Origin of the sequence: Chitinophaga sp. Cy-1792, assembly GCF_011752935.1 — a bacterium.
Lineage (GTDB): Bacteria > Bacteroidota > Bacteroidia > Chitinophagales > Chitinophagaceae > Chitinophaga.
This window is the reverse complement of record NZ_VWWO01000002.1, coordinates 288,357-749,729: the sequence shown is the minus strand read 5'-3', so window position 1 is coordinate 749,729 and position 461,373 is coordinate 288,357. Positions and strand designations below refer to the sequence as shown.

The following is a 461,373-nucleotide window of genomic DNA, read 5'->3' as shown; positions in this document are numbered from 1 at the left end:
ACCGGCTATGCCGTAGATATGCTGCTGGACACCGCGCCATTTACCGCCGGCACGGAAGACTTCAACTTCTGTAAACTGATCGCCGGCTCCGAAGGAACACTGGCCTTCATCACCGAAATAAAAATTCACGTCAACCCGCTCCCTCCCAAGGAAGTGGGCCTCCTCTGCATACATTTCAATAATATCGATGAATCACTGCGTGCAAACGTACTCGTTATGGACTTCAAACCTAGCGCCAGTGAGCTGATCGACCATTATATCCTGGAATGCACCAAAGATAATATCGAACAAAGCAAAAACCGTTTCTTCGTACAGGGCGATCCCGGCGCTATCCTGGTGGTAGAGTTCTGCAGAGATACCCGCGAAGAAGTGACCGCCATCTGTGCTGAAGTGGAAGCCAGACTCCGCGCCGCCGGGCTGGGTTATCATTTCCCGCTGCTCTTCGGGGAAGACAGCAAAAAGATCTGGACCCTACGTAAAGCTGGTCTGGGCCTGCTGAGTAACCTCCCCGGCGATGAAAAAGCTGTTCCGGTGATCGAAGATACTGCTGTAGCTGTAGAAGATCTGCCTGCATTTATCCGCGATTTCAACGATATCCTGAAGCAATACAACCTGTACGCAGTACACTACGCACACGCAGGAAGCGGCGAAATACATCTCCGCCCAATCATCAATCTGAAAACAGTAGAAGGTAATCATCTCTTCAGAAAAATTGCAGAAGAGATTGCCACACTGGTGAAAAAATACAATGGCTCTCTTTCCGGCGAACATGGCGATGGCCGCCTCCGTGGCGAGTTTATCAAACAGATGGTAGGAGAAAGAAACTACGAGTTACTACGTCAGATCAAATATACCTGGGACCCGGAAAACATCTTCAATCCTAACAAAATTGTGGATACGCCGTCTATGAACAGCATGCTGCGCTATGAACCCGGACAGGCAGCACCTAATATCAATACCATCTTCCATTTCCCTGACCAAACCATCCTGCAGCACGCAGAACAGTGCAATGGCTCGGGCGACTGCCGTAAAACGCAGCTCAGTGGCGGTACCATGTGCCCAAGCTACATGGCCACCAGAAATGAAAAAGATACTACCCGCGCGCGTGCCAACATCCTGCGCGAATTCCTTACGCATTCCAACAAAGACAACCGCTTCGATCATAAAGAAATCTACGAAGTGCTGGACCTTTGCCTGGCTTGTAAGGGTTGTAAATCAGAATGCCCGTCTAACGTGGATATGGCGAAGCTCAAAATGGAATTCCTCCAGCATTATTATGATGCCAACGGGGTGCCATTACGCGCCAATATGATCGGAAACTATTCCAAACTCTCCGCGCTGGCTTCCGTGATGCCATGGGCCTACAACGGACTGATCAAAAATCCGCTGACAGGGAATATCATCCGTAAATTCTCCGGCTTCGCGCAAAAGCGCTCCCTGCCCGGATTACATAAAACAACACTCCGCAAATGGTACCAACGTAAGTGGAGCCACGAAGCGAAGAAAGGCAGCAGAAAAGTCTACCTCTTCTGCGATGAGTTTACCAACTACAACGATACGCCTATCGGTATTAAAGCCGTGAAACTATTGGCCAGACTGGGTTACGACGTACAAATGGTAGAACACCCGGAAAGTGCCAGGGCGTATATGTCTAAGGGACTGCTGCGTAAAGCAAGGGAAATTGCGGAAGACAACGTGCGCATCTTCCAGAGTATAATATCAGAAAAAACACCGCTGCTGGGTGTAGAACCTTCTGCTATCCTGAGTTTCCGTGATGAATATCCTGATCTGGTAAGAGACGGACTCCGTAACGGCGCTAAGGAGCTGGCAAAGCATGTATTCCTGGTAGATGAATTCCTGGCCATGGAAGCCGAGAAAGGCCATATTACGGCTGCACAGTTTACCGGCAAGCCACAGCATATTAAGTTACATGGCCACTGCCAGCAGAAAGCGCTCTCTTCGGCGCTGCATTCCAAAAAGGTATTGAGTCTGCCGGCAAACTATACCGTAGAGGTGATCCCTTCCGGTTGTTGCGGTATGGCGGGCTCCTTTGGCTATGAAAAGGAACACTACGACCTCAGTATGCAAATCGGTGAAATGGTATTATTCCCTGCGGTTAGAAATGCCGCTGCGGGCACTATCATTGCGGCTCCCGGTACCAGCTGCCGACATCAGGTGAAAGACGGTACGGGCGTGATTGCACAACACCCGATCGAGATATTATTTGACAGTCTGGCCTAAACCAGACTGCCACCTTACCTGGGCCTAACCGTGTGTGCGGCCCAGGTATATTTCTGTATGGAAATGGAATTTCACCATACCATGTTCATTATTCTTCTCATAGATCTCTTCCAGCTCACGCATCATCGCATCATGTTCAGGGCCTGTCTGGGGCGCATATGATGCCGACATCAGCCTTCCCTTTATTCCTTTCAGATCGAACTGTTGCAGATGGTTCAATGATTTCAGGAGGTAGCCCTGCGGTGCGAAAAAACTTTGCAGCTGCGCCTCTCCGATATTTTTATGATTCACTTCCTTGTAGTCGGTACCATATTTCCGAAGCAGGCCTTCATAAGCTTTTTCGAATGGCGTATCTACCTGGCGTACATTCCATATTAATGCGATATAACTATCGGGCTTGCCTATACGCTGAAATTCCGTTTTGGCCCCTGCAGGATCGAACCAGTGAAATGCCTGTCCGGCGATGATCAGGTCCATGCTGTTGTCTGGCAGTGTGGTACGTTCTGCTGTTCCTGCAATTGCTTTAAAATTTTTATAGGGAGATAGTAATTCCACCATCTTTTCCCGCATGTCAGTATTTGGCTCGACGCCATAAACTTCGTTACCGTTTTCCAGGAAGGGGCTGGCGGAGATCCCTGTGCCGGCGCCGATATCAGCGACCACCGACTCCGGCGTCAGTGCGCCGGCCTCTTTCAGAAAAGGCAGCAACGTATCCGGGTAATGCGGACGGTATTTCACGTAGTTTTCTACGCGGCTACTAAAACGTTCGGTATTTTTCATATCTGAAAGATAGCCTATTCGCCCAGACCTTTAGGCTTTTTCTCTTCGTTACCGAATTCTTCCAGCTCTGCCAGTTTCTTCTTACCATAAGATATTTTTGTAATCAGCACATACAGTACCGGAACAGAGAATATCCCCAGCAAGGTAGCGGCCAGCATCCCTCCTACCACCGTAAAGCCGATGTTTACACGGGAAGCAGCGCCGGCGCCTTTCGCGAGGCACAATGGCACCACCCCGAGGATGAAGGCGAAAGATGTCATGAGAATCGGGCGAAAACGCAGCTTCACCGCTTCTATCGTTGCCTGGAGCAGCGGCATACCGCGGTCTACACGGTCTTTACAGAACTCCACGATCAGGATGGCGTTTTTGGCCGACAAACCGATCAGGGTGATCAGACCAATCTGGGAGTACACGGAGTTCGCCTGTTTGGTCAGCGCCAGCGCGGCAATAGAGCCGAACAACGCCACCGGAACCGCCAGGAGTACGGAGAAAGGTACCGACCAGCTTTCGTATAGGGCGGTCAGCAACAGGAATACAAACAATATTGATAAAGCGAAGATGAGTAAGCTTTTATTTCCAGCTTCAATTTCCTGCAGCGATACGTTGGCCCACTCATATCCAAAGTTGGATGGCAGCACTTTAGAAGCTACATCCTGTAATGCCTTGATCGCGTCGCCGGAGCTATAGCCCTGCTGGGCATCCCCGTCAATTTCAATGGCACGGTACAGGTTGAAGTGATTAATTACCGGCGCACCACCACCCTTTTTAGCCGTAATAAGTGAGCTCAATGGGATCATTTGACCCACATTATTTCTTACATAATAGGTTGACAAATTATCAATGCTGGTACGATACAGGGAATCTGCCTGTAACAATACGCGGAAGCTACGACTGAAGCGTGTAAAATCATTCACGTACAAACCACCGAGGAAGGTCTGCAGGGCGCCAAAAACATCACTGATCGGCACACCCAGCTGCTTACACTTATCGCGGTCCACATCAACGTTGAACTGCGGCGTATTGGCACTGAAGAAGGCGTAGGCACGGGCAATTTCGGGCCGCTGGTTGGCTGTCATCAGGAACTGCCCCAGTACCTGATTGAACTGAGCCAGGTCAGGGTTCGACTTTTGTTCCATGATGAAAGAGAAACCACCCGTATTACCAAGTCCACGCAGCGTTGGCGCGGGAATACAGATAATAGTAGCCCCCACAATCCGGGCCATCTTCCCTTGTATTCTGCCTAACACAGTTCCGATATCATCCCCGTGTTTATAACGTTCATCCCAGGGCTTGAGGCTCACGAAAAACGTACCCGCATTGGGTTTGGTCGCGTTTGCCACGAAGTTGATACCCGCAATACCGAAGAAGTGATTGACCGCACTATCTGCCAACAAAATATGGTTGATCTCATCAACCACTACCTTCGTACGCTCTGTAGAAGATGCGTCCGGCAGTTCCAGCGCGATAAACATCGCTCCCATATCTTCCTGTGGCACGAAGGTCGTTGGTGTCTTTTTAAAGAGATAAAACGCAGTAGCGAAGAGTACTCCCAGTATCAGCAACACTAGCCAGGTCTGGTGGATGGCATGTTTTACGCCATTGGAATATCTCTCCGTCACCCTGCCAAACCACTCGTTGAATTTATAGAAGATTTTATTGAGTCCATGAGATTGTTTAGTGAGATGAGCCGGGCGGAGCAAAATGGATGTTAGTGCAGGCGTCAGCGTTAGTGCCAGGAAAGCCGACAGCAATACGGAGAAGGCAATCGTAAGGGCAAACTGTTGGTATAACCTTCCGCTTACGCCCGGTATGAATGCCACCGGAACGAACACTGCCGCCAGAATCAGGGCAATGGCAATTACCGGGGCCTGTACCTCCGACATAGCTTTATAAGTAGCTTCCCGTGGCGACATCAGGTCCGAATCTATATGGTGCTGCACCGCTTCCACCACCACAATGGCATCATCCACCACAATACCGATGGCCAGCACGAAACCGAAGAGAGTAAGCGTATTGATAGAGAATCCCAGCAGCTGGAAGAATATAAAGGTACCTATCAGAGAGATCGGGATAACCAGTACCGGGATTAGCGTGGCGCGCCAGTTCTGGAGGAATATAAACACCACCAGTACCACAAGGGCAAGCGCTTCCAGAAAAGTATGAATTACCTCGTTGATAGAGATTTTAACGAAAGAGGTTGTTTCGAAAGGCACCAGCCAGTTCATGTCTTCCGGAAATGATTTAGACAATTCCTTCATTTTGGCCAGTACGCGATCGTTTACATCCAGCGCATTCGCACCTGGAGAGAGGTACAGCGCACAACCGCTACCTACTTTACCATCGGCCTTAGCTTCGATAGCGTAGGTAAAGGAGCCGAGGTTTACACGGGCCACATCGCGCAGTCGTATGAGGGACCCGTTGTCGCTACGGCGAAGAACGATATTACCGAACTCTTCGGAGGTAGCCAGGCGTCCTTTCACACTTACTGTATATTCAAAAGCCTGGTTTTTATTTGCCGGCGGAGAGCCGATGGCGCCAGCGGCCACCTGTTGGTTCTGTTCAGTGATAGCAGCGGCAACGTCGCCGGGAGTGAGTCCAACGGCGGCCATTTTATCCGGGTTCAGCCAGATACGCATACTATAATCCTGGGAGAAAACATTCACATCACCGATACCGGCGATACGCGCCAGTTCAGGTTTCAGGTAAATGTTCATATAGTTGTCGAGGAATTCGCGGCTATGTGTGCCATTGGGGGAGTTCACCGCGATTACCATCAACATATCATTGGAACGCTTTTTAACGGTTACCCCTACACGGCGTACCTCATCCGGTGTACTGGGGAGGGCAAGGCTCACACGGTTCTGTACGTCCAGGGTGGCAATATCGGGATCGGTACCCAGGTTAAAGGTAACGGTGATACTCATGGAGCCGTCATTGGCACTCACACTTTGTATATACATGGCGCCAGGCGTACCGTTTACCTGGTTTTCGATAGGGGTGGTTACGGTTTCTTCCACAGTTGTGGAGTTGGCACCTACATAGGTGGCGTGTACATCCGTAACTGGCGGAGCGATATCGGGCAACTGCGCAATGGGCAGATTGAACATACAGATCAAACCTACAATCACCAGGAGTATTGCAATAACGATCGTAGTATTCTTGCGCTCTATAAATGTTTTCGAAATCATGCTGTGAGAGTAGTTTTGATGATTATTTGCCTTTTTTTGCAGGCGCCTGACCGGCGGCGGCAGGCGGCGTTGCACCGGCAATATTTACCGTATCTCCAGGCCTTACCTTTTGCAGACCATCTACTACTATTCTATCGCCAGCGTTGAGGCCACCATTTACAATAAGCATGGTATCCGTAACAGCGCCGGGCTGGATGCCCTGCTGTTTGATGACATTATCTTTGGTAAGCAGCATGACACTGGTTTCGGAGAGGTTCTGAACGATTGCTTTAGCCGGGATCGCCAGTTGTGAAGCAGAGGTATTGTACTGCATGAGTACTACCAGGCTCATACCTGAGGTCAGCAGGCCTTCCTTGTTGGGAAACTGCAGGCGGACCTTTACCGTACCGGTAGTGGCATCCACGATATTATTAATGGTAAGGATGGTACCTGGTACGCTGTAACGTTCACCATTGGTAAACTGCAGGTAGAATTTAAAATCTCCCGGGCGTTGTTTCAGCCCGAGGAATTCCTGCATTCTGTATTGCGGTACGTCAAAGTCGACATACATCGGATCTTCGTTCACGATGGTATTGATGAGTGTCTGGCCGGCATTTACGATATCTCCTACTCTTATCTGGGCGATACCTATTTTCCCACTTACCGGTGCTTTCACGGTGGAGTGGTTTACATCAGTGGCAGCACGGGCTACAGCGGCTTTAGCCGCAGCCAGGTTGGCTTTGGCGGTAAGCAGCGCTGTATTGGCCTGATCTACTGTTTGCCTGGATATCGCGTCGTGCTGGAGGAGGTTGTTGTAGCGGTCATAGTCGCGCTGGCGTAGTGCCAGGTCGGCCTGGGCCTGTTCCACGGAGGCGGCAGACTGATTCATGACGGCTGTATACCTGCTTTTTTCTATCTGGTAAAGTACTTGACCTTTACCTACTCTGCTACCATCTGGTGCCACGATAGCGTCCAGGAATCCGGTAACATCGGCTCTTATTTCCACGACATTATTGGCGATGAGCGTAGCAGGGAATTTCTCCACCACAGTATAGGATCCGGGTTCCACCGTATAGGGAACAACGGTAGCACGCATTTGTCCCATCATGCCCTGCTGTTTTGATTTACCACCGCCACAGGCGCTGAAAATCGCCACTGCACTCACCAGTAATATGCTTGAATAATTTTTCAGATACATATGGAGAAGAAATTACATTTTAAGAATTACTTGATTTTGCCCATTGCCTTATCCAGTGCAGTTTTGCTGATGAGGATATTAAGCATGGCGGTGATATAGTCTGTGCGGGCCTTGGTGAGCTCGTTTTCAGCGGAGAGCACATCGAGGCTGGTACTGACCCCCTGGTCGAACTTCAGTACGATCCTGTCGTATATGCCCTGCGTGAGGTCCATATTTTTCTTGGCTGTAACGAAGTTGTCTTTATTATTGAGGTAGTCAGTATTGGCACTATTTACCTGTATATTTATTTGCTGGGTGAGATAATCGAGGTCATTTTTAGATTTTTTGACCGTTATTTCATTCTCTCTGATCTGGTGGACTCTTTCGAAGCCGGTAAAAATTGGCCAGGTGAGTGATACGCCTAGCACTGAGGCGCCGTAACCCACTTTATAGAGGTTATCGAATTTTTGTGCAAACCAGTTCCATCCATAGTTAACGAAGCCGTTGATAGATGGCAGGTATTGCATTTTTTTACTTTTAAGTTGCAACTCATACAATGCAATCTGGGTTTGTTGCATACTGTATTCGATACGGTCTTCGGTACGGTAATCGACGGTATCAGCGAGGAAATAGGCTGCATCGAGGTCTTTGATAGTTTCTGTCAGGGTAAGCTGGTTCTCCTGTGGCATCCCCATCTGAAATTTCAGTAACTGCAATGCATATACGAGCAAACGTATCTGATTACCTACCTGGGTAACCGTATTATTATATGATACCTGTATCCGGTCTACATCAATTCTTTCTGCCACTCCCTGCTCATATCTGTTTCTGATATCTTGCAATGTTTTGGTCAGTTGTTGCAGATTGGATTTCGTGAGGCGGATATTTTCCTGGTTGGTAAGTACGGCATAGTAAGCATTTGTTACGGCTACTATGATTTCTATATTAGTTTGCTTGAGTGTTTTCCTGGAGAGGTCTTTATATACTCTGGAGGCTTTCAGTCCTAGAAAATAATCACTATTGAAGATTGTCTGATCAATTTCGCCCGTAAGGCCGGAATTGAGTTTGGTACCAAACTGCACCGGGACTTGCTTTTTCAGGGCAGTGTCAGTAAAATCCGGGATGAAGGTTGTTGCCAGTTTCAGGTTATCATTCAGCGAAGCAGAGATATTGCCATGAGGCAGTAACTTACTGGTAGCTTCTTTCACCTGTTCTTCCGAGAACTTTACGTCCAGGTGGGCATTTACCACGTCGTGATGGTGAGCAAGGCCATAAGAGATGCAATCAGGTAAATTGAAAGCATAGGTCCCTGTTCTGGAGGTATCTGCCTGTGCGTAAACCTGCGATCCGGTAATCAATAAAAGAGATAACAGCAAAAGGGTGCCACGCATAAGAAATCTTTGACGGTCTATGACGATTGTTAGGTAGATAACAATAAAATGTTGAAAATGTTGACAATATTTATGGAGAAAATGGCAGAACCGGAATGGAAAGCCAACGGGAATGGGGCAACGGTTTTTCCCGCTTTATAGGATACTTTGTATATTGCTGTTGTCTATCTAAAATGATATATCCTATTATGTCAATGTCTGTTATTAAGGAACCCAAATCTGAACACCGCGAACTGGAGCTGGACCGGCTTATCCTCTTCAGTGATGCAGTATTTGCCATTGCCATCACCCTGCTGATCCTGGAGATCAAACTACCTGAAATACCTGATACTGTGCCGGTAGCCAATTACATGCCTTATCTGCAACCTGTACTACTCGAATTTCTGATTTTTGCTGCCACTTTTGCATTTCTGGGTAATTTCTGGAGGAGACACCTGTTATTATGCCGTTTCCTGCAGCATTATGATAATGGGCTGATTAACAGGAATCTTTTTTTCCTGTTTTTTATTGTCACCTTTCCTTTTTCAGCGTCGGCGCTGATACATGTGAAGGCACATTTTATCCTGCCGTTATTCCTGTACCTGTGTAACCTGGCAGGTGCGCTGGCAGCGCTTTTCTGGATAGCCTACTATATGTTTCAGAAGAAACCTTCGCTTTCAGTACCGGGGCATTACACGGAAAAGGAAATTATGTACCAGCGTTACAAGTACAATTTCCTGACGATGGCCACAGGTTTCACGGTTATTTCCATGGTTTATTTTTTCTTTCCGGAAAACACCCATTATCAATATATGAGTTACTGGAGTATTCCTGCGTTGGCGATGTTTAATTATTTCCGGCTGAAGATAAAAAAACGGAATACGCTGCGGGCCGTGCATATTGTAGATAAAAATCTCTAGGCATCTCACTAAAAAAACCAATCTATCGACCAAACATGCCAGAATTAGACAACAGAGAGGCGCAAATCCTCCAACGGGCCATCGCGGAATGGCGGAAAACGGATATCATCACAGACGACCAGGCGGGCAGGATGAAAGATAGTATCCGTGTACGTACCAGCGACTGGCAAACCATTGCTTTATACATTTTTATTGCGGCCATATCCTGTGCATTGATGGCCTTTGGCTCACTGGTACTCGACGAAAAATGGATAGAGATTATCCGGAAGAAATTTGCCCTCACCGATGGCGTCATTGCCTTATTATTTGGCATTGGCACTATCTTCCTTTGTATACATGGCTGGCGTAAAAAGCGGCATGAGTATGGTTTTTCCTTTAACCGGGAACTTTTCTGGCTGCTGCCCGTGCTCAGTACAGGCGTTACCGTGGTATACCTGGGGAAATCTGTCAACTACCTGGATGGCAATTATGGTGCGTTCTGGCTGCTGGCAACGGTCATATTCGGCGTATTGGCGTTCACGTTACAGTCGCGGTTACTGTGGGTATCTACCTTATTGTGCCTGATCCCGGCGTATGTTAAGCTTACTTATTACCTGACGGGCGACAGTGCCTGGTTCCTGGGGATGAACCTCCCCTGCCGCATGGTATTACTCGGACTGGTGCTGATTATCGCAGCGGCGCTGATGAAAAACACAAAGCTGAATAGTCCTATCAGGGATATCACGCATAGTGGTGGCTGGTTTTTGTTTATGATTTCTGGCTGGCTGATTTCCATATTCGGAAATACGGGCACCTGGGAGCAATGGCAGCAGCTGCGGCAGGTGCATCTGCTGGCCTGGGTGGTGGTATTTACTGTGCAGTGCGTGGCGGCCTTCCTGCTGGGCTTACGCCTGAAAGACCCCATGATAAGGGATCTCGGGGTCATCTTCTTCCTACTGAATCTATATACCAGATATTTTGAATACCTGTGGGATAAAACCAATAAGGGATTGTTTTTCGGGATACTTGCGTTGTCATTCTGGGGAATCGGCAGGCTGATAGAGAAGCGGAGAATGATGCCGTAAGGGCTGATGCGCCTTCGGCGCTGGTTTTCCGCTTCGCGGGCTCGCAAAGCAGCATAAGTGGCAAAGCAGCATAAGGCCTATGTTTTGTTGTTTGTAAGCTTATGTTTTGATTTTTGCAAATCATAGGTATAAAAAAACAATAAAACACAATCCTTTGCTGCTTTGCCACTTATGCTGCTTTGCGAGCAAGAAAAATGCGCCGAAGGCGCCCCTGCGCGCCTTGCGGGCAAAAGATACTAGTTAGCAGTGACAACTTTTCTGGCAACGTCATATCTGCCGGTATCGATTACACTCCATTCATAGTTACCGATCATCCAGCTGCGCAATACGGAAACATAGCGCAGCAGTTCATAATCTTCATCGGTATGTTGTACCGGCAGGAGTTTTTCCAGCACCAGGAAGATGGCCAGTTCTTCATTATGCATGCGGGTAGCTTCCGCAACAGCATCCTGGAGGGTAAGGCCCTGTTCATGCTGGAGAACCAGTACCAGGTTGTGTACATCACCCTGTAATGATTCTTTATTACAGGAGATGATATCATTTGACCAGCATACAATATTGTTGCAGGCGAGGATCATACGTTGCAGGATGGCGTTATAAAGCACATTTTCCCGCAGGTAGATTTTTTCGATAATGTCGATGGCTTCTACATCGGCGAAGAGTGCGCCAGTATATGGGCGCATGTGTACATAGTCTTTCAGCGAGGGCACTACGTTATTTTCCCTGTTGTCTGCTTCCCATATGCAGGAATTGAAGTAGTCTTCCATGCTACGGATGAAGCGGAGCCGCCATGCCGGCTGGCTGATGTTGCGCATTCTGGCCCAGATGTCGGAGAGTGATGCAGGTAATGGTCCGGCCTCTTCGAGGGTAAATACTTTGTTTTGACGGAAGATGTCCATGAGTCCTGCCATGATGGTACGCAGGTAGGCTGCTTTTTTACCGGCTGCGTTTTCATCGCATTGGTCATCGAGGAGGAAGAGCCATGTGTTGAAATCAGCGATGAGACATAGTTCATCGAAAGCGGCATCAGGGAAGGCTCTTGCGGCGAGCCATGCAAATTTGGCGCGGTTAAATTTTGCCTGCGCCAGCGGTGAGGTAATCAGATTAAAATGTTTTACCCAGTCAGTGACATGGATTTGCGCCTCAGCTGCGCGCGGATTTACTCTTGACGGAAACGGATACCGTAGCGCCGGAAGTTGGATAGCGTTCATGTGCCTGTGATTTTAAGTTAACATTTGAAGCTTGAAATGATGGTATAGCAAAAGATTTTACTACGGTCAGGCAACCGCAGGATGAGTAATGAGCAATAAAAGTTCAGTACCACTATCAGTGGTAACGGTGATCGGTCAACAGTAAATAGAAACAATAAAAAACCGGACAGGCCTGTGGCACGCTGACATAGGAAACGAGTAGTGCTTACTACTGAAGCCTTTCCGAATTAAATTATAAACAGATTACTTATTTACTTCTGTAGCCATTCTGAGGTGCTCCAATACCATTGGCAAAGCTTTGTGAAACCATACTGTAAAGCTATCCGGTTCTTTTTCCATCATATTCAAAATAGTATCAGGCGTCAGGGTCTGATAGCTATTTACTTCATCGGCATTTGGATGAACAGGGCCGTTATAGGTACCTACCAACACGTGGTCGAATTCATGCTCAGTAAGTCCGTTATTAAAAATATTTTTATAGGTAAAAGAGAAAATCTCCTGTAAAGGACAATCAAAACCCATTTCTTCTGTTAAACGTCTGTGGGCAGCTTCCAGCGTTGTTTCGCCAGGTTCGGGGTGACTGCAGCAGGTGTTTGTCCACAGGCCGCCTGAATGATACTTGTCCAACGCTCTTTGCTGAATCAGCATTTCGCCGGCATCATTTACAACAAATACGGAAAATGCTCTATGTAGTAACCCTTTCTGATGAGCTTCCATTTTTTCCATTTGACCGATTGCTTCGTCTGATTCGTTTACAAGTATTACTTCAGGTATTTTCATAGCGCAACAAAGTTATTCTAATTTAGGGTTTTGTTGTAAGGTTAAAATTTTTTTTTGCTTCTGATGACAGTTAGCCGGTTCACTGGAATTTGTTGTATGGTTACCCGAATAAATATACGATTTTAAACGTAAAATGAGCAAATATTTATATAAGTGTAATTAAGTATGCCTTTGGTATGACAAAGATTGTCCTACCTTTGACGCATGGCTGAAGATTTAAAAATTTCCAAAGGAGAAAAGGCGGAGCAATATCTTTCACTGCTACCGCAGATAAAAGGATTGATAGACGGAGAACCTGACCTGGTGGCTAATCTGGCAAACATTGCCGGCGCACTGAAAGAACAGTTCAACTGGTTCTGGGTAGGTTTCTACCTGGTGAAGGAAGATCAGCTGGTGCTTGGTCCGTTTCAGGGGCCGGTGGCGTGTACACGTATCCGTAAAGGCAAAGGTGTTTGTGGAAGCAGTTGGGAAAAAGCGGCCACATTAGTAGTACCGGATGTGGAAGCATTTCCTGGTCATATTGCCTGCAGCAGCCTTTCCCGCTCAGAAATTGTGGTACCAATCATACGTGATGGTGTCGTGAAAGGTGTGCTGGATGTAGATAGCGAGCTCCTGGCCCATTTTGATGAAACAGATCAGCAATACCTGGAAGAAATTGTGGCATTGATTTCGATATAAAGACCCCGGATACATTATTTAGTCTAGTCTTTATCAGAAAACCGCTTATGTTTTTATTCCGCAGACGAGAACCGGCAGCCAGTACGAAATCATTGCTGGCATTCATGGGAACGGACCTACATTCACATTTACTGCCCGCCGTTGATGACGGCGTGCGTGAAATTACCACCAGTGTAAATTTTATAGAGCAACTACAGCAGCTGGGTATTCACCAGGTGATCACCACACCACATGCGATGCCCGACAGGTATCCTAATAATGCAGGCACCCTGAAAAATCCCTACCTGGATGTATTGTCCGCATTAAGGAAACGTGGAAACGATATCCCCTTCCATCATGCAGCGGAATATTACCTGGATGAAAATCTGCCGGAAACATTAGGGCAGCCGATGCTGACCCTTTTCAATAAAACAGTGCTGGTAGAGATGTCGTTTATGTCGGCGCCACCACAGATATTCCAGTGGCTGTTCGACTTGCAGGCCGCGGGCTATCAGCCGCTGCTGGCCCATCCGGAACGCTACGCCTATTATCACAGTCACCCGGAAACGTATGCCCGGTTCAGGGAAAGAGGCTGTATGCTACAGGTAAACCTGCTCTCCCTAACAGGCTATTATGGCAAGCATATTAAGCAGGCGGCAGACTACCTGATACAGAAAAACCTGGTAGATTATATCGGCACAGATCTGCATCACGAAAAGCACCTGCAAGCCATCCGGGATATTGCCTCCAACAAAAAGCTGCGGCTGATGCTGGAAGCATATCCCTTCAAAAATGCGACTATCCCGATGCTTAACGTATAAGGGTAACTGACCCGGTTTGTTTACGGGCCTGCTGGTGGCTGTCGGTATAGGTCAATACCCATGCAAACACCTCCAGCTGTGCCTTGCGGCCGCGGATAGTACCGTCCCATCCCATTTCCGGATCACGGGTTTCAAACACCATTTCTCCCCAGCGGCTATAAACAGCCAGCCTGAAATCTTTCACATCATCATTCACTCTGGCCCTGAAAATATCGTTGACACCATCACCGTTAGGAGAAAATGCATTGGGCATAAATACAGCACATTCGCGTATGTACCGGATGATCTCCTGCGAGCCCGACACCTCACAGCCATTTACATCTTTTACATCATACCGGTAACTACCTGCATCCAGGCCGGCCCAAACACTATCCGGCTGCCACGAAGCTGATTGCAGGCTAAAGCTATAAGGCCTGGTACCACCGTTGATACTGAGTTGAATTTTGCCATCCATCGTTTCGGTACAGCTGACATCATGCTTTTTTACGGTAGTGATCTGCAGTGCATCCGGTTCATTTAAAGTGGCGGTACTGCTCATACTGCAGCCAACCGCATCCTGTACCGCGAAGTTATAGGTGCCGGCACGGAGGCCTGAAATAACAGAATCGGGCTGAAAACTCCCGCCCTGCCATTGAAAGTGATATGGAGGAACGCCGGTGGCAGGCTTCAAGGTGAAGCTGCCATTCGCATCACCGTGACAGAACGGTAAATCCGGAACTGCCTGTACCCGCAGTGAATAATCTGTGATATAGGCGGTAGCGCGTACAGTGGCACCATTAGCGCCGGTAACAGTAACGGTAAAGCTGCCCGTTCCCAATCCGCTGATGTAATCCGATTTGAGCGTCGTAGAGTCCCAGGAATAGGAATACGGCGGTTTTCCACCGCTGGCAATCGCCTTCACCGCACCTGTCTTTTTACCTGCACAGGTAGGCTGCACCTGCAGACTTAGTTGCGGTACTTCTGCCAGTGTTGGAGAAATATTGTCCAGGAGTGCGCCTGCATAGCCGTTGCCAGGGCAACTGCCCGGCAGGTAGGGCATTAGTACCAGGAAAGGATAATTCTTTTTTGGTGAGATCGTAGCCGTATAGCGTTGCCAGAAAGGATGCACGAAGGTGCCGGATTGCCAGAGCAGGTCGCCGGGATCTGTTTCGTTGAAGCTGCCATAAACAGCCAGTGCGCCGGAACATAGTAATAAGGTATCATAGTGTACGGGAGCTGCTAAATCAAATGACAGCTGATAAGTAGTGCCGGATTGCATCGGCGTTGGCAATAGCTGAAGGATTCCCTCTTCCCACCGGTGACCATTGATAAACCCGGCATAAGTTTTACCATCGGAGGGTGCAAGGGAGATACCATAAAAACCGGGCTGGGTGTCCGGAGACCTGAACCTCAGCCAGGGATATGGTACATTGCCAGCCCTGGGAGGCCCTTCTATGGAAGGATTTGCAATACCGATATCCTGAGCCGATACCGTATGGCAATAAAATAAGGCTATGACTACTATCGCAGTCAGGGCTTTCATAAAATACATGGTTTAATATCTAAATTAACGATTCAATACTGCGGCTATACTACAGTTAATGGCGGCACGACAGTATTGGCTTTCACTCTGGCGAAGCGCGACACCACCGCTCCTGCTCCTATTACAACACCTTTCTCTATATGTGCACCACCGCCGATATAGGCATTCGGCGCGATGTGCACATAATCTTCTATAATGGTATCATGGTCTATTACGGCGCCGGCATTGATGATGACGTGTTTGCCCAGTTGCACATTTGCCTGAACAACAGCACGTGCCAGCACAACAGTTCCTGCTCCCGGCTCCACATCTGCCGCTACGCTGGCATCGGGATGTACCAGGCTGGTGAAACCATGCGATACCGTATCCGCCAGGCGCTGGCGCACGGTATTATTACCGATAGCCAGTACCATCAGTGCATCCGGATAAATATGCTGCTGGTAGGGTACAATGCTGGTATCTTCCTCATGCTCCTGTTCATCAAAAAAACAACGTACGTCTTTATCTAAATCTTTTGCCATCGCTGATATTACACGGGCATGGCCACCAGCACCATAGATCACTACTTCTTTTATCATACTGCAATCGTTTTCGTCATTAACTTAGGTTTCATGCTCACATAAATAAGTACCAGTGGTAAACAGCTGACAAACAGGGTGGTAATAAAATTCCAGTGCGTATTAACCAGCATAATATTGATCGCCACCTGTAAGATACTATAGCCGATACTTACCATCAGGTGAGAAACCTTCTGCTCATTGGCCAGCACCTGGTAGAAATGTAAACGGTGTGCCTCAAAAATATTCTGCTTTAATATTAACCGGTGTACAATGGTCAGTACCGTATCACAGCCATATACAGCCAGTATCAGCAGGTATTTCAGGTCGTTGCTATATAGCACCAGGGAAAGCAGCAGCGTGGCAATCCAGCATCCGAGGGCAACACTGCCCACATCACCGGCAAAGCAACGGGCTTTCTTCCGGAAGTTAAAAAACAGGAAAACCAGACAACTCAGGATCGGCAGAATAATAAATGCACTGTCTGTGAATGTATATACGTAAACATTGACATACCAGATACTCAATAAAACGATCAGGCTGTAGAGTCCGGTGATGCCATTAATACCATCCATAAAATTATAGGCATTGATAACGCCCAGTATCAGTACACAACTCAGTACAATGATCCACCATGGCCATGTTTCGAGTGCACCGAGGCCGTAAAGAATCATGGTTACTGACAGGAGTTGCACCAGCAGCCGCACTTTATTGGAAAGACTGCTGACATCATCTGCCAGGCTGATGGCACTAATCAGTACGATTCCTCCCACCACATACAAGGATACGTTATGGAACAAAATGGCATAGGCTATCGCAGCCAATGGCACCACAACGCCCCCGCCACGGATCGTGATTTCCGTGTGAGAGCTGCGCTGGTTTGGTTTGTCGATGATATTAAAATGATCTGCTATTTTAAAATACACCAGCATAGAAATCAGCAGAAAGAAAAAAGTAATAAGGTAATACATATCAGGTTGATTGAAAACTTTGGATAGTGGCTACCAGTCCATCCCTGGCCGTAACGGGCATATGGCGTAGCAATAATGCGTTTTTAATTTTTTCATTAGATACCTCGTAGGATTCCGTCAGCTTTTGCAGGCGGTCAGAATTGAGTGGCAGATGAAGATAATCCCCCAGTCTGGCCATCTTTTTTATCAGCGAAGGAGGGAGATTCCATTTTCGTATATTCTTTCCCGTAACTTCTCCCATAATATTCATCAGCTCATTGGTAGACAGTGCTTCATCATCAGCGAGGTGATAAATCCCTGACGGGATATTTCCTGCATTGGCAGCGAGGGTACTGATAATGTAGCACAGGTTATGCACCGACAGAAAAGAGCGTTTATTATGGAAGGCGTGCAACGGATAAGGAATGCCACGCTGAACAAAATTGTACAGCAGGTTCAGGTTACCTTTATTACCGGGCCCATGAATCATGCACGGGCGCAGGATATACAGCGATTTCCCCTGCGGCAGGTTTTGCTGCAGGAGATATGCTTCCGCCATCTGTTTTGATTTACCATAAGCCGTTAGCGGCTTTGGGTCTACGTTTTCCGTGAGTACACCTTCCACCTTATCAGCCGCAGCTTTTACACTGCTGCAATAAATAAAGCAGGTGGCATCGCTTTGAAGGAATTTATCAAATAGTTCCTGCGTGAGGTAGGTATTGGCTTCGAAATAGGCAGCCGGCTGGCTTACGCCTTTCATATCATGGGCCTTACCTGCCAGATGTACCACGGTGGCTACATCCGGCAGTCCGGCACCCGAAACATCTTTCCAGGTCATTACATCAGGCAGGATATCATTTTCCTGCCGGTGGCGGGTGATACCGGTAATATTCCAGTTATCCTTCGTGTAGGCAATCAGGTTAGTACCCACAAACCCGCGGTATCCGCTCATCAGTACATTCATTACGATACCTGTGCTAAATTTTTATAAATATCCAATGTCTTTTCGATCACCTTATCCACTCCAAACTCTTTCTCTGCCAGCTCCCTGGAACGCTCACCCATAGCCAGCCGCATCTCTTCTGAAAGGATCAGGCGGCGCATGGCAGCAGCCAGTGTTTCCGTATCTCTTGCCGGTACGAGGAAACCGTTATATTCATGGATAACACATTCTCTGCAACCGGGAACATCTGTGGTAACGATAGGACGCCCTACGGCGGCGGCTTCTATCAATGATTTAGGCAGTCCTTCGCGGTAGGATGGCAATACAACTACATCTGCATTCTGCAAAGTCTGCCGCACATCTTTCTGATAACCGATCCAGCGGATATAATCCCCATCGGTGATATTTTCCAGCTCTTCGGCGGAGATAGCAGCCAGGTTTTCGTGATCGATATCACCAGCCAGAATAAACTGTGCCTTGCCTTCCAGTTCCGGACGCAGCATTTCTGCCGCCGCGATAAACTCCATGACACCTTTATCACGCAGCATACGTGCAGGCAGTAAGACCTGTACGGTATCCTGCAAAATCGACTTCACATTAAAATCAAATTCCGCCAGGTCCACGCCGCTACCCTTGATCAGTGTAACATCTCTATCATCTACAATATTCAATGAACGGAATACGCTCACATCATCTTCATTCTGAAAAATAAAATGCCTGTTCCCACCCCTGAATCCATACTTCATCATGGTGAGCAGTATTCTTTTGGTAATACCGCCTCTGTTGTCTGTGAAGTTGTACCCAAGGCCGCTGATGGCATTAACGATACCATTCATTTTATTGAGGCGTGCAGCGATACTACCATATAACGAAACCTTTATGGTTACATGGTGCAGCACATCCGGTTTATGTTTTTTATAGAGTGCATACAGCAAACGAATACACTTCATTTCTTCCCGCACGTTCATCCCTGACCGTTTAAACGGAAAGTTGATCATTTTCAGTCCATGACGCCGAATATCATCCGCTCTTCCTGTGTCGGCTGTAACGATGGTAACATCATAGCCTGCTTTCTTTGCTGCCAGGGCAATTGGCAGCCTGTGCGACAGGAAGAACCAGTCTACATTTACTACAATAAACAGCTTCATAAGATATGGTTAAAATTTTCCTGGTTTTTCGTTAATCTATTTCTAAGTTTTTCTTGTTTGCCTGTGCGCGTTTAATTTTATCAACTTCATTGATTCCACCCTGTTTCATGATGGATACATTCCTGAATTTGCTGGGTGGTGCCATGTCGTATGTTCTGCCACCTTTAAAAGGCATACTGTTATTTTTCCAGACAGGATCTATCACCTGTATATTTCCTGCCAGCGGCTTATCTGCCGGTGTGTAAGTGGCTTCAGTGCCACCCATCCAGAAACCGGTAGGACTGCCATCATCTGTATGTTTATTTATGGTGATATTTACCTGTTTCTGCAGCGGGCCCGGGAGTCTGGCAAGGCCTATTACCAGTCCGTATTTGCCGTTGTTATAGGTTACCGGCTGATCAATATCGATATCATCGATCATATCGTTGCTGCTGTTTGGTTCAATATCTATACCACACATGGGCAATGTACCGGAAGTATTACTGACAACGGGTTTTATCAGTTTCAGGCCTTTAACGGAACCGATGGTGATACCATTTCTGCGGTTATCATCCATGGAGGCATAATAGATATTGATATTATTGTTGGTATTATCTTTTCCTGCCTGTCCGATATAGAGACCATCGCCCCAGCATTTTGATACTTGCGGATGATATATATTTACATCGGAGCTACCGCGAATATCAATACCCATGCCCCATTCGCCGGAAGTACCTTTATGATTATCCTTGTCGCCTACCAGTACCGGGGAATAGATATTTACATGCTGCACGTTGAGTAGTTTCAGCATTGCATATTTCCCTTTGTCTGTTCCTTGTAATACCAGTTTTGAATTGGACTGAAAGATCAGGCTGCTGTTGCTTTTCAACTGTATTCCCCTATCATTGATCATCACCGGAAAATTGGGCATTTTCACTACATTATGACCGTCGATGGCACTTTGTAACTGTTGTGTATAATCGACGGAGCCATCTTTGACGTAGCCGGCAGGCAGTACAGAGGTTGCATCGAATGCGGAGCCGGCTGCCGCGCCCATCGCCTGACTGGCATTGGAAGCACCGGCAGACACTATGCTGTACGCAGCGGGCAGTTGCCTGTATCGGAAGCTATCCTGTGCATAACACCCCATCCATACTGTGATGGAGACTACGAATACTAAACATCGTTTGTACATAAACGTTAGTTTGAAGTTTACAAATGATAACAGTTTTATCTACAGTACATCAGGCAGTAACAGCGATCCTGTTTTCATAAATATCTTCCCAGAAATCCAATATTCTTGCTTTAGCGAAATTGTTTCTTACATATGCAGCATTTCTTTCTCCCAGGCGCTGGCGCATCAGTGGATTCATTTTCATTAGCTGCATCATGCCATTACTGAGTCCCACGGGGTCTCTTGCCGGAACAACAATACCACCATCGGCCCCTTCCACTATACTTCGTATACCACCAACATCCGTACCGGTTACAGGGAGTCCGGCAGACATAGCCTCCAGCAAAGCCATAGGCATGCCTTCGCTACGGGAGGAGATAACGTACCCATCATAATCCGGCAGCATCTGCGCGATATTTTTTACCAGTCCGAGGAAACGCACATGTCTGTTCAATCCGGCCAGTTCTACCTGTGCCTTTAATTCGTTTTTCAGGTCACCATCTCCGGCGATATCCAGTGTAAATGCTACACCTGACGGCAACAGCAGCTGCATGGCATCGAAGAGATTGCGGTAATCCTTCACTTCAATCAATCTGCCAATGGCTACCCATTTAAATACGGGCGGGTCTACACGAACACCGGTATTTATGAAACTATCTACATCAATGGCATTGTAGATAACACCAGACCGCTCTTTCCGTATCCCGGATTTAGATTGGAGGGCACGCAAGGCAGGCACCGACACGGCACTGTGGTAGTCTACCCATTTTGAGGTGAGTCTGTAACACAGATACGGACTGATGGCCCGCGAATGCGAGTCATAATTACTATGCGTTGTATTGATAACCCTGATACCAGCGTGGCGCATTTTGATAAACCTGCCTAATAAATTGGCGTGAAACAGGTGCGTATGTACGATATCCGGTTTCACTTCCTTTATGATAGCATTGAGTTTACGCAATGCGCCAGGCATAGACTTCACTCCTTTCACACCGAGGTCGTAGTGTTTCGCTCTTCTATCCAGCCGGCTGATAAGTCCGAGATCAGTTTTGATGGTGAGCAGTGATATATCATAGCCTCTGTCTGCCAGCGCGGGAATAATACCCAGCAGCTGACTTTCTGCCCCACCAAATCCAAGGCTGGTAATCACAAATAAAATCTTACGGTTGTTCATCTCATTAAACTGACATAAAAAATGATGAATAGTCAAAATTCCTGACAGCGAGTTTAGGTGCTTCCAGGTTTCTTGCTTTTACAATAGCAGTAGCCAGACTGTTTTCATCTTCCACAGGCACAGTAAAACCGTTGGTACCGGTTTCAATGATGCCTTTAAAATCCACGCAGCTGGTGGCTACCACCGGCGTTCCCAGCAGCAGTGCTTCCAGCACCACGTTGGGAAAACCTTCCTTGCGGGAGGATAGTACAAACAGGTCAGCCTCTTTGAAATAAGGGTATGGATTTGATTTAAATCCATGGAACAGCACCTCATCATACAGCGAAAGACTGCCGGCGAGCGCCCGTAAGCGTTCGCCATAGCCGGGCTCCACACTTTCCCTTCCGAGGATGTGCAGTCGTGCATTGGGAATCACCCGTATGACCCTGGGCATGGCCTTTATCAGCACATCAAATCCTTTGGCAGAATACAGTGATCCTGCGGCCACAATGTTGAAGCGGCTTTTATCAAATACATTGATCAGCTCCTTCCCCATTGTTTCAATTTGTTTACTGTTGACCAGGTTAGGTATATGCCTGACTTTTGTTGCCGGGATACCATAGAACTGTTCTGCCTCATCCTTCATCTGCTGCGTTTGTGCGATCACGTGATGCGCATGACGCAGCACCCTGGTATTGAGGAAACGTTCCACCTTTCCTTTCCAGCCAGCGCCCAGTTTGTTACTCGGCAGCGTTGGCAGGCGGACAACGTTGATATATTTACCTCCGGTAAATCTTCTTAGCAGGATACTGACGATGCTGATATGATTCAATGTAGTGAACACCACATCCGGCTGCATCTCTTTCAGTACCCGGTAAATATCTCTGGTACCTGCGCTGGTACTGTTTTTCTCCAGTTTTATCAGTTTAACAGGCGCTGTTATCAGTGGCAGATAATCATATGCCGGGCAGATGATCATCAGAAATATTTCCAGGCGGCTTGTATCCAGTGAGTTGATAATATTTATCACCACCTTTTCCGCGCCGCCACCTTTCAGGCTGGGTAATATGAAGACAATCTTTTTTTTCATGGGCGGGAGATTTTAGTTTAGACTTAGTGGGAATTGCTGCAAGCTGATGCTCACCCGTTTTTCTGAAATTTCCCTTTCCGACATGATGATGATCACCAGGAGCATCAGCATGATTCGTTTATCGTAATAGGCCACCAGGCCAATATCCATGAACATGAGTACGAGTATAAATCCTGCCAGGAACAGTCCTGTACGGTACTGCCATAATTTTCGCAGGATAGAAAAATGTATGCTGTAATAGATCAGGGGGCCGAGAAAGCCTACACCAAATAATAACTCTATGTAGTTATTATGCGCATAGAGGTGGTAATAATATTTGAAGCTGGCGGCGCCGTAGCCTATCAGCGGACTGGCAGTGAACTGCGTCCATCCTTCCCGCATAAAGCGTACACGTTCCTCTGTACTACCTTCATTATCGCGGCCACCAAGCGTTGATACCATTCTGCCTACACGATCTAACGCAGGTGAAATATTCTCGCTTATAAAATCTCCCTTTAAAAAAAATGACAGTGCAAAAACCGCCAGTCCTGCGATGGCAATGGTCTTAAAAGAACCCATCAGTCGTCTGAAATTGAGTAAAAAGTAAAACAGGATCAGTACGAAGCTGAAGGCAATTCCTTTGCGGGAGGCTGTCAGGAAGATGGTATATAAGGCCAGGAGAATATTCGCGATATGCAAGCCTTTTATGGCGGCAGATTTCAGCTTTCGCTGGTGGAAAGCCAGGAGGCTGAGGAATATCGAGAACATGAGCATGATAGAGAGGAGGTTCGGATTCAGTTCAGTACCGATAAATCTTGGCACCTCTTCATCATGATTTTCAAGAAAGCCAAAGAAAGGCAGCCCTAATGCCAGCGAGTAGTTCACAAAGGAATACACCAGCACCAGCGCTGCCACGAGGGAATACAGGTTATAACGAACGAGGAAATAATATAAAACAAAGCTGTTAATGACCAGGATAAACAGCACAAACGTGTGCTGTAAAGTGGCATCCGCATCCGGCGACCATAGTACCGACATCAGTGCCAGCATGGCTAGCAGGAAAATCCTGTAGCCATGTACGTTAGCGCTGAAGTTAAAGGTCTTTACCTTATTGAGATCCAGGAAAAAAGCCAGATACATCAACAGGGTGATACCCCAGCCATAGATTACCAGCCACTCTTTATTGAGGAAGAGCAGGCTGATAATAAACAGTGATACTAATATTTTTACCGGTAATGGTTTCATGTAAGTGCCGGTTTTTGTTGAACGATCTGGTCCATCAGGCCTTCTACCATAAACTGTTGTGGATTGAAGGGGCCTTCATGCCAGTTAAGTTGCCTGTCCCAGTACCCGGTGCATGGGTCGTAGACGGGCATCATAAAACCGTAGCTCATTTCCACTATCAGTGGCTGTTGCTGCCGGTCGTATATAAAATCGAGTGCCAGCGACTGCGATTGCATTTTATCGGCCAGGTCAAAGGAGATCCGAACCATCCGTTCATCGAACAGTTTCTGGTCGAAGCCTATGAGGCCGCTGCCGGATGCACGAAAATCTCCTTCCCTGTTATAACGCCTGATAGCAAAAGCTTTCCCGTTGATGACTATGATACGGGTGTCGTAACTGTTATCGGGCATAAATTCCTGGAAATACACATAGCCTTTTTCTCTTCCCTGCATATTTTCGTATACAGTGGGCAGGAAAATTCTTCCTATCCCTTTGAACAAACCGAGGAACGCAGCACGGTTCCTGTCTCGTTTAAATCGCCATAACGCATCTCTAAAGCGATTAAAACGATCCCGTGCTGCAAATCCGCGGCCAAAGGCTTTATTGATCAGTCTTCCTGCTTCGGACGCGCTGCGTACCAGTTTCACATTGGAGGCGCCGGCGCCACCGCGCAGCTTGAAGACTTTAGGATAATCAGTGGAGGTAGCCCACTGCATTGCTTCTTCTTTACTATAAAAAACAAACGATGGTACCAATGGCATATGGAGGGCCTCTGCCAGGTATTTCTGTCCTACCTTATCATCGAAATGCCATACTGTTTTACTATCAGGGAAAACCTTGATACCAGCGGCTTCCAGCGAGTAGGTCAGTTGCCTGGCAAAGCGTACGGCTTTATAGTCGCCATGATGCCAGTGCCAGAGCAATGCATCACAGTCTTTCAGCTGTTCTATAATATCATTGCGATAACAGTCTACCAGCGTATATGGGATAGCGTTATCCCTGCAGTAGCTGATCCATCTTTCGCTGAATGATCCTTTTGAATGATGTATTGCCAGTTTCATTTTTCTTCAGTTTTATATTTCCACCATAATCCTATGCCCATCATTCCACGTGCCAGCGCGAGGTTGAGCGCTGCGCCCACTCCCGAGAAAAGGAGAATGAGCGGAAAGGCCATGATAAAGCCGGCAATAGATGCAAACACGGTGTTCTTCATTACCAGTTTATCGGCTCTTTTGACGATGAAATAATTTGTACCATAGCAGTAGTACATGGCCATGAATATGATGCTAACAGCCATTATGCAAAGCATCCATACTGCCTGTGTTCCTTTCAGGTGAAAGATGTGAACAATGGGTATGGAGAGCAGACAGATACCTGCACACATGGCCATACCAGCAACCAGAATCAGTTTCCTGAATTTGTTAAAAGCACCGCTGTTGCGGTTGAGAAACGGAAAGAACACTCTCGACAGTATGCTCAGTCCTGTATTGGCAGCTTCGATCAGACTCTTCACTGCGCCATACACGCCTACCGCAGCATTTCCTGTGAGGATCCCCAGCAGGAATGTGGTAGAATTATTATATAGATTGGGCAGAAATTGGTTGATAAAGATGTTGAAATTAGCTTTCAGCACGCGAAGAATCCTTTTGAAACCTATAAAGCGAAACCTGAGCTGGTAGCGGGTATTCAGGAGGTACTGTGCATACAGTCCGGCACCGATATACCCCAGTGCGTTAAACATAGGGTACCAGAAGAAATCTTCCGGTTTATGAATAAACACGAAAATGCAGATGGTAAAAAATATCTTGATACAAGCGGAGAGGATGGTGATAAACTTCATCTCTTCCACTCCCTGGAAGAACCACTCCGGGAACAGGGCGTAGCCTGCGAGTGCCGGGAAGGCAAGCAGGAACACCAGTTTATTGTCTGCAAACTGCGGCACAAAAATGACCAGTGGCAGGAACAGTGTAAAAGAGAACAGTACCAGGATTGTTTTTGTAGAGAGTACGCGGCTATATATCAGGCTTAGTGTGCGTTTACTATGCCGGTGTATGGCCACATCTCTTGTAGCAGTGATATTAAAGCTGAAATCTGTAAAGCTCTGGAAGTAGGCCAGCAGGGAGTTGGCCAGCACGATGACCCCATATTTCTCTGCACCGAAGATGCGGAGAACATAAGGTAATGTGATCAGTGGCAGCACCATGTTCAGGCCCTGTAATACGGACAGGGCGCCGAAGTTGCGTATCAGTGTTTTATGGTCACCTGACAGCTTTTTAGGGGCATGCAGCCGGTATTTCACGGCAGTGTCTGACCACTTGCGTCGTAGCTTCGATATGGTTAAATTCATAAAAAGGTTTCTCAACCGCCACGCGGCAGGTTATTACACTTCGCTGCGTTGTAAATTGGCAGCATACCATTCAACGGCAAGTTTCAGGCCATCCTGAACGGAAAACTCCGGTTTGTATCCAATAAGATCGTTTGCTTTCTGAATATTTGCCAGGCTATGTCTTACATCTCCGGCTCTCTCTTCTCTGTATTTTGCGGGGATGGCGATGTGTGTGATGGCAGATACGCTTTCCCAGAGCTGATTCAGTGTAGTACGTTCACCAAAGGCGATGTTGATCACCTCATGTTTACGGAGGTTAGGTAGCAACATCGCTTTTATGTTGGCCTGTACTGCATTTTCCACGAATGTAAAATCGCGGCTGGTTTCCCCGTCGCCGTTGATAAACGGTGCGTCGTGTTTCAGTGCGGATTCGATAAACAGCGGAATTACGGCTGCATAAGGCCCGCGTGGGTTCTGCCTTGGGCCGAATACATTGAAATATCGCAGTCCGATCGCATGAAAGTTATAAGTACGGGAGAAGATATCTCCGTATAATTCATTAACAAATTTAGTGATCGCGTATGGCGATAATGGCTTACCGATGTGGTCTTCCTCTTTCGGTAGTCCGGGATGGTCGCCGTAGGTGCTGGAGCTGGCGGCATACACTAATCGCTTAACACCTGCATCCCTGGCGGCCACCAGCAAATGCAGGTGTCCGGTGATATTGACATCGTTGGTAGTTACCGGATCGTTGATAGATCTCGGAACAGAGCCTAACGCTGCCTGGTGGCTGACATATTCGATTCCGGCAACTGCTTTGCGGCAGTCGTCGAGGTTACGGATATCACCTTCTATCAGTTCAAATGCAGGATTATCCAGGAAAGGCCGGAGGTTATCCATGTTACCGGTAGAGAAGTTGTCCAGAACGCGTACTCTGGAAGCGCCGTATTTCAGGAGATATTCTACCAGGTTGGAGCCGATAAACCCCGCCCCGCCTGTCACCAGGAAAGTGTTGTTCGCTATACTATTGTTGTGGTATTTATTTTCGTACATGATTAATTTTTGAGAGATGAATGAGATTACAACCTGGCGTCTGCCAGTTCCTTAGGCAGTACACCTTTTACGTCATATACCACTGCACGGTTTTTACAGAGTTTGTTGATGTTCAGCTCTCTGAATTCGTTGTGGGCTACAGCCAGGATCACGGCATCGTAATCACAAACGGTATTCAGTTCCTGGTGGGAAGTCCAGCCATATTCATGTGCCACTTCACCAGGCGTTGCCCATGGATCGTATACGGTGATAGCGGTGCCATAGTCTTTGAGTTCGTTGAGGATATCCACTACTTTGGTATTGCGTACATCCGGACAGTTTTCCTTGAAGGTGACGCCAAGTACCAGTATTTTGGCCCCTTTCACCGGGATATCCTTTTTCACCATCAGTTTGATCACTTCCTGCGCGATATAGGCGCCCATGCCATCATTGAGGCGGCGGCCGGCGAGGATGATCTCCGGATGATAACCTGCTTCCTGAGCTTTCTGTGCGAGGTAGTACGGATCCACACCGATGCAGTGACCGCCTACTAATCCTGGTTTGAATTTCAGGAAGTTCCATTTAGTACCGGCAGCTTGGAGTACATCATCGGTGTCGATACCGAGTCTGTTGAAGATTTTAGCCAGTTCGTTCACGAAGGCGATGTTGATATCACGTTGTGCATTCTCGATTACTTTTGCGGCTTCCGCTACTTTAATGGAGGTGGCTTTATGGGTACCTGCGGTGATAACGTTGCGATACAGCTGATCTACGCTTTCAGCTACTGCAGGAGTAGAACCTGAAGTCACTTTCAGGATCTTAGAAACGGTATGTTCCTTATCGCCCGGGTTGATACGTTCAGGAGAATAGCCTGCAAAGAAGTCTTTATTGAAGGTGAGGCCGGAGATACGTTCCAGTACCGGCACACATTCATCTTCCGTTACGCCTGGATAAACAGTAGACTCGTAGACTACCACATCTCCTTTTTTGAGCACCTTCCCTACCGTTTCGCTGGCTTTGAAGAGCGGGGTAAGGTCGGGGCGGTTGTTTTTATCTACCGGTGTTGGCACGGTGATGATATAGTAATTGCAGGGTGCAATGCGGTCCAGTTCATTTGTACAGTACAGGCCTGTAGGCGTGGTACAATCTGTCAGTACGCTTTTCAGCAATTCCGAGTCTACCTCCAGTGTATGGTCGTTTCCGGCGGTAAGTTCAGCCACTCTGGTGGCATTGATATCGAAACCTATTACTTTAAATTTTTTGGCAAATTCCACGGCCAGTGGTAAACCTACATAGCCTAAACCGATAATTCCAATTTTGATATCCTGGTTCATAGTGTTTTCAATAATTAATTATTTGCTGAATACTTTCTTAATTTTTGTAATTACTGGTTTTGATTCTTCATCTGCCCCATAACCGTAGCCATAGCCGTAACCGTAGGTAGTGCCCTGTTTCACATCATTGAGGATGATGTTGAGTCTTGGCATTTTCTGGTACTGCAGCAGGTCTTTGGTCAGTTTAGCCTGTTCTTTAAAGGTGTAATCCTGCCGCATGATATATAGTGTTGCATCTGCAAACCTGCCGAGCAGCTGGGCATCTGTAACCAGGCCTACTGGTGCGGTATCCACGATAATGTAGTCGAACTGTTTGCGGAGTTCTGCAAAGAGGAGTCCTGTATTTTCCATCAGGAGCAATTCTGCCGGATTTGGGGGTATTGGCCCGGACGACAGGAGGAAGCAGTTCTCATGTATACCTGAGGGCTTTATCACTGATTCTGCCAGAGATTTGCCGATGGCATAAGTACTGAAGCCGGTATGATTGGAGAGCCCTAAGTTGTCAGAAATTTTAGGTTTGCGTAGGTCCATTTCCATCAGCAGCACTTTTTTCCCAGACAGGGAAATCACTGCGGCGAGGTTGGTCGCTACAAAGGATTTACCTTCCCCGCTCATACTGGAGGTCAGCAGTATCACCTTTTCCTGTGGGTTGGCCATGATAAACTGCAGGTTGGTCCTTAAGGCCCTGAACTGTTCTACCAGCGGCGTCCTTACGTCTTTTCTCACGGCCACATAAGTACCCTCTGTATAGTGTCCTATTTCTGCCAGTACCGGCACTGGTGTAAGCGTAGTTAGCTCTTCCCTGCTGCGGATACGTCTGTTGAGATGATCTCCCAGGTAGAAAATACCTGCCGGTAATCCCATACCAAAAATTACGGCGATCAGGTAGATAAACAACCCTTTGGGTTTAAAGGGCAAAGGATCGCTTTTAGCCGCATCAACGATCCTGGCGATGGCCAGGTTGGATGACTTGGAAAGCGCCGATTCTTCGCGCTTTTTAAGCAGGTACAGGTAGAGTTCCTGTTTGATAGCCTGCTGGCGGGAGAAATCGAGAAATACTCTTTCAGTAGAAGGTACCTGCCTGATTTTCTGGTCCAGGGTACCGGCATTTTTCTGCAGGGCGTCCAGACTCATCTCCAGGCTACTGCGGAAGGTAGCGAGGTTACTGAGGAGATCCCCGCGCAATCCGGCCAGCTGCCCGTCGATGGTGCGCACTGCAGGGTTGTTTTCGGTATTGGCCAGGAGCAGGCGTTCCCGTTCCAGCTGCAGGGTGTTATATTTTTCTACTATGCTGATAAACGTAGGGTCCTGTACCACAATGGCAGAAGGCACGACACGCTTATTGTTCTTTTCGTCTTTTACATATTGCTCCAGTGACTGTACTACGTTGAGTCGTACCTGGTTGTCGATGATCTGTTTACGGGTATCACCGGTACCATTCACCAGAGCTTTTGATTGCTCGGAGATGTCTGCCAGCTGGTTGGCTTCCTTGAAGCGCTGGATATTCTTTTCTACACCGGAGAGCTCCCCTGTAACAATCACCAGCCTGTTATCAATGAAGGCGATGGTGCTGTCGGCGATACGGTTTTTATCTTCCACACTGGCATGGAGATACGCTGCGATCAGCTTATTCAGTACCAGTTCCCCTTTTTGCGGGATACTGGACGTCAGGGCCATATCGATGGTGCTCACCTGTTTATTGGGAATGGCAGCTTCCAGGTTACGCTGGTAATCGGCTACGGTTTTATCTACCGGACTTACTTCCAGTGTATAGTCCTTTTGTTCCAGCGGGAATTTTTCGTTTCGTACGATACGGAACAAGCCCGCAGCACATTGAATGGTATCGCCCCATTTCGCATTTTTCTGCCAGGTATCGATACTGATATTAAAACTATCGTTAGCTTTCGGTGTGAGGATGTATTTGGCCACGGCCATGCTATCCTTCAGGTTGAGCCAGTCCATGGCAAACGGAACGTTGCCATAGACCTCTGTTTTCTTCATACGGCCATCAACCAGATAGCGGATATAAAGATGCTGTTCCCTGACCACCTGTTCCATCAGGGAACGGGAGCTGATAATTTCAAGTTCATTGTCGACACTGCTCTTGTTATCGAAGAGGTTCAGCTGGTCCAGTATTTCAGCTCCCGGAATATCGGCGCCTTTTTTCTGGTCCTGTACTAAAATTTTAGCATTAATCTTGTAGCCTGGCGTAGCATAGCGCAGATATACCCATCCCAGTGCACCACATAGGATTACACTTAAGAGGAACCAATACCAGGAACGGGCGAGGCGGTCTAAAAGTTTCCTGAGATCGAAAGTACTTTCAGGTTCTTTCAGATGGCCGTTTCCATTGACTGCATACTTTCCGTTTAGTGTCTGATACAAATTCTCCTGCATGGTAAAAGATTAAAAGTTGATCCTGGAAGCCACTACGATCAGGAGTGACAGTACAGAAGCCATGATAGAAATACGTTTTACCTGTTGCATATCTGTAGATGCTACTTTATTCTTGTTAGGCTCTACATATACCACATCTCCCTGGCGCAGATAGAAATACGGGGAGGTGAACAGATTGCTCTTATTGAGATCGAATCGCACGAATTCTTTCTTTCCGTCGTTGTCGCGGATCAGCAGCACATTTTCTCTTTTACCAAAGATGGTAAGGTCTCCTGCCATGCCTAGTGCGTCCAGAAGGGACACTTTTTCGTTAGGCATGATATAGGAAGATGGGCGGGCTACTTCGCCGAGTACGGTCACCTTGAAATTGGCAAATCGTACATTTACTACCGGGTCTTTATAATAAGCGCCGGCTTTGGCCTGAATTTCGTCTCTGACAGCATCAGTAGATTTCCCTTTTACCTGTAATTTACCGATCAGTGGCAAGCTGATATTACCATCCTTATCCACCAGGTAGCCATTGATAGCAGGCGCCGGCGCGCTTGTCACAGACGGTGCCGTACCTGGTACAGACTGTCCCTGCTGGTTCAACATGGTGGTAGCAGCAGGATCTAAAGTCTGGATGGTTACCTGTAAAATATCATCTACCTGTATTTCCGGTGTTTTATAAATTGTCTGGTTTACTTCTGCAAACCTGACTGAGTCAGGTATGTCTCTGAAATACGTAATGTTTTTAGGGGCTTTGCAAGCAAACATGCCTATTACTACCCACATTCCCAATAGCCAGCGTAGTGAACTACGTTTGGGCCCGTTGTGAATTTCCCTTTCCTTTTTAAACAACATCATATAACAATACTCAATTTTTAAATATGAGGACGCATCACAAATATTGTTGATTACAATACCGCTTCCTTTGTGTTGGATTTGCAACCGATACCTTCGGTATCGGTTGATTAGGTTCCGCGCTTCGCGCGGTATGCTACCGCCTTATGAACTATGCCAGACATTTCATATTTACAACGTGATAGTTCCTTTGTCCAGTTCTTCGAAAGAAGAATTTTTGCTGATAAATTCCGGCACGAGTTGTTTCATGCGGGCAACGGTAGGCATTAGATAATGCTTGCGTGCAGCGGCTATCAGATCTTCTACCTGATCATTTACGGTGATAAAATCGTAGATACGTACCTGTGCGATCATGATTTTTTCGTGATAGGTAGGCATGGTATTTTCTGCGTTATTGAGCAGTTCTTCGTATAATTTTTCACCTGGACGCAGGCCGGTATAAACGATCTGGATATCTCTTCCTGGTTCTTTTCCTGTCATGCGAATCATTTTCCGGGCGAGTTCGGCGATCTTCATTGGTTTGCCCATATCGAACACGAATATTTCTCCGCCTTGTCCCATAGAACCTGCTTCCAGCACCAGCTGGCAGGCTTCCGGTATGGTCATGAAATACCGGGTAATTTCAGGATGGGTGACTGTCAGCGGGCCACCTTTTTCCAGTTGCTGTTTGAAGCGTGGAATAACAGAGCCATTGGAGCCCAGTACGTTACCAAAACGTGTCGTGATGAAACGTGTAGGAGGAGTGGAATATACGGGCCCAGGGCGCTGATATTGTTCGTTCAGGTAGTTATTAAATGATTGTGAGAAAATCTCTGCGATACGTTTGGATGCCCCCATTACATTGGTTGGGTTCACTGCCTTATCGGTGGATACCATCACAAATTTTTCAGCATGGTGTTCCACTGCCAGTTCGGCCATGATCTTTGTACCCAGCACATTATTGATAACGGCGATGGAAGGATTTTTTTCCATCATGGGCACATGTTTGTAGGCGGCTGCATGGTATACGATCACGGGAGCGTATATTTCGAACAGCTGCTGCATACGGGTGTGATCGCATACGTTGCCGATGTAGGGAATGATTTGTACACCGGCATTTTTTTCTGCGAGTTCCAGCTCCAGTTCATGCAATGGCGATTCGGCTTTATCGCAGAGAACGATCAGCTGTGGTTCGTATTTTACCAGCTGTCTTACTATTTCGCTGCCGATAGAGCCGGCAGCTCCTGTTACCAGGATATTCTTTCCTTTCAGCTCCTGGCTGATGCGGGGGTTTCGGATGCGAATCTCTGCGCGTTCCAGCAGATCTTCGATATTAATATCTTTCAACTGTACACTATTATTTAAGGCGCCATCCACCCATCTGTTTACCGGTGTTACTTTCTGAACGCGGATACTGAGTGCCATGCAGGCTTCTACCAGTTCATTCAGTCTGTCTGTATCCAGATGATCTTCGGGGATTAACAATACATCTACCTTCGCATGTTTTACGAGGCGAAAAAGCTGGTTGATCTCTGCTGCGTATATGGGCAGTCCTTCCAGTGATTTACCGGCATGGGCGGCTGTTTCAGCAAGAAATGCCACTACTTTGATATTGCTGCCGGGATCATCGCTGATGGCTTTACGCAGCATCAGGCCTGTGTGTCCGGTATAAAAAATGGCGGCTCTTCCCTTGTCTGTATTTTTCAACAGCGCAGTATATTTAAACACCCATTTTACCAGCAATCTGTAGGATAATAATCCGAATGAGCTGATGAAAAAATAGATGAGACAGATAGACAGTGGAAGGACATTAAATCCCCCGTACTGCGTATATGCGTAACCGATAGTAAAAAGGATGACGCTGCTAAAAACATTCATTCGCGCGATATGCCCGATATCAGCGAGGCTTGTATGTCGTACGATACCTCTGTAGGTACGTAGCAGCAAAGAAAGTAGCAGATTAACACACAACACCCAGAGCGAAATTTCCGCCAGAGGATATGGAGCAATTTCTTGGAAGTCAAAATTCAGCCTGAGTAAAAAGGCAAGATTGACAGCGAGGACGGAGCACCCCAGGTCAAGCATTAATATAAGCCATGACGGGGTAATCCATGATGATGTTCGCACCATAGGTTTCAATAATAAGATACGGTTAATAATATTCTCTCAGCACCATGACAATCGTGCTGTGCCTGGTTTTTAAAGGTTTTACATAGAGGTGCACAGCTGATTGAAATGAAACTCTCAACAGGTTTGCATTCCTACATTCTTAAACAACAAAATCTGATTAGTTATCTTAGGCTTTCAATAGAAATGCAAAGTAGAAAATAAATTTTAAAAACTATATCATTGAAACTGATATTTTATATAATGATAACAGTCTTTACATCTATCACACAACATTTCCTTCGCTGGTGGCTGCTCTAAAGTTTGATGGTAGTACATGGTCTTTCAATTTTTTTTCTTTGTTCGCAAAAATCTGTTGATATGGTTCTTAGTTCGCGATATGGTTTTTATAGCGCCGTTTAAGAAACAAACATTATACCAACAGCATAGACTAAACGTATATTTTTTATCTTCATGATTATAAATCAACGCAGTAGCGGCATCCACGAGCACTTACTACTTCGTTCAAACATTTCATCACACAGAATTAATACACAAAAAAAAACGAAACCGGGTTACCGATTTCGTTTTTAAATTGCTCCGCCCGTTTGTGCAACAAGATGGGCATTTATTTATACACTACATTTTTAAGGCAGCACAACTACCAAAAGACTTCTTGCACCATGTGCGCCTAAAACCAGCGACTGTTCAATATCTGCGGTCTTGGAAGGCCCTGCAATGAATACACCGAAACCTGTATCAGGCCCTTGTATTTTTTCATAGGCATCATGCATGGTTGCGAGTATGCGTGTGCGTGATACTACCAACACGAGGAACTGACATATAAACGGCAGTGCCCGCACTTTCATATCTGCTTCGGTTAACCATACCGCTCCATTTTCCGCTACTGCCCATTGTCCGTTTACAATGGCTACATCTACATCTTCCAGTGAATGCGGATCTTCGTGTATCCATCCGGGTTGTACTGCTGACCTCGCATCCACGATACGTTTACTATCCGGAAAATGTTTTTGCACCAATGCGGACACAGCAGCTGCATCATCCGCTTCCGCAACGACCGCACCTAATCCTTCTACCACACGTTTATAATCTTCCAATGTATCCGGCATGTCAGACAACCCTGCCAGTGAAGGCAAGCCGGTACTTTCCGGCTGATTGTTCTTTACTGCTTTTAATATATTATCCCTGCTGCTCATTGTTGTTGTTTTTAGCGTACCATTCTGCAAAAGAGACCTTCGGTGCTTCCGGCATATTGCGTTGTTTGTACCATGGATTCATACGGTTGTTTACCATTCCGGGAAATGCACGTAGTACCCATCTGCCCATCTTACCCGCTGTTTTAAAAGTTTTGGGAGATGATAACACGGTCGTCATCATCTGCATACCCATCTTTTTACCAGTAGTTGCATATCCTTCTTTCACTATTACCTGTCTCCATTTATATAACTGCTGATGGATATCTATCTTAACCGGACAAACATTCGAGCAGGAGCCACATAAGGTGGAAGCAAAAGGCAGGTCAGCATAATCCTTCATATCCAGGTTAGGTGCCAGAATAGAACCGATAGGGCCCGCTACAGCGGTATGATAACTATGTCCGCCGCTTCTGCGGTATACAGGGCAGGTATTCATGCATGCACCGCAACGGATACACTTCAGTGAGTTTCTGAAATCCTCTCTTCCCAGCTGCCTGGAACGGCCATTATCCACCAATACGATGTGCAGTTCCTGTCCGGCACGCGGCTGACGGAAATGACTGGAATAGGTGGTAATAGGCTGTCCGGTTGCACTCCTCGCCAGTAAGCGCAGAAACACTCCCAGGTGTGCGCGCTGCGGGATTATCTTTTCTATGCCCATACATGCGATATGTACTTTGGCAAGATGTGCTCCCATATCGGCATTACCTTCGTTGGTACATACTACCATTTCTCCGGTTGCTGCGACAGCGAAATTAACGCCGGTAATAGCGGCGTCTGCTTCCAGGAATTCCTTACGGAGATGCTGACGTGCTGCTGCTGTCAGAAACTGAGGATCAGCATTGCCGGCAGGTGTTCCCAGGTGTTCGTGGAACAACTCCCCTATCTCTTCTTTCTTCTTATGAATGCAGGGTAATACGATATGACTGGGTGGTTCCTTTGCCAGCTGCACAATGCGCTCGCCGAGGTCCGTATCTATTACTTCGATACCGTGTGCTTCGAGGTGAGGGTTCAGGTGACATTCTTCCGTCAGCATGGATTTACTCTTCACCATACGTTTTACGTTATGGCGCTGGAGGATATCGAGTACGATTTTATTATGCTCCGCTGCATCTGCGGCCCAGTGTACGGTGGCGCCATTCTGAATGGCCTGCTGCTCGAACTGTGTGAGATAGTCGTGCAGGTTACCCAGCACATGCCTTTTGATCTGTGAGGCGGCTTCTCTCAGCTGTTCCCAACCACTAACAGACCAGGCCATCCGGTCTCTTTTCTTCCGTACCCACCAGAGGGTTTCGTCGTGCCAGTTTACCCGCGGTTCGTTCTCGTTGAACTTTCCAGCCAGGGCGGCATGATCATGTATCGTGCTGTTCATTAGTATGCGCTATTAAGGATTTCAGCAATGTGCATCACCTTCAGGGGTTCATTCCTGCGATTGATGATGCCTTCCAGGTGCATCAGGCAGCTGACATCAGTGCCGGTAATCACGCTGGCTTCATGCTTCACGTGATCGGCTATACGGTCTACGCCCATTTTAACGGATACAGCTTCTTCTGTAACACAGAAAGTACCACCGAAGCCACAGCACTCATCGGTACGATCGAGCGGAACCAGTTCGAGGCCTTCCACCATGCCCAGCAGCTTTGCAGGCTTGGAGTAAGGCTGGTCTACCAGCTCACTCATCTGTGCCAGGTGCAGCCCTCGCTGCCCGTGGCAGCTCTGATGGAGTCCGACCTTATGCGGAAATTTAGCCGGAAGGGCGTTTACTTTCAGCACATCGGTGAGGAACTCTGTCAGTTCGTATATCCGTGAGCGGATGTTGGTGGCCTGCTGTTCCCGCCCGGGATCATGGAGGTGCTCTTTAATATGCAGCACACAGCTCCCGGAAGGGCCTACGATGTAGTCGTAGGCTGCAAAATGATTTACAAAGAGGCTGTTACAGCCATGAGTAAGATGCTCGAATCCTGAATTGGCCATAGGTTGGCCACAACAGGTTTGTCCCTGTGGATATTCCACCTGACAGCCCAGCTTTTGCAGGAGCTGTAACGTGGCAATACCTACCTGTGGATAGAACTGGTCTATGTAACAAGGTATAAAAAGTCCGACTTTCAAGAATGCTTCGTTTATTAGATCTAATGCAAATTTAGCGGGTGCAGCATTAGCAAACCTTGCAGTTTTTTATCGCTTTATGAGCTATTATTATCAAAAAGGGGCGAAAATCTTATTTCAGCGACTTACTGCCGGCCTTGGGGCTGCCGGCAGTAAGTGTAAATGCTATTAATCCTGCAAGGTTTCTTCACGTTGCTTACGCTGCAAATGGGCCTGAACAGCCCTTATTTCTGCGAAGCTGGCCTGATCCCCTACACGCTCCTTGATAGGGCCCGCAGCGGTAGCTCCCAGCTCCCTGATGTGGTTCATGATCAGCTTCACTGTCCCTTCCGGCACAAATTTCTCCAGTTCCAGCTCTCCGGATTCTACACACTGTGCCAGGTGGCTCTCAATGGTACTTGCCACGAGGTTGCGGACAGTGGCTATTTCGGCAATCGTTTTGCCCTGGAGGAATAATTCCAGCGTACCCCGACGGCTGCTGCCCTTTTCTACCTTTCCTTTGGCCTTCGGCGGAAGGGCTTCCCCTGCTGCCGGCTTGCTGCGCAGCGCCAGGTAGTCGGTAAGGCCGGTATTAAAGCGCAGACTTCCGTAATCTACTTCCCATATCTGCTGTAATTTCAACCAGAAATCAGATTCCAGCGACATCAGCTGCAGGTGGTATTTCTTGGCCTTGGCTTTTTTCACTTCTTCCATATGCTCCTGCAATGGCTTGATCATCTCCTCATACAGGCTTTTGGTGAAATAGCCGATGGCTTTTGTTACCCGTTCTTCCAGCTGATTGGTCTCACCTGTCTGCGTTACATTGTCCAGCAGGGCATGTAGCTGCACGGTGAATCTCGCCGCCACTTCTGCCTGTTGCACGATGATGCTGGAGAGGTAGCGGGTTATTTTCAGAGCTGCATCAAAGTCTGGTATTTTCTTGTCTTCGATCCAGATGGCGTGGGATTTAATGAGCGACTGCATTTTATACCAGTCGAACATCTGCAGCAGGGAACTGGCCTGAAATTTCTTTCTTTCCATTTCCAGCAGCACTACCAGCTCATTAGGTTCGCTTTCCTTTTCTGCAAATTCGATGACCTGCGGATCTGTTTTGATACTGCCATAGCCTATTCTGGAGTGCAGTACCAGTCCTTCCAATGAAGTACAGCGGCTGAGCGCCACGTACACCTGACCGGGAGCAAAGGCATATCCCGCATCGATGATGGCGCGTTCGAACGTCAGGCCCTGGCTTTTATGGATGGTGATCGCCCATGCCAGCCTGATAGGGAATTGCGTGAAACTGCCTATTTCTTCCTCTTCTATACTATTTTCATCTGCATTGAAATGGTAACGGATATTACGCCAGGTTTCCTTGCCCAGCTTCATTTCTTCATGGCTGCCGGAGAGTACCAGGGTAATTTCTTCGTCATCAATTTCTTTTACAGTAGCGATTTTCCCGTTATAATACCGCCTTGGCTGAGCGATATCATTTTTGAGAAACATCACCTGGGCGCCGATTTTAAGCTGCAGCATCATTTCCGTAGGCAATGCCTTGTCGCTGAAGTCGCCTTCAATCTTTCCTTCGAAGCTGTACAGCCGGCCTTCCATGGATGCCAGCCTGCTGCCATTGATATCATCCGCTTTCCTGTTGTGGGTGGTGAGGGTGATATATTCTTCCTCCTCCCCCTTGAAATTCGGGTTGTAATAGCCGTTGAGCAACTCCAGGTCTTCCGCTTCCACCTCGCTGTTCCTTACACGATTGAGTACATCGATGAAGAGCTGTTCGTTCTGTCGATATATCTTTTTTAACTCAATATATAAAGGTGGGTTTTGTTCTATTGCCTTGGCGGCAAAGAAAAACGGGGAATTGTAGTATTGGTGGAGCAAAGCCCATTCATCGTCGGGGATGACAGGTGGCAGCTGATAGAGGTCTCCGATGAACAGGACCTGTACGCCGCCAAATGGCTGCAGTGGCTTGTTCCTGAAATGCCGGAGGATAACATCTATCGCGTCCAGCATATCACAGCGTACCATGGACACCTCATCGATGATGAGCAGTTCCATTTCCTGGAGCAGTGCTTTTTTATCGTTTGTAAAACGGATATTCCTGAAAAGCGAGTGCCTGTCGGTGCTGCTGACCACATCATCTGTGAATCCGCGTTTTGTGCCGGGCACAAAGGGCCCGAAGGGCAGCTGAAAAAAAGAGTGCATGGTAACGCCGCCTGCGTTGATAGCTGCAACGCCTGTCGGTGCTACCACTACGGTATTCTTCTTAGAATGCTCTTTAATATATTTGAGGAATGTAGTCTTTCCCGTACCGGCCTTACCTGTAAGAAAGATGTGGCGGTTGGTCTGGTTAACAAAATCTGCCGCCAGGTGAAAGATGACATTCGCGCTATCTGGTTGGGCCATCAGTATAAAAATTGAAACTGCGAATATAGGTGTTTTTCATCAGAGTTTTTGCATGGTTTCTCCGGCCAAAACTTAGGTGTAATATCTATATTTGCTGTCTCAAATCTTAACCCATGACAGACACCCTGAAGATCGCCACAGCTCAGTTTGAGAACCGTAGCGGCGACAAAACATTTAACCTGGGGCGTATCCGCCAGCTGGCTGCCACCGCGGCTTCGCAAGGCGCTCAGGCCGTAGCATTCCATGAATGCAGCATTACCGGCTATACCTTTGCCAGAAATTTATCGGAAGCACAAATGCTCGAACTCGCCGAACCTATTCCTGACGGCCCTTCCATCAAAGCACTTACCGATATTGCAAAAGAAAATAATATCTATATTCTCGCAGGATTATTTGAGAAAGATGAACATAATCATCTTTATAAAGCCTATGTATGTGTAGATAAAAATGGCCTCGTTGCCAAATACAGAAAGTTACATCCGTTCATCAATCCATTCCTTCGCCCGGGCAATGAATACGTGGTGTTCGACCTCCATGGCTGGAAATGCGGGATGCTGATCTGTTACGACAACAACGTCATCGAAAATGTACGTGCCACTGCCCTGCTGGGTGCGGAAATTATATTCATGCCGCATGTAACCATGTGTACGCCTAGTCCGCGCCCTGGCGCCGGTTTCGTAGACCCTGTACTCTGGGAAAACCGCGAAACCAATCCTACCCCGCTGCGACTGGAGTTTGACGGTATGAAAGGCCGCTCCTGGCTGATGAAATGGCTGCCGGCACGCGCTTACGACAATGCCATCTACGCGGTATTCTCCAACCCTATCGGCATGGACGACGACCAGCTGAAGAATGGCTGTAGCATGGTGATTGACCCATTCGGCGATGTAATCGCAGAATGCCGCCACCTGGGCGATGAAGTAGTAACGGCTACGCTTACACGAGAAAAACTGCAACAGGCAGGTGGCCACAGGTACCGCCAGGCACGCCGCCCAGACCTTTACGCCGGTATTATCGGGCAGGAACACAACTCCGTACAGAAGGTAGTATGGCTGAATGAAGAATAAAGCTCCAACCAGGGCTTGTATTAAAAAAGGACAATATCCGTCTTTTGGGGATTACTGCAATATCCGGTAATTTTGCGGGCTACAACGAAATTTAAGATGAGAATAGCGATCAATGGCTTTGGACGTATCGGCAGGATGTCTTTACGTATGCTACTGGAGAAAACAGGTATTGAGGTTGTCGCCATCAATGACCTGGCTGATATCCCGACACTGGCGCACCTATATACGTACGACTCTGTACATGGCCCCTACCAGGGCACTGTGGAGGCTACCGCCGATTCGCTGGTTATTGACGGTAAGCCTATCCGTATCTTATCAGAACGCGATCCGCTGCAATTGCCGTGGGCTGCCATGCATATCGACCTGGTACTGGAATCCACCGGTAAATTTACCAGCAGGAAAGCAGCAGAACAACACCTCCAGGCCGGCGCAAAACAGGTGATCATATCAGCACCTCCGTCAGACAAAGATATACCTACGGTTGTATTAGGTGTAAATGACCACCTGGTGGACCTTACCGCACCTATTCTCTCCAACGCCTCCTGTACCACCAACAACGTGGCGCCAATGGTAAAAGTACTGGACGATAACTGGGGCATCCTCGATGGCTATATTACCACCGTACACTCCATGACCGGAGACCAGAACCTGCACGATGCACCACACAGAGACCTGCGCAGGGCACGTGCCGCTTCCGCCTCCATTATTCCCACCAGCACCGGTGCCGCCAAAGCGATCACCTCAATCTTCCCTCACCTGGAAGGCAGACTGGGTGGCGCAGGCATCCGTGTACCGGTTTTAAACGGCTCCCTGACAGATTTCACCTGCATCCTGAAAAAACAACCTTCCAGCGTTGCGGAAATCAATGCGAAGTTTAAAGAAGCTGCGGAAACAGCCATGAAAGGTGTGCTGAAATATACCGAAGCGCCGATCGTATCTATCGATGTGGTAGATAATCCTTATTCCTGCACCTTCGATGCCCTGCTGACTTCTATCGTGGGTGACCTCGTAAAAGTGGTAGGCTGGTACGATAATGAATTCGGCTACTCCAACCGTATTGCAGACCTGATTGTACGCATTGCAGCGTTGAAACAATAAAGTAATATTTGATTTTTATTTATATAGAACCAGCCAACCGATACCTTCCGTATCGGTTGGCTGGTTTTACGTTTCGCGCGGTGAGACTATCGTGTTATTACGGTATTGTAAGTTTCATCGTTGATGCAGGCAGGCCTGCGGCGTTTACGAGGTTAGCATCTGTATACGGCTGCCAGCCATAGTAAACTGTTTCTGGCTTACGAAGTGCTTTGATATGTACCGTATTACCATTAATAACCGCGGGTACCTCCACGCCTGCTTCGAGTGAAAACCCTCTCAGCGCCTGTTTATCTGCGGTGTATAATCTGCCGTCAAATTCAATAACTACCTCATCATCCCTGTAACTCACTTTTAATGGCAACGGACCTGTGGCCACATGTTTATCTGCGTAACTATTATGCAGGGCCACCAGCGCCAATCGCTCTCCTACCGTACGTTTTTCTTTAGGGTGAATATTGGTACGATGCCCTACATCACTGGTAACAGCCATACCGCTATATGGTATACTTCCGGCCATACGGCGCTGTGCATCACGGAAACCAGGCCAGTTTTCAGACTTATAACCTTTTTCTGTACTGATACTTGAAATCTGACAGAAATAGAAAGGTAGTGTGGTATCCTGCCATTGTTTTCGCCAGTCGGCCACCATCAATGGAAATAACACGCTATGCTGCTCCACACGTTCCGCACTCAGGGCGTTGCTTTCACCCTGGTACCAGATAACCCCTTTTATTTGCAGCTGCAAAAACGGCATCACGCCTGCTTCATAGAGGAAGCCGGGCTGAAAAGGATGCCGGTAGCCCAGTTCATTGGCTGGTGGCTGTACACCCTTTGCCAGCAGTGAATCCAGGTTTTCGTGGCCGCGCTGAATACACCAGGGCTCCAAGGCAGCATTCTGCCACCAGTTACCTTCAAACACTGACTGTACTTGCTCTACAGCGCGTCCTGCGGCAGGCCTGATCCAGGCTTCACACGGACTACCACCTACCGCCACGTTAATGAGTCCTATCGGCACACCCGTGGTAGCAGCTATCTTCCTGCCGAAATAATAACCTACAGCGGAGAAAGGCCGTGCTGCCGCAGCATCGGCTCTTTTCCAGCTGCCACTGAAATATTTTTCCGGATGTAACTGCACGGTGTCCCTGATCGTATAGGGTACCGCGTAGGTACTAGTAGCCTTGTTTTCCTGTAAGAGCCGCAGATGAGGTATAGCTGCTGCCGCCAAGGTTTCTTTTGCATGAAGATCGTCTGCCAATGGAAATTCCATATTAGATTGTCCGGCACATAACCAGACATCTCCCACCAGCAAATCTGTTAAAGTAATCGTATCCCGTTTATCCGTGACCGTTAACACATCAGGTTTTGCTGCTGCCGCAAATGCAGGAAATATCAGTAACCAGGAGCTATCCTGCTGTACGACCGTCGTTGCATGCTGGTGTTTAAACAAGCCACTAATCTGCGTACCCGGCAATCCTTTACCATAAACATGCAAAGGTTTATTTCGCTGCAACACCATATGGTCTCCAAACACCGGCGCCACCTTCAATTGCGCAGCAACCGCCATAGTGGATACTATCCCGGCAATCAGTAAAATGTATCTAATCATTGTTCACTATTTTTGTTAATGGCAGAAAAGTAAACATCCATTTCACCGGATTATTCCAGTCGGCACTGGTAAAAGCCTGCACGGGAGCAGTTATCTTCACTGTATTCATTCCTTTTTTGAAATAGATATTCGTTGGAGCGCGGTATTCATAACCTTCATCTGCCAGTGGTTCTTCGGAGTTCCCTTTACGGCCGGCATACTGCCACCGGGGCGGTGCAATAACGCGGCCATTGACGGTTACGCTGCTCCCTTTGTTGTCCCAGGTGCCGGCAGCAGGTGTATTACTGGCCGTGGAACGGGAAAGGTTATAAAACCCTATCCAAACCGGCACAATGGTATCTTTTGAAAAATACAGTTTCGTAGTGGCGTATACGGTAGTACTGTCATGCGGATCAGGCAATACCCCCTGCACCAATGGCGCCCAGAAATGCCGCAGCACCACTGTACCGCCAATCGCTTTCGCCGTATCACCAGCTGATGTTGTAATATCCCACTGCATATCACTTTGCCGGCTATACGGAAAAGGTATCTTTTTAAAATACCGTTGCTGGTGTTTCAATAATCTTACTTCAAACTCTTTGAAACCGGCGAGATCCTTCCTCTCAATATTTGTGCGCCAACCTGGCTCTCCTCCGCCTCGCCAGCTACGTTCTGCAAAAGCCATCATAGCAGGATATACGGGATTCATGCGCAGCAGATCAGCTTCTGCGGCCACCCTACGATCGTTCCATAAACAGAGCACAGCCCCCAAACGGTTATTATTACCCTTTACGGTATCGCATATACGACGTTGCCAGATGGTCATCACACTCTCCAGCGGATCCATATGATTGAGGTAGAGATGTCTTGAATCCAGGTAGCGGACATCCCGTTTCACGGCACCATCACGCATCCATAGCTGATGAATGGTAGTAGCAGGGATATTTCCACCAGGGTCCCAGCCCAGTGTTGTAACGCCTTTGGATTCAATATAGCAGATCATCTCCGGTAAAAAATCCTTCTTAATAATCTTTACCTCATCGCCACCAACATGCAGATATTGCACTTTAAAAGTATCCAGGAAGATGCCTACCACCTGCTTTAACAATAACATTCCGCTATCGCTTTGCATATCTACTCCCATCGCACGTTTGAAGGCTGCACTATGACCCGGCATGTCTATCTCCGGCACAAAAAGAATATGCCTCGCAGCGCAATACTGCATCAGCTCACGTATATCGTCATTGGTATAATATTTCCCCTTGTCACGGATCATTGTACTATCAGCCGTGAGTTGCGGAAAACCCGGTACCTCCCAGCGCCATGCGATATCTTCTGTAAAATGAAATTGAAAAACATTCAGCTTATAGTGTGCCATCATGTCAATCTGTTGCTTCAGCAACGGCACGCTTTGGTAATTTCTGCCTACATCCACCATATAACCACGCCAGGAAAAAGCAGGCCTGTCCTCCATGGAGCATAGTGGTAGCCTGTTTCCGACAGCCAGTTGTTGTAATGTTTGGATACCATAAAATATCCCGGTGGCGGTTCCGGCACGAAGCCTGATCTCCGAGGCTAAAATTTCCAGACCATAGGATTCACCGTCATTTACATCAGCGGTGTGTTGCAGTATAATACCAGCTCCCTTTGGATAGGCATCCGGCGTCAGCTCCTGCAAATCTGTTTTTATTTTATGCTGCTGTAGCCAGGACTGCAACAGCAGCGCTTCTTCCTTAAAAGCAGTTGAATAATAGATTTTCCGGAACTGCTTCATATCTGTAACCGGAGCACCTAACGTATATTCATATCCAACAGGAAAAGGTATGACTGCCGGCGGTGTTTGCGCCCGCAACCCATTGGCTAAACAAAACAGCAGCAGACAGATTAGTTTTCTCATGGTTTGATCTTGTAAGCGTCAAACACTATTTCTGTGTAACCATTCTTTTCGTACAATATTCCCAGCTGCTTATTTTTTAGCAATACCAGGTCGGAGTAGGCCGTAAAATCCCCTTTGGTATTATCCGTAGCTGCCACAGGTATCGTCACCGGCCAGGCGCCTGCATTTTCATTACTGATACGAATGGTAAGATGATTACGTTGCATAGTATCAGCGCAATTGGAAAAAGCGAGTATGGCTGCATTCTTTTTCCAGCCTATATTTAACAGGCTTCCTTCACATACAGGGTCCGGCAAACGCTCATCGAATGTAGTGGAAGCCCAGGTGGCGCCACCATCATTACTGAGCGCCACGATACGCATCTTTTTATCACCGCGCTGGTTGCGTGTATTAAACATCAGGCGGCCATCAGCGAGTTCCGCAGCGGTAGATTCGTTGGAGCCAGGCACAGGAATATTATCCGACAAATGAAAGGTTTTGCCATGGTCATCTGTATAATACCCATGGGCGATATAATCGGTAAAATGTGGCTGTGGTGCACCGGCACTATGGTTGGCAGCAATGTATATACGTCCGCGGTATTTACCGCGACTAAACTGTAATCCATGGCCAGGCGTGTTGGCATAACTGCGCCAGTCTTCCGGGAAATTGTAGGCAGCATTCACCTGTGGTTGCAACGGGCGATGTACCTGTGTAGTGATGTTTACGGGAGATGACCATGTTTTGCCCGCATCTGTGCTGGTGATATACCAGACTTCACGGAGCCCTTTCCCTTTACGTACTTCGCCTTCGTGGTTATTACCTGTATTGTAGAACAGGAATAGCCTGCCCTTTGGGTACTGTGGATCTGTAAGGTCCATTACCGGCGCAGCGTTACCCGCCTGTAAGGTATCGTTATCTACCACTACCTGTAGCGGCGACCAGCTCTTTCCGTTATCGGTACTGGTTTTCATCACGATATTGATATCACCGAAATCGCCGGCATTATGTACACGACCTTCTGCAAATGCCAGTAGTTTACCATCCGGCAATCCAACAATCACGGGTATACGAAAATTCTTATACCCTTCTGTACCGCTACGATAAACGGTTACCGGCTGTGCATTGCAGATATACGCAACGCATAGCAGCAATAATGTCAATAAGTTGTTCCTGTTCATGCTATTCATTATTTGCTAAAATGTTCCTGTAATAGTTGCCAGCAGTACCATTCCTGGCGCGGCAGATGAAAAGGCCCCTTGTACAGATTCCCTTTCAACCGCACCGACACACGGCCATCGCGGTGAAGGTAACCATACCATTCTCCGTTTTCCCGATCATGAAAATTCGTATAGGCATAATCGTGAATTTTTGCGTGCCAGTCTGCGTATTTTTCATTTCCTGTCATGGTGAAAGCCAGCAGTGTTGCAATGATGGTTTCGTTCTGCGGCCACCAGAATTTCATATCCTGCCAGTATTCCTGTACCGGTTTATTATTAAGATCTCTAAAATAAAGTATTCCGCCGTATTCCTGATCCCATCCTCTTTCCCACATATAATCCAGCATACGGCATCCCAGCTTTATCAGTGCAGGATCGTTGTTCCTGTATTTTGCCTCATGCAATATAAACCAGGCGCCTTCTATGGCATGACCGGGATTGAGCGTACGACCATCGAAATGATCGATAATACTGCCATCCGGTGCTACCTGTTCCATTACACAACGGATATCGTCTTTAACAAAATCGCTTTCTATTTCCGCGATCCATTTGCTGATATACTCATCGCAACGGGGATCACCAATGGTTTCACGTACCTGCTGGGCTGTATTGATCATAATCATCGGCACACCGATACCTTTTGCCGGTCGCACGTCTGTATACTTAGGCGTCAGCAGACCCGGTACAGTTGCGTAATCAATTATCTTCCCAAATAATTCCCTGGCTTTATCCGCAATAGTTGTATCACCACTGGCTTTAGCATAGGCCCCCATGGCGATTACCGCAAAGGTTTCAGAGAAAAAATAACGGCGCTTACGGATAGGACGGCCATCACGTGTAACGTGAAAGAACATACGGCCATCGGCATCAAAGCAATGCTGCAACAGGAAATCGATACCTGTTTTAGCACCTTCCAGCCATTCCTGCCTTGGTTCTACGGTATTGTACAAAGTAGCCAGCAACCATGCTGCACGTCCCTGTATCCATACGGCTTTATCATCATCCAGCAACTCACCGTTCTCATCACGCATCAGCAGATATCCGCCATATTCTTCATCGATAGAGCGCGGAAACCAAAATGGCACCGTGTCTTCGAGTAATTGCTTTTTATAGTAGTCACTGAGTTCAGACAATGATTCTTTTGTATAACTCATATTTTATTTTTTGTAGATGGTTAACCCCGGCGGCACTGCTACTGCCGGTATGAAATAACTCGCTGCAAGGCCTGTGATCACACAGGCTGTCAGTCCTGTAAATGCATACATCAGCAGATGTATATGGGTGTATTGCAGCAACAGTACCTGTATGCCGGCGCTTACCGCAAAACCTGCCACCGCAGCCTTGCCGGCAACTCTTTTGGTAAAAATGCCGAGGATGAAAAGTCCGCCTACAGAGCCGGTAAACAATCCCATGATCAGGTTGAACTGGTCCCAGAGGGAAGTAGCGCCCCAGTTGGCCATCAGCCAGGCGACCAGTGTACCGAACAAGCCCACCACCAGCGTCACCACTCTTGCCATCCGTAGATAATATTTATCTGCTTTTCCCGGCAGCTGACGCCGGAAGAAATCATTGACTACTACAGTAGCCACACCATTTACGGATCCGTTCAAACTGCCCATGGCAGCGGCGAAGATGGCAGTAATCACTAACCCGGCAATGCCTTTGGGTAACTGTGTCACGATGTACCAGGGGAAAATTGTGTCCTGGTTATCCAGTGCAATATTTACTTCCTGTGGATGATCTCTGTAAAAAAGAAATAACAGGGTACCTATGGCAAAAAATATGATCGTACTTGGTAAGGTAAGCCAGGCGCCCAGGCGCAGACTTTTCACCGCTTCCTTTTCATCAGTGGTAGTCAGGTAACGTTGTACCACCGTCTGATCACAGCCATACTGGATAAGGTTCAGGGCAAAACCACCTATCACCACCACCCAGAACGTACTGCTGGTAAAACTGAAATGCAGGTCAAAAACTTTTAGTTTATTGTACTGGTGTAAGATGTCCATGCTCTGCGATACGGTATGGTTGAGGTAGAGCGGAATCAATACCAGCGCGAGTATGGCGCCGGTGAGTAAAATGATTACCTGCACCACTTCTGTCCATATGACGGCTTCAATTCCGCCCAGCACAGTATAAAACAGGCTCACCACGCCCATCACGATGATACTTGTTCGTACATCTATGCCCGTTACAACGGAAAGGGCTATACTGGGCAGTAGGATAACAATGCCCATACGCCCCAGTTGCAACAGGATATACATCATGGCAGCGATGGCCCGCACCGGGTAACTGAAGCGCTTTTCCAGGTATTCGTAGGAAGAAGTTACCCCCAGTTTCCGGTAGAACGGAATGAAATACCTGACTACAAAAGGCATGACCATGATGATGGTCATCAGCAGGAAGAAGTAGGTCCAGTCGGTGGCATATGTTTTTGCAGGAATGCCGATAAAGGTGATGGCGCTGAGTTTGGCACCGAAGATACTTAGTCCGGTGGCCCATCCCGGGATTTTCTGCCCGCCTTTAAAGTAGTCGGTGGTGCTGTGTTGCTTCATGCTGGTATAGATGCCGATGCCCAGCATTAGCAGGAAATAACCTGCCAGCAGCATATAATCCCACTTAGAAAAATACGCCGGTTTACTCACGACGCCCCTCATGATGGCGGTAGTCCTGGTACCCGGTTTTATTTCCCCTCCGGAGATAATCAGTTCGTCGTTCCATTTAACGGCAGTAGTGGTCACTTGTGCCGGGAAAGGCAATTCACTGAGTTTGGTCCAGGTATCGGTGGCGGTATTGTATAGCAACAGGTTGCGGTTAAAACCGGGATGCGTGCGGATCAGCGCGAGTTTCTCCTGTTGCAGTCTACCCGCTTCAGAACCGCCTTTTTTGATCGCAGCATTGTAGGTTTCTATCTGATGGAATAATTTACCATCATCTCCCCCTAACAACAAAATATAGGTAGCGCCATAAGGCAATGCTGTTCCGGCGCTCCAGTGCTGCGTTTGTGCCCCATCACCAATCTGTGCTGCCGCTTCCCATTTGTTGGTGGCAGGAACCATTTTCCAGACGTTCCCGCTTAAATCGCTGATGCCTGTTGCGGTAGCACGGCGGCCACCAATGGCATACAGCGTTGGTACTTCACCGTTAGACTGTGTTACCAGTTGCAGATGCGAAACAGGCTTTGGCAGTGGTACTGCCGCTTTCCAGCCGGAGCCGGGAGCGTCCATGTTCAGCGTGTATACGTTGGCGGTAACACCGCCGGCAGTTTCGCCACCGGCAAGATATACAGTACGCCCGATGAGCGTTGCACCTGCATTCGCAACACCTTCCGGTAAGGAAGGCAGCTGACGCGAAATTATTTTTTGTTTTGTGGTATTCCAGGTAAGCAGAAAAACCTGTTTGCTATATCCTTCAGCGGTTTCACCACCCATGCACAGCAGTCCTTCCGGAAGCGCTACTGTAGCCCCATAGGCTGTTGCCTGCGGCAGATGGTAACTAGTATCCGGCAGCCACTGGAAATCATTGTTATCACGACGTAGCAGGTACACCTGGTGATGATATACTTTCTTACCACCTTCCCAGGGCATCGCCTCCGGGAAATTGGCGCCGCCAGCCACCAGCAATACATTGCCGGTGACGCCGGCGAAAGCGCCCGCCACGCCTGGCTGCACATGCATACCTTCCGCAGGAGGCAGCTGCGCAGCAACAGACCAGCTGATATGATTGGCCTTGTCCTGCGCATTGGATGAAAGGTCGGTTAACATAGCCCCTAACACAAATATGAGTTTCAGAATTTTTTTCACATCGGTGAGTTTAGTCTGTCGTTATCTCCGACTGCAAAATTCCTTGAAGCCCAGCGACAGTACTTCTGTCCGGAAAACCTCCATTTGCGCGTCGTTCATGTTTCTTACCGGCAGCCTGAAGCCACCGCAATCTATTCCTACCATTTTCATATAGGCCTTACCGGTAGCGATGCCGCCGTATTTGCCCAGGAGGCGGATCATATCGATCGACTGCTGCTGCAATGCCCTGGCCTGTGTAAGATCACCCTGCTGAAAAGCGTTCATCAGCCAGTAGTATAACGGTGCCGCATAGTTGAAGGTGCTGCCCACGGCCGCTTTCGCGCCTACCGCCAATGCGGCCAGCATGTTTTCATCGCGGCCCCAGAGCATATCAAATTTATTGTGCTGGTAGCTGATGCACGACTGATAATCCATAAAATCTTCGTGCGTATATTTTACGCCTGCAAAGTTAAGGATCCTGCCATCAACGGCCTTCAGCAGGTCTATCATGGCATACCCTACGCCTGTCAGCACGGGGATATGGTAGTAATAAAAGGGCATATCCGGCACCACGGCAGCCACATCCGCACAGCACTCCGCCAGTGCTTCCACGCTTGCAGGCTTAAAATAAAAAGGGGATGTCAGCGATACGGCATATAGTCCTTCTTCCTTCGCGTGCAGCGCCTGGTCTTTACAATCTGCCAGCGACGTACCTCCCAGCAATGTCATCACTTTAAAATCAGGGTCCTCCCTGGTGGCTTTAGCCCAGGCCGTCACCACCTGCATTTTCTCTTTTGAAGTGGTAGACACCCCCTCACCGGTAGAACCGTTGATAAACGCGCCGGTAACGCCGTTGCGCTTCAGGAACGCATAGTATTCCGGAACCAGCGCCAGGTTGAGGCTTCCGTCCTTTTGCATGGGTGTAAATGGTGCTGCGATGAGTCTGCTCAAATGCTGTATCGTCATATATAAAAATTAAAATTGCTTCACAAAAACCGGGGGCTGTGTACCAGGGGTACAGCTGATTATACGTTTGACTTTATAAATCGCCCCCGGCAGCTCATTAATACTGGGCATAGCCCTGGTTCTGCACGAGGCTGCGGTTATTGGTTAAAGAGTTTCTGTCGATAGGCCATAACAGCTTATATGCCTCGGCAGCTTGCAGGGAGGTATGCTCATACACATAGTTATCGCCCATTCTGCGGAGATCGTACCAGCGCTTGCCTTCGAAAATAAATTCGAGCAGCCTTTCCTGCAGGATCGCCTCTTTTGCATTGGCATCTACCGCCTGATTAGGCCAGGCTACTGCTGTGCTGTAATTGGCGCCAAATGCACGTTTGCGAACGGCATTAATTTCAGCAGAAAAATCTTCTCCTAAAATATTCTTTGCTTCTGCCAGCATCAGGAGTAAATCAGCATAGCGGTATACAGGAAAATCATTTGTATAAGCGCGGGAGCCGGCATTTTGTTCGCCTGCGTATTTTTTCACGAAGGCGCCGGTAATCGTATACTGCGCGCCGGATTTCGTATAGGCGGGCTGGATAGTAGCCCATTTACGGGTATCCTTGTCGTTGTATTGCCTGAAAGTAGCGACACGCACCGGTGCCCGCAGGAGGCCGCCCCAGTTGTCGGTGGTAACATCAAACTGGCGGTTGCTCAGCGAGTCATAGAAATTGGCTATCAGGCCGGACTGTGGCACGAAGGAACTCGCAACAAAGCCCATCGTAGCCTCGTTCAGCTTGTACCTGATCGCGAAGATGATCTCCTTATTACCTTTGTTGGTACTGGAAAAAACATCTGAAAAATTATCCACTAACCCCAACGCAGGTACGTTGCTCTGGATATCTGTCAGCGCTGATTTAGCGATGGTAGCATCCCCCGCGCCTCCGCCACGATAGCTGGTCCAGAGGTATACATCTGCTTTCAGCATCAGGGTGGCTGCTTTAGACCAGAACCCTTTCTGATTGCGGAAAGTATAGTCAGCACTGAAATTATTGGCAGAACTATCGATATCAGCTTTGATGAGCTTCATCACATCATCCGCACTGCTGGCGGCTTTGGCGAGGTTGCCGATATCAACGCTGGTACTTGGTGTTGTTTGAATTATGACATTTCCCCAGGAACGCAGCAGCTGAAAATAGTAAAAGGCCCGCATACCATAAGCCTCTCCGAGGTAATAGTTTTTATTGGCTGCCGTCAGGATATTACTGGAAGAAGCCTTATTGATCAGGAGGTTCAGCTGATTGATATTAAAATAGAAGCTGCCGAAATTGCTCACACCAGGATTGTCGAGGTCCATAGTTTGCAGCCACATCCGTTCTGCTCCCTGGGAGGCTTCTCCCGTAAATGATGGCCCCAGCGGCGTTTCCGTACCGAAGATATCGGAACGCATTTCGCCAAGTGCCTGGAAGTTACTGGTATTATTACGGAAAGCACTGTGTACACCGGTTACAAAAGCATCGAACTGGTCAGGAGTTTTCCAGTAGCTGTCGTTACTGAGGGAGCTGACAGGCGTAAGGTCCAGCTTGCCGGAGCAGGCCTGCATCAGCAGTGCAGCACCCAATATGAAGAGGATATTTTTTTTCATCGTGAATCTTTTTAAAGTTAGAAGGAAACCTGTGCGCCGAGTACGTATGTTCTTGGTGTAGGATAGGTACCGGCATAGATACCGCTGATATTACCGTTACCGTCTATCGGCGCTTCTGGAGAAGGCCCGCTGAACTTCGTTATATAAAAGAGATTATTACCACTGACATAGACTCTTACATTTGAAAATGCGTGTGTGCGTTGGAGTAAGGCTTTAGGCAGATTATAGGATAATGTAATCTCTCTGCAGGCCAGGTAATCACCTTTTTCGTAAAAGCGCGAGTTGTTGCCGTTCAGCACCTGGCTGGCATTGTTGGCACGTGTATAATTCTGTTTGGAACCAGCCACCTGATCGGCAAAGTATACTTTTGGTATATCCGTTACCGTATTGGTGGGTGACCATGCCTGTTTCTGTAACTCAATGTAGTTAAAGGTTCCCTGGTAGTTGCCCAGTGTTCTTGCTACGAGATCATTGTAAATCGTATGACCTGTAGCAAATTCAAAACGTGTATACAGGGAGATGCCTTTATAGGAGAGATTGGCATTAAAGCCTCCTGTCCATTTAGGGAAGATATTACCCAGATATACCTGATCTCTTGAATCGATGGTATCGTTGCGGTCTTTGTCGAGCCAGTTGACATCGCCGGGTGTAATGCGGCCATTGGCACCTGCTGCGCGGTTAGGACCGGTGATCTTGGCCACTGCATCATAGCGGTTGCCTGCAATATCACTTACTTCCTTATCATCTTTGAAAATAGATACCTGTTTGTACCCATAGATATCTCCCAGCGTCTGTCCTTCCTGTAATCCGCCTACCCATACGAGTTTTCCGCTGGCATCATCATACACCTGGAACCCGCCCTGGCGGTTGTTTTCATTACCATTGTACGGTAGCTGCAGGATTTTATTCTTCACAAAAGAAGCATTGGCACCTACGCTCAGACGTACGCCTGATTTAGATTGCAGCACAGTAGCATTCACTTCAAACTCATAACCTTTGTTCTGGAAAGTACCCAGGTTGGTTTTGATATTATCGAAGCCTACATAACTTGGCAATGCGAGGTTGGTAAGGAGGTCGCTGGTTTTACGGTTATAGTAGTCAAACAGTAAGGTAATACGGTTGTCGAGGAAACCCAGGTCTACACCGAAGTCGGTGGTTTTACTCTTTTCCCAGCGCAGGTCTGGATTAGGCATGGCTGTATTGAGGAAGCCTGCGTTGCCGTTGTAGTTTGTTTGCAGACTGTACACGCCTTGTACATCGTAGCGGCCGAGTCCTGCCACGTTACCGTTGACACCGTAGCTGGCACGGGGTTTCAGGGTGCTGACAATTTTATCTATCCCTAAGTGATTAAAGAATTTTTCGCGGTGCATATTCCAACCAACAGACATTCCCGGGAAGAAGCCGGAGCGGTTACTTTTGGCCAGACTGGATACTGCATCCTGGCGAAACACAGCCGTCAGGAGGTAGCGCTGGTCGTAGTTGTAGGCGAGTCTGCCAAAGCTGGAGATGATGCGATATTCCGATTGAGTGGTGTAGTTGTTATTTAAATTCGTTGAAGAAGTAGTTGGATTAAACGTCGTAGAGGCGTTAGCGGTAGGAATATCATCTGTTGGTGCATTCAGGCCATCCACCTGGAGTCCGAGGGATTTAATACCGTAATACTCTGCACCCACCATAAGGGAGATGTCGTGTTTATCGGCAAATGTTTTTGAATAGTTGAGTATACCGTTATACTGTTGTTGGAAATCGCGTGCAAATCCTGTTACAGACTCTCTTTGTGTATTGCTGTATGATGGCGGGTTTGCGAAGATGTTGGCATATGTTTGCGTAGCCTGCTGGAACGACTGGTTAAGTCTTTCGAACAGGTACATATTGGCTGTTCCGCGGAAGTACAGGTCTTTCAGGATATCCCATTTCACAAAAGCATTTGCAGAGATACGGTTTGCCTCTGCGCTACGTTTATTTTTCTGGAGCCAGTAGAGCGGGTTTCCGTCTGCAGTGCCATTACCGGGATTAGGTTTGGTATGGGCAGAGTCCAGCCAAGGATTGAAGGTAGGCCAGATAGCCAGGCTACGGTAGAGAGAATTCACTTCACCTGCCAGCACGCCCAGCTGGGCAGCGGTAGACATACTTACGCCCGTACCCACTTCCACGTTGGATTTCACTTTATAGGAGCCATTCACATCGCCGGAAAAGCGTTTGTAGCTGGAGCCTACGATAACGCCATCTTCATTGTAATAATCGAAGCTGGCGAAATATTTTCCTTTGTCGTTGCCACCGGTAACATTGATATAATGGTCCTGTGTATAGGTATTGCGGAAAACGAGGTTTTCCACTTCGCCGCCATGATCTTTGAAGATGATGGTGCCGCCGTACGGATCACCCACGGTGTCCCATCCTTTTGTCAGGAGATCAGCCGTACTGCTGTTATAGGAGCGGATATCGAAGGTGGCCAGGTCGGCAGGATTGGTAGAAAGTCCCAAACCCCTGGAGGTGTTCACCTGGCTGAGAGTGCGGCCTGCATTGAGGTAGCCGAGGCGGGTATAGTAGATGAAGTCTTTCGCATTCATGTACTTATAGCCTTCACGGGCTTTGTTGTAGCCGCCGGTAAATTTATAGGAAACCTGTGCCACACCGGCTTTCCCCTGTTTGGTAGTAATGAGGATTACACCATTGTTGGCGCGGGCGCCGTAAATGGCAGTAGCGGCAGCATCTTTCAGTAATTCCACAGAGGCGATATCTTCCGAAGGCACATCTGCAAAAGATCTTACCACACCATCTACCAGCACCAACGGTGCACCCGGACTATTAATAGACGCACCGCCTCTGAGGATGATCACCGGCGTAGCCCCAGGCTGACCGGTGGCGTTTACCACCTGGAGGCCGGAAACAGTACCCTGTAAGGCACTTCCTACGTTGGCGCGTGGTGCGTTGGCCAATACTTCCTTATCCAGCTTGGCTACAGAGGTGGTCACACTGCGGCGGGATTGTGTACCGTAGCCTACCACTACTACTTCATTCATTTTCTGGACATCAGATTCCAGGCGGGCGTTGATCTCTGACTTTTCGCCTACTACTATTTCCTGCGGGAGATAGCCGGTATAGCGGATGATGATGATTTCTCCCGGATTTACCTGGAGTACGTAAGATCCGTCTGGTTGTACCTGTGTTCCTCTGTTAGTCCCTTTTACGCTGACGGTGGCGCCTATGAGTGGCGACTGGTCTTCGCGGGCGGTGATGTGGCCCGTTATTTTCCTCGATTGAGCCGAGGTGGTAGCGGCATAGCACAGGCCTAGCATAAGGAGCAGGCCTGCTCTCTGGTTGATAAAAAAGCGTTTCATAACGAACTTTTAGACTTTGGAAAAAGTATTATGTCATACATAATGCAGATTAAAAGTAGGAAACAATTTTTAATAACCAACTTTTTTTTGCCTTTTGAATTAAAAAAATCCTTTTAAATTTGATGATTATTATATGAAACCCAGCTGAACCCGGGCTTTATGTAGCTGAAAATAAGTACGACATAATATGAGCGCGTTAGAGGTAAAACAGAGCTTACAAACGATCGACACCAGTTCCCTAGTAGACAAAGTTGAGCGCAAGCTCATTGAACTGCTGATCAGCAAAGACTTTAAAGTGGGAGATTCTATCCCCAAAGAACTGGAGCTCTCCGACGCATTGGGCGTCAGCAGAACCGTAGTCAGGGAAGCACTGACCCGGCTCAAAACACTTGGACTGATAGAAACCAAAAAGAAAAGAGGCGCCGTACTGGTAAACCCTGACCTCACCGGACTACTGGAAAAAAGCCTGTACCCGGAAATCATGGATCCCAACACCCTCCGTGAGATTTTTGAAATGCGGCTGGCACTGGAAATAGGGATGGCCGACTTTATCATGGAAAGAGTAACGCCAAAGGATATAGCAGAACTGAAAGCGATTGTGGAAGATGAACCTACCCAGGCCGATCAGCATCTTTTCCAGGTAGAACAGGAAATCCGCTTTCACGGAAAACTCTATGAGATCAGCGGCAACCAGGTACTGAAACGCTTTCAGCAAATGCTATTGCCGGTGTTTGACTACGTTCACCGCAGCGGGTTACTGAAAAAAATGCCTAAGACAAAGAAGTTCGTCTCCCATAAAGGCATTGTAGAAATTATTGAAAATGGCTCTGCTGAAATGCTCCGCAACGCTATGCGCAATCACCTCGAAAATCATTTTGCAAGAATTTTTGAATAAGGAAAGCTATTAACAGATACTACCCTCTCGCTGCTACCACCGATCATATGGGGCACGCCATCACGTGCAAATAAATTACCGCTGGAAAAATGTGACAGCAGGCTTCAATATGCCCGTGGCTGCGATGTTGCGCGGAAAAACAACCATCATGCTCTTTCCCACCACCGCATTTGCAACGCTCCGGTTAAAAAATACCAACAACAAGGATTTTCAGGTAGATGATCAGTATTTTCTGATGAGTGTAGAACATTGATATTATAGCCTGGGCAGGCTACACTATGGCAGGAATCCATCTTTCAGCGTATTACGGCCACTTATACAAAATGTAAATCCATTTACCAGTTTATAACTAAAAAGCATATACGCTGTCATAAATTTGGTAACTGAGATTTATGGATTACCCCTAATTTATACGTCATGAAAAAACACCATTTAAACCTGTTTTTCTGTCTGTTGGTTAGCACCATCTTATTTTCCTGTGCCAAGAAAGGAGATACCGGCCCGGCCGGAGCTACAGGCCCACAGGGCACTACAGGACCACAAGGGCCACAAGGTGTGGCTGGCAATGCCAATGTAGTCGTAGATACGTTTACGTTAAAAAACAGCGATTACGTCAACGATACCTACTGGTTCCCTATCAGCAGCAGTTCTGCTGAAGGATGGAGCGCAAAATCCTATACCAGGAGTAATAACAAAGTAACCGATGCCATCCTGAAAAATGGAATGGTACTGGTGTATATCAGGATTATCAATTCGCTGACCAACGAATGGACTTCACTGCCACTCACGTTTTTGGAGAACAACAGCCGCAATTATTCCTTCAACTATGCGGTAGGTACAGCTTTAAATAAAGTGAAGCTCTACTATTATTTTGTGCAGACAGGTTCCGTGGCGCCACCAAACATTTATAATGCAACGGTAACGGATATGCAGGTGAAGATCCTCATCGTTTCAGGAACTGTAGCGTCCAATGCGCGACAGTCGTCCGTTGACCTCAGCAATTACCAGGCAGTGGCTGCATGGCTAAACCTAAAAGACTGAAACCCTATCTTTATACACTAATAACGAGGGCCGTCTCTAGAAATAGAGACAGCCCTTTCCTGTATAGCTATTAAATATTTTATCTACGCATTTTCATTCCAGTAAAAGCTGTCCGGCGTAGGACGCTTGCCAAAGATAGCCGTACCCACACGCACTATCGTTGCACCTTCTTCAATAGCAATATCCATATCGCCACTCATACCCATAGACAACTCCTTCATTTCCACCCCAGGAATAGCCGCAGCAGCGATTTCTCCCTGTACTGTCCGTAACAGCTGAAAACATTTTCTTACCTGCACCGCATCTGCACTCAGCAAACCAATCGTCATCAAACCTTTGATACGTAAGGTAGAAAATGCAGCCACAGCTTTCGCCAGCGCAAGTGCCTGATCAGGGTGTACACCGAATTTACTTTCCTCTCCGGAAGTATTGACCTGCAACAGCACATCCAGGTGGCGGCCTTCGGTACTGAGCCGCTGGTGCAGCTTCTCTGCCAGCTCAATACGATCCAGCGACTGCACACATTGTACTTCATATTTCAGGATATCCTTTACTTTATTGGTTTGCAGATGTCCAATGAAATGATTTTCATGCGGCACGTCTTTCAACGCTTCGTATTTCTCTTTTAACTCCTGCACTTTATTTTCTGCAATCAGTGTTTGTCCTGCTTCCAGCGCCAGTTTAATACGTTCCGGCGCTACTGTTTTAGTGGCCAGCAGCAGCCGTACACTGTCTTTACTCCGGTTGCCGGCAATGCATGCCTTTTCAATACGTTCCAGTATTTCCTGGATATGCAGCGCTACATCATTCATGCTTCCAGTCAGTTTTATTGATGGTATATATAAAATTAAATTTGGGTGCTTCGCCGTAATAATTGATCATCTCTTCTCCTGTTTTCACAGCACCTACGCGACCAATCGCAATCTGGGAGCGGGTATTGGTAGCCCCTACCTGGAAAATCACTTTGTCCACATACTGAAAAATATAATCCAGCATTAATTTCTTCACAGACATATTCAGTCCTTTCCCCCAGAACTCACGTGCATAAAAGGTATAACCGATCATGATGCTGTTATCTGTCGGGTTGTAATCATAAAACCTGGTACTGCCGGCTACTTTTCCGCTTTGCTTATCGATGATTTTAAAAGCGCCCTTGCTGGCCATAGCGCCTTCAAAGTAGGTACGAAACACCTCTTCTTTGTAGCGGTCTTTATTAGGATGCTGCTCCCATACCAGCGGGTCAGCAGCGGCGGCATATACTTCGTCAAAATCCTTTTCCTGTAAGGGTTTTAGCATAGCCTTGTCATTTTCCAATACGGGTTGAATATTAAATGCCATATAGGTAGATTTATATTTTTTATGCTTCCAGCAGATGTCTGAATTTGAGTAAAGATTTAGCATTGATTTCACTGAACCTGCTGTCTTTTACATAGTCCATGGCACTGCTGATCAGGTCCATGGTAATGCTGATGGCGGTTTCCAGCTCCCTGCCCATATTCAGCTGAGCGGCGATGGTGGCGGCAAAAAGATCACCGGTACCAACGATATCAGCTTCCACTTTCTTACTACGAAAACGCTTTACTGTATTATCTTTCAATAATATCACCTCTACCTGATCTGTCGGTGCATCCTGCATTTCGGCGCTGGTCATCACTACGGCCCTGGTACTTAACAAAGGGTGTGCGGCTACGGCTTCCTGTAATGCTTCGATGGTGCGTACCTCACGTTGAAGGATATACTCCAGTTCAAAATGGTTAGGGGTCACAACATCACTCAGTGGCAGCAATGCGGAAACAGAAAGGTCTGCCACAGCTGCAGGAACATATAAGCCATCAGTGCGCATGTCGCCAAATACAGGATCATAAAGGAATACAAAACGCGTATCTTCCTGCTTCAGCGCCGCGATAAAGGCCGCAGACAAGGCTACCAGCGATTCTGTAGCGATATAGCCTGTTAAGAGGTAATCCGTATCTGCCAGGATATCTATCTCCTTAATTCCCCTTAGCAGCTTTTCGAACAGCTCCGGGCTGATAGATTCTCCATAAAACGCTTTATGACCGGTATGTGCGGACAATAATACCGTTGGCAGCATAACCGGATCAAAACCATGCAGCTGAATAGCCAGCATGGCGGCGTTGTTGCCTACATAACCGGTAGATACAAGACTCTGGATCGTTAGTATATTATTTGCGGGCATCTCTTTAATAAAATTTCTTCCGAAAATAGATAACAGCAAAATGGGATTACCTGTTGTTAAACTGCTATCGCTGCAACAAAAGTATTTTGAAAATGGATTATTTTTGTAGTCCAATTTCAACAAATCAGATAGGCCAATGTCTGCAAGAATTTTCAGCGCCATTCAACTGGACCATCATGCTGAAAGGGCGGTATACCTTCAGCTGGCGGATGCCATACTGGAATTTATCAGGTCCGGGCACCTCCGCACCGGCGAAAAGCTCCCCAGCAGCAGGGAACTGGCGTCCCTGTGCCGTATCAACCGTATTACGGCTTCTAAAGCCTTTGAAGAGCTGGTATTACAAGGGTGGCTGACCAGCCACGTCGGGAAAGGGACCTTTGTAAGTGCCGCCGTGCCGGAGCTTCAGCCCAACCAACTTGGCACTCCACCGGTAAAAACAGTTCCTGCCAAAGCCGGCTTCGACATATACAATATGGATTATCTGGGTCCATTGCCCGTAACAGCATCCGCAGCACTACACCTGGACGATGGCCTCCCCGACCCGCGACTGGCGCCACTCAAAGAGCTATACCGCTCCTATCGCAGCCAGCTTACCCGCAGTGGTTTGTACTCTAAATTCGGCGCCTACGGCAATCCCGATGGTTCGGACTACTACAAAAAGTCAATATCGGCCTACCTGAATGAAACCCGCGGACTGAAAACTACCGCCGCCAATATCTTGTCGGTGCGTGGTACCGTGATGGGCACCAACCTGGTTTGCAATGGACTGATAAAACCCGGCGATGTAGTAGTATCGGGCATTCCGGGCTGGGGAAGGTCGGAACGGAATTTCCTCCATGCAGGCGCTAAACATATTGGCATCCCCATGGATGAACATGGGATTGTAGTAGATGAACTGAAAAAAATCTGTCGCCGCAGAAAGGTAAGAATGGTGTATGTAACGCCACACCACCACTATCCTACTACGGTATCGCTGCGCCTCGACAGGCGGCTCGAGTTGTTAAGACTCTCCAATGAATATGGCTTTATCATATTTGAAGATGATTACGATTATGACTTCCACTACCGGCAAAGGCCGTTGCTGCCGCTGGCCAGCGCCGATGAAAATGGTATGGTTATCTATTGCGGATCATTCAGCAAAAGCCTGTCTCCTGCTTTCCGCCTGGGGTACCTGGTGGCAGCAGAAAATGTGGTAAAACACCTGAGCAGGGTACGGGTGCTGCTCGACAGGCAGGGCGATCATATCCTGGAAAATGCCATGGCTGATCTGCTGACGGATGGCACCATCCAGCGCTACCTACGTAAAACGCTGGGTATCTATAAAGACCGCAGGGATTATTTCTGTGCGCTGATGCACCAGGAGCTAAAAGATGCCGTGAAATTCACGGTACCGGAAGGCGGCATGACGGTATGGACGGAGTTCAGCAGGCATATCCGCCTCGAAAAACTGGCCAGGGAAGCGTATAAAAGGGGACTATACCTGTCAGACGGACAGATACATGTGTACCCGGAATATGATGCAAACGGCGTAAGGCTGGGGTTTGCCTCCTCTTCGATGGAAGATTTGCAGCAAGGGGTAAGTATTTTGAAGCAGCTGATATAGGTAGATAAAAAAAGCGTGTACTGTAGAACAGTACACGCTTGTAACAAAACTTATATCTTAAGATAATTAAGCCAGTCTTACGTTAACAGCATTAGGGCCTTTTCTGCCTTCTTCCACGTCGAATACTACGCGGTCGTTTTCGCCAATGCTTTCTTTAATACCAGATACGTGAACAAAGATTTCTTGGTTAGTACCTTCGATTTTAATAAAACCAAAACCTTTAGTTTCATTAAAAAATTTTACAACACCTGTTTGCATTTATTTAATTTTTAATAGTGAACGCATTCTTGCCATGTTAATCAGCCGGCTCGCTGAGCAACTAGAAGAAAAAAGTAAGAAAGCTGAAGGTAAGTGAAGATTACTAACAGAATTGAAATACATGATTCTTTAAGAAGCCGTACGAAGATAGGGCATATTAAAATACCATCCTAATTTTTTTCACTTAGTTTCTTCAATATCAAATAACTACTGATTTTTCGGGTATAAAATATATTTTCGTAGTATATATGAAGCATCCTGATTCCTGGCGAATTAAAGCCATACTTACGGGTTCTGCGGGAAATATGGTGGAATGGTATGACTGGTACATCTATTCAACTTTTTCATTATATTTTGCACCTGTTTTTTTCCCTAAAGGCAACTATACTGCCCAGCTATTAAATACGGCTGCCATTTTCGCCGTTGGTTTCCTGATGCGGCCCATCGGCGGCTGGATGTTTGGCCGTATTGCAGACAGGCAGGGCCGTAAAACAGCCATGACCTTATCGGTACTGCTGATGTCGCTGGGCTCGGTATTAATAGCCATCACTCCTTCCTATAGGGCTATAGGTGTGGCAGCACCGGTATTACTCACGCTGGCAAGGCTTTTACAGGGCCTCAGCGTAGGCGGCGAATACGGCACATCTGCCACTTACCTGAGTGAAGTAGCCACCCCTGATTTCAGGGGATTTTATTCCAGCTTCCAGTACGTCACCCTCATCGGTGGCCAGTTGCTGGCATTGGGCGTACAGCTGGTACTTCAAAAACTTTTCCTGACGCCGGAACAGCTGCACAGCTGGGGCTGGCGCATCCCTTTCTGGATAGGCGCCCTGCTGGCATTCTCTGTACTGTACCTCCGCAGAAACATGCAGGAATCTACTGCCTTTGAAAAGGAAAAAGCCAGCGAAAAAGAGAAAGGAAGTCTGAAAATCCTCTTCCGGGAGCACCCCAAAGCGGTATTAACGGTGGTAGGCCTCACCATGGGCGGTACGCTGGCATTTTATACCTATACCACCTACATGCAGAAATTCCTGGTAAATACCGTTAAAATGAGTATTGAAAGTGCCACAACGCTCACCTTCTTCCTGATGCTCATTTATGCCTGTTTACAGCCCCTTGTAGGCTGGTTGTCTGACCGTATTGGCAGGAAGCCGATCCTGATAAGTTTTGGGGTGCTGGGCACCTTACTGACCGTTCCTATCCTGACGGCTATCAGCAAGGCAGACTCTTCCTGGACAGCCTTCTGGCTGATCCTGGCGGCACTGGTAATTGTGAGTGGCTATACCGCTATCAATGCGGTGGTAAAAGCAGAATTATTCCCTGCGGAGATCAGGGCACTGGGTGTTGGGTTTCCTTATGCGCTCACCGTGGCATTATTCGGCGGCACCGCCGAACCGATTGCGCTCTTCTTTAAACAACAGGGACATGAATCCGGCTATTACTGGTATGTGACCGTATGCATATTCATCTCCCTGCTGGTATATGTTACATCAAAAGACACTAAAAAACATTCCCTGCTCGATAAGGATCAGCGATGATAGATCTGTACTTCGCCCTTGTCATTACCGACGATCAGCGTAGTGGCAAGGCCGATAAACAACCCGTTTTCTACTACACCCGGAATACCGTTCAGCTGTGCATGTAAGGTTTCCGGGTCGGGGATCTCTTCAAAATAACAATCCGCAATATAATTGCCGTTATCGGTAATGAAGACTTTGTCCGACTTATGCCTGATAACCGGCGCACCACCCAGCTCTTTCAGCTTGTGCATGGTCAGTTCATGTGCAAAAGGGATGATTTCTACCGGCAGCGGGAACTTACCAAGTGTATTTACCAGTTTGGCTTCATCTGCGATAACGATCATCTGGTCAGATGCTGCTGCGATAATTTTTTCGCGAAGCAAAGCACCACCGCCACCTTTGATCAGGCGAAGCGATGCATCTGATTCATCGGCCCCGTCAATATCGATATCGATCTGCTGTACCTCGCTGAAAGGGACCATAGGAATACCCTGTTCCCTGGCCAGCTTGTCCGACTCCTCGGAGGTAGCTACTGCATTAATGATCAGCCCTTCATTTCTGACCATTTCGCCGAGGCGTATGATGGCATAATAGGCGGTACTGCCTGTACCCAGTCCCACTGTCATACCGGTTCTTACCAGTTTGGCGGCCTCTTCTGCCGCAGCTTTTTTAGCGATGTTTATCTGCATAATAACAAAGATAAGGGTTCATATGAATTTGGAAATCTAACCGAACTCCACTAATTTTTCCTTTTAAATAATTTTGCTTTGAGAAAACTAACACTACTATTACTGGCTGCCAGCCTTGGCCAGATTACTGTACATGCACAGGAAAATCCCGCTGCCGCCGCCATCAATGAAGCAGGTTTTACCAAACATATCAGCAAGCTCGCTTCTGATGCCTTCGAGGGCCGGAAACCCTTTACCCGCGGAGAAGACAGCGCCATTCAATATATAGCCGCCCAATTCAAAGCCCTGGGCCTTAAACCAGGCAATGGCAACAGCTATTTTCAGGATGTACCCATGGTCAACATCTTCTCAAAACCTGCCGGTAATCTTGTTATAAAAGGTAAAAATGACAGCATCACCCTTCAATACCTGGACGACTACGTAGCCGCTACCCGTCGTGTACAGGACCAGGTGAAACTGCAAAATTCGGACCTGGTATTTGCCGGTTACGGTATCGTAGCACCGGAATACCACTGGAATGACTATGCCGGACTCGATGTGAAAGGTAAAACCGTGGTGGTACTCATCAACGACCCCGGCTTCGCAGACAGCACCCTCTTCAAAGGCCATATCATGACCTACTACGGCCGCTGGACGTATAAGTTTGAAGAGGCTTCCAGGCAAGGCGCTGCCGGCGTGATTATCATCCACGAAACAGCTGCTGCCAGCTACCCATGGAAAGTAGTACGCAGCGGATGGTCCAATTCAAAACTACACCTCCAGACCGCCGACAATAATATGTCGCGCACCATCATGGAAGGCTGGATATCACAGGAATCGGCAAAGAAAATGTTTGCACTGGCAGGCATCTCCCCCGATATCATGGAGCAGGCCAGGAAGAAAGGATTTAAACCGGTTGATCTTCACCTGAAAACATCCCTGGTCATCAACAATACTATTAAAAAATCTACCTCACATAATGTACTGGCCATTCTGCCAGGCTCAAAACGGCCGCAGGAATGTGTCGTATATTCGGCCCACTGGGACCACTTCGGCATCGGTGAAACGGTTAAAGGTGATTCCATTTACAACGGCGCAGTAGACAACGCCAGCGGCACCGCCGGACTGCTCGAACTGGCTACTGCATTTGCACAGGTAAAACCTGTACCGGAAAGGTCTGTCCTGTTTCTGGCAGTTACCGGAGAAGAGCAGGGACTGCTCGGCTCAGAATACTACGCCAGTCATCCCGTATTTCCCATGAATAAAACCGTCGCCGATATCAACCTGGATGTACTGAACTTCTTCGGTAAAACAAAAAATATCACGGTTATCGGCCTGGGACAATCTGAGCTCGATGAATATGCACAGCGCGCCGCCGCTAAACAAGGCCGCGTGATCACACCGGAAGACCATCCGGAAGGTGGCTGGTTTTTCCGCTCCGACCATTTCAACTTTGCGAAAAAAGGAGTACCAGGCCTCTATATCGGCCCTGGCACAGATGCCATTGGACAAGCACCAGGCTGGGCAAAAGAGCAGATCGCCACGTATAACCGTGAACGTTACCACTCACCAAAAGACGAATTCGATCCTGCCACCTGGAAACTCGATGGCATGGTTCAGGATATCCGCCTGCTGTTTGACGTAGGACTGACACTCAGCAATGAAAGTACTTTCCCTAAATGGAAGACTACTTCTGAGTTTAAATCGCTCAGAAAATAAATAGAACGTAAAATTGGGATAAGATGGTTTTGTTTGGATTAATTATGATGGGGCTGATACTCATCGGCTATATTTACAACATCTTCTCACGTAGAAGAACGTTACACGCCGCAGTTCCCGACACTTACCGGTCGCTGCTGCAGGACAATGTACGCTACTATCAGCAACTGGACGACGCAGATAAGGTACGCTTTGAGGAAAAGGTAACCAAATTCCTGAAACGCACGACCATCGAAGGAGTGCATACGACCGTAGAACCGCTGGACCGCGTGCTGGTAGCCGCCAGCGCCATCATCCCGATCTTCGGGTTTAAAGACTGGGAATATTTCAATCTTACCAATGTGATCCTCTACCCGGATACCTTTGATGAGAGCTATCAATACGAAGGTAACCGCAGGAATATCCTCGGTATGGTAGGCAGCGGCCCACTCAACGGCCAGATGGCCCTGTCGAAAAATGCATTGCGGGAAGGCTTCTCCAACACCACCGACAAAAGTAATACCGCCATCCATGAATTCGTACACCTGCTCGATAAGTCTGACGGCTATGTAGATGGATTGCCACGCAACCTCATTGAACACAGCTACAGCATTCCATGGATGAAACTGGTGCATCAGACGATACAGCAAATGATGTCCGGGCATACCGACATCAATCCTTATGGCGCTACCAATGAAGGAGAATTCTTTGCCGTTATCTCTGAATACTTCTTCGAACGCCCGGATTTACTGGCGGAAAAGCACCCGGAATTGTACGCCATGCTGTGTAAGATTTTCCAGCAGAATCCTGCTGCCAATCATCAGCATCCGGAAACTGCGTTTTAATTTTTTCCGGGGGGCTGGGGAATTTTCAGCGCGCTGAAAATCCCCCGAAATCAAGAAGGGCTGCCGTTGGCAGCCCTTCTTGATTTCGGGGAAACAAATAACTTATAACGTCTTCACACGAATATTTCTAAACTTCACCACACTACCATGTCCTAAAAATCCGATGTGCCCTGTTTCATTTTTCAGACCAGGATGATCTTTATGATCTAAGGTACCATGGTCGCGGGCATCCGCGATATCACCGTCGAGGATGACTTCACCGTTCAGGATCACTTTTATATGTGTTCCCTGTACGATTGCTTCTTCATAGTTCCACTCTCCTACCGGCTTCAGGAAGCCACGCTTTGCAGGAATGACACCATAAACGGAGCCATGGTACTGGTATTCATGCAGACTCTTATAGATATCTGCTTCATTGTCCAGTATCTGTAATTCCATACCTACATAGGCAGCATCACCAGTTAATGGCGCATGTACGCCCAAACCATTGTTGGCGCCTGGTGTCAGCTGAAACTCAAAACGGAAAGAAAAATCCTTGTATTCATCTTTCGTATACAGGTTACCGTGACCACCATCATCTGAAGGACGAATTACCAGGTTACCATCTTCCATGATATAATCTTTGGTATTGCCTGTCCAGTTATGCATGTTGGTACCATCAAACAGTACTTTATAGCCTGCTTTTTTCTCTTCGTCGTTCAGCGTATAAGCAACAGGGCGTGGCAGTTCTTTGATATAGAGATCGCGGTAAGCCACATAGGTGCCATGCGCCTGCAATTCAATCTGTTCTTCCGGGAAGATAGGCAGGCCGCGGTCCCAGTAGTTTTCGAGGATGGTATTGTCTGTTACCAGCTGACCATTGAGATAAACCGTTACACGGTCTCCTTTCATGATAATACGGAAATGGTTCCATTCACCGATGGCGTTATCTGCCAGCACCAGTGGTTTGCTCTGGTGGGTCTGGTTGTTGTAAAGTCCACCGCTGCCTACTTCTGCGCCCACATTTCTGCGGGAAGTATCCCAGATCTGCACCTGTGGCGATCCGCGCAGGTAAATGCCGGCATCACCCTGGGCAGTAATCTTCCAGTCTACCAGCATTTCAAAGTCGCCATATTTTTTTTCTGTACAGAGATTATCACCTTCGCCGGTAAACACGAGCAGTCCATCTTTCACTACCCAGCCTTTGCGCATGGTTTCATTGGCTTTGGCCTGTGCGGCATTCAGCGTTTTCTCCGTCATCTTAGCTCTGGCGATAGGATTTTCTACCAGGCCTTTCCAGCCGCTGAGGTCAGTACCATTGAACATAGGCACGAAACCTTCTCCGGCAGGCATTTCCGCGATGTATTTACGGATCGACTGGCGCTGATAATCTGCATCACCGCTGCTGAGGTTAGCCGATGCTTTTTCCAGCAGGTTTTTTACCGTAGTACCGTTGAAGGATTTATCCGCCAGCGCAATGTTCATCACTGTTTCAGCCGCTTCTGATTTTACAGCGGCGTTATCCAGGTAATTGCCTGCCAGCAATAAAGCGCCATAGGTTTTGCAGCTGGCCAGTGTTTTCAGTGCCTTTTGCTGTACGGCTGCGGTGCTGGTGAGTTCGAGTGCATTACGCAGCATCAGCACTTTCTGATCAGCAGGGAGCTTATTTTTTGCTGCAATGCCGATGTACCCTGTCAGGGCCTGGTCTTGTAATCCTTTATTCGCCGGGTTTCTGGCGATGTCCAGCAGCATAGGAGCAGCATCGGTGTTTGTCCAGGCGGCTAATGCGCCGATAGCTTCCGACTTCGTTTGTTCGTTACCGTTATTAAATCCAGTCAGGATGGTCTGTAGGGAATTTTTATCCGAGAGTCCAGCCAGTATTTTAAAATAGGCTGCCTGCTTATCTTTCGGCGCCTGTGCCATCAGGGATTGCACCTGTGCGGCAGGGATACCGGTATTGATGATCGCCTGTTGTACAGCCGTTATTTCTTTATTATTGCCAGCATTTATCAGGAGATTATTTAAGGCAGATAAATCGTTGCCGCTGCTCACCGCTGGCAGGGCCTCGAAAGCGGCACTGCGTAACGGATCGGCGCCTTTGGCAGCCTCCAGTACGATGCCAGCATTCTCTGCAGATTTCCTGGCCGCCAGCAGTGCGATCACCGCCGCCTTTCCTTCCGGCGTCAGGCCACTATAGGCAGCTGCAGCCGAAGAGACGACAGTATTACCCGGCATGATGAGCATCGCATTTTGTACCGCCTTTACGGTGGCAGCATCGCTGGTATTCAGCGCAGCCAGCAGCTGCGGCAGTGCAGCGGTTCCGCCGGTGCGGCCGGCAGCATCGATGGCTGCGGTACTCACCAATGGATCTTTATCTTTTATCAGTGCTGTTTCTTCAGCCAGTGCCCAGGTAACCTTATTATCAGCCAGCAGGCGGAGCGCAGCCGCTTTGGTAACGTTGTCGGCAGTACGGAGTAAGGTCAGCACCTGTGCCTGTTGTGGCTTAGACACCGCATCAGCATTGGCAGCAATTAGTTTCCAGCCGGCATTTTTCACACGTGCACGGGCATCCGTAGCCGCCAGGATATAGGTATTGATACCTTTTCCGCCATTGTTGGCAGCGTATAAATCCAGACCGGCAACATATGCATTTTCGCGGGCAGGCGTTTTCGTTGCCGCCATCAGTCCCTGTGCCAGGAGGTCTGCCTGTTTTTTGTCGGAGAGGTGATTGATATAAGTGATATAAGATGCGGTAGCATTGGTTACATCATAGCGGTAGTCTGCCTTTGCGGCAGCGGCTTTCAGCGGAGCAGCGGCGGCAGGGGCAGCAATTTCTGCCAGCGCATAATTGGTGACTTTCGCCAGTTTAGGTTCAGCACCGGTTAACTGCGCGATCAGTGCCGGCGTTGCAGGCGCATATTTAGCATCTCCCAAAGCCTCGGTGAGCGTGATTTTAGCAGCAGCATCGGCAGCAGGCAGTGCATCTGCGATAGCTTTCACACCTTCAGGGGCGGCAATTTTCACCAGGGCTCTCGCAGCAGGATCACAGAGGCGCGCATCTTTCAGGTAAGGAATGAGCACATTTACAGCGGCGGCGTTGCCGGTGGCTTGCAGCTCACGGATGAGGAATGCTTTTGTTTCCGGATTGGAAGCATTGGCAAGTGCTTTAGCAAAAGCATTGCTGGCAGTACTTCTTAGGGCTTCCCTGCCTGGCTGGGTAACATAGAAGGCGTAACCGGCAAGGGCATATTCCATTTTTGTATTGTCACCTTTTCCGGGATCAGCCAGCATGGCGGCCATCTGAACGAGGCCTTCCTCGCCGAGGCCGGCGATCGTTTCCATATTGGTATTGAGTACCTGGGCATTGGTAGCCGGGAACAACGCCAGGATGTCCGCAACTTTGGTATGAAATGCGCGCTGGTCGGGAGCTGGTTGCGCAAAGGCAGTACAGCAGCTGATCAGCAGGCATATAGCGAGTGTGATTTTTTTCATGAGATAGATTTTAGTGAGATCAGATAGTCCATGGGCCGCGCATAGGCTGATAAATCAGTGCATTGGCGCCTGCATCATTGATAAACTCCTGTTTCACCGGATCAAATTCCAGTGAACGGTTTAGTCGCAGTGCGACCTTACCCATATTTACCAGGGTAGCAGAACGGTGTCCGTTTTCTTCGTTGAGTGCAAATTTGCGGCGTAGTCTTACTGCTTCTGCAAAATCAGTTTGTTGTGGCGCCGGGTCAGGGAAGGAGGCCAGTTTTCTTTCCAGGTCCGGGATCGTGGATTTAAAGCCAGGATAGAGTTTACCATTAGGTCCTTCTATGTAGGCTGCTTTTTCGTCTTTACCTTCCCCATCCAGGATGATCTGACAACCATCAGCATAGGTATAGGTAATACGGCGCCAGGTGCCTACTGCATCGGGGTGTTGCTGCGGTGCGTCCACTTCTACTTTTACGGGGCTGGTATTATCTTTTCCGAGGAAGTATTGTACCGGGTCGATATAATGCTGCCCCATGTCGCCGAGTCCGCCGCCATCATAATCCCAGTAGCCGCGGAAGGTCTGGTGTACGCGATGGGCGCTGTAAGGCTTGTAGGGCGCTGGTCCCAGCCACATATCGTAGTCGAGTTCTTTAGGTACGGGCATTTCGGGGAGATTGGTTTTACCTACCCAGTAGAATTTCCAGTCGAAGCCGGTATGTTTGCTGATGGTAACTTTCAGGGGCCATCCCAGGAGGCCGCTTTCCACCAGTTTCTTAATAGGTTTCACGGTGGTTCCCATGCCATAGAAGTTATCTTCGAAGCGGAACCAGGTATTGAGGCGGAAGATGCGGCCATGTTGCTGTACAGCTTCCACGAGGCGTTTACCTTCTCCTATGGTGGCTGTCATGGGTTTCTCACACCAGATATCTTTTCCTGCGCGGGCGGCATCGGCTGCGATGATACCGTGCCAGTGCGGCGGTGTAGCGATATGTACAATGTCTACTTCCGGTAATTGTATTACCTCACGGTAATCTGTAAACGTTTTTACAGATTTGTCTTTCAGCTGGTCCATTGCGAGCTGGATATGACTGCGGTCAACATCACAGATGGCTACTACGCGGGTTCCTGCGTAGCCAAAATGTCCACGTCCCATGTTACCGGTACCAATCACTGCTTTGGTGAGCTGGTCACTGGGAGCAAGGTATCCACGACCGAGTACATGTCGTGGCACGATAGTAAAAGCAGCAATAGCACCCAGTGAGTTCCGGATGAATGAGCGCCTTGAATTACTGTTTTGATTTGCCATAGCGTTTATATTAGAATAGATATACTTTTTGCATTACGTGTATGCAATACCGTTATAAACAGGTTGAATAAATTTACCAACAACATCAGTTCACTGTATTATACAATACAAAGCCAGCCCCTGTTGCAGGAGCAATAATATGTGCAGACTATACGGAAATGAGGAAGTAAGATAGCAGCCGGGATTTGCATTTGCAAGTCCGGCTACAAAAAATGTGATGAGTGGCGAAAACAGCAACGCCCCGTTTTGCGACAGGGCGTTGTGCATTAGTAAGGCTAATAATTATCCTAAAGAACAGGACAAAATCGTATCTATAAAAATTAAACGTCTACAGTTTCGTCGTACCATACGCTGGCAGCGCCTATGATCGCGGCAGATTCGCCCAGCTGAGCGGTACGGATCGGGATGTGAATATTATGCTGCGCCAGCACTGCGGTTACCGCAGGGAAGAACAGGTCAGCGGCATTGGAGATATTGCCACCCAGGATTACTATTTCAGGTTGTTCTTCCTGAATAAAAGGTACCAGGAAGGTTCCCAGGTTAGTACCGAATTCCTGGAAGATATCCAGGATGCGGGGATCGGCACCTATCAGTTCCGTCAGGGCTTTCACATCTTTAACTGCATTTCCGCTAACAGCGGCATACCTGTTGATAAACCAGCGGGAGGAAATATATTCTTCAGCAATGCTGTCTTTAAAAGGAGTACACCAGCGGTCGGCGTCTCTGGCGATGTGGCCATCGAAGGTGGCGGAGCCTAAACCGGTTCCCAGGGTAAGTCCGATGGCACTTTTAAAGCCTCTGGCGGCGCCACTGAAAGCTTCCCCTTGCAGGAAACAGCCCGCATCATTGATGAAGCGGATCTGCTGAGGCTCAGTGTTGAGCTTTGCTGCCAGCAGCTCTCTGACGTTGAGGCCATATAAAGCGTCGTATTTATCCTGGTTCTGCATCAGACTGATCCCTTCTTCATAATTAAAAGGGCCAGGCATGCCTATACCGATAATGACAGGTTGATGTGGTAGTCCGGCAGCTACATCAAGGATAACTGCTGCCCAGGCATCCACGATTTCTGTAGTAGTGCCCTTAGAATTTACACGCTCTCTGCGCCAGGTTTTTTCAATAACCGATCTGTTTTCCAGATCCACCAATGCCGCTGTAATATGCGACCCGCCTACATCCACTCCAACCGCCATGGAATTTTTCATATATTATTTAAGACTGTTAAACGCTAAATCGTTTTAGCGATGAGGACAAATATAATATATTTTTCTTTTTAAAAACAAGACTTATCATCTGCCTGTATTATACTGCAAACAGATAACCATCAAAATTGGTTGTATATGATGGTTATCTGTTTGCTTTCCCCGCCCTTCGGGCAGATGACCACAGCGACTACAATCCAGCCATAGCAGCCACTTTCAGCGACATCACAATATCCATTCCTCTGTCAGCCGCCACCATTTCAGGCCGTATTTCTCCGTCCGGAATATGGCGGATGATCTGCGGGTAGTCAGCGTCTCCCCTACTTCCTGCGTTTCTTCATAATACACCAATGTATAACAGAAAGTGCTAAAAACTTCAGGCGGACTGACGCGTATCACCATACCCGGCTTCGCTCCTTTTGCCTTAGGCAGCCACGCTGCCAGCTCCTGGTAATTCATCGTTTTACCAGCAGCGCCGGTCATTTCAAAATCGCTGCTAAAGTACTGCAGCAGCTGATCTGCCGACAAAGACGCTTCTCCGCAAAACCATTTTTCTATGGCTACGTGAAAATCCATGACCATCGCTATGGCCTTTGCTTCATTATTCATTTGATATCTTTTTAGAATTACTATAATTACCTGCCAGCAGATATCCTGCAAACAGTACCAGGGCCAAAGCAACAAACGCTATCTCTATGGAACGGCTATACGAAAAATGCTCCTGCAATGAAAAGAACAGTGTTCCGATGACCGCCGTACCTGTCACGCTACCTACCTGTATGGCTGTACTGATAATTCCTGCTGCCTGTCCGGCGAGTGCGACCTCCACGTCTGCCATGATCTGCCGCAGCATGGCAGGCATAACGGTACCATGTCCTGTACCGGCCAGCAGCAAACCAACCTTGAGCAGCCAGCCCGGCTGTGGTGCTACATGCATGGCGAATGAACTTACCAGGAAACCGCCTGCCAGCAATAGCATACCACCTTTAGTGAGCTGGCTGGCTGTCAGCCCGCTACGCGGGCTCATCAACGGCGCCAGGAAAAACCCGATGGCATAGGGCATTACCGCCAGTCCTGCCGTAAAAGCATCCTGCTGTAGCCCATTCTGCAAATAATAAGGAAAAATGAGAAAGAAAGCAGCAGTATGATTATACAGATATATCACCCCGGCTCCTTTCAGGAAATGCGGGTCTTGCAGCAGTGGAATATAGATCAGTGGCGACTGCTGCCGGCGCAACAGCAGTGCTTCATAACGTAGCAGTATATATCCGCTCACCAGCGACAACAGCAAGCAGGCGAAAATCCACCAGGGCCAATCCAATTCTCTTCCTTTAACCAGCGGATAAATGAATAACAATAATGTCAGGGTGGCCAGCAACATCCCACCGATGTCCAGTCTGGGGCGTGCGGCGGCCATGCTTTCCTGCATACAGGCATAGGCCATCACACAACAGGTCAGCCCTGCCGGCAGGTTTACGAGGAATACACTTTGCCAGGTATATCCAAATACATGTGCATTGATCAGCAGGCCGCCCAGCAGTTGTCCGGCAATGGCTGCGAGGCCGAATACCGCCCCGAATACCCCCATGGCGCGTGGTTGTTCTGCCGGCGGAAATATCACCCGGATGGTGGCGATCACCTGCGGCGCCAGCATGGCGGCACCCATGCCCTGCAATACCCGCGCGGCGATCAGCCATGTTATACTGATGGCGCCGGCACAAGCTGCAGAAGCGATGATAAACAACAGCATCCCGGTGATAAACACGCGCTTCCGGCCGAAGATATCTCCCAGTCGCCCACCGGTGACCACCAGCACAGCATAGGTGAGGCCATACCCCGCCACTACCAGCTGTAAAGCGGTATCTGTGGCACCGAAGGCCTGCTTAATATCCGGCAGTGCCACATTAACAATAAAAAAATCCAATGGCGACAAAAACGCACCTATTGATAGAATGGCCAGTATCAACCATCTACGGCTATTATATTCCTGTGCAGCAACAATCATCCCTGTTTATTTTGAAGGACAAAGCAACAACAGGAAGTACAAAAAAAATGGTATTTACAGAGGTTTGTATTGTACCTTTACAGATGTCTTTTACAAAGATTATAGATCAGGCAGAAGTACAGCTGGTACATACCACATCGAAACCTTACCGGTTCCGGTCAGATTATTATTTTGAAATGGCGTATGTGCTGGAAGGCAAGGGGCAACATACGGATGAACAATATCAGTACCGTTATAGTGCGAAAAAATTATTCATGCTGCAGCAGGGAACCCGGTATTCCTTTATGCCGGAGGCAGCCACCACCATTGCATTTTTTCGGTTCAGTCCAGCTTTTATAGACCAGGTAAGGTTTGAAAATGAGCGGATAGAAACCTGTGACAACCTGCGAAAGATCAGTTATATCCTGCATCATTACCATGCGAAGGCGGGCTGCATTTTTCGTGACAGGGAAGATGAGAAAACGGCGAATGTATTGTTGGCGGGCATCATACGGGAATATCAGCAGAAAAATTACGGGCATACGTTGATCATCCGTCAATCTCTATCTATCTTAATTAACCTGATCGCGCGAAACCTGATCAGCAGTGAGGGCCAGGTATCCGGCGATGGCCATGCACAACCGGCGGCCATGCGACTGATCACCTATGTGCAGCAGCATATCCATGATATGGAGGCATTAAAGCAGGAGGTGATGGCGGCGGCGCTGCATATCTCTCCGAATTATATGGGAGAATATTTTAAAAAACATACGGGCCGGAGCTTACAGGAATATATACAGGAGTACCGGCTGAAGCTGATAGAAACGCGGCTGACGTACAGCAGCATGCGCCTGAAGGAAATTGCGCTGGAACTGTGTTTCAATGATGAGAGTTACCTGACAAAATATTTCAGGAAGCACCGGGGTATGACGCCCGGCGCCTACAGGAAAAAATTCAGTGGAAAGCAGGCCGAAGGCTGATTACGCCTGTTTATCGATGCTGGCAGGTCCTGAGCCGAAATAGGCAATGATGAGACAAGCGCCTGTCAGGGCAACATTTTTCATGAACATGGCCATTTGCATCTGTGCCGCTGCGGGGTCTGTAATGCCCCAGAATTTGTGCATATACAGTGTCACCGGCACCAGGAAGATAACAAGCAGGATAGCGCCTGTACGGGCCTTAAAACCCAGTAAAACGCTCAGGCCACCGGCGAGCGCCAGCACACCGGCCACCCGTACCAGGAAAGCGGCGGCAGGAACACCTGCGGCAGCAGCATAGTCGATACCTGCTCCCAGCGCATGGTTAAAACCGGAAAAAACGAAGATCAGGGCAAAAAGGATGCGCCCGAGTAAGAGGACAATTTTCATAGTGCTGTAGGTTTATGTGTTAGTGCAATCGTATTATATTTACATCAAAGAAAATCACATGAAAAAAGAAAACTCCACGAATGCAATCAATGCCAGGCAACTACGGGGGGATTGTGGAACGGTTTATACTTTATCACTTATCGGCGGCAGATGGAAACCAGTTATCCTCTGGCGGTTGCTGGCCGGAAAGATGCGATACAATGAGTTGAAAAAGTCCATTAATGGTATTTCAGAACGTGTACTGGTATTACAGCTGCGTGAAATGGAAACAGACGGACTGATTCAACGTGCTGTATATCCTGAAGTGCCGCCAAGGGTGGAATATGAAATTACGCCATTGGGAGCTTCTATGGAACCGATCCTGGAGGTAATGTCCGACTGGGGAATATCCCATATGCCGGAAGATATTCGTCACTCCCAGGACCCGACACTTCAGCATGTATGAATATACTGAAAATTCCGGTGGTTATTTTAGTCCGGCATCATTGATGGCGCCAGTGGCGAGTGCTACCCAGTCGTCATCACGGCGACCCTTGCTGAGTACTGTCAGCAAACGCTGATGTACCAGGTTGGCCATTGGCATAGGGGTATACGAAGTTCTTGCCACTTCCAGTACCAGGTCTATGTCCTTCAGGCCTAAAGATGCCTTAAAAGCTGCTTCGCTGCTGAATTCCCTGTTGAGGATCATCCCACCATAGTTGCGGAATATTGGTCCGGAGAACATGGTCGTTGTCAGCATTTCGTACACCACCTTTACGTCCAGGCCGTTCTTTTCCGCCAGCACAAAGGATTCCGCCATCATTTCCATGGAAGCGGCGATCATAAAGTTGCCGATCAGCTTCAGCACATTGGCACTGCCTGCCTTCTCTCCCAGATCAAAAATATTTTTTGCGAAGCCATCTGTCAGCAGATGACGGATACGTTCTTTTCCGTAGGTATGACCGGAGATCACCGCATTGCCCACTTTAGCAGCGGCTGCCTCGGGCCTTGCAAATACCGGTGCGCCCACATAGGTAACACCATGATGTTTGTGATGGTCTGCCAGTGTATTGGCTGTTTCCGGAGAGATAGTACTCAGGGAGGCGTGTACACCACCCTGGCCCAATGCGGCCACGAATGCATCGTTGGCAATTTCCTTCAGGGCAGCATCATCCGATACCAGGGTAAATACGATGCCTCCTTTTTCAATGGCAGCCAGCGGACTATCAACGATCTCTGCACCCAGCGCTTCCAGGGGCAACGCTTTATCACGGGTGCGATTGTAAACCTTCAAATGATGTCCTGCCTTGAGTAAGTTGGTAGCAATGGGTAAGCCCAGGTTACCGATTCCGATAAATCCTATTGTTTTCATAATTGCTTAATTCTGAAATTGAGGTTTCTTTGAAAGGAAAGTTAGTGGAAAAAATCCAGATTCCCGGTAATCGCTATCGCTATAAAAATATTGACGATATCAATTGTAAATCTTATATTAAATGCAGCATTAACCGATAGCCGACTATACCTATGAGATGGATCCTGATCTTATTTTTGTACTGTTATACCTATACCGCTTCAGCCCAGGAGCCTTTGTCTGAAACCGCTACCAGCAGCCACGTGCAGGCATTATACCGTATCAGCAATGCGGAAGCATTAAAAATATTCAAAAGCAGCATCGAATATCCCAGGGCCAGCAAGTATATCAAAGGCGCCACGGAGCAAATTGAATTTAATGCAGACACTTCCCTGTTACATACACTGGTGGGCGTTTTCCCGATAACCGAACCACTCCCGGCCAATATACCTGCCGGTCACTATATCACCGTATCGGCAGCAGGAACGTTGGTGCATTACCGTTACATAACCATCAACACTATACATCTTTCCTTGCTCGATAACAACAGGGGATTACTGCTCACGGTCACCGATAAAGCAGGAAATAATATCCCGGATGCCCATGTGAAGCTCGAAAATAAAAACATCCGTTATAGTCGTAGCACCCAGTGCTACCTGCTGCCGCAGTCCGACAGGCAAGGCATTATTACTGTCTCCTACCAGGGGGTAGATAATTTCATGCATGTATTCCCGGAATATTTTGCAAAAGGCTATGAAGGCAGACCATCGCCCTTCGCCACATTCTGGAAAAGAACAAGACGTGTACTGAGTCCTAAGCGTATCGCAAAAAAAGCCATGCTGTCTTTAAAACCCTACACACATTTTTATCATGCCTATATGGCCTTAAGCAAGCCTAAATATAAACCCGGCGATACCGTTAAACTAAAGACTTTCGCAGTCAATGATAAAGGCGAGCCGGTGAATGAACCACTGCAGGTTCGTGTAGCCCAATGGTATGGCAAACTCGATACGATCATCGCCACCATCCGGCCTTACCGGCCAGGTGGCTATGAATATAGCTTTCCGCTTAACGCATCGCTCCGCATGTTGCGCGACCGTGAGGTAAGCATTCAGCTGGAACGCACTACCGAAGGAAGAGAAACGATAGCGGATAAAAAATTTATCTATGGGGAATATGAGCTGAAAGATATCCTGTTCCAGGTAAGAAGAAACCAGGAACCGACAGATTATGCTAAAGGTCAATCTATTAAACTATTTATTAAAGGCACCGACAACAACGACCTTCCCCTGCTGGACGCACGCGTAAAAATCAGCATCACAACGGAATCTTCTGACAGCTACCGACCAGGCATGACCTTTGTTCCATATAAACTAATGGAAGAAACCATTCCGCTGGAAACCATTGGTGAAACCGTTTTCAATATACCTGATTACATTTTCCCCGATGCCGGCATTCAGTTTACTGTTACGTGTCAGCTGCTCACAAGCGACAACAGCGAAAAAAAGGAAACCTTTACCCTTCATCGCAGTAATAATCCAGGCAGGTTTGAATTTGATGTAAGAAAAGATGAAGTATTCATCAGTTATTTTGAGGGAGATACGCCCAAATCTGTTCCGGGCGCGCTGTTAATCCATAGCGCTGTCAATGATTCACCGATGGTGAAAAATGTAATATTCCCCTGCAAAACGACGATTCATCCCTGGATGACGATGGTCAGTGCCCGGACAGCCGATATCTCCAATGACTATGCGATCGATGGTCATCCTGACCAGGTGGATGTAAGTGGTATTCTCACCAATCATCATCTTCATATATTATTACACAATCCGCGAAATATACCTGTCAGATATCAGCTGATAAAAGAAAAGAGAATTATTGAAAAAGGTTTCGGCACAACGTTCGACAGGCACCTGAGGGCCAATGGCAGAAAGGGTTACAAGCTGAACCTGCAATATACCTACGGCGGCAATACCAGGAGTAAGGAGTACAACTTCCTGAAAACAACTCATGACCTCCAGGTAAATATAGATGCACCACCCGTGATACAGCCCGGTGGAAAAACACGTATAACCGTCAACGTTACAAACCATAACCAAAAGCCTGTTAAGGATGCAGACGTTACCGCCTTTGCCATTACTACCAAATTCGGAGACGGCATGCCCAAGCTACCATCCTGGCCTTACCGTAATAAGAATCTTTCCGCCTACTACCCGTCCTATATGCTGTCCGGCACCAGGACAACACAGCAGGATGCCATGCTTGACTGGACCAGCTGGAAATCCTTACTGGGATTAGATACGATGCCCTATTTCCAGTTCTTTCACCCGGAAAAAGTGCTGTACAATTTTGAAGCTACAGCAGATACGGTTACACAGCTGGCAGTTTATGTAGTGAAGAATGGTTTTCCTATGGTTCCACACCTGATATGGATAGATAATGTGCTGGCTTATACCCACGGTACACTCAGCACCGAACATTACAGTATTCCTGCCACACCTGGCTATCACCAGGTCACCGTAAGAACAGCATCGGAAAAAATTACGCTGGATGATATTTATGTTCAGCAGGGAAGAAAAAACATGATCGCTGTAAATGCAGATATACCAGGCAATGGCGTCACCATCACACCGGCCGGTAATTACTTCAACAGCGAGGAAAGGAACCTGATCAACAATACGACTACTTTCCTGGAAACCAGGGCCTACGGCCATAAAGTGCAGTATGTACAGCAGCAGTATAAAGTCTTGCCGGTGCCTTTTACAAATCCCAAACCTGGCTACCTGATCGGCCCGGGTTACACCAGCTACAACTATATCTATCCGCATCGCTTTAAAGATACTGTCAGCCTGGAAATTGATACACCTGCCATGCTGCGGTCAGCTGATATACCCACACAACCGGAGAACATGGCAGACCGATATTTTTCGGGTAGTCTGTCACATATCTGGGACTACCCTATCCTGAAAGGGTATATTGCCACCACCTCCAGTCTGCTCAGGGATTACAGACATTTTCTCGAAGGACTCTCCATCAATACCAGGGCAGTCTATTACAGGTTCAATAATAAATTAATTGTCCATCATGATCCCTTAACGGAAAAGAATATACGGCAGCAGTTTTTATATGCGCTCCGCGACAAGTTTTTTATTATCCTGGGAGATCGCACGGTACATGAATTCAGCGACTTGCACCCCCAATATTACAAGCTGGTGGTGCTGATGAAAGACAGCGGCTATATTGTGCACGACAGCCTGGAGGTATTCCATGGCGGCGTCACCGTGTATAACTTTGTACAGCCGGAGATATTACCCGACAACGATTCTATTCTACGACTCCGGGAGCTTCTGAATGTAGCCGTGGCGCAGGGTTCAGACGGAGCAGAATTTATCACACCCTATGATAGGGATTACCGCATCAACAATTACTATCGCGGGAATACCACGGCGGGCGACATAAAAATTACCGGAAAGGTTACAGACCTGTCGGGGCGGCCTATCGCCGGTTGCAGTATTGCCGTCAGAAATGGCAGCCGAGCCACCATTTCAATGAACGATGGCAGTTTCATGATGAATGTATTCCAGAAAGATACCCTCTTTTTCTCCTTTATTGGATTTGAGACCATTTCGGTCCCTATTCAGAAAGGCAAGAAAGAATATAACGTTATCATGAACGACAGGACATTTGGCCTGCGGGAAGTAGTTACGTCCTCCTATTCCTATCGCGCGAGGAGGATTTCCTTTAGTGGCTCCGTCAGCGTGGCCAGTGCAGGAAAAGGGCGCGGCAGCAAAAAGAATATGCTGAAAAGCCTGGACGACCCGGCAACCACCAATGCAGCACAGCAGTCTGGTCTGGCTTTATCTGCCAGTAGTCAGCAGCCCCTCATCCTGATCGATGGCGTACCTTATAATGGCGTCTTCACCGACCTTCAAAAGGCCGGTATTGGCACTATTAATATACTGGCAAAAGAAGAAGCCATGGCATTATATGGCAGCGCCGCCGCCAATGGCGCGATCATTGTCACCAGCAATGGGAAAACGCCGCTGCTGCTACAAAAAAACAAAGATGACAAAGTAGAGGAAATAAAACGGAACTACCTGCGGCATAACTTCCGTGATGACGCCTTCTGGCAACCACGGTTACGCACCAACGCAAAAGGAAACGCCACCTTCGACGCCGTTTTCCCGGATGACCTCACCAACTGGAAAACCTTTGCCATCGCCATGACACGAGGCAAAAGAATTGGCGCCGCCACCGCTGAAACAAAAGCTTTCCGCAGTATCGCCACCACCCTTGCACTGCCGCACTTCCTGGTACGGGGCGATAGCCTGGATATTCTGGCCAAAATACTGAACTATAACCAGGACACCCTCCGGATAAACAGTTCACTCACCGTAGATGGAACACCGTTACGCAACAACGACATCACACTGGTGGAAAGTAAGCTGGAAAAGACAGCCGCCATTACCACAACAACAGACAGTATGCGCATCACCAGCCGTATAAAAAATGAAAACATCGATGATGGAGAATACAAGGCGATTCCGGTGATAGCACCTGGTACCATAGAATCATTCGGTACTTTCCTCCCCTTGCGGAAAGACACCTTCTTCACCGTCGCCCTGCAGGATACCACGCCGGCAAGGATAACCGCCACGCTTAGCCCGATGCCGGTATTACTGGATGAAATAAAAAGACTGGAGAGCGACGATCGTTCCTGCAACGAACAGGTGGCCTCCAAACTGATCGCGATGCTATTGCAGAAAAAGTGGTACAAAAAAATGGGTAAAACATTTACCAATGATGAAGAGATCAGAAAGGCAACAACACTGCTGGAAGAAGCCCGCAAAAGGGATGGCATGTGGGGATGGCTCGCCAATCAGCCATCAGAGTTCTGGATAACGGCACATGTCATCAAAGCACTGCATATGGCGGCAAGGGAAAAATTCACCACCACCTATAACGATACGGCCATCAGCAGGTACTTCGTGCCAATACTCGACAGCTTTAAGATGAGCGACAAACTCACCATGATCAACACACTAATAGAGGTAGATCCCGCATTTGAAGCACATTGTTACCTCGATACGATTTCTACCAACATGGTAGACCAATCAGACCAGCTCCGCCTGCTGGAAATAAAACAAAAGGCAGGCATCTCTATATACACCGACTACCTGTTATCACATATAGAAAAAACCAGCTATGGCACTACCTATTGGGAAGCACTTTCTCCTGAATGGTATGTCTGGTATTCGGATATGACAACAACATTAGGCGCCTACCGGATTCTCCGGAAAAAAGGAGGACAGGAGGAATTACTGCGTACTACCCGTGCCTGGGTACTGGAAAGCAGGGCGCTGGATGGCTGGAGAAACACCTATGAATCAGCCAACATCCTGGAAACCATCGGCGACGATCTGCTGGCAGAAAATGAATTGGAACCTCCTGCCCTGTTTATTGAAGGACAACAGATAGCAAAATTCCCTTATGACAGCACCTTTACTTCCCAACAAATTCACGTACAGAAGAAAGGCACCAGGAGTATCTATTTTACTGCGGCACAGCATCATTTTAACAGCAATCCTCAAAAGGTAAACGGGACATTCAATGTCAATACCTATTTCCAGCAGAACAACTACCCTGTCAGTTCCCTTGTTGCGGGTATTAAAACAGAGATGATCGTTGATGTAGATGTAGACCATGCTGCTGAATTCATAGCGATAGAAGTTCCTGTTCCTGCGGGCTGTTCCTATGATGAATCCATGAAATCACTGGACTTCAGCGAGGATTACTTCCGGGAATACCGCTATCAGAAAGTAAATATCTATTGCAGGAAATTGGCCGTTGGCCGTTACAGATTTGTCATTCACCTGATGCCCAGGTATAGCGGCAGGTTTACCATCAACCCGGCCAGGGCGGAAGAACTGTATACCCCGCTGCTGTTTGGTCGCGAAGCGATGAAAAAAATAGATATAGGCGAACGTTAATATAGCTGCTTACCTGGTGCCTCTCCGGGCACTAGGTAAGTTAATTCCCCTTCCGCATTTCATAACCACCTGTAATTCAATACCATACGGCATTCCACATGGTTTTATGCAAGCCATAAGCTATATTTAATCATACCTTATGTCACGATACCATGAAATGGATACTCACTATTTTCCTGTTTTGTTACCTTAGTAATACTGTCGCCCAACAACCGCTTTCTGAAGCAGCGACCCAAAGCCATGTACTGGCTGTTTATAAAATATCCAATAAAGAAGCCCTTGAAGTTTTTAAAACCATGATCAACTATCCGGATGAATTAGAATTTACCCGGGCAGCTTTGCGTCAGGATATTTTTTGGGTAGACGATAATTTGTTGCACACGCCAGTACGCATCATAAAAGAGGATGAGCGAGCGGAGACTGTACTTCCGCCAGGACATTACATCCTGGTAAAAACTGTTGACCAGAAGACCAGCTACAGTTATCTGACGGTCCCTTCTGCGTATACTACGCTTTTAAATAACAACAAGGAGTTACTCCTGGTTATCACGGATATCAATGGTAATCTGATTACTGACGCACAGGTACATCTCAATAACCGCATCATTCCCTACAATAAAAAAAATCAATGCTACCTGCTTCCATCATCCGGAAAAAAAGGCATCCTGCGCGTACAATATAAGGATGTCGTTAATTACCGCCACCTGCTGCCGGCCACAGATGGATATTCACACAGGTATAATGAATTCGATACACGATGGGAATTCTGGTGGCACCGTTTCGGAAAAAAATTCAACCCCGCCCCCGCTTATAAAAAGTTCATCGGGAAATTTAATGCTCATAAAAAAAGTATCTACCAGTACATGGTTATCAATAAACCCACCTTCAAACCTGGTGATACGGTGAAGCTAAAATCCTTTATTGCCGCAGGTAATGGTGTACCATGGACCATTCCGTTACAGGTAAGACTACGCCAACATCAAAGTCATGTAGACACGGTACTTGCCACTATTTCTCCCTACCGGCCTGGTGGATATGATTACAGTTTTGTACTTAATGATAGCCTGCACCTACATTTAGACAATTACGCAGACATCAACCTGGTATCACATGAAAAAAATTCCCGGCGAACCGTTTCCAGCAAATCCTTTTCCTATGAGGCATATGAATTGACCAACGAAAAATTTGAAGCCCGCATAGGCGAAGCGTCAAAGGAATATTACCGCAAACAACCGGTTAAACTTTATTTCAGGGCTACTGACCAGAATGATTTGCCGGTATTGGATGCCAAAGTAAAGGTAACCGTACAGGTACAGGAATCAAGTCAGTATGTAACCGGCATTACCTATATCCCGGATATCATATACGAAAAAACTATCCCGCTCGAAACCATTGGGGAAACGTTACTGATCTTACCTGATTCTATCTTTCCCAATGCACAAATGCGTATTACTATAAACTGTACGCTGGAAAACAGCGCTTTCGATAAATCAGACCAAACCCTGTCTATCCGGTACAACCAGGAACCCGGGATTTTCAGGTTTAAGGAAGAAAAAGATTCGCTGGCTATCTCCTATGAAACGAGGGGACAACAAGTGCCTGTCATAGGACAATTATATATAACCAACCGTTTATCTGATACCGGCATTGTTTACACGCAACAATTCCCGTGTAAAATAGTCAACAGTGCTTTTACCCATGAACTTGTTGCCAGTACCGATAGTGTGAGCACTACCTACAACGTGAATAGCAACAGCAATGAAATTATTGCCCGCGGTGGTATCTTCGGCGACTCACTAATTATCAAACTGGATAATCCCAATAAAGTCCCCTTCTGGTACCAATTGGCAAAAGGTAAAAGGATTATCGAAAGAGGCTATGGTACAGACTATAACAGAACAAGTAAAAGTGGCCGCAAAACAGCTTACAAATTAATGTTGCAATATATTACAGCAGGAATACCAAAGGAAAGATCATTTTATTTCCTCCATGGCAATCATAATTTAAATGTAGATATAGATGCACCAGCTGTCATTCAGCCGGGAGGCAAAACACGTGTAACGGTTAAAGTTACGGATGCAGATGATAAACCCGTGAAAGACGCGGATGTTACTGCGTATGCCATTACCAGCAAATTTAAGGCAGGCACTCCTTACGCCCCTAAGTTCCCCTACTACAACAGGAAATCCCTGAATAGCATCAAAAGGTATAAATTCACCGAAACAATTGATGCCAACTTCGACCAGACATTAAACTGGGATAAGTGGAAATCGGTTCTCGGACTGGATACCATGGCCTATTACCGTTTTTTTCATCCTGATAGTGTGTTGTATAACTTTGAGCCTACCATCAATGGCGCTACACAGCTGGCCCCGTTTGCCGTTAAACATGGTATGGCACAAATGCCTTACCTGATATGGATAGATGACCAATTGGTCTATATACGTGGCACCAGCAATACCACTTATAGCTTCCTGGTAAACCCGGGATACCACTCCGTAAGAATCAGGACCAGCGACCAGGAAATACACGCCGATCATATCTATGCCCCTGCCATGAAAAAAACATTTATCTCTCTTAACCTGGATCACAGCACAGCTGCTATCAAAATAAATGAGCGAACAAATGTTTTCACAAACCAGGAGAAACAACTGATAGACAAAAAAACATATCAACTGGCAAAGGTGGGAGATAGAAAATTGAGGTATATCAAATCCTACAGTGGTATATATCCGTTGCCTTTTGAAGGGAGTGAAAGCTCACTGCTGATAGGTCCTTTTCAGCAAGTCGAGAATGTCTTTTCAGTACCGGGTTCATTTGAGCAGGAGTATGTGGCAGAAGGCAATTACTCTTTCGAAATACAGAAAGGATTGGTGAAACAAAAAGAAGCGCATATCAGCGAAAAATATTTTTCCGGCAAACTGGAATCTGACTGGGAACTACCTTCTCTGCGCGATTATGTTTCAGACCGGCTCATGCTTGATTCTTTATACAATGAGTTTGTCGAGACATTAAATACTACTTTCCTGCATGATGATTCACCAGGAACAGGACAATTGATGGTGATGCATGATATGGTTGTAAGAAGAAGCATCAGGCAGCAGTTTCTATATTCGATGTCCGACACCTCTTTCCTGTACATGAGAGGTACCTATGATCAGACATTTGCACGTCTCAAACCCGGCTACTATAAGCTGCTGGTACTCATGAAGGGAAATGGGTATGTTATCCATGATTCCCTGCAGGTCAGAGATAGTCAGCTTGTTGTTTACAATTATAAAAAGACTGTCATCACCCCGGATAACGACAGTATCCGTGAAATTCGCAAACTCCTGGATGAAACAGTTATCAACAAGGTCGGCGGCGATGTATTCGTACGCCGGGCAAGCGCCCAGCCTAAGGAGTCTGAAGAGCTACGTACACTCGACATGAACCTTCCATTGATTACAGGTGCCAATCTGAAAGGGAAAGTATCTGGTGTAGTAAAAGATAATAACGGGGACCCCATCTATGCTTGTACTATCCAGGTGAAAGGCACGCGCAATGGTGTCATTACGGACACCAGGGGAGCGTTTACATTAAGGGTTCCTGCCCAGGGAGAGTTAGTATTTTCCATGGTAGGATATGAAAGAAAAACTTATCCGATTACCAACAACAAGGTTTATAATATTACTTTAAATCAAAGTGTAAATGCATTAAACGATGTAGTAGTTACCGCCTACGGCACACAAACCAGGAAAGCATCATTATCAGCACCGGCATTAACGCAAACACCCAATGCTACCATTGCGGAGGCGCTGCATGGGAAAGTAGCCGGTATCTCCTTTCGTGGGGAAGGGTACGCTAAAGGGAAGCAAAAAATATTGGTGTTGATAGATGGCGTTCCATATAACGGCGCTGTTGAAGATCTCGATAAATCGGCCATTACCTCGATGCAGGTATTAAACGGCACTGAGGCCGGCGCGCTATATGGCAGCGCTGCTGCCGATGGAGCTATTGTTATTACCACCAATGGTAAAAGTCCGTTCGGCGCGCATACCGCCGGCCCTGAACAGGAACCAGTGGCGCCGGAGAACAGGCTGCGCCGCAACTTCCGCGACGATGCCTTCTGGCAGCCACGGTTACGCACCAACGAAGCAGGAAAAGCCAGCTTTGATGTCACCTACCCCGATGACCTCACCAGCTGGAATACCGTTGCACTGGCCTTCACCAGCCATAAACAGACAGGTACCGCATCAGCTACAACCAAAGCCTTCCGGACAGTAGCCGCATCCCTGGCGCTTCCCCACTTCCTGGTATATGGAGATACGCTCGACATACTCACCAAAATCACCAACTATAACCAGGATTCTCTATATCTGCAACGACAGCTGAAAGTAGATGAAAAAGAACGTTTAAGCGGCCCCGTTTCACTGGTCAACAGCAAAACAGAACTGACCGCTGTTACACCACTTAGCACCGACAGCATGCGTGTCAGCTTCCTGGTCAGCAATGACCATATCGGCGATGGCGAATACAGAACGATTCCTATTAACACAGCTGGCACCACAGCAAGTATCGGTACCTTCCTGGCCTTGCGGAAAGATTCCACCTTTACCATCAATCCCGCAGATACCACACCAGTACAGGTTTTCGCTAGTAGCTCCGCTATGCCGGTATTGTTAGATGAAATACAGAAATTAGGAAATTATAAATATTTCTGCAACGAGCAGACCGCCTCCAGGCTCATAGCGTTACTATTACAAAAGAAATGGTATGAACAGCTGGACAGCACTTTCACCGGCGACAAACAGATCAATAAACTAATCCGGTTACTGGAACAAAACCGCAACCAGGACGGCCTGTGGGGCTGGTGGAAAAATACGGAATCTGAATACTGGATCACGGCGTATGTCATGAAAGCCTTGTACATGGCCACGCTGCAAGGCTTTAAAGCCGAATATGATCCCGAAGCCATTACCCGGTTCGTTGCACCGATACTGGGCACCTACCCGCTACCAGACCAACTGCAGCTCATCGATGCACTCATGACCGTTGACCCGTCTTTCAAAGCAGCAGCCTACCTGGATACCATCAGCACAGCCAAAACAGCTGCCTGGTGCCGGCTAAAACTACTGGAACTGAAACAGCGTGCAGGCATTAAAGTGAGTACATCGTATTTGCTGCATACCACCCAGCATACCAATTACGGGAATACTTTCTGGTCAGATGAAGACCCTGGCATAATAGGCACCAGGATGCTCAATACGCTGGCTATATACCGCATCCTGAGAAAGGAAGGCGGCCACGACGAGCTGCTGCGCAGTACCAGGGCCTGGATCCTGGAAAACAGGGGCGCCAATGGCTGGTTAAATACCTGGGAATCTGCCAATGTCCTGGAAACCATTGGGGATGATATCATTGCGGAAAATGAGCGCGAAGCGCCTTCCCTGCAAATCAACAACCAGACCATCACTCAATTCCCATTCCGGCAAAGGTACCCTGCCACCGCGTTACAGGTGCAGAAGAAAGGGAACCGCAGCATTTACTTCTCCGCTACGCAGCAGCATTTTGTTGCCAACCCTGTAAGAAAAGATGGGGCGTTCCGTATCAGCAGCAGCTTTGCAATGAATGATAAAATGGTAGACACGCTCACCGCCGGCAAGGAAATTACCCTTCAGGTAAATGTGGAAGCAGTGGATGATGGCGAATATGTAATGCTGGAGATTCCGGTTCCTGCTGGTTGTTCCTTTGCCGAAAAGAGCCAGGAATACTGGCATGGTGTCGAGTCTTACAGAGAGTATTATTATGATAAAGTCAATATCTATTGTCGCAAGCTACGCAAGGGACAACATCAGTTCACCGTGAAACTGCTGCCGCGTTACAGTGGCAGGTTCAACCTGAATCCTGCGAAAGCGGAAGAAATGTATGCCCCTGCGCTGTACGGCCATGAAGGCATGAAAAAAGTAAATATCCAACAGCCATAACGTTATTTCCCGCGTTGCAGCGCGGGAAATAAACCTTATATTTATAAAGACCTTCAAAAAGCCCAAACATGAGAACAGTACAATCCTGGCTGGATGAATATGGTTCCAGTCACCGTAATTCCACGAACAAGCTGATACACTGGATCTGTGTACCGGCTATCTTCTTCAGTATTGTTGGTTTCCTGTATAACATTGCACTGCCAATACACCTGGGCGGTTTACAGCTGACCGTAGCGCATATTGCACTGGCACTGGTGCTGGTATATTATGTACGGCTCTCTCCTTCCCTGGCCGCAGGCATGCTGGTTTTTGTACTGGTATGTTTATGGCTGTGGCGATTCATTGAAAATCATGGTATTGCTCCATGGAAGCTGTCGTTGGCGATATTTGTTCTCGCCTGGATCGGTCAGTTTATAGGTCATAAAATAGAAGGCGCCAAACCTTCTTTCTTTAAAGATCTGCAGTTTCTCCTGATCGGGCCGGCATGGCTGATGAGCTTTGTTTATAAAAAAGCCGGCATCCCCTATTAATAAATCTTCCCGCTACTATCTTCTTACATACTATCTTCTTACAAAAAATAATAAAGCCCCGATGAATATCGGGGCTTATTTACCTAAACCTACAACTGTTACACTGTTATTGCAACAATTAATTTATAAAGAAGTAAACTGTTAGTGCATATTGCTGGTATCCAGTTTACCTTTTTGTTTATTGCCTTTTACCATCAGTACGAATGGTATACAGATGAGGAACATGACACCGAGGTACAGGAATACATCCATGTACGACATTGTTGCGGCCTGTTTCATCACACTGTAATCGAGGAGCTGATAACCGCTTTTCAGCGCGGTACCTGCATCCATTCCATGTCCCTGGAAGTTGTGCTGCATCTGGGTCGTTCTGTTAATCACATCAGGGTTATTGATGTTCAGATTGGCCACCAGGTCGTTGCGGTGCATCTGTGTACGGCGGGTCATGAAGGTAGTGATCAATGCCACCCCAAAGGAACCACCCAGCTGACGCATCATACCGGTGAATGCCGCACCCTGTCCGATCTGCTGACCTTTCAGGGAAGAAAGTGCCAGTGTGGTGATAGGAATGAAGAGCAGACCCATACCGATACCACGCACGTTCAACATCCAGAAGAAGTTGTTGGCACCGGTATCTGCAGGCGTGAGTACATTATATCCCCAGAAACAGAATACAAAGAACAGGAACATACCACCTGCTACCAGGTATTGTTGCGGAACTCCTTTCTCCAATAGCTTACCGATGATCGGCATCATAAATGCCGTTGTCAGTGAGGCCGGTATCATGAGCATACCCGATTGGGTAGCCGTCCAGCCAAGCGTTCCCTGTGTATACAGCGGAATGATGAAAGTAGAACCATATAAACCAAAACCGAGAATGAAGGACAGGATGGTACCTACGCGAAGGTTCGCATTTTTTAATACCCTCAGTTCCACGATTGGATTCTTGTATGTCAATTCTCTCCAGATGAAGAAGAAGAGTGATAATGCACTTGTTACCGCCAGGAGGGTAATCATCGGATCGTTGAACCAGTCGTCTTCCTGACCACGTTCCAGCACATATTGGAGGGAACCTACACAGGCTGCGAGTAAACCGATACCGAGGAAGTCAATTTCGCTGGCAGATTTCTTCTCACCATATTTCGGGCTGCGTACGAACTGCAAAGTAAGCAGGGTAGCGATAATACCGATAGGAATATTGATATAGAAAATGTAAGGCCATGCATAGTTATCGGTAATCCAACCACCTAAAGGAGGACCTAAGGTAGGGCCGATGATAACACCTAAACCATAGATCGCCTGGGCAGTACCGCGTTTTTCCGGCGGATAGCTTTCCGTGATGATCGTTTGAGACGTTACCAGGAGTGCACCACCCCCAACACCTTGAATGAACCTGAATAGCACCAGTTCCCACATCGTTGAGGAGTTACCACAAAGGAAGGAAGCTACGGTAAATATGACGATGGATACCGCGAAGTAGTTACGGCGACCGAACTGCTGGGATAACCAGCTGGTCATTGGTACGATAATTACGTTACCGATTGCATAGGCCGTAATTACCCAACCAATTTCACTCATGGTGGCACCCATGTTACCACGCATGTCGTTCAATGCCACATTCACGATCGTGGTGTCCACGATTTCCAGCAGCGCACAGAAAATAGCTGTGATCGTGATGATCACCCTGCGCGAGCCGTATTCTATTAAAGATTCTTGTTGTAGCATGGAGTAATTATGTTGTCATTGAAAGCAGCATGACCAGGAACTAATAATTAATGCCGTAACTGGTTTCCTTTTGATTGTATCTATAATTAATGCTAATGATTTCCGCCGTTGAATTGGATCGTGGTCACCGATTAATTATTAATTCCGGGTCATTGTGCTTCCGAATATTTTTAGTTGAGATGTACGTCTACAAGAACGTTCATACCTGGGCGCAGTTGCTTCACCAGCTCGTCGTTAGGATTGTCGAACTCGATTTTCACAGGAAGACGCTGTACAACTTTTACGAAGTTACCAGAAGCGTTGTCCGGAGGCAGCAGTGCGAATTTAGCACCGGTTGCAGGCGCAAAGGAAGTGATTTTACCCATCAGTTCTTTACCACCGAAAGCATCTACTTTAACAGCTACTACCTGGCCCAGTTTCATTTTCTCCAGCTGTGTTTCCTTGAAGTTAGCCACTACCCAAGGGGTGTTGTCCAGCACAATGCTGAAGAGCGACTGACCTGCATTTACAAACTGTCCTGGCTGTACATAGATTTTAGACAGTACGCCATCTTCCTGCGCGATGATTACAGCATAGCTCTGGATCAGTTTCGCATCAGCGATATCAGTTTCGCGCTGTTTGATAGCAGCATCAGCAAGGCTGATCTGTTTACCGGTAGCAGCACTCTGAGAAGATACTACGTTTGTCTGGCGGGAAGCAGCTGCTTTCTGTTTCTGTAAAACATCCAGCTGACGTTCAGCAGTTTGTTTTGCAGCCAGCGCCTGCTCATATTGCTGTTGGGTAATAGAGTGGTCCTGGATCAGGTTGTTGTAACGCTCGTAATCCTGGTTAGCTCTCCAGAGGTTTACTTTGGCAGCTTCTATCTGTGCATCATAGGTGCTTACCTGTGCCTGCGCAGTGCTGATACCTGCTTCTGCAGCAGCAGTAGAGGCCGCGGCAGCATTTCTGTTTGCTTCAGCTGTAACCATTGCAGCTTCGGCAGACTGTACCTTGATGGCCAGGTCACGATCGTCCAGAATAACCAGGGTATCGCCTTTTTTAACGTGCTGGTTATCTTTTACAAGAACTTGTTTAACATAACCGGAAACACGGGGAATAACCGGGCTAACATTTGCATCGATCTGCGCGTTGTCAGTTTCTTCGTGATGTTGACCGTGAATGTATTTAGTGACACCGAATGAGCCACCACCGATTACCAGCGCTGCCAGTACGATGACGAACCCTTTACTACGCTTTTTAGGAGCGGTTGTTTCCTGCATGGTTGTATTATTAGTATGGTTTGAAGCTTTAGTTTGCGTTTCCACAGCTTTAAAGTTTGTGTGTGTAAGGATTATTTATTTGCCTGTTCCAGTAAACCGGCAGCTTTCAGCAAATTGTTGTAAGCTACCAACGCATCTGCTTTTGCATAAGCATAGTTCAGATGAGACTGAAGATTTGCTACGGCAGCATCCAGTAAATCGGTTGTGGTTGCCAGCGCATTTGCATGTTTATTCTTAGTGATACGGTAATTCTCTTCTGATTGTTCTATTGCCTTTACGTAAGTATCCATCTTTTTATGACTCAACAGATAATTTTCGTATGCCTGGTAAACATCCAAGTGAATGTTATCGTTGATCCTGGCTTCGTTTGCACGAACCTGGGCCAGCTGTGCATTTGCAGCAGCTACCTTGGATTTGTTTTTCCAGAGAGAGTGTACATTGTATTTCAGACCTACACCGGCAGTAACTGCGTTGGTGATGGTGATAAAATTAGGAATGTAGGCAGCTACATAACCACCGGTCAGTGCCAGCTGAGGATACATTTCACCTTTCACCATTTTAACGTTGGAGGTAGCAGCACCTTCACGAGCCTGTAAGGATTGTGCATCTTTACGGTTCTGATAAGCCAGCTGCTCGAACTCAGCAACACCGCGGGTGTCCTGTGCAGCACCACCAACAAAGATGGTAGAGTCTACCGCAAGAACAGTGTTGTCAGGTAACCCCAGCATGATGTTCATGTTCAGGTTAGCCACTTTCTGACTGTTCTCCGCATCCATGAGCAGGAGCTCGTAGTTAGACTGCTGTAACTCGGCTTTCAACAGATCGTTGCGGGCCAGTAAACCGTTCTTTTCCATGTTGGAGAAGTCCTTCACACGGCTGGTAGCCTGTTTCAGGTTTTCTTCCATCAGCAACACGCTCTGCTGTGCTTTATAAAGATTGCTGTAAGCAGCGATCGTGTTCTGCATTACATCTTCTTTATCTTTGTCTGCATCCAGTTTAGCTGCAGTAGCCAGGTAGCGGGATGCCTGTTTACCGTTCTGGATCATCATACCAGCAAACACCGGGATAGACAGGTTAGCCATTCCATAGGCAGCACTGTTCACCTTAGGCATTTCTGAACCACCGGAACCGGAACCACTGCCTGAATTGCTTTGTCCGAATTTCAGGTCGATGTTTGGATTGGTTAGTCTCATGTAAGCCCCGGTAACGCTCAGGTCAGGTAGCTGACGGTCGTTGGCTTCTTTCACATTGGCGTTTGCTTCTTCAATCTTAGCCTGACTTACTTTTAACTGTTTACTGTTTTGAATACTCAGCGATATGGCTTCACTTAACGACAACTGCTTGGTAGCACCTTGCTGCTGTGCGGAGGCTGCCTGAAAAACCAGGGTCAGCAGGATTCCCGTTGTAAGCGCATATAATCGTGCGTATATGCTTCTAGAATTCATGTGTAAGGATTGCTTTAAACAATTTTTTTAAATAAGCACTTACCCTGATCTTTAAATATTCTCTGAATTCATCTTCAGGCATATGTGCGAATTCGGGTTCTGATCTTATAAATGACTTTGCTGGCATTACCTGGTGAATAGTACCAAAAAGCGTAGACATCAATAATACCACGTCTACATCTTTGTAGAAGGTTCCATCCTCCTGCGCTTTGGTAACAATCGGCTGAATCAACCCCATCATTTCCACTTTTAAATCCCAGATCAGATCTTTTACCGGACTCTGGTCCCGGTTCATCTGCTCCCGGTTCATAATACACTGGAAATTCTGTTCATTCAGCAACTTATTCACAAACCGGTCTATCAGCGCATATAATTTTTCCATCGGACCCATGGTATCATTTTGTACCAGTTCCTGGATAAATGAACGGGATGCGTTCATGCGATACCTGAATACTGCCTCCAGTAATTTCTCTTTGGAGCCGAAATAATAAGATATCATGGCAATGTTCACATCCGCTTCCTGCGCAATATCCCTGACCGAAGTGCCATGAAAGCCCTTGTCGGCAAACAGCCGCTCAGCAACAAATAAAATCCCGAGCTGTTTTTCACTGTATACTTCCATGTTCCTTGTCTGATTTGTTAGTTTGACAAGGCAAAATTAAACAAACGTTTGATTTAAACAAATTTTCAATTAATCGTTTGTTTAAATTTTTTTATTTATAATATATAAAGAACTATATTTGAGAAAGAAGGAAGCATAAGATTTTTTTCTCTTTACAGTTTCTTAACTTCAACGCCAAAATTCTCTTAAATCTTCCCGCAACTGAAGACGATACTCCCGGGGAAATATTTTAACTTAATAGAAATAATCTGCTTATTTAAAAGCCACAAATATGGAAAAGACCCGACAATACGGGAAAATCACCACCCCCATTATCGCCGGCGCTGCACTGCTGGCAGGCACCCTGGACCTTGTCACCACCCTGATCATGTACGTGCTCAGAACACACCGGCCCTTCACTGATATATTATTATTTATATCCAGTGCCCTCTTCGGTCCCGCTGCCTTCAGCGGACACAAAGCTATGCCATGGTTTGGCGTGCTTATTCACTATGCCATCGCCTTCGTATTCTCCACCCTCTTCTTCGTCCTCTACCCGCTGATAAGAAAAGGCATCCGGAATACCTTCCTCATCGCCGTACTTTACGGCTGCTTCATATGGGTGATTATGAACCTCGTGGTATTACCCATGACGCATGTAAAACCCGTTCCCATTACAACGTTTGGCGTTGCAGTAGGTGCAGGAATTCTTATTCTGATGATAGGATTACCGCTGGCAATTATCGCTAACAAGGTGAGTAAGCCGGCAACTGCTTAAAATTAAAAAGAAGGGCGGGCGCTTCAATATAAAAAGCCCGCCCTTGCACATCTCGAACCATTGCAAGATGTTGTACCTGTTTATCAACCGTATTTAGAACTTATTTTTATAAGGCAGACCCATAGCGCTCTACCGGCCAGGTCTGGCCCCAGTTATTTTTTAGAATGGTCGTAATCTGATTATGCCCGGCAGAATTCATGTAGGTTAACAATAGATATGGCTATTTTGAGTCACCCTTCCGGGTCTTATGTTGTTTTTGTTATTATACTAACAGGAACATCCTTAAAATGTTCAATATTTTTTTTATTCTCATAAAAGCAATCCACCTGCGGGTGCAGATAATCGGGTTATTACCTACACCGTCAGGCCATAGGTGGCCAGTTCAGCTAATGTACCTTCATAACTTCTATGGCAGATACTATTCAATCCCAATCCACGGGCTACATCTACAAACATATCCCTGTCTTCAATATATACCACTTCCTCCGGCTTTACCTGCGCAATATCCAACGCAATCCTGTAAATATCCGCATCAGGTTTTCTGAAATGTACAAAGCAGGAAGAAATAAAAAAATCAGCAATAGCCGATATCCCAAACTGATGAATACGATGTGTATTCAACTCCCTACCTTCATTGTTCACGATAGCCACTTTCAACCCATGCTTCACCTTCAGCAGCCTGATTAATTCCAGCATACCGGGCAATGCGGCCGTCTGGTCAAACATAAACTGCCGGAACGTTTCTTTCGAAAATTTACGCGGGGTATAAAACACCACCCGGTGCAAATACTCATCCAGCGTGAGCTTCCCTTCTTCATAGGTATCAAAGGTCAGGTGATGCCGCTCCTCTGTTTCCACCGCATCCAACTCAAATTTTTCAACGGCCAGCTTACGGGCCTTCCTGTCCCAGCCATTGGTCAGCAATACGCCGCCAATATCCAGGAATAAAGTGGTGATCTTGTGCTTGCTCATAACGATAATAAATTACAGGAGCCGGTAGTTGCATTCATCCTTTCCCTGCCAGCTCCTGTATAACAACTATTTAGACTTACTCTTTGTTTTAGGATCTTTCTTCTCTATGAAATAACCATTAAAGTTAATTGGCTGACGATTGTTGCTCGTCACCTGCAACGAACCATATCCATCAGTACCCATCGTCATAAATACCGTTGCAATTTCCCGCTGGTCCTTTACGGTAATGGTTATATCCCAGCCACCTTTCTTACGTTCTTCTACCTTGTAACCGAACTGCTTCGACTTGAATGTCAATGGAGATTTAGTGACGTCCATCGGCGCCGTATAGGCGCGACCGTAGTATGGCAGATAACTCTCCAGACTGTCTTTCGTAACGCTGAACGAATATTCGCCCGACAGCTGAACGGTCCTCCCAGACATAGGCAACGCACTTTGTGGAACAAAAACATACTGCTGCGCATCCAGCCATGATTTCACAGCTGCCTGTTTAGCGGCTTCCTTCTCCGCCCTGGTTTCCTTTTTCTGCGCGGAAACGCCGGATATTGAACCTGTTAACAATATCCCCAACATAATAGGAATGAAAATGCTTTTCATATACGCCTGTTTAAGTAACAACATCGTTGTGATGTGCTATCTAAATTTCGTAAAAATTCAAATCCAAAAATGTTTTCACTGATTTCCTCCTACACTATTAACAAATTAACTAAATTGCGAATATATTTCATCCGCAATCCCGCCTTAGTTTCACCATATAACGGTCTATGCATCGAATCACTCTTCCGGAGTTAATACGCAAAATACGAACCAGCGAGCAACCAGATGAAATCATTGCCTATATCAGCCAAAACCTGCCCTATCTTTCCCGCGACTCGCAATCTATGTTGCTGGGGGAACTGCTGGAATACCAGGACACCTTTTTTGAAGCTGCCGAACTGCTGACAACCGTCGGACAAGCAGATATTCACTACAAAAAAGAAGGAATGATCCCGATCGTTTTCTGTGCGGTAGGCGCCAACAAACCACTGGCCGTAGAATATGCACTGGCCAAAGGCGCCAGTCTGCATATCGACAGCCCGGATTACCTCTTCGCGATTGCCTACATCTTCCGGGAACACCGGTTGAGTAATATTTCCGAGATGCTCCTGATTCTCATCCAGCGCAACATCCATTTCAACTTTGTGCTGGCGAGTCTGGAAACCCCGCTCCTGCTGGCCACCCGTTATAATGCCCACCCGGAAGTAGTACATTTTCTCGTGGAAGAACGGGTAGATAAATATGCCTATGATGAAGATGGTTTTACCGCCCTGCACTATGCTGCCTTCGGTAAAGCACCCAACCTGCATCGTTCCCTGATCACCACGGTAGACGATGTATTGCTGACCACCCAATTTGCCACCAGCATGGAACCGGTGCCCAACTGCGTAATACGTGTAGAAGCGGAAACCACGTTTGAAGAATTTATCTATATCGCACTCAATGCATTCCTTCATACCAGGCACCTCATGTACGAGGAAATCTTCGAAAAATACTATTTCCGCCTGCATACCATAGCAGAACATATCTCCACGATCTGGGAAAAGGCCGGGGTAAGAAATTCCGGATAATTCTGGAAATATCCCGGAAATTTGTATTTTAGGAATAGAACACCAAATCCTAACCTTAAAAGAACCAAACATGTTAAGTACCCTGACCGCACTGTGCCTTCTTTCATTTGTTGCACATGTATTCCTGTTATTCACCGCATTTAACAAAAGTGGCGTCAACAAAGGAAAATATCTTTGGTCGCACATTACCCTCTGGCTCGCCGGTATACTGGCCTGCGTTATTACCCTGATGTTTGCCGGCAAAGGCGTTTCTTCTCTGGTGGATGTTTTCGATACCCCGGTAAAATCCGGTATGCTGATCGTGCTGGCGTTTGCGCTGTCGCTGATTGCACATACCGTAGTGCGGAAGCTGGTGATGCCGCGTTATGCGAAGTAATTGAATGCTAAGTTTTTTTGAAAAGCAGGCAAATGCCTGCTTTTTTTATTTTCTTTTTCTCCCGGAAAGGATATAGTGCAGAAGATTATTCTTCGTCGAAGTTAAAAAGAGAAAGCTGGGGCGAAGGCCCTTCCTTGCCAATACTGACATGTGCTTCACCGAAGTTGGAGACAGTGATACCCAGCAAACGAATGGGATATTCTCCCGGCGAAGTAGCCGCCAGCAATTGTTTGGCAGTATCCAATATTGTCTGGAAATCGTTCAGCGGATAGGGAAAAGATTGGTTCCTGGTGATCTGTTTAAAGTCGTTATACTTAATTTTAAGCGTAACGGTACGGCCTTTCAACTGATGCCTCTCCAGCCGGCCGGCCACGGTGGCAGCTATTTTGGTGAGTTCCTCATGCATGGCGTCTACCTGTGTGAGGTCTTCCGGAAAAGTATCTTCTGCACCAACAGATTTGGTTTCGCGGTGCGGCTGCACCGGCCTGTCGTCGATACCACGAACAATCCTGTAGTAAAATGCCCCTACCTTCCCGAAGTATTGCGTCAGCTGCGCTTCTGTGAGCTTTTTCAGATCGGCGCCGGTATACAGGCCCATCTTCTTCATCTTGTCTGCCGTAACACGGCCAACACCATGAAATTTCTCTACAGGCAACTGTTCCATAAAGGATTCTATGGCAGAAGGACCTATAAACGTAAGCCCGTCGGGCTTCTGCAGATCAGAAGCAATTTTTGCCACGAATTTATTGATGGAAACGCCCGCGGATGCGGTGAGTTGTAATTCATCACGGATCGCCTGTTTGATCTGCTTTGCTATCTCAATGGCAGAACCTATCTGTGGTTTATCTACCGTAACATCCAGGTAAGCCTCATCCAGAGATAACGGCTCTATGATATCCGTATAACGTGAGAATATCTCCCTGATCTTCCTGGATACTTCTTTATAGGCGTCAAATCTTGGTTTAACAAATAGTATATGCGGACAAAGCTGTAAGGCACGCTTGCTGGGCATGGCAGACCTTACACCAAATTTCCTCGCTTCATAACTGGCCGTAGCCACCACGCCTCCCCTGCCTTCCGGTGAACCACCCACTGCAATCGGCTTTCCGCGGTACATGGGGTTGTCGCGCTGCTCCACAGACGCATAAAATGCATCCATATCTATATGAATGATTTTACGCAGATGACTATGTTTACTATTGTCCATGAATACTTGCAGGCTATCCCGCAAAGATACACACAAATAACTACTTACTTTTTCGTGCCAAATGAAAAAAGCCGCCTCATAAATGAGACGGCCCCCTTCGTGTTCGCTTGCCAACGAATAGCTTTATTTAACCGGTCTGATTACGTATTCATATTTCGTATCTGCAAATGGTATACGGTACTGCTGCAATGGCTGTGAACCCCAGCTATCGATACCCTGTACACCTGATTGATTCAGGTCCACATGCATAAAGATTTTATCACGCGCCACCAGCTCACCGGAATGGTACTGATGCTTGTCTGGCGCCGGATCCAGGTCATCTACGCTGTAAGGCAGCGCAGAGAAACTGATCGGCTGTTCCAGAGCTTCAATACGAATACCTTTACCTTTTTTGTTGGTCATCGTCACCCAACGTACTTCTGTTTTATTACCACTCTCCTGCGGGCGTGCATAAGGGAAATATTGTCCTGCAACATCCCCGTTATAAATACCTACAAAAGAAGCTGTTTTTCTATCCCAGTAGTTCTCCCATGGACCACGGCCATAATACCTGATCTGATCAAAAGATCTGGCCAGTTGTAAATCCGTGCCATAACGTAGCAACATTTTCTGTTTGCTGCCGGCATTACATTGCAGGGCATTACTCACTTTGATGGTACCATCTGCAAAAACGGTGAATTCCTGCGTGGTAGCGGCATCAACACCTGGCAGCTGCGCCTGGAAGGTCACTTTAACAGCATCGTTCGTTTGCTCCATTTTATTTGTAACGGTCGCGTTTTCGTAGACATTCCTCCATGCACGCATGGAATGATTATACCCCGCGCCAATGTCGTTATCTGTTGGTGCGCGCCAGAAAGCAGGCTGCGGACCACTTTCCACCACATTTTCTCCATTGATGCTATAACTGCCCAGGATACCTTTTGTTTTATCGAAGGTAACAGCGAAGCCATTTCCTTTTACCACCAATGTTTTAGCATTATTTTCATCTACAATGAGCTTACCGGCGGTTGTCTTGAGACCCGCTTTCACAGGGAGTTGTACGGCAAACTGTTCTGCCGCCTGTTCATAGCCTGCCGGCAGGAAAGGCTCTTCTTTTTTCAGGTTGTACCGTACGTTCAGGTAGTATTCCTTCGCTGCATCCATTTGTTTTTTAGGAGAGATGGTGAAGCTGGCAGAATCCTGCGGCGCTACCTTCAATTCAGCAATGGTACCGCGTTCTACAACATTTCCATCTTCCAGTAATTCCCAGTTTAACTGGTAATTGGAGAGATCACGGAAGAAATACCCGTTACGAACATTGATTCGTTTATCTGTTAATGTAGTATGAATATGCTGGTATACTTTTTTCACTTCTACCGCCATCGGTGTCAGCTCGCGGTGGGCCGTCACCACACCTTTCACGCAGAAGTTGTTGTCGCTGAAATCTTCGTTGACAGGACCACTCAGCGGGAAATCGCCACCATAGGCCAGTATACGTTTACCATTCTTAACCGTGTCGATACCCTGATCTATCCACTCCCAGATGAAGCCACCCTGCAGGTAAGGATTATTTTCTATGGCCGACCAGTATTCCTGGAAGTTACCCAGACTGTTACCCATGATATGCGCGTATTCGCTCATGATCATTGGTCTGTCGGGGTTACGCTGTGAATACTTAATAAGTGAGCCTGGCGAAGGATATTGCGGCACGATGATATCGGTATTGTAATCTCTTTCTGCGCGCTCGTATTGTACCGGGCGGATATCATGTGATTTAAGCCAGTCGTAGGCTTCGTAGAAGTTACATCCGTTGCCGGCTTCATTTCCCAGCGACCAGGTGATCACCGCAGCATGGTTTTTATCGCGTTCGTACATACGTAAGATACGCTCCAGGTGCGGTACACGCCATTGTTTATCGTTTGCAAAGGAATAAGCCAGGTCATAATAACGGCCATGCGACTCGATATTGGCTTCATCAATTACGTACAAGCCGTATTCATCGCAAAGCTGCATCCAGTAAGGATCAGGAGGGTAATGCGAATGACGCACCGCGTTCACGTTCAGCTTTTTCATCATTTCCATATCCTTGCGCATATCTTCATGCGATAGGGTATGGCCCTGTGTGGCATTGTGTTCATGCCTGTTGACACCTTTGAGGAAAACACGTTTACCATTAACGAGGAAATTCCTGTCTTTCAGCTCAACAGAGCGGAAGCCTACCCGTTGCGGGATTACTTCCAGCACCTTGCCGTCTTTATCTTTCAGGGTCAGTAAGAGCGTGTACAGGTAAGGTACTTCGGCCGACCAGGTATTTACATTTGGAAGCTCTTTACTGAAGCTCACTTCAGATTTATAATTTCCCAATACCTTTTGTACCCCGGTTGTTTCATCGCTGTACACTGTTTTGCCTGCTGCATCCTGGAGGGTTACAGCCACAGCAAAAGTATCTGGCTTACTATGATTGGTATGCTGATCGATGCGGTAATTATCTACCTCTACATTTAATTTCAGGGTACCATTTTTATAGGTATTGTCCAGTCCGGCCATTACCTTAAAGTCCCTGATATCCAGTTTGGGTGTGGCATAGAGGTATACTTCTCTTTCAATACCGGAGATGCGCCACATATCCTGGCATTCGAGGTAAGAGCCATCGCTCCATCGGTAAACCTGCAGTGCTACCAGGTTTTCGCCCGGGTGCAGGTATTTGGTGATATCAAATTCTGCTGCCAGTTTGCTATCTTCAGAATAGCCAACTTTTTTTCCATTTATCCAGATGAAGAAAGCGGATTTAACAGCGCCCAGGTGAATGAATACCTGTTTACCGTTCCAGTTTTCCGGGAGGGTAAACTTTTTACGGTAAGAGCCGACAGGGTTATTATCTTCCGGAATATCGAAAGGTGCATTCAAATCGCTGCCTGTTTTCTGGCGGCCGGCAAATTCGTATGGCTGGTTAACGTAAATAGGCAGGCCATATCCGTTTACTTCCCAGTTGGCAGGCACTTTGAAGTTATCCCATCCACTGTCATTAAAGTCTGGTTTGTAAAAATCCTGGGGACGTTTGCGGGGGTCCTGTACCCAGTTAAACTTCCATGTACCGTTGAGCGACAGGAAATTGGCTGATTTCTCTTTTTCCCTTTGCTGTGCCAGCGACGGGTTTTCAAATGCGAAAGCTGAGGCGCGCATCGGCATTCTGTTTACCGACACTACTTCCGGGGTTTGCAGTTCCGTAGGTAGTTGCTGGGCCTGACTTTTCAGCGCCAGCGCCGTACACGCAGCAAGAATTAGTTTTCCTTTCATTGTTCTTAATATGTTTACTGTATTACTGCTACAGTTGCCATAGGTGGCAGTAATGCTAAGAAAGCCATATTTTTCCGAATCCGGCGAATAATTGTGATGAGCGTAAAAAATACGTTTGTCCGGCTACGTTAGGAATAAAAAACAAAAGTCCCCCTGCCACCAGGCAGGAGGACTCCTTCACACTACAACATCAATCATCAGTCTTTAGGGAACGGCGCATTAGTAACAGCGGCCAACCGTTCTTTAGATTTAGAGATGCGTCTTCCCCGGAAAAAGAGGTAGAGATTGAAGAATAGCATAATACCGAGATATATCAGGAAACCACCGATTTTGGTGCTGAGTACTTCCAGCATTTCCTGGCTACCAGCCAGTTTATAGCTGATGGTCATTATCCACAGGGAGAATCCCAGGTTGAGCAGGTAAAATCCTGTTTCGAACAAACGGTTGGTGGCCATGGCTATTTCAGCTTTGCCGTGAAAGATATCCAGCATGAAAACCCTGCTGTTTTTGAATAAGGTATGCGCCACGAACCAGGTTACGATTACTACCACAGGGAGGTAGATCAGATAGGCAATACTGTTGAAAGAGGTGAGCATATGAAGATATTTTTATGTGAGAAGAAATAATGCAGATTAAGGTTGTGGAGCGGGTAAAACCTGCGAAGTTTTTTCACGCTTCCTGCCCAACAGGTAAATCGTTGCCATATTCACCCAGTGGATCATCCCCATTGTTATCATGATCCTGCCACACATGGTGGCCACCGATTCTATCAGTTGCTGCCAGCTGCTCAGGTGCTCCCAGAACCCTATCATGATGATGGCGTAGCCCAGGTTGAGGAGGTAGTAACCTATCAGCAGGAGCTTATTTACCGAGTCTGTCAGGCCCACATCTCCCTTAAAAAAATAAAGGATAAAATGACGGCCATTATGATAAAACAACCATCCGGCAAGTATGGTGATCAGCCCTGTGATAAAGAAATAGATGATATAAGCAAGGATGTTCATAGCCTGTATCGTTTATGAAAACAAAGCTATATCAGATTTCCGAACTTTCAAAATTTTCTGAAAATTTAGTACTTACAAACTAAATAAAATTTATCAGGAGGGGTTATAAAGAATTGAAATTCAGTAATATGATTTTTTCAGAAAAATGCAGTGCAGGCACTGCTCCCGCTTTGCGGGAGCAGTAAGGGGGTAATAAACGATCGAAAAAATGGTATTACCACCAGCGTTTCCCGGCAGGATATTCCCGGATGCTGGTCATATTATTCACGACAACAGCCACCAGCAGCAAAATGGCGACACCGCTAGCCACCGGGCTCAATACATACCAGTAACCGAGTTTTCGGATGGCAGGAGAACCGGCAATAGCCAGCAAGGCAGTGGCGCCACCAGGAGGGTGTACGGTTTTCGTCATCTGCATCACGATCAGCGAAACTGCCACCGCAGTAGCGCAGGCCAGCCATTCAAACTCCGGCCACGGTATCAGGTAACGAACGGTAACACCCACGATAGCACTGAAGATATGTCCGCCGATTAGATTGCGGGGCTGTGCCAGCGGGCTTTGTGTATGGCCGTAAATCAATACGGCGGATGCTCCGAAGGAGCCTATCAGAAAGAGGTTATCTTTAACAGGCAGGTAATAATGACTCAACATCCCCACCGCTGCAATTCCAATAAATGCCCCTATAAAAGACCAGATAATATTTGCCTTGTCTATCAGGGTTTCGCGGTACATCACGTACCGCGCTATGCGCATGCTGCGTTTAATCTTATGTCTCATAATCGTCCGGGCGCAAAAATAAAAAGTTCCGGTAAGATTATCAATGCAATCTTACCGGAACCTTCCTGTTATTCGTTGTCCTGATTACTCCGACATCTGTTTAATGATATTATTCACCTCTGTTTCGGTGGCACGCAGCTTCTGCTGGCAGAATGCGATCAGCATGGCTGCCCGCTTGACTTTATCAGCCAGCAGGTCCACGGAAACGGTCTCCATTTCTATCTCTTCCGCGATCTCCTGTAATTCCCGGAAAGCATTTTCATATGTCAGTTCTTCCCCCATCGTCTTGAGTTTTTTGTTGGATAATTGCTTCGGCGCTGCCGTCGTGCATCATGATATTAATCTCCTCTCCTGCTGTCAGCTCGGTTGCGGAAGTAATGATTTTTCCTTCTCTGTATAATAATGCAAATCCACGTTTGAGCATACTATCAGGTGCCATCAGGCGGAACAATTGCTCCTGCTGTTTTAACGCGGCCTGCTGGTGTTGCAGCATAACCCTGCTGAAACTACGCAACTTACTGACGGTATGCGTTAGCTGCTGTTGCCTGCCGGCGGTAGTCAGCTGTGGTTTTGCGGTAATAGTATTAGACATACTACGCAGGGCCTGGTGCCTGGCAAACAGCACCTGTTGCGTGTTCTGACGAATATCGTGCTTGTATTGCATCAGTTCTTCCCTGCCTGTTTCCAGCAAAGAGCGCACCTGGTGCACTATATGGCTTTGCAATACATTCAATTCCCTGCTGCTGGCGGCGGTCAGCTGCTGCGTCAGTATCAGCGTCTGTTGCTGCAAACTCAGCAATTTATCTTCGAAGGCCCTGTTATGTGCAATGATCAGCTCTGCCGCCTTGGTAGGGGTTTTGGTGGCTGTATTGGCCATAAGGTCTACGATGGTTTCGTTTTTCTGGTGCCCGATACCTGTAATTACGGGAATGGGAAACCTGGCCACTACCCTGCCCAGCTGATAGCTGTCGAACAACAGAAAATCCGTTTGTGCACCGCCACCACGGATAATCACGACGGCATCATATGGTTTGTTAGACAGAAAAATATCTACCATTCGTTGCTGTACCACATCTGCATTGTTTTCCCCCTGAACAACGGTAAAGTAATTATCCAGCTGAAACGTATAGCCGAAACTGTTATTCACCAGGGTATGGTGAAAGTCCTGGTAGCCGGCAGAATTACCGGAGCTGACTACGGCAATGCGCTGTATCACCAGTGGCAACGGTAGCTGGTGATTGCGGGTGATATATCGTTCGCCTTCCTGCCAGATGCTATCGGGATTTTCCTGTACCAACCGCTGTAATATCAGCTGTTTCTGGGCTTCCAGCTGTCCTATGGTAAAATTAATGTCGATGTCCTGCAAGGTAATCTGCAGGCCGTGTACCTGGTGGTAAGCTACAGATACCAGTGCGAGGATATGAATATTATTCCGGAACTGTTGTCCGGTGAGCAGCTCAAAAGCCTTTATCTGTTTGGCTCCCGGCCCCCATGCTACGCCAGGTATCCGGGCGATGATGTTACCGCCGGTTTCATCTTTCTCTACCAGATCAAAATAATGGATACCTTTTTGTGCATACCAGGAATAGCTGGTAACATCTGCCTTTACCCAAAAGCTTTGTCCCGCAAATGCATTTTGCAGGGCATGGCGAATCCTCGTGGTGAGGTCCGACAGTCGTATGGGTGATACCGGCGTCATATAATGTGGTGATAGTAAAGATAGCAAAAAAGCCTGCTCAGCGCGCGACTCAGCGGTAGTTCTTTATGTTCAGTCTGTTGAAAAATTCTTCTTCGGGCAGCTCCCTTACCTCGCCGGCCTTCATATCTCCCAGCTGCAAATCTTCAATAGAAGTGCGTATGAGCCGCTGGCAGCGATGCCCGATGGCCAGCATCATTTTACGTACCTGGTGGAATTTCCCTTCGGTCAGACTGATGCGCAGCCAGGTATGCGGATGATCTTCAAAATCGCCTTCCCGCACCGTGAGGTTCAGCGGCCTTTCCACGATCTCGGCCTCGCAGGGACGTGTGAGATATTCTTCATGAACACCTGTTCTGATGGCCACACCTTCATTCAGCATTTTTACCTTTTCCGGCGGAATGATATGTTTCCCCTTTACAAGATAAGTGCGTTTATGCGGTACCGTATCTTCAAACAGGAGCCGTGTCACTTTCTTGTTGGTGGTAAGGATCAGCAATCCTTCAGAGTCATTGTCCAGGCGCCCGATGGCGTGTGTACCCTCAGGGAAATCAAAATCGAGGTCGCCCAGCAGCCGTACATTATCCGGACTGACAAACTGGGAAACCATCTTATATGGTTTATGAATAATAAAATATCGGTGACTGCTCGCTTCCATGGGGCACGAATGTAGGTCATTTATATCAAAAAGCGGGTCGGGCTGAAATGCTTACCTTTGCGGCATACTGCAATTATTTATCATGGACGGACAATATAGAAAAGACGTATACCCAGGCCTGGAAGTGGGCATCATCCTGAAGAAAGATCAGCGCAGCGGTAAAAAGACCTATGGCATTGTAAAAGACCTGCTCACCTCCGCACACTATCATTCCCGGGGCATTAAAGTGCGGCTGGAAGATGGCCAGATTGGCCGTGTAGCGGAGATAATAGGATAATTTCGCTTACCTTCGCCCGCTCATTGCACTTACTAACTCATTAGCTTACTAAAACGACAGATGGATCAGTTTTTATTTCACTGGGCAGGTAATCTCAGGTTGTTAAGACAACGGAAAAATCTGACCCGCCAACAACTCTCCGACGCCACCGGTATTAAGATCAGCCGGCTGGCAGCCCAGGAAACGGGCAAAACAAGAAATCCCAAAATGGAAGACCAGGTACGTATCTCCACCTACTTCAACATCTCCATTGATCAGCTTATCAGAACAGATCTTGCTACATTAACCGCTGAACAGTTATACGAGCTGGAAACAGCAGGGCCGCTGGATATCGCCGGCAAACATATACGTGTACTGCCAATCACCGTCAACAACGACAACGAGGAAAACATGGAATTTATTCCGTTAAAAGCGCAGGCAGGCTATGCACAGGGATTCAATGATCCTGAATTCATTGCATCACTGCCGAAGTTTACCCTGCCGGGTTTACCGCGTGAAAAAACCATTCGCATGTTCCCGGTAAGTGGCGACAGTATGCAGCCCATCGCTGATGGCAGTCATATCATCGCACAGTATATAGACGACTGGTCGCTGATTAAAAAAAATGTGCCTTGTGTAGTGGTGTTGAAAGAAGATGGCATCGTATTTAAACTGGTAGATAATTCCATGAAAATGGATGGTACCTTACGATTACATTCACTCAATCCTTTGTATGAGCCGTTCCGTGTCAATGCCAGTGAGGTATTGGAGATATGGAAATTTATTGGATATGTGAGTAAGGAGATGCCGGCCGCTATCGCGAGTTAATTTTTTTTATGAGAGATATTAAATATCTGGTTTTCGTGCGGCCCTTCGGGCCGCACGAAAACCAGATAAATCTCCCGGGTGCCGAAGGCGACCGGGGTAGCATTGATTTTATGGGCCTTCGGCCGGCCCCTTAAACCCAACAGTCGTAGGTGATTAATGACTTTATTCGGGTCGCTGATCATTCAACCCAACAGTATTACCTGTTTACCAATACAACCTGTCCCAAATGGTACGACATATGGTTAAGCCGCGACAATAGTACGTTATACCGGTTTCGGTTCGGTTCCTTCTCAAATTCTTCCTGCGTTACCATGGTATGTTTTTGCAGCCATTCATCGGGTGGTAAGGCCCTGAACAGCTGACTGGCAGTAGTGGTAATATCTTTCCAATAAGCGCGCAGGTCTTTAGCTTCCGGTATTTCATCGATGGCTTCATCGGGATTGCTGATAAAGAATTCATCCAGCTGTGCGTATTTTCTTTCTGCGAGTCCCAGCAGGGCCAGCATCATGTCATTGACAGCAATCATATGCCCCAGTATATAGATGACGCGGTTTCTGTTGGGGGCTACCTGCAATTCGAGTTCTTCGTCACTGAAGCTGTCGAAGGCAGCGGTGAGGCGCTTTACCTGGCTATCCCAGGCATTGAGTGTAAGGTCCAGGAAGGTGGTGTTTTCCATAATTTTATTTTGACCGGATCCAGTTCAGAATGAATGCAGCATCTTCCTCCCAGGTGGGCTGGCCAATCATAAAATGATTGCGGCCGGGAAGCTGGCTGAATTCAGTCAGATATCCGTTTTGTTTATATTTTTTAAAATTTTTGTATGCCACGGAAGCAGGGATCGTTTGATCATTATCTCCGGCAAGCAGCAACAGTGGTACATGTGGTTTACTGAAATCTACCCGGGCAGCACTGCCTGCGCAATCGCGCAACAGCCGCCGGGAGGCAGGTATCACATATTGTTCATAGCTGTTTCGTTGCTGCTCTTCCGGCATGCCATTCGTAAAACCCTGCTGCCATTCATTGTAACTCATCCGATAGGGATTACTGGCGGAAGTATAATATCCCAGTTTTCTGAAGTTAGATTTTAGAAATGCGTAGTTGAGTGAATACAAACCGGGTGGGGGCAGGCTGTTGATGGTAATACCGGCAGCTCCGGCATTACATTGCAATAACAGCTGTGTGATCAGTCCGCCGGCGCCATGCCCGAGCAATACCGGTAATTCCGGTTGTGCGGTGGCGATATCGGCGTAATACTGTACCAGGTCCTTCAGCCTTATGGAAGCGGGCAACGGGTCGGGGAAGTTTTGCCTCAGCACCGGAGCGGGCTCCTGTTGTTGAGGCCATGGGGGTACCAATACTTTATATCCTTTGCTTTCGAAAAATGCCTTCCAGCTATTCCAGGCAGCTGCGGAGATAAACGCGCCATGAATCAGCAGGATATGCCGGGTATTCAATTCTCGCATACCGATATCCTTGTTGTTTGGAGAACAATTGATTTAACAATACGAAGATCTTCCAAACAACAGCGTTCTCAAATGATATACCGCAAGAAAGAGAATTGACAAATATCAAGCCACGACAGGCGGTCAGTCGCCGCGTAGAAAAGCCTGTTTCCTGATACGGCTGAGTGTTTCAGGGGATATACCCAGGTAAGAGGCGATCATGTTCTGCGGAAAGCGCTGTACAAATGCCGGCTGATGTTGCAGCATGAGCAGGTACCTTTCTTCTGCGGTAAGGGTAATGGCAGCATGAATCCGTTTCTGTGCAGCAATAGAATGCCGTTTATCCATTTCTGCAGTAAGGATACGCATGGCAGGAATGGCGTTGCGTAAAGTCCACCAATCGTCGTAGCCGATTTGCAGCACTTCGGTATCTTCCCAGGCATCGATATTATACTTCGATATGGAGCCCAGTTCAAAACTTTCTCTGTCAGACATCCACCAGTTTTCTATACCAAACTGAACAATATGCTCCACTCCTTTCTCATCAACAGAATACTGGCGCATCGCTCCTTTGGTAATCAGCGATAAATGTCTGCATACATCTCCTTCCTGGAGGAGATATTGTTTTCTTCTAAACCTGCGCAGCACAAAGGCTTCAGCCAACATATTCCGCTCATTTTCTTCCAGCGGATGATTGGTGTAATGACGCAGGTACTGATAAAATCTATCCATACGTGGCAGTCAACAAAGGGTTATGGTATATCAACAAGCTCACCATATATACGAAAAATCTGGCTGTACGGTGTTTCACCCCTGAAAGGGGTATTCTGACAGGGCTTTCCAGGGGCCTTTGAGATAACGCCAGGTTTGTAACCCGGTGGTTTTCACGAAAAAAGGCTGGAATGACGCCATCAGGGAAGCCTGCAGCTGTGTTGCCTTGAAAGTGGTCACTTTATTCTGAATGGTAATATGCGGGTGCAGCGGCTGCTGGTCCTGGCGGATGAGATAAGGCGCCAGCCGGGCCTGTAGTCCGGTATGCCACTGGGTTAACGCCTCATCCTGCAAACTAAAAGCCACGCCGGGGCCGAAGCTGAAGATATGCGTTACTTCCAGTGTAAAAGGCGCTACTCTGGCAGCATCAGCCAGGATGGTCATTACTTCCGGATGGTCTTCCGGCAGCTTGTAAAACAGTGTGATATGTGCCTGCAGATAATTGAACCGCTTAGGATAATGCGCATCGCGCAGGGCATTAAAATATTGCTGATCGCCCCCACTTAATTGTAATGTAACTATCATATCTGGCTGCAATTTAAAGTTAATGCCGGGTTCTTTATATTTGCAATAACAGCTTTTGTAATGATAGAGGAGACGGATATACGAACTGGCAACCTGGTGGCCTATTTTGACCGCAACATGCAGGAAACGGTGTTTCCTGTAGAAGGGGTATGGCAGGGCTATATCTATAACAGTGGCCTGCCGCTCAGTAAAATTCCCTGTCAGAAAGCCAACCCCATCCCACTGGATATCTCCTGGCTGGAAAATTTCGGCTTTATCCAGGGTGATCCTGCACATGGCGAAGATCCATGCGTATATTCCCTGAAATACAACCGGCTGCATAGTGTTCATATTTCCTGCAAAGACGGCAACTTTCAACCCGTAGCGGAAAGTCCTGCCGGACTGGTGCCCTACGGCAGATCACTGGCACACGTACATCAGTTGCAAAACCTTTTCCACGCACTCACCCGGGAAGATCTGTAGTGTCGGATTTTCCCCTCAATTTGTCGAAATAACACAGCATACTCGTTTGTGTAGGGTCGTATTTTTGTGTCGATATTAAAGATGTAATTATCCACCAATAAAAATAAATTTTTATGGCAAGTGTAAATCCTTATCTGAACTTCAACGGCAACTGCGAAGAAGCATTCAACCTCTACAAATCCGTTTTCGGCGGAGAGTTTTATATGCTGTCCCGCTTCAGTGAAATGCCCGCTGAATTCCCAAGCGACCCTTCCGAGAAAGACAAAATCATGCACGTATCTTTACCCTTTAAAGGCGGTACCGTTTTAATGGGCAGTGATGCTCCTAAAGCCTACCAACGCCCGATTGAGGCCTCTAACCTCAATGTAGCCGTACATGTCGACTCTGAAGATGAAGCCAACAAGGTTTTCAACGGATTATCCGCAGGTGGCACCGTTACCATGCCAATGGCCAAAACCTTCTGGAACGCTTACTTTGGAATGCTCACAGATAAATTCGGTGTTAACTGGATGGTTAGCTACGACTACGCACCACACAAACCACAATAATTGCAGGCGCCTGCGGCGCTTTTTTTGCTCGCAAAGCAGCATAAGCAGCAAAGCAGCAGAGGAATATGTTTTGTTGTCTAACAAACTATAAAGAACATCTTTTTTTGTTATTAACAAAATGCAGGTCTTATGCTGCTTTGCTGCTTATGCTGCTTTGCGAGATAGCCCGCCGCAGGCGGAATCTAAACTAAAAAAGTCTGCACCAATTACTGATGCAGACTTTTTTATTGGTTCAATCTCGACCAGACTGCTAGTGCGCCGGTAAAGAATCTGTGTTCATTTTGAGTTCACCAATGAAAGGGATAGAGTTCAGGATAGACATCTTTATGGCATTTTGCAGGTACAGTTCAAACTGCATGAACTTCGCTGCATTTTTACCACCCATTATTTTGGAAAATTTTTTGAAATAACGTTCATGAAATTTAACATAAGCCATATCATTCGAGAATAATCGTTTAGCCAGCGACGTGGCAGATTCATCATCCAGCGTTTCATACATACGGCTATAATCCTGCAGAATAGAGAGGCGCTCCCTGCTCAGGCTCTGACGATCGCCTTCATACTGGTCATACAACGCCCAGAAAGGATCATTAGGTTTGGTATCAAAGCCCATGAATTTACTCACCAGGTCTCTTTTCTCTTTACCAAAAACTTTCTGGATAACCGCTAAATCATTATCATTCGATTGCGCATATACGAAACTGCTGAAGCACACAAATACCAGGATTAATGCGGTTTTCATCATAAAAAAGGGGTGTTTGTAGGTCTGTTTGATAGCTTAATAACAATACGAGTTACTGAAATGTTAATACAGGATTGTATTTTTTAATTTTCTATATATCATATTTTTTTTCAGAGAGAGATAGGGGTAGCAGGTAGATATCGTGTCGATACCTAAACTATATATCAAAAGTCATGCATACCTGCAACAATTTTAGATCCATCCGTCGCGGCATTCCATTTCTCTTTTTTATTACACTGGCCGGTAAAGGCTATGCCCAGCTGGGGCCCGCCTCATTGAATGGCCCGGGCATCGCGGTCAGTGCAGATTACCTGCCATCTTCCCATTATATCCGGCCGGAAGACAGCGTAAAAACGGCTTCCACCACCAGCCAGCGTCGTTATAATTTCGGTGCAGGCTTCAACATATTCAATCACCTCGATACCGCCACCAGGAAAGTTAACAGCCTGTCTGTACGCATGGCGGCCAGCTATACACAGCTGGAAAACAAAGATTACGAGGACCAGATATTTCCTAAAGAACTGCTGAATGCAACAATCGCATTTCAATATTACCATACTATGCGTAACCGCTGGGCTATGATGGGCATCGCAGGCGTCTCCCTGGGTACGGACCTCGAAGATATCAACGGGCAAGATATCTTTGTGCAGGGAGGCGTGCTGTTCATCAAAACAAAAAACCCGCATTTCTCCTATGGTTTCGGTGCCGTGCTTACCAATACATTCGGTACCCCCATGGTGTTACCGGGCTTTTATATCGGCTGGAACTCCGGAAATAAATTCCGTGTTGATATCCAGTTTCCCGAAAAGGCTAGCGTCTCCACAGCACTTAACAAATACACAGACCTGGCCCTGGCATTACGTATGACCGGCGCCACGTATGACCTCTCCCATTTCAAAAACAACAAACGACTGATGGGCTCCATGCAGATGACCACCGGGCTGGAAAACACCTGGCATCTGGGCAAACACCTGGACGCTGTGGTTGCCGGTGGCGTGATGCTCATCAACAGCGCTACCTTTTCTGAAAAGAAGCTGTCAGAAATGTTTAAGGAAAAACCTCAATACAGGCTTGGCACCAACTACTATCTCAGTACTGGTTTAAGATGGAATTTTATTCCCAGAAAATAAGTTATTCGTAGCGCAACGCCTCGATAGGATCCAGGCGGGAAGCCTTCAGGGCAGGGTAATAGCCGAAGAAAACGCCGGTGAGCGCACACACCATAAAAGAGAGTACAATACTACTCTGCGATACTAATGTTGGCCATCCTAACGTCAGTGAAATAATGGTGCTGGCACTGACGCCAAGTATCACCCCAATGATACCGCCGGTGACACTTATAAGAATGGCTTCTACCAGGAACTGAAGAAGGATATCGCGCCCCCTGGCGCCTATAGACATACGCAGGCCTATTTCTCGGGTACGCTCTGTAACAGATACGTACATGATATTCATGATACCAATACCACCGATAATCAGTGATATACCGGCAATGGCGGTCAACAATATCGTCAGCAGACTACTGGTGGAACTGAGCGTTTTGATCAGTTCCGCCATTGTTCTTACCTGAAAATTATTTTCATCACCCGGGCGAAGCCGGTGTGTTTCCCGGAGGATGGTGGTAATCTGATCAACAGCAGCATCAGACTGGTCTTCGCTGACAGCAGAGGCAAAAATATTCTGCAGATAGGTAGTAGCCAGTACGCGCTTCATGATCGTGGTATAGGGCGCCACGATGATATCGTCCTGGTCTTGCCCGAACGAACTTTGTCCTTTAGGCACCAGTGTTCCGATCACCTGCAGGGGGATTTTATTAAAGCGGATAATTTTGCCGATAGGGCTTTCACCGCTGGGAAACAGGTTATCGATTACTGTTTGTCCGATGATACATACCTTGGCTGCTGAAGCTACATCCGATTCCGAGAAGAGGATACCATCTTTCAGTGTCAGTTTTCGTATATCGAAGTAGTCTGTATTACCTCCCTGCAGCGTTGTTGGCCAGTTGAGGGCACCAGAAATGGCCTGTCCTTTTGAGCTGGATACAGGAGAAACAGCTGTCAGTAAGGTGGCCTGTTTCTGCAATGCCCGCACATCAGCAATGGTGAGCGTTTGCACGGTCGAAGCGTCTAAACGTGCACCACCGGCTACATTGCTGGCAGGCATAATGGTCACCATGTTGGAACCCATGTTGCCAAGCTGCGTCTGTATACTCTCCTTAGACCCCTGTCCTATTGCCACCATGGCAATTACAGCGGCCACCCCGATGATAATACCCAGCATGGTCAGGAAGGCCCTGAGTTTATTACGCTGAAGGGCCAGCAATGCCAGTCGTATGAGATTGAATACACTCATGTTCCGGAATTAATAATCGTCCGATACCGGTAGCGCTGCCAGCGCTTCTTTTGCGGAACGAATGTTATCATTAATAGTATCTTTCTGCACTTTACCGTCTCTCAGCATCACGGTGCGACTACTGAATGCGGCAATATCAGGTTCATGTGTTACGAATATGATCGTTTTACCTTCCTTGTTGAGGTCCTGCATCAGTGACATGATCTCGTAGGAGGTGCGGGTATCCAGGTTACCGGTGGCCTCATCGGCGAGGATCATCACCGGATCATTCACCAGCGCCCGGGCAATGGCCACACGTTGCTGCTGACCACCGGAAAGCTGATTGGGCTTATGGTCCAGGCGATCTGCCAGTTTAACTGCCTCCAGTGCTTTGATGGCTTTTTCGCGGCGTTCGTGTGCCGAAATTTCCTTGTTATAAAATAGCGGCAGTTCTACATTTTCCAGCGCAGAAGTTCTTGCCAGCAGGTTATACGACTGGAAAACAAATCCTATCTTCAGATTTCTTACTCTTGCCAGCTCATTCTTTCCCATATTACCTACGCTCATACCATCCAGCAGATAGTTACCAGAGGTAGGTTTGTCCAGGCAACCCAGGATATTCAGCAAGGTACTTTTACCACTGCCGCTACTTCCCATGATGGTAACAAATTCGCCTGCACTCACTGAAAAGTGAACCCCTTTCAGCGCATGCACGACCTCCGTTCCCATCCTGAATTCCCGACGGATATTGTCTATTTCAAGAATTTTCTTGCTCATCGCTTACGTCCCATTTTTGGCAGGAATGGACTACTGGTGCCCTGAGCCGTAGGAGCCGCCCCGCTACTGCCGTTATCCTGACCGGTAATAACCATATCATCGGGCGACAGGCCATGCAATACTTCCAGATGTGTATTGTCGTTCAGGCCTGTCCGTATACGTTTCTGCTGGAGGGTATCTCCCCGTAACACCCATACATAGTTGACTTCTCCGTCTCTCTTTGATGTGATGTTGGTCACCACATTAGTATCCTTTGGAGTAGCCTTCTCGTGTTTGCTTACCGCAGAAATGAGTACATATTTACTGCCAAGAACAGTGGAGTCCGGGCGATATTTCAACGCACGTACGGGTATGAGCAGCGCACTGTCCCTTTCGGCGGTATATATCGTTACGTTGGCCGTCATGCCGGGCTTGAGTTTCATCTGATCATTCGTGGCATTGATGATAGTGGTGTAGGTCACCACATTCGATGAAACGGTGGGCTGCAGGCGGATTTCCTGTACATGCCCTGCAAACACATCATCCAGGTAGGCATCAACGGTAAAGGATACACGCTGACTGTCTTTCACGTTTCCGATATCTGCTTCATCCACACTGGCCTGCACCTGCATTTTAGTAATATCTCTGGCGATCACAAAGAGTGTTGGTGTACTGAAAGAAGCCGCTACTGTTTGTCCGACGCTCACATTCCTGTTCAGCACAACGCCATCGATCGGTGAATAGATGTTACTGAACTCCAGGTTTTTCTCTGCCGATGCCAGCTGGGCGGCATTGCTTGCCACGCTTGCTTTTGCGTTGTTGAGCAGGTAGGTAGAATTATCGTAATCCGCCCTGCTGATGGCGCCGGTTTTATATAACTGTTCCTGACGGCCGTAGTTTGCCTGCTGGAATACCAGCTGACTTTTTGCACTGGCCAGCATACCTTTATATTGATCCACTGCAGCCTGAAACAAAGACTGGTCCAGCTGTCCGAGTAGCTGTCCTTTTTTCACGGCGGAGTTAAAGTCGGCATACAGGTATTTAAGCGTACCTGATACCTGTGTACCTACAGCTACCGTATCCACCGGCTGAATAGTGCCGGTAGCAGTAACGGTAGTGGCTATATGACCATAGGCTGGTGCTTCCGTGGTAAAGGTAACCGTGGCGCCTTTTTTACGGATAAAGAAGAACCAGATCAGCAGCAGGGCTGCTACCACCACCACAATAGATATTATCAGCCGTTTATACTTTCCCATAGCTAAAAGCATTTATAGTTTTACCGGGACGCCCCTGTAAAAATCATAGATTCGGATAGTGAGTGCAGCATTATATTTCGCCTGTATATAAGCCTGTAAGGCTTGTATATAGAGGTTTTTCTGCTGCAGGTACTGTACAATATTGGCAGCACCGATCTTCAGTGTTTCATTGGCGATACGATAACTTTCCTGGTTATACTTATACTGTTCGACCGCCGCATCATACTGGCTCTGTGCATTTAAAACGTTTATATATGCCTGTTCTACTGTTTGCGAGAGGTTGACTTTGGTATTCTGCAAACTGAGATCAGACTGATCTACTTCTATCTTTGCCTTTTCCACATTGGTCTTATTGACCTTTCTTGTAAAGATGGGTACGGAGAGTGTTAGTCCGATTTGCTGATAGAAGTTATTGTCCAGCTGTTTCAGGTACGCATTATTGAGGCCTGTGGCATAGTTGCTGGCGAGTGCGCCACCAGCGGTCAGTACTGGAAGATAACCGGTTTTTGCCTTTGCCAGGTCCAGCTTAGCCACATCTACGCCGACATTACCGGCTTTTATTTCCGGGCGGGTATCAAAAGCCTGTTGTTGTGCCTCCTGCACGGGAGTGAGCATTCCGGCCCCAATCAGGGTATCAGGAGAGATAATATCGAAAGGCTTGCCGGTGGGCAGCTGTAGTATTTGCTTGAGTGTCAGGAGATTCTGCCGGCGTGTATTCTCTGCCGTTACCAGCAGGTATTTATCATTTGCCAGCTGGGCCTGCAGCTGCACGAGGCCTACCAGGGCCAGGCTCCCTACATCGTATTGTTGCTGTGCCTGTTTTACCTGGGCTTCCGAAGTGGTCACTACATCTTTTACGTAAACTATATTTTCTTTCGCCAGCAAGATGCTTAAATAGGCTTGTGTGATCAGCAGGGTGATATCGTTCATCTGTGCAGTCACATTCAGGTCAGCAACCTGTAATAACAGGTTTTTCTGCTGGATATCTTTATTGAGAAAACCACCGTTGTATAAAGTCACATTGGAGTTGATACTGTAATTTCCGGAGGCAGACAGTACATAGGATTCATTGACATTTTTGCCACCGGTAAAATTTTGTCCGACCGTAGCATTGAGGTTAGGCAGTTTTGCCGCCCTGGAAAGAATGAGGTCCTGCTCACTGCTTAGTTTCGTCAGCCGGAGGCTATTCAGATTAATATTGTACCTGGCCGCATAATTGAGGCAATCCTGGAGGCTCCACACAACGGAGGTAACAGAATCCTCCGGTGGTGGCACCGGCGTTTGTGCCTTTACGTTAGTTGCATGCAGGCATAGCAGCAGACATAGCAGCGGTCCTGGCAAGGCAGGTAGCAGGAGTTGTTTTAACCGATAAGACAGCGACATAATCCAATCTGTATTATAGTCCATTAATTCCGGGAGTATTATTGATATATCATTCAGCTGCCAAACTTCGGGCCGTGAACTGCTATTTGTTAATCATTACTGCGATGTCTAACACTAAATAACAATACTTAACATTAAGTAACAGGGCAGCTATATCCGGATGGCAATTCTATCTCACTAAATAAAAGTTATAACAATAGAACAGGACAATGGTTCGGTATATCCCTGACCGGGAGACATTAATTTTTTTGTCTATTTTTGACGCTTATATGCCGTAAAATATGCTTCGTATCATTGTGATCATCCTTGTGATATTTGCCGCTGTAGCTGCAGTAATGAAGAAAAAGCTGACTATAGGCGGAGGTATTGCCGGTTTTTTGGTAGCAACTTCCATTTATGTGGGTACGGGGTATCTGGGGCTGCTTCTGCTGGCAGTTTTCTTTCTTTCGGCGGTATGGGCAACTAAGCACAAGCAATCGTACAAGGAAGCGCTTAAAGGTATCCCTGCACATAGCCAACAGCGTGACGCCTGGCAGGTGCTGGCCAATGGCGGTGTGGCTGCTTTTGTTGCCGGCATTCTCCTATTTGAATTATCCATTAAAGAACTGGAAATAATAGTTGCAGCCAGTCTGGCCGCAGCTACCGCAGACACTTTAAGTTCAGAACTGGGTACCGTTTATGGCAAAAGATTTTATAACATACTCAGTTTCAAAAGAGACCAACGCGGACTGGATGGCGTGGTAAGCCTGGAAGGCACCCTGATAGGTGCAGCAGGGGCAGCCATGATCGCTTTAATATATGCCTGTTTCCATCCTCGTTTACGCGATCCCGTTATTATATTTATTGGGGGTATCCTGGGCAATTATTTCGACTCCCTGCTAGGGGCAGCCTTTGAGCGAAAAGGCTGGATCAAAAACGATATGGTTAATTTCCTCACCACCGGAATCGCGGCTGTCATAGCATTTATCCTGATATCATTTCTATAAGTGGCTGGTTGCTACTACTTAGCGACCAGCCACTCGTATATTTCAAGCCTATTTGATTGCTGCTAACATCTCCTTAACTGCTGCTTCCAGCTGCGCATCTTTACCCACAAGAAATTCTTCAAAAGGCAATGGTACACGTATATCCGGTTCTACCTGCAAGTTCTCAATAGGCCTGTTTTCCTTACCTATAATGCCTATAGCCGGAACACCGAAGATCAGCGTAGGGTCTATCTGCGGTTCCCACCATACAGCCGTCCCCGTACCTGCTACCGGCATACCGATCAGTTTACCCAGCTGCCTTTGTTTATATACATATGGAAACACCGCAGCATCACTGTAATTCGCTTCGCTCATCAGCACACAGGAAACGCCCTGCCATACTCCCATTGGCTCACCACCACTCAAACGATTACCCTGTGGCGCAAACTCCAGGTATTTCTTGCCACTGAGGAAGGAGCATAGTTCATCGTGCAACATACCGCCAGTGTTGAAACGGGTATCTACGATCAGCGCCTTTCTATCTTTATATTTCCCCAATGCCTTTTCGTAAACGGTGCGGAAACCAGCGTCAGTCATGTTTCTAATATGTACATAGCCCACCTTACCATCACTTAGCTGATCTACCATCTTTGTCATCCTGGCCACCCAGCGTTTATATAGCAGGGCAGACTCCTGTTTTGCAGTGATAGGTTTAACGGTTTCTTCCCAACGTTGTTTGCTGGCAGGATCATAAATACCTAGCAGCACCTGGCGGCCCGCTTTCTGGTTAAGAAAGGCCGACCAGTCGTCTTTTGCAGTAATCGCATGACCATCAATTTTTTCAATAATATTCCCTGGTTTTAGTTTAGCGGAAGATTTACCCAGCGGGCCACCGGCAATTACCTCATCCACCTTCAGGCCGTCGCCGGCATTGGTTTCATCATAAAGCAGGCCCAGACAGCCAGTTACGTCTCCATTCGGAATTTCGGGGCTATACTGCGCACCTGTATGGGAAGCATTCAGTTCACCCAACAGCTCACTCAACAGCTCTTCGAAATCATAGTTATTGCTGATATAAGGCAGAAAGCTGGCATAATTATCACCATACATTTTCCAGTCTACCCCATGAAGGGCAGGATCATAGAATTTATCTTTCACCAGCTTCCATGCATGCCAGTAAATAAATTCACGCTCTTTAGCGAGATCCAGCGCCATTTCTGTTTTGTCGCTGACAGGTGTTACTGTACCGGAAGCAACATCTATACTCACCACACTACCGCCATTGCTCAGAAATATGGCGTTGCCATCGTTGCTCAGACTGAGTTTACCTTCCGTACTTCCCAGTTTAGCCAGGATTTTGGTTTCACCGGTTCGTGGTATGGTCACCCAGAGATCGTAACCTTTTTCAAAAGCAGCGGTATAGTAAATTTTGCTGAGATCCTTATTTACGACATAATCACTGATAGAAGCGCTGTTGACCGTAAGTTTTACCTGGCGATTTTCCAGGTCGGTAAAATCAGGTATGACAGACTTTTTAGCTATGTCAACATCTTTAGCCGGTTTAATATCACCGCTGTCTTTCAGCAGACTGAATTCATTTTTGGTGAGCTTAAATTTATCGTAAGCTTCCTGATCAAAGAATACGGCGAAGATGTCCTGCTCATGGTCTGTATCTTTATCCAGTGATTTACGGCCTTCGCGGCTGCTTGTCCAGGTCATTACCTTGCCATCATCAGACCATTTTGAATGGTGTTCACCGAAACCGCTGTTGATGGGATAGAAAGCAGTGGCTTTCCCATCGGCGGGGATGATGGCAGCATTGCAGCCATCATAGTAATTTTTCTGATCATCCGTAACGATCCATTTGCTGTCGGGGCTCCAGGCATAGCTCCAGTCGCCATCTTCATAGGAATGGTTATGCCCTTCCGGGAGAATTGTCCACGATTTACCGCTGGCAATATTGAATACCTTCAGGATATTGCGGTTTTCGATATACGCAATTTCTTTACCATCCGGAGAGAAAGCGGGTTGAAATTCTTCCGCATCGGTAGCGATGATAGGCTCTTCTTTGAGCAGTGTGGCGTTAAAGAAGTAAGGCTCTTCACTACGAACTACTGTAGACTGATAGATATCCCAGTTACCGTTTCGTTCAGCGGCATAAATCAGTTTTTTACCATCCGGCGACCAGGCCACCGACCTTTCCTGTTGCGGCGTATTGGTAATGCGTTTGGTCATGTTACCCGTAGTACCTGAAACATACACCTCTCCTCTTGCAACGAAGGCCATCTGTTTACCATCCGGGCTGATGGCAAATTCTGTGATGTTGCCGCTAACAGGTATATTTTTCACTACCGCTTCGCGGCCATCGTTCATTACCTGCACCTTTACCAGCTGCGGTTGCTCACCTTCTTTCAGCGTATATATATCACCGTTATAAGTAAAACAAAAGATATTCTTGTCGGATTTTGACAGTCCGCGTACCGGATGATTCGTGAAGCTGGTGAGTTGCTTCATGTTGCTTTTATCTGTGAGCGTGCCTTTGAAGAGGTTCTGAGAGATCCCACCGTTTTCGCTGAGGTAGTAGATATCATCGTTTGCACCGAATAACGGCTCTTTGTCTTCCCCAATATAACCAGATACCTGCTGATAGGAGCCTTTGGCTACATCCATTACCCATATATCGCGGGTGATAGATGATACGTGGTGTTTGCGCATGGGGTCTTCAAAGCCTTTTCTGTCCTGGAAGATGATCCTGCTGCCGTTCTGGTTATAATGAGCCGCATCGGCACTTGCAGCGCTGACTAATACAGGTTTTCCCCCTGTTACCGGCACGGTATACATATTACGGAAAAAGCGGAAAGGGAACCGGATGCTGGCTGCCGGAGCGTTCCGGATGCTACCGAAAAGCACCTGCTTATTATCCGGTGAAAAATCATAAGGATAATCAGCGGCACTGTTAGTGGTGAGTCTTGCCGGTGTGCCGCCCGTTGCGGGCATTACGAACACATCAAAATTACCATAGCGGTCGCTGGCAAAGGCGATAGATTTACCATCATGGCTCCATATGGGCATCATATCATGTGCCTCATGGATGGTAAGCGGAACAGCTACTCCACCTTTAGTATCCACACGGTAGATATCACCTTTGTAACCAAATAAGATAGTTTTACCATCCGGGGAGATTGCGGGATTCCTAAGCCAGCGGGCATTCTCCTGGGCATAGGTTGTGGTGGCCAGTAACAAGGCAGCGCACCCGAGAACGATTCTCTTCATAAGCGGAAAAAAAATTGGGTTTTACCCTATACATCCGGTACAGGGAACAGGGCCGAAAATTATATAATTATTTAGATTCCTATGGGGGGCCATTGCGACAAAAAACAAGGGAAAACATCCTCTCTCTTTCTAACTAATTAAAAAAACAAAACAGGGGCTGCGCTCTACTGAGTAGAAGGCAGCCCCTGTTATAATTCAAGCTTAGGTGCTTATTTGATTTCTTCCAGCATTTCCTTCACTGCAGCTTCCAGCTGGGCATCTTTACCCGCGAGGAATTCTTCGTAAGCCAGTGGAACACGGATATCCGGTTCTACCTGTAAGTTTTCCGTAGGACGGTTTTCCTTACCGATAGTAGCTATCATCGGAATACCGAATATCAGCGACGGATCTATCTGTGTTTCCCACCATACAGCCGTACCAGTACCCGCAACGGGCATACCGATCAGTTTACCCAGGTGCCCCTGTTTATATACATAAGGGAAGATAAAGGCATCACTGTAATTACTTTCGCTCATCAGCACACAGCTAACACCCTGCCATACACCCACTGGCTCACCACCATTCAGGCGGTTGCCCTGTGGTGCAAACTCCAGGTATTTCTTGCCGCTGAGGAAGCTGTACAGATCATCATGCAGCCAGCCGCCACCATTGAAACGGGTATCTACGATCAGTGCTTTCTTACCTTGATTTTTACCATTCACCTCATCGTAAACAGAACGATAGCTGGCGTCGTTCATGCCTTGTACATGCACATAGCCCACTTTACCACCACTCAGTTTATCAACCATCTTCGACATCATGTTTACCCAACGTTTGTACATCAGGCCAGACTCCTCACCTACGGTGATAGGCTTAACGGTTTCGTCCCAACGTTGTTTGGTAGCAGGATCATAAATGCTCAACAGCACATAGCTGCCGGCTTTACGGTTCAGCAGTGCAGACCAGTCTGCACTGGCTGTGATAGCCAGGCCATCGATTTTCTCAATGATATTACCTTTTTTCAGTTTGCTGGAAGATTTATCCAGCGGACCACCGGCAATTATCTCATCCACTTTCAGACCGTCGCCATTGCTGGTTTCATCGTAGAGCAGGCCAAGACTGGCAGTAATATCACCATTAGGAATCATCGCCCCATAACGGCCACCAGTATGGGAAGCATTCAGTTCACCCAGCAGCTCGCCCAGCAATTCCTCAAAATCATAGTTATTGCTAATATACGGGAGGAAACGGGCGTAGTTATCGCCATACATTTTCCAGTCAACGCCGTGGAGTTTAGGATCATAGAATTTCTCTTTCACCTGTTTCCATGCGTGCCAGTAGATGTATTCGCGTTCTTTAGCCAGGTCCAGCGCCATTTCTGTGTTGTTGCTGATCGGCGTAACCTTGCCGGAAGCTGCATCCACTTTCACCACACTACCGCGATTACTCACAAAAATAGTATTGCCGTCTTTGCTCAGGCTTAAACTACCAGGAGAGCCACCCAGTTTTGCCAGGATTTTGGTTTCACCGGTTCTTGGTTCAGTAACCCAGAGATCGTATCCCTTTTCAAAAGCAGCCGTATAGAATACTTTGCTGAGATCTTTATTCACTGCATAGTCGCTGATAGAAGAGCTATTGATCGTGAGTTTCACCCGACGATTATCCAGGTTGTTGAAATCAGGCGTGAATGGCTTTTTAGCAGCTGCGCTGTCTTTAGACTTATTTGCAGAGTCTTTAGCCGGTTTGGCCTCGCTGCCATCTTTGAGCAGACTGAACTCGTCTTTGGACAGTTTAAATTTATCGTATGCTTCCTGGTCGAAGAATACCGCGAAGATATCTACCTCACGGCTACCTTGTTTGGCAAGAGACTTACGGCCTTCGCGGGCGCTGGCCCAGGTCATTACTTTACCATCGGCAGACCATCTTGCATCACCTTCACCGAAGCCACTGTTGACCGGATAGAAGGCGCTGCCTTTTCCGTCAGCAGGAATGATGGCAGCATTGGAAGCACCGAAGTAATTTTTCTCGTCATCGACAACCAGCCATTTGCTGTCCGGACTCCAGGCGAAAGACCAGTCACCATCAGCATAGGAATGGTTATGTCCTTCGGGCAGGATAGTCCTGGATTTACCGCTGGCGATATTGAAAACCTTCAGGATATTACGGTCTTCCACGTAGGCAATTTCTTTACCATCAGGAGAGAACACTGGTTCAAATTCTTCTGCGGAAGTAGCGATCACTGGTTCTTCCTTCAGCAGGGTTGCATTGAAGAAATACGGCTCTTCACTGCGTACAACCGTAGTCTGGTAGATATCCCAGTTACCGTTACGTTCTGCGGCATAGATCAGCTTTTTACCATCCGGCGACCAGGCAATCATTCTTTCCTGCTGCGGTGTATTGGTAATACGTTTGGTCATGTTACCGTCTGTGCTGGAAACATACACCTCACCTCTGGCTACAAAAGCCATCTGTTTACCATCGGGGCTGATGGCAAATTCGGTGGTATTGCCGGCAACAGGCATATTTTTCACGACACCTTCACGGCCATCGTTCATTACCTGTACGCCTACTTTGCGAGGTTTTTCGCCTTCTTTCAGCGTATATATTTCACCGTTATAGGTAAAGCAGAAAGTATTGTTATCAGATTTAGACAGTCCACGTACGGGATTATCTTTGAAGCTGGTCAGCTGCGTCATTTTGCTTTTATCTTTCAGGGAGCCTTTGAAGAGGTTCTGAGAGATACCGCCGTTTTCGCTGAGGTAGTAGATGTCATCGTTGGCGCCGAATACAGGATCTCTGTCTTCCCCAACATAACCCGATACCTGCTGATAGGTACCTTTGGCCACGTCCATCACCCATATATCGCGGGTTACAGCGGAAACGTGGTGTTTACGCATTGGATCTTCGTAGCCTTTACGGTCCTGGAAGATGATTTTGCTGCCATTCTGGTTGTAGTGGGCAACATCCGCACCTGCGGCACTGAGCAGTACAGGTCTTCCACCTGTTACCGGCACGGTGTACATATTGCGGAAGATGCGGTTCGGGAAGCGTACGCTGGCTGCCGGTGCATTTCTTGCGCTACCGAAAAGCACCTGCTTATTATCCGGCGTGAAATCGTACGGATAATCCGCGGCGCTGTTGGTGGTAAGGCGTACTGGCGTACCACCTGTTGCCGGCATAACGAAAACGTCGAAGTTACCGTAACGGTCGCTGGCGAAGGCAATGGATTTACCATCGTGGCTCCAGACAGGCATCATGTCATGTGCTTCGTGGATGGTGAGTGGCACTGCTACACCACCTTTGGCGTCTACGCGGTAGATATCGCCTTTATACCCGAAAACAATGGCATTACCATCCGGGGAGATAGCGGGGTTCCTAAGCCAGAGGGCATTTTCCTGGGCATAGGTACTGGTGGCAAGCAAAAAGGCGGCACACCCGAGTATTAATCTCTTCATAAGCGGTAAAAATTGGTTTTTATATCCTATACTGGCATTTGGGTACAGGGAACAGACCGGTAAAATACTTAATTGAACGAGCTTATTCAAGTGTTAATTTGACAAACGGTCATCCCCACCCATCACCGGAACTGCGGCCCTTAACAACTTAACGGCATAGCGTATTTTAACCGTCAATGCCAGGTATGTAGAAAAAATAGCAATAAACTATCAGACTTATTAACATTTGATATATAAAAACACATTATAATTGAATTATATTGGGTTATTATATCAATGTAGCCATGAAACATCCACAATCCGGAAACACATGCGTCTGTATCAAAATCTAAAAACGCTTTTCCACCACATAGCAACTGCAGGGGTTGAAGATGTAAACGGGCAGGAAGGAAGGCTCACCAGGTATATTAACATCCTGGCATGCTGGACGGCCATGCTCGTATTTATACTTGGGGGTGTGTTTTATTATCTTGTTAATAGTCTGTATATCCTCATACCCTTAGTGCTGGAAGGCATCGGTATGCTGACAGTTATTGGATTCAATAAGGCTGGCAGGAAAGACCTGGCAAACAGCGGCATGTTTGCACTTCATTATATTTCAGCCGCTTACTGGACCACCTTACTGGGAAATGCTATTCCCGTTGAAGTGGTGGGCGCCTTTCTGATTGTTTTTCTTATCTGTGGCTTCTTCCTGATATATACAGATAAGCGCCTGCGCGCATTTTCTATTATGGCTGTTGTTGCATTGCTGGTCATGATCCATGCAAACGATTACTTTCAGATCATCCACCCTATACCCATTGCCCCATCCAGTGCATTAATCATGCGTATATGCACCACCGCCGGGATGCTGTTTTTCATCATTTTTGTGATGTTTGTATTTGTAAAGGAAATAGATAGCTTACTTGGCCAGCTACGTCTCAGCAATAAGGCCAATGCAGCCTTTTTAAGAGAAACATTCCATGAGATCCGTACCCCGCTTAACAGCCTGTTCGGTGCCGCCCAGCTTTTGGACATGATCCATAAAAAACATAGCGAAGATCCATATATGCAGGAAATTTCGCCGGAGATAAAAAATGTGCTGGCATCCAGTCTGCTGGCAAAAGAAATTATCGACAACGTACTGGATTTTAAAAGAATAGAAGCAGGTAAATTTTATGAAATCAAGAAAGAAAAAGCGAATCTCCGCGAGAGTATAACATCCTGTATCCAGATGAATCAATATGTGGCCAACCTGCGAAAACTAAAGATATCGCTTGACTTTCAACTGGAAACTACAGAAGCCTGCTATGATGATATTGTGTTTAAGAAAATTCTGAACAATCTGTTATCCAATGCCGTGAAGTTCTCCAGCGCAGATAGTGAAATATTGATTACGGCACATCACCAGGATACTCATGCCGCATTCTGTGTACGTAATCAGGGAATATTAAGTCAGGATAAGATCAGTACGATTTTTATGCCTTTCGAGTCGGAAAGAAATACCTTCCTGGAAGGCACTGGCATTGGTCTTCATCTTACCAAAAAACTAATTGAACGCCTGGATGGAAAAATCAGTGTTACCTGCGATGGCATGTACACAACTTTTGCATTTACCATGCCGCTGGAAAACAATCCACTCTTTAGAGAGCAACCATTGCCACCATCTGCGTCCGCTACAACAGAAATCAATGAACTCGAATTTGAAGGGCTGAAGGTATTGATTGTAGATGATAATCAGATGAACCAGCAGATTATTGAGAAGTTCGTCTGCAAAACCGGTGCTGTGGCCGTTATTACCGATAACGGACAAGAAGGCCTGGATGCGGCCATCGCGCAAAAACCTGATCTTATCATTTCCGATTCCCATATGCCGGTAATGGATGGCAGGGAGATGTTAAACAGAATCCGGCAGATACCCGGATATGAAGATATACCTGTAATTATTGTTTCGGGTGATGCATTCAGTAGCGGAACAACCAATGATCACGAGGAAATGCTGAAGGCCGGCGTCCTCGCCTATCTTAAAAAGCCGCTATCCTTCAGGGAATTACATACCGTCATGCAAACACATCTTCCTAAAAAAATTTATAGTAGCCAGGATTGATTCGATAACGTTTTCGGCTATACTATAATAGTTTCAGGTCTTTGGTAATCCTGTCTATATCTTCATTTCTGTTGGGGCCGATAGCACAACAGGTTTTAGTAGGGATGCCACCAAATTCCGTCAGCCCGGAATCAGTGATCAGCGTGGCTACCAGCCCGTCGTCGACGGCTTGCTGATAGATACGGTCCAGTTCTTCTTCTGAGTCGACGCTCAGACAAATTTTCTTAAATCCTTCTGTCATCCACTCCAATACCTCTTCGGGGTTACGCAGGTGTGTCTGTAAAACGTTGCCTTCAATGGTGGCCTGCCGTGTCAGGAAAGCGATACTGGCATGGGCTCCCTGCGCGATCATTTTTCCTTTTCTCATGTTGAGATCCTTCCTCATCACTATTACCTGCTTGATATGCTTTGATGCCATAGCTATTGTTGGTTTATTACGAAATTAGGGAATATTCTTCAAGGCAAAGCTACCTACACATTATTATAACGAACTGAATCTTAACACCATAAGATAGCAATTTTTTTTAGAATTATCAAGATACATCACCCGTCAGATAGTCGTATCTTTATTACGTTTAATATATGCTATGAAAAATTACTTCAGACCCTGTTTGGCGCTGTTGATTGTATTGATCTGGCATTGCAGCTGCAAACAGATCATCACCAAAAACGACGGCCCACTGGATGTTGCAAAAATGATTTACGCACATCAGCCCTCTCCTGATATACATCGCCATCTTACAGGAGACTTTGCCACAAAAGATACGCTTGTTCCCGGCGCAAAAGATTTCCCCGGAGCTACCTTTAAATGGAAGTTATTAAATGAACTGCATGATAGTCTGGCGCTGGTGAATATGACCGTTCTGCTGCCTGATGGCAAAACTACCGACTATTACCTGACCATGCGCAAGGATACTGTCTGGAAACTGGCAGCGATCAACTCTCTTGCCATGACAGGTATGCTACAGGCCGAACTGGAAGAGCTGGAACAAATGCCGCAAGGTTACCTTGACACACTTATCGATGCCGCACAAAAAGACAAGGCCGGTAATGCGCTGAAGATGCTGACTTCCATGGATGACTATCATTTCCTGATTGGAAATATCAAATTGGTATTGCAGCCAGATGATAGTATCGTGCAGCACTTCCTGGATAACAAACAGGCATTCAATCAGCTAAAAGATAGTGCCCTGGCAGAAATGCAGCGCAAGCCATCCGACAGCAAATCAGAAAAGCCACTCCTTAAAAATATGGAACCGGCCTATAAAAAACTGCTGATAGAAAGCGTTTCAACAGACACAGAAGACAACGGCAAAAACATCGATTTTACCATTGGAGGCATCATTGATAACTGGGTAGGTTTTCTGTATGTAAAAGATAAAAAAGATCTGCCGGATATTTATGGTGGCAACCTGATCATGCTAAGGGATATAGGTGATGGCTGGTATCTTTATAAAACCACCTGACATTCAATAACAAAGAAAAAGGCAGTGTCTACTGAGTAGGCACTGCCTTATTTATTTCAAGCGCATTTCTGTAGTTACGAATAAGGTTATGGCAGGGTATTGAGATTAACGTTAGGAGCAACACCGCTGGCCGTACGTGTGAACGTTTGGTTATAATTCACATAATTGGAAAAGAAGCCGCCATTTTTCAGGTAGAAACGTCCTGTAGCAGCATCCACACCACCGGCATAATCGCGGCGCTGATCTGCGGTGGCAGTAGCATCCGCAGTAAACCAGGCGCTGGTAAGCTCATACCAGGTACCTGCGGTTGATCTTACCCATGCATTACTATACTGGCCGCTTCGTCCCAGGTAACCATTGGTATCATTGAAGTTTTCCAGGAAAGAATATAACCCGCCGAGATAAGTAGTGGTATTAGGTTGTTTCCAGGTGGCGATAAAGCGCCAGCTGCCTGATTCCGGCGTATAGATCCAGGAAGAGAAATCTGTTCCGCCGGCGCCATCGGGCAGCACATGCGTGAGGAATTTGTAAGTAGTGCCAGCCTGCCAGTTGAATACCAGGTAGCTTTGTCCGCCGGTACCTTCTCCACCGAAGGTATTATCTGCCACATCGGTGCCTTTACGCACCAGTGAAGTGGTGCCTACGCTGGGATCCCAAATGGAAAAGAGTATTCTTCTTTCAGTAGCGCTGTTTACCTGCATGCCGAAATAACCACCATTAAAACCGTTAGACATAAAATAAGACCCGATCTTATCCTGACCTGCAGGAACGGTTACCTCGTTGTAAAACCATTCAGCAGTAGTACCGGAAGGGATGGTATAATTAAGATGTACGGAAGGACCACGCCTGGACCAGTAGTAGTTAGATGCATCGTTTGCATACACGACATTGCTAGCCGTAGCAGTGCCGCTTATAACGATGTGGGAAACATCCCCGAAATAGCCGCCGGATTTGCTGACACCCTGGAGATCCACCTGCACGTAGCCAGGCGTCGTAATATTTACGGAGCCGATGCTATAGTCCGTATAGCCGGTGCCGGTAATTGTTTTGTTAAAAGAAGTTCCGTTCACTGTTACTTTGATAACGCTGGTTCCGGAGGGCACTTTTGCACGTACGGTAATATTCAGTGTGCCGGTAAGGCCGACTCTGAAATAAGTACTGGTGATGCTATTGGCGCTGGTCCAGTTACCAAGTCCGTTACTGGTGATCACTTCTGCGCCGCCGGCGGGAAGCGTGGTTACAAAGCCATTTCCTGCAAGGGCTACATCATAGCTGGAGGCTGCTGGTACAGATTCCGGAGAAGCCTGTCTGGCATTAACATCACTAGCCAGATCTTTGGTGCTTTTTGTGCAGGAAAATAATAATACAGATACAAAAAGGGCTGACAGTAGCCTTTGGTAGATTTTCATTGGAGAGAACATTTGGTTTTTGAGAAATGACAGAAATGCTGGAAATACGGGTTATAAATACGTTCACTGTTAAATTCGATCTCTCTGATATCGGTTGCGATATTCTAATATAATCAGGATAATTTAAAATCCTGAACTTTTTTTTCGTTTACCCGTGTACGTGGAGCTTTCCCGCCTGTACACTGTAGTATTTAAATAAAATAAAAAAATACTATATATTGCAAACAACCAATATTATTCCGGTACTGACATTATCCCTAAAGACTTATACGCTACTTATTCATAACTATTCAATAAACCTATACCTACATGTATATCAGATATGGAACCCGCAACAGGGACCTTTGCGATGAAAGAATGTCCGTTAAATGCCCTAACTGCGGCCAGACGCATGATGCCAATGTAAAAGTGGAATCGACCTATTTCTGGTTTATGACCAGCTTTCTATCGGTATTTCCTTTTCAAAAGGCAGCGTCCTGCTATTGTGCAGGCTGCGATTACTATCTGCAATTTAAAGTGGACGATAAGTTAGTGGAGGCAATGAAGCTTGACAAGAAAAAATTCAGGCATTCCCTGGTAAATTATACCGTGCCGATAATAATCCTGGCAATCGTTTTGTTCTCGCAGGTGGCAAAGCTATTTAGTTAATGACCGGAGATCAGCTATAATAATCGCAGATGCTATTAGTCTGCGATTAGATATTTCCCACGACTCAAAAACAGCCACTGTAGCTAATCTAAAAAATTTATTACAAATTTCTGCTGATGACTGTCACGTTTTCATTGTGATATTGGTCTTATTACTATTGGACAATATTTTTATTTTAGACGTGTCAAAACAGCATTCATGAAAGATTATCAACAGATCCTCTTCCCATACGCCTACAATATTCTCGGATCGGCCGAAGATGCAAAAGATGTCATCCAGGATGTTATTTCCAGGCATTACATGACACCCAGAGAAGGCATTCTTGACGAAAAGAATTACCTGATAAAAAGTGTCATCAACCTGGCTATCAACTATAAAAATAAAAACAAGAAAATAGCTCCGCAAAGAGCAGAATGGCTGCCGGAGCCTGTGGCCACAGATGATAATGCCGATAAGAACCTGCATCTACGGGATATCCTTTCCTACTCACTCATGATCATGATGGAGAAACTAAGCACAATGGAAAGGGCTGTTTTTATCCTGCGTGAAAGTTTTGACTATGACCATAAAGACATTTCCGAAGTATTGAATATCTCGGAAGAGTATTCCCGGAAACTGCTCAGCAGGGCTAAAGCCCGGCTCTTTAAACCCGGCGCTGTTACCCATACACCCGGGCAACAGCAAAAGGCGACAGACCTGCTGTCCGGCTATATAGATGCCATCCGGCAGGGAGATGTGAAAAGAGTAGAAAATATGCTTTCTGCTGAAATCACCATGATCGCAGACGGCGGACCTCACCTGCATGTTGTCCGCAAAATCTGCATTGGCGCTACCGAAGTGGCACCATTGCTGGAACTCATCTTCAACAAGTACCAGGCAACCGCAAATATCGTTCTCCGCTGGATCAATCATCAGCCTGCTTTTCTTTTCTATGTAAACGACAGGCTTACCTCCTGCCAGGTATTTGAAATCAATGAAGCTGGTGATACCATCCTGCAAATCAATAATGTAGTAGACCCGGAAAAACTCAAAGCATTACAAATTTCCTGATTCCTCCGTATACAATAAACCCCTGCCATGCAAACCCTGATTTGCACGGCAGGGGTTTAATATTTCTGTCCGTCGTTTTTTAGTTAAATTGCAGAAAACGATAGTTATATGCCTATTCAGCACAGAAAAAACGATTACCTGGAACGTATGATCGCCGAAGCATTTGCAGCGCTGAAACGCCTTATGAGCGTTGGTGGAAAAGGTGATCTGCCCGAGTATGAAACACAACTGAATTACCTGCTGTCTGAGGTAAAGCTGGATTTTAAAACATTTGAAGAAATGCCCCTGGAGCAGCTTCAGCAATTCCTCGCCATCAGCGATGCCAGCGATCAGCTACTCGAACTCGTTGCCGACTCCCTGAAATATAAAGCCACCGCTACCGGCAACCCCGAACTCGAGACCAGGGCAAACTGGCTCTACCAGCATATCCTCCAACACCCGAAAAGTAATAGTATCAGCTATAGCCTCCTCCTAAAGAAAGACCAGCTTCCCCCACAACAATAATCGCTGATTATCTCCCCAAAAAATAAATTTTGTAAAATAAACCGATCGGTCTTATTTTTGTACTATGATGACGAAAGGAGAAAAAACAAGGCAGTTTATTATTGAGCAGTCGGCAGTACTGCTCAATAAAAAAGGAATGGCCGGCACCTCCGTCAGTGATATTATGGAGGCAACCAAACTTGCCAAAGGTGGTATCTATGGCAATTTCCAGAATAAGGAAGAAATCTGCCAGGAGGTTTTCAGCTACCTCTATGCACGGCTCAGCAAACGCATAGACGCAAAACTCCAGGAGCACCATTCCTACAAAGGAAAGCTCCTGGCGCTACTCGACTTCTACGAAGACACCACGCCCATGGAAAAGGCGGGCGGATGCCCCATGATCAATTTCGGCGCAGAAGCGGATGATACCGACCAGGAAATGAGAGCCCGTGTGGCCACCGCCATTAAAGCCTCCCAGGCCCGGATAACCAGGCTGGTAGCTGGCGGCATCGCCAATGGCGAATTCTCCGCGTCCATCAACCCGCAGGCCTTCGCCGCTAAAATGTTTGCCATGTACGAAGGCGCTGTCCTGGTGTGTAAAGTGCTCGACAATAACGAGCAAATGCGTATCATTACCGATGCACTCCGACAGGAAATCAACGCCTTCAGCACCTGATCTGATCTTACTGATAACACATCCTATAAACGGTTTACTCCCGGAACTTCCCTTCCGGAGATGATGAACCTATTTTTTTGCCACAAAAAAGACCGAACGGTCTATTTTAATTAGTCGTTTATGAACGCCTTGAAAAGACAGATACTCATATTCACGGTCATCAGCGCTGCCATCATGGAACTGATAGATATCTCCATCGTCAACGTAGCACTGTCGCACATGAGTGGCAACCTGGGCTCCACCCTCGCCGATACCAGCTGGGTAGTAACGTCCTATGCTATCGCCAACGTGATCGTAATACCGATGTCCAGCTTCCTCAGCACCTCCCTGGGCCGCAGAACCTACTACATCGGCTCCGTCATTCTCTTTACGATATGCTCCTTCATGTGCGGCAACGCCTCCAATATATGGGTACTGGTGTTTTTCCGCTTCCTCCAGGGACTAGGCGGCGGCGCATTGCTATCGGTTTCGCAAACCATCATGTTTGAACTCTTCCCGAAAGAAAAACAAAGCATGGCCAGCGCGCTATTCGGACTAGGCGTATTCATCGGCCCCACCATAGGCCCTACACTGGGTGGCTTCATCACGGAAAATTACTCCTGGCCCTGGATCTTCTATATCAATATCCCCGTAGGTATCGTGGTTACGCTTTCCTGCCTGCTGCTACTACAGGAATCACCCATCAGACAAACAGTAAAAAAAGTAGACTGGACAGGCATCCTCCTGCTCATCATCGGGGTCAGTACCCTGCAAACGGTGTTGGAGCGCGGTCAGGAGGAAGACTGGTTCGATACCGCCTATATCACCGTATTCACCTTTATCGCCATCGCAGCCATCATCCTGTTTATTATCTGGGAATTAAAGGTAGATGAACCCGTCGTCAACCTACGGGTATTCAAAAGCCGCACACTAACGGTTGCGGCTATACTAACTTTCATTACAGGCATTGGCATGTTTACTTCTGTTTACCTGACACCGGTATTTGCACAGCGACTGCTGGGCTTCACACCACTGGAAACGGGACTGCTACTACTTCCGGGCTCCTTCTTTGCCTTACTGTCGCTCATCATCAGCGGCCGCCTGCTGCAAAACGGATTGTCGCCCGTTGTCATGATCGTTATCGGGTTTACACTATTCATCTACTTTTCCTATACCATGGCATCGTTAAGCCCTGACGCTTCTGCGCAGCTTATCAGCAACAACCTCATCTACCGTGCAGTAGGTATCGCACTGCTGACCGTTCCGCTCACCATGCTGGCCGTGTCTACACTGGAAATGAAAGATATCGCTCAAGGCGCCGCGCTGAACAATATGATGCGGCAACTCGGCGGCTCTTTCGGTATCGCTATCGTCAATACCTATACCGCCAGACGCACGGCCTATCATAGAAACCACCTGGTGGCAGACCTCAACCCGGACAACCCTGCAGTACTGGAACGACTCAACAGCTATACCCATTACTTTCTGTCGCACGGCTCCACACCCGGTAATGCGCATCAGCGGGCGCTCGGACTCATGGAATACGGCGTAGTCAAGCAGTCGACACTGCTTAGTTACCTCGACTCCTTTGCACTGGTAGGCATTCTTTTTCTTGCCTGCCTGCCCCTGCTGTTTATGGTACAGAAACGCAGCACTTCGGCACTGGCATTAAAAAATATCTCCGATCACTAATCATACTCATATAAATCAAAATACATGAAAACTACACAAAACACTGTTCTCATCACCGGCGGCAGCGCCGGCATAGGCTTCGAAATCGCCAGACAATTACTGGAGGCTGGCAATACCGTTATCATCACCGGCAGAAATACGGAAAGACTGGCTGCCGCAGCCAGCAGTCTGCCTGGCGTACATACCTTTAATGGTGATATTGCCAATGCAGATGACACTGCAGCCCTGGTGGCCCATATCACCAACGAATTTCCGCAGCTGAACATCGTCATCAACAACGCCGGCGCGGCTTTCCTCAATAACTTCGTCAGCGATGGCAATGCCTTTGAGAAAGCAGCTGCAGAGATGCATACCAATTATCTTTCTGTCATCCGACTGAACGAATTACTGCTGCCAGCCCTGCTGTTACAGCCGGCAGCAGCCATTGTGAATGTCAGCTCTGTGGCTGCTTTTGTACCGCTGCTGCGGGTGGCTTCCTATTCAGCCACCAAGGCGGCAGTGCATTCCTATACAGTTGCATTGCGCGCCGGACTAACCGGCACGGGTATACGCGTATTTGAGTTAATGCCACCACTCGTCAATACGGAATTCTCCAAAGGTATAGACGGTCATAAAGGCATCCCGCCGCAGCAGGTAGCCACTGAATTTATGCAGGCACTGAGTGAAGATAAATTTGAGATAAGGGTCGCCAACACGGAAGCACTCTACGATTTATACCGCTCATCACCAGCAGATGCGCTGCACGTGATCAATGAATCACGTAATGTAGTTGCTCAGTAAAACACGGTGGTCATCTATATAAAAAAAAGTGTAAAAGATGCGTATTCAGCCCTTTTACACTTTTTTTATGCAGATGCCTGCCGTCTATTCAAATATCCTTTTCCTGAATTGCTCCTTCATTTCAGCAAAATTATATTTTGGTTTTTTGCAGATGTATATCGTCTGATTTACCCTTCCTTCAACGCCAGCATAGATATTCGGGATAACCCTTACTGGTATTACTTCTTCATAAAAAGGTGTAAAGAAATAATCCGGTGTATCATTAAACGCCAGCGCAACCACTGTTTGCGGCATGGCTCCACTGGCAGGCGCCCAGCTATAGAAACTGCCATGGTAGCCGAATTCTTTTGGTAAACCATATTGCTTTCCCATTAGCTCGAAGATGCCTGTCTGGTTATAATGCTTCCCCCAGACCATACAGTCTTTTTTCTCTGCTGCCGGCAAACTATCATAAACCGCGCGCATTTCGCCCAGCACGTGTGGCCACATTTCCTGGGTATAGTACTCTTCGTATGGCACGGCATATTTTCCTCCCGGGATATCTTTCTGCTGGTACTTATAATAATGCTGAAGGTAATTGTCCAGCGTCAGCAGTGGAAACCCAAAAGGAATCAGTACTGCTCCTGTCAGCAATATGGCAGTAACCGGCCACAGCAGCCATTGCTGCCATCCTATCAGTTTTTCTTCCACCCATACCGCACCAAAAGGCAAGATGGTAAATATAATAGAGAAGAAATAATAATTCTTGCCATTCGCCTTCAGTAATACCAGGAAAGATACCACAATAGCAATACCGACCGTACGGTATATACGGCCGGGTTTCCGGAAAAACAGCCATATAATACCCGGGACCAGCAGCAGTAAAGAGACCGGATTCGATGCCAGCATGATACCTTTCAGGATATCACCTTTGCCCTGATGGTCCAGCTGCGTTTCATACAAGCGGTGAAACATCTGGTATACCGGCCATTCATGCTGGCTTTGCCAGATGATATTGGGCGTAACAACTACCAGGAAAACCAGCACACATTGCCACCAGCGATTTGATACAAGTGCCTGTCGTGTATGCTTGCTGGTGAGTAAAGCTACCAGGCCCGTCATAAAAAACAGCATATCGTATTTGGTGAGGAAGCCCAGTGTTACAAAGAGGGTCAGGTACCAGAGATGTTTCCTGTCGGAGGATTGTACAAATTTGAACAGCTGGTAGAAACTCAGCACCCAGAACAGCTGGCTGAAAACGACCGGCTGTAAATTGGAACCACCAGAGGCTGGCGCGATAACATAGGCCAGCAGCGCCAGAAATACGGCCCTGGGACCACCACCGGCAGCTTTGGTAGTCAGCCCGATGGTTACCATGATCACTAAAGTGGCCAGGTGTGGAAAAATGTGGTGTACAAAGATGCTATCCGAATGAAAAAGGTTTTGCACGAAAGCTATTAAACCTATCATGGGAGGAAATTCCATATATCCCCAGGCCAGGTGGTTGCCCGCAGAAATATGCAGCGGTTCATCGCCCTGGAAGCCGGTATGGGAATCTGCAATCAGATGCAGTGCTAACTTGATCAGGCAGAATATAAGGATAATTCTAAGGGTTACTTTATCTTTCATATGACAGAAAGATAATAATTTCCTGCTATCACAGGTAATCCATTACCGAACATTCCCTGCGGTTCGATTGTAGTTTTCTGGTGCCAATACGGCGCCTTAAATCTTATGAAGCATCGCTTTTTATGGTTCCTGTTACTGACTGCTGTTCCCGGCCTTGCACAGCAGAAAAAAGAGATCAATAACCAGCTGCAGTCCTGGATAAGTCTGAACACCACTTTCCGCATCAATGACCACTGGGGTTTTATTGGTGATGCGCATATGCGCCGCAATAATTTTGTGGCAGATAACAGCTTTTATTTCTTACGGGGTGGCGTTGGCTACTGGCTAAACGAAAACCTCTCTTTTATCACCGGCTACGGGCATCTATGGCTGGCCCCTACTACGCCGGGTTATACAACGTTTGCAGACGAAAACCGCTGGTACGAACAGATTGCCTATGCCACCAGAGTTGGTAAGGTATCGCTGCTCAATCGCTTCCGCAGCGAACAACGCTGGCGCGAACAATTACAGAACGATCAGTCTACCGGTAACTATAATTTTTCCAATCGCTTCCGGTACCTGATCAGCATTGGTATTCCTTTATCCCCAAAACCATTTGTACCACAGATTTCGCTGGCAAATGAGGTAGCCGTACAATTTGGTAAAACCATTGTCAATAACACGTTTGATCAGTTCAGGGCTTTTGCCGGCATCCGCCAGAATATGGGTTCAGGATGGTCCTTCGATTTCGGGTATATGTTCGTCAGCTCTCAGAAAGCCAGCGGCTACCAGTACGACTACAACCATACTATCCGGTTATTTTTCTATTATACCTGGATGAAGAAGAAAGGCAAATCTGCCGAGCCACCAGCCTTGCAGTATGAAGATGAATGATGTGGTCATCTCCCTATTGCTTGTCATACTCACTCATCAGGGTCTCAAAATACCTGATCATCCTGCTATAATTTTCTATGCTGATGTACTCATTATTGTTGTGAATCGTTTGCTGTTCAAAATTGTTGATGGCTACGGGCAGGAACCTGTACACATGATCGCTGACTATTTCATATTTATAGGCATCCGTGCCGCCGATTGTCAGGTAAGGGGCTACCACCGCGTCAGGGAAATATTGTTGTATGGTACGCTCCATCACCTTATAGCCCTGGGAGTTGATAGATGATACCCTGGAAGCTTCCCTTACCTCCCGCACATTTTCCAGTTCCACATCAAAGCCGCTACAGGCAGCCAGTACATGTTTCCTGACATCTTCTTCGGTATTTCCCGGCAGCAGCCGGAAGTTGACCACAAAATCAACGACAGGCGCCAGTACATTGCTGGCATCACTGCCTTTCATCTGGGTGAGTGCAGTGGTAGTACGTACCAGTGCATTGGTAGTATGATTAGCGGTCAGTTGTTTGATCAGCATTCCTTTAAACAGCCACTGGTTGGCAATGGCCATCCGGCTCGTAAATCCCATGGAGCCGCCGATCTGCTTAAAAAACTCGTCGATGGTGGGAATGATCATTGGCTTCATCTGATCATTTTCCAGTCGCTGCATGATCACGGCAGCCTTACCGATGGCGCTTTGCAGCGGCGGCATGGAGGAGTGACCACCTAATCCCTTTACCTTTATCCTGATTGACCAGAACCCTTTCTCTGCACAGCCTATCAGTGCTACGGAAGTATTGATACCGGCCAGACTCCCTTTCGTGGATACGATACCACCTTCATCATATACCGCATCAAAGCGGATATTTTTCTGCTGGAAATCTGCTGCAATTTTTTTCGCACCCTCTGTACCTCCTACTTCTTCATCAAACCCAAAGGCAAAATAGATATCGCGTTCAGGGGTAAATGATTTTTCCAGCAGATTGCTGGCGGCTTCCATCAGCGAGAAAAGCATGGGCTTCATATCCAGTGTTCCGCGGCCATAGATGCGGCCATTGACAACGTTCCCGGAAAAAGGGTAATAGTCCCAGGTTTGTGCAATCGCCGTAATGGGTGGCAGCGGTTTATCTTTTGGAGAGAAGATAACGGCGCCGCTGTCTTTCCCCGAAGGGTCACCGGGAGGAACGACGTCCTGGTGGGCGAGGTATATAACAGGTTTTAAAGATGGATTTTTACCTTTCCAGTGGAATACAAGCGCGTGCTGATTGATTTTATAGTGTTCCATATGGGCATATACAAGTGGGTACATGCGCACCAGGTATTGGTCCAGGGTATCGAAAGGGGCATAGTTAAACTGACTGTAATCGACATTGGACACGGTAGGAATCCGGATACCTCCGGAAAACCGCAGCAGTGCAGAATCACTGATTTCATATGTTTTCGGCGGCCCACCAGCTGTTTTGACAGGCGCAAAGGGATAGGTCAGTGTTTTTACCAGGATCACTACGGCCAGCACAACAACAGCTACCAGTATCAGGAGCAGCAATTTCTTCATAATACCTCTTTTTAAAAAGATATAAACAGACGCCTCCTGTTATTGTTCCAATAATTCCATGCTAAAACCCGGTACTTCTCCGTGAGGAAATTACTTCTTAAATTAGAAACAGCTGAAAGATGCAGACTATGTATAAAATAATTTTTGCAGCGCTTATCTGCTGCGGCACGACTATCCAAACCCTTCAGGCTCAGGATGTAATACCATTATATGAGCAGGACAAAGTACCCAATGCCATCCATTCAGACATTCTGATGGACACCCTTCATGGCAGAAGCGGCCAGACGGGAAATGATACGACGGTTATACGTCCGCGAACAATTATGCCTACGCTCACCGTATTTCTTCCGCATAAAAAGACATCAGACATTGGTATTATCGTTTGCTCCGGTGGCAGCTACAGGAATGTGGCCGATCCCCAGGAAGGAATTCCTGCCGCTAAGAAGCTGGCCGATGCCGGCATTACGGTTTTTCTGCTGCACTATCGTGTACCCAGGGCCGATCTGATGCAGAACAAATCCATTGTTCCCCTGCAGGACCTCCAAACAGCCATTCGCTTTGCAAGAGAAAACGCGAAAGCCTATAAACTGAATCCTGATAATATAGGTATTATGGGTTTCTCAGCAGGCGGACACCTGGTATCCACTGCAGGTACTCATTTCAGTACCAATTATATAGATAATCCCAATGGTGTAAATCTGCGTCCGGATTTTATGGTACTGGTTTATCCGGTCATCAGTATGACTGATAGTCTGACTCATACACTATCCCGCAAAAATCTTATTGGCCCCGATATCATCGAATCGCAGGTAAATGAGTTCTCCAATGAAAAACAGGTAAATTCCCAAACGCCGCCTACATTCATTGTTCATGCCATGGATGATTCCACCGTGAAAATCGGGAACAGCCTGGCCTTTGTGGCCGCGCTGGAACAGCAGCAGGTACCGGTTCGTTTCTTCGTATATACCAATGGCGGGCATGGCTTTGGTATTAACAATGAAACAGCCCGGCAACAATGGATAGACCCTTGTATTGAATGGATCAGGGATGAAAAGTGGAAGCAGACAAAAAAATAACCATCAGCTTTTCCTACGGAGATATTTCTCTGCCCACTTAACTGCCGCGGGCGTTTTCTCCAGGAAACGTTTTTCTACCAGGTGATACGTGCAAAAACAGATCGTCATCAGCACAATAGAAATGGCTGCTATCAGGCACCAGTAACCAACCGGGGATAGTCCTGCTACGAAATCATGGCCCAGCACAAAGTGGAACATACAAAACAGCAACATACCATGCAGCAAATAAATGCTATAGGAAAGCTGGCCGATGATAGCTGTTGCAGGCAAATTAAGTAAACCAAAAATTGAATTACCATTTGCTATTAATATAAAACTCAGTACCATACAACTATACGGAACAATGCTGTCAATGTCAGGATAGCCAACAATTACCAGCACCAGTAACGCTATGATCAGCAGTGAGGCATACCATGTTTTTGCGATACGTTGCACCATCGTATTTTCAGACAGCAATCCGGCAATGATACCGCCGATAAAAAAGCTGGCGCGGAGTAAAATATTGAATTGATAAAAATACAGGATAATACATCCGAACAACATCCAGCATAACAGCGCGCAGATCAGCGTTCTGAAAGAAGGCCACAACTGGAAGAACAGCATGCCCAGTAAAGGCAGAGAGAAGTAAAACAACCACTCATAAGCCAGACTCCATACCACACCTGCCACCAATATTCTCGTACCACCGATACCGTTAATATCCGGTTCCATGAAGAGGAGCCACTTTCCCAACTCCATTACGACATTCGCACCAGGTTCCAGCAGGGTAAATCGGGTGATGGCACCTGCAATGATAAACAGCAAAATAACTACCGTGAAATATAAAGGCAGGATGCGAAAAAAGCGCCCTGTATATAGCTTTAGCCAATCGGCCCCATTCCGCTTAAACGACCTTAGCCTGGTGAAAAAGAGGAAGGCGGTGATCATAAAAAACAAGGACACGCTGGATGGTCCCAGGTGGCGGTACAGATGGGAAGGCGGGAAGCCCCACTGGCCGTTATGCAGGAAAAAATACCAGATCACCGAATGATGAAAGAAAACAAAAAAAGCCAGTAGTCCGCGTAGTCCGTCTATGGATTTATACTTACCTGGTTTAACCTCATAACCGGTTAATTTAGCAGCCAGCTTTATCCATAAAATGGTGAACGTAATGATCAGGAAAAATGGGATGCAGCTTTCTATATTCATGGGGCAGGGTATAGTGCAATAAATATAAGGTTGCGCACTGCTATGCCAATTGCATTAAACCACCATTATCAATTTGATTTTGTGATTATTTTTTGTTTTTCGTATTTTTGAAGAAGTGTGGCATTTCACTATGTAAACCTCATCAGCATCTGTTATAGCCGTAGCCAATAAGGACGGCCCGTTATAGAAATTCAATCATTGTTTAACCTGCCAACACCCCAAAAATGAATTATTGTATCATTTCAGCAACGACATTACTCACATTTGTTACCCTGCTGGTTAACAGTATATCTGTGCCCTTTACGGCAGATATCGCCAGATCGTTCCCTGCGCCATTAACGTCATCTGCCGTACGAACAAAAAAAGATGTTTATCTGTATAATAAAGAAAGCTTATCTTTAAAATCAGGAATCGGCACCAGAACCCACTTCAGGAATAAAAACGGTATTACCTGGTATGACCTGAACGGGTTCAGGAATTTTGAGGCAGGAGAAACTACAGCGAAGATTCTTGTACTAAGTTCCAGCAGCAAACAGTTCAGTACAACGTATACGAAAGGATTTTACATCAGCAACCCCGGCAAAGCATTAGCAGATAGTCTGGACAAAGTATATCGTTTATCCGAGATTGATCATTGTGAATATTACTTCCAGGTAGGATGGAAAGGTCTTATTTCCAGGATTGTCAAAGGCGATGGCCTGTCGGTCAGCGCAGATTCAGTGAATGTAGCACGGGAAAGTCTTCATATGCAGGGCGATTCCGTGAAATTTTCTGTTCATATTCATCCGCGTATTACAGATGACAATGGTAATGTTATACAGGCGGGCGATTACACGCCTTCTGTGACAGACAGAACCGGTCATGACGGTATATTCGGAATTATTATTGGATTTGAGCAGAAAAAACCTGACTACAACCCATATGGTATTACTAACGGCCAATGGACCTTACCTTTTTATCCAGTGGCAGGCTTTTATTCCACGCAGGACCCGGCATATAAAGCCGCGATATCCCTGGAAAAGTTCAAGGCGTTAATATCTGCAATGGATCATTAACAACTGTCATGGTGAGAATGTAACACTATAAACTATGAAAAATTTGTTACTGGTTATGCTGATAGGGATGGCTATTCCTTATCATTCAGTGGCACAGGCATCCGATCAGCTGGAGCCTTTCGAGCCTTCGCACAATGCGGTGGACAGCTACTACAATCATCTTTACCAGAAAGTATTATGGCGAATGGCCGAAAAGCCACTGGCCAGATTTGTCGTCATTCCGCCCTATAGTCCGGAATATGCACTTTCTGTAGAGCGGGACCAGCAAAACAACTACTGGCTGAAGTCCAATATCCGTGTAGCATATTATGACCCGGCAGCGGAGAAAAGAGTGACCGCCGAAAAGCCGGTAGTACTGACCAAAAAAATCAATGAGAAGCTGGCACTGAAAATCCAGCACCTCTTTGACCTCGCACTACAGCAACGTAAGGAAACGATGGACTTTGGCATAGATGGCATCCGCTATTTCTTCTCTTCCTATGATGCCAAAGATGGGATGGTAAATGGTCAGGCATCCTCTCCTGTTTCCAGTTCAAAAACAGGCCTGCTGGTAAAGATCTGTCACGAGCTGATTAGTTTTACCAAAGGGCAGAACAACAATGAAGATTCACTGGTTAATAATATCAACAGGCTGGCTGCCCGGTATGAAAAACCGAACGATATCCGGCTTTCTGCCGTTTTTGAAGCACCTGCCACTCAGAAATAAACCATGAGGAAAATAATTTTACATGCGCATATGTCGCTGGATGGCGTTGTCAGTGATCTACCTCACTGGATGAAGATGACCGATGATATCCTTAATGATGCCTCCGCATTCTATGAAACGCTCGATACTATGCTGATGGGTAGCAGAACCTACCCGCAGCTGGCCAGTTACTGGAAAAATGCACTGTTAAACCCTATCTCCTACGCAGAACTGGAACTGGCACGTCATATCAACAGCAAGAAAAAGCTGGTCCTCTCCCGAAGTGCACAACCCCTTGTATGGGACAATTCCCAGCTACTGCAATATACCAGCCCTGATGACCTTCGTATAAAACTGGATGCCCTTAAAGCGGAGCCTGGTGAAAATATCACGGTGGCCAGCGGCGCCGGCCTATGGCATTTCTTTTTAGAAAACAACCTTTTTGATGACCTCCTTTTGTATATCCATCCTGCGCTGGCTGGTCATGGCGAACGGCTGTTTACCGAATTCCACTGGCGGACAATGCTGAGCCTGGTCAGAGAAAAAACCTATGAAGATGGTACCAAAGAGTTGTATTACGAGAAACTCTCCTGACAACACCATCTATATATCTGATTATTAAATATTTACATTTTATTTATTGCGTTTAATATGTTGCAGGTGATACCTTCGGTATCATTTGGGATGTTGCCGGAAAAAAATAAAATTTCATTAGTAAATAAACATTTACTTACTTTGCATCATGAGACCCAGAAATCTTGACAAGGAACAGGCTATTAAAAGCATTGCCCTGGACATCATCACCAATGAAGGCCTGGAAAATCTAACCATGCAAAAGCTGGCGAACGCGGTGGGTATCTCTCCCCGGACCATCTACATAAAATATGCTGATAAAGAAGATCTGCTGGTAAAGTTATTTGTAGATGAGGTACTGGGAGATTATGAGCAGGCGGTATTAAAAGATTTTTCTGCAACCATGGATTTTGCCGATGGCATCCGAAAATTATGGCAGAACACCTTTCATTACCTGAAAGACCATCAGCCGGGCTTTGCCCTCCTGCAATACAGCAAAACCACTCCCCTGCTGCATAAAGCTTACCAGGAGCGCAACATTCGGCAGGGCGATCATTTTCAGGCCATTCATACCTTCTTTCAACGCCACGCCGCGGCCGGGCTGATACCCGTATTGCCCATGGATGTATACAGGGCACTGTTACAGGCGCCTCTCCAGGAGCTGGTGCGCGAATACTTCGACCACAGCACAAGGAAGCAACAAATTATTACAGACCAGGTAGTAGCAGATTGCTGCGAAATGGTCATAAAAGGATTACTTAAATAGATTTTATGCAACTGATTAAAGATAAACAGATTGCCATTGTAGGTGGTGGTCCTGGCGGACTGACACTGGCAAGACTGCTGCAAATGAAAGGCGCACAGGTAAAAGTTTATGAACGCGACCTCAACCGGCAGGTACGTGTGCAAGGCGCTACACTCGACCTCCATGAAGATGCAGGTTTGCTCGCCCTCGAACATGCCGGACTGATGGAAGCATTCAAAAAATACTACCGTCCGGGTGCCGACAGGATCCGCATTATGGACAAGGATGCCCGGATTTTGTACGATGAACACCATGCCGCTCATGAAGGCTGGAACAGGCCGGAAATTGACCGTGGCCCGCTACGGGAATTAATGTTGAACTCCCTGCAGGATGATACTGTAACCTGGGACAGCCAGTTTGTATCCATGGAGGCCGCCGGCGAAGGCTGGGAACTGCTGTTTAAAAACGGGCATAAAGCCTATGCAGATCTCGTTATTGCTGCCGATGGCGCCAACTCACGCATCAGGCCCTATATCACGGATATAAAGCCTTTCTATTCCGGGGTTACCGGTATTGAAGGCGCGGTATATGATGCGGCAACAGCATTGCCGGAAGTGCATGCTCTGTTGCAGGATGGAAAGATATTCATTCTTGGAGACGGAAAATCGCTGATCATCAGCTCGAAAGGCGATGGCAGTATGGTTTTCTACGCGGGTTTTAACTGTGAGGAAGACTGGCACCGCAACAACGGTATCGACTATTCGGATATTGCGCAGGTAAGTCAATGGTTCAGGCAGGAATATGCCGGATGGGCTTCGGTATGGAACAGTTTGTTTGAAAAGGCCAGCAAAGCCTTTATTGTAAGGCCTATGTATTGCATACCTCCCTATGAATCATGGGTAACGCTGCCTAACCTGACGATGCTGGGCGATGCAGCACACCTGATGCCTCCCTATGCAGGCGAAGGGGTGAATATGGCCATGAAAGATGCCCTGGACCTCAGTATAGCACTCACCGGTACAGACCATAGCAGCATACCTGCTGCCATTGCTGCCTATGAACAGGATATGCGTCAGCGTGCAGGGGCAGCCGCTGAGCAGACGCTTGCACAAACAGCGTCGATACATTCCGCAGCGGGACTGAAAAATTTGCTGGAGATGTTTACGGAAATTTAGATTCAGGACTGCTTTAACAGATAGAACAATACCAGCAGCGAGAAATTCCCGAAGCTGTTATGTAAAGATTCCAGGGCCGTACGCAGCAAGCTGTGTGTACCTCCGGAATGCATATTCATGATATCGCCGACCCTTTCCTGGGGAATACCTTCATAATACTTCAGGTACATGGCTTCCCGCTGGCGGTTAGACAAAGACTGCAGCAGGGTTTCCCATCTTCCGTAAAGGTCTGTCATCCGGCTTTTGGCGATGAGCGGATGCCTGTCTGGCAGGTCCAGGCAGAAAGGGATATGTTCACCGCTGAGTGAATGCGGGTTTCGGCTGGAATTGTATTCCAGGTTTCCCAGCAATATCTTGCGGAAGGAGCCGTACAACAGTTCCTTTACAGAGGCTGCATAAGCCATCTGGTGTCTGTTTTGCCATAGCCTGCGGAAAAGGTCCTGTATGCTCTCATCTATACAGAAATCATCAGTGGTAAATTTACCACCGTAATTAGCGAGCGGGTTATAGAACTGCGAATACAGTCCTTCGAGGCCTCTTAGCTCTCCGGCTTTACAGGATAGCCATAATTCATTTTCGTGCATAACATGCGGTGATTGATCTTATCAGGGGATATCAATATATACGGAATATCTAGCTATGTTGCTTTATCACGTGTAATAAATCCTTTCTTTCTTCTGCGGTTAGTTCGCCGGCTTTATAAAATTGTACGGTAGCTGTTTTATCGATAAAGATGATGACGAATTTGTTGTTAACATCTCCCATATGCCAGGATTTGCTGAGGGTATTATTGACATCTGTATAGATGTTGGCACCCGTTTGATTCACTTCTCTCCTGACCATCATCCGGACAATACTATTCGGAAGTAGCGGCGCATCCTTTAAGTTAACCACTCCAAAGGCAAAAATGTTCGGGCTTGAAATAGGATGTGCCTTTAAATAATTTGTAATGGTCTTATTCTGAGAGGCATGATCCGGATCGGGGTAAAAAATTAACAGGGATTTTTCTCCGAAGTGCGGTAATGTCATGGGTTTATTACTGGCATCACGGATCGTAATCTGGGTTACCTTATCTCCTTTTTTGAGCTGTGCGGACAATTGCAGATGAAAGCAAAGGGCGCACCACATAATCAATCCTGTTTTCATATATACGTACCTGGGGTGAAGAAACTTTGAGCAGACACTCATCCTTTTGTCGAAAAAGGTGTTATAGGTTACAGATGTCTGTTCTATGTTAAAAAACATATTTTTTTACATTTTGTTTCTGACACCGCTTCAATTGTATGCCGGTGGTCCGGTAAGAGATACACTGCCACCATTGACCAAAGACAGCACCGTTACCCAGGGGATCACGCCTGACACGGCACTTATAGCGGCTGCAGATACGACCATTAAAGGAATCTTCAACAAAATTGTTTATTATCTCAAACACACCAACGATGTTCGTCCAAGGAAAAAATTCGATTTCAGTATAATCGGTGGTCCTTACTATGCGCCGGAAACCAGTGCAGGTATTGCTGCAATGTTTGCCGGCCTTTATAGCACCGACCGGGCAGATACTGCGCTACCGTTGTCCAGTATATCCGTTTACGGAACCGGGTCGCTGTCGGGTTTTTATGGCATAGGTATTAACAGCATCACCATTTTTCCGAATGAGCGCTTCCGGTTGCAGGTAAAGGCCTCCTTTAGTTCGCAACCAAACAAGTACTGGGGAATTGGCTATGATCAGGCATCTGACAAAGATAATTACACCAAATACACGCTGGTCACGAAGAAGATATCGGCAGATTTCAGTGCCTGTGTCAAGGGCAGACTTTTTGCAGGCGTCAGTGTCATTGTTAATGATGGCAGGGCACAGCAGATAGACACCAGTGGCGGCAAGCCCCTGATGCAGCCCGATCACGTATTCGGACTGGGTGTAGGTCCTTTTCTCACCTTTGACTCCAGGGATTTCATCCCCAATGCCTATAAGGGCATTTATGCCAGGCTAGGCTATAAATTCTTTCCATCCTTTTTGGGCAATACCGCTACTTTCCAGGGTTGGAATGCGCAATTTGACTGGTACAAGCGTGTCTGGAAGAACTGTATTCTGGCTACAGACTTGCTGGCAGAATCCAACACCAGTAATGTACCCTGGACACTGATGCCGGAAGCAGGAGGATCCAACCGCCTGCGCGGCTATTTTGAAGGGCGTTTCCGGGACGATAAATTCCTCACGGGGCAGGTAGAGCTGCGTCAGAAAATTTATGGCAGAAACGGTGCAGTAGTATGGTTTGGTGCGGGAAATGTGTTTCCTGAATTCAGTGCGCTCAGCTTCAACCAAACCCTTATCAGCTATGGTATCGGGTACAGATGGGAATTCAAGCGCAGGATCAATATACGCCTGGACTATGGCATGGGTAAAGACCAGTCCGGCTTTTATTTTGGCATTAATGAAGTTTTCTGATGAGAATGAGACTACACTGGAACCGCCAGGCCACCTATCTGCTCCTGTTTGCGATCAGCTGGGTAATCCCTAATATGGCGCTGGTTTGCATACATTTCACGTGGTTTAAACTGATATACAACCTGCTTTTCCCTTTTGCGCTGGCTGTTGCCCTGATTTCCGTATTCAGGAAGCCCGGCATTATGATGCTGCTGATGCTGCCGATGCTCATCATACATGCCTACGAAATCGTGTTCCTGTACCTGTTCCGCGAAGGGGTGATTACTACGGATATGTTCTTGAATACGGTTACCACGGATGTAGAGGAAAGCACGGAGTTGTTGGGAAACATCATGCCCAGCATTGTGATCGTATGTGTTTTATATCTTCCCATACTTACGCTCTCCATTATCTCCTGTTGCATGAAAATGCGACTACATGCAGGTTTCAGAAGAATATCCAGCTTATATAGCGGTGTATTCAGCCTGCTGTTACTGGGCATTGTGCTGGCAGCCGGCATCAGGCTGGACAAACAGGTATATCCCTTTAATGTCATGTACAACCTGAATTTTGCGATAGACAAATGGTACAGGGAGAAGCATTACCCGATTACTTCGGCGGGCTTCCGGTTTGAGGCAGTGAAGCAGGAAAACGCTGGCCAGCGCGAGGTTTATGTGCTGGTACTGGGAGAATCCGCCAGGGCGATGAGCTGGAGTTTATACGGCTATCAGCAGGCCACCAATCCTACCTTACAGGAGATACCGGGGCTGATACCTTTTTCTGATATCACCAGTGAATCCAATGCCACTCAAAAGAGTGTGCCGTTGATATTGAGTCCGGCGGATGCTTCCACTGCCGGCTGGCTTTATACCCGTAAGAGTATTTTGTCGTTGTTTAATGAAGCCGGTTTTCGTACCTGGTTCATTACCAACCAGGTGGCCAATCAGCAACTGATCGGGTTTTATTCACGGGAAGCAGAAAAATGGGTAGACATCAACCGGGGCACCAATAAAAAGAAAGCGATCGGGCAATATGATGCGAACCTGTTGCCACACCTCAAGGAGGCCCTGGATGCCGATTCCGCTGACGCTTTTATTGTCTTGCATATGCATGGTTCGCATTTCAAGTACACCAATCGTTATCCGGCAGACAGGGGCCATTTTCAGCCTGATCATCCGCTGGCCATCAAGATAGCGAATAAGGAAGAACTGATCAATGCATATGACAACAGCATCCGATATAGCGACAGCATTCTTACCAAAGTATTGCAGCTACTGGAGGAACGGCATTTATGTGCCAGCGTGTTGTACGTGTCTGACCATGGGGAGAATTTAATGGACGATGACCGGCATTTGTTTCTGCATAGCACCCCCTTCCCTACTTTTTATGAACTGAGAATCCCGTTGTTTCTATGGTTTTCATCTGCCTATAAAAAAATCTTTCCGGAAAAGGTGGCCAGGGCGGAAACCTGGCGTTATACGCCGGCGGATACACGCATTGTATTTCATACGCTGGCCGAGATTGCCGGCATACACAGTCCTTATATTATTACGAAGCAATCCGTGGTGAGTGCAGGGTTTGAGCCGGAGATCAGCAGGAATATACTTGGCGACCATGAAGAGCCGGAAGAGTATACCCGATATTTCAAGATACAGGATTATGAAGCGTTACAGCGGGAAGATTCCCTATTATCCGTGCGGCGGCATGCGAAGGATTAAATGCGTATATTAATAGTAAAAAAGCGAATATCCATGTTACCTATTATTGTCAAAATATTTATCGGTGCCATAGCGGCAGAGCATTTATATATTCTCTGGTTTGAGATGTTTGATTGGGAGAACCGGGGGAAGAAGATTTTCAAGGGTAAGTTTACAGACGAAATGTTTAAGGCAACCAAGGGGTTAGCGGCCAATCAGGGGCTTTATAATGGCTTTCTGGCGGCGGGGTTGATATGGTCGTTGCTGATCAGCAATGCGGAATGGCAGCATAACGTGGCCGTCTTTTTCCTGCTTTGTGTGGCCATAGCAGGCATTTACGGCGCTGCTACGGCCTCACGGAAAATATTTGTAGTGCAGGCGTTGCCGGCATTGATTACGTTGGTACTGGTAAGTTTATTATAGCCTAGAAGTCGCAGGTTTTAATCAGGCTGTTGGCCATGGTGATCTTCCTGGTGTCTCCATCGTCTTTGATTTCCACAAAGCGTTCCAGGCGCTGTGACCTTTCCACGAGGTAATCCTGATCGTAGTAATAGTTGGTGGTGGTCATGACGGGGCCATTCTGTGCAGTATAGGAGCCGGTATACACCCTTGCTGTTTTCCGCTGGTTGAAATTATGTACCAGCTGGATGAAGTATTTGCCGGGTTTGAGTCCTTCGAAGGAGAAGCGGCCATCTGCTCCTGAAACAGCTTCAATGGCGTATTTATTGGCTTCTTTAGACATGTATACACGGGTATTTTTCCCTTCTTTTTTATCACGGAGGCTGTACCATTCTTCCAGGTATGGTGTTACGGGGAAGAGCAGTACCCTGACACCTGAAGCGTTGAATATCAGGCCATCTTTTTTGGTACAGGCGCGGCCGACGATGCGGGAAGTACCGCGCTGGAGCGATGCCGCGGCCAGTTTAGCATCGAAGGTGCCTTCGGGATAGATACTTTTTGTTGATGAGCCTGCGGAAGCAGTAATTTTCCCGCCCAGGTCAGCATATTTCTTTTTATCCAGATTGGATTGCCTGGTATTGCCGGTGGCCTCATAGGCATCTGCCCTGTTGAGGTAAGCCAGCATATTGTTGGGATCTGCTTCGATGGCTTTGGAATAGTTATCGATAGCGGCTTTGAATTCTTCGTTATTGTGGTGCACCACACCAATGTTCAGCCATGCGTTTGAATAGCCGGGATTCATGGCAATGACATGGTTATAGTCTGCCAGTGCTGAATCAGGTTTATTTTTGATATTCAGGTAGATATTCCCTCTTTCGATATAGGCGTCGGCGTAGGTGGGGTCCAGGCGTATGGCGTGGTTATAGTCGGCGAAGGCGGAATCGGTTTGTTCCCATCTTAAAAACACCGCTGCCCTGTTGACGTAGTACTGTGCTTTGCCGGGGTTGAGCCGGATGGCATGGCAGTAATCTGTATAGGCTTCTACGGCTTTGTCCATCATAAAGTAGGTATTGCCGCGGTTGCCGTAGATGTCGGCATCGTTGGGGTTCATTGCTGCGACTTTATTATAATCGGTCAGGGCGACATCGTACCTGCCCAGTTTTTTATTCATAACCGCCCTGTTAAACCATGCGTCAGCATCTTTAGGGTTGAGGGTGGTTACCTGGCTGAAGTCGGCCAGGGCTTTTTCGTACTGTTGCTGGTTGTAGTAGATATTGCCTCGGGTGAAATAGGGTCCGCTATATTGTGGGTTGAGACGGATGGCCTGGCTGAGTGCTTCCATGGCGGCATCCGTTTGTTTGCGATCGTTCAGGATGCGGGCCCGTTTAACGTAGCAGAGGGTGAAGTCGGGCTGTAGTCTGATGGCGTTGTTAAAATCTGCCAGGGCGGCATCGTCATTTTTACGGCTTTCGTAGACGATACCTCTGGCGTAGTATTCCCAGGCTGATTTAGGGCTACTGAGTAGCTTCAGGGCCTTGTCGAAAGTTTTTTCTGACAGGGGATCTTTATGCATATACTGGTAGCAGGCGCCTTCGAAAGCATAGTACACGCCATTATCAGGGGCCAGTTTTATGGCTTTTTCGTAGTCGGCGAGGCCGTTATCCAGGTCATTGTCGACAACGAGGATCCGGCCGTGCAGGGCATATGCCAGGGCATTATTTTTATCTCTTGAGATGATATCCGCCGTTAAAGTTTTTGTTTGGGCGAAATTACCTGCCATAAACTGGCTGAGGGCGTTATCGGCAGGGTTCTGTGCGCTGGCGCCGGCAAATATTCCTGAGAAAAAGATTGCTACGAGCGTACTGGCACATTTTGGGCGAAAGATGGCAGTGTTCATTGGGTTTATTTACTTAAAACATGGTTTTTCCGTATGATGAATATATCAGGTTCCAAATATAGCTTATATCCCTAACTTTGTAAACGGGAGACGAGATCTCCGCTCCGATCATCTCACAAAAAAATAAAAATGAAAGCGTTATTCTCCAACATAATTCTATTGTTAATCTGTGGGCTTCTTGCCCAGACCTCCTGTAAAGGACAAACAAAAAAAACTGAGACTATGAGTAATGACCATAAGAACAACCCGTACTATTCCCGTACGGACACGAACCATCTGAATGTCAGCAATGCGGAGTGGAAAAAGATTCTGCCGCCGGATTTGTACAATGTGGCAAGGGAACAGGGCACAGAGCGTGCATTTACCGGTAAATACTGGGATAGTGAAACAAGAGGCACTTATTATTGCGCCGTATGTGGTAATAAGCTATTCCGTTCAGACGCGAAGTTTGCCAGCAGCTGCGGATGGCCAAGTTTCTTTGAAGCGGTACGTCCGAACGCGGTGATTTACAAGCCAGACAATTCCTTTGGCATGGAGCGTATTGAAGTAGAGTGCGCCCGTTGCAACTCGCACCTGGGGCATATCTTCGATGACGGGCCAGCGCCAACGCATAAACGGTTTTGTATGAATTCGGTATCGCTGGATTTTGAGCCGGATGCGAAGTAAGATTTTCCTGAGAAGCGCCGTTCGGCGCTTTTCTTTTTTCACGCAAAGCAGCATAAGGAGCAAAGCAGCATAAGACCTATGTTTTGTTGTTTTGCAAATGTACGGGCAGGAAAGGCTTGTTTTAATTAATTTGCCGGGATTGGCTGCATTTTTTTCGCTTGTTTTTTTCTTCTAAGCCCAATGATAACATTGATCAACAGCAATGATTGCAGACCCAGGTAAGCATATGCGAATAGCTGAATGTAACCGAAATAAACGGCTGCACCTAAGATAATCGCCAATACCGATTCAACAGGATCACTAAATCCAAGATTCAACAATAGCCATATAAATGGTACCGTACAGACGAAGGATAAAACAACGTGTATCCATGTCAGTTTACTGATAAGCGTTAACTTCCTGCAACCATAATAAACGGCGATTGGTATTACCAGGAATAGGCACCCACATAGCGAGAATTCCGGTACCACGCTCCCTTTCCGGGTGTTTCCGTCATTGCTGAAATAATCCGTTGGGTATAACGTCCAACACAATGCACAAACGAGGAGTATCAGTACTGGGATAAACAGTATCAGCCAGGGTCGCTGTTTTAATTGCTTCATAAAAAATTTTTAAATAATAACTACCATACTTGCGGTCAGACTAAATCCATTGTTATACTTCAGCTTGCGTAGATAAATTCATTTTTTTTGTCTGCCTGTTTTTTTTCCAATAGTACAAACAGATATTGACAAAGAAGAGCAATTGCAGCAGGACAAATAACCTGGTAAGGGATTCCGTCAGATCCATTCCCATTACAGTATATGAAAGTCTTTCAGCCTTCGTTAATTGCGGATAGGCATTTTGCAAGAGACGTGCTAATAAAAAATATAACGTAAAATAAAGTCCGGCACAGATAAAACATAAGATAACGTGTACCCATGTCAGTAAGTTTGAAAACAACCAGGAATGGCAATAATGATACACCACAATCAATACTGCCAGTGCTACTGCGCCCAGGGCCATACCCTGTGTTATGCTAAATAACCCAAAATCGTATTTATAAAAATAATCATGGGGATTACTGCCCCAAAATAGGCCGGTCATTATCATTATTACGATAGGGACAAACAGTATCAGCCAGGGTTGCTGTTTTAATTTCTTCATAAAAAATTATTTCTTTTTACTACTAATTATTACACCTGCGATCAGGTTATAGAAAAACACGAATTGTAATAATAATAACAGCAATACACCTATAGCAGCCCAGCGATCCCAGCTACTCCTCTCAAATAATGTCGTATAACTTATACCCGCATCAGTCATTTGCTGATTCATTTTCCATTGCGACCAGGTAATGCAGCCATAGCTGAACAGTACTGTGGCAAAGGAACCTAGTATATGCGTCCAGGTTAGTATATTCGAATACAGCAGTTTTTTCGTAAAAAAGTAGATCAGTGCCGGTAGCAAGGACAGTATGGCCAGAACGGCATACCATTGTGATCCGGCAATAACAAAATAGGTATCATGTATGTGAAGATCTATTGCCGTTTTGGTGGTCAGTGCAAGTATTACAAAGATGATTACCAACAGACTAAAAGGATGCCAGGGCTTAATTCTATTCATATGCTACAAATTACGCTATGAATATATTCTTTTTTAAATAAAAACAGCTCCCAAAAGAGAGCTGTGGATACCTATACTTACGTTTTTGCTTATGAGAAAAATGTTACCTGATTGTTGATTTTATGAAACGGCGAATTGCTGTGATAACGCTCTGGTCTATATCGCCCGGCAGTCGTGGTAATTCATCATTGGTGCAGGTATTGCAATGCAGCAGCAGGTGGTTTAATCCTGGCAGTACAATGGTTTGCACCTGTTTATTACCAGCGGCCGCTAAACTTTCCATGATTACTTTAAAGTTAGGTGCGTAGGGCACCATGATGTCTTTGTCGCCGTTGAGTGCGAGGAATGGCACTTTGATTTTCTGCAGTAGCGGCACCGGGTCGTAGCGTATGTGGTATTGGTACCATCGGCCGGTGGCCTGCCGGATATACGAATCTGCGAAGTAGCGCATATGGTCGGCGATGCCGGGTTTATCAACGGCATAGGCGCTGTCGTCCGCATGTTTCCATTGGTTATAAGTAGCACGCAGTTTAGCTTCCATTTGCGGCGTATAGGCGTAACAGTAAGCCGTATCAAACATGCGTGTATTGATGGTACGGTGCCTGTTCTTATCGTAGTCGCTGATAGGCGCTGCCTCGATGAGGGCCATGTTCTGGTACATCAGTGCATCGATGCCTCGGGTGGCGAGTCCGGCGAGGGTGATTACAAAATCAACCTGTTGTGGCGCCTGGGCGGCGGCGATGATGGCAGCGGCGCCGCCTTCGCTGTGGCCTATGAGGCCTATTTTCCCGATACGGGGTTGTTTACGCAGAAAGGCGACTGCCGCTAATGCGTCGTTGGCAAAATCTGCGGTGGTAGCCTCTTCATAGGTACCATTGGTTTCACCTGTCCCCCTGTCGTCAGTACGAAGAACGGCGATACCGGCAGCTGCGAGGGAATCCGCCAGGGCTTTGAACATTTTATGTCCGGCCATGGTGCCATCGCGGTCTTGTTTTCCGGTACCGCTGAGCAGCACTACTGCCGGAACTTTACCTTTTATGGCCGGCATGGTGAGGGTGCCACCGAAGCGAATGGTGTCGTTATTGCTGAAGTGCACGGGGGTGCTTACCTGCGCATGAAGCGCAGGTAATATGATCAGCAGGAAGAGGAGCACCCCTGATAATTTTCTCATCCTTCCTTTTTTAACAGGTCAATGATATAGCTGATTTCATCAGCGAGGGCGCTGGGACTGCCTTTGTAGCCACTGCCCATCCAGCGGATAACACCGTGCCTGTCGATGATGAATTTTGCCGGGATACCGGAGAAGCCCATGCCTCTTACAAAGTTATTGTAGGCATCATCGAGGTGACCGGTGGTTTTGCTTTTGCTGTCGAGCAGAACGCTGAAGTTGTAATTTTTATCTTTCAGAAACTGCCTGATAGCCGCTTTATAGTCGGGTTTTGTTTCCTGTGTGGCGATGAAATAAAACGCTACCTCTTTATCATTTGCGTATTTATTAACCGCCATCTGCATGCCTGGCATGGCTTCTTTACAAGGGCCGCACCAGGTAGCCCAGAAGTCGAGGACAACGACTTTACCTTTCAGTTTTGCCAGTTCTGTGTTTCCGCCGGCGAGGTTTTCCAGTTTAAATGCAGGCGCATCTTTCCGGATCATCTGGGCGCGTAGTGCTTCGCGCTCCGCGTTGAGGTCGTCCGGGTTTTTCATACCTTCAAAGTATGCTTCAAAACCCTTATCAGACTTATGTTTCGCGACATAATCCTGTTTCAGCACCGTGATAATTTCAGGAGAAGCCTTGTTGCCGCGGGCAGCATTTTCCGCCACCTGGAGGGCTTCCTGCTGGTGGCCGGTAGCCAGCAGTACCTGCGCGTATAGGCTGAGGAAGTCGGCGCGCTGTGCCATAGGCTGTTCTTTTACTTTATTCAGCCATAGCAGTGCTTCCTTATCGTTGTGTTGCTGGTGCAACAGGCGTGCATGGCCCATGAAGGCAGCAACGGAGAGCGACAGCACGTAATCGCGCCACTGCAAAGGACTGTATAAATTGCTGTTGTCACCGATACGTTTGTTCGTATAGGCGTCTATGTGATTCACCAGTTTAACGGAATAGGGAAAAGCATCTGCCATTTTGATCTGATCATGGTCGAGGGCGTTCATGATGAGGAGGCGATGGAATTCCGTCAGGCATACCAGCGGTGCGTTGTCCATCATTTTATCGAGGATATCGAGGCGCTGATTTCTCTGCACATACTGGTATACAATAGCCCTGAATACTTTACCGTAATACAGCTGCGTGGTTTCTGTATTTACGTGTTGAAATTTTTCTAACGGCCAGCGCTGTACGAAAATCTGCCAGAGGGAATCACGTTCTTTTTCGCTGGCGCGGAACAGTTTATAGATCATCTGGTCCCTGGCGGTGATGCCATCAGGAAATTTACTGTCAATGATGTTATTGACAGAATCTGCTGCGGCGTTGTTACCCAGGATATTTTTAAATGCTTTTGCAACAGACATCAGTTCTGATTCAGTAACATCCGGCAGACTACCGACATATTTCCCCTGTTTGAAGATAATGGAATCAGCGGCAGCGCCACGTTCCTTTTTCACCAGTTGCATTGCCGGATAATAGATATGTCGGCGGCTGTCCGGGTAGTACTTCAATTCATTGTTCATCCAGAACAGTGCTACATCATCACCGATGTAAGCCGAATCTGTGATGGCGGGCGGCATGTCCTGTTTCATGAAAGCAGTGCGCAGCATGCCCCAGGCGGCGTAGCTGGTGGGCATTTGCTGCCCCTGCTTATCGAAGACCATTGCAGCATGGGGCCATTTGTTTCCTTTATCCGTTTTACCGTTAGCATTGAAAGTCATGATGACAATCGCTGCTTTTTCCGGTATATACATTTTTCCTATCCAGCCGCTATCCACCATTCTCATGGGCATATCGATGGTTTCCCAGGCGTTGTTGCGGTAGAACCATACCACGCCATTCACAGGCGCCAGGCCTTGCAGCGCGGAACCTTCCGGGTTATAGAATACCTGTGCGGAATCGCCGGCAACGGGCCTTTCAGGGGTAAATTTTGCGGTTTCAACATAGTGCTGTTGTGCCATGGCAGTGCCAGTACATACTGTCATCGGCAGTATGAGTGCAGAAATAAATTTCTTCATCAAAATAAATTTAAAGCATGGTTATCCGTGTCAGACCTTACCTGGGATTTTGTTCCAGTGAAGGGTTGAGCTGAATATTATATTGCGGAACAGGATATACATATCTGTTACTTCCTGGTTCCAGGGTATACGATTCGTTTGTAAGCAGGTTGGTGCGGGTAACAGGTGAAGTAAAACGGGCATCTCCCGCTAGTCTCTTCTGATCAAACCATCTCATACATTTAAATGCCAGTTCTCTCCTTCTCTCCTGTAATACTTTTACCAGTGCGTCGTCTTTATCGCTTGCAGTGAGGGCCACATAATCAGCTGCCTTAAAGCGTTTCTGACGGAGGGTGTTGATGGTCGTCATGGCGCCGGCGGCATCGCCTGCCCTTGCCTGTCCTTCAGCTTTTATCAGCATCATTTCAGGAACGGAAGGCCCCAGGTTACGGTTTTCACCACTGAGCACTTCCGTACTGCTCATCCGGTAGGTAACACCGTTTAATACATAATCCTGTGTCAGCAATGTATAACGGCTATCCTTTTTATCGAAGAGCGCGAGCAGACTTTTGCTCAGCATCAGGTACACCGACCAGGCGTGGCTACTGCCGGCCTTCTTGGAGAGGATCACTTCCGGGTTATTGAGTCGCACAGGATAGGTAGTCAGTGCAGGTAAATCGTTCAGTGTATTTTGAATAGTCAATGCACTGGCCGCATTTTTTCCTGCCTCCTCATAATTACCCATCTGAAGGTATACCCTTGCCAGCAAAGCATATGCGGCAGCCTGTGAAGGATAGATATTATAATTATTCAATGCAGGCAGATCTGGTATTGCGGCGGTAAGATCCGCGATGACGTTATCATAGGCAGCCTTCACCGTAGTACGTGTGGGGATGAGGGCTACATCAGGGTCCAGCACGAGCGGCACACCGAGATCAGCGTTGCTGGTGGTGGCATCATATTGTTTGCCATATTCATTTACCAGCGTGAAATAGTTATAGGCACGGTGTACGCGGGCTTCTGCCAGCACCTGTTTTTTATCTTTCAGGTTACCGCCGCTGCTGCTCATCACATCACGGATGACGAGATTGCAGGGATAGTTGGAAGCGTACAAGAGCTTCCAGTCCGGGTCGGCGGTATTGATATCGTAGTATTGAGCGCCCCACATATAGGCATTCATGACCTGTGTGGCCAGGGCTTTCTGTTGGGTGAAGTCCAGGTATTCCTGATCATCGGCAGAGATATCCGGCATATCTATAGAGCGGTCAATAAATTCCTGGTTGTTCATCAGGTAACGGTAGTTCAGATAATCGCCTGGTGTCAGGGCACCTTCCGTTTTGATGTCGGTATATTTACCACAGCTCTGTAAAATCGCTGTGGTAAGTAGTATGGTGGAGATTAATTTATAGTTGCGCATTTTATTCACTTAGTCAGATGATTAAAAGGTGACGTTTACAGAAAAGTTGTAAGCGGCAGATGGCGGTATTTTCAGGTTACGGGTAGATGGTGGAAAATCAGGATCGTAACCAAGATCATTTTTTACCCATACCATGCCCAGGTTTCGGCCGGTGGCGGAAACAGAGAGGCCTTTGACAGGCAGGCGGCTCAATTTAGCCATTGGCACATCGTAAGTAAGTGATATTTCGCGCAGGCGAATATGATCTCCCGGTAATACATTTATATCTGCATTGGTATAGCGTGTAAGGCCGGTAGTACCATTTCCGGAGAGGCCGGGAACATTGGTAAATGCTTCATCGCCAGGTTTACGCCAGCGGTCAGCGATCAGGTTATTGGTTTCATAATTTGACAGCCCATACCTGCCAGGGTATTCGCCCGGAACAGCACGCTGGAACACATAACCGAATTTGTATGTCAGCATCACGTACAAGGAAATTCCTTTGTAGCGGAGTGTCTGCGAGAAGCTACCAAAATATGGCGGCGCTATTCGGCCGGCTAATTTCAGGTCGTTGATGGAACTAACGTTCTGGTATATACTGAGGGTATCTCCCTTACCTCCAATGATACGCGGACTACCGGCATTATCAAGTCCGGCATACCGGTATACCAGCAGGTAATCTGTAGGCAGGCCTGCAATCGGCGCACCGACGCCACCGGATTGTAATAAGGTGCTGGTGATATTGTAGCGGGCATCGGTTACCTTATTGGTGTTGTAGGAGAATACCAGCCGTGCATTCCAGTCCCAGTCGTTTTTACGGAGGATGGTTCCGCCGATAGCGATATCAATACCTTTACCGGTCATGGTAGAAGTGTTACGGGTAAGGTTATCGAAACCTACGGTATTGTCTACCGGGAACTGTGCAAACAGATCCGTTCCTTTTTTAGTATAGAACTCGATGGAACCAGTCAGCCTGTTATTTAACATGCTGAAATCTGCGCCGAAGTTATAGGTACCTGTTTGTTCCCAGCGGAGTCCCGGGTTTGCGGGGGAATTAAAACCGGCATAGGGATCGTTCGGTGCCGCATAGTAGGAAGCGATCAGGTAGATCTGGTCGTATGGCAATGCGGAGAGGCTGATATTACCGTTGATACCGTAGGTAGCGCGGAGTGTCAGGTTATTGAGCCATCCGATCTGCTGCATGAAGTCCTCTTTGGTCATATTCCAGGACATACCTGTAGACCAGAAAGGCTTTGCGCGGTATTTTTTATCGAGGCCGAAGTTATTGTAATCGTCGTACCTCGCGGAACCGGAGACGGTATATTTTCCGGCATAGGTATAGGCGAAGTTGCCGAGGTAAGAGAGGAATCTTTTATGTTGATTGGAATAGCTCTGACCAAACGGTACCTGGTACAGGTAACCATCTACAGAAACATAGTTGGATACATAATCTACCGGTTTATTGAACTGTGTAGCAGGATTAAAGCCATAGAGGCGGTTGGTGGAGGCTCCTTCTATTGTCTGGCGGGCTTCCATACCTGCCAGTGCATTGATCTGATGCAGGTTGGAGAAGTTGCGGTCGTAGTTGAGCTGGCCCCTGATGCTGTAGTTGTTTTTAGAAGCATCATTCATATTCATGATACCGCCGGTAGGCACACCATATACCAGTTTACCGTTGCTACCGATGGAGGTAGCGCCGTTGATGACGTTACGGGTATAGTAGCTACTATCGCTATTATATATCTTTCTTGAATTGTTATTCTTTTCCGCCATGTACTGCATATTGAACGTAAGCCCCTTGTAGACAGGTACATTCAGTCCTAATACAGCGCCATAGTTGCTTTCCGCTGCGGTATTATCTTCCATGGCTAATTCATTGATATAATTATATCGCCATGGTAAATATCCTTTTGCTTCCAGCGAAGTAAGCCGGCCGCTATAGTAAGCGCGGGAAAAATTCACACTATTACCATTATCATCTACCAGCTGATCATATGGCAGCAGCGGAAGAGAATTTCTTGCATATACGCCAATGCCCAGGGAGCCGGTGCTGTAACGGAACCAGCTACCGCGGAGGTTTGCGCTGAAGGTAATATTTTTAAACAGTTTGAAGTCCTGATTAACGGAGAGGGTCATACGTTCTCCGTAGTTATTTTTAGTGCTGGTATTTTCTTTATCATAGGCGCCGGAAACGAAATAGGTATGTCGGGCAGTACCGCCGCTGATATTGAGATCATAGTGCTGTGTGGATGCGGGCTGTACGAGGTATTTCATCACCTGATCCCGGGAATCTCTTCCTTTCAGGATGGTGAAGAAGCTATCTTCCTGTGCCTGCGTGATCTCCCCTCTTTTGAGTTTAAACATCCAGTCTACCCCATCGCTGACAGGGCGCTGGCTGGCGCCAGACAGTTTGGTTGGATCCGTGATAAAGCCTTTGGTTACCAGTTCCTGTTCATAGTCCAGCATTTGTGCGGCGTTCATGAGGGGCAGCGTATTGAGGCGTGGTTTACCATTGAATCCTGCACCTGCGGTAAAGGAAATGCGTGGCGCACCGTCGCCGGCCTTCCCTTTTTTGGTGGTCACTACGATGACACCCGCTGAGGCTCTGGCACCCCAGATAGAGGCTGCGGCAGCGTCTTTCAGGAAGGTGATCTGTTCAACATCGGCCGGGTTGAGTGTACGTATATCCATCTCCGTAGGAAATCCATCTACAACAATCAATGGTCTTCTGTTAACACCATTATTAGCGATGGTAGAGGCACCGCGGATGGTAATATTGTAACTGCCTTCTCCCTGGTTGCTACCGGTAAGATTGGTATATACGAAGCTATTATCAGATTCGGTGAGGTTGAGTTGAACGCCGGGGACTTGTCCTTCCAGGCGGTTGATAACATTGGGCACCGGAATTTTTTCCAGGTCTTTGGCGGTAACGATACCGAAGGAGCCGGTAGCTCTTTCCTTTGGCAGGTTGACATAACCCGTGGACACTACCTCTACCTGTTTGAGGTTGCCCATACGTTCCTTGAGGGTTACGTTGATGGCTTTAGCGGCGCCAATCATCACATTGCGTGATTCAAAACCGACGCTGGAAAAAGACAGCATTCTTTCATTTTCGGGCACCTGGATATAGAATTCTCCGTTATCGTTCGTGAAGGCCATCTTTTTAGAATCGAGTCCCAGCACGGTTACGCCCGGGATGGCCTGTTGATCGTTGTTGGTTACCCGGCCGGAAAGGCTACGGGTACCAACAACATTTTCAACAGTGATTTCAATCTGACGGGAAGGGTGTGAATCTGTAGTTTGTTTTTTGATGACTACATTATTCCCTTTGATGGCATAGGTCAGACCAGTGTTTTTCAGCAGTTTATCCAGGGCGTTATCCAATGTTTCGTTGGTAACATCGAATTTCACGGCAGGTAATGCATCCAGTTCTTTAGACTGGTAGCCAAAATACTTTCCTGTCTGTTGCTGCATGAGTCTAAGCACTTCTTTCACGCTGGTACCGGCGAGGTGAAGTGTTACCTTAGGTTCACTTACCTGTGCAGACACGGCATAGTTAAGGCATAGCAATGCCATGAGCACTACAACAATCTTTTTTGTCATCTCGTACTTTAATTGGTTGATGATAAAGGGTAGTTCTAATAAACTACATAACCGTTACTGTTTCTGGCATATTTGGCATTGGCCAGTTCACATATGTTGTCGAGGGCACTCTCAACGGATGTATTCTTCCGAAATCCAGTGGTGATGAGGAGGTTGGCCAACTCCTTATTTTTAATGGTGATGTTTATCCCATAAAAGATCTGAAGATCTTTTACTATATCTTCCATGGATTCGTCGTTGAAGGCGATGTCGCCCGACTGCCAGGCGGCGATGCCGGCTTCCGTAATATTTCTGGTGATGATTTCGCTGGAATTGACAGACAGGCGTACTTCCTGGCCTTTAACCAACGTAGACAGATCCCGTTGATTTTTACTCACTTTCACCTTTCCTGTTACAACAGAAACGATGGTTTGTTTTCTATCGGGGTATGCTTTTATGTTAAAAGAAGTACCCAGCACTGTTGTTCTAATACCTCCGGCAGCATGAATTACAAACGGCCACTGTGCGGCATTTGACACTTCGAAGAAGGCTTCCCCTTCCAGGAATATTTCGCGGCATTTGTCATCGAATTTATCCGGGTACCTGATTTCCGTAGCGCCATTTAAGACGATGCGGGTGCTATCAGACAGTACGATTACTTTTCGTTCGTGGGTGCCTGTATGAATGGTGGTGGTGGCTGCCAGCAGTGATACCGCTGTTGTTTTTGCCGCATTATCGGCGATGGTGACCGTTGGTCTGGCATTACCTTTCCACATCCATGCGGCGGCGCTGATCACGAGGAGCAGCCCAGCAGCAGCGGCTATGCGGCGATATGTCTTTGCCTTTGAAATGGGTACCACCGGTGTATTGTCGGCGGCATTGAGTTGTCCGAGGTAATTGATATAGGAAGATGATTGCGTATCCTGACGAATCTGTTGATAGAGTTCATCGAGGAATTCGTGCAGCTGTTCATCGTTGCGGTAAAGTGCATACAGGTCGAAGAATTCGTCCCTTTCAGCGTCGGTACAGTTACCGGCGACGTATCGCTCAAATAATCTTTTAAAATGTTCCTTATTCAATTCCCGGCTACAATTAAAAATCAGCAGAAAATAGCATCTGCATATATGAGACGATTACAAAAGGGGGATGTCCTATTGGGCGGGAAAAAATTTTTTAAAAAAGTTTTATTTGTCCGGCTACCACCTTCCTAAGGTAGCTCAAAGCCGCTGTGAGCTGGTTTTTCACGGTAGACGGGGATATTTCCAGTTCTTCTGCGATTTCGTTGCGGCTACGGCCTTCTACCTGGGAGAGCTGGTAGATGAGACGGCGCTGGGGAGGCAGTTTGCTGATAGCCTCTGCCAGTGCGATTTCATATTCTTTGGCAGCGAGGGTATCGAAGGTATTGGCTTCTTCCCACTGGCGGCCGGAGAAGTAGTCGGCGCGCAGTTTACGGTCGTTAGCCAGCTGGCGCAGCACGTCCATCACCTTGTTTCGCACCATGCGATACAGGTAGTCCTCCATATTATGGATATCGGCAAACTGGTCACGGATGGACCATAGCTTTATAAATACCTCCTGGATAATGTCGCGGGCGAGCAGTTCAGACTGTACAGTTTTGAGGGCAAAATAATAGAGCGGGTTTTCATATAAGCGGAAGTAGTCTGTAAATTGCTGCAGCAGCGCCGTTTCATCCGTCTTATCTGTCAACTTCCTCAATGCTGTGTGATTTTGTTAGCGGGTCAAACTTAGTAAAAAAATAATTAGGTAGTATTTTTTTTCTCGCGGAGCGGGAGATGTGTTTTGTTGTTTATTTTTTGTTTTAGGTGGATGATGATGTTATGTTTTGTATTTATTAAATCGGCGCCTTCGGCACCGATTTAATAAATACGGGGGAGCCGGCCTCACGGCCGGCTCCCCCCGGACCCCCATGTTTATTTAAGCGGAGAAATCCTTTTAATTAGATATTACCAAATATGGCGGCCAGTTTTTTGTCCATCGCCTCGTCATTTTCACCACCACCGCCATAGCGGCCGATGATCATACCATTGGGATCGATGAGGATTTTGGTAGGCAGGGAATGAATACCATAGTAATCACTGATATCCTCCGGGTTTGGCTTGTTGGCCATGCGTCTATCCATATCCAGTCCGCGTAACACATGTTTCCAGATACCGATACCATCCTGTGCCACCGCCTTTTTCCAGGCAGCATCATTTCTGTCATCGTCAGAGATACCGATGATCTCGAAGCCTTTGTCCTTGTATTTGGCATAGAGTGTTTTCAAATGCGGATTACTTTTCCGGCAAGGTACACACCAGCTGGCCCAGAAATCAACCAGCACATATTTACCTTTAAAGTCGGCCAGACTAAGATTTTCTCCATTGATATCCTTTTTCGCAAAAACATGTGCCTCACTTCCGGGAGAACCCATTTTGAGTCCATCCAGTTCTTTGCGGATCTGCTTTCCATCGTTGCTTTGCTGTAAAGCTGCCGGCATGGCCGCGTAATACTGTTCCCCTTCCTGCAAGGGAATACCGCTCACTCTCCAGCGAAGAATGGAAGCCGCTACATAAGAAGCCGGATGACTTTTAATAAAGTCCATATCAATTTTTTCCATCTGGTCATAATAAGGCTCCATCTGGTCCTTTACGGCGGTTACCTTACTTTTGAACGCTTCACGCTCTTCCTCCGTGGCCTTGGATTTATGCATGGCAATGAGTTGGCCGTTCAATTTGTTATACTGTGCAGAAAGTGGTTTCAGCTTCGCATTGACGTCTGCCCTCAATGCGTCCAGTTCTTCCTGCTCTTTCTGGGTGGCAGACCCTGTGAGCTTCGATTTGCTGATCGCTGTTTTATCTCCGGTCAGTGTCATTGTACCAGGTTCAATAAACAGTGTAGCACTGGCATCCGCCGACATCATCGCCTGTTGTTTATCATAGTACAAACGAGCCTGGGTGGGTTCTGACAGCTTACCTTTAAAGGTGAAGCGCCCATTTTTTACAGTAGTACTGTCTTGCGTATATGCATCACCGCTAGTCGCGTAGCTGAGGTAAATATATCCGCCGTTAAGCCCTTTGATATTGCCGTTGATGGTGAATGGGCTTTGTGCCATGGCAGCGGTGCCGAAAAATATAGCCGTTACCGTTAACAGATGAAATCTCATATGGTTGGTTTTTGATTGTTGAGAATAGCAGTGAGTGTATCATGTAATTTCTGCCCTCTGAGTTCCTTCGCAATAATTTTGCCATCCGGGTCTATGAGGAAAGAAAAAGGGATGCCCTGGATCCCGTACTGGCGGGCCACTTCATTGCGCCATCCTTTCAGGTCAGAGAGCTGTATCCATGGCATGCCGTCCTGTTTGATGGCAGCTTTCCACTTCGCTTCATTATCGTCGAGGGATACACCTACCACGATAAAGTTTTTATCTTTGAAAGTATTATAGGCTTTGAGTACGTTGGGGTTTTCTGCCCTGCATGGCCCGCACCAGCTGGCCCAGAAGTCGAGCAGTACGTATTTACCCTTGAGATCAGATAATTTTACCGGCTTACCATTTGTATCGTTCTGTGTGAAGTCGAGCATCGGTTGGCCGATGGCGCTGCGTTTCAGAATTTCTAGCCGTGATGCCAGCTGCTTGCCGGCATTGGTTTGCTGTGCGGCAGGGTCCAGTTGTTTATACAGACTATCCAATGGTGCGAACTCTCCCATTACCGCCATATCTGCCAGCATGCTCACGCTGATGGCACTTGCCGGATGTGTACGTATATACGTTACCGTGCGGTCGTGCCGTTGCAACCTCAAGCCATCCAGTTTAGCCTCCAGTGTAGCCTTGGCACTGTCATTACGTTGTGCTTCTTCATAAGTACCATATAAGGCATACTCCTGGTCGGTAATATCTTTTATTGATTTACGGAAGGCATTATACTCATCCTGCGCAGCAGCACCAGTTATAACAAGGTTATCTACGGAATCAATATTTCCTTTAATCTTCACTTCATCATTTCCCATGTATAATTCAATATAGCGGGTAGAAGTGCCGATATAGATTTTCTGTGTTTCGGGGAGCTCGCCTGTCCAGGTAAACTGCCCGTTTTTTACTGCAACAGTATCAGTATGTGCCGAATCTGCTACCGGCCGCATGATCTGAACGATGGTATCTTTTATACCCGCGATATCTGCGGTGATGCTGGCATGTTTGGTGACAGCAGGTTTACAGGCTGCAGCTGCCAGCAGCGAACATAATATGATTTGTTTTTTCATCAATGATAGATTTATATGTACAGGTTATTTCTGGTATCCTTTATTCTGGTCGCCGAACTGTGGATTTTGCAAAAACTCATTATGCGGCACCGGGAAGATGTATTGAATCTTATCGGTGATTGTCGGTTTGAGTTGCTGGACTGTGGGAAATGGCTGGCGTAATAATGCCATCCATTCCTGTCCGTCTTCACCGGTGAGACTTCTGGCTGTTTCATAATAAACCTGCAGCAGGAGATCATCGGTGGTGGTGGCGTTATCAATTACAGAAAAATCGGTAAGTCCTGCATGACGCATTACTTCCTTCACCATATTTTTCGCCGTTGTTATACTCCCACCGCTTCGGATGATGGCCTCTGCTCCCAGCAGGTATACCTCCGTAAGCCGGAATGCATAGGCAGTTTCAGAGACGGTAGTGGCTTTGGTTCCTTGCGGTATATATTTCAGAAAATAATAGGTGCCTGGCGCATAAGCATTAGCACTACCTATGATCCATGATTGTCGCGGATCGTTTTGATACAAATCTTTTAATTTCTGTTTGGCTACATATAAGGCAGAGGCACCGGGATAATACTGGGAGCTGAGGTTATAGTAGTAGGCAGATTGATTCTGCTGTGGCTGAATACCAAGTATGACCTCTTTACTTGCCAGGCCTTTCAGATAGAAGATATCCTTTACATTCGGCTCCAGCGCATAAGGGCTGTTGGCGATAATATCAGTGGCTAGTGATGCAGCGCCGGCATTATCTCCGTAGGCCATGAGTATACGTATTTTCAGCGCCATGGCTGCCCATTTGGTGACATAATAATCAGGATTGGTGGTAGCTGCATTATCTACCGCGAAGTTGACATCTCCCAAAATCTGGTCATAACTTTCCTGAACGGTGCTACGTTTTTTGGAAATATTACTGAGTGTAATGAAATCCGTTCGCAGGAGAATTCCATAGGTGCTGGATTTATCCCACCATTCTCCATACAGGCTCAGTAAACGAAAATGTCCGTAGGCACGCAGGAAACGGGCTTCTGCCAGTATTCCGTTTTTTCGGTTATCTGTAAATGCCTTATCGTTTAAAGCGCTTACGCCTTCTATTACACCGTTGGCGGCATTTATCAGCTGATAGGCGCTTGTCCAGGGGCCGCTACCATACGATGAATTTGCGTTGTCATTATCTTCTGCAGGATCTGCGCCATATCCATATCCCATGTACCCTGCGCACATAGCGGGCAGCAATTCATTATCACGCCATTTGGTGGTGTTTGAGCTGGCATCAATATTCGCAAAGCGATAGTATACACCATTCAGTGCAATCTCAGAAGTACGCTGATCAAGGATGGTGTTACCGTCTACCCTGGCATTTTCCGGCAGCTTGCCCAGTTCCTTATTACAGGCGGCTGTGGTCAGCAGTAAAAAATATAATAAAACTGATTTCTTCATAATCTGACTATTTATTTTTTAAAAACCAATCCTGAGTCCAACTGTATATTGCTTCACGGTAGGATAGGTACCTACATCACTACTGCCATTGATAAGACTATAAGGATTATTGCTTACCTCAGGATCGGGGCCCGGGTATTTAGTAATGCAGAATAAATTAGTGGCTGACACGTAGGCAGACGCCTGTTGCATGTGCATGCGACGTACTATTGCTGCGGGTACATTATAGGTAAGTGTGATAGATTTCAGTTTCAGATAGGAAGCATCATATACGTTATTGCTGGCAGTATAAGCGACACTGTTCTGTCCCTGAATGAGCCGGGGCCTGTTACTATTCGGATTTTCAGCTGAATAGTGGTCGAGGATACGCACGCCTTTGTTGGCGCGGTTGCCTACGTATTCATTCTGGATATCTGCCAGGTATAGTATATCACCGCCATAGGAGAAGGTGAACAGGGTAATCAGGTTGAAGTTTTTCCAGGTAAAGGTATTGGTGAAGCCACCGAAGAACTTAGGCTGAGCATGTCCGATAACATCTTCCGCGAAATAGCCGGTGCTATCCAGTTTATACATGGGGTCACCGATATTGAGATAGGGAGCGAACCACTGCGCATAGGTGAAAGCCTTTTTATAGGCATCCAGTTCTTTCTGTGTTCGGATAATGCCGGCAAACTGCCTGCCATAGATCAGGCCCAGCGGTTCATTTTTGCGTACGATGCTGTTGCCCAGGTAATATTGTGCAGTGGCGGGGTCGCCGTTCGGATCAGTAAAATCCGTGGAGATATCTTTTACCAGGGAGCGGTTGCCGGAAATATTCAGGGCACTGTTCCACTGGAAGTTCTTACTACGGATAATGTCTCCGCGGAGATCCAGTTCCAGTCCGCGGTTGCGGATGGTGGCCAGATTAGTAATAACAGTAGCGTAGGAAGAACTAGGTGCCAGGCTGGTAGTGAGCAATAAGCCGGTAGTAGTTTTCTCGTAGTAACCCAGTGCACCTCTCAGCCTGTTTTTAAAGAAGGCGAAGTCCAGTCCGAGGTCTTTTTGCAAGGTATTCTCCCATTTAATTTTTTCGTTTCCTAATTGCGTAGGTACGAGGGCGTTACTGCCGGCATAGGAAGCAGGTGTATACAGTGTGTAGAACATGTAATCGCCGAAATTCTGCGTACCGGTATATCCTGTACTGGCGCGAAGTTTCAGCTCATTGACCCAGCTGACTGTTTTCAGGAAATTTTCGTCGGAGATACGCCAGGCGACGCCACCGGAAGGGAAATATCCCACGCGGTTGCTGGCCGGGAATTTGGAAGAAGCATCCGAGCGGCCGGTAAAGGTGAACAGGTATTTATCATACAGTGCGTAGTTGGCACGCAGGTAAAAACTGAGCAGGCTGTTTTGTCCGGAGGTGCCGGTAGCAGGTAAGGTAACTGCAGCCGAAGAGAGGTTGTTGAGGTATTTATCATCCGGGAAACCCTGGCCGCTGGCGGAGAAGGAGTTAAAGCGGTATTTCTGCCAGGAAGTACCACCTACTATATTGAGGCGGTGATGGTCATTAAATTGTTTTTCCCAGGTGAGGGTATTTTCATAGAAGAGATTGACATCATCCGACTGTGCCTGTGAAGCGGTACCGCCGTTGGAACTGCCTACACCATTTGAAGAGGCGATGACGGCAGTACTTGGCACGTAGTTATCCTGGTGGTAGTTGTTATAGTTAACAGAAAGGCTGCTTCTGAATTTCAGCTGGGGTAACACATCATACTCCAGCGATAAGGAACCGAGCAAAAAGGCCGTTTTAGCCTCATTTCTGCCATCCAGCAGCACTAAAGGGTTCTGATACCCCTCATAGTCTGAGCCGCCGATATTTGAGGCCAGAAAGCGGTATTTCGACCCATCGGCATTATAGGCTGGCAATGTTGGTGGTGCGTACAACGCCTGTGCATACATACCATTGGTGATATTATTTTTGGTAAAGCCATAGTCGAGGTTGGTCAGCACCCTGAATTTGCTGGTGATTTCATTATCGAGGCTGATCTTTCCAGAGATGCGGCTGAAATCAGTACCTTTTACGGTACCAGACTGTTTGGTATAGGCGAGGGATGTATAGTAGCGGGAGCCTTCACCACCGCCCCTTACAGAGATATCAGCGTTCTGCAGCACGCCGGTCTGGAGGATGAGGTCCAGCCAGTCGGTATTGGCGGTACCGAGAAAAGAGGGGTCTGTCAGTATGCTGGTTGCAGCCGCGTTTGGCGCTAATCCTGCTGCGGCGCGTTCATCATTGAGGTTTTTCGCAGCCTCTTTCATGATCATCCTGTATTGATCAGCGTTCAGGAGTTTTTCCTTTACAGGCTTGCTGAAACCTGCGTAGTAATTAGCTTCCAGCACGGGTTTCTGGTTCTTTTTACCTTTTTTGGTGGTGATGATAATAACACCATTCGCTGCTTTAGAACCATAGATAGCGGTAGCAGAAGCATCTTTGAGTATGTCGATCGATTCGATATCACTGATATTGAGTCCTGCGAGGCTATTCAGGCCGCGGGAGAAGGAACCGCCAACAGAAGAGTTGGGGTCGTCACTACCGAAGCGCTCTACCGGGTTTACCACTTCTGCCTGGTTCTGGATATACCTGTTCTGGATTGTTACCTGTACGCCGTCGATGATGTATAACGGATCGTTGCCGCCTATCAGTGAGGTACCGCCGCGGATGCGTATTTTGGCTACACCACCCGGGGAACCATCTGCCTGCGTCACCTGCACACCGGCAGCCTTACCGGCAAGTGCCTGATCGAGGCTGGCATAGGGCACATCTTTCATTTCATTGGGGTCTACAGATGCAACCGAACCTGTGAGGTCTTTTCGTTTAGTGCTGCCATAGCCCACCACCACATATTGATCCAGTTCACCGGCTTTTGATTTTAAAGAGATATTTACGGTATTGCTGCTATTAACATTTACTGTCTGTGATTCGAAACCTATACTGGAAACCATGAGTACACATCCCGGGCCGGCTTCCCTTATCAGGAAACGGCCGTCTTTATCAGTGATGGCAGCTTTGCGGCTACCTTTCACCTGAATGGAGATACCCGGTAGTGGTTGTCCTTTCTCGTCTGTGATACGGCCGCTGACATCCGGGAGTACTACGGTAGTTCCATTAGCTGCCTGCGGTTCCGGCGATTTAATCGGTTGTATCCTGGAGATGGCCACGGTGTTGCCTTCTATCACAAACTGCAATGGACGGGTAAGCACCTGTTGCAATGCATCTTTTACCGGCACGCCGGAGAGCTGTAATGTAACGGGCGGAATACTCCGCAGATCTTCTGTGCGATAGAAAAACACATACCCTGTCTGCTCTTTGATGATGGTGAGCACATTGGGAATGGGCATGTTTTTACAGGAAAGGGTTACCTGCTGTGACACGCCGGTAGCACTGAGGTGCAAGGCAAAAACAGTCAGCAGGATCGTTGTGAGCTTCATGATCTTCCGGATTTTGGTTGCCTGCGCACGGTACTGGTGGTTGGCTGGACAACGGGCGGGCAGTGACTGCCGGGCGCGCAAAACCCCGTTGCAATAATCGACTAATTGCATACATTTGTACGGTTTGGTTGATGATCCTCTTTCTTCCCATTTTCCCGGAAGAAGAGCTTTACTGAATGATTAACTGAACACTAGCCTGGTGTGGACGGCAAATCTTAACACCAGGTTTTTTATTGGACAAATAACACCCCTTCCGGCGGATCGCTGATCCACCAGTATGATAGCTGGTATTGTATACTAAGGCTTTAAGTGAACCTCTTAATTAGGTGTTACGGTTATACTTCTACCCTCATCTGTAATACTCATATGAATCCGTGTTGTTCTCATCAGTCCGGCAACTTGTTCTAAAGTCAGTGACCTGGACATTTCCCCTGTGAATACACCATCTGGCATACCTCCTTTATAAATAATTTCTACATTATACCATCTTGCCAGTTCGCGTAATACGGAGGCAGCATCTGCATCTTTAAATGCAAACAGTCCATTCTTCCAGGCAACAGTAGCGAAAATATCTGCCGGCTTTATCACCTGTAGGTTATTGGCGGATACTACTGCCTGCTGACCTGGCAGCAGATGTTGCATGTCGGTTTTACCTTTTACCAACACAGCTCCCTGTAACAGGGTTGTCTTTGTATTTTGTTCATCTTCATAAGCATTGATATTAAAACTTGTTCCAAGTACTAAAACATCGGTATTGCCGGCAGTAACTGTAAAAGGCTTGTCTGCCACGGCAGCCACTTCGAAGTAGGCTTCTCCGGTAATCGTCACCTTACGTTCCTTGCCGCTGAAAGTGGTAGGGTACGTGATGGAAGAGGCAGCGTTGAGCCATACACTGGTACCATCAGGGAGTATCAGTCTGAACTGACCACCCTTAGGGGTTTTCAGCGTATTATAATGCACGGCGGCATCTGCATTTCCACGTTGCTGATACGACAAGGTGGAAGCTGACTTCGACACCACTGCCTGTCCCTGCTGCGACAACACACCATCCTGTGTACTGTCGAGTGTTACGAAAGAACCATCTTCCAGTATCAGTACCGGATTTTTACCTGCGGCAATAGTTGCCACCGCTCTTTTATCCCCGATAGCAGCATGCTTCCTCCAGGCCCATCCACCGGCTATTACACCCACCATCACCGCTGCTGCAGCTATCTTTATTACCCGCCCGGACAACGAACGAACTTTTGGTCTGCCGGTGCCTGTGACGGTATGCAAGCGTTGCAGCATTCGTGCTTCCAGCGCTGCTTCATCTTCTTCCGGCATTGCCTCCAGGATAGCGGTCAATTCCCCCTCACTGTAGGCGTTGTACCATTGCAGCAAAGCGGCTTTCTCGGCATCACTGGCTGTTCCGGAAAGGTATTTCCGGGACAGCATAACTAGTTCATTAGTTTCCATACGTGCGGATAACTTTTACAGGTGTTAATAATATAGTACAGAAAGAAGCAGGCATCCCTACCTTCAGTCAAAAAAAAATTTCAGGGAAGAATAGAAAATAAGTGCAGGTAGTGGCGCAGCTGGATGCGAAGCCGCTGTAAGGCTTTGGTGATATGCTTTTCCACTGCTTTCTCAGAGATCTGTAATTCGCGGGCAATCTCTTTATTAGACAACCCTTTATTTCTGCTGTAGTCAAATACAAGCCGGCATTTTTCGGGCAGCAACTGCAACTGTTCTTCCATAGACTGCTGCAGAAACCGCACTGCGGCTGCATCATCATCATATTTCAGCCATGTCTCAGGAACGTCTGCCGTATCAACAGATAATTTCATTTTTGCCAGCTGGCGGATAGCGGCATAGCGCGTGGCTACAGCGAGATAGGCTTCCGGCACTTCAATGATGGTGTGGTTCCGGCGCTGCCAGAGTCCTGAAAATACTTCCTGCACCACATCTTCCGCCATCTGCCTTGAACCCAGACGGTGCAGGGCAAGCGTAAAAAGACGCTTCCAATAACGGTGATAGATCTCCGTAAATGCGCGGTCATCATCCTGCTTCATAAGCTGAACCAGGTCACTATCGCTGTATTGACTGTAGGCAGACATCAGGTATAATCTGATTTTTCAATTCTTACTTAATGATAACACGCTGGTTGGGACGTGACTATTGTTCTTGCAGACTAATATACAAACTTTATTAGGTTTTGTATAGGGAGATAAAAAATTGATGTAATGGGAGATTGATGTATGATTTTTATTTTTTGAGTTTTGGGAGATTTTTTTTATTCTTTTAAAATCGGCGCCTTCGGCACCGATTTTAAAAGAATGGGGAGCCGCCCGCCTGACGGCGGGCGGCTCCCCAAACCCCTGATTATTTGCGAACGGCGTATTATTTGTTTGACGGCGAGAGGATCCTCCACCCAGGATAATTTGCGCAGGGTGTATTATCCGACGACGAAAGCCGGAGCCCGGAACTACGGAGAATTTGCGAACAGTGTAATATTTGTATGGCGACGAGAGGATCCACCACCATTTACTTGTGAAGAAGGTATCCCGAACTACAGCGTTTATGCAACCCGGGCATTCATAAAATGCTCCCGGAAGGCCTTTGGACTCATACCTTTTTGCTGCCGGAAAAATTTATTAAAATGACTTTGGTCCGTAAAACCAAGTTCAGCCACGATTTCATTGATGCGCTTATCACTATGCTTTAAGCGGTACTCCACCAACGAAAGTTTATAATTGGTGATATACGACTGCAGCGTTTCACCGCTATGCTTTTTAAAATAACGTCCCAGATAATTTTCAGAGATACCAAAATGCCTGCAGATGTTTTCTGTACGCACCAACTCCGGCTCGTAAATATTTGCCTGGATATAGTTTAAAATAGCAACGATTTTTTCATCCGTATTTTCGCTGATCTGTTGAGGCAGGTACTTCGCGATGTTTCTGGCCACTACAACAATTAAGGTATTTACCAACTGCTGCGTAATCTCCTTATCGTACAAATCCCTATTCGCGACTTCCCTGACCAAAGCCTCTATCAATGGACGTACCAGGTTCTTATCCGACTGGTTCTTCAAAATACAGCCAGGTTTATGATTCGCATTCTGTAAAATAAACTCCAATCGCTGGATATTTTCCGATTGCAGCGCCTTTGACTTAATATAAATATCATTGAACCTGAGCAGAAAAAACTCAGTGGCTGTATCTACATCAAAAGAATGATAATCCTGCGGTGTAATCAGAAACATCTGCCCGGATTTATAATCCAGTGTATACTCATTAATATGTTGTTTGCCCGTTCCGGAAAGAATATACACCAACTCAAAAAATGAATGCTGATGCTCCAGTTTGGTGCACTCGTGAGAGATCTTACATACAATCTCAAAAGGTTCGTACAGATTTTCCCTTTTCATTGTTTTCAATTGATTTCTAAGGTAGTGACAACTACCCTGTCCGTAAATATACCAAATTATGGTAAGTATTTACCAATAAACAAATGTTTTTATGTAGAATTTTGCCTTAGTAAATTATTGGTAACGATGAGACAACTAAAGAAAGAAAATAGAAAAATAAGCACCGTACTGGCGTTTGCGTTAGTTCCCCTGTCAGGATTTGCCATGGATGTTTACATTCCATCCTTCCCACAAATGGCCAGAGACTTAGGGGCGTCTGTCCTGGATATTAAGTTAACCCTGACTATTTACCTGATCAGCTACGGTATTTCACAACTATTTGTAGGTAGCATCCTGGATAGCTTCGGACGCTATAAAATCAACCTGATCTCCCTGGTAATATTTGTTGTTAGCAGTCTGAGTATTGTAGCCACCAAAAATATTGGTCTGATATTTCTGTTCAGGTTTATCCAGGGCATAGCCATATCATTTATAGTAGTGAGTAAAAGGGCTTTCCTGGTAGATGTATATACGGGAGAGAAAAGAAAGCACTATACCAGTATGCTTACCATCATCTGGGCAATAGGACCTATAGTGGCGCCTTTCCTGGGAGGCTACCTGCAAAGTGGTTTTGGCTGGAGTGCTAATTTTTACTTCCTGGCATGCTACGGCATAGCGCTGCTGCTGTTGGAACTACGGTTTAGTGGTGAAACAATTAAGACCAAACACCCGTTTCACCTGAAAAGTATTGCAGGGGTTTATGAGAAATTGCTGTCTACCAAATCTTTTAGTCTGGGTATATTGGTATTGGGACTGAGCTATAGCATGGTAATGGTTTTTGCGATGAGTATTCCTTTCATCATTGAACAACATTTTCACCTGACGCCCGTTGTATCAGGCTACTGTGCGCTGGCCTCCGGTCTCTCACTCTTCATGGGCGGACTGCTGAGCAAATATCTTATCGACAAACCATTCTTCAAAAAAGTACAAATTGCGAATACAACACAGCTCATCATCGCAGGAACGATGTTAGTAACAGCAGGAGTATTTCATGCGTTGTTACCCATTATTGTATTTGTAATGCTGATCCACTTCTGTCACGGATTTACCTATAATATTTTCTTTACTTCCGCCATCACCAGCTTTCCAGAATATGCGGCAACAGCTAGCGGCTTAGCGAGTGGTGGGTCCTACCTGACGTTCTCTGTGGCGAGTTATGCGATTGTGAATTCAATCAATATCACTGATCAGCAGACGCTTTCTTATTCTTATCTGATATTGCTTGCGCTGATTGCTGTGGTGATAATTATGATTAAGAAATTTGCGGATAAAACTGTTGTTAAACAGGCGTTGATAGCTTGATATATTTTCAAAGGATCGTGCGCCTTCGGCGCACGATCCTTTGAAAGCGGGGTCCAGCCCGCCTGACGGCAGGCTGGACCCCGAACCCCAGGGAATAGCGAATGCCTTGTACACACGATCTAAATAGAACGGAGCACTCCACGCCTGATGCTGGTATACAAACCCAGGGAATAGCGAATGCCTTACATACACGTCCTAAACAGAACGGGGCACTGCACGACTGATGCTGGTATACGAACCATGGGAATAGCGAATGCCTTGCACACACATCCTAAACAGAACGGAGCACTGCACGCCTGATGCCGGTATACGAACCATGGGAATAGCGAATGCCTTGTACACACGATCTAAACAGAACGGGGCACTGCGCGACTGATGCTGGTATACAAACTCAGGGAATAGCGAATGCCTTACCTACACGTCCTAAACAGAACGGGGCACTGCGCGACTGATGCTGGTATACAAACTCAGGGAATAGCGAATGCTTTGCACACACGTCCTAAAAAAGAGCGGAGCTCTGCACGACTGATGCTGGTATACAAACCCAGGGAATAGCGAATGCCTTGCACACATGATCAAAAAAGAACGGGGTACTGCACGCCTGATGGCGGGCAGTACCCCGATAATTATCAATAGTTGAATTACAACCTTGGATCTATAGGCTCACTTTCCAATGCCAGAATACCGAATACATACTTATGTACTTGTTGCAATGGCGCCTTTTCTGTAAACAGGTGAAGGGCTTCCAGGCCAAGTGCATACTCCCGCAATGCCAGCCATCTTTTCCGACTCAGCTTCCTTGGACGTAACCGCGTTATATTAGCAGGTGTATCATATTCAGGACCATAAATAATCCGCAGGTATTCACTTCCCCGGATTTTTACTGCCGGCTGAATGATATCTTTATCATCCTGGCTGAAGAAAGTTTGTGGTTTGATAACCATTCCCTCTCCTCCTGCCGCTGTGAGGCTTGTCCACCAGTCGATGGCAGCCTGCTCACTCGCCGCGTCACCAATCTCTACTAGCCTGTATGGCGTAGCCAGCAACATGCCTTCATCAGCAGCACATACTTCCGCAATGGTATTCATGTGCCATTCGTTTGTCTGGTCGAAGTAGGTTTTACCCTCTGTGGCCATAATATGGAATGGTGCCAGTTTGTAATCATCCAGACTATTTACCGGCCAGCAGTACTGCCTGTATGCTGTCCGAAACTTTTCCGCCTGTTCATTTTTGGTAGAATACAGCTCCAGCAAAGCCTGTGCAGGCATACCATTACTTACCGACTGCTGCAAAGCTGCTACCACATCACTTAATGCGTTCGTAGCGGCGGCACCGGTAGCGGCATACTGAAACCGCAACAACTGCCGTGCCTTCGCACTCCATGGCATTAATTCAGCATCCAGGCAAACCCAGTCCGTTTCCATTTTTTCATAGAAACCACTTTTTATCAGGGCATCATTAACACGATCTATGAAAGCCTGTTCCTGTGCCTCTTCATTGAAGAATGCCCGGCCCGTTCTCGTATATACGACACCTTTACCTTCGCCCTTCACGCCGAACCGCGTCAGCGCAGTATCTTCATCTTTACAAACAATTACAATCGCACGGGAGCCCATGTGTTTCTCTTCACAAATCACCTGCTTCACACCCTGACTCTCATAAAACCTGAACCCTTCCGCAGGATGTTCCAGCAAACTACCCAGACTACTGGTTTCTGCCGGCGACATCGTTGGAGGCAGGTAAATCATCCATTTGGGATTTACACCAAAACGCGACATCACCTCCAAAGCAGCAATGCTGTTCTCTTCACGAATCGCCACTGTATGGCCATACCGCGGTGCGAGATAATTGGTACCGATAAATTCATTAATATCCAATACTTCATCCGCCTGCTGCTGTGGTGTCAGGATGTTGTTTTCCCTGAAACCTATAGGCCTGGAAGGAACTGCATACTGTTCTTTTGCAGGCACCGCAACGATTTCCCGCTCCGGATACCTTAGCGCTGTCAGCGCCCCGCCAAATACACAGCCGGTATCAATATCTATGGTGTTATTCAGCCACTGTGCCGCAGGAACCGGCGTATGACCATACACAACCGTTGTTCTGCTGTTGTACTCCTGCGCCCAGTTATACCTTACCGGCAATCCGAATTCATCAATCTCCCCGGTAGTTTCACCGTACAGACAGAATTCACGTACCGCACCAGACATACGGCCATGCATATGTTCCCGCAGGCCGGCATGGGCTACCACCAGTTTACCATCATCCAGTACATAGTGACTGACCATACCATCAATGAAAGCCTTTACTTCTTCCTTGAATTCATCCGACTCCACAGACAACTGTTCCGCAGTTTTCTCCAAACCATGACGCAGCTGTACATTCCTGCCAATAAGGTATTTTACCAATTTCGCATCGTGGTTACCAGGCACGGCAAGTCCCTGGCCATTTTTCACGATGTTCATCACCATACGGAGTACCTGTGGTGAAGCAGGGCCGCGATCAACGAGATCTCCCACAAATACAGGCTTACGCGTAACGGTTTCACCATTGGAACGTACGGCTGAAGGCGCTGCAATAATAGCCGCGTTTTCTTTATCTACCTGGTACCCCAGTTTCTCCAGCAATGCACACAGTTCATCATAGCAGCCGTGTACATCACCGATGATATCGAATGGTCCGTTTTCATCTTTTTTATTGGTTGCACGTTTTTCTCTTTCTATAGCGATGATATTATCCGCAATTTCAACGCTATCCAGTTGCAACACCCTTCTGATGCCATCTTTCACAAGATACTTCAGACTGCGTCTCAGTTGCGACAACTGGTTAACGATCACGTGCCTGGCCACCTGCCTGTCTGTACGCACATCATTTCTTTCGAAACACACGGCATCAGGCATGTTCATCACGATGGCCACCACAGGAACATTATGTTCCCGGGCAAGGTCTATCCAGTCTTTACGGGCTTCCATTTTTACGTTGGTAGCATCTACCACCGTCAGCAGGCCCGCTTTGAGTCTTTTACCAGCAATAAATCTGGCGAGTTCGAATGCATCAGCAGAAACATCCTGATTATTTTCATCATCGGAAATTAATCCTCTGCATATATCAGAAGAAACGATTTCGGTAGGTTTGAACAGTCGGTGGGCAAACGTGGATTTACCGGAGCCACTTGCGCCTATCAGCATTACCAGCGACAAATCCGGCAGGGTTAACGATGTTTGCTCTATTTTTATCTTAGACATAATTATTTCATTTGTATGGCAGCACGCGTGGTGCTGCCGCTATTCAATCAGTATCGGGTATGGTGAACAGGGCCAGCTGGCTAGGAGCACCATATGTTTCGTGTACTTCTCCCAAATCCTGGTAGCTTACGTTGTACCTGAATTGTTCGGCTACTTTATTGCCCCAGGCCTGGAATTCGGCCCTGGTCCATTCGAAGCGGTGATCGCCATGTCTGAACTCTCCCGGCTGCAGCTTTTCGTACATAACGTTATACTCTACGTTTACAGTAGTAACGATCAGGTGCTTAGGCCGTGCAAATTCAAATACTACTCTCTCCAGGATTTCCAGTCGCGGCAAATCCAGGTGTTCGATCACTTCAATCAGTACGCCGGCATCAAATCCTGAAAGCCGTGTATCCCTGTACGTTAGTGATCCCTGCATCAGCTGAAATTTTTCTCTTTCCGCTTCCGGCAATTTATTCAACTTCAGTTTATGCTTTGCGATTTCGAGTGCGCTGTAGCTGACATCCATGCCTAATACTTTAGTGAGTGCGGGCATATCTTTCAGGAGCCGGAGGAATTTTCCTTCGCCGCATCCGAGATCTACCACGGTGGCAACTTTCAGCTCACCGAGCAAATCACGTACGGTATTCAGCCGCAGGTCGTGCAAACGGATTTTCTCTTTTGGCTTTTCATCATCCGTAGCACCTTCTTCCTTCAGATTAGTAGATAAAGCTTCCTTTGTCAGGGCAGCGATATTTTTCAAATACCTCCTGGTAATCATTTCCTGTTCAGGATGTGTTTCCAGCCAGCCTTTTCCTTTCTCATTCAGCTTTTCCACTTCCTGAGAATCCATGTAATAATGCTTATCGTTATCACATACCGGCATCAGGATATATAGCTGACGGAGTATAGCTGTGAGTGGCAGTGTATTTCGCAGGGTAACTTTAAAATACTGGCTCATGCCCCATTGCTCATATAACGGGTCGAGCATGAGCTGCTCCGCCATTACTTCATAGCCTAACGGTTCAAACAGCTGCCGGAGCAGCTTTTCACCACCTTTCACCCGAAGAACGGAAATGGATACCTCATACGGAATTGCTTCTGTAGTAAGTTCGGGTTTGTCTTTACAACGGCCATTCATCGCAGAGGAATAAACGTACGAAATAGCATTGCTCATAAACGAAGAGGCCACATACGGGCGGTCGTTTACATACTGATCAAGGGCAAATTCATTTGCGCCTTTACGCACCAGATGCACGGGATCAATGTCTAGAAGTAACGCTGCGGTGCAGGATTGTTCGGTAGCTTCAGGATAAAAAATGTGTGCACTGCCGGCAGAGAGTGAAACCTGCTGTACTTTAGCGGGATGCTTGTGTAACAGGTAACCCAGGTCGGTTGCGGGGTAACGGGTCGTCTTAATTGTCAATAACATCGGTTAACATGTGTTTCCTTTGAAACACCAACTTTAAAAATGTCCGCAAAGATATATGTTTATTTTTCAATTTGTCAAGTATTTTAAAAAGATTCTGAACAAAATTTCATACTCGATAATTATTCTATGTACAACTGTTGATCATCTCCCTAAAAAAAATTTACGATGGTACATACGCTGCAACAAATGATGGAACAGCTGGAGCAGGCTGTTCATCCGATGGCAAAAGCGCTATATAAAAGCCCTGGCACAAAGGTTTTAGCGTTGGCATTTAAAAAAGGTATGCGTTTAAAAGATCACAAGGCGCATGAACCTACCACCCTGTATGTATTAAGCGGCAGCGTTGTCTATGAACAAGGTGATGAAAAAAAGTCGCTGGCGCAATATGAGCAAACAGTGATCCCTGTAGAAATTACGCATGCAGTATTTGCCACGGAAGATAGTCTCTGCTTACTTGTACAGGGCGAAGAAGCGCCGTAGCATGGATTATGCAGTCACCTCGGCAATAGTCATATCCAGCAAGTCACCATTTCTTGGGCAATTACCTGCCATCATATCTGCTCTTTCGAAAGCAGGCAGCACCCTTTCCGGTGCCAGGTATTTCCCCAGCATGGTAGCGCCGATCCAGCGTTTATCCAGCGTTTGCACTATCTCGATTTCTGTATTTGGAAATTTCTTTTCTGCTGCCAACATATCAAATTGCTGATTTTGCAGGTACAGGGTTTGCTGTTTACCTTCTACCCAAACATCCAGGTAGAAGCCTTCCCCGCAGCATTCCTCGTCTTCTCTTACTAAGGCGCGGTGGGTGACAATATGCGCTACTTCTACCTGTACAAGCGCCGTCATTATTTCATTCATCTCGTTATTTCTACGTATCAAGCGTTTCAGCAGAATAATTCCTGCGATGCAGACAGCAGGCCCCAACATCACTAACCATAACGGCAAAGGCCATTCACCATTGGCGTCAGAGATGCGTCTATTTGTGACAGCAGAAATAAACACCGCCATCAATATTATTAATAATGACGACAATAATTTAGGCAGATTATTTTGCGGCACAGGTGTTCGTTGTGCCAGTAGTGCAGCCTCTTCATCAGTAATTACACGATGATAAACGGTATACATAGGCAGGGATTATTTATTCCATACTTCCGCAAGGGTATCCATAAACAACTTATCCAGCAGCGCAGTACTGGCAGGTTTTTGCGGTGCAATATCCTTTACAAACTCCTTGTAAAATGCCAGTTTTTCCTCCAGATATTGCTGCAACACAGGATTTGCCGGTTCAGTACTCAGTTCTTCTCCACTCATCTTTCTTACCAGCAGTGTTTCAATCGTTTCCTTTACCTGTGAATCAGTTACATATCTGTCCAGCAAAGGCCTGAACTCCGTAGGTGCCATGGTGTTATGCTCCCTGATCCAGTCGCAGGCCAGCAACGGGCGCAGCACATAGAAGTATTTTTTTACTCTCACCTGTTCGCCCAGGAGGTATTGTTCATAATTCCCTTCGGCCATATGCAGGTAATGGTGCAGACAGGATTTAGGATTGAAGAACTGCTTCTCCAGCTCACGCAGGCGTTCTGCAGTGGTATACGTTTCCTTGTAAATGATAGGACTGTGCAGCCATTCCAGCATAGGCGGATTCGACTTTCTGAAAAGACGTAACGCCTTTCTCAGCTCCCATCCTGCGAGGTCGATATCGTTGTCGAGGATCTTCTCCTGGCTATCTTTTTTATCATCTATTTTCAGGTACCATTCCAGCGGATGAATGTAGATATAACGCACATCCCAGTCGCTGTTCGTGGAGGCAAAGCCCCAGGCGCGGCTACCACTTTCTACTGCGTACAGGATTTTTATGTTGTATTGGGACTCCAGTTGGTCTATCTCTTTCTTTATCTCAGCTATCATAACGTCATAGGTTGGTGTAGATATATGCATTATATAAAATTTCCGGGAGATATTGGTGTTTTGTTAGTTTTTCTTTTTTTGAACGCCTTCGGCGTTCAAAAAAAGAAAAGGGTCTCCCCGTCTCTACTGAGTAGAGACAGGGAGACCCTAAGCCCATAGGGTAATATTATTGTTGTCTGTATTCTGCCGGATCGAATGGCTCAAACTCTCTCTCTACAAAAGCTTCTGTGAGTATACCCGTGCTGCAAAGCCATGCAATGGCGTCTCCCAGCGTATCTCCTATTTTGTAGATCATCTCCTCATGTCTTGGCAAAACATAATATTGCTGTTCAAACAAAATAATTTCATCGCCATCTAACGTATCTCCCAGTACAACAGATTGCAGGGCCTGATCTTTGGTCAGCACCTCTTTTCCTTCGTCCCAGAACCAGTATTGGTTAATTCTTTCCTGCCATTCTTTTTGTAAAAGCATAGTTACCTGTGGCAGGTATACACGAATATAGGTACCTCCTAAAATACCACAGCCATGGTTGGTTACATAGTCTTTGTAATCCTGATCTGTGGTGATGTCGAATGTTTTCTCCAGTAAGCTGATATCGTTGTTGGTGGCGGTAAACAGCTGCGTGCTGCTGGTATTCACATTAGGAATGATGGTGTATTGTTCCAGTGGCATGTTCACGTCTTTTTAAAAATTCACAAGACCACGAACATACGAATATTACACCATAAAACTGAGAAGAAATCCAACGGCTACGGCTACACTAACAGCCACGAGTCCGGGTACCATAAAACTATGATTGACTACGTACTTGCCTATACGAGTAGAGCCGGTACGGTCGAAGTCTATTGCCGCTACCAGCGTAGGATAGCCAGGCAGGAGGAAATCCCCGTTTACCGCCGGGAACATGGCGATCAGGTGCGGCTGTGTAATGCCCAAAGTTAATCCTATCGGCATCATCGTACGCGTAGTAGCCGCCTGACTAAACGTAAGCGCGCCCATGAAGAATAATGCAAAGGCGAATGTCCAGGGATGTGCGCCGGCGATATCTCCGAAGGTATGTTCTATCAGCGCTTCATTGGCGCCCATAAACGTTGCACTCATCCACACCACGCCCAGCACAGATACCAACGCAGATGCCATGGAAGTAAACAGACTCATCTTCGTTACTTCTACCGGCGAAATTTTTAATATCAGCATCATCATTGCCGAAGCGGATAAGGTAATCATGATGATCATACCGGTTAGATTAACGTCGCCGTTGGCATTTACTGCCAGTCCGGCTTCGCCGGCGCCTACATTGGGCAGCAGCTGCGGAAAGGCACCACAAAGGATGATCATTAATATTGCAATGCCGAATATCAACACTGCTGTTTTAGCACCTGGCTTGAGTTCTGTTTTATGCTCATCGGACGACTCAATACTCTTTGCAAAAGCGGGGTCTTTCATTTTTTCCTGGAAGATGGGATCATCGTTCAGCTCCTTCCCTTTTTTCCATACCGCCAGCACGCCCGCAAGGATACCTATCAGACAGGCAGGAATACAAACTTTTATGATATCGAGCGCCGCTGCCGGATAAGCCAGGATAGCAGCCAGCGAGGCCGTGGCGGCGCTCATCGGACTACCGGTAAGTGAAAGGTGTGCTGCAATAACAGAAATACTTAATGGCCTTTCGGGACGTATCCGTTTTTTGGCTGAAACCTCCGCAATGATGGGCAGCAGCGAGTAAACGATATGTGAAGTACCGGCAAACAGGCAAAGAAAGTAAGTGGTAAATGGTGCGATGAAGGTGATCTGTCCGGGGTTACGCCGAATAATCTTTTCTGCAATGCTAACCAGGTAATCGAGTCCGCCGGCAGCCTGCAAGGTAGCCGCCGTAGTAACGATGGCCAGAATAATCAGCAGTACTGCCACTGGTGGCTCTACTGGCTTCATATGAAATACCAGCACAAATATCAGCAGGCCTACCATGCCCATCACACCAAGGCCTATCCCCTTCATGCGGGAGCCTATCAGGATCATTAACAGTAATATCGCCAGTTCAACAAAGATCATAATATTAATTTTTCAGGTAGATGATGATCAGATTTGTTTGCCCGCATCTGCGGCTGCCAGCGCAGTTGCCTTTCGTTGTATGATGGTGGCTATCATACCGTCACCGCTAACGTTGACGACTGTACGGCACATATCCAGTGGCCTGTCTATCGCGAATATCAAAGAGATTGCAGCAGGATTGATATGTACCGATTGCAATACGATAATCAGCATGACGATGCCCGCTCCGGGAACGGCAGCAGAGCCAAATCCCGCCAGGGCTGCGGTGAATACGATGCTCAATACATCGCCGAAGCTGAGATCATAGCCCAGCGCCTGTGCGATGAAAACCACTGCCACAGACTGGTACAGCGTAGTTCCATCCATATTGATGGTAGCGCCTACCGGCCCAACGAAGCTGGTCACCTCTTCGCTGATGCCCAGGTTATTGCGCAGGCATTGCATGGTAACCGGCAATGTGGCCGCAGCGGAGCTGGTAGAAAAAGCCATCAGCTGCGCCGGCACCATGCCTTTGAGGAATTTTCCCGGTGGCATCCCTCCTATGTATTTTACTATTGTGGGGTAAATAACATATAGCAACAGTGCGAGTCCGAGCAATACGGTGAAGCCATACATGCCCAGCGCAATGAAAATATCTGCCGAAGGCGTCTCTGTCACCAGCGTTACCATCAGCGCAAAAACCCCGACAGGCGCGGCTGACATCACAATATTTATAATTCTTAATATCACCTCATTGGCCCCAGCGAAAAAATCGCGTACGGTCACTGTTTTTTCAGGAGGTATCAGCAGCAATGCCACACCGAATAACACGGCGAACATGATCACCTGTAGCATATTACCATTGGAAGTAGCGGCCTGAAATATATTGTCAGGAACAATTTCTACGAGCGGCTCCAGTGGCCCTTTGGCAACACTTTCTTTGGCTACCTGTACCTCTTCTGTTGCTTCGCCGGAATACTGGTACATGATTTTGTTACGGGTATCCGGCTGTATGAAATAGCCGGGCTTAATGAGGTACACCACCAGCAATCCTACAGCAATGGCTATAAATGTGGTAATGATATACCAGCCGAAGGTACGTATACCTATGCGCGACAGGCTGGTCATATCTTTGAGATCGGAGATGCCTTTGATGAGGGAGGTGAGGATCAGCGGCATGGCCAGCATTTTCAGGAGGTTCATGAAAATGGTGCCGAAAGGCTTGATCCAGTTACCGGCAAATGTTCTGCCGGCGGGTATTTTCAGTAGCACAAACCCCAACAGTATGCCCAGGCCTATGCTGATCATTATTTTCCAGTGTAATGGGATCTTCTTCATAGCGTTTCATCAACAGACGGGCATATTTAAATCCTGTCTACCTGACTAAACAGCCCGGTTGAAGAAATGTTCTGAAGGAAGCAGCAAATAGCGAATGCAGCAATACGGCCCGCGTTTATGCGGAACCGTATTGCTGCTATTTTCATGGGACAGTTACAGAGAGGTCAGAGCCATTCGGCGAATTTTCGTATATACCAGTTTTTTACCAGTTGGGTAAGCACACAATATCCCGTCAGGATGGCTACCAGCCATGGGAAATAACTGAATGGCAGCGGTTCCAGCTTCAGTACCGAAGCAAACGGTGAAAAAGGCAACAGGATACCGATCAGCATGATGAGAGAGGTCAGCGCCACTACCGGTGCGGCGGCCCAGCTCTGGATAAAAGGTATCTGCCGTGTACGGATCATATGTACGATCAGTGTCTGCGACAGCAGCCCTTCTATAAACCAGCCACTCTGAAACAGCGACTGATGGGCAGGTGCATTCGCTTTAAAAATCCAGAACATAATGGCGAAGGTGGCATAATCGAAGATAGAGCTGATAGGGCCTATCCAGAGCATGAACCGTTGAATACCGGCTGCATCCCATTTGCGGGGCGTCTGGAGGAATTCTTCATCCATTTTATCCCAGGGGATAGATATCTGGGAGATATCATACAGGAGATTCTGTACCAGCAGTTGCACCGGCAACATGGGCAGGAAAGGCAGGAAGGCGCTGGCCCCCAGCATACTGAACATATTTCCGAAGTTGCTGCTCGCCGTCATCTTGATGTATTTGATGATATTACCGAAAGTACGGCGGCCATAGATAACACCTTTACGTAATACCATCAGGTCTTTTTCCAGGAGGATGATATCAGCGCTTTCCTTGGCGATATCCACCGCAGTATCTACGCTGATGCCCACATCTGCATCGCGGAGCGCGGCGGCATCATTGATACCATCACCCATAAAACCAACTGTATGGCCCTTAGACTGCAGCACCCTGACTACACGTGCTTTCTGCAGGGGACTCAATTTAGCCAGTACCGCCACTTCATCGATCTGTTCACGCAGCTGCTCATCTGTTAGTTTGTCCAGCTCAGCGCCCAGTATTACGCGGTCAAAGGAGATACCGACATCGCGGCATATTTTCCGGGTAACGATGTCGTTATCGCCGGTAAGTACCTTTACGGAAACACCGAGTTGCTGCAGTGCTTCAATACTGGCTTTGGCAGAAGGTTTTGCGGGATCAAGGAATCCGATGAAGCCTGTCAGCACCATTTCATTTTCATCCGCTACGCTGTAGGTAATTTCCCTGGGGTCGAACTCCCGGATGGCCACCAGCAATACACGGAGGCCTTCTTCATTCAGTTTACGGGAAGTTTGAAGGATACGTTCGCGCATGGCAGTGTCCATGTGTACGATCGCGTCTCTTTCGATATGTACGTCCTTGTCTATGCCGGGCAGGAAGGCCTGGTTGCATAGTGCCAGCATTTCTTCCACCGCCCCTTTGCAGATCAGGAGATGTTTTCCGTTTTGTTGTTGCAGTACCACAGACATGCGTCTGCGTTGGAAATCGAAGGGTATTTCATCGATTTTGGAGAAATGTTCTTCTACTTTGAGGTAGTCGTGCAGTTCCACATGTTCCAGTACAGCCAGGTCCAGGAGGTTTTTGAGACCTGTCTGGTGGTAGCTGTTGAGGTATGCCCATTTCAGTACTTCTTCATCATCTTCCCCGAAGATATTGAGGTGTCGTTCCAGGACAATTTTATCCAGGGTGAGTGTACCGGTTTTATCCGTACAGAAAACGTCCATGGCGCCGATGTTCTGGATAGCGTTGAGTCTTTTAACGATAACCTTTCTTTTGCTCATGGATACGGCGCCTTTAGCCAGGTTGGCGGTCACGATCATCGGCAGCATTTCGGGGGTGAGCCCTACCGCTACCGCGATGGCAAACAGGAGGGCTTCCATCCAGTCGCCTTTCACGAGGCCGTTGATGATAAAGATGAGTGGCACCATTACCAGCATGAACCGGATGAGGAGGTAGGATACTTTATTGACACCTTTATCGAAGCTGGTTTCGGCGCGTTTGCCCACGATAGATTTGCTGAGGGAGCCGAAATAAGTTTGGTTGCCGGTGTTGATAACGATGGCGGTGGCGGCGCCACTGACTACGTTGGTACCCATGAAGCAAATATTTTCCAGGTCCAGCGGCGAGGCTCCCGGTAAAAAAGGAACTGGCTGAAAATTCTTTTCTACGGGGAGGGATTCGCCGGTGAGCATGGCCTGGGAGACGAACAGGTCTTTGGAGTGGATGATGCGGCAATCGGCGGGGATCATATCTCCGGCTGAGAGGAAGATAATATCTCCGGGCACGATGTGGCTGATATCCGTTTCCTGTTTGCCGGTTTCTTTACGTAAAACGGATGCGGTGGTTTTCACCATGCTTTTCAGTTGTTCGGCGGCGCGGTTGCTTCTGAATTCCTGGAAGAAGCGGAGGAGTCCACTAACCATTACCATGACACCGACCATGGCAACAGTTTTATAGTCTTCTTCTCCTGGTGCTGCCGTCCATACGTCCATGATAAGGGATATAATGGCGATAATGAGCAGAATACCTATAAAAGGGTTAATAAAGGCTGCGATGAGCTGATTAAACCATGCGGGGGCTTTTTCGTGTTGTACTTCGTTGGGGCCGTAGGTGCGCAGGTGCAGGGCGGCCTGTTCTGCGGAGAGTCCTTCTGCGGAGGCGTCCATCATGTCGAGGCAGCCTTCTATGGTATGCGAGCCTGCTTTGATGAGTCTGGTGGCTGCTTCTTCGTTTAGCCCGTTGCCGTTAGTAATTCCTGCTATGCGATATTTAATGGTTTTTGTTACTGTAGACAGCATAGTCATGTTTTTTATAGGTCCTGTACTTTGTTTCAGCTCCGTTTGCAGCGATACAAAGGTAGGCGGGTACGACCGGAGGGGTCGTTAGGGAGTCTATAAAAAATCATTAGAAAAATATTATAATTAATCAGAGAGATGATATTTTGTATTTCGTCTTTCTGTTTAGCGACGCCTTCGGCGTCGCTAAACAGAAAGAAAGCGCTCCTCCCACCAGTGGCGGGAGGAGCGCTTTCTTTCTGAAATTTATAGCGGGTTACAGCTGTTTCTCGGTTAATTCAACCCTTCTTCCATCCATGTCCTGTACCAGGGCCATGCGGCCCCATTCGGTATCGCGGGGCATGGTGACAATGGTAACATTCAGTTTTTGCAGGGTTTGCATGGTGAGTTCCAGGTTGGGAACGGTAAAGCCAAAGCGGGTAGTCTGGTCGGGTCCGTGTGCCGGAGCAGGGAGCGGATAGATTTCCAGTACCAGGCCTTCGTCGGTGCTGGAATAATGGAAGGGACCTGTTCCATGCTGATGGTAAACGAACTGGAAGCCGATGGCCGCATAAAATTCGACCTGTTGTTCAGGTTTATCTGTTTTGATTACCAGTAGATTTAATGTAGCCATATCTTTATTGGGTTATAGGTGCACAGGTTAGTTTTTAGCGTCCAGCTCCAGCAGGAGCTCGTTGGCAACATTGATCTCATAGGCCAGCAGATCATCCAGGCCTTCTTCCAGTTGCGTACTCACGGTTATATTGAGATAATGCCGGGCCTGGATAAATTCATCCCGGTTATAATAATACTGTCCGAGGGCGCAACTGGATTGCACCAGGTGCAGGGCATCGTCTGTTGCCAGACTTTCTTCATAGATGGCGTCCAGCAACTCTTTTGCGGCCTCATCCTTTCCCGTGTCGAGGTATATTAATGCTTTTCTGAAGGCGGCGTCCAGGTTCATATGATACTTTTTTGCGGGTGGTCCGATACAAACTGACCTTAAATATAAGGATTCTTTCGGGGAGATTGTTTAACATAAAATCAATGTCATATCATCGCAGGGATATTGTTTTATAAAAAGTAAATGCGTAATATAATAGTCGTAATTCCAGGTTATATTTTCGGGAGATACAATATCAGTTTTGCTATCAATACTTAACACAAACATAAACTTCCAAACTGTCCGGCGATAATTTCATCGTTATCTTTGGGCCAGCTTACGCAATTTTGCATTTATGCCAGAAAATATCAGGTGGGAACAGTTCCAGAAAGGTGATACCACAGCATTTGAGCTGATTTTCCAGGAACATTGGGATGCATTGATGAGATATACCTGTAGCATTATTTTTGACGATGCTATGGCGAAAGATATCCTGCAGAACTTCTTCCTGGAGCTATGGGAAAAAAGAAGTCAGCTTCCCGTACCAAGAGAGACAAGAGCCTTCCTCTTATTCCTCTTAAAGCTAAGAATCCTCAATGCCATGCGCAGAGAGGATATCCGCAGCCGTCACGAAAACAGTTTTGCCTTATTATTACAGGAACACACCAATACGACAACAGACCATATTTATTATAAGCAGTTATATGAAGAACTGCGTGAAAATATTCACCTGCTGCCACCCAGCGTAAAACAAGTATTTGAACTCAGTTGCTTCGAGCATTTATCTGTCCCTGAAATCGCTGCCAGACTGGGTACTTCCGAACAAACCGTACGTAATCAGCTGAATACCGCCAACAAAAAATTAAAGACCATGCTGAAAGGATCTGTAGCAAGCTTCCTCCTCTAATGTTACCAAAATGTTAAGTCAAAAAATCAGATAGTTATCGCTTTTGTGAGATGTGACAGTATAACAGAACATCGGTACAAATCATAGCTAAATCGATTTATAAGTGAGAAAGAAGGAGTTATACGAGCTGATTGCAAAATACCGCGCAGGACAGTGTAGTGCGGAGGAAGTAATAATATTAATGTCATGGTTAGACAAAATGCATACGGAAAAACCGGATGCCGTTTTGCCTGAAACGATGCAGGCTGCCGTAAAAGCAGCCGTCATGAAAAACATACAGCGCAGCAATAGCAACGGTACCCGTATCATATCCTGGCGTAAATGGGCCGCCGCAGCAGCTTTACTCCCTGTCATGGCAGTAGCAGGATGGTGGTGGAAAAATGCGGCTATACGTAAACCATCCATCGCCTGGACAAAAGTATCCACCGGCCTCAGAGAAGTAAGACAGATACAACTTCCTGACGGCTCACAGGTATGGCTAAACGCCGCTTCCTCACTGGAATACCCCAGCGATTTCAACACCAGGGAAAGGCTCGTCCGCATACAGGGCCAGGGATTCTTCGACGTGGAAAAAGATATCAGCAAACCATTCATGGTGGAAGCAGATAATATCCACGTAAAGGTATTGGGAACATCATTCTCCGTCACCTCCGCCAGCGGCCAGCCAGCAAGAGTAGCCGTAGCCACCGGTAAAGTACAGGTAACCGAAAACAACCAGGTACTGGGCATCCTGCATGCCGCACAACAACTGATCATCGCCGAAGATAAAGCCATGATATGCAGCACCGACAGCGTCAACGTCAGCAGCTGGACAACAGGAGAAACCATTCTTAACAACGTACAACTGCAACAGGTACTGTGGGAACTGGAAAGGTTCTATGGTATCAAATTCAATACAGCACTTGACCTGAGCGCATGCAAACTCACTGTCAACTTCAGCAGCAACATGACCTTACAGAACAAACTTGACATCATCAGTAAGATTGTGGTAGCACCGCGTATTCATTTCACAACGACAGACAATAAACACTACCTGATACGGTAACCAAAAGCATTCAATATTTAATACAACAACTATGCAGCCATCATTGCGTCAACACCTGAAACATCCCCGAAGGATGAAGCCAATACTTATGCTGTTATTGGCCGCCGTCCCTTTTACTGAAAGCTTCTCCGCATTCAGCCAGGCACTGGAACATGTAGTGCCTGGAGTGGAAGTTAAAAAAGGTCCGCTTACCACTGCCATCGTTTCCCTGGAACAACAGGCAGGTGTAAGAATTTCCTATGACCAACGCGCACTCGCCAACGTCCAGGTGACTACACATACCTGGAAAAATGAGAAACTGGCTAAAATTCTTGCAGAACTGCTCAACAGCACCGGCCTGCAATTCGAAGAACGCCAGAACACCATTGTGATCTACCCTGCTACACAAAACACTGTATCTGTACAACAACAGGACAAAAAAATTACAGGTACTGTAACCGACGCCAGTGGCCCGCTGCCAGGTGCCGTAGTACTGATCAAAGGCACTAATAAAGGCGCCATCACCGACGCCAATGGCCGCTTTACCATCAACGCCGCTACAGAAGGCCCTGTGGTATTAACCATCAGCATGGTGGGATACAAAGCACAGGACATCGCCTACAACGATGCGCCCCTGCAGGTTACATTGATATCTGCCAGCCGCGAACTGGGACAGGTACTGGTAGTAGGTTACGGTTCACAAAGCCGTACTAAAATCTCCGGCGCCATCACCGACGTTAAACTGGACAAACTCAACTCCCGCTCTGTCAACAGCGTGGAAGAAGCCATGCAGGGCAAGGCGCCTGGTGTTGTAGTTCAAAACCAGGGTGGCGATCCTACCTCCGCACCTAAAGTATATATCCGCGGTACAGGCGGTATCAACGGAGAAAATCCACTTTACATCGTTGACGGATCTATCTATAATGGCCTCATCAATCCGGCTGATATCGAATCTATTTCGGTACTGAAAGACGCTGCTGCTGCCATTTACGGGGCAAGAGCTTCCGGCGGTGTTATCCTGATCACTACCAAAAAAGGAAAGTCAGGCAGAATGAGTGTAAACGCTGACGCAAAAATCGGCGTACAGAACACTTATAAAACACTGAAGGTGCTGAACGCTGCCGAGTTCAACAACGTAATGAACCAGGCATATGATAACGCCGGCGTTGCCCGCAACCCAGCCTATGATCCGGCGCAGAACCCGGATGGTAACGTAACCCGTACCAACTGGATGGATGCCATCACCCGCGCTGCCAAACTGCAGGAATATAATGTAGATATCAACGGCGGTAATGATAAGTCGAAATACTTCATGGGCTTCGGCTACCGCAAGCAGGATGGTATCCTCCTGAATACCTTCAATGAAAGGTATAACTTCCGCCTCAACAGCGACCACCAGGTCACTCCATGGCTGAAGATCGGTGAAAACCTTTCCTATGCCTACTCTAACGGTAATGGCGCCAACACTACCAGTGCCTATACCGGTGCTATCCTCACGGCACTGTATTATACGCCAAGTGTTTCTCCTTACCAGCCTGACGGTTCTTTCAGCGGTTTGCCTGTTAAGTTTGCCGGTGCATACGGTGATGTGATCAACCCGGTGGCTTACCTCCAACGCCTGGATAGCAAAAAGCCGAAGAGCTTCCTGCTTATCAATCCTTATGTTGAAGTAAAACTGCCTGCTAACCTGACGTTCAGATCAAATCTGGCCATCAACAAGGTGTTTGATAACGAAAAAACATTTAATTCCCGCATACTGGAAATCGGAAAGATCTTCGACTTCAACAACCTGTATCTCTCTAACAGCAATATCAACGACGTACTGGCAGAACAAACGCTGACCTACGACAAGCAGCTCAACGACCACCACTTCAATGCTATTGGTGGTTACAGCTTCCAGCAGATCCAGCGCGATTATTTCAGTCTGCTCGTAAATAATTTCAATGATGAGCGGTCAGCTTTCCGCTACCCGCAAAACGGTGCTGCTGTTGATCCTAATGGATTTATCGGCGGTAAGGACAAACAGGCCATCGAGTCATTCTTCGCACGTCTGAACTATGACTACAAAGCCAAGTACCTGTTATCATTAGTAGGCAGAAGAGATGGTTCTAGCCTGGTAGCACCACAGAACCGTTATCAGAACTACTATTCTGTATCTGCAGGATGGGTACTGAGTAATGAAGCATTCATGAAATCACTGGTGTCCGGCAAAACACTTTCTTACCTGAAACTCAGGGCCAGCAATGGTTTATTGGGTAACCTCGGCTCCCTGCCTTCTGGTGCTGTGAGTCCGTTACTGGGTAAAACCACCACCTACTTCGGTTCCTCTATCGTTAACAACGGTTATGCGGAAACTGCGCTGGCCAACCCGAACCTTACCTGGGCTGAATCCAAGCAAACCAATATTGGTCTGGACCTCGGATTACTGGACAACAGAATCTATCTCGTTGCTGACTACTATGTAAAAAATACCATCAAAATGCTGCGTCAGAAGCCACCATTAAGTACCGACGGTGTGGCAAACGGCACCTGGATGAACGTAGGTGACGTGAGAGACAATGGTGTTGAACTGGGTATCACCTTCAACAGCAAACAAGGCAGCGAATTCCAGTACAGTGTAAGTGCCAACCTGGCTACTGTAAACAACAAACTGCTTAGCCTGGGCCTGGGTGACCAGGTATTATCTACTTCAGACATCAACATCCGCAGTTCTATCACACCTATCCGTATCCAGGAAGGCCATCCGCTGTATTCTTACTACCTGGTAAAAACAGCAGGCATCTTCCAGACACAGAAAGAGATCGATGATTATACCTACACCGATCCTAAAACCGGTGCTGTTACCAAGATCCAGCCAAATGCAAAACCAGGCGACCTGAAGTTCATCGATGCCAACAACGACGGTAAGATCAACAACAGCGACCGCCAGTTTATGGGCACACCATTCCCTAAATTTACCTATGGCTTCTCATTCAACGGCAGCTATAAAGGTTTTGATGTAAACATCTTTGTACAGGGAGTTCATGGCAACAAGATCTTCAATGCGCTGAAATATACCGGCCTCGCACCAATGGTGACCGGCCAGGGTTACAACCTGCTGGCGGATATCAAAAACGCCTGGACGCCTACCAACACCAATACCAACATTCCAAGAGTTTCTATCAGTGATCCTAATGGTAACTTCGGTACTACTTCCGACTGGTACCTGGAAGATGGCTCCTACATGCGTATCAAAAACATCACCCTGGGTTATACCCTTCCTGACAGACTTACGCAACGTGCACATATCACCAAACTGCGTGTATTCGTAACCGGTAACAACCTGCTCACCTTCACCAAATACAGCGGTATGGACCCTGAAGTAGGTACAGATACTTATGGTATCGACCTGGGGCGTTATCCGCAGGCAAGAGGTTTCATTGCTGGTCTGAACCTGAATTTCTAATACTAACCGGACATTTTTTATGAAAAAGACTATATACGCTTTCTCCATACTCGCAGGACTGAGTTTCACCGCCTGTAACAAAAAGCTGGACGTGACGCCTGAAGGTTCTCCGTCGCTGGGTAACTTCTGGCAAACAGCTAACGATGCTACCAGTGGCGTAAACGCCATGTACGATCAGTTTGATGATGAAAACTTTTATGGCCGCGGCTGTTTCTGGTTCATCGATGCCAGCGACGACATGGTAGTTGGCCGTGGTAAACCGGAAGCCGAAAACATCAAAAACTTCAATCCTTCGTTTATTGGTGGCAGTTATACCGAAGGTCAGTGGTCGTTGCGCTATATCGTTATCAAACGTGCCAACGATGTACTGAACAAGGTTCCTGGCATTAAGATGGACGACAATCTGAAAAAACGTTATCTTGGTGAAGCCTACTTCCTGAGCGGGCTGATGTATTTCCAGCTGGCCTACAACTATGGCGACGACCGTGCAGGCGTACCTATTGTAAGCAAGTACCACCCTACTCCGGGTGAAGTAGTACCAAGAGCAGCCAATGTGAACGTGAACTATGATTCCATCATCACTGACCTGAAACAGGCCGCCTCACTGCTACCGGATTTCGATACCTATAAACCGGCGGACTATGGCCATGCGCACCGCACTGCTGCACTGGCATATCTCGCTAAAACATATCTCTATAAAAAAGATTATGCTAACGCAGAAGCTTATGCCGATTCAGTGATCCTGAGCGGAAAGCATTCCCTGCTGCCTAATTTCGGGGATGTGTTTACCATCGCCAACAACTGGACATCAGAATATATCTGGTCTGCCTACAGCACTGCTGCCGGCACTGCAGGATGGGGAAGCATTCTGCCAGGTGTAATGCTGGAACTGACCGGCTGGGGTAAATACAATGGCTGGGGTTATTATATGCCAACCAGGGAGCTGGTAGATGAATATGAAACAGGGGACCTGCGTAAAGCAGCCACCATTTTGACTCCTGGTGACAAATTCCAGTACTTCGGTGCTACCATGACCTACAGTTCTACCAACAGTAAGAGTGGTTACCAGTTCCGCAAATACATGGAGCCATTTGGTTATGCCAATCCGGTAGGTACTTACCTGAGTCCTAACGGCGACCACCCAACGACCGCGTTAAATCCGCCATTGCTGCGCTATGCGGAAGTGTTGCTGATCAAAGCAGAAGCAAGACTGATGCAGGGTAAAAATGCAGACAATGAAATCAATATGATCCGCAAACGTGCCGGCCTGACACCTATCACAGGAGCTACCATGGTGAACCTGAAACATGAGAGAAGAATGGAACTGGCAGGCGAATGGGCCGACCGTCACCGCGACCTCGTAAGATGGGGAGATGCCAAAGCTGCCTATGCCAAACCTTTGCACGGTTATGATCCGGTACAGGTAATATGGCCTGCCCGTACTTTCGACCCTGTAGTGAACGGCGTATGGCCGGTACCACAGCGCGAAATCGATGCCAGCGGCGGCAAAATTCAACAGAACGCCGGCTGGTAACAACCGCTCATTTTCTTAATCCTTTGACCCCTTACCTGTGCGCGCTAGTCAGCGCCGGGTAAGGGGTTATTATTTAACATGATTACAGTGAAAAGATTATTCCTTCTTCCTTTCTGCCTGCTCGCCTCTACCGTTTACGCACAAACGAAAGTTTACACCATGGCGCAGGTCCACTCACACAACGACTACGAACGCGGCATTCCGTTCTATGATGCAGCCGCGCTGCGCCTCGGTTCTATCGAAGCAGACATCCATCTGAAAGATGGCACCTTATATGTTGCCCACAACGCTAATGATATCCAGCCTAACCGCACCTTAGAAGAATTATACATCAAACCGGTAATCAGACAGTTTAGTCTGAACAACAACAAGCCCTATCCCGGCAACGAGTCCATGCAACTGCTGATAGACCTGAAAACGGCCGCCGGGCCTACACTCAGGGCATTACAACAGCTACTGCTGCCTTACCGCCAGTATTTCGACACCCGCATCAACCCACATGCCGTAAGAATCGTTTTATCCGGTAACCTGCCGGATATGCATACCTGGCAGGACTATGACTCCCTGTTTTATTTTGATGGCCGCCCCGACAGCACCTATACGCCGGAAGCAGCCAGACGTATTGCCATGGTGAGTGTGGACTTCGAAAACTATTCTAAATGGAATGGCAAGGGCACCCTTACCCCGGCCGATTTACAGGCTGTAAAAGCCGTGATAGACCACGCACATGCGCAGGGTTTTGCCTTCCGTTTCTGGGGTGCTCCCGATACCAGGAGTACCTGGTACAAGCTGATGGACCTGGGCGTAGATGTCATCGGCACCGATCATCCGGCAGAGATCTATGATGTCATGCAACATACTTCCGCCAACTATGCCGGCAACCTGCCCGTACATACGGTATACACACCTACCTACGCCAGCGATGCCACCAACGTTAAATCGAAAAATGTGATCCTCTTCATTGGCGATGGTACCGGCCTTGCGCAAATGTTTGCCGGCTATACCGCCAATAAAGGAGACCTGAATATATTCCGCCTGAAGCAACTCGGGCTTTCCAAAACACAATCTGTTGATAACTACCATACCGATTCTGCCGCCGGGGGCACCGCTCTTTCATCCGGTAATAAAACCAATAACAGAGAGCTGGGCATGGACAATACCTACGTTTCCATTCCGGTATTGCCTGAGAAGCTGCGCCCGCTGGGCATTCGTAGCGGCGTGCTGGTTACCGAGGAGATCACCGGCGCCACGCCTGCCGCTTTCTACGGACATACCGCAGACAGAGACAGCACCACCACGCTGTTCCGGCAGCTGGTAGATGGTAAGATGGACCTTGCTGTTGGCGGCGGACTGGAAGAATTCAACAAAGTATATAATGCGAATCAATTAGCGGAATTAAAGCGTGCAGGCGTCACCGTTATCAACGATGCAAAAGAATGGAATAGCGTAACGCAGGGCCGTACACTGGTTATCCTGAGTGATAGCGTGGTGACCTCCATGGAGCAGGGCCGTGGCGATTACCTGAAAACGATGCTGCAAAAAACTTTGAAGCAGCTGAGTAACGACAAAGGTTTCTTCCTGATGGTGGAAGGCTCCAGAATAGACCATGGAGGCCATTTCAACAATCTTGATTACCTGGTAAGGGAGATGCTTGATTTTGATGATGCCATCGGAGAAGCCATTCGTTTCGCCGACCAGAACAAAGAGACCACCATTGTGATTACTGCGGACCATGAAACCAGCGGACTGGCATTGATGGATGGCAACATCGGGGAAGGCTGGCTGCGCGGACATTTTGCAACGAATGACCATACCGGCATACCGGTAATGGTGTTTGCCTATGGGCCTAATTCACAATTGTTCAGGGGTGTGTATGAGAATACAGAGATTTATAAAAAGATACTGACCTGTTTTAGAATAAAATAAATTTAATGTTGCGCTGTAAATAGAAAAGGCTGTCTCAGGTTTGAGGCAGCTTTTTTTGTTTTCTTATTTGGAGATGCCTGCGGCATCTCCAAATAAGAAAAGGGCCCGGCCCTCGCCTATGGCGAGGGCCGGGCCCTTAAACCCGAAAATCGTTAACCAAACTTCACCGACGTCATCGTCAGTGAGCCACCAACGGCTTTATCATTGAAGAAGGAAATATCTTCCTTACCGTTATTGAGTCCTAAGGTATAGATCAGCGGCAGGTAATGCTCTGGTGTAGGAATTGCCAGCAGCGCTTCTTTTCCCAGGTTCTGGAAATTCATCAGGGCGTTGTGGTCGCCATTCTGAATCAGTCGTTTAAATTTATCGTTGATGTCCAGTGCCCAGTCGTAGCCGTAGTTGTCGTCATTGAGGCGACTCCATGCTACCATGCGCAGGTTATGCACCATGTTGCCGCTACCGATGATGAGTACGCCTCTGCGACGCAGCTCATAGAGCTCTTTGGCCAGCTCATAATGGTATTTGGGCCCTTTCGTATAGTCGATGCTGAGTTGAAGCACGGGAATATCAGCCTGCGGGTACATATGACGGATGACCGTCCAGGCGCCATGGTCCAGGCCCCAGTCGTGGTCCAGTTCAATTTGCGCGGAATGGACCAAATCAGCCGTTTCTCTGGCCAATATTGGCGATCCCGGCGCTGGATACTGCACATCAAATAATTCCTTCGGAAAGCCCCCGAAATCGTGTATTGTCTGGGGGAAGTCCATGGCGGTAATCCGGGTACCCGGGGTATACCAGTGTGCTGATACTACCAGTACCGCTTTGGGTACCGGCAGGTCTTTTCCCATCTGTGCCCATCGTCTGCTAAATTCCGTATCCTCAATACCATTCATGGGCGATCCGTGTCCGATAAATAATACGGGCATCAGTTGCTGTTCCCTGGGGAGGGAATCTGTAAACTGTCTGAAAGCCGAAAAAGTAGTCATTCCTATTACTCCTGTTATTGCTGTTTTAATAAATTGCTTTCTTTCCATGCGGAAATATTAAAAAGCCTGAAAATCTAAAGTTTAAATCAATATCATATGATTTTGCAACCGATACCGAAGGTATCGGCTGGGTTGGTTCCGCGCTGCGCGCGGTGTTGCTATCATTATATTTTACCAGAAATATAATGTTACAAAGATAGCATGTGCAGATAGCCGTTTCCAATGATTCAGATCAAGAAAACAGCTTAAACCAGGTTAATATATAATAAATCAGGATGTGTGGAGTCGTTTGCGGATGCGGCTGATGGTTTCGGGGGTAACACCCATAAAGGAAGCGATCATATGTTGCGGTACACGTTGCAGGATATTAGGGTAGGCAGCTACCAGGGCTTTGTAGCGTTCTTCGGCCGACAAACTGATCATATCTGTCGTTCTTTTCTGCAAGGCCACATAGGCATCGGTAATGGTTATACGAATAAACCGTTCAAAGGCCGGCATGGTCTCCAGCAGTGCATTGTAAGCATCGTAGCTGATGAGTGTCAGGTCTGTGTCTTCCAGTGTTTCGATGGTGAGGGTTCCGGGAGACTGCCGCAGAAAGCTGTTGAGATCAGCGATGGTCCAACCTTCCAGGGCAAAGGCTGCGATATGCTCATGACCTTCGTTATCGATGAGGAAAGCGCGCATAGCGCCCTTTTCCACGATGGCTACCTGTCTGCATACTTCTCCTTCCTGCAGAAAGAACTGGCGCTTACGGATTTTCCTGTGCGTCAGGTGCTGCTTCAGCAGAGCTTTATCTGTTGGAGATAAGGGCACTTTTTCTTCGAATTTCTGAAAGAAGGTTTCGTACATGCATGGGTTGTTATGTACAAATATAAGTTATTAGGCAGATCATTAATTACGATGCGATCACGTTTTGTCGCCTTAAACTTTTTGGGAACGCCTCCGGCGTTCCCAAAAAGTTTAAGGGGTTCTGCTCCAGCCTGCGGCTGGAACAGAACCCCTTAAACCAGGTATAAAGAATTAAATTATCCTTTCTTCACGTATTTGGTGAGGATAACAATAGTCTGATCATTGATCTTACCTTCAATATGTTCAATATTATCAGGTACGAGGCGGATACGTTTAACAACGGTGCCTTTAGGTGCGCTGAAGCTGGTGCCTTTCACGTCCAGTGCCTGTGTAAGCACTACGTTGTCGCCATTACTTAATGCATTACCAAAGGAATCTCTGTGTACTTCAGCTACTTCAAAAGCGCTCAGGGCCCATTGTACAATATGTTCTTCCGGTTCTACTGAACCAAGGATATCAGCAGCCCAGTCGCTCGCTTTGGCAGCGTACAACAGTCTGTAGCTTAAAGCCTGTACTGCAGGTTCCGGGTTCCAGATGGCTCCTTCGAGGAAACGCCAGTAATCGCCGGTTTCATTCTTCTCAATTGCCTGAAAGCAGGTATCACACAGCGCTACCTGGTTCTCTACACTATCAGATTTCGGACTCACCGTGTATTCTACAGTTGCAGGTAAGGAACCACAGAGTTCGCAGGTTCCACCACTGCGATCATGAAGGCTTTTTCCAATCGCCATAATTAAAAGTATTTTATTAAGAAGGCGCAAAGTTATGAAAATTCTATGACAATTGGCCGGGAGCTCCTTATAAATTGGCCTGTAGCAATAGCGCTATGGTTGCGGGTACCACTCCCCTCACCTGCTGCGCCCACTGCAACAAGCTGAAGTTATTGGCATCCCTTAATGCAGCCAGTTCTTTCTTATAATACTTTAAAAATGGCATCAGCATATCCTGCTCATTTCTTCTTACCAGATCAAAAATAATGGCGGGTGAGGTATGTATGATCTGTTGTAACAGCCAGTGTGGCCGTTGCAGGAAATAAGCCCTGAAATGCTTTCTGCGCTTTTGATTGCTGGTAAAGGCATTTAAAAGACATTCAATCACGTGTTCGTTGATATTGCTGCGGAGATTTTCAAGATAAGGTAAGATCTGCGGATCCTCATAGGGAAAAATCAGTGTAAGCCAATGCATATTCAGCAAGGCAATCCTTCTGAAATAGGCAGCAGAAACATAATACTCCCGTGTATCGAAAGGGAGATAGCCCAGGTCCATCATCCGGAGTATGGTCATCTCCTGCATATCCTGTACTTCCGGCGATGGGCGCAGGTCGCGCAGGAACATTTCAAAAACTTCAAAACTATACTGATCTGTTGTTTCCCTGTTGATAAACCAGGGGAAGATGTCGTAACAACATTGGTATTGCTCCCTGGAAGTCAGGTATAGTCCGGGGGTACCGATGCCTCCGCCCAGGTAAATAATCAGCCATTCCAATGCCACTGAGCCACCATTGCCTACATAGGCCTTCTGTCCGGATATATCTGCACCAGCGGTAATGGATATACGAATAATATCTTTTACCACTGGTAATATGGCTGCGGGCATATGACCGATTTCCTTTATCAGCATGGCCAGGTTATAGGTCCCCAGTTCATCCGTACCCAGTAAGACGGCCGAAGCGCCTTTGTCTGTAAGGTTTTTCAGCTCCCGGTGAATATTATTAATATCTCCCGTATGTCTACCGGAAAAAAAAGCCTCCAGTTTTTCGAAAGTTATTTTGAACTGCTGATCTAATACAGTGGCTTCTTCCTGACTGAGCCAGCCTCTCACCTGTTCATGAGTGGCTTTATCTTTATCTATACGGGCGGTATCGGCTGCCAGCTGCCCCCGGAATTGTGAAAACGGATATCGCTGCAATTGGGTCATACAAAAACTATTCACTGAAAGCGGAAGGTAAGTATATTTTTCTGAATGAGCCACCACGGGCGCTATATACTCACATATACTTGCAGTCACAGCTAATATCTTCGCCAACTTAACGTCGCTATCCGGCGCTAAAACAAAAGTCATCCTTTTGCTATCGAGCCATGAATCCGCCATCAATCGGATAATAGCCTCCGGTAGCAAAGGATGCTTTATGGCTGCTCAGGAAAGTGACGAGGTAAGCCACTTCCTCCGCTGTACCCATCCTGCCTATAGGCTGCGCTGCATTCAGCATTTCCTCCATGCCGCCGAAATTATTACTTACCAGCGGCGTATCGATAAATGCCGGCCCTACGGCGTTGATACGGATATTACGCGTCGCATACTCCAGTGCGGAAGTGAGCGTAAGGCCAACATTGGCGTGCTTTGTAGCAATATACGCCGCTATACCGGGTAAGCCTATACGTCCGCCAACAGACGACATATTCACAATGGCACCACCACCATTGGCCAGCATTACCGGGATTTCATACTTCATGGAATAGAACATACCATTAAGATTGATATCAATCGTTTCCTTCCAGTCGTCAATAGAGAAAAGATCTGTATCCTTCGGCTGTTTGAGGATTCCTGCGTTATTGCAGGCGATATCCAGTTGTCCGTAACGGGCCACTGTTTCTTCCACCATTCTTTCACAATCTTCCGGAATACTGACATCAGCCACCACATAGATAGCATCGCCGCCGGCGGCTTTAATTTCTTCCGTTACTGCTTTCAGCGTGGCTTCCGTGCGGCCTGTAAGCACAACCTTTGCGCCGTTGGCTGCATAATCAATAGCTACAGCTCTTCCTATTCCCAGGCTGGCGCCTGTAACAAGGGCAACTTTGTTTTCTAATAACATAATTATGGTTTAATGATGAGAGATTTCCAGGGTTATCTGCTACAATAACGTTGAGATTAAATAATATTTACAAGACATAATTCCGTCTTCTCAAAAATAGAAGCGTCTCCATGAAGTATAACTTCAGCATATGAAAAGTATATTAATTTAAAAACAACAAATGATGACCATCTACCTAAAACCCTTATAAACAAAGGACATTAAACACATAACAACAAATACTATATACCGACTGAAGTGGTAGCTACACCCTTCATGTGTACTTTTGTTTGAAATCCTTACAGTATAAAAAATTACCAACTTATAAATAACGCAGCCCCAACAGACAGCGCGAGAAATATTGTGTAACTGTTAAATAGTTTGTAACCATGAAACCCGAAATTTGTGCGACACCCCAGGTTTTGCAGGAGCTATTTACGCTCAGAAAAAATGACAAATACCATCCTGATATGGATGCAGCCGGCATTCAGCAGCAGTATGCCCCTGAAAATGTAGCAGCACTGGCATTGAGCCTGTCAGATATTACCGCTGCCTTTTATGGCATACTATTACAACAGGCTGATAGAATCAGTGGCAATCATGTAGCAGATGCCTTATCTCAAACGCTGCTTTATCAATTGGGCTACAATAAAGGTCACAGGGTCACTGAAAACCACCTTTCACTGCAACATGACGCCCGTGGCGCAATAGAGGTGATTATTGCCACCATACTCACTGCCAGCCCAGAATTTAGCTTTAGTGTAGAAACTTATGCAGCTGATGCAGTAATGTTTAAACTAACCGGCCATGACCGCTACCATCGCATTGCCAGGCAGCTGGACATTATCAATATCCTGGAATGGCCGGTGGTACTGCCTTTCTTTAACGGTGTCTGTGCCGCAGTAGCGCCGGGCTATACGACTACCCCACTCCATATCGACGTAGACGATGACAGTGCATGTGATTACACCTTTATTATTGGCAAAGAGCCAGCAGCAGTACAGTCACCTGTGATACAAACAGGTATGAATCCCCCATTCTTTAAGCTGCCTGATGCTCCGCTGGTAACCAAAGGAAAATTACTGGAAGTAGAACTGGGCAGGGCATCCGATTTCCTGCTGTACGATTTCATAGAACTGGTACGGTATTGTATTTCAGCGGAGGCATGGAATGCCAACAGACTGTATCCGACCGGCGCCGACCAATATATGCTGGGCGATAAGTTCAGGGCCGTACGCTTCGGTACATTCACCGAACATACGCAATACAAGGCGGTGGTCGACAGTCTTGTTATCAAAAAACGTAAGCGTAAAAGCCTGGTGCGTGTACTCTCCGAATCCGGAGAATTGATTTATCTGATGATGTTTGACTATTTTATGTGGAATAGCGGGGAGTTTAAAAGGAAATTTGCGCAGCTGAAAAGTGAAGTTACTTTCGCGGCGGATATTAAACCTCCATTACCAACAGTAACAAGAACCAGCTTCGATAACCCTTACGCATATACGGCGGTACTGTCGCCCGTAACGGAAGCCCAGTGTGCAGGCCACTTCGACGGTTACCCACTGGTACCCGGACTCCTGCTGATGAATGTATTATTACATGAAGCAGAGAAATGGATAAATGACATAATAGGCAGCACCACTGCAAAACCCATCCTGGATACACTTACCATTCATCCCAACCGGGCCATGCAAACAAATACACCGTTTAATGTGGCCATCAGTGTGTATAGCGCATCCGCTACGGTATTCAAATTCGTACATACGATTACACACGATAGTGATCCTTCAGTAGTATTATCTTTTGTAGAATTTGATATAGAGATATAGTTATTATATAGATAAAAAAATCCCGGGACTGACATCCCGGGATTTATATTTTTTATAGCGCGTTCTTCATCTTCTTCCAGAGCTATTTTATTTTTAGCAGATGCCCATCCGATTGAATCTTATATCGTTGTTCTGTAATCTCAGGATGTTCCTGATCTCCATCACCAGGTGCATAGGTGTAATCCGAGACCGTAAGCAGGGAATCATTCTCAAACTTGTATTCCAGTCTGCCGTAGGCGGTACTATCGTCCTGGTCACAGTCTGAAAACACTTCCAACTGCTCAATCCCTTTATTCGCTTTTGTATTATATGTCACGAGTATTCGTTTTGAACATACCAGTTCATCGTTATAAATCAGGATAATAACGCGCAGACTATCGTTTAAACTATAATATCTATTCCCTGCTGAATGCCCCTGACGAATGGTGTAATTGTCCAGCCCCATTTGTATCAACTGCGAAGTATCCAGTGGAATACCGTTATTGATACTATCCCAGAGATTGTTGCATGCAGGATATAAGACTGTATCAGCCATCACGGTCATAGCTACCGTATTGGTGGAAACAGCAGTATCAGCTGGCGGTGGTTTTTGCACAACATTGCCGCCACCACAGGAAATCAGGAAAATCAGGGAACAAATAATCAGTAAAAGGGATAAATATTTCATACGTATATAATTACCTGTAAGATATCTTTATCTGCTTATTATTATCTTCTAACTTAAAAATACTGACGTAACCATTTTAACATAGCTTCTTTACAATCATCAGCATAAGGCACCTGTGAATAACTTCCGTGGAAGCAACGATCTGCCAGTTTAAAACTATGATTGGCACCAGTTATAGTCAATGTATCAAAGTTAACCGGCATTCCCTGCGGGAAATAATGCTGCATAGATTCCCTGCACCATTCCGGGCGTACCAGCGCATCTTCCGTACCCCAAAGAAACAATATAGGAGCGTGTATATTCCGTAGATAATCAGCAGGATCAAAATTTTTGATTACCTGTAGTTGTTTCCAGTTTTGTTGAAAAGGGAAAAAGCTAGCCAGCATAACATCCAGGTCTACCTGTTTTTCTGCTTTAGTCAGTGCCTCCTCCGATGTCAGACTTTCTTCGCACAAATATTTGATGTAGTAGTCATTTACAAGTTGCTTACGGACACTAAATACCGGCCCTGCCATGGAAATACCTGCGGCAAACCGTGCAGGATATTTTGCCAGCGCCACCTGTGAGATCCATCCTCCCTGGCTATGCCCTGCAATGATAATACGGGAGCTGTCTACAAATGGTAAACCTGCGCCAAAATCAGCGGCTGCTTTAGCATCAGCTGCGCGCTGTTCAAAATCGGCATCATACCAGTTTCCATCCGATTCACCAATGCCACGCTTATCAAAACATAGTAATGCAATGCTGTCCATAGGCAGGTTTTGCAGAAACATGGTATCCAGCATAGTGGCATAATTACTTCTGTACGACGAGCCCGCAGACCCAACACAGAACACGATTAACGGCACTTTTCTTCCAGCGGGAGCATTGGTAAAAACTGTTCCTTTCAGCATCGTATTTCCACTCTGAAAGGTGATTGGTGCTCCTTTCTTCAGAAATGCTTCATTAACGCGGGAAAGGGCTGCCTTCTTAAAAAAGATCCGGGGATGTAAAAAATTAGCATACAGCGATATAGTGGCTACCAGTGCAATCAGGGTCAGGATAAATACAAAAACCTTTTTCAATTATATTGAATTTTGATCAAGGTAGGATATTTAATCAGATCAAAATTCCCCTGTTGGTAGTATGCCAAATTGCCAATAATCACCAGTAGATAACTATAGCGATGACCCGAAACTATTCCGGCCACCGAATTTTCCGGCTACCATCACCCTGGCGCGACTCAACGCTTCTCTGCTCGTATACAGGTAGCGTGCAATATTGGTGAGGGATATTTTCTGAATAATGGCCGGGCGGTGGCGCAACAGGAAACGGTAACGCTCCAACGGGCTTTTCAGCGATAAAATATATTGATGTTCTGCCTGTTGTTCCATGATATCCTGGTATAATTGCATATTTACGTGAAAAATGCTGGAATGCAGGTCGTATAAGGGTTGTAGCTTTTTGATATGAAAGCGGAGAATCACTGCATCTTCCAGCGCAGTGATTTCCAGGTACGAGGGTTTATTATTGACATAGCTCACGCAGTTGGTCAGGAAGTCATCCATGAAGCCGAAGTTCATGATTTTTTCGCTGCCGTCTTCAGCGGCAAAGCTGTATTTGAATTGTCCGGACAACACAAATGCGCCATATCTGGCAATCTTTCCTACACGCAGGAACTGTTCTCCTTTCCTGATATAACGGACAGTGGCCAGCTGGTCGAGTAGTTGCCACTCTTCCATTGATACCTGCGGGTATTTTCTGATCAGTCTTTCGAAATAAGATGGGAGGTTCATAGATCAAAAATATTATTTTATCCGGATTATGCATTGTTAAGATATGCTGCCAGCACCTGGTTAAACTCATATGGTTTTTCCATCATAGGTACGTGGCCACAGTCGTCGAAAACCACCAGCTGAGCGGAAGGGAGCCATTCTTTGAACTCATGTGCCACATGAACAGGCGTGATATGATCATTTGCGCCCCATATCAGTAGCACCGGTGAAGTGATAGCTGGCAGAAGATCAGCCACATAGTGCCGCTGTGCCGACTTGGCGGCACGCAATACCGTCAGGCATTTGCGGGTGTCTCTTGTGATGGTCAGTACTTCCTCCACCATTTCATCAGAGGCCATGGCAGGATCATGGAAAGTATAGGCCACACGTTCGCGGATATATTCCAGGGTGCTTCTTTTAGGGAAGCCGCCCATACTGGTATTTTCGTATAGTCCGGAACTGCCTGTCAGCACCAGTGTTTTTACATGATGTGCATGTTTTGCGGCGTAGAGGATGGCTACATGTCCGCCCAGGGAGTTACCTACCAGGATAACGTCTTTCAGGTTATTAGCTGCGATATATTCCTCCAGGAAAGTAGTGAGGCGACTGAGCTGATCGCCGGCAGCCGTTTCGTATATGGGGAGTGCCGGCACATGTACGTCGTAGTCAGGGCTGAAATACGCCACCACACTGCTCCAGTTGCTCAGCTGTCCGAAAAGGCCATGCAGTAATATCATATGCTGTTTCATAATTATCCATTTACAGCAAAAGTAGGGCTGCATTTTTTCGGGCGGTGTGATCGGGATCACAAACAACAAAAGGCCGCCTCTATGAATAGAGACGGCCCAACTTGAACATGTCTACTAAGTAGACATCATTCTAACTAAAACTGCAAAATTTGGACTACTGTTCTTCTGTCCCTCCTCCTAACGCTCTATAGATATCGACCGTGCTATTAAGTTGTTGTAATTCGATGCTTATCTGTTCGAGATCATTCTGCAATTTGGAATTCTGTGCGGTGATCACTTCCAGGTACGTAGCCATACCACTCTGATAGAGCAATGTTGCATCATGGGTAGCCTTATCCAGGGAGGCCGTTTTCTGCTTCACCAGCGCCAGGCGTTCGGTGGCGCCCTGGTAACTGGCCAGCGCATCAGAGACCTCTCCTACCGCCACCAGTACTGCCTGCTTAAATTGCAGCGCCATTTTATCCTGTTCCAACAGGGCAGTTTGATACGCCGTTTTGAGGGCACGCTTCTGGAATACCGGCTGGGCAATATTTGCAGCCAGGTTTTTAGTAATGGAACCCGGCAAATCAAACCAGGAGTTTACCTTAAAAGAGTTCAGTCCGCCCTGCGCTGTCAGGCTGAATGTGGGATACATAGCCGTTTTAGCCAGCCCTGTTTTAGCGTTCTGTGCTATCACTGCATATTCGGCCGCTTTCAGGTCGGGGCGGCGACTTAACAACTGTGCCGGCACACCGCCAGCAAAGGTGATCCCCGGCTGTACTTCCTGCAAAGCTGCAGCCCTGGCAATACTTCCAGGATAGGTGCCACATAAAATACGCAGGGCATTTTCCTGTACAGCGATGTTCTGTAAGGCTTGTGGTATCAGTAATTCAGCTGTTTTTTTCTGTGCCTCCGCCTGTTCTATTGCCAGTGAATTTATCTGCCCGGAATTATATTGCAGCCGCATCATCTGTAAGGTGCTTTCGTTCAGGCCAACATTTTCTTTTGCTATGCGTAGCTGGCCATCCAGACTAATCAGGTTATAGTAAGCCTGGGCTACCTGCGCTATGATACGTGTTTTCAGGGCTACCAGGTTTTCTTTCTGCCCCAGGTATTCTGCACGTGCCTGTTCCCGTTGCAGCTTAGCTTTCTGCCAGATATCCACTTCCCAGGAAACGGCCAGCGTTGCACTGAAGTCATCAATGTATTTGGTGCCTGCAAACTGCTCTGTCAGAGAGCCGTTTAAGCTGTTGGAAGACTGCCAGGTACGGTTGGCGCCAGCCGTAGCATTGACAGTGGGTAACAGCGCCTGTTTAGCCATCTTTCTGGCCAGGTCCAGCTGCTCCATACTCTTGATGGCCACGTTGATATCCGTGTTTTTCTCCAATGCCTGCTCTATCAGCGAAATCAGCACCGGATCCTTAAAAAATGCGCGCCATGGCAGCTGTACCGTATCGCTGGTAAGCGCGACACTGGTGTTATACTGTGCCGGCATGTCCAGTGGCTGCCGGGAGTATGGTTTTGTGACGGCACAGGAAGCCATGACAGCGGTTATTCCCAGGCCGGCGATGATATATTTTATATTCAAGCCAATCATTTCTAATAACAATTAATGGTGAGCAATTCTTTTAACACCTGATACTTTGTCCTGCAAATACTGGAAGAACATATACAGTACAGGGATCAGAAACACACCAATGACAACACCACTGAGCATACCGATGGCAGCACTTACACTGATAGATTTATTTCCTGATGCCATGCCACCGGAAGAAAGCATTAACGGTATCATACCAACGATGAATGCCAGCGATGTCATGATAATAGGCCGCAACCTTGATCTGGCGCCAGCTACTGCGGCTTCCAGTATACTCAGTCCTGCGCGCCTGCGTTGTACCGCAAACTCTACAATCAGGATAGCATTTTTTGCCAGTAATCCGATCAGCATGATCAGGCCTACCTGAACGTAGATATTATTATCCAGGCCTATTGCCAGCACACCTCCAAAAGCACCAATCACACCCGCAGGTATTGACAATATCACGGCCAGCGGCAACAGGTAACTTTCATATTGTGCTGCCAGCAGCAGGTATACGAACAACAAGCATAAGCTGAAGATCGCGATCGTTTGCCCGCCGGAGGCTTTTTCCTCCAGGCTAAGCCCTGTCCATTCATAGCTATAGTCCGACGGCAGCTGCTTTAATACAGGCTCGATGATATCCATCAGCTGACCATTGCTAACACCTGGAGCAGGCGTTACGTTTATGTTCAGGGAGTTATAGAGATTGTAGCGGCTCACCGACTCCGGTCCATACACTTTATTAAATTTCACCAGTGTAGTTACCGGCACCATTTCTCCGGTACTATTTTTTACATAGATATTGCTTAATGCCTGTTCATCCATTCTAAACACGCCATCTGCCTGAATCTTCACCCTATAAAACTTACCAAACCTGGAAAAATTCTGTGACTGGTCACCGGCAAAATAATATTGCATGGTGTTTAATATATCGGACACGCCTACACCGAGTTGTTTAGCCTTATCTTCATCTACTTCCAGCTCCAGCTGTGGAAAGTCGGCCCGGAACATGGTATACGCAAAGGCTACACCTGGCGTTTGCATGAGTTGTCCGATCACTTCATCTGCTTTTGCTTTCAGTACTTTAGGGCTGCGACCCATACGGTCCTGGAGCACTATTTCGGCATCGTTGGTCATACCGTAACCATCAACAGGCGGCATACGGAAAGCCATGACCGTACCTTCCCTGATCGTTCCCAGATCAGCGCTGATGGCGGCCAGTATCTTATCAATATCTTTTATTGCACCACGTTCCTTACGTGGTTTCAGTTTGATAAAGCCCATACCATAGGAAGATCCGGCACTGTTGGACAACAGGTTAAAGCCTGTGATGGAAGTATTTTCCTGTACCGCAGCATGTTTCTTTATCAACGTATTGATCTTACCAGCCACTTCGGTCGTTTTCGTCAGACCGGTTCCTGGCGGCATTGTCAGGGAATAAATGATCACGCCATCATCTTCCATGGGTACAAAACTTTTGGAAGTAGTGGCCATCAGCGTACCAGCAATCGCTATCATAATGGTGATCAGTGCGGCAGACAACCACTTTCTTTTTGCCAGAAACCTGACGCCTTTTACATATTTGCCGGTCATATTTTCAAAGCCAGCATTAAAGGCAGTACTGAACCTTTTACCGAAACTGCTGTCTTTTTTATTGGTAGTATTGGAATGGGTATTTTTCAGGAACAGTGCACAGAGGGCCGGTGTCAGTGTCAGCGCGTTTACTGCGGAGATGATGATAGCGGCAGCCAGTGTATAGGCGAACTGTTTATAGAACAGGCCAGCCGATCCCGACATAAAACCAATCGGGATAAACACGGCAGACATCACCAACGTGATAGATATTACCGCTCCTGTAATTTCACTCATCGCCCGCCGGGTGGCCTCTTTCCCTGTAAGGTGCGTACCTTCCATTTTACTATGCACTGCCTCTACCACTACAATCGCATCATCTACCACGATACCAATGGCCAATACCAGTGCGAAAAGGGTGAGCACGTTGATGGTAAACCCTAACAGCAGCAACACGAAGAAAGTACCTACAATGGCTACCGGCACGGCTATTGCCGGAATGATGGTAGAGCGAAGATCCTGCAGGAACAGGAACACCACAATAAACACCAGTATAAAAGCTTCTACCAGCGTATGTTTCACCTGAGAAGTAGCTTCATCCAGCCTGTCTTTGGAACTAATTACTTTAGAATATTTAATTCCCGGAGGAAATGATTTAGCTAACCGGGCAATCTCTTTATTGATACCTATTTCAATTTCATTCGCATTGGAGCCTGTTGTCTGCATAATGGCGATAGACACCGCATGATTACCATTGGAAAGGTTATCTCCGCTATAGGAAATCGAACCAAACTCTACGCGGGCAACATCTTTCAGGCGTATGATATTATTTCCGTTTGTTTTTATGACGATGTTCTCATAGTCTTCCGGCAGATTTTTCTTACCGCGGTAGCGGATGACATATTCCAGTGCCGCGTCAGACTCCTCTCCCAGTTTACCTGGAGCAGCTTCCAGGCTCTGGTCGCGGATGGCGTTGGATACATCTGTCGGAACAAGGCCATGCGCCGCCATTTTCTGGGGGTCCAGCCATATCCTCATCGAATAGTCTTTGATACCAAAAATCTGTGCCTGGCCAACGCCCTTGATTCTTTTAACCTGTGGTATCAGGTTGATATTGGCATAGTTCTGCAGGAAGGTTTCATCATAGCGGCTGTTATCGTCTGTATACAGGTTAAACAGCATGATCATACTATTCTGTTGTTTGGAAGTAGTGAGTCCCATACGGATCACTTCTTCCGGCAATACAGCGGTTGCCTGCTGTACCCTGTTCTGCACGTTTACGGCCGCCTGATCAGGATTTACACCTTGTTTAAATATTATAGAGATAGAAAATGAGCCGTCATTGCTGGCGGTAGACTTCATATATTCCATGTCTTCCACCCCATTGATCTGTTCTTCCAGCGGTGTTACGACAGATCGGATCACTGCTTCACTGTTACCACCGGGATAGGAACCAGATACCATCACCGTTGGCGGCGCAATATCCGGGAACCTGGTAACCGCCAGTCTGCTCAACCCCAGTAGTCCCAGAATCACGATGATGACGGAGATAACAGTGGCAAGCACAGGTCTGTCTATTATCTTTCTTAACATAAAATCTTCTTAAAAAATTATTTACTGAGATGAACCGAATCACCGGTATTAATTTCCGGCATTACCTGCATGCTGTCCTGCAGCATATCCAGGCGGTTGATGGCTACTTTATCGCCGGGTTGCAGGCCATCCTTCACGAAATAGGTATGTGGGGTGCTACCCTGTATGGTAATGGGGATCATAGACACCCTGTTGTTAGCGGCGAGGCGGAAAACAAAAAGTTTATCCTGGATATCCTTTACGCTGGCAATCGGCAGTTGGATTACATTGTTCAGGGTACTGTTGATGACTACTTTTGCAGCACCACCGGCACGCAGCAGTTTATCCGGGTTGGGAAATATCCCCTTCATGGAGATACTGCCGGTAGTCTGATCGATATTACCACTGGCTGTTTCAAGTGTACCCGCATGATCATATGCAGATCCGTCTGCCAGTATCAGGGAGATGTTATTCGTTTTACCATCGCCGATTACACCTGATTTTTTGTAGGAGATAAAATCAGCTTCGCTGATAGAGAAATAGACAAACACTGTACTGATATCCGACAATGTTGTTAAAGCCACCTGATCACCTGGCGACACGAGGTTACCGAGCCTGTTGGGGATGCGACCTATATAACCATTCACCGGTGCTTTCACCAGGGTGAAGTCAGCATTAATTTTTGAAGACCCTAATGCAGCTTTTGCCTGTTCTACCTGGGCGCTGGCAGCATTTAGATTTGCCTGTGCCGTTTGCAGCTGAATTTCCGTGATTACCTTTCCGGCCACCAGCGGTTTCAGTTTTTCTACTTCCAGGCGGGCATTGGCTTCTGCAGCGAGTGCCGCTTTGAGGGTAGCATTGCTGCTGTTTACCTGTTCTGTATATACTTCCGGTTTTATTTTAAAGAGAACCTGGCCTTTCTGCACATAATCTCCTTCCTTTACCAATACCGATTCCAGGTACCCGGTTACCTGTGGCTTTACCGTTACATTAACGACGCCCTCCATTAAGCCCGGGTAATTTTTATGTGTATCAGCATTCCCTTGTTTCAAAAGGATAAAGGAGGTTTTCATTGCAGGCATTTCGGCTGTGGACGCCGCATTGCTGTGTCCACAGGAGGACACCCCTATTGCACCCATTACCACCAGCAGCGAAGGAAGATATTTCCTGTACATAATTCTTGCTTTTTCAGTTTCAAATTCAGGGCAAAGGAAGTTATTATCTGTCCCGTATAATGGGTCAGGCAGCCGAAACGTAAATAATGGCGACTGAATGGTAAAATGGGGCAACTGAAAAGTGTGAGGACTCCGATGTATACTAAACAACAATAGCTGGCGGTGCGCCAGCTATTATCAATGATGTATATGGAGTAACAGGAATTAATACCCTAACCAGGCTTTCAGCAGCGGGGCTTTATCTCTGCTCACAATGATCTCTACATCCTGAAATCTCTTTAACTGCACTTTCAGTTTATTATTGAAATAATTATGTATTATATCCACCGCTTCAATATTGATAATATATTGCCTGTTGGCGCGAAAGAAAGTCTTGGGGTCCAGCTGTAATTCCAGTTCATCCAGTGTCAGCGGCACTGTTTCCTCATCACCATTGAGGAGCCGGGCTTTGGTCACTTTCTGTTCGGAACAGAAATACAGGGTACTATCTGCGAGGATGGTCTTAAACCCGTCTCTGTAGGGAATCAGAAATCGGCTACGGTAGTTTTTCGGTTTAATATCCTGTAATAATTTCTCCAGTGAAAGCGTGCTGGCAGCGGGTAATATGCGGTCGAATTTTTCGAGGGCAGCGCTGAGTTCCTCTTTTTCTACCGGCTTGAGCAGGTAGTCAATACTATTTTGTTTAAACGCCTGGATGGCGTATTCATCATATGCTGTTGTGAAGATGACCGGTGCGGAGATATTTGTTTTTTCGAAGATCTCGAAGCTGACACCGTCTCCCAGCTTGATATCCATCAGGATCAGATCCGGTTGCGGATGTTGTTGCAGCCATTGCAGGGTTTCGGCTACACTTTCCAGCACCGCTTTGATGACAGCGTTTGGGCGCAGTTCAGCGATGAGGCGTTTCAGCCTTTCTGCATTTGGTCTTTCATCTTCAATAATTACAATATTCATCTCTGCTAATTTAATAATGGTACCGTTACACGAAAAACGCTGTCATCCTGGTAAATTTCGGGTAGTGGAGCATCCAGTAATGTGTACCGGCGGTTGATATTATTGAGTCCTATCCCGGAGCCAGGAGCGGTGCTTTCCAGTGGATTAATGGTATTTTCCACGATTAGTTCCTTTAATTCGTTATTCTTTATAATAATCTTTAAAGGATCGCTTTTAGTTGTTTTATTATGTTTTAATGCATTTTCTACCAGCAGCTGTAATGTAAGTGGTGGTAGCTGCAGATTATAGCAATTGCTGTCGATATTGATATCGAAGGATACGCCTTGTCCGAGGCGCTGTTCCAGCAGAAATACATATGCTTTCAGAAACTTCATTTCTTCTGCCAGGGTGATAATATTCTTTTTAGAATTCACCAGGAGGTAACGATATATTTTGGCGAAGTTCTCAGAATATTCATAGCCAAGCTGCTGATTTTCTAGAATCAATTCGGAGAGTACACTCAGGTTATTAAAAACAAAATGTGGGTCCAGCTGCAGTTTAAGTGATTGGAGCTCTGCTTCCGTAGCGATCTGTTTTAGCTGAGCGGCTCTCAGAGTTTCATTACGCCAGTTGACAATAAGATAATTGACCGTATTGACGGCTACAATTACGAAGGCAATGATCACACTGGTGACCATCCACTGCATCAGCCCCCTGGCCTCTTCAATAGACATGGTGGCCCATTCGTTGGCACCGTCAGCGCCATCTACCACATAGATATAAAACGTAGTTATCAGGAAGTGCAGGATAAATACTACCAGGAGTATCAGGCTTGCTTCTGCCAGAAATCTTTTACCAGGATTTTCTACCCACGGTATCCGCTTATTTAAGCTGTTACTGATAACGATACTCAATTCACTGATACCAACACAAAACACAAGCGTGGTAAAGATATTGAGGAGTATATCTTTTAATGGTTGCTGGAAGAATTTGGGAAGATAATCTGAGTACGGATCAAGAACATAGGCGATCAGATACATGAGAAAAAACGAGGATACGACTATTACTATTCGTTTCCACCGGTTATTGATGAATGTATCATTAGTAGCGACCATATGTAGATGTATGACAGTTATCTTGGCAAATGTCGCATTTTACTGTTATTGTAACACACTAATATAACTGAAGCGGCAATTTGGGTGCCTGAAGAGGCAGGATGCGGGACTGAACCGGAGGAGCAGATGAAATCGAAAAACAATGTTAAGTCAAAAATCTACCATTATTTTTCAAATTAATAAATTAACGTTATATTCGTGTAGACTTTGTTATGTTATGCTTATAGAATTTAAGTTCAGAAATTACCTTTCATTCAAGGATGAAGTAAGTTTTTTGATGACGCCGGTTAAGTCATTTAAGGAACTGGAAGATGATAATATTATTAAAACCAGCAAAGGTTTTGATTTGATAAAGGTTGCTGCTGTATATGGTGTCAATGGTAGTGGAAAGAGTAATTTCATTACTGCATATTATTCCTTTACAAGGGTTATTTTCAATTCATTTCGTGATTCACTTGATCAGGATAATCAACGCAAAGTTTATCTGCGGCATTTCCTGCTCAATACAGCTTCTGAAAGGGAAAACACCATGTTTGAAGTATCGTTCCTAAAAGGACAATACATCTACCGATATGGATATGAGCTGCATGGAAATACTATTAAAAAAGAATGGCTTTACCGAAAACAGGATAGGGAAATTTTGCTTTTCAAACGGGATAACCAGCAATACCAGATCAACCACGAATCATTTGAAGAAGGAGAAAAATTCCATACAGAAGTTAATAAAAATGTGCTGTTATTAAGCCATCTTGCACAATACAATCAGCCTGTCAGTCAGGAAGTACTGGAATGGTTTCAAAGTACTGCCACAATTGATGGCATCGACCAGAACCCATATACGAAATTAACTGCCAACATGTTGAAAGAGGACAATGGTTTTAGGAAATGGGCAACAGTCGCACTCAAGTATCTTGAAATAGCCAACATAGAAGCTGGTGAAAAAGACGGTGAAATTATTACCTATCATAGAAGATATGACGCGAACAACCTGATCGTAGGGTCGCTTCCATTCAGTCCCAATATGGAATCTGACGGAACCAGGAAGTTAATACATATTCTAGGTCCGGTTTATTTAACATTACGTATCGGGGGCATTCTTTTCATTGATGAATTTGACTGTAAGCTGCATCCAAACTTAACAAAAAAGCTTCTCGAATTATTTCATAAATACAACAAACGGAATGCGCAATTTATTTTTTCTGCGCAGGATACAAATTTATTAGACAAAGATTTGCTGAGGAGAGATCAGATATGGTTTACCAATAAAGACCAATTTGGTGTATCAACACTTTATCCCTTATCGGATTTTAGTACCAAGGCTGTACGCAATACCTCAGACTTTGCTAAAAAGTACCTTGACAATACCTTTGGCGCTGCTGATACGATCGAAATCACAGACAAATTAACTGATTTATTGTATGGCGAGTAAAAAGGAAAAAAAACTGCCAGCATATCAAAGGGAACAAGGGAAAAGAGGTCCGCAAGGGCCAAAAAAGCCTAAACTAAATTTTTCTCTGGAACTATTGATCGATGTCACGGAAGGCCAACGCCTTAAAGACTGGGAAGCACTTGGACATCTTGCAAACATGATGGAAATGATACGTCATTTAAATAAATACACCTGCGAAGAAGCATTGCAGGATGGGAGTATCAAGCAATACGGGGCATTCCCCAAACACTCCGGATTCACTGAGCCTAAACATCTACCTCATAAAAACTGGGGGGCCATGCATATCACCAAAAAGAGCAAAGAAGTTGTAGCAGGCTTTTTCGAAGAGAATATTTTTTATATTATATTTCTTGATAAAGAGCATGCGTTTTATCCAGTAGCAGAAAAGTAACATAATGCGTATTATTCTGGGATACAGATAGTTTGGTGCACTCAACTACTGCTTTTACACACGCTTACAATTAACTGTTTCCGCAAAATCTGTGTAACCAGCAAGGACAGTATTGCCGGAAGGAAGATATATTCCTCGTATATCGCCGTCCAATACATAAACGGAATGCTGATAATAAACCATTCTATCAGCAGGTTTCTGAGCAGGTGGCGTTGGTTTTCTCTTATGAGGATAAGATCGAGTGTGATGAGGGCTGCAAAAAGGCCTATCCAGAAAATTATACCGTATAGGAATATCAATAGTAATGCCATTAATAAAAGCCCGCCAATACTGACAGCTTCTGACAAGTTGCCTATAACCACATACAGCAACACGGTGATGAATACACCAAGGAAATTAATCCAGTTTGTTTTGATGACTTTCATAAGAGTATAGGTGCTACAGGCGGTAAGTTATGCATTATAGCGCGACAAATATCCATCAGCTGTTATAATCTTTTATATACATTCTCCGCCAGGTGGTGGTGCAGCCATTTGGCGGCGGCCCGGGTATCTTTGTCTGTAGTGCCTTTGCCGGCAACCAGCTCCAGGCCCCATTTACGGCCTTCGAACTCGAAAAGAATATCTTTTGCATCTGCGGGTTCTGTTACCATCCATATGGCGACAGCAATATTACGGAACACGAAGGTGCAATCCCAGGTGACGTAATAAAGTTGCTGCTGATAAGGAATCACTTCGCTATAGTTGATGAACTTGCCGGCATAGCGGCCTTTGGTTTCCATACCTGTTTTTACTGCGGTAGTAGAATTCTTCATCTGATAATATACCAGTTTCAACGGGGGCCTGGGTTCATCGCCTTTGCGCCGCAGTACTTCCCGGAATAATACCAGCCACATCTCCTGTATTTCATGTACAAACTGTAATTCAGTTTTCAGATCGGCGCCGTTGACCCATACGCCCCATCCGGCGTTGGTAGTCCTTTTCAGGCCCATACTGCGATCGTTGGAAAGTTGCCGTATAAACTCTCCCGCTCTGCCCCAGGTCTCAAAACCGAGCATAAACAGTTCGTTATTTTCAATAATGATCGCTTCCATTGCATGCCGCATGATAGGAAGGAAGGGGTAATGAATTTCCTCTATGCGCACGATGCTGTTTTTGTATCTGTAATACAAACCCTCTTTAATATGCTCTAACTCTAATGGCACTATATTTCGATTTGCGGATGAAATGTGCCCCGGGACAAAAATACTAATATTTTTAGCATTTCAGCAAATAAAAAATAGCGTTGATGCCATAAAAGCCAAAAGGGTTGTAAGTCTGCGACTTACAACCCTTTTAATAAAAATAAATGCTATTTAGCGGTAACCTATTGTTTACAGGTAGTATTATATGCGGTGAAGATTTCCACGCCCATATCTTCCAGTTTGCTGCCAAGTCTTTCGGTTTCACCTTTGATCAGTTTACCGAAACCGGTTTTTTTCTTTTCTTCTTTGGCAGGATCATAGGTATGGAATTCGCCGGCAGCCAGTTTGGTAGATACAGCGGAACAATCGTCTACCAGTTTTTTGATATCGCCGGTACGGAGTTCTCTTGGTCTGTCGTCGCCTTTCTGTACCAGGATATCCGGGTTATTACGCAGGTTGTTTTCATCCTGCTCTGCCTGTGCAACGTCTGCATTACCAACAGCCACCATGGTAGGATAACCATACAGGCGGTACATGGTGATAGGACCATCGATAATTACTTCCGCCATATGGGTAGTGCTGGAAGCGTTCTTGATGCCTTTGATGGTAGAGCCAATACCGTCGCCCATTGACATAGCAGCACGCATGTTGGAGAATTTAATTACCCTGAAACGTCTTTCAGCATTGTTTTCCACTGCTACATACTCCTTCAGGTCATCTACTTTCAACACCTTAAAATGCTGGCGTTTCGCAGTGGGATCAATGTTTTCTTTTGCAAGAAACCTCACCTTCTTCTGGTTGTCCCATGGAGATTTTTCTGAGCCGGCCAGTTTTACAACGCCTTCTACTTTCTGGTCATCTTTGGTAATAATATAACCAAGTTTTTCATTGCTTTTTAATTCGTATTCAATGTTGTCGTCATCAGCTGTCTGGTTTTGGGCAAAGCTGGCGAAAGAAAGGATTAACAATCCTGCAGTCAGAATTCTAGTTTTCATGGGTGTAGGTATTTTTTCAAAATTACTATCCTTTCCAATTATATAAAAATTTGATTAAATATTTAATATTTACATTATAATAGTCTATCATATTCATCATGATAAGGCGGCAAAAAAGTAAGTACGGTTATATGTCAGCAGGGAAAACCAACCATAACAGGCAGGAGTAAAACTAAACAGTGCGAGCTTATCTAGTATGCCATGTATTGATTACAAGGACTACTACCATTATTATTAATTTTCTGCCATCGGCTACAACGCGCTACCTCCTGAAATAAAAGCTGCTTTCAGTAAAATTCCCGAAAGCAGCCATATCCTTGACATTGCGTCGCAGCTAAAATTTAAATGCAAACAATATTGATTAACCTTTATTACTAACGGCCTTCATGATCAGCGCCATGGCCTCCTTCCCTTCCGGTGTAGGTAACGCAACATAATTATGAATCTGGCCACGGCGCAAATGCAGCTCCACGGCCACACCTGCAGCCCTGGCCTTTGTAGCCAATGCTATACTATCCGGATACAATAAATCCAAAGTACCTGAGAATATCATCATGGGTGCAAGTCCATGCAGGTCACCTCTCAACGGACTCACATAAGGATGTGTGATATCCAGTTCAGCAGCGTATAATCGTGCCCCTTCCTGCATACCCGGAATATCCTGAATTGGGTCTGTTGCTGCGAGCTGCTGTTGTTCAGGGCTACTCACAGTGGCATCGAGTCCGGGTGAAATAAGCAGGAGTTGAAAAGGCTGTGGATGGCCATTATCGCGGAGCCACTGTGCGGCGGCTACCGCCATGCCGGCGCCGGCAGAATTCCCCATCAGCGTAACTTTCGCTGTGCCGGCATCCTGAAGTAACTGACGCAGTAACGCGCCTACTACCGGCACCACTTTGCTGGCAGTACCTTTCGGGGCCAGTGGATAGATAGGCACTACACAATGCACGCCAGTACTGCGTGTCAGTGTGCCCAGTATTTTCCAGTGCGCTTTTACAATCTCATTAATATAACCACCACCATGCAGGAATACCACATAATGATGTACCGGCGTGCCGGCAGCAGGTGAGGTATAATAAACAGGCCATCCTGCAAACTGTTGTAGTGTTACGTTTACACCAGCACCTAGTCCTACGGGTTTATGCGAAGGCGGATGCAGCGCCAGTTTACGTACACGTCTTTGTACTGCCTCCGCCGTAGCGGTCTGGCGCTTGATGGGAAGTAATCTTAATAAACCGGTAAAAAAACGACTCTGCCAGCTGGGTGTTCCCTCCTGCTTCAGGAACGATCGTAATGCCAGTTCATTTTCACTCATGATAATATTATGCTTGTTCATTGCCTATGTATTTTGGGTATACATGACAAAGGTCTGTGAATGCAATTCCCGAAAATTGTACAAAACGGCTATCTTTTGCAAATCATCATCCTATCATCTCTCTAAAAACATATATATTTTAAATACAAATTAATAAATTGCGTATTCAGCGATTCCTGCAACCTATGAAAGAATATTTTGTACTATTTCCCATGGTGGTCATGCACACCAGAACAATGAGCAGTACTGTACAGGTAATAGCCGCTGACAATAATTAAATCATCATTCAAACAAACACATATGGGTGTAGTAATTGGTATTAACGCTTATCAGAAAGCCGCTGACTGTATCGTTGGACATGTCAATATTTTAGGGGTATACGAAGTAAAAGAAGACGCTATCATGGCGTATGAACTCCCGGATTTAGATATTTGCCATTATGGCGAAATATATTTAATCACAGAAATCATGAACAGCAGGAGGCTATACCAGTATAGCCTGGATGCACCGGATTTATATTTCTATAACCAGGCCCCCAGTCCCTATAGCGGTGCCGGTTATGGTAAACATGAAGGTATAACAACCTGCCTGATGTTTGACCCGGTTAAATTACTATCTACGATTTCAAGTTTACTGGATGCTGCAGATGATATTCTCTCTTCACTGGAAGATAGTACAGTAGCATTAATCAAAGAAAGAGGAGAAGTGGAAATGCTGACTGCTTTCAAGGCCTTGCTGGAAAAAGCAGTAGAAAAAGATGCCATTGTTAGCTTCACATTTGGTTAAGCAATGCTCCCGCTTTTGTATTTATAAAACACACACCTATGAATATGGTTTTTTCTGTCGGGGCCTACCAGAAAGCGCCCGGCTGCATTGTTGGACACATTCCCATGATGGGATATTATGAAGTAAAAGAGGAACCAATTGATGATTTTGCGATTCCTGGATCCTATATAGCTACTCCGGGTGAATTCAGGATCATGAAGGAAGCCATGAACCTTTGCCCCATACATCAATTTGGTTTAATACGGCATCACTTACATATTTTTGACCAGATATCAGATGCCTGGAGTGGAACAGGAATAAGTGGATATGATGACGAAAGAACCATTATGATGTTTGAGCCCACTATTATACTTCCCGTTATCACAAAGCTGATAGCTGCGAAAGACTATATTCTCAGTTCATTGGCTGAAGCAGGCAAAACAGCGTCACTTGAGTATATCGAAGATTGTGAGGAAATACTGTTTCTTGATGAATTCAAAACTTTGCTGGAATCGGCTATAGCACAGAATGCCATGGTATATCCCGCATTGAGGTAAGTAATAAAAATATTTTCATAGAAAACGTCTGTAACCTATTCACAGGTGGCGGGCGTTTTCTATTTTATGCAGCAATTATTAATATTCATCTTCTTCTATTTGCCACAGACGTGGCCAGAAGTACTTTTCCATTATTGCCACTCCATTTTCGTCAAATATTGTTCTATTATATTCTGTTAATTCAAAATCTTTATTAAAGGCTTGCATAACATCCTCTGTTCCATCAGGAAGAAAAGTAACAATGAAACGGCTATAGATTTCAAAGTCTTTGTAGTGCGTTGTGATAAGGCCACGGGGCAACCTTTCACAGGTAGCACAGCCAATCTGCGGATAGTTTGATGTATGATAGTCAATAATTTTTTGCGTAAGGTCCCTGGAATAATAATAAACATAATTCAGCTTATTGAAGCGCCAGTCTTCCTTTACCAACGAATCTGCTGCTGCAGACTCATATACCTTATAGCCTGTACCACTTTCGATAAATTCAGTTTCGGTTATCAGGTCGGCATCAAAAATATAGGTAGATCGATAGTATTTAATCATGTGCCAATGCCGGGGTTTTATAATCCATTAGGTATTATAAAATAATTATTCTATTCAAATATTTCTTTCCATGTAAATTCAGCTATTACTGATGCAAAATCTTTTATGCTTAAGTAACAAAATACTCTTTTATTATAATCGTAAGTACTTTTCAACATCATTATTAGTTATAGTAGCAACAGTAGCTGAGAACTTCTCAAATAATATATTTAAAAATATTCCACTCACTGTCCGGATAATTTATTCTTCTTTAGCATTAAAATACATAACCTCCTCCGTAGTGCTTTCTACATAGGTATCCAGTCCACAAATCACTGCTATATATCTACCTAACCAAAATGACAAATCATACATCTGGCCTGACAACATTGCATCAATGCTCATATGGGTTTCCAGTTTGAACGAGAAATTATACCCTTTCACCTCTTCTGTTGCATTGAGCCAGCATTGAAATCCCATTGCTTCACCAACACCGGTAAGATCATAAGGCGGCTCTTTCCTATGTTCCAAGGTAAGGTCACGGATAAGCAGTGCTTCATCCAACATCTTTGCCAGTTCAGTTATTTCTCCGTTATTATATTTTATATAGACTTTAGCTGCTGCCCCGTATATTTTACTCATATTCTATAATGTTTGATGCAGGTCTTGCAGAAAATCAAACACTTCACATCCCGTCGTTTCTTGTGTGATTAGCATTTCAGCAGGAATTAGCGGGTTGTCTATTTTTACGTCCATGCCTTTTAATACGCCCAGTTTAGCAAGGGTAGTAGCCTCCAAACTAAAAAGCGTACTTGCTGCAGGCGTATGTTCCTGTTTGGGGTGTTTCTTTAACAGCTCCTGTATGCCCTCTTCCAGTTGTACATAGTTGTTTGTCTGCAAACCTTTAAATGCCGGCACACAACCTGCTAATTGCTTTTCCCATGTCTTTCCGGATACGTGCTTTTCCAGCCTGGTAATGACTGCGGCCAACAACTCATCATCTGCTGTTATCACTGCCTGAATTGCTGTACCAAAATCTCCTGCAAATGTTTTTTCGAAAGTATCTTTATACTTTGTATAATACCGGACCAGCTTACTATTATCACTTAGTACAGGGTAACAGAAGGTACGGTGGTTATCATAAATGTAGCTGCTGGCATACTTTCCTTTTTCAAAATTATTATGCAGGTAAGCATTCTCCAGAGCAGCGGTATAAAACTGGCATCTGGCGCCTGAAAAATCCTTTCTTACATACATTTCATAAATCGCCAGGTTAATTGCTTTACCTGATAATGAAAGCAGACACCCTACTTTATTACTACCAGGTGTTTCCAGAAATTCCAGGGAAAGGTTAATACTCTTTAAAAAAACATCATAGCTGGCAGACAAGTTGTCAAGGTTCATAGGGAAATAGCAATAAGTTTATCGGATTGAAAAAATCAATATTTCATGTATTATCTTTCAATTTAAAAAATATTTTTATATATATCACTATTTCTCGTCTAAAACGGGCATTTCCGGAATAATTCAAACTATTCATATATTTCTTCCCGGGTAAATGCTCTCCCCCATCCGCTATCCTCCGCAACACCAAATTTAAAAAACGGCGTAATATCCGGTAATGGAATCGCATGCTTATCCATTAGATCAGCCAGTTGTTGCATAGGTAAAATAGTATAATGGGTTAAGCCATCACCGGTATTACACATTCCGGCATACCATATACGATCAATGATGGTGATGAGCACCGGATTAGCCTCATCATATAATGCTTTGAGCTGATAAAAATCCTCCTCCATTACATAAACCGCTTCCCTGGGATCAAAAGGATCATGCATGACCACAAAAGGACTCGCCTCTCCCATATGATCGGCCCACGAATACATAAACGTGGTGGTAGTAGACCAGATAAGATCAAACAGGTATGTCCAGTTTAAATGTTCCTGCTGATAGAATTTTATGGCATTTTCAAGACATAAGGCACCGTAGGCCAATCTTGCCCTGATAGAGATCCGTTTAAAATTGTAACCATGATGGTTGAAGACTGACTCATCTTTGGATTTCAGGTAATCATAGTTTCCTCTAGCCTTCATTACTTCCCTGAATCGCTCTACCCAGCTAAAGTCGCCATTAATATGCGGTGTAAAATACGTCAGCAATAACCAGCAGTTATTGCGAAGATCATCCATCACCATTTCCTTAGATGTATTGTTAGCAGCAGTGCCTATTTCAGGCTCTTTAAACCCGGTATTCAACCGGGCCTCAGGCAACACCAATTCATTCAGTGCATCCAATAACGTTATTGCACAACCAGTATCAGTATCGGAGGAAGAAAATGATACCTTTATTTTATGCGCCAGAAAATTCTCTTCGGAAATATAAATGGTACACTTCGGAAATTTTAAGCTAAAGGGAACAAAATCATCTATAGTATAGGCTGCCGGCCATGAAAATTCGGCTATCACTGATTCAAAATCTGCGCGGGATATATATTGAAATTTATCACCAAACCCCTTACTGATAACACTTTCCATAAAACAATACCGTATTGCTAAATATCAATTTAAAGAGAATTTCTGTTTTTTTATTTTAATTTCCGGAATGTCTGATTTTATAAAAACAGGTATACTATTCATATATTTCTTCCCGGGAAAATGCTCTCCCCCAGCCGCCATCTTCCTCAACGCCAAATTTAAAAAATGGTGTAATATCCGGTAATGGAATCGCATGCTCATCCATTAGATCAGCCAGTTGTTGCATAGGTAAAATAGTATAACGGGTTAAGCCATGATCTACATTAGAGCTTCCTGCATAGTGTATACGATCAATAATTTTAAAGAGTACAGGATTTGCCTGATCATATACCTCTTTAAGCTGATTAAATTCCGCCTCCAATATGTAATCCGCCTCTATGGAACCAAAGGGTTCATGCATTACCACCAAGGGATTCGCTTCTCCCATATGATCGGCCCACGAATACATAAACGTGGTGGTAGTAGACCAGATAAGATCAAACAAATAAGTCCAGTTTAAATGTTCCTGCTGATAGAATTTTATGGCATTTTCAAGACACAAGGCACCGTAGGCCAATCTTGCCCTGATAGAGATCCGTTTAAAATTGAAACCATGTTGATTAAAGACTGACTCATCATTAGATTTCAGGTAACGATAGTCTCCTCTTGCCTTCATTACTTCCCTGAATCGCTCTACCCAGCTAAAGTCGCCATTAATATGCGGTGTAAAATACTTCAGCAATAACCTGCAGTTATTGCGAAGATCATCCAGCACCATCTCCTTCGAAGTATTATTTGCAGCAGTGATTATTTCAGGCTCTTTAAACTCCGGATTTAACCGGGCCTCAGGCAACAGCAAATCATTCAATGCATCCAATAACGCTATTGCACAACCAGTATCAGTATCAACGGAAGAAAATGATACTATTACACGATGCGCATTAAAATGCTGTTCATGAAACCATACTGAACACTTCTCAAAGTCTAAACTAAAGGAAACAATATCACATATAGTATAGGCGGCCGGCCATGAAAATTCAGCAATCACTGCTTTAAAATCTGCGTGTGATATATATTGAAATTTACCACCAAATCCCGTACTGATAATACTTTCCATAAAATTTTCCTGTGCTGCTATATATGAGCTAAAAGAGAATTCCTTTTAGCTTATCGACATTTAATCTGACACCTTCTTTAATAATAGACACCTGATCACTATTTATGCCGTAGTGATTCAGCATTAATTCTTTCAGCATGTCGTGTATCATTCTCCGTACTTATCTTTATATAACGCTCTGGTAGTTTTGATTTTATTAAGATATGCCTCCAGGTTAAAATCCGGGTTAGGATTTTCTTCGTATTCACGTGCAATTATATCATCCATTACGAAAAAGTCATAACCTGTTTGCATTGTTGTATACCATCCATTAGGGTATAGTAATGATTTATTTTCCCAGTTCAACTCCTGATGTAACGTTTTCAATAAGGTTGGAACTCTTTCATAATTAAGGTTATAATATTCCAGGTTCCAGATAAACTCGCATTTATCCTGATCATATACCATTGGCATCCAGATATCTGTTTCAAATGAAATCATGAATTCCTGTGCATAGGTAGTAAAACCCTCGATTCGAACAATATCATGATAAATTTCTACCCCTGTCCGTGTGTATATCCTGGTATCTCCATACAAATTAAATCCAGTGGGTTTATTAAGGCGTCCGCTATTGGAAATTAATTCCAATAGCTGATCTGCTGTTTCATAAACCAATGTTTCATCGTTAATTTTTGTAGGAAAAAGTATTCCTGCTGAAATAATATTTGTTAATAATACCCACAGATCACGCTTTACTCCCGGGTAGACCTTTAGATCTGAACTATCATTAATCATCCCCGTAAAATCCCAGATAGCGGCAGTTTCTCGCATAGTTTAATATTTTATATATTTCAACATACCATCAGCATACATAACCTTTACTCTTTCGCCATTCGAAAAAACCAGACGTATTTCATTCATAATTGTTCTATAATGTTCATCCTTAAATTGATTCTCATATAGATAGTTTTTGAGAGCCGCTGTTATTTCAGGATCTTTTACTATATCTGCTAAGTTATCTTTCTCCACCAGAGCAAGTTCCGGAATTCTATATTCTACTGGTGCCCGCTCCAACTGCCGGCAAGCACCTTTTATTGTTGCTTTAGTGAGTTGCTCTTTATTCGTTTTAAATTGATAACCGATCTTATATCTTTCCAAACCAGGCATTTCTCTTATACCCAGATCAACATCGAAAATATCTGACTTATGCTCAAACATCAAATCAGCTTCGGTATAATTTTTTGAGAGTAACTCTTCTGCTATATCCAAAGCTTGTATTGACGCTTTCATAGAATGTTCGTCAGGTGTAGCATTTGTGAGAACTATCCGGTAGTTCTGAACCCCTTTACCTGTACCTTTAACAATATGCTCAGCGAAACGAGAGGCTGTCTTTGGATACTGTTCCATTCTCCTGAGCAATTTATTAAACTTAGCCTGAATTTGGGTATTTTTCCCTGCAATTTCAGCAAACCTACTTTTAACCGCCGCCCAATCGATCTCCCCACCCGCACTGGCGCCCTCACCTGCACCTCCGAGTCGTACTACCTCCCTACCTGCCGCTTTCGCCTCCGCCATAGACGCTTCTTCAGCAAATTCACTAATGGATACTTCTCTTGTGGTACCATCCGGCGAAATTTCTACAAATGGATATTCGCCTGCTATTGCGCCATTATCCGCAATTTCTACATAGCCATGGTTAGCACCTAATTTTAATTCAAACTCCTTACTGAATTTCTTTGCAACATTGATGTCGGAACAGGAAAGCAAGACTACTTTCGATTCCGGTGTGGCATGTTTTAAAATCTCTACCATCAGGGATTTGCCTTCAAGCGTTTCTTCCACACCATTCTGCACCACCTTAAAGCCTGTATTATCCCCATGAACGACAACGAATATTACATCATTTTTAGGCTTCAACCAGGCATTTACATTCTTAAGGTTTTCCCCTGGTATGATTACAGATACTTTCTTTAAATCTTCTGTGCTGGTAATAATAGATGCAGCTGTTGATTCAGCATTTCGGGCATTTTTTAGGAGATCCCATGCCTTTTTGATCATAGTCAGAATAACCGGCGTCTTTTCCAGTGTTACCCTTTCGGCTTCAATGGCTGCAATCAAACTTCCTAATTTATTCCTAATCGCTGACGTAATTGCTACACCCCCCACAGCCATGTTAGCAATTTCTGCCGAGGTAACTATCCTATCCCAACTTTGGAAAAATGCCTTATTCTTCTGGTAGGTCTCATTGTTGAGGTCTTTCTTGAATTGTTGAACCCATATATCTCCTGCACTTAGCGCACTGGAAACCTGCTGTGTGAATTGCAAAGCAACTGCAAGAGAAGAACCACCGGTTTCAAATGCGGCAACAACACCAAACCCAATATTAAGATAGGTCCATTTTTTCTTGTCATTCTCTGCCGTTTCCGTATCCTCAACATCCTTATGATAGAAATATGCCATGAAGGCTGGTACTATGACTTTCTGATCTATATCCAGTCCAATCTCATGAAGGTTCCTGGAAGCCAACAGTGTTACTGGTTCGAACGGATCATAATTCTCATTATAGATATCATATACTTCTTCATAGTCAGACCCCTCCTTAGGCATATACTTCACCTTATAAGTCTGGGACATGGATATTTTTCCATTCTCCTCCATACTCACAAAACCACCCAGATCATTACCAGTAAAATGTATATCCCTGGTGATAAGCGCCTTCTTTTGCTTCTGTGGATCCTGAATGACATACCCATTCTCATTCAGTCCCAGATAGTAATTCCGTTCCCCTGGGAAAATAGTCTGTTCAGGAATTGACAGGATGCCACCACCAAAGGTTTTCTTCGTAACCGGCACACCAAGGTTGGCATAAGTATCTCCAAACCATGAACTGATCACATTTGCTACACCTTTCAAATCCGAATAAGACACTTTAATCTTATCAGACTCCATTGAACCTTTAGCCGGGAATAAGAGTTTTCGCAGCCATTGGTAATTATTGGCCATAAAGCCATCTTTCAATACCGTCAGCCTGTCTACCTGTGGTGTACTTCTAATCAGGTCCAGGATTATGAAGTCCTTATTACTTGTATACCAGTAACTGTAATCTTTGCCTTCTTTAAAGAGTTGCTGAAGGATGTTCATTCTCGCATCCCGCGACAAGGTACCTAATGCACAGTAGCTATAGTTCTTTTCGAAGACATCATTGTACATTACACTAATATCTTTCCCCAGGCGCACCAGCTCTTCCAGATCTTTTACCATTTTATCACTGCCTGCCGATAGTTTCTTCACTGCATCAAGCGTCTGCTTTCTGACGGCATGGTACAACTGGTAAACAGGTGCATTATGGCCCATCCCCTCATCATACACTATCTTTCTCAGCGCATTAAGCAGCACATCGTTCCATCCAACGGAAGTCATACAGGTTTTGTATGCCTCCAGGTCTTCCGGTTTCAGATTTGCCAGCGCATAGAACGTGAAATAATCTTTCACCGGGCTATAAGCCGAGAGCGACTGCAACAGAAAATCTTTTACTGAAGAAACGTTGCCATCTCCCAGCGAAAGCTTAACATTTTCAGTAGCAAACTGCAGGTCTTTCGCTTCCAGCGTCAGTAACGGGAAGTTGCCATTCTTCGCTGCGTTGAGTACTTTTTCAAATGGATCTGCATTAGCCATATTCAACGGAACAACCGCAAATTCATTAGAACTAACAGCAGTACCATAATAAGGTGCAGATAAATTATCCGTTTTCTGACCGATTTCAAAACGGGATGCATAAGTAACAAACTTGCTATCCTTAATACCTAAGAAGGCGGCAATACCAGTTTTGGGCTTCAGGTCAGCAGAATATTTATCTTCATATAATGCTTCTCCTGCCTTATACCCCTTAAAGTCTGTTCCGATAAATGCGGCTGAATAGTTATTATTATCCAGCTGGAAGGATATTAAAGCGCCCAGTGGCACAAGTTGTTCTGCTGGTGTATTCACATCGGGCTCTCCCTTACTGTTATTATAGTAAACCCTGTCCAGTGTAGAAAACTTCAGGTTGGTGGCCGATTCTGGCAGTGTCAGACAGGTACCTCCCGGTGTAATGAATGTGTAGGTATTATTGGTCTTATTGATTAACTCCTTAAATACCTTAATATCAGAATAACCAACAAGATCATTTGCTGCATCGCTTTCAAACAGCCCCCATACATGCCCCGGATCATAAACAATATCCCACTGATATTTCACCAGGTCAATGCCTCCTTTATAATCCATCAGGTTATCAGTAGTACGCTGTGCAATACCAATCCCCGGATCAAATGTATGTTCCAGCGTATACGCGCCATGTCCGATTTCATGCGCTACACTCCTTCCTACATCTGCTGCAGAGGCGCTTTTCACAAATACAAACCCAAACTGGCTCTGACGAGGCATCTTACCCAGTAAGTCTGCATTATTCATGACCACCTCATTCACCACAAACAGGTAAGTTGCATCATCATCAATATCATGACGCTTACTGTAAGCCTTCTTCATAGCCTTTTCCTCGCCGGTAAAGCCATTTCCGAGGAACCCACTCTTAGTATCCTGCAGTAAACCATCTTTGTTCAGGTCCCACGACTTATCACGACGGAAAGTCGTATCTATTTCCACCGTATAGGTAACGCCTATCTTGCCATAGGTTTCTGACAGACGCTGGCGGATAGCCTCTTCCGGTATTACCGTATTCTCTCCAACCTGAACCAGCACCAGTTTCTCCTGCATCGGCGTGTAGCTTGCCACCAGCAGCTTACCCAGACTCGCATACTTTCCGCCATTGCGACAAACAGCAAACACTTCCTGTGCGTCGCCGCCAGGGCCACCGGTAACCGTTACCGTATAATCGTTGCCGTTACGCTTAAACGGCAATACGATTCCCTTACCATTCACAAAACGGATGCTATCCGGATTGGTATCAGCAGCAGCATTTGATAAGGTAGCCAGGATGTCTTCTGTCTCGCCAGGCACAATCGCCTTGGCACTCACCCGGTATTTACCGCCTGCCAGTTTCTCATAACTATCTTCCAGTACTTTCTTACCTGAATAACTGCCTTTCCAGCTGTCGAAGGCATATTTATTGTCTTTACCAGGTGCAAACGTAACGGTACCCTTATCGAGATCAAGGGTATTGAGCGCAGCCAGTGCAGCGGCATTGCCTGCCAGTCCTTTATCGCGTTTACCCGCCGCCGTTACATTGCCTTTCTTATCTACGTTATAGAGGTTGCCATCCGCGTCTTCAATGACCATCGGCAAATCCTTGCCCTTAGCCTTATAATCGATCACTTCCTGCTTACCCGTCTGGCTGTCCGTTAATGTAATGGTGCCTGCATCTGTATCAACGGTAATATTTTCTTTTGTGAAGATGTGCAGGTTAGTAGTGATATCCGGTACGATATCTCCTGTTTTAACTTTACCTACATCATTACCACCACGTTGTTCCTTAACTGCATCCTCTACAAATTTGTCTATGCCCTTCGTAGCAGCCTGCATCTCTCCGCGGATTACTTTCAGGTCGGAGTTTATCGTAATGTCCGTAAACTCTACCAGCAGGCCGATACCGAATCCTGGCGTAATAATCCTGCCATTACCGGTGAAAGTGCCCATACTGCCTTTGACCGATGTCAGCAACACATCAAAATGCCCTACCCTTACAATCATGCCCGGCAGCAATATCGCTGCAGGTTTGGTGTTCTCCGGAACCTGCAAACCAGACATCTCCCCACAGTTAAAGGTTTTCAACGGGTCTGTCGTTACCTTAACAATATCACTGAATGGCCCGTAAACGCCCGCCACACGCCATTGCAGCCTCGCTTCGTAGGTTCGTCCGGGTTCCAGACTATTCAGCGCCAGCACCGTGTCCGTCGGGGTTTCGGATGAATACCAGTCGTACGTTACTCCATCTTTGTCTGCTGCACGGTATTCTACGCGATAGGCATCCACGTTATAACGCTCCGTACCCGCGGCCAGCGGCCACGACAGCCGTATATTCCGCTCTCCGGTGCTCTTGCCATACAATACCGGCTTGGCTATACTATATGCTTCAAATGGATTATTCCCCTGGTATAGAAACTTGCAGCTCAGACTCAACCCCTGATTACTGAATGCATCACGACCACTCTTATCCCTTGCCTGTATAATCCAGGCGTATTCCATACTATCTGTCAATGCCGGTTCTCCGGGCCCATATACGATGTTGGTGTTTTCTGTTGTAACGGTATAGATAGGACGTGCACTACGGATGATATAATCCGCATTGCTGCCCTTCGGCTTTATTTCGTACAGAGAAAATATATATTCGGTGACACTACCTTCTACCGGACTCGGTGAAGTACGGCTGCTCCAGCTAAAGTTCAGGAACTGCGGGTCTTTCTTTTCAACACGACTCCCACATACCGGCAAGTTCAGCAGTGGCGGGTCATTCTTGCGGAAATAAAATACATTGGCGCCCGGATTACTTACCTGTATCGTTGGCCTCCTGTAATCATAGGCGGTAAACGTAATACGGTAAGCGCCTTCCGGCAGCGACTTATTCTTCTCATATGCATCGCGGTTAAATCCGCCTGTAAAGTCTATGTTATCTGAGTTAAGATAATCCATCAGGTCTACACCACTAATAATCGTAGGTACTCCAGCTGATAACGTGAGCGGACGAGGCATAAACCTCGTAGAACTGCGCATGATCACCACGCCGTTCTGCTCGATGGTCATCTTCAGTATCACATCGTACGAAGGCCTGGTAAGGTCGTTCTGTACCAGGATGACGCGCATCTTATCACTGCCGGGCACCACATAATCAGGAAGATATACACTGTACGGCGGGATGATCTGCGTACTGGCTGTAACGGGGTATTGCTGTGCAACCACCGTCAACCGCATCAGGAGGAATACGATTAAACTAAACAGGTATCGGAATATTCTAACTTGCTGCATATAGGGTATTAAAAGGAATAGGTATAGTTAATGGTACTGGTCAGCTCACTGTAAGCCGGTATCGATGCACTGGCGCCACGCATCAGGTATACCACGGATAATCCAACATTATGACCGGATTTGTTTCGGAATAGTTTTCGTGTACCCTCCGGCGTTGCACCTTCTGTTTTCTTTCCCTTCGGTGTATAGTTGAAGTTTAATCCTGTATTGAAAAGTGAACTGCCGGTCGTCTTCTCTTCTCCGGTAGACGCAACGGTAGTAGTGGCCTGCGTCATATTATAGGTAGCCATAACAGCTGTCCGGAAAGTTTTATCGAAATATAACTTGCTGACATTTACCGTCGGGCCTACAAAACTGGTTTGAACACCGGTGGCAGTATTGTTATAATAGTTTACCCCTCCGGTAAGAGAGAGGTTTTTGGGTTGAATATTATAATTATAACTTAAGGCAGATGTAAAGAATTTGCTCAGGTTAGGAACTGCATCCTTTGCACTGCTGGTATTACTGGCATACTGATAGGAAGAATTAAGAGAGATGGTATGCTGGTGCTCCTTGGTTCCTCTTCTGTACATCACCATACCGGTATAACTATTGTTGACCTGGTAGAAATCCAGCGTATCCATGGCATTGTTAAAATACGGATCTACCTGTGGCCGCATACGGGTGTAATTGCTGAAGTTGGAATAACTTCCGTTGAGCGCCCAGTGGTCGTTTGGCATCACAGCTGCATTGAAAGTACCTACAAAGCGCTTGTCGTCTGTAGCACGGTTATGGTCCAGGTTATTCACCTGCATCCCTGCGTTGCCGGACAGGTTTACCTTTCCTTTAAACAAGGTCACTGTTGGGGCAATGGTGATATTACGCATATCGTTTACCACCGTATATGCACCCAATGTTTCATAATCTGGCGCTACCCGTTCATAACGCAGCTGTACAGAATAAAAGCTGCCGGAATAACCAAAGCCGGCCTGGATCGCATCAAAATAACTGGTTGTTCCTGATGGTGCCAGCAGGTTACCTAAAAAGTTATGGGATGGTTTCACGGTGCTGTCTGTCCCTTTAAGCCCACGCGTATCGCGGTTCAGCGCAGATACGGAGTATTCAATATCTGTGAAGAAGCGTTTGAATAATGTTTTACGCAAATTGAAAGCCATGGCCACATTCTCTTTCGGGGTAATGGTGGCGTCAGCAGGAATAAATTCCAGTGAGCCGATTTTATCCTTCGCCCGGAAGATGGAAATACCATAGGCGTCTCCGTTATTTTCATAGCCTACCTTCATGCCATATCCATTACGCTCAAAGGCAGCACGGCTATAATTCTCCGGATGTACCACATCAAACTGTACTGCTTTCAGCAGCTGCCCGTACATGGCAGATACCCGCCATTTCCCCGGTGAGAGCTCCACGCCGGCGCCATTGAACATATGACCCGCCAGTGTATAGTTGGAAAAGTTCATGCTGGTGGTACCAAAATAAGCCCGCGCCCATTTGTAGGAAGGCGCAAACCGAAACTGGTTGAATGGCTGCGAATAGTTACTGCCCTGGTTACTATAGCTGAAAGTAAACGGCATATCGTAGCCGAACATATTAATGTTCAGATTCCCGTTGAAATACCAGGCCAGCGGGTCACGGCGACTTTCAATACCACTGGCAGTATAAGCTGTTGCGGAGGCATTCAGCGACCCGCTCATACTGATGCCTTTTTTGGCGCCCAGCTGATCAAGGGACTGCCCCCAGGCAAGGCCCGGTACACCCACCATTAGCATGAATGCTACCACATAGATATAGGCTCTTCTCATAGTTCTTCTTTTGATGGGTTTACCTGGTAATGATGAAACGTATATCCTTACTTTCATTTTCCGTCACTATCCGCAGTACATAGGTGCCCGTGATGACGTTACTGAGCGAAAACTGGTCGTCTATCGTCATCGTAGGTGTATACTGCCGTTTATCGTAAATCTTGCCCGTCATGTCAAATACCGTTACGATAGCCTGCTGCTTCCTGTTGAGTTTCACGTTCAGCTTAAACACGCCCGTATTCGGGTTTGGCGATAACATAGCCGTATCGATCACCTGCACCGGTGTGTTATAGGAAGGACCAGCTGTCGGGTCGAAATTATCTATGGTGATATTTTTCCGCAGTGTATAGGTACAGCTGCCGAAAGTCGCTTCCATTTCAATCCAATAGGTTCCTGCGGCATTGAACTTCACTATCGGCGTACCTTCGCTGTAACCAAGCACCATCGCCAGTGGATGGAAATTCCAGGTAACATGGTCCGGCGCCGGCAGGCTGATTTCCTTGATGATCAGGGTATCCATCGCATTCTTACGACTGGCAACCAGGAAGTCGACATCCGGTTTAACGTTCGCTTTTTCGATGGTTAAATCCTGGTGTGTCATACAGCCATGTGCATCTTTTACCAGCAGGTTATAGCTGCCCGGAACGATGTTTTTGAAGCTGGCATCTGTAGTGAATGCACCATTATTCAAGGAGTAGTTATAGGGAGATGTACCACCGGTTACTGTTGCACTGATGGCGCCATCGTTCAGGCCATCACATACGGCGGCACCGGTAGCGCTCATATTCAGCAGCTCAGGCTGCACAACTGTATAGTTGAAGTCTTTGTAACATCCTTTGCCATCAGTGATCCGGAGGTCGTAGTTACCCGCAGGTATTCTGTCGGCCACCTGGCTGTTGCCGTTGCCATTACTCCACTGATAGTTATAGGTACCGTCACCACCGGTAGCGGATATACGAATGGCACCGGAAGTTTCACCGAAACAGTTGACAGGTGTGATAGCCGCAGTAGCTGCAATCGCGGGGTACAATGCTTTAATCGTAGTAGTGGCAGTAGCTGTACAGCCATTTACATCTTTCACCTGCGCATTGTATATGCCGGCATCCAGCTGATCATATTTGCCGGTACTGTTATTATTACCAGTAACAGCATAGGTATAGGGAGATGTACCACCATTTGCCTGCAGATCGAATTTACCGGTAGGCACACCGCCGCAATCCAGGTTTACCTGGTTGATTACCGCCAGTGAAACCGGCGCTGATGGCTGCGTCAGACTAACAGATTTGTTAATCACACATCCACGGCTATCTTTAATGGCAATGGTATAATTACCTGCCGGCTGGTTGGTATAATTCGGCGTATTCGTATACGCAGCACCGTTAATACTATAGGTATATCCGGTATATGTGGCACCGTTACCACCAGCGGCCACAATACTGAAAGTTCCGTCCTGGAGGCCGTAGCAGGAAATCTGGCGGCCGTTGAAGTCACTTGTTGTGATGGTTGCACTCAGCGCGGCAGCCGGGCTGCTGATCGTAATCGGCATGCTCTCTTTTGAATTACAGCCAATAGCATCCGTTACACGAACTACATAGCTGCCTGCCGGCAATGCCGTTGTATTCGTAAAATTAGTATAGGCGTTGCCGTTCAGCGAATATTGATTGGTCAGCACACCGCTACCACCATGCGATTGCAGGGCAATGGTACCGGAAGTGCCGTAGCAGACAATATCTTTGGAGGTAATATTATCTATCGTGATAGCAGGGTTCAGCGAGGCTATGGTTACATCCAGGACATTGGAACAACTATTTAAGTCCTTAACCTTAATCCTGTAATCGCCTGCTACCAGTCCGTTGAAGGTGGTGCCTGCCTGCCAGGTAGTACCGTCGATACTGTATTGCAGCTGTCCGGCGCCACCGGCACCGGTTACCGTAATACTTCCTCCCGGTGTTGCAGCACAACGAACATCCTGTTTGCTTACCAGCGCTATAGACAAGGCCTTCGCCGATTCTGTAAGGGTCACTGGTTTGGATACAATACAACCGCGCCCATCCTGCACTTTCAGCAGGTGCGTGCCTGCATATATGTCCTGTACCAATGAATTTGCACCGAAAGGTCCGTTATCAATAGCATAGGTATAACCCGTATATTCATTACCGTTACCACCTGTAGCGGTAATCTGTGCATAACCGTTATTACCACCTACGCAGGAAATATTGAATCCATTATAATCAGATAAAACAGTCGTAAAATCAATAGCAGCAGCAGGTGCAGTAATGGTCAGGGAAGATGAATAATCGGTATTGCAACCTGCGCCATCTGCAACGCGCAGCTGGTATGTGCCCGCTGCCAGCGGCGAGCCACTGGTATAAGTTGTAGCGGTAGCCCAGTTATTATTACTGATATAGAAAGTATAATTATTATCTCCACCATTTCCTGACAGCGTAATCAGGCCCGTTTCACCCAGGCAGCGTATATCCGTTGCAGTTGCAGTATTGATACTGAGTTGCGGGTACGTATACAGGATACGGATAGCAACATCCTGGCTACAGCCATTGGCATCAGTAGCATGCAAACTATACTGTCCTGCTGCAAGGCCGGTCATTGGCTGGCCAGCAGCTACCGGGTTTCCGTTCAGTGTCAGCTGATAAGGAGCTGCTCCTCCGCTGATCGCGGCACTAAGCGTACCGGTAGCGGCACCATAACAGTTAATATCCTGTTTGGTGACTGTCAGCTGTAAATCAGGCTGGGTCAGCGTATAGCTAGATGAGACCTCACAGCCCCTGCCATCTCTTACTGTTATAACATAAGTTCCCTGGGTAAGATGATCAAATATGTTACCTGCCTGGAATGCGCCATTATCTATTTTATATTGATATCCCGAATAGGCACCCCCGTTACCACCGGCAGCAGTAACAGTGATTATACCGTCGGCAGCATCTTTACAGGAAATATTGAAACCATGATAATCGGACATTGTAGCGCTCATCGACAGCGGTGCTGCCGGCAAGGCGATATGCGCAGGGTTATCACTGATACTAACACAACCGCTGGCATCGGTCACTTTAATGATATAATCACCCGGTTGCCTTACCGCCATTGGCGAAGTAAACGCCGTATAGGTGGTGCCGTTATTCGCTGACCATGCAAAGGTATAGGTGCCATCACCGCCACTAGCGCTGGCGGAGAGCTGCGCACCATCTGCCATACAAATGGCATCAGTTACATGTATAGCACCCAGCACAATAGGTGTTGGTTCCGTAATGGTAACAGGGTCTGAAGTAACCGTACAGCTGGCAGGCGATTTCAGGTCCGTCACGATAACACGGTAAGTACCTGCTTCCAATCCTTCTATTTTAACATCTGTACTAAACCAGAAGCTATTACCAATCCAGTTGCCATTCTTCAGCTGCTGCCAGGTGTATTTCCAGGAAGCAGACCCACCACCGGCAACAGCACGCAATGTACCATCCGCAGCGCCATTACAGGAAATATTTGCAGGCACCAGCGATACGGTTAAGGGTGCACGCTGGAATACTTCCACATCAACAGCAGCAAAATCATTACAGGACAGCTTACGGTTATAAACTTTTGCAGTATAATTTCCGGCGGCAAGGTCAGTAAAGTCGCCAGTATTATTGTTAATGACATTATTATTGGCATCCGTCAACTCATAGCGGAACTGCCCCGAACCGCCGGAAGCACTAAATGCCAGGTGGCCATCACTGCCACCATAGCAGGAAACGCTGTCGCGCTGCGTCAGCTGGATAGCCAGTGCAGGCACTGCATTCAGCGTAGCAGTAGTACTCCATCCGGTACAGGCAGGGAAATCTGCATTAATAATTTCAACGGAATAGTCGCCACTATGTAAATCAGGGAAGATATAGGAAGTAGCAGTTGTTACTGCTGACGAGGCGACCAAAGTACCATTTTGCCATAAGCGGTACTGATAGTTGGTAGCCACTGGCGTTGCAGTAATACTGATGCTACCATTGCCCGGCGTGTTACAGTCCGGCTGCACCACATCAATCTGGCCTGTGATCAGTGGCGGCTGGGTCAATGTTACCTTCACGCTAACAGATTGGCTACAAGCTCCATTTTGCACCACGGCCGTATAATTACCCGCTGCCAGGTTATTCCAGGAGAAGGTATTGCCGGCAACAAGTTGTTCAGGTACCAGTATATTATTACCCTGGTCTTTTAATGTAAACTTATACCCGGCGTCAACTTTTCCTCCGATAGCAGTTACACTGATTCTTCCATCATTGGCGCCATTACAGCTAACATTGGCAGTAATCACCTTATCCGCAGGGATCTGTAATTGATCTTCCTGCCCAATATGTACAACAACGGGTGTGTAACAGTTACCAGCTTCATTACCAGGGTTCAATATCCAGAGGGAATAGTCTCCCGGAGCCATACCATTGATAACAATATCCTTATTGGCCGGTTCGGCGCCATTACTCCACAAAACATCACCGCAGCTTGTATTCCCTGTCGATGTCGGGTCACAGGGCTGAGGGTTCGTGCCTTTTCTCAGCAGCCAGCGTAAGGTAGTATAATTGGATACAATGGCAGTATGAGGAATCACTACGCTACCATTTTCTTCTCCGTAACAAGCCTTTGTTTCTATTTTCCTGGAAGCATCTACTTTAGGTGGTGAAGGCAGGAAGAAAAATGTAGATATATCCGAATATTCACTCACATAATTCAAAGGACTGGTAGCTTTCACCCGTAACAGTACTTTTTTGGTAGTTGTATTTCCAGGAACCAGCGTCTTCGGGTCAAAGTAGAAGCTATTAGAAGTGGTACCTGCCTTCAGTACTTTCCAGTTATGAACGGTTACATAATCTGGTAAATCACAATCGTAACTTTCAATAAATTGCCATACAGAATATTCATTTCCATCCGCTCCCATGTACCAGACATCACCCCAGTGGCCACATTTTCCAGTGGATGGATCAATAGATTCACAGAAGCATTTATCCGGATTCTTTATATTATAGTCTTCATCTGTAATGGCATACTCCCAGGTATAGGTTAACCCTGTACTATTGAAGGAATTTACAGAGGAGAGCCTGATCGAATCATTGGTACAGAAGTTAGTGGTACTACCATAGTTATCATTGAGCTGAGGGGTGCCAGGCTTTAACACGGGTAATTTTATCGAAACATCCGCATAAGTGGTATAACCATCACTATAAATAAAGGTTCTGCCGAGCGGTATGAACTGGCCTTGTGGATAGGTTGATGGAGTAAACTGGATCGTTGTACTGGCTTCATGCAAATCGGGCACATTGGTCGTAACGTCGGAAACCCCTTGCGCGGTGCAGGGGTCACTATCATCTTTACGTTCGTTATGGGTCACCATTATCAATTTGGCAACACTATTCAGATTCACCGTCCACCAGTTAAAAATAACAGCATCATTTCCATTCAAAACGGCATTAAAATTCTGTTCTGTTCGTTGTATGCAGATCAGCCGGTGATAATCATCCGTCCACTGACTCTGGTAAAAGCGAAAGCGCGCTCCCTTGGAGCGACTATCATTGTAGTTCGCCCCCAGCGCAGTCACCTTAAACTGCAGGTCTGCTACCTGCGCTTCGGTTATAAAAGGTATTATAAAAAATAAAAAAAGTAAAATTCTTTTCATAGGATTGGGGTTAATATTTCACTTCAGTTATCTTACTCATTTCTGTTTTTATATCATGATCCAGCACTGCAAGAATCTTGTATTTATATACATTGCCAAGCATCACCTCATCATCTTTCCACTGCGGCTGCTTACCATCCTGCGTTGCATATAATATAAAAGGACCATCATTCTTTGCTCTGTAAATCCGGTAAGATCTGGCTTGTTCTTTAGGGGCAGCCCAGGAAAGCGAAATCATTTTCTTCTCTCCATCTGCTACTGCCTTAATATCCTTAATTGCACTACGTTTGCCGGTCTCAAACCATACGTCTCCACTGATATCGGTCGACTTATTCCCTGCATCATCCCATACGGTCAGGGCGTAGTAGTAAGTATTACCCAATTGCAAGGTCGTATCATTATAACTGGTACGAACAAACGAAGTATCCCAGGTAGCTACGGCTACACGGGCACTGTCTTTTGTATTGATACGGTACAAGGTATATTTCACTACATCCTCGCTTTCACTGTTGATCCAGTTCAGAACCACAGCCTGCAGGCTGTCATTACGATAAGCTTTGGTAATAACAGGCGCTGTTGGCGCGATGGTATCCGGACGTTTCAACATCAGGTAAGGGCTATAGGGAGAGGTGTTATAATTTTTGTCGATAGCGATAACCTTATAATATACTTTAGATGCCAGTGTATTCAGGGCGATCGTATCCAGGAATGTTGGTGTAACAGCTACCTCGGTAGTCATCTCCACAAAATCTTCCTTCAGGCCATTGGCGCGGAATACGCGGTAACCTTTCAGGTCCGGCTCTGTATTCTTTTCCCATTGCAGGGTAACATGACCAAGAGAATCAACCTTACCTGCCAGTCCTACCGGAACTGACGGCGGTGTAGAATCTATTAACTGCGCGAAATAAGGGAAGGAGTATATCGCTTTTCCGCGTTTGGTGATACCTTTTATCCGGTAATAATTGGAATTAAATGGTTTTTCATCTACATATTCATACACCGGACCATTAGCAAAGGGCAGCGTGGCAATAGTTTTAAAAGGCCCGCTACCATTATCTGCCCGGGTGATCACAATGGAAGCTAATTGTTTGGCAAGATCTCCCGGCAGTAGCCAGCGGAGTTTCACCTTTTTATTATTTATCACTATCATGGTATCCATGACCGGCCTTTCTGCTACTTCCGGCATACCGATACCATCCGCTACTTTGGAGTAAGGGCCATATTCCCCGAATGGAGTAATACCGCGTACGCGGTAATAGAAACGGGTATCATTGTCCGGCAATACATCTTTATAGTAGGAGAAGCCGGAGGCATCTGGTGCAGTTGGTATAACAGGCAGATCAGATATAGATTTGAATGTTTTGCCGTCGGTAGATCTTTCTACCTGATAGGCCGTATACATAGCCTTACTGAAAGTGGTGAGCCAGCCGAGCGTGGCGGCACTGTCCGAGCATACGATCGCGAGTTCCGGCGGCCTTGCGAGCAACGTCTGCTGGCCGGGAGCTGCACTGACAACAGCGGTATCAATGATCAGGTTCTTTGGCTGCTGTGCCAGGAATATCCGGTATGCATATCGTTCCCCGGCTTTCACCGCAGTATCTTCCAGGAATAAGCCAGCCGCCTTTGCTACCTGCACGGACATATCGCAAGACAATAACGCCATGGCCATTCTCCAGTCGTCCTGGTTTTGTTTTTCAAAAAATGCGCCCATTCCCGCTTCCGATTTCCATTTTTTATTACCATCTCCATAGATCATCTCTGCAACAATGGCTATACGCTCTTCTTTTTCAGACAGTTTCTCCATTTCCTGCAGGGTAGCAGGTTTGATCGGTTGCGGGTAAAGCAATACCGGCTTAGGGTTCGGCGTCAGTACGCCATTGGTAGAAATAGTAAATCGCTCTACTACATATCCATATTTATTACCCATCTCCCAGGCTATATAACTCGCCGGCGACCAGCGAAGCTGTATACTTGTTTTCTTAGGATTGGCAAGGCCAACAATTTTATGTTCCTGCTGTGCATTCGCATAAACCGCAATCATCAGCAAAAAGAAAGACAACAAAAAGTTTTTAAACATGCGGTGCATCAGCGTTATAATTTATAGTAAATGCTTCGTGTAATCGTTGACGTAGTCATATTGCTACCTGGCAGACGGTACTGGAATTCTACCGGGTAGAACTGATTGCCCTGTAAATCAGGGAAGGTCGAATTCAGCAACCTGCTGATCTGCGGCGTTGGCGTACCACCGTTGATATAGAACCTGGTCGCCTTATTCATCAGTTCATTAAAATCATCATTGGCATAGAAGGATACATAATACATAAACCTGCATTTACCCGGAATACTAGGCGCTACCCCATCTTTCATGGCAGCATCGCTCAGCTGATAAAGACTGTAATCATTATTATACAACCTGATCGCATCCAGTGGAGGAATACCACCGTTGGCAGGATCTCTCGTAATAGTCATAGACGGATGGAAAGGATAACCATTATACAGTAATGGCAGCAGGCTATACTGGTACCAGCTGTTACCGGTAACGGCCTTCATGGTAATCAATGGTTTTGTTGCCACACTTGCGTCCCCTTCTATTTCAAACTTGTCGAATGATTCATCTGTGTCAAAACGTTGACCGATTACGCTGATATAATTCGTTGCCACATCAAACAGGTCGTATGGATTAGTAGTACCGTTCATCTTCTGTACAAAGGTGCTGTAGCGGCTGGTACGGAAATTATAGCTGATCAGCTCCTTCGTCAGTCCTGAAGTAGCCACTCCTTTCAGGGTATTCTGTGCATAGGTAGTAGTGTCGCCATCTTCACCGACTACAGTAGTAGATTTTTGCTGTACGTTGCTGGCAGATGTTTCCCCGTCTGCGGAAGTACGCTGGATGGCGAAACCATAAATGGTTTCTTTATTCAACGTGGCAGGGATATCGAAATTTACCATGGCTACCGATTCATCATAGGAAATATTGGTATTAACAGGTTGTCCCTGCACTGGCGCCATGGCTGCTGTCACTTTCCATTTTTTACCTGCGTTATCCGTAGCGGTAAACAGGTATGGCTGTCCGCGTTTTAATTTAATATAGCCTTTACCGTATTCTTTCGGATAGAAGTTATACTGACGTCTGACAGGATAGCTATAGGCAACGTTTTCCCACGGAATATTATCCGGTGCCTCACCGGTAGTAAAGGAAACGGATTTCGTTTCATAGTCTATGTTACCGCTTGTTTTCAGGGCTTCCCAGCTGCTACCGTTCTGACGCTCGATATGCACTTTTGCTGCCGCTGTCAGTTTGCTTACCGGCGGAAGAATATCGCGCAGCACCAGCGAAGCTGCTGTACCATCCGGATTGATCTCCGTAGTACCTTTTATTTCCTGCTGATCTTTCAGCAGTTTTAATTCATCCAGTGAGATACGATAGGTGGCTACTTCATCATATTCATTCAACATACTGAAAGACTTACCCACAGCCAGGTTGAAGGCTACCTGCGGCGTCGCAAATACGCTTACATCCTGTGCCTGGTCGTCCGGCTTGATATCGCTGATCACCTGTACATTCAGTTCTTTTGCACCTACTATTTCACATTGAGTACCCAATTCAATTTTAATATTGGCCTTTCCACTTACCAGCCCTCCCAATATGCGGTATTTCACACCCACCATGCCACGGAACCAGCTCGGGTTAGGCAGTTTAGCCTGCAACAACACGGCCGCCGACAAACTGGCAATGGAGAATCCTCGTTTCTTACCGAATACTTTCACACGAATACCTACATCTCCTTTCACATATACATATGCCTGTCCGGATGCATACCAGCCATTAAACCCGATCACACTGTTGCTTCCCTTACATCTTGCCTCTCCATAGTTACGGAGCAGGATATCCGTACCGGCGCCAAGTGCAAAATCACCATATACACCGAAGTCGAAGCTGAAACCAACTTTAAAATGTGCACCAAAACCAAATCCACGGCCGGTCGACATACTATTCTCCATGGCCATGAAGTCGGTATTTACATCGTCAAATACCTCTCTTACTTCTGCAGGTAACGGTGGCATATCTTCCACTTTGGTACCCATCATGAAATAGGTGCGGATCTCTGCGAGCCCGACGATATTAAGTCCGAACATCTGCGACGGACGGCCGATATAGAACCACCAGTCTGTCGGGGCCACATGGAAGGCCGCCTCGCCTACGAGTCCGCGGTCGTTCGTACCGCGTAAAATGCCGGCTATATTGATATAGGTTTTAAAGTTGGCGTCGAAAGTGCTGTTGACATTATCATAGCGCATTTTAAACTGTACCCATACCGGGGCTGTTTCATCTTCGCCGGCTTCTGCGTTATTTTTTGCTTTTAATGGTAGATGTACACAGTATCCTGCACCATCGAACTGTGCATAACGGAAACCGCCATCCGTACCGAATTGTATTTCCAGGGCCACGTTGACATTCACCACTACTTCCTGTACAAACGAGAGCGATACCCCGCCAATAAATCCAAGCCCGGCTTCTTTCACCGGCATGTACCGGAATATCTCGCTCAGGTCCTGGGTCATGCCGCCTTTTTTATCCACGCTATCCCTGGCCTGATAAGGATCGAAGTTTGCCGGACGCTCCATATGATACGACATACCTCCCATCATACCCGTAATCTGGATCACAGGCCCGATCGGTATCGTAACGCCAATATAGGCGTCTACGTGCCAGTAGCGGTAATCGTCTTTGGAGCCGAAATAGGCTGTGGCCTTGGCTTTCGGGATTAGCTCAGATACCTGGAAGTCCAGCATCCCGCGGAAACCATTCCCAAACAGCGGATGGTTATCAAAAATGGTGACGATGCCTTTCAGCTTAAACGCCATCACATTAACGGTGAGGGCTATATCATTTATCGTGACTTTATCCAGTTTCCAGTGAGTGGTCGTTTTGGTAACCATCTGATGGTCTACCTCTACCTGCTGGGTCTGCTCCTGTTGGGCAGCTGTTATGACAAAGGAGGTACTACCCGAGAAGCCCTTGTCACTGCTATTCATGAAATTGAGCCGCACTTTGGCGCCTATGGCCACTTTTCCTTCAGACAAACCAATATGTATACTGTCGAAACCAATCGGGAAGCCGCTCATTTTAGAATTACCGTCCGTATTGATATCGAAAATACCGCTATGTACATAAGGGCGCTGTGTAGATAAAGTCAGATCCTGGAAGCTGATATCCTTTACAGACAACAGGCTATGGCTCAATGTTACCTTTCCGCTCAATACCGCCACCGGCAGGAAGTCTGTCGCCGTCTTACTTACCTGTATCCTGGAATTCTTATTCAGCTTGATTTCACCCGCAAAAAACGGATAAGCTTTATCTACCGTGGTATTCACGCCAAATGAATAATAGGTATCGCTGCCACGCATGCTAACCGATGCATTATAGCCCAGCGGGTCTTTACCCAGAAAACCTATTTCCATCAACCCACCGAGTTCACCACCATTCAGTTTATTCTTGCTGAAAGAGAGGCCAAGTTTATCTACAGAAATTCCCCATCCACCCAGACTCGCCTCTCCCAGTGGCACCAGGTTTGCAGCGGAAAGACTTCCACTGATACCCTGGTCATCTATATAAAAATTCTTTACCGTAACCATTGGCCGCCCTTTGGCGGTGGCCAGCTGCTGTGGCAATCCTACCTGCACTTCCTGTAAATAGAAACCTCTCCATAACAGCGGACTGGAGGCATCTTCCAGCATATCAGCTGTTACAGTCATTCCCGCCGGATTCGCAACATCACTCAGGTCGACGGTAGCATTCTTCACCTTAAAGCTGAAGTCAGATAAGTTATTGATATGAAACGCCGGGATATCAACTGTTGCCATGATGTTGTTCAGGTCGTTGACAGTCACCTTCATGGATGCACGCAATTTGTCGGCAGCAGCATCATCCGGTGAAATCCAGCTTTTATCGAATTCAAAAATACCTGCCAGGTTAGCAGCCTTAAAGCCATTGCAATCCCATTCTATATAGTTACTGCCGTCACCGGGGAAGATCAGGTCTATATGCGAATTGATGGGAATAGATTTGGTATTGAGCAATACAAGTTTGGTAGAAGCAGATGCAGCTATCCCTCCGGGCGTAAATGCCACATTTTTAGCGCCAAAGATCAATTCTGTTTTAGTTCCCGGGAAAGTGAATTTGAAGTAAGCATTAAAAGTAGCCCCCGTTGGAGTAAGCTTAGCACTATCTATCGCTATCACATATATCCGGCCGTTAATCTCCCTGACAATACCAACAGGCAGGGTACCCATATCCTCTGAACTCAGGGCATTGATAAAATGTGATTTCTTTTTGATATCCTCAAAAACATCATTGGCATGACTAACAGCCAGATCGAGCAGGGAGGTATCTGCTACAGCAGCAGGTACCGGATCTTCCATGGCCAATGCAGGTTTGACGAACAACAGCGACAATAGGATAACAAATGCCGACAGGACAGTCTTCGGACTACAGTGTTTTCTTGACATCAGCGTTAATAGGTATAGGAATGTGGCTACTTATTTATTATTGCGGACAAATATATAATATAATGTTAAATTAAATTTTTCCAACATAAAAAATAATATTCAGGAAGTTAGAAAGAAGCCACTGCAATCTGTATGCAGTCTGACAAGCCGCTTTTCCAGTCAGGCAACCAACTTTTCCAGTCAGTTAACCTACCACGGGCAAGGCTATCTGAAAAACGCTGCGCAAGCCCACCGGCTAAACAATTCCATATACGCGGTGTTTACTTACCATATCTACTCAACCTCCTTCCTCAGCAGCACGCTTAGCATCATCAAACCCGTCTGGTGTTATTAACAAGAATGGTCAATCAAAAAATCTCACAACGGATCAAATCTGGTACCTATTCAAAACCAAACACGCAAAACACACGCTATGAGAAATCTGTATTTAACTGCGCTGAAAAGGGCAGCATTAACGGGAATGCTCATTTTAGGCTTACAGCTGCCACAGAAAGCGCAGGCACAGGCAGACCCGCAAAAAGTAGCTGCAGAGCAATTCCACGGTGTTATAAAGCTGGATGTCCGCGATTCTAAGGCCGACTGGGCACCATACACCCCTAAAAGAGCGCCTGCCGGCTCCCCCAACGTACTTTTTATTCTCTTTGACGATACCGGTATTGCTGCATGGTCGCCATACGGTGGCGCCATTCAGATGCCTACCCTTCAAAAACTGGCAGACCGCGGGCTGTTATACACCCAATGGCATACCACCGCCCTCTGCTCCCCTACCCGCGCCACCCTGCTCACCGGCAGAAACCACCACCTGACCGGTAATGCTGCCATCACCGAAGGTGCCAATGGTTTCCCCGGTGCACATGGCCGAATACCCGCACAATGCGCCACGATTGGCCAGATCCTGCAGGATAACGGCTGGAGTACCTTCTGGATAGGGAAAGAACATAATGTTCCTGAACAGGATATCGCCGCAGGCGCCAGCAGAAAACAATGGCCGCTCCAGATGGGCTTTGACAGATACTATGGATTTCTTGGCGGAGAAACCAATCAATGGTACCCCGACCTGGTAGAAGATAATCACTTTGTAGACCAGCCCTATAGCCCTGAAGAAGGCTACCATCTTTCCAAAGACCTTACTGACAAGGCATTGGAATACCTGAAAGACCAGAAAGCTACCAACCCATCGAAGCCCTGGTTCATGTGGTTCTGCCCTGGCGCCAACCACGCGCCTCACCAGGCACCTGAAGAATATATCGCCAAATACAAAGGCAAATTTGATGAAGGCTATGATGCCTACCGCAAATGGGTAGTACCCCGTATGATCGCCAAAGGCATTATCCCCGCAGGTACGGTGCTCACCGACTTCAACCCATTGCCTCCCAACATTGCTAACCCTGGCGACTATGTGAAACCCTGGGACGGGCTCAAACCTGAAGAGAAAAAACTATTCTCCCGCATGGCAGAAGTGTATGCGGGCTTCTCCGAATATACAGATGCACAGGTAGGCCGTGTAATCGATTATCTCGAAAAAACAGGACAGCTGGATAACACGCTGATCCTGTATGCCGCAGATAACGGCGCCTCCGGGGAAGGCTCTCCCAACGGCTCCGTGAATGAAAATAAATTCTTTAATGGCTATCCTGATCAACTCTCAGAAAACCTGAAATATATCAATAAGCTGGGTAGTCCGGATACCTACGAACACTACCCCACCGGCTGGGCTGCTGCCTTTTCCGCACCTAATAAAATGTTTAAACGCTACAGCGAATATGCCGGCGGTACTGCAGATCCGCTGGTGATCTGCTGGCCTAAAGGCATCCGGGCACATGGCGAAATTCGTAATCAATACCATCACTCTACTGATATTGTTCCTACCATCCTGGATGTTTGTAATGTACAGATGCCTACCACCTATCGCGGTGTAGGCCAGTACCCGCTGTCTGGCGTTTCCATGCGTTATACTTTCGATGCTAAACCTGACGCACCTACGCAGAAGCATGTACAGTACTACGCCATGCTGGGCACCAGGGCCATCTGGGAAGACGGATGGAAAGCCGTTGCACTGCATGCCCCACTCACCGGCAAAGGACACTTCGACCAGGATGAATGGGAATTATACCATGTAGATGCAGACAGATCTGAATCAAAAAATCTCGCCAAAGAATATCCTGATAAACTCAAACATCTGGTCAGCCTGTGGATGGATGAAGCAGAGAAAAACCTGGTATTACCACTGGACGACAGAACAGCAGTAGAGCAATTAGGCATTGAAAGGCCTGCTGAAGAAGCGCCTCGTGACCTGTATGTCTATTACCCGGGAACAGCGCCGGTTCCTGAAGGCGTGGCCGTCAGTGTACGAGGCAGGTCCTATAAAATACTGGCCGACGTAGATATTAAAAGCGCCAACGCCAGCGGCGTGATTTTCGCGCATGGCTCACGTTTTGGCGGTCATAGCCTGTTTATCAAAAATAATAAGCTGTATTATGTTTATAATTTCCTTGGTATAAAGCCTGAACAGAAATTCATTTCCAACATCACCCTTAAACCTGGTAAATACACGCTGGGCATGGAGTTCACCCGTGAAAGTACCGGCGAACATGGCGAGCAGATAGGTAAAACCAAACTTTATATCAACAACAAAGTAGTGGCAGAAGGCCCGATGAAAACGCAGCCCGGCAAGTTCACGCTGGCCGGAGACGGCCTCTGTGTGGGCTATGACAGCGGCGATGCCGTCAGCGAGGAATATAAAAGCCCTGGCAACTTCAAGGGTGGAAACATTCTCGGTGTAGGCGTTTCCGTTGGCAAGCAGGAATATAGTGACCTCAACAAAGAAGCACAACGTGCAATGCAAAGAGACTGATATCGTTCGGTATAATATGGATCAAAAGAAAAGGGCCTCTACACTTGTAGAGACCCTTTTTCGATTTTGCAGCAAGAGGAATTACAGGGAGATATCCCACTGTAGCCTGAACCGCCATTCAGTAGCGGGAATCCCACCTGTTTTATCGTAGTTAAAGAAACTGCCTTCGGCCGTGATTTTGTTTTTATGTCCGTGGAAAAACCAGTTGGCGGCCACTGTGTTTTCTCTCTTCTTCGTCTGGTCTGCTTCGCTGTTAGGGAAATAACCTGCATTCCTGTAGGCCACTTCCAGCGGCGCCGGCCACCAGGTGAAAGCCTGATGGAAGAAGTAGCCTGCCTGCACATAATATCCGCGTAAGGTATTGGTTTCGTTGTTATTTAATTTGTCGATGATTTCCTTCACATGTACTTCCGACTGCCAGCTAAAACCCTTGAGCATAAACGCTGTTTCAACGTTGGCCTGGTTCACGCGGTATTGCCCGGGTTTTCCATTTTCATACCCTTCCAGGTACCCGCCGCCAGCCTGAGAGAACCGTGTATAGGGGCTCTGGTTGGTAACACCATTGATCGCCAGCACACCAGCAGGATGTTCATGTATTTCGGTATCGCTGCCTTCAAAATCCAGGTAACGGCCGGTAAAGTTCCACTGTACACGGCCAAAATACATCAGGTGATTATCATCATTCTGTGTAGACCCACGGCCGGTACCGGTGAAAGCACCCAGGTAGTAGTTGAAATCGGCCAGGCCCTTACCTTTTAGCCTGCCGTAAATTTCCGCTCCCTGCTGTCGGTCTACCGTAAATTCCCTGTTGATAATCGATCTGTCGGCCAGTTGCTGTTCACCGCTGCTGATCCTTCTCTCCCTGCTATATTCTACTTTAAACTGACCTACCTGGAATTTAAGCCAGTCCCACTTTTCTATCATGATAGTAAAGTTGAGCAGGTTAGACTGGCTCAGCTCATACTCCCAATAGTATTTCAGCCATGGCTTGAAGGCGTGTCCGCCAACTTTCAACCTGGCTCTGTTGATTTTAAGGACGGTTTTATGCTCGCCGAAGTAATCGTCGTAGGTCACGGGGTCCTGGTCTTCAGGCGTAGCGAAGCGAAACTGCAGGCGGCTTTGTATCTGCAACAGAAATTTATCATCCCTGGTACGGAATTCAAATCCTTTATCACCATATACTGCAGAGACTTTTTTGGTAGTATCTGATAAAATATACTGTGCAGCAGCATGTTTACTCATCAGGCAAAATACGGTCAGACAGAAGAGTTTACCGGTTTTTCCACCGGAGGAGTTTTTCAACATAAAACTTCTTTTTCTGTGGAGTGGAAATAATTACAGCTACACCTCTCATGGGAGGAAGCCAGGCACACAGCTCACTATCATCTAACCGATAACAATTCTGTATCGGAATTGTTGATTTGCTTTTATTTCCCGGGAAGAGGGGTAGCATTAAAAAACCTGCCGCAGCTAAACCAGATAGCAAACGGCAGGTGGCCCTATCACTGATTAATTACGTTATTTATTTAATTCATCAGGGAGTTTGATGCCTTTGGCATCCATATATTTTTTAGCTTCTTGTATAGTGCGGAATTTATTGATTTCCATTGGTCCGGAATAGCCTTCACTCTGTAATGGCCTTGGCGGATATTTGATATATGTTTGCATTAGATCCTGGATAGCTTTATTGAAGATGGAAATTGTCCAGGTCTTTTCTGTGTAGCTGTTCATAAAAATATCATATCTCTCCTGGGGGTCAGCCCATAAATCATATACAGCGGGAACTGTAGCTACATAGCGTTCATCGCCTCTCCATCCCAATTGCTGGCCCGGCATATCGCTACCAGCCTGAGCGCCGTTATCGCCACGGGTATTGAAAACAGCTTTCCATCTTCCTACACGGGCAGCGCCGGGGGTAAGTTCAGATTCAGTAAAGTAAAACCAGCGGTCGCGCAATGGTTTGCCTTCTTTGAATAAGACATTGGACATATCATAGCTGTCGAAGACCATTGGCTTGCCTTCTCTGTCGGCAGTAGGTAAAGGTATACCGGCGAAGCTGGCGAATGTAGCCATGAGATCGAGGCCACCAACGATATCGTGACTATCGCTGCCTGCCTGTATCTGACCCGGCCACCATGCAATAGCTGGTACGCGGCTACCACCTTCCCTGTCGGTACCTTTGGAACCGCGGAATGGTGTATAACCCGCATCTGGATGCACATCCTGCCATGCACCATTATCTACCGTGTAGATGACAAATGTATTTTCACCGATGTTAAGTTTACGGATCTCATCCATGATTCTACCTACGTTATAATCCATTTCCACTACGCAATCCGAGTATTTGCTTTTACCGGGAGATTTACCTGTAAATTGTTTGGAAGGAAGATTGGGCTGGTGATTTTTGGCGAAGTTAATGCACATAAAAAATGGCCCGGAGCCTTTGGCGTATTCGTCCAGTTGTTTCAGCACATTATCTGTCATCATCATATCCAGCTCACCGATATTTTCGGGTGTTACTTTGGTAACTTCCCTTGCTTTACCGCCTGCTTCCCCTTCCAATACTCCAGTAGTCACTTTCTGGAAGAACGCCATCATTTCCGGACTCATTTCAGGGTTCCAGGAAGGGAAGGCATACGTATATGCATTCAGGTGATACAATACCACGTTTTGCATTTTATCGAAACCATGGGCGGTAGGCATTGCATAGTCTGCTTCTCCGAGGTGCCATTTTCCGGAGAAATAGGTTTTATAATTCGCTTTTTTGAGAACAGAGGCCAGTGTCCATTCAGGGGCTGGCAACCCGCCGCCCTGGCCCTGGAAGGCTACGGTAGTCATACCGCTGCGGTTAGGAATACGGCCCGTGATCATCGCGGCCCTTCCCGGGGTACAGCTGGGCTGCCCGTAGAAGTCCCAGAATTGCATTCCTTCTTTGGCCATACGGTCCAGGTTGGGTGTTGGCATACCTCGCCCGACACCGCCGCCATATACGCCTAAGTCGCCCCAGCCGGTATCATCGGAGATAATCATAATGATGTTTGGCTTTTTAGGATGCTCTTTTTTTTGTGCAGCAGCTTGCTCAAAGGTCAGGATGCCCACAGCGGAAAGCATCCATACAATTACCCTTTTTTTCATATCATTTAGTTTTGATCTCACAAAATGGAATACGGAACGAATAGGTTAAATGGCATGAGACATCAGGATTCTACCTGCACCACTTCATATTTAGACTTTCCACTTACCTGTACCGGCTGATAATAGGTATCGCCCACCTGTACGTAGGTCTGATTACCGATTTTCACTTCTTTTCCGCCTTGAGGAAGATTGGTAACGACAGCGCCGGCAGGTGGCGCCACCACTTTATACTGGGTCCCCGCCTTTTCATAGTAGGAGCCGCCATAGTAATAGTTGGTAGTATTATTGACGACTACCGTTTCATATCCGGTAGGGAGTGTGGCTACCGTGCCGCCGACAGGCGCCGACACCACCGTATAGCCTCCACTGGAAGGCGCATACCAGACACCCTGGTTATAGTGATATTGTTTGCTGGCAACAGTAACTGCGATAGCGGTAGTAGCTAATGTGGCGATGAAAAAGCCCCATGGATGCCATACCGGGCCCCATGTAAACGGGTGAAACGGATGATAGAAATAAGGATTCACGGCATAGTACCTTCTGCCACCGTAAACGTATGGCGGGCGGTGATAATAGCTCAGGTCATTCCGGCGGACAACCGTATTCCTGTTATTGACAACATTCACATCATGGCTGTTGTCGATATTGATATTGACATTGTTGTTATGGGCATTGTTGACCCTGTTATTATTCTGGTTGATGGTGTTATTATTACGATTGACGGTGTTACCATTTCCGACACGATTCGTATTATTTTGCTGAATGGGTCTGTTTTCATTGTTGGGGTTGTTATTCCTGATATTGCCATTATTCCGTTGAGCCCCCTGGTTCCGGCGTTGCTCCACACGGTTTTCTGCCGGGCGTTCATTATTTCCGCGGCGTAACTGGGCATAACTTGCATTAGAGAAGTTGAGGCTGCAAAACAGTACCGCAGCAGCGATAAAGAGGTTTAAAATTCTATTTGGGTTCATATTACATCAGTTTTCTGTTTGAAACAGCTATTACCGTTGTGGGCAATAAGATTGATGTAATGCTATTGTTGTTAAGCGATAGGAAGGAGAGAACGGCTACACGATATTATTTTCGGATACCGGCGCCTGGTTACTGAAACAACGATTAGTAATTTTTGTTCTAACATTATAAAAATCTACAATAACATAAATCCATTGTACAACAGTAATGGATAAACGCATCTTTTAAATAAATATCTACTGATTTTCATACAGATGCAGCCCTTTCCTTTAATCTTACCTGAGAAACCCTGATTTGTACCTTTTATGCCTTTGGAGCAGTAAGTACTTTTGTCATCATCAATTAAATACTAAAGATCATGACAACAGCACAACAACAATACTTCAGCACGGAAGACGGCGTAAAAATTGCCTGGCGTTTTGACGGAGAAGAAAACAAACCGGTTCTGGTATTATCCAACTCCATTGCTACAGATTATCATATGTGGGATGTACAGATCCCGGAATTCACCAGGCATTTCAGGGTACTGCGATTTGATACCAGGGGCAATGGCGCTTCAGATGCGCCGGCAGGAGATTATTCCATGAGCCGTTTTGCAGGAGATGTGATAGAATTACTAGATCACTTGCATCTTGAAAAGGTCGACTTCCTGGGCCTTTCCATGGGTGGTTTTATTGGTCAGTACCTGGCCATCCATTACCCTGAGCGCATCAATAAACTGATACTGGCCAATACATCTTCCTATCTTGGCCCATCCACAGGATTTAACAATAACATCAATGCACTGCGTGAAGGCGCTCCTATAGAAGGTTTTGCAAAAACATTTATCGGCAACTGGTTTCCTAAAGATATGATGGCAACACAACCGGAAGTGGTAGATGAATTTTATCAGATGGCCAGCTCAATTACCCCACAGGGGCTTGCAGGGTCATTTGCTGCGGTGAGGGATGGCGACCTTAGAAAAACAGCAGGACTAATACAACATCCTACTTTGATCATAGCGGGAAAAGATGATACGGTTACCCTTCCTGAACATAGTGAGCAGATGGCTGCTACCATTGCCAAATCACAACTGGTGATTTTACCGGCAGTTCATTTATCTAATGTGGAAAGAAAAGAGGAATTTAATAAGCTGGTCATAGATTTTCTTTCATAAGCATTTCAGGCTTTGGAGTAAAAGACGTCTGCCGCCGGGAATGACAGCAGACGCCTTTGATTTTATCAATTCATTTCCAAGGGCATAGAAACCTGACTAGGCTGCTGAATAGGATTCAGTGTTACGCCAAGATAACCTGCATAGTTAAAAAGCTGATGTTGATATTCTACCTGCCCTTTCCAGGAGCCGAAATCATCACCTATATTCTTAGAGTCCAGCCATTTGGGATCCAGTACTTCCGGAAATTGTTGAATGTATTCTTTGTTAGGTTCTTTATAACCTAGTTTTCCGAATTTATTTCCCAAATCCATTAAAACTGCTTTCAGTGTTATATCTGTACCATCTACAGCTATTATTTTATCGGCAGCAGGGCTTGGATTATACAGGAGACCTGCCGCTGCAATTCCCTCTGCGGTAGGGAATCCAGGAACAATGTCATACTTATTCTGATAATGAACCTGGTTACCCCCAATTTTTTTGTTTAGATCATCCATAAACGCCTGATTGCCGGATGCAGGCGCCGCAAAGGTACACAGTCTGACTTTCTCTTGTGCCAGTTGAGGCAATGCCCTAAACAAATACGAAGTATAAACTTTGGCTAGATTACCACCAAGACTGTGTCCTGTAATGATTAATTTAAATCCCATATTTTGAAGCGATGTTAATGCAGTCAAAAGTGGAGCTCTGGTTGGTTTATCCACCATTTTCAGGATATTGGTCAGCGCAATAAGAGAACCAGCACCTACGCAAGGCATATCAGCAATGTCAAATTTCAGAACGCCATAATGGTAAGGCCAGTAAACCATTTCGTCATTCAGGTCTTCCAGCACCCAGTCAGAAATCTCATCCCACTTGGTGAATACCCCTTTTTCCATGACAGACCCCCTGAATACAAGCCCATAGGTATCTGTTCCATTCAGATAAACCAGCATGCAGTAGTTGGGGTCAGAAGGCTCACCGCCTGACCAAGTAACGTTCCATTCAGGAGCGATCTTAGAAATATTTTTAACAGGATTAAAATCAGACACTAAATTACAGAGGGTTACGGCAAGTTTTGCCGCATCCACATTTTCTTTTGGGATACTCATAGTTATGGTTTTTTGAAGTTAAAAAAACAAGTTTGGGGGAAATATGTATTCTTATCTAGTTCGCGGGATGGAAATTAGGTAAATAATTCGGATTCCGAACATTTATAAAAAAAATTAACAAACATCAGTAACGGAGAAGACAATAAGAACTGTTATTGATTAAATTGATCATTAAAAAAATCGGAAGCCCAGAAACGTGTATCATTCAGGTTATACTTATGAGTAGAATTCCTGGCAAAATTTCTGAAAACCTCCTGTCTCAGTATATCGGACAATGCTTTCCTATCATGGGAATTGGTAAAACCTGGCCCTATAAATTTTACCCGGAGGGTATCTCCCTCCCTGATGGCTAAAAAGCAGGTAGCATTATAGTACCACACATATCTCTTATCAGGTAGTATTTGCTTACTTTCAGGATTTTGGGCAATGAGCAGTATCCCCAGTTTTTTAAAATCCGGACTATAAAGGATACTATCAATAATCAGCTGCGTTTCATCATCATATGCAGTACCTTCAAAAAAGCCTTTATGCGCCAATAATTTCTTTCTTAATTGCTGTATAATCTGATTACTATCCTTCGTATACTGCTCGCGGGAAACGATTGTATTATTTAAAAACGCTGTCTGCGTATCTGTATTCGGGTAGAAGGTCATCCATCCAGCAATATGTGTCAGATAGAACAATAGTAAACAAAATAGAATAACTGTAATTGTAATGACCCTGTGTTTATTCTTCATAAATTATTTTTTGTATCCATTTTTGCCATTCCACTCATAATACTCATCATTATAAAATACATTCATTTCATATAACCTATCTCAAAATTTCAATCGGTATACCTTCTACATACATTGTTTATTATTTAAAGCTATTATTAACCGAATGAAGATAAAAATAACGCTAATATTAAATTAAATAATAACCATCTATTTACTAGATAGGAATAGATACATTCATAGCCAAAACACAAATTGATGCCATCATAAAATAAAAAGAGGCTACCATTGCTGATAGCCTCCTCCAACTTTAAATTAATTTTCATTTAGCAGTTCCATCATCAACTGTTGCTAAATATTTAAAGTTGCTGCATTCATCTTTTATTTTTACCGTTATCTCCACTTTATTTGGTACCCGACTCCAGGGCCTGACAGGAAGCAGCATAAGCTAACTTCCGGACATAGGCTTCGGTCCATATACCTATCGGTTCACCTGCTCTCCAGCTGGAGCTGGCAGGACTGTCCAACGGACTCCAGAACGTAATACCATAGCGTTGTGCAGCCGGAATCAGTTCGAAGTATTTCTGCACAACATACTGGTACATATCTGCCTGTGTCTTATACTGATCAGCAGTAGCAACATTTGTTTTAACGCCAACGCCTATATCCAGTTCAGAGATTTTGATCAGTTTACCAGTAGCAGCCAGCAGCTTGAACATCTGCGCTATTTTATCTTTATCAGCAGTAATACTGATATGCATTTGTGTTCCGATACCATCTACCTTCTGACCTTTACTCTCTACATACTGTATATATGCAATCAGGCCACGGCATTTATCCAGACTATATTCCTGGTTATAATCGTTGATAAATAATTTATCATTTGGATTACCGTATTTACGGGCCAGCTGAATGGCCTGCACTGCATAATCTTTCCCAAGGTAATCCTGCCAGTAGAACTCGTCTGCTGCCTGTGTTTTGCCAACACCGGTTTTCAATTGCGATGGTGCACCGTCGTCCATCGGTTCATTGACAACATCCCAGGCATGTACATCATTTTTACAGGTGGTTACCATCCCGCCAATCCACGACTCCAGCGCATTGCTGATGATTATCTGCTTTTCTGCAGCGGTTTTCTGTACGGTAGTAGTAACGCTCCCCACCGCATTTGCCGGACTTAACACCACATTGTCTATATAAACCGTACCGGCAAATTCACCATAACTGACGATCAGCCGGATCCTGTCTGCAGATGTAGTTGTTGTTGACAGCGTGACCTGCTTCCAGTCTGTAGTAACCTGTACCTGCCCGAAGCCGTTGGCGGAATAGTTGGCGCTTTGCAGCTCTGGCCGGATAATGCCTGCTGCTGTGCCTTTTACCCAAAAACTCAGGTTATAGGTTGTATTGTTATCCAGTGGTTTATCGAAGGCATAGGAAGTCTGTATATCCCAGTAATTGGTACTTTTAGCGGTGTTTGTCACATAAAATGCCTTTCCTTTACCTCCAACACCCATACCATCAGCGGTGATGCCCCTGGTAGAACCAGTACCCCAGCCACCCCATGCAGCACCGGACTCAAAGTCGCCATTGCTGATAAGGTTAGATATCACAGGCGTTCCCTGCGTATCATACACATACATGCTGTTGACATCCAGGTAATAGGTCACACCTGGTTTGTAGCCCAGGTCGAAATGAATGTTAAAGGAGGAACCTGTAAAGTCGCTCACCTGCACACGTACTTCCTTCCAGGAAATTCCGGTGGTAAAAGAATTAAATGGCGTATTATTTTTTAGTCCTTCAAAAGCGATGCGTCCCTCTCCTGCCTGATCAGACTTTACATAGCAAACAATCTCGTATTTATGACCAGCTACCGGCGAAATGGCGGGGGTAATCAGCTGCAGCGCCTCAGGAGTGGAAGCGGTACTGCCAGCCACCAACTTAATAGCCTTCGCGCCATTGATACCAGCACCGTCTTCCACTGTAATAGCACCGCCATTGTTTGATTTCGTCCAGTTACTGAAAGAACTGTTCGTCAGGCCGGTTTTATTCAGGTCGTTGGGATAAGCGGGAGAGGTAAATATCAGCGGCGCCAGTAATCCGTTTAGATAGGCGGCGTTCTGGTTGGCATGCCAGCAGAGCGTATGACCATAAACGGCTGTACCGGCAGCCTTTGCCGTCTGTAACAGATTAGTCACTTTGTCTAATGCCAGGGAGCCATCAGCTTGTACAACAGCGCCATGTTTCATTTCGTACCCCAATACGATCTCATCGAAGTTGCTGTTGGCCAGCCTGTACATGACGCCTTTATTGACATATTGCGATAAAGACAATGCCACGCCAAGTTTAAAACCAGGATTTGATACCCTGTTAATATAGGACTTCAGGGCTTTATACCCGTTGATATCTTCCTGTGCCTGAATAGTTGCGGGGGCTTCCACGCTAAAGGTGGCAGGATCATATTTGGTACAGGAAATAGCCGTGGCAAAAACAAGTCCGCTGAGTACTGTTTTATATAATTTGCTCATGATGTTACTTAGCTATAGGGGTGAACGTTTCCATTGTAACTGCACGGTCTCTCATCACCAAAGTATCTGTAGTAGCCACCTGCATATCGGCCAGTGTAATTTTGTAACTGAGGTACAAAGCATCCCTGTCCTGGTTGCCCCAGCTGTTCTTTTCGCCTCTTTTTACAAACTTGCCGGCGCCGGTAGCAGTGAAGGTGTTATTCGCAGCTACAACCGTGCAAACGCCCGCCTCATCAAAGGTGAGCAGCAGGTTACAGGTAACATTATTACCATTTTTATCTTTTATTACAACAGGGAGAACATCTGATGTCAGCGAGCTGGTAGTCAGTTTATTCACCTCATCGCTCTCCACATACTGCTGGTGCCTGGAGAGCGTCTGGTTCAGACTTCCGGTAAAGACATCGGTTCCACGGCGCAGGTAATTACCATGCCAGGTATTAACATATTTAACGGCATAAAAAATAAAATTCTTGCCGGCAAGTATAGAATCCGCATTGGTAATACTTGTTATGCGCACAGGTATTACATAATTATTGCTGAGCGCTTTCGGATCAGCAAAGAATGCATCTGTAAGCTGGACTTCCACACCTCCAGCCAGCGTACCTGTAGGAATAGTTATTTTGTTATCTGCCAGTGAATAGTAATGATCAGGCATTGGCAGGACCTGGCTTTTTCCGGCACCAAACAGAAACCCGTTTGTCAGCAAAGAATTGTCTACCGCAATATTTACGGTTACATCTTTCTTTGCATAATAGACGCCGCCGGTAGTAGCCATGATTTTGCATTTATGCTGGTTATCCAGTTGTGTATCAAAAACATCTTCTCCGAGCGTAATTGTTCTGACAGGATATTGATAGGCAAAATATACCGTCTGATATTTGAAATCCGGGAAATCCTTGGTTTTATTACAGGATGCCAAAACCACGTACAGCATTATCAAAGTGAGGATACGCATCTTCATAATTCAGTAATTTTAGATATTATTTTACTGCCAGCCGGCATTTTGGAGCAGGGCGCTATACTTGAGTTTTTCAGCATAAGGAATAGGCCCGTAGATCATATAATTCTGGTATACCCTGTCTTCTACCTGGATAACAGCAGGCACCCCACCGGAGATACTGATACCTCTGGCACCTTCTTTCAGGTCGGCTTTCCATCTGCGGAGGTCCCAGAAGCGGAAGCCTTCGAAGCACAGTTCCAGCCGTCTCTCATTCCTGATCAGCTGCCTCATGGTCTCCTGGCTTCCCTTCGATGTTTCGAGATATGCGTCGCCGTTACTAACGCCAATGCCTGCACGCTTCCGTATCGCCTTGATGACATCATAAGCCGAGTAGCTGTGCTGACCGGCGCCGGTAGGCCCCCAGGCTTCATTGGCCGCTTCTGCATAATTGAGGAATATCTCTGTATACCTGATATGTGGCTTATAGTGTCTTTGATTGTTGGCAGACGTAGGATTCAGGTTGACATCCTGTCGAAGCAGCTTACGCAGGTAATAGCCGGTACGGGTAGATGTACCCACTTTATTCAGTGCATCATTGGTAGTGCCATCAGCCGATGTATTGATGACAGTATTGTTCGGGCCTGCAGTACCTCCATTCACCAGTACAAACAACTTAAGGCGCGGGTCCCTGTTGGAGTACGGATCCGCGGCGCTATAGCCGCCGGCAGGATCGGAAATAGGATAACCATTCAGCATAGGGAAAGCATCTACCAGGTTTTGGGTAGGATTGATACGGCCATTACCATATAAGGTAGGAGGAAAATTATTCTGTTCCAGGTCCCTGCTATCCCCATAGTTATTTCTCCAGAGTATTTCAGCCGGATTGGCGCCATCTGCCAGTCCTGCGATCTCGCTTGTAGCGGCATACCAGCTCAGGCCATTTGCGGCAAGGCCTCCCAGGCCACCTTTCATATCTATCAGTTCCGCTGCCATATCAGCTGCATTGGCCCAATTTTCCGCATTCGAAGCGGCGTAGGCCGGACTGGCAGCCAGCAAGGCGAGTTTCGACTTTATCGCCTTTGCGATACGTGCGGTAAACAAGCCCCTGAACGTAGCGCCAAAGGCACGGTTATATTGCTCTACCGTTACATTTCCATATTTGGCCGGCACAACACCCTGATTCTCGAAATCCAATGGCAACAAGGCTATAGCACTATCCAGGTCGCTGTAAATCTGCTTTACACATTCATCGAACTTCGCCCTGGGCTTATTGAAATTGGAGGTAGTACCCTGGGCCTCTGTCAATATCGGAACGCCTAACAACTGCCCGTTATCACTCAAGCCGGCATGGGCCTGCAAAAGATAATACATGAACATGCCCCGCAGACCAATGGCTTCACCTGTCACACGCATAGCAAACAACTTACTGACAACACTATCCGCCGTCCATTTCACCTTAGGAATCTCTCCCATGGTAACATTAATGTACTGAATAGCCGCATAACAATTGGTCCACTGGTTCAGTGGATTGTTGATGGATGTCCATTGACCCTGGGCCATTTTCAGGTAACTGTTTGTCTGATCGTTCGTAACCGCATCATCGGTAGCCACATCATTGAAGTTCCATGAATTAGTAGGAATACGATTATATGCGTTCAGGAGCAAACCATACGGAAACCGGGAGTCGTTCGGATCGTAGGATACTTCCAGCTGCCGGTTATTCTCAATGGCCGGTTCGATAAGATCTTTACACGCAGCCAAACTAAACATCACTCCTATCACCAGTAATATTTTCTTATACATGCTATGAGATTTTAAAACTGTGCTTTTAAACCAAGATTATAGAATCGGGTCTGCGGCGCACTCCCGATATTCATTTCCAGCGTTTCCCGTTCTGCAGCAATTGTGAGCAGATTGGACCCGCTTAAGTACACGCCCAGCTCACGGACAAATTTCTTTTTCCCGATGATTTTACTGAGGTCATATGTCAGCTGCACTTTCCCTATATCGAACCGATTGGTGCTGTAGATCCAGAAATCTGAAGAACGGAAGTTATTATCACTGCTGAGGGTTGTCAATCGCGGGTAGGTGGCGGTTTCTTTGGTGGCGTCTGTCCACCTGTTGCGGGCTATGATAGAATATTTACTTTCACCATACATCCAGTAATAGGAATTGTTATTAAGTCCGTAGGCGCCGTATCTGCCAACACCTAAGGCGTAGAAGGAAAGGTCTTTCCATTTAGCTTCCAGGTGGATACCCCATGTCAGCGGCGATCCGTACCATCCTGCTTTTCCGAGATACACTTCATCTCTGCTATCAATAATACCATCACCATTCTGGTCTTTGTATTTGATATCACCAGGTTTTACCTGTCCGAATGATTGCGCAGGAGATTTATCTATATCCTGCTGGTCTTTAAAGAAGCCGAGGCTCTGCAATCCCCAGATACCGTCCAGTGGCTTTCCCTGTCGGTTCTGGTAGGCATCCTGGTATACTTCAGCGCGTCTGGAGGCCATGGTAGTGTACCAGGTTGCCGATGCGCCCAGTGTCCAGTCGATGCTGCCTATACGTTTATTGATGTTGATGCCGATATCAAATCCCTTTCTGCTATCTTCATTATAGTTGACATAAGGGATAAAGGAAGATACAGGCCAGTAGGTAGTAAAATAGCTGGGAAATAAGGACGATGCCTGAATGATATTACCTGCAATTTTGTTTTTAAATGCAGTGGCATTTACCTGGATCAGTTTCCGGAAGAAGGATGCTTCCATTCCAATATTCACTTCATCCCTCCTGGGCAGGTGCAAATCAGGGTTATCGCCACGGCGCGATTCTGTGGCTGGTATACCACTGCCGTCTTTCCATCCGTACCAGGATCCTGCTACGGTATAGTATCCCTGGTAGAGATAATAATCGCTTATATCCAGATCAGTATATACCCTGCCGGCAGAAGCATTTATTTTCAGTGCATCCAGCCATGTTACCCCCGACAAAAATGGCTCTTCACTGAGTTTCCATGCGGCGGTAACCGTGGGCGACAATGCTTCGCGATTCCCTTTAGGCATCTTTGCTGAATGCATATAGGCACTGCTGAAATCGAGATAGTATTTATGTTTGAAATTATATCCCAGCTGTAATCCCAGGTTGGCATTACCTGTTTTATGGTAAACTGCGGATTCTGATTGCTGGTAACCATTCACCAGCAGCATGGCGGACAGGTGATGGTCTTTCCCGATACTGCTGACATAATTAAATTGTCCGGTGGCAGCAATTGTTTGCCTGTACCAGGAATTACTCACGTTCTGTACGCCGGAAGTGGCGTCCTGTCCGTATTTCGTCAGACTACTGATAAGGTCTGTGCCGGAATAACTATTCCAGGAGGGCTCGTAGGTAGCGTAACTATTATTGTAGGAAAGGTTATAGGAGGTGGAATAATCAACGGCCATGGTTGCACGAAAAGTAAGTCCTTTGAGCACATGACGTAAATCAGCATTCACACCGGTATTGAACTGGAACTGACGACTGGTATAGCTGTTATGGCCACCTGCATATATTGCAGCAAATGGATTTGTCTGGTCCAGCTGTGTTCCACCTAACAGGTACTTTCCATCGATAATATGATTACTGTTTTTTACCAGCAGCTGGGAGGCGTCATCATCTGCCTCTATCATATCTATCGGGATCAGTGGTGTAAATCTATAAGGGCGCAATGTGGCAGCGCTGTTCCAATAATTGGCATTTACACCATTACCAGTATAAAAGATGGCAGCAGCATCTACATTACAGGAAATATAGTCATTCAGGTTAATATCAATATTACCGCGGATATTAAATCTTCCGGAGCGGTCATTTGTTTTTGCTTCACCAAAATTCAGGAGGGAGCCAGAAGTCCAGTACCCGATATTCGTATAGTATCTTGCCTTGTCGTTGCCGCCGGATATTTCAGCGGTAGCATCCAGCCTGCTGTACATTTTTTTCAGGTACTGGCTGGAGTAATAATCTACACTTGGGTAACGGTAAGGGTTCTTACCGGAAGCATAATTATAGATCGTTTCATCGCTGTAGAGTTTTGTCAGGCCGTCATTCACTCGTGCTTCGTTATAGAGCGCCATATATTCAGCTGAGCCCAGGTATTGAGGATAGCTTTTGGGAACATTGACGCCGGAATTGACCCGCATGGCAATGTGGATATTATCTGCCTGTCCTCTTTTTGTGGAGATGCATACAACACCTTTTGCAGCCCTGCTGCCATACAATACTACGGCTTCGGCTCCTTTCAGGAAAGAGATCTGCGCGATCTCAGTGGGCATAACACTTCCTACGTCCCTGGGTACACCGTCCACGAGCAACAGGTAGCTACCCGTTCCCCACAGGCTATTGCCGTTGAAACCCGGCACCAGTGCTTCCATGCCGTCTAAAGGGTAGGTGATATAGTTTTTTTTCATGAGCTCCTCCATATTGATCGCTGGCACATTTCCCGGGAGGTCTTGCCGGTCGGCATTGCGGAAGGCTACCTGTACTGTCTTTACTTTATCCGGGAGTTTGCCTGTATCCGCTTTAAGCCTGGAGGCGGCGGCACTGAAATCGTGGTTCAGTGTATCCTGCGCCGTTGCCGCTATGGAGCAGCAGCATATTATAGCAAATGGCAGGATAACTATTTTTATATATTTCATGATTAAATCCATTTACAATGATGAAGTACTTACCAGCCCGGGTTCTGTGGAAATTCGAGGTACATACTGGCATCCGAATTCTTCAATGGCAGCCAGTAATGTTTCATGCTGAATTTCCGTTCGAGTATGGTTACTTCACGCAGATTATTCACCTTATTGAGTTTGGGATCCGTGTTATTGAAAGCTCCTGTTCTGTCGAACTCCACTGATTTCTTAAGGGTATAAGGATTTTCTATCAGCAGCAACCATCTGCGGAGATCATTGAAGCGATGACCTTCAAAAGAGAGTTCTACTGCGCGCTCCCGTCTTACTTCTCCCATAAAATCGTCTGGTGAGCCGAGGAATTTTGCGGCCACATGACCAACACCTGCTCTGTCGCGGATTACATTGACAGCATCTGCCGCCGTTTTACCAAAACCAGGCGTACTGCCGCCTGCGCCACCATAGCCAATAGCAGCTGCTTCTGCATACATCAGGTAAACATCTGCCAGCCGCATATAAGGCACGTGAATATTCAGACTTTTATCATAGGAATATCCCTGATCGTAATCATTGGCAGTACGGGGAATAAATTTATACAGCAGGTAACCGGTACGGCTACCCGTAGAAATATTCCGGTAACTACCGTTGGTATAGAGATTGGCATACCGGTTAGGTTCGTCGGTAGTGGCGCCCTGTACACATTTCACGCCATCAAAAACGATATCATTGTAAAACCTGGGATCTCTGCCCTTCCACGGATAGGCAGGGTCATAGCCGGATTCAGGATCGGCCTGGGTAATGTCTTTAATCGGCAATCCATTGGCCATTCCATAATAATCTACATAGTTGGCTGTTGGTAAAAACTTCACGTCGCCTCCTGTTAAAAATGAGGGCGAATATTGCTTGCTGGTACCCCAGTTAGAACTGTTTGCACTATAGTACGGGCCTCTGAATATAGCTTCCGTACCACCTGGCATCAGCCAGTTCTGTCCTGTTGTATAGAAGTTGTTGAAATACCTGGAGAAGTCGAGTAAGTGGTAAGGAGCTTCGCCACTTTCACACAGCGACAACAACGAAGCAAATGCGTCAGCTGCTTTTTTGCAATAATCCTGGTTATAGGTTTTGCTACCGGTAGAAACATAGTTCATCAGCGGACTACCAGCCCATAAATAGTTTTTGCCGAGATATCCCAGCGCCATTATTTTATTGATACGTAAATCATTTTTCCCCAGGGTACGTTTGCCGGCAGTAGTGTTATCCCAGTGTACGGGCAACAGCGCGGCAGCCGCCTGAAAATCTGCTGCGGCCTTATCTGCACAGGCCTGGTAGCTCAATCGTGGAAGGGTTAGTTTCTGATCTGAGGGCAGCACTTTGTCTATATAGGGCAGTCCGCCGAAATACTGCATAAACATAAAATGGAACCAGCCCCTGAAGAATAAAAGCTGCCCTTTGATAAGGTCTTTTTCTTCCTGCGTTGCATCTTTTAATTTGTCGATATTTGCCAGGCCCAGATTAGCTTTGCGTATGCCGTACCAGCCTAGTGGCCAGAGCGATTTTGCGAAGCGGTCGTCGTTGGTATTTGAATTATTTCTATCCATCCACCCGGCCTGCCAGCCATCGAAAGACGACTGCCAGCCCCAGAAATCCCCATTGTCTATTTTTACTTCGAAATGAAAATCGCGGGCAGTAGATTGTATTTCATCTTCGCCCCAGTTCCAGGAATTAGTCCAGTAGGCATTGGAAAAATCCGGGATACAGTTATACAGCTCTTCTGTGAAGCCCTGGAAATTGTTGAAGTTTTTAAAGGCATCGTCACCAGCAACGATGGAGTCAGCTGCTCTGTCGAGGTATTTTTTACAGGAGTACATCCCGGTTGTTAATATAACCATCCCGGTGAGCACTAAAATTCGGAGATACTTTTTCATCATGTGGAATAGCTTAGAAAGTGATATTGACACCCAGATTATATCGTTTCACAGTAGGGTATGCACCCTGCGAGGCCCATCCTGTGCCTGCGAAGTTGGATTCCCTGTCATCGGGCATTTTCGTCCAGGTAAGCAGATTATTACCGTTGAGGTATACTCTGAGAGCGGCAAGCCCCAGGGTTTTGATAAATCCCTGGCTGAAAGTATAGGCGATTTCAGTATTCTTCAGCCTTACATAGGAGCCATCATACATGTATTGTGTTCCCCGGTAGTAGCTGGCAGGAGTAGATAACCAACGCAACATAGGGATTACATTGCCGGTATTGTCTTTTGTCCAGTAGCTGCCTTCGTTATAGACTAAGTGACTCTGTGAACTAAGACTATTGAACACCACCTGCCTGGTAGCGTTGTTGGTAGCATAGAACTGAACAAATACGCTGAAGCCTTTCCAGTCGGCACCGATAGTAGCATTATAAGTATTCTGGGGCCAGGAAGAATAACCGTAGGGAATATTATCCTGTGCATCAATAACACCATCGCCATTATAATCTACCAGGTAATAGTTACCTGGTAATTTCTGATTATCGTTTGTGTTGTTGATCGTACTGCCGTATAATTCGTCCCAGGTGTTGTAGATACCCTGGCTGACATAAGAATAGGTTTGTCCGATCTCCTTCCCTTCTGTTTTCTGATAATCGGGTAATAATGCCGGGTTATCTGCTTCCAGTATTTTATTTTGAGAATGGGTCATGTTAAGATCTGCCCACAGTCGTAATTTATTTTTCAGGGTCTTACTGAAGTGTATTTCTATTTCATATCCCTGGGATTTCACCTTTCCCAGATTGGCCACCGGAGCGGTAGTACCGTAATAAGAAGGAATAGACCTGCTACTACCTGCGAGTAATATTTCGCTGCGCAGGTCACGGAAGAAGTCGACCTTACCTGTAAATAAGCCGTTCAGCACGCCGAAATCCACACCCAGGTTAGCTTTTTCCACCTTTTCCCAATGAAGGTCCGGGTTACCTACTACGGCCTCTTTATACCAGGTATACGGACTATATTCTGCATCCACACCGGAGGTGCCCATTCTTGTCTGGCCACCATAAGCCCATTGCGACATATACAACCATCTGCCGTTGATGTTATCATCACCTATTTGGCCGTAGGAAGCTCTTATTTTAAACAGGTCGAGGAATTTGAGTGATTGCATAAATTTTTCTCTTGACAGCAGCCATCCCAGGCCTCCGGAAGAGAAAAACGCAAAGCGGTGCGCTGCACTGAATTTCTCGGAGCCATTATAGGCACCGTTATATTCTACCATGTACTTTCCGGCGTAGTTGTAGGTAGTACGGAATACCCAGTCTTCGCGGTAATTGGGGATTTCACTGCCGGAAGCGCTCTGGTTCCTGTTAAACAGGCCCATAGCTGTTACATTATGTTTCTGACCAATAGTGGTAGCATAGTTCAACTGTGCCTGATAAAATAACCTTCGCTGGTTGCCGGTAACCGCACCTGCTGCTGTCTGCCATTTGGCGCCTTCCTGGAAATCAAAGTTGGTAACGCCATCCAGTTTCTGTTTATAGATAGCCTGGCCGGTGAGCGGATCAATCCATTTGCGTTGGGTATCATTATAGAGATCAGATATTCCCCTGTCGCTTTCTACGAATGTATTATCCAAAGAAACAGTACCACTAAAGCGGAGGCCTTTCACCAGCATATCCAGGTTCTGTTCTATGGAGAAGTCTGTGGTGATGCGGGTAGTAGTCTGGTATTGAATTCCACCGATTGCCAGTGACCGGGCTGAATTTTCGGCTCTTCCTTCACTGGGAGAATAAAAGCCCCAGGAGCCGTCGGAATATACCGGCATGAAAACGTCAGGGGCGGTGGTATAGGCGTCTATCCAGGCGCCATACTGGGTGCCGTTAAATCCCCATGGACTTTTCCTTACGCCATAGGAGCCAAAAAGATTCGTTTTAAACAGCGTAGAAGGCGTCAGCTGAAAATCCAGGTTACTCCTTACGTTTAGTCTTTTAAAGCCAAATCCGGGCTTATAACCCCTGTTATTATCATATATTTTGAACAGGTCACCTTCACTGAGAAAATCTGCGCTGGTAAAATATTTAACCGTTCTGGTACCGCCGCTGATATTAATACTGGCATTGTTCGACATCGCAAAGTCTTTGAACAGCACTTTGGACCAGTCTACATTTGGATAGCGTTCTGCTTCTGCGAGGTTGGCGGGATGGCGGTATTTTTCCAGGATAGCTTCCGGCAGGTAGTCGTTCCAGCTTTCAGGCTTGAGGGCCAGTTCATATTCAATGGCCTCGTTGCGGATACGCAGGGCGTCGTAAGAATCATATTTACCCGGAAGTTTAGAAGGCACCTTCATGGTAGTATTTACCGTTCCCCTGATGGAAGCCTTTCCTGCCTGACCACGTTTTGTAGTAATCAGGATAACGCCATTGGCGCCACGAACGCCAAAGACGGCCGTAGCAGAGGCATCTTTCAACACAGAGATAGATTCTACAGAACTGATATCAACGCTTGTCATCGGGCGTTCTACACCATCTACCAGGATCAGTGGGTCCGAGTTATTCCAGGTGCTACGGCCACGGATGATGATCCGCGGGTCTTCTTCACCGGGCAGGCCGGTGCTGGCAGAAGTAATGAGTCCGGGCAGATTACCTGTCAGGGCAGCCCCCACGCTGGATACGCCTCCGGCGCGTTCCAGGACGGCGCCGTTTACCTGCGATACCGCTGCTACCACACTTTCCTTTTTTTGCCTGCCATAACCCACTACCACAAAATCATTCATCGCTACAGACACTGGCAGCAGCTGCACGACAGCCAGCGACTGCCCTGTTTTCAGCGTTAGTTCACCTGGCGCATAACCCATATAGGTTACCAACAGCACTGCCTGCGCATTTGACACCTGCATCGTGAACGTTCCGTCGCTGCGGGTCATAGTCGAATTACTGGTTCCTTTTTCTACTACCGTGGCGCCAGGCAGCGGCTCCCCCCTTTCATTGACGACCTTTCCTTTTACCGTTTGAACCGTGAGTTCGCTTACATTTTTCTCCGCATTCAATGGCACGATGGTTACCAGGTTAGGATTGATTTTTTTAAATGTCAGCGTAGTATTTTCCAGCGCAATACCAAGGATTTCCTCTACGGTGGCATTTCTAACGTGAATGGTAACACGTTTATCCATCGGAAGAATTTCTTCTTTGTAAACAAACCGGTAGCGGCCCTGGGCTTCTATCGCCTTGAATACCCGGATCAGGTCTACCTTATTTAAGGTCAGACTGATAGCCTCTTGTGTCGGGCCACTGGAAAATGAAGAAAGGAATAGCGCGCCAGTGAACAGCACTACGCACCTTACCAAATGTGACCAGGCAGGCCGCAGTTTTTTGGTCATGTTTTTCATAACTTATCAAACGTGAAATTTACTATTAGCCCCGGCAAGACAAAGCTCCGCCTGAAGGCACATGGAATTACATTACCTTCTTTTACTATGTTGTGCAGTAATTTGTTATTGGTTGATTGTTACTGTATTTTCTTTAATAGAATAGTGAAAACCGCCCGTTAGTCTCAATGCTTCCAATACTTCTTCCAGTTTTTCATTTTCAAAATTTCCGGTATACCTCGACTCACTAATACGGCTATCCGAAATATTGATTTTTACGTTATACCAGCGCTCAATTTTTCCAGCGATATCTGTCAGTGTTTCTTTATCAAACACCAACCTGTTCCTTACCCAGGCAGACTCCAAATTATTGCTACTATCCCTTCCCCAGTAGCGGATCTTACTCAGTACTATCAGCGGACTTTCTTCTGATTGTTTCGGTGTTGCTAAATTATTCGCGCTATCACAACGGTTGTTATTAATTAAGATTTTTTCTTTGGGTTTAAGGATGATCTTTTTCCCCGGGTCATTCCTGAGCGTTACCTCTACTGCACCTCTGATCAGCGCAGTTTCGGTTTCCTTTTCATCGTCATAGGACCGGATATTAAATGCCGTTCCCAGCACCCGCACGTCTATGGTATTAGTATGTATCACAAACGGCCTGTTATTATCGGGTGCTACATCAAAAAAAGCCTCACCTGATAACCTTACTTCACGTAGATGTCCTTCAAAATCACCGCTGTAGGAGATACTACTACTGGCATTCATCCACACACTGGTACCATCAGGTAATTTCAGTTGCATCCGGTGACCCGGCCTGGTAGTAACAAGATGGCTCACATGACTGGGGCCATTGTGATTATTTAGTTCTGGCAGGTATTTGATGCCCGCCACACCCAAAAATATACATACCGCTGCTGCCATCCATTGCCATGAACTTACTGCAGGACGCTTCAATATTGCAGGCTTTTGCTTGCCACCAGTTTCATCTGGCGGCAATGTTTCCATATCAATATTGTTCATCCGCTGCAGATGCCTTGCCAGCGCTTCCTCTTTATTTATTCCCTGGCCTTTCGGCCCGGCATTCCAGATAGTGCTGAGTACCTCCGCCTGTAATTTCAGGTCCGGAAAGATTTCCAGCAGCATATCCAACTGTGCCAGCTCGTCAGGGGTTGCTTCCCCGCTTAGTTTCAGACTTACTAATAACCAAATTTTTTGATCCACCGGCATATGCAGCTATCTGTTGTTAGAAGGACAAGTGAGAAATTGAAAATGTACCAAAGGGAAATAAAAAAAATTAAAATTTTCTCAGGATGGAGAAAACCGGTCATGAAACTGCAATAGCGCCATGTATTGCGGCGGCAATGCCGCTGTTACCTTTTTAATGGCAATCGCCAGCTGATTACGGACCGTCAGCACGGACAATCCCAGCACGGAGGCCACTTCTTTATATTTCATCCCGTCTTCCTTTACCAGTTGAAAAATAAGGCGGCATTGTGGTGGCAATTGTCGTATCGCAGCATGTATCCTGTTAATAATTTCATTGGAAATAAGCATATGTTCCGGGTTATTGAATTCAATCACTTCTTCCACAGCCAGGTCTTCCAGCCGTACATGCAGCATTTTATTCATTCTGGCATAATGGTTCAGGGAAAAATTCTTAGTCATTACAAACAGGTAAACCTTGAGGTTATCCACCTCAAGGATTTCCTTTCTTTTCTGCCATAATTTGATGAAAGTATCTGAAACTACTTCCTCCGCTACCTCCCGGGATTTCACAATAGAAAAAGCAAAGCGATGGAGGCCATCGAACAGCAACAGGTACAGCGAATTATATGCTCTCATATCTTCGTATAAAGCTATACGCAACTGCAAATCTTTGATAGTATTCTCTTGCTGCATGTACCACCAGTTAGGGATTGAGTGAATAGTAAAACTAATCTGACATATGCTGTTGCTGCCTGTTGTGTCCCTCATTGGAGGCACAACAAGTTAACAGGTGTTAAAAATTCACGACCTGCCAGTAAGCTTTCTTAGGCTTCAGTTGCTGGTCAAACAAAAGTGGATAGTCTTTTCTCCCTCTCACCGGAAAATTATCCAGCCAGGTATATCTGTCTGATACATTCCAGAAAGTAACGCCTGTGAGGATGCCTTTAAATTTCCTGAAAATATCAAAGCACATTTTATACTGCGTTAATTGTGCCTGTTCTTTTTCCGGCGTAAAGGCCATCAGGGTATCTCCAGCTTTAGCGGCCCTGGATTCATGCTCTTTTTTGTATACAGAGATATCCATTTCTGTTATCTGTAATGGCATTTTTAATGTAGAAAAATCATGCAATGTCGCTTCCAGCTGCGCTGCGGATGGTTCATTAACAGCCCAGTGCGCCTGTAGGCCAACTGCCTGCACCGGCACGCCATGCTCTTTCAGCTCGTTGATCATACGAATAATCTTTGCCCGCTTTACGGCGCTGATCTCATTATAATCATTATAGAAAAGCAGCGCATCTGGGTCCGCCTCATGTGCCCAACGGAAGGCCATTTCAATGAATTCAGGCCCACAGATGCGGTACCATGCCGAGTTACGGTAGAATTCATCCGGTTTATCGCTGATCACTTCATTGACAACGTCCCATGCATATACTTTGCCCTTGTACCTGGAAACTACCGTGGCAATGTGTGCTTTCAGTCTTTGCAACAATATTTCCTTTGACACCGTATCCCCCTTCTCATTCTTAAACAGCCAGTCTGGCGCCTGATTATGCCAGCACAGGGTATGCCCCCTTACTTTCATTCCATGATGTACGGCAAATTCAACGATGTAATCAGCATCCCTGAAATGGTATACGTTTTCCAGTGGATGAATAGCACTCATTTTCATGGCATTTTCCGGTGTCAGGCTATTAAACTGCTGTACTATCAAATCAGCCTCCGGTCCTTTGAGTGCCCAGGGAGTAACGGCAACGCCTATTGGAAAATAATCCTTATAGAAATCGTGCAAACCTTTATCCGCATTAGGCATTCCGGCATCCACCGGTTTATCACCTATATGAAAGAAGTCGAAGTCTGCATAGCCGCCACTTGTTTTAGTGGCATAATTAAACAAGGCAAACCGATACCCCATGAAATGCGGCAATGTATACGACATCTGTAAAGCATTCCCGATGGGCTTCCAGGATATACTGTCAAGGCTGTAATAGAAATAAGCTTTATCGTTTCCATTCCTGAAATCAGCCGCTGCTGTGAGGTACACGCGGTTTTGATGCAGGGGCAGCCCTTCTGATTCTACCGGGCTGCCATTGCCGGCATTCACCATCACCACGTATTTCGATCCGGCTGAATCCTTCACGCCTACCCAACCATAATTTTTCTGCAGGAGCAGCAGCCCGGCATTATCGCCGTCCTTCATGCCACTAACGTCGATGCCTGTACTGGCGGAGGAGAAAGGGCCGAAAGTCCGTTGCGTCAGTGTATTCCGTGCCTGTAATATATCTGCGTCGGTTCTGCCGGTGGTAATGCGCAGGTATCCCGGCCTGCGGGATAAAGACCAGTTGTTATTGTCGGGATTATGATCCCACTGCCATACCAATGGCAAGGCAGGGTCGCCCTTGCCGCGCGAAAAATCATCTGAGCAAACAATTCCCGGATCATATCCTTTACTTACTGGCAATGTAAGACTGTCGGGCACTTTACCTCCTGTTCCCAGCACTGGCCATCCATCATCCCAGGTTACCGTGGTGAGGTAAGGGATACGTCCAACGGCGCCGTTATCGCGGAACAGATAGGCATACCATTGACCTGCAGGTGTACTGATAAGACCACCCTGCGCTATGCCCCTATCCTGCAGCCCCAAACGTCCTTCATACGGGCCGGTGATTTTATCCGCACGATGGATCACCACCGTACGCATACCGTCTTTAGGCCAGCAGATATTAAACAGGTAATACTTCCCTTTATATTTAAAGAGTTGCGACCCTTCAGCAGGCAATCCTATCTTATCGCCGGCAGGACTGCTGGCATTCGCAATGATCATGCGGGGTTCCGTACCTGGCCTGATCCCTGACAGGTCATCGTTTAGTTCTGCCAGCATTATTTTTCCACTTCCATAAATCATATAGGCATGGCCGTTATCATCAAAAAATAAGGAGTGGTCATGCAGCATCGGTTTGAACGAGACAGCTTTCCAGGGGCCCTTCTCTATATCTTTTGTACTATAGATATAGGTTCTTCCGGTGGTTCCTGAAAAAGTACTTACATAGTAGGTGCCTTTATAATAACGTAAGCTGCTGGCCCAGGAACCTTTACCATAGGCATTTTTGCCATTGAGCAGCATCAGCTCATCCGCATTTTCCGGCACATTGCAGGCATAGCTGACAATCTTCCAGTTCACAAGGTCATTGGATTTCATAATGGGAACACCGGGAAACATATGCATGGTAGTACTGCTCATGTAATAGGCGTTGTTGTTCCGGATAACAGACATATCAGGAACATCCGCATAAATGATCGGGTTGGGCTGTTTGGCCGGCAGTGAATCTGCCGATGGCTTGAACGACGCCAACATCAAGCTGGTGGCGAGCAAAAAGGTTCCGGAGATAATATTTTTCATACAAAATGTAATCTTGATAGTTATTATAAAAACCGAATATTATGCAGACTGATCTGTTGTTTACCTTTCGGAAAACGTATGAACACGTCATGCTGTCCTGTTACTTTCTTTATATTGGCTTTTATCGGTTTGAAGCTGCCGGTAGCCGGCACCTGGACAGTAGCCAGCAATTGTCCGCTGCCGATATCATCCAGCCATACCTCTACAGGTCCCTGCTTTTGTGCAGCCGCCTGTAACTCAATACTCTTGGCCACTCTTTCTCCATTCCCGAAATCAACTCCTGCAATCATGCACCAGCCGCCATTTTCGCTATCGGGTGTAATGGATTTGCTTGCTCCAACTACATTTCTTTTCACACCAAAATAGTTGGAACTCCCAGCGGCGGGCAATGCAGAGAAGGCGTCTTTGTATATAAAGCAATCAAAAGCCGCCGGCCTGCCGGAGGCAAATAAGCCCAGGCTGGTCCCTACCCAGGAGTTAAAGTCGGGCTGTACTTTATCCAGTGCAGCTACATTAACGGGCACCCCTACACGGAACCATTGTTTACCGTCGGCGCTGTACCATCCGGTGAGCTCGTGGAGATTTCTTTCCAGTTTGAGCCACAGCGTATCACCGTACGGGTTAGGTACCGTTCTTACGGCGGTATCAAACTGAAGGGTTATATTTCTATCATCGCCATTATAGCTAAGTTTAGCCGTTACATGCTGATTTCCATTGGTAAGGAAGATGCCCGCCTTTGCAGCCCCGGCACCAGTTTGCGGCGCCACGCGGGTAATGGCTGTATAGTAATGGTCAGTTTCTTTTTGTAGGATATGTGCATCTGAGGAATCCGGCGTTAGTTGTAACCATCCCCTCACATTGGTAAGACTATATGCTGCCGCCGCTTTCCTGTTAAGGAAATGCCAGCAGAACGGCAGTTGTGTTGTGTTAAAATAATCAGATGTAACACTTCTCCAAGGTATCGCTGACTTTGGAAGAGCGGGCATTTGCAGGGGTTTGCTGGTAGGTGCGATACCCCATGGGCGGTCTCCTTCCCAGATGACGGGATATAAAGATGTTTGCCTTCCCATGCCAGACCAGTCGTCGGTGTCGGTTCGTTCATAGCTCTGGCCAAGTGTCCACCAGGAGCCATCCGCGAGTTGCAGCGGTGCGGCAATATGATTCGGTATTTTAAAGGCCAGCGCAGTATCTGTTGTTGGTTTGAAGAAGTTGCCCAGGCGCTCCCATTTGGCAGAATCAGCCGTCAGTGTGGAGGCCCTGAGTACATATTGTCCGCCGGAGACGTCTCCCGCCGGGAAATAATAGTAATAACCGTTTCGTTTGCACATGACAGGACCTTCTGCCCAGCTGTATTGTAGGTGGGCGTTAATCCAGTCTAAATTGATAACAGTATCCGTTAATTGCCCATCGCGGCCCAGGCGCTGTAAACGATTAACTTTCTGGCCATTTTTGATGACCATATACGGAGTTCCTTCATCGTCCACAAAAATAGAATTGTCGTAGCCCAATGAGCCGGTAACGGGGTTTGTACTCACCTGCACCGGGTCGGACCATGGCCCTTCAGGGGATGGCGCCTTGCAAAACCACTGGCCATTGGAAGAGAAATAAACCCACCAGGAACCATAAAAGTGGGTAATGGCGCCCTGCCATATACCGGCACCGGGCTTGTCTCCCACCCAGGCTGCCTTTGATGGCGGCACTACTCTGCTGATAACTTCCCAGTGCACAAGGTCTTTTGAGTGATATACAGGCAGATATGGAGTGAAATGGAAAGAAGACCCGCAGTGATAAAAATCATCTCCAGCCTTTATTAAGGTAGGATCGGGATGATCGCCTGGCAGCACGGGATTTACGAAGGTCTTTACACTTGTATAGTTATCCGACTGCGCATACGATGCGGTGAGGCTGAACAACAACAGACCGGATGCCAACAGTCGGAAAAAAGAGGTATTACTAATCATAACTGGTTGAATAACAATAGTGGTAAATACATTTTTATTGCCTATGCCAGCCAGGTAATACCGGCACGGTATAAGGATTTTACTATAGTCTTAGGGGGAGCAGCAAGCGTTTGGGCTCCTTTTCAGTTGGCGTGGAGGCAATAGCTGCTACTATGAAAAAAAACTGTTTTTTCATTATAACGTGGTTGATGGTTGCAGGAGCGCTGATCAACAGATAATTAATAGTCATTTTGACAATTATTATTTTTTCGCCAAATAAACCATTTAACAGCATTAAAGCCACTAAATGGTCAGATCTCTTTCCGGCGGTCAGCTACTTCTTACATAAAGGAAATAAATTCCTTTCAATATTAATAATAAATTATTTTTCATTTTTCCGGACATGGAGGAATCCCTTGCTATATTATCAGGAACAGGATCAGCGGACAGGCCTCCACATGAAAATGGGGGAAGATTGTTTAAAATAAGTTATATTATACTTTTTCTGATGAAATAATTCATTTATGAGATATACGTTTAGTTTTATCTTCTTGCTGGTATCTGCTACGGCAAGTTTTGCACAGCGTGTTACCTTTAATAAAGGAGGAACCAGCAGCAAAAACTATTACGAAGAAATTTCATATGAATACACGAATGGGGTCATGTTTGTTACACCCGAGATCAACGGAATAAAACGAAAATTCCTTTTCGACACGGGCGCGCCTTTACAGATCACGGATGAACTGTATAATGAGTTAAAACCGGAGATAATAAATCATACAGAAATAACGGATGCCACAGGAAACAAGGACCGGTTAAACATTGTAGCGATCGCCAATCTTAAATTGAATAATCTTTCTTTCACAGGGGTACCGGCTTTGGTTACAGGTAGCAGTATGTACAAATGCTGGCAGGTAGATGGTGTTATCGGCAGTAATTTACTACGTAATTGTATTGTACAAATCATACCAGCTAAACACCTTATCATTCTAACGGACGACGAAACAAAACTCTCTCTTAACAAAAAAATGCAAACGACGCTTGAAACCGGGGAACCACAGAGTTATCCATTTTTCATGGTACAGCTTACAGAAAAAGAGACGCTGAAGATTGGTTTTGATACAGGCATGAGCGATTTCCTAAGGCTAACAGCAGCTCATGCGAAACGCTTGGAAAAGGATGGCATCATCGAAAAAATCTCCAGCGGATATGGCATTAATCGTATGAGTCTATTAGGTTTAGCCGTGCCGGATAGTTTATTCCGGATGAAAGTTTCGAGGCTAGGGATAGCCGGATGTAACTTCACGAATATAATTGCCGAAACAGGTAATGGCAGGAATACAAGAGTAGGTTCAAAACTATTGGACTACGGTACCGTAACAATCGATTTTATACATCACTACTTTTATTTTGAACCTACTACAGACCATACCGACAGGAGTGAAAAGCTGCTGCCATTAAGACCAATTATAGCTGATAATAAACTGGTAGCCGGCATGGTATGGGGTACACTCAAAGACGAAGTTAAAACAGGTGACCAGATCATGTCTATCGATGGGGAGCCCTGCGAGACGATGGACTTTTGCGCATGGCTGAATGACAAGGCTGATTGGTTTATGAAAAAACAAACCGCCACCCTTACGATAAAAGAGGCACAGGGAAACTTGAAAAAAATCAGCCTGAGCAGGGAATAATGTATCTCTTTTTGATAAAGGACGCAGGTACTGAAATTATAATACTACGTATAGTCATCAACGTATTTTACCTTTTATCCCATGAAATACAACAACTGCTTAACATAAAAACCTGCCTCCATAGTACAGAGACAGGTTTAAAATTAATCTTGTGATCTTTCCGGAATCGCTGCAACCAATAACAGGAGGCCGCTTAGTTATAGTCTAGCATTCGTTTTACCATTTCCGTATATCGTGTCCCATATTGTAACTGAATTCTATTCAGACAATCATCTATAATATATACAGGTAGCTGCCTTTTATAATTTACCACTATTGACACATCTGGTAACTGCTTGTTTTCGGGAAGCTTATCCGGGTATAGAACATGTAATTCATCCGGGTGAAAATCAGTCAGGTTAGCGGTAGGCAATAGTGTTAAACCATAACCCGTAGTAATAAACGGTTCCGCCAATGTTACACTTTCCACCGACTTAGGAAAAGTACGGCTATAAGTATCTATCACAGCAGCCAGTTCCAATTCATTAGCGCCATCCTGCAACAACACACCTACCTTCCTGTTTTTCCCAAACAATACTTTCTTTCCTATCACTAACTTATCACCGAAACCTACAGGTACACTATTATGTGCAGTTTGTTCCGAAGAAAATTTGTAGTGAATTAATCCGCTTACCCGCAACATTTCCCGTCGCCCGAAAATGGTATCAATGATAGCAAGTGCTCCATCAGTGGCATTTGAAACACCGGCGGTGCTATATAGCCTCCCACAGCGTGTAACACTGATATTATTTACCCATTGGGGCTTAGTATATTGTTTCCGGATGCGTGTATAATCAGAAGCGTGTGTAGTAAGCAACTTACCATCATAAATACCTGTTGCAGCAGCTGTTAATGCACCATCACAAACAGAAAGCATGATAGTAGTATCACGATAATGCGCCCTGATCCAATTGACAATGACCGGATTCTGGTGGCGGGCATCCATGGCTGACAGGTTAGGTACGACGATCACATCTGGTGAAATGCCGGCAACATCCAGCTCTTCAAAGGAGAAATGAGGCAAAAGGAAAATTCCTTTCTGCAAAACAACAGGAATTTTCTTTTCCGCAACGACAAATACATTTATCTTTTCAGTAGCACTAAATAAGTAATAAGGCGCCATCAGGTCAAAGATTTCAGTCCCATTATTATCTGCAATAATTACCACTGTTTTCTTTGTGGTATCGTACTTCACTTGTTTGATGGTAACAGGAGGTTCTCCCTTATATGTTTTAAAGTGCATAAATTCCCGCACAGGAGCACAGGCATATAAAAACCAGGTCACGACCGTCCCGATCATCAACAGTATTAAAACTGTTACATTTCTATTTTTCACTTTTTTCATATTTTTTGTTATCTTCTATGTAATTGCCGACTGGCATTAAAACCGCATTCAGCAGCCATTTTAGCAGCAAATACGATTTCCCGCGTCATATCAACAAAAGTAGCTCATGCTAAATTTCCCCAAAAGGACAATCAGGCGTCAAATACGGCCATTTATTAATTTCTATGATTCAATACCTGGGGTTGGCACTTCTAACAAATATCTCCGGGAAAATATTCTTCACATTTCACCACGTTTTATGTATCATTACTAAGACTTTAACCCTTTTCCATGAAACGTCACTTTGGAAATATCATCGTTTGTGCTTTTTTTATCCTGTTAATCCCCCATGGGCTGGCGGCTCAAACCGATCCTGTTTTTAAACCCATATCTGCTGATATAATCAAACTGACGTCTAAAGTATTAGGGGAAGACAGGAAAATTTACGTCTATACACCACCGGCAGACACCTCAAAGCCCGATAAGCATTACCCGGTAATGTATGTACTGGATGGAGATAATCACTTTAGCCTGGTGGCAGAATACTGTCGGTATCTTAGCCGCCGGGATGTAAATGTTGTACCTGAAATGATCATTGTTGGTATACCAAATACCAACCGGACAAGAGACCTCACGCCCACCAACAGTATTTTTGATTATGATGGGAACCCTGATACCACTGTAAATTCACGGTATAAGTCGAGCGGCGGTGGCAATAATTTCCTGCAGTTCATTGGTACTGAACTGATTCCACATATTGATGCACACTACAAAACACAATCTTTTAAAATTCTTGCGGGGCATTCATTCGGCGGTATTACCACGGTCAATTGCCTGCTGACACAACCGGATATGTTTGCCGCTTATATAGCCATCAGTCCATCCTTCTGGTGGGACAGAAGATATTTATTGAACCTTGCAGCGGAAAAACTAAACAATGACCGGGTTAAAAACAAAATCATCTTTTACAGTGATGCCAATGAAGGTATGTCAAACGGAAAATCTGCCTTCCATGATGATGTTATAAAATTCGATTCCATCATAACCCAGCGAAAGATAGCGGGCTTAGACCATAAGTATATTTGCTATCCTGAAGAGACACATATGACAGCGCCGGTGAAAGCTTATTATGATGCTTTGCGGTTTATTTTTAGAAAATGGGACCTTCAGCCCTAGCAATAATAATATGCAGTACACCTGTATTTACAAAATACAGGCATTGGCAGGATACGAAATTCATAGCCTGAAAAATCTATTATCACTAAGGGCTGTATATTTAAATGCTCTTTACCTTCACTACTGTTATCTTTTAAAGTAAGCCTGCAGACTTATCAATTTAAATTAGATTAATTATTGGCCCCTTTTTTAAATTAAAATAATTTATATTTGAAGGTATTGTTAACTTGAACCCAACATATATATTATATGTATAAAAAGCTGCTTTTCTTTTTTTGCATGTTGCATATTCATCCCCCTTTATATTCCCAGCACTGTGACTGTAGTACCAACCTTAATTATCTGATAACCAGCGTAACAAAAAACTATGCAGGTTATGAAGATAAGATAACAGCGCAGGTAAAGCCATCATTTGAGAAGTTTACAGATAGCTTGCGTAATAAAGCTAAAAACACTACTGATAAGGATTGCTATAAACTACTTAAAAGCTGGCTGGCCTATTTTAACGATCGACATCTCGCGATAGTATTCAATGATAGTATAGACCACCACAACTTTATCAGATCGGTATTTTCAGATGAGCCCAGCATCGCGCTGGACAAAATCACCCTGGAAAAACGTTTCAGGGAAAATGCAGGAAAGCATACGTTGGAAGGCATTTGGAAAATAGAGAATTCCCTGTATGAAGTAGCCATTATTAAACGTAATACGAAGGAATATTTGGGTGTCATTACCACAGCGGATAGCGTTTTCTGGGTACCAGGTCAAATTAAATTTGAGTTGCGGGCAAAAGGAAATGGCAGGTACCATGTCATTTTCAGAAAACGAGACCACAGTAAAGAGGAATCTGATATGGCAATCGATCCATCTGCCACTACACTTTTAATGGCTGGTGCTACCTGGAAAAAAATGTCCCCGGATGGGAATACTACCCTCAATAATGAAAACAAGGGTGAAGACGAAGGCATTTATTTTAAATCACTCAGTAAAGAAACCAACATATTACGGATTTCTTCCTTCGCGCTTCCTAATAAAAAAATCATTGACAGTCTGATAGAAAAGAACTTTACCGCGTTGACCAATACTCCTAACCTGATAGTAGACATACGTGGAAACATAGGAGGATTTAGTGTATCATATGCTCAGCTGCTACCCCTCCTCTATACCAACCCCATAATCACAAAAAATGTAAGTATCCGGATTACGGATGAAAACATTGCACTTTATGAAGAATTGTTAAAAGTGCCTGAGTATCCAGTCAAAGAAAAGGAAGACATCAAAATACTTCTGGAGCAAATGAAAAGCAAAAAAACTGGATATGTGGAGGAACCCGATGAAGAATATAAGCAGGAAAAAGTATACACCTATCCTAAGAAGATTGCAATGGTAGTAGACAGCGGAAGTGCGAGTGCTTCCGAAATACTTATACTAATGGCTAAGCAGAGTAAAAAAGTAACACTATTTGGTGGCACTACCCTGGGTGCTGTGGATTATACAGAATTGGTGGCTGCGAGGAAACAATATTGTCCTCACTATCTTCTCTGGTGCCCAACCGGAAAGAGTAAGCGTTTACCCGATTATCCAATAGATAATATCGGTATAAAACCAGATATAAAGATTAATAATACAGAAAATGACTGGATTTCATTTGTCCGTAATTATCTGGAAAAAAAAAATTAAAAATATGCCTGAGTGGGTATGCTTATGATTGGAATTAAAAAAGTTTGAGTCCGGGCGCTTTTGGTCTGTTCTACTGGCGGGGGAGGAATCTTTTTATCTTCTGCTGCTGCCTTCTTTTCCTCTTCAGCTTTTACCCAGCGGCCTACCAGAGAGTTTATTTGTGGCAAGTAGATGCTGGAATAAAGGGGGCGGTAGATCGTCAGGAACATCACCAAATACAGGACAGCCAGGAATAGAAATAAGACAGAGAAGCCGACCGATGTAAATCTATTTCGAGCCATAATAAAATACAGCAACGATCCTATAGCAAGGAAAATAGCAAAATGCCGTACCACGTATTTATACCAGTATGCAGATATTAAAACCTGCTTCGTTCCTTCAATGCTCCAATACTTTGAGCTGTGCGAATTTTGTTTGTGTACCTGTTGGAGTGCCAGCCGGTTAAAGGCGGCATTAAGTGGGAGATCAAAGGTGAAAAAAGAGACAGTACGATTAATAGGTTTTCCTATGGTTTATCCTTTATCTGAATATAAGGGAAAAATTCAAATCATGATTAATAGTGCCAGTTTTAATTAGACAGATATAAAAATACTATATGGAAACTATATTAATATCACTGCTTCTTGGCCTACCAATAACTAATGGGAACGGCATGATTAAATCCATGGAATGCGTCAGTAATTCACTGCCATTTTTGACTTCGTGGGCAGTATAACAAAGGTCAAAGCTATAAAGGTTGAACTCAGAATAGAGTTCCCTAACTTCTTGAACGTTATCATATGATAAAATCCATTTATACATTTGATTCTTCTTTAGATAGTTCGAAAGCTCAACATGACTTTCATGTTTATAATAATCTAGATACAATGCCTTTCCCTGCTTGTAATAAGGAGGATCTAAATAAACTAAAGCATTTGTAGTCTTAATTTTTTTTAAAAAGGCCAATGCGTCTAAATTTGAAACAGCGATTTTATTGCTGAACTTACTGATACAATTAATCTTTTCAATTAGGAAATCTTTGTTAAATCGACAATCAATTTTATAATTTGCTTTTTCTTGCCCTTCAGGACTTTGTCCTCCAATTGGCCCCGCTGCTAGAATACCCGATCTATTAGTTCGAGAAAGGAAAAACGTTGCAAATGCTAATTCAAAAGAAGGTGCTTCTGATTTTTTGAAAATCTGCCGTTGTATTTGCCACTGCTCTAAGTTAATGGGAGTTTCTCCAATTTTCTTTATAAACCGTTTGGTATCAGATATAATATATTGCCAGAATGAATAAATACCTATAGAAGCATCATTAATTGCGATTCGATCCACCGATCCTTCAAGTAACAAATTTATAGCAGCCCCAGCACCTCCCGCATATGGTTCAGCGTATAGGCTGCCAGTCATGCCGTTGCAATTCAGTACATCCTTTATAAAGGAAGACATTAAGGTTTTGCCTCCTGGGTATCTAAGAGGTGTATTATTCATTTGGCACCATTATATTTAAATTTTGTCCATATTTAATGAATCTGCAAAGGTATTATAAGTTTCAATAAATTTATCAATAAATTGCTTAACTTCTTCCTCATTTTCAGCTGCCCATGCATCAATGACTTTGTATCCATTATTCCCCCAATACTTAATGTGAGTCTTGAACCATTTCTTTGCCACTACTCTATCTTTCATTAATTCATCGAAATCCACATTCTTAAAACAAACTTGTTTTGTATAAGTGCCGTCAGCCTTTATTTTTTCCCAAATGTCAGAGTTGTCATCCAAATTAAACAAGAAATGCGCAAGTACCCTTTCTGGAGAATTTGTTCCAGGGAGTATAAGATAATTATCAAGACTTTCAACTTTCTTTAAGATGGTTTTATTGCCTCTGACATCCCCATCTAAAAACGCTAGTGAAAAGGGAGAAGTAAAAGAGGGAACTTTACCGAACCCTAAATCAACCAATAAATTACAGGAAAAAGCACCATCAAAAAATTTTAAATTATTTGCTTTTCCTTTAAGGATAGCTTTACAAAAAATCTCTCCTTCCTTATCCTCTGAAAAACTCAGCAGCTTTAAGCTCTTACTTTCAGAAATTGTAACATTTAATTTATGAACGATAACGTTATACGGAACATCTTGCAATATTTTTACATTACTATTCTTCTTTTCTAAAAATAAAACTCTTACCTGATCTTTTGTGGCAGTATGCTTTTTATTTTCTTCTTGTAGTTCACCTGCTCGCTCTAAAAGAGTTAAGGAATGGGTTGTGAAAAATATTTGAATATCATATTTAGATGCATATGTCCTTAGGGCATTAAAGAGCTGTATTTGCGAACCGGGGTAAATTGTTGCATCCAGTTCATCAATTGCCAAAATACCGCCCTTGTAATGATGCTTATATTTTTCTTTTAGTCTTTTGAAAGAAATTATAGCGAGAAGGATTTTTCCAATATTATCTTGGCCGGCAGAATTTTGCTTCCAGTCGTAATAATCAGTATTTATGCCAAGTGTTTTTTTAGAAGGACTTTCCAAAAAGTTCGAATCTTGTATGTTGTCATTCGACATCAGTATGCTTTTATGCGCCTTCTGGAAAAATAAAAGTTCAGCAGGTGTTAAACTTACATTTTGGCTTGCCTTTAATTTTGGATCTTCTCCAATGGGCAAAAGCCTTTGTAAGCTCAGGTAAATCACAGGCATTTGAATGTACCCCGAACCAGCGGATCTATTCCCCTTTTTCCAAAAACGTATATCCTTAGCTTTGCCCTTATTTCTTGTTATACTTTCCACAGTAAATGGCTCCCTGCCATCTGTAAGATGTAGAGTCCATTCGTGAGATTTGGCAATATCGAAATTTTCTGACAGTTTGAATTTATCCTTGAACCCAGACTTGAAAGACCCACCAGTAAGTGGTTTTTCTGAAATCATTGGATGCTTTTTGTCTGAAATAGTGAAAGGCTGAGTTAGAATGCCTAATACTGTAGTTTTTTGAGTGCCATTTTGGCCTGCGATAACTGTAAGTTGAGAGCCCAGTTCCAAATTTACAGTATCAAACCCCCTAAATTTTTTAATTTCTACTTTTGAGATTATCATAAATAATGCATTGGATTAATATTGGGTGGTTTCCCAATTTTTTTTAAAAACAGGTGGTATTTGCATTCACCAATATAGGTCTACAAGCGATATGGTAAAACTTGGAGGGATTTTGGTTGGTATGAGATCAACAATACCATTGTATAACCAATTTAAGGTATGCAATATATGTTATTAATAAATCCTTACCAACACCTAATTATTAACCTATTGGCTAAAAATTTTCTTAACTTCAGATGGTCAATATGGGTCTTTGTAAAGCTGTATAAACTTTGCGCCTAAACTCAAACATTATAGAGGAAGTAATAGAGTAAAAGCAAAAAACCTGCGACTAGCGCAGGTTTCCTGTGATCCCGCTGGGACTCGAACCCAGGGCCCATACATTAAAAGTGTATTGCTCTACCAACTGAGCTACGGAATCATTCCCTTTTCTGTGTGTTGGGGTGCAAAGGTAATCAAAAATACTTCTCAGCCAAATTTTTATAAAAATATTTCTTTTTTCTCCTGGCGTAGGGGTAAACGGCTACTGGCGTGTCGTATAAGGGAGAATGCACCATATCATATCCAAAACCGCTGTCATCAGGCATTTTCGACGGGATCATGATTGCAGGAGCGGTGAAAATCAAGGCTATATAACACTTTCGTTATGCGCCAGGATTAGGAATTGTGCAGGCGTGCATATATATTTATGGCTTTAGCTCCTTCAACAGAGCTGATTTAAACCTTTGTCAACTTGTCAACTGTTATTTATTACTGCCTACAACCTGTAATTTATGGGATTGCAATAATGCCATTCCGTTTATTGTATTTGTTGTCTGATGTCATGTATGGTCTGCTTTACTATGTTCTTTCCTACAGAAAGAAAGTAGTGATGGGCAATCTGCGTGCATCTTTCCCGGAAAAATCTGAAAAGGAACTACAGCGCATCTGTAAAGACTTCTATCATTACCTCTGTGATATGTTCCTGGAAACTTTCAAAACGCTTACCATCAGCAAGGACGAAATGGTAAAACGCTGCCGGTTCACACCGGAAACAGTGGCGCTGTTCAATAAATTATCTGCAGAAAACAAAAGCGCAGTACTGGTAATGGGCCACAAGGGCAACTGGGAATGGGCCGGTAATACCTTCAGCATTTTATGCCAGCAACAGCTGTATGTTATCTACCATCCGCTGGGCAACAAAAATTTTAACGACCTGATGTACCGCATGCGTACCCGCTTCGGTACCAAGTTAATCGCCATGCAGGATACTTTCCGCGAAATGGTGAAAAACAGGAAAGAAGTCAATGCCACCGCCTTTATCGCCGATCAGTCGCCACAACCTGCTACCGCACAATGGATCCCTTTCCTGCACCAGGATACACCCGTGTCTAAAGGAACAGAAAAGATCGCGCAGAAAATGAACTCACCAGTCGTCTATGTATCGGTGATAAAAGAAAAAAGAGGCTACTACCGGGTAGAAGCGAAAATGCTTATCGAAAATCCTACCGCCGAAAATGAAGGCACTATAACTGTATTGCATACTAGAAAGCTGGAAGAAGATATCATCGCACAACCTGCAACCTGGCTCTGGTCGCACAGACGCTGGAAGCATAAAAGACCACAGGCAGCCTAGAAAAAACACACCATCACTTAAGCAACAACACCTGCCAAACCTGCAACACTCAAATCAATTGACCTATGCGCGAAGGAAAAGATCTTATTTTGGCCACCAAACCTTATGCTAATGAAATAAGGTCCAGAAGCTGGTTCCACCTGTGGACCACCCTGGGATTACTGGCCGCAGCACTTGCCTGCACCCTTTTATTGCCATTTTTTGCTGCCCGGCTTACTGCCAGTATCCTATCCGGATTACTGATCGTACGTATGTTCGTCATCTATCACGACCATCAGCACCATACTATCCTCCAGCAATCCGCTACTGCCAACGCTGTCATGGCCATCTTCGGACTCTATATCCTGGCGCCTACCAGCATCTGGAAACGTTCGCACGACTACCACCATAAACATAATTCCAAACTATTCAGTGCCAGCATCGGCTCCTACCCGATCGCCACCAGGTATAAATATGAGCAGATGAGCGGCAGGGAAAGAAGAACCTACCTCTTCACACGCCACCCACTCACCATCCTGGCAGGATACCTCTCTATGTTCCTCATCGGGATGTGTGCACAATCTTTCCTGAGTAGTCCGCGTAAGCACCTCGACAGTCTCCTGGCTATTATCATTCACATCGGTGGCAGCGCTGCTATCATCTATTTCATGGGATGGCAGGCCTGGGCGCTGTTTATATTGATTCCTTTTACCATCGCCTGCTGTATCGGCGCCTACCTGTTCTATGCACAACATAACTTCCCCGGCGTTACCTTCAAGGAAAATGAAGAATGGTGCTACCACGACGCCGCACTGCTGTCGTCCAGCTACATGCTCATGTCGCCAATTATGAACTGGTTTACGGCCAACATCGGCTACCACCATATTCACCACCTGAATGCGAGAATCCCGTTTTACCGCCTCCCCGAGGCCATGGCCAATATCCCTGAGCTGCAAACGGCTAAAACAACCAGCCTGGGCCTCATGGATGTCATCGCCTGCCTACGGCTTAAAATATGGGACCCCAAGCTGCAACGTATGATCACTCTTCGCGAAGCAGCCGCACTCAGCCGTCCTAAATTAAAAGCAATGCCTGCTCCGGCCGCAATAGCCTCCAAAGCAGTATAAATAATACTTCATTAAAACAGCAGCGCCGCCTGAATCATATGATCAGGCGGCGCTGCTGTTTTAGAATAATCAGTATGGTAAATGGCAGTTAATGCTTAAAAAAACTATCTATAATTGAGGCCAGCAAACCCGCAGCCATCCAAAAGCTACCCATCCCCAGTATGTAAGCTACCAGGGATAAAACATACCCCTTTATTTTCTTTCCTCCCAGCACCTGACCAATTGCCCACATGCTATATAACATGCTAGCAAGCTCTGAAACCAGCTTCATATTTTTCCCGGTAATCCCCTGTACCAACGCAAGCATCGCGTATATCAGCATGCCAGTACCAAGCACAAAGCACAACATAATCAGTATCTCAAAAAAATTATACCCACTCTTCCTGATAAATATTTTCAGCCAGCCGCCTATAAAGAGACCCATAATTATATTCGAATAACCATAGTGCCCCTCTATCCATTCAGTAATGGCAGCAAACGTCTTGTAGTTCTCCGGGTCACTAATCCAATGGTCTTTTTCAATATGGAAAAAGTGAGTGATCAGCGTATATACCAGCGAACTGATTACCAGGAAAATCACCGGCTTTACCAGCCGGCTCCTGTCTTCCGTCAGAAATCCCCTGATATTCTTTCCCGGACGTATCAGCAACTCCTTGATCGTATACAATATGCCTTTCTCAAAATGGAGGACATGCTGTACCTCATGCAGGATATAGTGCCCATCCACCCTTTTCAGCACCGCAGCGGTACCACAATGGCCGCAAAACTTATCTGCTACAGCCTCATTACAACTCTTACAATTCATAGGACCATTATTTAACTTCAGCCGCTGATCGGGATTTCAACTCAGCCTTAATGGTTGTATACTTCCTGGATAACAATAAAAATACAAATCCATATGATGGCAACAATGCGATATAAGGCATCTTCTTTTTGATAAAGAAAACACAACCGAGCATGACAAGGAATAAAATCAAGAATCCTATTAAAAGTCCCAGGATTCGGTTTCGTTGTTGCTGAAGATCTTTGGTGCTAGTACCTGATAGGCTCATAAAAATAGATTTCCGCCAAAAATCATGACTTTTTTCTTGCTAATCCCTACACCAGCGTGTAAATTTATAGCGACCTAAACGCTTATGATGAAAAATAACCCCGGCGCTACACTGCTGACAAAAAACAGATTAGGAGAAATTACTGAAAAAGACATCGCCGACCAGCATTACCTGGAAGTGGTGAAAGCCTTTGCACGCCTGTCTTACGAGAGTACATATGTGATAAACTATTCAAATATGTCATTTGAGTATGTGTCAGACAATCCTTTATTTCTATGTGGCAATACTGCCGAAGAAGTCATGCAGATGGGCTATGAGTTCTATTTCCGTCACGTACCCGCGCCCGATCTGGAAATGCTCTCCATACTGAACGACGCAGGGTTTGATTTCTACGCACAGCTACCTCAAAATGAAAAGAAAAATTACAGCATCTCCTACGACTTTCACTTGGTTACCAAAGCAGGCAAAGAAATACTGATCAATCACCGGCTTACCCCTCTTTTTCTTACCACAGAAGGTAAAATCTGGAAATCTATGTGTGTAGTATCGCTCTCCTCCCAGCAAACAGCAGGAAACGTCTGCATCTACAAGCATGGCAGCAACGATCGCTGGAAATTAAACCTGGAAACTAAAATCTGGCATAAATTTACCAAACCAGAACTTACCGACAGGGAAACGGAAGTACTACGTATGCATGCGCAGGGATTTTCCATCAGCCAGATCGCAGAAAAGATCTTTGTGGCACCGGATACCATCAAATACTACCGCCGCCGGATATTTGAACGACTGGAGGTTGCAAATATTGCAGACGCCTTAGCACATGCAGTCAACAACAGGCTACTATAAACAGAAAAGCGCTCCCATTACGGGAACGCTCTTGCGGAAAGATTGGTTTTAATACTATTTCAGTAAGTCTGCTAACTTTTCATCCAGCGCCGGGCCTGCACCCAACGCAATAATTTTACCGGCAGGATCTACCAGGAAGGCAGCAGGAATAGCCACCACACCATATTTCTTTGCAACAGGACTTTCACCACCGATCAGGTCGGACACCTGTGCCCATGGCATTTTTTCTTCCGCAACGGCCTGCATCCATTTCTCTTTTTTATCATCCAGGGAAACAGATAAGACAGTAAAGCCTTTATCTTTAAATTTGTTATAGGTAGATATCAATGCCGGCACCGCTTCTCTGCATGGTTTGCACCAGCTGGCCCAGAAATCTACCAACACATACTTCCCTTTATAATCTTCCAGCGACACAGCCTTACCGTTAACATCATTCAGCGTAAATGCAGCTGCCTGCACATTGTACATACCCAATGCATTTTCACCACCGAATTTCTGCATCGTCATTCGCTTGATGGTAAATGTATTTTTTACTTCCGGACCTACTTTAGTCATCAGGTCTTTATATTCTTCGCTGCTCAGCTTATTGTTCAGTATCGCATTCACCAGGAAAGAACCCGCACCGGCATTCGGATGTTTCACCACCCAATCATAGCAAGCCTTTGCCATTGGCACCTCCAGTTGATTCAAATCATGCTGCAGGTTTTTCATCGCTTCTTCGTCTCCCAGACTGACAGCTTTTTCCAGCTTCGCATAAAGCTCCTGTTTTCTGGCAGCAATCGCATCATTCATCGGCAGAATATTATTCCTGATATCTAACCAATCAGCTACAAAGGGACTACCAGTAAAAACAGCATCCTTAAAGAACGGCCCGTTACCAGTGATACTCATTTTACCTGCCTCCAGGTACAGGACAGTACCCTGCTCCTGTTTACCATTTTTGCCGATCTGCATGATATAGGTAGTACCACCTTCGCTCATATCACGATCAAAGGTGAAATGCCCGTTTTTCACAATGGCGGTATCAACGTGGTTTGGCAATGGTGCCCATAAAACGACAGTATCCCCTTCCGGCAAACCTTTGATATTCACGTCCAGCTGTAATCTTTTCTGGGCATTGGCTGATAAAGCGGTACACAATGCGAGTCCCAAAAGCATTCGTTTATTCATAAACGTAATTTTTAAATAATGAAAATGATAACGCCAACCTTACCAGGTGTTAGCAGAAAATATGTATCAAATATGCGTGTGTGATTATTTAGAATGGCAGAAGGCGGCGGCTCAATTTCTCTGCTGATAAATATTAGCAATCCTTTGCTCAAAGCCAGGCCTGAGCGGATGCCCGATATTACCATTCATGATGTTACCCTCCTGATCTATCGCTACCCAGCGGGTAATACCTGTCAGACAATAATGCTCCACGATTTTTTTCGCTGCAGGATCATTACGGTCAAAGTTCAGGAACAGGTTATTCTCTCCATCAATATGGTGATCGATTGAAAACTGCTTCAATTTAGCGCGGTTGGCGGATGAGGCATCTTCCCATGCTACCGTCAGAAACACGATATCGTTTTTATCTTTATAGGTAGCTTCCAGCTGCTTCAGATTAGGCAAAGACGCCACACAGGAGGGACACCACATTGCCCAGAAATCTATGATAACGATCTTTCCCTTAAAATCAGACAGGCGAACAAATTTCCCCAGGTCATTCTCCAGTGCGAAATTAAATGCCGGCATTCCAGGTTCCATCTGCTGGTACGACTTATACAGCGAATCTGCCGTATGAACCGCCGGTGTATTAGGTTTCAAAGCTGATTTAATAACCGGGTAGGTAATCTTCATATCAGGTGTAAAAGCACGTTCCTTACCTTCTGTCTGCAACCAGTTAATGGCTTCCGTTTCCTTGATCCGGTCTGCCTTACAGGCAAATAATAATTCCTGTAACATGCTCGCTTCCGTAAGTGTGGAATCTTGTAGCTTTCTGCCATGGTACCACAGGTACACCGCCTGTCTGGCGATATCATCATCGCCGAAAGCAGTAAGCCCCGGCGCAGAAAAATCATATCCTTGCATATACCAGTTGCCCAATTCCTTTGTACGTGGCAGGTCTTTGTGTGCATCCAGGAAATTGAATTTAAACAGCAGTTGCTTTTCCTGTTCAAATGCTGTTAACACCGCGAGATTCTCCGCCTGGTTTATTTTTGCAGCACATGTCTTTTTCGCTATCAGGGCTGCGGTAGCAGTAATAAATTCATTTGCCTGATCAATAGTATTTATTTTAGAGAGATCCGCATTGGTATACAGGCTATCGATCAGATAGGGCAATAGCTGCCTCGCTGCGTCTTTCCCGGAACAGGCAGCCACGTAGCGGCCCTGCACGATTTCAGTTCCTTTGTACAAAGGCCGCAACTCCAGGTTTACCTGATCACCGGCATTGGTAAGTAACGGACAGCGATTGAGTGTAATTACCTGGGTAGTAGCGGCAAGGGTTTTCGAGAATATGACTACTGGTTTATCTTTTTCTATAAAAAATATCTCACTCTTACATTGGTTAGATTTACTATCCAGTGAGCTGAAGCTGATCATCCCGCTAAAAACAGGTGATGTATTAACTTTTACATGAAGTGTGGTTACCGGCGGTGTGGCCGCATTTGCCTGATGGCACAGTAACAGGAACAGGAAGAAACGTATCGCCTTCATTATTCAGTATTATGGTTTAAATAAAGGCAAGGGGTTAACAAAAAAGGGTGAATAGAAAAGGAGAATATTTTTGCTTATAGCATTGATTCAATTTTTGCCTTCAGTGCAGCCTGCTCTTCCGCTTCCATCTTCTGCGCGCTCATGTATACGATATGCCCTGTTTTATCCAGCAGCACCACTTTGGTAACACCTGCGCTCTCTTTGGCGAAATGATAGAAAATCTTCCCACCATCATCTTCCACCATCGGATAAGTAACCCCAACAGTAGCCGCAAATTTTCGTATAGTCGCCGGCGTTTCCTTCAGGTCAATGCCAAATACTTTGAGGCCTTTATTTTTATATGCCTGCCAGAACTCCTTTTCCAGGTGAGGCATCAGTTCGCGGCAAACGCCACACCAGCTGGCGGTAAACTCCATCAGTACTACCTGTCCGCGCAGATCAGCCATAGTATAGGCTTTACCATCTACCACCTTTAACTTCATATTACCAGGAATGAGGTCGCCCACTTTTACCTTATAATCCCAGAAGGTAGTATGATTCGCGTCGGAGCGATCTTCTACCAGGCTAAACATTTTCACAAACGCATCAAACTGACCTTCCGGAAGACTTGCTGCCAGTATATCTCCTTGTCGGCCGATCAGGATGGTACGCGGCAGTGAGCTGATTTTATAGTGCTGTATAAATTGCTGAATATTCGCATCAGTAGAATTAGCAGGAATAACCACATTTACCACTCTGGAATTTTTAGGTAAGATGCCAGTAGCGACTGGCTTACGGGTTACTGCCACGAATATCATAGCGGTATCTTCCTGGTTTGCATTCCAGGCTTGCCGGATGGTGTCTGCACCATGATCGTTTTTGTCCTGGTTATCCCAGCAATAGAACACGATCATTTTTCCTTTGCAGTCAGATAATTTAATCTGTTTGCCATTGGTACTGGAGAGAGAAAAAGAAGGCGCTGCGGAGCGGAACGGCAGCAGCTCATTCGCTGGCTGCTGAGCTTGTGCAGCCAGCATACCAGTGAAGAGTATAATAACGGTACTAAATATTTTACGCATTCATTACGGGTTTAGGTTGCCAATAGCCTGGAGGTCGATGCCTTGTTGCAGAAAGAACTTAACAACTACATTGTATTTGGCCAGGATCAATCCCTTTGTGTCGTAGGATGGCGACAGGAAGGTCGTATCCAGGTCTGCTTTGGAATGTCCGGTTATCAGGCCTGCAAAGCCAGAAAAATCCCAGGCAACATTCTTTTGCTCACTGGAGATGCCATATGGACTTTCCAGTAGTCCCAGCGATGCATAATCGTTGGACCCCGGAGATGCATAATCAGGCAAAGCATATCTCATAAATTCCTGCGGGATTTTCAGGCTACCTGCCAGGGCAGCTTGTTGTATATAAGCCCGGTGCATGTATGACCTTATTGTAGCGAGTTCTGAAGGAGTTTTTTGCAACAGCGTGCTATCTGTCCAGCCAATACCCAGCATAGTCCTGCTCATATAAAAACCGGTAACTGTTCTCTCCCATGGCCAATCCCTGTGCCCAGCGTCAACTGTATCAATTGCTGCTGCGAGGAAAATTCTAACCGGCATCGTTTGTTGTAAAAACTTTTCCGGGTAATAAGCCAGGCACTGTGATTTGAAAAATTGCAGGGTATTGGCTACATAAGCAGGGTTACCTTGCATTGCTCTGGCAGGTAATAAAAAATTGTAGCTGGTCGAAAAATCCTTCGTATCGAACTTATAGAGGATGTAGGAACCATACTTTTTATGAAATGCTACTATGGAGTCGTCATATGGCTGATTGCCCTGTGGTAATACATAAAGGTCCGGTACTTCCACCGGTGCCATTGCTTTTTCTTTCTGGCAGGATGAGATCGTCCACATTAACAGCGGCAGCACTATTATCATGCATAAATGCAATAGAAAAGAACGCATAAATTTTCTTTTTACAATAATTAGATATTGTTTTAATCCGGTTGGCGGAGGTTACCTATCTGCGGATTCTGTGTGATCTGAGGATTACGCAGGAGCACATCGTTAGGGATAGGTAATACATACTGCGGGTCACGTTTTTGCAGTGTAAATACCTGTGTTACTTCTTTGCTGGGCTGATAATAATGTTTTATCGACGGCATACCATATCTTCTTAGATCCATCCAGCGATGGGTGCCTTCCATAAAGAGCTCACGCCTGCGCTCATCGCGGCACATCTGCAACAGCTGATCGGCAGGTTTAAGTGTCCAGGGAACAAACTGTGCTGGCGCAAATCTTTTGGCCCGCAATGTGTTCAGGTTGTTCAGGGCCTCCTGTGCTGCATTTGCATCGCCTTTAGTTTTATAAAGCTGTACATATGCCTCTGCTCTGTTCAGATAGGCTTCTGCGCTTCTCCAGCTGTTTCCCATATTTACATTGGCATCGTTACCCTGATCCATGTTGAGTTTTACTACACTGTAAGGAAACGCCGTATAGGGGCGTAAATTATCCGGAACAATGGAGTAAAATACATTCGAGCGCAGGTCATTGGGCTCGAATTTGCTGCCCAGATCTGTTGACATACCATATGCAAAAGCTACTCCGGAAGGAAACGATTCCAGCATAGAACCATAGTACCATATCGTTTCAACATTACCGTTTCCAACAATAGGTTTCCTGCGGGCGTCAGGATCACCCCATCCATTCAGCTCCATTAGCTGCGGGTGGTAGCTGATGACATAATCGGCATGTTCAATTGATTTATCCCATTGCTCCATATACAGATATACTCTGCTCGCCAGGAGATGAACAGCTACGTGGGAAATTCTGTATAACTTCTGGTCCGCCTTGGTAGCACCAAGATAATAGATGGCGCTGTCCAGATCTGTAGTTATCTGCTGGTATACTTCTTTCACGGATTTTCTCACCGGCAGCTGGTCCGTGAGTCCGGCATCCAGTTTCAGCGGTACCCCCGGACTTTTCTCTGGTGTTGTAGTGGAATCATTATAGGGAGCGGCATATAGGTTTACCAGCATAAAATAATAAAATGCCCGTAGTGTATAAGCTTCTCCTTTGTAAGTTGCCTTTTCAACTTCGCTGCCAACAGATTTATCAAGGTACGTCAGTGCTACGTTTGTACCCAGGATCAACTTATAATATATAGCCCATGAATTATATTTTTCTTTCAGTGCACCTCCGGCGCGGGCACATAGGTCAATAAAATCAGGTTGCCATTGGAAAGCAGGCGCATTACCAGTTGTAGTTACCTCATCTCCCGATGCGAATGGTCCTACATAGGACTGGATATCATCATCCATCATCCTGATATATGGCTGCAGCAGCGTAAACCTGTCAGGGTATCCATTCGTAAAAAGTATCTCTCCAAAATCTTTGGTGGTTTTGGGTACTACATCAGACTGCGTTTGTTCCGCCAGAAATTTCTTACATGATGCTAAACTCAATATAGCAAAGGCTAAAACAATCATCTTTTTCATATACTGGCATTAAAAGGTTACGTTCATGGTGAATCCATATTGTCTGGTGACAGGCAGTGTGCTGCCACCTACTCCATCAATTTCAGGGTCTTGCCCCTGTAGCTTCCTGCTGGCAATTGTGAAAACGTTTTGAACAAACAGCCCTGCAGTCATACTTTTTATGCCTGTTCTCTGGACAAACTGCATAGGTATTGCATAATTCATTCTAATTTCACGGCAACGTATGAAGCTATTGTTCACCACTCTCAGATCAGATTGATCATAGGCACCATAAGAAGAAGTACCAATCCCTGGAAGTGCTGTTATGGTAGTTTGATCAACAATTGCAGGTATATCTGTTAACTTCTCATCACCAGGCTTTTTCCAGCGATGGCTTAAATCTCTGTTTACATTCACAAACGGAGGTGGCACCGCATCACCGCCTGCTAGCGTCGGGTTAATTGGATTCAGTCGTTTATGCGATCCCGCCGAAAACGCGAAGAGTGCACTGGCACTAAGATTTTTGTACCTGAATGATGGAGAGAATCCCCCGCTGATAGCAGGAATTTTCTGCCCTGAAAATACGAGGTAAGAGGTAGGATCATCTGTTAACCCTTTCCCCTCCAGATCATGGAACATCGGTGTTCCATTGGTTGGATCCAGGCCTGCAAATCGGTAAGAATAAAAGCCGCTGATAGGTTTACCAGGTACAAAAGCATTCGCACTCAGATACCCCGTGTTTGCATTGGTGAATTCGTTTGTACCAATCTCGTTGAAGTTCTTACTGGTATTAAAGCTCAGGGTCAGATTCGTGTTCTTTTTCCTGATAACCTGTACGGCCATTGTCAGCTCTACGCCCTGATTGGTAAGGTTGCCGGCATTTTTATACATAGCATCCACCCCAAATTCATAAGGCAGTGCTTTTGATATCAGCAGGTCTTTACTACGTTTCATATAATAGTCGCTGGTGAGATTGAGCCTGCTATCAAATAAAGAGAGGTCAATACCAAAGTTCCACTGATACGTTTTTTCCCAGCGCAGATCAGGATATGGTAAACTCTTGATCCCTAAAAACGGAACACCGGTAATTTCATTTTTGTCTTGTGGTAACTTAGAATAAGTAGCGATCAGTTCCGGACCTACGGCAGACACCACGTTGCCCTGGGTACCTAATGATCCTCTGATGCTGAGCCCACTGATGATACGACTCGTTTGTAAAAACCGTTCATTGCCAAGGTTCCATTTGGCAGACAATCCATAGTTCGGTAAAAACTTCGCATTGGAATATTGCCCGAATCGGTTGGAGCCATCGGAACGTATCGTGCCACTGATAATATATTTATTATTCAGGCTATATACGGCTGTCCCGAATAAAGACATCGTATTTAAAGTACCTTTCGTTATAGAGAAATCAGCTGTTGACAACAGGGCACCGGGGCCAGGGAAAAAGTTCATCCCACGGTCAGGAAAATAGCCTGGCTGCGTAGTAGATAACCCTTTTGTCTGTACCGAACTAATTTCATTTCCCGCCGTAACAATGAACTGGTCACGATTCCTGAACAGGCTCATGTTATATTCCAGCATATTGCGTGTATTCAGGGTCAGCATGTTCTGGCTGCCCAGATTGGTAATACCTCCATATGGATATACAGATTCTTTCAGTTGTGCATCTGTGGGTGTATAATCGATGTTCCATCCGCGCAGATCGGTCATATAGGCGGAGCCTTCATATGCAGCAGACATTGCCTCTGAAGCACTTGTAATTACGGAAGAAGTATTACGGAAGGTGAGCCCGCCAATTATTTTATAACTCAGCTCCAGGCCAGCCACCATAGATTTAGTGCTGCTATTGTTTTCGGACTGGGCAATTTCATTCAGGATGTTAAAAGTAGTTGGTGGCGGAACGGGTAGCGCCTTAATATGTGACATCTGGAAAGGATAATTGGCACTGGCAGCTAAGGTGCGCGTAGTAGTTAATGCATAAGTCATTGGGTTTATGCTTCCAAAATACCCTTGCTGGGTATTGTAGTTACCAGATAACTGGAAATCCACCATAAGCCTTTTGCCTGCTTCTGTATGCAACGACAGGTTGGCCGTATATCGTTTCATCCCATCCAGTTGCGCAGCTCCCCGGCCATCTGTATAGCTTACAGACCCGTAATAGGTCGTTTTTGCAGCACCACCACTTAAACTAAGCGAGTGCGTCATACTGAATGAATTCCTGAACAGCAGCTTAAACCAATCTGTATTATTGGTTCCCAGTTTAGCAACTGCTGTCTTGAACTGTGCCTCGGTAATACTTCTTGAAAAGAGCGCCTGCACTAAACCCTCATAGGAGAAGGTTTCCGCAACACCAAATGTTTGTGTCTGCATTAAATGGGCATCAAATAATTCCTGTGATAATTGCAACCTTTCCCGGGAATTCATCAGGTTAAGATTATTATAGGAAGGGCGTGCCTGAAAAGACATGCTGGTATTGTAAGAAACCCGCATAGGGCCCGCCTTACCTCTTTTTGTAGTAACAACGATCACCCCGTTGGCGGCACGTACGCCATAAATAGCGGTAGCTGCAGCATCTTTCAGAAAGGTGATGTTCTCAATATCATAAGGATTCAATCCACTAACGGCGTTTCCTATCATGGAAAAGTTGCCGGTTTGTGCATCTGATATTACATTGTTTAATTGTGTAGATGACATATCCACCGGGTCAGGCCTTACCACACCGTCAATTACCCAGAGCGGGCTGGCATTTCCCACGAAGGTGGAAGTACCGCGCATACGAATAGTAGGACGGCCATTCACACTACCGGAAGTATTCATGATCATCAGGCCGGGCACTTTACCCTGCAACATCCTGTCAACGGAAGTTTCACCGGGTTGTATCACCTGTGCTGCATCCAGTTTAAATACAGATGCGGTAGACATCCGTGCATCGATTTTCTGATACCCGTTTACTACCACCTCTCCTATCTCCCGGGCAGCGGTGTCTAACCGGATAATCATCAGTTCTTTTTTCGCATCCTCGGCGGTAACTGTACGCAAAATCGTTTTCATACCGAGCATGGATATACGCAATTGCTGCCGGTCATACATGACCATGGAAAACAGGCCATCCTGCATGGTAACAGAACCCTCTCCGGTGCCTACTATCTGTACAGTAGCACCGGCCAGACTGGCACCATCGCTGGTTTGTACCTGTCCGCGTACCGGGAAACCCAGTACACCACGCTGTACCACTTTTGCTTTTTCAGGGATGATCATCACCCCGCGGAAATACTCTGCAAATGACAACCCCGAATTAGCCAGCACCTGCTGCAACAGTTCCCTCAGTGTTACGTTTTGCTGGTTCACGGTTACCAGCGGCGCCTTACGTACCTGGTCCATATTATAGGTGAAACGTACATTGGAGATAGTACGGATATCCTTTAGTACGGTAGATAAGGGTTGTTTGACTGCCTTATAAGATACCCTGGTATCCAGTACCGGGATTTCCTGCGCCTGCATTCTGCCTGCCAGCATTAATAAAAAGGATAGCAGCAGCAAAGGCATGGCACACCCTTGCATGACCCTCCTCATAGAAGGTAAGCCCGTCATTTTTTTCATTTTGGTTAGATATAAAGATTAAACTCCCTGCCTGACCATAGCAGCATGGCCAGTAGCATTGTTACTATCTGTTTGTTCAATGTTGCCCGGCAGGTACAGAACGTGCTACATATATTGTTCTGCCTTGAATCCGGAAGGTAATTTCGCCGTTGGTAATCCTGATCTGGTCCAGCACCTGTTGCAAATTCTCAGGCTGAGCCAGGTCCAGTGTAAAAGTTAATTTTTCCAATGATGCATCCTCAAACTTAAATTCATAATCAAAGCTGCGTCCCAGACTATTTACTATGGTTGATAAATCAGCTTCTTCAAAATATATGTCGCCATCTTTCCAGGCGGTGAATATCCTTGTGTCTACCGTATGTTGTGTCAGCTCCCCTGTCTGCGACTGATATACCGCCTGCTGGCCGGGAGATAGTAGTATTTGCTGAGTGCCTGCGGTCACACTTACCTTTCCGTTGGTGAGTGTTGTCTTCATCGTTGCAGTGTATGCATTGACGTTAAATGCAGTACCTAATACCGTTACGGTTTGGTTGCCGGAGTGCACCACAAATGGCTGATGTGCGTTGGCGGCCACCTCAAAATAAGCCTCTCCCTGTACCTGTACCTCCCTGGAGGCGCCTGTAAAAGCAGCGGGAAAAATCAATATAGAAGCAGCGTTTACCCATGCCCGTGTGCCATCTGCCAGGGCAATGGTGATCTTCCGCCCTTTGGGAACCACCAGTGTATCATAGGTGATGGCCGTGCTTTTCTGTCCGCCTGCATTATATACAATACCTGTACTGTCTGCCTTTATCGTAGACCCGTTTATATTTTGTGTGATAGCGGTACTGTCCAGTGTCAGCACTTTACCATTCGCTAATTTTATCTGGATATGCTGCTGTGGTTTTAAGTCGGCTTTGGCCATCACAGGTGGCTGCGCGTGTTGGCGCTGTGTCCACCAGCTACCGGCAACACCCAGCAGCACAGCTATTCCGGCGGCTACTGCCAGTCTTTTCCCCCAGGTTACCCTGAGTTGTTTTTTAGCCCGTGCTGCCACAAAACGCTGCCAGCCTTCTTCTGTAGGGAACTTCTCCGGGGATTGCACCCGTTGTTTCATTTCCCTGGCAGTTTGCAGCAGGTCGAGTTCTGCTGCTGTAAGGCCGGAAGTATCCGCATTTTTCAATGCTTCCTGTATTTTTTCCCAATCAATGTCGTTTCCTGATGTCTCCATAACGATATATATTAAAGGCAATCGTCTTTATAAAAGGGGTGAAGAGAAATTATTTTTTTTCAGAAAATAATAACAGCAGTATTATAAAGACGATCATCCAATCGCACTCCTTCCGTAGAAACTGGTAGGCTAGTTTAATTTGTGTTTTAACTGTATTAACAGAAATATTCAGCTGATCAGCGATGTCCCGGTATTTGAGATCATCGCGGTTACTCAGTAGAAATATGCGCTGACGCTGGAGGGGTAAACGGCCGATAGCCGCCCACAGGGCGGCGTCACGCGTTTCTTGCAGCTCTTTGTCATCTACAGGAGCTGGCAATTCCTCTTCCATAAAACTGGATGGATCATTGAATACGACCTTACCTCTTTTTTTCAGGTAATTGATACAGGCATTGCGTACGGCTCTGGTGGCATAGCTTTTAAAATTTTTTGTGATCTGGATCATTGACCGCTTATCCCAGCAGTATAGGAAGAAGTCCTGTACGATATCCTTGGCAGTAGCTTCATCTTCAACAACAGCATAAGCGGTAGCGCATAAAAAAGAATAGTTTGTTCGGAAAAGCTCCTCAAATGAAGCCGGTTCCATCGAATTTGGTTGATACATATTCCATTGTCCCCTCCCATAAACATTATCAACACAAAATAGACTAAAATCCGGATTTATTTATCTCTCGCCTGTTTGTCTGTCATATCTGTCAGGACAACTACTGTTGCTGCAAGATATATGTCTGTTCGGCAGTTGTTCATCCATTCCTCGTATTTAGCTAATTTGTCGGATGATGGCTGTTGTATAGAGGTACCTTTAATAACCAGCTGCTGGTCAGCCGGCAGTTTTAATGCCTGATCGATGGCATTGTTATAGGATTGAATGTTGGTAAGTTGTTTTATGAAAGCATTTCTATCAAGACTAAAAGCAGCTGCTGAATGCATCCGTAGCCATTCTACGTCCTGTTTCACCAATGTGAAGGAACTATCCTTATCAATTCTTTGCTGTGCGTTATGTGCAATGGCTTTCAGTGTTCCGCCTGCTGAAGAAGGCATGTAAAAGGCCTGTTGAACGGAGTCGGCAGCGAGGGCTGTTTCGTTGTCGCGTTCCCGTAATCCGGCATATTCTCTTTTACCAGGAACGATGATATCAGGAACAACGCCATTCAGCTGCGTGGTACCGCCATTAATACGATAGAACTTTTTAATGGTAAGCGCCAGGGAGCCGTAATTAACATCAGGAATTCCTTTGTCGGCATCACCTAATTTGCCCATCGGCAAAGTATGCTGCATGGTTCCTTTTCCATAGGAAGAAGGACTCCCAATTATAATTCCGCGGTGATAATCCTGTATGGCTGCGGAGAAAATCTCAGCGGCGGAGGCGCTGCTTTCATTGATCATTACTGCCAGCGGCCCTTCGTACAGGGGCTTATCTCCATTGGCTATCGGATAGGGTTGTACGCCTTCTTTATCTCTCCCCAGTACTACCGGACCTGTTTTCACAAAGAGACCTGTCATGGCTACTACCTGGTCCAGTGAGCCACCGGGGTTATTCCTTAGATCTATGATGATACCATCAACCTGTTGTTCTTTTAATTGCTGTACTTCTCTCGCAACGTCTATGGCACTACGGGCGCCATCCGGCCTTTTAGCGTCCAGGTAAAACTCTGATAGCTGGACCAATCCAAGTCTTTTAGTACCTTGAGTGATAACGGCGCTTCTGGCCGCATTGGCATCTTCCTTAATCTCTCCACGTTTTACTGTCACCTGCTTTTCAGTGCCAGCAGCTTTGCGCACCAGCAGCTTCAGGGTAGTGTTGTTTTCGCCGCGGATCATTTTGGAGACCTCCACAATGCCCATCCCTGCTACATCTACCATTTTACCATCGTCGTCGCTGAGTTGCAGGATCAGGTCATCTGCCTGGAGTAATCCGCTCTGGTCGGCGGTTCCGCCGGGGAGTACCCTTTTAATATATACGGTGCCGTCTTTTACGGTGAGCTCCAGTCCCAGCCCGAAATAGCGGTGACTCATCATAGCTTCCCGGATGCCTGCATCGGCGGGCGCCATGAAGGAGGTATGCGGGTCCATTTCCATTGTGATCGTATTCATATAGGCGCTGAAACGGTCGTCGGCGGCGGTATTTCCCAGCAGGTTTTTAAACATGCCGTCAGTGGCGGTGAGCACTGCTTTCCTGGCAGCCTTTTCGGCGGCGGCATCGCTGAGTTTTTTGTCTTGCTGCTGCATTTCCACCATTTTACGAAGCACCTGGTATTTCAGGTATTTGCGCCAGACTTCTTTTCTGGCGGCTTCATTAGCTGGGTAATCAGCGTGGAGTCGGTCTGTTTCAAAAGTTTCTTTAGTGTTGAAGGTCATTGGCTGCGCCAGCAAGGTGCGGTACACCTGCTGTACTTCCAGGAGGCGTTTATTGGAGAGCTGAAAAATAGCGTTGAAATATTCAAGGGAAGGTGTTGTCAGCTCATCATCTATTTTAGTTTCATATTGCCGGAGGGCGGCGATATCCACCTGGAGAAAGGTATTTTTATTACCATCGAGTACGTTCAGGTATTTCTTCCAGATGGCTTTTGAGAAATCATCATCTATAGCTTTAGGGGCGTAGTGTTGGGTCATGATATGGTTCATGACGAGACGGATTGTGTTCTTCCTGTTCAGTTCTTTATCAGTTTCCGGATTGCTGGCATGGGCGGTGTATCCTATTGCCAGTAATGGTAAAAAATGCCAGTATTTAGCCATCTTTATATCAATGATTACAGTTTTATATGGGTAATCCGGATATAAGGCAACTTAACTGGCAAAAGGGGTGAATGGGGAGGCAGGGATAAATAGTATTTTATGGATTTTTTCTTTTGAAAGGGCCTTTAGGCGCGATAATTTCCAGGTTGGTACCGTCAGGATCGGTGAAATAGGCTACTGCAGTCCCGAAGCCGGCGCGTAGGCCGTCTGCCTCTTCGAAAACAATGGGTGCTCCTTCCGGTACTACGCCGATCTGTTTCAGGCGTTCCATGGCAGCATCTATGTCGTCTACTTCAAAACAGAGGTGCATGGCGCTGATCTGATTATTATGGTAAGCTGCTTTTTCCGGTGCCGGCAGCACATATTCTAAAATATCTATATTCAGATTATCCAGGTGGAGATTGGCAAATTTAATGCGGGTATCTTCCAGACCTTGGGTTTTGGCCATTCTGGGGCCGCCAATTTCATCGACATTGGAAACCTTGAGTCCGGTAAGTGCTTCATAAAAAGCGATGGATTTTTCCAGGTTGCGGACAGTGATGCCAACATGATTTGCCCTGCTGAAACCGGGATTAATTTTCTCTGCCATAGTGTAAAATTTTAGACGTCTTCTGCCGTCGGAAAGATGGTTGATGACGACTAAAATGAAACAGTTCCGGGAAAGGATTTGTTTGCGATACAACGCATGCTGCAAACAAAAATTACTGAAATGTGAAGCCTGGCCGTTACGGCCGATATAATGCTGGATTAATGGCGGTCAAAGCGAAACTTTGCTGCGGTATAACCTGTTCCCTGGTAAGGAGCAGGGAAGGTTTATCAGAGAGACATTTTCCGGCCTTCCATTCCATATCAGGTTTGGTTATCCTCAATGTAGAATCAGCCGAAATAAAGACGATTGCATCTTCATATTGCAAATTAAATTCCACGCAAAAAGGAATCCAAAAGGCATCCAATGCCTCGTTATTATAAAACACCTCTTCCGGAGTCAGTTCTACAATATGCGTTCCTGTCCTTTCATTCACTTTATATCTGATGGTGACATTCTTAAAATTCAGTGCCAAAGCATCTAAATGTTTTTTTATAGCTACAACCGGAGCTACCTTGATTTTCTTTTTCATGATACTAAATTTTATGAATCTTTTTTGTCTCACAGCAAAGCCTGGCCATTACCGCCAACAAAGTGGCTATTTACAGTGGTCAGGGCGAAACTTTGCTGCGGTATAACCTGTTCCCTGGTAAGGAGCAGGGAAGGTTTATCAGAGAGACACTTGCCGGCCTTCCATTCCATATCAGGTTTGGTTATCCAGAAGGTTTTATCTGTTCCATTGGGGCAGATGAATGAAATATTTTCATTAAACAGCTTATCAAATGCGATGGAGATCGCAGTCCAGTATTTTCTCAATTCAACATTCATAAAATATTCAAATGGCGGCATCACCTCAATGACATGAATATCCATTTTCTCAATAAATGCATATTTCATTTCTACTTTTTTAAATTTCATGGCAAGCTTATTTAACTGCTGTTTAATAAATATTTCTGGCGTAACATTTTCAGCAACACTATAAGCTGACTTAATCTGAGGGACAGGATCCTTGTATTTTCCTTGACTCCACTCCATTTCAGCTTTTTTGATTTTAAAATAAGGGTCTGTAGAGAAAAAGAGGATTGGATATTGATTCTGTCTGTCAAACTCCACTGAAAAATCAATATAGTCACGCAACAGCTCCTTATTATTATCGTATATTTCTTCCGGCATCAATTCTACAAGATGCAATTCTGACATATCATCAAATCCATATCTAATATTGATATCTTTAAATTTCAAAGCAAGGGTATCTAAATAATTTTTTATAGTCATTCCGGGCATAATCTTCTTTTCCATGACATTATATTTTACGAATAAGTGTGATAATAGATTCTGCAATACGTAAAGCTCTGTACACTTCTTCCTGATCAATTGGTTCATCAGAATAGTCTGCTTTTTCCCGCAATTCTTTTAATTTTATAAATTGTCTTTTTAGCCATTTATAGTCTGCTGGATATGATTTTGAAAACTCGGTACTTATCATATCAAATATTTGCTGATGGCTGCCTTTCCGGTCAAATCTCCCATTCGACAACATTTTTCCTTTGTCATTTTTTTTATCAACAAACAGTATTTGAAATATTTTCTGCATACAGGAGTAATACGAACAATGCACACTGCTATTATAACGTTGGGAGTGAATCAGCAGCTCTGCGGCATGCAGGCTTTGCTTTGATTTTTCATCATAATTACATTTGCTACGCATAAAATTTAAGCAACAATTTAATGGAGGTTAATTTCAAACAATTCAAAAATGCATTCAGGAAAACATGAAATTTAAATATGGTTAATTCAAAGCGAATGTAGAATTTTTCATTCGGAAAAAAAGTAAATAATTAATTATTTTCTTTCACCTAAAACACCAGTAAAATCAGGCATTTCAATATGATAACCACAGTATCATTTTCGTATATTTTTTAAGACATTTATCCTTGTATTTTTTAGTAAAAGATAACTAAAAATTGTATTTTTCTTCTTCCATAGTTTGATAAAAAATCTGCATCTGATTTCCACAGCAGAAAAGATAAAAACCTTTACGATACCTGCTAATTTCTACCTAACTTTGCGGCGCAATACATCCCCGGATGTTATTATTCTTTAAGTGTATATGATTAATGTAGCGGAAGATGGGCATCCATCTGCATCGGAACTAAAACAAGCCACTGGCGAGGCATTCTGCCTCTTTAAAGACCAGACTACAGCCAATATCATGGCTGACGGGCTCTCTTTTAGCCCGGACGCCGACATCCATCCCCTCTGCAAAATCGCAGCGGCTGAGCTACAGCAGCACCTCCTGCAACAAACCGAATGGAACCATAATTTCGGGCTGGGCAACAATGGCGCCGGCGCCATCATAGGCAAGATGTTCGGCGTACTGGTAGTACGAAACCAAAATAACGAACTAGGCTACCTTGCTGCATTTTCAGGCAAACTGGCCAATGGCAACCATCACAACAAATTTGTAGCACCCATATTCGACGGCCTCAAAGACGGCGGATTCCTCAACGCCGGCATGACCCACCTGACTGAAATCAACAGGGAAATCGCTGCATTGCAACAGGAAAACACCACTGACAGCCTGGCTGCTGCCGCAGCGCTAAAAGAAACGCGCAAAGCCCATTCCAATGCGTTGCAACGTAAAATCCACGAACAATATAACTTCAGGAATAAAGCTGGCCAGTATAAAAACTTGATAGACATCTTCATAAATAACGGTTACAAACAACCGCCCGCAGGTGCAGGTGAATGTGCCGGCCCAAAATTGCTGCAATATGCCTGGGAACACAAGATGGAAGCACTAGCGCTGGCCGAATTCTGGTGGGGACAATCACCCAAATCTGCTACATGGGTACATGGCGCCTACTATAAGCCATGTAAAGAAAAATGTGAACCGATACTAGGGTTTATGCTGAGTGAGTAGTTGGGGCCATATTATTTTTTCGGAGCAGGAATTCTTTCTATTACCTTTTTATTCTCGTGCCACGAATACCTTACCGTATCTGTATTATACGAAACACTTTCCGCTGCAATAATAATATCATTTTTATGATCTTCCGCTTTAAATATAAAAAGCGTATATCCATATTCTATTTCAAACTGATAATTCAACTCTGTTGTATCATCCGGCAAAACAAACACCGGCGCGCTGGTATCAGAATGCCATTCATCCATATATCCCCGGAAAAAGAATACATTTTCGAAGATGATTTCCAATTGATGATAATAGATTAAATCCTCGCTACCAGCTATGGTTAACGTGCGCCCCTCATATTTGAATACCGTAAAATCTAACCATAACCCCTTACGGATAATATGATCGATCTCATTTACAGTCTTTCTAATATCTGCTATCATGCTTCAGATAATTGTCCTGTTAAAAAACTCCTCCGCCAATATCCCATACATATACGCATCATGCCAGCCATCGGCCAGTGGCAGTACACTGCGTTTTACGCCTTCCCGTTGCATGCCTACCTTTTCCATTACTTTGTAAGAAGCAATATTATGAATACTGCAACCACATTCAATCCTATGCAGCTTCAGCTCCCGGAAACCAAAGGCTAACATCGCACGCATGGCTTCTGTCGCATAACCTTTTCCCCAATCAGCAGGAAGCAGCTTATACCAGATTTCCGCTCTGGCGTATTTTGCATCTGCCAGGTCAAGCGAAATAATGCCAACAAAATGCTGATCATATTTATTAATTATCGCCGCCGTATAGGCAGTCCTGTTAGTATCAAAAGGCTGATGCAGCCAGGTATCCACGAGGTGCTTAGTAAATAGTTCGCTCTCCGGATAGCCGCTGGGGTTATATCGAACGGTTTCCGGCAACATATACAACCCATGCAACGACGGCCAGTCGTCTTTTAAAAAATCGCGTATGACTAATCTGTCTGTTTGAATATCAAGGCGCATAACGGTTATTTTTGACGGCTATTGGCCGTCATTTCCAGCAATGTGAGTGCCTGATTATAATAATCCTCATTTTTCGTTAGTACCTCATAACCTGCGGCTATACACTCAAACATGTTGTCATGAAAAGTTAGAATGTAATGCTTTTGATTACCGGGAACACCCGGTTTATATGCCGGATGTACAGACTCAATCCTATCCGTCTCCTGAATCAGGTCCGAACCCTTTAACTGATAAAATGAACAGGAACGCAAGCCCAGTTTATAATATGGGTGACCATGCAAAGTCTCATTACCTGGTGTACCAAAGATATATTTTATGCACCGCTTAAATTTAATAACTACATGTTCATCTGGCGCAGCCAGGTCCTCATTAAGCGAAAAAAAAGCTACTATCAATTCATTATCCCCCGAAAGTATAATGGGCATTGGCGCTCCACAATCCATGGTAAACGCACCTTCTATTCGTATTAGTTCCACTGTATTTATTTATCTGAAATTTAAAATGTAGCGTCAGGCTCGCAGCTATTATAAGTAAGCCCAACGCTTCCGAATCTGATCCAGCATTTGTTTGCACTGTCTCTCTCTCCCTCATCTTCCACCCTTTTCAGGAAAATCGGTATCATTGCATATCTGTTAAGCTCAAAGGTATTTTTAGGCCCTCCTGCGAAACCCTGCTCAACAATATGTGTAACACGGTAGCCCTTTCCTTTCCACACAACATGTTGCTCCACATGCGCCAACATTCCACCAAATATTGCCACCGGCACACCCAGGAAAAATAGGATAACCGAAATTAATGTAGACGCAGCCATATTCCGATCATCTTCCTTATCTTTTACAACAAAATTAAGGAATGCCCACCCGAAAGCCGCACCCACATAAGTAATCCAGACATAAGCGCTATTCCATACATAATAGTACCCCGCAATAACCGGTGATAATAGTGCCAATGAAATTAAGCATACAATAGTAATAATCTTTCGCGACAGCCGCTTGTAGGCCCACCATCCTACTAGCGGAATTGTGAAAAGCAGGAAAAAAAATATAGGGTATTTAGCCACAACTAACATAGGCAGATGATTAACTTATGCCATAAAATTAACCAATCATTCAGACACGACAAATGGCCCATCCTCTCTGTTCCTCTCCACATGATTAGTTGCCACAAAAAACAACAACCAGGCACGCCCATATATATTTCGTATATCCATTACTGATATTCCGCGATAATCTTCTCCAGTACTATCTAAATCGATCAAAACCACAGACATAGGCCCCCTCACCCCTCCAACAGAAAATACCGCTATAAAATATGAGCAGAAATAATATCTTTATAATCATCCACGGATACGAAGACAGCCACCAACTTATTTTAAAATAACCCGTTCCCATTTCTGTTATCATGCAAACAACCGGTGATAAATGAAACGAAATGCCGTACTGCTAACAACCATAATAATTGCTATCCTGCTAAGTACCAGTCTGCAAACCACCGGACAGTCACTTAAAATAAGCGGGCAGCTTAAAACCACAGATGGCACCCCCATCCCAGGCGCCGCAGTAACACTCCGGACAGCCATAGATTCTCAACTGGTCAAAGGAACAGTATCCGACTCCACCGGTAACTTCCTGCTCACCGGTATTTCATCGGGGAACTATCTGCTCCAGGCATACGGACCAATGAATACACGCCATTCCCAGCTCCTGCAACTTACCGGCAAAGACTTACACTTATCTGCCATCACCATCCATTCCGATCAATCCGTCAACCTGAAGGAGGTAGTAGTGGATGCCCACAGCCCTTTCCTTAAAAGGGATTTAGACCGGCTTACGGTAGACATAGAACATAGTATATACGCCAACGGCGAAAATGCCATGCGACTCTTTAACGTCATCCCGGAGGTACAGATAGACGCCATGGGCAGCATCCTATTCAGAGGCAGTGAAAAAGTAACAGTATATGTCGACAACAGAAAAATTCAGCTCACCGGACAACAGCTGCTGAACTACCTGAAAAGCATCCCCTCCGAATCCATTAAAAGCTACGAAGTACGCGCCGTTGCAGGCGCACAGTATGATGCAGACAACAGCGGGGCAGTAATCAATATATTACTGAAAAACGATTATAAATACGGTCTTTCAGGTTCCGCAGGCGCGGAATACCAATATACCAGGTACAGTAATTATTCTGCATGGCTGGCACTCAACTACAGAATAGGAAGATTTACCTTCCAAACCAGCGCCAGCGGCTATATGGGAACACAGTTCGACGAGCAAACGGAAATACAGTACTACAAAAACACACAGGTATATACTGCCCAGAACAACCATACTGTTAACAAAAATATCAGCTACGGAAATTTCAAAATCGGGCTCGATTACAAAATAAATGACCGGCAGGTAATAGGTGTGAATTATGAAGGTACCCACTTTCCATATGAACCCACCAGCACGTCTGTCAATAATTTCAGCACCGGCGCCAAAACCAGCATCGATTCTACCGTACATACCGGCAATCAGAAGCATATCCGGCAAAGCATACAACAGGCCAATATCTTCTACCGCAACCGCCTGGATAAAAAAGGTAGCACCCTGGATATCGGCTACAGCTATGTATCCTACGACAACAACTATAATTCTGCCATAGAAACAAAGTATACATACCCTACCCTACAAGATAAAAAATTCGCGGACAGCCTGTACATCGACAATCCGCTTACCATTCACATTCATACGGCCAACATCGACCTGGAGCAAATACTGAACAACAGCTGGACACTGAATATCGGCGGAAAATATAACGCATCATCTACCGACAATAATATCAGTTACTTCAACGAACTCTCAGCCGGTAGCCGTTTTGACTCGCTACGCTCCAATCATTTCCTGTATGATGAAAAAATCTTTGCATTCTACGGAAGCATCGCTAAAAAATGGACTACCTGGAGTTTCAAGCTGGGACTGCGTACCGAAAACACCCAATACAACGGGCATTCCAGCGGCCCTGGCAACGGCATTGCGAATAATCAATGGGGCCTCTTTCCTACATTGTTTCTTCAGCGATCGTTCACTTCCGGCAACGCCCTTACGCTTGCAGCATCAAGGAGTATCAGTCGCCCCTCCTATCAGTTACTGAACCCATTTGAAGATATCCAGAATCCGTTTTACATAGAGAAAGGCAATCCGGCGCTGCTGCCCTATTACAGCAATGCCCTGCAATTGTCTTACCTCCTGCATTCAACCTATAACTTCACGCTGGGGTATAAACATACCAGCAAAGCCATCAACCAGGTATATCACAACTACGACGCCGTCATCATCTCCACCTACGACAACGTAAACAATGCAGATGATATATTCGTTAGCGTTAGTATCCCCATACATGTAGCCAAATGGTGGGATATCAGCAGTTCTGCTACTTTACGCTATGTAAAACTGGCAATAAATGAAGGCGGCTATATTGCGAAAGATAAATTCTCCCAGGACGGCTGGATCAGCAACCGCTTTAAACTACCCGCAGGATTTTATGCAGAACTGGTAGGAAGATATGGCAGAAACAAGTTCCTGGGCATTTACGACTGGAAACCACAAGGCAGTATTGACCTGAATTTCAAGAAGAGCTTACTCCACGACAAATTTACGGCTACACTCAATTTCGCAGATCCCTTCAACCTGAAACGTATAGGCTGGGAAGCAAATGAAGTGGCTTTCACCAGAAATGTTACCAACAGGATACCTACCCGCTACTTCAGTATTGGATTGTCGTACAACCTGTCTAAAGGCAAAAAAGAAGCTAACAGGGAAAATGTACAGCGGAATGATAACGATGAAGTAGATAGATTAAATAAATAATCCACGTATACAATCATCGTATAGCCATTCCCGGTAATCCGGCGCAGCAGTACACGCCGATTATTACAGACAGAAAGGCCGGCAGTTCCTTTCACTTCTCCTACCGCCGGCGACAAACAGCCATTACGCGAGCAAATCCTGCTCTTTTAAATAATCAAAAATCAATTTATCTACTTCAGATATTTTATCTTTATCTGCACTGCTTAGCCAGCGGAAATGGTCAATTTCAGCGCTTGCCGCTAACGCGCCGGTATAATCGGCGGTATAACAGGTCATCTTTACGATGATACCTTCCGCATGGCTATCCGCCTGTGCTTCGAAGGTACCGAGATATTGCAGGGTGTCCTTTCTCAGTTCAACATTCAGCTCCTCCTTGATTTCCCGGCATAACGCCTGTTCATCCGTTTCGCCCTGCTCTCTTTTGCCACCAGGAATATAGTATTTCTGTTTTCCTTTAGATATAGTAGAGAGAATCGTTTTGTCCTTAATTTCTATCCACGCGAGTTTATCAATTATTTTCATATATTTTCAGGTAGATGATTATTTGATGATCTTCCGGTATTATTGATTAACAAAGATATCTTACAAAATATCCCCGCTTTTACCATCTGTAATATTTTTTTATAAATTTATCATCTGCTGTTATATCTTGGCAAGACATCTCCCAAACATAACTAAACGCCAGTCATCAATTATAACGTAGCTATTCGCTCACCTATAAAAATTGGCGTTATTAATGAAGTATTGTAAAAAGGCATTACTGGTAATCGGCCTGCTGGCTGGTTGCGTATTCCACGTTTACGGCCAGTTCAGGCCGGGAAAATCATTTTATCCGCAGCAACCGGAAGACCCCGCTGCGATGTATTTCACCGCGAAAAATTTCGGTATTAAAGCTGATGGCAGCATGGACGTATCAGAACAGCTGCAACAAGCCATCAACCAGCTAAAAAAAGACCGCAACTTCGGTACACTCCTGATCCCGGAAGGCACCTATAAGATCTCTAAAACGATCTATATCCCCGGCGCTATCCGCGTCATTGGCTATGGTAAAAACCGTCCTACCATTGTGCTTGCCAAAAACTCACCAGGCTTTCAGGAAGAAAAGCCAGGGGATAAAGGTAAGTCCGCCTATATGTTCTGGTTTACCAGCAGCACACCGGAACCAGGCGGTAATATCCCTGATGCCGGGGCCGGCACCTTTTACAGTGCCTTATCTAACGTAGACCTGAAGATAGAAGACGGCAACCCCAACGCCGTAGCGCTTCGCACACACTTTGCACAACACAGCTTTGTGGCGCATATCAACATCAGTATCGGTAACGGTAAAGCCGGCCTGTTTGATGTAGGTAATTTTATGGAAGATGTGCAGTTCTTCGGTGGCGAATACGGCATCTATACCACCAAAGCCTCGCCGGGATGGCAGTTCATGATGATGGATACCTACTTCGAGGGACAGCGCCGCAGCGCTATCAAATCCCAGGAGGCCGGCTTCACCATCGTTCGTATGCAAGTAAAAAATGTGCCTGCCGCCATCCAGGTAGAACATAACTATTGGGAAAAAATCTACCTGGAAGACAGCCGCTTCGAGAATATCAGTGGCCCCGCCATCACCATCAGCAATGAAGGCAATGCCAACATGCAGCTGAATATCCGTAACCTTGCCTGCAGCAAAGTACCGGTGCTGGTGAAATACCCGCAGGGCGATACCGCTACCAAAGCGCCGGCCGCCATCTATGCCGTGAATACGCTCACCTATGGCCTCCAGCAGGACGACCTGGACAAAGAGGCGGTATTCCGCCTTAACGTTGATGCGGCACCGTTACAACGCATGCCGGCATTGCCTGTAAATGATGTACCTGCATTGCCTGCCATGGCTTCCTGGTATAACCTCAAAAATGCCGGCGCCACCGGCGACGGTGTTACCGATGATACCAAGGCGATACAACAGGCCATCAATGAACATGATGTCATCTTTGTTCCGCAAGGTTCCTACCGCATCAGCGAAACCATTCACCTGAAACCTAATACTGTACTGATCGGCCTTCACCCGATGGCTACCAACTTCGCACTGGCGGAAAACAGTCCGGCCTTTGGCGGCTTCGGTGCGCCGAAAGCTATGGTGGAAGCTCCTGCCGGCGGCAACAACATCATTACGGGCATCGGTCTGTATACCGGCACTGCCAACTACCGCGCGGTTGCCTGCAAGTGGATGGCCGGCGAAAAATCGATGGTGGATGACGTGAAATTTATCGGCGGCCACGGCACCATGCGCCCGGGGCCACAGGTAAACTGGAAATGGGAAGAAAGGCAGTCGGCCGGCGAACGCCGCAACTACGGCAGCTTCGACCCCACCTGGGACACGCAGTACTGGAGCCTCTGGGTGACCAGCAACGGTGGCGGTATCTTTAAAAATATCTGGTCCGCCGATACCTATGCCTGCAACGGCTTCTATGCCGATAATACCAGCACACGCGGCAGGATATACGCCCTCTCTGTAGAACACCATGTACGTAATGAAGTACGCTTCAACAAAGTATCCAACTGGAAAGTATTCGCGCTGCAGCTGGAAGAAGAAAGCGTGGAAAGCTCCGATTGTCAGCCACTGGAGCTGACAGACTGCCACGACATGGTTTTTGCCAACTTGTATATGTTCCGCGTAATCCGTGTGAAAGTACCTTATCCTTACAGCATCCGCACCTGGAACTGCCGCAACCTGGAACTGCTGAACATACACAACTACAGCCAGATCAAATACACCACCGATAATCCGTTGTACGATATCAACACCAACACGGAAGTACGTCCTACGGAACTGGCTAAACTGACCATCAGCGGCAACACAGCGCTTAACGCCAAAGCTGCGCCCGTAAATGGTGTACAGCAACTGGCCAAAGGATTCGAGTTTGCCGTAGGCTTAACCGCCGACTCCAAGGGCAATGTATACTTCGCTGAACAGCGCATGAAACGTATCTATAAATGGAACGCATCTACGCAGTCGCTACAGCTGCTCGCTGATTTCCCATGGGAGCCGTTGTCTCTCGGCTGCGACTCAAACGATAACCTGCTGGTAGTATTCCGTTACAATCCACAGCCTGGGCTGCTGGTAAACGGCGCCCCGGAGAAATTCGAAAACCCTGCCGATGCCGGAGGCACTTCTTTCAGTGGCTGGGGTAATAGTGGCTTCGGTACGCTGGTATACAGCATCAATCCTGACAAGCCGGAAGAAAGCATCCAACTATTGCAGAAAGCGAAGATGGGCAGCGTACCTACGGTATACAAAGCGCTGTACCCTTCTAACCGCTGGCGGGATTTCCATGACTTCAATACGGTGTCTGTCAACAGGAACGCTGAATGCTGGGTAGCCCCTGATGGCAAAACCATTATCCCTGCGGCTTACGACCTCGCACGCTCCTGCGCACTCGTAGCGGCTTTCCCGGGACAGCCACTGTACGCCACAGACGAATACGACAAACGAACCGTTCGTTTCAAGGTAGATGCACAAGGCTATCTGTCTGATTTATTCTACTTTGCAGAGAAGGGCGATTTCAACGCCATCCCCGACAACAAGGGGAATGTATGGGTAGCAGATGGGGAGTTGTTCCGGTTCAATGCGGCAGGCAAGCAGGTTGATATGTTGAAAGTGCCGGAGCGCCCGTCATCACTGGCTATCACCAACAATGGGCAGCAGCTGTTCATTACAGGCCGCAATGGCTTATATCGTATTAATCTGTAATTATGATATCATCTTACTATAACTTACGTACAGCCATCGGCGTGATACTGCTTTGCAGCAGTATCACGCTGGCGGATGCACAAAGCAAAATAACGTTACTGACCAACCAGGTGGCCTATGATGCCGCAACAGGCAAAACCGCCATGGTAAGCAGCGACGTGGCATTGCCCGCCAATACGGCGTTCAGTATTATCGACACCGTTACTAACGTAAGTGCCTATACTGGCAGATTAGCAGCTTCACAGCAGGTGAGCGACTGGCAACTGCAGGAATGGTATAGCCGGGCAGATTTTTCCGCCCTGACAAAACCAGGCTATTATCGTTTGCGCGTCCGCGTTAATGGTCAGACGCACGACTCCTACGCCTTCCGTATAGACCATCAGGCTATTGCCAGCATAGCCGTACCGGCCATTACCGCATTCTTCTTTCATCAGCGCGCCGCCTCCCCGGAGGAAAAGGAAGCCGACAAACATATTCGTTTATTTGGCAGCGATAAAACGGTTGACCTCAGCGGTGGCTGGTGCGACGCCTCCGGAGATGTGAGTAAATACTTCTCCCACCTCGCCTATACGAATTTCATGTCGCCACAGCAGATCCCAATGGTAGACTGGTCTATGGTAAATGCTGTAGAACGCATGCCGCAGCTGCTTGCGAAGACTGGTACCACTGCAGCGTTACAGCAGGAAGCGGTTTACGGTGCTGATTATATCATGCGATCGCTCTCTCCGGAAGGATATTTTTACATGACGGTGTTCAGTTATTTTAAAAAAGATGCCAACGCACGCCGGGTGGTAGGATTACTCGCCGATAGCAAAACCACGGCTGATTACCAGTGTGCATGGCGCGAAGGCGGCGGCATGGCCATCGCTGCGCTGGCACGTATTTCACGCTGGGGCCGCCATGGCGACTTCACAGCAGCGCAATACCTTGCCGGAGCAGAAAAAGCCTTTGCACACCTGCAACAAAACAGTACTACATACGCAGATGACGGCAAAGACAATATCATCGATGATTACTGTGCACTGATGGCCGCTACGGAATTATGGCTGGCTACCGGCAAAACAATTTATCAGCAGGAAGCCCGAACCCGTGCAGGCAACCTGAGTAAACGCCTCTCCCCTGCGGGCTATTTCATTGCAGACGATGGCATCAGGCCCTTCTGGCATGCTTCCGATGCCGGTGTTCCCATTATCGCACTTGCCCGCTACCTGGATGCTGAAAAAGAAAGCAGTTACCGCAAAAAGGCGCTGACCACCATTAAGTCAGCGATCGACTATAACCTGCGTGTAACCGCCGCCGTTACTAACCCTTTCGGCTATCCGCGGCAAAGTTTCCTTTTTAAAGGCAAGCCAACAGATGGATTCTTTATTCCACATGAAAACGAAAGCGGCTGGTGGTGGCAGGGCGAAGATGCCCGACTGGGCTCTCTGGCAGCAGCTATGATTACCGGCGGACGACTGGTATATCCGGCAAAAACCCCGCTGGGCGTACAGCCAGCCATACAAACCTATACCACCAACCTGTTGTCGTGGATACTGGGGTGCAACCCTTACAATATGTGTATGATGTATGGTTACGGCCATTACAATGTACCGTATATGGCTTCCATGTATGGCCATGGCAGCGGAAAAGGAGGTATTTCCAACGGTATTACCGGCAACAACGCCGATGGTTCCGGTATTGCATTTAAAGTGGAAGACAACGGTAATGAGTGGCGCTGGAGCGAACAATGGATTCCTCATAGCAGCTCCTTTCTGCAGGCAGTCACCGCTATTGCCACAGAAAAATAATTAACTGATAGCCGTTAGCATCACGTTAACGGCCATATTTTTTTTAAAAAAACATTTACCTGATCAACTTCCAGCTATTCCCAAACAGCCGCTGTAACAGGTTACTGTCGCCTGTAGTGATTTCCGCCTGCCCTTCCAGTCTGGGCTGAAAAGGGACTTCCCGCCCTGCTGTTGTATGCATCGCATGCTCCAGGTTTACCGCCACCGAAAAAGTACCATCTGCATCAGTGGCGGAGACAGCATCCACTCTGCCCTGAAGCATACCAAATTCCTCATAGGGATAAGCAGTGAGCCTGATCAACACCGGTTGTCCGGGTTTGAGTTTCCAGGCTCCTGCCGCCGGCACGCTGGCTATAACAGCGATACCATCATTGTTTCGGGTAATGACGACCTTTCCGTTCGTCACCTCAGGGTAATGGAAGAACCAGGCCCCCGCCATGGCCACCAGTACCAGCAGTCCTATCAGGAACATGCCGCTACGGATAATCCAGGAGGGCATCTTACCCATAATTTCCTGTACGGCCTCACTACGCACCTCTTCCAGCGAAGCGTGGGTACTACCGTTTATTTTCTGCGTTGCTGTCTCTGACATAAATTATCCTCCCAGCTCCAGCTGATTTTTTACCAATGTAAAATAACTTCCCCGCTGCGCACTTAAACTCGCATGGGTACCTATCTCCACAATCTCTCCCTGATCCAGTACGATGATCTGATCGGCATGTTTTACGGTACTTAGCCGGTGAGCGATGACCACCACGGTTTTCCCTTCAAAGAAACGGTCGAGATTATCCATGATGATGCGCTCGTTGCTGGCATCCAAAGCACTGGTAGCCTCATCAAAAAACAGGTAGGCAGGGTTTTTATAGATGGCCCGCGCGATCTGTATACGTTGCTTCTGTCCTGCACTGATGCCATTACCAACATTACCCAGCTTGGTCTGATAACCTAGTGGCAAATCTTCGATGAACTCCCGTATATTGGCTGTAGTTGCAGCATGCACCAGCTTCTTATTATCGATCACCTCATCACTGATGGCGATATTTTTGGCGATAGTTCCTGAAAAGATAAACCCATCCTGCATAACGTTGCCACACTGCCGCCGCCACCATTTCGGTGACAGGTCCTGTAACAGACTATCTCCCACATACACATTACCTGCGGTAGGTTCATAAAACTGCAGCAGTAATTTCATGAGGGTCGTTTTTCCGCTGCCACTGGCGCCCACAATCGCTGTAACCTTGCCTTCCGGAATCACCAGGTCAATATTTTTCAGGATAGCCGGCGACTGAGGCCCGCCATAACGGAAGGATACGTTCTCCAGCCGGATATCTCCAAACCCTTTACCGGTGGGCTCCAGCACCCGCTGCCCTGTTTGCTCCTCTTCCGCGCGGTTATGGATTTCGCCCAATCTATCCAGGCTTATTTTAGCATCCTGCGCCGATTGTACAAAGGTCAGCAGCTGCTCCAGCGGCCCGTTCATCTGACCGATGATATAACTGACGGAAAGCATCATACCAAGTGTAAGGTGCCCGTTCATCACCTCTCTTGCGGTAATAAACGAAATCAGGATATTCTTCAGCTGATGGAAAAACACAGACCCTACCTGCTGGTACTGCCCCAGCGCGAGGTTCTGGACGTTGATATGAAACAGCCCGGCCTGCACGCCCTCCCATTCCCACCTGCGTGATGTTTCACAGTTATTCAGTTTGATTTCCTGCATACCGGTGATCATCTCAAAGAGCACATTCTCATTCTCACTCATTCGCTGGAAACGTTTATAGTCGAGCGTTTTACGACGCTTCATAAAAAACAGTATCCAGGTGATGGCAGCAGCACTAAACAACACAAATACCAACAATATCTTCCAGCTGAAAATAGCCAGCACAATGGTAAATACCAGCAGGTTCACAAAAGAGAAAAGCGTGGACAAGGTAGTTCCGGTAAGGAAACTCTGGATTCGTGTATGGTCCCCGATTCGCTGATGGATGTCACCTATCATTTTCGCATCAAAAAAACGGATGGGCAATTTCATCAGCTTCACCAAAAAATCAGAAATGATATTGATATTGATCCTGCTGTTCATATGCAACAATATCCAGCTGCGGATCATCTCTATGGCCGTACTTCCGGCAAACAGCAATAGCTGCGATAACAATACCAGCGACACAAAATTGGTATCCTGGCGGTTAATACCGTAGTCCACCAGGCTCTGTGTCAGAAATGGCAGTGTCAGAGAAAACAGACTGGCAATCAGGATGCTGATAAATAACTGTACAATATATTTACGGAAAGGCCGCAGGTAGGTAAACAGAAAACGGAACCCGGATTTATTTTTCTGTACAGCTTCCCTGCTGTAAAAAGTTTCCGTTGGCTCCAGCATCAGTACTACGCCCGTAGTGCTGTTGCCCTGCCAGCAGTGCAGGAATGTTTCCTTATCTACTTTCACCAGTCCATGTGCCGGATCAGCGATCAGGATTTTATCCCGTTTATTATGCCGGTCGTATTCCTGCGGTGGCAGCACTACAAAATGCGATTGGTTCCAATGCAGAATGCAGGGCAGATCTACCTGTTCATCCAGTTGCTCAAAGGATATCCGCACCGCATTAGTCCGAAAACCGATTTTCTCCGCCGCCTCGCTTATACCCAATACGGTTACGCCTTCCCGGGTAATGCTGGATTGCTCGCGCAGATATTCCAGCGGATATTTTTTACCATAGTGCCTGGCTACCATTTGCAGGCAGGTAGGGCCACAGTCCATGGCATCCAGTTGTTTATAAAACGTAAAGCTCATTACCTGGCGATGGCCTCCTGTGCCAATTGAGATAAATAATATTTTTCAAGAAAATGATATAACACCAGTTCATGTTTGCGTTGCTTGCCTACAAACAATCTGTTGATGAACATATGCAGCTGGCTTGCGATGAAGCGCAGGTATTCCTCTTCCGAAGTGCAGCGTTCGCGGATAATGGCCGTCACTGGCCTTGCGGCGGCACTGCGTTCCAGAAACAGTTCAACCGCCTCTGCGATGTCGTTGCCGGCATCATTGGCAGCATTCAGATAAGATTGTATTTCCTGCTGGTGCTGCCTGTATTTATCGTTGAGTGGTTTATGCAGTAATGCCTGGCCGCCGAATTCTGTAACGAAGCCTGCACGTATTACACCCAGCAGGTTTCGTTTCTGCGTCAGCGTTAGTCCGAAATCATCCAGCATCATATCCATACCGCGCAGCGCCAGTTTCCAGCGGTACTCTTCTCCGTCGGCACCTTCCAGCATACTGATGATACCAGTAACGGCAAGGCTGTCAAAATAAAAGATGGACTCCGCCAGTTCAATGGTGTCTGCACCATATCTTTCCAGTTCCCGCACATAGGTATCGCACTGGATTTTCTGTACCTGTCCTGTAGCGATAAAAGGCACCATGGCCTGCTGTACCTGGTGCAGGAGGAAATCATTTTTCGACGGAGTCTGTGTATTAAGAAATCTCAGGCGGATATGTGGGTGTGGGTCTGCATAGCGCAGAAAGAAAAACTTCTCAAACAGTTCATCTTCTTTCCATATTGACAACTGTTCTGCGAAATACCCTGCCAGCAGCTCTTCTGCCACGCGATAGCCACAGTAGATTTTTACGTATAGCCATTCACTGCCGGGTGCAAAATTGCGTGTTGCTATTGTTGTATTTTCAGGTAGATGCCTGCCTGTTGTTACTGCTGTTTGCTTAGGTGTAAATTGCAGGGGCACCAGTATTTCATGGGCATATGTTTTACCGGCATCATCGCGGAGCACACCATTTTCTTCTTCCAGCAAACATTCCTTCAGCTTTACAGTACCAGCTTTGCGGATATGATCGAACAGCAATTCCACCGCCAGCGGTGCGGAGAGGTCCAGGAGCAGTTCATTGTCTGCCTGCGACAGCAGCACCTTTTCCGGCATGTTGTACCGTTGTCTGAACGAGGCAACAAAGGCCATTTGTCCGGCAGCATTATCGGCAATTTTTTCTATATCTTTTGCAGAGATATTCCAGCCAGCTCGTTTAACGATAATATTTTTATATACAACTCTTGGCAGATGTACCCGCTTGGAAAGTATGCCCCAGTCCCAGTAAAGATGTGATACGAGCGACTGATGTTGCAGATCGCAGAGGAATTTATAGATAGGTAAACTATTAAAGCTATAGTTATGTGCAGAGCTCAGGCGTGGTATCACCTGTTTATTCAGTCTTTTACTTCTCAACACCACTTCTCTTCCGCGCAGGGAAATCATGAGATCATCAACGGGAATCTGGTATGCAGGCGCTACGCCGGCCACACCGATATAGGGGATTTCATATTGCCGCAAAACTGGCCTGATCAGCACATTGGTGGCGCGTGCCTCGGGGAAATGCACTACTTCTGCATAGATAACATCGGGGTCTGCGGCTTCTTCCGCCTGCAATACCGCTTTGACTTTCTCTGCCAGCACTTCATCGCCGCTGCAGAAGCGCCCCAGCAGGTTGGCAGCAGAAGGCCCTCCCATCGAATGTAACGCAAAGGTATATACGCCGCTATCAGCAGCAGCAGCGGATGTTGCATGCAACCCGCCAAACAGATAGGTGCTGCGCGCCATTGGCAGCTGCTCCGGATCTCCCAGCTCCTTCAGCTCAGATTCCGTAATGGTGACAGGGCCGCCATTGCGGAGGAAACCTTCATATTTATCCAGGCACAGCTGTTGCAGCGCCGACCAGGTTACCGTTGTATTTTCAGTAGTTCCAGCGGTTTCAATATCTTCCACGAAAGGAGTATGCACATTGGTGCCATTGCCATAGCCGATGCCTGTTTCACCGTCCAGCACCAGGTTAAGTGGTACTTCTTCCGCGTCGTAACGCTCCCGGAAGCGGTCAGCAAAAGAGGATAGCTCAGATTGTCCGTTTTTCGGATAGCCATGACAGATAGCCATCAGCTCATTGACCTGCCGGAGGATGTCCTGCATCAGGTGTTCGCTGACAGTGCAATGTGTAGCCGCTTTAAAGAGATCAACCTGCAGGAGATCTTTGGGCATCTCCAGCGGAAAACCTTCCTCACAGGCTTTCTCCATTTGTATAAGCCTTGACAGCTGGAAATCCTGCTGCTGAAATAACTTACTTAAATCCGACAGTGAATGTTTTAGTGCTGTTACATTTTCCAGGGAGTCTAGTTGTTTAATGAGTGTTTCCAGGTTATCATTGCCCGTGATGCGCGGTTCCGTTTCCGCGATGAGCAGCTGCGACCTTATCAGCTCCTGTACAAAGTCTTCCGCTTCTGACAGTGCGATGGTATTATCTTCAGCAATGATCAGCTGTACGGCTTCCTGTATGGTGATACCGTTTTTTGCTTTGGTGATGATCTGCCGTACAAATACGGTGTCTGCCACCGCAGTGAGGAGGTATTTTCTGCGGTTGAACTGAATCATGTATTCGGCATAACGCAGTTTCTTACCACTGCTGTAGATGCTGTTATTGGGGTAGTAGCGCAGTGCTCCCTGTACTTCCGGGAGCTGCTGTATATGGTGACATATTTTAGTAAAATAGTCCATATCCAGGCGGATATGCTGCCTTGCTTCGGACATGGGCGCCAGCTGCCACTCCGTAGCATCCGATACCACACCGGTTGTACAGCCTGCAAAGAGGCCATATGGCGTACTTCTCGTACAGGCCCTCACCCAGTACTTATAAAGGGATTTGCGGAGTTTTAAGACCTTTTTAGGCGTAAATGCGGCGGGGTCGCTGATATAGCGTTCCAGTTCCTTCAGCAGGTCTTTGGAAGCGATATGCAACGCATAGATAAACAATGGATAGGTAGTAAGGAGTTCATTCAGGTCTCCATTGAGTACTTCCCGGTAGCTATCCACCGGGAACAGGGGGCTTCTCAACAGAAAGAATCCGGCATGTGACAAAGGCATAGCTCATTCTTTTTAATAGTACATAATCATTCCTCAGGACAGCAGGAAACATTCATCCCACATGAGGGGCTGGTCCTGGAGCTGCGACAGCAGCGACAATCCAACGCCGGCACCGCCATCGAGCAGGTCCCAGGCATATTCCCATTCCTTATCTTTTCCCTGCCATACTTTGATACCATGCTTGCTGTTATCTTCGGAAAAAGAAACCTCGCTGACAGCCATGTTATGCCAGTGCGTGGCACATTCCAGGAAAGCAGGATCTTTTGTTTCGAACCAGAACTTACGATAGAATGCTGCAATACCGCTGGTGCCGTGACAGATGCAGTTGTCCATCACACCAGCCGCTTCATGGGTCAGGCGTCGGGTGTTATAGTGCATGACCGCCAGCGCTTCATTTTTCCAGGCAGCGTTATTGAATGTCTTGCCACAGTACCAGAGCATCCATGCCACATTCAGGTCGCCATAACACCAGGCCAGGCGGCTATGTGCGCTGGAGTATTTCCCATCCAGGATGGCCGGGTACATGGCATTCATGCCGGTATCATTGACCTGTAGCCGATGGTTCAGGATAAAGTCAATACTTTCCGCTGCCAGCTGGCGGCAGGTATCCGTGGCGATGCCCGCAGTATATATCTTGGCCAGCAGGATCAGTGCGGCACAGCTGCCGTGGGCCAAACTGAAAGCATCTACGTATTCACCTGCTGGTTGTTCATAGGTATAAAAAATAGGCAGACTTCTTCCCTGGGGAGTTACCTTGCTGACAGCCATTAACTGGTCCGTAAACCAGGCCAGGTGCTCGCGTACATCCTCCCTGTCAGCAAAAGACATCATGAAATTACATATGCCAATGCTGCCATGCAGAAAGTCGAAATTTTTCATTTCCGTATGAAACCTGCTCTGGGTAATGGCTATCGTTATAAAATCACCGGCGATATGTTGCATGTCCATATCGAGGAATTCGTGGCGGTTAAGATGGTCGAGTAGCCAGTAAGGGCCGGTATGGCCGTTGCAGAAGGAATAATTCAGGCCTTCATCCGGTGAGTAGGCAGCATATATTTTTTCCAGCAGTGCTGCCGCGTTATCGGCATCCTGGTCGATATACTGTTCATAATAAAACATGTACAGCAATGCGCCCCACGGCCCTTTAAAAAGGCTGCCAGCCCTGTCTGCACTATAATCCTGCTGCTCCAGCAGCGGGATAAGGTCATTGTAGATGTTTTGGAGTCGGGATGTTAGTGTATGCATATTCCACATGAAATTGACAGTGCATAATTGGTTGTGTGGTACTACCGGTTTATTAAACAGGAAGTAGCCGGATATGCCGGCTACTTCCGAATGTTACATGCATTACCCTTATCAAGGGATCATACAGCATGGACGGCCTACAGCCGGGCTGGTAGCTCTGCAGCTGGAGATAATAACGGTTTCCACGGTAGTGGTAGGTTGCACACCACCTTGTAACTGTTGCTGTTGACCTGCATTCAGCTGAGCGATTGTTTGCTTGCCCAGCATCAGTTTTTTACTGAGATCGATCTGTTTCTTTTTCATGATTTCAGATAGACTATAAGTGTTTGTACTCCCCTGTCTGAGCCTTGGGGCGTATGTTCGGCTATATCGAAAAATCAGTAGATTATCTTACACAACCGGCAGGGCAGGTAACTTCATCTGTTTCAACACAACAGGAACTCCACCAGGTCAGTGGCATACCACCTGCCAGTTTAATTTTCTGCTGATCGTTCAGCATAGCTACTGTCTCCTTTTTCAGGAGCAATTTTTTGTTGAGTGCTACTTTTTTCTTTTTCATACATGTGGATTTACAGGACAAAGCAGTACCTGCAGCTATAATATTATAGCAGGTAAAAGTTTATCCGGGTTAAGAAATAAATGATGATCTGTAGCGCTATCTTAGCACGCGATGCAATACATCTGGCCTGGAGGAATGGTCACACAGGTTTCAGCTGCAGTATATGCGCAGTTAGGCAGCAGGGTCAATGCCTTACCACCAGCCAGTTGCTGTTGGTTGGAAGCTGTCAGCGTGGTAACAGTTTCTTTGTTGAGAGAGAGTTTTTTCTCCAGGGAAAGTTTTCTTTTTCTCATAAAAAGCGGAATTATAGATACAACGATCTCATGGCTATCATCAGCGGGAGATAGTTTATCCGGGTTAAGATTTAAAAAGTTATCAGTTTATCAGGACTGGCAAAGAACGCAGAGTTTTTTACCTGGAGGAATGGTGGCGCAGGTATCAGCTACGGTATCTGCCATTGGCTGTATGGCCATACCACCGGCAATCAGCTGTTGATGACCGGCATTTAACATAGCAACTGTTTCTTTGCTGAGGGAGAGTTTTTTCTCCAGGGGTAGTTTTCTCTTTCTCATAAATTGTGGATTACGGGTTACAAGTGTTAGGGAATTATAATTGCTGATGGCGGGTTAAAAGCCGGCAGCATTCGTGCTCATGTGAAAAGGGATTACAGGCAAACGTATCCTGGTCTTGGATGTGATTCACAGGTAACCTGCGGATCATAGGTAACGCAATACTGGGTATTGATACCGCCGGCCAGTGATTTTTGCTGTTGTTGGGTCATAGAAGCAACAGTCAGTTTGTTGAGCGACAATTTTTTCGCCAGAGAGATTTTTTTCTTTTTCATAAAACAGATTTATTTATACAGTCCTCCCCTGTCTTCAATGAAGCCATTACGCCATGGGGCGGTTGTTCAGCGTATAAGATCATGAATGGGACAATCGGGTTATCGTGTTCGTTGACATATAGAAAGCCAGGTTATTTAGAGCTGTTGAGATTCTGAAGTTAAAAAATAAAATCTTGAAAAAAAATTCTTTATAAAAAATTTTTAATAAAAAACCGCAGCCGGCTGCTGTACCCGGATTGGCTAGTCTTCCGGATAAATTATCCATCCGAAATATTATGGATTGCTAATATTATTTATAATTTTGGGGGATACAACCTAAACCAACTATGCTGTTTTAATGGGTCAGATGGGATTTATCAAAGTTGAAGGGACAGACCACATTCAGGAGCATGTACTGCTACAGCGCTCTGCCGACGGCGATTCCCAGGCTTTTGAGCTATTATATACCCGTTATCTTCCTAAATTATATCATTATATCTACCGTTTTACCAGCCTGCCTGATGACGACATCATGGATATATGCCAGGATTTGTTTCTCAAACTCTGGGACAGGAAAGAACTGCTGATAACTATCAGGTCACTGGATGTATACCTGAAACGTTCGGGAAAAAATGCCTTGCTCGACCGGCTGAAACATGGCCAGTTTAAAGTAAATCTTCACAAACAGTACAGCCTGGGCAAGGAGGAGCACCGGGCCACCACTGAAGAATTACTGCAGTTTTCGGAATATAGTCAGCTTGCCCAACAGGCGATCCTCCAGCTTTCCCCAAGGAAACAGGAAATTTTCCGGTTAAGGATGGAACAGGATATGTCGCTGGATGAAATCGCCGAATTCCTTCACATTTCCAAATCACGGGTAAAACAATCCATTTACGAGGCTAAAGACGAGATCAGGCTATTCCTCAAACAACGCGGAGGCCTCTTCCTGATTATCTTTTTTCTCCATTACTAAAAAAATTTCCCACAACACCAGTGCTTTCGTTTTTGGGAATCGTCTTTCATGAAAGGCCTATAGTGTCATGACCATAATAGAGATAAAAAAATTAATACCATCGCTGGTAAAGGGAACGCAAACGGTAGCAGAACAGCAGGCTTTTGAAGCCTGGCTTCAATCTGCCGCCCCGGCGGAGCTGAGCGAGGTCATGGACCTGTATTATGATGCACTGGATGGCGATGACGTCATTTTCATGATGCCGCCGGATTTCCCGGAAAAAATGCACGCACGTATGCGCAACGCCATTCCGGCAGTAAGGCCATTACCAAAGAAAAAGCAGTACCTGCGCTGGGCGGCGGCCATCGCACTGCTGATCTCAGCTGGCACCGCACTGCTCCTGCTAAACCGGAAACCTGCACCTCCCGTTGCCGCAAAAATTATACAACCCGGTACCGATAAGGCTATACTCACCCTTGCCGATGGCCGCACCATAGAGCTGGGCCATCACAAAAATGACAGCCTTGTTCATACCGGTATGCAGGTAATTCAGCTGGACAGCACCAGTATCAGCTATGCAGGCACTTCAGGCGACCATCATGCTTTTAATACACTCACCACGCCGAGGGGAGCACAGTTCCAGGTTGTTTTGCCTGATGGCAGCCATGTATGGCTGAACGCTGTTTCCTCCCTTCGCTACCCGGTAGCTTTCAGCGCAAACGACCGCACCGTAGAGCTCACCGGGCAGGCCTATTTCGACGTAGTACCTTCCACCACTCCTTTCATCGTAAAAACCGGTACCACCGCCATTCAGGTGCTGGGTACCGACTTCGACGTAATGGCATACCAGGAAGAAGGACCTGTCAGGACCACACTTGTTAAAGGTAGTATTGCCGTTACGTCGGCCAATAGCCGTAAACAGCTGCAGCCCGGCGAACAGGCCGCCTACGATGAGAAATTAAAAGACCTGGTAGTATCACATCCTTCTATGGAGGAAGTAGTAGCCTGGAAAGAAGGAGAATTCAGGTTCAATGGCGTGAGTATCATCGCCATTATGCGCCAGCTATCCAGGTGGTATGATGTAGAAATAAAATATGAAGGCCCATTACCAACAACCGCCTTCAGCGGCACACTGCCAAGAAAAGAAAACGTAAATCAGATACTATATGCATTGGAAGCTACAGAAGCTGCACACTTTACTATCGAAGGAAACACCATCATAGTAAGAAAATAATATGCATCAGTGATACTGAAAAAAAACCGGAAGTAATTGGACCTACTTCCGGCGAAAGTTTCAGGATTCGCTGATATGAAAGTTGCTTAGACTCATTTTATCGTAAACCCAAAACCATTCAAAAGTATGAATCTACTTTTAAACGGCAAAGCTATGCCGTTACCTGTACCACTAAAGCTGCTCATGATCATGAAATGGACTGCTGTTTTTCTCTGTATTGCGGCCGTACACGTAAGCGCCAAAGGCTATTCACAGAAAGTTACCATTGCCTCTCCTTCTATCAGATTGCAGGCAATCTTCAAGGACATCCGCAAACAAACCGGAATGGCCTTCGTATACGACAAAGCCCTGCTGGATAAAACCTATCCGGTAGCCATACAGGCACATAATAAAGAATTTGCAGATGTGCTGGCAGAATGCCTCAACGCACAGGGACTGACCTTTGAAGTAAACAGCAACATCATCGTAGTGAAGAAGATGCCTCCTGCGGGCAATGCTGTATTAAAAAACATTACCACCGCTGTACTGGGCCAGGTAGATGTACAAGGCCATATTACCGGCCCTGATGGCGAATCCGTAATCGGCGCCACCATTCGGCTGAAAGGTACCCAAAAGGCAACCATCACCAATGCAGAAGGTAACTTCACACTCAATGGTATCAAAGATGGCTCCTATACGCTGGAAGTCTCTTCTATCGGATATGAAAACTATTCAAAAATCATTACCGTAGGCAATGAGAACCTGAAGCTCAATATCGCACTGAGTAAAAGCGTCTCCGGCCTGAACGACGTGGTAGTAGTAGCGTATGGCACCCAACGCAAATCTACTTTCACCGGGTCCGTCAGCACACTCAGCACCAAACAGCTGGAAGGCTCTCCCAGGGCAAATATCGAAGATAACCTCCAGGGAAATGTCAGCGGTGTAGTCGTTTCTCAAGGCTCCGGCCAGCCAGGAGCTGCTCCCAACGTACGTATCCGTGGTGTAGGTTCTATTACTGCCGGCAGCTCCCCGTTGTATGTGGTAGATAATATCCCGCTGAACAGCATAGACCTCAACAGCTTCAATGCAAATGACATTGAGAGCATGACCGTACTGAAAGACGCTGCTGCTGCCACATTATATGGCTCCCGCGCGGCAAACGGCGTTGTCATCATCACCACCAAAAAAGGAAAAGCGGGTAAAACCAGCTTCTCTGCCACCGCACAAACAGGCTTTACGAATGTTATCAACTCAAAAGATGACAAGCCACTGAATACCACCGAACAGCTGGAGCTCTTCCGCGAAAGCTGGGTAAATGCCGGAAAAGACATCAACCTGTTCATACCTGAACTGGTAAAACAAGGCATTGACACGACGGTGAATACGAACTGGTTTAATGAGCTGACCAGAACCGGTCAGTACCAGCAATTCAATCTTTCTGCCAGCGGAGGCACAGAAAAAACAACCTATTTCCTCTCTGCAGGCTATTATGATGTCAAGTCTCCCCTGCTGAACAGCGCCTTCAAACGCTATAACTTCAACGCAAAGGTAAATGCACAGGCTACGGAACGACTCTCGTTATCAGCAGGCGTTCTTGCCACTGTTACCAAAATGAACAGTGTCAGCGATGATGGCAGCAATGCCAACCCGGTGAGAGCTTATAAAAGATATGAACCATGGCTACGTGTATACCTGCCTGATGGCTCCTATGACCTCAGCTACTCCAACAACTATAACCCGGTAGCATTTACAAAGGAAAACCTGCACCCGAGCGACCGCTACGACCTCCTGGGTAATATCGGCCTGAAATATAAAATCCTCCGCGATCTGACATTTGAAAATCAGAACAGTGCAGACTTTGAATATGGCGAAGATCTCACCTGGAACAAAGCTGGCATCGGTACGGCACGTTCTAATGGCGGTAGTGCCGACTATTCCACCAAACGCGCTCTCAGCCTTGTAAGCACCAACATCCTGCGCTATATGCACGACTGGGGCTATCACCATTTTGAAACATTTGCCGGATATGAAGCACAGTCTGTGCAGTCTGCCAACATAGGTCTGTCCAAAACCAACTTTATCCCTAACAGCACCACGCTGAGCAATGCAGCCGTTCTGGTAGATGGTACCAATACTGCTACCAGCAACTCACTCACAGGCATCTTCTCCAATATCGCCTATAACTACCATTCTAAATATTTCCTGTCAGCCTCCCTCCGCAGAGACGGTTCTTCCAGGTTCGGGCAGGACAAAAAATATGGTAATTTCTGGTCGCTGGGCGCTTCCTGGAATGTATTGTCTGAAGAATTCATGAAAGATATCGACCTGTTCTCACAGCTGCGCCTGCGCGCCAGCTATGGTACCAACGGTAATCAGAGCATCGCCGACTTCGCATCAAGAGGACTGTACACCAATACCGGTTCCTATAATAACAGTCCGGGTTACTACCTGACGCAATACGGCAACAATAACCTTACCTGGGAGAAAAACAAACCGATGAATATCGGTCTCGACTTCGCCATTTTAAAAGATCGTATCCAGGGTACCGTGGAATATTACAACCGTGTCACTTCGGCCTTACTGCTCAACATGCCGGTTTCCGCCACCAACGGTGTTACCAGCATCACCAAAAACGTGGGCTCCGTTCGCAACAGTGGTGTAGAACTGGAATTGAATACCTATAATATCGTATCTAAAAACAAAAATGGTTTTAACTGGAATACCCGGGCTACCTTCTCTACACTCAACAACAGCATTACCAAACTGGTAAGCACGATGGTGAGCAGCCCCTATATCAGGGAACAGGGTGGCGACTACTACCAGTTCTACCTGGTAGGTTTTGCCGGCGCCGATCCTAATAATGGGGAAGCACTTTTCTACACCGACGCCACCAAAACAGCCACCACCAATGACTATACGAAGGCTGTCCGCTACAAACAGGGCTCTGCACTGGCGAAATTCGTAGCCGGCATGACCAACACCTTTGATTATAAAGGATTCTCCTTCAGCTTCCAGTTATACGGTAGCTTCGGCAATAAAGTTTATGATAACTGGGGTACCAGCACCTATACAGATGGCGGCTCTACCTTCGGACCTACCGCTGCACTGAACCGTTATTATTATGACAACCGCTGGACAGCTAAAGGTCAGACAGACAAATTACCTAAAGTGGTATACAAAGGCACCGCTCCAAGTAGCTCCGACCGATTCCTGTATGACGGTACGTACATCCGTTTACGTGATATCACCCTGGCATACAACCTGCCGGCAAACATTATGCAGCATGCCAAAATGAATTCCGCCAGAATTTATGCAAGAGCTACCAACCCTTATACCTGGGTGAAAGATAAACGCCTGACCGTGGACCCGGAAGTGGGTATTGAAGGACAAACAGACCAGAGTGCGCCTATCTTCCGTACCATCGTATTTGGTGTAGATTTCAGATTCTAATTTAAACGTAACCAGCAATGAAGAAATTATTTTTCAAATCATATATCATAGCCGCAATCAGTGCTGCCACGCTGGCCACCAGCTGCAGTAAGGATTTCCTCAGTAAACAGCCGCAACAAAGCACCGACCTGAACAGCACCTTCATCGATATGGCCTCCGGACGTGCCAGTCTGAATGGTATCTACTCCCTGATGAAAGGCGTTAACTACTACGGCCGTACGCTGTATGTAACTGCCGACCTGATGTCGGACAATGCCTACCTCAGCTCCAGCAACTCAAAGCGCTACCTGCAATTCGACAGCTACACCACCAACGCTACCAATAGCGATGCATCCGGAATGTGGAATACCCTGTACCAGGTAGTCGTAAATGCCAACCTGATGTTGCAGGCAGGCAATAAATTGCAGGTAGGATCTTCCGACAGCACAGAGAAAGCGCAGATCATGGGAGAAGCCTATGCCATTCGTGCCCTCGCCTATTTCGATATGATGAAATTATTTGCGCAACCCTATAATTTCACTGCCGACGGCAGCCACCTGGGTGTACCTTTAGTAACCACCACCACTGCCGATGCCGGCGCTGTTATCTCTCCTGCAAGAGACCAGGCAGGTAAAGTATATACACAAATAGAAGCAGATCTCGTGAAGGCCGTTGCCATGATCCCGGCAACCCCGGTAGGTTATACGCTGAGTGGCAACAAAGGCCGTATATCTCTGTATGGCGCCAAAGCGATCTTATCCCGCTTATATTTATATGAAGGTAAATGGGCTGATGCAGAAAGACTGGCAACTGAGATTATTACCGACAATAAATATTCCCTGCTCGCAAAAGACAAGCTGGCAACAGATTTCCAGCTGGAAAACAATAGCGAAACTATCTTCGAGATCCTATATCTCACCACCGACAACCTGGGTACTGATGCCATGGTAAACTTCTGCCTGCAAGGTGGTAGTTATGGAGATATGCTCGCCTCGGATGACCTGTACAATCAGTATGATGCCACAGATGCCCGCAGAAGCTTTGTGGTAAAAGGTAAACGTAGTGGTGCAGAAAATCCTGCCATTCTGATCAACAAATACCAGAACAAAAGTACTTACCTGGAAGGTATGAAGGTAGTTCGGCTGGCAGAAGTATATCTTACCCGTGCGGAAGCACGCAGTATGCAGGGCAAAGATGCCCAGGCTGCTGCTGATGTGGATGTTATCCGTACCCGATCCCTCGGCAGCGTTGCGGCAACAACAGCCACCGGAGATGCTTTACTGAAGATTATCAAAAATGAGCGCCGCAAGGAATTATGCTTCGAAGGACATCGTTTATTCGACCTCACCCGCTGGAAGCAGACCTTCACCAAATACAAAACCGGCGGTGCTTCCATCAGTATTACCTATCCCAATACCAAGACGATCATGCCGATTCCATTGAATGAAATCAATGCCAATCCTAATATCGCCGGCCAGCAAAATCCTGATTACTGATGAAAAAGGTCTTATTAATGGCAGCGCTGCTATTGTCGCTACAACAGGCAATCGCACAACGGGCCGGTACCTGGGCTACAAAGCAGGCGATCGGTAATGTTGGCAACCTGTACAAAGTGAGCGATAGCGTGTATAGGGCTGCACAGCCCGACAGCAGCGGATTTGCAGCCTTGAAAGCTTACGGTATCGCCAGTATACTCAATCTCAGGTCGCACCATAGCGATGCCAAAGCCAGCGGCCATACCGGTTTACAGCTCTACCTCGTAGAAATGGAAGCAAAACAGTTTGATGATAACGCAGTCATTGCAGCATTGAAAATTTTGCAGACATCGCCAAAACCAGTACTGATCCACTGCCAGCATGGAAGCGATCGTACCGGTGTAATAACTGCCATGTACCGTATTGTAATCCAGGGCTGGAGCAAAGAGGCGGCCATCAGGGAAATGGAACAGGGTGGCTTCGGGTTTCACAGCCAATACCTGAATATACCCACGTATATACGAAATGTGGATGTCCAGAAAATACAGAAAGCTATTTTATAATCAGCCATTGAAATGAAAAAAGACGCCGGTCTCTGCTTATCAGAGCCGGCGTCTTCTTTATATCCTCTTTTATCTTGCAGCTATTATCTCCGGCAACCTAATACAGATCAGCTACCGCACATATCGTATGTAATTAAACTGCAGTGACAACACAAAAATTATTTTTCTACATGATAAATATTTGTATTATTGTCATAACCAAAATCTGTCAATAGTTTAACCTATAATCAACATCTAACAGCACTTTCTGAGCACAAAATGAGTCTGTCGAAAATCCTATAGATTGATTTTCCATTTATTACTGTCTGTCGTATGATAACAACATGTTATCAGCTGGTATCTGTATGCAATTTAGTGCTGTAGCGCAAGTGTCATTTTTTTTACACTCATACCATTCTTCATCTAAACCAAAATTGAAACATGAAAAAGAACATGTTATGTACCATCGCTGTACTGTTAGCCGTATTATTTGCTGCATGTAAAAAGTCTGCCGACACCCCGGGCACAGCAACCATCGAAAGCACACAGGCAGCTAAAGTCCATGGTTATATCATCGGACTCGGATTTCCTGCCCACACCATTGTTGATAACGGAAATGAATATATCGTGGAAGGAGATATCATCTTCCCGAAAAACATGGAAGTTCCGGGTGGAGTCAAGACAGAACAATATTATACCGGCAGTCTTGTTTCGGCTACCAATGTAACCAACATCCGGCTTTACGTCGACACCAGTATGACATCTATGGCATCTGAAATCAACTCCGCCATAGCCCAGTGGAATGGTATTTCTGGCTGTACCATCCATTGGACAGTTGTTACCGGTGCTCCATTCGATGTAACAATTACCAATTACAACCTGGGCAGCGGCGTATGCGGGCAAGGTACCTTCCCTTCATCAGGAAATGCAGGTAATCTTATCCGTATCAACAAATCATATATTGCCGGCAACAGCTTCGCGCAACGTGCACGCACCATCTGCCATGAAATGGGCCATAACGTGTCCTTCAGGCACACCAACTGGTCTGCCATTGGTGAGTCTACCGCCACAGATGTTCCTGGTGTTGGTGGCACTGACGCCAGCTCCATTATGAATGGCGGCCAGTGCGGCAGCGGCGCCACCGTATTATCAGCGAAAGATATTCAGGCTGCGGTAGCCCTCTATCATTAATATCATTGTACTAAAAAAACGCCGGCTCTGCTGAGCAGAGACGGCGTTTTTTTTAATATATTTTCCAGACAGCTCTAATCATTCATCAATCCATTCACAAAATTCACCCACTCATAGGAAGGAATGCTCCTGTCGATATAATAATCTGGTTGTATACCTTTGGCATCAATTGTAAAATCAGGGATGCGCAAGCTTCTTGTCAGGCAGTAACCCAACGTTATATCTTTGCATGGCGACACCTGCTCATACATATTTGAAATATCCAGCACCCCGAAAGTAGTTACGCCGTACAGCTTCACCTTTCTGCTCTGTTTGGCTTCCAGCAGAAATTGCTCCGCCGTACTTCCATTATTTTCATCGATGATAATGGCTACCTGCTGCGGATTAGGATATTTCTCCGGCAATGTATCCACGGAAACAATCCTCCCATTCAGGTTTACAAATTCCCCCAGGTGTTCTTCCAGCTTGTCATAAGCTTTTTTAGCCCAGGCTTTCTCCTCCGCACCGAAACCATATTCTGGTTTGTTGATGAAGTCCAGCATACGCTGGTTATTTAATTTGGTAGAATAGTATTCCACGCCTACACCACGGATCGGGTTTGTATAGAGAAATGGAAATAAAGGACCGTAGGTAGCGTCACTTCCGCCGCCATTACCGCGAATATCTACGATCAGGTTACGGGTTTTTACCAGCTCCTGCTTGTTGGCCTTCATCAGGCTGTCGATGATTCCCAGGTTAGACCGGTCGAAAGACGGGATACGGAGATAAAAGGTATTATCATTGCGTTTCACCAGAAAAGGTACACTCGCGCCCAGGCTGTTGCAGTATTCTGTAATAACTGCATCATCCTTGAAATTCTCCGGATAGGTACGTTTGAGGATAGTGCTGCCCAGCTGCAGGTAATTACGTCCCAGGGTCATCACCTTGTTTGAAGTGACTGCTGAGAAATCCCGCATATAATAAACGGAATTCAATGTATCTTTTGCAGTATTAATCCTGAGTTTCACCATTCCAGGCTTCCACGTAGGCGCTTCAGCCGATACAATGCTGCCTATGTACTGATCTCCTTTTCTGATGATAGCGATGGAATAAACACCAGTATGCCATATACCTTCAAATCCGGGCTGTTTAGAAAGGCTCAGCTGTTCCTTGAATTTCACCGTATCGACTGATTGCATTTCCCAGGTGGCAGGGCTCACCGGCTTGGCTGCAGGAGCGGGTTTTGTTAAACGTACATAACTATGTCCCTTGCGGAAAAACCTCAGCCAGTCCGTCATCACTGCCAAACAGGCTTCATTGCTTTTTGCGGCCTTCACCCGCTTCAGGATTTGCTGATTATGGACCTCATAAGCATCTTTCCCTTTCTTATCTAGCACATAACTGAAGCCGGCATCATTTTCTTCGAATGTTTTCTTCATCCATTTAAAATTGCTTTCACAGTTACAGGATTGCGTATAGCCGGGTTGCGCTGCCAGCAGCAGCGTCATTACAAACAGGCAGATTCTGGATTTCATCTACAGGTATTTTAGGTGACTAAATATAGCATATATTCGCTTAGATTGTTACTCAAAATAAGTCAGCTTACCATATCCATCACCGTTACAAACTGATATCCAATGCAGACTATCTTAGGCGCAAACGGTCAAATAGGCGAAGAACTGCAGGAATTATTACAAAGATATGAATACGATAATATCTTCAAGAATACGAAGTTCAGAAAAAGATTTCCTCATTTCGCTGTAACCACCTACCAGTAAGGAATACAGCAAATAGCTAATAAACAAAAAAAGTCAATCATTTTAATGACACAGGTAGCAACATTCAGTATCAGAGAAAGCTTTTATATAAAAGACCTTGGCCTTATTCTAGCCGGCGAAATTACAGCAGGAAGATTCAGTATACAAAACACAGTGAGGTTCCAATATAACGGCGCAACCTATTCATTAAAAATTAAAGGCTGGCTGCATCTGAACAGAGGCAGGGCTCCCGGAGATATAGGACTTTATTTTTACTATACTCCCGACCTTGGCAGAAAAACGTTTAATCAAATGAAAATAGAAGCCCAAATTGTCAATATAGAAGAGGAATCACAGGAACAATAGCTGATACAAATTATAACCAGCATGCAACTTCCCTGCGCTTAAGCAATAACTCCTCACCTTCGGACACGCTGCATACTCATTATAAGTTATGATTGAGCTGCTCCTTAAAACCAAGACCAAAAGGCAGTGTGGCGGCTTCCAGCTCTCTCAGGGAATTACACGCCTTTTCCTTCAACTTATCCTGACACTCAAAATCAATGGTCGTTTCTCCGCTTTTAATCTGTGCACTATACGCTGTTCCCGGATAAAAAAGATAGGATGTATAGGACCTGTTCATGCTAAATAACATAAACGGCAGCGCTGTGTGAATAGTCAGCGCAAACGATGAATCCTTCGTCACCTTATCAAGTAATATTTCTTTTACCTGTACATGATTGATGGGATAAGAAACATACAAACTGCTACCACGCTGAAGGTGGAACGTAATAGTAGTAGCGTCGCTGCCAGGCCCCGGAGCCACCGGCTTTACAGACATGGTAATAAAAATGCAGGCCAGGAAAAGTAAAATGGGTTTCATCTGCCGGGTCAGGGTTATTTCTTTCATTGTTGGACAAACTTTAATCACTTAAATACATGATTAAAAATCTACATAAAATTTATACATTCGTTTCCCAAAACAGAACCTATGAAATTTAAAAGTACGGCAATACGGGTTGCCGGAATTGTGTTGACTGTAGCAACATTTCTCTATGCATGTAAACATGGAAATAATGAGGCGCCGCAGCCCATTGCACCACCGCTCCCATCAGCAGGTAATTATCTTGTAAGCGCTATTTATGTAAATGGTGCTCCCAAAGACAGCCTGATTTATAATACCTCCAAACAGGTAACACGGCTCTGGCAATATGTTCCGTTCTATCGGAAATTTCTGAATTATGTCGATTTCACTTACCAGGAAAACGGCTACGTAAAAACAGCCGATTACCAGACCTATATCGGCGGCAACATGCTGCATACCCAAAAGGATTCCGTGGCACTGACATCCGGCATGATGACCGTGTATGCCGTGAAGTACAGAGGCGATGGCGCCGTATCCGGCTATGATACCATACAAGTCACCACAGATACATATAATCACCTGAAACTGGCTGGTAGCGAGAAACCGGTCTTTTTATCTCCACCCGGAGTATATATGACTTTTTATACCAAATATACCTATACAGACAGAGAACTCACTGCCTTCAGGTATGTAAATAAAGTAGAACGCGGCGATCTGGTAGACCGTAACTATACCTTTGCTTTCAACGGCAATAGTAATCCGCTTTACCCGCATATGCTGGCAAATCCGGTGCTGATGCGCGCCGTAACGCAAGACGTATATCCATTGCCGTCAGATTCACTTTATCCGTGGCTGGCTAGTCAGCATTATGTAAGCGAGGTAACCTTCAGCTCCGAAACGCAGACCACCCTCACCAGCAGTAAAGTGGGCTACACCTACCTGGACAATACACCTTATGCTACCGCTCAAACCTTCCCGAATCTGGGGATTATGATGAATTACAGGTATAAGATTGTGCAATAGGCAGGCTAAATATATATTAATAAAGCAAAAGAGGGGGGTCGCACAAAAAAATGCAACTCCCTCTTTTATTTTCAGTGATCTACTTGAAACTTTCTATCTTACTCAAAACACTTTTCCATTGCCTTACTAGTACCAGGCATAATCGCGCATTTTGCAAAACAAAATCTGTCAGGATTTCCACATTCTTTCAAACATTGCCATTTCTGGGATCCTACCTGTCCTACGAGGCATGATGCTTTGCCAAAAAAAGAACCGGCATCCAACACTGCAGAACCAAACTTACTGGATAAGTTAAGAAATGCTTCACCAGCACTCTCAGCAGCTTTACCAACTGCATGAACAACACCTTCAGCAGTTTCACTCACTGCATGACCTACATCTTTAGCAGTATTGCTAATTGTATTGCCAATTTTTTCCAAGAACCCCCAACCCGCTGGTTCTATTTGCTGGGAAGATTGAAAAGCCCTACCACCATAAAAGGTTGCACTATGGCGAGGAATTTCTGTTGATGAATTAAATGCAGGTAGTTTCATATTTTGAAAATTTAGATGAAAAAAAAGCTTAAATACCAGAATAATATTTTGCCCACGGCACTACAATAAATGGAAACTCCGTGGATACATCAACAGTAACAGCATAATGCACTGTTGATGCGGATATTTTGCTTTGATAGGTAAAAACAATGGTAACGATTTTCATATTCCCATATACTTCCACCGGGTTGGCATTTACACGTTGTAATATAAACTCATCCTTATTTTTATATTGCATGGCCCATGTTTCCACATAAAAAACCATATAACGTAAGATGATAAAATTCAACGCACGTGATTTTTCATCATCGCCCGGGTTTTTAATAAGTTGCAATGCATTGGAAAAAATAAGGGCTACCTGTTCGCTTAAACTGTTATCTGCTTGTCCATCAATTAAAGCGGATTTTCGAATGACTTTGATAATTCCCTTCACATATTCGGTTGCTGTAATTTCGTACAATTGCGTTACCATAACATACTGCAATTGTTGCAAAGCATTTACTTTCAAATAGCCGGGCATTTTTTCGCCAATCAAGATATCGTATGTAATCTTATCCGGGTTTGGGGCGATGGATTCGATTAATTCGCTCAACAAGCGATTGGTCGTTACTTTGATAGCGTACATATCCAGGAATCCGTACGCCTGGAAGATCCAACTCATTTCCCGTGCGATATACAAATTGCGCGGCTCACGTAAATACTTAAACGCAATCAAAGAAAATGGCAGGTGTTGATCGACAGGGTCAGTAACAGCTACCTGGTAAAATTCATTCTCCAAACTGCGTGAAGTAAACCTGGGAATAATATCACCCGAAACATAAACGAATTGTTTTGTACCACCATGACCGCAAGTGCAATCACCGCTACCCGGAGTAGCCTCCGCCTTTCCGTTACAACCGCACTGTGGCTGAATGAGTGTTTTATTTGTATTTTCAATAAAACGTGCAACATCAAATCCGGGCGTTTCCATGGGATAGGGATGGTTTTGCGCGTGTTGCATCACTGCGTCATGGCCTCCTGTATATTTCATATAAATATGTTTGTGTGTAAAGAAGAAAGATCACAAGCAATTTCATCGTTATTACTTCTTAGATGATGAAGGGGGGGCTGCTTTTTTGGGCGATCCAGGTTTCGCAACTACTGCTTTTGGGGGTACAGCTACTACTTTTTGTGATGCGGTAGCGGTAGCCGCAGCCTTGCCTGTTGTTCTACGTGCCATCATAGTCGCTTCTTCAGCTATTTTAGCGATCAATCCTTCCCCTATTACAGGGCCTTTCTCCTCCATTTTTGCATCGAGATATAATTCTCTCCTGGCGTTCTCTGCAATGTATGGGATCATATCAGTATTACTTTCAATGAATTGCGGCGCCCGAACGATCGTAGAGATTTCCCAGGCTTCCTCACCATGCTGCGAAGAACAGCCGTTGATATACGCGTTATTGTTGCTACCTGAATCATCAAATCCAAAGCAGCCATATCCTTCATTCAACGGCCAATTCACGATCATCTTCATATTTACCGTTGTACGAAATACCTGGTTCGATGTGTTAACTGCCCAAAGCTCATAATTGATGATATTGATAAAAGCAATGCGCATCAGGGAATCCGTTACTAATTCCGTCCATGTAGCCGCCTGATCGATGGAGAAATAGATCTCGCCCTCCATAGTCAAAACTGCTACAATATTATTATTAGCCTGAACCATTTTTACCGGTTTGGTAAATGTAGCTACCGGTTTGAACGCACCTTTTGTACCGCCTTGTGTTGATAATACCAATTGGTGATTGGCAGTAATAGCGTAAATAATCTGACTGGAGAGGGCACATACCCAGCTATACGGGTAATCAGCGTTAAATGGTGCAAATGCAGCACCTGCTACCATTGCCCACAACGAATTATCTGTTCCAATCCCCAACATTAAATCCGGAACAGCAGCATTAACTGACATATGGATATCACTATAAGTATCAGCCCAGGTGGTACCGTTATCCGGGGAAGTCCAGATATTATACCCGGGACCAGGTAAGGATGCCCATACTGTATTACTTTGCTGTTGTAGCGAGATATTATAATAGCGATTATTTTTGTTAGGTTTGGGATTCTCCCATGTCAACCCGTTATTCACAGACCGTACGAGGTATGATTCATTTTCGAATGACTGCGGAACAACACCTATCAGGACAGATTCCAGTTCATTATCTTTAACATACCAGCCGCCTGTAATTTGATTAACCGGGAGGTGTAGGCTCGACAATTGCCATGAGGCAAGTACACCGTTACCGTAAATATTCCGGTTCATATCCTGTTCAATATAATATTCAGGGCGCACGTTATCCCAGATACGGAATTGTGTAATCTTCCCTTTAAAGGGGTTGCTCATATTTGTGGCCGCTCCGCCTTGCAGCTGGCCAATAACCAGTGATCCATCCGGAGGAATGGTTGTATTTGCCGCCAACAGGGTTGAATATACCAACGATCCATCTTTGTATAACAACAGGTTACCTGTTGTGCTTTCCCAGGTCAATGAAAAATAACACCATTCGCCAATACCAGAATCAGCATCCACGAAACTGACATTCGTATCGGCAAGATGTTCATTGTTGATATAGATGTTGATATTGGACGGATCTGTAATAACAAGGGATTTTTCCCCTGCTAACGTATACGACAGGATAGTTCCGGTTGTATTATTATCCGCCAGCATCCAGCATTCAATTGTAAAAGATTTCGTGACGAAACTATTCACAGGATTCGCGAGTAGATAATCCGCACTATTACCACCCAGTGCTATCACTGTATTATACACAGGGTCAAATTTTGGTATGGTGATTTTAGTCATATTAAAATACATTCGTTTACATGGAAAAATATCATGGTGCCGGGTAATATCTTGCCAGGTGCCTACTTGCCATAAATGGGAACATGCCGGTCACATCTACTTTCAGATAGTAATAAATATTTTCAGCAGTATCCCGCGCCTGAAACTGGAAGATCACGTCCATTATACTTCTGCTTCCCTGGACGTTACTACGTTGTACATCTACACCTTGCAAGAAGTATACGCCATGTGGATACGGCGCTTCTGAAACAGCATTTTGCATTTGCCATGCCATGTAATAGATTTCCCTTGACCGGATAGTAAGGTAGTTTAACGCGCGGTGCGCATCTGTTTCGCCCACATTATCTGTAATACGCAGCATCTGTGAAAGCATACTCTCAACAATATTTCTCTGGATGCCGGGAATGCTACCAACCATCGCATCTACAAACTGGTTGAAGGTAAAGTAGTAGGTAAGATTTGCGACTAGCGTTGGTAATTGCAAGCCATTACACCGTTCCGGGGAAGCTAGCGGGCCTCTTGTTCCCACCACCACATCAAATTTTCTTTCTCCTACAAAAGTCGGTTCCAGTGCGGCAATAAAATGATAAAGTTCTACATTGGAACGCGGAGTCAGTATGTAACTATCAACACCTTGTATACTCAAAATCCAGCACATACGTTCCGCTATATACAAGTTTTGACCCTGGCTTAAAACCTGGTAAAAAAGTGCATTGGGCGGACCTTGTGCTTTGAATTCCTGGTAGGCATACATGTATTCTTCTTCCAGACTTTTATTGGGGAAGGTGGGATAAATATTCCCGATAGCGTATACATCACCGAGATTAACAGGCTGCATACCCTCGCGTCCACCACCACAACCACATTGTGGTTCAATTGTGATGGGTTGTTGTGATTGGGGTATCACCTGTTGAGGTATATAAGGGGTTTCTGCAACCGGTGTTGAATATGTTGCCGGTGCCGATGCAGGCTGAATAATTGGGGCAGTGTCCTGCAATGATTGTTCTACATTCATAACATGATTAATTTTTACCTGGTTTCTAAGAGTCGTTCTAAATATGATTTGCTCTGTGTGACATTCAATAAAGGTGGAATTATGCCTCGCCTACCTGGTTGCGATTTTGTAAAAGCAGCATGTATATCGCCGGGGGTTGCTTGTGGGTATAATGACCATAACAATGAGATGCTGCCAGTTACAAATGGTGCTGCCACACTGGTTCCCCATAACGCTGTATATCCGCCACCGGATTTTATATGTTGTAAGCCCCATCCTGGTGCCATCAACCCGCGCATGCCTATGCTACGACCAATATTTGAATGCTCCATAGGGGAACCGTTTCGCTTGCATGCCACTACGGGAATTACCCAGGGATGATCGAATAACGGGTTATGCCCGATTCTCCCATGATTGCCACTTGCCCCTACGATAATTATACCACGTTGAAATGCTTCATCGAAGGTGGATTGTAAGATTTGTTGATTTTCCCGCTTCAGGTCAACACCCGATATACCCAAACTTAAATTAATCACCCGCGCTCCCCTATTCATCACCGAACGCACAGCTTCTACCAGGTGGCCTATTGTTACTTCCGGACATTGATTAATATCTCCTGCTTCACAGAAAATTGGTCGCGCAGTAAATGTGCAGCCAGGAATAATTCCCGGACATGGCGCTGTTCTTCGCGCAGCTAAAATACCTGCTACGAAAGTACCATGCGTACAAGCAAAACTTGCGTTCGATTGGCAGCTCACACGTACATCTCCTGTTGCATTAAATTGCGATCCGGATAGATCTTCATGCGAGGTATCTACAGGGCCATCGATAATTCCTACGTGTATGCCTGGCTGCCCACTCGTTTGATGCATTAAATCGTTTAATTGCACCATACTATAGGCAGCATCCAGTTCAATTGACAGCATCTAATGATAAGTCTATTTTTGAAATTGAATTCGGTTCGTATTAATTGAAATATTTGAATTGTCCACCCACTATGAATAGTAAGGTTTTCATAAACGACCATGAAATTAAAGAAGAAAAAGAATACACGCCCATCCCATGAAAGGGTAGTTCGTGCTACATAAAAGGGTTATAAGTTCGTGTATCCATCATCTTAGCAATGATTTCCCCCTTGGATTTGATACCAAGTTTCTTATATAATCGCTTAATGTGATGCCGCACGGTTTCAATAGAAATACCCAACTCGCCAGCTATCATTTTATAACTGGCACCTTTCATAAGATGATGCAAAATTTGTTGTTCCCGTTTACTTAAATCAACATCAAACGGTTGATGCTCATTATTGACTAATGTATGAATCATACGCTGAGTAATCACATTTGATATGGGGAAACCTTTGCTGGGATAGGCATTCACAATTTCATGCACCAATGATTCACTCAGTTCATCTTTCATAATAACACCTCTCATCCCCAATCGCAAATAACCAATTGTTTTTTGCACATCACATTCAGCTGTAATAGCAATCACCACTATGTTAGGATAAATTACTTTCTGCATAAAATGAACCAGCATATTCACCGCGTAATTATCCACATCAACAAACAACATTAAAGCTTTATCTACAATACCACATAAATTAAAAATATCTTGCAAATCGGGTAATAACAAACTTACATCATCCAACCCTGGCAAGCATTTCAAGGCATCAAAAAAGATAGCGTCTCTACTAATAATAAAAGGAAAATATGATAATTTACTTGTGCTAATACCACCTTGGTCAATCATAATTACTGCTATTTTTTCGGGGAGAGGGTAATGGATTGGTTTTTATAAAAATAAATATATCGGTGGAATGAAAAAAAAAAAAATGTCCCGATGAATTATTGAAAATTATTCATATACATACAAATAGCATCTATTTTTCTGATGATATTATGATCGCAGAAAAATGTAGAATAAACGAATGAAGAGCAAGAACTGTGAGTCCGATGCTGCCATTGCCGGATCTGCAGCAAACCATTTTGTTGTACGGCAGGTTAACGTAATTGCTTATTACTTTTAATACTCTTCATTGCTGTATTATCAGCCAAGCTATCAGTTAAAGTCAGATAACAGAAAAATAGTGATCTTTTCTTTGGTTGTTTTCTGTTTCTTTTCAAAATGAAAATCGCAACCCTAAAATAACTATGCGTTTCTCCCTAAGAATACTGGTAAAGGAGTTTTAATAATGGTAAGGCCTACTGCGGTATCAATTGTTTTCAAAAGCTGGAAGTATCGAATTAACTCACTTTGGACGAGTGAAGATGCTTTTCATTTCAATAGCATCTTCGGATTTACCGATTATAACGCCGGCATCCTGATTGAATGTGGAGGAGGCAACTTCATATTTGTAAAAATAAAAAAGCCCGTCTCTATTGAGACGGGCTTCTTCTGTGATCCCGCTGGGACTCGAACCCAGGGCCCATACATTAAAAGTGTATTGCTCTACCAACTGAGCTACGGAATCATCTTTTATCGTGGCCTTTACCGCGATACCCTTGTTTGTAACGGGAGTGCAAAGATAGAAAAATATTTATTCTGACAAAATAATTATAGCATTTTTATTTACATTTTTTATAAAACAAGCCACCACAGCCAATTTTAAGCTATAAAAAAATTTTACACTTCTGCGTATGTACTTCGCAGTTATACAACGCCCGTAAAATATAACTGCGAAGTTTGCATACTTATTCACTAAAAATGTTCATCCGCACTCGGACCATAACTTCCGGGAATCGGAATATTAAGCAGTCGCAGATATACACCCAACTGTGCCCGATGGTGTATAATCTGATGCTGCACCATTCTCAGTACATCCAGCTTCGACCTGGTATTAAGCTTTTGCCCGCCTTTACTTAAAGTCCAGTCCAGATCCAGTTGATCCGCCGTTCCTTTTGCCAGCGATGCACGGCCTTCTGCCAGCGACGCCTCAAAATAAGCCATCAATGCCTCGGCAGACTCCTTCGTGAGGTATTGATTACTGGTAACATCCAGGTCTATACCATCCAGATCAAAAGTCATCGGTATCCATGTAGGTAACTCCGCGATATGCGTAGCCAGCCTGCCCATCGTCATACTTTTCTCGTGAGGCTTCCAGCCTAACTTATCCGTAGGCACCTGCTGCAGCATCTTCCTGGTGGTAACCGCTTCCGCATCAAATTCCTTCAGGAGCAATTCAAGAATAGTCATATCGTTATCTTTTGTTGTTGATACAAAGTAATAACCGGCTTGTGACAACCCTATGTCAGCAGCATTTTTATATAACAGGATTTTTTTTTGAACGGTTGAAATAGTAATAAAAAAACACAACGGATAAACCCCTTTCAAAGGACTTATCCGTTGTGTTTTTCTTAATCTTCGCTTGTTTGCAGCCTAACCTTCGGTATCGGCGCACGGTGGGCTATTTCCCCGTAAAATGCCCTTTAGACAGACTACGGGGGATGCTCAATAATAGCTTACTTCTTCCAGTTGTTATCCGCAGGAGTTGCATCCATGAAGATCCCGCCATCGATGTTCACTTCTTTGATGGCTGATTTGCCAGGCACCTGCACCACCACTTCTCTGGCGTTCTTCTGCCAGATAGCCGGTGTATAGTGATACTGGCGCTTCTCACCATTCACATCCGTTACTTCCATATCGAACGGTATAGCGAAACCACCCACATTCTTAATCGTGATGGCGCTGCCCTTCACACCAGCTACTGCCAGGTCTATATAATTATTCGTGAAGAACCAGTTCTGCCAGAACCAGTTCAGGTTCTTGCCTGTAGCAGTATTGATGATGTTAAAGTAATCCCATGGAATAGGATGCTTGCCATGCCAGGTGTCCATATACATATGCAGGGCTTTCTTAAATTCTTCATCTCCCAATAAATCCTTTAACGCCAGATAGGAAAGAGAGGCCTTGCCGTAGGAGTTGCTACCATAGCCCATGCCGCTCACCTGGTTAGACATGCTGATGATAGGCTGATCTTCTTCCGTGGAAGGATCACTGATATAACGAGCTACCCTGAAACGTTTGTAGAAATCATCTGCCTTCTCCTTGCCCACATCGGCAATACCGATCAGGTATTCAAAGGTGGTAGCCCAACCCTCGTCCATAAAGGCATAGCGGGTTTCATTGATACCCATATAAAAAGGGAAATAGGTATGCGCCATTTCATGGTCCTGCACCAGCTTGGCAAAGAACATGTCATCTTCTACGGTATTATCATTGACCATCATCGGGTATTCCATGTCTGCATAACCCTGGAATGCGGTCATCACCGGGTAAGGATACTTGATACCAGGCCAGTGATTCGAAAACCATCCCAGCGATTTTCTTGCAAACTCTACTGAATGATGAAAATCTGCTGCTGTATCATTATAAGCTGCCTGCACGCTGCATCTTAAGCCGGTGGCGGTGTCCAGCAGAGAGCTGCCGGCATCCCATACATAGTGGTCACTGGTGCCATAAACGACATCACTGATATGCTTTGCTTCAAATTTCCAGGTGTTAAAGTCCTGCTGCCGGGTCACTTTATGTGCCAGGTTATCCTTCAGAGAAGCGATATTGATCGTATTATCCGCGGTGTAAGAAGCTTTCAGCTTAGCGGCAAATTCAGGCTGCAATACTTCTTCCGGGTTCAGCAAATTACCGGTTCCCCAAACCACATAGTTTTTAGGAACGGTGACTGACACGGTATAGTCATTGAAATCATTGTAAAACTCCGCTCTGTCGGTATGGGCAATCTGGTCCCATCCATTATAGTCATCGAAAACGGATATACGCGGATATGCATAGGCTGCAAAGGCGGTAGTGCTGTCAATCATGCCTTCACGGCCGCTTTCCTTAGACAGGTCGTAGTGCCAGGTAATCTCTACCTTAGCCCCGCCTTTAGGCATAACCGCCGTAGGAAGCTTGATACGCCCGACGGTGCCAAAATCATTGTTGAATTTCAGCTCCTGGCCGTTGTAGACAAATTTATCAATAGTAACGCCCTCTGTCAGGAAATCATTGCTATGATAGCCATCACGGGGCGCAGTAATTTTATGAAGATTCGGAATGAAACGGATCCACAGATTTTTCAGTGTATCAGGGCTGTTATTGGTATACTGGATGGTTTCTGTGCCCTGTACGGTTCGCGATGGCAGGCTCAGTTTCAGGTGAATATCATAATTACCTTTGTTCTGCCAGTATTTGGGTCCCGGGCGGCCACTTTTATCACGGGTTTGCGCGGTATAGGCATTCCGGATATTCCTTGGCATATACAGTTCCTGTGCCTGTACAGCCGAATACCCTACTGCCATTAACAATAGTAGTAAATGCTTTCTCATAATCAAATGATGTAATATCATCTAACTTCGGTAAAATACCCGCATTTACAAAACCTTTCTTTATAACTGGTGCGCTCCGATGGATAAGTGGCCACCACTGATACGCGGATTCCCGTCTATATCCAGCGTGCCTACAACGGAATCAGGTAACATAAAACCCTTGTTCCTCGCCGGCGACCCTGCCTGTAAATGCAGGTCGGGTAAGTTAACATCCTTCAGTAACGGGTCCTGGCCGTATACAGCAGCCGCGTCCGCACCACTGGCCTGCTGCCAGCTCAGCAAATCCGTATACACGTTACTGTTAGTGCTGTTCCAGATCCACTGCGGCGTCCCGGTAGTAAAATACCAGTTGTTATCAATGATATTGCCCGACCCGGTATTGGTATATTTATGCAGAAAGATATCCGTCGGACGCGCATATACGAGATTATTACGCACTACATTATTAAAGCATTGTTCTGTCAGTCGCAGCTCCCCTTCTATCTCCCCGAAAGCGCCCGCTTCCCGGTTATTCATAAACAGCGTATTATTCACCACGTAACAATTACGGGTGCCGCCAGACGTATATCCCAGGTACCCGCCCATATAAATACCGGTACGCCAGCTGTTGTACACGAAGTTATTCCGTACGATACAGTTGCTGGTAGGGAATGCATCGTTCTCACTAACAATACCGATGCCTCTGTCGGCCTCATGGATTTTATTCTGCTCCACCACAATATTCCTGGCACCATCTACATAAATACCAATGGCACCATGGCCATGCACCCCGCCTACAGGCCCCCGCGTCATATCGATAGTGTACAGCTCATTCCCGCTGATAAGTCCGTTCCGCGCATAGTTCAGCGCCGGATTGGCATTAGCGGCGTAGCCACCGGCAGCATCTATTCCTATGTTTTCTGTATTGTAGATTTTATTCCTGCGGATGATAAAGCCATCTACATAACCATTGATGGTAAGATTTTCACTATATCCTGTTTTGGTATCATGTATCTCATTATCCTCTACAGTAATGCGCTGCAGCGGATCTGCCGTATTACCGATAACCAGTATACCATGGCCGCTTCTACCCTGCTCAGGCGCCACATTATTTTCTATGTTGTAAATTTTATTATTTCGGAAGATGATATCTGTAGAACCTGCATTGATGGTAGCTCCACTTACATCTACCCAGGGGGTAGTTGTTTTCAGGTTACAGATTTCCAATCCGTTTACGGTTACGTACCTGCTACCGCTGATGGTAAGCATACTGGTGCTGGCACTCACGATCATGCCGGTACCATCCAGCAATACACGCTCTCCGGCCATCGCTGTCAGTACGATGGGTGCGTTAACCGTTCCTGCTGCATTGACGGCAACCAGCTGCTGATAGGTCCCTCCGCGCAGGATGACAGAATCTCCCGGCCTGGCCTTCCCCAGCGCTACATTGATCGTTTTAAGCGGGTGATCAACATCACCCGCCGCATTATCATTTCCATATACTGTCACATAAATACTATGTACTGCCGGTGTAACGACCACGCCTGTACGATCAGGCGTACCACTGCTGCAAGCCACCGTGGTAATCAGTAATCCGGTTAACCAATATGTTTTCATCTTTATTCAGATATAATTTTTCTAACTGCATTATTATTTTTATCTATCACATACAAAACGCCATTCTTGTCCAAAGCCACGCCCAACGGCCCCGCAAAAGCAGCTGCTTCGCCCATACCATTTGTAAACCCTTCTGTACTGCTACCGGCATAGGTACTTACATCATAAGTCCCTGCGGTGAGAAAACGAACGCTCTGGTCGGCATTACCGGTACCTACGACCAATCCATCTCCTGCCAGGTAAATATTCCCCTGCCTGTCTAGTGTAAGTCCCCACGGGAACGCAAAACGTGCGTCAGCAGCAGTACCGTTTACATAACCAGGCACGCCTGTTTTCCCGGCAATAACCGTCTGCTTCCAGGTATTGGCATCAAACTTCAAAACGGTATGGTCGCCATTGGAGCTTACAAAAAGGTTCCCCTGTACATCAAAGGCAATACCACCGGGATAATTAATACCACCAACGATCTTGTCTTCACTGCCGTCATCATTGATACGCCATACTCCCCCCGGACTATCAGCCGAAGAATAGTATACTTTTTTCGACACCTTATCATAGCCTGCAAACCAGGGGCCCACGGCCCCCCATTTCAATACGGTAGCAGTGCCGTCAGGCGTGATTTTCCGTATATCCCAGTTGCCGGGATCTGCCGTATATAAATTACCCTGCTCATCAATGGCCATACCATAGACCAAAGAAAATTTTGCGTCGGAGCCCTTGCCTTCTGCAAAACCACTGACACCAGGCTTTCCGGCAAACAGACTCACATTCCCCGCACTATCTATCTTACGGATACACGAATTCCCCACATCTGCTACATAAACATTCAACTGATCATCTACTGCAATACCGGAAGCCCTGTACCAGTTCTGCCCATTGAAGTTGAACTGTGCCTGCGTACCATTGCCATTGGCATATCCCGCTTTGCCGCTACCAGCCAGCGTACTGACGGTACGCGTAAAAATATAGTTAAAGGGTTTGGTACTCGTTACGCTGTCGTTACCGGATTTCACCACGATAAGACCCGTACCACACTGCTTCGGAACAATCGCCATCAGCTGACCCAGATTGGAATTAACGATAGTACATTTTTTACCATTGATGGTCACCGAAAGCTGACTGGTATCAGTGGCGAAATTGCTGCCGCTGATCAGGATCTCCGTGGTACGGCCACCTGTCTCCGGCGTGAAATTATCTATCGTCATAGCAGCTCCCGCCACATGCGATGCCACTGTATCTTTCTTACATCCTGCAAATGCCATCACCCCAAACAGACAACAGGTATATATATGCTTAGTCATAATTTTTTATAGTTAGATGATGAAAGATTTACCAGCCAGGATTCTGCACCAGGGCCCTGTCCCGTTCTATATCCTGTTGTTGTATCGGGAAGAGGTACATTTTGTTATCCCATGAACGTTGCTGGAATAAAGTACGCTTGTAAAAATCAGTAAATGCAAAACCTAATCCATTGTCATTGGCGCTTACGTTCATGCCGTAAATGGCCTGGTTTTCCGGCTTACCCAGCAATAACCTTCTTATCAGCGTGAAATATCTGTCGCCCTCAAAACACAGCTCCACCTGACGTTCACGAAGAATATACCTACGCATCTTATCTGTATTACCTACGGCATCCGGATACACTGTTTCAATGCCAGGTAATCCTGCCCTTGCACGTACCATATTTAGGTATTTCACAATGTCCGGATTGCCGGGATCATATTCATTCAGCGCCTCTGCATAATCCAGTAATATTTCAGCATAACGTACCAGGATATAAATACCAGGATTTGATACCTGATCGTACCTGATATTATCGTTCGGACTAATCCTTTTTGCTACGCAATAACCGGTGAGGTTATTGTTACCGGCTGATTTCTGACCCGACATACCATTGTAATAAAATTCATTTCGTCCTTTCCCATCAGCATTGGCAGGTGATGAAAAAGCATTTCTGTCATCCGTTGTTTTAGCTGCCAGCACCGGACGCCCGTTATACGCTACATAGGCATAAAAACGCGGCTCCCTGTTGGCATACATATTCCAGTCGCCTGTTTTTTGCTCCCAGCTATTGGCGCCATCCTGCTGCGCAAAACCTGTTTCTTTATAATTCGATGCCGGATCGTCTATATACCTGCCATTATTCATGGCAAAAGCATCTACCAGATTCTGCGTCGCATTATACATATTATATCCCCCCGGCCCCGGAGAAGCACATTTTGTAAAGCCCCACTTATTCCAGGATACCTGACCAAATATGATCTCATTATTCCATGCTGTCAGGAAAATATCACGGGTGGAGAGATAAGGATTAAACTGGCTATCACCATTGTCCTGATTCGTATATAGCTTATAGTGGGCAGAATCAATTATTGCCTTGGCCGCGGCTGCAGCTACTTTCCATCGGTTCACATCATAAGTGGCCGGGGCCAGTGGTGTACCATCCTGGTTCTTAAAATTGCTGAAGGCCGGATTACCATTATAGAGCGGACTGGCAGCGAGTTGCAGTACTTTCTCCTTAATGGCCATACAGGCGCCACGGGTAGCGCGTCCATCATTGGCATTGTTGTCCCATACAGAAGGCAACCCTGCTGCGGCCTTATCCATCAAACCGACGATAGTTGCCACACAGGTGTCGAATGGCGCTCGTGGAAAGCTATTGTAGTCTTCATTTTGTGACAAAGGCTTATCCAGGTTAACAAAAGGACCGTACTGCCGCAATAGCAACCAATAGCTATATCCTCTCAGGAACTGTACTTCTGCTTTGTATTGATGCTTCAACTCATCACTCAGCTGCGAAGTGGGTACTTTATCAATATTCTGTTCAAAAACAAATGTTTTACGAATGGCCGTATAACTGTTGCCCCAGTTATACCAGATCCAGTCTGCCGCACTCCAGTTGCCACTTACCATCAGGCGTACAGGAACTGTAGGAATGCATACGGAAGATTCATCAGAACCACCAATAGACGAATAGCCGCCACCATCGGTCACGGCAATGCCATAAACGTTATACAGGAATGCTTCTGCGTTGGCCCGCGTTTGCCAGATCTGGTCTTCTGTCAGCAGATTATCCGGTTTTTTATCCAGGTATTTACTGCAGGAAACCAACACCATAGCAGTTATCCACAGTAGTATATAAAGTGATTTATTTGTCTTCATAACAATTATCTTATACGGTTAAAACTGTGCTCTCACACCAACAGTAACTGTTTTGGCAAAAGGGTACTTCGCACCATTGGCGCCCAGCTCGGGGTCCCATAATTTAAACTTCGTAAAGGTGAGCAGGTTGGTACCGGTAACATAAACCAGCAGATTGCTGATGCCTTTCCTTTTCATATCTGCGGTAATCACTGAATAGCTCAGCGTAGCCTGTTTCAGGCGCATAAAGCTGCCATCCTTTAACCAATGGGTACTGTTCTGATAGTTGTTGTCGCTCAGGTTGGCAAGCGTTAAACGCGGGTAATGCGCATTAGGATCGGGATGCTCAGGCGTCCATCTGTTGGCTACATCCGTCAGCACATTGGCTGAATACTGTCCCATACCTGCAAAAGGTACCACCCCAACACCAGCAGCGCCCCAATCTCCAAATGAAACTTCCGAACCATTCGCCATCAATCCTACATCTGCCAGCCCTGCAAAAACGGTAGAAAGCTCCAGCTTCTTATAATTAATGGTAAAACCATATCCATAGGACCATGCCGGGAAATTGGATTTACCGAGATAGGTCATATCATTCGCATCAATCTTACCATCACCATTTAAATCTGCATACCTGATATCTCCCGGATATACTTTCCTCAGTTGCGTCGGACTCTTATCAATTTCTTCCTGGCTCTGGAAATAACCCAGGCTGATAAATCCCTTATATTCCCCGAACTGATGCCCTTCATATTGCTGGTAAGGATACAATGCCTTCGGCTGGTCTGCATATATAATCCTGTTATGGGCATAGGTGATATTTCCGAACACCCGTATTTTTACATCTTTGCTCAAACGATCCACATACTCTACACTCGCATCCATCCCCTTGTTAACCATTTCTCCAAGGTTAGCGAAAATAATCGCATCACCATATCCTGCTATGGGCGATATCGTATTTCTTTGCACCAGGATATTTGTACGATGATCCTGGAAATAATCTACTACCAGGTTGAATTTATTGAAAAATCCTGCTTCCAGTCCGATATCTGTTTTGGCAGATTTTTCCCAGGTAAGATTATCTGTTCCGACAGTACTGGCCGAGATACCATTATACCAGGAAGGGGAATAACCAAAACCAATACCACCGGAAGAACTGATATAAGTAAGATATCCGAACCGATTATTGTTACTCAGCTGGTCATTACCTGTTTTACCGTAAGAACCACGGAGTTTAAGGAAGTTTATTTCCCTGATCAACGGCTGGAAGAAATTCTCTTTAGAGATAACCCAGCCAGCAGATGCCGCAGGGAAATACCCCCATCTTTTTCCCTTATCGAAATTTTCAGAACCGGTAGCACCAAAATTCACTTCTGCCAGGTACCTGTCTTTGAAGGAATAAGTGGCCCTTGCTGCAAGGCTCTGGTTACGGAAAGGAATAGCACTCTTCAGGTCTCCCGCCGAACCTATTACCCTGTTTCTCATAGATCCTACTATCAAACCGCTAACGGTATGATTACCGAAGTTCCTGTCATAATTGATATTACCTTCCAGGTACATGATCCGCTCTCCTGTAGAAGAAGAGCTGTAGCCCAGATAGGTATCGCCGGTGCGGGTACGCTCATATTGCAGGTTCCCGGCTTCATCGCGGGAAGCGGCATACCATAAATCATTTGCCCCTTTTCTGCTGTTATCAAATTCAGCGTAACTATCAAAAGAAAAACGAGCCACTGCCGAAAGCCCTTTCGTAATAGCACTCAGCTGCTGTGTGAGCGACACTACCGACTGAACGGAAGGTTTAAACTCTGTACTATAACCGGAGTTCTGCACCATATTGAATGGGTTCACGCCACCATTATTCCTGGGCCCGGCCCATTTATTATCCGGGTAGGATACAGGAAAAGAAATGGGATTGGTGGCATAGGCAGAATACCAGATGCCACCTGCCGGGTTCCCCGGAAAATGGCTGTTTACCAGCATAGAGGCAATATTCAAAGATAACAGGGTGGACTTCGTAACGTTCATGTCCACATTACTCCTGAAATCATATCGCTTGAAATTCAGATTGGGGTTGTACCCGTTGATGTTTGATACTTTATACTGGCCTTCCTGGTCGTAGAAAGACATAGATACATAATAACGCATCGCCTCACCGCCTCCATTCACATTTACATTGGCATTGGTCATGGACGCCCTGTCTTTGTAAATCTGCTTCAGCCAGTTCACATTCGGATAAAGGTAGGGATCCAGTCCGGATGCAGTTTTTGCGATCACTTCGTCGGAATAGGTTGGCGCATCTCCACCATTTACTTTCGCTTCATTGTACAACTTCATATAAGTGACCCCATCCACCATTTTTGGTAACTGTGTGAGCCCTGTCCAGCCGGTTTCTGTTTTTGCTGAAACCCTGGGAGTGCCTGCAATACCGCGTTTGGTAGTAATGATCAATACACCGTTTGCGCCTTTGGCTCCATACACGGCGGTAGCGGAAGCATCTTTCAGCAGTGATATGGTGGCAATATCTTCGGGATCTATATTATTAAATGCACCACCATAGGTAGAGTTGATATCATTGCGTTGTACGCCATCCACCACAATCAGCGGCGTTACAATGCCAGTGAATGTACCAATACCCCGGATGGTAAACTGCGGGTTATCATAACCAGGTTCTCCACCGCTACTCTGCATGGATATCACCCCTGAAACCTTTCCTACCAAAGCATTGGAGAGGGAAGCCACCGGCGCACGCATATCTGCCATATTCACGGAGGATACCGCACCCGTTACCGTTACCTTACGCTGGTTACCAAAACCTACTACCACTACCTCGTTCAGCTTATCGACCTTTTCTGTCAATGTAATTTTTAACGTGCGCTTGTTACCTACCTGTATTTCTTCGGTATTCATACCTACCATGGCTACACGAACAATACTGTTCTTATTCGCTCTGATACTAAAAACGCCGAGTGCATCTGTTACCATACCGCGGGAAGTGCCTGTCACAGACACTGTTGCCCCCGGCACAGGCGAACCTGTCGTGGTAAGTACCTGCCCTCGTACCTCCCATTCTTCTTCCTGCTGTACGGTTACAGCAGGAGCAGGTGCGGGCAGCTTCTTATCCAGGATAATGCGGTTATGCTGGATGACATAAGAAATGTTCCTGTCTTTAAGAATAGTATTCAATACTTCCTGTACCGGTGTACCATGAAAACTGACATTGACTTCTTCCCCGTCGTTGAGCAACTGATTGCTGTACACGAGTGTAAGGCCTGTCTGCTTTTTGATGGCGGTAAACACCTGTAACAGCGACAGATGTGATCCGGTGAGGGTAACTGTGGCATGCGCCGCTTTGGTACTATCCTGGGCGCTGACGGTATTATACCAGCAGCAACAGCATAGCAGCCATAGTAGCAGGCTACGAAGGCGTATAGTTTGTTTCATCGCGGAATAGTTTAGATGTATTTGTTACAACTTAACTACACACGATTTTAAAAACGGGTGACAGGAAAAAATAAAATTATTGGAGAATTATTTTATCGCCGTGAACGACACTATTAATATTGCCTGTAACTTTCAGGTCAGAGAGAAAATCTTCCAGTTTATTACGCTCCATTAATCCGGTGAAGGAACGGGTATACAATGCAGGGTTTTCTATTTCCACTGCAATACCATAGAACCTGGCCGCAATAGGCGCCAGCTGCTGCAAGGGTATACTATGATAATAGGTAATGCCCGACATCCACGAAAGCACATCTTCCTGATCAAATTTACGTACGGTAAATTCATTGCCGGCATATACTGCCTGGCTGCCTGGCTTCAGTAATTGCACCTGGCCCGAGTGGCTGTGCAGGCGCACTGCTCCGTTTACCAGCGATGTTTGTACGGCACCGTCATTATAGGTATTGATATTGAAGCTGGTCCCTAATACTTCTGTTTTTTGTGAAGCAGTATTAACGATAAACGGCCGTGAAGGATCGGCTGCAATGTTGAAATAGGCTTCCCCCTCTACACTTACTTCCCTTGTACTGCCATGAAAATTGAATGGAAAACGTAGCGTGGTAGCGGCATTCAGCCACACCTCCGACCCATCGGATAATAGCAGCCGGTAATGTTCTCCGGCAGGAACGGTCAGGGTATTAAGGGCGGTATCAGCAGATGCATAGGCCAGTTGCCCGTTATTCGTTTTGATAACGGAGCCGGCTACACGAATAGTGTGATTGCTGTCCTGGCGGAGTGCGATCGTATTACCATTGGCCAAATTGAGCTGTACGGGTGCTTTAACGGCCACGACTAAACGCGCAATACTATCGGCTACCGGTTTATTTTTCTGGTGCAGGTACCATGCCCCCGAAAAGGCCATGAGTAAGAGTATAGCAGCGGCAGACACCATCCGGAGCCGGTGCATACGCACAATTTTCCTGCGACGGCGGTAATGCTGCTGTAAGGCCTGCTGAGGATCTGTTTCTTGAAAAAAGGATTTTACAGGAAGGGTATTCCCTTCGTCTACCAGCTTTTTCCACTGCTCCGCAAAGGATGTATTCTGCTGTAGCTGTGTTGCAATATATTGTTCATCTTCGGGAAGAAGATTTCCCGACACATGTTGAATATAGAGTTGGAATATATGGTCCTGTTCCATTGTTATTATTTCTGAATGATGGCATGACGTAATAACTTCAGGCCGCGCTTCAGATGCGTTTTAAAAGAATTCAGGCTGATACCCATTTCATCGGCAGCTTCCTGGTATCTTTTTCCTTGTACATAAACTAAGTGAATAGCGGCTCTCTTTTGCCGGGCCATATCATCAAGCGTAGTATTGAGTTGCCGGATGTAATCCGGACTTGTTTCTGGAGGTTTGTCTGTAGCATCCTGTAACATGGAAAAGTCTTCCTGTTGCTCTCTGGTCAGCTTCTGCTTGCGCAGATAATTCAGACAACGGTTTTTTACTGACTGATGAAGATAACCTTTCACATCACCATTGAGATTTAAATATAACTTTTTATCCCAGATATCGATAAAAAATGTTTGCACGAGGTCCTGGGCTTCTGCTTCGTTACGCAGAAACCAATAAGCATTCAGGCAGAGCATCTGGTAATATTTGACGAAAAACGTATCAAATGCGGCATTGTCGCCTGCCTTTAGCCGTTCAATCAGCTCATAGTCTGGTTGTTTCTCCATGGAATACCTGGCCGTGTGAAATACAGGAAATAAGTAATTATTTAGGATTGGCAGCCTGCCTGGTCACTGTTCACGTTAAAAATGCTGCCTGCATTAAATTTTGGTTGATGGGATCAAGATAATAATTTTTTTATTGCAGAAAGAATTTTTTAGAGCGGATAAACCAGGGAGATGACCATATACGAAAATGATATGGGTAGATGGGGGGATGATCGGGGGAACAGTAAATCCGGCCGCACCAGGAGCTGGTACGGCCGGCAGGTATTATTTGAGCGATAGCTTGATTTTCACTTCTGTACCGGTTTTCAGGGTACCGGGATGCGCCTTGATCAGCAGGGGCATTACCTCCGTTTTAAGCACGGCCTGTTCGTAGCTACCGAAAAACTGTACTGTTTCCACAGTGGCCGCAATACCGGCGCCTTTGGTGAGCTGTACATTTTCAGGACGTATAAATATTTTGTCTGCCTTGACCTTAAGGCCGAGCAATGCGGCGTTTTCCGCCGGTATCCCGTTATAGGTACCGAAAAGTGCTGCACAGTAATCATCTGCCGGCTGCAGGTAAACCTCCTGTGGAGCACCCTGCTGCACCACTTCTCCCCCACGCATGATCATGATGCGGTCCGCCCAGGACAATACGTCCAGCGGGTCATGGGATGTAAGCAGACAGGTTATTTTCAGGTCAGCAGCAATATCTGCGATCACCTGTTTCAGCATTTGCTTATGGATCATATCCAGGTTGGAGTAAGGCTCATCCAGCACCAACAGCTGAGGCGCCGTTGTCAGCAGCCTGGCCAGCGCCACGCGCTGCCGCTCTCCACCGGAAATCTGGTCGTTCTTACGTTTGAAAAGATGGGTAATCCGGCATACTTCATACACCTTCGCCGCATCTTCATCTACCAGTTTATTATCACGGGAGAGGATTTCCTCTACCCTGAAGTTATTTCTTAGCTCAAAATGCTGGGAGAGATAGGCAATACCCGGATGACCCGGTATCAGCACATGTAAAGGGCCTTTTACCTTGTTACCCTGGAAGTGTACCGTTCCTTCATCCGTTTGCACGAGGCCGGAGATAATTTTCAGGAGGGTACTTTTGCCGGAACCGGTAGCACCGGCTATGGCCAGCTTCTGGAACTGCGGCATGCTGAAACTCACGTCCTTCACCGCCAGCTGGTCCTGATGGGCCTTGCTTATATTATTTACTTCAAGAAAATTCATCATGAGGGTGTAAAGGTATTCAAAATGAAGAATAATCATATCTTTTATCCTTCACCATAACAATCTCTTGCGATTTTTTTATAATGTATTATATTTGCGACCCCAAATTGGCATAATTTTGGACAATGCCCATATTCTGAGGGAATTTTAAAGATTTTAACCATGAAAAAAACATTCGTCGTAGCAGCAGCCGCTTTAGCATTATTTGCCTGCAAAGGCCAGCCGGACCAGGCAGCCATCGAAGCAGCTAAAAAAGCCACCATTGACTCTATCAATAACGTTGAAGCCATCAAACAACGTGCGATCGATTCAGTAAACTATGCTAACAAACATCATCATAAAGGTGGCAGCGAAAGCGGTTACAGCCCGGCTGAATACACCAATAATGACGGTACTGCCGCAAACAGTACCCCTGCCGCTGCAGCAGCTACTCCTGCTGAGAAAAAGAAAAAAGGATGGAGCTCCTGGAGCCACACTGCCAAAGGTGCCGTTGTTGGTGCCGGCGCAGGTGCCGTAACAGGTGCAATCGTTAATAAAGACCACGTGAAAGGTGCCGCTATCGGTACTATCATTGGCGCCGGCGTTGGTGCTGGTACCGGTGCAATCGTGGATCATTCTAAAAAGAAGAAAGCAAATCAATAAGCAGTATATCTTTTTGAGATTTTCCCGCGCCTCAGGCGCGGGAAAATCTCAAAAAGAAGGCCCCCGCCAACGGCGGGGGCCTTCTTTTTGAGGGACAAAATATCTTACTCCGTCCTGATACTTTTCACCGGATTCATACTGGCAGCACTATACGAAGTATACCATACAGTAATTAATACTATAACAGCAGTAATACCCGCCGGCAACAGGAAATCCCGGAAACCCAGGTGAATACTGTACGCATAGCCCTGCAACCATTTCGACATCGCCAAAGCTGCAAGTGGCGCTGCAACTATAAATGCAATCAATATCAACCGCGCAAACTCACGGCCAAACAACCAGAGAATGGAGCCTACGGTTGCCCCCAGCACACGCCGTACGCCTATTTCCTTGCGCTTCTGTACCGCCAGGAATGACACCAGCCCCAGTAAACCTATACAGCCTATTAATATGGCAATCGCAGCAAATATCCTGATCAGCTTCATCATCACTGACTCCACTTCATACATTTGTGCAATATCATCATCCAGGAATACATAATCTACTAACTGCTCCGGATATACGGCAGCATATACCTTTTTGATATCATCCAGCGCATGGAGGTTGCCCGGCTGCATTTTAATGGCACCATTACTGAAATTATCCGGCTGATAACTGATACCTATAGGGTCTATCTCGTGGTGCAGACTCAGATTATTGAAATCTTTCACTACCCCCACCACTTCAGTAAAACGGCCATTCATCTTTATACGCTTACCAAGGATAGCTTCCGGACTTTTCAACCGCAATTTCTTCACAAACATCTCATTTACCATCACACTATTGGTATCATTGGCATAAAAGTTCCTGCCGGCAACCAGCTTAATACCGAACATCCCCAGGTAATGCTCATCGCCATTCTTCGTATTTACCTGCCATGCCTCACTGACAGGGTTATTATCGTATTTGACGTCGCTGTAATTGTTGTTGTCAGACAATGGGGCACTATAACACAGGGCTACATCCGTGACTCCCGGCACCTGCATCAGCTGGTTCTTCAGCGTCTGGTTACGGCTTTCCTCCGCACCCCGCAAATCCATCAACAAAATATTATCTTTCTTAAATCCTAAATCAGCATTGATCGCATAATACATCTGCCTCGCTATTACCACAGTACTGATAATCATAAACTGCACCAGCACAAACTGTACGACTACCAACCCCCTGCGAATATTAAAACTCCTGCCGCCAGGAGCTACCACCTTGCCCTTCAGCGCTTCTACCGGCTTAAACCGGGACAATAACCATCCCGGATAAAACCCTGCCAGCAAAGATGTGACAACAAACAATCCCAATGCAAATCCTGCCAGCGTCAACGCCAGGTTTATATTAATATTAATCTTTACATTGAATAAGCTGTTCAGATAAGGAACCGAAAGTATCGCACCCACACAGCCTACTGCCAGTGCCATTGCCACGATGCCGGAGGTTTCAAACAAAAACTGCCACAACATCTGCCACTGAGTGCCTCCCAAAGCCTTACGAACGCCGACTTCCTTACTCCTTCGTATAGACTGCGCCGTAGCCAGGTTAACAAAATTGATACACGCCGTAACGATCAGCAACATGCCTATCAGCGCCAGCCCCCTCAAATAGCGTTTATCCATCACCCCATTGAAACGGGAATCAAAATGGCGCTCTGATAACGGCTGCAGAAAATAATGAAACAGCTTCGCATCTTCCTTTGAGTAATACTTATTTACCAGTCCCTTCAACTGATCATCCACCTCTCCCGCTTTAACACCTGGCTTTACCTTTAAATAACACTGCATAGATGTACTAAGCGTATTCCAGTTACTGTCACTTATAAAGCCCGGACTCAACTTACGCAGGTTTTCAAACGGCAGGTATATTTGCTCCTGGTTATCTGTATTAACAGGTACATCTGCCAAAATACCGGCAATGGTATATACTACGTTGTTGTTAACCACCAGTGGCTTACCTACCGGATCTTTACCCGGATATAGCTGCTCCGCTACCTTCCTTGTTACCAGGGCGGTATTGGGCTCCGTCAGTACAGGCCGGCTGCCGTTTAACATTGGGATATCAAATATTTTAAAGTAATCCGGCTGGATATACGCGCCCGGGAATTTAAACTTGCTGGCATCGCCGGCCTTACTGGTAGTGACCAGCATCGCCGACCTGCCGGAACGCATGGCCGCAGCATCTGTAAATGCAAACTCGCTCTTTAATATACCCGCCATAGGTGTAGGTGCAGCAGGGCCCGGATCCAGCTGATTATCAAAAGACGTTTCTGATACTACCCGGTAGATACGTTCCTTATCCGGATGGTAATTATCAAAAGAATAATGGTAGTTAATCAGACAGAATATCAAAATAGCACAGGTGACACCCATGGCCAATCCTGTGATATTAATAACCGTATACATCCTGTTGCGCTGCATATTGCGCCACACTATTCTTAGATAATTACTGATCATAGCTGGGTTATTTAGGAAAGATAGCTGATGCTACAAAAATGCCAGAATCGTAAAACAATGATTTACAAACAAATATAAAAATATCTGGCGGTATCCCTGTCCGCTTTTCAAACAGCTGCTGTTCAATATCGGACATCTGCAAAAATAAAAAAGCCACGCTGGAAAGCGTGGCCTGATACATCACCCAAATATAACTAGATATGAAAAGCTTCCCAGCCGGAAATCGTAGCACGATTGCAGGTCATGGCCTGTGTCCCGTTTTCACAGGATACATATTTGCCATTATTGCCTCGTAACGAAATCGTACCGTCTGCGTTCACGATCCAGTCAAACTTTTCCCAGTCGCCAATAGTAGTACGGTTACACGTAATAGGATTGACGCCGTTTTCTGATGAAACATATTTTCCCATAGCCTGCAGTGCTACTTTTCCACCACCTGCATCTACCACGGTAAACTGCTCCCAGGCTTGTGCAGTGGCACGGGTACAAGTCATGGCCTGTGTACCGTTTTCGCTGCTGACAAATGCATTGTTAAAGCCCTTGAGCGTAATTGTTTGTCCTACAGGTACAGATGACTGTGTAATGGAGTAAACACGAACATAGTCTACGTACATACTTGCCGGCAGCTTGCTTTCGTCCACTGTCTGACCAGGGAAATCGCCTGCTACTGCAAGGTTCAGTATTATAAAGAACGGATTCTGGAAAGCACCGGTATTGTTGATGTTGTTCTGCGTGTTGGCAGCAACGTACTGCGTACCATCAACAAACCACCTGATTCCATTTGCATCCCACTCTACCGCATAAACGTGGTAGTTTTCGGGATCTGTAGTGGTAGTACCACCATAACTTACGTGTCCATTGTTATTCCAATGGATGGTTCCGTAGATCGTATTGCTGGTGTTGACACGTTCCATAATGTCGATTTCACCACATGCAGGCCATCCTACAGAACCGATGTTGTTCCCCAACATCCAGAAGGCAGGCCATAAGCCCTGGCCTGAAGGGAGTTTGATACGGGCTTCAATACGTCCGTACTTAGTTGTAAAGTGTCCGGCAGTGTTCATGCGGGCAGAGGTATACGGCCATCCGTTTACGGTCTGCTTCTTCGCTGTGATCACCAGGTTGCCTCCGCTGACAGTTGCGTTCGATGCCTGATAATATTCTTTTTCGTTGTTAACACCCGGGCCGGTTTCAAAAGACCAGTTGTTGGTGTTAACGCTGCTGCCATCAAATTCATCTGACCAGATCAGATTGTAAGAGGTGGCAAGTGCTACCTGAGCTTTTGCGTTACCTGTAATTTTTTCAAGCTGCTGCGTATTTTCAGCGCTCTTCGTACAGGAAGTAAGGGCTAATAACAGGGCTACGCCCACGTGGAATGGTTTTACAGTCATGGAATTTATACTTGTAAAAGTTAACAAAAGAGGGGTGATATACTATCTTCATGGTTATTGTCTTTGGAATTCAAGTTGATTAAACTGACAGCCACCTTTGGTGAAATATACCCTGAACTGGTGCTCACCTTTGTTCAGTTTAATATTTTTCACTGCGATACGCTGCCATCCCTGTACATCCGGAACTGCTACTGCTGTAGCCACTGTCCGACCATTATCCAGCAGGTTAAATACGGCGTTACCCTCATCCTTTGCTGCTTTGACATAAATAGTATAGTTCCCTGCTTTCGGAACTGTTAAAGTATACTGTAACCATTCTGTATCTTCTATGCTGAAAATATTATAATCTCCGTTTTCTGATTTGATATCTACCCCATCATTACGGTATACACCTCCACGGTTACCTCTTGTATTCACACCCGGCGTATAATGATAGCTGGCCGTATCCAGATCACTGTATGCAAATAAATTCCTCCCCAGGTCATAATCCACCGCTTTTACCACCGCATTATCAGTAATTACATGTGATTTAAACGGTATGGTGGCAGTGGTCTGCACCTGACGAAACATAGCATCAGTCACGTCTTTATGGTAAATATTGTTTTCAATACGTGTATCAGCGACCCATTGTGTCAATGCGGCATAGGCATCTTCCGGAGATGGTTTCGGCCCCTTGCCGTTCCAGTAATCCAGGATAGCCTGGTAGCCCGGGTTCAGCTTTATCTCCAGTGGCTGATTGAAACCTATCTTTTTCTCCTGCCACCATGCCCATCCGATATCATTACTTTCCACCATACTGATCGTATGTTGGTACCAGTTATTGGAGTTCTCGCCAGATTCGCCCATCCATAAAGGAACATTGTATTGCGCACGCAGTTCTTTAAAGTGTTTGATAGACGCTTCATCCGTGAAGTTGCCATACTTGTGGAAACTCAACGCCATATTGTTATCCCACGTAGGCAGAATACCATTGTAATTATTACCAAAAGAATTTCCTTCGATGATGATCAGGTGATTTTTGTCTACCTCGCGGATGGCAGCAGTGATTTCCTGCATCAATTTCTTCAGTGGTGCATTGGTTTTTTCTTTGCTGCCTATTCTATCATCGGCATTTTCGAAGCCCCAGTTAGGTTCGTTGATGATATCATAACCACCGATCCATGCTTCATTGGCATACCTGGCAGCTAATTTTTTCCATAAAGCAATCATTTTTGCCTGATTTGCTTCACTTTGCCATAAACTTGGTCTTTCCGGATGACGATCTGAAATCGGCAGGTCATTTCCCTGTCCGCCAGGTGTGGCATGCAGGTCCAGGATCAGGTACATATGATTGGCTTTGCACCAGCTGAGTAAAGAATCTGTCAGCGCGAAACCTTCGTCCAGCCAGGTTTGCTGTCCGGCCACCGGCTCTTCTTCTAAGGCTAAGGTATACAGGCGATAATGCATGGGCAGCCGGATGGAATTGAATCCCCAGGCGGCCATACTGTCGATGTCTGCTTTGTTGGTATGGCTGGTAAGCCAGTTATTATAAAGGGTAGCAGTGCGCTCCGGCCCCACCAGCTCCTGTATCTTTTCTTTGATTTTATATTGCTGACCAATATTACCTACACGGAACATATACCCTTCCTGCAGCATCCAGCCACCTAAACCCATCCCTCTCAGGATGACTTTTTCATTCTTACCATTAACAATGACAGGTCCATTGGCTTTTAAAAAGCCCTGACCTTGTGCAAGCATTCCTAATGATAATAAGATAACTAAAAGGCTGGCTACTCTCCTGGCAAAGGAGTTTTCATTTCCGTGAAATTCCATACAACTGACGTGAATTTGTTATTGTTGATCCGATACTGCGAAATTCTATAATCCCTTAAAAATAACCGAATTCCGCGCTACGTCAATTCTACTACATGCCTAATCAAATCCGCCAGCGATAAAGGAAATCATGTACTACATGTCTACTACAACAAAAAAAATATACTTTTACCCCCATGAACAGGATGAGGTATATTATTATTCTTATACTGCTGATTTCAGGTCAACCGCTAATCGCTCAAAATACAATTGGTCTGTCGGCCGTAGCCAACTACGACAAATCACAATATCATGGAAATGGTCAGACGTGGGATATAGACATGGACCAGCATGGCATTATGTATTTCGCCAACAACGATGGGTTAATTACCTTCAATGGCAGCAGCTGGAATATTTTCCAGGTACCAAATAAAACAAGGGTACGGTCTGTGAAAGTCGGCGACCATGGCCGCATTTACGTAGGTGCACAGGATGAGTTCGGATATTTTAAAGCAGATGATCAGGGCGAATTAAAATACACTTCGCTGAAACCCAACATCCCTGCAGGAAAGCAGCAGTTTGCTGATGTATGGAACATTGTACCCTACCACCAGGATGTATTTTTTCGTACACCTAACAAGATTTTTAAGCTCGACAATAAAGGTAAGATAGACGTCTATTTCGCGAAGTTGGAATGGAAAACATTGGGTAGCAGTGGTAAGAATTTATATGCAGAAGATCATGCCACTGGTTTATATAGATTTGAAAACAATGCCTGGAAACCTTTCTGTACCGCCATCACCGAAAGAAAAATTGTCATCAGTGCCTTCCTCGATGAACAGAACGACACCCTCCTGGTAGCTACCATCAAAGACGGTTTGTTCAAGATATACAATAACCGGCTATACCCTGTAAACACAGCAGCAGACCAGGTTTTCCGCGGCACACATATTTACTGCGGCCTCCGGTTACGTGACCAGCAATACGCTATAGGCACATTTTCCAATGGTGTTTATATCATAGACCTGCCCAGCGGAAAAGTAATACAACAGTTTTCCCGTGTGGAAGGCATGCAGAATAATAATGTGCTCCGCATTTTTGCAGATGGCCGCACCAACCTCTGGATGGCCCTGGAAAATGGTATAGACAAATTACAATATGATGCACCGGTGAAATACATCGTGCCAGACCGTCGTAATGTTCTCGGCTCCTATACCGCGGCTATCTTTCATCATCAGATGTATATCGGTACTACAGACGGACTTTACAGTACTCCCCTCGATGAGTCGGAGGATTTTAGTCTGACCAAAGGCCAGTTTACCAGGATGCCCAATACCGCCGGACAAATCTGGAACCTCAGCGTTTATGACGACCATCTGCTGATGGGCCACCAGGACGGCACCTTTGAAATACGGAACAACAACGCCATTCCGTTGCTGAAAGACGTCGGTAGCTGGATATACCAGCCCATAGGCAAACGCCTCATCATCGGGAACTATATCGGTTTATCGGCGATAGAAGCCGATGGCAACAACCTCAAAGTGAAACACCATATCGAAGGATTATATGAATCACTGCGCTTCCTGGCGCCCGACGGCAAAGGAAACCTCTGGTCGTCTCATCCCTACCGCGGTATTTATCACCTGACCTTTGTAGCAGATAGTTTGCAGTTTAAGGTATACGGCCAAAAAGAAGGGCTCCCTACCGACAACAACAACTTCGTTTTCACCCTGCAACAGGAAATGGTTGCAGCAACAACCCAGGGCATATACGAATATAACCGGCAGTCAGACCGGTTCCAGCCGGCAGTAAAATGGCAACCGATCTTCAGGGATATGGTCATTAAATACCTCCGCGAAGATGCCAACGGCAATATCTGGTTCGTATCTGATAAAAAGGTAGGACTGGCAGATATCACCACCCAAAAAATCACCTGGTTCCCGGAATTGACAGGGCAGATCATCAGTGGATTTGAATTTATTTACCCCTATAATGATGAAAATATATTCATGGCAGGTGATAAAGGGATCATCCACCTGAATTACAAAAAATATGCAGAACAGCATGGTGGCCCGACCATTCTGTTTGGCCGTATCATGGCCGGCGACAAAAAAATGGACAGTGTGTTATACGGCGGATATGACAATGGTAACGCATCTGCGGAAATCAGCCTACCCAATGCATACCGTAATTTCAGGTTCGAATTCTCTTCCCCTGCCTACGGACAAAACAGCAATATCCATTACAGTTATCAGCTGAAAGGTTATGATAAGGAGGTCTCTGACTGGTCTGACAAAACGGAGAAAGAATATACCAACCTTCCTTTCGGGCATTATACGTTTATGGTGACAGCCCGCGACAACCTCGGCAAAGCCTCTGCTGCTGCCTCCTACAGCTTTTATATTGCGCCGGCATGGTACCAGACATGGCTGGCATGGAGTATTTATATTATGTTGTTCATCCTGCTGATCTACTTCGTTTATCTGCGGCAGCAAAAACGGCTGGCCATCCAGCAGGAAAAGCATCGCAGGGAGCAGGAGCAGCTGATCTTCAAGCACCAGCTGGAGCTGGAACGCAACGAAATGCAGCTGATACGCCTGCGTAACGAAAACCTGCAGGCAGACGTACAACATAAAAACAAAGAACTGGCTACCGCCGCGATGAACATCGTACAGAAAGGTAAAGTCCTTTCTGACATCAAAGAAGCTTTCCTCGAGTCTATCAAAAAAATAGCAGATCCTGCTCCCATGCCTAAATTCAGGAAGCTGATGAAACTTTTTGAAGAGGCAGAAAATAATGAAGAAGACTGGACACAATTCTCTCAGCACTTCGATCAGGTGCATAATAATTACCTGCTCACCCTGAAAAAGAAATTCCCTGAGCTAACCACCACCGATCTGAAGCTGTGCGCCTACCTGCGTATCAACCTTACCACCAAGGAAATTGCGCAGACAATGGGCATCAGTGTGCGTGGGGTTGAAACCAGCCGATACCGGTTAAGGAAGAAACTGGATATTCCGGGGGAAACGAATTTATATGACTTTTTGATGGAAGTGGCGTATAGTGAGCATTAAGCATTGACTACGCTACTATTTTTTGTTCCCTGGATATCATGTTTATATCCTGGGCAATACTATTGGCTAAATCAACAAAATGTTGTTTTTTATACATTTTTACCATATTAATGAGTGCGATGGCTATATTGCGTATACAGGCTTTCCCATTGGGTTCATCTGCTTCATGGACTATCCTGGCTATTTGTGAAATGATGATAGTGCAATTAACTACTCTTCTGTAAAGGTGACTATACTCATCATTCCTGCATTTCTCAAAAAGTAGCAACTTAGCTTTTACTAATTCATTAGTGCTATTTTTGGCGATCACCTCAATATCAACGCTAATATTTTCCAGATAGGAAACCAGTACTCTGGTACTGGTAAACCCAGAGGTATCCATGATATCATTTGAAGAACAATACATAATTCTAGCTTTGTAATTATTTCAATAAAACCCGTTTTTCATTTAAAGCGATTATAAGGTTTCTGTAACAACAGTAAATTTCGTTGCTTCCAACTTTAACGCATTAAGTATTTCTATAAATAAATCAATTCCAGTATGCTGAATAATGATTAATCCTACTGCTATTGTCTTCGCCCTTTCCGATTTAAATCCATCATTCATAATTTTTCTAACTGCAAAAACTAAATCCTCCTTTTCATCTTTAGACAATACGTGCATCGCATGATTTGTTATGAACACACAATTCTCCGCATCAAGTTGATCTTCCAGCTCATTTAATACCACACAAATTTTCCTGATATACTCCTTCGACAAAATCTGATCAAATTGCCGTTCTGCAGTTTTTAGAAAAACACTTAAAATTATCGATGGCCCTACCTCCACTATTTTATTTTTTCCATCTTTATAAGAAAAGAAAGAACTCCTTAGGAAAATCATTGCGCCAAAACCTGCTACCAGGGACAATCCCAGCTCATGCTGATTAATGGGTCCTAAATTCAGGTGGTATACTTTTATGATCACATACGCCATTACCGCACCTAAAAAGTTAATGAGCATATACACATAACTAAACCTGTTGACCAGTATATAATGAAAAGTCCTGTACCTGTTCAGTAACTCTGACAATCCCACGGATATACCAATGGAACCTGCCAGCAGTGCCCACCATAAAGCATCGTAGGTCATTACATCAACTTATGAATTTGTAATCGGGTTAACGCTTCAAAAGTAAAGCATAATCAATATGCAAAAACACACGAACAAAAATGAACAGCCTGAATAAAAATGAACAAAAAGAATATTATCAGAGAGAGCGAACGCGTATCATTTCAACAACAGGGTTACAATTGCTGGTAAATCCGGGGTTATCATCTGAAAAACTGAAAATATCAACCTTCCAGTAAAGCCTTCTTCATATAACTTTCTACCTCATCATTGACATCATCGGTGAAGCACATACGAAAATGATGGTTATACTGTGTAGCACTGCCAGGTACCTTCCCCACCTTGGTGAAACAAAGGTTATCGGCATATTCTTCCCTGAAAGGAAATACCACATGAATGAAATTTTTCCCGAACTGGGTCACCCAGGCAATGCGCCGGCTATCAGCCGTACCGGCGGTAACAGCAATCATCGTTTTGGTGGGCACCAGGCAGATATGCCCCAGTTGCAGATACCTGGAAATAAAAAAATTGAATAAATCACGGGTAATGTCCGGTTTTCCGGCAAAAAAATGGGCAATCTGCGGGTTATCTGCAATGTGGTCCTGGCTATCCATGAGATTAAATATCGGACACAATTTTGAGGATAACAAACAAAGGCTAAAAGCATGTCAGCATTGCTCTCCGAATGGCGAAAGGAAAGACAGCGATATACAATCCATCAAAGTTATCAAGTAATCATATGCAAGCATAGTACAAATGCGACATTTTGTTCTTTTTAACTCATGATACCATGTAAACGTATGGTATTCACCAGTTCCTCTTCATCCAGAATGGAAGGTGTAATACCGGCAAACTCCTTAAAATCACGTATAAAATGCATCTGGTCATAGTAGCCACTCACATGCGCAATGCGCGTCCAGGTGGCGGAAGGGTGACTCTCCTTCAAATGATAGGCCTTACAGAACCGGATCAGCCGTGCATAACGCTTCGGCGACATCCCCGTACGTTCCACACATTTCCGCTCAAACTGCCGCATACTGATACAGGCATCGGCAGCCAGCTGCTCTATCGTCAGGTTACCGGCATGACTGACCAGGTTGTCCATCACCAGGTCCACGGTATTCTGCGGCTTCAGCTTGTGCAGCTTCTTCAGCAGATAGGCCTCTATAATCCCTATCATAGCATCCCAATCGCTGATATGCTCCTTCAGCTTATCGTTGATATCATCAATATCACTCCCCAGAAATAACCGCGTATCAAAATCCTGCTCATGTAACTCCGTCATATGAATATTCAGCAAACGGAATAAGCCGCCCGGCTTAAAAGCCACGCCTATCCCCAGGTGCTTCTGCCCCATATCCAGCATCACCGCACGCTCCAGCGGCCCCACGGTCAGACTTACCGACTTGGTCACAAACTCATCCGCATATACCCGCTGTACCTTGATAGGATCTTCCAGGTAAAACATGATAAACCGCTGATAAGTAGGTACAAACCGGTACATATTGGATAAACCACCGTCCTGCGTGAAGTCCGTGGCATAAATGGCAATAGTACTAACAAACTCCCGCAAAGCAGGGTGTGGCAAATAAGTCTTAAACTTCATAGTCCGGAATAATCAGTTATGAATAAGATAAAATCCTGTGGCATCTCATGCTACTGCTATTCTCCTGTATTTTATGGATAGTCAGGTCGTCGTTGGATAAAATAGACATGGAAGTTGGTCTGGTCCCATGTGTTATACACCCTCAATATACATTTTTTGCCGGTTCCTGAAAAGAATCCGGACAAAAGAATTCAAAAAATGTATGGGCACAAAAAAACCGGTCTCTATGAATAGAAACCGGTTCCGATCATGTTGATATTGCCTTATTATTGAACTTTAATTGTATCTACCCTTGAATAAAAGGAGTCGATCGCCAGTTTTCCCGGCACGTACATGGTACTGTAGGTAAACTTCGCCGTAGCCTTATAATTAAGGAGGATCACACTGTCTGGGTCGCCGCCAAAGCTGAATTTAGCCGGCTTACCATTGTTATCGGTATAATTCATCGTGGTACTTATTGCGGTAGGGTCGCCGGATTTAAACCACCTGACAATAAGGTTCTGACCGCTGACAGACACGCTCTTAAACGCCCTCGGGCTAAGTCTCGACTCATACAAAGGCCCGTAAATGGTACCCAGTGAATCTACTTTTACGGAATAATTTCCAGCCCCATCCGTTGTAACGACACTAAATGTATAGGTACCTTCCTTAATACTGGATATGGGCGCAAAAATGGTATCCAATGACCCCTTGGCGGGTACGTCCACCGTCAGGGAGTCGGCCTTGCTATTCCAGTATATCGTAGCTTTCTTAATTCTCGGGTCGGAACCACGAAGCCACGAAATAATCGCCCTTTCCCTGCCAGGCCAGATTTTTACATCTGCGGCTTTCCCCGTATATACGATCCCGTTAGGCACAAGCCTGTCTTTATAGTTGTCATCCATCTTGGTACATGCAGGCAATGCTGCTGCCACCGCTACAGATAATATTAGTTTCTTCAGCATGATAATTATTTTTGTCTCAGGTCCGGTTACTGTTTAGATCCCCAGAAGGAGAGCTCTGAAATATAGAAATAGGTGAAATCTCCCCAGGTTTTGAGAATTCTCACACGGATATACCTATAGGCAGGTGTTCCAGGCGGAATGTCAAACTCCTCCCCGTTTACACAGGCAAAAGTTTTATCCTCTGCTGTAACTGCCGTTCCTGCTGTAGGCTTTACGGAATTGAAACGACCGATGAATGTCCAGGAGTCGTCCCAGCTACCATCCGGATTTGGCTTATTACTGCCGTAGAATTCAAATATCTGCGGATCTCCCCCTACATATGCACCACTGGTACCGGAGCGATGATAAAACTTAAAGCGACTCAGCAGGTTGGTTGCGCCCATATCGAATGTAAACCACGCCGGCATCAGTGCTATACTTGTTTTTGTATGGAATACATCATTATCCGAGTTCCAGATATTGTTCCACATAAAACTCATGACACGCAATGATAATCCCGACCAGGTATGACCTTCATAGTTATCTGTAGGCAGGTCCACTTCCTTGAAGGTCGATTTATCAATAGGCCGCTCAAAGATGGGTTTGAAAGTAGCATACTGTGTATCTGATTTATTGCCGTACCGGTCTTTTATATAGGCGGCAAAATTTTTGGTGATGGTATCCATCCCCCGATAGGTGACACTTCCATCGGTGCTGCTACTGGTGTAAATACGGAGCGTTTTCCAGGTTTTTTTACCGGTAGTATCCACCATGATATAATAAGTGAGCGGTGTAGCTGCTGCATTCTTGAATAACAGGGCAGCGCCGCCAAAGGTCGCCTGCAGATTAAACGTCTTAAAGGTTTCCCGTACCGGCGGCGACAATGGATTTACGGTCACTTCCAATGGCGCCGAGGCCTTCTCGTTTCTACCTACGGCATATAATTTTACGATATGCGGCAAGGTGTCTCCAAACCCGGATACGATAAGGGTATCGCCATACAAAGACGCTTTGGACTCCCGCTGCAGTTCTGTATTGGCATTATATACTGCCTTTACATACAGCAGGTTCGGGTCATTGGGAATATCATAGTTAAGGATGGCGCCCCCCGGAATATTGGTAATGCGAACCTTTACCAGCGACGCCGGTGCCGGCGCATTCATATCGATATGTACAGGCGTGCTCTCCTTCTTACAGGCCAACCAGGTCAGACCAGTGAGTAAGATGATGGCAGGAAATAATTTCTTCATAAGGCATTATTTAAAAAAATAATTGTAGATATCAGTTTACCACCCTGGGTTCTGGACCAGGTTTCTGTTGACGGTCAGGTTCTTGTCTTTGATCGGCCAGAAATAATCTTTCAGGCTGAACGTCTGAAAATAGATGGTCTTAACCCGGTAATAAGCCGCTTCTGTGCCCTGGGTGATGTCCCAGCCGGCAATAGGGCCATTGTATACCTGTGGCGCTTCTTTCCAGCGTCTGAGGTCCCAGAACCGCTGTCCTTCAAAAGCCATTTCGTTGCTTCTCTCCTGGTGGATAATAGTACGCAGCCCGTCTTTAGTCTGGAATTTTCCTGGATTGTTGGAGTAGTTGGTCCAGGCATCTTCTACGGTAGGTATTCCCGCCCTGGTACGTACCTGGTTAATCCAGCCAAGGGTTTCGCTGGTAGGGCCATTTACCTCGTTGAGTGCTTCTGCATATAACAGGTAAAGGTCTGCCAGCCTGAATTCCGGCCATGAATAGTAGATGTAGGTCATGGTGGAACTGGATCCGATCACATCCTGGAAATGGACATATTTCTTCACCCAATAGCCGGTAGTGGAAAAGGCAAACTGCACCTGCTGAGAGGCCGGCTGGCCTTTTTTCGCTTTAACGGTGAGAATGGTTCCTTTCTCATCATATTTACCCTGCCCGTACCATTTACCGCCATCAAAGCCCAGGTTGGCATAATAACGGGGCTCCCGGTCGAAGTTCAGTACAGCGGTGATATACCCTGTTTCCAGGTCTACGTTTTCTGCAGCAACGGCTGTACGTAAATTATACCTGTTACTGTAAGGATAAGTCCTGTCTTCCGAAATAGGCAATCCATTCTTTGAATAGAAGTTTTCTACTATCCGCAGCGGCGGTGCCAGCTGACCTTTGGGTGAGGTGTTGTCGGAATAGGTTGGGTCCAGGCCGCGCGGAATACTGAAAGTTTGCAGGTCGCTCACCAAACTGTTGGTATTTGCCCAGATAAGCTCTGAATTCCATTTCTCACAAACTGCATTCCGTATACTCATCTCAATTTTCTGACGTGCAGAAATTGTATTATTGGTAACACCCGGATTGTATACATATAATTGCAATCCTATTCCTGTGCATGCATCTACAGCTTCCTTACAGGCATCTGCCGCTTTCCGCCATTTATTGTCGTCTTTCTGCGGATTGAAGTAAGGGATTTTGCGATTATCCATGAACGTACCGTAATCCTGGTTGCCATTGAAAAGCGGACTGGCAGCATATACCAGGATCTTCGCCTTCATCGCCAGCAATATCGGTTTTGTAATGCGCCCCAGTTCACCGGCAGGATTACTAACCTGATCAGGCAAAAATTCTTTGGCCTCATCCAGCAACTGTACAATGTAATTGAAACAGGTATCTATAGGCTCACGGTATACTTTCGTCGCTTCTGTGGAAGATTCAATCTCCAGATTTTTCTTCACTAACGGAATCGGGCCATAGGCACGCAACAGCATAAAATGGTAATAGGCTTTCAGAAATTTTACTTCTGCTATCCACCTGCTTTTTTCAGAAGATTCCATATCCGGTACCTTCGCTATATTGTCCAGGAAGATGTTACAATCGCGTAAAGCCTGAAAATAAGACTTACTGCCATTCTCTCCATCCCAACTGTTCATATAGGGCGTCACCACGTTCTGCAGGCCCAATGCAATATTATATGCGGGTGGCTGCGTGGCTGACGGCACAAAAGGATAAATCAATGACCACTCATCTCCCCCGGCAAAAGCCACATTACCGGTTGGAGAACCGGTTGCAGGCAGGTAACTGTAACAGGTAAACAGGTATTTCTCTGCTTCCGTACGCATCGCAAAGGCATTGTCGATGGTGGGGACGTTATCCGGGATAAAGTCCAGGTATTTTTTACAGGAAGAAAGACCGGTCAGTGTCATTCCTGTTACTGCTATATATAGAACGAGTTTTGATAATTTCATCTGTTATAATTTTTTCGGGTACCTTAGATCATTTACATTTCCCACTAATTAAAAGTCAGGTTAACCCCGATATTAAATACACGCTGCACCGGGTATTTCAGGCCGTTTCCGCCCATTTCCACATCCCATAAATCAAACTTGGATAAACAGAACAGATTGGTAGCATTGGCATATATCCTGAATGCAGAAGTTCTCATTCTACGTTGTAAGGATTTAGGAAGATTATATCCGATTTCCAGCTGCTTCAACCGGAGGAAGGCGCCGTTGCGCATCCACCAGGTGCTCGGCTGCATGTTGTTGGTGTTTCTCGTTGTACTTAATCTTGGCCACATCGCATATACATTCTGGTTCTCTTCAGACCAGTGACTATCGGCATAAGCCTGCATCAGCTGCGTTTCTCCTACAAAAGGAGCAGTGGAGTCGGCATCGATAAAGAAAGATTCACGGCCCACACCCTGGAAGAATGCGGAGATATCCCAGTTTTTGTATCCGGCTGAAAAACCAAAGCCATACACAATTTCAGGAGTAGTAGGAAACCCGATAGGCACTTTGTCTGCCTCGGTAATCTGTCCGTCTTTATTTACGTCCAGGTATTTGATATCACCTCCGCCATAATTGCCAAAATTTTGTTTTGGAGCGTTCGCTGCTTCCTTATCGTCTACGAATAAGCGTTCAGCAATATAGCCATAGCCCTGTGTTACAGACTGCCCCACCTTGGAACGGTACCTTTCACTACCCAGGTATTCCGGTTCTTCATACCTTGAATACCTACCCTGGGCAAAGGTCAGATTCGCCATCAACTGGAACCAGCTGTCTTTATAATGCTGGTCGTAGTTCAGCGAGAGATCTACCCCTTTGCTGATAGCCTCACCGATGTTGGCTTTGGGAACAGATTGTAATCCCATGGTACTTGGCAGGTCGGCACGGGGCATGAGGATATCCTTACGATGATAATTGTAAATTTCACCGGTAAAAGTGAGCTTATCCTTGATACTTAATTCCAGTGCCAGGTTACCCTGGTATGACTTCTCCCAGGTTACGTCCGGGTTTGGATAACGTGTAACGCTGTAACCATTTTTGGTATAGGTCCTGTCTGTACCAAAAGTAGCACCCTTGGTGGCGTCATTTGCGTTGGTGGTAGACATATAAAAGAACCGGTCGCTTTCATCACCGATGGCGTCATTACCAACCAGGCCGTATGTTCCACGGAGCTTCAGGTTTGTAATCCATGTTCCCAGGGAAGATTCCTTGAAGAAGTTTTCGTTGGAGATCGTCCAGGCAGCTCCTGCAGACGGGAAGAAGCCAAATCTGTGCGAAGCATCAAATTTTTCTGAACCGTTATAACCAAAGTTGAACTCGGCAAAATAACGAGAATCGTAGTTATACGTAATACGGCCCGACAAGCCTGAGTTCCTGGAAGGCATTGTTTTCAGCAGCGAACCGCCCAACGGATTGGCACTGCTACGCATTACATTGATCAGCATTCCACTGAAATTATGCTTGCCAACCGCAGTATTATACATCAATGAACTCTCCCAGTAGAATACAGATTTCAGACCGCTGTTGTCGGATATACCAGATCCAAAGTTCAGGTACTCCGTTGCGGTATTAGGGTTCAGCTCCTGTAACTGATAGGTTTTGGTAGCAGGATCGTAACCAACAGCATTGTAGTAGAAGGGATTATAATACCTGGATACATAAAAGTTGGAAGTACGGTTAACGTTGAACATCGTTCTGAAAGTAAGACCCTTCAGGATGAAATCGAGTCCCTGCTTCAGTTCCGCCTGGGCGGTCATGAAAGACCTGGATTCATCTTTATACCCGCGAACCATCTCTGCATATGGATTGCTGTAGTTCGGACCAACAAAAGGATTATCGTCTGTACCATAGTTACCAAAAAGAATATGGTTCACATAGCTGTGTGCTGCATCTTTTGGATAATAGGCAGGAAACCTTACCGGGTTGGAGTGCATAACCATTCGGTACATCCACGAACCACCAGCGGTGGTACTACTTCCCAGCGGGCCGCGATAATCATCAAAGTTACCGTTGGTACGAATCGTCAGCAGGGTTGATTTGGTTAAATCCACGTCTACGTTTGCACGTAGTGTATAGCGTTTAATATTGATATTGGAGTTGAAGTTACTCTGTTTATCTACTTTCAATACCCCCTGGTCATTGGTATAGGAGCCCGATACAAAATACCTGGCTACCCCGCCGCCACCGCTAACGTTGAGGTTGACACGCTGGTTCACTGCATATTTCTTGAACAGCATCTCCTGCCAGTCAACATTCGGATAGTAAATAGGATCATCACCGGCTGCTGTTGCCCGGATCTTATCTTCCGGGTATACTTCTCCCAGACTCGGGTTCCTGGTCTGCTGTGCTTCATTGGCCAGCTTCATATAGGTAACACCATCGGCGAACTTGATATTTTTTGTTGGCGCTGAAACGGAATTTTCAGCACGGAAATTTACTTTCGCCGGCCCTACTTTACCACGTTTGGTGGTTACAAGGATAACGCCATTGGCGCCACGTGCACCATACAAAGCAGTGGAGGTAGCATCCTTCATGATGGAAAAACTCTCGATATCATCCGGGCGAAGCCGCGCGAGGTCTTCGGTGGAAAGCTCCACGCCATCAATAAGTATCAGCGGGTCCTGTTTGTAACCGAAGGTGGTAACACCGCGTACAAAGAAGTTGGCGTTATCCGCTCCCGGCTCGCCGCTACGCTGAAAAGCAATCAGCCCCGCTGCCCTGCCCGCCAGTGCGGTGGTCAGGTTACTGGAAGGCACTTTCAGATCAGACACGCTAATCGTGGTAACAGAACCTACTACTTCTTTTCGTTTCTGTGTGCCGTATGCTACGATGACCGTTTCATTCAGGTTGTTGGTAGAAGGTTTCATTACCATATTCACCGCCGACTGGTTAGTGATATGTACTTCCTTTGGCTCAAAGCCCATCATGGTAAATACAATGGTGGCATTTTCCGGCACCATCAGTATGTAGCGGCCATTAATATCCGTGGTGGTACCTGTTGAAGGTTTGTTCTTCACCACAATCGTTACGCCCGGAATCGCAACGCCGCTGCTATCCGTTACTTTTCCTTTTATTTCTTTATCTGCCAGCAACTCATTTTCGTGTAGTCGTTCCAGTGATAATAATTTTTCTACGTGTATACGTTCACGTGATAGATTGGAAGAATAGTTGTTGTGCAGGTCCCCTGGCATAAAACCTTTGACTGTACTACTTTTTGCCGATGTAAAGTGTGGCAGAAGCAGCAACAGTACGTAAGCATTTTTGCATAAGTTTCTAATCATGAAATTCCGATTTAGCTTTTGGTTTGCGAAAAAAATAAAGGCGGGATTATCCGCTGCTCCTTTGTTGGTTCTGGTTTTGGGTGATGTCGGTATAGGAAAATAAGTATCCGCTTCGCCCCGTAAGACGTAGTCTGATCTTCATATTCCGTGGAAATAAAAAATAAAAGGCCATTATGCAAGGACGCGTGCTTTCGCCTTACATATCAATTTCATTCGTGGATTTCTTTGTTAATACTTCAAGAATTGTCAGGAAAACCACCGTCTCAGTACAAAAGGTGGCCATCATGTATCTTGCTAAGTGCTATTAGTCAGCTCTCTCCTTCGGGATCATTCAGTCAATCTGTAGTTTCATTAGTTCACTATTCATTAAACAGTATAGGTTCGCTATAGTGTCGCATTTTGGTTGTTCTTACAGTAACTATTGCAATCGTTTGCATTATTCCACAAATCAAGTAAATTTTGAATATCCAAAATGATACTATTTTAATAATTAATTATACTATCTTACCATTTATTAAAATAACAATCGATTCCAATAAAAAATAATAACAATTGAAAATCAACCATTTACATAAAAATCAGCTATATAAAACTATCCTGACAAACTCATCAGAACGCCCGCCAGTAACAGATTACAGCTATTTAAATTATCATGATTCTACGCACACGGTATCAACGCCAATTCAAGTAATAACAAAAGCCTCTTTCTACTAAGTAGAAAGAGGCCTTTGTTATGTTGTTAATGATGATAACCGCTTACTCTATCCCCCAGCTCTTATTAGGCTTGCTGCCCATCTCCAGCTCCAGCGTGCCGCCATTCATCAGCTGCATATGCGTAAACCACGGCGTATTTATAGCCACGCCATTCAGTTTGGCAGACTGTATATATTTATTCACCTCAGAACAGCCATTGGCTATTACCGTAAAGTCTTTGCCACCGCTAAGGTGCACTGTCACCCTGGAAAATACCGGACTCCCGATCGTATACCGGGGCACACCAGGTGTCATCGGATAGAATCCCATAGACGAGAATACTACAAAGGCAGACATACCTCCTCCGTCTTCATCTCCCGGGATACCAAAAATATTATCATCAAACCAGGTCTTTAACAACAAACGGATACGCTGCTGCGCCTTCCATGGCGATTTCGTATAGTTGTACAGGTAAGGAATGAAGAAACTGGGTTCGTTCCCCATCGAATACTGGCCCACTAAGCCGGTAGCATCCGGAAACTTAGCCCAGAACTCATACCTGCTTCTACCCAATCCCTCCCGGAATAGCTGATCCAGTCGTTTTTCAAAGCCTTCTTTACCGTTCATCAGCTTTATCAGACCAGGAATATCCTGCTGTACCTGCCACATATACGTCCAGCCATTGTTTTCATCGTAGTATTCGCGGCCACCCATACCGCCATCGAATACCGGGTCTATCTGAATCCAATGACCAGCACTGTCTTTAGGCAGGAAAAACTGACGGTCAGCATTCCAGAGGTATTGATAATTTTGTCCACGTGCATTAAATGTCTTCGCATCGGCTGTCTTACCCAGATCGTCCGCCAGCTGGCCCACAGCCCAGTCGTCGTAGGCTCCTCCCAGCGTCACCGCCACGGCCTGACGCTTCTCAAACGGATGTACTTCCTTCACCGGATCTTTCTCACCTGATTTCAGCGCCGGGAAATAATGGCGCTCATGATAGAAGTCGTCCAGCGTGGTTTTAGGACCGTTACGCCATGGCAGCATCGTTGCATCTGTGGCATTCTTGCGCATACCTTCATAAGCCTTTGCTACATCAAAGTTTTTCAACCCCTTCCTGTAGGCATCGAGTACCATCACAGAAGAATGGAAACCATTCATACAGGCATGGTCCCCGAAGATTACCGGAAACGTTGGCATCCAACCACTTTGCTCATACATACGCACGTACGACTGCAGCATGTCCTGCTCCCGCTCCGGACGCAGGATGGTACGCAGCGGATGTAAGGCCAGATAGGTATCCCATACCCAATCATCTACATAAAAAGGACGATTGTCGGTATGTACCTTGTTATCATATCCGCTGTAATATTTACCATCTTCAGAGATATTCACCATACGCTCATAGCAACGGTAAAGGGCGGTATAAAAACTTCTGCGCTGATCGGGCGTTCCGCCTTCTACCTGTATCTGCCCCATCACATCCTGCCAGGCCGCTTTAGCAGTGGTTTCCACCTGCTCAAAGGTCTGACCGCTTCCCAATTCATTCAGAAAGTTCTGCTTTGCCTGTGCCTCGCTGATAAAAGAGACTGCATATCCCATCTCTACCACATTATCCGCACCATCAAAAGATACCCAGGCTTTTGCCTTTTCTCCTTCTACCTGCTGCTGCGTAGTGGCGTTACCGTTAGTAAATCCGCCCGCTTTGGCCGCCTTGTTAAAACGCCCGTAAACATATACGGGTATAGACTGATGCCCCTCCTCTACCTGGTATACCTGCATACCTGTTATGGTGCTGTCATTGTCGAACCGCCACCAGTTGCGGCCGCCATAATACGTGTTAAACAGTAATCGCTTCGGACTTCCGGCAGGAAACGTAAAACGGAAAAATCCTACTTTCTTTCCTACGGTATAATCTACGGTGATATCTTTTTCTACCAGGTTAGTATAGTAATGCCAGGGAGCTCGTTGTTCTGCCCCCTGGTCATATGCTAAACGGGTATTATAGGATGACTCACTCAATTGCTGATCGTTGTTGGGCTTCATGGCAAACACCTGCCCCAGCCTGTGCGATACCAGCAACAGCGGAAAGCTGCTGATCTGATCGTCCAGGTAATCGGCACGTACCGGCGTCATACGCATCATCTCATTTGGTAACTGCATCGTTGGGCGCGTAGGCTCCAGCAAAGTGCCTACTCCGCCTATCTCCGGGTGTACATAGGATAATACATCCTGCTGCGCATAAGTGGCGCCATAGCTTACCATGGCAGCCGCACAGGTAATAAATATTTTTTTCTTCATAAACTATTATATCTGACAGCTATTCTACTGGCGCTGTTGGTCGTGTAGCCGTCAGCGTTAATTGGTTCTTAAACATCTTCCCGCCATCCCTGGTCAAACGCAGGTAATAATCTGCTGAACAGGCTGTTCCATCTTCATCCAATGTTACAAATCCTGCTCCTGCCGGCGCATCCATAGCGGTAGCCGCCGTCTTGGCAATCTGATTACCTTCGTTATATTCATCGTACATGGAAATATAAATGCCCTGGCAACCCAACTGTGTCATATTGTAAAACTGCCGCCACATAAAGTCGCCATGTACACGCTGGTGCTCCTGTAAGTCGCCCGGCAATATGCAAGGCTGATAATCGATACCATTGGCTTTGCAAAAGGCGAGATCAGGCTTGTTGACCTGTGTCAGGAAATTATCTGACTCGGAAACCTTACCGATACGGCCCACCATCCAGGGCGACAACATATTAAATGCTTTGTAGACATCCATATAGCCGAAACGGCTGTCGCTGGTCTGATCCCGCCAGTGTGTCGGTACACCACCAATCACATAGCAGCCCTGCGATTTAAACCATTTAATCACATCCAGGCATACATCTGCGGACCAGGTATGATTTTCATCGCTAAACCCAAACCCCCAGATACATACCACCGGTTTGTTATTCTGCATGGCATAGGCAGAGGATTGCGTATATGCCTTCATCTTATTCGTCCAGTCGGCCTTTATCTCTGATTGCATATTCGTCCAGCCGCTGACATCATACATGATATAAAACTTGCGGTTATATTTCTCTGCTGCCCTGCGCACCTTTGCGGCCATAGAATCCCTTACAGGGCCTTCTATACCACTGGGATTGAAACGCTGCAATGCCGCTACATCTATACCATATTGCTGCATCCAGGAAAACTGCACCATCACTGTTTGTTCACTATAGGAGGAGTACAGTGATGCCGGCTTGCCATTACCTAAATTGGCGAAGGCAGTAGGAAAGATATTCGTATAGTCGCTGACGTCAGGCCAGGATTTTATCCCCTGCGTAGCGGGTGAAGGAGACTTCCCCCAGTCCGTACTCCAGTGCCACCACAGGTTGATGGGGGAACCATCTCCCGGACAGGCAAACCATCCCTGATAACCTACGGTCACCTTACCTACTACATCGCCTGCGGGTGATGGCCAGACCACTTTTGTAGTTGTATCGGTAGTACCTGTTCCTGTTCCGCCGGAAGGATTATTACCTCCACCTTTCGAACAGGAAATTACACCACAGGCAGCTACCAATAATATTGCTGTTATATAGATTTTCACAATATTTTATTTAGATGGTAAGAGAAAATAACTACTTACCCGTGGTTTGTTTAACCAGCTGGATAGTGCCATCGGGATTGTAGTACAGTTTATCTACACAGATAGAGCGGAGCCAGTCGTGGTGCGACAAGGAACTATTATGATAAAATGCATACCACTGCCCTTTGTATTCTACAATGGAGCCATGATTGGTATAGCTATCGGTAGATTCCATATACACACCTTTGTATTCCCATGGGCCGAGCGGACTCTTACTCATGGCATAACACATGCGGTTATGTTTTCCGTCTTTATCGTGGTTATCTGAATAGGAAAGATAGTAGATGCCATTACGTTTATGCACCCACGAAGCTTCATGGAAGTCTACCAAGCCTTCCATTGGTTTCATCTGGCCATCGATGGCCATCATATTATCCTGCAGCTTACCGCCCATGCACTTGCCACCACCGCCATAATAGAAATAAACCTGGCCGTCATCATCTGTAAATACCGCCGGATCAATCATAGCCTCCAGTCCTTCTATATAGCCCTGTACCTTGAAATCGCTGGCAGGCTTGGTACTGGTAGCCACACCTATTTTCCAGGTTTTGTTCCATTCTGTTCCACTAGGGTGTGGAAAATAATAATAGTAAACGCCATTTTTGTAGGCACAGTCCGGCGCCCACATGAAGCCGCCCTCTTTGCGGCCCCAGGGCACCTGACTTGAATTCAGTATTTCACCATGATCTTTCCAGTGTACCATATCATCTGTGGAATATACATGGTAATGGTCCATCAGGTCGCAGCCACGGGGCGGGGCTACATCATGGGAGGGGTATACATATAATCTGCCATCTGCCCAGACATGCGCAGAAGGATCAGCAGTATAAATATCGGTAACAAAAGGATTTTTCTGTGCCTGGCAATTATTGGAAACAAAGGTGGCAGACAGCGTCAGCAAAGGTACGGCGATGAGTGACCGTAAATAATTTTTCTTCAGAAGCATTTCCATTTTCTTTTAATCTGATTGGGCTGAATAATATCTTAAAGAGTTAGAGAGGGGCAGACGCCCCCCTCTGGTATGAAGAACCATCAAGGGACATCCACCTTGACTATTTCTGAGTAGTTAAACTTTTTGTAGCTGTCGTTCACGCGAACGCCTACACGGGCGTAGAACGTGCGTCCGCTCAGCAGATTAGGCACTGTAAGTGTATAGGTAGTTTTCGCTATCACATCAGTATACGGTGCATTGATCGTTTTGATATTGGGCCCCGTGTATACGTTATAGATAGTGGCACCACTGCCCACAAACGGTGTATTGTTTACGAAAGGCTGTATATCGATGACATCAGGCATACCTTCGGATTTCGGTGCGAAAAGGTTGAACGTCATCTGCAGCGTGGTACCGGAAAGCTTCCAGGTAAAATTCTGGATTTCCAGGTATGGTGTTACTTTAAAATCATGGCTGCTATTACCGGCAATATCTATATATGTCGTATCTGTTAGCGGCCAGAAAGCGCCCTGCGTTGGCGTTACACGGTAGTGACCAGAGAAGATACGGGTATCTTCATATGTACCGTCCTGCTTAGCAGGAATATAATAAGGCGTAGGTGTGCTGCTCCAGCTCAGTTCATCCAGTTGCACGGCGTAACCACCACTTTCTGTGAGCAGGTTCTTACCTGTTATTACATCTATCACATTGCCCTGAAACGCCGCATTGGGCCCCGCATAGTTATCCACTTTTTTACAGGAATAACCCATACCAACCACTGCTGCAACCAGGAGACTATATATCGTTTTCTTCATAACCTTAAAATTTAAATTTGTTAGTAACCAGGGTTATTAGGGAACAGGTTAGGATTCTTACCTAATTCACCACCCGGAATAGGCTCGTAGTACCATTTCTTTTCGAAGTTGTAGCTACGCTGGAATGTTTCGATCTGTTTGAGGAAGATGTACTTACTTTCATTGTCGACATAGTACGGCAACAGTCCATAGAAGCGACGGTTATCCAGTTCCTTATCAGCCGTACGCCATCTTCTCAGGTCCCACCATAAATGGTGTTCGAAGGCCAGCTCTTTGCAGCGTTCGTTACGAACAGAGTCAATGGTGATATTGCTGGTGGCCAGGGTGGCACCTGCTCTGTCGCGCAGCTGATTGATAGCATTCAGCGCATCTGCCTGCATAGGAGCGGTACCCAGTTCCATGGCTGCTTCTGCCCTGTTCAGCAATACTTCTGCATAACGCATATCGATCCAGCTCTGTGTACTCTGGTAAAGTCCGCAACTAGCCTGGTCAGCCTTATAGTTAACATACTTTCTAACGTAAAGGCCTGTACGTGTTAAGTCATCACCATCGGTTTTGATACCGGTGAGACCCACGATACGGCGACCATTATACAGCTGGTTTACGTCTCCGGACAACAGCAGGTTGGCTGGCTGGTCCCAGCTGCTGGTCATGTTATTAGGCATTTCATCTGCAGCGTTACCACCAAATGTTTTGTAGATACCACGTTGCGCATCGAAGGTATAACCACGCAGCGTCGCGCCAGGGAAATAGATGGTTGCCTGCAAACGAGGCTCCAGCCCCTGGAGGATATCCGCCTTGTTGGTAAAGCGTTTAGGCGTTCCGTCAGCATTCACAATATTTAACGGACCTGTAAAACGCTCTACCAGGTCAAGGGTAGGATAAGCTCTTGACAAACCATCTGCGGTCATCAGGCGGCAGGTCATGGTAGCATCCCAGCTGTGTGGGGTACCACTGGCAATTGAATAGTCTTTAGCGTATATAGTTTCAGTACTGCTCTGGTCAAGGAACAGATCAGTGTAGTTCTGTATTTTGTCATCTGCTTTACGATAGAGGCTGTAGTGGCCTTCTACCAGTTTTGCCGCATCGTAGGCTGCCTGGAAATAGCGGTTGGCCTGATCGGCAGGAATACCTGCAAATCCTTTCTGACGTGCATCACCATCTACAAAGTTGGATGCACCGTATTTGGCGATGGTACCGGCATAGAGCATGGCCCGGGATTTATAGGCGGCAGCTACATATTTGTTAGCCCTGGACCTTGGACTGGTGGCGCTCATCAGCATGGCAGCACTATCCAGGTCGGAAGCAATGAAATCATACACTTCCTGCTCTTTATTACGTGGCACCTGCAATTCTGTAATGCTTTGCTCAGGATAGTTTTGCAGGGTACGCACGATAGGAATACCTCCATAACGTTTTACCAGGGCAAAGTACAGGTAGGCACGGCAGAAATAAGCCTCTCCCAGCCATTGATTGTATTTGTCTGTTTGAAATGCTTTCTGATATTTAGGGAAATTCGTCAGCATATAATTGACGATACGGATCTTGTCGTATGGCCAGAAACCGAAGCCCTGTGCAGCATCGCCCGTACCGCCATAAGGGCCTGCGAGTTCACCGCAGATAGCACCCGGCTGGAAAAAGCACTGCCATCTGCCACCGTCACCATTCATGAAACCATTATTAGGCTGATATTGGAAGTCTTCGATCGGTAAAGTACCGTATATGCTTGCCAGGTATGCGGTCACACCTGTTTCATTTGTGAAGATGTCCTGGTCTTTAATGATATTCAAAGGCGCAACATCCAGCTTATTACAAGCTCCGAAGGCAAGCCCTATCAGTACCAGTACTAAATATTTTATTTTCATATAGAAAAAGTTTAGAAAGAGATAGAAGCGCCTACACTATAAGTTCTGTTCATCGGATACAGGTAACCACCCTGAGAATAGTTCCAGTCAGCACCATCTGCTACCTGGCCCGGATGTTCAGGGTCCATGTTTTTCAGGCCTGTAATAGTAGCCAGGTTATACGTATTGGCATATACACGGAGGTTCTGAATACCTGCTCTTTTCAGCAATGCATGAGGCAGTGTGTAACCCAGTTCCAGCGTTTTCACCCTTAAATAGCTGGCGTTCTGTACTGCGAGCGAACCCTGTGCCTCCGGATGTCCTGTTACAGGATAGTAACCACTCACCCATTGTGTGTTAGGGTCGTACATGTTGGCAGAAGGATCTGCCGGATGCCATCTGTCCAGGAACTGAACGAGTGCACTACGGCCATACATCAGCGGAATTGCATTCTGCTCTGCATACTGTACGTGGAAATTGGCGGCACCCTGTAATAAAACACTGAGGTCTATCCCTTTCCAGCTGGCACTGATATTCAGACCAAAGTTCACCAGTGGCTTATCTCTTGTAGCCAGCGGCACGGCATCTTTATCATCAATTACACCGTCATGGTTGAGGTCCTGGTAGTAGTAGTCGCCTGGCAATACGCCCTGGTTACCACCACCGGTATTTACATTATAACCATAGATCTGTCCATAGCTGGTAAACTGACCGGCATACTGCGGTCCCCACCAGATGTTGGAATACCTGTTGTTCTGGTTATTTTTATAGTTCAGGTAAGAGTTGCCCGCACGGGTTTGTTCTACATAAATATTCTTAACACGGCTGAAGCTGATGTTACCGGAAACATTATAGTGGAAGTCGCCGATATGGTAACGGTGTCCTACCACGATATCGATACTGGTAGTACGGTCGCTGTTCAGGTTTTCCTGTGGCAGTGATACACCTACGGTACCAGGTACCTGGGCACTCTTAGGTGCTGGCAGTCCGCTTCTGTTTCTGATGAAATAATCCAGGGAACCACTGAACAGTCCATCCCACAGGTCCACATCTACGCCGGCATCAAAAGTTTTTGATTTCAGCCAGGTAAAGTTCTGGTTGGTTACACCCTGAGAATTGATACCATTGACATAGTTACCACCCAGGATGGCGCCGGCGCCAGGATAGTTATAACCTGCTACCCACTGGTAGTTGATATTGGCATCATCCCCCATCAGACCATAAGATCCGCGCAGTTTCAGGTTGGAAAGAATGGAAGGGTCTACGAGGCGTTGCATAAATGGCTCTTCGCTCAAACGCCATGCAGCCAGTGCTGCCGGGAAAAGGCCCCATCTGGCAGTAGGACTGAAACGGCTGCTACCATCATTACGAAGGGTACCTTCGAGAATATATTTGCCTTTATAGTCATACACCAGTCGTCCGATCAGACTCTTCATAACGGTTTCGTATAAACCGCCAGCATCCATACTGCCAAGCTGGTCAGGGGTATCACCGGCAAACAGGTAAGGAATACCTAATGAGAAATTACGCTGTGCCCAGAAGTCATCACCTTTAACGTGGTTTTCTTCATACAGGAACATCGCATTTACATTATGCGCTTTTGCAAACGTACGCTTGTAGTTCAGCGAGAGCTGCATATCTGTAGTGTTGGTGGTATAGTAAGCACGTTGTACTTTAGACGGCAGATTGACAGTGGTAGGCATGTAAATATCATTCTGCGAATCATAGGAATAAAGATTGTACGCATTTCTTACATTGGTATTATCTGCCATGCCCATCATATAGGTATAGGCAGCCTTTGCAGTCAGGCCATCAATACCCGGCACATCGTACTCCAGGTTCAGCTGACCCTGGAAGTTTTTATTTTTGTAGTTGGAATTACCCACCATCGCATTATTGATCAGCGCAACGGGGTTACCGTTATCATCTGTTACAAAAAGATAATCAGGATTATTGTTTGCATAGATAGGCGTGATCGGCTTATAGCTTTCCGCATACTTCAGGATCTCCCACACACTACGTCCTCCGGGGGTATTCTTCTGGTCTACATACCCGGAAACATTCACCATACCACGTAATCTTTTGGTGATGTTTACATCTACATTGGAACGGAAGTTATATTTATCGTAGTTGATAGGATTTGTTTTGAAGATACTTCCCTGTTTGAAATATCCCAGGCCGAAATAATATCTCACTTTATCATTACCACCATTGATAGACAGGTTATGCTGTGTTTCAGGGGCTGATTTACGGGTGATGGCGCCCATCCAGTCAGAAGTAGGCATTTTACCACTCGCATATACGAGGATATTGGAATCGGTGAAAGCAGGCGCTTTATTGTTGAAGAAGTTATCAAAGGAACTGAAATAGCTTTCGTTGGTAAGGCGCATAAACCCAACAGCATCCGTACCTTTAAGAACGTTTGCGAACGTTTGCCAGCTTTGGTTTACAGAATAGGTGATGTCAAATTTACCGCTGGCACTTTTAGAACCACGTTTGGTGGTGACGAGGATTACACCGTTGGCGGCTTTCACACCATAGATAGCAGCAGAAGCATCTTTCAGTACGGAGATACTTTCTACCTCATCAGGGTTCATCCTGCTCAGGTCTCCACTGCTGCGTGGAATACCATCGATGATGATCAGCGGGGTACCGCCCATTCCTCTGATGTCGTAGGTAGTGTTGAAAGATCCAGGCTCTGAGCTTAATTGAACAGTACGCATACCGGCAACTTTACCGGTCAGCATATTAACTACGTTTTCATTTTTGGTTGTTACCAGCTCTTTATTGCTGATGGATGTTACAGAACCTGTAACAGTAGCTTTCTTCTGCGTGCCATAACCTACTACTACCACATCACTGAGGTTGGCGTTGGTGACCATTACGATATTGATGGTACTGCGACCATTAATCAATTGTGTTTCAGTTTTCAACCCAACATAAGATACAGCAATCTTAGTGGCCGGGGTAGTGGATTGAACGGAATATTCTCCGTTATCGTTGGTGTAGGCACCGGCGAGGCGTTTGCTGTCGTTCTCCAACACAACGTTGGCACGTATTACAGGCGCCCCTTTTTCATCTGTTACCCTGCCCTTGATGGTCACCTGCTGGGCCATCATGTATAGGGGAAGCAGGCAGCATAACAATAAATAATAGACTTTCTTCATGTTTAAAATAGTTTAAAAAGCATTCAAACAGCGGGGATGTGTGGAATTAGATAACGTGTTTTTAAGGTGACATGATAATTGTCGTGGAACGTTCATTTAATTTGTTGATTTTGGTTTGTACAGCTACTCTTTATCATCAGAGCGCACTGATGTTGAAACTTCATAACGGATTACTGTGACCCTGATTTGTCAATGCAAAAAACGATTCTGCCATTAACAAACAGGTTAATCAGCCATTAATCAGGCATTAATTTTCAATTTTTCCTGTTTTTATTAGCGTTTAGGTAAATTTTCATTGTATCCGGACTTCCCATGGAACCAATTGGCTGCTTGTCCGGCCAGCCATAAATAATGGTCGCTACCCAGTTCATCTTCGATGCCCACAAATACACCTCCCGGATTTAACGGCAGCTGACTCGCAGTGGCGCATTTAAATATGGAGGTACCCTCGTTCATTTCATCAAACATGGCGATATACAACATCTCTGCTCCTGCTGCTTTGGCGCCCGCTACCTGCTGCCAGAAAAAGGCGCCTTTGTTCCGGTTGATGGTATGTGCATTCGGGCCATTCATATTTCTCCAGCTGAAACCTGGAAATGCCAGCGGTACATAATCAACATGGTTCTCTTTACACCAGGCAATATCTTTCACTACTGTCTCATGAAAGGCCGGATAAGATTCCTGACCATATCTTCCTACAAACCACGGTGCTACTATATCGCACTTGCGTAACAACTGATGCAGTGCTTCGTCGTGCAGGGCATCTGACCCAAACTCCCGCCAGTAGGTAGGCACGCCCAGCATCACGCTGAAGCCGCGGGATTTAAGGCCGTCGATAATGGCTTCGGCTTCCTTGAAGCCATATTTTCTGTGGTCGTTGAAACCCACGCCCCATATTGTTACCAGCGGTTTGCCATTGTGGTGCAGGTAGGTGGGAGATGTTTTACCGGATTTTTCCAGCAGCCCGTATTCTTTTGTCAGCGCGTCGAGGTCATTGAGCAGAAACTGCTCTTCGCCGGGGTTCATGCCGCTGAGGTCATACATAATGCAGATGGCACGGTCGTTACGTTTGGCGGCGGCCATGGCATGGTGCAATACGGTATTGAAATGGTTATTACCACTGGGGTTACGCACTTCGGCGATAAAGCGCTGCATGAATACACCGTCAATGCCATAGTCTTTCATCCATTTGAAATGAAGGTCTACGGTCGACTGATCATAAGGACTGAAAACATTGGCAACGCTGCTATCGGCAAAGCGGAATGGAGAAGGATATTGTTTTTTGTACTCCCGCATATCTGGCCAGAGGTCTACCTCACAGGAACCGGGCGCAAATACGCCGCGGTGTTCATAGTGGTGCCATCCTCTGCCGGCACCGTCGTTGGGAGTGTTGAACCAGCCCTGGTAGCCCGCCATTACCAATCCTTTGTAGGACGGGTAATGAAACGGACGTTGCCGGGCTTTTGCGTGGAAAGATAAAATGCAAATGGTCAAAAATATAAGAATGCGTTTCATGTGATGGCATGGTTTTATTTAACGTGGAATACGCCATTCAGGCGGATATCTTCGGAAGAACTGCCTACCATTACCTGGAATGCTCCGGGCTCGGTGACTTTCTTCATATTACGGTCCCAAAGGGCTAAGGATTCTTTTGCGCTGAGGCGGAACTGCAGTGTGCGGGAAGCACCCGGCTGCAAAGCCACTCTGCTGAAGGCTTTGAGTGCCCTGACAGGCGTGGTAACGCTCGACACCATATCACGGATATACAACTGTACCACTTCTTCTCCTGCTACCTTTCCGGTGTTGGTAACAGTAAGCTGGATGTCAAAGCTGTCGCTGGCATGGATCGGCGCCGCCGGCAGTTTAAGTGCATCGTACTTAAAGGTGGTGTAACTCAGGCCATGACCAAAAGGAAATAATGGTGTTGCCGGCTCATCTACATAACGATGATAGGACGTAGGCTTATGGCTATAATAATATGGTATCTGCCCGGTGCTGCGCGGAAATGTAACGGGCAGCTTACCGCCAGGATTGGTTATACCTAATAATACGTCTGCAATAGCCTGACCACTCTTCTCTCCGCCAAACCATCCTTCTACGATGGCCGGTACATGGTCGGCTACCCAGTCGATACACAATGCCCTGCCATTCAACAGCACGGCGGCTACCGGTTTACCGGATGCTACCACCTGCTGCACCATGGCCAGCTGGGCACTGTCCAGCGACAACCCCGCACGGTCCTTTCCTTCTCCCACTACGGCCAAATCCTCTCCCAAAACTACTACTACGGCATCTGCGGATGCAATGGCCGACTGATCATAGCCGGCAACATACCTGATATGCAGGCGGTCACCGGCGCGCTGAGTCAGTCCGGTCAAAATTGAAATGGCGGTATCTGCTGTGTTGGAATACCCGCCAAGATAATTGCTTACTGCCAGCGGCCCCACCAACGTCAGGTTACGTATGCCCGTTAACGGGAGTACCTGCCGGTCGTTCTTCAGCAACACCACACCCCTGGCAGCTGCATCCAGCGCCAGCTGCTGATGGGCTTCACTATGTGTTACTTTGGCAAGTAAGGTAGTATCTATATATGGATGATCAAATAGTCCCAGTAAAAACTTAACCCTTAATACATCTGACACCGCACTGTCCAGCTTCGCCGGCGACAACTGCCGCTGTTTCAGCGCGGAATCAATCGCCTGCTCAAATTCGTCATGGCCGAAATCATAGAACTGCATGTTCAGCCCCGCATTGATAGTCTGCGCCAGGGCATCCATGCGGGAACCCGCTGTATGGTGCGCCTCCAGCGACATACGTACCGCCCCCAGGTCACTCAGCACAAAGCCTTTGAAACCCCACTCCTTACGCAATACATCTGTCAGCAACCAGCGGTTGGCAACCATAGGCACCCCGTCAATTTCATGATAGGCCGCCATAATTCCCAAAGCACCTCCCTGCTTCACCGCCTTCTCGAAGGTAGGCAGGTGGCTGCTCCTGATCTCACGGACACCCATATTTACAGGCCCCGTATTACTACCCGCCTCAGGAACAGGATGCACCACAAAATGCTTGGGCTCACTGACCACCGCATCATGCCGGCTAACATCCCCATGCTGCAAACCCTTCACCATGGCCAGTCCTATTTCGGACACCAGGTAGGTATCTTCCCCGAATGTCTCCTCCTGACGCCCCCAGCGCGGATCGCGGGAAACATCCAGCAAAGGCCCCAGGATCATGGCAGTACCATTGGCACGGCTCTCCGTACCTATCGCACGGCCCACCTGACGGACCAATGCCGTATCCCAGCTGGCTGCCAGCTGCAATGGCACAGGAAAACTGGTGCTGCCCCTGCGGGAGTAACCATGCAATCCTTCTTCAATAAATAATACGGGAATACCTAAACGGGTTTTTTCTACCGCATACCGCTGTACCTCATTGGATAAGGTAGTGGAGGTAGGATAAAAATCGTGGAGGGAACCGAAGGAACCTTTGGCAAATGCGGCTTTAATGAGTTTTTCATCCAATATTAATGCCTCATGCGTTTGCTCTGTCATGGGAGAAACGCTCCAGCCCCTGTACATATCCAGCTGCCTGATCTTCTCCAGGGTAGTCATCCTGGACACCAGATCTTTCACCCTCGCTTCTACGGGTAAGGCAGCATTTTTATAGGGAAGCTGCTGGGCACTTGCAACAACTGCAAACGTGGAATAGCATAAAGTAATAAATAACGGTCTTAACACCTTCATCGTTGAAATAAGAATTATTACGGTTAATGGACTGCTTTGTTGGCGCATAACGTGGAGTACAAAGGAAGCGTCCACCCATTAACAAACCGTATAAAATCCCATTAATGAAGGCATTAATGTCAAAAAAAATTAAAAAAAAGGCTATTTAACGAGTTCCGAGTAGGCAATCGGGTACTCTTCTCCATAAACTTTATGGTAATCCTTGACAAAACGCTCATACGCATTTTTGGCAAGTGAATGCCTTCCCATAGCAATCAGGGAATGACATTTCAACCGCAGGGCCTCTTCACTGAGCGGGTCGAAGTTGAAAATACAGCTGGCTGCTTCTACTAAAATATCGGCATCCTGTTGCGGGTGCATATGTGCCGATTCCTCCAGCAGTTCATCTATTATTTTATTGGTATAGTCAGATTTAAGATCATCCAGCCAGGCGTACTCTGTTTGTTTCAGGAAAGCCCCCCTCGACACCAGGAACAGTAACCAGGCCATTTTCTGGCGGCCATGACCGGCATAAACAGTTTTCACGGCCATAAAGTCCGGCAGATCAATAGATACCAGCTCCGGATCATAGTCCAGCATCCAGCGCTCGTTTTCTTTTTTAATAGAGATCGCTCCCACCTTTGCCAGTATCCCCTTCAATCGGACGATATTCACGGAAAGGTTATTCTTGGCATTCTTCCCGGCCTTATCTCCCCAGAAAATATCATTGAGCTTTTCAGAAGAAATACCCTTTGCATTTTTGAGGGTATATAATAATATAACGAGGAACAACTCTTTCAGTAATGGCGAAAACTGGTTACTATATTCCGTTCCGCCGGCATCCAGTATTTCAAAATTACCAAACAGGTAAATCCTGATGCCTTTTTTCCTGTCGGCGACAAAAGGAGGTTCTTCTGTCACATTTCTTTCAGGAGCCGGGTCTGCTATAGTTCTTGGTGTATGCGTTGCGGGAGCTGCCATGTTTGCCGGTTCCTTTACCGGAACTGCTGCCGGAATCGGTGTCGCTACTGCAGGTACAACAGGCAAACGGCGTTTCCTCCGTATCCACCAGGCAATACCTCCCAACGGCAGGAGCAGCAACAGCCACCACCAGCTGAAAGCCAGGTTACGGGCTTTGTCGGGCGAAACAGGCGGCAAAGGCGGAAAGCCAATACTATATATCTTAACAGTTGTCTGTTTGCCTAGCTCTGTCAGCAGGGTCACTGCCAGCAACTGCCGGGAACGCGGACAATAGAAAAGGTCTGCATCTGAAATTACATCCTGGAAAGCATACGGGATTTCATCCCCTACAAACTGGTACGCGGGAGAAAACAATGATCCTTTGATCATCTTCAAACGGGTATCATACCTGCTTTCATCGTAACAGAGCGTATAATAGGCCTGTTCCAGCGTATCTATAATAATGGAAGAAGCAAAAACGAAAGGCGTTCCGGTGTTCTCAATGGTAAATACTTTTTTAAACTCCTTTGTACGGGTATTGAAACGCATGAAATCATAGAGGTGCTGCGGGCGTAGTACCTGGTCGCCGGTATGACTGCCGTAACCACCAAGAATGTAGATGCTGTCGTTCCACTGGCCGGCGGCCGACATATACCTCGGCGTAAAGTAATCACCGGTAGGCTGCAGGTCTGCCCATTGCTGCGTATTGAAATCATAGCGCTGCACCTGGTTCTTATATTTCAGCTGGCCGTAACCGCCAAAAATATACAGGGCATTTTCCTTGCGGGAGAATACTTTGCTGGTATGGCCATATTCTGTATTAGCCACCGTATCATAGGTGCGGGTCCAGCGGAAGGTATTATCCTGGTATGAAGCAATACCTTTTAAATCGATATAGAAATTATAGAGTTTTTTATCTATCGGATTAAATAAAGATTGATTGGCCTGAAACAGATGATATCCCAGCGAGGGGCTAGCTACTTCGGTTGTCATTTCGTCATTTGCCGGCAGGCGGTATACCGTATCTTCAGAAACCAGGTATATCTCTTCTGCTTCCTGGTTAAAGCTTACGCTGGCATTCCCCTTCACATTCACAGATTTGAGCAGGCGCCAGCTGCGGTGCAGATCATCGGACCACAGCGGATTGGTAACAATGGCGGATTTACGGGAAATGGAATCTTCCAGGGGATTGGTGCCAGGCTTGCCCAGCGGCCAGAAGTAACGCAGCTTGCCGGAAGCAGCAACGCCAACATTCCGTATCATCATCGGCGGTACATCCGTTGTAATAAAATCCTTGTGACGTAATGCACCGAATGAAATATGGAAACAGTTTTCCCTTAATGTAACAGGTGCTGTTTTATATAACTGCTCATTGATATAGCAGCTGATGGTAGTTTTGGTAAGATGATATCGTATACGTGTCCATTTGTTGTAGAGGACCGTTTTATCCAGTTTAAAGTCAATACCACAGAAAGATTCACCTACGATGGTATTAAACACTTCATCTTTCTGATTATATACCAGGTCAATATTCTGACCACTGTTACTGATCATGCGAAACAGGTAACCGAAGTAGATAGAGCGGTTGGGAATAAAGGAAAAATCGAACGACAGGTCCATACTGTCATCGAAGCAGAAGTCTTGCTGAAAGAGCTCCAGCGAGGTTCTTTTTTCTTGAGGTGCGTTGAAGGAATAAAAGGTAAGGCCATAATTTTCCTGGCCTTTTGTGGAATAAAATGCAGTGAATAATAATACTAAAGTAGTGGCAAATGTATTGATGGCCGTCTTCATAACTCCACTAAATATATAATTATTCCTGAACTTTATTGGAGCTGCGAAAAAAAATCAGACGGCCGTTCATCAATACTAAACTCCCGAAAGCAATAAATCCGGTGTATTATCCGGGATCAGAGGCAGTGTAGATAGGCGAGAATGGCAAGAAAGGAGAAAATAAGTACTACTGCCGCACGTAAATAATAGATCATTGATTTACTGGCTTCTCCTGTTGATGAATCATTCGAAATATTATCGTAAAAATTACCCTTAAAGGTATGTTCGATTAAGCTGCTTTGTAAAATGGTGGTAAAGACGAGAAAGAGGATAACCGGCACCAATACCAATACCCAGATACCGCTTTTGTCACCGATTGTTTCTTTGGCGAAAAATCCGAAGGAAAGAGGAATTTGCTTTGGTAACTGAAACCATGCAATTGTAACACCTATTGCCTGCAGGATCAACAGTGAAATGGAGAAATAGGTTATTGCCACATATTTCTTTTGCGGGTCGGGGAAAAAAAACAATTTAATCCTGTTATCAATCGTCATGTTAAACTGATTTTGCATTTCTCAGCTGGGTTACTGTGAAATGTTATAAAAACTCATTTTTTTATAAAATAAAGGTAGCGCCTTTAAATGGGTCGATTGCCAGGATAAATACTGAAATTAGAAGGGGAAAAATGCGTATTTCTACGCATTTTTCCCCTTCTACCTGTATCTGGAAAAGTTTAGATCATATCATTATACGGCGGTATAAGCGCCATCTACGGTGAACTTGCCACCTGTCACGAAGGAGGCTTTATCGGAACTAAGCCAGATAACGAGCTCTGCCACTTCAGCGGCAGTACCCAGGCGTCCCATCGGGTGCATACCTACCAGTGCTGCTTTTGCTTTGGCATCCATCGCATCCAGCAGCGGTGTGGTGATATAACCCGGGCAAACCGCATTAACACGTACCCCCTGTGAGGAATACTCTGCGGCGGCCGTTTCAGTAAGGCCGATAACACCGTGTTTTGCAGCAACATAGGCGGCTGCGTAAGGCGTACCTACCAGCCCCAGAATGGATGATATATTTACTATGGCGCCACCACCGTTTTTCAGCATAGCCGGCAGCTGATATTTCATGCCATAAAAGACACTGTTGAGGTTAATAGCAATGACCTTCTGATAGGTTTCTATACTGTAGTCGGCAGTCGGCTTCGACTCCCCGCCAATACCTGCGTTGTTGCAGGCAATATCCAGGCGGCCATACAGCTCCAGCGTTTTGTCTACCAGCTTACGGCAATCTTCGGGGTTACCAACATCACATTTTACAAAAGCCGATTCTCCACCCGCTTTCTTAATGTCAGCAACAATAGTTTCACCATGTTGCTCGTTTACATCACTCACAATCACTTTAGCACCACCCGCAGCATACAGTTTAGCTACCGCCGCTCCAATTCCAGATCCTGCACCAGTGACCAATGCCACTTTGCCTTTAAATAACTGTTCCATTTCTAATCATTTTTGGTGTGTAAAAATTGATGGTCACATGTAACAATCTTTCTTGTTTCCCGGTAAAACAAATATACGGCATCCTACTGTTAGAGGAATCTTAAAACCGATGTAAACTGATATAAATCATGTTTTTATCGACACATAAAAAAGACTGCCATGTGATGTTTTTATCAAACAAAACAACAGCAGTCTGTAAAAAATTGTTTATCATAAAAAGATCATTACTTTGGCGTAAAGATCTGACGTAGCTGATCGCCTAGCAGGCCGCCGCCATTCACATTGATGCTGCCAACTTTCTCTGCGATGCGTTCTACGTATTCCATTTCTTTCAGCCTGAACAACATAGGATTTTCCTCCATCAGTTTGGCGGTATTCATAAGGCTGCGTGTGCTGGCAGTTTCTTCCCTGCGCATGATCAGATTGGCCTGCGCTTTTTTCTCCGCTACCAATACCTGGTTCATAATCTCTTTCACATCTCCCGGCAAAATAATATCACGTACACCGAAGCCGTTAATCGTCACTCCCAATGTTGCAGCCTCTTCACGGATCTGTTCCAGCATAAACTTCCCTACTTGTCCTTTCTTCTCCAGCAATTCATCCAGTCCAAGTGTACCGATATACTCACGTAAGACCAGCTGCACCAATACATACAGCTGCTTTTCCATCTCTTTATTTTCCAGTACTGCTTTATTAATATCTGCAATATTGTACTGCGCAAAGGCGTTGATACGCAGGGCCGCCTTATCTTTCGTCAGGATCTCCTGTCCGCTGATCTCTAGTGCCTGCATACGCATATCCGCTTTTTTCAGCTCGATCTGGTGACTGTTTACATAGAAGGAATAAACCCCGCTATCCAGCACAGAATGGAATTTCCCATCCACCAGCAATACTGCCTTTTCATGCTGTGCCACAATATAATTTCGGAACATGGACTGCAACATCGGATGGAACAAAACCTCTCTGGGCAAGTCATTGATAATATTGGCCCCACTAACGTCGATTACCTGGAACTTCATTTCGCTATTTCCTTTCAGAAAGGCGTAGCGCCCTGGCAGCAGGTTCATTTTCAGTAAGTCATTTTCAAACACCAGCGCAATTTCATGTTGCTTTACGGCAACCACATCTGCCATGGCAGCAAAGGTTTCATTAGCCAGCAGCTCTTCCAAAGGCACCGGTGGCAGAAACACCATATTCAGGTTAAAAATGTGAAAATCTTTCCGGTTCCATGCCCAGTATCTTCCTGGCGCCAGTACCTTTTTGAAATCTCCATTTTTAATTAGCAATCCTACCTGATTCTTTTCAACTCTAATTAAATTCATAATTATTTCGGGGTATAATTTTTAGTAAGATAAACACAGACCGGCCGTACAAAGCACGGGCAATCACGGAGCAACACGACTGATCGTACGCAGCACACATACAGGGCGGAAGTACTGGGTGCGGCATTTAGTACAATCAGGAAAGCATTGCTGCAGGTAACATTCCATGTGCTACAGCTTTTAAAAACTGTAGCCGTGTACCGCTACCGGCCTGCGCATCCTTTTTAAGTAGGGATGAATACTGTTGTCCAGGATTATGAGCCCTGCTTACGTGTGGTTTCAAGACACATGTTGTGATAGCCTTCCCGGCTTAGCATTGGAGTCGAACCAATTTGTGGCAAATTTTCAAAGACTACAACAGTATACAAACAGCTACGGCTGCCGCACTGCCGGGCTACGGAAACCCTGGCTTACATTGTATTTCGAAAACTCCGTGCGTACAACAGGCTTCGAACCTGTGATACTACCTCATTTGTACGCATCTCCTGGGGCAACAATAATCCGGGTTAACAACAATTCCGGGTTAACAATTCCGGGTTAACATCACTGGGTTAACAACAGCGGCTAACAACATCGGGGGTTAACAACGCTGGGTCAACAATACGGGCTAACAATACGGGCTAACAAAAAAGCCCCCCGGATATCCGGAGGGCTTAGTATTACTCATTACGAATAGTACTTACTTACTCCGTTCGTTTATTTAATAAAAACACATACGATGCCCGTATGGCAAGGCTTTGCCAGTACGAAAAACCTATTTCGTATGTACCGATTGATCGTATATTCATGACCGTAACAACATAAAAAAAGCCCTCGCATTTCTGCGAAGGCTCATTGTTATAATTCAGTTATCGTAAACTAATTCAGCTTATAACACGCTTCGCACATAGGCACCTCGAATCCGAGATAGCTTAGTTGTTCTATGTTTGATGAGCGAATCATGTTATTTGTTTTTGTTTTTAATTTTACGATGCAAAGATGATGATAGAAATCAATATCTGCAAATTTATTTTCATACTTGATAACCTTGCAGTCGATCACTATCGCCTCAAACCTACTAGCGTAAAGGCTTCAGCGCATTTCCCCATTTCTCTAATTCCATCAGCATAAACCCGGCAGATTTATTCAGCATCTCATCTGCAATAAATTCTTCCTGGTCATTAATGAACCTGTCGAACATGGAAATAACCACACCTTCCGGCAGTGGCATCATCTTGAATGCGGTCAATACAGGCTTCAGCAACTGCGTGGCCCTTGTACCACCGGATATACCACCATAGCTTACAATACCTGCAGGTTTGTTTGTCCATTCGGTATACAGATAATCCAGCGCATTTTTCAATGGCGCAGGAAAGCAGGCGTTATATTCTGCTGTTACAAAAATGAAAGCATCCGCTTCATCGATCAGTGTACTCCATTTTCTCGTATGCTCATGCTCGTACTTTTTTAAACGGGGATGGAATGGTTCGTCCATCAAAGGCAGGTGAATGTCCCCGAGATCCAGCAGCTCTACTTCGAATGCCGGATTAGCCGCTGCCACGGCACTGATCCACTTAGCGATGATGGGCCCTTTCCTGCCAGGACGGGTAGTAGAACTGATTACTTTTAATTTCAGCATTTGTAGATTTTAGAAGATAAGCAGATATGACTGTTTTACTTATTCAAAGTTTAAATTAATACATTATCAGCTTGTTAACGATTTTTTTCAGACTATTTCGCTGCGCACATATACACTGCGTAGTGGAAGCGGACCTTTGACTCCGAACAATCAGCTAAATAACTCATAACCCATGACCTTAACTGAAGAACAGGTACTTGCATCTGCGCCCGATGATGCTTCCCGCAAAGCGGGGAAAGAACTTGGCAGTCTACATAAATGGGTCAGTACCGGCAAAAGTGAGGAAGCCCTCTGGGGCGCCTGTAAAGGTAGTGGCGCAAAACCTTATCAAACCCAGGTAGATCTGCAACAACTCGCCTTTAAATGCAGCTGCCCCAGCCGCAAATTCCCCTGCAAACATGGCATCGGACTACTATTACTTTTCGCCCGGCAGCCACAGCAGATCCCGGCAGACGCACATCCCGACTGGGTTTCGGAATGGCTGGAACGCCGCACCGCGACCGCAGAAAAAAAGGCAGAAAAACAACAGGAACAAGCCGAAAAAGGTAGTCCCGCCAATACCAGACAACGCAATAATGCCCGTGATGAAAAAGTCATGCAGGGCATCGAAGAGCTGCTGCTATGGCTGAAAGACATGGTACGAAACGGCATTATTCATCTACCCGAAAAAAACCACTCCTACTGGGAAAATACCAGCAGGAGACTTATAGATGCACAGGCTCCCGGCCTGGCCGCCATGGTGCGAAACCTGGGCGAAACACAATTCTTTCAGCAAAACTGGCAGCAGGATTTCATGCAGCAACTACTACGGTTATACGTTGTTATCCAGGGATACAAACACCTGGAACAACTACCGGAACCTTTGCAGGAAGATATCCGACAGCTATGCGGCTTTACCGTTAACCAGGACTATCTCCGGAGTCTGCCCGGCATCACCGACATCTGGCAGGTACTGGGGAAACAGGTCACAGAACAGGACCGGCTCGTCACCGAACGTTACTGGCTATACGGAGAAAATACCCGCCGCACCGCCGTCGTGCTCCAGTTCTATACCCGGCACGTTACCACCGCGCAGTTCTCGCTGACACCCGGCACCTGCATCAACGGTGAACTGGTATACTTCCCTTCTGCATCGCCACTACGCGCCATTCTCAAGGATTACAGAAACAGTAATACAACAATGGTCAGCAATGGCATGCAGCAATGGGATGAGGTACTGGCAGCCCAGACGGAGGTCAGCAGCCTGTTACCGGTTTTTTATGATAACATATACATCTTACAGCAACTACAACCTGTTATGCATAATGGTAACTGGTACCTGCAAGACAGGCAACGGCAGCTCATGCGCATAAAAGACGGCTATACGAAAATATGGAAGCTGCTCGCCATCAGCGGCGGAAAACCACTGCCCATGGCCGTTACCGGATCACAACAAACCTATGAGCCAATCGGCATATGGGATCAATATCATCAATACAAATTACTCTGATGGAAAGCTGGCAACAACTCATCAATACCGCACTACTCGGCACCAACCGCCAGGCACTGCCCCCGCTGAAAACAGCAGGGCCACTCACAGATGCACTCCAACTCGTTAGCAATACTGCTCCCGACAGAGAAGCGCTTCTCCTGCAAACCGGCGCCATCCTGATGAACTACAGACAGGCTGGTTGTCAGTCGCTGTACATGGAGGATACGCTGATACGCGTGAGCCCCGATGAAGAAAGACCCTATTGCAGCCAGGAAGCTGTTGGCAGCCTGACGGAAGCCATCGAACTTGGCAGCAATGCACTCACGAAATACTGGCTGGAACTATGCAGTAAGGCAGGCCACCTGATCCCGCCGGCATTATTACCTATGCTGATGGACAAAGCCATCGCCGCCAAACAACTACGCACACCACTGATGACCTGCTACGGCAAACGGGGCGAATGGCTGGCATTACTCAATCCCGACTGGGAACTGCTCATCCCCGGCAATGAAATGGAACTTTCCACTGCCACCTGGGAAACCGGCACCACCGGACAACGCTGCGCTGTTCTTAATGCCACCAGGAAAGAAGATCCTGACAGCGGACTAACCCTCTTAATGGAAACATGGAAACAGGAAAATGCCGCTACCAGAGCAGCTTTGCTGGAATGCCTCGAAACAGGCCTCAACAGCAACGATATCCCATGGCTGCAACAACTCACTGCCGAGAAAAGTATAAAAGTAAAAGAGAAAGCCTGGGAGCTGTTAAGGCTACTGCCGGAAAGTGATATCGTACAACAATACTGGCAACTGATAAAATCGTCCATCACCCTGCAAAACGGACATATCGGCATTACCGAACCTGAATTGCCGCTACCAGCGGACATCTACAAGTCAGGCATAGACAAACTGCCGGCATCTGCCATGAACCTGACAGACGAATTATACCAGCTGCAACAGCTGATAGCAGCCGTGCCCTGCTCCTTCTTCCAGGAGTACCTGCAGGAGGATATTACTACCTGCGTGCAACTTCTGTCTGCCGCAGGCTTCGAAAAACCTTTGCTGAAAGCCGCCATCACATTTAAGGAAACAGCCTGGATCACGGCCTTGCTACAACAAACATCGGAGTTCTATCCGGATGTATTTCACCTCATCGCAGCCAATGACCTGCAATTATATGCCATGCGCTTTGTCGAAAAAGAAGGCAGCGCCGTCATCCTGAAAATGGGTGAAAGCAGTACAGAATGGAGCATTCCGCTGACAGAACAGATTTTTAAGTTCATCGCCATGCACCCCTACAGCTATAACAGGAACTACTTCCTGGAATTGGCCCACCTGTTGCCTACAGCTGTATTGCAAACAGAAGATAAAAACATCTTCGGTGACATACTGTATAACCAGACTGCCTGGAAAAGCCTGCGGGATAACCTTTCCGCGCTCCTGGCATGCAAAAGCGCCATGCATCATCAATTTCAAGCTAAATAATCATCTGCATAAAATATTTAACTATGTCAAACATATTACGCCAGCATGCGGAAACCCTGTATGCTACTGAACTGGAAGAACTGAAGAAACAGGATAGCGGCAAACGCCCGCATAACTGGATCATGACACCACAGTCAGTGGTTACCTACCTCATTGGCGGCAAACTGCATAATGGTTTTGAAGTAAGCCCTAAATATATCGGCAACCGCCGCCTGATGGAAATCGCTGTTGCCACCCTGGCCACAGACCGTGCCCTGCTGTTATACGGGCTGCCCGGTACTGCCAAAAGCTGGGTAAGCGAACACCTGGCAGCTGCTATCAGTGGCGATTCCACCATGATCGTACAAGGCACCGCCGGCACCAGTGAAGAAAGCATCCGCTATGGCTGGAACTATGCGAAGTTGTTATCCGAAGGCCCGACCACCAATGCGATCGTTGAAACCCCTGTTATGCGTGCCATGAGAGACGGTAAAATCGCCCGCATAGAAGAGCTCACGCGTATAGGCGCCGACGTACAGGACACACTCATCACCATCCTGTCGGAGAAAGCATTGCCTATCCCTGAGCTCAACACGGAAGTACAGGCCACCAGGGGCTTTAATGTGATCGCCACGGCCAACAACAGGGACAAAGGTGTCAATGAACTGTCCAGCGCTTTAAAACGTAGGTTCAACACCGTTATACTGCCGGTTCCTGATTCTATGGAAGAAGAAATTGATATCGTACAACGCAGGGTAGAGAGTTTCGAAAAAGTAATGGAACTGCCTGCCGAAAAGCCCGCCCTCCAGGAGATACGCCGCATCGTTACGATCTTCAGGGAATTACGCAGCGGCATCACCACAGATGGTAAAACAAAAGTAAAATCGCCTACAGGCACCCTCAGCACCGCAGAGGCTATCAGCGTTGTCAACAACGGACTTGCACTGGCAGCCTATTTTGGCGATGGACAGCTGAAAGCTGCTGATATGGCCGCCGGCATCATCGGCGCCGTAGTAAAAGACCCCGTGCAGGACAAACTGGTATGGCAGGAATACCTGGAAACCGTACTGAAACCACGTGAAGAATGGAAAGATATCTATCGTGCCTGCAGAGACCTCGGCGCTTAACCTAAACTAAAATTGCCTTATGCCTGTACACATACTGGGTATACGACACCATGGCCCGGGTTCTGCCAGCAATGTACTGGCATACCTGGAAGCCTTACAACCCGATATCATCCTGGTGGAAGGTCCGCCGGAAGCAGATGAACTGCTGCAATGGGCTAATCATGAACAGCTGCAGCCACCGGTGGCCATACTGGCCTATGAGCCGGAAAAACCCAACCACAGCAGCTTTTACCCTTACGCTATTTTCTCACCGGAATGGCAGGCCATTACGTATGCCCGTAAACGTAATATCCCTGTCCGCTTTATGGACCTTCCCCTGACCTACGTCTACGGGATAGAAAACGAAAAAAATGCCGCTGCTGACACTACTGCCGATATTGCTCCTGCTGCCGAAAATCAGAACAGCGCAGCCGCCACCACCGCGGAACAATCCCATACCTTTGATCCTGTCGCACTGCTGGCAGTAGCCGACGGCTTCAGCGACGGTGAACAATGGTGGGAACATATGTTTGAATACCGCCGGGATAACCAGGATATTTTCGACGCCGTCATGGAAGCCATGACCGTACTCCGACAGGAAGTACCTTCCACTAACGACAGCCTGAACCCACTCCGTGAAGCATGGATGCGCAAAATGATCCGTCAGGCAGAAAAGGAAATGTATCCCGAAATAGCCGTTATATGCGGTGCCTGGCATGCCCCCGCACTGAAAAATATGCCGGCAGCCAAAGAGGACAATGAACTGCTGAAAGGATTACCCAAAGTGAAAGTTGCCTGCAGCTGGACACCCTGGACCTATAACCGCCTCAGCACCCGTAGCGGATATGGCGCCGGTATACAGTCGCCTGGATGGTACCAGCATAAATGGAAACATCCCGACGATGACGGCACCCGATGGCTTACCCTCGTAGCGAAACTCTTCCGGGAACACCAGATGGATATCTCTACCGCACATGTGATGGAAGCCGTACGACTAAGTAATGCCCTGGCATCGCTGAGAGACCTGCCAGCACCCGGACTGGAAGAACTCAATGAAGCCGTCGTTACCGTGCTTTGTAACGGCAACGACTACCCGATGCAACTGATTAACGAGCAGCTTATCATCAGTAACAGGATAGGCAGCGTTCCTGACGATATCCCCAAAGCTCCGTTGCAGGCGGATATAGAACGACAACAGAAAAAACTTCGTTTATCCGTTACCGCAGACTTCAAAGATTACCTGCTCGACCTCCGTCAGCCCAATGACCTCCAACGCAGTGTTTTCCTGCATCGCCTGCAACTGCTGGACATCAACTGGGGTGAACAGAAATATACCGGCGGCAAAGGCACCTTTAAGGAGCAATGGCGCCTGCAATGGGAGCCTGCGCTGGCAGTAGACATCATCGATAAAAGCTGCTGGGGAAATACCGTAGAAACCGCAGCTGCCAGCTATGTCACCGACCAGGCAACACGTACGCCCGACCTCAAAGCGGTATGCCGCATGCTGGAATCCTGCATCCCTGCCGAATTACCCGCAGCCACTGCACTCCTGATACAACAGGTCAGCAATATGGCCGCCACCAACAGCGATGTTATCCAGCTCATGGAAGTATTGCCGCCGCTGGTAAGCATCACCCGCTATGGCAACGTAAGAAATACAGATGCCTCCATGGTGCTGGCCATCATAGAAAGTATCGTCACCAGGATATGTATCAATTTGCCGGCGGCCAGCACCAACATCACGGATGATGCGGTCAACGCCCTCCTGGATTTATACTATGCGATGAATGATGCCATCCTTACCCTGCAGCAGCCTGCGCTGGCGGAAAGCTGGACACAGGCCCTGCACAAGGTCATCACTGGCAGCAACAGCGCCAAAGCCCTCGCAGGATATGCCACCCGCCTCCTCAGCGATGCACAACATATCGATAAGGAAACACTGATCATGCGTTTTAGTGTAGCCATGTCAGTAGCCAACCCGCCTGCTGATGCAGCCGCCTGGCTGGAAGGCTTCCTCCGTGGCAGCGGCACCCTCCTGCTCATCGACGATACCCTCTTCTCCCTGTTACGCAACTGGGTGGATAGCCTGGATGCGGAAATATTCATACAGCTGTTGCCGTTACTACGCAGAACTTTCGCGGCCTTCACGGCGCCCGAAAGAAGACAGATAGGCGACAAAATAAAAAGCAATGCCACAGGGGGCGCACCTGCTGCCATTATAGCGAGTGATATAGACGACGCTCGCGCCATTGCCGGCATCCCCGTTATTCTTCAACTGCTGGGACATACTCCTGCACAAACGCCTGTACTATGAGCAACGATACCACCTTACGCAAATGGCGCCTGATACTCGGTGGCGACCAGCATGACGGTACCGGCTATACGCTTAATACCGCCGACCAGCAAATCGACAATACGCTGGAAGCCCTCTACGACAACAACAGGAAAGGCGGCCTCGGGCCCTCTTCTCCCAATGTAAACAGGTGGCTGGGAGATATACGTACCTTCTTCCCTTCTTCCGTCGTGAAGATTATGCAGCAGGATGCACTGAAACGACTCAATCTCACCCAGCTGCTCCTGGAAAAGGAAATACTGGAAAATACCGATGCAGATGTACATCTGGTAGCAACGTTGCTGTCACTCAGCAATGTTATCCCGGCCAAAACAAAAGATACGGCCCGCCTGGTGGTACGTAAGGTGACGGATGAACTGGTTCGCCGCTTGTCGCAACCCATGCAGCAGGCAGTAACCGGCGCCCTGAACCGTAGTGCGCGCAACCGCCGGCCCCGTCACAACGAAATCAACTGGCCGCTTACGATACAGAAGAACCTGAAGCATTACCAGCCGGAATTTAAAACCATCATCCCGGAAACGAAAATCGGCTATGGCCGCAAACGCACCGCCCTGAAGGATGTAATCCTCTGCCTGGACCAGAGTGGCTCCATGGGCACTTCTGTGGTATATTCCGGCATCTTCGGTGCTGTGATGGCTTCTATTCCCGCCCTGCAAACCCGCATGGTAGTATTTGACACCGCAGTGGCCGACCTCACCGAACAGCTGCAAGACCCTGTAGACCTGCTTTTCGGCGTACAACTGGGAGGAGGCACAGATATACAGCTGGCCCTATCCTATTGCCAGCAGGTAATACCCCGGCCAGCCGATACCGTCATGGTGCTGATTACCGATCTTTATGAAGGGGGCAATCCGGCCAATATGCGCAAACGCGCCGCCGAACTGGTGAGTGCAGGCGTACAGCTGATAGTACTGCTGGCATTGAATGATGATGGCACGCCTGGTTATGATCATGAAAATGCACAGTTCCTGGCGGATATGGGAGTGCCTGTATTTGCGTGTACGCCTGATAAATTCCCGGACTTAATGGCGACGGCACTGTCTAAACAGGATGTTATGCAGTGGGCGCATGCCAATGATATTTCCAAATAATCCCATTTATATGCTTCACAACTCCCGGGTGGCGCCTTCGGCACCACCCGGGAGTTGTGATATTGCGCCCGCCTCCGGCGGGCGCAATATCACAACCAAAATATTTTACTTATCAAAACAAACCCTGACAATCGCCACATCATCCACGGGCTTCAATCCATAAATATGCTCTATGGCAATCATTTTCCTATCCAGCATATGGCAGGTATCTGCTCCATGGTCATCCATCAGCAGAAAACTAAGGATATCCGCAATCTCCGCATATTCGCGGGTATCAAACCGCCGGAAGGTTAGTACGCCATCCGTACAAAGTGAAAACTGACGTATATCCTTAACGGATATACGCTGTTGCTGTGTCTCAAACCACTGATCAAAATCTTCCTGCAGATGATAACCTATATAATCCGGCATATTATGCTGATCAAATTCGTATAACGCGCTGTCTATAACGATCAGCCCGTCGCCGATACAGATGAATTCCATTTCTTTTCCGGACGACTCACCAATGGCCAGCACCAGCGTATTCAACAGCTCATAGATATCCAGCTGCAGCATCTTCTGCAGTGTCCCCAACTCCCAGAAGAGCTGACGGAGCACAGACCGGAGTAATGCGGTGGAAGATGAATTCCGGTTGTCCAGGAACTCCTGATAGTAGTGTGACCTGGCGATTTTCCGCAGCAGCTTACCTGTCAGAGAGGCAGCAAAGAAGCTTTCTGCGCCCATGGAACAACCGTCCATAACGGCACAGATGATCTTGCCCGCGCCTATGTCGGCGGTGAGCAGATAATCTTCACAATGATTCAGGTGATGCTCCCCCATTTTCAGGGTAGTATATACTTTCATAGCTGATTGAAAACTTCAAAATAATACAGCACACTGTTATCAGTTTGCATAAATACGGGTATGCATATCGGTGGCCGGTTGCTGGCTGCGACAGGCTACGATGAAGAGTAAACGAAGCTTCCGGATCAGCCAGGGAGGATAGAGATCCGGACGCAGGTCGAGCTGCGCAAGCTTCTCACCTGCTGCATCCCTGAAGGTGATACGGTGCATGGAAATGCGCCAGGTAATCTGCACACGCTCGTATGTTACCTGGTCTACCGCTGCAAAATCAATACTGTATTGTTGCGGGCTTTGTGGATGGATGAAATGAATATGTTCGAAACAAAATATTTTTTTGCGGAGATCGATGGTTACATTTTGCTGCGCATCTGTCAGCAACAGGAGATCACGGAGGAAGATCAGGTATAGCAGCAGAAAGATCGCTGGCGCCAGCCAGGAATCTATACCATGGCGACTGATATATACAAAATACCATGCCGGCAATGACAGAAATCCTACCCAGGAGAGCAACACGAAAGTCCGCGAATCTCCTCTGGGACAAATTCTGATACAGTCTGCATCAACTTCCAGCAGTGGTGCCGAATGAGCTCTCGCCAGCAGTACCTGCAGTCCGCGAATGGTGCGTTCTAACCGTGATATTGGCATATTTCCGGGGCTTATTATTTCAGAATAGTTGTAAGGCTACTATAAGTTACGAGGAATTACTGCAATGTTACACCAGCGGATTTTTCAATTATATTTACGCCGGAAAAAGAAGTCCGGATATGAAACCACTATTTGTTTTACTGGGGACCTTTATCATCAGCGTCCTGATCATAAAAATTACCCGCAACGAGTACGCATGGGCATTGGCAGGCCGCATTGCTATGGCTGTCATGTTGTTTTTTACGGCATCGGCACATTTTGCCTTTTCAAAAGGCATGGAAATGATGTTGCCCCCTGCTATTCCTTTTAAAAAATTTATGGTAGCCCTGACAGGCATCCTCGAAATTGCAGGCGGCATCGGATTACTGCTGGCATCTACACAAAAACTGGCAGGCATCTGCCTGATTATCTTCTTTCTGGCAATATTACCCGCAAACATCTACGCCTCCCTGCATCAGGTCGATTATCAGAAAGGCAATACCAATGGCAACGGCCCCAAATATCTATGGTTCCGTATCCCTTTACAGGTATTGTTTATTGCATGGGTTTATCTCAGTGCAGTGTATTAAGGTTAACGCCACCACTTGTGGCCAAAAGAATAAGAAGCACTGATAGATGGTCCATTATAGCCCCATTTGAGGTCGCCGTTGAAGTGCGGTCTGGTTGCATCTACCTTAAAGTTAAGGCCGGTATAGCCTACAGAAGCATCCAGGCCGGCAATGATATGATAGGTCACCTGTAAGGAACCACTCCAGATACGGCCTTTTACGTCATCAATGGTCAGCTGCAACCAGCTAAGTTCGCCCTGTATTGCCCAACGCGGTGCAATCGCATAACCACCCCAAACGCCTACATCAGGCAATGGTGCCGTAATGGAATAACGCTCTGCCTGTGTATTGATATTGGCACCAGACAGGCTGATACCCGTACCCAAACCAACAACGTGGGCACCTATCAGCACACCGGCTTCATATTTTGGTTTGGAAAGGAAAGCATAGCCATAGGATACACGGTAGATGTCGGTATTGAAATAAGCATCTACCCGGCTGTTGATATGATAGGTATTATCACCGAAGGTAATATCCCGCTGAAGGGTATGATCTGATTTTCTTCTTAAACTAACCCAGGAAAGATCTATGCGCGACCTCCTGGATATACGCCATTGAAAATCTCCAAGAAAATTTACAGTATTCTTTTTAAATCCCAGGTCACTCTCGAGGTCAATATCGGTACCTACTCTTCCACCGGTACCGTTGATAGAGACATTGGTATTATTCACCACAAAAAACAAACCAGCAGATACCTTAAAACGGCTCACCCACCATGGCGCCTGTGGCAATTCATAATTTGCAGGGGCCTGTTGTGTTTCAACCGTTGTTGTACTGGTACTACTGGTACTCGTACCCGTTTCCTGCGCATGTACGTTGAGGGAAAAAATGCTTGCTACTACAGGTAACATCATCCTTAATACAAATCGCGTTTTCATAAAATTGTTTTTTTAGGGGAGATATAAAGCTGGCTGATCTGATATCAGATCAGCCAGCTTTACTGTCTTATTGCTCTTTCAGAAAGTTTCCGTCTTTATCGAACAGCAACCTGCGTGTAGAGCCTTTGCCTTCGGCAATGGTCACTTCCCAGGTAGCACTTGTTTGTGTAGGCTGTATAAATCTTTTTACCTTATCTTTTTTGATACTGTAACCTTTATAGTTTGTTACGATATAGGAAGCGATAGATTTTGGCAGCGCCACATCCTTCGCAATTTCGTTGGCCCTGATCAGGTTGCCATGTTTGTCGTACAAGGCTTCGAGCTTCATATTCGTACCTGTCAGGTTGAGTGTATAGTACTCATCATCAGGCTCCGGTTTATTTTGTTCTTCTATCTGCCAGTCTTTTTTATAAACAGAAGTAGGTAGTTTCATGATATCCTTCAGGTTAGCATTGGGAAACTGCTTGCGGTAAGCTGCCATTACTTCCGGTGGCACCTGCGATTTATCAATTTTCTTTGCTTCCAGTATTACATCCTGATCATCCTGTGCACGTAACGTAGGGACCAGGCCTATCAGCAGCAGCAATAGGAAAAGTCCGGATTTTACCATTTTCATACATTTCGGGTTTTAGTGTTATAAAATATGTGTATATAGGTTACCTGCTTATCTGGCGCCGATTGGAATACCTACCGCTACCAGGAATTGCCTGTTTTTTCCCTGCAGATCATCCTTATAGATATTTCCCAGTCCCAGGTTATACTGCACATTAAATCGGAGTCCTTTCCCTTTCATCAACACATACTGTAGGTCGAAAGTTGCTCCGCCATCTATCCGGTGAATATTATCCTTTGTATTATGTGTATAAGTGAGCTCACCATTTTCAGTGCCTTTCTGAAACTCATCCTTTGCTTTGGTACGAATGGCACCGTAAGGGCCAACTGCCAGTCCAAACGAAGGCGTAAACTGGTACCTGATCATTGGCGAAAAAGACATATAGGTGATCAGCCTGTTAAAATCCTGTCCTACCAGCTGGTCATCGTCGGGTGGCTGAAAAGCGTTCTCATAACGCAGCTGCCTGGCACCCTTAGGACTACGCATAATAATATCCATGGCCAGCTGCCAGTTCTTTTTGAGATCATAGGTAGTATAGGCGCCAATAGCCAATCCATACCTGGGCTGCTGCCCGGTAGCATCTTCCAGGTAACTGCCGGCCAGCCCTACCATAATACCAACATGCAAACGGGTAGTGGTAATCTTTTTACCGAATACCAACGCAATCAGCGCCTGCGCCTGCAGCGACTGATAACCAAGCGTAAGCAGGAAAATTAATGCGGTTATCTTCTTTACTAATCTCATTGTGAAGATTGAATTGCTTTATTTTAACCAGGCACTTCCAAATTGTATGTAAAAGCCCCACTGCTCAGGCCCACGGGCGATATCAGCACCCATATACAGTCCGAACTTACGGGCCAGCATATACCTGAAACCGGTACCATAGTTATATTCCCAGGAAGCGGAACCGAAATCTGCATATTCATCAAATGCCTTACCCACACCGGTAAAGAATACAGCACTCCAACGGCGGAAAACATTCCATCGTTGCTCTGTTTCTGCCAGCATATTTACTTTCCCCTGGTAACGCCCTCTAGGTATACCTCTCAGGTCAAGCGAGGGCTTAAAGTAAAACGGGATATCACCAATAACCTGTTGATAGTCTCCCCTGAAACCAGATACCCATTTTTTATTTTTTCCGATAGGAAAATATTTGTAGAAATAACCATTCATGTGAGTATAATCGAAATCACTCCCAAAGAAGCTATAGGAGAAATTACCATCTAAATGGATTTTTGATCCTTTGTTGGGCGTGAATATATTATCCCTGTTGTCAAACTCCACCAACACACCCGGGATACTACTGATATTATTCATTTCTTTGGGCTTAAACAGCGAATCCGGCAGCACATGGCTGACCTGACTGGCTTCTGTTTTCACGAAAACATATTGTATACCGGCGGACCAGTTAGAGTACCCCAGCTGCTTCTGTACTCTCAAAAATGCAGGTATGCTTTTTATGTTCGTCTCAAACTTTACTTCTTTTCCTGTTTGTAATGTTTTATAGAAGTTGAGGTTCATATTCAGGTATCCTGCGAATACCTTGTAGCTCAGGTGCCATGGAACGATGGTGCCGCTTCTGAACAGGCCGGCGCCCCAGCTTTTGCTGGCAGTATAGAAGGCAAATCCACCGGTAACATCCGGTGGTATAGGCGCCAGTTTTTTATACTTGCCCAGCCTTTGTACGGGCTGATGATGCTTATGCATCAGGATAGGTGCAATAGCGCCACCAAAGCCTACTGCGGGCTCGGTAATGATATCCGGAACGGGAATAAATCCATTCGCGTTGATAATCCAGTCGCTGAAATCTATACCATGATCAAGTGAGTCGCGGAGGGAGAATTTCCATTTAGCAGGTTTGGCAGGATGCGTAGTATCCTGGCCATTTGCCTGGAGGCCCAGACATAACAGCATAACAATCGAACCAGCCACCATAAGGCGTCTGAATAAAATTATATTAGTATTAAGTCCTGTTAAAAGTAGCATGATCAGCTATTTACATACAGATATGAAGCGATTGCCGGTTGATGATACAGGACGTTTATGCTTAGGGGTTACATATTTATAAACACCAGCATGTTAGAAATAGTTGTCATTATTCCCACGAATTATTTCACCGATGATTGTTTAAACATTTTTTATACTGATGTGTTGATTTATGCAGATGAGCATTCAGTGTTTTACGTCCGTTACGTAAGAAGCACCACACCACGGCGAACCTGAAACTATCCATCAACCTCCATTTCCTGGCATAACAGTATTATCATCATCATGTAGCAACAGGCCCCCTGTTTGTATTGGTAGTTAACTTAATGTAATGTTCAATGTAAATTCCATTTGTTACTTGCTGATGCGCGCAGTATCCTCCTCTGCTATTTGCTCAATAAGTGTATTCACCCGATTTTAATACTGAAGCCATGAAAAGACTTACCCTGCTCTTATCCTTAACACTGGTCTTTCTTTCCGCCTGCCGGAAGGAACCGGACCTGTCAAAATTGTCGACCAATTTTGTTGTGCAAACGGACCGGGATCCGAACGCTCCCTTCAACACTTATAAGACGTTCTATATCTCTGATACGATTGCCTATTTATCTACCAATAAAAATGATACGATACTGGTAGATGATAATGCGAAGAAGCTGGTGGCTGCTATCCGGCAGAACATGGAATCAAGGGGTTACACCTTTGTTGCCCGCAGTGCGCATCCTGATCTGGGAATTAATACCGTAGCTGTAAAAGATATCACGGTTGGTGTGGTATATCCTGGCTACTGGTGGGGCTATCCTGGTTACTGGGACCCATGGGACTGGGGTTGGTACTATCCTTATTACTATCCCTGGACAACCGCATATGCTATCACTACCGGCAGTTTTATTATGGAGCTGATAGATGTTAAAAATGCGCAGGCCAATCAGAAACTGGATGTTATCTGGACAGTGAACCTCAATGGTGCGTTGGGTTCGCAGGCTACCAACACCTCCCTGGCTATCGATGGTATCAACCAGGCCTTTGCACAGTCGCCATATGTAAAAGCCCAATAGTATTCACCCAAAACGCATTTTATGAAAAAATATATTCTAACGGGCGCTATACTGTTTGCTTTCAGCATCTGCAGCTTTGCCCAAAATGTTACATATACCAATACTTATTCTACCAGTAATAAGATCACCAATCTGTTTGGTCTGTCATGGGAAATAAGTATCCCTTCCAGCAATGATCTAATCAGCAAAACGAGTCTGGCCGGCGGTCGTTTCGAATATCGTCATTTCCTGCCCAATGCACCGGTATCATTCGGTATTGGTGTCAGCTGGAATTCATACGAACAGTATTCTCCGACGCAGACATTCACCTATAAAAACGGGAACTCTGCCATCACTACGGACATGGACAAGGTAATATATACGGTGCCTGTTACTGCGCTGGTGCATTACTACTTCAACAATGGTAAAAACGTCATGCCATATATAGGCGTAGGCCTTGGTGCACAGTATGCGGAGCAGGACATTTACTATAACATTTTCGTGAACAACCAGTACAACTGGGGTTTTGTTGTACGGCCTGAAGTAGGCGTACTGATTCGTCCGAATGGCGGCAACTGGGGCATCCTGGCCGGCGCCAACTATCAGTATGGTACCAATAAAAATGATCTGGTAAATTCTAATGGGTTGAAAAGTGTTGCATTCAACATCGGTTTCTTCCTGAGCAGATAACAGGTTAGGGAAGATATTTAAGTTTTGATGATTGCTAATTTGTTTATGCTTAGGAACGGTCGTCTCTTTTCCAGGAGACGACCTTTTTATTTCCATTTGCACCTTGCCTCAGGCTGCCCCGCGATGCCTTCGGCATCGCGGGGCAGCCTTTGATCTCACCGCCTGCGGCGGTGAGATCAAAGGCTGCATAGCATAATTTTAAAACAAAAAAGGAAGGCCTTATGACCTTCCTTTTGGTTCTTTTCAAAAAAGATATGTTACATTTTCCTTGGTAATGATGCCATAATTTTACTGATGGCCTCTGGTATTTTCGTATCAGGATCCTTCACAGGTCCATCGATTTGTGCGTTACCGATACCCTGCCACAGCAGCTCACGCTTGTTTCTGTCTATCACATCAATGATCAGTGATCCATCTACATATTTATCTACGGAATAGTTAGTGGTACTAGACATCATTCCCATACCACCGCCCCAGTAATAAGGCCTGTAGTAACCACCATAACCGTAGTAGTCAGTATAGGCGGTTACGTTCTGTCCCTGTTTTGCAATGGTGACAGGGTTCACGAGTAAATCAGCACTGCCGGTATCGCTGGTCTGTGTATATCCTTTGGCGTTCATGGCACTGATAATACCATTGTCGATACGGTTTACGTTTAGCTGGCTCAACGGACTCTTTGAACCTGCAGGGTGGTATATGGCGTATGTCTGGTAACGTGAGAAATCAGCATGACTGCTAATATCATGTGTCACTTTCAGGGTAGGGCCGCAGGCACCTATCGCCAGCACCGAAAAAGCAAAAAGAAGTAGTCGTTTCATATACTATAGTTTATTGGTAGAGATGTATGATTACCACGAATATCCTATGCTAAACACTGTACCATAGTCCACCTTCTGTGCATCCACATTGGGTGGCCTGCTATCGAAATCAAAATACACCTGAACATTTGCCGTCAGATGCGTTACTATTTTCCAGTAAAGTGTAACATTCTGATCTACACGAAAACGATGATTATCCCTGATTCCGAAGTATACTGCATTGGCAAACTGTAACTTAACTTCCGGCTTACCCAGCTTATACAAATAATAGTTTACGTATACTGGTACTTCAGCAGAAACTGATCTTCCGTTATTAACGGAGTCTGTACTATATTCTTTTTGTACAGAGATACCTGTGGCGGCTCTCAGATCATGTTTCCTGTTTTTCAAGATAATCGGGCCGGCTGCTTCCGCAGCCTGGTAACGGGCATTCAAACCCAGCTCTGTACTACGCTGGAACTGAATACTGGTTACCGCAAAAAACCGCTTCCAGAATTCTATGTAGGCATTGATCGCCATATCTGCCTTTTCAATACCCTTAAACTCTGAATCCATCGTATACATCAGGTCTCCTGTTGTCTGAAACAGCCAGCGCCGGGTACTGTAAGTGGCGGTATGGCTTTCGTTGATACGTCCGATGGCACTGGAACGGGAGTACGAGTAACCAAGACTGGCATTTCCGTCCAGGCGCGTCCAGAATTTATTGTCGAGATTTTCTATATGATCGAGGTCCTGGATAAACAGATCAATCGTATCGTGTTCCTGCATAATTTTCACCCATCCGGGTGCCTTTCCTTTTGCCAGTGTTCCCACATAGCGTATAGTATTTACATCCTCGACCAGATATTGTTTACGCCTGGCAACGATATAATCTATATCTCTCAGTTTCAGTACTACGTTATCGTTCAGTTTGTCTGGATCAAAGGTGAGTTCTCCCCGCTGAATCTGCTTCACCTTACCGGTCAGATGGTCGCCATTAAAAAGTCGAATCTCATCCAGGACATCAGGCACCAGCTGCTGTGCTGCTACTTTTTGCACACAAAAAGCAGCAACCAGGAACAGACCGGAACATATGTATTTTACCAGCGCCATCTATAGTTGCCCGATAACAATACGGAGGAACGACCACCGAGGAAGCCGACCTCTGTGCGTACCTGCCAGCGTTTGGTAAACTGAAATTGTCCGCCGGCAAGCATACTCCACTCTGAAGTAGGCCGCTTCTTCAATGAATAATGTATCGTGATATCATCCGGAAGGCCATTGATCCTGTTCAGAATGCCTTGTGCTATATTCTTTACCACCACTTGCTGCGGCTTCGTCAGCGACTGGTACCACTGCTCCGTTTCTGCCACTATTTTCTCGGCCATATCCTTATCCATATGCGGATTCAGGTCATCCAGACTAATAGACCCAACAGTATTTCTGTTCACAAAAAAACCGGTGGCGCCTATCCAGAGCGCCAGCGAACGATTGGGATCTTTTCTGAAAATGAAATTGTAACCGAGACGTGGGGTAACCATCCAGGCTTTAACTGACTGGTCCAGTTTATCGAGGTTCGTCCAGGTGTGGTTGATATCCGTGATGGTGATCAGTCCGTGGTAACCGCCTGCCAGTGTAGTTCCCAGCCCGAAGGTGCTGCCTTTGAATTTTGTTGAGCTGGAGAAATTAAACGGCGCTACGATATTCACATCTGTTTTAGCCTGCACATATCCACCAATCGCATACAGGTCGATGAACGGGAGCAACCATAGGTCTACTCTGGCGGTTGCCGTCTGCATATTGGCCTTTACCTTTCCAAACTGAATAAAATCCATGGGTACCGGCTCATGATCATTAAAGCCAACCTGGAGATCTGAAATATTTACTAACTGCGAGAGTGTGTTGACATTCAACATAGCACCTACCGGATATTGAAGATTGATCCCTTTCTCTGTTGCTTTCTTACCCCAGATAGGAAAATGATAGGGGTATCCTTCCTTGCGCAGACTATCTTTATAAGCAGCATTGCCCTGTCCTATTTTCATACCGGCGCCGGCCTGTCCGAAGACCTGCCCGCAAGTCAGTATAACCACTACCGTGATAATGATTTGAATATGCGTTCTCCCTTGGTTCATATAACAGGTATGATATCCATTATAAATGAAAACTTCCTTTTCCGCTATAACGCGGGCATGCCCCTTCAGCAGGGCGATTTCGGGAGATGATGCTAATGTGTGAGTTATGCCTGGGATACTGTTATTGCCTAGAATAACAATCACCACAGCCAAAAGGTTAAAGGTTTCTGCTATTTAAAAGATTTTTCATTTGATAAAATACTTTTACCTTCGTTACCATCAGCAGCTACCTGCTTTTTCCCTCCTGGCATAAACATATTTCTTCATCGGTTCTTAATAAAAAATTATTGACGATGAAAAAATATCTGATCATTTTCGTTTGCGCTTCTGCGTTATTACTCCTGCAATCCAAAGCTAATGCACAATTAAAAGGAGATCACATCCTTGGTGATCTTGGCTTACAATCGGGTTCACAGACGCCTCCGGGCTTTTCGGTGTTTATCCCGGTATATCTCTACAATACCAATAAATTAAAAAATGCCCATGGGGATGTTGTTCAGCGCGACATACACCTGAATATGTTCGTAACAGGTATTGGCGGCGCCTGGGTCACCAACCTGAAAATACTGGGCGCCAATTACGGAGGTTCAGTACTAATACCCTTCGCCAGCAACCGGCTGGAAGCTACCAGCACCAGCAAGTCTCCTTTTGCCTTTTCCGACATCTATTTTCAGCCGGTGCAGTTAGGATGGCATATTAAGCAAGCTGATTTTGTATTCAGTTATTCTTTATATTTCCCCTCCGGTAGATATGAATTAGGTGGAGATAAAAACAGCGGCCTGGGGCAACTCGTTAATGAATTTGCTGCCGGCAGCACGGTTTTCTTCGACAAGAAAAAAGAATGGAATTTTTCTGCCCTGTTCTCCTACGCCCTCAACGGCAAAAAGAAAGACACCGATTTACGCACCGGTAATAACCTGAGTATAGAAGGCGGCTTCGGTAAAACATGGTACCTCAAGGCAGCGAAAGGTCCTATTCCGAAAATCGTCAACTTCGGCCCTGTGTATTATATGCAGTTTAAGACCACGGAAGATAAAATCCCGGTGGGCACTTTTATCTTAGATCCAAAGAAAGATCATATCTATGCTGTGGGGGCAGAGGGAAGTGTTTTCCTTCCGGGAATAAGGACGCAGTTTAACCTGCGCTGGCTGGGGGAAGCCGGGGCAGTGAACAGGTTCCAGGGGAATACTTTTTTCCTGATGATGGCGTATAATATCAAGTCTTTCGCCAAGGCGAAGCAATAAACGACTTTTTCTCTCTTTTTTTGGAGAGGCCTTCGGCCTCTCCAAAAAAAGAGTACTTTTTAAATCTCCCGGCCTTCGGCCAGGAAATTTAAAAAGTACCAAAAAAGAATAGTGGGAGGTTAAGCCCAGGCTTTGCGCAGCAATCGTAGCCAGTTGCCGTGCATAATATTTTCAATATCCGCTGCTGCATAGCCACGTTTTGCCAGCATGGCAGGCAGCAATTGCAGGTCAGCGATTGTTTCGAGATCATAAGGGCACTGCTCCTTTCCAAAAGCACCATCCAGGTCGGTACCGATGGCAACATGCAAGGAGTTGCCGGCCACCTGGCAGATATGATCCATGTGATCGATCATTTTTTCGAGGTTACAGCCCATTCCCTGCGGTGTAGATGTTCCTCTGACCCAACCCGGCACCATCATCCATGCGTCCAGCGCTGCGCCTATAACGGCCCCTTTCTGAGCAAGCGCTTTAATCATCTCATCACTAAACTGGCGGTTATGATCTACCAGCGCCCTGCAGTTGTTATGACTGGCCCATACCGTGCCGTTGAAGATCTCCATGGCATCCCAGAAGGCGTCGTCACATAAATGCGTCGCATCCAGGATGATGTTTAGTTCCTCCATACGGCGGATAAGTGCCTTACCCTGATCGTTGAGCCGGCCGGTAGCATCTGTACCATTGGCATACCTGCCAGGTCCGTAATGCGCAGGCCCGATGGCACGCAGCCCGTTTTCGTAGGCGCGGTCGAGGTAGTCGATGCTGACGATAGAATCAGCACCTTCCAGACTCAGGATATATCCTACCGGCTTGTGATCGTTAGGCGTTCCATCGTTCCAGAGACGCAGATGTGCTTCCAGTTCGGGGAGGTCTTTGATCATCACCATTTCACCGGCTGCTTCCATGGCTTTGTACCAGGTAAGCTGGCCCTGGGTTTGTGCCCATGCCTGCTCCGGTGAATGCCATCCAGGCAGCGGATTATCCGGCGCCACATACCGCGCGATCTGTGTAGCCACTACCAGGCCTACATTGCCTTTCCTGAGTTCAGGCAGCGCCACTACACCTTTTGCACGGTCAGGCTTGTCTGTCAGGCCTTCTTCCCGCTTACGTATCGCCGTTACCGGCTGACGCAGGTCCCGGTTCCATTCCATCGCATTCATGCTCAGGTCAAGGTGCGCATCTATTGTAAACATATCCTATATTTTTCTGGCAGATATAATCTGCTGTTTACCCCGGACTCCCGCCTCCGTTAGGAAATACAGATGATGCGGATCTCCAGGCGGACGTACAGGGTAAACAGCAGTATAATTACTAGTATAATTCAAATAATGCTTCAATTTCCACCGGGATATTATCCGGCAGGGAACCAAAGCCCACCGCACTTCTTACACCGATACCGTTTTCTTCACCCCATACTGCGGCAAACAGTTCGCTGCAACCGTTGATGATATACGGATGACGCTCAAAATCAGGTGTACAGTTCACCATACCCAGCACTTTGATCACACGTTTAACTTTATTCAGACTACCAAGATTTGCTTTAATGGTAGATAACATGGTCAGGCCTACCTGGCGGGCCGCCAGCTTACCCTGTTCCATATCCAGCGCAGCACCGATACGGCCGATAATCAGGGATTTATCGTCCTGTACAGGTCCATGGCCGCTGAGGTAAAGATATTTACCATCTACCAGACAAGGCTTATAAACACCCAGTGGCGCCGGCGCCGGCGGTAAGTTTAAGCCTAAGGCTGCAAATCGTTCGTCTGCTTGATTGTGTTCCATAGTACGTCTTTTACTATTTTGTTGTTTTAGTTTATGTCTTTTTAAAGGAAACAGTTCAGTATCAATACCCCTGCGAGTCCAGCCAGGCCTACAATCGTTTCCATCACGGACCAGGACAGCAAGGTATTTTTTATACTGAGATTAAAATATTCTTTAAACATCCAGAATCCGGCATCGTTCACATGTGAGAACATCAGGCTGCCCGCTCCTACGGACAATACCATCAGGTTAGGGTTGGCGCCTGACTGTAACATCAGCGGTCCTATCATACCTGCGGCAGTGAGTCCGGCGATGGTAGCCGATCCCACACAGGCCCTGATCAGGGCGGCCGCCAGCCAGCCCAGTACCAGCACCGGTATATTCCAGGAAGCCATGGCTTCCGCTATCATATTACTCACACCGCTGTCTGCCAGCACCTGCTTCAGAGCGCCAGATCCCGCGATAATCAGCACAATCATGGCGATATCTTTTACCGCATCCCCATAGATCTGCATTACACGCTTCATAGACATCCCTTGCAGTCTACCCAGACTAAAAGCCGCTACTACCGCAGCCAAAAGCATTACTACGGGAGCATCTCCCAAAAACAACACCCAGCGATTGCCCTGTAAGGCAGGCAAATGACCGCATGTAGTAGTGAGTGCCAGCAGCAATACCGGGAGCAAGGCTGTCAGGAAGCTGTTGGCTTTTCCGGGCAGTGGCTTATCCTCATTACTGCTTTGCGCAAACAGTGTTCCCGGCTCCGATGGCATATTGACCAGCAGTTTCGAAAAGAGCGGGCCTGCCAGCAACAGGGCCGGAATGGCCACTATCAGGCCGTAAAACAGCGTCATGCCCATATCGGCATGAAACTGTGTCACCAGCGCCGCGGGCGATGGGTGTGGCGGCAGAAACCCATGAGTAATGGATAGCGCCGCCAACGTTGGTAAGCCGATATATACCGCCGGTAGTTTGTATTGGTAGACGACTGAGAAGATCAATGGTACCATCAGCACGAAGCCAACACCGTAATAAAGTGGAATACCAATGATAAATCCTGCGATCATGAGGGCCCATTGCACATTACCGGCACCGAGCCAGTGCATCAGCGTATTGGCGATCTGCCTCGCAGCGCCGCTTTCCGCCACCAGCTTACCCAGCATGGCACCCAGCACAATAATGGCCAGGAGTCCGCCGATGGTATCGCCGATCCCCTTTTGTAATGATGCAGGTATCTTCTCCGGAGAAATACCCAGCGATAATCCTGCCAGTATCGAAACCAGCATAAATGCGATGAAGGCATTCATCTTCCCCCAGGTCAACAATAAAATGAGGACCAGCATGCAGGCAGCAACAATTAAAAACGACATAGGTATTTCTGCACTATCAGTTTACAATGATTTCATCCAACAACAGCATGCTATTACCGCCGGCGCCGTATTCGCCCGCAGGGATCACCCCGCGGTTTACCGCCACCATGCGTATATAGCGCGCCTTCACAGGCTTCACCTGTATGCGCACGTTGTTGATACCATTTACTAAAAATGTTTTTGTTTTTGCCAGCGGCAGATAATGTACACCATCCACAGAATACTGGAACTCCAGCGACGATGGCGCCCACATCTTCTGCCAGTGGTAGTTGAGCACGTTGGTGGCCACCACTCTTATCGGCTGCGCCGTACCCAGATCGATGACCGCATCGAGGTCACGTTTGCTGAAACCCAGCCACTGGCCGTCGTTGAAGCGATGTGTACCCACAATGCCATTTACCAGCGTAGCTGCGTTGGCGTTATATTTTGTATTCGGTGGTTCTTTCAGGGTAATAGCAGCACCGGTAGATTTATTCACCATCACCGGCTGGCTGAATTCCCGGTATACCTGCTGATTACCTTCAAACAAGGCAGCTCTGATTGTTGTGGAAGCAGTAACCGTGAAAGGCCCGTCGTACAGCTTACTGGCAGCGGTGGGTTGCATACCGTTCAGCGTATAGCGGATTTGCGCTTTTGCTGCATCTGCATGCAGCGATATATGCAGGGCGCCTTTGCTGACGCTGTCTAATCTGTAATTGATCTCATTATAAACATCCGAAGGATGAATATTATTACCGGTCAGTAATGACTCCTGTCCGCGCAGGCGTGTAAGAAAGCCGTGGTAGTCGCGCGTGGACTGTGGCGACCATGCTCTTTCTGCCATTGCCAGCATCCGCGGATAGATCATATACTGCGCGTGTGCTTCGGTGGGCAGGTATTCGCTCCACATCTGGCCCTGCATACCGGAGATATAAGGCAGCAAGGCGGTATCGCCGGCGGCATGTAGCGGATCGTAATTATAGACTTCTTCCAGTGGCGTGTAACCACCGGCAGCTACCGGTTCCTGCGGGTACAGGGACTGATAGTGATCGAAGTAGAGTTCATCTTCCGGCGTCATGATGACGTGGTGCTGCTGTTTGGCCGCAGCAATGGCGCCATCCACGCCGCGCCAGCTCATCACCGTGGCCCCTGGTGCCAGGCCGCCTTCGAGGATTTCATCCCAGCCGATTACCTTACGGCCTTTGGACTGAATGTAGTTGCTGATACGTTTAACGAAATAGCTCTGCAAAGCATGTTCGTCTTTCAGGCCCTCTTCCTTCATTCTTTTCTGGCAGGCAGGACATTTCTCCCAGCGTACTTTCGGGCATTCATCACCACCCAGATGAATGTACTGTGATGGGAATAAGGTCATGACCTCATCAAATACATCCTGCAGGAAAGTGAAGGTGCTGTCGTTGCCGGCACAGAATACATCATCGAAGATGCCCCAGAACTGCGCAGTTTTGTATGGTCCTTTTGTACAACCCAGTTCAGGATAGGCATTTAAGGCAGCAAGGGCGTGACCCGGCATATCTATTTCGGGTATCACATTGATATGGCGGGTAGCTGCATAAGATACTACTTCCTTAATCTGTTCCTGCGTGTAATAGCCGCCGTAACGCTGACCATCGAACTGATGCGGTAGTTCTTTTTTGTGGCCAATCATTGTCTGGTCGCGCCATGCTGCAATACTTTGTAATTTCGGATACTTCTTTATTTCTATTCTCCAGCCCTGGTCATCTGTCAGGTGCCAGTGAAAATTATTTATCTTATAAAGGGCCAGCTGATCTATCAGCTGCTTAATAAAATCTACCGAAAAGAAATGGCGGCAAACATCGAGGTGCATACCTCTGTAGTGAAAACGCGGATAGTCGGTGATATCTGTTCCGGGAACCAGCAGTTGCCCGTTGGCCGGCTGCCACAGCTGACGTAGGGTGGCAATACCATGTACGATACCATCCGTATCGTACGCGGTGATGCGCACTTCGTTGCCGTCTGCATGCAGTTTGTAACCTTCCGGTGGCAGTTGTTGCTGTTTGTCTACGGTAAGGACTATACGTTTTTCTCCTTTATCTGTTAGCACGATGCCTGCCTTTTGCCAGATATAGGCATTCAGCAGCGTTGCTGCATCAGCGGTTTGCGCATCCGCCACCAATGCGGTGTTGCGGTCTATCACAAAAGAGCTTCCGGCCCATTGTACCTGTACAGGCAAAGGAATCAGGGCTGCGGGTGCAGCCTGATTCCTTTGAGCACTGGCATAAAAACCTATGCCAGTCAGTAAAACTATTAAGAATGATTTTTTCATTATTGTTTATCCCACCACATTCTGGTTGTTAAAAGATCTGGTCCCTGGCGGGTAACGGCAGCTTTATAGTTGGCTGCATTATTACCCTGTTCGGATGCTAAATACGGCAGGCGACGTGGAATAGTTCCATTGGTAACATTACTGCGGTAATTTACCGGAACGAGGTTAGGATAGCCTGTACGGCGCCAGTTGGCGTAGGATTCCTGTTCGTCTACCAGGAGTGCCACCCAGAACTGAGAATGGATCTGGTCCATCTGCTGGGCAAAGGTACCGCCTGCATTAAACGGATGTGCGTTCAGGTAAGCATCTATCCTGTCCTGGGAAATAAGTCCGCCACTGCCAAACAATGCCATGTTGCGCATAGCAGCAGTAACACCGTTTTTATAGTATTGTGCAGCGTCTCCATTTACCCATCCACGTGCTGAGGCCTCGCTTAACAGCAGGTTTGTTTCAGCATTTGTTAATAATAACAAAGGCGCGGCGTATTTCAAAATAGTATTCGGATTTGGCTCAGAATAAGTTACAAAATCCGCAGGTTTATTATCCAGTCCGTTAGGCATCCCTTTCTGGATAGCGGAAGTTGTATCCGGATTACCGTTGTTCCATACTACGGCCAGTACCGGCAGGCGTGGATCATTATTATTTTTCAGGTAGTCAATGAAGGTTTTGCTGAACTTGCTCCACTCGATGTTATTGGCACCTTTGGAAGAAGGCGTGTAGTCCTGTCCGATCAGCTCCAGCGCAAACGGGTTCTGGTTGTAGGTTTGCGGACCTGAACTATAGTTAATGATGGCATTATCCGTACCTTCCAGGATCACGCCACCGTTGGCGGCTTTCTGTACCCAGTCTTTCACTACGATTTTACCATCTGTCACCTTTGTTAAGCGCATGGCTACACGCAGCATCACAGAGTAACCGAATTTTTTCCATTTGGTGATATCACCATTGAAGAGGTAATCTGCGCTGCCATAGGTAGGCTGTGCAGGATCAAAGGCTTTGATAGCCTCGTCCAGCTCTTTCAGTAAATCGGCATAGATATCAGACTGCGCGTCATACTTAGGCATGAAGTTACCTTCCTTGCCTTTCATAGCGTCGCTGTAAGGCACATCACCGTAGAGGTCGGTCATACGCTGCATCAGCAATACTTTCCAGATACGTGCGGCAGAGAGTTTGTTGACACTCGTAGCGGCTACTTTCGGGTCTTTACAGGCATTGATAATTTCCTGTACCGTGAGGATCGCATTCGGATAAGCATACTTGAAATAGAAGCCCTGGTACATATCATTAACAGCATATTTATCTCCGCAACCGGAACCACCTATTTCCTTGGCCACTGCATAATGTTGTACGAAAGTACCGCAATGCAGGTAGGAAGTATAGTAATAAGCCCTGTCGTAGATCAGGTTCCCTTTCAACAGGCTTTGAGAGAAGAGATAGCTGACATTAGGATCGGTAGATGCATTCGGGTTTTTATTGAGAGACTCAAAGCCTTTGTCGCAGGAAGCGAGTCCCAGCGCGGCGCCCAGCAATGCGATGTATTTATATCTGGCAAAAAGTTGCATTGGTAATTGTTTTAGAGATGATTAGAATTTAACATTCAGGTTAAGGCCATAGCTTCTTGTTGGCGGAACACCAAACATTTCAAATCCTTGCGCACTGCTATTGGTGAATGTAGATTCAGGATCGATATTCGGCGCATTCTTGTACAGGATAAACAGGTTTCTTGCAACAAAGGAAACGCTTGCATTCTGTACTTTGGCGAATGACAGCAACTGTACCGGGATGTTGTAGGTCAATACAACTTGTCTCAGTTTCACGAAGCTGGCGTCATACACGAATTTTTCAGAGAGATTTTTATAGTTGTCGTAGTACTGCTGTAAACCGGTAGCATAGGTAAATGTTTTGGTAAACGGTTTACCATCCTGGTCTACGCCGGTTACTGTCAATCCGTTATCGCGGCCTGGCAGCGTCAGTTTGGTTAAACCGAAGCGGGTACCATAGAGGTTAGTAGCAGAATATACGTGGCCACCGAATTTACCATCTACGAGGAAGCTGAAGTCGAAGCGTTTGTAGTGGAAGGTATTGGTGATACCGCCGGTGTATGGAGAGATACCGGTACCCAGACTGGTAAGATCTGATTTCAATTCATAACCGGTACTCTTATCGTACATGGTATTACCCTGTGCATCTTTCTTCACTTTGTATCCCATGATCGTGCTGTAAGGCTTGCCTACTTCTGCATAGAGGTATGCATAGTTGTTAACGCTCTGGTCCAGGATGAGGTTATCCAGGCCATTGAGGGCATCTACACGGTTACGGTTATACGCAGCGTTGAAGCTTACATCCCAGGAGAAATTCTTGTTTACGTATGGTGTAGCAGTGACGAGGAGTTCCAGGCCTTTGTTGCTCATGGCGCCTACGTTGAGATAAGCGTAGTTGTAGCCGCTGGCCGGAGACACAGATACCTGCATGATATCATTGGAAGTTTTACGCTGGTAGAAGGTCAGGTCGAAACCAAGTCTGCTGTTGAGGAATCGGCCTTCCAGACCAATTTCCGCAGTGGTAGACGTATATGGTTTCAGGTTAGGATTAGGCGCCTGCAGCAGACCGGAAGTGGTGCTGTTACCTGTTTGCGTAGGTGTTTGCAGTGGCTGGTTGAGGTGACCACCGCCTGGCACCATGCTATAGGTTTGGTTGAGCGCATAAGGCTGTGGAGCGCCACCACCTACCTGTGCCCAGGAGCTTCTGATCTTCGCGTAGTTTACCCATGCCGGCATAGCCACAGCCTGAGATAACAGGAAGCTGGCGCCTACAGAAGGATAGAAGATATTATTGCTGTTCATTGCCAGTGTGGAGAACCAGTCGTTACGACCGGTAGCACTGATATAGAGCAGGTCTTTATAGTTCAGGTCCAGTGATGCAAAAACGGAGTTGGTCGCCAGGTGTGCGTTGGTAACTGAAGTTGTTAAACTCACCACGTTGCTTGGATCGTAGAAGCCAGGCTGGAAGAATTTAGGTCCCTGCATGATCGTTACGTCGCTGGTAGCTTTACGTCTGTTGCCGCCTGCCAGTGCAGTGAAAGACAGGTCGCGGGCGATTTTACCATTGTAGTTGAACGTCAGTTCAGCATTGGTTTCCTTGATTACGCTGGTATTGCCGATATAGTAACCATCAGGCATATACGCCGTACCGGAAGGCACGATACCTACATAGCTGGTATTGAGGTAATCGTGTGTCACGCGGCCGCGAACGAAGAAGTTGTCGAGGATATTATATTTCAGTCCGATGTTACCGATAAAGCGGTTACGGTCGTCGTGGTTCTGGAATTTATTTACCGCGAAGTAAGGGTTGGTAGCGAATTCCGAAGGATTCCATTTGATCTCGTTGCCGCTGGCATCGTAGCCAGGTTTGAGATTGCGGATATCAACGGTATTAGCCAGCATGTAGGTACCCCAGTTAGGGTTACCGGTAGCATCACCCAGGCCGGCACGGTTCTGGGATTTCTCCACATTATATTGGGCGTAACCTTCAGCGCTGAGGCGTTTGCTCAGGTTGGAGTTCAGGCCGAGTGTAAATATTTTCTTATTCAGGTGCTGGTTAGGAACCAGGCCGTGGTTGTTCATATCAGAGAGTGATGCGCGGAAGCTGGTATTTTCGTTGCCGCCGGCAAATGCTACACTATTGGTGAAGGTATTACCGATATTGTAGAAGTTCTTGATATTATTCTTCTGTGGAGAATACGGGCGGGCTACGCCGTCGAACTGCACCACGTTGGAGCCGTCCATTTTAGGACCCCAGGAGAGGCGGCCGGCGTTGATAGCGTCTTGCGCTGTCTGTGGTTTATTGCCGTTGGTACCGGAACCATATTCGTATTGCCAGTCTGGTGTAACAGAAGGCGTTTCCATGGTAAAGGTGCCGTTATAGTCTACGCCGATACCTTTTTGTTTCACGCCTTTTTTGGTTGTAATGAGGATAACGCCGTTGGAGGCGCGGGAGCCGTACAGGGCTGCTGCCGGGCCACCTTTCAGTACGGTAATGGTTTCGATATCATCCGGGTTGATACCACCGATACCGTCGCCGCGGTCCTGGTTAAGACCGATAGAACCGTTGCCGCTGGAAGGGCTGCTGTTGGCGGTGTTATCGATCGGCATACCATTGATTACGTAGAGCGGTTGCGTTTCACCGGAGAGGGAACCTGTACCACGAATAGTTACGCGGCTGGACCCGCCTGGGCCGGAGGCCAGGGAGGAAGAGTTGAGGCCGGCTACTTTACCGGAGAGCGCGTCGCCGATGTTGTTGGCGCGGGCTTTGGTAAACTCGCTGCCTTTCACTTCTGTGATGGCGAATGCGGTTGCTTTCTTTTCCTTTTTGATACCCAGCGCCGTTACTACCAGTTCATTCAGTGCTTTGGAACTTGTTTCCAGCTGGATGGAGATATCAGATTGGTTGGCGTTGAGTGTTACTTCTTTTTTATCGTAACCGATGAAGGTAACGAGGAGTGTGATGTTTCCCTGCGGGTGATTTGCGGGGATGTTGATGGAGAATTTACCTTCTACATCTGAAATGGCTCCAATGCCTTTGGCATTCTGGAGGATGACGTTGGCACCGATAATTTTCTGTCCGTCTGCACCGGTAACTGTACCGGTGATGTGGGCCGGTTTAGTTTGTGCGAATGCGGTGGAAAAGCCGATCAGGCACATGAAGTACAGGAATAGTTTCGGTAAAGTCGCCAGGTTTATGACATTTTTCATCTTGTGGTTTGGTTGACGTTCTTCAAATATTGCGGAAATACAGGTCTAAAAATAGGTATATTTGCGAAACTTGCAAATATTTTGCAAAATTTTCTGCAACATCTGCCAGATATTTTATCTAACCAAACTAATATTCTCGTTAAATAATTGATAATTAATCATTAACTTAATCTCAATAATTGCAAAGATTTTATTAAACAATAATAAAAATGCAAAAATTCTCAGCTGAACAATTATTTTTGTGGTTATTATTATATTAGATGCAAATCTCATATTCCACGAAAAAGGACTATAATACTTTCATCTAACATTGAACTGTCGAACCAAACTATGGATAGTGCAAATACCCACGAACAGCTACCTCCTGTAACCCTCACTAAAAAAGCGAGGAAGCAACTGATTATTCAACAGGTGAATATCCACACCCGTATTACGTATACCGAACTGGTAAACCTTATTAACGTATCCGAAGACACGATCCGCCGCGACGTAAATGAGCTGGCAGACGATGGTGAAGTGGTAAAAATAAAAGGCGGTGCCATGTCCATCGCCTATCATTATGGCCATGAATCTGAAACGTATGCCCAGCAAAATAAAGGGGTTATTGCAGAAAAAACGCTGCAATTACTGCGGGACGATATGATCGTATTAATAGGAGGCGGTACTACCATCCGGGAGTTCATCAAAAAAATCCCCAACAACCTCAAAGCCACCTTCATCACCGTGAACGTGCTGAGTGCCGTTGAGCTGCTGGATAAGCCCATGATCAAAACCATTGTAATAGGTGGGCAGATTTCGGCCTATAGCCAGATGACCGTTAGCGGGGAAGTATTCGAATACCTGTCCAATATCAAGGCAGACCTGTGCATCATAGGCACCAATGCCATAGACCCTGTCAACGGCCTCACCGACGCCGACTGGGAAACAATACAGGTTAAAAAAGCCATGATAAAAGCTGCAGACAAAGTTGCAATTCTTGCAATTTCTGAAAAACTGAATAGCTCTATGAAGATGAAGATCGCCGACCTGTCGGATATTCATTATCTCATTACTGAGCTGCCGGCAGATAGTAAGGAGTTGCAAGCATATATAGCGAAAGAACTGACGATCTTGTAATACCTGCATTATATTTTTTCGGGCCGCATCCGGATGCCTTCGGCATCCGGATGCGGCCCGGGGAGTTTTATGTTTGGCGCATAGCACCCAACATAAAACTCCCCGGGCCCCTAATTGAGTTTCTTATAGTAAATAACGGTACCCGTCAGGCCACCAGCTGGCTTCAACGCAAAATCCGGTATCACACCCACTTTCTGAAAGCCAAACTTTTCATATAGTCCGGCAGCACCAACTTCTTCAGCGGTATCCAGCGTCAGCAACCACTTATCACGGCGCAACGCCTGCTCCTCAGCAGCTTTCAGCAAGGCACGCCCTATTCCCTTCCCACGGTGCTTCACCCGTACCATCATCTTCGCAATTTCGGCGCGGTGGGGTTGGTTAGGCGGACAGTTCAGCAGTAACGTTACCGAGCCTACGAGGTAAGCCCCCTCAAAAGCCCCCAGCACCACACGCTCCCCTGCAATGGCACTGTTGATACTCGATTTCCAGAAGGAAGCAGCCACCTGCTCCTCCAAAGGATGCATAAAACTTACAGAGCCTCCATGCTCAACTGTTTCTATCAGCAGGTCGGAGAGCGCAGCAATAATTTCCGGCTCATACACCAATGGCGCTATATGGAATGTTGTAGTCATTGTCACTATTTTTATGCGGTTCAAAATCTCTGACAAGATAATAGTTTCCACCGGCGTTTTCTATACAGCGGCGAATTTCTGCTACCGCTGTTTTAATGCAGCGATTATTGTAATTTGGTAATCAGATTATTTAACCGATTTTCTCACGCTTAAATAGCATCACTATGAAAATTCCTGAAGGCTATAACCAGGTAATGCCCTACCTCATCCTCCCCGATGGCGAAAAATTCTTCGACTTCACTGCCAAAGTTTTTGGCGCCACCGAAAAAGAACGCAGCTTCCTGGACAACGTATTCAAACACGGAGAAATCATGATCGGCAATTGCTGCATTATGTTCAGCTCCACTAAAGACGACTGGCAGCCTCAACCTGCCGGGCTCTTTATTTACGTCGCCGATGCGGACCAAACGTTCAAAAAAGCCCTGGAAAATGGCTGTGAAACTGTCATGGAGGTAACGGACCAACCCTATGGCCGCTCCGGAGGCGTAAAAGACCCCTTTGGCAATACCTGGTGGATATGTACCGATACCAGCCAATAGCGAGGTCCACGCAGAACTTAGTATCTTTGCAGGGATTTTAATTTTTAGCACCGGAATAAAAGGAGTATATCATGGATTTTAATGCATATGAAGCAGTGTTTCAGGAGATATTACACAACCCTTCCCCTTCAGCACCCTACAACAACCCTGATTATCTGAACTATACCAAGTTAAACTGGTCCAGACAATCACGCTGGCTGAAAACCGGCAAACTCAACGACGACCTGGCTACCGCCATCAAAAACATAGCAGCACCGCAACAATGGATCATCATTACCGAGCCATGGTGTGGTGACGCCTCCCATAGTGTGCCCTTCATCCAGATGCTGGCAGCACTCAACCCGCTGATCACTACAGATTATCAGCTGCGCGATTCGCCGCCACACCTGATCCAGCAATACCTGACCAACGGCACCAGCAAATCTATCCCTAAACTCATCATGCGTGATGCAGCAGGAAAAGATATCGCTGTCTGGGGCCCGAGACCGGCAGAATGCCAGGTATTATATGATGAACTGCACGCCAGTAAAGCAGATTTTGAGACACTCAAAATTGCGCTGCAACAATGGTATAATGAAGATAAAGGCGTGAGCCTGCAACGCGAGTTACTGTTGCTGATACAGCAGTAATGCGGATATTTTTTAATGATCGTCTTTCGATGCCATAGGCATTGAAAGACGATCATTTTTTAGGGGGCTACCTGCGGTGGGTTCCAGGTTGCTATCGGTCAAGTTGTACCAATCCTTGTCCTGCTATATATTTTCGTAGAAACCCCAGGTGATCAACACAAGCCTCATGGTTTTCCTTCATTACGCTTTCAAACAATTCACCATCCAGAAAACCTTCGTACCGCGCATTACGTGAATGATTATGCATGGCTCTATACTTTGACCATGCGTTTTTAGAAATCGGCATTGCACCATATCTGCCAGGAGAACAATTGGCAAATATTTCGATGTGCGTATCCCCTATCTCGATGCCTCTATATGCTGCCAACGCCTTTAAATAATGGATAGCCACATAAAACAACATAGTTATCTTCCAATCAAAATATCTATCAGGGTAGATTTTGCATAAAAAGGAATGAAGCTGCGAATTGTGCACAGTCTGGTTAAGATGCTTCTGCATGGTTCCTCAAAATGTAAGTTGGACTTTCTTGTTCATAATTTCCTTTTTTAATCTCTCCGAAACGAATTGAAAATAGATGGAAGGTTTGGAGTAAGCCTTTATGTCCTCATAGATATCAAGAAAATCGAAAAAAATATTTCTGTTATCCTCTGTATCCGGCCTTAAAACTATAAAATATGAAAAATCATTTCGCACCTGGGCATCTTGAAAAATGGAATCTATTATAGCCGCATTAGCCTTAAAAAACCAGGAAATTAAATTCATAATCAGCTCTCTCGAAACTGGCGCCTGTCTGTATCCTGATGGATCATACTGATCAGATACCGGGGAATGCTGAAGTGCCCGCAGACTACTTAGATAAGTATTATTTAAGATGGGATTATGGAAATTGATTGAAACCAATTTTTTGAGATCATCAATTTCCTGTTTAAGTTCTTCTATCACTTTGTTTGATATTTTTTGGTTTTTCACAATGAGATTAACGACGATATAAAATTAGTGAAAAGCGGTTCAATAATAAACAAAAGAAAGATATTTTTTATTACATAATTATCTAATAATCAATATATTAATCAACATTTCAAATTGATACTACTATTATCAAATTTTATTTTCCCCTATCAAATTCCGATGCCTGCGGCATCGAAATTTGATAGGGTGTTGGAGGCCACCTGCGGTGGCTCCCAACACCCCAGGGAATTACTATCGGTTAATGCATTAACGCTGCCTTTCCTTCAGCTGTTGGTCATACAAGCTCGCCGGCAATACCGGCTTACCATGCGAAACGTATATGCCTTCGGGTAAGTAAGGCGATTTATCAAACGGCCTTGCCTCCTGGCGGCGATCGCCGGTACAGCCGATCATCCAGTTCATGGCGCCGGGCGGCTGCTGGTTCAGGAATGATGCTGCGGTGGAATTCCAGGCTACTGCCCAGCCAATAGCCCAGCCATGGCCGGAGCCCATCTCTCCCCTGTTCATGAATTCAATACCGCCGCCGGGAACACGGCAGTTGTCGACCAGGAGGCCGGTAGCCCAACGCTGATGCGGCTGTATCCAGCCCCCTCCTTCAAACAGGCAATCCTTTATAACAATAGGCCCTGTTACTTTAGCGCCAGTGGCGATATAGAAAACATTCCTGCCACTGATATAACACCTGTTTACCAGTATCTGCGGGCCGTTGGTGCTGATGTCTGCCGGCTTGGCCGCACCAATGGTAGCGCTGTCGTGGTAGATGCTGATGCTGTCGAGCGTTACACGGCGCCCCGCTACGGTAATGCTGTTAATGGTATTGTATACGGTGATGTTGGTGGCCCATGCATCGCAGACGCCGCCAATAAAGAAGGCCTGGTGATGCCGCTCATTGATGGTGCCCGTCTGCGTTGGCGATACAATGCTGAAGTTGCTGATACCACAGTTTTGCAGCTCTCCCTGTAAACTCACCTGCTGCACGGTGCTGCCCTGCGGCCCTGTGAAAGCCGCATCGTAACTATCTGTCAACGGTACGTCCAGCAATAGTGTATTGCCTTTAACCGCACGCACAACCCTGTCTGTGGTGATTTCCCCGTTGATCCATGTCTGCGGTTTTCCATCTCTCACCAGGTCATCCATACCCATAAAATGCACCCATTCCGGTGTAACGGGTTTGGTTATACGAATAGTATCGCCGGCATGGAAATTGGACGCTTTATCCACGTTTACCTGTATGCTGCCGGAAGGCACATATTTATCAGTGATCCTAACCGGTATACCGGCCACGACTGCACGAACACTGCCACGTATCACCACGGCATTATGTGCTTCGCCGCTCAGCTGTAGTACGGTGCCGTTCTCGCGGTTGCCGCTGCCCTGCAGTACGACGCCGGAGGCCTGTATCGCGATTGTTTTGCTGCATTCATACGTGCCCGGGCCCAGTAGTACGGCGCCCCTGGAGCCATTTACCAGCGGCATCGCGGATACCTCGTCGATGGCCGATTGTATCGCGGCGGCATTGTCGCCCGCCACCGGTTGCAACCTGATCTTCACCGGCACCCGGGGAATGGCCACGCCTCCTCCTTTGTAACCGGCATAGGAAAAGTCGATGATCCTGTCGCCACGGCCGGTAGTGCCGTAGCTCAGTTTCCCGCTTTCTCCCGGCGATACCCACTGTTGCGCATATACGTTAATGAAACCAGCCACCATAAAGACTGATAAGAATATTTTTTTCATAACAAGGATTTATTGCAATCGAATGAAATAAATCTAATAACAGAAAATCACAATACAAATATCTCTCTTTACAAAAAAGAAATTAGTATCAGCAACAGGTAAAAAAGAATGATATATCGGGCTGGCTACAACCCTTTGGGATATCTGCTGTTATATCTGGATAAAAAGAGAAGGTCTGCGACCGATGTGATGCCAACGGTAGTAGCCAGCGATCATTGAAAAATAAATCTCCGCAATATGAACGAACAACAGATCACCAGTTACGGAACACTGGTCTATAACAAGCTGCATGGCTGGCTGACCACAACCGTAGAGATGTTGCCCAATTTCGTGGTAGCCATTATTGTATTTATACTTTTTTATCTGCTGGCGCGATTTATCAGAACACTAACCTATAAATTCTCTCAGCGACTGTCCAGCGCGCCGGCCGTCAGCAACCTTATTGCCAGCCTGGTGTATATCATCTTCCTGATGATGGGCCTGTTTATCTCGTTGAATATCCTGAACCTTGATAAGGCTGTCACTTCGCTGCTGGCAGGTGCAGGTATCATAGGACTCGCACTGGGCTTCGCTTTCCAGGACCTCACAGCCAACTTTATCTCCGGGTTGTTTATCACTTTCAAAAAGCCTTTTGCCGTTGGCCAGGTGATTGAAACCAATGGCTTCAAAGGTACAGTAGATGAAATCGAACTCCGCTCTACCACTATGGTTACAGATGATGGCCTCCGGGTTATCATTCCCAATAAAGACATCTTCCAGAAACCTATCATTAACCATTCGCTGACGCCGCTGCGACGGATCGTGCTGACATTCGGTATGCCTCCTACCCAGCAGACAGATCAGGCCGAAGCCATCATCAACAGGATAGTGGCGGAAATACCGGGCGTGCAGGCAGATAAGGCCAAAACGGCCTGGTTTACAGGTATGGACATTGCCACAAAACAACTGTTGATTACTGTCACCTGCTGGGTAGATAGCCAGGTGCCGGATGCCTATCCGAAAACGGTACACCTGATTACATCGCAGGTGATCAGTTCACTGAAAGGGGCTAACCTGATGTAGTTAGTAGCCAAAGCCATAATACAGTTTCACCTGTTCCTTATAGAGCTGGCCGGCGTTGAGCAATAAGGCCCGCTCCCACCAGAACTCACCCGGACGGCCATCCTGCACCAGCAAGCGGAAGCGCTGATCGGTGATACTGATATGACTACAGAAATTATCGAATTCAGGAAAAGCAGTAAGGGAGATATCTCCCATAATTTCGTGTATGGTAGTACGTAAGATGATCCCGTTATCAAAATCAAAAATAGAACCTTTATACTCACCCATACAGGAAGTCACGAAATCGTTCCATGTATGCATAAAGTAGGCAGGCGTATGAATGGCAGCGGCGTCATGTCCTATCGCCTTCAAAACTCCCTGGAAATAAATGATGTAACTCTTATTCATACAGCGTCAAGGTAGAAATAAATCGGGTTAATACAAAGCAGCTAAATCCAAGACCGGGCTGAAGCCTGCAATATACTTCAGTTGGCGGGAGCAGAAAAATGAAATTGCCCCGATTTTTTGTCAGATTTAGCTCGCTTGCGCCTTCGGCACTTTTTCTTGCTCGCAAAGCGGCATAAGGGGCAAAGCAGCATAAGACCTACATTTTGTTGCTTGCAAGGCTTACGTTTTGCTGTTTGTAAGGATGGTGTTTTGTTGTTTGGTAATGAAGTACAGAATTTTATTTAGAAGCAGGGCTGACAGCGGTTTGCACTTAGCCCTGCCTGTATTTTTTTATGCAGATGCTTACCTTATATCAGGTTTGCCTTTTTAAGCATTTCATAAATGATGGTGCCTTTGCTTTTATCGATCACTTTCTTCTCGATATATTTCATGAGCCAAGGCAGCTTCATGTCCCTGAGCTTTTTGCCATCCATCATTTTAGCGGAAGAGCTCAGCAGCACCCTGATATCGAAGCAGGAAGCGAATACTTCCGGTACGCCGCGATCTACATTGAGCAGGCGATATACTGCCTCCATGGCTGTTCTAACAGAATACTCTGTTGTAAACACCGTATCTCTTTCCGTTTCTGCGAAGTTGCCGATAAAAGCCAGGTTCACACATCCTGCCGGCACTACCTGAGGGCGGTCGCCGGCTGCGCGTGGCATGAAATACGACATTACGTAAGGCATCATACAGGGGATGGTATTGGCGGAGTTGACGGCCATATTATGAATTTCCGTTTCCGGCACACCCATGTGGTAGAGCCATTCTTCGCAGATCTCAATACCGGAGCAGTCTTTCATGGGCTTCTTCACATAGTTGCCTGGCCTGTCGGAAAAGAGGCCGTAGATCCAGCCTACCAGCTGTTTATCCGTCTGTGCCTTGAAATGCGGCTGCCGGTTGAAAGTCCAGCTGAGGAGCCAGTTAGAATCTTTTACCGACACGATACCACCGGTAACGACTTTACCGGCAAAGGGATCACGTTTACAGATTTTTTCGATATAGGGCGGGATCCTGTCGTCCAGCGTGGTAACGGTAGCACTGACGAAGTTTGTTTCGGCGATATTGCCGCAAAACTTATCCGGTTTACCGAAGGACTTATCCTGTGCCGCGAGGTTTTTCCATAGCGTCCAGCTGCCGCCCGGAGAAGGGTCCATGACAGCAGGATTGTCCTGATCGCCATAGGTGGAGCTTTCCGTGATGCTGCCATTAGTAACGAAGACCAGGTCTGTTTCTGCGAGGTTGGCCTCTTTCTTTTCACCAGCCTGTTCATAGATGATTTTCTTCGCCACCTTTCTGCTGCCAACATTCTCCACAATAACATTCTGCACCTGGGTTTCATAGAGAAACCTCACACCATTGTTTTTCAGGAAAGATATCAGCGGGAGCACCAGTGATTCGTACTGGTTATACTTGGTAAATTTCAGCGCAGAGAGGTCCGGGAGTCCGCCGATATGGTGAATGAACCGGTTGATATAACGGCGCATTTCCATGGCGCTGTGCCATTCTTCAAACGCGAACATGGTACGCCAGTACAGCCAGAAATTGGACTTAAAGAATTCATCGGAGAATACTTCGTTGATACGTTTATCGTTCAGCTGATCTTCAGCAGTAATGAATAGCTTGATAATTTCTTCTGTGGCTTTAGTGCTGAGCGTAAATTTACCATCAGTATGCGCGCTTTCACCACGTTTCATGGTAGCGCGCATATGTGAGAAGTTAGGGTCTTTTTTGTTGAGCCAGTAGAATTCGTCGAGCACGGATGCGCCTTCTATTTCCAGGGAAGGCACAGAGCGGAAGCAGTCCCAGAGGCATTCGAAGTGGTTTTCCATTTCGCGGCCGCCGCGGATGATGAAGCCGTTGGTAGGTTGCAGAATACCGTCCAGACTACCACCTGGCAGCTTCAGTTCTTCGAAGATGGTGATACGATCACCTTTCATTTGTCCGTCTCTGATGAGGAAAACGGCGGCAGCCATGGAGGCCAGGCCGCAGCCCACCAGCCAGGCCGATTTACTATCTACGTTGTCGGGTTTAACAGGTTTTGCAAAAGCCTCATAGTTTCCATTACTGTAATACATATCGTTTGCGTTTAGGTTTCCGTATAATTTATTGGAAACAACCCGCGGAATGGAAAAGTTCAGGCAATAAAATCAATACAGGCGCGTATCCGGGGGATATATTAAGATGCGCTCATATTTAATTTTCCGGCTCTGTATAGTAAAAGTATATAGGTAAAATACAGGCAGACAGGGATGGCAAGATAATTACCATCGACGATAAAAAATAGCAGCGATGCGATATTCAGTAAGAGTAAACTATCGAAGAATATTTCCCAGCAGAAGAGTTTAAAGGTATATTTTTCAGGCCGATAGAAAAGCGGCGCAGGCAAACGCAGCTCCCCCTCCAATACCAGGAGAAAAGTGTTCAGCGGCAGGATTAAGCACATAATAGCACATCCACCAATAGTAACACTTAAGGCATTGGCAATATCATCATCCGGCGCAAAATCGCCTCTGCTTCCTTTCTTATCGAGGTAGCAAATCAAAGCCGGCAGTAATGCCAGCCATACCAGGTTAGCATGCAATATCATGCGACGGTATGGATTAGCCTTCAGGCCCAGGATATCCCGGAAAGAGGTAATGGGTCTTTTGTAAAAAAAGAACAGCATCGTTATTGAAAAACTGATCAGACCTGTGCCAAGGTCCAGCAACATTGCTTTTGATGTACGCAGGCTATCTGCAAGCGTATAGTAATCTTTAACCTCAACATCCATTCGCTGAATGGCATCAATTTTTGCCTGGTCGGTGTAATAGTCCATTGGCCAGGCGATAGCGCAAAGGACAATACCAGTCAGCATTATGAGCAGCATCAGCCATACGGGAGGTCTGCGAAAAAAAGTCATAGAAGTAATCATACGGTTGTATCCTGGTTAAGCCGGAAATTTTTCACCAGGTATCTGATGCAGTTATACAATGCTATGCCTGAAGGAATACCTATCAATAAACCCATGAATAGTAATGGTATTATCCCTGTCCCACAGCGCATCTGATGCGTACCTTTGGGCGCCGGAGGAGGAATCCGGAAAGCACCGAAAAATGCTACAAGTCCCAGCAGCAGGCCCATAGCGGCTACCAACGTAAAGAACACATAGAGAAACCACTTAGTAGATGGCCATTGAATGGGGGCGCTCATAGTATAGATTTACAGCGTTTTTATCGGGAAACACGTTTCTTAAAACGGTAATATCGGCATAGATATCTGACACTATAAAAACATATAATGCCTGCAATAACCACCAGCAACCAGCCAAATATAGGGATGAAGATAATCAAACAACCGTCTCCGCTGCAAGGTGTAACCCGTCTCATTATCATAGGTATTCCCAACACCAGACCTGCGCCCGCTACCAGGAGAAAGAAAACACTCCGTACCCACCATCCCCGGTGGTATTTCAACAATTCAGGCATTATGATTTGCTAGATTAATCGTCAGCCAGCTAAGGCGCTAAAAGCTGCCGATAAAGAAAAATAAACATACATTAAAAAGCCAATATAGGCGATACAGGCGGCGCTACCTATGATCAACGCCCAGCGTAACATCTTTTTCATCTTCTCCGTTTAGCATAGATTAAATGGAAACCCGCCATCAGGCTGAATTCCCTGTTCGGGTAAATTTATAAAAAACAATGGAAAAATTCTCCCGGTTATTTATCCAGCTCCTCATCTTTCTATAAAAAAATCAACTGCGCAATAAGACTGCGCAGGTGCATTTGCATCTTTGTAATGTCATCAGACAATAACCCAAAACATACAATTATGACAACAATTAACGGAACTGATTTAATCGCCATCGGATATACTCCTAACAGTGCCATTGGCGTAGCATTGAACATCGCCACAGGGCTTTCCGGCCTGACCCGCGACGACCTGTCAGCTCAGTTCCGGCAGATACTGCAATCCCCTGCTGCTTTTGAAGACCATGCCGTATTCGGGCCGCTGGCAAAGGCTTTACAGCTGGAAGCCCAGCGCGCCATCGATAATGCAGTGATCCCATTAAATGCTACAACCGGTGCCTATACGGTGTTTGGCCGTGAGAATATTGGCGAGGGTGCCATCAAACAGATGAATATCGCCATGCGGCTGCCGGTAGCTGTTGCCGGTGCCTTAATGCCCGACGCCCACCAGGGCTATGCCCTGCCTATCGGCGGTGTACTGGCTACCCGCGGGGTGGTTATCCCTTACGGCGTAGGTAACGACATCGGTTGCCGGATGGCATTAACGGTACTGGATATACCGGTCAGCCATTTCGAAAATAACCGAGACCTGTATCAGTCTGTACTGGTGAATAACACCCATTTCGGCGCCGGCCCAGGCTTTAAGCCCGACCAGCGCTCCGATCATGCTGTGCTGGAAAATAACCTATTCACCGAACACCCTATCATCAAAAACCTGAAAGATAAAGCCTGGGCACAGCTGGGAAGCTCCGGCGGTGGTAACCACTTCGTGGAATTCGGGTACATCGACTTCCCGGCAGACGACCTTCCGCTGGGGATTCCTAAAGGAAAATACCTGGCCCTGCTGACACATAGCGGTTCCCGCGGATTTGGCGGTATACTGGCCGCCCATTATACCCAGCTGGCCAAATCTATCTGTAAGCTGCCTGACGAGGCTAAAAACCTCGCCTGGCTGGACCTGAACAGTGCCGAAGGGAATGATTACTGGCTGGCCATGGAACTGGCCGGCGACTACGCCGCTGCCTGCCATGATGTAATCCATCAGAAAATAGCCACCGCATTGGGTGCGCAGGTACTGGCCAAAGTGGAAAACCACCATAACTTCGCCTGGAAAGAACAATGGAAAGGTGAAGAAGTGATCGTACACCGAAAAGGCGCCACCCCGGCAGGTGAAGGTGTCATGGGGATTATCCCGGGCTCTATGGCCACACCAGGTTTCCTGGTACGTGGTAAAGGCGCTGCCGCAGCGGTAAATTCAGCTTCCCACGGGGCAGGCCGACAAATGAGCCGTACACAGGCCAATAAAAACATCAGCCCCGCAGAGATGAAAGCCCAACTGGCACAGGAAGGCGTAACGCTGATTGGAGGTGGTACAGATGAAGCACCATTTGCCTATAAAGATATTTTCGCCATCATGGAAGCCCAGCAGGCGCTGGTACATTCGGTAGCGCAGTTTACACCGAAAGTGGTTCGTATGGCCGACGACGGTAGTGCGGAGGATTAAGTATTTCCTGCAAAGCACGCAAAGAATTTTTTTAAAAGTTGCGGCCTTCGGCCGCAACTTTTAAAACCTCTGAATGACTAACTAATCTTTTGTACAGATGGTCTTTATCAGACACATTGTTCTATCAACAAAATGCTCATGGAGTGTGTCTGATGGTTTTGATTTTAAATTGTAAGTGATGGAAGCACCATAACCAGCCATATTTACATAGGCTTCTATCTTATCACAGCGCACCCCTTTCCTTTCTTCAGGCATATAAATCACCACGGAGATAAGCCGGTGGTTAACAAGCAGCATCGTATCAACTGGCATCTCCAGACCTTCTTCCTTACAGCTTTGCCTCAGATTTCTTATAAATTCTTTATGATGCCTTACTATGGTAGCACTGTCCGGCCTGGAAGGATGATCAAACTTTGTAATAGGACTATAGGCAATGGTGATATTGTCAACGGAATCCGCCTGCTGATGGAAGTATATAAATCCTGATTCCTTGTCAATCGGTAATGTTGCTGGCTGTAATCTGTATTTCTCAAAACCACAACTGTAACAATCGGAGAAATCTGTCCAGGAAAAGGAGGTATCATACCTTTCGGGGATTGCCATCGTCAATAGACCCAAGCAAGTGTCTTTCAACTGTATATCCATTGTTCGTGTATGCGGTGGCTGAAGGATTACTTCCGGTTTGGGAGGCTCATTACAAGCGTATAACAGCAGTATTCCCAGGGATAAAATAATATATTTCATAGGGAGATAAAAACGATATATCCTAACCCGTTATTGTACCATGGAGTGGCGTTTCCGGACTGGATAAAAAAGCAGAGGTCCCCGGTCAATGACCGGGGACCTCTGCTTTTTTAAATTATTTACACGCATACTTCAACCATATCACATCCTCTCCCAGCTTCTCACACGAGAGCAGCTTCAGGTGATGTCCCGGTGCTGCGGAAAAAAGTCCGGGGACATCGAATATGGTATTGCCGCCGGCAGTACCGTCGGCCACCGGCGCGATGAGCAGACTCAGCTCATCGATGAGGCCTGCCTGTAACATAGTGCCGTTAGTAGTACCACCACCTTCTACCATCAAAGTATCGATAGGGAAATGTTCCTTTAGCTTTTTCAGTGCCAGTCCGAGGTCCAGCTTTTCTTTGCCGGCGAAGAGATAGGATATTTTTCTTTTCTGGAGGTACAGCAGGTAACCATCACTTACCGACTCACTCAGCAGTTGTATGATATGATCTCCGCCGATCTCGTTGGATTTCCAGCCCAGCTTGCCGTGGGAGTCTGCCGCTATGGCAAAGGAATCCGCGCCGGGGTCAGCGATAAATGCGATACGTTCCACTTTTTCTGTAACAGGCTCATGTACCGGGGTTTCTGCGTTGGCAAACTCACTCATCGTAACACGGCCGCACAGCCAGGCTTCTGCCCTGTAGGAGTTATGGCATTCTTCATATAAGCCGGAAAAAGATTTGTTATACAGCGCCTCGCCCCAGTCGCTCACCTTAATCTTTCCATCTACCGAAGAGATCATATGACATATCACTTTCATAAAGTTGTAACGTTTTTATGTATTACAAGTGAATCCGATATTTGTTCCGATTGTGTTTTGTTACTGATTTTTAAATCGCAATGCCTTCGGCATTGCGATTTAAAAATCAGGGGGGTAGCTTCCACCTGGGAGGGAAGCTACCCCCAAGCCCCCGATAAATAGCGGGGGAATGATTTCGCTACTGCATATAAAGCCGCCCAACTCGGGAAAATTGAGGGAATGCTGCCACAGCAGCGAAAAGTAACCAACAGCCCCTAGAGAATAACGGGAATGCTGCTGTGTATAAAAGACGCCAAAACCTGCAAAATTGCGGGAATGCTGCCACTGCAGCGAAAAGAAACCATAGAGAATAGTGGGAATGCTACTGCGTATAAAAGACGCCCAATCCAGGAAAATTGCGGGAATGCTGCCACTGCAGCGTAAAGAAACCCTAGAGAATAGCGGGAATGCTGCTGTGTATAAAAGACGCCCAGCCCAGGAAAATTGTGGGAATGCTGCTGATGCGCCCAACCCGGGAGAAGAGCGAAACCTTCCTTCTACCGGGGATGAAAGTGTCCCTAAACACCGGACTGCAGCGGAAGGGGAAGCTACCGCAGGCCCGGAAAATAAAAAAGGGTCTCCAGAAAGAGACCCCGATTCTAACCCCTATGTCCACCGGACATGCTTACTTGTTGTATTTTTTTTCGAAATCGTTCGAAGCTTTGTTGATTGTGCCTGCAATGGCATCAAAACCATTGTTGATTTTTGTCAGGGAAGCCTGGATCTGCAACTGCACGGTGGCATCGCCCGACTTCTCCCTGTTGCGCAGCTCTATCAAATTTTTATAATCTGTAGCCGCAATTTGCTGATAACCTTTCAAACCTTTTACCACTGCCGCCTTCAAGCCCTCATCTTCTTTGAGGTCTTCCATTTTATCTACTTCGCTGATGGATTTATCCAGCTTTTCCGCCCAGGATTTGCGCACCACTTCTGCTTTAGAGTAGTCCTGGCCCGCCATGGCAGTATTCATTTCGTTCATGCTCTTCTCGTTATCATTCACTACCATCATCAGCTTATTGTTATACTCTACGGGGTTCTGCACAGCGCCGCAGCTGGAAAGGCATACCGCCACTATAGCAGCAAACAAAAGGGCAGGAATAGCATTTACTCGTTTCATTTCTTTAGTTTTTCGTTTAGACAAAGCAAAAGTACTCCCGGCACCAGGGAGACGATATCCCTGAAATCAGCCATTTTTAATTCACAGACAATAGTAATTTTGCAACTGTTATATGATGCGACAATTATACCTGACCATATGCTTATGCTGCTTCCTGCTGCCACTAACGGCAGAACGGGCCGCAGCCCAGTACCTCGCGGATTCACTGCGGAAAATCGCCGGCAACCACCAACTGCCACTGGATAAACGTATAGACGCCATGGACCGCCTCGGACAAGTGGTATTCTTCAATTCCAACCAAGACGACGGTATCGACATCCTCTACAAATCCATTGCCATGGCCGCCCCCATGAAAGATGGCATGTACCGCGCCCATACGTATGGTATGCTCGCCGCCTCCTACTATATCATGGGCGACGAAGAAGCCACCCGACGCTGTATGGACAGCGCCAACTACTTCATCAGGCATTCTAACAGTGTTATTACCAAAGGATATGTACTGTACATGAAAGGATGGCTGGAAACAAGGGGCCATAAAGAAACGGAAGCCATACATACCCTGCAGCAGGCACTGGACATCATGGAATCCCAACCATCCGGGCTGAAATACTGCCAGACCATCTATTCAGAACTGGCAGGCATCTACTTTAAATGGTACGACCTCGTCAACGTAGAAAAATACACCCGCCTCTCCCTTAACGCCGCCTATAAGCTAGGCATGCTGGAAAAGCTGATCAGCGCCACCCAGGAACGAGGCGCCTACTTCCTGAACCTCTACCGCACCAACAACGACACCTACCGCCCTGCGCTGGACTCCGCCCTCTATTATATGCGGTACTCCCTGAACATCGCGCGTGCCAACCGGCAACGGCTCATCACCCCCAGCGATATTCCTTTCTCAGCCATCGGCATCGCCAACATCTACCAGGAAAACATGCCTAAAACACCTGCCAACCAGGATAGCATCAACTACTACAATAAAATTGCCCTGGAGGAAGGACGCCTGACCAAACAATACGCCGTAGAAGCCGGCGTGTACAATACCCTGGCCAATGAAGCCTTTAGCAACGGCGACTACAATAACGCCATAGACCTCTATGACAATGCCGTAGTAACCAGCCTGGCAGACCCGCTGTACGACCGCTATAATCTCTCCCAGTCTTACCTCGGACTGGCAGAAGTATATGAGAAAAAGAAAGATACTACCAAGGCTTTATCTAACTACAAACAATATATGAATACCTATAAGGAATTGTTTGATATAGATAAGATGAATAAAGCGAAAGACCTGGAAGCGCGGTACGAGATGGCCAAAAAGGAAAAGAACCTGCTGGAAATAAAGCTCATCGCCGAACAGCGCAACCGGGAGCTGATACATGCCCGCTACCTCTCCGGTGTGAAAGACAAAGCCCTGCTGACCGCCCGCTATGCCGCCATCGTGAAAGACAATGCCCTGCTGGATGCCAAATATGCAGCAGAAGTACAGCAGAAAGCTTTGTCTGCCGCCAATTTCAAGACCACCAGGCGCGAACAGGAGCTGAAGGCCATGAGTGAGCGTTTTGCCTATAACCGTAAACTGAATAAGATCTATTCCATCCTGACCATTGCCCTGTTTCTTTCGGCACTGGTGTTGTACTATGCGTTTAAACAGCGCTCCAATGCCCTTCGGCAGAAACAGAAGCTACATGACCTGGAGCTGGACAAAATCAACCAGGAACACCGCATGACGGTGCTTTCTGCCATGCTGGAAGGCCAGGAACAGGAACGTACCCGCCTGGCGCGTGACTTACACGACGGGCTTGGTGGCCTGCTCTCCGGCGTGAAGATTGAGCTCTCCGCATTGAATGCGCCCGAAACCGCATCTCCGCAGCAAACCATTGTACATAAAACCATGCACCACCTGGACAGTGCCGTAGATGAGCTGCGCCGCATTGCCCGCAGTATGATGCCGGAAGTACTGCTGAAATATGGTCTGGGAGAGGCTATCCGGGAATACTGCAATGGCCTGAAGAAATCAGGCGTGCCGGTATCCTGCCAGATATATCACTACCGCAATGATATGGAACATAGTCGCCAGGTGACGCTATACCGCATCATGCAGGAGCTGGTGAACAATGCCGTAAAACATGCCGGCGCCAGCGAGATACTCGTACAGCTGCAGCAACGGGACGACCGCATCTTCCTGATTGTAGAAGATGATGGCAAGGGATTTGATAAATCGCAGTTCCAGGCGCTGAAAGGTGCCGGACTGGCTAATATACAGAGCCGCGTAGAAATGCTGCACGGCGTACTTGAAGTGGATTCCTCCGGCACAGGGTCCACCTTTACCATTGAATGTGCTGTAAAAGGATAATAGTTATGATAAAAGTAGTATTGATAGATGACCACCCGATAGTAATGGAAGGCCTGAAAAACCTCATTTCCCGGCATGAAGACCTGATCGTCACCGGTTGCTTCAGCAACGGCAAGGCAGGACTGGAAGGCATTGCGGAGCTACAGCCGGATGTAGTGCTGCTGGACATCAACCTGCCGGACATCAGTGGTATTGATTTATGTCAGCAGGTGAGGAAGCATGATAAAGACGTACGCATTATTGCGCTCAGCGTACATAACGAAAGACCTGTTATCAAGAATGTGCTTAACAGCGGCGCCAATGGCTATGTATTGAAGAACTCCGTGGGCGACGAGATCATCACTGCTATCAATACGGCACTCAGTGGCACCACCTATCTCTGTAATGCTGCCAGGGATATTGTGAGCCAGGTACAGGAAGGAGAACTAACCGATATACCAAAGATCACCCGCCGTGAAAAAGAGATCATGGGCCTGGTGAGCAAAGGCCTTACTACTACGCAGATTGCGGAGCAGTTGTTTATTAGTCCGCATACAGTGGAGAGTCATCGTAAGAACCTGATTGAAAAGTTTGATGTAAGCACCATGACGGCGGTGATCAAGCTGGCTACGCAATATGGATTGATTTAACCAGGGAGAAAAATTAGCTGTTTTCAGGGATAAGAAACCCTTTCCGGTGGTTGTAGCTTTGTGATAACAAAACGAAATTATAACACACTAAAAGAAAACAGCATGGATAAGAAAACACTCGCCATCATCTCCTATATCACTATCATTGGATGGGTGATTGCCTATTTTCAGTATAAAGATAAAGAACGCGACCCGTTTGTAATATACCACCTGAAGCAGAGTCTGGGCCTTGCTATCATAGGCCTGCTGCTCGGTGTAGCCACCAGTGTGGTGATCAGCATTATCCCTGCCTTGTCTGTAGTAGCCTATGCCAACCTTGCTGTGATGGTGTTGTGGATACTGGGAATTCTTACTGCAGCAAAAGAGCAGAAGAAGCCTGTACCTGTGATTGGCGCTATGTTTGAAAACCAGTTTGCTTTCCTCAATGTTAATGCTTAACCTGTTTCATTATTCTTTCCAAATATGCAAAAGATAGGATCATTCTTCGTTATCATTGGCCTTTTGTCCATTGTAGCCGGTTTTTTCAACTACGTACCCAAAATACTGATCTGGATCTATAATTGGGGAGATGCGGTAGCATGGGGTATCAAGATAGGACTGTTAATATTTGGTTCTGCCTTGTACCTGCTCAGTGCAAAAACCAGGAACACTTAAGTACAGTTACTAGACAAGTGATGATACGAGTAATTACCAGCTTTATTATATAAACGACATATCAGCACTATATCTCCGTTGGAAACCATGAGTAAGGGCCTGCTTCGTTGGAAGCGGGCCCTTATTGATTTCCGGGATACAAGGTGAAGCTAAGTCATACAGACAATAACGGAGAAGCAGATACGTAGTGTAATAATTCAGGGTGGGATGCGACAGCTGCATAACTCAAAATAACTTCGCTGAGGTATAACAACTGCCTGACATTTTATATCGTGTAAGTACACGAGCTTTGGTACCTGGCTGAAGAAAAGTATCGGGCAATTCCTTTCCAGGCAAGCCTTTCATGTAACAGTTCAAAACATCTTATTAAACAAAAACAGGACCTTTAGGGTCCTGTTTTTTAAGCGCTGGTAATAAAACAACTATACTGTAAATTAAGGGCCTATTTTGTCTGGCCAGGCTCCTGCAGTATGCTGGTGGGAGTGGCCGGGATAATGAACTCGCTGGGATGGACGATGAAATCAACGTTTTCAAATCCTTTCGCCTTGAAGTACATTCTGTAAAATTCATATTTCAGGTGAGCAATTCTTTCCTGGTGTGTCTGGCATACATTCTTGTAATCCTTTTTGGAGGGCTCTTGCATAAAATTGATTTAAATAATGAGTATAGAATTTTGGTGATTAATAAACGTTGCTACAAAAAAAATTGCTGTTATTAAATCCAATCAGTGCATGATACACGTATTTACCTCTTGAGCTTTTGTTTTACATTATTTACTGCACTTGCAGGCAGCCATATAAAAAAGAGAGTGTATTTTATATGGTGTGTACCAGAATCGGGTAACCAGTAAACCTGGATTAACGATTGATTAACATGCATAAGATTGTCCATTTATAAATCAACATTTTAAGTAACTAACCACTATGTCTATAGTAGGGTTATATATTCGTGCCGGTTACTTTTTTGTTGGATACTTTAGCAACGGGCATTTAAGCAGAAAAAATATTAAAAAAAGGGGCAGAACATTTGCGGAAAGGAAATCATTTTTACCCTTGTATTGAAACATGAGTATAGCATCAGATTTTTCAGGGCAGCTTTAATACATAAAGAAAAGGACTGTACCCGCAGTCCTTTCTTATTTAGAAACTACATACACCAAAGCAGCAAACTGCAAGCCTTCATAGCTTTTATACAGTTTTTAAAATCACCTTATCACAGGAAGTGCAGGGGACGCTGCTGTTAATTTCTTTTCTTCTGTTGGCATGCAGGCCAGGCATTATGCCGGATCTTCCTCCGGGCCGGTTTCATCCTGCCATTCCTGCTCAAACTCCGAAGTAGTTTTTCCGGTAATTTCTTCCATAATGTCTACACCATTTGGTATATCCAGTATCCTGGAGCCCAGGGTAATATATTGTAATTGCCAGAGCTCGCGCTTCAGAGCCCTGATACGTAATAGTGACTCTTCGTACAGCGTTTTGTAGTCTGGGGTGGGGGTTTCTTTCATAAACAAGAATTAAGGCTATTTTAAAGCAGTTGAGTGAATAAAAAGGATCCAGTAAAAAAATGTCCTGTTGAAAATCCAATATCTATCTCCGCTCCGTATCTACCTTCTATACAATGCTATTCTCTTGTCAGCTGTTGTATCATCAATCCATAATTAATGGAAATGGTATTGCTATAGCTATCGTACTATCTTCAGCACTACTATTTTTTAAACATATATCAACAAGCCTTAGATCAGTCTTCTAATCAATCCTCTATTAATATCAGCGTTAACAGTGACTAGCTACTATGTCTATAGTTTGGCTTCTTTCGGTAAAACCTTTTTTTAAAAAACCAGGCAGTTTAGGCAATGTACCGGTATCTGCGTCATATACAGTACTGCGCCTGGTTTTGTATAACTGCATTCTCAGGCACCTCCTTGTTGAATAACATCCGTTTAACATGCTTATTCCGTTCTAACCTTTAATTTCAAGGTTAGGTTTTAAATATGATTGCTATCTCTATAGTGGTCGATTCGTACAAACATACAAAAGGCCGTCTCCACTAGCTGGAGGCGGCCTTTGTTGATTACAGCCCCGTCAGCAACTACCAGTAACGGCTATACGAAATTTATCTTACAAAACCAGCAACAGCTGCTATGCTGTAAATCCAAACCATATCCGGAAAACGTTAATATAAATGATCAACTATTCTGTTTTCCAATCCGTTTTGTTCAGTTGCAGGATGAGTAATTTCCTGCAACTGGCATCTGCGGAATAGTGGCACAATAGCTATTTTCAGCGCCTGGCGCTCACCATATTAATCTGGATTCATAATGGGTATTTATAATGAAATTAATAAGGGTTAACCAATAATGGCCGCTATCTCTATAGCAGGGCCACTAATTTTAACAACAATCACTTTCATCACCACCTACCCGGGCGTTTTCCTGGACTCCCATAAACCGACACAATTCTCAATGAATAACAACTGCCTAACAATTCCAATAAAAGAATTGAAGTACATTTAATCTGGGTTAACCAGTATTGACCACTATATCTATAGAAGGGTCTCTCGTTTAAACAATAAAGGATCCTACGCTGGATCCTTTTTGTTTTTATACAAACAGCTGCACGTTCCTCCTCCTATTCCTTATCATACTCCACTTACTTAGGCCATCATGGCTAATTGTAACGCAAAACACCAATCCGGCAGAATAACCAAAGGTTAACACCACCGCTGCCTTTACTGTCTTACTTTAGTTGCGGGTTAACAAACTTTAGGAGGAACGGGCCTCTCTGTCTAGAGACTGGCCTTTTTTATTTCAGCTCCTTCATCATACGCCCCTGCTTCCAGCCACTGCTTTCTCTAAAAAAAATACCTTTTCAACAGCATCTTTTAAACGTTGGCACCAGTCATTTTCAAAGTGGCTACTATAGCCCGTTAACGCATGGTTGTATCACGCTTCAACTACTCCAAAATTCACCGGAGAATAACGAGCGGCTAACAATTTCTATTTGCAGGCTCCCCTATATTTGTAATGCAAGAGGAAATACCAAGGAAGGTGATAATGAGGCACCTTCCAAAAATCTACAAATGCAAAATGGTGGTGTGGGGAAACACCACCATTTTTGTTGTTATAACTCCCGTCGTTAAATTCCCCCATTCGACTACCGTCATCGGATTAACCAATGCTTAACGGATGCCTAACAAAACTTTTCCGGCATTGCACTACTTTGCAGCACGATTTATCGTTTGAATCAAAGTACAGCAGTGGTGGTACATTAACAACGCCATTGCTGTATACTTTTGCAGCCCCCGAAGATTCGTTTAGTCTGCCGCGTTATTACCATCCCGCTAAAGTCTCACGCTATACCTACATATATATTAACAATAAATACAATCTCTACCTAAGCCGCTCTACCCTCCCCAGGTATTCTTTTATGGTATTACATTTGCTTCTATCAGCACCTGTAAAAAATCCTCATACCCGTTTACTATGATCAAAAAAATTATCACCCTCTGTATGCTTACTGCAGCTTCCGTCAGCTCCTTCGGCCAGACATTCAACACCCAACGCATAGACATGCTCCTGAACATCCTGGAACAGAAAGACAAATACATGGGCAGCATCGCCGTTTCACAGAACGGCCACCTGCTATATTCCCGCGCCATCGGCTACAGCGATATTGCTACCAGCAAACAAGCCACCACAGATACCCGCTACCGCATCGGCTCCATCTCCAAAATGTTTACAGCAGCCCTGATCATGCGCGCCGTTGAAGAAAAGAAAATAACACTCGCCCAAACACTGGACAAATACTACCCGCAAATACCCAATGCCGGGAAAATAAACATCCGCGAACTGCTGACCCATCGCAGCGGCATCCACAACTTCACCAACGATTCCATCTACTGGACCTACTATACCCAGCCCAAAACAGAAAAGGAAATGATGCAGCTGATTACCGCATCACCGAGCGACTTTGAGCCCGGCACCAAACTGGAATACAGTAATTCCAACTACGTCATCCTCACCTTTATCCTCGAAAAGCTATACGGCAAACCCTATGCGGAACTGCTCCAAACAAGGATTGCCCAGCCACAGGGATTAAAAAACACCTACTTCGGCGGTAAAATCAACACCGCCAATAACGAATGCTACTCCTATTTCCATAACGACAAATGGACCCTGGCCCCGGAAACATCGTCCACCATCACACAGGGAGCAGGTGCACTGGTGTCCACCCCTACCGACCTGACCATCTTTATAGAAAAACTTTTCAATGGCAGCATCGTTTCTAAAAATACCCTGGATACGATGATGGTCATGCATGACAAGTTCGGCATCGGTATGATCCAGGTGCCCTATTTCGAAAAATACGGTTACGGACATACGGGCGGCGTGGATGGCTTTCAGTCGGCGGTATATTATTTCCCGGACGAAAAGCTATCTGTTGCCATCGAGGGTAACGGTGTCGACTATCCCAACAACGACATCCTCCTATGCGCTTTAAGTTGCTATTACAACCGCGACTTCAACATCCCTACCTTCACCAGCTTTACGCCTGCCGTTGCCACACTGGACCAGTATACCGGCAATTATACCAGTACCGCCCTCCCTTTAAAAATCCAGGTAAGCCGACAAGGTACCAGGCTGTTAGCCCAAGCCAGCGGCCAGCAGCCATTTATGCTGGAAGCCGTTTCTGCCACCACCTTCCATTTTGATATGGCCGGCATCGTGCTGGAGTTTGACGCAGCGAAGAAACAGATGATACTTAAGCAGGGAGGCAAAGAATATATTTACGTGAAAGAATAGCATTTGATATATACAAGAATATTTCGTTTGATTTTGCATATGCCCCATGCTCCGCGTGGGGCATATTGCGTAGCTATCTAAATGGATTTTAATTACTTACATTTTGTTCCGACTTTGTTCCGGCTTTGTACGCACTTTATAGGCGTTTCCATTTGTCATCCAATATGTGTGCGTTTAGATTTGGAATAATTCCACTTTTAAATATCCACATATGAAAAAAACAATGAAGACCTTTCTTCCCGGCCTAATGCTATTACAGGTCGGGCTACTGACCTCCTGTATCAAAGCACGCATTATCCTGCCCTATCCACACGGCGACACAGGTACTGTAGTAACCACCAACAGGTATTACATCGACAACAACGGCACCGATTCCCTCGATGGCAAAACACCGGCTACGGCCTGGAAAACGCTGGCTAAAGTAAATGCCACCACTTTCCAGCCCGGCGATTCTGTATTATTTAAAAGGGGCGGTTCCTGGAGTGGTAGCCTGATCATCAAAAGCGCCGGCAACAGCAATGCCCGCATTACCTTCGGAGCTTATGGTTCCGGCAACAACCCGCAGATCACGGGTAACAACACCACCTTATCTGCGGTGCTGATCCAGGATGCGAAGTACCTGACTTTCGAAAATTTTGACATCAGCCATCCGCGGGCAGTGCGGCCGCCGGACATCTCTTTGTGTGGCATCTATGTAGCATTGGCTACCAACGGCGTTTATCCCGGTATCGCCATTAAAAACAATTATATCCATGATGTAGAAGGTATGCCCATCACCAACCGGCACATGCAGGGTGGTATTTTCGTGCGCTCCAATGCAGCACAGGCTAATTTTGATAGTCTGCTGATAGAAGGCAACAGCCTGGAACGCTGTTCCTCCAGGGGCATCCTCATGGGTGATGGCAGCAACAAGGATACGGCTTTCTACAATAACAATATTGTTATCCGGAATAACGTCATCAACTATACGGCGCTGGAAGGGATTATTGTATATACCTGCAAAAATGTGCTGATAGAAGAAAACCGGGTATTGAATGCCGGGGCCAACAACCTGGGTGTAAACATGAATATCGTACTGGCGGGACTATGGGGCAGGGGTAAAAATATGACCATTCAGCATAACGAGGTAGCCTATACGCGGCTGACCAATCCGGTGCCTTATGCCTCTATGGATTCGGAAGCCTTTGATATTGACCTGAGCAGTCCGGGGTATACCATCATACAGTATAATTATTCGCATGATAATGAAGGCGGCTTCTTTCTGCATATGGGCGATCCCGGGCCCGACTTCACCTATGGCATTGTCAGGTACAATATCAGCCAGAACGATGGGAATGGCTTTGAAAACAGGGTATTCGAACTGCATGAACATCCCAATGGCAAAGTGGTGCCTATCTACATCTACAACAATACTTTCTACAATGATATCAAGGTAGGTGTGCTGGACAGGGCCGGTGGCACCGGGGTGCATCCGGGGCTGGCATTCCGTAATAACATTTTCTATTCTCCGCAGCTACAGTTCGACGATCAGGCGAATATCGTCTACGACCACAACTTCTACTATCCGGGGGCGGCGGCTGCCAGCGACAGCAACGGACATGCTACCAATCCTATGCTGGTGGCAGCAGGTACTGGCGGCAGCGGCATGAATACCGTGAGCGGTTATAAGCTGATGGCAGGTTCTCCGGCCATAGGCGCAGGCATGGTACTGGCTAATAATGGCGGCAGGGATTTCTTCGGGGAGCTGGTGTCATCAACGCTGGCGCCGGCAGCAGGAGCAGCAGAAAAGCATTAAACAAAAGATGACATGTAGTGCCGCAGGGCTGGTATACAGTTCTGCGGCACTTTTTATTAAGGTATGTTTATTTCTTTGGTAATGGGCAGCGTGTCGTTACGGTTATATATCGCCAGCAGGTATTTTCCGGTGGGGAGATTTACATTAAACACCGGTGCTGCCGGAAAGTGCACGTACACGGCAAGCAGTTTATCAATATCCTTCATGCGCGTGTATTCGTTAAAGTTATATAGGAGAAGTAGAGAAGAATCTGCCGGTTTGATGTGATAATCTGCGAGATTTATTTTTGCCTGGTGGCTGCTATCCGGTTCCAGCATGGCATCGGGGTAATGTACCTGGAGGTCGTAGCGTTCCGGCCTGCTATTGACCAGGCTGTCATTTTTCAGTAACAGGAAAGGTGCAGTGCTGCCGGCCCAGTCGATCTTCATTCTGTTGCCGTCTTCGGCATCGATGCAATACGGAACGGTATGTGTGAACTGCTGGTAATACATCGCCAAAGTAATCTGCGTTGGCTTACCGGTATATTTGTGGATGTGTGAATGTCCGCCCAGCAGTACCACTTTGCCGGTATCTTTCGTTTTGGCCAGGGCATTAATCAGGTTGGTTGCCTGCATGGAGTCTCTTTTGTTCCAATTTACATAATCACCTTCATCTTCATAGGCTATCAGTGTAAACCCATTTTCAATGGCGGTACGCACGAGATTGGCGTACAGCGGATCCCTGGTATAGTAGCCCGAAGTGGAGGACGGCAGATCGTGGATATGATCATCATGATATGTTTCCATGGCTAATTTCGTGTAGCCCAGCTTTTTCAGGTCTGGTAAAAGGGACTGTAAAAATATCCGTGTTCTGACATCTACATGTACCTCATTAAAAAACAGGGCAGGTACTTCCTTTGCCCGCTGAAGGATATAATCCTTTGCAGGGATAGTCGTATAGCCGCTGTCTTGGGGAATCTTTGTAAATGCCCACCCGGGCAGTTTTCTATATAGCTCAACCGCCTGCTTGCCTTCTTCCAGGAAGGTGTACCTGGTAGCCAGGTGCTGATATAAATAATTTCTTTCGTTGAGGGTGAGGTTTTTGGGGAGATAGGCAGCCGCTTCCTGCATCCCCTGGAGCTCCACCACATAAGGATTTCCTTTTACGCCAAAAGTTTCCAGTTCGAAAGCATTGAAGCCCAGATCAGGAATTTGCAGCAGCAGGGTTTTAATAATAGCCCTTGTCTCGTTTAAGAAACTCGTTTTGATAAATTCCTGTGTATGGTGGCCGTCTTCCGGCGTATAGGCGGAAGCGTAGTTTAGTCTGAATACAAGATTATAGGCTCTTTTTCCCTTAAAAGTATACTGGGCGATGATATCCCCGCGATTGTTACCGGTAAATCTTTCGATAATTTTTACTCCGTCTGCAAACAACACATCATTGGATTCGTGGACGATATTTTTCTCTTTGAGTTCAATTTTGCTGCTATCTCCGGCGAGCAGGTAAACGCTCAGGTATTGAGATACGAATGTTTTGCCCCAGCAAATAATATGCCGGCTCAGTTTACGGGACTGGCGACATTCTTTTTCAAAAGATTTCCTGGCGGCTGCGCCGGGCGCATACAGGTGGTAATCCCCGAAAACGGTCAGCTGCAGGCTATCCGGATATATGCGAACCATGTACTTGCCATTCACCGGGATGACATTCGGTGGATCATAGGCTACTGGTACAGGTGTTTTACAGGCGGCGGCTGTCAGGATAACAGCACAGGTTATGAAGATATGCCTGTATAGGATTAAACGGGTCATCATGATGGCATTCAGGTTGGGTTGTTATTGGGTATCAACCAGACAACCTGCGTTACGCGCAGGTTGTCTGGTGAGGTTATAAAGTATTTTCTACAGAAAGCGTAAAGCCGTTTCCGGTATCCGGAACAATCATCATTTAATCTCCAATTTATCAAGTACACCGTATACGATTCTATCGCAGCGGATGAGGTGGAATGGAAACACCACATCATTTTTGTAGAAGTTGCTGATATGTTCGCGTAACATTATTTTGGCCCTGATCTGGCGAACTTTTACGTTTACCCGGGAGATCTCCAGTACTTTACTGGTTTCGGCTACGTTGAGTTGTTCAATTTCCCGCAGCACGAAAACAGACCGGTATTTCTCCGGTATGCTGAGGAGGGCCTGTTCCAGTACTTTACCTAATTCCTTGTTAATAACTGTATCCACGGGGGTAGCTTTGGTTTTATCCTGACGCTCCGTTACAGCTGAAATATCTTCACTGGGCATTCTGTTTCCTTTCTTCAGGTGCTGGTGACACTCGTTGATCAGGATTCTTTTGAGCCAGGTCCCAAAAGCGGCTTCCTGCCGGAATTTGTCCAGGTGCTGGTAGGCATTGATGTAGGTGATTTGCATAACGTCCTCTACATCCATGTCGTTATTCAGGAAAGACATTCCAAGCCGGAACAGGCTTGTATTATGGCGGCGCATCAGTTGTTCGTAGAGGCGCTTCTCTCCTGCCAGTACCCTGGCGATAAGTTCATTGTCGGTTAGCGTTTCAACAGGTTGAGTAATAGTCATTCAGTAGGTTATTAGATGGTTAAGATGAAAATAAGTTACAAAAACCTGGAAATTTTTGTAACCTTTTTTAAAACCCGCACTCTAATCAAATATAAGGGGCTTGTAAACCCCTGAATATTAACCTGAATGACTGAAAAAACGCACAAACGAGTAAAATGAGTGTATCACAACATTTGCATCAAGATGCCCTATCATTGCCAAAACTGACGCACCAACGCGTACAGGAACTAAAACAGACCGGGAAGGGCCAGCGTATTATACAGGAACCTTTTGCTACGTTACCCTTTTTAGTAAAATCACTGACCAGAATTTTCGAGGGTAAGCTACACCTCTTTG

At 46.3% G+C, this 461,373-nt stretch carries 354 protein-coding genes and 2 tRNA genes (2 of these 356 running past the window's edge); 104 read left to right on the top strand and 252 right to left on the bottom strand.

Annotated features, from left to right (window positions below; all coding sequences use genetic code 11):
• Positions 1 to 2,241 carry the 3' portion of an FAD-binding and (Fe-S)-binding domain-containing protein gene (locus tag F3J22_RS17325; RefSeq protein ID WP_167019205.1) on the top strand. It extends 678 nt beyond the left edge of the window, so the window shows 2,241 of its 2,919 coding nt (coding positions 679–2,919); the start codon falls outside the window, past its left edge; it ends in the stop codon at positions 2,239 to 2,241.
• A 24-nt stretch (positions 2,242 to 2,265) separates the two neighbouring features.
• Here F3J22_RS17325 and F3J22_RS17320 read toward each other — a convergent pair whose 3' ends face one another.
• From F3J22_RS17320 to F3J22_RS17305, 4 genes are read right to left on the bottom strand one after another with little or no spacing between them, the layout of a single operon-like run.
• A complete protein-coding gene (locus tag F3J22_RS17320) occupies positions 2,266 to 3,021 on the bottom strand; it encodes a class I SAM-dependent methyltransferase (RefSeq protein WP_167019204.1) in 756 nt (251 codons plus the stop codon).
• Between the two features lie 14 nt (positions 3,022 to 3,035).
• Positions 3,036 to 6,209: an efflux RND transporter permease subunit gene (locus F3J22_RS17315; protein ID WP_167019203.1), complete on the bottom strand. Its 3,174-nt coding sequence runs from the start codon at positions 6,207 to 6,209 to the stop codon at positions 3,036 to 3,038.
• Between the two features lie 22 nt (positions 6,210 to 6,231).
• Complete coding sequence (locus F3J22_RS17310) at positions 6,232 to 7,386, bottom strand: efflux RND transporter periplasmic adaptor subunit (protein ID WP_167019202.1); 1,155 nt, start codon at positions 7,384 to 7,386, stop codon at positions 6,232 to 6,234.
• 26 nt (positions 7,387 to 7,412) lie between these two features.
• Positions 7,413 to 8,756: a TolC family protein gene (locus F3J22_RS17305; protein ID WP_167019201.1), complete on the bottom strand. Its 1,344-nt coding sequence runs from the start codon at positions 8,754 to 8,756 to the stop codon at positions 7,413 to 7,415.
• Positions 8,757 to 8,950: 194 nt separating this feature from the next.
• On the opposite strand from F3J22_RS17305, the gene F3J22_RS17300 reads away from it, so the two are divergent.
• Both F3J22_RS17300 and F3J22_RS17295 read left to right on the top strand, forming a co-directional pair.
• On the top strand, positions 8,951 to 9,655 hold the full coding sequence (locus F3J22_RS17300; RefSeq protein ID WP_167019200.1) for a TMEM175 family protein: 705 nt from the start codon (positions 8,951 to 8,953) through the stop codon (positions 9,653 to 9,655).
• Between the two features lie 35 nt (positions 9,656 to 9,690).
• On the top strand, positions 9,691 to 10,719 hold the full coding sequence (locus F3J22_RS17295; protein WP_167019199.1) for a hypothetical protein: 1,029 nt from the start codon (positions 9,691 to 9,693) through the stop codon (positions 10,717 to 10,719).
• 236 nt (positions 10,720 to 10,955) lie between these two features.
• Here the strand turns inward: F3J22_RS17295 and F3J22_RS17290 are convergent, their stop codons facing one another.
• Positions 10,956 to 11,930, bottom strand: coding sequence for a hypothetical protein (locus tag F3J22_RS17290; protein ID WP_167019198.1), 975 nt, complete (start codon positions 11,928 to 11,930; stop codon positions 10,956 to 10,958).
• 243 nt (positions 11,931 to 12,173) lie between these two features.
• The gene (gene idi, locus F3J22_RS17285) at positions 12,174 to 12,710 is read right to left on the bottom strand and encodes an isopentenyl-diphosphate Delta-isomerase (RefSeq protein ID WP_167019197.1); all 537 of its coding nucleotides are present in this window, start codon (positions 12,708 to 12,710) and stop codon (positions 12,174 to 12,176) included.
• Positions 12,711 to 12,914: 204 nt separating this feature from the next.
• Here idi and F3J22_RS17280 point away from each other — a divergent pair, with 204 nt between their 5' ends.
• Both F3J22_RS17280 and F3J22_RS17275 read left to right on the top strand, forming a co-directional pair.
• Positions 12,915 to 13,388, top strand: coding sequence for a GAF domain-containing protein (locus F3J22_RS17280; RefSeq protein ID WP_167019196.1), 474 nt, complete (start codon positions 12,915 to 12,917; stop codon positions 13,386 to 13,388).
• 47 nt (positions 13,389 to 13,435) lie between these two features.
• Positions 13,436 to 14,188: a tyrosine-protein phosphatase gene (locus F3J22_RS17275; RefSeq protein ID WP_167019195.1), complete on the top strand. Its 753-nt coding sequence runs from the start codon at positions 13,436 to 13,438 to the stop codon at positions 14,186 to 14,188.
• Here the strand turns inward: F3J22_RS17275 and F3J22_RS17270 are convergent.
• The 20 genes from F3J22_RS17270 to F3J22_RS30735 all read right to left on the bottom strand — a co-directional run bounded on the left by F3J22_RS17270 (position 14,178) and on the right by F3J22_RS30735 (position 39,638).
• The gene (locus F3J22_RS17270; RefSeq protein ID WP_167019194.1) at positions 14,178 to 15,710 is read right to left on the bottom strand and encodes a gliding motility-associated C-terminal domain-containing protein; all 1,533 of its coding nucleotides are present in this window, start codon (positions 15,708 to 15,710) and stop codon (positions 14,178 to 14,180) included. The genes F3J22_RS17275 and F3J22_RS17270 overlap by 11 nt on opposite strands.
• Before the next feature lie 44 nt (positions 15,711 to 15,754).
• Positions 15,755 to 16,288: a transferase gene (locus F3J22_RS17265; RefSeq protein ID WP_167019193.1), complete on the bottom strand. Its 534-nt coding sequence runs from the start codon at positions 16,286 to 16,288 to the stop codon at positions 15,755 to 15,757.
• Positions 16,285 to 17,238: a glycosyltransferase family 4 protein gene (locus tag F3J22_RS17260; protein ID WP_167019192.1), complete on the bottom strand. Its 954-nt coding sequence runs from the start codon at positions 17,236 to 17,238 to the stop codon at positions 16,285 to 16,287. The genes F3J22_RS17265 and F3J22_RS17260 overlap by 4 nt, the downstream gene beginning before the upstream one ends.
• A 1-nt stretch (position 17,239) precedes the next feature.
• Positions 17,240 to 18,169: an NAD-dependent epimerase/dehydratase family protein gene (locus tag F3J22_RS17255; protein WP_205195394.1), complete on the bottom strand. Its 930-nt coding sequence runs from the start codon at positions 18,167 to 18,169 to the stop codon at positions 17,240 to 17,242.
• Between the two features lie 11 nt (positions 18,170 to 18,180).
• Positions 18,181 to 19,308, bottom strand: a complete 1,128-nt coding sequence (locus tag F3J22_RS17250) for a glycosyltransferase family 4 protein (protein ID WP_167019190.1) — start codon at positions 19,306 to 19,308, stop codon at positions 18,181 to 18,183.
• Positions 19,309 to 19,339: 31 nt separating this feature from the next.
• Positions 19,340 to 20,482 carry a hypothetical protein gene (locus tag F3J22_RS17245; protein ID WP_167019189.1) on the bottom strand — a complete coding sequence of 381 codons (1,143 nt, stop codon included), beginning with the start codon at positions 20,480 to 20,482 and terminating at the stop codon, positions 19,340 to 19,342.
• Between the two features lie 49 nt (positions 20,483 to 20,531).
• On the bottom strand, positions 20,532 to 21,635 hold the full coding sequence (locus F3J22_RS17240) for a glycosyltransferase (RefSeq protein ID WP_167019188.1): 1,104 nt from the start codon (positions 21,633 to 21,635) through the stop codon (positions 20,532 to 20,534).
• A gap of 4 nt (positions 21,636 to 21,639) precedes the next feature.
• Positions 21,640 to 22,704 carry a glycosyltransferase gene (locus F3J22_RS17235; RefSeq protein WP_167019187.1) on the bottom strand — a complete coding sequence of 355 codons (1,065 nt, stop codon included), beginning with the start codon at positions 22,702 to 22,704 and terminating at the stop codon, positions 21,640 to 21,642.
• A 12-nt stretch (positions 22,705 to 22,716) separates the two neighbouring features.
• Positions 22,717 to 23,928: an O-antigen ligase gene (locus F3J22_RS17230; RefSeq protein ID WP_167019186.1), complete on the bottom strand. Its 1,212-nt coding sequence runs from the start codon at positions 23,926 to 23,928 to the stop codon at positions 22,717 to 22,719.
• Complete coding sequence (locus F3J22_RS17225) at positions 23,925 to 24,968, bottom strand: RimK family alpha-L-glutamate ligase (RefSeq protein ID WP_167019185.1); 1,044 nt, start codon at positions 24,966 to 24,968, stop codon at positions 23,925 to 23,927. The genes F3J22_RS17230 and F3J22_RS17225 overlap by 4 nt, the downstream gene beginning before the upstream one ends.
• Positions 24,965 to 26,254 carry an oligosaccharide flippase family protein gene (locus F3J22_RS17220; RefSeq protein WP_167019184.1) on the bottom strand — a complete coding sequence of 430 codons (1,290 nt, stop codon included), beginning with the start codon at positions 26,252 to 26,254 and terminating at the stop codon, positions 24,965 to 24,967. The genes F3J22_RS17225 and F3J22_RS17220 overlap by 4 nt, the downstream gene beginning before the upstream one ends.
• 33 nt (positions 26,255 to 26,287) lie before the next feature.
• Positions 26,288 to 27,286 (bottom strand): SDR family oxidoreductase, encoded by a 999-nt coding sequence (locus F3J22_RS17215; RefSeq protein WP_167019183.1) that lies wholly within the window; start codon positions 27,284 to 27,286, stop codon positions 26,288 to 26,290.
• 26 nt (positions 27,287 to 27,312) lie between these two features.
• Positions 27,313 to 28,599: a nucleotide sugar dehydrogenase gene (locus F3J22_RS17210; protein ID WP_167019182.1), complete on the bottom strand. Its 1,287-nt coding sequence runs from the start codon at positions 28,597 to 28,599 to the stop codon at positions 27,313 to 27,315.
• 18 nt (positions 28,600 to 28,617) lie between these two features.
• Entirely contained in the window at positions 28,618 to 30,996 is a 2,379-nt protein-coding gene (locus tag F3J22_RS17205) for a tyrosine-protein kinase (RefSeq protein ID WP_167019181.1), read from the bottom strand.
• 9 nt (positions 30,997 to 31,005) lie between these two features.
• Positions 31,006 to 31,842 (bottom strand): polysaccharide biosynthesis/export family protein, encoded by an 837-nt coding sequence (locus tag F3J22_RS17200; protein ID WP_240155120.1) that lies wholly within the window; start codon positions 31,840 to 31,842, stop codon positions 31,006 to 31,008.
• A 168-nt stretch (positions 31,843 to 32,010) separates the two neighbouring features.
• Positions 32,011 to 33,765, bottom strand: a complete 1,755-nt coding sequence (locus F3J22_RS17195) for a nucleoside-diphosphate sugar epimerase/dehydratase (protein ID WP_240155119.1) — start codon at positions 33,763 to 33,765, stop codon at positions 32,011 to 32,013.
• 806 nt (positions 33,766 to 34,571) lie between these two features.
• A complete protein-coding gene (locus tag F3J22_RS17190; protein WP_167019179.1) occupies positions 34,572 to 35,141 on the bottom strand; it encodes an LUD domain-containing protein in 570 nt (189 codons plus the stop codon).
• Positions 35,125 to 36,513, bottom strand: coding sequence for a LutB/LldF family L-lactate oxidation iron-sulfur protein (locus F3J22_RS17185; protein WP_167019178.1), 1,389 nt, complete (start codon positions 36,511 to 36,513; stop codon positions 35,125 to 35,127). The genes F3J22_RS17190 and F3J22_RS17185 overlap by 17 nt, the downstream gene beginning before the upstream one ends.
• A complete protein-coding gene (locus tag F3J22_RS17180; protein WP_167019177.1) occupies positions 36,513 to 37,250 on the bottom strand; it encodes a (Fe-S)-binding protein in 738 nt (245 codons plus the stop codon). The genes F3J22_RS17185 and F3J22_RS17180 overlap by 1 nt, the downstream gene beginning before the upstream one ends.
• A gap of 165 nt (positions 37,251 to 37,415) precedes the next feature.
• The gene (locus F3J22_RS30735) at positions 37,416 to 39,638 is read right to left on the bottom strand and encodes a helix-turn-helix domain-containing protein (protein ID WP_167019176.1); all 2,223 of its coding nucleotides are present in this window, start codon (positions 39,636 to 39,638) and stop codon (positions 37,416 to 37,418) included.
• 113 nt (positions 39,639 to 39,751) lie between these two features.
• On the opposite strand from F3J22_RS30735, the gene F3J22_RS17170 reads away from it, so the two are divergent.
• A complete protein-coding gene (locus tag F3J22_RS17170) occupies positions 39,752 to 40,705 on the top strand; it encodes a nitrilase family protein (RefSeq protein ID WP_167019175.1) in 954 nt (317 codons plus the stop codon).
• 96 nt (positions 40,706 to 40,801) lie between these two features.
• Positions 40,802 to 41,803 carry a type I glyceraldehyde-3-phosphate dehydrogenase gene (gap, locus tag F3J22_RS17165; protein ID WP_167019174.1) on the top strand — a complete coding sequence of 334 codons (1,002 nt, stop codon included), beginning with the start codon at positions 40,802 to 40,804 and terminating at the stop codon, positions 41,801 to 41,803.
• A gap of 97 nt (positions 41,804 to 41,900) precedes the next feature.
• On the opposite strand, the gene F3J22_RS17160 is transcribed toward gap, so the two are convergent.
• From F3J22_RS17160 to F3J22_RS17125, 8 genes are all read right to left on the bottom strand, one after another.
• Positions 41,901 to 43,409, bottom strand: coding sequence for a sialate O-acetylesterase (locus F3J22_RS17160; RefSeq protein ID WP_167019173.1), 1,509 nt, complete (start codon positions 43,407 to 43,409; stop codon positions 41,901 to 41,903).
• Complete coding sequence (locus F3J22_RS17155; protein WP_167019172.1) at positions 43,402 to 45,285, bottom strand: family 20 glycosylhydrolase; 1,884 nt, start codon at positions 45,283 to 45,285, stop codon at positions 43,402 to 43,404. The genes F3J22_RS17160 and F3J22_RS17155 overlap by 8 nt, the downstream gene beginning before the upstream one ends.
• Positions 45,282 to 46,445, bottom strand: coding sequence for an exo-alpha-sialidase (locus F3J22_RS17150; protein WP_167019171.1), 1,164 nt, complete (start codon positions 46,443 to 46,445; stop codon positions 45,282 to 45,284). Before F3J22_RS17150 ends, F3J22_RS17155 begins: the two co-directional genes overlap by 4 nt.
• 8 nt (positions 46,446 to 46,453) lie before the next feature.
• Positions 46,454 to 47,638, bottom strand: coding sequence for an AGE family epimerase/isomerase (locus F3J22_RS17145; protein ID WP_167019170.1), 1,185 nt, complete (start codon positions 47,636 to 47,638; stop codon positions 46,454 to 46,456).
• A 3-nt stretch (positions 47,639 to 47,641) separates the two neighbouring features.
• Positions 47,642 to 50,284: a sodium/solute symporter gene (locus F3J22_RS30865; RefSeq protein WP_167019169.1), complete on the bottom strand. Its 2,643-nt coding sequence runs from the start codon at positions 50,282 to 50,284 to the stop codon at positions 47,642 to 47,644.
• A gap of 21 nt (positions 50,285 to 50,305) precedes the next feature.
• Entirely contained in the window at positions 50,306 to 51,229 is a 924-nt protein-coding gene (locus F3J22_RS17135; RefSeq protein WP_167019168.1) for a dihydrodipicolinate synthase family protein, read from the bottom strand.
• 97 nt (positions 51,230 to 51,326) lie between these two features.
• The gene (gene nanU, locus F3J22_RS17130; RefSeq protein ID WP_167019167.1) at positions 51,327 to 52,850 is read right to left on the bottom strand and encodes a SusD family outer membrane lipoprotein NanU; all 1,524 of its coding nucleotides are present in this window, start codon (positions 52,848 to 52,850) and stop codon (positions 51,327 to 51,329) included.
• A 17-nt stretch (positions 52,851 to 52,867) separates the two neighbouring features.
• Positions 52,868 to 56,191: a TonB-dependent receptor gene (locus F3J22_RS17125; RefSeq protein WP_167019166.1), complete on the bottom strand. Its 3,324-nt coding sequence runs from the start codon at positions 56,189 to 56,191 to the stop codon at positions 52,868 to 52,870.
• A gap of 187 nt (positions 56,192 to 56,378) precedes the next feature.
• Between F3J22_RS17125 and F3J22_RS17120 the strand changes: the two genes are divergently transcribed.
• From F3J22_RS17120 to F3J22_RS17110, 3 genes are all read left to right on the top strand, one after another.
• A complete protein-coding gene (locus tag F3J22_RS17120) occupies positions 56,379 to 57,086 on the top strand; it encodes a FadR/GntR family transcriptional regulator (RefSeq protein ID WP_167019165.1) in 708 nt (235 codons plus the stop codon).
• 64 nt (positions 57,087 to 57,150) lie between these two features.
• Positions 57,151 to 57,339: a hypothetical protein gene (locus tag F3J22_RS17115; protein ID WP_167019164.1), complete on the top strand. Its 189-nt coding sequence runs from the start codon at positions 57,151 to 57,153 to the stop codon at positions 57,337 to 57,339.
• 164 nt (positions 57,340 to 57,503) lie between these two features.
• The gene (locus F3J22_RS17110) at positions 57,504 to 58,127 is read left to right on the top strand and encodes a collagen-like protein (protein WP_167019163.1); all 624 of its coding nucleotides are present in this window, start codon (positions 57,504 to 57,506) and stop codon (positions 58,125 to 58,127) included.
• 83 nt (positions 58,128 to 58,210) lie between these two features.
• Here F3J22_RS17110 and F3J22_RS17105 read toward each other — a convergent pair whose 3' ends face one another.
• Genes F3J22_RS17105 through pdxY form a run of 3 tightly spaced genes read right to left on the bottom strand, consistent with a single transcriptional unit; the run spans position 58,211 to position 60,324 of the window.
• Entirely contained in the window at positions 58,211 to 58,939 is a 729-nt protein-coding gene (locus F3J22_RS17105) for a YggS family pyridoxal phosphate-dependent enzyme (RefSeq protein ID WP_167019162.1), read from the bottom strand.
• Positions 58,932 to 59,465: a GNAT family N-acetyltransferase gene (locus F3J22_RS17100; RefSeq protein ID WP_167019161.1), complete on the bottom strand. Its 534-nt coding sequence runs from the start codon at positions 59,463 to 59,465 to the stop codon at positions 58,932 to 58,934. Before F3J22_RS17100 ends, F3J22_RS17105 begins: the two co-directional genes overlap by 8 nt.
• A 19-nt stretch (positions 59,466 to 59,484) precedes the next feature.
• Positions 59,485 to 60,324: a pyridoxal kinase gene (gene pdxY, locus F3J22_RS17095; protein WP_167019160.1), complete on the bottom strand. Its 840-nt coding sequence runs from the start codon at positions 60,322 to 60,324 to the stop codon at positions 59,485 to 59,487.
• 136 nt (positions 60,325 to 60,460) lie between these two features.
• Between pdxY and F3J22_RS17090 the strand changes: the two genes are divergently transcribed.
• The gene (locus F3J22_RS17090) at positions 60,461 to 61,927 is read left to right on the top strand and encodes a PLP-dependent aminotransferase family protein (RefSeq protein ID WP_167019159.1); all 1,467 of its coding nucleotides are present in this window, start codon (positions 60,461 to 60,463) and stop codon (positions 61,925 to 61,927) included.
• A 66-nt stretch (positions 61,928 to 61,993) separates the two neighbouring features.
• Here the strand turns inward: F3J22_RS17090 and F3J22_RS17085 are convergent, their stop codons facing one another.
• The gene (locus F3J22_RS17085; protein WP_073086969.1) at positions 61,994 to 62,185 is read right to left on the bottom strand and encodes a cold-shock protein; all 192 of its coding nucleotides are present in this window, start codon (positions 62,183 to 62,185) and stop codon (positions 61,994 to 61,996) included.
• A 248-nt stretch (positions 62,186 to 62,433) separates the two neighbouring features.
• Here F3J22_RS17085 and F3J22_RS17080 point away from each other — a divergent pair, with 248 nt between their 5' ends.
• The gene (locus F3J22_RS17080; RefSeq protein ID WP_167019158.1) at positions 62,434 to 63,723 is read left to right on the top strand and encodes an MFS transporter; all 1,290 of its coding nucleotides are present in this window, start codon (positions 62,434 to 62,436) and stop codon (positions 63,721 to 63,723) included.
• Here the strand turns inward: F3J22_RS17080 and rpiA are convergent.
• On the bottom strand, positions 63,714 to 64,394 hold the full coding sequence (gene rpiA / locus F3J22_RS17075) for a ribose-5-phosphate isomerase RpiA (protein WP_167019157.1): 681 nt from the start codon (positions 64,392 to 64,394) through the stop codon (positions 63,714 to 63,716). The two genes, F3J22_RS17080 and rpiA, sit on opposite strands and share 10 nt — an antisense overlap.
• 78 nt (positions 64,395 to 64,472) lie before the next feature.
• Between rpiA and F3J22_RS17070 the strand changes: the two genes are divergently transcribed.
• On the top strand, positions 64,473 to 66,092 hold the full coding sequence (locus F3J22_RS17070) for a M28 family metallopeptidase (RefSeq protein WP_167019156.1): 1,620 nt from the start codon (positions 64,473 to 64,475) through the stop codon (positions 66,090 to 66,092).
• Between the two features lie 29 nt (positions 66,093 to 66,121).
• The gene (locus tag F3J22_RS17065; protein ID WP_205195385.1) at positions 66,122 to 66,916 is read left to right on the top strand and encodes a zinc-dependent peptidase; all 795 of its coding nucleotides are present in this window, start codon (positions 66,122 to 66,124) and stop codon (positions 66,914 to 66,916) included.
• A 102-nt stretch (positions 66,917 to 67,018) separates the two neighbouring features.
• On the opposite strand, the gene F3J22_RS17060 is transcribed toward F3J22_RS17065, so the two are convergent.
• From F3J22_RS17060 to F3J22_RS17040, 5 genes are all read right to left on the bottom strand, one after another.
• A complete protein-coding gene (locus F3J22_RS17060) occupies positions 67,019 to 70,387 on the bottom strand; it encodes a DUF1080 domain-containing protein (protein ID WP_167019154.1) in 3,369 nt (1,122 codons plus the stop codon).
• Positions 70,388 to 70,406: 19 nt separating this feature from the next.
• A complete protein-coding gene (locus tag F3J22_RS17055; protein WP_167019153.1) occupies positions 70,407 to 71,678 on the bottom strand; it encodes a Gfo/Idh/MocA family oxidoreductase in 1,272 nt (423 codons plus the stop codon).
• A gap of 320 nt (positions 71,679 to 71,998) precedes the next feature.
• Positions 71,999 to 72,880, bottom strand: a complete 882-nt coding sequence (locus F3J22_RS17050) for an ROK family protein (protein ID WP_167019152.1) — start codon at positions 72,878 to 72,880, stop codon at positions 71,999 to 72,001.
• A 222-nt stretch (positions 72,881 to 73,102) separates the two neighbouring features.
• On the bottom strand, positions 73,103 to 73,486 hold the full coding sequence (locus tag F3J22_RS17045; RefSeq protein WP_167019151.1) for a hypothetical protein: 384 nt from the start codon (positions 73,484 to 73,486) through the stop codon (positions 73,103 to 73,105).
• Entirely contained in the window at positions 73,479 to 74,882 is a 1,404-nt protein-coding gene (locus tag F3J22_RS17040; RefSeq protein ID WP_167019150.1) for an MFS transporter, read from the bottom strand. The genes F3J22_RS17045 and F3J22_RS17040 overlap by 8 nt, the downstream gene beginning before the upstream one ends.
• Positions 74,883 to 74,965: 83 nt before the next feature.
• Between F3J22_RS17040 and F3J22_RS17035 the strand changes: the two genes are divergently transcribed.
• Positions 74,966 to 75,841 (top strand): AraC family transcriptional regulator, encoded by an 876-nt coding sequence (locus F3J22_RS17035; protein ID WP_167019149.1) that lies wholly within the window; start codon positions 74,966 to 74,968, stop codon positions 75,839 to 75,841.
• On the opposite strand, the gene F3J22_RS17030 is transcribed toward F3J22_RS17035, so the two are convergent.
• Positions 75,842 to 76,228 carry a DoxX family protein gene (locus tag F3J22_RS17030; protein ID WP_167019148.1) on the bottom strand — a complete coding sequence of 129 codons (387 nt, stop codon included), beginning with the start codon at positions 76,226 to 76,228 and terminating at the stop codon, positions 75,842 to 75,844. It abuts the gene before it with no gap.
• Positions 76,229 to 76,286: 58 nt separating this feature from the next.
• Between F3J22_RS17030 and F3J22_RS17025 the strand changes: the two genes are divergently transcribed.
• Entirely contained in the window at positions 76,287 to 76,673 is a 387-nt protein-coding gene (locus F3J22_RS17025; protein WP_167019147.1) for a helix-turn-helix domain-containing protein, read from the top strand.
• 21 nt (positions 76,674 to 76,694) lie between these two features.
• Here the strand turns inward: F3J22_RS17025 and F3J22_RS17020 are convergent, their stop codons facing one another.
• Positions 76,695 to 77,579 (bottom strand): NAD(P)-dependent oxidoreductase, encoded by an 885-nt coding sequence (locus F3J22_RS17020; protein ID WP_205195383.1) that lies wholly within the window; start codon positions 77,577 to 77,579, stop codon positions 76,695 to 76,697.
• Between the two features lie 152 nt (positions 77,580 to 77,731).
• Between F3J22_RS17020 and F3J22_RS17015 the strand changes: the two genes are divergently transcribed.
• The 3 genes from F3J22_RS17015 to F3J22_RS17005 all read left to right on the top strand — a co-directional run bounded on the left by F3J22_RS17015 (position 77,732) and on the right by F3J22_RS17005 (position 90,044).
• Complete coding sequence (locus F3J22_RS17015) at positions 77,732 to 83,548, top strand: alpha-2-macroglobulin family protein (protein ID WP_167019146.1); 5,817 nt, start codon at positions 77,732 to 77,734, stop codon at positions 83,546 to 83,548.
• 152 nt (positions 83,549 to 83,700) lie between these two features.
• The gene (locus tag F3J22_RS17010; RefSeq protein WP_167019145.1) at positions 83,701 to 89,514 is read left to right on the top strand and encodes an alpha-2-macroglobulin family protein; all 5,814 of its coding nucleotides are present in this window, start codon (positions 83,701 to 83,703) and stop codon (positions 89,512 to 89,514) included.
• Between the two features lie 68 nt (positions 89,515 to 89,582).
• The gene (locus F3J22_RS17005) at positions 89,583 to 90,044 is read left to right on the top strand and encodes a DUF962 domain-containing protein (RefSeq protein ID WP_167019144.1); all 462 of its coding nucleotides are present in this window, start codon (positions 89,583 to 89,585) and stop codon (positions 90,042 to 90,044) included.
• A 141-nt stretch (positions 90,045 to 90,185) separates the two neighbouring features.
• Here the strand turns inward: F3J22_RS17005 and F3J22_RS17000 are convergent, their stop codons facing one another.
• The 4 genes from F3J22_RS17000 to F3J22_RS16985 all read right to left on the bottom strand — a co-directional run bounded on the left by F3J22_RS17000 (position 90,186) and on the right by F3J22_RS16985 (position 95,095).
• On the bottom strand, positions 90,186 to 91,769 hold the full coding sequence (locus F3J22_RS17000; RefSeq protein ID WP_167019143.1) for a DHA2 family efflux MFS transporter permease subunit: 1,584 nt from the start codon (positions 91,767 to 91,769) through the stop codon (positions 90,186 to 90,188).
• A gap of 170 nt (positions 91,770 to 91,939) precedes the next feature.
• Positions 91,940 to 93,073 carry an HlyD family secretion protein gene (locus F3J22_RS16995; protein ID WP_370459434.1) on the bottom strand — a complete coding sequence of 378 codons (1,134 nt, stop codon included), beginning with the start codon at positions 93,071 to 93,073 and terminating at the stop codon, positions 91,940 to 91,942.
• A gap of 26 nt (positions 93,074 to 93,099) precedes the next feature.
• Entirely contained in the window at positions 93,100 to 94,473 is a 1,374-nt protein-coding gene (locus tag F3J22_RS16990; RefSeq protein WP_167019142.1) for a TolC family protein, read from the bottom strand.
• Positions 94,463 to 95,095: a TetR/AcrR family transcriptional regulator gene (locus tag F3J22_RS16985; protein WP_167019141.1), complete on the bottom strand. Its 633-nt coding sequence runs from the start codon at positions 95,093 to 95,095 to the stop codon at positions 94,463 to 94,465. The genes F3J22_RS16990 and F3J22_RS16985 overlap by 11 nt, the downstream gene beginning before the upstream one ends.
• A 271-nt stretch (positions 95,096 to 95,366) precedes the next feature.
• Here F3J22_RS16985 and F3J22_RS16980 point away from each other — a divergent pair, with 271 nt between their 5' ends.
• Entirely contained in the window at positions 95,367 to 95,852 is a 486-nt protein-coding gene (locus F3J22_RS16980; protein WP_167019140.1) for a DUF1440 domain-containing protein, read from the top strand.
• A 354-nt stretch (positions 95,853 to 96,206) separates the two neighbouring features.
• Here the strand turns inward: F3J22_RS16980 and F3J22_RS16975 are convergent, their stop codons facing one another.
• Positions 96,207 to 96,824: an HAD family phosphatase gene (locus tag F3J22_RS16975; RefSeq protein WP_167019139.1), complete on the bottom strand. Its 618-nt coding sequence runs from the start codon at positions 96,822 to 96,824 to the stop codon at positions 96,207 to 96,209.
• A gap of 66 nt (positions 96,825 to 96,890) precedes the next feature.
• Positions 96,891 to 97,421: a DUF4251 domain-containing protein gene (locus F3J22_RS16970; RefSeq protein WP_167019138.1), complete on the bottom strand. Its 531-nt coding sequence runs from the start codon at positions 97,419 to 97,421 to the stop codon at positions 96,891 to 96,893.
• A 167-nt stretch (positions 97,422 to 97,588) separates the two neighbouring features.
• Between F3J22_RS16970 and F3J22_RS16965 the strand changes: the two genes are divergently transcribed.
• Positions 97,589 to 98,431 (top strand): ankyrin repeat domain-containing protein, encoded by an 843-nt coding sequence (locus F3J22_RS16965; RefSeq protein WP_167019137.1) that lies wholly within the window; start codon positions 97,589 to 97,591, stop codon positions 98,429 to 98,431.
• 70 nt (positions 98,432 to 98,501) lie between these two features.
• Entirely contained in the window at positions 98,502 to 98,807 is a 306-nt protein-coding gene (locus tag F3J22_RS16960; RefSeq protein ID WP_167019136.1) for a hypothetical protein, read from the top strand.
• Between the two features lie 85 nt (positions 98,808 to 98,892).
• Here F3J22_RS16960 and dinB read toward each other — a convergent pair whose 3' ends face one another.
• From dinB to F3J22_RS16920, 8 genes are all read right to left on the bottom strand, one after another.
• A complete protein-coding gene (dinB, locus tag F3J22_RS16955) occupies positions 98,893 to 100,014 on the bottom strand; it encodes a DNA polymerase IV (RefSeq protein ID WP_167019135.1) in 1,122 nt (373 codons plus the stop codon).
• Positions 100,015 to 100,137: 123 nt separating this feature from the next.
• On the bottom strand, positions 100,138 to 103,290 hold the full coding sequence (locus F3J22_RS16950) for a glycoside hydrolase family 2 TIM barrel-domain containing protein (protein WP_167019134.1): 3,153 nt from the start codon (positions 103,288 to 103,290) through the stop codon (positions 100,138 to 100,140).
• A 197-nt stretch (positions 103,291 to 103,487) separates the two neighbouring features.
• Entirely contained in the window at positions 103,488 to 103,886 is a 399-nt protein-coding gene (locus F3J22_RS16945) for a hypothetical protein (RefSeq protein ID WP_167019133.1), read from the bottom strand.
• Positions 103,887 to 103,922: 36 nt separating this feature from the next.
• On the bottom strand, positions 103,923 to 104,294 hold the full coding sequence (locus tag F3J22_RS16940) for a hypothetical protein (RefSeq protein WP_167019132.1): 372 nt from the start codon (positions 104,292 to 104,294) through the stop codon (positions 103,923 to 103,925).
• 214 nt (positions 104,295 to 104,508) lie between these two features.
• Positions 104,509 to 105,072, bottom strand: coding sequence for an HPP family protein (locus tag F3J22_RS16935; RefSeq protein ID WP_240155118.1), 564 nt, complete (start codon positions 105,070 to 105,072; stop codon positions 104,509 to 104,511).
• An 84-nt stretch (positions 105,073 to 105,156) separates the two neighbouring features.
• Entirely contained in the window at positions 105,157 to 105,354 is a 198-nt protein-coding gene (gene xseB / locus F3J22_RS16930) for an exodeoxyribonuclease VII small subunit (protein WP_167019131.1), read from the bottom strand.
• Positions 105,332 to 106,771, bottom strand: a complete 1,440-nt coding sequence (gene xseA / locus F3J22_RS16925; RefSeq protein ID WP_167019130.1) for an exodeoxyribonuclease VII large subunit — start codon at positions 106,769 to 106,771, stop codon at positions 105,332 to 105,334. The genes xseB and xseA overlap by 23 nt, the downstream gene beginning before the upstream one ends.
• 49 nt (positions 106,772 to 106,820) lie before the next feature.
• A complete protein-coding gene (locus tag F3J22_RS16920; RefSeq protein WP_167019129.1) occupies positions 106,821 to 107,426 on the bottom strand; it encodes a pseudouridine synthase in 606 nt (201 codons plus the stop codon).
• 82 nt (positions 107,427 to 107,508) lie between these two features.
• Between F3J22_RS16920 and F3J22_RS16915 the strand changes: the two genes are divergently transcribed.
• Both F3J22_RS16915 and F3J22_RS16910 read left to right on the top strand, forming a co-directional pair.
• A complete protein-coding gene (locus F3J22_RS16915) occupies positions 107,509 to 107,703 on the top strand; it encodes a YwbE family protein (RefSeq protein ID WP_167019128.1) in 195 nt (64 codons plus the stop codon).
• Positions 107,704 to 107,763: 60 nt separating this feature from the next.
• Positions 107,764 to 108,510 (top strand): LexA family transcriptional regulator, encoded by a 747-nt coding sequence (locus F3J22_RS16910; protein WP_167019127.1) that lies wholly within the window; start codon positions 107,764 to 107,766, stop codon positions 108,508 to 108,510.
• A gap of 196 nt (positions 108,511 to 108,706) precedes the next feature.
• Here the strand turns inward: F3J22_RS16910 and F3J22_RS16905 are convergent, their stop codons facing one another.
• The 4 genes from F3J22_RS16905 to F3J22_RS16890 form a co-directional block, all read right to left on the bottom strand.
• A complete protein-coding gene (locus F3J22_RS16905) occupies positions 108,707 to 109,186 on the bottom strand; it encodes a DinB family protein (RefSeq protein ID WP_167019126.1) in 480 nt (159 codons plus the stop codon).
• Between the two features lie 4 nt (positions 109,187 to 109,190).
• Positions 109,191 to 109,973, bottom strand: a complete 783-nt coding sequence (locus F3J22_RS16900; protein ID WP_167019125.1) for an alpha/beta hydrolase — start codon at positions 109,971 to 109,973, stop codon at positions 109,191 to 109,193.
• A 123-nt stretch (positions 109,974 to 110,096) separates the two neighbouring features.
• Entirely contained in the window at positions 110,097 to 110,684 is a 588-nt protein-coding gene (locus F3J22_RS16895) for a Crp/Fnr family transcriptional regulator (RefSeq protein WP_167019124.1), read from the bottom strand.
• 75 nt (positions 110,685 to 110,759) lie between these two features.
• A complete protein-coding gene (locus F3J22_RS16890) occupies positions 110,760 to 111,248 on the bottom strand; it encodes a 2'-5' RNA ligase family protein (RefSeq protein ID WP_167019123.1) in 489 nt (162 codons plus the stop codon).
• 60 nt (positions 111,249 to 111,308) lie between these two features.
• On the opposite strand from F3J22_RS16890, the gene F3J22_RS16885 reads away from it, so the two are divergent.
• Both F3J22_RS16885 and F3J22_RS16880 read left to right on the top strand, forming a co-directional pair.
• On the top strand, positions 111,309 to 111,710 hold the full coding sequence (locus F3J22_RS16885; protein WP_167019122.1) for a hypothetical protein: 402 nt from the start codon (positions 111,309 to 111,311) through the stop codon (positions 111,708 to 111,710).
• Positions 111,711 to 111,823: 113 nt separating this feature from the next.
• Entirely contained in the window at positions 111,824 to 112,258 is a 435-nt protein-coding gene (locus tag F3J22_RS16880) for a VOC family protein (protein WP_167019121.1), read from the top strand.
• A 250-nt stretch (positions 112,259 to 112,508) separates the two neighbouring features.
• Here the strand turns inward: F3J22_RS16880 and F3J22_RS16875 are convergent, their stop codons facing one another.
• On the bottom strand, positions 112,509 to 113,003 hold the full coding sequence (locus F3J22_RS16875) for a hypothetical protein (protein WP_167019120.1): 495 nt from the start codon (positions 113,001 to 113,003) through the stop codon (positions 112,509 to 112,511).
• A gap of 170 nt (positions 113,004 to 113,173) precedes the next feature.
• Between F3J22_RS16875 and F3J22_RS16870 the strand changes: the two genes are divergently transcribed.
• Positions 113,174 to 114,130: a DUF6268 family outer membrane beta-barrel protein gene (locus F3J22_RS16870; RefSeq protein ID WP_167019119.1), complete on the top strand. Its 957-nt coding sequence runs from the start codon at positions 113,174 to 113,176 to the stop codon at positions 114,128 to 114,130.
• A gap of 1 nt (position 114,131) precedes the next feature.
• On the opposite strand, the gene F3J22_RS16865 is transcribed toward F3J22_RS16870, so the two are convergent.
• Genes F3J22_RS16865 through F3J22_RS16850 form a run of 4 tightly spaced genes read right to left on the bottom strand, consistent with a single transcriptional unit; the run spans position 114,132 to position 118,750 of the window.
• Positions 114,132 to 115,352: an ABC transporter permease gene (locus F3J22_RS16865; protein ID WP_167019118.1), complete on the bottom strand. Its 1,221-nt coding sequence runs from the start codon at positions 115,350 to 115,352 to the stop codon at positions 114,132 to 114,134.
• A gap of 9 nt (positions 115,353 to 115,361) precedes the next feature.
• Positions 115,362 to 116,108: an ABC transporter ATP-binding protein gene (locus F3J22_RS16860; protein ID WP_205195381.1), complete on the bottom strand. Its 747-nt coding sequence runs from the start codon at positions 116,106 to 116,108 to the stop codon at positions 115,362 to 115,364.
• Complete coding sequence (locus tag F3J22_RS16855; protein ID WP_167019117.1) at positions 116,105 to 117,343, bottom strand: efflux RND transporter periplasmic adaptor subunit; 1,239 nt, start codon at positions 117,341 to 117,343, stop codon at positions 116,105 to 116,107. Before F3J22_RS16855 ends, F3J22_RS16860 begins: the two co-directional genes overlap by 4 nt.
• Before the next feature lie 12 nt (positions 117,344 to 117,355).
• Positions 117,356 to 118,750: a TolC family protein gene (locus F3J22_RS16850; RefSeq protein ID WP_240155116.1), complete on the bottom strand. Its 1,395-nt coding sequence runs from the start codon at positions 118,748 to 118,750 to the stop codon at positions 117,356 to 117,358.
• Between the two features lie 257 nt (positions 118,751 to 119,007).
• On the opposite strand from F3J22_RS16850, the gene F3J22_RS16845 reads away from it, so the two are divergent.
• A complete protein-coding gene (locus tag F3J22_RS16845) occupies positions 119,008 to 119,712 on the top strand; it encodes a DUF92 domain-containing protein (RefSeq protein ID WP_167019116.1) in 705 nt (234 codons plus the stop codon).
• Positions 119,713 to 119,760: 48 nt separating this feature from the next.
• On the opposite strand, the gene F3J22_RS16840 is transcribed toward F3J22_RS16845, so the two are convergent.
• Complete coding sequence (locus F3J22_RS16840; protein ID WP_167019115.1) at positions 119,761 to 122,964, bottom strand: S41 family peptidase; 3,204 nt, start codon at positions 122,962 to 122,964, stop codon at positions 119,761 to 119,763.
• 209 nt (positions 122,965 to 123,173) lie between these two features.
• Complete coding sequence (locus F3J22_RS16835) at positions 123,174 to 126,398, bottom strand: S41 family peptidase (protein WP_167019114.1); 3,225 nt, start codon at positions 126,396 to 126,398, stop codon at positions 123,174 to 123,176.
• 310 nt (positions 126,399 to 126,708) lie between these two features.
• Between F3J22_RS16835 and F3J22_RS16830 the strand changes: the two genes are divergently transcribed.
• Positions 126,709 to 128,484 carry a response regulator gene (locus F3J22_RS16830; protein WP_167019113.1) on the top strand — a complete coding sequence of 592 codons (1,776 nt, stop codon included), beginning with the start codon at positions 126,709 to 126,711 and terminating at the stop codon, positions 128,482 to 128,484.
• Positions 128,485 to 128,506: 22 nt separating this feature from the next.
• Here F3J22_RS16830 and pth2 read toward each other — a convergent pair whose 3' ends face one another.
• Positions 128,507 to 128,902: an aminoacyl-tRNA hydrolase gene (gene pth2, locus F3J22_RS16825; protein WP_167019112.1), complete on the bottom strand. Its 396-nt coding sequence runs from the start codon at positions 128,900 to 128,902 to the stop codon at positions 128,507 to 128,509.
• A gap of 169 nt (positions 128,903 to 129,071) precedes the next feature.
• Between pth2 and F3J22_RS16820 the strand changes: the two genes are divergently transcribed.
• The gene (locus F3J22_RS16820; protein WP_167019111.1) at positions 129,072 to 129,950 is read left to right on the top strand and encodes a hypothetical protein; all 879 of its coding nucleotides are present in this window, start codon (positions 129,072 to 129,074) and stop codon (positions 129,948 to 129,950) included.
• Between the two features lie 86 nt (positions 129,951 to 130,036).
• On the opposite strand, the gene F3J22_RS16815 is transcribed toward F3J22_RS16820, so the two are convergent.
• The gene (locus tag F3J22_RS16815) at positions 130,037 to 131,359 is read right to left on the bottom strand and encodes a DUF5077 domain-containing protein (protein ID WP_205195379.1); all 1,323 of its coding nucleotides are present in this window, start codon (positions 131,357 to 131,359) and stop codon (positions 130,037 to 130,039) included.
• 309 nt (positions 131,360 to 131,668) lie between these two features.
• Here F3J22_RS16815 and F3J22_RS16810 point away from each other — a divergent pair, with 309 nt between their 5' ends.
• From F3J22_RS16810 to F3J22_RS16785, 6 genes are all read left to right on the top strand, one after another.
• Entirely contained in the window at positions 131,669 to 132,007 is a 339-nt protein-coding gene (locus tag F3J22_RS16810) for a hypothetical protein (RefSeq protein WP_167019110.1), read from the top strand.
• Positions 132,008 to 132,205: 198 nt separating this feature from the next.
• On the top strand, positions 132,206 to 133,057 hold the full coding sequence (locus F3J22_RS16805) for a sigma factor-like helix-turn-helix DNA-binding protein (RefSeq protein ID WP_167019109.1): 852 nt from the start codon (positions 132,206 to 132,208) through the stop codon (positions 133,055 to 133,057).
• Between the two features lie 108 nt (positions 133,058 to 133,165).
• On the top strand, positions 133,166 to 133,561 hold the full coding sequence (locus F3J22_RS16800; RefSeq protein WP_167019108.1) for a hypothetical protein: 396 nt from the start codon (positions 133,166 to 133,168) through the stop codon (positions 133,559 to 133,561).
• A gap of 64 nt (positions 133,562 to 133,625) precedes the next feature.
• Positions 133,626 to 134,216 carry a TetR/AcrR family transcriptional regulator gene (locus F3J22_RS16795; RefSeq protein WP_167019107.1) on the top strand — a complete coding sequence of 197 codons (591 nt, stop codon included), beginning with the start codon at positions 133,626 to 133,628 and terminating at the stop codon, positions 134,214 to 134,216.
• A 120-nt stretch (positions 134,217 to 134,336) separates the two neighbouring features.
• Positions 134,337 to 135,887, top strand: coding sequence for a DHA2 family efflux MFS transporter permease subunit (locus tag F3J22_RS16790; RefSeq protein ID WP_167019106.1), 1,551 nt, complete (start codon positions 134,337 to 134,339; stop codon positions 135,885 to 135,887).
• A gap of 24 nt (positions 135,888 to 135,911) precedes the next feature.
• Positions 135,912 to 136,667: an SDR family oxidoreductase gene (locus F3J22_RS16785; protein ID WP_167019105.1), complete on the top strand. Its 756-nt coding sequence runs from the start codon at positions 135,912 to 135,914 to the stop codon at positions 136,665 to 136,667.
• 84 nt (positions 136,668 to 136,751) lie between these two features.
• Here the strand turns inward: F3J22_RS16785 and F3J22_RS16780 are convergent, their stop codons facing one another.
• Positions 136,752 to 138,275: a glycosyltransferase family 39 protein gene (locus F3J22_RS16780; protein WP_167019104.1), complete on the bottom strand. Its 1,524-nt coding sequence runs from the start codon at positions 138,273 to 138,275 to the stop codon at positions 136,752 to 136,754.
• 105 nt (positions 138,276 to 138,380) lie between these two features.
• On the opposite strand from F3J22_RS16780, the gene F3J22_RS16775 reads away from it, so the two are divergent.
• Complete coding sequence (locus F3J22_RS16775; protein WP_167019103.1) at positions 138,381 to 139,148, top strand: DUF2490 domain-containing protein; 768 nt, start codon at positions 138,381 to 138,383, stop codon at positions 139,146 to 139,148.
• Between the two features lie 13 nt (positions 139,149 to 139,161).
• Here F3J22_RS16775 and F3J22_RS16770 read toward each other — a convergent pair whose 3' ends face one another.
• On the bottom strand, positions 139,162 to 140,697 hold the full coding sequence (locus F3J22_RS16770; protein WP_167019102.1) for a M20/M25/M40 family metallo-hydrolase: 1,536 nt from the start codon (positions 140,695 to 140,697) through the stop codon (positions 139,162 to 139,164).
• A gap of 128 nt (positions 140,698 to 140,825) precedes the next feature.
• On the opposite strand from F3J22_RS16770, the gene F3J22_RS16765 reads away from it, so the two are divergent.
• Positions 140,826 to 141,773 (top strand): alpha/beta hydrolase, encoded by a 948-nt coding sequence (locus F3J22_RS16765; RefSeq protein ID WP_167019101.1) that lies wholly within the window; start codon positions 140,826 to 140,828, stop codon positions 141,771 to 141,773.
• Between the two features lie 3 nt (positions 141,774 to 141,776).
• Here the strand turns inward: F3J22_RS16765 and F3J22_RS16760 are convergent, their stop codons facing one another.
• Complete coding sequence (locus tag F3J22_RS16760; RefSeq protein WP_167019100.1) at positions 141,777 to 142,961, bottom strand: acyltransferase; 1,185 nt, start codon at positions 142,959 to 142,961, stop codon at positions 141,777 to 141,779.
• Positions 142,962 to 143,185: 224 nt separating this feature from the next.
• Between F3J22_RS16760 and F3J22_RS16755 the strand changes: the two genes are divergently transcribed.
• The 5 genes from F3J22_RS16755 to F3J22_RS16735 all read left to right on the top strand — a co-directional run bounded on the left by F3J22_RS16755 (position 143,186) and on the right by F3J22_RS16735 (position 147,194).
• Positions 143,186 to 144,016: a hypothetical protein gene (locus tag F3J22_RS16755; protein ID WP_167019099.1), complete on the top strand. Its 831-nt coding sequence runs from the start codon at positions 143,186 to 143,188 to the stop codon at positions 144,014 to 144,016.
• A gap of 34 nt (positions 144,017 to 144,050) precedes the next feature.
• A complete protein-coding gene (locus F3J22_RS16750) occupies positions 144,051 to 144,722 on the top strand; it encodes a hypothetical protein (protein ID WP_167019098.1) in 672 nt (223 codons plus the stop codon).
• Positions 144,723 to 144,725: 3 nt separating this feature from the next.
• Positions 144,726 to 145,295 carry a dihydrofolate reductase family protein gene (locus tag F3J22_RS16745; RefSeq protein ID WP_167019097.1) on the top strand — a complete coding sequence of 190 codons (570 nt, stop codon included), beginning with the start codon at positions 144,726 to 144,728 and terminating at the stop codon, positions 145,293 to 145,295.
• A 148-nt stretch (positions 145,296 to 145,443) separates the two neighbouring features.
• Positions 145,444 to 146,040, top strand: a complete 597-nt coding sequence (locus F3J22_RS16740; RefSeq protein WP_167019096.1) for a TetR/AcrR family transcriptional regulator — start codon at positions 145,444 to 145,446, stop codon at positions 146,038 to 146,040.
• Between the two features lie 5 nt (positions 146,041 to 146,045).
• Complete coding sequence (locus F3J22_RS16735) at positions 146,046 to 147,194, top strand: NAD(P)/FAD-dependent oxidoreductase (protein ID WP_167019095.1); 1,149 nt, start codon at positions 146,046 to 146,048, stop codon at positions 147,192 to 147,194.
• A 2-nt stretch (positions 147,195 to 147,196) separates the two neighbouring features.
• Here F3J22_RS16735 and F3J22_RS16730 read toward each other — a convergent pair whose 3' ends face one another.
• Both F3J22_RS16730 and F3J22_RS16725 read right to left on the bottom strand, forming a co-directional pair.
• Positions 147,197 to 147,778 (bottom strand): RNA polymerase sigma factor, encoded by a 582-nt coding sequence (locus F3J22_RS16730; RefSeq protein WP_167019094.1) that lies wholly within the window; start codon positions 147,776 to 147,778, stop codon positions 147,197 to 147,199.
• Between the two features lie 49 nt (positions 147,779 to 147,827).
• Positions 147,828 to 148,439: a YtfJ family protein gene (locus tag F3J22_RS16725; RefSeq protein WP_205195377.1), complete on the bottom strand. Its 612-nt coding sequence runs from the start codon at positions 148,437 to 148,439 to the stop codon at positions 147,828 to 147,830.
• A 13-nt stretch (positions 148,440 to 148,452) separates the two neighbouring features.
• Here F3J22_RS16725 and F3J22_RS16720 point away from each other — a divergent pair, with 13 nt between their 5' ends.
• The 3 genes from F3J22_RS16720 to F3J22_RS16710 are packed head-to-tail and all read left to right on the top strand — an operon-like array spanning position 148,453 to position 151,739.
• Entirely contained in the window at positions 148,453 to 149,640 is a 1,188-nt protein-coding gene (locus tag F3J22_RS16720; RefSeq protein WP_167019093.1) for a BamA/TamA family outer membrane protein, read from the top strand.
• Positions 149,640 to 151,337: a phosphoethanolamine transferase gene (locus F3J22_RS16715; protein ID WP_167019092.1), complete on the top strand. Its 1,698-nt coding sequence runs from the start codon at positions 149,640 to 149,642 to the stop codon at positions 151,335 to 151,337. Before F3J22_RS16720 ends, F3J22_RS16715 begins: the two co-directional genes overlap by 1 nt.
• Positions 151,338 to 151,370: 33 nt before the next feature.
• On the top strand, positions 151,371 to 151,739 hold the full coding sequence (locus tag F3J22_RS16710; protein ID WP_167019091.1) for a DUF1304 domain-containing protein: 369 nt from the start codon (positions 151,371 to 151,373) through the stop codon (positions 151,737 to 151,739).
• 1 nt (position 151,740) lies between these two features.
• On the opposite strand, the gene F3J22_RS16705 is transcribed toward F3J22_RS16710, so the two are convergent.
• A complete protein-coding gene (locus tag F3J22_RS16705; protein WP_167019090.1) occupies positions 151,741 to 153,612 on the bottom strand; it encodes a tetratricopeptide repeat protein in 1,872 nt (623 codons plus the stop codon).
• Positions 153,613 to 153,834: 222 nt separating this feature from the next.
• On the opposite strand from F3J22_RS16705, the gene msrB reads away from it, so the two are divergent.
• Positions 153,835 to 154,278, top strand: coding sequence for a peptide-methionine (R)-S-oxide reductase MsrB (gene msrB / locus F3J22_RS16700; RefSeq protein ID WP_240155115.1), 444 nt, complete (start codon positions 153,835 to 153,837; stop codon positions 154,276 to 154,278).
• 125 nt (positions 154,279 to 154,403) lie between these two features.
• On the opposite strand, the gene F3J22_RS16695 is transcribed toward msrB, so the two are convergent.
• The 16 genes from F3J22_RS16695 to F3J22_RS16620 form a co-directional block, all read right to left on the bottom strand.
• Positions 154,404 to 154,880 carry a hypothetical protein gene (locus F3J22_RS16695; RefSeq protein ID WP_167019088.1) on the bottom strand — a complete coding sequence of 159 codons (477 nt, stop codon included), beginning with the start codon at positions 154,878 to 154,880 and terminating at the stop codon, positions 154,404 to 154,406.
• Positions 154,881 to 154,932: 52 nt separating this feature from the next.
• Positions 154,933 to 155,424 carry a hypothetical protein gene (locus tag F3J22_RS16690; protein WP_167019087.1) on the bottom strand — a complete coding sequence of 164 codons (492 nt, stop codon included), beginning with the start codon at positions 155,422 to 155,424 and terminating at the stop codon, positions 154,933 to 154,935.
• Between the two features lie 6 nt (positions 155,425 to 155,430).
• Positions 155,431 to 155,883: a hypothetical protein gene (locus F3J22_RS16685; protein ID WP_167019086.1), complete on the bottom strand. Its 453-nt coding sequence runs from the start codon at positions 155,881 to 155,883 to the stop codon at positions 155,431 to 155,433.
• 103 nt (positions 155,884 to 155,986) lie between these two features.
• Positions 155,987 to 157,054, bottom strand: a complete 1,068-nt coding sequence (locus tag F3J22_RS16680) for a S9 family peptidase (protein ID WP_167019085.1) — start codon at positions 157,052 to 157,054, stop codon at positions 155,987 to 155,989.
• Positions 157,051 to 159,045 carry a redoxin domain-containing protein gene (locus tag F3J22_RS16675; protein WP_167019084.1) on the bottom strand — a complete coding sequence of 665 codons (1,995 nt, stop codon included), beginning with the start codon at positions 159,043 to 159,045 and terminating at the stop codon, positions 157,051 to 157,053. The genes F3J22_RS16680 and F3J22_RS16675 overlap by 4 nt, the downstream gene beginning before the upstream one ends.
• A gap of 37 nt (positions 159,046 to 159,082) precedes the next feature.
• Positions 159,083 to 160,441, bottom strand: a complete 1,359-nt coding sequence (locus tag F3J22_RS16670) for a RagB/SusD family nutrient uptake outer membrane protein (RefSeq protein WP_167019083.1) — start codon at positions 160,439 to 160,441, stop codon at positions 159,083 to 159,085.
• A 21-nt stretch (positions 160,442 to 160,462) separates the two neighbouring features.
• Positions 160,463 to 164,023: a SusC/RagA family TonB-linked outer membrane protein gene (locus F3J22_RS16665; protein ID WP_167019082.1), complete on the bottom strand. Its 3,561-nt coding sequence runs from the start codon at positions 164,021 to 164,023 to the stop codon at positions 160,463 to 160,465.
• A gap of 35 nt (positions 164,024 to 164,058) precedes the next feature.
• A complete protein-coding gene (locus F3J22_RS16660; protein WP_167019081.1) occupies positions 164,059 to 165,081 on the bottom strand; it encodes a FecR family protein in 1,023 nt (340 codons plus the stop codon).
• Positions 165,082 to 165,175: 94 nt separating this feature from the next.
• Positions 165,176 to 165,718 (bottom strand): RNA polymerase sigma-70 factor, encoded by a 543-nt coding sequence (locus tag F3J22_RS16655; RefSeq protein WP_167019080.1) that lies wholly within the window; start codon positions 165,716 to 165,718, stop codon positions 165,176 to 165,178.
• Positions 165,719 to 165,959: 241 nt separating this feature from the next.
• Entirely contained in the window at positions 165,960 to 167,165 is a 1,206-nt protein-coding gene (locus F3J22_RS16650; protein ID WP_205195375.1) for a TlpA disulfide reductase family protein, read from the bottom strand.
• On the bottom strand, positions 167,162 to 168,259 hold the full coding sequence (locus tag F3J22_RS16645) for a TlpA disulfide reductase family protein (protein ID WP_167019079.1): 1,098 nt from the start codon (positions 168,257 to 168,259) through the stop codon (positions 167,162 to 167,164). Before F3J22_RS16645 ends, F3J22_RS16650 begins: the two co-directional genes overlap by 4 nt.
• A gap of 24 nt (positions 168,260 to 168,283) precedes the next feature.
• A complete protein-coding gene (locus tag F3J22_RS16640; protein ID WP_167019078.1) occupies positions 168,284 to 169,690 on the bottom strand; it encodes a RagB/SusD family nutrient uptake outer membrane protein in 1,407 nt (468 codons plus the stop codon).
• A gap of 18 nt (positions 169,691 to 169,708) precedes the next feature.
• Positions 169,709 to 173,266, bottom strand: a complete 3,558-nt coding sequence (locus tag F3J22_RS16635; RefSeq protein WP_240155114.1) for a TonB-dependent receptor — start codon at positions 173,264 to 173,266, stop codon at positions 169,709 to 169,711.
• A gap of 207 nt (positions 173,267 to 173,473) precedes the next feature.
• Positions 173,474 to 174,610: a FecR domain-containing protein gene (locus F3J22_RS16630; RefSeq protein WP_167019077.1), complete on the bottom strand. Its 1,137-nt coding sequence runs from the start codon at positions 174,608 to 174,610 to the stop codon at positions 173,474 to 173,476.
• Between the two features lie 80 nt (positions 174,611 to 174,690).
• Positions 174,691 to 175,251: an RNA polymerase sigma factor gene (locus F3J22_RS16625; protein WP_167019076.1), complete on the bottom strand. Its 561-nt coding sequence runs from the start codon at positions 175,249 to 175,251 to the stop codon at positions 174,691 to 174,693.
• Between the two features lie 461 nt (positions 175,252 to 175,712).
• Positions 175,713 to 176,564, bottom strand: a complete 852-nt coding sequence (locus tag F3J22_RS16620) for an AraC family transcriptional regulator (protein WP_167019075.1) — start codon at positions 176,562 to 176,564, stop codon at positions 175,713 to 175,715.
• A gap of 126 nt (positions 176,565 to 176,690) precedes the next feature.
• Between F3J22_RS16620 and F3J22_RS16615 the strand changes: the two genes are divergently transcribed.
• Positions 176,691 to 177,905, top strand: a complete 1,215-nt coding sequence (locus tag F3J22_RS16615) for an MFS transporter (RefSeq protein ID WP_167019074.1) — start codon at positions 176,691 to 176,693, stop codon at positions 177,903 to 177,905.
• Positions 177,906 to 178,546: 641 nt separating this feature from the next.
• Here the strand turns inward: F3J22_RS16615 and F3J22_RS16610 are convergent.
• Positions 178,547 to 181,150 carry a polynucleotide kinase-phosphatase gene (locus F3J22_RS16610; RefSeq protein ID WP_167019073.1) on the bottom strand — a complete coding sequence of 868 codons (2,604 nt, stop codon included), beginning with the start codon at positions 181,148 to 181,150 and terminating at the stop codon, positions 178,547 to 178,549.
• Between the two features lie 43 nt (positions 181,151 to 181,193).
• Complete coding sequence (locus tag F3J22_RS16605) at positions 181,194 to 182,564, bottom strand: 3' terminal RNA ribose 2'-O-methyltransferase Hen1 (RefSeq protein ID WP_167019072.1); 1,371 nt, start codon at positions 182,562 to 182,564, stop codon at positions 181,194 to 181,196.
• Between the two features lie 165 nt (positions 182,565 to 182,729).
• On the opposite strand from F3J22_RS16605, the gene F3J22_RS16600 reads away from it, so the two are divergent.
• Positions 182,730 to 183,044, top strand: a complete 315-nt coding sequence (locus tag F3J22_RS16600) for a hypothetical protein (protein WP_167019071.1) — start codon at positions 182,730 to 182,732, stop codon at positions 183,042 to 183,044.
• A 6-nt stretch (positions 183,045 to 183,050) separates the two neighbouring features.
• Here F3J22_RS16600 and F3J22_RS16595 read toward each other — a convergent pair whose 3' ends face one another.
• The 8 genes from F3J22_RS16595 to F3J22_RS16560 all read right to left on the bottom strand — a co-directional run bounded on the left by F3J22_RS16595 (position 183,051) and on the right by F3J22_RS16560 (position 191,652).
• On the bottom strand, positions 183,051 to 183,689 hold the full coding sequence (locus F3J22_RS16595; RefSeq protein WP_167019070.1) for a hypothetical protein: 639 nt from the start codon (positions 183,687 to 183,689) through the stop codon (positions 183,051 to 183,053).
• 9 nt (positions 183,690 to 183,698) lie between these two features.
• Complete coding sequence (locus F3J22_RS16590) at positions 183,699 to 184,472, bottom strand: nucleotidyltransferase domain-containing protein (protein ID WP_205195373.1); 774 nt, start codon at positions 184,470 to 184,472, stop codon at positions 183,699 to 183,701.
• Between the two features lie 166 nt (positions 184,473 to 184,638).
• A complete protein-coding gene (locus F3J22_RS16585; RefSeq protein WP_167019069.1) occupies positions 184,639 to 185,145 on the bottom strand; it encodes an SMI1/KNR4 family protein in 507 nt (168 codons plus the stop codon).
• A 45-nt stretch (positions 185,146 to 185,190) separates the two neighbouring features.
• Positions 185,191 to 186,525, bottom strand: coding sequence for an anaerobic C4-dicarboxylate transporter family protein (locus F3J22_RS16580; RefSeq protein WP_167019068.1), 1,335 nt, complete (start codon positions 186,523 to 186,525; stop codon positions 185,191 to 185,193).
• Positions 186,526 to 186,552: 27 nt separating this feature from the next.
• A complete protein-coding gene (locus tag F3J22_RS16575; protein WP_167019067.1) occupies positions 186,553 to 187,842 on the bottom strand; it encodes a dicarboxylate/amino acid:cation symporter in 1,290 nt (429 codons plus the stop codon).
• A 164-nt stretch (positions 187,843 to 188,006) separates the two neighbouring features.
• Positions 188,007 to 190,712 carry a magnesium-translocating P-type ATPase gene (gene mgtA / locus F3J22_RS16570; protein ID WP_205195370.1) on the bottom strand — a complete coding sequence of 902 codons (2,706 nt, stop codon included), beginning with the start codon at positions 190,710 to 190,712 and terminating at the stop codon, positions 188,007 to 188,009.
• Positions 190,713 to 190,965: 253 nt separating this feature from the next.
• Complete coding sequence (locus F3J22_RS16565; RefSeq protein WP_167019065.1) at positions 190,966 to 191,322, bottom strand: VOC family protein; 357 nt, start codon at positions 191,320 to 191,322, stop codon at positions 190,966 to 190,968.
• Positions 191,323 to 191,349: 27 nt separating this feature from the next.
• Positions 191,350 to 191,652: a hypothetical protein gene (locus F3J22_RS16560; protein ID WP_167019064.1), complete on the bottom strand. Its 303-nt coding sequence runs from the start codon at positions 191,650 to 191,652 to the stop codon at positions 191,350 to 191,352.
• 274 nt (positions 191,653 to 191,926) lie between these two features.
• Here F3J22_RS16560 and F3J22_RS16555 point away from each other — a divergent pair, with 274 nt between their 5' ends.
• From F3J22_RS16555 to F3J22_RS30860, 5 genes are all read left to right on the top strand, one after another.
• Entirely contained in the window at positions 191,927 to 192,478 is a 552-nt protein-coding gene (locus F3J22_RS16555; protein ID WP_167019063.1) for an RNA polymerase sigma factor, read from the top strand.
• 103 nt (positions 192,479 to 192,581) lie between these two features.
• A complete protein-coding gene (locus tag F3J22_RS16550; RefSeq protein ID WP_167019062.1) occupies positions 192,582 to 193,523 on the top strand; it encodes a FecR family protein in 942 nt (313 codons plus the stop codon).
• Between the two features lie 73 nt (positions 193,524 to 193,596).
• Positions 193,597 to 196,947, top strand: a complete 3,351-nt coding sequence (locus tag F3J22_RS16545; protein WP_167019061.1) for a TonB-dependent receptor — start codon at positions 193,597 to 193,599, stop codon at positions 196,945 to 196,947.
• 19 nt (positions 196,948 to 196,966) lie between these two features.
• Positions 196,967 to 198,481 (top strand): RagB/SusD family nutrient uptake outer membrane protein, encoded by a 1,515-nt coding sequence (locus F3J22_RS16540; RefSeq protein ID WP_167019060.1) that lies wholly within the window; start codon positions 196,967 to 196,969, stop codon positions 198,479 to 198,481.
• 87 nt (positions 198,482 to 198,568) lie between these two features.
• On the top strand, positions 198,569 to 200,407 hold the full coding sequence (locus F3J22_RS30860) for an alkaline phosphatase (RefSeq protein ID WP_167019059.1): 1,839 nt from the start codon (positions 198,569 to 198,571) through the stop codon (positions 200,405 to 200,407).
• Between the two features lie 152 nt (positions 200,408 to 200,559).
• Here F3J22_RS30860 and ygiD read toward each other — a convergent pair whose 3' ends face one another.
• The 5 genes from ygiD to F3J22_RS16510 form a co-directional block, all read right to left on the bottom strand.
• The gene (gene ygiD, locus F3J22_RS16530) at positions 200,560 to 201,441 is read right to left on the bottom strand and encodes a 4,5-DOPA dioxygenase extradiol (RefSeq protein ID WP_240155113.1); all 882 of its coding nucleotides are present in this window, start codon (positions 201,439 to 201,441) and stop codon (positions 200,560 to 200,562) included.
• Between the two features lie 222 nt (positions 201,442 to 201,663).
• Positions 201,664 to 202,242, bottom strand: a complete 579-nt coding sequence (locus F3J22_RS16525) for a Crp/Fnr family transcriptional regulator (RefSeq protein ID WP_167019058.1) — start codon at positions 202,240 to 202,242, stop codon at positions 201,664 to 201,666.
• A 176-nt stretch (positions 202,243 to 202,418) separates the two neighbouring features.
• Positions 202,419 to 202,973, bottom strand: a complete 555-nt coding sequence (locus F3J22_RS16520; RefSeq protein ID WP_167019057.1) for an alkylphosphonate utilization protein — start codon at positions 202,971 to 202,973, stop codon at positions 202,419 to 202,421.
• A gap of 67 nt (positions 202,974 to 203,040) precedes the next feature.
• Positions 203,041 to 204,159, bottom strand: a complete 1,119-nt coding sequence (locus tag F3J22_RS16515; RefSeq protein ID WP_167019056.1) for a hypothetical protein — start codon at positions 204,157 to 204,159, stop codon at positions 203,041 to 203,043.
• 151 nt (positions 204,160 to 204,310) lie between these two features.
• Positions 204,311 to 205,057, bottom strand: a complete 747-nt coding sequence (locus F3J22_RS16510) for an SDR family NAD(P)-dependent oxidoreductase (protein ID WP_167019055.1) — start codon at positions 205,055 to 205,057, stop codon at positions 204,311 to 204,313.
• A 368-nt stretch (positions 205,058 to 205,425) separates the two neighbouring features.
• Between F3J22_RS16510 and F3J22_RS16505 the strand changes: the two genes are divergently transcribed.
• Positions 205,426 to 206,865 (top strand): hypothetical protein, encoded by a 1,440-nt coding sequence (locus F3J22_RS16505; RefSeq protein WP_167019054.1) that lies wholly within the window; start codon positions 205,426 to 205,428, stop codon positions 206,863 to 206,865.
• A gap of 82 nt (positions 206,866 to 206,947) precedes the next feature.
• On the opposite strand, the gene F3J22_RS16500 is transcribed toward F3J22_RS16505, so the two are convergent.
• The 9 genes from F3J22_RS16500 to F3J22_RS16460 all read right to left on the bottom strand — a co-directional run bounded on the left by F3J22_RS16500 (position 206,948) and on the right by F3J22_RS16460 (position 217,960).
• The gene (locus F3J22_RS16500) at positions 206,948 to 207,532 is read right to left on the bottom strand and encodes a hypothetical protein (RefSeq protein ID WP_167019053.1); all 585 of its coding nucleotides are present in this window, start codon (positions 207,530 to 207,532) and stop codon (positions 206,948 to 206,950) included.
• 53 nt (positions 207,533 to 207,585) lie between these two features.
• A complete protein-coding gene (locus F3J22_RS16495) occupies positions 207,586 to 208,596 on the bottom strand; it encodes a S9 family peptidase (protein ID WP_167019052.1) in 1,011 nt (336 codons plus the stop codon).
• A 93-nt stretch (positions 208,597 to 208,689) separates the two neighbouring features.
• Entirely contained in the window at positions 208,690 to 209,307 is a 618-nt protein-coding gene (locus F3J22_RS16490; RefSeq protein WP_167019051.1) for a Crp/Fnr family transcriptional regulator, read from the bottom strand.
• A 26-nt stretch (positions 209,308 to 209,333) separates the two neighbouring features.
• Positions 209,334 to 210,035, bottom strand: a complete 702-nt coding sequence (locus F3J22_RS16485) for an alpha/beta fold hydrolase (protein WP_167019050.1) — start codon at positions 210,033 to 210,035, stop codon at positions 209,334 to 209,336.
• Positions 210,036 to 210,189: 154 nt separating this feature from the next.
• Entirely contained in the window at positions 210,190 to 211,611 is a 1,422-nt protein-coding gene (locus F3J22_RS16480) for an efflux transporter outer membrane subunit (protein ID WP_167019049.1), read from the bottom strand.
• Between the two features lie 12 nt (positions 211,612 to 211,623).
• Positions 211,624 to 214,758, bottom strand: coding sequence for an efflux RND transporter permease subunit (locus tag F3J22_RS16475; RefSeq protein WP_167019048.1), 3,135 nt, complete (start codon positions 214,756 to 214,758; stop codon positions 211,624 to 211,626).
• Between the two features lie 17 nt (positions 214,759 to 214,775).
• Entirely contained in the window at positions 214,776 to 215,912 is a 1,137-nt protein-coding gene (locus F3J22_RS16470) for an efflux RND transporter periplasmic adaptor subunit (RefSeq protein WP_167019047.1), read from the bottom strand.
• A 204-nt stretch (positions 215,913 to 216,116) separates the two neighbouring features.
• Entirely contained in the window at positions 216,117 to 216,866 is a 750-nt protein-coding gene (locus tag F3J22_RS16465; RefSeq protein ID WP_167019046.1) for a LytTR family DNA-binding domain-containing protein, read from the bottom strand.
• A gap of 5 nt (positions 216,867 to 216,871) precedes the next feature.
• A complete protein-coding gene (locus F3J22_RS16460; RefSeq protein ID WP_167019045.1) occupies positions 216,872 to 217,960 on the bottom strand; it encodes a sensor histidine kinase in 1,089 nt (362 codons plus the stop codon).
• Positions 217,961 to 218,177: 217 nt separating this feature from the next.
• Here F3J22_RS16460 and F3J22_RS16455 point away from each other — a divergent pair, with 217 nt between their 5' ends.
• Both F3J22_RS16455 and F3J22_RS16450 read left to right on the top strand, forming a co-directional pair.
• Positions 218,178 to 219,389: an ATP/GTP-binding protein gene (locus F3J22_RS16455; protein ID WP_167019044.1), complete on the top strand. Its 1,212-nt coding sequence runs from the start codon at positions 218,178 to 218,180 to the stop codon at positions 219,387 to 219,389.
• Positions 219,379 to 219,801 (top strand): hypothetical protein, encoded by a 423-nt coding sequence (locus F3J22_RS16450; RefSeq protein WP_167019043.1) that lies wholly within the window; start codon positions 219,379 to 219,381, stop codon positions 219,799 to 219,801. The genes F3J22_RS16455 and F3J22_RS16450 overlap by 11 nt, the downstream gene beginning before the upstream one ends.
• A 41-nt stretch (positions 219,802 to 219,842) precedes the next feature.
• On the opposite strand, the gene F3J22_RS16445 is transcribed toward F3J22_RS16450, so the two are convergent.
• The 4 genes from F3J22_RS16445 to F3J22_RS16430 all read right to left on the bottom strand — a co-directional run bounded on the left by F3J22_RS16445 (position 219,843) and on the right by F3J22_RS16430 (position 223,312).
• Complete coding sequence (locus F3J22_RS16445) at positions 219,843 to 220,226, bottom strand: hypothetical protein (RefSeq protein WP_167019042.1); 384 nt, start codon at positions 220,224 to 220,226, stop codon at positions 219,843 to 219,845.
• 62 nt (positions 220,227 to 220,288) lie between these two features.
• Positions 220,289 to 221,005, bottom strand: coding sequence for a hypothetical protein (locus tag F3J22_RS16440; RefSeq protein WP_167019041.1), 717 nt, complete (start codon positions 221,003 to 221,005; stop codon positions 220,289 to 220,291).
• A 161-nt stretch (positions 221,006 to 221,166) separates the two neighbouring features.
• Complete coding sequence (locus F3J22_RS16435) at positions 221,167 to 221,979, bottom strand: hypothetical protein (protein WP_167019040.1); 813 nt, start codon at positions 221,977 to 221,979, stop codon at positions 221,167 to 221,169.
• A 361-nt stretch (positions 221,980 to 222,340) separates the two neighbouring features.
• Positions 222,341 to 223,312, bottom strand: coding sequence for an alpha/beta hydrolase fold domain-containing protein (locus F3J22_RS16430; protein WP_167019039.1), 972 nt, complete (start codon positions 223,310 to 223,312; stop codon positions 222,341 to 222,343).
• A gap of 279 nt (positions 223,313 to 223,591) precedes the next feature.
• Here F3J22_RS16430 and F3J22_RS16425 point away from each other — a divergent pair, with 279 nt between their 5' ends.
• Positions 223,592 to 224,077, top strand: a complete 486-nt coding sequence (locus F3J22_RS16425) for a hypothetical protein (RefSeq protein ID WP_167019038.1) — start codon at positions 223,592 to 223,594, stop codon at positions 224,075 to 224,077.
• Between the two features lie 38 nt (positions 224,078 to 224,115).
• Positions 224,116 to 224,613, top strand: coding sequence for a hypothetical protein (locus F3J22_RS16420; protein ID WP_167019037.1), 498 nt, complete (start codon positions 224,116 to 224,118; stop codon positions 224,611 to 224,613).
• Between the two features lie 78 nt (positions 224,614 to 224,691).
• Here the strand turns inward: F3J22_RS16420 and F3J22_RS16415 are convergent, their stop codons facing one another.
• The 11 genes from F3J22_RS16415 to F3J22_RS16365 form a co-directional block, all read right to left on the bottom strand.
• On the bottom strand, positions 224,692 to 225,156 hold the full coding sequence (locus tag F3J22_RS16415; RefSeq protein WP_167019036.1) for a hypothetical protein: 465 nt from the start codon (positions 225,154 to 225,156) through the stop codon (positions 224,692 to 224,694).
• Positions 225,157 to 225,396: 240 nt separating this feature from the next.
• The gene (locus F3J22_RS16410; RefSeq protein WP_167019035.1) at positions 225,397 to 225,777 is read right to left on the bottom strand and encodes a hypothetical protein; all 381 of its coding nucleotides are present in this window, start codon (positions 225,775 to 225,777) and stop codon (positions 225,397 to 225,399) included.
• Positions 225,778 to 225,780: 3 nt separating this feature from the next.
• Positions 225,781 to 226,539 (bottom strand): immunity 49 family protein, encoded by a 759-nt coding sequence (locus F3J22_RS16405; protein WP_167019034.1) that lies wholly within the window; start codon positions 226,537 to 226,539, stop codon positions 225,781 to 225,783.
• Positions 226,540 to 226,667: 128 nt separating this feature from the next.
• Positions 226,668 to 227,669 (bottom strand): hypothetical protein, encoded by a 1,002-nt coding sequence (locus F3J22_RS16400; protein ID WP_167019033.1) that lies wholly within the window; start codon positions 227,667 to 227,669, stop codon positions 226,668 to 226,670.
• Positions 227,670 to 227,763: 94 nt separating this feature from the next.
• On the bottom strand, positions 227,764 to 228,765 hold the full coding sequence (locus tag F3J22_RS16395) for a hypothetical protein (protein WP_167019032.1): 1,002 nt from the start codon (positions 228,763 to 228,765) through the stop codon (positions 227,764 to 227,766).
• Positions 228,766 to 228,912: 147 nt separating this feature from the next.
• The gene (locus F3J22_RS16390; RefSeq protein WP_167019031.1) at positions 228,913 to 229,575 is read right to left on the bottom strand and encodes a hypothetical protein; all 663 of its coding nucleotides are present in this window, start codon (positions 229,573 to 229,575) and stop codon (positions 228,913 to 228,915) included.
• A gap of 3 nt (positions 229,576 to 229,578) precedes the next feature.
• Positions 229,579 to 235,701 (bottom strand): fibronectin type III domain-containing protein, encoded by a 6,123-nt coding sequence (locus F3J22_RS16385; protein WP_167019030.1) that lies wholly within the window; start codon positions 235,699 to 235,701, stop codon positions 229,579 to 229,581.
• An 8-nt stretch (positions 235,702 to 235,709) separates the two neighbouring features.
• A complete protein-coding gene (locus F3J22_RS16380; RefSeq protein ID WP_167019029.1) occupies positions 235,710 to 237,500 on the bottom strand; it encodes a hypothetical protein in 1,791 nt (596 codons plus the stop codon).
• 19 nt (positions 237,501 to 237,519) lie between these two features.
• Positions 237,520 to 243,153, bottom strand: coding sequence for a T9SS type A sorting domain-containing protein (locus F3J22_RS16375; RefSeq protein ID WP_167019028.1), 5,634 nt, complete (start codon positions 243,151 to 243,153; stop codon positions 237,520 to 237,522).
• 10 nt (positions 243,154 to 243,163) lie between these two features.
• A complete protein-coding gene (locus F3J22_RS16370; RefSeq protein ID WP_167019027.1) occupies positions 243,164 to 245,230 on the bottom strand; it encodes a hypothetical protein in 2,067 nt (688 codons plus the stop codon).
• A gap of 14 nt (positions 245,231 to 245,244) precedes the next feature.
• Positions 245,245 to 249,663: a hypothetical protein gene (locus F3J22_RS16365; RefSeq protein WP_167019026.1), complete on the bottom strand. Its 4,419-nt coding sequence runs from the start codon at positions 249,661 to 249,663 to the stop codon at positions 245,245 to 245,247.
• Between the two features lie 412 nt (positions 249,664 to 250,075).
• Here F3J22_RS16365 and F3J22_RS16360 point away from each other — a divergent pair, with 412 nt between their 5' ends.
• The gene (locus F3J22_RS16360; RefSeq protein WP_240155112.1) at positions 250,076 to 252,517 is read left to right on the top strand and encodes an arylsulfatase; all 2,442 of its coding nucleotides are present in this window, start codon (positions 250,076 to 250,078) and stop codon (positions 252,515 to 252,517) included.
• Positions 252,518 to 252,598: 81 nt separating this feature from the next.
• Here F3J22_RS16360 and F3J22_RS16355 read toward each other — a convergent pair whose 3' ends face one another.
• The 3 genes from F3J22_RS16355 to F3J22_RS16345 form a co-directional block, all read right to left on the bottom strand.
• Complete coding sequence (locus F3J22_RS16355; RefSeq protein WP_205195363.1) at positions 252,599 to 253,822, bottom strand: porin; 1,224 nt, start codon at positions 253,820 to 253,822, stop codon at positions 252,599 to 252,601.
• Positions 253,823 to 254,035: 213 nt separating this feature from the next.
• The gene (locus tag F3J22_RS16350; protein WP_167019025.1) at positions 254,036 to 255,652 is read right to left on the bottom strand and encodes an arylsulfatase; all 1,617 of its coding nucleotides are present in this window, start codon (positions 255,650 to 255,652) and stop codon (positions 254,036 to 254,038) included.
• A gap of 62 nt (positions 255,653 to 255,714) precedes the next feature.
• Positions 255,715 to 256,623, bottom strand: coding sequence for a DUF6515 family protein (locus F3J22_RS16345; protein ID WP_205195361.1), 909 nt, complete (start codon positions 256,621 to 256,623; stop codon positions 255,715 to 255,717).
• Between the two features lie 359 nt (positions 256,624 to 256,982).
• Here F3J22_RS16345 and F3J22_RS16340 point away from each other — a divergent pair, with 359 nt between their 5' ends.
• Complete coding sequence (locus F3J22_RS16340) at positions 256,983 to 257,780, top strand: alpha/beta fold hydrolase (protein ID WP_167019024.1); 798 nt, start codon at positions 256,983 to 256,985, stop codon at positions 257,778 to 257,780.
• Between the two features lie 65 nt (positions 257,781 to 257,845).
• Here the strand turns inward: F3J22_RS16340 and F3J22_RS16335 are convergent, their stop codons facing one another.
• From F3J22_RS16335 to F3J22_RS16275, 12 genes are all read right to left on the bottom strand, one after another.
• The gene (locus tag F3J22_RS16335) at positions 257,846 to 258,868 is read right to left on the bottom strand and encodes a hypothetical protein (RefSeq protein WP_167019023.1); all 1,023 of its coding nucleotides are present in this window, start codon (positions 258,866 to 258,868) and stop codon (positions 257,846 to 257,848) included.
• 152 nt (positions 258,869 to 259,020) lie between these two features.
• Positions 259,021 to 259,605, bottom strand: coding sequence for a hypothetical protein (locus F3J22_RS16330; protein ID WP_167019022.1), 585 nt, complete (start codon positions 259,603 to 259,605; stop codon positions 259,021 to 259,023).
• Between the two features lie 383 nt (positions 259,606 to 259,988).
• Positions 259,989 to 262,109 (bottom strand): endo-1,4-beta-xylanase, encoded by a 2,121-nt coding sequence (locus F3J22_RS16325; RefSeq protein WP_167019021.1) that lies wholly within the window; start codon positions 262,107 to 262,109, stop codon positions 259,989 to 259,991.
• A 4-nt stretch (positions 262,110 to 262,113) separates the two neighbouring features.
• Positions 262,114 to 263,070, bottom strand: a complete 957-nt coding sequence (locus F3J22_RS16320; RefSeq protein WP_167019020.1) for a DUF5627 domain-containing protein — start codon at positions 263,068 to 263,070, stop codon at positions 262,114 to 262,116.
• Between the two features lie 24 nt (positions 263,071 to 263,094).
• Positions 263,095 to 264,852, bottom strand: a complete 1,758-nt coding sequence (locus tag F3J22_RS16315) for a RagB/SusD family nutrient uptake outer membrane protein (protein ID WP_167019019.1) — start codon at positions 264,850 to 264,852, stop codon at positions 263,095 to 263,097.
• 11 nt (positions 264,853 to 264,863) lie between these two features.
• On the bottom strand, positions 264,864 to 267,722 hold the full coding sequence (locus F3J22_RS16310) for a SusC/RagA family TonB-linked outer membrane protein (protein WP_167019018.1): 2,859 nt from the start codon (positions 267,720 to 267,722) through the stop codon (positions 264,864 to 264,866).
• 29 nt (positions 267,723 to 267,751) lie between these two features.
• Complete coding sequence (locus tag F3J22_RS16305) at positions 267,752 to 269,632, bottom strand: RagB/SusD family nutrient uptake outer membrane protein (RefSeq protein WP_205195352.1); 1,881 nt, start codon at positions 269,630 to 269,632, stop codon at positions 267,752 to 267,754.
• A gap of 10 nt (positions 269,633 to 269,642) precedes the next feature.
• Positions 269,643 to 273,047 (bottom strand): SusC/RagA family TonB-linked outer membrane protein, encoded by a 3,405-nt coding sequence (locus tag F3J22_RS16300; RefSeq protein WP_205195350.1) that lies wholly within the window; start codon positions 273,045 to 273,047, stop codon positions 269,643 to 269,645.
• Positions 273,048 to 273,161: 114 nt separating this feature from the next.
• Complete coding sequence (locus F3J22_RS16295; protein ID WP_167019017.1) at positions 273,162 to 274,265, bottom strand: FecR family protein; 1,104 nt, start codon at positions 274,263 to 274,265, stop codon at positions 273,162 to 273,164.
• A gap of 78 nt (positions 274,266 to 274,343) precedes the next feature.
• Complete coding sequence (locus F3J22_RS16290) at positions 274,344 to 274,937, bottom strand: RNA polymerase sigma-70 factor (RefSeq protein ID WP_167019016.1); 594 nt, start codon at positions 274,935 to 274,937, stop codon at positions 274,344 to 274,346.
• 100 nt (positions 274,938 to 275,037) lie between these two features.
• The gene (locus F3J22_RS30530) at positions 275,038 to 277,641 is read right to left on the bottom strand and encodes an endo-1,4-beta-xylanase (RefSeq protein ID WP_240155111.1); all 2,604 of its coding nucleotides are present in this window, start codon (positions 277,639 to 277,641) and stop codon (positions 275,038 to 275,040) included.
• A gap of 23 nt (positions 277,642 to 277,664) precedes the next feature.
• The gene (locus F3J22_RS16275; protein WP_167019015.1) at positions 277,665 to 279,602 is read right to left on the bottom strand and encodes a family 43 glycosylhydrolase; all 1,938 of its coding nucleotides are present in this window, start codon (positions 279,600 to 279,602) and stop codon (positions 277,665 to 277,667) included.
• Between the two features lie 503 nt (positions 279,603 to 280,105).
• Between F3J22_RS16275 and F3J22_RS16270 the strand changes: the two genes are divergently transcribed.
• A complete protein-coding gene (locus F3J22_RS16270; RefSeq protein WP_167019014.1) occupies positions 280,106 to 281,275 on the top strand; it encodes a retropepsin-like aspartic protease in 1,170 nt (389 codons plus the stop codon).
• Positions 281,276 to 281,468: 193 nt separating this feature from the next.
• On the opposite strand, the gene F3J22_RS16265 is transcribed toward F3J22_RS16270, so the two are convergent.
• Positions 281,469 to 282,659: a DJ-1/PfpI family protein gene (locus F3J22_RS16265; protein WP_167019013.1), complete on the bottom strand. Its 1,191-nt coding sequence runs from the start codon at positions 282,657 to 282,659 to the stop codon at positions 281,469 to 281,471.
• A gap of 270 nt (positions 282,660 to 282,929) precedes the next feature.
• Between F3J22_RS16265 and F3J22_RS16260 the strand changes: the two genes are divergently transcribed.
• Positions 282,930 to 283,814 (top strand): alpha/beta hydrolase, encoded by an 885-nt coding sequence (locus tag F3J22_RS16260; protein WP_167019012.1) that lies wholly within the window; start codon positions 282,930 to 282,932, stop codon positions 283,812 to 283,814.
• 249 nt (positions 283,815 to 284,063) lie between these two features.
• Positions 284,064 to 285,494 (top strand): S41 family peptidase, encoded by a 1,431-nt coding sequence (locus F3J22_RS16255; RefSeq protein ID WP_167019011.1) that lies wholly within the window; start codon positions 284,064 to 284,066, stop codon positions 285,492 to 285,494.
• Between the two features lie 591 nt (positions 285,495 to 286,085).
• Here the strand turns inward: F3J22_RS16255 and F3J22_RS16250 are convergent.
• The 3 genes from F3J22_RS16250 to F3J22_RS16240 all read right to left on the bottom strand — a co-directional run bounded on the left by F3J22_RS16250 (position 286,086) and on the right by F3J22_RS16240 (position 288,987).
• Complete coding sequence (locus F3J22_RS16250; RefSeq protein WP_167019010.1) at positions 286,086 to 286,967, bottom strand: DNA adenine methylase; 882 nt, start codon at positions 286,965 to 286,967, stop codon at positions 286,086 to 286,088.
• Between the two features lie 15 nt (positions 286,968 to 286,982).
• Complete coding sequence (locus F3J22_RS16245; protein ID WP_167019009.1) at positions 286,983 to 288,566, bottom strand: AAA family ATPase; 1,584 nt, start codon at positions 288,564 to 288,566, stop codon at positions 286,983 to 286,985.
• A gap of 348 nt (positions 288,567 to 288,914) precedes the next feature.
• Positions 288,915 to 288,987: transfer RNA gene (locus F3J22_RS16240), tRNA-Lys, on the bottom strand.
• Between the two features lie 312 nt (positions 288,988 to 289,299).
• Here F3J22_RS16240 and F3J22_RS16235 point away from each other — a divergent pair.
• Both F3J22_RS16235 and F3J22_RS16230 read left to right on the top strand, forming a co-directional pair.
• Positions 289,300 to 290,181 carry a lysophospholipid acyltransferase family protein gene (locus F3J22_RS16235; protein ID WP_167019008.1) on the top strand — a complete coding sequence of 294 codons (882 nt, stop codon included), beginning with the start codon at positions 289,300 to 289,302 and terminating at the stop codon, positions 290,179 to 290,181.
• A 65-nt stretch (positions 290,182 to 290,246) separates the two neighbouring features.
• Positions 290,247 to 291,287 (top strand): fatty acid desaturase, encoded by a 1,041-nt coding sequence (locus F3J22_RS16230; RefSeq protein ID WP_167019007.1) that lies wholly within the window; start codon positions 290,247 to 290,249, stop codon positions 291,285 to 291,287.
• 88 nt (positions 291,288 to 291,375) lie between these two features.
• On the opposite strand, the gene F3J22_RS16225 is transcribed toward F3J22_RS16230, so the two are convergent.
• Entirely contained in the window at positions 291,376 to 292,092 is a 717-nt protein-coding gene (locus tag F3J22_RS16225) for a DUF3667 domain-containing protein (RefSeq protein WP_167019006.1), read from the bottom strand.
• A 331-nt stretch (positions 292,093 to 292,423) separates the two neighbouring features.
• Here F3J22_RS16225 and F3J22_RS16220 point away from each other — a divergent pair, with 331 nt between their 5' ends.
• Positions 292,424 to 293,185, top strand: coding sequence for a response regulator transcription factor (locus F3J22_RS16220; protein ID WP_205195340.1), 762 nt, complete (start codon positions 292,424 to 292,426; stop codon positions 293,183 to 293,185).
• 54 nt (positions 293,186 to 293,239) lie between these two features.
• On the opposite strand, the gene F3J22_RS16215 is transcribed toward F3J22_RS16220, so the two are convergent.
• From F3J22_RS16215 to F3J22_RS16155, 13 genes are all read right to left on the bottom strand, one after another.
• Positions 293,240 to 294,355, bottom strand: coding sequence for a TlpA disulfide reductase family protein (locus tag F3J22_RS16215; protein ID WP_167019005.1), 1,116 nt, complete (start codon positions 294,353 to 294,355; stop codon positions 293,240 to 293,242).
• Positions 294,356 to 294,466: 111 nt separating this feature from the next.
• On the bottom strand, positions 294,467 to 295,885 hold the full coding sequence (locus F3J22_RS16210) for a TlpA disulfide reductase family protein (RefSeq protein ID WP_167019004.1): 1,419 nt from the start codon (positions 295,883 to 295,885) through the stop codon (positions 294,467 to 294,469).
• Between the two features lie 74 nt (positions 295,886 to 295,959).
• The gene (locus F3J22_RS16205) at positions 295,960 to 296,943 is read right to left on the bottom strand and encodes a TlpA disulfide reductase family protein (RefSeq protein WP_167019003.1); all 984 of its coding nucleotides are present in this window, start codon (positions 296,941 to 296,943) and stop codon (positions 295,960 to 295,962) included.
• 3 nt (positions 296,944 to 296,946) lie between these two features.
• Positions 296,947 to 297,822, bottom strand: coding sequence for a hypothetical protein (locus F3J22_RS16200; protein ID WP_167019002.1), 876 nt, complete (start codon positions 297,820 to 297,822; stop codon positions 296,947 to 296,949).
• A gap of 32 nt (positions 297,823 to 297,854) precedes the next feature.
• Complete coding sequence (locus tag F3J22_RS16195; protein WP_167019001.1) at positions 297,855 to 299,354, bottom strand: RagB/SusD family nutrient uptake outer membrane protein; 1,500 nt, start codon at positions 299,352 to 299,354, stop codon at positions 297,855 to 297,857.
• A gap of 9 nt (positions 299,355 to 299,363) precedes the next feature.
• Positions 299,364 to 302,936, bottom strand: coding sequence for a SusC/RagA family TonB-linked outer membrane protein (locus F3J22_RS16190; protein ID WP_167019000.1), 3,573 nt, complete (start codon positions 302,934 to 302,936; stop codon positions 299,364 to 299,366).
• 76 nt (positions 302,937 to 303,012) lie between these two features.
• On the bottom strand, positions 303,013 to 304,146 hold the full coding sequence (locus F3J22_RS16185) for a FecR family protein (protein WP_167018999.1): 1,134 nt from the start codon (positions 304,144 to 304,146) through the stop codon (positions 303,013 to 303,015).
• Between the two features lie 49 nt (positions 304,147 to 304,195).
• Entirely contained in the window at positions 304,196 to 304,732 is a 537-nt protein-coding gene (locus F3J22_RS16180; RefSeq protein WP_167018998.1) for an RNA polymerase sigma-70 factor, read from the bottom strand.
• A 74-nt stretch (positions 304,733 to 304,806) separates the two neighbouring features.
• Positions 304,807 to 306,882: a carboxy terminal-processing peptidase gene (locus tag F3J22_RS16175; RefSeq protein ID WP_167018997.1), complete on the bottom strand. Its 2,076-nt coding sequence runs from the start codon at positions 306,880 to 306,882 to the stop codon at positions 304,807 to 304,809.
• A gap of 97 nt (positions 306,883 to 306,979) precedes the next feature.
• Complete coding sequence (locus F3J22_RS16170) at positions 306,980 to 307,471, bottom strand: VOC family protein (protein ID WP_167018996.1); 492 nt, start codon at positions 307,469 to 307,471, stop codon at positions 306,980 to 306,982.
• A 136-nt stretch (positions 307,472 to 307,607) separates the two neighbouring features.
• Positions 307,608 to 308,000 carry a hypothetical protein gene (locus tag F3J22_RS16165; protein ID WP_167018995.1) on the bottom strand — a complete coding sequence of 131 codons (393 nt, stop codon included), beginning with the start codon at positions 307,998 to 308,000 and terminating at the stop codon, positions 307,608 to 307,610.
• 29 nt (positions 308,001 to 308,029) lie between these two features.
• Positions 308,030 to 308,767 (bottom strand): hypothetical protein, encoded by a 738-nt coding sequence (locus tag F3J22_RS16160; RefSeq protein WP_167018994.1) that lies wholly within the window; start codon positions 308,765 to 308,767, stop codon positions 308,030 to 308,032.
• Positions 308,768 to 308,771: 4 nt separating this feature from the next.
• Positions 308,772 to 309,176, bottom strand: a complete 405-nt coding sequence (locus tag F3J22_RS16155; RefSeq protein ID WP_167018993.1) for a HEPN domain-containing protein — start codon at positions 309,174 to 309,176, stop codon at positions 308,772 to 308,774.
• 402 nt (positions 309,177 to 309,578) lie between these two features.
• Between F3J22_RS16155 and F3J22_RS16150 the strand changes: the two genes are divergently transcribed.
• Positions 309,579 to 310,391, top strand: a complete 813-nt coding sequence (locus tag F3J22_RS16150) for a pseudouridylate synthase (protein ID WP_205195332.1) — start codon at positions 309,579 to 309,581, stop codon at positions 310,389 to 310,391.
• 11 nt (positions 310,392 to 310,402) lie between these two features.
• Here F3J22_RS16150 and F3J22_RS16145 read toward each other — a convergent pair whose 3' ends face one another.
• From F3J22_RS16145 to F3J22_RS16130, 4 genes are read right to left on the bottom strand one after another with little or no spacing between them, the layout of a single operon-like run.
• Complete coding sequence (locus tag F3J22_RS16145; RefSeq protein ID WP_167018992.1) at positions 310,403 to 310,825, bottom strand: hypothetical protein; 423 nt, start codon at positions 310,823 to 310,825, stop codon at positions 310,403 to 310,405.
• 3 nt (positions 310,826 to 310,828) lie between these two features.
• Complete coding sequence (locus tag F3J22_RS16140; RefSeq protein WP_167018991.1) at positions 310,829 to 311,386, bottom strand: GNAT family N-acetyltransferase; 558 nt, start codon at positions 311,384 to 311,386, stop codon at positions 310,829 to 310,831.
• A gap of 5 nt (positions 311,387 to 311,391) precedes the next feature.
• The gene (locus F3J22_RS16135) at positions 311,392 to 311,862 is read right to left on the bottom strand and encodes a hypothetical protein (protein ID WP_167018990.1); all 471 of its coding nucleotides are present in this window, start codon (positions 311,860 to 311,862) and stop codon (positions 311,392 to 311,394) included.
• 20 nt (positions 311,863 to 311,882) lie between these two features.
• Positions 311,883 to 312,455, bottom strand: coding sequence for a hypothetical protein (locus F3J22_RS16130; protein ID WP_167018989.1), 573 nt, complete (start codon positions 312,453 to 312,455; stop codon positions 311,883 to 311,885).
• 352 nt (positions 312,456 to 312,807) lie between these two features.
• Here F3J22_RS16130 and F3J22_RS16125 point away from each other — a divergent pair, with 352 nt between their 5' ends.
• Positions 312,808 to 315,237: an outer membrane beta-barrel family protein gene (locus F3J22_RS16125; protein WP_167018988.1), complete on the top strand. Its 2,430-nt coding sequence runs from the start codon at positions 312,808 to 312,810 to the stop codon at positions 315,235 to 315,237.
• Positions 315,238 to 315,360: 123 nt separating this feature from the next.
• Here F3J22_RS16125 and F3J22_RS16120 read toward each other — a convergent pair whose 3' ends face one another.
• Entirely contained in the window at positions 315,361 to 315,759 is a 399-nt protein-coding gene (locus tag F3J22_RS16120) for an NUDIX domain-containing protein (protein WP_167018987.1), read from the bottom strand.
• 214 nt (positions 315,760 to 315,973) lie between these two features.
• Here F3J22_RS16120 and F3J22_RS16115 point away from each other — a divergent pair, with 214 nt between their 5' ends.
• Complete coding sequence (locus F3J22_RS16115; protein ID WP_167018986.1) at positions 315,974 to 318,970, top strand: glycosyl hydrolase family 28-related protein; 2,997 nt, start codon at positions 315,974 to 315,976, stop codon at positions 318,968 to 318,970.
• A 2-nt stretch (positions 318,971 to 318,972) separates the two neighbouring features.
• Entirely contained in the window at positions 318,973 to 320,760 is a 1,788-nt protein-coding gene (locus F3J22_RS16110) for a glycoside hydrolase family 9 protein (protein WP_167018985.1), read from the top strand.
• 55 nt (positions 320,761 to 320,815) lie between these two features.
• On the opposite strand, the gene F3J22_RS16105 is transcribed toward F3J22_RS16110, so the two are convergent.
• The 9 genes from F3J22_RS16105 to F3J22_RS16065 all read right to left on the bottom strand — a co-directional run bounded on the left by F3J22_RS16105 (position 320,816) and on the right by F3J22_RS16065 (position 329,321).
• Entirely contained in the window at positions 320,816 to 321,352 is a 537-nt protein-coding gene (locus tag F3J22_RS16105) for an HlyD family secretion protein (protein WP_167018984.1), read from the bottom strand.
• 3 nt (positions 321,353 to 321,355) lie between these two features.
• Positions 321,356 to 323,551 (bottom strand): peptidase domain-containing ABC transporter, encoded by a 2,196-nt coding sequence (locus F3J22_RS16100; RefSeq protein WP_167018983.1) that lies wholly within the window; start codon positions 323,549 to 323,551, stop codon positions 321,356 to 321,358.
• A complete protein-coding gene (locus F3J22_RS16095; protein WP_167018982.1) occupies positions 323,551 to 326,673 on the bottom strand; it encodes a lantibiotic dehydratase in 3,123 nt (1,040 codons plus the stop codon). Before F3J22_RS16095 ends, F3J22_RS16100 begins: the two co-directional genes overlap by 1 nt.
• Before the next feature lie 33 nt (positions 326,674 to 326,706).
• Positions 326,707 to 327,918, bottom strand: coding sequence for a lanthionine synthetase LanC family protein (locus tag F3J22_RS16090; protein ID WP_167018981.1), 1,212 nt, complete (start codon positions 327,916 to 327,918; stop codon positions 326,707 to 326,709).
• Between the two features lie 111 nt (positions 327,919 to 328,029).
• Positions 328,030 to 328,221, bottom strand: a complete 192-nt coding sequence (locus F3J22_RS16085; protein WP_167018980.1) for a class I lanthipeptide — start codon at positions 328,219 to 328,221, stop codon at positions 328,030 to 328,032.
• An 82-nt stretch (positions 328,222 to 328,303) separates the two neighbouring features.
• Entirely contained in the window at positions 328,304 to 328,477 is a 174-nt protein-coding gene (locus tag F3J22_RS16080; RefSeq protein ID WP_167018979.1) for a class I lanthipeptide, read from the bottom strand.
• A 101-nt stretch (positions 328,478 to 328,578) separates the two neighbouring features.
• Positions 328,579 to 328,770, bottom strand: a complete 192-nt coding sequence (locus F3J22_RS16075) for a class I lanthipeptide (protein ID WP_167018978.1) — start codon at positions 328,768 to 328,770, stop codon at positions 328,579 to 328,581.
• A 90-nt stretch (positions 328,771 to 328,860) separates the two neighbouring features.
• The gene (locus F3J22_RS16070; protein WP_167018977.1) at positions 328,861 to 329,049 is read right to left on the bottom strand and encodes a class I lanthipeptide; all 189 of its coding nucleotides are present in this window, start codon (positions 329,047 to 329,049) and stop codon (positions 328,861 to 328,863) included.
• 92 nt (positions 329,050 to 329,141) lie between these two features.
• Complete coding sequence (locus tag F3J22_RS16065; RefSeq protein ID WP_167018976.1) at positions 329,142 to 329,321, bottom strand: class I lanthipeptide; 180 nt, start codon at positions 329,319 to 329,321, stop codon at positions 329,142 to 329,144.
• A gap of 346 nt (positions 329,322 to 329,667) precedes the next feature.
• Between F3J22_RS16065 and F3J22_RS16060 the strand changes: the two genes are divergently transcribed.
• The 6 genes from F3J22_RS16060 to F3J22_RS16035 all read left to right on the top strand — a co-directional run bounded on the left by F3J22_RS16060 (position 329,668) and on the right by F3J22_RS16035 (position 338,102).
• A complete protein-coding gene (locus tag F3J22_RS16060; RefSeq protein ID WP_167018975.1) occupies positions 329,668 to 330,273 on the top strand; it encodes an RNA polymerase sigma factor in 606 nt (201 codons plus the stop codon).
• A 67-nt stretch (positions 330,274 to 330,340) separates the two neighbouring features.
• Entirely contained in the window at positions 330,341 to 331,486 is a 1,146-nt protein-coding gene (locus F3J22_RS16055; RefSeq protein WP_167018974.1) for a FecR family protein, read from the top strand.
• Between the two features lie 126 nt (positions 331,487 to 331,612).
• Positions 331,613 to 334,915, top strand: a complete 3,303-nt coding sequence (locus tag F3J22_RS16050) for a TonB-dependent receptor (RefSeq protein ID WP_167018973.1) — start codon at positions 331,613 to 331,615, stop codon at positions 334,913 to 334,915.
• 17 nt (positions 334,916 to 334,932) lie between these two features.
• The gene (locus F3J22_RS16045; protein WP_167018972.1) at positions 334,933 to 336,390 is read left to right on the top strand and encodes a RagB/SusD family nutrient uptake outer membrane protein; all 1,458 of its coding nucleotides are present in this window, start codon (positions 334,933 to 334,935) and stop codon (positions 336,388 to 336,390) included.
• Complete coding sequence (locus F3J22_RS16040) at positions 336,390 to 336,932, top strand: dual specificity protein phosphatase family protein (protein WP_167018971.1); 543 nt, start codon at positions 336,390 to 336,392, stop codon at positions 336,930 to 336,932. The genes F3J22_RS16045 and F3J22_RS16040 overlap by 1 nt, the downstream gene beginning before the upstream one ends.
• Before the next feature lie 420 nt (positions 336,933 to 337,352).
• The gene (locus tag F3J22_RS16035) at positions 337,353 to 338,102 is read left to right on the top strand and encodes a M57 family metalloprotease (RefSeq protein ID WP_167018970.1); all 750 of its coding nucleotides are present in this window, start codon (positions 337,353 to 337,355) and stop codon (positions 338,100 to 338,102) included.
• Positions 338,103 to 338,176: 74 nt separating this feature from the next.
• Here the strand turns inward: F3J22_RS16035 and F3J22_RS16030 are convergent, their stop codons facing one another.
• Entirely contained in the window at positions 338,177 to 339,616 is a 1,440-nt protein-coding gene (locus tag F3J22_RS16030) for a S41 family peptidase (protein WP_167018969.1), read from the bottom strand.
• A gap of 102 nt (positions 339,617 to 339,718) precedes the next feature.
• Here F3J22_RS16030 and F3J22_RS16025 point away from each other — a divergent pair, with 102 nt between their 5' ends.
• Together F3J22_RS16025 and F3J22_RS16020 are read left to right on the top strand one after the other, a co-directional pair.
• A complete protein-coding gene (locus F3J22_RS16025; protein WP_167018968.1) occupies positions 339,719 to 339,859 on the top strand; it encodes a hypothetical protein in 141 nt (46 codons plus the stop codon).
• A gap of 45 nt (positions 339,860 to 339,904) precedes the next feature.
• The gene (locus F3J22_RS16020; RefSeq protein WP_167018967.1) at positions 339,905 to 340,204 is read left to right on the top strand and encodes a hypothetical protein; all 300 of its coding nucleotides are present in this window, start codon (positions 339,905 to 339,907) and stop codon (positions 340,202 to 340,204) included.
• A 79-nt stretch (positions 340,205 to 340,283) separates the two neighbouring features.
• Here the strand turns inward: F3J22_RS16020 and F3J22_RS16015 are convergent, their stop codons facing one another.
• Complete coding sequence (locus F3J22_RS16015; RefSeq protein ID WP_167018966.1) at positions 340,284 to 340,748, bottom strand: hypothetical protein; 465 nt, start codon at positions 340,746 to 340,748, stop codon at positions 340,284 to 340,286.
• An 81-nt stretch (positions 340,749 to 340,829) separates the two neighbouring features.
• Between F3J22_RS16015 and F3J22_RS16010 the strand changes: the two genes are divergently transcribed.
• A complete protein-coding gene (locus F3J22_RS16010) occupies positions 340,830 to 341,726 on the top strand; it encodes a hypothetical protein (RefSeq protein ID WP_167018965.1) in 897 nt (298 codons plus the stop codon).
• A gap of 98 nt (positions 341,727 to 341,824) precedes the next feature.
• Here the strand turns inward: F3J22_RS16010 and F3J22_RS16005 are convergent, their stop codons facing one another.
• The 16 genes from F3J22_RS16005 to F3J22_RS15930 all read right to left on the bottom strand — a co-directional run bounded on the left by F3J22_RS16005 (position 341,825) and on the right by F3J22_RS15930 (position 362,543).
• Entirely contained in the window at positions 341,825 to 342,259 is a 435-nt protein-coding gene (locus F3J22_RS16005; protein WP_167018964.1) for a hypothetical protein, read from the bottom strand.
• A 28-nt stretch (positions 342,260 to 342,287) separates the two neighbouring features.
• Positions 342,288 to 343,289 carry a hypothetical protein gene (locus F3J22_RS16000; RefSeq protein ID WP_167018963.1) on the bottom strand — a complete coding sequence of 334 codons (1,002 nt, stop codon included), beginning with the start codon at positions 343,287 to 343,289 and terminating at the stop codon, positions 342,288 to 342,290.
• Between the two features lie 51 nt (positions 343,290 to 343,340).
• A complete protein-coding gene (locus F3J22_RS15995) occupies positions 343,341 to 345,098 on the bottom strand; it encodes a LamG-like jellyroll fold domain-containing protein (protein ID WP_167018962.1) in 1,758 nt (585 codons plus the stop codon).
• A gap of 31 nt (positions 345,099 to 345,129) precedes the next feature.
• Positions 345,130 to 346,113 (bottom strand): hypothetical protein, encoded by a 984-nt coding sequence (locus F3J22_RS15990; protein WP_167018961.1) that lies wholly within the window; start codon positions 346,111 to 346,113, stop codon positions 345,130 to 345,132.
• Between the two features lie 14 nt (positions 346,114 to 346,127).
• Positions 346,128 to 347,018, bottom strand: coding sequence for a S8/S53 family peptidase (locus F3J22_RS15985; RefSeq protein ID WP_167018960.1), 891 nt, complete (start codon positions 347,016 to 347,018; stop codon positions 346,128 to 346,130).
• Positions 347,019 to 347,172: 154 nt separating this feature from the next.
• Positions 347,173 to 347,844 (bottom strand): LuxR C-terminal-related transcriptional regulator, encoded by a 672-nt coding sequence (locus F3J22_RS15980; protein ID WP_167018959.1) that lies wholly within the window; start codon positions 347,842 to 347,844, stop codon positions 347,173 to 347,175.
• A gap of 648 nt (positions 347,845 to 348,492) precedes the next feature.
• Positions 348,493 to 348,565 (bottom strand) — tRNA-Lys (locus F3J22_RS15975).
• 227 nt (positions 348,566 to 348,792) lie between these two features.
• Positions 348,793 to 349,287, bottom strand: a complete 495-nt coding sequence (locus tag F3J22_RS15970; protein ID WP_167018958.1) for a DinB family protein — start codon at positions 349,285 to 349,287, stop codon at positions 348,793 to 348,795.
• A gap of 266 nt (positions 349,288 to 349,553) precedes the next feature.
• Entirely contained in the window at positions 349,554 to 351,413 is a 1,860-nt protein-coding gene (locus F3J22_RS15965; protein WP_167018957.1) for a M1 family metallopeptidase, read from the bottom strand.
• A gap of 60 nt (positions 351,414 to 351,473) precedes the next feature.
• Positions 351,474 to 353,009, bottom strand: a complete 1,536-nt coding sequence (locus tag F3J22_RS15960) for a right-handed parallel beta-helix repeat-containing protein (RefSeq protein ID WP_167018956.1) — start codon at positions 353,007 to 353,009, stop codon at positions 351,474 to 351,476.
• Positions 353,010 to 353,011: 2 nt separating this feature from the next.
• Positions 353,012 to 354,310 (bottom strand): IPT/TIG domain-containing protein, encoded by a 1,299-nt coding sequence (locus F3J22_RS15955; protein WP_167018955.1) that lies wholly within the window; start codon positions 354,308 to 354,310, stop codon positions 353,012 to 353,014.
• A gap of 28 nt (positions 354,311 to 354,338) precedes the next feature.
• Complete coding sequence (locus tag F3J22_RS15950) at positions 354,339 to 356,171, bottom strand: RagB/SusD family nutrient uptake outer membrane protein (RefSeq protein ID WP_167018954.1); 1,833 nt, start codon at positions 356,169 to 356,171, stop codon at positions 354,339 to 354,341.
• An 18-nt stretch (positions 356,172 to 356,189) separates the two neighbouring features.
• Positions 356,190 to 359,591 (bottom strand): TonB-dependent receptor, encoded by a 3,402-nt coding sequence (locus tag F3J22_RS15945; protein WP_167018953.1) that lies wholly within the window; start codon positions 359,589 to 359,591, stop codon positions 356,190 to 356,192.
• A gap of 76 nt (positions 359,592 to 359,667) precedes the next feature.
• Positions 359,668 to 360,786 (bottom strand): FecR family protein, encoded by a 1,119-nt coding sequence (locus F3J22_RS15940; protein ID WP_167018952.1) that lies wholly within the window; start codon positions 360,784 to 360,786, stop codon positions 359,668 to 359,670.
• A gap of 5 nt (positions 360,787 to 360,791) precedes the next feature.
• Positions 360,792 to 361,325 carry an RNA polymerase sigma factor gene (locus tag F3J22_RS15935; RefSeq protein WP_167018951.1) on the bottom strand — a complete coding sequence of 178 codons (534 nt, stop codon included), beginning with the start codon at positions 361,323 to 361,325 and terminating at the stop codon, positions 360,792 to 360,794.
• A 264-nt stretch (positions 361,326 to 361,589) separates the two neighbouring features.
• Positions 361,590 to 362,543, bottom strand: coding sequence for an ABC transporter ATP-binding protein (locus F3J22_RS15930; RefSeq protein WP_167018950.1), 954 nt, complete (start codon positions 362,541 to 362,543; stop codon positions 361,590 to 361,592).
• Positions 362,544 to 362,702: 159 nt separating this feature from the next.
• Here F3J22_RS15930 and F3J22_RS15925 point away from each other — a divergent pair, with 159 nt between their 5' ends.
• Positions 362,703 to 363,182 carry a YMGG-like glycine zipper-containing protein gene (locus tag F3J22_RS15925; protein ID WP_167018949.1) on the top strand — a complete coding sequence of 160 codons (480 nt, stop codon included), beginning with the start codon at positions 362,703 to 362,705 and terminating at the stop codon, positions 363,180 to 363,182.
• Positions 363,183 to 363,286: 104 nt separating this feature from the next.
• Here the strand turns inward: F3J22_RS15925 and F3J22_RS15920 are convergent, their stop codons facing one another.
• From F3J22_RS15920 to F3J22_RS15910, 3 genes are all read right to left on the bottom strand, one after another.
• Positions 363,287 to 365,662: an ABC transporter permease gene (locus tag F3J22_RS15920; protein ID WP_167018948.1), complete on the bottom strand. Its 2,376-nt coding sequence runs from the start codon at positions 365,660 to 365,662 to the stop codon at positions 363,287 to 363,289.
• 194 nt (positions 365,663 to 365,856) lie between these two features.
• Positions 365,857 to 367,053 (bottom strand): family 16 glycosylhydrolase, encoded by a 1,197-nt coding sequence (locus F3J22_RS15915; protein WP_167018947.1) that lies wholly within the window; start codon positions 367,051 to 367,053, stop codon positions 365,857 to 365,859.
• A 54-nt stretch (positions 367,054 to 367,107) separates the two neighbouring features.
• Entirely contained in the window at positions 367,108 to 368,865 is a 1,758-nt protein-coding gene (locus F3J22_RS15910) for a cellulase family glycosylhydrolase (protein WP_167018946.1), read from the bottom strand.
• A gap of 176 nt (positions 368,866 to 369,041) precedes the next feature.
• Here F3J22_RS15910 and F3J22_RS15905 point away from each other — a divergent pair, with 176 nt between their 5' ends.
• A complete protein-coding gene (locus F3J22_RS15905; protein ID WP_167018945.1) occupies positions 369,042 to 371,918 on the top strand; it encodes a triple tyrosine motif-containing protein in 2,877 nt (958 codons plus the stop codon).
• Between the two features lie 7 nt (positions 371,919 to 371,925).
• Here F3J22_RS15905 and F3J22_RS15900 read toward each other — a convergent pair whose 3' ends face one another.
• From F3J22_RS15900 to F3J22_RS15800, 21 genes are all read right to left on the bottom strand, one after another.
• Positions 371,926 to 372,324, bottom strand: a complete 399-nt coding sequence (locus F3J22_RS15900) for a hypothetical protein (protein WP_167018944.1) — start codon at positions 372,322 to 372,324, stop codon at positions 371,926 to 371,928.
• Positions 372,325 to 372,375: 51 nt separating this feature from the next.
• Positions 372,376 to 373,050 carry a hypothetical protein gene (locus F3J22_RS15895; protein WP_167018943.1) on the bottom strand — a complete coding sequence of 225 codons (675 nt, stop codon included), beginning with the start codon at positions 373,048 to 373,050 and terminating at the stop codon, positions 372,376 to 372,378.
• A 203-nt stretch (positions 373,051 to 373,253) separates the two neighbouring features.
• Positions 373,254 to 373,643, bottom strand: coding sequence for a hypothetical protein (locus F3J22_RS15890; protein ID WP_167018942.1), 390 nt, complete (start codon positions 373,641 to 373,643; stop codon positions 373,254 to 373,256).
• Positions 373,644 to 373,804: 161 nt separating this feature from the next.
• Positions 373,805 to 374,635: a helix-turn-helix domain-containing protein gene (locus tag F3J22_RS15885; protein WP_167018941.1), complete on the bottom strand. Its 831-nt coding sequence runs from the start codon at positions 374,633 to 374,635 to the stop codon at positions 373,805 to 373,807.
• A gap of 266 nt (positions 374,636 to 374,901) precedes the next feature.
• Positions 374,902 to 375,579 (bottom strand): DUF4998 domain-containing protein, encoded by a 678-nt coding sequence (locus F3J22_RS15880; RefSeq protein ID WP_167018940.1) that lies wholly within the window; start codon positions 375,577 to 375,579, stop codon positions 374,902 to 374,904.
• Positions 375,580 to 375,605: 26 nt separating this feature from the next.
• A complete protein-coding gene (locus F3J22_RS15875; RefSeq protein ID WP_167018939.1) occupies positions 375,606 to 376,808 on the bottom strand; it encodes a DUF5000 domain-containing lipoprotein in 1,203 nt (400 codons plus the stop codon).
• Positions 376,809 to 376,844: 36 nt separating this feature from the next.
• A complete protein-coding gene (locus F3J22_RS15870; protein ID WP_167018938.1) occupies positions 376,845 to 378,770 on the bottom strand; it encodes a RagB/SusD family nutrient uptake outer membrane protein in 1,926 nt (641 codons plus the stop codon).
• Positions 378,771 to 378,814: 44 nt separating this feature from the next.
• The gene (locus F3J22_RS15865; RefSeq protein WP_240155110.1) at positions 378,815 to 382,090 is read right to left on the bottom strand and encodes a TonB-dependent receptor; all 3,276 of its coding nucleotides are present in this window, start codon (positions 382,088 to 382,090) and stop codon (positions 378,815 to 378,817) included.
• 756 nt (positions 382,091 to 382,846) lie between these two features.
• Positions 382,847 to 385,084: a GH92 family glycosyl hydrolase gene (locus tag F3J22_RS15860; protein WP_167018937.1), complete on the bottom strand. Its 2,238-nt coding sequence runs from the start codon at positions 385,082 to 385,084 to the stop codon at positions 382,847 to 382,849.
• 19 nt (positions 385,085 to 385,103) lie between these two features.
• Positions 385,104 to 386,381 (bottom strand): glycoside hydrolase family 71/99-like protein, encoded by a 1,278-nt coding sequence (locus F3J22_RS15855; RefSeq protein WP_370459430.1) that lies wholly within the window; start codon positions 386,379 to 386,381, stop codon positions 385,104 to 385,106.
• Positions 386,382 to 386,412: 31 nt separating this feature from the next.
• A complete protein-coding gene (locus F3J22_RS15850; RefSeq protein ID WP_167018936.1) occupies positions 386,413 to 387,366 on the bottom strand; it encodes a family 43 glycosylhydrolase in 954 nt (317 codons plus the stop codon).
• A gap of 86 nt (positions 387,367 to 387,452) precedes the next feature.
• On the bottom strand, positions 387,453 to 388,166 hold the full coding sequence (locus F3J22_RS15845; RefSeq protein WP_167018935.1) for a DUF3823 domain-containing protein: 714 nt from the start codon (positions 388,164 to 388,166) through the stop codon (positions 387,453 to 387,455).
• Positions 388,167 to 388,186: 20 nt separating this feature from the next.
• A complete protein-coding gene (locus tag F3J22_RS15840) occupies positions 388,187 to 390,031 on the bottom strand; it encodes a RagB/SusD family nutrient uptake outer membrane protein (RefSeq protein ID WP_167018934.1) in 1,845 nt (614 codons plus the stop codon).
• 11 nt (positions 390,032 to 390,042) lie between these two features.
• Positions 390,043 to 393,177 (bottom strand): TonB-dependent receptor, encoded by a 3,135-nt coding sequence (locus F3J22_RS15835; protein WP_167018933.1) that lies wholly within the window; start codon positions 393,175 to 393,177, stop codon positions 390,043 to 390,045.
• A 273-nt stretch (positions 393,178 to 393,450) separates the two neighbouring features.
• Positions 393,451 to 394,692, bottom strand: coding sequence for a glycoside hydrolase family 71/99-like protein (locus F3J22_RS15830; RefSeq protein WP_167018932.1), 1,242 nt, complete (start codon positions 394,690 to 394,692; stop codon positions 393,451 to 393,453).
• A gap of 14 nt (positions 394,693 to 394,706) precedes the next feature.
• Positions 394,707 to 396,923 carry a glycoside hydrolase family 3 N-terminal domain-containing protein gene (locus tag F3J22_RS15825; RefSeq protein WP_167018931.1) on the bottom strand — a complete coding sequence of 739 codons (2,217 nt, stop codon included), beginning with the start codon at positions 396,921 to 396,923 and terminating at the stop codon, positions 394,707 to 394,709.
• 141 nt (positions 396,924 to 397,064) lie between these two features.
• Positions 397,065 to 399,653 (bottom strand): kelch repeat-containing protein, encoded by a 2,589-nt coding sequence (locus tag F3J22_RS15820; RefSeq protein ID WP_167018930.1) that lies wholly within the window; start codon positions 399,651 to 399,653, stop codon positions 397,065 to 397,067.
• Between the two features lie 116 nt (positions 399,654 to 399,769).
• On the bottom strand, positions 399,770 to 400,204 hold the full coding sequence (locus F3J22_RS15815) for a hypothetical protein (protein ID WP_167018929.1): 435 nt from the start codon (positions 400,202 to 400,204) through the stop codon (positions 399,770 to 399,772).
• A 174-nt stretch (positions 400,205 to 400,378) separates the two neighbouring features.
• Positions 400,379 to 401,131 carry an SDR family NAD(P)-dependent oxidoreductase gene (locus F3J22_RS15810; RefSeq protein WP_167018928.1) on the bottom strand — a complete coding sequence of 251 codons (753 nt, stop codon included), beginning with the start codon at positions 401,129 to 401,131 and terminating at the stop codon, positions 400,379 to 400,381.
• Positions 401,132 to 401,355: 224 nt separating this feature from the next.
• On the bottom strand, positions 401,356 to 402,453 hold the full coding sequence (locus F3J22_RS15805; protein ID WP_167018927.1) for a slipin family protein: 1,098 nt from the start codon (positions 402,451 to 402,453) through the stop codon (positions 401,356 to 401,358).
• A 1,057-nt stretch (positions 402,454 to 403,510) separates the two neighbouring features.
• Positions 403,511 to 404,071 carry an NADPH-dependent FMN reductase gene (locus F3J22_RS15800; RefSeq protein WP_167018926.1) on the bottom strand — a complete coding sequence of 187 codons (561 nt, stop codon included), beginning with the start codon at positions 404,069 to 404,071 and terminating at the stop codon, positions 403,511 to 403,513.
• A gap of 172 nt (positions 404,072 to 404,243) precedes the next feature.
• Here F3J22_RS15800 and F3J22_RS15795 point away from each other — a divergent pair, with 172 nt between their 5' ends.
• The 5 genes from F3J22_RS15795 to F3J22_RS15775 are packed head-to-tail and all read left to right on the top strand — an operon-like array spanning position 404,244 to position 411,555.
• A complete protein-coding gene (locus F3J22_RS15795; protein ID WP_167018925.1) occupies positions 404,244 to 405,560 on the top strand; it encodes an SWIM zinc finger domain-containing protein in 1,317 nt (438 codons plus the stop codon).
• On the top strand, positions 405,560 to 407,026 hold the full coding sequence (locus F3J22_RS15790; protein ID WP_167018924.1) for a DUF5691 domain-containing protein: 1,467 nt from the start codon (positions 405,560 to 405,562) through the stop codon (positions 407,024 to 407,026). Before F3J22_RS15795 ends, F3J22_RS15790 begins: the two co-directional genes overlap by 1 nt.
• A 23-nt stretch (positions 407,027 to 407,049) precedes the next feature.
• Positions 407,050 to 408,132 (top strand): AAA family ATPase, encoded by a 1,083-nt coding sequence (locus F3J22_RS15785; RefSeq protein WP_167018923.1) that lies wholly within the window; start codon positions 407,050 to 407,052, stop codon positions 408,130 to 408,132.
• 19 nt (positions 408,133 to 408,151) lie between these two features.
• Positions 408,152 to 410,425 (top strand): DUF5682 family protein, encoded by a 2,274-nt coding sequence (locus F3J22_RS15780; protein ID WP_167018922.1) that lies wholly within the window; start codon positions 408,152 to 408,154, stop codon positions 410,423 to 410,425.
• Entirely contained in the window at positions 410,422 to 411,555 is a 1,134-nt protein-coding gene (locus tag F3J22_RS15775) for a VWA domain-containing protein (protein WP_167018921.1), read from the top strand. The genes F3J22_RS15780 and F3J22_RS15775 overlap by 4 nt, the downstream gene beginning before the upstream one ends.
• A 105-nt stretch (positions 411,556 to 411,660) precedes the next feature.
• On the opposite strand, the gene F3J22_RS15770 is transcribed toward F3J22_RS15775, so the two are convergent.
• Positions 411,661 to 412,398, bottom strand: coding sequence for a protein phosphatase 2C domain-containing protein (locus F3J22_RS15770; protein ID WP_167018920.1), 738 nt, complete (start codon positions 412,396 to 412,398; stop codon positions 411,661 to 411,663).
• Between the two features lie 39 nt (positions 412,399 to 412,437).
• Positions 412,438 to 413,043 (bottom strand): hypothetical protein, encoded by a 606-nt coding sequence (locus F3J22_RS15765; RefSeq protein WP_167018919.1) that lies wholly within the window; start codon positions 413,041 to 413,043, stop codon positions 412,438 to 412,440.
• Between the two features lie 119 nt (positions 413,044 to 413,162).
• Here F3J22_RS15765 and F3J22_RS15760 point away from each other — a divergent pair, with 119 nt between their 5' ends.
• The gene (locus F3J22_RS15760) at positions 413,163 to 413,612 is read left to right on the top strand and encodes a DoxX family membrane protein (protein ID WP_167018918.1); all 450 of its coding nucleotides are present in this window, start codon (positions 413,163 to 413,165) and stop codon (positions 413,610 to 413,612) included.
• A gap of 2 nt (positions 413,613 to 413,614) precedes the next feature.
• Here the strand turns inward: F3J22_RS15760 and F3J22_RS15755 are convergent, their stop codons facing one another.
• From F3J22_RS15755 to F3J22_RS15740, 4 genes are all read right to left on the bottom strand, one after another.
• Positions 413,615 to 414,529, bottom strand: coding sequence for a hypothetical protein (locus F3J22_RS15755; RefSeq protein ID WP_167018917.1), 915 nt, complete (start codon positions 414,527 to 414,529; stop codon positions 413,615 to 413,617).
• A gap of 67 nt (positions 414,530 to 414,596) precedes the next feature.
• Positions 414,597 to 415,145, bottom strand: coding sequence for a hypothetical protein (locus F3J22_RS15750; RefSeq protein ID WP_167018916.1), 549 nt, complete (start codon positions 415,143 to 415,145; stop codon positions 414,597 to 414,599).
• Positions 415,146 to 415,193: 48 nt separating this feature from the next.
• On the bottom strand, positions 415,194 to 415,886 hold the full coding sequence (locus tag F3J22_RS15745; protein ID WP_167018915.1) for an outer membrane beta-barrel protein: 693 nt from the start codon (positions 415,884 to 415,886) through the stop codon (positions 415,194 to 415,196).
• An 18-nt stretch (positions 415,887 to 415,904) separates the two neighbouring features.
• Positions 415,905 to 417,128 (bottom strand): BamA/TamA family outer membrane protein, encoded by a 1,224-nt coding sequence (locus tag F3J22_RS15740; RefSeq protein ID WP_167018914.1) that lies wholly within the window; start codon positions 417,126 to 417,128, stop codon positions 415,905 to 415,907.
• A 431-nt stretch (positions 417,129 to 417,559) separates the two neighbouring features.
• On the opposite strand from F3J22_RS15740, the gene F3J22_RS15735 reads away from it, so the two are divergent.
• Together F3J22_RS15735 and F3J22_RS15730 are read left to right on the top strand one after the other, a co-directional pair.
• Positions 417,560 to 418,183: a DUF4136 domain-containing protein gene (locus tag F3J22_RS15735; RefSeq protein WP_167018913.1), complete on the top strand. Its 624-nt coding sequence runs from the start codon at positions 417,560 to 417,562 to the stop codon at positions 418,181 to 418,183.
• A 21-nt stretch (positions 418,184 to 418,204) separates the two neighbouring features.
• Entirely contained in the window at positions 418,205 to 418,852 is a 648-nt protein-coding gene (locus tag F3J22_RS15730; RefSeq protein WP_167018912.1) for an outer membrane beta-barrel protein, read from the top strand.
• A 257-nt stretch (positions 418,853 to 419,109) separates the two neighbouring features.
• Here the strand turns inward: F3J22_RS15730 and F3J22_RS15725 are convergent, their stop codons facing one another.
• The 3 genes from F3J22_RS15725 to F3J22_RS15715 are packed head-to-tail and all read right to left on the bottom strand — an operon-like array spanning position 419,110 to position 421,784.
• Positions 419,110 to 419,670: a DUF4136 domain-containing protein gene (locus F3J22_RS15725; protein ID WP_167018911.1), complete on the bottom strand. Its 561-nt coding sequence runs from the start codon at positions 419,668 to 419,670 to the stop codon at positions 419,110 to 419,112.
• 30 nt (positions 419,671 to 419,700) lie between these two features.
• A complete protein-coding gene (locus tag F3J22_RS30525) occupies positions 419,701 to 420,708 on the bottom strand; it encodes a DUF481 domain-containing protein (RefSeq protein WP_167018910.1) in 1,008 nt (335 codons plus the stop codon).
• 41 nt (positions 420,709 to 420,749) lie between these two features.
• Complete coding sequence (locus F3J22_RS15715) at positions 420,750 to 421,784, bottom strand: hypothetical protein (RefSeq protein ID WP_167018909.1); 1,035 nt, start codon at positions 421,782 to 421,784, stop codon at positions 420,750 to 420,752.
• A gap of 293 nt (positions 421,785 to 422,077) precedes the next feature.
• Between F3J22_RS15715 and F3J22_RS15710 the strand changes: the two genes are divergently transcribed.
• Complete coding sequence (locus F3J22_RS15710) at positions 422,078 to 423,028, top strand: transporter (protein WP_167018908.1); 951 nt, start codon at positions 422,078 to 422,080, stop codon at positions 423,026 to 423,028.
• A 119-nt stretch (positions 423,029 to 423,147) separates the two neighbouring features.
• Here F3J22_RS15710 and F3J22_RS15705 read toward each other — a convergent pair whose 3' ends face one another.
• The 6 genes from F3J22_RS15705 to F3J22_RS15680 form a co-directional block, all read right to left on the bottom strand.
• Complete coding sequence (locus F3J22_RS15705; protein WP_167018907.1) at positions 423,148 to 424,218, bottom strand: dipeptidase; 1,071 nt, start codon at positions 424,216 to 424,218, stop codon at positions 423,148 to 423,150.
• Between the two features lie 118 nt (positions 424,219 to 424,336).
• Positions 424,337 to 424,807 (bottom strand): RidA family protein, encoded by a 471-nt coding sequence (locus F3J22_RS15700; protein ID WP_167018906.1) that lies wholly within the window; start codon positions 424,805 to 424,807, stop codon positions 424,337 to 424,339.
• A gap of 41 nt (positions 424,808 to 424,848) precedes the next feature.
• Positions 424,849 to 426,156, bottom strand: a complete 1,308-nt coding sequence (locus tag F3J22_RS15695) for a GntP family permease (RefSeq protein ID WP_167018905.1) — start codon at positions 426,154 to 426,156, stop codon at positions 424,849 to 424,851.
• A 16-nt stretch (positions 426,157 to 426,172) separates the two neighbouring features.
• Positions 426,173 to 428,440, bottom strand: a complete 2,268-nt coding sequence (locus F3J22_RS15690) for a family 20 glycosylhydrolase (RefSeq protein WP_167018904.1) — start codon at positions 428,438 to 428,440, stop codon at positions 426,173 to 426,175.
• Complete coding sequence (locus tag F3J22_RS15685; RefSeq protein WP_167018903.1) at positions 428,440 to 430,002, bottom strand: SusD/RagB family nutrient-binding outer membrane lipoprotein; 1,563 nt, start codon at positions 430,000 to 430,002, stop codon at positions 428,440 to 428,442. Before F3J22_RS15685 ends, F3J22_RS15690 begins: the two co-directional genes overlap by 1 nt.
• 21 nt (positions 430,003 to 430,023) lie before the next feature.
• Positions 430,024 to 433,191, bottom strand: coding sequence for a SusC/RagA family TonB-linked outer membrane protein (locus tag F3J22_RS15680; protein ID WP_167018902.1), 3,168 nt, complete (start codon positions 433,189 to 433,191; stop codon positions 430,024 to 430,026).
• Positions 433,192 to 433,521: 330 nt separating this feature from the next.
• Here F3J22_RS15680 and F3J22_RS15675 point away from each other — a divergent pair, with 330 nt between their 5' ends.
• Positions 433,522 to 434,307 (top strand): DeoR/GlpR family DNA-binding transcription regulator, encoded by a 786-nt coding sequence (locus F3J22_RS15675; RefSeq protein WP_167018901.1) that lies wholly within the window; start codon positions 433,522 to 433,524, stop codon positions 434,305 to 434,307.
• Positions 434,308 to 434,417: 110 nt separating this feature from the next.
• On the opposite strand, the gene F3J22_RS15670 is transcribed toward F3J22_RS15675, so the two are convergent.
• Positions 434,418 to 434,939 carry a GNAT family N-acetyltransferase gene (locus F3J22_RS15670; RefSeq protein WP_167018900.1) on the bottom strand — a complete coding sequence of 174 codons (522 nt, stop codon included), beginning with the start codon at positions 434,937 to 434,939 and terminating at the stop codon, positions 434,418 to 434,420.
• Between the two features lie 164 nt (positions 434,940 to 435,103).
• On the opposite strand from F3J22_RS15670, the gene F3J22_RS15665 reads away from it, so the two are divergent.
• Both F3J22_RS15665 and F3J22_RS15660 read left to right on the top strand, forming a co-directional pair.
• On the top strand, positions 435,104 to 435,478 hold the full coding sequence (locus F3J22_RS15665; RefSeq protein ID WP_167018899.1) for a VOC family protein: 375 nt from the start codon (positions 435,104 to 435,106) through the stop codon (positions 435,476 to 435,478).
• A gap of 71 nt (positions 435,479 to 435,549) precedes the next feature.
• On the top strand, positions 435,550 to 436,107 hold the full coding sequence (locus F3J22_RS15660) for a thioredoxin family protein (protein WP_167018898.1): 558 nt from the start codon (positions 435,550 to 435,552) through the stop codon (positions 436,105 to 436,107).
• 505 nt (positions 436,108 to 436,612) lie between these two features.
• On the opposite strand, the gene F3J22_RS15655 is transcribed toward F3J22_RS15660, so the two are convergent.
• On the bottom strand, positions 436,613 to 437,077 hold the full coding sequence (locus F3J22_RS15655; RefSeq protein WP_167018897.1) for a hypothetical protein: 465 nt from the start codon (positions 437,075 to 437,077) through the stop codon (positions 436,613 to 436,615).
• Between the two features lie 246 nt (positions 437,078 to 437,323).
• On the bottom strand, positions 437,324 to 438,811 hold the full coding sequence (locus F3J22_RS15650; RefSeq protein WP_167018896.1) for a hypothetical protein: 1,488 nt from the start codon (positions 438,809 to 438,811) through the stop codon (positions 437,324 to 437,326).
• A gap of 237 nt (positions 438,812 to 439,048) precedes the next feature.
• Between F3J22_RS15650 and F3J22_RS15645 the strand changes: the two genes are divergently transcribed.
• Positions 439,049 to 439,873, top strand: coding sequence for a mechanosensitive ion channel family protein (locus F3J22_RS15645; protein ID WP_167018895.1), 825 nt, complete (start codon positions 439,049 to 439,051; stop codon positions 439,871 to 439,873).
• On the opposite strand, the gene F3J22_RS15640 is transcribed toward F3J22_RS15645, so the two are convergent.
• From F3J22_RS15640 to F3J22_RS15625, 4 genes are all read right to left on the bottom strand, one after another.
• On the bottom strand, positions 439,874 to 440,260 hold the full coding sequence (locus F3J22_RS15640; RefSeq protein ID WP_167018894.1) for a hypothetical protein: 387 nt from the start codon (positions 440,258 to 440,260) through the stop codon (positions 439,874 to 439,876).
• Positions 440,261 to 440,607: 347 nt separating this feature from the next.
• Entirely contained in the window at positions 440,608 to 442,377 is a 1,770-nt protein-coding gene (locus F3J22_RS15635) for an oleate hydratase (protein ID WP_167018893.1), read from the bottom strand.
• A gap of 101 nt (positions 442,378 to 442,478) precedes the next feature.
• Positions 442,479 to 443,201, bottom strand: a complete 723-nt coding sequence (locus tag F3J22_RS15630; protein WP_167018892.1) for a hypothetical protein — start codon at positions 443,199 to 443,201, stop codon at positions 442,479 to 442,481.
• An 8-nt stretch (positions 443,202 to 443,209) separates the two neighbouring features.
• Positions 443,210 to 443,491, bottom strand: a complete 282-nt coding sequence (locus tag F3J22_RS15625) for a hypothetical protein (RefSeq protein ID WP_167018891.1) — start codon at positions 443,489 to 443,491, stop codon at positions 443,210 to 443,212.
• Between the two features lie 87 nt (positions 443,492 to 443,578).
• On the opposite strand from F3J22_RS15625, the gene F3J22_RS15620 reads away from it, so the two are divergent.
• Together F3J22_RS15620 and F3J22_RS15615 are read left to right on the top strand one after the other, a co-directional pair.
• Positions 443,579 to 443,779, top strand: a complete 201-nt coding sequence (locus tag F3J22_RS15620) for a hypothetical protein (protein WP_167018890.1) — start codon at positions 443,579 to 443,581, stop codon at positions 443,777 to 443,779.
• A gap of 335 nt (positions 443,780 to 444,114) precedes the next feature.
• Complete coding sequence (locus tag F3J22_RS15615) at positions 444,115 to 445,536, top strand: RtcB family protein (protein ID WP_205195329.1); 1,422 nt, start codon at positions 444,115 to 444,117, stop codon at positions 445,534 to 445,536.
• Positions 445,537 to 445,617: 81 nt separating this feature from the next.
• Here the strand turns inward: F3J22_RS15615 and F3J22_RS15610 are convergent, their stop codons facing one another.
• The 3 genes from F3J22_RS15610 to F3J22_RS15600 all read right to left on the bottom strand — a co-directional run bounded on the left by F3J22_RS15610 (position 445,618) and on the right by F3J22_RS15600 (position 448,238).
• Entirely contained in the window at positions 445,618 to 446,280 is a 663-nt protein-coding gene (locus tag F3J22_RS15610; RefSeq protein WP_167018889.1) for a hypothetical protein, read from the bottom strand.
• A gap of 115 nt (positions 446,281 to 446,395) precedes the next feature.
• Positions 446,396 to 447,082: a dihydrofolate reductase family protein gene (locus F3J22_RS15605; protein WP_167018888.1), complete on the bottom strand. Its 687-nt coding sequence runs from the start codon at positions 447,080 to 447,082 to the stop codon at positions 446,396 to 446,398.
• Between the two features lie 664 nt (positions 447,083 to 447,746).
• On the bottom strand, positions 447,747 to 448,238 hold the full coding sequence (locus tag F3J22_RS15600) for a hypothetical protein (RefSeq protein WP_167018887.1): 492 nt from the start codon (positions 448,236 to 448,238) through the stop codon (positions 447,747 to 447,749).
• A 112-nt stretch (positions 448,239 to 448,350) separates the two neighbouring features.
• Here F3J22_RS15600 and F3J22_RS15595 point away from each other — a divergent pair, with 112 nt between their 5' ends.
• The 4 genes from F3J22_RS15595 to F3J22_RS15580 all read left to right on the top strand — a co-directional run bounded on the left by F3J22_RS15595 (position 448,351) and on the right by F3J22_RS15580 (position 451,874).
• Entirely contained in the window at positions 448,351 to 450,591 is a 2,241-nt protein-coding gene (locus F3J22_RS15595; RefSeq protein ID WP_167018886.1) for a sensor histidine kinase, read from the top strand.
• Between the two features lie 5 nt (positions 450,592 to 450,596).
• On the top strand, positions 450,597 to 451,220 hold the full coding sequence (locus F3J22_RS15590; protein WP_167018885.1) for a response regulator transcription factor: 624 nt from the start codon (positions 450,597 to 450,599) through the stop codon (positions 451,218 to 451,220).
• Between the two features lie 102 nt (positions 451,221 to 451,322).
• Entirely contained in the window at positions 451,323 to 451,658 is a 336-nt protein-coding gene (locus tag F3J22_RS15585; RefSeq protein WP_167018884.1) for a DUF4870 domain-containing protein, read from the top strand.
• A 24-nt stretch (positions 451,659 to 451,682) separates the two neighbouring features.
• On the top strand, positions 451,683 to 451,874 hold the full coding sequence (locus F3J22_RS15580; RefSeq protein WP_167018883.1) for a hypothetical protein: 192 nt from the start codon (positions 451,683 to 451,685) through the stop codon (positions 451,872 to 451,874).
• Positions 451,875 to 452,316: 442 nt separating this feature from the next.
• On the opposite strand, the gene F3J22_RS15575 is transcribed toward F3J22_RS15580, so the two are convergent.
• Together F3J22_RS15575 and F3J22_RS15570 are read right to left on the bottom strand one after the other, a co-directional pair.
• Positions 452,317 to 452,517 carry a hypothetical protein gene (locus tag F3J22_RS15575; protein ID WP_167018882.1) on the bottom strand — a complete coding sequence of 67 codons (201 nt, stop codon included), beginning with the start codon at positions 452,515 to 452,517 and terminating at the stop codon, positions 452,317 to 452,319.
• Between the two features lie 633 nt (positions 452,518 to 453,150).
• Complete coding sequence (locus F3J22_RS15570) at positions 453,151 to 453,378, bottom strand: hypothetical protein (protein WP_167018881.1); 228 nt, start codon at positions 453,376 to 453,378, stop codon at positions 453,151 to 453,153.
• Between the two features lie 1,977 nt (positions 453,379 to 455,355).
• Between F3J22_RS15570 and F3J22_RS15565 the strand changes: the two genes are divergently transcribed.
• Positions 455,356 to 456,675 carry a serine hydrolase gene (locus tag F3J22_RS15565; protein WP_205195328.1) on the top strand — a complete coding sequence of 440 codons (1,320 nt, stop codon included), beginning with the start codon at positions 455,356 to 455,358 and terminating at the stop codon, positions 456,673 to 456,675.
• A gap of 211 nt (positions 456,676 to 456,886) precedes the next feature.
• Positions 456,887 to 458,470, top strand: coding sequence for a right-handed parallel beta-helix repeat-containing protein (locus F3J22_RS15560; protein WP_167018880.1), 1,584 nt, complete (start codon positions 456,887 to 456,889; stop codon positions 458,468 to 458,470).
• Between the two features lie 56 nt (positions 458,471 to 458,526).
• Here F3J22_RS15560 and F3J22_RS15555 read toward each other — a convergent pair whose 3' ends face one another.
• Together F3J22_RS15555 and F3J22_RS15550 are read right to left on the bottom strand one after the other, a co-directional pair.
• The gene (locus F3J22_RS15555; protein WP_167018879.1) at positions 458,527 to 460,260 is read right to left on the bottom strand and encodes a hypothetical protein; all 1,734 of its coding nucleotides are present in this window, start codon (positions 460,258 to 460,260) and stop codon (positions 458,527 to 458,529) included.
• Positions 460,261 to 460,389: 129 nt separating this feature from the next.
• Entirely contained in the window at positions 460,390 to 461,037 is a 648-nt protein-coding gene (locus tag F3J22_RS15550) for a sigma-70 family RNA polymerase sigma factor (RefSeq protein ID WP_167018878.1), read from the bottom strand.
• 155 nt (positions 461,038 to 461,192) lie between these two features.
• Between F3J22_RS15550 and F3J22_RS15545 the strand changes: the two genes are divergently transcribed.
• On the top strand, positions 461,193 to 461,373 hold the 5' portion of the coding sequence (locus F3J22_RS15545; protein WP_167018877.1) for a hypothetical protein. It continues 170 nt past the right edge of the window; 181 of the gene's 351 nt are visible here — the first part of the coding sequence; the start codon lies at positions 461,193 to 461,195; the stop codon falls past the right edge of the window.

What these genes read in the sequence shown, in the direction of transcription:
- F3J22_RS17320 (WP_167019204.1), bottom strand. Translation starts at nt 3,021, where the DNA reads ATGAAAAATACCGAACGTTTTAGTAGCCGCGTAGAAAACTACGTGAAA.
- F3J22_RS17315 (WP_167019203.1), bottom strand. Translation starts at nt 6,209, where the DNA reads ATGATTTCGAAAACATTTATAGAGCGCAAGAATACTACGATCGTTATT.
- F3J22_RS17310 (WP_167019202.1), bottom strand. Translation starts at nt 7,386, where the DNA reads ATGTATCTGAAAAATTATTCAAGCATATTACTGGTGAGTGCAGTGGCG.
- F3J22_RS17305 (WP_167019201.1), bottom strand. Translation starts at nt 8,756, where the DNA reads ATGCGTGGCACCCTTTTGCTGTTATCTCTTTTATTGATTACCGGATCG.
- F3J22_RS17300 (WP_167019200.1), top strand. Translation starts at nt 8,951, where the DNA reads ATGTCTGTTATTAAGGAACCCAAATCTGAACACCGCGAACTGGAGCTG.
- F3J22_RS17295 (WP_167019199.1), top strand. Translation starts at nt 9,691, where the DNA reads ATGCCAGAATTAGACAACAGAGAGGCGCAAATCCTCCAACGGGCCATC.
- F3J22_RS17290 (WP_167019198.1), bottom strand. Translation starts at nt 11,930, where the DNA reads ATGAACGCTATCCAACTTCCGGCGCTACGGTATCCGTTTCCGTCAAGA.
- idi (WP_167019197.1), bottom strand. Translation starts at nt 12,710, where the DNA reads ATGAAAATACCTGAAGTAATACTTGTAAACGAATCAGACGAAGCAATC.
- F3J22_RS17280 (WP_167019196.1), top strand. Translation starts at nt 12,915, where the DNA reads ATGGCTGAAGATTTAAAAATTTCCAAAGGAGAAAAGGCGGAGCAATAT.
- F3J22_RS17275 (WP_167019195.1), top strand. Translation starts at nt 13,436, where the DNA reads ATGTTTTTATTCCGCAGACGAGAACCGGCAGCCAGTACGAAATCATTG.
- F3J22_RS17270 (WP_167019194.1), bottom strand. Translation starts at nt 15,710, where the DNA reads ATGAAAGCCCTGACTGCGATAGTAGTCATAGCCTTATTTTATTGCCAT.
- F3J22_RS17265 (WP_167019193.1), bottom strand. Translation starts at nt 16,288, where the DNA reads ATGATAAAAGAAGTAGTGATCTATGGTGCTGGTGGCCATGCCCGTGTA.
- F3J22_RS17260 (WP_167019192.1), bottom strand. Translation starts at nt 17,238, where the DNA reads ATGTATTACCTTATTACTTTTTTCTTTCTGCTGATTTCTATGCTGGTG.
- F3J22_RS17255 (WP_205195394.1), bottom strand. Translation starts at nt 18,169, where the DNA reads ATGAGCGGATACCGCGGGTTTGTGGGTACTAACCTGATTGCCTACACG.
- F3J22_RS17250 (WP_167019190.1), bottom strand. Translation starts at nt 19,308, where the DNA reads ATGAAGCTGTTTATTGTAGTAAATGTAGACTGGTTCTTCCTGTCGCAC.
- F3J22_RS17245 (WP_167019189.1), bottom strand. Translation starts at nt 20,482, where the DNA reads ATGTACAAACGATGTTTAGTATTCGTAGTCTCCATCACAGTATGGATG.
- F3J22_RS17240 (WP_167019188.1), bottom strand. Translation starts at nt 21,635, where the DNA reads ATGAACAACCGTAAGATTTTATTTGTGATTACCAGCCTTGGATTTGGT.
- F3J22_RS17235 (WP_167019187.1), bottom strand. Translation starts at nt 22,704, where the DNA reads ATGAAAAAAAAGATTGTCTTCATATTACCCAGCCTGAAAGGTGGCGGC.
- F3J22_RS17230 (WP_167019186.1), bottom strand. Translation starts at nt 23,928, where the DNA reads ATGAAACCATTACCGGTAAAAATATTAGTATCACTGTTTATTATCAGC.
- F3J22_RS17225 (WP_167019185.1), bottom strand. Translation starts at nt 24,968, where the DNA reads ATGAAACTGGCAATACATCATTCAAAAGGATCATTCAGCGAAAGATGG.
- F3J22_RS17220 (WP_167019184.1), bottom strand. Translation starts at nt 26,254, where the DNA reads ATGAATTTAACCATATCGAAGCTACGACGCAAGTGGTCAGACACTGCC.
- F3J22_RS17215 (WP_167019183.1), bottom strand. Translation starts at nt 27,286, where the DNA reads ATGTACGAAAATAAATACCACAACAATAGTATAGCGAACAACACTTTC.
- F3J22_RS17210 (WP_167019182.1), bottom strand. Translation starts at nt 28,599, where the DNA reads ATGAACCAGGATATCAAAATTGGAATTATCGGTTTAGGCTATGTAGGT.
- F3J22_RS17205 (WP_167019181.1), bottom strand. Translation starts at nt 30,996, where the DNA reads ATGCAGGAGAATTTGTATCAGACACTAAACGGAAAGTATGCAGTCAAT.
- F3J22_RS17200 (WP_240155120.1), bottom strand. Translation starts at nt 31,842, where the DNA reads ATGATGTTGTTTAAAAAGGAAAGGGAAATTCACAACGGGCCCAAACGT.
- F3J22_RS17190 (WP_167019179.1), bottom strand. Translation starts at nt 35,141, where the DNA reads ATGAGCAGCAGGGATAATATATTAAAAGCAGTAAAGAACAATCAGCCG.
- F3J22_RS17185 (WP_167019178.1), bottom strand. Translation starts at nt 36,513, where the DNA reads ATGAACAGCACGATACATGATCATGCCGCCCTGGCTGGAAAGTTCAAC.
- F3J22_RS30735 (WP_167019176.1), bottom strand. Translation starts at nt 39,638, where the DNA reads ATGGCCCAACCAGATAGCGCGAATGTCATCTTTCACCTGGCGGCAGAT.
- F3J22_RS17170 (WP_167019175.1), top strand. Translation starts at nt 39,752, where the DNA reads ATGACAGACACCCTGAAGATCGCCACAGCTCAGTTTGAGAACCGTAGC.
- gap (WP_167019174.1), top strand. Translation starts at nt 40,802, where the DNA reads ATGAGAATAGCGATCAATGGCTTTGGACGTATCGGCAGGATGTCTTTA.
- F3J22_RS17160 (WP_167019173.1), bottom strand. Translation starts at nt 43,409, where the DNA reads ATGATTAGATACATTTTACTGATTGCCGGGATAGTATCCACTATGGCG.
- F3J22_RS17155 (WP_167019172.1), bottom strand. Translation starts at nt 45,285, where the DNA reads ATGAGAAAACTAATCTGTCTGCTGCTGTTTTGTTTAGCCAATGGGTTG.
- F3J22_RS17150 (WP_167019171.1), bottom strand. Translation starts at nt 46,445, where the DNA reads ATGAACAGGAACAACTTATTGACATTATTGCTGCTATGCGTTGCGTAT.
- F3J22_RS17145 (WP_167019170.1), bottom strand. Translation starts at nt 47,638, where the DNA reads ATGAGTTATACAAAAGAATCATTGTCTGAACTCAGTGACTACTATAAA.
- F3J22_RS17135 (WP_167019168.1), bottom strand. Translation starts at nt 51,229, where the DNA reads ATGACGATACAGCATTTGAGCAGACTCATCGCAGCACCATTTACACCC.
- nanU (WP_167019167.1), bottom strand. Translation starts at nt 52,850, where the DNA reads ATGAAAAAAAATATCCTCTTCATATTGGGTGCTGCACTGCTGATGCAG.
- F3J22_RS17125 (WP_167019166.1), bottom strand. Translation starts at nt 56,191, where the DNA reads ATGAAACGCTTTTTTATCAACCAGAGAGCAGGCCTGCTCCTTATGCTA.
- F3J22_RS17120 (WP_167019165.1), top strand. Translation starts at nt 56,379, where the DNA reads ATGAGCGCGTTAGAGGTAAAACAGAGCTTACAAACGATCGACACCAGT.
- F3J22_RS17110 (WP_167019163.1), top strand. Translation starts at nt 57,504, where the DNA reads ATGAAAAAACACCATTTAAACCTGTTTTTCTGTCTGTTGGTTAGCACC.
- F3J22_RS17105 (WP_167019162.1), bottom strand. Translation starts at nt 58,939, where the DNA reads ATGAATGATGTAGCGCTGCATATCCAGGAAATACTGGAACGTATTGAA.
- F3J22_RS17100 (WP_167019161.1), bottom strand. Translation starts at nt 59,465, where the DNA reads ATGGCATTTAATATTCAACCCGTATTGGAAAATGACAAGGCTATGCTA.
- pdxY (WP_167019160.1), bottom strand. Translation starts at nt 60,324, where the DNA reads ATGCCCGCAAATAATATACTAACGATCCAGAGTCTTGTATCTACCGGT.
- F3J22_RS17090 (WP_167019159.1), top strand. Translation starts at nt 60,461, where the DNA reads ATGTCTGCAAGAATTTTCAGCGCCATTCAACTGGACCATCATGCTGAA.
- F3J22_RS17085 (WP_073086969.1), bottom strand. Translation starts at nt 62,185, where the DNA reads ATGCAAACAGGTGTTGTAAAATTTTTTAATGAAACTAAAGGTTTTGGT.
- F3J22_RS17080 (WP_167019158.1), top strand. Translation starts at nt 62,434, where the DNA reads ATGAAGCATCCTGATTCCTGGCGAATTAAAGCCATACTTACGGGTTCT.
- rpiA (WP_167019157.1), bottom strand. Translation starts at nt 64,394, where the DNA reads ATGCAGATAAACATCGCTAAAAAAGCTGCGGCAGAAGAGGCCGCCAAA.
- F3J22_RS17060 (WP_167019154.1), bottom strand. Translation starts at nt 70,387, where the DNA reads ATGAAAAAAATCACACTCGCTATATGCCTGCTGATCAGCTGCTGTACT.
- F3J22_RS17055 (WP_167019153.1), bottom strand. Translation starts at nt 71,678, where the DNA reads ATGGCAAATCAAAACAGTAATTCAAGGCGCTCATTCATCCGGAACTCA.
- F3J22_RS17050 (WP_167019152.1), bottom strand. Translation starts at nt 72,880, where the DNA reads ATGAAAAATTCCATGGCGGTTGGAGTGGATGTAGGCGGGTCGCATATT.
- F3J22_RS17045 (WP_167019151.1), bottom strand. Translation starts at nt 73,486, where the DNA reads ATGAATAATGAAGCAAAGGCCATAGCGATGGTCATGGATTTTCACGTA.
- F3J22_RS17040 (WP_167019150.1), bottom strand. Translation starts at nt 74,882, where the DNA reads ATGATTGTTGCTGCACAGGAATATAATAGCCGTAGATGGTTGATACTG.
- F3J22_RS17035 (WP_167019149.1), top strand. Translation starts at nt 74,966, where the DNA reads ATGTCTTTTACAAAGATTATAGATCAGGCAGAAGTACAGCTGGTACAT.
- F3J22_RS17030 (WP_167019148.1), bottom strand. Translation starts at nt 76,228, where the DNA reads ATGAAAATTGTCCTCTTACTCGGGCGCATCCTTTTTGCCCTGATCTTC.
- F3J22_RS17025 (WP_167019147.1), top strand. Translation starts at nt 76,287, where the DNA reads ATGAAAAAAGAAAACTCCACGAATGCAATCAATGCCAGGCAACTACGG.
- F3J22_RS17020 (WP_205195383.1), bottom strand. Translation starts at nt 77,579, where the DNA reads ATGAAAACAATAGGATTTATCGGAATCGGTAACCTGGGCTTACCCATT.
- F3J22_RS17015 (WP_167019146.1), top strand. Translation starts at nt 77,732, where the DNA reads ATGAGATGGATCCTGATCTTATTTTTGTACTGTTATACCTATACCGCT.
- F3J22_RS17010 (WP_167019145.1), top strand. Translation starts at nt 83,701, where the DNA reads ATGAAATGGATACTCACTATTTTCCTGTTTTGTTACCTTAGTAATACT.
- F3J22_RS17005 (WP_167019144.1), top strand. Translation starts at nt 89,583, where the DNA reads ATGAGAACAGTACAATCCTGGCTGGATGAATATGGTTCCAGTCACCGT.
- F3J22_RS17000 (WP_167019143.1), bottom strand. Translation starts at nt 91,769, where the DNA reads ATGCTACAACAAGAATCTTTAATAGAATACGGCTCGCGCAGGGTGATC.
- F3J22_RS16990 (WP_167019142.1), bottom strand. Translation starts at nt 94,473, where the DNA reads ATGAATTCTAGAAGCATATACGCACGATTATATGCGCTTACAACGGGA.
- F3J22_RS16985 (WP_167019141.1), bottom strand. Translation starts at nt 95,095, where the DNA reads ATGGAAGTATACAGTGAAAAACAGCTCGGGATTTTATTTGTTGCTGAG.
- F3J22_RS16980 (WP_167019140.1), top strand. Translation starts at nt 95,367, where the DNA reads ATGGAAAAGACCCGACAATACGGGAAAATCACCACCCCCATTATCGCC.
- F3J22_RS16975 (WP_167019139.1), bottom strand. Translation starts at nt 96,824, where the DNA reads ATGAGCAAGCACAAGATCACCACTTTATTCCTGGATATTGGCGGCGTA.
- F3J22_RS16970 (WP_167019138.1), bottom strand. Translation starts at nt 97,421, where the DNA reads ATGAAAAGCATTTTCATTCCTATTATGTTGGGGATATTGTTAACAGGT.
- F3J22_RS16965 (WP_167019137.1), top strand. Translation starts at nt 97,589, where the DNA reads ATGCATCGAATCACTCTTCCGGAGTTAATACGCAAAATACGAACCAGC.
- F3J22_RS16960 (WP_167019136.1), top strand. Translation starts at nt 98,502, where the DNA reads ATGTTAAGTACCCTGACCGCACTGTGCCTTCTTTCATTTGTTGCACAT.
- dinB (WP_167019135.1), bottom strand. Translation starts at nt 100,014, where the DNA reads ATGGACAATAGTAAACATAGTCATCTGCGTAAAATCATTCATATAGAT.
- F3J22_RS16950 (WP_167019134.1), bottom strand. Translation starts at nt 103,290, where the DNA reads ATGAAAGGAAAACTAATTCTTGCTGCGTGTACGGCGCTGGCGCTGAAA.
- F3J22_RS16945 (WP_167019133.1), bottom strand. Translation starts at nt 103,886, where the DNA reads ATGCTCACCTCTTTCAACAGTATTGCCTATCTGATCTACCTCCCTGTG.
- F3J22_RS16940 (WP_167019132.1), bottom strand. Translation starts at nt 104,294, where the DNA reads ATGAACATCCTTGCTTATATCATCTATTTCTTTATCACAGGGCTGATC.
- F3J22_RS16935 (WP_240155118.1), bottom strand. Translation starts at nt 105,072, where the DNA reads ATGAGACATAAGATTAAACGCAGCATGCGCATAGCGCGGTACGTGATG.
- xseB (WP_167019131.1), bottom strand. Translation starts at nt 105,354, where the DNA reads ATGGGGGAAGAACTGACATATGAAAATGCTTTCCGGGAATTACAGGAG.
- xseA (WP_167019130.1), bottom strand. Translation starts at nt 106,771, where the DNA reads ATGACGCCGGTATCACCCATACGACTGTCGGACCTCACCACGAGGATT.
- F3J22_RS16920 (WP_167019129.1), bottom strand. Translation starts at nt 107,426, where the DNA reads ATGGAAGCGAGCAGTCACCGATATTTTATTATTCATAAACCATATAAG.
- F3J22_RS16915 (WP_167019128.1), top strand. Translation starts at nt 107,509, where the DNA reads ATGGACGGACAATATAGAAAAGACGTATACCCAGGCCTGGAAGTGGGC.
- F3J22_RS16910 (WP_167019127.1), top strand. Translation starts at nt 107,764, where the DNA reads ATGGATCAGTTTTTATTTCACTGGGCAGGTAATCTCAGGTTGTTAAGA.
- F3J22_RS16905 (WP_167019126.1), bottom strand. Translation starts at nt 109,186, where the DNA reads ATGGAAAACACCACCTTCCTGGACCTTACACTCAATGCCTGGGATAGC.
- F3J22_RS16900 (WP_167019125.1), bottom strand. Translation starts at nt 109,973, where the DNA reads ATGCGAGAATTGAATACCCGGCATATCCTGCTGATTCATGGCGCGTTT.
- F3J22_RS16895 (WP_167019124.1), bottom strand. Translation starts at nt 110,684, where the DNA reads ATGGATAGATTTTATCAGTACCTGCGTCATTACACCAATCATCCGCTG.
- F3J22_RS16890 (WP_167019123.1), bottom strand. Translation starts at nt 111,248, where the DNA reads ATGATAGTTACATTACAATTAAGTGGGGGCGATCAGCAATATTTTAAT.
- F3J22_RS16885 (WP_167019122.1), top strand. Translation starts at nt 111,309, where the DNA reads ATGATAGAGGAGACGGATATACGAACTGGCAACCTGGTGGCCTATTTT.
- F3J22_RS16880 (WP_167019121.1), top strand. Translation starts at nt 111,824, where the DNA reads ATGGCAAGTGTAAATCCTTATCTGAACTTCAACGGCAACTGCGAAGAA.
- F3J22_RS16875 (WP_167019120.1), bottom strand. Translation starts at nt 113,003, where the DNA reads ATGATGAAAACCGCATTAATCCTGGTATTTGTGTGCTTCAGCAGTTTC.
- F3J22_RS16870 (WP_167019119.1), top strand. Translation starts at nt 113,174, where the DNA reads ATGCATACCTGCAACAATTTTAGATCCATCCGTCGCGGCATTCCATTT.
- F3J22_RS16865 (WP_167019118.1), bottom strand. Translation starts at nt 115,352, where the DNA reads ATGAGTGTATTCAATCTCATACGACTGGCATTGCTGGCCCTTCAGCGT.
- F3J22_RS16860 (WP_205195381.1), bottom strand. Translation starts at nt 116,108, where the DNA reads ATGAGCAAGAAAATTCTTGAAATAGACAATATCCGTCGGGAATTCAGG.
- F3J22_RS16855 (WP_167019117.1), bottom strand. Translation starts at nt 117,343, where the DNA reads ATGGGAAAGTATAAACGGCTGATAATATCTATTGTGGTGGTGGTAGCA.
- F3J22_RS16850 (WP_240155116.1), bottom strand. Translation starts at nt 118,750, where the DNA reads ATGGACTATAATACAGATTGGATTATGTCGCTGTCTTATCGGTTAAAA.
- F3J22_RS16845 (WP_167019116.1), top strand. Translation starts at nt 119,008, where the DNA reads ATGCTTCGTATCATTGTGATCATCCTTGTGATATTTGCCGCTGTAGCT.
- F3J22_RS16840 (WP_167019115.1), bottom strand. Translation starts at nt 122,964, where the DNA reads ATGAAGAGAATCGTTCTCGGGTGCGCTGCCTTGTTACTGGCCACCACA.
- F3J22_RS16835 (WP_167019114.1), bottom strand. Translation starts at nt 126,398, where the DNA reads ATGAAGAGATTAATACTCGGGTGTGCCGCCTTTTTGCTTGCCACCAGT.
- F3J22_RS16830 (WP_167019113.1), top strand. Translation starts at nt 126,709, where the DNA reads ATGCGTCTGTATCAAAATCTAAAAACGCTTTTCCACCACATAGCAACT.
- pth2 (WP_167019112.1), bottom strand. Translation starts at nt 128,902, where the DNA reads ATGGCATCAAAGCATATCAAGCAGGTAATAGTGATGAGGAAGGATCTC.
- F3J22_RS16820 (WP_167019111.1), top strand. Translation starts at nt 129,072, where the DNA reads ATGAAAAATTACTTCAGACCCTGTTTGGCGCTGTTGATTGTATTGATC.
- F3J22_RS16815 (WP_205195379.1), bottom strand. Translation starts at nt 131,359, where the DNA reads ATGAAAATCTACCAAAGGCTACTGTCAGCCCTTTTTGTATCTGTATTA.
- F3J22_RS16810 (WP_167019110.1), top strand. Translation starts at nt 131,669, where the DNA reads ATGTATATCAGATATGGAACCCGCAACAGGGACCTTTGCGATGAAAGA.
- F3J22_RS16805 (WP_167019109.1), top strand. Translation starts at nt 132,206, where the DNA reads ATGAAAGATTATCAACAGATCCTCTTCCCATACGCCTACAATATTCTC.
- F3J22_RS16800 (WP_167019108.1), top strand. Translation starts at nt 133,166, where the DNA reads ATGCCTATTCAGCACAGAAAAAACGATTACCTGGAACGTATGATCGCC.
- F3J22_RS16795 (WP_167019107.1), top strand. Translation starts at nt 133,626, where the DNA reads ATGATGACGAAAGGAGAAAAAACAAGGCAGTTTATTATTGAGCAGTCG.
- F3J22_RS16790 (WP_167019106.1), top strand. Translation starts at nt 134,337, where the DNA reads ATGAACGCCTTGAAAAGACAGATACTCATATTCACGGTCATCAGCGCT.
- F3J22_RS16785 (WP_167019105.1), top strand. Translation starts at nt 135,912, where the DNA reads ATGAAAACTACACAAAACACTGTTCTCATCACCGGCGGCAGCGCCGGC.
- F3J22_RS16780 (WP_167019104.1), bottom strand. Translation starts at nt 138,275, where the DNA reads ATGAAAGATAAAGTAACCCTTAGAATTATCCTTATATTCTGCCTGATC.
- F3J22_RS16775 (WP_167019103.1), top strand. Translation starts at nt 138,381, where the DNA reads ATGAAGCATCGCTTTTTATGGTTCCTGTTACTGACTGCTGTTCCCGGC.
- F3J22_RS16770 (WP_167019102.1), bottom strand. Translation starts at nt 140,697, where the DNA reads ATGAAGAAATTGCTGCTCCTGATACTGGTAGCTGTTGTTGTGCTGGCC.
- F3J22_RS16765 (WP_167019101.1), top strand. Translation starts at nt 140,826, where the DNA reads ATGTATAAAATAATTTTTGCAGCGCTTATCTGCTGCGGCACGACTATC.
- F3J22_RS16760 (WP_167019100.1), bottom strand. Translation starts at nt 142,961, where the DNA reads ATGAATATAGAAAGCTGCATCCCATTTTTCCTGATCATTACGTTCACC.
- F3J22_RS16755 (WP_167019099.1), top strand. Translation starts at nt 143,186, where the DNA reads ATGAATTATTGTATCATTTCAGCAACGACATTACTCACATTTGTTACC.
- F3J22_RS16750 (WP_167019098.1), top strand. Translation starts at nt 144,051, where the DNA reads ATGAAAAATTTGTTACTGGTTATGCTGATAGGGATGGCTATTCCTTAT.
- F3J22_RS16745 (WP_167019097.1), top strand. Translation starts at nt 144,726, where the DNA reads ATGAGGAAAATAATTTTACATGCGCATATGTCGCTGGATGGCGTTGTC.
- F3J22_RS16740 (WP_167019096.1), top strand. Translation starts at nt 145,444, where the DNA reads ATGAGACCCAGAAATCTTGACAAGGAACAGGCTATTAAAAGCATTGCC.
- F3J22_RS16735 (WP_167019095.1), top strand. Translation starts at nt 146,046, where the DNA reads ATGCAACTGATTAAAGATAAACAGATTGCCATTGTAGGTGGTGGTCCT.
- F3J22_RS16730 (WP_167019094.1), bottom strand. Translation starts at nt 147,778, where the DNA reads ATGCACGAAAATGAATTATGGCTATCCTGTAAAGCCGGAGAGCTAAGA.
- F3J22_RS16725 (WP_205195377.1), bottom strand. Translation starts at nt 148,439, where the DNA reads ATGTTTTTTAACATAGAACAGACATCTGTAACCTATAACACCTTTTTC.
- F3J22_RS16715 (WP_167019092.1), top strand. Translation starts at nt 149,640, where the DNA reads ATGAGAATGAGACTACACTGGAACCGCCAGGCCACCTATCTGCTCCTG.
- F3J22_RS16710 (WP_167019091.1), top strand. Translation starts at nt 151,371, where the DNA reads ATGTTACCTATTATTGTCAAAATATTTATCGGTGCCATAGCGGCAGAG.
- F3J22_RS16705 (WP_167019090.1), bottom strand. Translation starts at nt 153,612, where the DNA reads ATGAACACTGCCATCTTTCGCCCAAAATGTGCCAGTACGCTCGTAGCA.
- msrB (WP_240155115.1), top strand. Translation starts at nt 153,835, where the DNA reads ATGAGTAATGACCATAAGAACAACCCGTACTATTCCCGTACGGACACG.
- F3J22_RS16695 (WP_167019088.1), bottom strand. Translation starts at nt 154,880, where the DNA reads ATGAAGCAATTAAAACAGCGACCCTGGCTGATACTGTTTATCCCAGTA.
- F3J22_RS16690 (WP_167019087.1), bottom strand. Translation starts at nt 155,424, where the DNA reads ATGAAGAAATTAAAACAGCAACCCTGGCTGATACTGTTTGTCCCTATC.
- F3J22_RS16685 (WP_167019086.1), bottom strand. Translation starts at nt 155,883, where the DNA reads ATGAATAGAATTAAGCCCTGGCATCCTTTTAGTCTGTTGGTAATCATC.
- F3J22_RS16680 (WP_167019085.1), bottom strand. Translation starts at nt 157,054, where the DNA reads ATGAGAAAATTATCAGGGGTGCTCCTCTTCCTGCTGATCATATTACCT.
- F3J22_RS16675 (WP_167019084.1), bottom strand. Translation starts at nt 159,045, where the DNA reads ATGAAGAAATTTATTTCTGCACTCATACTGCCGATGACAGTATGTACT.
- F3J22_RS16670 (WP_167019083.1), bottom strand. Translation starts at nt 160,441, where the DNA reads ATGCGCAACTATAAATTAATCTCCACCATACTACTTACCACAGCGATT.
- F3J22_RS16665 (WP_167019082.1), bottom strand. Translation starts at nt 164,023, where the DNA reads ATGACAAAAAAGATTGTTGTAGTGCTCATGGCATTGCTATGCCTTAAC.
- F3J22_RS16650 (WP_205195375.1), bottom strand. Translation starts at nt 167,165, where the DNA reads ATGAGATTTCATCTGTTAACGGTAACGGCTATATTTTTCGGCACCGCT.
- F3J22_RS16645 (WP_167019079.1), bottom strand. Translation starts at nt 168,259, where the DNA reads ATGAAAAAACAAATCATATTATGTTCGCTGCTGGCAGCTGCAGCCTGT.
- F3J22_RS16640 (WP_167019078.1), bottom strand. Translation starts at nt 169,690, where the DNA reads ATGAAGAAATCAGTTTTATTATATTTTTTACTGCTGACCACAGCCGCC.
- F3J22_RS16635 (WP_240155114.1), bottom strand. Translation starts at nt 173,266, where the DNA reads ATGCAATTAGTCGATTATTGCAACGGGGTTTTGCGCGCCCGGCAGTCA.
- F3J22_RS16630 (WP_167019077.1), bottom strand. Translation starts at nt 174,610, where the DNA reads ATGGAAACTAATGAACTAGTTATGCTGTCCCGGAAATACCTTTCCGGA.
- F3J22_RS16625 (WP_167019076.1), bottom strand. Translation starts at nt 175,251, where the DNA reads ATGTCTGCCTACAGTCAATACAGCGATAGTGACCTGGTTCAGCTTATG.
- F3J22_RS16620 (WP_167019075.1), bottom strand. Translation starts at nt 176,564, where the DNA reads ATGAAAAGGGAAAATCTGTACGAACCTTTTGAGATTGTATGTAAGATC.
- F3J22_RS16615 (WP_167019074.1), top strand. Translation starts at nt 176,691, where the DNA reads ATGAGACAACTAAAGAAAGAAAATAGAAAAATAAGCACCGTACTGGCG.
- F3J22_RS16610 (WP_167019073.1), bottom strand. Translation starts at nt 181,150, where the DNA reads ATGTCTAAGATAAAAATAGAGCAAACATCGTTAACCCTGCCGGATTTG.
- F3J22_RS16605 (WP_167019072.1), bottom strand. Translation starts at nt 182,564, where the DNA reads ATGTTATTGACAATTAAGACGACCCGTTACCCCGCAACCGACCTGGGT.
- F3J22_RS16600 (WP_167019071.1), top strand. Translation starts at nt 182,730, where the DNA reads ATGGTACATACGCTGCAACAAATGATGGAACAGCTGGAGCAGGCTGTT.
- F3J22_RS16595 (WP_167019070.1), bottom strand. Translation starts at nt 183,689, where the DNA reads ATGTATACCGTTTATCATCGTGTAATTACTGATGAAGAGGCTGCACTA.
- F3J22_RS16590 (WP_205195373.1), bottom strand. Translation starts at nt 184,472, where the DNA reads ATGATAGCTGAGATAAAGAAAGAGATAGACCAACTGGAGTCCCAATAC.
- F3J22_RS16585 (WP_167019069.1), bottom strand. Translation starts at nt 185,145, where the DNA reads ATGCCACTGGAACAATACACCATCATTCCTAATGTGAATACCAGCAGC.
- F3J22_RS16580 (WP_167019068.1), bottom strand. Translation starts at nt 186,525, where the DNA reads ATGATCTTTGTTGAACTGGCGATATTACTGTTAATGATCCTGATAGGC.
- F3J22_RS16575 (WP_167019067.1), bottom strand. Translation starts at nt 187,842, where the DNA reads ATGAAGAAGATCCCATTACACTGGAAAATAATGATCAGCATAGGCCTG.
- mgtA (WP_205195370.1), bottom strand. Translation starts at nt 190,712, where the DNA reads ATGCTGTCTACAGTAACAAAAACCATTAAATATCGCATAGCAGGAATT.
- F3J22_RS16565 (WP_167019065.1), bottom strand. Translation starts at nt 191,322, where the DNA reads ATGGCTACATTAAATCTACTGGTAATCAAAACAGATAAACCTGAACAA.
- F3J22_RS16560 (WP_167019064.1), bottom strand. Translation starts at nt 191,652, where the DNA reads ATGAACCTGGACGCCGCCTTCAGAAAAGCATTAATATACCTCGACACG.
- F3J22_RS16555 (WP_167019063.1), top strand. Translation starts at nt 191,927, where the DNA reads ATGCCAGAAAATATCAGGTGGGAACAGTTCCAGAAAGGTGATACCACA.
- F3J22_RS16545 (WP_167019061.1), top strand. Translation starts at nt 193,597, where the DNA reads ATGAAGCCAATACTTATGCTGTTATTGGCCGCCGTCCCTTTTACTGAA.
- F3J22_RS16540 (WP_167019060.1), top strand. Translation starts at nt 196,967, where the DNA reads ATGAAAAAGACTATATACGCTTTCTCCATACTCGCAGGACTGAGTTTC.
- ygiD (WP_240155113.1), bottom strand. Translation starts at nt 201,441, where the DNA reads ATGGAAAGAAAGCAATTTATTAAAACAGCAATAACAGGAGTAATAGGA.
- F3J22_RS16525 (WP_167019058.1), bottom strand. Translation starts at nt 202,242, where the DNA reads ATGTACGAAACCTTCTTTCAGAAATTCGAAGAAAAAGTGCCCTTATCT.
- F3J22_RS16520 (WP_167019057.1), bottom strand. Translation starts at nt 202,973, where the DNA reads ATGGCGATTGGAAAAAGCCTTCATGATCGCAGTGGTGGAACCTGCGAA.
- F3J22_RS16515 (WP_167019056.1), bottom strand. Translation starts at nt 204,159, where the DNA reads ATGACCCAATTGCAGCGATATCCGTTTTCACAATTCCGGGGGCAGCTG.
- F3J22_RS16510 (WP_167019055.1), bottom strand. Translation starts at nt 205,057, where the DNA reads ATGTTATTAGAAAACAAAGTTGCCCTTGTTACAGGCGCCAGCCTGGGA.
- F3J22_RS16505 (WP_167019054.1), top strand. Translation starts at nt 205,426, where the DNA reads ATGAAACCCGAAATTTGTGCGACACCCCAGGTTTTGCAGGAGCTATTT.
- F3J22_RS16500 (WP_167019053.1), bottom strand. Translation starts at nt 207,532, where the DNA reads ATGAAATATTTATCCCTTTTACTGATTATTTGTTCCCTGATTTTCCTG.
- F3J22_RS16490 (WP_167019051.1), bottom strand. Translation starts at nt 209,307, where the DNA reads ATGAACCTCCCATCTTATTTCGAAAGACTGATCAGAAAATACCCGCAG.
- F3J22_RS16485 (WP_167019050.1), bottom strand. Translation starts at nt 210,035, where the DNA reads ATGAAACAGCATATGATATTACTGCATGGCCTTTTCGGACAGCTGAGC.
- F3J22_RS16480 (WP_167019049.1), bottom strand. Translation starts at nt 211,611, where the DNA reads ATGATTGGCTTGAATATAAAATATATCATCGCCGGCCTGGGAATAACC.
- F3J22_RS16475 (WP_167019048.1), bottom strand. Translation starts at nt 214,758, where the DNA reads ATGTTAAGAAAGATAATAGACAGACCTGTGCTTGCCACTGTTATCTCC.
- F3J22_RS16470 (WP_167019047.1), bottom strand. Translation starts at nt 215,912, where the DNA reads ATGTACAGGAAATATCTTCCTTCGCTGCTGGTGGTAATGGGTGCAATA.
- F3J22_RS16465 (WP_167019046.1), bottom strand. Translation starts at nt 216,866, where the DNA reads ATGAATATTGTAATTATTGAAGATGAAAGACCAAATGCAGAAAGGCTG.
- F3J22_RS16460 (WP_167019045.1), bottom strand. Translation starts at nt 217,960, where the DNA reads ATGGTCGCTACTAATGATACATTCATCAATAACCGGTGGAAACGAATA.
- F3J22_RS16455 (WP_167019044.1), top strand. Translation starts at nt 218,178, where the DNA reads ATGCTTATAGAATTTAAGTTCAGAAATTACCTTTCATTCAAGGATGAA.
- F3J22_RS16450 (WP_167019043.1), top strand. Translation starts at nt 219,379, where the DNA reads ATGGCGAGTAAAAAGGAAAAAAAACTGCCAGCATATCAAAGGGAACAA.
- F3J22_RS16445 (WP_167019042.1), bottom strand. Translation starts at nt 220,226, where the DNA reads ATGAAAGTCATCAAAACAAACTGGATTAATTTCCTTGGTGTATTCATC.
- F3J22_RS16435 (WP_167019040.1), bottom strand. Translation starts at nt 221,979, where the DNA reads ATGAAAACTAGAATTCTGACTGCAGGATTGTTAATCCTTTCTTTCGCC.
- F3J22_RS16430 (WP_167019039.1), bottom strand. Translation starts at nt 223,312, where the DNA reads ATGAACAAGCATAATATTATCATGAGTGAAAATGAACTGGCATTACGA.
- F3J22_RS16425 (WP_167019038.1), top strand. Translation starts at nt 223,592, where the DNA reads ATGGGTGTAGTAATTGGTATTAACGCTTATCAGAAAGCCGCTGACTGT.
- F3J22_RS16420 (WP_167019037.1), top strand. Translation starts at nt 224,116, where the DNA reads ATGAATATGGTTTTTTCTGTCGGGGCCTACCAGAAAGCGCCCGGCTGC.
- F3J22_RS16415 (WP_167019036.1), bottom strand. Translation starts at nt 225,156, where the DNA reads ATGATTAAATACTATCGATCTACCTATATTTTTGATGCCGACCTGATA.
- F3J22_RS16410 (WP_167019035.1), bottom strand. Translation starts at nt 225,777, where the DNA reads ATGAGTAAAATATACGGGGCAGCAGCTAAAGTCTATATAAAATATAAT.
- F3J22_RS16405 (WP_167019034.1), bottom strand. Translation starts at nt 226,539, where the DNA reads ATGAACCTTGACAACTTGTCTGCCAGCTATGATGTTTTTTTAAAGAGT.
- F3J22_RS16400 (WP_167019033.1), bottom strand. Translation starts at nt 227,669, where the DNA reads ATGGAAAGTGTTATCAGTAAGGGGTTTGGTGATAAATTTCAATATATA.
- F3J22_RS16395 (WP_167019032.1), bottom strand. Translation starts at nt 228,765, where the DNA reads ATGGAAAGTATTATCAGTACGGGATTTGGTGGTAAATTTCAATATATA.
- F3J22_RS16390 (WP_167019031.1), bottom strand. Translation starts at nt 229,575, where the DNA reads ATGCGAGAAACTGCCGCTATCTGGGATTTTACGGGGATGATTAATGAT.
- F3J22_RS16385 (WP_167019030.1), bottom strand. Translation starts at nt 235,701, where the DNA reads ATGCAGCAAGTTAGAATATTCCGATACCTGTTTAGTTTAATCGTATTC.
- F3J22_RS16380 (WP_167019029.1), bottom strand. Translation starts at nt 237,500, where the DNA reads ATGAGAAGAGCCTATATCTATGTGGTAGCATTCATGCTAATGGTGGGT.
- F3J22_RS16375 (WP_167019028.1), bottom strand. Translation starts at nt 243,153, where the DNA reads ATGAAAAGAATTTTACTTTTTTTATTTTTTATAATACCTTTTATAACC.
- F3J22_RS16370 (WP_167019027.1), bottom strand. Translation starts at nt 245,230, where the DNA reads ATGTTTAAAAACTTTTTGTTGTCTTTCTTTTTGCTGATGATTGCGGTT.
- F3J22_RS16365 (WP_167019026.1), bottom strand. Translation starts at nt 249,663, where the DNA reads ATGTCAAGAAAACACTGTAGTCCGAAGACTGTCCTGTCGGCATTTGTT.
- F3J22_RS16360 (WP_240155112.1), top strand. Translation starts at nt 250,076, where the DNA reads ATGAGAAATCTGTATTTAACTGCGCTGAAAAGGGCAGCATTAACGGGA.
- F3J22_RS16355 (WP_205195363.1), bottom strand. Translation starts at nt 253,822, where the DNA reads ATGTTGAAAAACTCCTCCGGTGGAAAAACCGGTAAACTCTTCTGTCTG.
- F3J22_RS16350 (WP_167019025.1), bottom strand. Translation starts at nt 255,652, where the DNA reads ATGAAAAAAAGGGTAATTGTATGGATGCTTTCCGCTGTGGGCATCCTG.
- F3J22_RS16345 (WP_205195361.1), bottom strand. Translation starts at nt 256,623, where the DNA reads ATGAACCCAAATAGAATTTTAAACCTCTTTATCGCTGCTGCGGTACTG.
- F3J22_RS16340 (WP_167019024.1), top strand. Translation starts at nt 256,983, where the DNA reads ATGACAACAGCACAACAACAATACTTCAGCACGGAAGACGGCGTAAAA.
- F3J22_RS16335 (WP_167019023.1), bottom strand. Translation starts at nt 258,868, where the DNA reads ATGAGTATCCCAAAAGAAAATGTGGATGCGGCAAAACTTGCCGTAACC.
- F3J22_RS16330 (WP_167019022.1), bottom strand. Translation starts at nt 259,605, where the DNA reads ATGAAGAATAAACACAGGGTCATTACAATTACAGTTATTCTATTTTGT.
- F3J22_RS16325 (WP_167019021.1), bottom strand. Translation starts at nt 262,109, where the DNA reads ATGAGCAAATTATATAAAACAGTACTCAGCGGACTTGTTTTTGCCACG.
- F3J22_RS16320 (WP_167019020.1), bottom strand. Translation starts at nt 263,070, where the DNA reads ATGAAGATGCGTATCCTCACTTTGATAATGCTGTACGTGGTTTTGGCA.
- F3J22_RS16315 (WP_167019019.1), bottom strand. Translation starts at nt 264,852, where the DNA reads ATGTATAAGAAAATATTACTGGTGATAGGAGTGATGTTTAGTTTGGCT.
- F3J22_RS16310 (WP_167019018.1), bottom strand. Translation starts at nt 267,722, where the DNA reads ATGAAATATATAAAAATAGTTATCCTGCCATTTGCTATAATATGCTGC.
- F3J22_RS16305 (WP_205195352.1), bottom strand. Translation starts at nt 269,632, where the DNA reads ATGATGAAAAAGTATCTCCGAATTTTAGTGCTCACCGGGATGGTTATA.
- F3J22_RS16300 (WP_205195350.1), bottom strand. Translation starts at nt 273,047, where the DNA reads ATGACCAAAAAACTGCGGCCTGCCTGGTCACATTTGGTAAGGTGCGTA.
- F3J22_RS16295 (WP_167019017.1), bottom strand. Translation starts at nt 274,265, where the DNA reads ATGCCGGTGGATCAAAAAATTTGGTTATTAGTAAGTCTGAAACTAAGC.
- F3J22_RS16290 (WP_167019016.1), bottom strand. Translation starts at nt 274,937, where the DNA reads ATGCAGCAAGAGAATACTATCAAAGATTTGCAGTTGCGTATAGCTTTA.
- F3J22_RS30530 (WP_240155111.1), bottom strand. Translation starts at nt 277,641, where the DNA reads ATGAAAAATATTATCTCCGGAACCTTTTTGCTCGCCACCAGCTTGATG.
- F3J22_RS16275 (WP_167019015.1), bottom strand. Translation starts at nt 279,602, where the DNA reads ATGATTAGTAATACCTCTTTTTTCCGACTGTTGGCATCCGGTCTGTTG.
- F3J22_RS16270 (WP_167019014.1), top strand. Translation starts at nt 280,106, where the DNA reads ATGAGATATACGTTTAGTTTTATCTTCTTGCTGGTATCTGCTACGGCA.
- F3J22_RS16265 (WP_167019013.1), bottom strand. Translation starts at nt 282,659, where the DNA reads ATGAAAAAAGTGAAAAATAGAAATGTAACAGTTTTAATACTGTTGATG.
- F3J22_RS16260 (WP_167019012.1), top strand. Translation starts at nt 282,930, where the DNA reads ATGAAACGTCACTTTGGAAATATCATCGTTTGTGCTTTTTTTATCCTG.
- F3J22_RS16255 (WP_167019011.1), top strand. Translation starts at nt 284,064, where the DNA reads ATGTATAAAAAGCTGCTTTTCTTTTTTTGCATGTTGCATATTCATCCC.
- F3J22_RS16250 (WP_167019010.1), bottom strand. Translation starts at nt 286,967, where the DNA reads ATGAATAATACACCTCTTAGATACCCAGGAGGCAAAACCTTAATGTCT.
- F3J22_RS16245 (WP_167019009.1), bottom strand. Translation starts at nt 288,566, where the DNA reads ATGATAATCTCAAAAGTAGAAATTAAAAAATTTAGGGGGTTTGATACT.
- F3J22_RS16230 (WP_167019007.1), top strand. Translation starts at nt 290,247, where the DNA reads ATGCGCGAAGGAAAAGATCTTATTTTGGCCACCAAACCTTATGCTAAT.
- F3J22_RS16225 (WP_167019006.1), bottom strand. Translation starts at nt 292,092, where the DNA reads ATGAATTGTAAGAGTTGTAATGAGGCTGTAGCAGATAAGTTTTGCGGC.
- F3J22_RS16220 (WP_205195340.1), top strand. Translation starts at nt 292,424, where the DNA reads ATGATGAAAAATAACCCCGGCGCTACACTGCTGACAAAAAACAGATTA.
- F3J22_RS16215 (WP_167019005.1), bottom strand. Translation starts at nt 294,355, where the DNA reads ATGAATAAACGAATGCTTTTGGGACTCGCATTGTGTACCGCTTTATCA.
- F3J22_RS16210 (WP_167019004.1), bottom strand. Translation starts at nt 295,885, where the DNA reads ATGAAGGCGATACGTTTCTTCCTGTTCCTGTTACTGTGCCATCAGGCA.
- F3J22_RS16205 (WP_167019003.1), bottom strand. Translation starts at nt 296,943, where the DNA reads ATGCGTAAAATATTTAGTACCGTTATTATACTCTTCACTGGTATGCTG.
- F3J22_RS16200 (WP_167019002.1), bottom strand. Translation starts at nt 297,822, where the DNA reads ATGCGTTCTTTTCTATTGCATTTATGCATGATAATAGTGCTGCCGCTG.
- F3J22_RS16195 (WP_167019001.1), bottom strand. Translation starts at nt 299,354, where the DNA reads ATGAAAAAGATGATTGTTTTAGCCTTTGCTATATTGAGTTTAGCATCA.
- F3J22_RS16190 (WP_167019000.1), bottom strand. Translation starts at nt 302,936, where the DNA reads ATGAAAAAAATGACGGGCTTACCTTCTATGAGGAGGGTCATGCAAGGG.
- F3J22_RS16185 (WP_167018999.1), bottom strand. Translation starts at nt 304,146, where the DNA reads ATGGAGACATCAGGAAACGACATTGATTGGGAAAAAATACAGGAAGCA.
- F3J22_RS16180 (WP_167018998.1), bottom strand. Translation starts at nt 304,732, where the DNA reads ATGGAACCGGCTTCATTTGAGGAGCTTTTCCGAACAAACTATTCTTTT.
- F3J22_RS16175 (WP_167018997.1), bottom strand. Translation starts at nt 306,882, where the DNA reads ATGGCTAAATACTGGCATTTTTTACCATTACTGGCAATAGGATACACC.
- F3J22_RS16170 (WP_167018996.1), bottom strand. Translation starts at nt 307,471, where the DNA reads ATGGCAGAGAAAATTAATCCCGGTTTCAGCAGGGCAAATCATGTTGGC.
- F3J22_RS16165 (WP_167018995.1), bottom strand. Translation starts at nt 308,000, where the DNA reads ATGAAAAAGAAAATCAAGGTAGCTCCGGTTGTAGCTATAAAAAAACAT.
- F3J22_RS16160 (WP_167018994.1), bottom strand. Translation starts at nt 308,767, where the DNA reads ATGGAAAAGAAGATTATGCCCGGAATGACTATAAAAAATTATTTAGAT.
- F3J22_RS16155 (WP_167018993.1), bottom strand. Translation starts at nt 309,176, where the DNA reads ATGCGTAGCAAATGTAATTATGATGAAAAATCAAAGCAAAGCCTGCAT.
- F3J22_RS16150 (WP_205195332.1), top strand. Translation starts at nt 309,579, where the DNA reads ATGATTAATGTAGCGGAAGATGGGCATCCATCTGCATCGGAACTAAAA.
- F3J22_RS16145 (WP_167018992.1), bottom strand. Translation starts at nt 310,825, where the DNA reads ATGATAGCAGATATTAGAAAGACTGTAAATGAGATCGATCATATTATC.
- F3J22_RS16140 (WP_167018991.1), bottom strand. Translation starts at nt 311,386, where the DNA reads ATGCGCCTTGATATTCAAACAGACAGATTAGTCATACGCGATTTTTTA.
- F3J22_RS16130 (WP_167018989.1), bottom strand. Translation starts at nt 312,455, where the DNA reads ATGTTAGTTGTGGCTAAATACCCTATATTTTTTTTCCTGCTTTTCACA.
- F3J22_RS16125 (WP_167018988.1), top strand. Translation starts at nt 312,808, where the DNA reads ATGAAACGAAATGCCGTACTGCTAACAACCATAATAATTGCTATCCTG.
- F3J22_RS16120 (WP_167018987.1), bottom strand. Translation starts at nt 315,759, where the DNA reads ATGAAAATAATTGATAAACTCGCGTGGATAGAAATTAAGGACAAAACG.
- F3J22_RS16115 (WP_167018986.1), top strand. Translation starts at nt 315,974, where the DNA reads ATGAAGTATTGTAAAAAGGCATTACTGGTAATCGGCCTGCTGGCTGGT.
- F3J22_RS16110 (WP_167018985.1), top strand. Translation starts at nt 318,973, where the DNA reads ATGATATCATCTTACTATAACTTACGTACAGCCATCGGCGTGATACTG.
- F3J22_RS16105 (WP_167018984.1), bottom strand. Translation starts at nt 321,352, where the DNA reads ATGTCAGAGACAGCAACGCAGAAAATAAACGGTAGTACCCACGCTTCG.
- F3J22_RS16100 (WP_167018983.1), bottom strand. Translation starts at nt 323,551, where the DNA reads ATGAGCTTTACGTTTTATAAACAACTGGATGCCATGGACTGTGGCCCT.
- F3J22_RS16095 (WP_167018982.1), bottom strand. Translation starts at nt 326,673, where the DNA reads ATGCCTTTGTCACATGCCGGATTCTTTCTGTTGAGAAGCCCCCTGTTC.
- F3J22_RS16090 (WP_167018981.1), bottom strand. Translation starts at nt 327,918, where the DNA reads ATGCATACACTAACATCCCGACTCCAAAACATCTACAATGACCTTATC.
- F3J22_RS16085 (WP_167018980.1), bottom strand. Translation starts at nt 328,221, where the DNA reads ATGAAAAAGAAACAGATCGATCTCAGTAAAAAACTGATGCTGGGCAAG.
- F3J22_RS16080 (WP_167018979.1), bottom strand. Translation starts at nt 328,477, where the DNA reads ATGAAAAAGAAAAAAGTAGCACTCAACAAAAAATTGCTCCTGAAAAAG.
- F3J22_RS16075 (WP_167018978.1), bottom strand. Translation starts at nt 328,770, where the DNA reads ATGAGAAAAAGAAAACTTTCCCTGGAGAAAAAACTCTCTCTCAACAAA.
- F3J22_RS16070 (WP_167018977.1), bottom strand. Translation starts at nt 329,049, where the DNA reads ATGAGAAAGAGAAAACTACCCCTGGAGAAAAAACTCTCCCTCAGCAAA.
- F3J22_RS16065 (WP_167018976.1), bottom strand. Translation starts at nt 329,321, where the DNA reads ATGAAAAAGAAAAAAATCTCTCTGGCGAAAAAATTGTCGCTCAACAAA.
- F3J22_RS16060 (WP_167018975.1), top strand. Translation starts at nt 329,668, where the DNA reads ATGGGATTTATCAAAGTTGAAGGGACAGACCACATTCAGGAGCATGTA.
- F3J22_RS16055 (WP_167018974.1), top strand. Translation starts at nt 330,341, where the DNA reads ATGACCATAATAGAGATAAAAAAATTAATACCATCGCTGGTAAAGGGA.
- F3J22_RS16050 (WP_167018973.1), top strand. Translation starts at nt 331,613, where the DNA reads ATGAATCTACTTTTAAACGGCAAAGCTATGCCGTTACCTGTACCACTA.
- F3J22_RS16045 (WP_167018972.1), top strand. Translation starts at nt 334,933, where the DNA reads ATGAAGAAATTATTTTTCAAATCATATATCATAGCCGCAATCAGTGCT.
- F3J22_RS16040 (WP_167018971.1), top strand. Translation starts at nt 336,390, where the DNA reads ATGAAAAAGGTCTTATTAATGGCAGCGCTGCTATTGTCGCTACAACAG.
- F3J22_RS16035 (WP_167018970.1), top strand. Translation starts at nt 337,353, where the DNA reads ATGAAAAAGAACATGTTATGTACCATCGCTGTACTGTTAGCCGTATTA.
- F3J22_RS16030 (WP_167018969.1), bottom strand. Translation starts at nt 339,616, where the DNA reads ATGAAATCCAGAATCTGCCTGTTTGTAATGACGCTGCTGCTGGCAGCG.
- F3J22_RS16025 (WP_167018968.1), top strand. Translation starts at nt 339,719, where the DNA reads ATGCAGACTATCTTAGGCGCAAACGGTCAAATAGGCGAAGAACTGCAG.
- F3J22_RS16020 (WP_167018967.1), top strand. Translation starts at nt 339,905, where the DNA reads ATGACACAGGTAGCAACATTCAGTATCAGAGAAAGCTTTTATATAAAA.
- F3J22_RS16015 (WP_167018966.1), bottom strand. Translation starts at nt 340,748, where the DNA reads ATGAAAGAAATAACCCTGACCCGGCAGATGAAACCCATTTTACTTTTC.
- F3J22_RS16010 (WP_167018965.1), top strand. Translation starts at nt 340,830, where the DNA reads ATGAAATTTAAAAGTACGGCAATACGGGTTGCCGGAATTGTGTTGACT.
- F3J22_RS16005 (WP_167018964.1), bottom strand. Translation starts at nt 342,259, where the DNA reads ATGAAACTACCTGCATTTAATTCATCAACAGAAATTCCTCGCCATAGT.
- F3J22_RS16000 (WP_167018963.1), bottom strand. Translation starts at nt 343,289, where the DNA reads ATGAAATATACAGGAGGCCATGACGCAGTGATGCAACACGCGCAAAAC.
- F3J22_RS15995 (WP_167018962.1), bottom strand. Translation starts at nt 345,098, where the DNA reads ATGACTAAAATCACCATACCAAAATTTGACCCTGTGTATAATACAGTG.
- F3J22_RS15990 (WP_167018961.1), bottom strand. Translation starts at nt 346,113, where the DNA reads ATGAATGTAGAACAATCATTGCAGGACACTGCCCCAATTATTCAGCCT.
- F3J22_RS15985 (WP_167018960.1), bottom strand. Translation starts at nt 347,018, where the DNA reads ATGCTGTCAATTGAACTGGATGCTGCCTATAGTATGGTGCAATTAAAC.
- F3J22_RS15980 (WP_167018959.1), bottom strand. Translation starts at nt 347,844, where the DNA reads ATGATTGACCAAGGTGGTATTAGCACAAGTAAATTATCATATTTTCCT.
- F3J22_RS15970 (WP_167018958.1), bottom strand. Translation starts at nt 349,287, where the DNA reads ATGACTATTCTTGAATTGCTCCTGAAGGAATTTGATGCGGAAGCGGTT.
- F3J22_RS15965 (WP_167018957.1), bottom strand. Translation starts at nt 351,413, where the DNA reads ATGAGAAAGCATTTACTACTATTGTTAATGGCAGTAGGGTATTCGGCT.
- F3J22_RS15960 (WP_167018956.1), bottom strand. Translation starts at nt 353,009, where the DNA reads ATGAAAACATATTGGTTAACCGGATTACTGATTACCACGGTGGCTTGC.
- F3J22_RS15955 (WP_167018955.1), bottom strand. Translation starts at nt 354,310, where the DNA reads ATGACTAAGCATATATATACCTGTTGTCTGTTTGGGGTGATGGCATTT.
- F3J22_RS15950 (WP_167018954.1), bottom strand. Translation starts at nt 356,171, where the DNA reads ATGAAGACAAATAAATCACTTTATATACTACTGTGGATAACTGCTATG.
- F3J22_RS15945 (WP_167018953.1), bottom strand. Translation starts at nt 359,591, where the DNA reads ATGAAACAAACTATACGCCTTCGTAGCCTGCTACTATGGCTGCTATGC.
- F3J22_RS15940 (WP_167018952.1), bottom strand. Translation starts at nt 360,786, where the DNA reads ATGGAACAGGACCATATATTCCAACTCTATATTCAACATGTGTCGGGA.
- F3J22_RS15935 (WP_167018951.1), bottom strand. Translation starts at nt 361,325, where the DNA reads ATGGAGAAACAACCAGACTATGAGCTGATTGAACGGCTAAAGGCAGGC.
- F3J22_RS15930 (WP_167018950.1), bottom strand. Translation starts at nt 362,543, where the DNA reads ATGATGAATTTTCTTGAAGTAAATAATATAAGCAAGGCCCATCAGGAC.
- F3J22_RS15925 (WP_167018949.1), top strand. Translation starts at nt 362,703, where the DNA reads ATGAAAAAAACATTCGTCGTAGCAGCAGCCGCTTTAGCATTATTTGCC.
- F3J22_RS15920 (WP_167018948.1), bottom strand. Translation starts at nt 365,662, where the DNA reads ATGATCAGTAATTATCTAAGAATAGTGTGGCGCAATATGCAGCGCAAC.
- F3J22_RS15915 (WP_167018947.1), bottom strand. Translation starts at nt 367,053, where the DNA reads ATGACTGTAAAACCATTCCACGTGGGCGTAGCCCTGTTATTAGCCCTT.
- F3J22_RS15910 (WP_167018946.1), bottom strand. Translation starts at nt 368,865, where the DNA reads ATGGAATTTCACGGAAATGAAAACTCCTTTGCCAGGAGAGTAGCCAGC.
- F3J22_RS15905 (WP_167018945.1), top strand. Translation starts at nt 369,042, where the DNA reads ATGAACAGGATGAGGTATATTATTATTCTTATACTGCTGATTTCAGGT.
- F3J22_RS15900 (WP_167018944.1), bottom strand. Translation starts at nt 372,324, where the DNA reads ATGTATTGTTCTTCAAATGATATCATGGATACCTCTGGGTTTACCAGT.
- F3J22_RS15895 (WP_167018943.1), bottom strand. Translation starts at nt 373,050, where the DNA reads ATGACCTACGATGCTTTATGGTGGGCACTGCTGGCAGGTTCCATTGGT.
- F3J22_RS15890 (WP_167018942.1), bottom strand. Translation starts at nt 373,643, where the DNA reads ATGGATAGCCAGGACCACATTGCAGATAACCCGCAGATTGCCCATTTT.
- F3J22_RS15885 (WP_167018941.1), bottom strand. Translation starts at nt 374,635, where the DNA reads ATGAAGTTTAAGACTTATTTGCCACACCCTGCTTTGCGGGAGTTTGTT.
- F3J22_RS15880 (WP_167018940.1), bottom strand. Translation starts at nt 375,579, where the DNA reads ATGCTGAAGAAACTAATATTATCTGTAGCGGTGGCAGCAGCATTGCCT.
- F3J22_RS15875 (WP_167018939.1), bottom strand. Translation starts at nt 376,808, where the DNA reads ATGAAGAAATTATTTCCTGCCATCATCTTACTCACTGGTCTGACCTGG.
- F3J22_RS15870 (WP_167018938.1), bottom strand. Translation starts at nt 378,770, where the DNA reads ATGAAATTATCAAAACTCGTTCTATATATAGCAGTAACAGGAATGACA.
- F3J22_RS15865 (WP_240155110.1), bottom strand. Translation starts at nt 382,090, where the DNA reads ATGATTAGAAACTTATGCAAAAATGCTTACGTACTGTTGCTGCTTCTG.
- F3J22_RS15860 (WP_167018937.1), bottom strand. Translation starts at nt 385,084, where the DNA reads ATGAAGAAAAAAATATTTATTACCTGTGCGGCTGCCATGGTAAGCTAT.
- F3J22_RS15850 (WP_167018936.1), bottom strand. Translation starts at nt 387,366, where the DNA reads ATGCTTCTGAAGAAAAATTATTTACGGTCACTCATCGCCGTACCTTTG.
- F3J22_RS15845 (WP_167018935.1), bottom strand. Translation starts at nt 388,166, where the DNA reads ATGAAGAAAACGATATATAGTCTCCTGGTTGCAGCAGTGGTTGGTATG.
- F3J22_RS15840 (WP_167018934.1), bottom strand. Translation starts at nt 390,031, where the DNA reads ATGAAAATAAAATATTTAGTACTGGTACTGATAGGGCTTGCCTTCGGA.
- F3J22_RS15835 (WP_167018933.1), bottom strand. Translation starts at nt 393,177, where the DNA reads ATGAAGAAAGTCTATTATTTATTGTTATGCTGCCTGCTTCCCCTATAC.
- F3J22_RS15830 (WP_167018932.1), bottom strand. Translation starts at nt 394,692, where the DNA reads ATGAAACGCATTCTTATATTTTTGACCATTTGCATTTTATCTTTCCAC.
- F3J22_RS15825 (WP_167018931.1), bottom strand. Translation starts at nt 396,923, where the DNA reads ATGAAGGTGTTAAGACCGTTATTTATTACTTTATGCTATTCCACGTTT.
- F3J22_RS15820 (WP_167018930.1), bottom strand. Translation starts at nt 399,653, where the DNA reads ATGAAGACGGCCATCAATACATTTGCCACTACTTTAGTATTATTATTC.
- F3J22_RS15815 (WP_167018929.1), bottom strand. Translation starts at nt 400,204, where the DNA reads ATGCAAAATCAGTTTAACATGACGATTGATAACAGGATTAAATTGTTT.
- F3J22_RS15810 (WP_167018928.1), bottom strand. Translation starts at nt 401,131, where the DNA reads ATGGAACAGTTATTTAAAGGCAAAGTGGCATTGGTCACTGGTGCAGGA.
- F3J22_RS15805 (WP_167018927.1), bottom strand. Translation starts at nt 402,453, where the DNA reads ATGAATTTAATTAGAGTTGAAAAGAATCAGGTAGGATTGCTAATTAAA.
- F3J22_RS15800 (WP_167018926.1), bottom strand. Translation starts at nt 404,071, where the DNA reads ATGCTGAAATTAAAAGTAATCAGTTCTACTACCCGTCCTGGCAGGAAA.
- F3J22_RS15795 (WP_167018925.1), top strand. Translation starts at nt 404,244, where the DNA reads ATGACCTTAACTGAAGAACAGGTACTTGCATCTGCGCCCGATGATGCT.
- F3J22_RS15790 (WP_167018924.1), top strand. Translation starts at nt 405,560, where the DNA reads ATGGAAAGCTGGCAACAACTCATCAATACCGCACTACTCGGCACCAAC.
- F3J22_RS15785 (WP_167018923.1), top strand. Translation starts at nt 407,050, where the DNA reads ATGTCAAACATATTACGCCAGCATGCGGAAACCCTGTATGCTACTGAA.
- F3J22_RS15780 (WP_167018922.1), top strand. Translation starts at nt 408,152, where the DNA reads ATGCCTGTACACATACTGGGTATACGACACCATGGCCCGGGTTCTGCC.
- F3J22_RS15775 (WP_167018921.1), top strand. Translation starts at nt 410,422, where the DNA reads ATGAGCAACGATACCACCTTACGCAAATGGCGCCTGATACTCGGTGGC.
- F3J22_RS15770 (WP_167018920.1), bottom strand. Translation starts at nt 412,398, where the DNA reads ATGAAAGTATATACTACCCTGAAAATGGGGGAGCATCACCTGAATCAT.
- F3J22_RS15765 (WP_167018919.1), bottom strand. Translation starts at nt 413,043, where the DNA reads ATGCCAATATCACGGTTAGAACGCACCATTCGCGGACTGCAGGTACTG.
- F3J22_RS15760 (WP_167018918.1), top strand. Translation starts at nt 413,163, where the DNA reads ATGAAACCACTATTTGTTTTACTGGGGACCTTTATCATCAGCGTCCTG.
- F3J22_RS15755 (WP_167018917.1), bottom strand. Translation starts at nt 414,529, where the DNA reads ATGAAAACGCGATTTGTATTAAGGATGATGTTACCTGTAGTAGCAAGC.
- F3J22_RS15750 (WP_167018916.1), bottom strand. Translation starts at nt 415,145, where the DNA reads ATGAAAATGGTAAAATCCGGACTTTTCCTATTGCTGCTGCTGATAGGC.
- F3J22_RS15745 (WP_167018915.1), bottom strand. Translation starts at nt 415,886, where the DNA reads ATGAGATTAGTAAAGAAGATAACCGCATTAATTTTCCTGCTTACGCTT.
- F3J22_RS15740 (WP_167018914.1), bottom strand. Translation starts at nt 417,128, where the DNA reads ATGCTACTTTTAACAGGACTTAATACTAATATAATTTTATTCAGACGC.
- F3J22_RS15735 (WP_167018913.1), top strand. Translation starts at nt 417,560, where the DNA reads ATGAAAAGACTTACCCTGCTCTTATCCTTAACACTGGTCTTTCTTTCC.
- F3J22_RS15730 (WP_167018912.1), top strand. Translation starts at nt 418,205, where the DNA reads ATGAAAAAATATATTCTAACGGGCGCTATACTGTTTGCTTTCAGCATC.
- F3J22_RS15725 (WP_167018911.1), bottom strand. Translation starts at nt 419,670, where the DNA reads ATGAAACGACTACTTCTTTTTGCTTTTTCGGTGCTGGCGATAGGTGCC.
- F3J22_RS15715 (WP_167018909.1), bottom strand. Translation starts at nt 421,784, where the DNA reads ATGAACCAAGGGAGAACGCATATTCAAATCATTATCACGGTAGTGGTT.
- F3J22_RS15710 (WP_167018908.1), top strand. Translation starts at nt 422,078, where the DNA reads ATGAAAAAATATCTGATCATTTTCGTTTGCGCTTCTGCGTTATTACTC.
- F3J22_RS15705 (WP_167018907.1), bottom strand. Translation starts at nt 424,218, where the DNA reads ATGTTTACAATAGATGCGCACCTTGACCTGAGCATGAATGCGATGGAA.
- F3J22_RS15700 (WP_167018906.1), bottom strand. Translation starts at nt 424,807, where the DNA reads ATGGAACACAATCAAGCAGACGAACGATTTGCAGCCTTAGGCTTAAAC.
- F3J22_RS15695 (WP_167018905.1), bottom strand. Translation starts at nt 426,156, where the DNA reads ATGTCGTTTTTAATTGTTGCTGCCTGCATGCTGGTCCTCATTTTATTG.
- F3J22_RS15690 (WP_167018904.1), bottom strand. Translation starts at nt 428,440, where the DNA reads ATGAAAAAATCATTCTTAATAGTTTTACTGACTGGCATAGGTTTTTAT.
- F3J22_RS15685 (WP_167018903.1), bottom strand. Translation starts at nt 430,002, where the DNA reads ATGCAACTTTTTGCCAGATATAAATACATCGCATTGCTGGGCGCCGCG.
- F3J22_RS15680 (WP_167018902.1), bottom strand. Translation starts at nt 433,191, where the DNA reads ATGAAAAATGTCATAAACCTGGCGACTTTACCGAAACTATTCCTGTAC.
- F3J22_RS15675 (WP_167018901.1), top strand. Translation starts at nt 433,522, where the DNA reads ATGGATAGTGCAAATACCCACGAACAGCTACCTCCTGTAACCCTCACT.
- F3J22_RS15670 (WP_167018900.1), bottom strand. Translation starts at nt 434,939, where the DNA reads ATGACTACAACATTCCATATAGCGCCATTGGTGTATGAGCCGGAAATT.
- F3J22_RS15665 (WP_167018899.1), top strand. Translation starts at nt 435,104, where the DNA reads ATGAAAATTCCTGAAGGCTATAACCAGGTAATGCCCTACCTCATCCTC.
- F3J22_RS15660 (WP_167018898.1), top strand. Translation starts at nt 435,550, where the DNA reads ATGGATTTTAATGCATATGAAGCAGTGTTTCAGGAGATATTACACAAC.
- F3J22_RS15650 (WP_167018896.1), bottom strand. Translation starts at nt 438,811, where the DNA reads ATGAAAAAAATATTCTTATCAGTCTTTATGGTGGCTGGTTTCATTAAC.
- F3J22_RS15645 (WP_167018895.1), top strand. Translation starts at nt 439,049, where the DNA reads ATGAACGAACAACAGATCACCAGTTACGGAACACTGGTCTATAACAAG.
- F3J22_RS15640 (WP_167018894.1), bottom strand. Translation starts at nt 440,260, where the DNA reads ATGAATAAGAGTTACATCATTTATTTCCAGGGAGTTTTGAAGGCGATA.
- F3J22_RS15635 (WP_167018893.1), bottom strand. Translation starts at nt 442,377, where the DNA reads ATGTATTACAGTAATGGAAACTATGAGGCTTTTGCAAAACCTGTTAAA.
- F3J22_RS15630 (WP_167018892.1), bottom strand. Translation starts at nt 443,201, where the DNA reads ATGACTTTTTTTCGCAGACCTCCCGTATGGCTGATGCTGCTCATAATG.
- F3J22_RS15625 (WP_167018891.1), bottom strand. Translation starts at nt 443,491, where the DNA reads ATGAGCGCCCCCATTCAATGGCCATCTACTAAGTGGTTTCTCTATGTG.
- F3J22_RS15620 (WP_167018890.1), top strand. Translation starts at nt 443,579, where the DNA reads ATGCCTGCAATAACCACCAGCAACCAGCCAAATATAGGGATGAAGATA.
- F3J22_RS15615 (WP_205195329.1), top strand. Translation starts at nt 444,115, where the DNA reads ATGACAACAATTAACGGAACTGATTTAATCGCCATCGGATATACTCCT.
- F3J22_RS15610 (WP_167018889.1), bottom strand. Translation starts at nt 446,280, where the DNA reads ATGAAATATATTATTTTATCCCTGGGAATACTGCTGTTATACGCTTGT.
- F3J22_RS15605 (WP_167018888.1), bottom strand. Translation starts at nt 447,082, where the DNA reads ATGAAAGTGATATGTCATATGATCTCTTCGGTAGATGGAAAGATTAAG.
- F3J22_RS15600 (WP_167018887.1), bottom strand. Translation starts at nt 448,238, where the DNA reads ATGAAACGAGTAAATGCTATTCCTGCCCTTTTGTTTGCTGCTATAGTG.
- F3J22_RS15595 (WP_167018886.1), top strand. Translation starts at nt 448,351, where the DNA reads ATGATGCGACAATTATACCTGACCATATGCTTATGCTGCTTCCTGCTG.
- F3J22_RS15590 (WP_167018885.1), top strand. Translation starts at nt 450,597, where the DNA reads ATGATAAAAGTAGTATTGATAGATGACCACCCGATAGTAATGGAAGGC.
- F3J22_RS15585 (WP_167018884.1), top strand. Translation starts at nt 451,323, where the DNA reads ATGGATAAGAAAACACTCGCCATCATCTCCTATATCACTATCATTGGA.
- F3J22_RS15580 (WP_167018883.1), top strand. Translation starts at nt 451,683, where the DNA reads ATGCAAAAGATAGGATCATTCTTCGTTATCATTGGCCTTTTGTCCATT.
- F3J22_RS15575 (WP_167018882.1), bottom strand. Translation starts at nt 452,517, where the DNA reads ATGCAAGAGCCCTCCAAAAAGGATTACAAGAATGTATGCCAGACACAC.
- F3J22_RS15570 (WP_167018881.1), bottom strand. Translation starts at nt 453,378, where the DNA reads ATGAAAGAAACCCCCACCCCAGACTACAAAACGCTGTACGAAGAGTCA.
- F3J22_RS15565 (WP_205195328.1), top strand. Translation starts at nt 455,356, where the DNA reads ATGATCAAAAAAATTATCACCCTCTGTATGCTTACTGCAGCTTCCGTC.
- F3J22_RS15560 (WP_167018880.1), top strand. Translation starts at nt 456,887, where the DNA reads ATGAAAAAAACAATGAAGACCTTTCTTCCCGGCCTAATGCTATTACAG.
- F3J22_RS15555 (WP_167018879.1), bottom strand. Translation starts at nt 460,260, where the DNA reads ATGATGACCCGTTTAATCCTATACAGGCATATCTTCATAACCTGTGCT.
- F3J22_RS15550 (WP_167018878.1), bottom strand. Translation starts at nt 461,037, where the DNA reads ATGACTATTACTCAACCTGTTGAAACGCTAACCGACAATGAACTTATC.